The organism is Dyadobacter sp. CY356, assembly GCF_021440195.1.
Classification (GTDB): domain Bacteria; phylum Bacteroidota; class Bacteroidia; order Cytophagales; family Spirosomataceae; genus Dyadobacter.
Window position 1 is genome coordinate 519,044 of sequence record NZ_JAJTSZ010000001.1, and the last position, 461,373, is coordinate 980,416.

At 40.7% G+C, this 461,373-nt stretch carries 384 protein-coding genes and 2 tRNA genes (2 of these 386 only partly in view); 228 read left to right on the forward strand and 158 right to left on the reverse strand.

The features are described from left to right. Window positions 1–841, forward strand: the 3' portion of a protein-coding gene (locus LXL81_RS02225) for a sodium:solute symporter family transporter (protein WP_234645071.1). The gene continues 776 nt to the left of window position 1, outside the view; 841 of the gene's 1,617 nt are visible here — the last part of the coding sequence; its start codon lies beyond the left edge, outside the window; its stop codon occupies window positions 839–841. 495 nt (window positions 842–1,336) lie between these two features. Here the strand turns inward: LXL81_RS02225 and LXL81_RS02230 are convergent, their stop codons facing one another. Continuing rightward, on the reverse strand, window positions 1,337–4,396 hold the full coding sequence (locus LXL81_RS02230) for a T9SS type A sorting domain-containing protein (protein ID WP_234645072.1): 3,060 nt from the start codon (window positions 4,394–4,396) through the stop codon (window positions 1,337–1,339). 451 nt (window positions 4,397–4,847) lie between these two features. After that, window positions 4,848–5,735, reverse strand: coding sequence for an AraC family transcriptional regulator (locus LXL81_RS02235; protein WP_234645073.1), 888 nt, complete (start codon window positions 5,733–5,735; stop codon window positions 4,848–4,850). A 259-nt stretch (window positions 5,736–5,994) separates the two neighbouring features. Between LXL81_RS02235 and LXL81_RS02240 the strand changes: the two genes are divergently transcribed. From LXL81_RS02240 to LXL81_RS02275, 8 genes are all read left to right on the forward strand, one after another. Next, entirely contained in the window at window positions 5,995–8,112 is a 2,118-nt protein-coding gene (locus LXL81_RS02240) for an alpha-L-fucosidase (protein ID WP_234645074.1), read from the forward strand. 162 nt (window positions 8,113–8,274) lie between these two features. After that, the gene (locus tag LXL81_RS02245) at window positions 8,275–8,604 is read left to right on the forward strand and encodes a helix-turn-helix transcriptional regulator (RefSeq protein ID WP_234645075.1); all 330 of its coding nucleotides are present in this window, start codon (window positions 8,275–8,277) and stop codon (window positions 8,602–8,604) included. A 47-nt stretch (window positions 8,605–8,651) separates the two neighbouring features. Continuing rightward, window positions 8,652–9,230, forward strand: a complete 579-nt coding sequence (locus tag LXL81_RS02250; protein ID WP_234645076.1) for a DUF6428 family protein — start codon at window positions 8,652–8,654, stop codon at window positions 9,228–9,230. A gap of 63 nt (window positions 9,231–9,293) precedes the next feature. Continuing rightward, complete coding sequence (locus LXL81_RS02255; RefSeq protein WP_234645077.1) at window positions 9,294–9,791, forward strand: GNAT family N-acetyltransferase; 498 nt, start codon at window positions 9,294–9,296, stop codon at window positions 9,789–9,791. Between the two features lie 181 nt (window positions 9,792–9,972). After that, a complete protein-coding gene (locus LXL81_RS02260; protein ID WP_234645078.1) occupies window positions 9,973–10,386 on the forward strand; it encodes an arsenate reductase ArsC in 414 nt (137 codons plus the stop codon). Between the two features lie 97 nt (window positions 10,387–10,483). Continuing rightward, complete coding sequence (gene arsB, locus LXL81_RS02265; protein WP_234645079.1) at window positions 10,484–11,578, forward strand: ACR3 family arsenite efflux transporter; 1,095 nt, start codon at window positions 10,484–10,486, stop codon at window positions 11,576–11,578. Further along, window positions 11,571–12,623 (forward strand): ArsO family NAD(P)H-dependent flavin-containing monooxygenase, encoded by a 1,053-nt coding sequence (locus tag LXL81_RS02270; protein WP_310589543.1) that lies wholly within the window; start codon window positions 11,571–11,573, stop codon window positions 12,621–12,623. Before arsB ends, LXL81_RS02270 begins: the two co-directional genes overlap by 8 nt. Further along, window positions 12,623–13,372, forward strand: coding sequence for a metallophosphoesterase (locus LXL81_RS02275; protein WP_234645081.1), 750 nt, complete (start codon window positions 12,623–12,625; stop codon window positions 13,370–13,372). Before LXL81_RS02270 ends, LXL81_RS02275 begins: the two co-directional genes overlap by 1 nt. Window positions 13,373–13,499: 127 nt before the next feature. Here the strand turns inward: LXL81_RS02275 and LXL81_RS02280 are convergent, their stop codons facing one another. The 9 genes from LXL81_RS02280 to LXL81_RS02320 form a co-directional block, all read right to left on the reverse strand. Continuing rightward, the gene (locus LXL81_RS02280) at window positions 13,500–14,717 is read right to left on the reverse strand and encodes a DUF3570 domain-containing protein (RefSeq protein WP_234645082.1); all 1,218 of its coding nucleotides are present in this window, start codon (window positions 14,715–14,717) and stop codon (window positions 13,500–13,502) included. Between the two features lie 22 nt (window positions 14,718–14,739). Beyond that, window positions 14,740–14,970: a DUF4266 domain-containing protein gene (locus LXL81_RS02285; protein ID WP_234645083.1), complete on the reverse strand. Its 231-nt coding sequence runs from the start codon at window positions 14,968–14,970 to the stop codon at window positions 14,740–14,742. After that, window positions 14,967–15,896, reverse strand: a complete 930-nt coding sequence (locus LXL81_RS02290; protein ID WP_234645084.1) for an FAD:protein FMN transferase — start codon at window positions 15,894–15,896, stop codon at window positions 14,967–14,969. The genes LXL81_RS02285 and LXL81_RS02290 overlap by 4 nt, the downstream gene beginning before the upstream one ends. A 1-nt stretch (window position 15,897) precedes the next feature. After that, entirely contained in the window at window positions 15,898–16,335 is a 438-nt protein-coding gene (locus LXL81_RS02295; protein WP_234645085.1) for a thioredoxin family protein, read from the reverse strand. A gap of 13 nt (window positions 16,336–16,348) precedes the next feature. After that, a complete protein-coding gene (locus LXL81_RS02300; RefSeq protein WP_234645086.1) occupies window positions 16,349–16,879 on the reverse strand; it encodes a Rieske 2Fe-2S domain-containing protein in 531 nt (176 codons plus the stop codon). A gap of 107 nt (window positions 16,880–16,986) precedes the next feature. Further along, complete coding sequence (locus tag LXL81_RS02305) at window positions 16,987–18,117, reverse strand: efflux RND transporter periplasmic adaptor subunit (protein WP_234645087.1); 1,131 nt, start codon at window positions 18,115–18,117, stop codon at window positions 16,987–16,989. Between the two features lie 10 nt (window positions 18,118–18,127). Then, window positions 18,128–22,483: a CusA/CzcA family heavy metal efflux RND transporter gene (locus LXL81_RS02310; protein WP_234645088.1), complete on the reverse strand. Its 4,356-nt coding sequence runs from the start codon at window positions 22,481–22,483 to the stop codon at window positions 18,128–18,130. A gap of 146 nt (window positions 22,484–22,629) precedes the next feature. Continuing rightward, entirely contained in the window at window positions 22,630–24,009 is a 1,380-nt protein-coding gene (locus LXL81_RS02315) for a HAMP domain-containing sensor histidine kinase (RefSeq protein WP_234645089.1), read from the reverse strand. A gap of 4 nt (window positions 24,010–24,013) precedes the next feature. Further along, window positions 24,014–24,685: a response regulator transcription factor gene (locus tag LXL81_RS02320; RefSeq protein WP_234645090.1), complete on the reverse strand. Its 672-nt coding sequence runs from the start codon at window positions 24,683–24,685 to the stop codon at window positions 24,014–24,016. 402 nt (window positions 24,686–25,087) lie between these two features. On the opposite strand from LXL81_RS02320, the gene LXL81_RS02325 reads away from it, so the two are divergent. From LXL81_RS02325 to LXL81_RS02335, 3 genes are all read left to right on the forward strand, one after another. Beyond that, a complete protein-coding gene (locus LXL81_RS02325; RefSeq protein WP_234645091.1) occupies window positions 25,088–25,597 on the forward strand; it encodes a hypothetical protein in 510 nt (169 codons plus the stop codon). Window positions 25,598–25,819: 222 nt separating this feature from the next. Beyond that, window positions 25,820–26,947 (forward strand): AI-2E family transporter, encoded by a 1,128-nt coding sequence (locus LXL81_RS02330; protein WP_234645092.1) that lies wholly within the window; start codon window positions 25,820–25,822, stop codon window positions 26,945–26,947. 69 nt (window positions 26,948–27,016) lie between these two features. Further along, window positions 27,017–27,883: a DUF808 domain-containing protein gene (locus LXL81_RS02335; RefSeq protein ID WP_234645093.1), complete on the forward strand. Its 867-nt coding sequence runs from the start codon at window positions 27,017–27,019 to the stop codon at window positions 27,881–27,883. Between the two features lie 150 nt (window positions 27,884–28,033). Here LXL81_RS02335 and LXL81_RS02340 read toward each other — a convergent pair whose 3' ends face one another. Beyond that, a complete protein-coding gene (locus LXL81_RS02340; protein ID WP_234645094.1) occupies window positions 28,034–28,693 on the reverse strand; it encodes a carbonic anhydrase in 660 nt (219 codons plus the stop codon). Between the two features lie 252 nt (window positions 28,694–28,945). After that, the gene (locus tag LXL81_RS02345; RefSeq protein WP_234645095.1) at window positions 28,946–29,257 is read right to left on the reverse strand and encodes a hypothetical protein; all 312 of its coding nucleotides are present in this window, start codon (window positions 29,255–29,257) and stop codon (window positions 28,946–28,948) included. Between the two features lie 255 nt (window positions 29,258–29,512). Between LXL81_RS02345 and LXL81_RS02350 the strand changes: the two genes are divergently transcribed. Continuing rightward, a complete protein-coding gene (locus LXL81_RS02350) occupies window positions 29,513–29,962 on the forward strand; it encodes a PA2169 family four-helix-bundle protein (RefSeq protein WP_234645096.1) in 450 nt (149 codons plus the stop codon). Window positions 29,963–30,189: 227 nt separating this feature from the next. Beyond that, window positions 30,190–30,546 (forward strand): hypothetical protein, encoded by a 357-nt coding sequence (locus tag LXL81_RS02355; protein ID WP_234645097.1) that lies wholly within the window; start codon window positions 30,190–30,192, stop codon window positions 30,544–30,546. Between the two features lie 46 nt (window positions 30,547–30,592). Here the strand turns inward: LXL81_RS02355 and LXL81_RS02360 are convergent, their stop codons facing one another. Further along, window positions 30,593–31,318, reverse strand: coding sequence for an NrtR DNA-binding winged helix domain-containing protein (locus tag LXL81_RS02360; RefSeq protein WP_234645098.1), 726 nt, complete (start codon window positions 31,316–31,318; stop codon window positions 30,593–30,595). A gap of 222 nt (window positions 31,319–31,540) precedes the next feature. Between LXL81_RS02360 and LXL81_RS02365 the strand changes: the two genes are divergently transcribed. Together LXL81_RS02365 and LXL81_RS02370 are read left to right on the forward strand one after the other, a co-directional pair. Beyond that, on the forward strand, window positions 31,541–34,996 hold the full coding sequence (locus tag LXL81_RS02365; RefSeq protein WP_234645099.1) for a ThuA domain-containing protein: 3,456 nt from the start codon (window positions 31,541–31,543) through the stop codon (window positions 34,994–34,996). 120 nt (window positions 34,997–35,116) lie between these two features. Then, window positions 35,117–35,491 (forward strand): hypothetical protein, encoded by a 375-nt coding sequence (locus LXL81_RS02370; protein WP_234645100.1) that lies wholly within the window; start codon window positions 35,117–35,119, stop codon window positions 35,489–35,491. 68 nt (window positions 35,492–35,559) lie between these two features. On the opposite strand, the gene LXL81_RS02375 is transcribed toward LXL81_RS02370, so the two are convergent. Then, entirely contained in the window at window positions 35,560–36,126 is a 567-nt protein-coding gene (locus LXL81_RS02375) for a dihydrofolate reductase family protein (protein WP_234645101.1), read from the reverse strand. 112 nt (window positions 36,127–36,238) lie between these two features. Here LXL81_RS02375 and LXL81_RS02380 point away from each other — a divergent pair, with 112 nt between their 5' ends. The 9 genes from LXL81_RS02380 to LXL81_RS02420 all read left to right on the forward strand — a co-directional run bounded on the left by LXL81_RS02380 (window position 36,239) and on the right by LXL81_RS02420 (window position 49,361). Further along, window positions 36,239–36,775 carry a VOC family protein gene (locus tag LXL81_RS02380; RefSeq protein ID WP_234645102.1) on the forward strand — a complete coding sequence of 179 codons (537 nt, stop codon included), beginning with the start codon at window positions 36,239–36,241 and terminating at the stop codon, window positions 36,773–36,775. A gap of 372 nt (window positions 36,776–37,147) precedes the next feature. After that, window positions 37,148–37,747, forward strand: coding sequence for an RNA polymerase sigma factor (locus LXL81_RS02385; RefSeq protein ID WP_234645103.1), 600 nt, complete (start codon window positions 37,148–37,150; stop codon window positions 37,745–37,747). A 71-nt stretch (window positions 37,748–37,818) separates the two neighbouring features. Beyond that, window positions 37,819–39,078, forward strand: coding sequence for a FecR family protein (locus tag LXL81_RS02390; protein ID WP_234645104.1), 1,260 nt, complete (start codon window positions 37,819–37,821; stop codon window positions 39,076–39,078). Window positions 39,079–39,313: 235 nt separating this feature from the next. Then, a complete protein-coding gene (locus LXL81_RS02395) occupies window positions 39,314–42,919 on the forward strand; it encodes a TonB-dependent receptor (protein ID WP_234645105.1) in 3,606 nt (1,201 codons plus the stop codon). Window positions 42,920–42,931: 12 nt separating this feature from the next. Further along, the gene (locus tag LXL81_RS02400; RefSeq protein WP_234645106.1) at window positions 42,932–44,611 is read left to right on the forward strand and encodes a RagB/SusD family nutrient uptake outer membrane protein; all 1,680 of its coding nucleotides are present in this window, start codon (window positions 42,932–42,934) and stop codon (window positions 44,609–44,611) included. Window positions 44,612–44,642: 31 nt separating this feature from the next. Continuing rightward, window positions 44,643–45,803 (forward strand): glycan-binding surface protein, encoded by a 1,161-nt coding sequence (locus tag LXL81_RS02405; protein WP_234645107.1) that lies wholly within the window; start codon window positions 44,643–44,645, stop codon window positions 45,801–45,803. An 18-nt stretch (window positions 45,804–45,821) separates the two neighbouring features. After that, the gene (locus LXL81_RS02410; protein WP_234645108.1) at window positions 45,822–47,105 is read left to right on the forward strand and encodes an IPT/TIG domain-containing protein; all 1,284 of its coding nucleotides are present in this window, start codon (window positions 45,822–45,824) and stop codon (window positions 47,103–47,105) included. A 109-nt stretch (window positions 47,106–47,214) separates the two neighbouring features. Then, a complete protein-coding gene (locus tag LXL81_RS02415) occupies window positions 47,215–48,951 on the forward strand; it encodes a hypothetical protein (RefSeq protein WP_234645109.1) in 1,737 nt (578 codons plus the stop codon). Between the two features lie 218 nt (window positions 48,952–49,169). Next, on the forward strand, window positions 49,170–49,361 hold the full coding sequence (locus LXL81_RS02420) for a hypothetical protein (protein WP_234645110.1): 192 nt from the start codon (window positions 49,170–49,172) through the stop codon (window positions 49,359–49,361). Window positions 49,362–49,426: 65 nt separating this feature from the next. On the opposite strand, the gene LXL81_RS02425 is transcribed toward LXL81_RS02420, so the two are convergent. The 5 genes from LXL81_RS02425 to LXL81_RS02445 all read right to left on the reverse strand — a co-directional run bounded on the left by LXL81_RS02425 (window position 49,427) and on the right by LXL81_RS02445 (window position 58,276). Then, window positions 49,427–50,359, reverse strand: coding sequence for a sugar phosphate isomerase/epimerase (locus tag LXL81_RS02425; protein WP_234645111.1), 933 nt, complete (start codon window positions 50,357–50,359; stop codon window positions 49,427–49,429). 37 nt (window positions 50,360–50,396) lie between these two features. Further along, the gene (locus LXL81_RS02430; RefSeq protein ID WP_234645112.1) at window positions 50,397–53,231 is read right to left on the reverse strand and encodes a PQQ-dependent sugar dehydrogenase; all 2,835 of its coding nucleotides are present in this window, start codon (window positions 53,229–53,231) and stop codon (window positions 50,397–50,399) included. A 111-nt stretch (window positions 53,232–53,342) separates the two neighbouring features. Beyond that, window positions 53,343–56,246: a TonB-dependent receptor gene (locus LXL81_RS02435; protein WP_234645113.1), complete on the reverse strand. Its 2,904-nt coding sequence runs from the start codon at window positions 56,244–56,246 to the stop codon at window positions 53,343–53,345. A 236-nt stretch (window positions 56,247–56,482) separates the two neighbouring features. Continuing rightward, entirely contained in the window at window positions 56,483–57,607 is a 1,125-nt protein-coding gene (locus LXL81_RS02440; RefSeq protein WP_234645114.1) for a FecR family protein, read from the reverse strand. A gap of 108 nt (window positions 57,608–57,715) precedes the next feature. Then, window positions 57,716–58,276, reverse strand: a complete 561-nt coding sequence (locus tag LXL81_RS02445; RefSeq protein WP_234645115.1) for an RNA polymerase sigma factor — start codon at window positions 58,274–58,276, stop codon at window positions 57,716–57,718. A gap of 256 nt (window positions 58,277–58,532) precedes the next feature. Here LXL81_RS02445 and LXL81_RS02450 point away from each other — a divergent pair, with 256 nt between their 5' ends. The 8 genes from LXL81_RS02450 (at window position 58,533) to LXL81_RS02485 (ending at window position 65,178) form a co-directional block, all read left to right on the forward strand. After that, window positions 58,533–58,925, forward strand: a complete 393-nt coding sequence (locus LXL81_RS02450) for a hypothetical protein (protein WP_234645116.1) — start codon at window positions 58,533–58,535, stop codon at window positions 58,923–58,925. 132 nt (window positions 58,926–59,057) lie between these two features. Next, window positions 59,058–60,170, forward strand: a complete 1,113-nt coding sequence (locus tag LXL81_RS02455) for a cytochrome-c peroxidase (RefSeq protein ID WP_234645117.1) — start codon at window positions 59,058–59,060, stop codon at window positions 60,168–60,170. Window positions 60,171–60,336: 166 nt separating this feature from the next. Next, complete coding sequence (locus tag LXL81_RS02460) at window positions 60,337–61,173, forward strand: MbnP family protein (protein WP_234645118.1); 837 nt, start codon at window positions 60,337–60,339, stop codon at window positions 61,171–61,173. 39 nt (window positions 61,174–61,212) lie between these two features. Further along, complete coding sequence (locus tag LXL81_RS02465) at window positions 61,213–62,349, forward strand: cytochrome-c peroxidase (RefSeq protein WP_234645119.1); 1,137 nt, start codon at window positions 61,213–61,215, stop codon at window positions 62,347–62,349. Between the two features lie 15 nt (window positions 62,350–62,364). Continuing rightward, window positions 62,365–62,745, forward strand: coding sequence for a hypothetical protein (locus LXL81_RS02470; RefSeq protein WP_234645120.1), 381 nt, complete (start codon window positions 62,365–62,367; stop codon window positions 62,743–62,745). Window positions 62,746–62,853: 108 nt separating this feature from the next. After that, window positions 62,854–63,333, forward strand: a complete 480-nt coding sequence (locus LXL81_RS02475) for a hypothetical protein (RefSeq protein WP_234645121.1) — start codon at window positions 62,854–62,856, stop codon at window positions 63,331–63,333. Next, the gene (locus LXL81_RS02480) at window positions 63,330–63,953 is read left to right on the forward strand and encodes an SCO family protein (protein WP_234645122.1); all 624 of its coding nucleotides are present in this window, start codon (window positions 63,330–63,332) and stop codon (window positions 63,951–63,953) included. Before LXL81_RS02475 ends, LXL81_RS02480 begins: the two co-directional genes overlap by 4 nt. A 319-nt stretch (window positions 63,954–64,272) precedes the next feature. Continuing rightward, window positions 64,273–65,178, forward strand: a complete 906-nt coding sequence (locus LXL81_RS02485) for a PfkB family carbohydrate kinase (protein ID WP_234645123.1) — start codon at window positions 64,273–64,275, stop codon at window positions 65,176–65,178. A gap of 56 nt (window positions 65,179–65,234) precedes the next feature. Here the strand turns inward: LXL81_RS02485 and LXL81_RS02490 are convergent, their stop codons facing one another. Both LXL81_RS02490 and LXL81_RS02495 read right to left on the reverse strand, forming a co-directional pair. Next, window positions 65,235–66,866 carry a murein L,D-transpeptidase gene (locus tag LXL81_RS02490; RefSeq protein ID WP_234645124.1) on the reverse strand — a complete coding sequence of 544 codons (1,632 nt, stop codon included), beginning with the start codon at window positions 66,864–66,866 and terminating at the stop codon, window positions 65,235–65,237. Next, window positions 66,863–68,152 carry a hypothetical protein gene (locus LXL81_RS02495; protein ID WP_234645125.1) on the reverse strand — a complete coding sequence of 430 codons (1,290 nt, stop codon included), beginning with the start codon at window positions 68,150–68,152 and terminating at the stop codon, window positions 66,863–66,865. The genes LXL81_RS02490 and LXL81_RS02495 overlap by 4 nt, the downstream gene beginning before the upstream one ends. A 138-nt stretch (window positions 68,153–68,290) precedes the next feature. On the opposite strand from LXL81_RS02495, the gene LXL81_RS02500 reads away from it, so the two are divergent. The 10 genes from LXL81_RS02500 to LXL81_RS02545 all read left to right on the forward strand — a co-directional run bounded on the left by LXL81_RS02500 (window position 68,291) and on the right by LXL81_RS02545 (window position 75,824). Next, window positions 68,291–69,316 carry a right-handed parallel beta-helix repeat-containing protein gene (locus LXL81_RS02500; protein WP_234645126.1) on the forward strand — a complete coding sequence of 342 codons (1,026 nt, stop codon included), beginning with the start codon at window positions 68,291–68,293 and terminating at the stop codon, window positions 69,314–69,316. 52 nt (window positions 69,317–69,368) lie between these two features. Further along, window positions 69,369–70,517, forward strand: a complete 1,149-nt coding sequence (locus tag LXL81_RS02505; RefSeq protein WP_234645127.1) for a hypothetical protein — start codon at window positions 69,369–69,371, stop codon at window positions 70,515–70,517. Window positions 70,518–70,680: 163 nt separating this feature from the next. Then, window positions 70,681–71,430, forward strand: coding sequence for an SDR family NAD(P)-dependent oxidoreductase (locus LXL81_RS02510; protein ID WP_234645128.1), 750 nt, complete (start codon window positions 70,681–70,683; stop codon window positions 71,428–71,430). Between the two features lie 553 nt (window positions 71,431–71,983). Continuing rightward, window positions 71,984–72,454: an Lrp/AsnC ligand binding domain-containing protein gene (locus tag LXL81_RS02515; protein WP_159466717.1), complete on the forward strand. Its 471-nt coding sequence runs from the start codon at window positions 71,984–71,986 to the stop codon at window positions 72,452–72,454. Window positions 72,455–72,552: 98 nt separating this feature from the next. After that, a complete protein-coding gene (locus LXL81_RS02520; RefSeq protein WP_234645129.1) occupies window positions 72,553–72,906 on the forward strand; it encodes a PadR family transcriptional regulator in 354 nt (117 codons plus the stop codon). A gap of 58 nt (window positions 72,907–72,964) precedes the next feature. Beyond that, entirely contained in the window at window positions 72,965–73,996 is a 1,032-nt protein-coding gene (locus tag LXL81_RS02525; protein ID WP_234645130.1) for an energy transducer TonB, read from the forward strand. Between the two features lie 156 nt (window positions 73,997–74,152). Next, a complete protein-coding gene (locus tag LXL81_RS02530) occupies window positions 74,153–74,674 on the forward strand; it encodes a PolC-type DNA polymerase III (protein WP_234645131.1) in 522 nt (173 codons plus the stop codon). 84 nt (window positions 74,675–74,758) lie between these two features. Continuing rightward, on the forward strand, window positions 74,759–74,935 hold the full coding sequence (locus tag LXL81_RS02535) for a hypothetical protein (protein ID WP_234645132.1): 177 nt from the start codon (window positions 74,759–74,761) through the stop codon (window positions 74,933–74,935). 167 nt (window positions 74,936–75,102) lie between these two features. Then, window positions 75,103–75,176 (forward strand) — tRNA-Ala (locus LXL81_RS02540). A 135-nt stretch (window positions 75,177–75,311) separates the two neighbouring features. Continuing rightward, complete coding sequence (locus LXL81_RS02545; protein ID WP_234645133.1) at window positions 75,312–75,824, forward strand: YkgJ family cysteine cluster protein; 513 nt, start codon at window positions 75,312–75,314, stop codon at window positions 75,822–75,824. Window positions 75,825–75,892: 68 nt separating this feature from the next. On the opposite strand, the gene LXL81_RS02550 is transcribed toward LXL81_RS02545, so the two are convergent. From LXL81_RS02550 to LXL81_RS02560, 3 genes are all read right to left on the reverse strand, one after another. After that, a complete protein-coding gene (locus LXL81_RS02550) occupies window positions 75,893–76,663 on the reverse strand; it encodes a hypothetical protein (protein ID WP_234645134.1) in 771 nt (256 codons plus the stop codon). 121 nt (window positions 76,664–76,784) lie between these two features. Further along, window positions 76,785–77,537 (reverse strand): LytTR family DNA-binding domain-containing protein, encoded by a 753-nt coding sequence (locus tag LXL81_RS02555; RefSeq protein WP_234645135.1) that lies wholly within the window; start codon window positions 77,535–77,537, stop codon window positions 76,785–76,787. Continuing rightward, the gene (locus tag LXL81_RS02560) at window positions 77,534–78,622 is read right to left on the reverse strand and encodes a sensor histidine kinase (RefSeq protein WP_234645136.1); all 1,089 of its coding nucleotides are present in this window, start codon (window positions 78,620–78,622) and stop codon (window positions 77,534–77,536) included. The genes LXL81_RS02555 and LXL81_RS02560 overlap by 4 nt, the downstream gene beginning before the upstream one ends. A 142-nt stretch (window positions 78,623–78,764) precedes the next feature. Between LXL81_RS02560 and LXL81_RS02565 the strand changes: the two genes are divergently transcribed. Together LXL81_RS02565 and LXL81_RS02570 are read left to right on the forward strand one after the other, a co-directional pair. Continuing rightward, window positions 78,765–79,268 (forward strand): methylated-DNA--[protein]-cysteine S-methyltransferase, encoded by a 504-nt coding sequence (locus LXL81_RS02565; RefSeq protein ID WP_234645137.1) that lies wholly within the window; start codon window positions 78,765–78,767, stop codon window positions 79,266–79,268. After that, window positions 79,259–79,918: a DNA-3-methyladenine glycosylase gene (locus LXL81_RS02570; protein ID WP_234645138.1), complete on the forward strand. Its 660-nt coding sequence runs from the start codon at window positions 79,259–79,261 to the stop codon at window positions 79,916–79,918. Before LXL81_RS02565 ends, LXL81_RS02570 begins: the two co-directional genes overlap by 10 nt. Before the next feature lie 33 nt (window positions 79,919–79,951). Here LXL81_RS02570 and LXL81_RS02575 read toward each other — a convergent pair whose 3' ends face one another. The 6 genes from LXL81_RS02575 to LXL81_RS02600 all read right to left on the reverse strand — a co-directional run bounded on the left by LXL81_RS02575 (window position 79,952) and on the right by LXL81_RS02600 (window position 84,371). Further along, window positions 79,952–80,239 (reverse strand): hypothetical protein, encoded by a 288-nt coding sequence (locus LXL81_RS02575; RefSeq protein ID WP_234645139.1) that lies wholly within the window; start codon window positions 80,237–80,239, stop codon window positions 79,952–79,954. Between the two features lie 94 nt (window positions 80,240–80,333). Beyond that, complete coding sequence (locus tag LXL81_RS02580; protein ID WP_234645140.1) at window positions 80,334–81,101, reverse strand: LytTR family DNA-binding domain-containing protein; 768 nt, start codon at window positions 81,099–81,101, stop codon at window positions 80,334–80,336. Continuing rightward, a complete protein-coding gene (locus LXL81_RS02585) occupies window positions 81,082–82,101 on the reverse strand; it encodes a sensor histidine kinase (RefSeq protein ID WP_234645141.1) in 1,020 nt (339 codons plus the stop codon). The genes LXL81_RS02580 and LXL81_RS02585 overlap by 20 nt, the downstream gene beginning before the upstream one ends. An 18-nt stretch (window positions 82,102–82,119) precedes the next feature. After that, window positions 82,120–82,575 (reverse strand): hypothetical protein, encoded by a 456-nt coding sequence (locus LXL81_RS02590; protein ID WP_234645142.1) that lies wholly within the window; start codon window positions 82,573–82,575, stop codon window positions 82,120–82,122. A 12-nt stretch (window positions 82,576–82,587) separates the two neighbouring features. After that, complete coding sequence (locus tag LXL81_RS02595; RefSeq protein WP_234645143.1) at window positions 82,588–83,385, reverse strand: thioredoxin family protein; 798 nt, start codon at window positions 83,383–83,385, stop codon at window positions 82,588–82,590. Window positions 83,386–83,411: 26 nt separating this feature from the next. After that, entirely contained in the window at window positions 83,412–84,371 is a 960-nt protein-coding gene (locus tag LXL81_RS02600; protein ID WP_234645144.1) for a heme-binding domain-containing protein, read from the reverse strand. A gap of 324 nt (window positions 84,372–84,695) precedes the next feature. Here LXL81_RS02600 and LXL81_RS02605 point away from each other — a divergent pair, with 324 nt between their 5' ends. Further along, window positions 84,696–85,127, forward strand: a complete 432-nt coding sequence (locus LXL81_RS02605) for an organic hydroperoxide resistance protein (RefSeq protein WP_234645145.1) — start codon at window positions 84,696–84,698, stop codon at window positions 85,125–85,127. Between the two features lie 90 nt (window positions 85,128–85,217). On the opposite strand, the gene LXL81_RS02610 is transcribed toward LXL81_RS02605, so the two are convergent. Then, window positions 85,218–86,078, reverse strand: a complete 861-nt coding sequence (locus tag LXL81_RS02610) for a pseudouridylate synthase (RefSeq protein WP_234645146.1) — start codon at window positions 86,076–86,078, stop codon at window positions 85,218–85,220. A gap of 350 nt (window positions 86,079–86,428) precedes the next feature. Here LXL81_RS02610 and LXL81_RS02615 point away from each other — a divergent pair, with 350 nt between their 5' ends. The 3 genes from LXL81_RS02615 to LXL81_RS02625 all read left to right on the forward strand — a co-directional run bounded on the left by LXL81_RS02615 (window position 86,429) and on the right by LXL81_RS02625 (window position 91,295). Then, window positions 86,429–88,228 carry a 7TM diverse intracellular signaling domain-containing protein gene (locus LXL81_RS02615; protein ID WP_234645147.1) on the forward strand — a complete coding sequence of 600 codons (1,800 nt, stop codon included), beginning with the start codon at window positions 86,429–86,431 and terminating at the stop codon, window positions 88,226–88,228. A 283-nt stretch (window positions 88,229–88,511) separates the two neighbouring features. Next, complete coding sequence (locus LXL81_RS02620; RefSeq protein ID WP_234645148.1) at window positions 88,512–88,691, forward strand: hypothetical protein; 180 nt, start codon at window positions 88,512–88,514, stop codon at window positions 88,689–88,691. 276 nt (window positions 88,692–88,967) lie between these two features. Further along, a complete protein-coding gene (locus LXL81_RS02625) occupies window positions 88,968–91,295 on the forward strand; it encodes a DPP IV N-terminal domain-containing protein (protein ID WP_234645149.1) in 2,328 nt (775 codons plus the stop codon). A gap of 158 nt (window positions 91,296–91,453) precedes the next feature. Here the strand turns inward: LXL81_RS02625 and LXL81_RS02630 are convergent, their stop codons facing one another. Beyond that, window positions 91,454–91,861 carry a hypothetical protein gene (locus LXL81_RS02630; protein WP_234645150.1) on the reverse strand — a complete coding sequence of 136 codons (408 nt, stop codon included), beginning with the start codon at window positions 91,859–91,861 and terminating at the stop codon, window positions 91,454–91,456. A gap of 73 nt (window positions 91,862–91,934) precedes the next feature. Beyond that, on the reverse strand, window positions 91,935–92,396 hold the full coding sequence (locus tag LXL81_RS02635; RefSeq protein ID WP_234645151.1) for a hypothetical protein: 462 nt from the start codon (window positions 92,394–92,396) through the stop codon (window positions 91,935–91,937). 218 nt (window positions 92,397–92,614) lie between these two features. On the opposite strand from LXL81_RS02635, the gene LXL81_RS02640 reads away from it, so the two are divergent. The 4 genes from LXL81_RS02640 (at window position 92,615) to LXL81_RS02655 (ending at window position 98,087) form a co-directional block, all read left to right on the forward strand. Further along, window positions 92,615–92,875, forward strand: a complete 261-nt coding sequence (locus LXL81_RS02640; protein ID WP_234645152.1) for a DUF3072 domain-containing protein — start codon at window positions 92,615–92,617, stop codon at window positions 92,873–92,875. A gap of 257 nt (window positions 92,876–93,132) precedes the next feature. Further along, window positions 93,133–96,000: a PVC-type heme-binding CxxCH protein gene (locus tag LXL81_RS02645; RefSeq protein WP_234645153.1), complete on the forward strand. Its 2,868-nt coding sequence runs from the start codon at window positions 93,133–93,135 to the stop codon at window positions 95,998–96,000. 96 nt (window positions 96,001–96,096) lie between these two features. Next, window positions 96,097–97,236 carry a VCBS repeat-containing protein gene (locus tag LXL81_RS02650; RefSeq protein WP_234645843.1) on the forward strand — a complete coding sequence of 380 codons (1,140 nt, stop codon included), beginning with the start codon at window positions 96,097–96,099 and terminating at the stop codon, window positions 97,234–97,236. 71 nt (window positions 97,237–97,307) lie between these two features. After that, window positions 97,308–98,087, forward strand: a complete 780-nt coding sequence (locus LXL81_RS02655) for a DNA-formamidopyrimidine glycosylase family protein (protein WP_234645154.1) — start codon at window positions 97,308–97,310, stop codon at window positions 98,085–98,087. A 160-nt stretch (window positions 98,088–98,247) separates the two neighbouring features. On the opposite strand, the gene LXL81_RS02660 is transcribed toward LXL81_RS02655, so the two are convergent. From LXL81_RS02660 to LXL81_RS02675, 4 genes are all read right to left on the reverse strand, one after another. Beyond that, window positions 98,248–99,273 carry an LLM class flavin-dependent oxidoreductase gene (locus tag LXL81_RS02660; RefSeq protein ID WP_234645155.1) on the reverse strand — a complete coding sequence of 342 codons (1,026 nt, stop codon included), beginning with the start codon at window positions 99,271–99,273 and terminating at the stop codon, window positions 98,248–98,250. Window positions 99,274–99,480: 207 nt separating this feature from the next. After that, a complete protein-coding gene (locus LXL81_RS02665; protein WP_234645156.1) occupies window positions 99,481–100,167 on the reverse strand; it encodes a DUF5683 domain-containing protein in 687 nt (228 codons plus the stop codon). Between the two features lie 194 nt (window positions 100,168–100,361). Then, window positions 100,362–101,078: a LytTR family DNA-binding domain-containing protein gene (locus LXL81_RS02670; RefSeq protein ID WP_234645157.1), complete on the reverse strand. Its 717-nt coding sequence runs from the start codon at window positions 101,076–101,078 to the stop codon at window positions 100,362–100,364. 63 nt (window positions 101,079–101,141) lie between these two features. Next, on the reverse strand, window positions 101,142–102,185 hold the full coding sequence (locus LXL81_RS02675) for a sensor histidine kinase (protein ID WP_234645158.1): 1,044 nt from the start codon (window positions 102,183–102,185) through the stop codon (window positions 101,142–101,144). Between the two features lie 245 nt (window positions 102,186–102,430). Here LXL81_RS02675 and LXL81_RS02680 point away from each other — a divergent pair, with 245 nt between their 5' ends. The 3 genes from LXL81_RS02680 to LXL81_RS02690 all read left to right on the forward strand — a co-directional run bounded on the left by LXL81_RS02680 (window position 102,431) and on the right by LXL81_RS02690 (window position 106,252). Next, on the forward strand, window positions 102,431–104,878 hold the full coding sequence (locus LXL81_RS02680; RefSeq protein WP_234645159.1) for an outer membrane beta-barrel protein: 2,448 nt from the start codon (window positions 102,431–102,433) through the stop codon (window positions 104,876–104,878). A gap of 119 nt (window positions 104,879–104,997) precedes the next feature. Further along, window positions 104,998–105,570 (forward strand): TetR/AcrR family transcriptional regulator, encoded by a 573-nt coding sequence (locus LXL81_RS02685; protein WP_234645160.1) that lies wholly within the window; start codon window positions 104,998–105,000, stop codon window positions 105,568–105,570. A gap of 1 nt (window position 105,571) precedes the next feature. Continuing rightward, window positions 105,572–106,252, forward strand: coding sequence for an NAD-dependent epimerase/dehydratase family protein (locus LXL81_RS02690; RefSeq protein ID WP_234645161.1), 681 nt, complete (start codon window positions 105,572–105,574; stop codon window positions 106,250–106,252). A gap of 355 nt (window positions 106,253–106,607) precedes the next feature. Here LXL81_RS02690 and LXL81_RS02695 read toward each other — a convergent pair whose 3' ends face one another. The 10 genes from LXL81_RS02695 to LXL81_RS02740 form a co-directional block, all read right to left on the reverse strand. Continuing rightward, complete coding sequence (locus LXL81_RS02695) at window positions 106,608–106,871, reverse strand: hypothetical protein (RefSeq protein WP_234645162.1); 264 nt, start codon at window positions 106,869–106,871, stop codon at window positions 106,608–106,610. A gap of 191 nt (window positions 106,872–107,062) precedes the next feature. Next, window positions 107,063–107,506 carry a hypothetical protein gene (locus LXL81_RS02700; RefSeq protein WP_234645163.1) on the reverse strand — a complete coding sequence of 148 codons (444 nt, stop codon included), beginning with the start codon at window positions 107,504–107,506 and terminating at the stop codon, window positions 107,063–107,065. Next, window positions 107,463–107,717, reverse strand: coding sequence for a hypothetical protein (locus LXL81_RS02705; protein ID WP_234645164.1), 255 nt, complete (start codon window positions 107,715–107,717; stop codon window positions 107,463–107,465). Before LXL81_RS02705 ends, LXL81_RS02700 begins: the two co-directional genes overlap by 44 nt. 348 nt (window positions 107,718–108,065) lie before the next feature. Then, window positions 108,066–108,548 (reverse strand): hypothetical protein, encoded by a 483-nt coding sequence (locus LXL81_RS02710; RefSeq protein WP_234645165.1) that lies wholly within the window; start codon window positions 108,546–108,548, stop codon window positions 108,066–108,068. 58 nt (window positions 108,549–108,606) lie between these two features. After that, the gene (locus tag LXL81_RS02715) at window positions 108,607–109,125 is read right to left on the reverse strand and encodes a hypothetical protein (protein ID WP_234645166.1); all 519 of its coding nucleotides are present in this window, start codon (window positions 109,123–109,125) and stop codon (window positions 108,607–108,609) included. Window positions 109,126–109,128: 3 nt separating this feature from the next. Further along, window positions 109,129–110,106, reverse strand: coding sequence for a hypothetical protein (locus LXL81_RS02720; RefSeq protein WP_234645167.1), 978 nt, complete (start codon window positions 110,104–110,106; stop codon window positions 109,129–109,131). Window positions 110,107–111,285: 1,179 nt separating this feature from the next. Continuing rightward, a complete protein-coding gene (locus tag LXL81_RS02725) occupies window positions 111,286–111,609 on the reverse strand; it encodes a hypothetical protein (protein ID WP_234645168.1) in 324 nt (107 codons plus the stop codon). 69 nt (window positions 111,610–111,678) lie between these two features. Then, entirely contained in the window at window positions 111,679–112,314 is a 636-nt protein-coding gene (locus tag LXL81_RS02730) for a response regulator transcription factor (protein WP_234645169.1), read from the reverse strand. A gap of 108 nt (window positions 112,315–112,422) precedes the next feature. After that, window positions 112,423–113,397 (reverse strand): ATP-binding protein, encoded by a 975-nt coding sequence (locus tag LXL81_RS29130; RefSeq protein WP_234645170.1) that lies wholly within the window; start codon window positions 113,395–113,397, stop codon window positions 112,423–112,425. A gap of 320 nt (window positions 113,398–113,717) precedes the next feature. Continuing rightward, window positions 113,718–115,844, reverse strand: a complete 2,127-nt coding sequence (locus LXL81_RS02740; protein WP_234645171.1) for a type IA DNA topoisomerase — start codon at window positions 115,842–115,844, stop codon at window positions 113,718–113,720. Window positions 115,845–116,074: 230 nt separating this feature from the next. Here LXL81_RS02740 and LXL81_RS02745 point away from each other — a divergent pair, with 230 nt between their 5' ends. Then, complete coding sequence (locus tag LXL81_RS02745) at window positions 116,075–117,007, forward strand: metallophosphoesterase (RefSeq protein ID WP_234645172.1); 933 nt, start codon at window positions 116,075–116,077, stop codon at window positions 117,005–117,007. 88 nt (window positions 117,008–117,095) lie between these two features. Here LXL81_RS02745 and LXL81_RS02750 read toward each other — a convergent pair whose 3' ends face one another. Together LXL81_RS02750 and LXL81_RS02755 are read right to left on the reverse strand one after the other, a co-directional pair. Continuing rightward, the gene (locus tag LXL81_RS02750; protein WP_234645173.1) at window positions 117,096–118,196 is read right to left on the reverse strand and encodes an NADH:flavin oxidoreductase; all 1,101 of its coding nucleotides are present in this window, start codon (window positions 118,194–118,196) and stop codon (window positions 117,096–117,098) included. Window positions 118,197–118,221: 25 nt separating this feature from the next. Next, a complete protein-coding gene (locus tag LXL81_RS02755) occupies window positions 118,222–118,515 on the reverse strand; it encodes a helix-turn-helix transcriptional regulator (RefSeq protein WP_234645174.1) in 294 nt (97 codons plus the stop codon). 553 nt (window positions 118,516–119,068) lie between these two features. Between LXL81_RS02755 and LXL81_RS02760 the strand changes: the two genes are divergently transcribed. Both LXL81_RS02760 and LXL81_RS02765 read left to right on the forward strand, forming a co-directional pair. Next, window positions 119,069–119,326, forward strand: coding sequence for a hypothetical protein (locus LXL81_RS02760; protein WP_234645175.1), 258 nt, complete (start codon window positions 119,069–119,071; stop codon window positions 119,324–119,326). A 253-nt stretch (window positions 119,327–119,579) separates the two neighbouring features. After that, on the forward strand, window positions 119,580–120,209 hold the full coding sequence (locus tag LXL81_RS02765) for a DUF1080 domain-containing protein (RefSeq protein ID WP_234645176.1): 630 nt from the start codon (window positions 119,580–119,582) through the stop codon (window positions 120,207–120,209). Between the two features lie 7 nt (window positions 120,210–120,216). Here the strand turns inward: LXL81_RS02765 and LXL81_RS02770 are convergent, their stop codons facing one another. Next, on the reverse strand, window positions 120,217–120,693 hold the full coding sequence (locus tag LXL81_RS02770; protein ID WP_234645177.1) for a hypothetical protein: 477 nt from the start codon (window positions 120,691–120,693) through the stop codon (window positions 120,217–120,219). Window positions 120,694–121,133: 440 nt separating this feature from the next. On the opposite strand from LXL81_RS02770, the gene LXL81_RS02775 reads away from it, so the two are divergent. The 13 genes from LXL81_RS02775 (at window position 121,134) to LXL81_RS02835 (ending at window position 138,248) form a co-directional block, all read left to right on the forward strand. After that, window positions 121,134–124,505 (forward strand): SusC/RagA family TonB-linked outer membrane protein, encoded by a 3,372-nt coding sequence (locus LXL81_RS02775; protein WP_234645178.1) that lies wholly within the window; start codon window positions 121,134–121,136, stop codon window positions 124,503–124,505. Between the two features lie 13 nt (window positions 124,506–124,518). After that, entirely contained in the window at window positions 124,519–126,096 is a 1,578-nt protein-coding gene (locus tag LXL81_RS02780; RefSeq protein WP_234645179.1) for a SusD/RagB family nutrient-binding outer membrane lipoprotein, read from the forward strand. A gap of 59 nt (window positions 126,097–126,155) precedes the next feature. Beyond that, the gene (locus tag LXL81_RS02785; protein ID WP_234645180.1) at window positions 126,156–126,989 is read left to right on the forward strand and encodes a glycerophosphodiester phosphodiesterase family protein; all 834 of its coding nucleotides are present in this window, start codon (window positions 126,156–126,158) and stop codon (window positions 126,987–126,989) included. A gap of 191 nt (window positions 126,990–127,180) precedes the next feature. After that, window positions 127,181–128,080 (forward strand): glycerophosphodiester phosphodiesterase family protein, encoded by a 900-nt coding sequence (locus LXL81_RS02790; RefSeq protein ID WP_234645181.1) that lies wholly within the window; start codon window positions 127,181–127,183, stop codon window positions 128,078–128,080. A 153-nt stretch (window positions 128,081–128,233) separates the two neighbouring features. Further along, the gene (locus LXL81_RS02795; protein WP_234645182.1) at window positions 128,234–128,515 is read left to right on the forward strand and encodes a DUF427 domain-containing protein; all 282 of its coding nucleotides are present in this window, start codon (window positions 128,234–128,236) and stop codon (window positions 128,513–128,515) included. A gap of 8 nt (window positions 128,516–128,523) precedes the next feature. Then, entirely contained in the window at window positions 128,524–129,903 is a 1,380-nt protein-coding gene (locus LXL81_RS02800; protein ID WP_234645183.1) for a mercuric reductase, read from the forward strand. Window positions 129,904–129,973: 70 nt separating this feature from the next. Beyond that, window positions 129,974–130,930: an ATP-binding cassette domain-containing protein gene (locus tag LXL81_RS02805; protein ID WP_310589544.1), complete on the forward strand. Its 957-nt coding sequence runs from the start codon at window positions 129,974–129,976 to the stop codon at window positions 130,928–130,930. After that, a complete protein-coding gene (locus LXL81_RS02810) occupies window positions 130,927–132,507 on the forward strand; it encodes an ABC transporter permease/substrate-binding protein (protein WP_234645184.1) in 1,581 nt (526 codons plus the stop codon). The genes LXL81_RS02805 and LXL81_RS02810 overlap by 4 nt, the downstream gene beginning before the upstream one ends. Further along, entirely contained in the window at window positions 132,488–133,645 is a 1,158-nt protein-coding gene (gene egtB, locus LXL81_RS02815; protein ID WP_234645185.1) for an ergothioneine biosynthesis protein EgtB, read from the forward strand. Before LXL81_RS02810 ends, egtB begins: the two co-directional genes overlap by 20 nt. An 87-nt stretch (window positions 133,646–133,732) precedes the next feature. After that, the gene (locus LXL81_RS02820; RefSeq protein ID WP_234645186.1) at window positions 133,733–134,692 is read left to right on the forward strand and encodes an L-histidine N(alpha)-methyltransferase; all 960 of its coding nucleotides are present in this window, start codon (window positions 133,733–133,735) and stop codon (window positions 134,690–134,692) included. 179 nt (window positions 134,693–134,871) lie between these two features. Next, window positions 134,872–136,290 carry an ATP-binding protein gene (locus LXL81_RS02825; RefSeq protein WP_234645187.1) on the forward strand — a complete coding sequence of 473 codons (1,419 nt, stop codon included), beginning with the start codon at window positions 134,872–134,874 and terminating at the stop codon, window positions 136,288–136,290. 23 nt (window positions 136,291–136,313) lie between these two features. Next, window positions 136,314–137,975 carry a response regulator gene (locus LXL81_RS02830; protein ID WP_234645188.1) on the forward strand — a complete coding sequence of 554 codons (1,662 nt, stop codon included), beginning with the start codon at window positions 136,314–136,316 and terminating at the stop codon, window positions 137,973–137,975. Next, the gene (locus LXL81_RS02835) at window positions 137,976–138,248 is read left to right on the forward strand and encodes a UBP-type zinc finger domain-containing protein (RefSeq protein ID WP_234645189.1); all 273 of its coding nucleotides are present in this window, start codon (window positions 137,976–137,978) and stop codon (window positions 138,246–138,248) included. Between the two features lie 419 nt (window positions 138,249–138,667). Here the strand turns inward: LXL81_RS02835 and LXL81_RS02840 are convergent, their stop codons facing one another. Further along, complete coding sequence (locus tag LXL81_RS02840; RefSeq protein WP_234645190.1) at window positions 138,668–142,063, reverse strand: DEAD/DEAH box helicase; 3,396 nt, start codon at window positions 142,061–142,063, stop codon at window positions 138,668–138,670. Between the two features lie 216 nt (window positions 142,064–142,279). Here LXL81_RS02840 and LXL81_RS02845 point away from each other — a divergent pair, with 216 nt between their 5' ends. Then, a complete protein-coding gene (locus tag LXL81_RS02845) occupies window positions 142,280–143,101 on the forward strand; it encodes a DUF481 domain-containing protein (RefSeq protein ID WP_234645191.1) in 822 nt (273 codons plus the stop codon). A 223-nt stretch (window positions 143,102–143,324) separates the two neighbouring features. Beyond that, window positions 143,325–144,227: a cyanophycinase gene (locus LXL81_RS02850; protein WP_234645192.1), complete on the forward strand. Its 903-nt coding sequence runs from the start codon at window positions 143,325–143,327 to the stop codon at window positions 144,225–144,227. Window positions 144,228–144,235: 8 nt separating this feature from the next. Here the strand turns inward: LXL81_RS02850 and LXL81_RS02855 are convergent, their stop codons facing one another. Then, window positions 144,236–144,667 carry a transposase gene (locus LXL81_RS02855; RefSeq protein WP_234645193.1) on the reverse strand — a complete coding sequence of 144 codons (432 nt, stop codon included), beginning with the start codon at window positions 144,665–144,667 and terminating at the stop codon, window positions 144,236–144,238. A gap of 172 nt (window positions 144,668–144,839) precedes the next feature. Here LXL81_RS02855 and LXL81_RS02860 point away from each other — a divergent pair, with 172 nt between their 5' ends. The 4 genes from LXL81_RS02860 to LXL81_RS02875 all read left to right on the forward strand — a co-directional run bounded on the left by LXL81_RS02860 (window position 144,840) and on the right by LXL81_RS02875 (window position 148,337). Then, on the forward strand, window positions 144,840–145,733 hold the full coding sequence (locus LXL81_RS02860; protein WP_234645194.1) for a DUF1684 domain-containing protein: 894 nt from the start codon (window positions 144,840–144,842) through the stop codon (window positions 145,731–145,733). 145 nt (window positions 145,734–145,878) lie between these two features. Further along, complete coding sequence (locus LXL81_RS02865) at window positions 145,879–147,039, forward strand: glycoside hydrolase family 18 protein (protein ID WP_234645195.1); 1,161 nt, start codon at window positions 145,879–145,881, stop codon at window positions 147,037–147,039. Window positions 147,040–147,054: 15 nt separating this feature from the next. Further along, window positions 147,055–147,837, forward strand: a complete 783-nt coding sequence (locus LXL81_RS02870; RefSeq protein WP_234645196.1) for a ThuA domain-containing protein — start codon at window positions 147,055–147,057, stop codon at window positions 147,835–147,837. 209 nt (window positions 147,838–148,046) lie between these two features. After that, a complete protein-coding gene (locus LXL81_RS02875; RefSeq protein WP_234645197.1) occupies window positions 148,047–148,337 on the forward strand; it encodes a hypothetical protein in 291 nt (96 codons plus the stop codon). A gap of 56 nt (window positions 148,338–148,393) precedes the next feature. Here the strand turns inward: LXL81_RS02875 and LXL81_RS02880 are convergent, their stop codons facing one another. After that, entirely contained in the window at window positions 148,394–148,663 is a 270-nt protein-coding gene (locus tag LXL81_RS02880) for a hypothetical protein (protein WP_234645198.1), read from the reverse strand. A gap of 370 nt (window positions 148,664–149,033) precedes the next feature. Between LXL81_RS02880 and LXL81_RS02885 the strand changes: the two genes are divergently transcribed. Further along, complete coding sequence (locus LXL81_RS02885; RefSeq protein ID WP_234645199.1) at window positions 149,034–149,525, forward strand: DUF892 family protein; 492 nt, start codon at window positions 149,034–149,036, stop codon at window positions 149,523–149,525. 35 nt (window positions 149,526–149,560) lie between these two features. Here the strand turns inward: LXL81_RS02885 and LXL81_RS02890 are convergent, their stop codons facing one another. From LXL81_RS02890 to LXL81_RS02905, 4 genes are all read right to left on the reverse strand, one after another. Beyond that, a complete protein-coding gene (locus tag LXL81_RS02890; RefSeq protein WP_234645844.1) occupies window positions 149,561–150,832 on the reverse strand; it encodes a replication-associated recombination protein A in 1,272 nt (423 codons plus the stop codon). Between the two features lie 194 nt (window positions 150,833–151,026). After that, window positions 151,027–151,608, reverse strand: coding sequence for an RNA polymerase sigma factor (locus LXL81_RS02895; protein WP_194122452.1), 582 nt, complete (start codon window positions 151,606–151,608; stop codon window positions 151,027–151,029). A 157-nt stretch (window positions 151,609–151,765) separates the two neighbouring features. After that, entirely contained in the window at window positions 151,766–153,400 is a 1,635-nt protein-coding gene (gene ade, locus LXL81_RS02900) for an adenine deaminase (RefSeq protein ID WP_234645200.1), read from the reverse strand. A 335-nt stretch (window positions 153,401–153,735) separates the two neighbouring features. Further along, window positions 153,736–154,617 (reverse strand): AraC family transcriptional regulator, encoded by an 882-nt coding sequence (locus LXL81_RS02905; protein ID WP_234645201.1) that lies wholly within the window; start codon window positions 154,615–154,617, stop codon window positions 153,736–153,738. Window positions 154,618–154,945: 328 nt separating this feature from the next. On the opposite strand from LXL81_RS02905, the gene LXL81_RS02910 reads away from it, so the two are divergent. From LXL81_RS02910 to LXL81_RS02940, 7 genes are all read left to right on the forward strand, one after another. After that, window positions 154,946–156,598, forward strand: a complete 1,653-nt coding sequence (locus tag LXL81_RS02910; protein WP_234645202.1) for a UxaA family hydrolase — start codon at window positions 154,946–154,948, stop codon at window positions 156,596–156,598. A gap of 172 nt (window positions 156,599–156,770) precedes the next feature. Beyond that, window positions 156,771–157,544, forward strand: coding sequence for an SDR family NAD(P)-dependent oxidoreductase (locus LXL81_RS02915; protein WP_234645203.1), 774 nt, complete (start codon window positions 156,771–156,773; stop codon window positions 157,542–157,544). Between the two features lie 133 nt (window positions 157,545–157,677). After that, the gene (locus LXL81_RS02920; protein WP_234645204.1) at window positions 157,678–158,541 is read left to right on the forward strand and encodes a fumarylacetoacetate hydrolase family protein; all 864 of its coding nucleotides are present in this window, start codon (window positions 157,678–157,680) and stop codon (window positions 158,539–158,541) included. A gap of 63 nt (window positions 158,542–158,604) precedes the next feature. Further along, window positions 158,605–159,432, forward strand: a complete 828-nt coding sequence (locus LXL81_RS02925; RefSeq protein ID WP_234645205.1) for an amidohydrolase — start codon at window positions 158,605–158,607, stop codon at window positions 159,430–159,432. A 15-nt stretch (window positions 159,433–159,447) separates the two neighbouring features. After that, window positions 159,448–159,780, forward strand: a complete 333-nt coding sequence (locus LXL81_RS02930) for an L-rhamnose mutarotase (RefSeq protein WP_234645206.1) — start codon at window positions 159,448–159,450, stop codon at window positions 159,778–159,780. A 177-nt stretch (window positions 159,781–159,957) separates the two neighbouring features. Continuing rightward, window positions 159,958–160,740 carry an endonuclease/exonuclease/phosphatase family protein gene (locus LXL81_RS02935; RefSeq protein WP_234645207.1) on the forward strand — a complete coding sequence of 261 codons (783 nt, stop codon included), beginning with the start codon at window positions 159,958–159,960 and terminating at the stop codon, window positions 160,738–160,740. A 5-nt stretch (window positions 160,741–160,745) separates the two neighbouring features. Next, window positions 160,746–161,525, forward strand: a complete 780-nt coding sequence (locus LXL81_RS02940; protein ID WP_234645208.1) for a (Fe-S)-binding protein — start codon at window positions 160,746–160,748, stop codon at window positions 161,523–161,525. 55 nt (window positions 161,526–161,580) lie between these two features. On the opposite strand, the gene LXL81_RS02945 is transcribed toward LXL81_RS02940, so the two are convergent. Next, window positions 161,581–161,976, reverse strand: coding sequence for a hypothetical protein (locus tag LXL81_RS02945; protein WP_234645209.1), 396 nt, complete (start codon window positions 161,974–161,976; stop codon window positions 161,581–161,583). Between the two features lie 243 nt (window positions 161,977–162,219). Between LXL81_RS02945 and LXL81_RS02950 the strand changes: the two genes are divergently transcribed. The 9 genes from LXL81_RS02950 (at window position 162,220) to LXL81_RS02990 (ending at window position 175,539) form a co-directional block, all read left to right on the forward strand. Beyond that, window positions 162,220–163,593, forward strand: coding sequence for a lactate utilization protein B (locus tag LXL81_RS02950; RefSeq protein ID WP_234645210.1), 1,374 nt, complete (start codon window positions 162,220–162,222; stop codon window positions 163,591–163,593). 18 nt (window positions 163,594–163,611) lie between these two features. Continuing rightward, window positions 163,612–164,196 carry an LUD domain-containing protein gene (locus LXL81_RS02955; protein ID WP_234645211.1) on the forward strand — a complete coding sequence of 195 codons (585 nt, stop codon included), beginning with the start codon at window positions 163,612–163,614 and terminating at the stop codon, window positions 164,194–164,196. Window positions 164,197–164,340: 144 nt separating this feature from the next. After that, complete coding sequence (gene cmk, locus LXL81_RS02960) at window positions 164,341–165,045, forward strand: (d)CMP kinase (RefSeq protein ID WP_234645212.1); 705 nt, start codon at window positions 164,341–164,343, stop codon at window positions 165,043–165,045. Between the two features lie 3 nt (window positions 165,046–165,048). After that, the gene (locus LXL81_RS02965; RefSeq protein ID WP_234645213.1) at window positions 165,049–166,125 is read left to right on the forward strand and encodes an FAD-binding oxidoreductase; all 1,077 of its coding nucleotides are present in this window, start codon (window positions 165,049–165,051) and stop codon (window positions 166,123–166,125) included. 16 nt (window positions 166,126–166,141) lie between these two features. Beyond that, the gene (locus LXL81_RS02970; protein WP_234645214.1) at window positions 166,142–169,354 is read left to right on the forward strand and encodes a hypothetical protein; all 3,213 of its coding nucleotides are present in this window, start codon (window positions 166,142–166,144) and stop codon (window positions 169,352–169,354) included. Window positions 169,355–169,455: 101 nt separating this feature from the next. Further along, a complete protein-coding gene (locus LXL81_RS02975; RefSeq protein WP_234645215.1) occupies window positions 169,456–170,388 on the forward strand; it encodes a PorP/SprF family type IX secretion system membrane protein in 933 nt (310 codons plus the stop codon). A gap of 112 nt (window positions 170,389–170,500) precedes the next feature. After that, window positions 170,501–173,263, forward strand: a complete 2,763-nt coding sequence (locus tag LXL81_RS02980) for a 2-oxoglutarate dehydrogenase E1 component (RefSeq protein ID WP_234645216.1) — start codon at window positions 170,501–170,503, stop codon at window positions 173,261–173,263. 51 nt (window positions 173,264–173,314) lie between these two features. Next, a complete protein-coding gene (gene odhB, locus LXL81_RS02985) occupies window positions 173,315–174,907 on the forward strand; it encodes a 2-oxoglutarate dehydrogenase complex dihydrolipoyllysine-residue succinyltransferase (protein ID WP_234645217.1) in 1,593 nt (530 codons plus the stop codon). Between the two features lie 62 nt (window positions 174,908–174,969). Next, a complete protein-coding gene (locus LXL81_RS02990) occupies window positions 174,970–175,539 on the forward strand; it encodes a hypothetical protein (RefSeq protein ID WP_234645218.1) in 570 nt (189 codons plus the stop codon). On the opposite strand, the gene LXL81_RS02995 is transcribed toward LXL81_RS02990, so the two are convergent. Together LXL81_RS02995 and dtd are read right to left on the reverse strand one after the other, a co-directional pair. Beyond that, window positions 175,528–175,857 (reverse strand): nucleotide pyrophosphohydrolase, encoded by a 330-nt coding sequence (locus LXL81_RS02995; RefSeq protein ID WP_234645219.1) that lies wholly within the window; start codon window positions 175,855–175,857, stop codon window positions 175,528–175,530. The genes LXL81_RS02990 and LXL81_RS02995 overlap by 12 nt on opposite strands. 11 nt (window positions 175,858–175,868) lie before the next feature. Then, on the reverse strand, window positions 175,869–176,321 hold the full coding sequence (gene dtd / locus LXL81_RS03000) for a D-aminoacyl-tRNA deacylase (RefSeq protein ID WP_234645220.1): 453 nt from the start codon (window positions 176,319–176,321) through the stop codon (window positions 175,869–175,871). A gap of 217 nt (window positions 176,322–176,538) precedes the next feature. Between dtd and LXL81_RS03005 the strand changes: the two genes are divergently transcribed. Beyond that, a complete protein-coding gene (locus LXL81_RS03005; protein ID WP_234645221.1) occupies window positions 176,539–178,002 on the forward strand; it encodes an L-serine ammonia-lyase in 1,464 nt (487 codons plus the stop codon). On the opposite strand, the gene mgtE is transcribed toward LXL81_RS03005, so the two are convergent. Beyond that, the gene (gene mgtE / locus LXL81_RS03010; RefSeq protein WP_234645222.1) at window positions 178,003–179,355 is read right to left on the reverse strand and encodes a magnesium transporter; all 1,353 of its coding nucleotides are present in this window, start codon (window positions 179,353–179,355) and stop codon (window positions 178,003–178,005) included. A gap of 98 nt (window positions 179,356–179,453) precedes the next feature. Next, the gene (gene rsmA / locus LXL81_RS03015; RefSeq protein ID WP_234645845.1) at window positions 179,454–180,257 is read right to left on the reverse strand and encodes a 16S rRNA (adenine(1518)-N(6)/adenine(1519)-N(6))-dimethyltransferase RsmA; all 804 of its coding nucleotides are present in this window, start codon (window positions 180,255–180,257) and stop codon (window positions 179,454–179,456) included. An 87-nt stretch (window positions 180,258–180,344) separates the two neighbouring features. Here rsmA and LXL81_RS03020 point away from each other — a divergent pair, with 87 nt between their 5' ends. After that, complete coding sequence (locus LXL81_RS03020; protein WP_234645223.1) at window positions 180,345–183,959, forward strand: PAS domain S-box protein; 3,615 nt, start codon at window positions 180,345–180,347, stop codon at window positions 183,957–183,959. Between the two features lie 90 nt (window positions 183,960–184,049). On the opposite strand, the gene LXL81_RS03025 is transcribed toward LXL81_RS03020, so the two are convergent. Then, window positions 184,050–184,571, reverse strand: a complete 522-nt coding sequence (locus LXL81_RS03025) for a DinB family protein (RefSeq protein ID WP_234645224.1) — start codon at window positions 184,569–184,571, stop codon at window positions 184,050–184,052. A 261-nt stretch (window positions 184,572–184,832) separates the two neighbouring features. Between LXL81_RS03025 and LXL81_RS03030 the strand changes: the two genes are divergently transcribed. Beyond that, entirely contained in the window at window positions 184,833–187,721 is a 2,889-nt protein-coding gene (locus LXL81_RS03030) for an outer membrane beta-barrel protein (protein ID WP_234645225.1), read from the forward strand. A 184-nt stretch (window positions 187,722–187,905) separates the two neighbouring features. Here the strand turns inward: LXL81_RS03030 and LXL81_RS03035 are convergent, their stop codons facing one another. Next, window positions 187,906–188,538 carry a response regulator transcription factor gene (locus LXL81_RS03035; RefSeq protein ID WP_234645226.1) on the reverse strand — a complete coding sequence of 211 codons (633 nt, stop codon included), beginning with the start codon at window positions 188,536–188,538 and terminating at the stop codon, window positions 187,906–187,908. Between the two features lie 486 nt (window positions 188,539–189,024). Between LXL81_RS03035 and LXL81_RS03040 the strand changes: the two genes are divergently transcribed. Both LXL81_RS03040 and LXL81_RS03045 read left to right on the forward strand, forming a co-directional pair. Further along, a complete protein-coding gene (locus LXL81_RS03040) occupies window positions 189,025–190,209 on the forward strand; it encodes a tail fiber domain-containing protein (RefSeq protein ID WP_234645227.1) in 1,185 nt (394 codons plus the stop codon). Window positions 190,210–190,283: 74 nt separating this feature from the next. Continuing rightward, window positions 190,284–193,433, forward strand: a complete 3,150-nt coding sequence (locus LXL81_RS03045; protein WP_234645228.1) for a DUF6923 family protein — start codon at window positions 190,284–190,286, stop codon at window positions 193,431–193,433. A 108-nt stretch (window positions 193,434–193,541) separates the two neighbouring features. Here the strand turns inward: LXL81_RS03045 and LXL81_RS03050 are convergent, their stop codons facing one another. From LXL81_RS03050 to LXL81_RS03065, 4 genes are all read right to left on the reverse strand, one after another. Beyond that, a complete protein-coding gene (locus LXL81_RS03050; RefSeq protein WP_234645229.1) occupies window positions 193,542–194,195 on the reverse strand; it encodes a LysM peptidoglycan-binding domain-containing protein in 654 nt (217 codons plus the stop codon). Window positions 194,196–194,261: 66 nt separating this feature from the next. Next, window positions 194,262–194,747 (reverse strand): 5-(carboxyamino)imidazole ribonucleotide mutase, encoded by a 486-nt coding sequence (gene purE, locus LXL81_RS03055; RefSeq protein WP_234645230.1) that lies wholly within the window; start codon window positions 194,745–194,747, stop codon window positions 194,262–194,264. 53 nt (window positions 194,748–194,800) lie between these two features. Next, the gene (locus tag LXL81_RS03060; RefSeq protein ID WP_234645231.1) at window positions 194,801–195,937 is read right to left on the reverse strand and encodes a 5-(carboxyamino)imidazole ribonucleotide synthase; all 1,137 of its coding nucleotides are present in this window, start codon (window positions 195,935–195,937) and stop codon (window positions 194,801–194,803) included. Between the two features lie 104 nt (window positions 195,938–196,041). Beyond that, window positions 196,042–198,102 carry a BatA domain-containing protein gene (locus tag LXL81_RS03065; RefSeq protein WP_234645232.1) on the reverse strand — a complete coding sequence of 687 codons (2,061 nt, stop codon included), beginning with the start codon at window positions 198,100–198,102 and terminating at the stop codon, window positions 196,042–196,044. A 313-nt stretch (window positions 198,103–198,415) separates the two neighbouring features. Between LXL81_RS03065 and LXL81_RS03070 the strand changes: the two genes are divergently transcribed. The 6 genes from LXL81_RS03070 to LXL81_RS03095 all read left to right on the forward strand — a co-directional run bounded on the left by LXL81_RS03070 (window position 198,416) and on the right by LXL81_RS03095 (window position 207,121). Beyond that, window positions 198,416–198,970, forward strand: coding sequence for a YcxB family protein (locus LXL81_RS03070; protein WP_234645233.1), 555 nt, complete (start codon window positions 198,416–198,418; stop codon window positions 198,968–198,970). A 1,939-nt stretch (window positions 198,971–200,909) separates the two neighbouring features. Continuing rightward, entirely contained in the window at window positions 200,910–202,322 is a 1,413-nt protein-coding gene (gene gndA / locus LXL81_RS03075) for an NADP-dependent phosphogluconate dehydrogenase (protein ID WP_234645234.1), read from the forward strand. 12 nt (window positions 202,323–202,334) lie between these two features. Continuing rightward, entirely contained in the window at window positions 202,335–203,846 is a 1,512-nt protein-coding gene (zwf, locus tag LXL81_RS03080; protein WP_234645235.1) for a glucose-6-phosphate dehydrogenase, read from the forward strand. Window positions 203,847–203,850: 4 nt separating this feature from the next. Next, window positions 203,851–204,579: a 6-phosphogluconolactonase gene (gene pgl / locus LXL81_RS03085; RefSeq protein ID WP_234645236.1), complete on the forward strand. Its 729-nt coding sequence runs from the start codon at window positions 203,851–203,853 to the stop codon at window positions 204,577–204,579. A 142-nt stretch (window positions 204,580–204,721) separates the two neighbouring features. After that, a complete protein-coding gene (locus LXL81_RS03090) occupies window positions 204,722–206,062 on the forward strand; it encodes a sigma-54 dependent transcriptional regulator (RefSeq protein ID WP_234645237.1) in 1,341 nt (446 codons plus the stop codon). Window positions 206,063–206,485: 423 nt separating this feature from the next. After that, on the forward strand, window positions 206,486–207,121 hold the full coding sequence (locus LXL81_RS03095; RefSeq protein ID WP_234645238.1) for a peroxiredoxin: 636 nt from the start codon (window positions 206,486–206,488) through the stop codon (window positions 207,119–207,121). 79 nt (window positions 207,122–207,200) lie between these two features. Here the strand turns inward: LXL81_RS03095 and LXL81_RS03100 are convergent, their stop codons facing one another. Continuing rightward, window positions 207,201–207,935 carry a DUF6962 family protein gene (locus LXL81_RS03100; protein ID WP_234645239.1) on the reverse strand — a complete coding sequence of 245 codons (735 nt, stop codon included), beginning with the start codon at window positions 207,933–207,935 and terminating at the stop codon, window positions 207,201–207,203. A gap of 327 nt (window positions 207,936–208,262) precedes the next feature. On the opposite strand from LXL81_RS03100, the gene LXL81_RS03105 reads away from it, so the two are divergent. Further along, window positions 208,263–210,776 carry a TonB-dependent receptor domain-containing protein gene (locus LXL81_RS03105; RefSeq protein ID WP_234645240.1) on the forward strand — a complete coding sequence of 838 codons (2,514 nt, stop codon included), beginning with the start codon at window positions 208,263–208,265 and terminating at the stop codon, window positions 210,774–210,776. A 158-nt stretch (window positions 210,777–210,934) separates the two neighbouring features. Further along, the gene (locus LXL81_RS03110) at window positions 210,935–211,636 is read left to right on the forward strand and encodes an MCP four helix bundle domain-containing protein (RefSeq protein WP_234645241.1); all 702 of its coding nucleotides are present in this window, start codon (window positions 210,935–210,937) and stop codon (window positions 211,634–211,636) included. A 62-nt stretch (window positions 211,637–211,698) separates the two neighbouring features. Here LXL81_RS03110 and LXL81_RS03115 read toward each other — a convergent pair whose 3' ends face one another. Further along, window positions 211,699–212,250, reverse strand: a complete 552-nt coding sequence (locus LXL81_RS03115) for a hypothetical protein (protein WP_234645242.1) — start codon at window positions 212,248–212,250, stop codon at window positions 211,699–211,701. A gap of 247 nt (window positions 212,251–212,497) precedes the next feature. On the opposite strand from LXL81_RS03115, the gene htpG reads away from it, so the two are divergent. Continuing rightward, complete coding sequence (gene htpG / locus LXL81_RS03120; protein WP_234645243.1) at window positions 212,498–214,336, forward strand: molecular chaperone HtpG; 1,839 nt, start codon at window positions 212,498–212,500, stop codon at window positions 214,334–214,336. 76 nt (window positions 214,337–214,412) lie between these two features. Here htpG and LXL81_RS03125 read toward each other — a convergent pair whose 3' ends face one another. From LXL81_RS03125 to rho, 4 genes are all read right to left on the reverse strand, one after another. Continuing rightward, a complete protein-coding gene (locus LXL81_RS03125) occupies window positions 214,413–214,937 on the reverse strand; it encodes a hypothetical protein (RefSeq protein ID WP_234645244.1) in 525 nt (174 codons plus the stop codon). Window positions 214,938–214,976: 39 nt separating this feature from the next. Further along, entirely contained in the window at window positions 214,977–215,486 is a 510-nt protein-coding gene (locus LXL81_RS03130) for a hypothetical protein (RefSeq protein WP_234645245.1), read from the reverse strand. A 29-nt stretch (window positions 215,487–215,515) separates the two neighbouring features. Beyond that, a complete protein-coding gene (locus LXL81_RS03135) occupies window positions 215,516–216,409 on the reverse strand; it encodes an OmpA family protein (protein ID WP_234645246.1) in 894 nt (297 codons plus the stop codon). A 133-nt stretch (window positions 216,410–216,542) separates the two neighbouring features. Then, on the reverse strand, window positions 216,543–218,405 hold the full coding sequence (gene rho, locus LXL81_RS03140) for a transcription termination factor Rho (protein ID WP_234645247.1): 1,863 nt from the start codon (window positions 218,403–218,405) through the stop codon (window positions 216,543–216,545). A gap of 418 nt (window positions 218,406–218,823) precedes the next feature. Here rho and LXL81_RS03145 point away from each other — a divergent pair, with 418 nt between their 5' ends. Genes LXL81_RS03145 through lptC form a run of 3 tightly spaced genes read left to right on the forward strand, consistent with a single transcriptional unit; the run spans window position 218,824 to window position 221,468 of the window. Then, window positions 218,824–219,588 (forward strand): type III pantothenate kinase, encoded by a 765-nt coding sequence (locus LXL81_RS03145; RefSeq protein WP_310589545.1) that lies wholly within the window; start codon window positions 218,824–218,826, stop codon window positions 219,586–219,588. Beyond that, on the forward strand, window positions 219,572–220,867 hold the full coding sequence (locus LXL81_RS03150; RefSeq protein ID WP_234645248.1) for a hypothetical protein: 1,296 nt from the start codon (window positions 219,572–219,574) through the stop codon (window positions 220,865–220,867). Before LXL81_RS03145 ends, LXL81_RS03150 begins: the two co-directional genes overlap by 17 nt. 16 nt (window positions 220,868–220,883) lie before the next feature. Continuing rightward, the gene (lptC, locus tag LXL81_RS03155; protein WP_234645249.1) at window positions 220,884–221,468 is read left to right on the forward strand and encodes an LPS export ABC transporter periplasmic protein LptC; all 585 of its coding nucleotides are present in this window, start codon (window positions 220,884–220,886) and stop codon (window positions 221,466–221,468) included. Here lptC and LXL81_RS03160 read toward each other — a convergent pair whose 3' ends face one another. The 11 genes from LXL81_RS03160 to LXL81_RS03210 all read right to left on the reverse strand — a co-directional run bounded on the left by LXL81_RS03160 (window position 221,469) and on the right by LXL81_RS03210 (window position 231,147). Further along, a complete protein-coding gene (locus LXL81_RS03160; RefSeq protein ID WP_234645250.1) occupies window positions 221,469–221,882 on the reverse strand; it encodes a cytochrome c in 414 nt (137 codons plus the stop codon). It lies immediately after the preceding gene. A 24-nt stretch (window positions 221,883–221,906) separates the two neighbouring features. Then, window positions 221,907–222,569, reverse strand: coding sequence for an SCO family protein (locus LXL81_RS03165; RefSeq protein WP_234645251.1), 663 nt, complete (start codon window positions 222,567–222,569; stop codon window positions 221,907–221,909). Between the two features lie 6 nt (window positions 222,570–222,575). Beyond that, the gene (locus LXL81_RS03170) at window positions 222,576–223,007 is read right to left on the reverse strand and encodes a viral A-type inclusion protein (protein WP_234645252.1); all 432 of its coding nucleotides are present in this window, start codon (window positions 223,005–223,007) and stop codon (window positions 222,576–222,578) included. A 34-nt stretch (window positions 223,008–223,041) separates the two neighbouring features. Continuing rightward, window positions 223,042–224,697, reverse strand: coding sequence for a DNA repair protein RecN (gene recN, locus LXL81_RS03175; protein WP_234645253.1), 1,656 nt, complete (start codon window positions 224,695–224,697; stop codon window positions 223,042–223,044). Window positions 224,698–224,871: 174 nt separating this feature from the next. Further along, window positions 224,872–225,099: a hypothetical protein gene (locus LXL81_RS03180; protein ID WP_234645254.1), complete on the reverse strand. Its 228-nt coding sequence runs from the start codon at window positions 225,097–225,099 to the stop codon at window positions 224,872–224,874. Between the two features lie 45 nt (window positions 225,100–225,144). After that, complete coding sequence (locus LXL81_RS03185; protein WP_234645255.1) at window positions 225,145–226,065, reverse strand: DUF4835 family protein; 921 nt, start codon at window positions 226,063–226,065, stop codon at window positions 225,145–225,147. Beyond that, window positions 226,062–227,267: a bifunctional phosphopantothenoylcysteine decarboxylase/phosphopantothenate--cysteine ligase CoaBC gene (coaBC, locus tag LXL81_RS03190; RefSeq protein ID WP_234645256.1), complete on the reverse strand. Its 1,206-nt coding sequence runs from the start codon at window positions 227,265–227,267 to the stop codon at window positions 226,062–226,064. The genes LXL81_RS03185 and coaBC overlap by 4 nt, the downstream gene beginning before the upstream one ends. Window positions 227,268–227,391: 124 nt before the next feature. Continuing rightward, the gene (locus LXL81_RS03195; RefSeq protein ID WP_194122401.1) at window positions 227,392–227,703 is read right to left on the reverse strand and encodes a DNA-directed RNA polymerase subunit omega; all 312 of its coding nucleotides are present in this window, start codon (window positions 227,701–227,703) and stop codon (window positions 227,392–227,394) included. A 56-nt stretch (window positions 227,704–227,759) separates the two neighbouring features. Then, window positions 227,760–228,683, reverse strand: a complete 924-nt coding sequence (locus LXL81_RS03200) for an outer membrane protein assembly factor BamD (RefSeq protein WP_234645257.1) — start codon at window positions 228,681–228,683, stop codon at window positions 227,760–227,762. A gap of 73 nt (window positions 228,684–228,756) precedes the next feature. After that, a complete protein-coding gene (locus LXL81_RS03205; RefSeq protein ID WP_234645258.1) occupies window positions 228,757–229,278 on the reverse strand; it encodes a T9SS type A sorting domain-containing protein in 522 nt (173 codons plus the stop codon). Between the two features lie 261 nt (window positions 229,279–229,539). Next, window positions 229,540–231,147, reverse strand: a complete 1,608-nt coding sequence (locus LXL81_RS03210) for an OstA-like protein (RefSeq protein ID WP_234645259.1) — start codon at window positions 231,145–231,147, stop codon at window positions 229,540–229,542. Window positions 231,148–231,264: 117 nt separating this feature from the next. On the opposite strand from LXL81_RS03210, the gene tilS reads away from it, so the two are divergent. Together tilS and LXL81_RS03220 are read left to right on the forward strand one after the other, a co-directional pair. Beyond that, window positions 231,265–232,608, forward strand: a complete 1,344-nt coding sequence (gene tilS / locus LXL81_RS03215) for a tRNA lysidine(34) synthetase TilS (RefSeq protein WP_234645260.1) — start codon at window positions 231,265–231,267, stop codon at window positions 232,606–232,608. A gap of 210 nt (window positions 232,609–232,818) precedes the next feature. After that, window positions 232,819–232,903 (forward strand) — tRNA-Ser (locus LXL81_RS03220). An 870-nt stretch (window positions 232,904–233,773) separates the two neighbouring features. On the opposite strand, the gene LXL81_RS03225 is transcribed toward LXL81_RS03220, so the two are convergent. After that, window positions 233,774–234,907 carry a DUF692 family multinuclear iron-containing protein gene (locus tag LXL81_RS03225; RefSeq protein WP_234645261.1) on the reverse strand — a complete coding sequence of 378 codons (1,134 nt, stop codon included), beginning with the start codon at window positions 234,905–234,907 and terminating at the stop codon, window positions 233,774–233,776. A 20-nt stretch (window positions 234,908–234,927) separates the two neighbouring features. After that, window positions 234,928–235,080, reverse strand: coding sequence for a hypothetical protein (locus LXL81_RS03230; protein WP_234645262.1), 153 nt, complete (start codon window positions 235,078–235,080; stop codon window positions 234,928–234,930). An 898-nt stretch (window positions 235,081–235,978) separates the two neighbouring features. Here LXL81_RS03230 and LXL81_RS03235 point away from each other — a divergent pair. Continuing rightward, on the forward strand, window positions 235,979–236,881 hold the full coding sequence (locus LXL81_RS03235; protein ID WP_234645263.1) for an NAD(P)-dependent oxidoreductase: 903 nt from the start codon (window positions 235,979–235,981) through the stop codon (window positions 236,879–236,881). Between the two features lie 84 nt (window positions 236,882–236,965). On the opposite strand, the gene LXL81_RS03240 is transcribed toward LXL81_RS03235, so the two are convergent. Both LXL81_RS03240 and LXL81_RS03245 read right to left on the reverse strand, forming a co-directional pair. Beyond that, window positions 236,966–237,940, reverse strand: coding sequence for a helix-turn-helix domain-containing protein (locus LXL81_RS03240; protein ID WP_234645264.1), 975 nt, complete (start codon window positions 237,938–237,940; stop codon window positions 236,966–236,968). Window positions 237,941–238,166: 226 nt separating this feature from the next. After that, window positions 238,167–240,407 (reverse strand): histidine kinase dimerization/phosphoacceptor domain -containing protein, encoded by a 2,241-nt coding sequence (locus tag LXL81_RS03245; RefSeq protein WP_234645265.1) that lies wholly within the window; start codon window positions 240,405–240,407, stop codon window positions 238,167–238,169. A 318-nt stretch (window positions 240,408–240,725) separates the two neighbouring features. Between LXL81_RS03245 and LXL81_RS03250 the strand changes: the two genes are divergently transcribed. From LXL81_RS03250 to LXL81_RS03270, 5 genes are read left to right on the forward strand one after another with little or no spacing between them, the layout of a single operon-like run. Beyond that, window positions 240,726–241,508 (forward strand): alpha/beta hydrolase, encoded by a 783-nt coding sequence (locus tag LXL81_RS03250; RefSeq protein WP_234645266.1) that lies wholly within the window; start codon window positions 240,726–240,728, stop codon window positions 241,506–241,508. Between the two features lie 51 nt (window positions 241,509–241,559). Then, on the forward strand, window positions 241,560–242,576 hold the full coding sequence (locus LXL81_RS03255) for an alpha/beta fold hydrolase (RefSeq protein ID WP_234645267.1): 1,017 nt from the start codon (window positions 241,560–241,562) through the stop codon (window positions 242,574–242,576). 12 nt (window positions 242,577–242,588) lie between these two features. Beyond that, complete coding sequence (locus LXL81_RS03260) at window positions 242,589–244,355, forward strand: amidohydrolase (RefSeq protein ID WP_234645268.1); 1,767 nt, start codon at window positions 242,589–242,591, stop codon at window positions 244,353–244,355. Between the two features lie 14 nt (window positions 244,356–244,369). Further along, a complete protein-coding gene (locus tag LXL81_RS03265) occupies window positions 244,370–245,398 on the forward strand; it encodes an MBL fold metallo-hydrolase (protein WP_234645269.1) in 1,029 nt (342 codons plus the stop codon). Window positions 245,399–245,403: 5 nt separating this feature from the next. Further along, window positions 245,404–246,771 carry an alginate export family protein gene (locus LXL81_RS03270; protein WP_234645270.1) on the forward strand — a complete coding sequence of 456 codons (1,368 nt, stop codon included), beginning with the start codon at window positions 245,404–245,406 and terminating at the stop codon, window positions 246,769–246,771. A 732-nt stretch (window positions 246,772–247,503) separates the two neighbouring features. On the opposite strand, the gene LXL81_RS03275 is transcribed toward LXL81_RS03270, so the two are convergent. Together LXL81_RS03275 and LXL81_RS03280 are read right to left on the reverse strand one after the other, a co-directional pair. After that, window positions 247,504–249,441 (reverse strand): sigma 54-interacting response regulator, encoded by a 1,938-nt coding sequence (locus LXL81_RS03275; protein WP_234645271.1) that lies wholly within the window; start codon window positions 249,439–249,441, stop codon window positions 247,504–247,506. A 12-nt stretch (window positions 249,442–249,453) separates the two neighbouring features. After that, a complete protein-coding gene (locus tag LXL81_RS03280) occupies window positions 249,454–251,721 on the reverse strand; it encodes a histidine kinase dimerization/phosphoacceptor domain -containing protein (RefSeq protein ID WP_234645272.1) in 2,268 nt (755 codons plus the stop codon). Window positions 251,722–252,446: 725 nt separating this feature from the next. On the opposite strand from LXL81_RS03280, the gene LXL81_RS03285 reads away from it, so the two are divergent. From LXL81_RS03285 to LXL81_RS03295, 3 genes are all read left to right on the forward strand, one after another. Beyond that, window positions 252,447–253,409 carry a polysaccharide deacetylase family protein gene (locus LXL81_RS03285; protein ID WP_234645273.1) on the forward strand — a complete coding sequence of 321 codons (963 nt, stop codon included), beginning with the start codon at window positions 252,447–252,449 and terminating at the stop codon, window positions 253,407–253,409. 30 nt (window positions 253,410–253,439) lie between these two features. Then, on the forward strand, window positions 253,440–253,595 hold the full coding sequence (locus LXL81_RS03290; protein WP_234645274.1) for an EthD domain-containing protein: 156 nt from the start codon (window positions 253,440–253,442) through the stop codon (window positions 253,593–253,595). A gap of 123 nt (window positions 253,596–253,718) precedes the next feature. Beyond that, window positions 253,719–253,934: a hypothetical protein gene (locus LXL81_RS03295; protein ID WP_234645275.1), complete on the forward strand. Its 216-nt coding sequence runs from the start codon at window positions 253,719–253,721 to the stop codon at window positions 253,932–253,934. Window positions 253,935–253,955: 21 nt separating this feature from the next. On the opposite strand, the gene LXL81_RS03300 is transcribed toward LXL81_RS03295, so the two are convergent. Beyond that, window positions 253,956–254,870 carry an AraC family transcriptional regulator gene (locus LXL81_RS03300; RefSeq protein ID WP_234645276.1) on the reverse strand — a complete coding sequence of 305 codons (915 nt, stop codon included), beginning with the start codon at window positions 254,868–254,870 and terminating at the stop codon, window positions 253,956–253,958. 10 nt (window positions 254,871–254,880) lie between these two features. Beyond that, on the reverse strand, window positions 254,881–255,858 hold the full coding sequence (locus LXL81_RS03305; RefSeq protein WP_234645277.1) for an aldo/keto reductase: 978 nt from the start codon (window positions 255,856–255,858) through the stop codon (window positions 254,881–254,883). A 405-nt stretch (window positions 255,859–256,263) separates the two neighbouring features. Between LXL81_RS03305 and LXL81_RS03310 the strand changes: the two genes are divergently transcribed. Further along, entirely contained in the window at window positions 256,264–257,691 is a 1,428-nt protein-coding gene (locus LXL81_RS03310; RefSeq protein ID WP_234645278.1) for an amidase, read from the forward strand. A gap of 18 nt (window positions 257,692–257,709) precedes the next feature. Here the strand turns inward: LXL81_RS03310 and LXL81_RS03315 are convergent, their stop codons facing one another. Beyond that, complete coding sequence (locus LXL81_RS03315) at window positions 257,710–258,390, reverse strand: Crp/Fnr family transcriptional regulator (RefSeq protein WP_234645279.1); 681 nt, start codon at window positions 258,388–258,390, stop codon at window positions 257,710–257,712. Between the two features lie 442 nt (window positions 258,391–258,832). On the opposite strand from LXL81_RS03315, the gene LXL81_RS03320 reads away from it, so the two are divergent. Continuing rightward, on the forward strand, window positions 258,833–260,026 hold the full coding sequence (locus tag LXL81_RS03320; RefSeq protein ID WP_234645280.1) for an acetylxylan esterase: 1,194 nt from the start codon (window positions 258,833–258,835) through the stop codon (window positions 260,024–260,026). Between the two features lie 705 nt (window positions 260,027–260,731). Next, on the forward strand, window positions 260,732–261,376 hold the full coding sequence (locus LXL81_RS03325; protein ID WP_234645281.1) for a hypothetical protein: 645 nt from the start codon (window positions 260,732–260,734) through the stop codon (window positions 261,374–261,376). Between the two features lie 289 nt (window positions 261,377–261,665). Here the strand turns inward: LXL81_RS03325 and LXL81_RS03330 are convergent, their stop codons facing one another. Beyond that, on the reverse strand, window positions 261,666–261,839 hold the full coding sequence (locus LXL81_RS03330; protein ID WP_234645282.1) for a hypothetical protein: 174 nt from the start codon (window positions 261,837–261,839) through the stop codon (window positions 261,666–261,668). Window positions 261,840–262,108: 269 nt separating this feature from the next. Here LXL81_RS03330 and LXL81_RS03335 point away from each other — a divergent pair, with 269 nt between their 5' ends. From LXL81_RS03335 to LXL81_RS03355, 5 genes are all read left to right on the forward strand, one after another. Continuing rightward, window positions 262,109–262,873 carry a LytTR family DNA-binding domain-containing protein gene (locus LXL81_RS03335; RefSeq protein WP_234645283.1) on the forward strand — a complete coding sequence of 255 codons (765 nt, stop codon included), beginning with the start codon at window positions 262,109–262,111 and terminating at the stop codon, window positions 262,871–262,873. A gap of 10 nt (window positions 262,874–262,883) precedes the next feature. Continuing rightward, window positions 262,884–264,080: a sensor histidine kinase gene (locus LXL81_RS03340; RefSeq protein WP_234645284.1), complete on the forward strand. Its 1,197-nt coding sequence runs from the start codon at window positions 262,884–262,886 to the stop codon at window positions 264,078–264,080. A gap of 750 nt (window positions 264,081–264,830) precedes the next feature. After that, the gene (locus LXL81_RS03345) at window positions 264,831–265,316 is read left to right on the forward strand and encodes a hypothetical protein (RefSeq protein ID WP_234645285.1); all 486 of its coding nucleotides are present in this window, start codon (window positions 264,831–264,833) and stop codon (window positions 265,314–265,316) included. 282 nt (window positions 265,317–265,598) lie between these two features. Beyond that, window positions 265,599–266,459 carry a helix-turn-helix domain-containing protein gene (locus tag LXL81_RS03350; protein WP_234645286.1) on the forward strand — a complete coding sequence of 287 codons (861 nt, stop codon included), beginning with the start codon at window positions 265,599–265,601 and terminating at the stop codon, window positions 266,457–266,459. A gap of 80 nt (window positions 266,460–266,539) precedes the next feature. Continuing rightward, window positions 266,540–267,430 carry an SDR family oxidoreductase gene (locus LXL81_RS03355; protein WP_234645287.1) on the forward strand — a complete coding sequence of 297 codons (891 nt, stop codon included), beginning with the start codon at window positions 266,540–266,542 and terminating at the stop codon, window positions 267,428–267,430. A 349-nt stretch (window positions 267,431–267,779) separates the two neighbouring features. Here LXL81_RS03355 and LXL81_RS03360 read toward each other — a convergent pair whose 3' ends face one another. The 5 genes from LXL81_RS03360 to LXL81_RS03380 form a co-directional block, all read right to left on the reverse strand. Continuing rightward, a complete protein-coding gene (locus LXL81_RS03360; RefSeq protein ID WP_234645288.1) occupies window positions 267,780–269,456 on the reverse strand; it encodes a WG repeat-containing protein in 1,677 nt (558 codons plus the stop codon). Next, entirely contained in the window at window positions 269,453–271,378 is a 1,926-nt protein-coding gene (locus tag LXL81_RS03365) for an ATP-binding protein (RefSeq protein ID WP_234645289.1), read from the reverse strand. Before LXL81_RS03365 ends, LXL81_RS03360 begins: the two co-directional genes overlap by 4 nt. Window positions 271,379–271,381: 3 nt before the next feature. Then, window positions 271,382–273,223, reverse strand: a complete 1,842-nt coding sequence (locus LXL81_RS03370; protein WP_234645290.1) for a CHAT domain-containing protein — start codon at window positions 273,221–273,223, stop codon at window positions 271,382–271,384. Window positions 273,224–273,562: 339 nt separating this feature from the next. Then, a complete protein-coding gene (locus LXL81_RS03375; RefSeq protein WP_234645291.1) occupies window positions 273,563–274,321 on the reverse strand; it encodes a hypothetical protein in 759 nt (252 codons plus the stop codon). A gap of 87 nt (window positions 274,322–274,408) precedes the next feature. After that, window positions 274,409–278,338, reverse strand: a complete 3,930-nt coding sequence (locus LXL81_RS03380) for a caspase family protein (RefSeq protein WP_234645292.1) — start codon at window positions 278,336–278,338, stop codon at window positions 274,409–274,411. A gap of 397 nt (window positions 278,339–278,735) precedes the next feature. Between LXL81_RS03380 and LXL81_RS03385 the strand changes: the two genes are divergently transcribed. The 11 genes from LXL81_RS03385 to LXL81_RS03435 all read left to right on the forward strand — a co-directional run bounded on the left by LXL81_RS03385 (window position 278,736) and on the right by LXL81_RS03435 (window position 298,483). Then, window positions 278,736–280,226 (forward strand): GH39 family glycosyl hydrolase, encoded by a 1,491-nt coding sequence (locus tag LXL81_RS03385; protein ID WP_234645293.1) that lies wholly within the window; start codon window positions 278,736–278,738, stop codon window positions 280,224–280,226. Window positions 280,227–280,720: 494 nt separating this feature from the next. Beyond that, window positions 280,721–281,356, forward strand: a complete 636-nt coding sequence (locus LXL81_RS03390; protein WP_255713619.1) for an RNA polymerase sigma factor — start codon at window positions 280,721–280,723, stop codon at window positions 281,354–281,356. Window positions 281,357–281,446: 90 nt separating this feature from the next. Further along, window positions 281,447–282,295, forward strand: a complete 849-nt coding sequence (locus LXL81_RS03395; RefSeq protein WP_234645294.1) for a FecR family protein — start codon at window positions 281,447–281,449, stop codon at window positions 282,293–282,295. 113 nt (window positions 282,296–282,408) lie between these two features. Beyond that, window positions 282,409–285,897 (forward strand): SusC/RagA family TonB-linked outer membrane protein, encoded by a 3,489-nt coding sequence (locus LXL81_RS03400; RefSeq protein WP_234645295.1) that lies wholly within the window; start codon window positions 282,409–282,411, stop codon window positions 285,895–285,897. A 7-nt stretch (window positions 285,898–285,904) separates the two neighbouring features. Beyond that, window positions 285,905–287,734: a RagB/SusD family nutrient uptake outer membrane protein gene (locus tag LXL81_RS03405; RefSeq protein WP_234645296.1), complete on the forward strand. Its 1,830-nt coding sequence runs from the start codon at window positions 285,905–285,907 to the stop codon at window positions 287,732–287,734. 49 nt (window positions 287,735–287,783) lie between these two features. After that, window positions 287,784–290,678 carry a TonB-dependent receptor gene (locus LXL81_RS03410; protein ID WP_234645297.1) on the forward strand — a complete coding sequence of 965 codons (2,895 nt, stop codon included), beginning with the start codon at window positions 287,784–287,786 and terminating at the stop codon, window positions 290,676–290,678. Window positions 290,679–290,698: 20 nt separating this feature from the next. Continuing rightward, window positions 290,699–292,429 (forward strand): RagB/SusD family nutrient uptake outer membrane protein, encoded by a 1,731-nt coding sequence (locus LXL81_RS03415; RefSeq protein WP_234645298.1) that lies wholly within the window; start codon window positions 290,699–290,701, stop codon window positions 292,427–292,429. A gap of 55 nt (window positions 292,430–292,484) precedes the next feature. After that, window positions 292,485–293,450: a hypothetical protein gene (locus tag LXL81_RS03420; RefSeq protein ID WP_234645299.1), complete on the forward strand. Its 966-nt coding sequence runs from the start codon at window positions 292,485–292,487 to the stop codon at window positions 293,448–293,450. A 5-nt stretch (window positions 293,451–293,455) separates the two neighbouring features. After that, on the forward strand, window positions 293,456–294,799 hold the full coding sequence (locus LXL81_RS03425; RefSeq protein ID WP_234645300.1) for a choice-of-anchor Q domain-containing protein: 1,344 nt from the start codon (window positions 293,456–293,458) through the stop codon (window positions 294,797–294,799). Window positions 294,800–294,810: 11 nt separating this feature from the next. After that, the gene (locus tag LXL81_RS03430) at window positions 294,811–296,307 is read left to right on the forward strand and encodes a glycoside hydrolase family 28 protein (protein WP_234645301.1); all 1,497 of its coding nucleotides are present in this window, start codon (window positions 294,811–294,813) and stop codon (window positions 296,305–296,307) included. Between the two features lies 1 nt (window position 296,308). Further along, window positions 296,309–298,483, forward strand: coding sequence for an SUMF1/EgtB/PvdO family nonheme iron enzyme (locus tag LXL81_RS03435; RefSeq protein WP_234645302.1), 2,175 nt, complete (start codon window positions 296,309–296,311; stop codon window positions 298,481–298,483). 127 nt (window positions 298,484–298,610) lie between these two features. Here the strand turns inward: LXL81_RS03435 and LXL81_RS03440 are convergent, their stop codons facing one another. Beyond that, window positions 298,611–299,510, reverse strand: coding sequence for an AraC family transcriptional regulator (locus LXL81_RS03440; RefSeq protein WP_234645303.1), 900 nt, complete (start codon window positions 299,508–299,510; stop codon window positions 298,611–298,613). A 148-nt stretch (window positions 299,511–299,658) separates the two neighbouring features. Here LXL81_RS03440 and LXL81_RS03445 point away from each other — a divergent pair, with 148 nt between their 5' ends. From LXL81_RS03445 to LXL81_RS03455, 3 genes are all read left to right on the forward strand, one after another. Next, window positions 299,659–301,779 carry a glycoside hydrolase family 36 protein gene (locus LXL81_RS03445; RefSeq protein ID WP_234645304.1) on the forward strand — a complete coding sequence of 707 codons (2,121 nt, stop codon included), beginning with the start codon at window positions 299,659–299,661 and terminating at the stop codon, window positions 301,777–301,779. Window positions 301,780–301,803: 24 nt separating this feature from the next. Continuing rightward, the gene (locus tag LXL81_RS03450; RefSeq protein WP_234645305.1) at window positions 301,804–302,655 is read left to right on the forward strand and encodes a phytanoyl-CoA dioxygenase family protein; all 852 of its coding nucleotides are present in this window, start codon (window positions 301,804–301,806) and stop codon (window positions 302,653–302,655) included. A gap of 113 nt (window positions 302,656–302,768) precedes the next feature. Continuing rightward, window positions 302,769–304,145 carry a sugar porter family MFS transporter gene (locus LXL81_RS03455; RefSeq protein ID WP_234645306.1) on the forward strand — a complete coding sequence of 459 codons (1,377 nt, stop codon included), beginning with the start codon at window positions 302,769–302,771 and terminating at the stop codon, window positions 304,143–304,145. A 26-nt stretch (window positions 304,146–304,171) separates the two neighbouring features. Here the strand turns inward: LXL81_RS03455 and LXL81_RS03460 are convergent, their stop codons facing one another. Further along, window positions 304,172–304,804: a DUF3267 domain-containing protein gene (locus tag LXL81_RS03460; protein WP_234645307.1), complete on the reverse strand. Its 633-nt coding sequence runs from the start codon at window positions 304,802–304,804 to the stop codon at window positions 304,172–304,174. A gap of 18 nt (window positions 304,805–304,822) precedes the next feature. Further along, complete coding sequence (locus tag LXL81_RS03465) at window positions 304,823–305,254, reverse strand: SRPBCC family protein (RefSeq protein ID WP_234645308.1); 432 nt, start codon at window positions 305,252–305,254, stop codon at window positions 304,823–304,825. A gap of 491 nt (window positions 305,255–305,745) precedes the next feature. On the opposite strand from LXL81_RS03465, the gene LXL81_RS03470 reads away from it, so the two are divergent. Next, window positions 305,746–307,011, forward strand: a complete 1,266-nt coding sequence (locus tag LXL81_RS03470) for a polysaccharide pyruvyl transferase family protein (protein ID WP_234645309.1) — start codon at window positions 305,746–305,748, stop codon at window positions 307,009–307,011. A gap of 31 nt (window positions 307,012–307,042) precedes the next feature. On the opposite strand, the gene LXL81_RS03475 is transcribed toward LXL81_RS03470, so the two are convergent. Next, entirely contained in the window at window positions 307,043–307,930 is an 888-nt protein-coding gene (locus tag LXL81_RS03475; protein WP_234645310.1) for an AraC family transcriptional regulator, read from the reverse strand. Window positions 307,931–308,093: 163 nt separating this feature from the next. On the opposite strand from LXL81_RS03475, the gene LXL81_RS03480 reads away from it, so the two are divergent. The 5 genes from LXL81_RS03480 to LXL81_RS03500 all read left to right on the forward strand — a co-directional run bounded on the left by LXL81_RS03480 (window position 308,094) and on the right by LXL81_RS03500 (window position 314,153). Then, a complete protein-coding gene (locus tag LXL81_RS03480) occupies window positions 308,094–308,927 on the forward strand; it encodes a phytanoyl-CoA dioxygenase family protein (protein ID WP_234645311.1) in 834 nt (277 codons plus the stop codon). Between the two features lie 10 nt (window positions 308,928–308,937). Beyond that, window positions 308,938–310,032: a Gfo/Idh/MocA family protein gene (locus tag LXL81_RS03485; RefSeq protein WP_234645312.1), complete on the forward strand. Its 1,095-nt coding sequence runs from the start codon at window positions 308,938–308,940 to the stop codon at window positions 310,030–310,032. 20 nt (window positions 310,033–310,052) lie between these two features. Further along, on the forward strand, window positions 310,053–310,958 hold the full coding sequence (locus tag LXL81_RS03490) for a sugar phosphate isomerase/epimerase (RefSeq protein WP_234645313.1): 906 nt from the start codon (window positions 310,053–310,055) through the stop codon (window positions 310,956–310,958). Window positions 310,959–311,006: 48 nt separating this feature from the next. Beyond that, complete coding sequence (locus tag LXL81_RS03495) at window positions 311,007–313,154, forward strand: PQQ-binding-like beta-propeller repeat protein (RefSeq protein ID WP_234645314.1); 2,148 nt, start codon at window positions 311,007–311,009, stop codon at window positions 313,152–313,154. 123 nt (window positions 313,155–313,277) lie between these two features. Further along, window positions 313,278–314,153 (forward strand): sugar phosphate isomerase/epimerase, encoded by an 876-nt coding sequence (locus tag LXL81_RS03500; RefSeq protein ID WP_234645315.1) that lies wholly within the window; start codon window positions 313,278–313,280, stop codon window positions 314,151–314,153. A 118-nt stretch (window positions 314,154–314,271) separates the two neighbouring features. Here LXL81_RS03500 and LXL81_RS03505 read toward each other — a convergent pair whose 3' ends face one another. The 6 genes from LXL81_RS03505 to LXL81_RS03530 form a co-directional block, all read right to left on the reverse strand. After that, on the reverse strand, window positions 314,272–314,529 hold the full coding sequence (locus LXL81_RS03505) for a hypothetical protein (RefSeq protein ID WP_234645316.1): 258 nt from the start codon (window positions 314,527–314,529) through the stop codon (window positions 314,272–314,274). A gap of 127 nt (window positions 314,530–314,656) precedes the next feature. Then, the gene (locus tag LXL81_RS03510) at window positions 314,657–315,106 is read right to left on the reverse strand and encodes an Hsp20/alpha crystallin family protein (protein ID WP_234645317.1); all 450 of its coding nucleotides are present in this window, start codon (window positions 315,104–315,106) and stop codon (window positions 314,657–314,659) included. A gap of 204 nt (window positions 315,107–315,310) precedes the next feature. Next, the gene (locus LXL81_RS03515) at window positions 315,311–315,697 is read right to left on the reverse strand and encodes a VOC family protein (protein WP_234645318.1); all 387 of its coding nucleotides are present in this window, start codon (window positions 315,695–315,697) and stop codon (window positions 315,311–315,313) included. 41 nt (window positions 315,698–315,738) lie between these two features. After that, window positions 315,739–316,155: a hypothetical protein gene (locus LXL81_RS03520; RefSeq protein ID WP_234645319.1), complete on the reverse strand. Its 417-nt coding sequence runs from the start codon at window positions 316,153–316,155 to the stop codon at window positions 315,739–315,741. 12 nt (window positions 316,156–316,167) lie between these two features. Continuing rightward, complete coding sequence (locus tag LXL81_RS03525) at window positions 316,168–316,521, reverse strand: YciI family protein (RefSeq protein ID WP_234645320.1); 354 nt, start codon at window positions 316,519–316,521, stop codon at window positions 316,168–316,170. 79 nt (window positions 316,522–316,600) lie between these two features. Beyond that, window positions 316,601–317,170, reverse strand: coding sequence for a Crp/Fnr family transcriptional regulator (locus LXL81_RS03530; RefSeq protein WP_234645321.1), 570 nt, complete (start codon window positions 317,168–317,170; stop codon window positions 316,601–316,603). A gap of 264 nt (window positions 317,171–317,434) precedes the next feature. Between LXL81_RS03530 and LXL81_RS03535 the strand changes: the two genes are divergently transcribed. The 11 genes from LXL81_RS03535 (at window position 317,435) to LXL81_RS03585 (ending at window position 328,221) form a co-directional block, all read left to right on the forward strand. Next, window positions 317,435–318,388: a fasciclin domain-containing protein gene (locus LXL81_RS03535; protein WP_234645322.1), complete on the forward strand. Its 954-nt coding sequence runs from the start codon at window positions 317,435–317,437 to the stop codon at window positions 318,386–318,388. Window positions 318,389–318,469: 81 nt separating this feature from the next. Further along, window positions 318,470–319,516 (forward strand): sensor histidine kinase, encoded by a 1,047-nt coding sequence (locus LXL81_RS03540; RefSeq protein ID WP_234645323.1) that lies wholly within the window; start codon window positions 318,470–318,472, stop codon window positions 319,514–319,516. 38 nt (window positions 319,517–319,554) lie between these two features. Further along, entirely contained in the window at window positions 319,555–320,319 is a 765-nt protein-coding gene (locus LXL81_RS03545; protein WP_234645324.1) for a LytTR family DNA-binding domain-containing protein, read from the forward strand. Window positions 320,320–320,347: 28 nt separating this feature from the next. Next, window positions 320,348–321,061 (forward strand): hypothetical protein, encoded by a 714-nt coding sequence (locus tag LXL81_RS03550; protein WP_234645325.1) that lies wholly within the window; start codon window positions 320,348–320,350, stop codon window positions 321,059–321,061. Window positions 321,062–321,418: 357 nt separating this feature from the next. Further along, window positions 321,419–322,255 carry a phytoene/squalene synthase family protein gene (locus tag LXL81_RS03555; protein ID WP_234645326.1) on the forward strand — a complete coding sequence of 279 codons (837 nt, stop codon included), beginning with the start codon at window positions 321,419–321,421 and terminating at the stop codon, window positions 322,253–322,255. A gap of 87 nt (window positions 322,256–322,342) precedes the next feature. Next, window positions 322,343–323,023 (forward strand): GTP cyclohydrolase I FolE, encoded by a 681-nt coding sequence (gene folE / locus LXL81_RS03560; protein ID WP_234645327.1) that lies wholly within the window; start codon window positions 322,343–322,345, stop codon window positions 323,021–323,023. After that, a complete protein-coding gene (locus LXL81_RS03565; protein WP_234645328.1) occupies window positions 323,023–323,739 on the forward strand; it encodes an SDR family NAD(P)-dependent oxidoreductase in 717 nt (238 codons plus the stop codon). Before folE ends, LXL81_RS03565 begins: the two co-directional genes overlap by 1 nt. Window positions 323,740–323,794: 55 nt before the next feature. After that, complete coding sequence (locus LXL81_RS03570; protein ID WP_234645329.1) at window positions 323,795–325,045, forward strand: NAD(P)/FAD-dependent oxidoreductase; 1,251 nt, start codon at window positions 323,795–323,797, stop codon at window positions 325,043–325,045. A gap of 3 nt (window positions 325,046–325,048) precedes the next feature. Next, entirely contained in the window at window positions 325,049–326,116 is a 1,068-nt protein-coding gene (locus LXL81_RS03575) for an oxygenase MpaB family protein (RefSeq protein WP_234645330.1), read from the forward strand. A gap of 37 nt (window positions 326,117–326,153) precedes the next feature. After that, entirely contained in the window at window positions 326,154–326,864 is a 711-nt protein-coding gene (locus tag LXL81_RS03580; RefSeq protein ID WP_234645331.1) for a MarR family winged helix-turn-helix transcriptional regulator, read from the forward strand. Between the two features lie 148 nt (window positions 326,865–327,012). Beyond that, on the forward strand, window positions 327,013–328,221 hold the full coding sequence (locus LXL81_RS03585) for a PQQ-dependent sugar dehydrogenase (protein ID WP_234645332.1): 1,209 nt from the start codon (window positions 327,013–327,015) through the stop codon (window positions 328,219–328,221). A 176-nt stretch (window positions 328,222–328,397) separates the two neighbouring features. Here the strand turns inward: LXL81_RS03585 and LXL81_RS03590 are convergent, their stop codons facing one another. Genes LXL81_RS03590 through LXL81_RS03600 form a run of 3 tightly spaced genes read right to left on the reverse strand, consistent with a single transcriptional unit; the run spans window position 328,398 to window position 330,764 of the window. Then, window positions 328,398–329,459 carry a hypothetical protein gene (locus tag LXL81_RS03590; protein WP_234645333.1) on the reverse strand — a complete coding sequence of 354 codons (1,062 nt, stop codon included), beginning with the start codon at window positions 329,457–329,459 and terminating at the stop codon, window positions 328,398–328,400. 35 nt (window positions 329,460–329,494) lie between these two features. Then, window positions 329,495–330,232, reverse strand: coding sequence for a hypothetical protein (locus LXL81_RS03595; protein ID WP_234645334.1), 738 nt, complete (start codon window positions 330,230–330,232; stop codon window positions 329,495–329,497). Then, window positions 330,210–330,764: an RNA polymerase sigma factor gene (locus LXL81_RS03600; RefSeq protein ID WP_234645335.1), complete on the reverse strand. Its 555-nt coding sequence runs from the start codon at window positions 330,762–330,764 to the stop codon at window positions 330,210–330,212. The genes LXL81_RS03595 and LXL81_RS03600 overlap by 23 nt, the downstream gene beginning before the upstream one ends. 189 nt (window positions 330,765–330,953) lie before the next feature. On the opposite strand from LXL81_RS03600, the gene LXL81_RS03605 reads away from it, so the two are divergent. From LXL81_RS03605 to LXL81_RS03680, 16 genes are all read left to right on the forward strand, one after another. Next, on the forward strand, window positions 330,954–332,528 hold the full coding sequence (locus LXL81_RS03605; protein ID WP_234645336.1) for a Na+/H+ antiporter: 1,575 nt from the start codon (window positions 330,954–330,956) through the stop codon (window positions 332,526–332,528). Window positions 332,529–333,008: 480 nt separating this feature from the next. Further along, window positions 333,009–333,983: a ribonucleotide-diphosphate reductase subunit beta gene (locus LXL81_RS03610; protein WP_234645337.1), complete on the forward strand. Its 975-nt coding sequence runs from the start codon at window positions 333,009–333,011 to the stop codon at window positions 333,981–333,983. A gap of 70 nt (window positions 333,984–334,053) precedes the next feature. Further along, on the forward strand, window positions 334,054–335,751 hold the full coding sequence (locus LXL81_RS03615; RefSeq protein WP_234645338.1) for a ribonucleoside-diphosphate reductase subunit alpha: 1,698 nt from the start codon (window positions 334,054–334,056) through the stop codon (window positions 335,749–335,751). 336 nt (window positions 335,752–336,087) lie between these two features. Then, window positions 336,088–338,652: a TonB-dependent receptor gene (locus tag LXL81_RS03620; RefSeq protein WP_234645339.1), complete on the forward strand. Its 2,565-nt coding sequence runs from the start codon at window positions 336,088–336,090 to the stop codon at window positions 338,650–338,652. 255 nt (window positions 338,653–338,907) lie between these two features. Further along, a complete protein-coding gene (locus tag LXL81_RS03625) occupies window positions 338,908–340,203 on the forward strand; it encodes an alginate export family protein (protein ID WP_234645340.1) in 1,296 nt (431 codons plus the stop codon). 138 nt (window positions 340,204–340,341) lie between these two features. Continuing rightward, the gene (locus LXL81_RS03630) at window positions 340,342–342,738 is read left to right on the forward strand and encodes a TonB-dependent receptor (RefSeq protein ID WP_234645341.1); all 2,397 of its coding nucleotides are present in this window, start codon (window positions 340,342–340,344) and stop codon (window positions 342,736–342,738) included. 275 nt (window positions 342,739–343,013) lie between these two features. Next, window positions 343,014–343,913, forward strand: coding sequence for an SDR family oxidoreductase (locus LXL81_RS03635; RefSeq protein WP_234645342.1), 900 nt, complete (start codon window positions 343,014–343,016; stop codon window positions 343,911–343,913). Window positions 343,914–343,919: 6 nt separating this feature from the next. Beyond that, window positions 343,920–344,837 (forward strand): AraC family transcriptional regulator, encoded by a 918-nt coding sequence (locus LXL81_RS03640; RefSeq protein ID WP_234645343.1) that lies wholly within the window; start codon window positions 343,920–343,922, stop codon window positions 344,835–344,837. Between the two features lie 133 nt (window positions 344,838–344,970). Then, window positions 344,971–345,423, forward strand: coding sequence for a MarR family winged helix-turn-helix transcriptional regulator (locus tag LXL81_RS03645; RefSeq protein WP_234645344.1), 453 nt, complete (start codon window positions 344,971–344,973; stop codon window positions 345,421–345,423). Window positions 345,424–345,554: 131 nt separating this feature from the next. Further along, complete coding sequence (locus LXL81_RS03650) at window positions 345,555–346,604, forward strand: HlyD family secretion protein (RefSeq protein ID WP_234645345.1); 1,050 nt, start codon at window positions 345,555–345,557, stop codon at window positions 346,602–346,604. A gap of 22 nt (window positions 346,605–346,626) precedes the next feature. Then, complete coding sequence (locus LXL81_RS03655) at window positions 346,627–348,207, forward strand: DHA2 family efflux MFS transporter permease subunit (RefSeq protein WP_234645346.1); 1,581 nt, start codon at window positions 346,627–346,629, stop codon at window positions 348,205–348,207. 20 nt (window positions 348,208–348,227) lie between these two features. Next, the gene (locus tag LXL81_RS03660; protein ID WP_234645347.1) at window positions 348,228–349,526 is read left to right on the forward strand and encodes a TolC family protein; all 1,299 of its coding nucleotides are present in this window, start codon (window positions 348,228–348,230) and stop codon (window positions 349,524–349,526) included. 191 nt (window positions 349,527–349,717) lie between these two features. After that, window positions 349,718–350,071, forward strand: a complete 354-nt coding sequence (locus LXL81_RS03665; protein WP_234645348.1) for a hypothetical protein — start codon at window positions 349,718–349,720, stop codon at window positions 350,069–350,071. A gap of 54 nt (window positions 350,072–350,125) precedes the next feature. Further along, window positions 350,126–350,440: a hypothetical protein gene (locus LXL81_RS03670; RefSeq protein WP_234645349.1), complete on the forward strand. Its 315-nt coding sequence runs from the start codon at window positions 350,126–350,128 to the stop codon at window positions 350,438–350,440. A gap of 127 nt (window positions 350,441–350,567) precedes the next feature. Next, a complete protein-coding gene (locus LXL81_RS03675; protein ID WP_234645350.1) occupies window positions 350,568–351,197 on the forward strand; it encodes a hypothetical protein in 630 nt (209 codons plus the stop codon). Continuing rightward, entirely contained in the window at window positions 351,194–352,054 is an 861-nt protein-coding gene (locus LXL81_RS03680; RefSeq protein WP_234645351.1) for a nucleotidyl transferase AbiEii/AbiGii toxin family protein, read from the forward strand. The genes LXL81_RS03675 and LXL81_RS03680 overlap by 4 nt, the downstream gene beginning before the upstream one ends. A 154-nt stretch (window positions 352,055–352,208) precedes the next feature. On the opposite strand, the gene LXL81_RS03685 is transcribed toward LXL81_RS03680, so the two are convergent. The 11 genes from LXL81_RS03685 to LXL81_RS03735 all read right to left on the reverse strand — a co-directional run bounded on the left by LXL81_RS03685 (window position 352,209) and on the right by LXL81_RS03735 (window position 362,911). Continuing rightward, window positions 352,209–352,445: an OmpA family protein gene (locus LXL81_RS03685; RefSeq protein WP_234645352.1), complete on the reverse strand. Its 237-nt coding sequence runs from the start codon at window positions 352,443–352,445 to the stop codon at window positions 352,209–352,211. Window positions 352,446–352,935: 490 nt separating this feature from the next. Further along, window positions 352,936–353,172 (reverse strand): OmpA family protein, encoded by a 237-nt coding sequence (locus LXL81_RS03690; protein ID WP_234645353.1) that lies wholly within the window; start codon window positions 353,170–353,172, stop codon window positions 352,936–352,938. A gap of 490 nt (window positions 353,173–353,662) precedes the next feature. After that, window positions 353,663–353,899 carry an OmpA family protein gene (locus LXL81_RS03695; RefSeq protein ID WP_234645353.1) on the reverse strand — a complete coding sequence of 79 codons (237 nt, stop codon included), beginning with the start codon at window positions 353,897–353,899 and terminating at the stop codon, window positions 353,663–353,665. A 490-nt stretch (window positions 353,900–354,389) separates the two neighbouring features. Beyond that, window positions 354,390–355,697, reverse strand: coding sequence for an OmpA family protein (locus LXL81_RS03700; RefSeq protein ID WP_234645354.1), 1,308 nt, complete (start codon window positions 355,695–355,697; stop codon window positions 354,390–354,392). 348 nt (window positions 355,698–356,045) lie between these two features. Beyond that, window positions 356,046–357,407 carry a T9SS type A sorting domain-containing protein gene (locus tag LXL81_RS03705; RefSeq protein ID WP_234645355.1) on the reverse strand — a complete coding sequence of 454 codons (1,362 nt, stop codon included), beginning with the start codon at window positions 357,405–357,407 and terminating at the stop codon, window positions 356,046–356,048. Window positions 357,408–357,508: 101 nt separating this feature from the next. Beyond that, on the reverse strand, window positions 357,509–358,771 hold the full coding sequence (locus LXL81_RS03710) for a hypothetical protein (protein WP_234645356.1): 1,263 nt from the start codon (window positions 358,769–358,771) through the stop codon (window positions 357,509–357,511). A gap of 93 nt (window positions 358,772–358,864) precedes the next feature. After that, complete coding sequence (locus LXL81_RS03715) at window positions 358,865–359,575, reverse strand: hypothetical protein (RefSeq protein ID WP_234645357.1); 711 nt, start codon at window positions 359,573–359,575, stop codon at window positions 358,865–358,867. 118 nt (window positions 359,576–359,693) lie between these two features. Continuing rightward, window positions 359,694–360,368, reverse strand: a complete 675-nt coding sequence (locus LXL81_RS03720; RefSeq protein ID WP_234645358.1) for a hypothetical protein — start codon at window positions 360,366–360,368, stop codon at window positions 359,694–359,696. A gap of 42 nt (window positions 360,369–360,410) precedes the next feature. After that, the gene (locus LXL81_RS03725) at window positions 360,411–361,154 is read right to left on the reverse strand and encodes a complement C1q domain-containing protein (protein ID WP_234645359.1); all 744 of its coding nucleotides are present in this window, start codon (window positions 361,152–361,154) and stop codon (window positions 360,411–360,413) included. Between the two features lie 76 nt (window positions 361,155–361,230). Beyond that, entirely contained in the window at window positions 361,231–361,917 is a 687-nt protein-coding gene (locus tag LXL81_RS03730; protein WP_234645360.1) for a hypothetical protein, read from the reverse strand. A gap of 133 nt (window positions 361,918–362,050) precedes the next feature. Further along, window positions 362,051–362,911: a hypothetical protein gene (locus LXL81_RS03735; RefSeq protein ID WP_234645361.1), complete on the reverse strand. Its 861-nt coding sequence runs from the start codon at window positions 362,909–362,911 to the stop codon at window positions 362,051–362,053. 1,692 nt (window positions 362,912–364,603) lie between these two features. On the opposite strand from LXL81_RS03735, the gene LXL81_RS03740 reads away from it, so the two are divergent. Then, window positions 364,604–367,804 (forward strand): HAMP domain-containing sensor histidine kinase, encoded by a 3,201-nt coding sequence (locus tag LXL81_RS03740; RefSeq protein ID WP_234645362.1) that lies wholly within the window; start codon window positions 364,604–364,606, stop codon window positions 367,802–367,804. A gap of 133 nt (window positions 367,805–367,937) precedes the next feature. Here LXL81_RS03740 and LXL81_RS03745 read toward each other — a convergent pair whose 3' ends face one another. Further along, window positions 367,938–369,524, reverse strand: a complete 1,587-nt coding sequence (locus LXL81_RS03745) for an ABC-F family ATP-binding cassette domain-containing protein (protein WP_234645363.1) — start codon at window positions 369,522–369,524, stop codon at window positions 367,938–367,940. A 220-nt stretch (window positions 369,525–369,744) separates the two neighbouring features. Between LXL81_RS03745 and LXL81_RS03750 the strand changes: the two genes are divergently transcribed. Continuing rightward, complete coding sequence (locus LXL81_RS03750; RefSeq protein WP_234645364.1) at window positions 369,745–370,134, forward strand: hypothetical protein; 390 nt, start codon at window positions 369,745–369,747, stop codon at window positions 370,132–370,134. Between the two features lie 54 nt (window positions 370,135–370,188). On the opposite strand, the gene ligD is transcribed toward LXL81_RS03750, so the two are convergent. Continuing rightward, window positions 370,189–372,921 carry a DNA ligase D gene (ligD, locus tag LXL81_RS03755; RefSeq protein WP_234645365.1) on the reverse strand — a complete coding sequence of 911 codons (2,733 nt, stop codon included), beginning with the start codon at window positions 372,919–372,921 and terminating at the stop codon, window positions 370,189–370,191. 212 nt (window positions 372,922–373,133) lie between these two features. On the opposite strand from ligD, the gene LXL81_RS03760 reads away from it, so the two are divergent. Beyond that, window positions 373,134–373,745, forward strand: coding sequence for an alpha-ketoglutarate-dependent dioxygenase AlkB (locus LXL81_RS03760; protein ID WP_234645366.1), 612 nt, complete (start codon window positions 373,134–373,136; stop codon window positions 373,743–373,745). Between the two features lie 11 nt (window positions 373,746–373,756). Further along, window positions 373,757–374,212, forward strand: coding sequence for an NUDIX domain-containing protein (locus LXL81_RS03765; protein WP_234645367.1), 456 nt, complete (start codon window positions 373,757–373,759; stop codon window positions 374,210–374,212). Here LXL81_RS03765 and LXL81_RS03770 read toward each other — a convergent pair whose 3' ends face one another. Further along, on the reverse strand, window positions 374,213–377,779 hold the full coding sequence (locus LXL81_RS03770; protein WP_234645368.1) for a PAS domain-containing protein: 3,567 nt from the start codon (window positions 377,777–377,779) through the stop codon (window positions 374,213–374,215). A 331-nt stretch (window positions 377,780–378,110) separates the two neighbouring features. Between LXL81_RS03770 and LXL81_RS03775 the strand changes: the two genes are divergently transcribed. From LXL81_RS03775 to LXL81_RS03805, 7 genes are all read left to right on the forward strand, one after another. After that, window positions 378,111–378,707 carry an RNA polymerase sigma factor gene (locus LXL81_RS03775; protein WP_234645369.1) on the forward strand — a complete coding sequence of 199 codons (597 nt, stop codon included), beginning with the start codon at window positions 378,111–378,113 and terminating at the stop codon, window positions 378,705–378,707. A gap of 150 nt (window positions 378,708–378,857) precedes the next feature. Continuing rightward, the gene (locus tag LXL81_RS03780) at window positions 378,858–380,051 is read left to right on the forward strand and encodes a FecR family protein (protein ID WP_234645370.1); all 1,194 of its coding nucleotides are present in this window, start codon (window positions 378,858–378,860) and stop codon (window positions 380,049–380,051) included. Window positions 380,052–380,321: 270 nt separating this feature from the next. Further along, window positions 380,322–383,585 carry a TonB-dependent receptor gene (locus tag LXL81_RS03785; protein ID WP_234645371.1) on the forward strand — a complete coding sequence of 1,088 codons (3,264 nt, stop codon included), beginning with the start codon at window positions 380,322–380,324 and terminating at the stop codon, window positions 383,583–383,585. 19 nt (window positions 383,586–383,604) lie between these two features. Beyond that, a complete protein-coding gene (locus LXL81_RS03790; protein WP_234645372.1) occupies window positions 383,605–385,215 on the forward strand; it encodes a RagB/SusD family nutrient uptake outer membrane protein in 1,611 nt (536 codons plus the stop codon). Window positions 385,216–385,345: 130 nt separating this feature from the next. Then, entirely contained in the window at window positions 385,346–387,595 is a 2,250-nt protein-coding gene (locus LXL81_RS03795) for an alpha-N-acetylglucosaminidase (RefSeq protein WP_234645373.1), read from the forward strand. A gap of 4 nt (window positions 387,596–387,599) precedes the next feature. Further along, window positions 387,600–388,754 carry an acyltransferase family protein gene (locus tag LXL81_RS03800; protein ID WP_234645374.1) on the forward strand — a complete coding sequence of 385 codons (1,155 nt, stop codon included), beginning with the start codon at window positions 387,600–387,602 and terminating at the stop codon, window positions 388,752–388,754. Between the two features lie 89 nt (window positions 388,755–388,843). Continuing rightward, window positions 388,844–391,357: a glycosyl hydrolase family 95 catalytic domain-containing protein gene (locus LXL81_RS03805; protein WP_234645375.1), complete on the forward strand. Its 2,514-nt coding sequence runs from the start codon at window positions 388,844–388,846 to the stop codon at window positions 391,355–391,357. A gap of 166 nt (window positions 391,358–391,523) precedes the next feature. Here LXL81_RS03805 and LXL81_RS03810 read toward each other — a convergent pair whose 3' ends face one another. Both LXL81_RS03810 and LXL81_RS03815 read right to left on the reverse strand, forming a co-directional pair. Further along, the gene (locus tag LXL81_RS03810; protein ID WP_234645376.1) at window positions 391,524–391,772 is read right to left on the reverse strand and encodes a hypothetical protein; all 249 of its coding nucleotides are present in this window, start codon (window positions 391,770–391,772) and stop codon (window positions 391,524–391,526) included. A gap of 232 nt (window positions 391,773–392,004) precedes the next feature. Further along, the gene (locus LXL81_RS03815; RefSeq protein ID WP_234645377.1) at window positions 392,005–392,940 is read right to left on the reverse strand and encodes an NAD-dependent epimerase/dehydratase family protein; all 936 of its coding nucleotides are present in this window, start codon (window positions 392,938–392,940) and stop codon (window positions 392,005–392,007) included. Between the two features lie 117 nt (window positions 392,941–393,057). Here LXL81_RS03815 and LXL81_RS03820 point away from each other — a divergent pair, with 117 nt between their 5' ends. Together LXL81_RS03820 and LXL81_RS03825 are read left to right on the forward strand one after the other, a co-directional pair. Next, entirely contained in the window at window positions 393,058–393,951 is an 894-nt protein-coding gene (locus LXL81_RS03820) for a LysR family transcriptional regulator (RefSeq protein WP_234645378.1), read from the forward strand. Between the two features lie 82 nt (window positions 393,952–394,033). Further along, complete coding sequence (locus LXL81_RS03825) at window positions 394,034–394,291, forward strand: hypothetical protein (RefSeq protein ID WP_234645379.1); 258 nt, start codon at window positions 394,034–394,036, stop codon at window positions 394,289–394,291. Between the two features lie 170 nt (window positions 394,292–394,461). Here the strand turns inward: LXL81_RS03825 and LXL81_RS03830 are convergent, their stop codons facing one another. After that, window positions 394,462–394,950 (reverse strand): ankyrin repeat domain-containing protein, encoded by a 489-nt coding sequence (locus LXL81_RS03830; protein WP_234645380.1) that lies wholly within the window; start codon window positions 394,948–394,950, stop codon window positions 394,462–394,464. 144 nt (window positions 394,951–395,094) lie between these two features. Here LXL81_RS03830 and LXL81_RS03835 point away from each other — a divergent pair, with 144 nt between their 5' ends. Further along, on the forward strand, window positions 395,095–396,507 hold the full coding sequence (locus LXL81_RS03835; protein ID WP_234645381.1) for a hypothetical protein: 1,413 nt from the start codon (window positions 395,095–395,097) through the stop codon (window positions 396,505–396,507). On the opposite strand, the gene LXL81_RS03840 is transcribed toward LXL81_RS03835, so the two are convergent. Then, window positions 396,502–397,647: an acyl-CoA dehydrogenase family protein gene (locus LXL81_RS03840; RefSeq protein WP_234645382.1), complete on the reverse strand. Its 1,146-nt coding sequence runs from the start codon at window positions 397,645–397,647 to the stop codon at window positions 396,502–396,504. The genes LXL81_RS03835 and LXL81_RS03840 overlap by 6 nt on opposite strands. Window positions 397,648–398,059: 412 nt before the next feature. Here LXL81_RS03840 and LXL81_RS03845 point away from each other — a divergent pair, with 412 nt between their 5' ends. Next, a complete protein-coding gene (locus LXL81_RS03845) occupies window positions 398,060–398,464 on the forward strand; it encodes a hypothetical protein (RefSeq protein WP_234645383.1) in 405 nt (134 codons plus the stop codon). Window positions 398,465–398,537: 73 nt separating this feature from the next. On the opposite strand, the gene LXL81_RS03850 is transcribed toward LXL81_RS03845, so the two are convergent. Beyond that, window positions 398,538–399,482 (reverse strand): D-2-hydroxyacid dehydrogenase family protein, encoded by a 945-nt coding sequence (locus tag LXL81_RS03850; RefSeq protein ID WP_234645384.1) that lies wholly within the window; start codon window positions 399,480–399,482, stop codon window positions 398,538–398,540. Between the two features lie 110 nt (window positions 399,483–399,592). Next, window positions 399,593–399,868, reverse strand: coding sequence for a helix-turn-helix transcriptional regulator (locus LXL81_RS03855; protein WP_234645385.1), 276 nt, complete (start codon window positions 399,866–399,868; stop codon window positions 399,593–399,595). A 403-nt stretch (window positions 399,869–400,271) separates the two neighbouring features. On the opposite strand from LXL81_RS03855, the gene LXL81_RS03860 reads away from it, so the two are divergent. From LXL81_RS03860 to LXL81_RS03880, 5 genes are all read left to right on the forward strand, one after another. Then, entirely contained in the window at window positions 400,272–401,549 is a 1,278-nt protein-coding gene (locus LXL81_RS03860; protein WP_234645386.1) for a DEAD/DEAH box helicase, read from the forward strand. Between the two features lie 182 nt (window positions 401,550–401,731). Then, complete coding sequence (locus LXL81_RS03865) at window positions 401,732–402,445, forward strand: DUF1361 domain-containing protein (RefSeq protein WP_234645387.1); 714 nt, start codon at window positions 401,732–401,734, stop codon at window positions 402,443–402,445. Between the two features lie 104 nt (window positions 402,446–402,549). Continuing rightward, complete coding sequence (locus tag LXL81_RS03870) at window positions 402,550–403,281, forward strand: class I SAM-dependent methyltransferase (RefSeq protein WP_234645388.1); 732 nt, start codon at window positions 402,550–402,552, stop codon at window positions 403,279–403,281. A gap of 51 nt (window positions 403,282–403,332) precedes the next feature. After that, a complete protein-coding gene (locus LXL81_RS03875; protein WP_234645389.1) occupies window positions 403,333–404,019 on the forward strand; it encodes a pseudouridine synthase in 687 nt (228 codons plus the stop codon). Between the two features lie 116 nt (window positions 404,020–404,135). After that, a complete protein-coding gene (locus LXL81_RS03880) occupies window positions 404,136–404,990 on the forward strand; it encodes a hypothetical protein (RefSeq protein WP_234645390.1) in 855 nt (284 codons plus the stop codon). A 55-nt stretch (window positions 404,991–405,045) separates the two neighbouring features. Here LXL81_RS03880 and LXL81_RS03885 read toward each other — a convergent pair whose 3' ends face one another. Further along, window positions 405,046–405,405: a cupin domain-containing protein gene (locus tag LXL81_RS03885; protein ID WP_234645391.1), complete on the reverse strand. Its 360-nt coding sequence runs from the start codon at window positions 405,403–405,405 to the stop codon at window positions 405,046–405,048. Window positions 405,406–405,689: 284 nt separating this feature from the next. Here LXL81_RS03885 and LXL81_RS03890 point away from each other — a divergent pair, with 284 nt between their 5' ends. Further along, window positions 405,690–408,734 carry a two-component regulator propeller domain-containing protein gene (locus LXL81_RS03890; protein WP_234645392.1) on the forward strand — a complete coding sequence of 1,015 codons (3,045 nt, stop codon included), beginning with the start codon at window positions 405,690–405,692 and terminating at the stop codon, window positions 408,732–408,734. 90 nt (window positions 408,735–408,824) lie between these two features. Here the strand turns inward: LXL81_RS03890 and LXL81_RS03895 are convergent, their stop codons facing one another. Continuing rightward, window positions 408,825–409,397 carry a response regulator transcription factor gene (locus LXL81_RS03895; protein WP_234645393.1) on the reverse strand — a complete coding sequence of 191 codons (573 nt, stop codon included), beginning with the start codon at window positions 409,395–409,397 and terminating at the stop codon, window positions 408,825–408,827. Between the two features lie 179 nt (window positions 409,398–409,576). On the opposite strand from LXL81_RS03895, the gene LXL81_RS03900 reads away from it, so the two are divergent. Then, window positions 409,577–410,206 carry a response regulator transcription factor gene (locus LXL81_RS03900; RefSeq protein WP_234645394.1) on the forward strand — a complete coding sequence of 210 codons (630 nt, stop codon included), beginning with the start codon at window positions 409,577–409,579 and terminating at the stop codon, window positions 410,204–410,206. A 66-nt stretch (window positions 410,207–410,272) separates the two neighbouring features. Here the strand turns inward: LXL81_RS03900 and LXL81_RS03905 are convergent, their stop codons facing one another. Beyond that, window positions 410,273–410,860, reverse strand: coding sequence for an OmpH family outer membrane protein (locus LXL81_RS03905; RefSeq protein ID WP_234645395.1), 588 nt, complete (start codon window positions 410,858–410,860; stop codon window positions 410,273–410,275). Window positions 410,861–411,053: 193 nt separating this feature from the next. Here LXL81_RS03905 and LXL81_RS03910 point away from each other — a divergent pair, with 193 nt between their 5' ends. After that, window positions 411,054–411,569 carry a DUF4126 family protein gene (locus LXL81_RS03910; protein WP_234645396.1) on the forward strand — a complete coding sequence of 172 codons (516 nt, stop codon included), beginning with the start codon at window positions 411,054–411,056 and terminating at the stop codon, window positions 411,567–411,569. Window positions 411,570–411,619: 50 nt separating this feature from the next. On the opposite strand, the gene LXL81_RS03915 is transcribed toward LXL81_RS03910, so the two are convergent. The 5 genes from LXL81_RS03915 to rimP all read right to left on the reverse strand — a co-directional run bounded on the left by LXL81_RS03915 (window position 411,620) and on the right by rimP (window position 419,107). Then, window positions 411,620–412,426 carry a 5'-methylthioadenosine/adenosylhomocysteine nucleosidase gene (locus LXL81_RS03915; protein WP_234645397.1) on the reverse strand — a complete coding sequence of 269 codons (807 nt, stop codon included), beginning with the start codon at window positions 412,424–412,426 and terminating at the stop codon, window positions 411,620–411,622. A gap of 9 nt (window positions 412,427–412,435) precedes the next feature. Beyond that, window positions 412,436–413,734 carry an NCS2 family permease gene (locus LXL81_RS03920; protein WP_234645398.1) on the reverse strand — a complete coding sequence of 433 codons (1,299 nt, stop codon included), beginning with the start codon at window positions 413,732–413,734 and terminating at the stop codon, window positions 412,436–412,438. A 243-nt stretch (window positions 413,735–413,977) separates the two neighbouring features. Next, a complete protein-coding gene (gene infB, locus LXL81_RS03925; protein ID WP_234645399.1) occupies window positions 413,978–417,217 on the reverse strand; it encodes a translation initiation factor IF-2 in 3,240 nt (1,079 codons plus the stop codon). A 77-nt stretch (window positions 417,218–417,294) separates the two neighbouring features. Next, complete coding sequence (nusA, locus tag LXL81_RS03930) at window positions 417,295–418,536, reverse strand: transcription termination factor NusA (protein WP_137341630.1); 1,242 nt, start codon at window positions 418,534–418,536, stop codon at window positions 417,295–417,297. A gap of 82 nt (window positions 418,537–418,618) precedes the next feature. After that, on the reverse strand, window positions 418,619–419,107 hold the full coding sequence (rimP, locus tag LXL81_RS03935) for a ribosome maturation factor RimP (RefSeq protein WP_234645400.1): 489 nt from the start codon (window positions 419,105–419,107) through the stop codon (window positions 418,619–418,621). 156 nt (window positions 419,108–419,263) lie between these two features. Between rimP and LXL81_RS03940 the strand changes: the two genes are divergently transcribed. Continuing rightward, on the forward strand, window positions 419,264–420,373 hold the full coding sequence (locus LXL81_RS03940) for an endonuclease/exonuclease/phosphatase family protein (protein ID WP_234645401.1): 1,110 nt from the start codon (window positions 419,264–419,266) through the stop codon (window positions 420,371–420,373). A gap of 89 nt (window positions 420,374–420,462) precedes the next feature. Here LXL81_RS03940 and LXL81_RS03945 read toward each other — a convergent pair whose 3' ends face one another. The 3 genes from LXL81_RS03945 to LXL81_RS03955 all read right to left on the reverse strand — a co-directional run bounded on the left by LXL81_RS03945 (window position 420,463) and on the right by LXL81_RS03955 (window position 422,762). Beyond that, window positions 420,463–420,828, reverse strand: a complete 366-nt coding sequence (locus tag LXL81_RS03945) for a DUF4907 domain-containing protein (RefSeq protein WP_234645402.1) — start codon at window positions 420,826–420,828, stop codon at window positions 420,463–420,465. Window positions 420,829–420,831: 3 nt separating this feature from the next. After that, on the reverse strand, window positions 420,832–421,872 hold the full coding sequence (locus tag LXL81_RS03950; protein WP_234645403.1) for a kelch repeat-containing protein: 1,041 nt from the start codon (window positions 421,870–421,872) through the stop codon (window positions 420,832–420,834). Between the two features lie 161 nt (window positions 421,873–422,033). Then, window positions 422,034–422,762, reverse strand: a complete 729-nt coding sequence (locus LXL81_RS03955; RefSeq protein WP_234645404.1) for a LytTR family DNA-binding domain-containing protein — start codon at window positions 422,760–422,762, stop codon at window positions 422,034–422,036. Between the two features lie 164 nt (window positions 422,763–422,926). Between LXL81_RS03955 and LXL81_RS03960 the strand changes: the two genes are divergently transcribed. After that, window positions 422,927–424,318, forward strand: coding sequence for a DUF4270 family protein (locus LXL81_RS03960; RefSeq protein WP_234645405.1), 1,392 nt, complete (start codon window positions 422,927–422,929; stop codon window positions 424,316–424,318). Window positions 424,319–424,396: 78 nt separating this feature from the next. Here LXL81_RS03960 and LXL81_RS03965 read toward each other — a convergent pair whose 3' ends face one another. Further along, window positions 424,397–424,765 carry a helix-turn-helix domain-containing protein gene (locus LXL81_RS03965; protein ID WP_234645406.1) on the reverse strand — a complete coding sequence of 123 codons (369 nt, stop codon included), beginning with the start codon at window positions 424,763–424,765 and terminating at the stop codon, window positions 424,397–424,399. A gap of 191 nt (window positions 424,766–424,956) precedes the next feature. Here LXL81_RS03965 and LXL81_RS03970 point away from each other — a divergent pair, with 191 nt between their 5' ends. Both LXL81_RS03970 and LXL81_RS03975 read left to right on the forward strand, forming a co-directional pair. Beyond that, window positions 424,957–425,898, forward strand: a complete 942-nt coding sequence (locus LXL81_RS03970; RefSeq protein ID WP_234645407.1) for a hypothetical protein — start codon at window positions 424,957–424,959, stop codon at window positions 425,896–425,898. A gap of 58 nt (window positions 425,899–425,956) precedes the next feature. Continuing rightward, window positions 425,957–426,958 carry a thioredoxin domain-containing protein gene (locus LXL81_RS03975; protein WP_234645408.1) on the forward strand — a complete coding sequence of 334 codons (1,002 nt, stop codon included), beginning with the start codon at window positions 425,957–425,959 and terminating at the stop codon, window positions 426,956–426,958. Window positions 426,959–427,049: 91 nt separating this feature from the next. Here LXL81_RS03975 and LXL81_RS03980 read toward each other — a convergent pair whose 3' ends face one another. Then, on the reverse strand, window positions 427,050–427,247 hold the full coding sequence (locus LXL81_RS03980) for a hypothetical protein (RefSeq protein WP_234645409.1): 198 nt from the start codon (window positions 427,245–427,247) through the stop codon (window positions 427,050–427,052). A gap of 91 nt (window positions 427,248–427,338) precedes the next feature. Next, window positions 427,339–427,713 (reverse strand): YchJ family protein, encoded by a 375-nt coding sequence (locus tag LXL81_RS03985; RefSeq protein ID WP_255713625.1) that lies wholly within the window; start codon window positions 427,711–427,713, stop codon window positions 427,339–427,341. A 242-nt stretch (window positions 427,714–427,955) separates the two neighbouring features. On the opposite strand from LXL81_RS03985, the gene LXL81_RS03990 reads away from it, so the two are divergent. Beyond that, window positions 427,956–429,857, forward strand: coding sequence for a tetratricopeptide repeat-containing sensor histidine kinase (locus tag LXL81_RS03990; protein WP_234645411.1), 1,902 nt, complete (start codon window positions 427,956–427,958; stop codon window positions 429,855–429,857). 57 nt (window positions 429,858–429,914) lie between these two features. Here the strand turns inward: LXL81_RS03990 and LXL81_RS03995 are convergent, their stop codons facing one another. Further along, window positions 429,915–430,427, reverse strand: coding sequence for a lipocalin-like domain-containing protein (locus LXL81_RS03995; protein ID WP_234645412.1), 513 nt, complete (start codon window positions 430,425–430,427; stop codon window positions 429,915–429,917). A 95-nt stretch (window positions 430,428–430,522) separates the two neighbouring features. Here LXL81_RS03995 and LXL81_RS04000 point away from each other — a divergent pair, with 95 nt between their 5' ends. Next, window positions 430,523–431,026, forward strand: a complete 504-nt coding sequence (locus LXL81_RS04000; protein WP_234645413.1) for an AraC family ligand binding domain-containing protein — start codon at window positions 430,523–430,525, stop codon at window positions 431,024–431,026. A gap of 77 nt (window positions 431,027–431,103) precedes the next feature. Further along, entirely contained in the window at window positions 431,104–431,388 is a 285-nt protein-coding gene (locus tag LXL81_RS04005) for an AraC family transcriptional regulator (RefSeq protein ID WP_234645414.1), read from the forward strand. Between the two features lie 105 nt (window positions 431,389–431,493). Here the strand turns inward: LXL81_RS04005 and LXL81_RS04010 are convergent, their stop codons facing one another. The 4 genes from LXL81_RS04010 to LXL81_RS04020 form a co-directional block, all read right to left on the reverse strand. Beyond that, window positions 431,494–433,647: a sialate O-acetylesterase gene (locus LXL81_RS04010; protein WP_234645415.1), complete on the reverse strand. Its 2,154-nt coding sequence runs from the start codon at window positions 433,645–433,647 to the stop codon at window positions 431,494–431,496. A 915-nt stretch (window positions 433,648–434,562) separates the two neighbouring features. Next, the gene (locus tag LXL81_RS29020; protein WP_255713626.1) at window positions 434,563–434,685 is read right to left on the reverse strand and encodes a hypothetical protein; all 123 of its coding nucleotides are present in this window, start codon (window positions 434,683–434,685) and stop codon (window positions 434,563–434,565) included. Window positions 434,686–434,765: 80 nt separating this feature from the next. Beyond that, a complete protein-coding gene (locus tag LXL81_RS04015; RefSeq protein ID WP_234645416.1) occupies window positions 434,766–435,668 on the reverse strand; it encodes a bestrophin family protein in 903 nt (300 codons plus the stop codon). Between the two features lie 41 nt (window positions 435,669–435,709). Beyond that, on the reverse strand, window positions 435,710–436,111 hold the full coding sequence (locus tag LXL81_RS04020) for an N-acetyltransferase (protein ID WP_234645417.1): 402 nt from the start codon (window positions 436,109–436,111) through the stop codon (window positions 435,710–435,712). Between the two features lie 426 nt (window positions 436,112–436,537). On the opposite strand from LXL81_RS04020, the gene LXL81_RS04025 reads away from it, so the two are divergent. Next, window positions 436,538–436,921 (forward strand): DUF3244 domain-containing protein, encoded by a 384-nt coding sequence (locus tag LXL81_RS04025; protein ID WP_234645418.1) that lies wholly within the window; start codon window positions 436,538–436,540, stop codon window positions 436,919–436,921. Window positions 436,922–436,981: 60 nt separating this feature from the next. Here LXL81_RS04025 and LXL81_RS04030 read toward each other — a convergent pair whose 3' ends face one another. Next, window positions 436,982–438,106, reverse strand: a complete 1,125-nt coding sequence (locus LXL81_RS04030; protein WP_234645419.1) for a serine hydrolase — start codon at window positions 438,104–438,106, stop codon at window positions 436,982–436,984. Between the two features lie 3 nt (window positions 438,107–438,109). Continuing rightward, on the reverse strand, window positions 438,110–438,562 hold the full coding sequence (locus LXL81_RS04035; protein ID WP_234645420.1) for an Lrp/AsnC family transcriptional regulator: 453 nt from the start codon (window positions 438,560–438,562) through the stop codon (window positions 438,110–438,112). A gap of 122 nt (window positions 438,563–438,684) precedes the next feature. Here LXL81_RS04035 and LXL81_RS04040 point away from each other — a divergent pair, with 122 nt between their 5' ends. The 3 genes from LXL81_RS04040 to LXL81_RS04050 are packed head-to-tail and all read left to right on the forward strand — an operon-like array spanning window position 438,685 to window position 442,111. Further along, a complete protein-coding gene (locus LXL81_RS04040) occupies window positions 438,685–439,725 on the forward strand; it encodes a DUF1611 domain-containing protein (RefSeq protein WP_234645421.1) in 1,041 nt (346 codons plus the stop codon). Then, window positions 439,722–440,774, forward strand: a complete 1,053-nt coding sequence (locus LXL81_RS04045) for a dipeptide epimerase (protein WP_234645422.1) — start codon at window positions 439,722–439,724, stop codon at window positions 440,772–440,774. Before LXL81_RS04040 ends, LXL81_RS04045 begins: the two co-directional genes overlap by 4 nt. Beyond that, entirely contained in the window at window positions 440,774–442,111 is a 1,338-nt protein-coding gene (locus LXL81_RS04050; protein ID WP_234645423.1) for an APC family permease, read from the forward strand. Before LXL81_RS04045 ends, LXL81_RS04050 begins: the two co-directional genes overlap by 1 nt. A gap of 79 nt (window positions 442,112–442,190) precedes the next feature. Here LXL81_RS04050 and LXL81_RS04055 read toward each other — a convergent pair whose 3' ends face one another. Further along, window positions 442,191–443,096, reverse strand: coding sequence for a prohibitin family protein (locus LXL81_RS04055; protein WP_234645424.1), 906 nt, complete (start codon window positions 443,094–443,096; stop codon window positions 442,191–442,193). A gap of 654 nt (window positions 443,097–443,750) precedes the next feature. Here LXL81_RS04055 and LXL81_RS04060 point away from each other — a divergent pair. The 5 genes from LXL81_RS04060 to LXL81_RS04080 all read left to right on the forward strand — a co-directional run bounded on the left by LXL81_RS04060 (window position 443,751) and on the right by LXL81_RS04080 (window position 451,670). Further along, on the forward strand, window positions 443,751–444,428 hold the full coding sequence (locus LXL81_RS04060) for a response regulator transcription factor (protein WP_234645425.1): 678 nt from the start codon (window positions 443,751–443,753) through the stop codon (window positions 444,426–444,428). Continuing rightward, complete coding sequence (locus tag LXL81_RS04065; RefSeq protein WP_234645426.1) at window positions 444,425–445,798, forward strand: HAMP domain-containing sensor histidine kinase; 1,374 nt, start codon at window positions 444,425–444,427, stop codon at window positions 445,796–445,798. The genes LXL81_RS04060 and LXL81_RS04065 overlap by 4 nt, the downstream gene beginning before the upstream one ends. 75 nt (window positions 445,799–445,873) lie before the next feature. Then, entirely contained in the window at window positions 445,874–447,283 is a 1,410-nt protein-coding gene (locus LXL81_RS04070; protein ID WP_234645427.1) for a TolC family protein, read from the forward strand. 16 nt (window positions 447,284–447,299) lie between these two features. Continuing rightward, a complete protein-coding gene (locus LXL81_RS04075; RefSeq protein WP_234645428.1) occupies window positions 447,300–450,545 on the forward strand; it encodes an efflux RND transporter permease subunit in 3,246 nt (1,081 codons plus the stop codon). A 12-nt stretch (window positions 450,546–450,557) separates the two neighbouring features. Beyond that, window positions 450,558–451,670, forward strand: a complete 1,113-nt coding sequence (locus LXL81_RS04080; protein WP_234645429.1) for an efflux RND transporter periplasmic adaptor subunit — start codon at window positions 450,558–450,560, stop codon at window positions 451,668–451,670. Between the two features lie 14 nt (window positions 451,671–451,684). Here the strand turns inward: LXL81_RS04080 and LXL81_RS04085 are convergent, their stop codons facing one another. Then, on the reverse strand, window positions 451,685–452,173 hold the full coding sequence (locus LXL81_RS04085; RefSeq protein WP_234645430.1) for a hypothetical protein: 489 nt from the start codon (window positions 452,171–452,173) through the stop codon (window positions 451,685–451,687). 326 nt (window positions 452,174–452,499) lie between these two features. Here LXL81_RS04085 and LXL81_RS04090 point away from each other — a divergent pair, with 326 nt between their 5' ends. From LXL81_RS04090 to LXL81_RS04115, 7 genes are all read left to right on the forward strand, one after another. Continuing rightward, on the forward strand, window positions 452,500–453,006 hold the full coding sequence (locus tag LXL81_RS04090; RefSeq protein WP_234645431.1) for a hypothetical protein: 507 nt from the start codon (window positions 452,500–452,502) through the stop codon (window positions 453,004–453,006). A 390-nt stretch (window positions 453,007–453,396) separates the two neighbouring features. Continuing rightward, the gene (locus LXL81_RS04095; RefSeq protein ID WP_234645432.1) at window positions 453,397–453,690 is read left to right on the forward strand and encodes a hypothetical protein; all 294 of its coding nucleotides are present in this window, start codon (window positions 453,397–453,399) and stop codon (window positions 453,688–453,690) included. Beyond that, on the forward strand, window positions 453,690–453,854 hold the full coding sequence (locus LXL81_RS29235; RefSeq protein WP_409013859.1) for a DUF1016 N-terminal domain-containing protein: 165 nt from the start codon (window positions 453,690–453,692) through the stop codon (window positions 453,852–453,854). Before LXL81_RS04095 ends, LXL81_RS29235 begins: the two co-directional genes overlap by 1 nt. A 56-nt stretch (window positions 453,855–453,910) precedes the next feature. Then, complete coding sequence (locus LXL81_RS04100) at window positions 453,911–454,717, forward strand: hypothetical protein (protein WP_234645433.1); 807 nt, start codon at window positions 453,911–453,913, stop codon at window positions 454,715–454,717. Window positions 454,718–454,791: 74 nt separating this feature from the next. After that, complete coding sequence (locus LXL81_RS04105) at window positions 454,792–455,451, forward strand: DUF2461 domain-containing protein (protein WP_234645434.1); 660 nt, start codon at window positions 454,792–454,794, stop codon at window positions 455,449–455,451. Between the two features lie 237 nt (window positions 455,452–455,688). Continuing rightward, window positions 455,689–456,666: a YeiH family protein gene (locus LXL81_RS04110; RefSeq protein WP_234645435.1), complete on the forward strand. Its 978-nt coding sequence runs from the start codon at window positions 455,689–455,691 to the stop codon at window positions 456,664–456,666. 37 nt (window positions 456,667–456,703) lie between these two features. Further along, window positions 456,704–457,597 (forward strand): LysR substrate-binding domain-containing protein, encoded by an 894-nt coding sequence (locus LXL81_RS04115; RefSeq protein ID WP_234645436.1) that lies wholly within the window; start codon window positions 456,704–456,706, stop codon window positions 457,595–457,597. A 66-nt stretch (window positions 457,598–457,663) separates the two neighbouring features. Here LXL81_RS04115 and LXL81_RS04120 read toward each other — a convergent pair whose 3' ends face one another. Next, window positions 457,664–458,041, reverse strand: a complete 378-nt coding sequence (locus LXL81_RS04120; RefSeq protein ID WP_234645437.1) for a response regulator — start codon at window positions 458,039–458,041, stop codon at window positions 457,664–457,666. Between the two features lie 274 nt (window positions 458,042–458,315). On the opposite strand from LXL81_RS04120, the gene LXL81_RS04125 reads away from it, so the two are divergent. From LXL81_RS04125 to LXL81_RS04140, 4 genes are all read left to right on the forward strand, one after another. Then, the gene (locus LXL81_RS04125; protein ID WP_234645438.1) at window positions 458,316–459,002 is read left to right on the forward strand and encodes a hypothetical protein; all 687 of its coding nucleotides are present in this window, start codon (window positions 458,316–458,318) and stop codon (window positions 459,000–459,002) included. Continuing rightward, window positions 458,965–460,023 carry a sensor histidine kinase gene (locus LXL81_RS04130; RefSeq protein WP_234645439.1) on the forward strand — a complete coding sequence of 353 codons (1,059 nt, stop codon included), beginning with the start codon at window positions 458,965–458,967 and terminating at the stop codon, window positions 460,021–460,023. Before LXL81_RS04125 ends, LXL81_RS04130 begins: the two co-directional genes overlap by 38 nt. Continuing rightward, window positions 459,977–460,750 (forward strand): LytTR family DNA-binding domain-containing protein, encoded by a 774-nt coding sequence (locus LXL81_RS04135; protein WP_234645440.1) that lies wholly within the window; start codon window positions 459,977–459,979, stop codon window positions 460,748–460,750. Before LXL81_RS04130 ends, LXL81_RS04135 begins: the two co-directional genes overlap by 47 nt. A gap of 330 nt (window positions 460,751–461,080) precedes the next feature. Then, a protein-coding gene (locus LXL81_RS04140; RefSeq protein ID WP_234645441.1) for a hypothetical protein crosses the window boundary here: on the forward strand, window positions 461,081–461,373 show its 5' portion. It continues 187 nt past the right edge of the window; only the first 293 of its 480 coding nucleotides appear in the window; it begins with the start codon at window positions 461,081–461,083; the stop codon falls past the right edge of the window.

Below are 461,373 nucleotides of genomic sequence, written 5' to 3' on the forward strand. Positions count from 1 at the left end.
GAACTATTGGGGATGTAATCAGTATATTACCCAACGAGCTCTTGGAGCAGATCTCAAAACAGCGCGTAACGGACTTTTGTTTGCAGCCTTTCTGAAACTTTTGATGCCTGTTATTGTCGTGTTGCCCGGAATTGCAGCCTACACACTTTACAACCAGGGATTATTTCAACAGGAAATGACTGAAAACGGCGTTATCGTTGCCGATAAGGCATATCCTGTTTTACTGAACTTATTGCCGGCCGGCCTGAAAGGACTTTCTTTTGCAGCTCTTACCGCAGCAATCGTAGCGTCGCTGGCAGGAAAGGCCAATAGTATCTCAACAATTTTCACCCTGGATATTTTTAAAATTTATATTGGGAAGAATAAAACAGAAGCACAGCTCGTGACCATCGGCCGGATTGTGATTGTAATCTCGATGATTTTAGCGATTCTGGTTTCTCCTTACATGGGTATAGACAAGGCGGGAGGTTTTCAGTTTATTCAACAAATGACCGGACTGCTGTCGCCGGGAATTTTCGCTTCCTTTATTATGGGATTTTTCTGGAAACGCAGCAATTCCGCCGGAGCGTTATTTGCCATCGTCGGCGGATTTATTGTAGCTCTGGCGATGCACAACAACTGGCTTCCGTTTGCAGACTGGACGCAGGTTCCGTTTCTGGATAGAATGGGGTGGGTTTTTGTAATTTGTATTGTTGGCATGTTTGTTCTGAGTTATGTTTTGCCAGACGAGAAAAAAGGCCTTGTGATTGATCCGTCCATGTTCAGAGCGCACAAGGGTTTTGTATTTGGGGCGGTAGTTATCTTGGTTATGCTGATTGGTTTATATATTTATTTCTGGTAGATTTTTTCAATTGAAATTTAGAAAGTTAGCCCTGGGAGAAGTCTTCCTGGGGCCTTTTTTTTGTTAATTTGAAACTCTGTGTCACGATAATCAATCATCTTTTTTCCTAATCCAGCGGGCAGTACTGACCAGCAGTATTAAGTTCAGCAGTATCGCGAAATACCAAACCCAGCTTTTGCCTTCGCCTATCTTGTTAAACAGGAACCCTGACAAGAACCCGAGACAACCCAAATAGCTTATCCGGGCATTCCTTGATACCAACATATTTTTAATATCCATTACCATTTTTCTGGGATCGTTTTACAATTAACAGTTAAAAAAAAGCTAAGAATTGTTCCTCATATTCAATATTAGAAGACAATGACGAAAGCACCTGATATGAATTTTAAACTTTATTATAAACTGAAAAAACTGGTGCGCCGAACAATATAGCGGCACACCAGTTTTTAGTTAATATCTACCTGAAACCGTCATTTGTTATGTGCAAACCAGACTTTAATCCCTTACAAATGATCCCGTAAAGTTGTCCAGGCGATAGAAATACATTCCCTGACTAAGTGCTGAAACATCAATGACATTCTGTCCATCTCCTGTAACTTCAGTCTGGTGAATGATCTGGCCAAGCATATTCAGGATGGTCAGTTTCCCAGCAACTTTATTTCCTTTGAGATCAATTGTGAGCATGTCCCTTACCGGGTTTGGATATATAACTACCGGCTTTGTATAAGTATTATTTACCGATTTTACCTGAGAATATGCGTAGGTTCCGTCCAGATCCGTTTGTTTTAAACGGTAATAACTTATTCCTGCGAGTGGGAGAGGGTCAGTTGCGGAATAGTGGTTTTCGGACGTGCTGTTTACTTTACCCTCAATGAATGCTATTTTCTCAAACCGTTTTGCATCAGTGCTTCGCTCGATGTCAAAGCCGGCATTATTCTCTTCAGAGTAAGTGGTCCAATCCAGACGTACGCTATTTTCGATAAACTTGGCATTGAACATTCCCAATCGAACGGGTAGGGCACTTTCATCCAAAGTCAGTTCAAGGCTCGTCGCCATTGTAGGCAGGCCCGGTGCAAGGTATGCGCCAAAGGAATTGATCGTCGGCTGGGACGCACCGGTTGCCCTCGTGAATGTAACGGTTCCGCTGTTATTGGTAAGATAATAGCCATTGACCGGTGTTTTAATCGCGATAAAAACGCCACCCGTTATCCCAACCTGCATATTACGCGCCGTACTTGCCTGGATTTCGCCGTTTGCCGAACCTTGTCTCAGGTTTGCAGAAGAAGCAATAGCGCCAGTTCCTTCAAATGTGAAAGTCCCCACGCCATTAACCAAAACAGGCGTATTGGCTGGAATTTTGGAGGTCGTAATAATTTTACCAACGACTTTCGGATCTGTAAATTCCAGCGTATAGGCTTTGACGCCTGTCGGAATATTGGATTCAAAAGGTAAAACCAGCATTCTCATCCCGTCTAGCGTAACGCTATAGGTAGCAGTTGTAGCGGTGAAACCCATCGGCGGGTAAAAATCACCACCCATATCGCTGAGTTCAAGTTTTTCCGCAATCGTTCCGTTTACAACGTTTGTTTTGTTATTCAAAACACCGCTTGGTGTGTAAAATACGCTGTTTTTGTTGGCCGCGGCAGCATGCCAGTCAGTTTGTGGATTAATATCGGTTGCCTCGGTAAAATCAAGAGAGGTATATCCGGGATCATTCAGGCAATCTAATAAATAGCTATCTGAATCACTGTAAATGCCTGAAAATTTATAACCTTTTTCATTACCAACAGCCAGATAAACATCCTGAAATTTGAAGGTAAGCAGGGAACTAAAATTGTTATTATACATGGAAATAATCCCTGTGATACCGTCTGGAAGCACATCTTCTGAAATGTCGAAAACCCAGTCAAAATTATCCCTTCTCGCAAAATTAATCGTCCCATAATTGTGAGATGCTACCGCCCCGGCCTTATTGACATAGTAAAGGGTGGCATTACTTGATGTGTAAAGATTACTGGATGACAGACTTTCTACACGGAATACCAGTCGGTTAAACTTTCCTGTAAGTTGTAAAAATCCATTACTGGCATCTTTATTGGCACTAAAAAGTGGCATGTCAACTTTATGCCCAGCTGTTTTACCGCTCAATTGATAGGCGGTTCCAAAGGTTGGGTTGGTAACCGTTTGGGCTTCTACTTTTTGATAATTAATCAGCTGGCTGACCATTTGTGATACTTCCCGCTCTCCGCTTTTATCAAACACAAGTGTAGTGATGCTTGATGAGCCAATGGCTACACTTGGGCGGGCCGTCTCTCCTGTAAATGTGATGTTGTTTTCTACCAAACTTGTGGTTTCAGTGGTAGTTATTGCTTTTCCGGAGGCGGAAAGAAATGGCAAATCCACAGATAAATTGTAGGAATTAGCAGAAGAATTGATCACCATCACAAACACTTTGTCGCCAGCTTCCGAGATGTAGGAAGACCCGCTCAATTGTCCTGTATTATCGTTCCATGTGTTTTGTATGCGCTGTGCACCTGTGACATATTTTGCATAATGGGAGAGAATATTTCCTCGTTTGTTAATTTCTCCTGCAACCGTACCAAACTGCCCGTCACCCATCATGCCATAATAACGCTTGGTGGCATAATGCACCCATGCATTTACGTTGGCCAGCATAGCATCATTGATCTTCGTGGCAAAATCGAAGGCGTCGCTTTGCCAGTTGTAATTCCTGGCAGTTCCGCTTGAATTCCAGTTGATCAGAAATTCTGTCATCCATACTTCTTTCCCCTGAGCCTGCACATTTAATAAGCCGGATTGGATCGCCCCATACTGATGTCCGCCGAAAATCTCAAAATTGGCCAAAACCGCAGGATCCAAAAAAGCGTTGGCGTAAGTATCAGTAATACCCACGCTTTCAGGAGCAATAACTTTACAATTAATTTTGGCACCCTGCTCTTTAATGAACTTGGCCATTTGAGCAGGCGTCCAGATACAACCGGCATAGTCAACCTGGTAATCTGGCTCATTTTGCAGTGAAATCGCGTACAGGTCAACGTTGTTGGTTTTGAGATAAGTTACGAAGTTATCCAGATATTGAGCATAATCTGCATAATGTTCCTCTGCCAGATAAACGGGCCTGACAGTACCAGTTTCATCCGTATAGCGTGAGGCGGTTGTGTTATAGGTTTTCCATTCTGCGGGCATAGTCCATGGAGATGCAAATATTTTCAGCCCGAGAGACTGCGCAAGTTGAGCAGTGCTAAGCGCCTGGGGCCAGTTTTCCTCTCCGATCGGGATGTATATACGCATGATGTTATAACCGGCTTCACTATTTTGTCCCCACATTTTTCTGATTTCGTCATCAGTCATGTGATTGTAGCCAAACTGCGGACTATTTACAAAGCCGCCGAAACCTGTAATTTTCTGATACGAAACGTCCTTGTTGAGCTTAATAGTTGCAGTTTTTGCCTGTGCAAAAACTGGGTGATGAAACATGCTCAAAAGAACCAATAAAATTGCTTTTTTGAAAAGTCTGAGTATTTTTCCCGTCATTGTTTTAAGAGATTAATGGTTAGTATTTATGTCTTTATAAGGTTTTCGGAGGGAATTTTAATTTGAAGCTTCAGGAGTAATTATCGCAGCTGAATGCGATTAGATTTTACCATATCTATAATTTGATTAATAAAAAATGTAATTTTATTTAGCAAATTAAGGGAGATAAGAAATGAAACTATGACACAAATCGTCAAATTTCGGGTAGGAATGTTTGACCAGGTAAAAAAATGTGGCTATTGTTCTGGTTTTTTTTATTCAAAGTGAGGCGTCCAAGAATTTTGAAGAATCCGCAGGGGGATTAAAGCATTTTCGGCGTGTAATTTTTACCGCAATCGAAAGACATATATTAAGAAGGGTTATCTTTTTTGAAAAGCTTAAAGGCAGTGAATTGTTCAATAAAATTTTTATTCCTTTCGAATTTATATGATCGTTGCTGAAAATAAGTTGTTTAACCTAAAACAGACGAAACCGAAATACTTCTTCTGTAAATCCCAGGCGGGCGCCCGGTAAATTTTTTAAAAGTTCTGCTAAAATGGGAGAGGCTTTCAAAGCCGGTAAGTTCAGCAATTTCGGAACTGGTTGCGTTGCTGGTGGCCATGATATGTACTGCCCGTTCGATGCGCGTCTGGTATATATAAGACAACGGTCTCGTTCCGCAATATTTTTCAAATTGCCGGGAAAAATATTCTGTGTTTAAGTTGGCTCTTTCTGCAAGTATTTTAACACTGAGCGGTAAATGCAGATTGATATAAATGTAACGCATTGCGTCAAGAATTTTGACAGGTATGATCCTGGTATCCTCCGTCTGAAAAATTTCCAGCATGGTAAACCTGGATAACAATTGGAAAAGAATACCCTGCGTTTCAAGGAAGTTTGAAAATTTTTGTTGATTGTTAAGTTCCTGATATTCTTTGTAGTAAATATTTTTTTCATATACTTCCGGATTGTCAGAACGGTTAATTCCTCTACCGGGATTAATATCTACAAGTCGTTGAAAATTGATTTGGTCGATATCGCTGGCCTTAACCTTGTGAATATTTCTCAGATGTGAAAACAACGAAATGCCATTATCCGACTCTTCAAAAAACTGAACAAAATACTGACTGAGATAGGTGTCACAAACCAGATTGCAAAGTGTATAGGATGGAATAATATAAAGATAGCCGGCTTCCAGACGCAGTGTTTTAGAGGTATCAGAAATTTTCCCTTCGCCTCCGTCAACGTAATAAATACGGTGATAAGGGCTGATTACATTTTTGTAATTCCACTTCGAATCCAGCTTTACATAGTCAGTATTTAGCAAAGAAAGCGTTTGCTTCAAAAATCGTTTATTCATTATTCATGACAAAATAGACCTGAAATTAGTAAAAGTCTGTTTAAGTCAAAAAAAAGTCTGTTTTTGTATAATTATTCTAAAATGAGGCGTGTAGTTTTGACATTCAGCAGAATGAGAAAAATGAATTTTGTTCTGGAAAGATTTGCAGGCAATTCCGGAAAATTAAAATGAGATTGATAAAAGTTAAAATAAACAACAGCAGTACCAGCATATGAACATAACCAATATCAAAAAGAATACGAATCGGAGTCATTATGGCATGAGTAAAGTAATACTCTCAGCGTTGCTGGCTGTGTCTTTCACAACTTTCATATTTGGTCAGCCACTTGCACCAAAGGCCGTCGGACCAGTTCCAACCGAAAATCAGTTGCGCTGGCAGAAAATGGAATACTATGCATTTATTCACTTTTCAACCAATACCTTCACGAATCAGGAGTGGGGATACGGAGCGCCGGAAGACGCCAAACTTTTCAATCCTACCAATCTGGATTGTGAGCAGTGGGCGCGCGTTTGTAAAGAATCCGGGATGACTGGTATTATCCTGACAGCCAAGCATCATTCAGGTTTTTGCCTTTGGCCAACAGAAACGACAGAATATTCTGTTAAAAACAGCCCCTGGAAAAACGGGAAGGGTGATATTGTGGGCGATCTTGCCAAAGCATGCCGGAAATACGGACTTAAACTTGGTATATACATTTCGCCCTGGGATAGAAATAATCCGAGTTACGGGCTTCTCGATGCCGATGGAAGCGCGCCTTACGTAAAAAATATTTTTAGAAAACAGATTGAAGAATGTCTTACCAAATACGGTGACGTATTTGAGATTTGGTTTGACGGTGCCAATGGAGGAGACGGTTATTATGGTGGCGTGAATGCCAACCGGATGATAGACCGTAAGACTTATTATGACTGGAAAAACACGTATAGCATGATCAGAAAGTTACAGCCAAAAATCGTTATCTGGAATGACAATGGCGACAGGGCGGATCTTCGCTGGGTGGGAACGGAGTCTGGTTATGTAGGAGAAACCAACTGGAGTCTGCTGAATGCCACGGGTGATGTTCCGGAAGATATGCTTCGGTATGGTGTGGAAAATGGAAACGCCTGGGTTCCGGGTGAAGTGAACACTTCCATTCGTCCAGGTTGGTTTTATCATGAAAGTGAGGACAAACGTGTGAAAAACCTGCCTAAATTATTGGAAACCTATTACAAATCGATTGGCCGGAACGGTACGTTTTTGCTGAATTTCCCCATTGATAAAAGAGGTTTAATTCACGAAAATGATCATAAAGAAGCAGTTGGTCTGGCCAATTCGGTTAAGGAGGCATTTGCAGTAAATCTGGCTGAAAAGGCAAAAGTTTCAGCAACCAATTCACGTGGCAAAGATAAGAAATTTGCTCCTGAAAATGTGCTTGATGGCAATACGGAGAGTTACTGGTCCACGGATGATCAGGTAAAATCAGCTTCATTAACTGTTGACTTTGGAAAACCAACAAGTTTCAACCGCTTTACAGCCGAGGAATATATCCGTCTTGGGCAACGGGTGAAAGCTTTTAAGATTGAGGCTTTGGTCGACGGACAATGGAAAGAACTGAAAGACCAGCTGGTATCTCCCGACCGGCCTGGAACTACAACCATTGGTTACAGGCGTATCATCACTTTCCCAACGGTAAAAGCTACCCAGCTTCGTTTTACAATTACGGACGCGAAGGCTTCACCACTGATTTCCGGGATTGGGGTATATAACGCGCCGCAGATTCTGGTGCCGCCTACAATTGTTCGGGATAAATCCGGGACCGTTCATATCACAGCCGGAGACAGGGAATCGGAGCTCTACTATACGATTGATGGATCACAGCCAACAATATCTTCAAAAAAATATGCTGGTCCGGTTGATACGGATGGGAACAAAGTTACAGTCCGGGCAATGGCCTATGATATTGCCAGTAAAAAGAGCAGTGATGCGACAGAGGAGATTTACGACATAGCCAGAAAAGATTGGAAAATCGTAAGCCCTGGTAATGCGAAGTCGGCAATTATCGATGGAGATGTCAGTACATCCTGGTATCGTGATAAGGATGCTACGTCGCCGGATGATCTGGTGATCGATTTGGGAAAAACGCAATCATTAACCGGATTCCGATATTTCCCCGGCGACAGAAGCAGCGGAGTAATTACGCATTACGAGTTTTATGTATCCAAAGATCAGGATAACTGGAAAATGGTGAGCTCTGGAGAGTTCTCCAATATCAGAAATAATCCATTCTGGCAGATTAAAAATTTCGATCTGACGGAGGGACGTTATATCAAATTACGAGCCTTGAAAACTTCCGGGGGAAATACCGGTTATGCAGAGTTAGATATCGTTACAAAATAAAAAGAGCAAAACACAAGAGCGTGGGACTGGTAAAATCAGTCTTACGCTCTTTTTTAGTACAATATAGGTTATTGTGCCAATCTATTAAATCCCCAACTAAATTAATGGCAAATATATCTATCGTATTATTGCAATAAGAAAATTAATATTTACCTTTGAACTATGGGAGTTACAAAAACACAGGTTTTCACGGATAGACAAAACCGCATCGCTGATTTAGCGAAAGCGCTTGCACATCCTGCACGCATCGCGATCATTCAGCATTTATTGAAAGAGAAATCATGCGTTTGTGGTGATCTGGTTGAGGTATTGCCGCTCGCTCAGGCCACCGTTTCTCAACATTTGAAGGAACTTAAAAATATTGGTATCCTTCACGGTGAGATCAACCCGCCGCGGGTGTGTTATTGTATCAATGAAACGGTCTGGCAGGAAGCTAAGGCAATTTTTGGAGAGATTTTTGAATCCGAAGTCGCACCGAATTGCTGTAATTAAACAGATTTCGGAATAAATTTTTATATCACATTTATCGTAACATAGCAATGAATAATTTGAGTCCAATGAACTGGCAGGCATTTAAAAATATGCTTTTAGAAAATCCTGAGCAGGTACTTCAGTTCGAGTATGCAGAGGGTAAATTTGTAGATGCCTCCTATCACATTACCGAAATCAAGCAGGCTCCGATTGTTTCGGTGGACTGTGGCGGGGTAATGAATAGCTGGACAGAAATTATCGTACAACTTTGGGAGCCGTCAGTTTCAGAGACAGACCGCGCGATGAAGGTCAGCAAAGCACTATCGATTGTGAATCTGGTTGAAAAATCGCTTCCACTCAATCCTCTTGGCATTGTTAAAATTGAATTTGGTAATTCAAAATTTGATACCCGACAGATGTACCCGTCAGAATTTATTTCAGAAGGTGACAGCTTCACCGTGAAACTGGCAGCCGACTATACACAATGCAAAGCCATCACAAGAGGAGGAAGTTGCGGAACTACGCCATCGGGTGAAGCGTGCTGCACGCCTGCTACCAATACGGTTGCACCCGTAAAACAAACACTTATACTGGAAACAATCGGTGCAGAAAATCAAAGCTGCACGCCTGGTGGCGGATGCTGTTAATAGCTGATAGCCATTAGCTTTTGGCTAATTCGTATAAATAGAAAATACATACGCTTATTTTTTATGATATCAATTAGAAGTTTAGAGCCTGCGGATTGGCCAACCGTCCGTGAAATTTATGCAGAAGGTATTGCAACAGGACAGGCTACACTGGAAACGAGCCCGCCGGAATGGGAGGTTTGGGATAAATCCCATACGCGGGAATTACGGTACGTCGCAATGAATGACGACAGCGAAGTTATTGGCTGGACTGCCCTTACGCCTGTTTCCGGCAGATGCGTTTATGCAGGTGTAGCCGAAGTCAGTGTGTATGTAGGAAGCAGATTCAGAGGACAAAAGATTGGTGATATGCTTTTGAAACACTTGATCAAACAAAGCGAAATGTCGGGTTACTGGACTTTACAGGCTGGAATATTCCCGGAAAACCTGGCGAGTATGAATCTTCATACCAGGAACGGTTTCAGGCTCATTGGATTTCGGGAAAACATTGGAAAAATGAACGGAGTCTGGCGAAGCGTTAATCTTCTGGAAAGAAGAAGTAAGGTTGCGGGAATGGATTGAGTATGGTGTAGATTACACGGAGGACCATGGAGTCAAAAAGGAGATTCACAGAGTTTTAAGAAGAATGGATGCCAGTTCGTACAAAGATTTATGGGAGTTAGACGAGGTTACGAGAAATAAAAAACTCTGTGTAACTCTTTTATCCTCTGTAAGGCTCTGTGTAACCAATAAACCAAAAATTATGAAAAAAATATTAGTACTCTGCACCGGCAATAGTTGCCGCAGCCAGATAGCCGAAGGATATCTTAGAAAATTTGCCGGCGATAAAGCCGTTGTTTATAGTGCGGGGGTTGAAACACATGGTGTCAATCCGAAAGCAATAATGATTATGGCTGAGGATGGGATTGATATTTCCGGACATACTTCAAACAATATTGAAGAATACACAAACATCGACTTCGATTTTGTGATCACCGTTTGTGACAATGCCAAAGAGCGCTGTCCGTATTTTCCTACGAATGCAAAGAAATTCCATCACAATTTCCCGGATCCGGCCAAAGCTGTCGGTAGCGATGAAGAGGTTAAAGAGGAATTTCGGGCTGTCAGGGAAATGATTAAGGAGTATTGTGAAGATTTTGTGAAGACAAATCTTTAATAAATCTACGGCTGGGCAGGATTTATTAAAATCGAATTTATGAAAACTGCGGATATTGGCCAGCTGGCTACCCGCTAAAAGCTAATAGCAAAAACTTATGTCTGCTACAAATTGCGCTCCCGCGGCCAACCGAAAGAAACTCAGTTTTCTGGACCGCTATTTAACTTTATGGATTTTCATCGCCATGGCCTTTGGTGTGGGACTTGGCAATTTTGTGCCATCGATACCAGCTTACATCAATACTTTTTCAAGTGGGACAACCAACATACCGCTGGCCATCGGGCTGATCCTGATGATGTATCCGCCGCTTGCCAAAGTGAAGTACAACAAAATGGGCGAGGTGTTCAGGAACACCAAAGTAATGACCGTTTCGCTGATCCTGAACTGGATTATCGGGCCGGTACTGATGTTTCTTCTCGCTATTATTTTTCTGCCAAATCATCCTGAATACATGATCGGGTTGATCCTGATTGGCCTTGCGCGCTGTATCGCTATGGTTTTGGTCTGGAATGAGCTTGCAGAAGGAAGCCGCGAATATGCTGCCGGACTGGTTGCTTTAAACAGTGTTTTTCAGGTTTTGCTTTACAGTTTTTATGCTTATTTTTTTATAACCGTTTTGCCTCCATTGGTTGGTTTAAAAGGTCTGGATGTGAATATAACTATTGCTGAAATTGCAGTGAGCGTAGGTATCTATCTGGGTATTCCATTCGCTGCAGGCGTACTAAGCCGCGTTGGATTGACAGCACTAAAAGGCGAGCAATGGTATGAACAGAAATTTATTCCATTCATTTCACCGATTACATTGGTGGCATTGTTATCAACAATTATTTTAATGTTTTCGCTGAAAGGTGAGCTCATAGTACAATTGCCCGGAGACGTCCTTCTGATCGCCATTCCGTTGGTTATATATTTTGTCATTATGTTTCTGGTCAGCTTTTTTGTGGCAAAAGCACAGGGAGCTGATTATTCACAAAACGCATCGATTGCTTTTACTGCTTCGGGTAACAATTTTGAGCTGGCAATAGCGGTGGCGATTGGTGTGTTTGGTATTAACTCCGGACAGGCATTTGTGGGTGTGATCGGGCCACTGGTAGAGGTACCGGCTTTGATTGCACTCGTTAACGTAGCTTTTTGGTTACGCAATAAATACTATAAGACTGACACTGTTCCTGCACAACATGGAAATGTATGATCTGATTGTGATCGGAGGTGGTCAGAGTGCGCTGGCGTGTGGCTATTTTCTTCGTCGTTCCGGTTTAAAATACATTATCCTGGACGATCAGCAACATGGCGGAGGTGCCTGGCAGCATACCTGGGATTCGATGACCTTGTTTTCGCCAGCCGAACACAGCTCGCTGCCTGGCTGGATGATGCCCAAATCTGAAAACGAATTTCCTTCAAAACAGGCAGTTTTGGATTATTTAAGTGCCTATCAGGAACGTTATCAAATCCTGATACAACATGGTGTGAAGGTCACGGACGTTCAAAAAAACGGAGCTGTATTTACAGTGGTTGCTGATCAGGGTGAATACCGGAGCCGGGCGGTTATTTCTGCAACCGGCACTTTTCAGAATCCGTTTATACCTGCGTTTCCCGGAAAAGATCTTTACAAAGGACAACAGCTTCACTCTTCTCAGTATAAAAATGCAGATACATTTAAAAACAAAACAGTACTGATTGTCGGTGGAGGAAACTCCGGTGCCCAGATATTAGCCGAAGTTTCGAAAGTGGCAAAGACAGTTTGGGCGACACAAAAAATGCCTGACTTTTTACCGGATGATGTTGATGGCCGGGTGCTTTTTGATGTAGCATCCGCCAAATACCATGCGATGAAAGAAGGTAAGGAGTTTGTTCCGTCTCAATATAATATTGGTAATATTGTCATGGTGCCGACCGTGAAAGAAGCCCGCTCACGTGGTGTTCTCGAAACACGGGAAACTTTTAAGGAGATTTATGAAAATGGCGTTGTTTGGCCGGATGATATCCGACAGCCTTTTGATGCGATCATCTGGTGTACAGGATTTGGGTTTGCCACCGGTCATCTGAAAGGTCTGGGTATTTTGCAGGAAAAAGGAAAAGCAGATTGTGAAGGTACCAGATCCGTAAATGTCGAAGGTCTATGGCTGGTTGGATACGGCAGTTTTACCGGATTTGCCTCTGCAACTTTAATCGGCGTTGGCCGTTCTGCGCGCCAGACGGTCAATGAAATAGTTGAATATTTAAAAATACAGAAATAATGAGAATAGCCTTACTTTCTGATATCCACGCCAATCTTCCCGCTTTTGAGGCTGTGCTCGAAGATCTGGAAAAACAAAAACCGGACGCAGTTTACTGTCTGGGTGATCTGGTAGGTTATAATGTCTGGCCAAATCAGGTGATTAGTTTGATACGAAATCATCGCATTGCTACCATTGCAGGAAACCATGATCTGAAAGTGGCAAAAATATTTCCTTCCCAGGATTCATGCAGTACAGAAAAAAGCAGCGATTACGCTTACAAAATCGTAGGCAATATAGAGCGGGAATATCTTTTGACCTTGCCAAGACATTTGAATTTAGAATTTCAGTTAAATGACGATTCGCTGAACATGCTTTTGGTACATGGCAGTCCGCGCAGTATCAATGAGTATCTGCTGGAAGAGTTGCCCGAAGAGTATATGATTGAAATGCTCAAAGAGTTTAACGCTGATATTTTATGTTTTGGACATTCCCATAAACCTTACCACCGCATTATCAATTCAGGAGAAAATGGCAATGATCACTTTCACCATCTGATCAATACGGGCTCGGTTGGAAAGCCCAAAGATGGTGATGTGAGAGCCTGTTATGTAATGCTGACGATCGATGCTTCTGCAAGTACGAAAACCACGGATAACATTCAGGTAGAATTTATCCGTGTAAAATACGACGTGGAAAAAGCAGCCCGGGCGGTGGAAATGAGTTTATTTCCTGATGCATTTGCAGATAATTTAAGAGGAGCATACTGACGAAAAATATCTACTGAATTTATACAACATATTGATATTTAGGATTTAAAATAAATGTAGAAAGTAAGATATCAAATTCGGACACTTACTTTCCGCAAAAATGTAAATTAATTTATCGTGCCAGTGCTTACTTAAACTTAGCTGCCAGCGTGATGATATTTGACTGCATACCTGTCCCTGCATTCCGGTAAAAATGGCCGTAACGAAGTTCAAGCGATGCAAAATGCCTCATCCCCATAATTCCGCCGGGAGGAGCAAAACGGATTCCCGAGCCTACAAAATGACTTTGAAAGGCCGACAGGTCATAATCACTTGAATAAAACTCTGAATTCGGATCATGCTGCTTATACGGTGCAAAATAACGGATTGATGTTTGCGTATTAAATCGGTAAAAGGGGCTAACCGAAACAAATGGCGTTATTTTGATCGGTGTTTCTAGTGAAAAGGTATGTGCCTTCATCCCCCAGTTGTCCGCATAAAAACGATAAAATGTACGTAAGATAATTTTATCCCCCAGGAAATAACTTCCTCGGAATCCAATGGGAAGTTTAAATCTCGTACCAGGCAATTTTTCAACTTTTTCCGATCCATCTGTAAAATAGGTGCGGTGAAATGGCGTACTCAAAAGTCCTTCCTGATAGGTAGGTTCCACAATCATCAAAACCTGCAAACGCTTGTTTACGATCTGAGATAAAGACACAGACCCGTTATAAGTATTTCGAGGTTTGTGATACAGGTTAGACTTGTCACCTTCGGCACCCGAGCTGTATCCGTTGGGCCTGAGCTCTGATGGCAGAATGGCGGTGTAAGTATCCTGATAGGTGCCGGCCTTGAATGTGATTTCCCGGTTATTATCTTTGGATGATTTCGAAAAATTGACGTTAAATCCAAGCGATTTATAATCGTATTCGGTAGAATAGGAAAACATCGCCCCACGGTTTGTGTGATTTTGATCGTTTTTCATATTCCACGAAATAGTCGGGTAAATATGCGTATCCGTTTTCGAGGCCGAAGATATCGTCAACGGGTCAATATTATCCTGGGATGCGGAAGAATAAAAATCAATATTTAGCTCTCCCGAAATGGTATGTACCCGGTTACGTTTATCTGTTTTAGTCAGTTTTATTTCGAGCGAATTGGCAATGTCAAAAAGCTTTTCTGTGCCGATACCGCCTGTAATTGCAGAATTATTTCCATTCTGGTTGTAATAACCGGAAACAAAATTAACCTCTTCAATTTTTAATTTTTTTGCTTTATATCCTGTCGGAATGCTGTCCTGGATCTGGGCAGAAACCGAGCCGAACCAGCCCAGCAAGGCGGCCACTGTTAGGGTGATCTTTTTCATCTGATTTGTCTATGGAAGTGAGTTAATTACAGCCGCAGCCACCGCCGCTTTTTCCACCATTTGCACCGGAAGCACCCTCCCGGTAGAGATAAAAGCTTTGCTCGAATTTTTCCGCTTTTCTGGCCGATAAATCCATTTCTGAATCGTTGATCCGGTTTTTTTGATATTCCTTGACAGATACGCAGGAGATGACGCATAAGCCAAGTATCAGCAAAGCAAGACTTTGCCGAACGGTAGAGGTTATATGTTTCATGTGATTTTAATATTTTTCGAGGTAAAAATTTTATTGTAATCATCAATAATAATGCAGGCAATCTGCTTCATTTGATTGATCATATCCAGCCCGACTTTGACGCCCAGTACGGTGACCGGCGTTGCCAGGGCATCGGAGAGTTCAGCATTTGGTGAAATGATGGTTACGCTTTTGATACCGCTGACCGGCAGTCCCGTTTTTGGATTAATCGTGTGCGAGTATTTTCGTCCGTTTATCATGACAAATTTTTCGTAATTACCAGACGTGGCTACGGCCATATCACTGATTTTCATATATGAAAAAGGCTCATCCTTCGCGTCAGGATTTGCTATTCCAATGGTCCAGTCTGATCCACCTGGCTGTTTTCCCCAGGTGGTCAGATCACCCGATGCATTCACCACACCGCTCAGCGCTCCATTTTTTATCATTACAGCTTTGGCCATCTCCGCAGCATAACCTTTTCCAATGCCTCCAAAGCCGATCCGCATGCCTTTTTCTTTCAAAAAAACAGTTCGTTTTTCAGCATTCAGAACAATATTTTTATAATTGATCAGCCGCACCATTTCCCTGGCTGTTTCCGGAGCAGGAAGCGATTTCATGTCCTGATCAAAATTCCATAACGATTTATCAACCGAGCCGTATGTCAGATCAAAAGCTCCCTGGGTTAATTCAGAAATGCGGATGGCTCTTGTAATCAAATCGAATACTTCCTGATCCACATGAACTTCACTAAAACCTGCCGACTCATTAATTTGCTGTGTTTGACTGCTGTCGCTAAAAGTGGTCAACAGTTTTTCAATACGCTGAATCTCAGAAATTCCCAGGTCTATGATCTTATTGGCCCGGCTCTCATCATTTCCTGCTGCACTGATCTCAAACCGGTTACCCATTAAGCGGACAACCTTTTTGAAGATTTGCTGTTCCATATTAATTTTTGGCAGCCGAATGCTTGCTGATATCAGCAATGAATGTTTCAGTCGAGGGCTGAAATCCTTCCCATTCTTTGACAATATTTCCCCTGCTGTCTATCAGCACTGTTAGCGGAAAAAGGCCTTTGGGATTGTATTTCTCCGCCAGCATTTCGTTTTTTTCTACCTGCGCTTTGTCCAGCTGATTTTTCTTTTGACGTGGAAAATCTGCCCGGACCAGTACCAGATTTTTAGAAGCATATTCTTCAAAAGCAGCAGATTCGAAAACCTCTTTTTTGAGTTTTATACAAGGTCCGCACCAGTCTGATCCCGAAAAGTTCAGCAGTATCATCTTATGGTCCGCATCCGCCTGAGCCTTCGCTTCCGTAAAGTTAAGTTTCCAGTCAAGCGGCAGTGTAGCCAGGCAAACCAGAACAATTGTGGTCAGTAATTTCATATTTGTTGTTAGGTTAATAAATGACAACGGTATTCCCGTCTGTGGCTACTTTGTAAATTGTGAGCCCGTTTCTTCCAAATGTGTTTAATCCTGCACCTGTCATGCTAAATCTGGCACCATGCTGCGTACAATAGAATTCCGTTTTATTAAAAATAATTCCCTTTTTAGGTTCATGTGTACAGGTTTGCGTGGCTGCTACAAGTACCCCTGCCGCTGACTGGGCCACAACAATTCCGCTCTGGATCAGGTAACCGCCAACTTTAAGCAACGCAGCGTTGGACGAAGATGTTAAATCGATTCTTAGTTTCACGCTTGTAATCTTGTTAAGTGCCTCAGTGGTAATTGCCAGTGAGGATGGTAGTTTCGCCGTATTCAGCGTACCATTGGAGGTGCCAACTGTGTCAACTGCCACTACTGTTTCAGGTTCCGCCGCGATTGTCAGCGCATCAATTACCGTATCTTCTTTATTGACACAGGAAGTGAGCAAAGCCATCAGGGCTGGTCCACGGAAGCCCATGGATTTCAAAAAATCAAGACGTGTCATTCTTTATCGTTTAGCAGGTTCTTCATTATGCATTACGAATTAGTAAATGATATTGTTGCGCTGAGTAAAAACGGATTAGCACCTTTGCGTTCACTTTGAGACCTGTACTAATCTTCTGATTTATTTTTTAACGACATCAAAAGCGAATAAGCACCTTTTATCACACAAACCTGATTATCAAAATTTTCCTTAGTGATAATCTCTGTAAACCCGTTTTCGCTGGTGCCGGTTTTCACCTGTTTCATCTCAAAGTTATCCTTGCCTTTTGGTATAAAAACGAATTGTTTTTCTTCAAAGGTTACAATCGCATTATCCGGCAGTACCAGCACGTTACGCTTGTTCAGTTCAATATCTGCGTTCATGAACATTCCTGGTAAAAGTCCGGGTTCATAACGCTCGAAATGGGAGTGGACCTCGGCGGTTCTTTCCATGGAAAGATCTTTGCTGATCAGGATTATTTCGCATTCATATTTTTTTTCAGGCGCGTTGTTGGTGTATGCCAATAGTCGCTGTCCTTTTTTTATTTTATCAAGATCTTTTTCGAAAACTTTAAGCGCAAGATGAATATCTGTTGGATTGATCAGCTCAAATAATACCTCCGTGGGCGACACATATTTGCCGATGTTGACATTTACTTTGGAAACATAACCGTTGATAGGCGAGTAAATATTAACACTTCGCGAGATATTATCTTTCGACAGTTTATCCGGATTGATACCCGCCAAACGCAGTTTTTCGGAAAGCGATTTCATCATTACCTGCTGGCTGATGTATTCTGATTCTGCCTGCTGAAATATTTTATCACTGCTCGATTTACTTTTGTTTAGCTCTTTCTGACGCAGATAATCACTTTCCAGAAATGCAACCCGTGCTTTTCCTGTCAGATAATCCTGTTGGAGCTGGATATACTGCTGGTCTTCCATCACAGCCAGAATTTCTCCTTTTCTTACGGGTGTGCCAGGTAAAAGTTTTGTTGTTTTTAAATATCCGCCCAAAGGCACACTGATGGAAACAATGTTTTGCGGCGGCACATCTATTTTACCATTCAGTTTCAGAATTTCAGAGATCTGTTTTTTTTCAGGAAGAGCCGTTTTGATACCGGCATTCTGCATTTGTTCTTTATTAAGCGACGCCACATTTTCATTCACAGGTTTTTCTGTTGAGGAAGATTGTTCTTCCTCCTTTTTTGAACAGGAAAACATCATGCTGATGAGGGCTGCGAATATCAGGTATTTCATATCAGGCAATTTAATTTTCCAGGTAATAACTAAGTTCAATGGCTTTGCTGTTCAGATTCATGATGATGTCCAGATAATTGCTCCGGATTGTGGTGGCGTGACTGATCAGCTGTGCCCATTGCAGGTAATTGATGCTGCCGCCTGAAAGCTGCTCATTGGCCGTTTTGGTGATCAATGAAGCATTGGCCAGTCCGGTTGTTTCGTAATACTGGATGGTATTCAGGAATTTGCGGTATTCTGTCAACGCGGATAAATATTGAATTTTTAAGGACTGGGCACCAGCCTGGTAACTTTGGCGCACGATATCCTGATTGATCCGGGCACTATTAATCCGGGCTTTCTGTGCACCCGCAAAAATCGGAATACCAACGCCGATCTGTGCCGATTGAAAGCGCTGTGATGCAGTATAAGTTTTGTCATTGGCTCCGGTCCCGCGCATACTCATGTTGTTATAACCCACATTAAGCTGCGGCAAAAGTTTTGACTTTTCAACATCAACTGTCGCAGCCGCTATTTGCTGCTGCTGCATCAAAAAACGCATTTGCGGATGGTTTTCCAACGCTGATGAGTCCTTAGCCGATACCAAAACATACCGGTCTTCCATTTGCGGCTGATAATCTGTTGTAGTATTCAGTAATAATTGAAACTGTAAGCTGGATAAGTTCAGGTCTGAATCAAGCTGTTGACTTTGTATACGGACATCGGCAAGCTGAGATTCTACTGTGGTTTTTTCGAGAATATCACTTTCTCCTTTGTCAAACCGCTGTTGAGCTCTTTCGTAAAAACCGCTGTAAAGGCTGTCCAGTGATTGTAGAAGTGCTCTTTTTTTATTTTGATAAACAAAAAGATAGTAAACCTGGGCTACATTTCGTTTGAGCTCACTTTCGCGCACGGCCACATTCAGTACACTTGACGCCAGCTCGTTTTGCAGAAGATTTTTTTGTTTGGCATAAACCGTTGGCAGGCTGAATGACTGCGACAGGTTAATTCTGGTATCGGTATAAAAACTGTTGATCTGGCCGCCTTCGAGTTGCACTGTGGTTTGAGGAATAACAACAGCCGATTTTACAAGAGCTTTCTGATATTCTGTGCGAAGTTTTTCTGTTTTTAAATTCTGATTATTGGCAATCGCTATTTGCTGTGCCGTTTTCAGGTCAATTTTGTTTTGTGAAAAACTTTTAGATGGATTAATAACAGAGCATGATACGATGATTATTACAAGGATCGCAGCCTTACCACCACTTCTAAATTTGAAACCTTTTTCAAAAAACAGATAGAGGACCGGAAGTACAAAAAGGGTCAGAAAGGTTGCCACCAGCAGTCCACCGATCACCACGGTTGCGAGCGGTCTCTGTACTTCGGCTCCCGCTCCGTTGCTGATTGCCATGGGGAAAAAGCCAAGCGAGGCCACAAAGGCAGTCATAAGCACAGGCCGGAGTCGGTGTTGCGTACCTTCAAGAACCGCTTTCCGTATATCTTTTTCACCATCTTTTCTAATGCGGTTAAATTCGGCCACTAGCACAATTCCGTTTAAAACTGCAACGCCAAAAAGTGCTATGAAACCGATTCCTGCACTGATACTGAATGGCAAACCTCGCAGGGCCAGGAAAAAAATACCGCCAATGGCAGACAATGGTATGGCAGAATAAATCAGCAAACCGTCTTTTACGGAATTAAAAGCAAAGAATAGCAGAACAAAAATCAGCAGTAATGATACCGGCACGGCAATCATCAGTCGTTGTTTTGCTGCATTCAGGTTTTCAAAAGATCCGCCGTAGGTAATATAATAGCCCGTCGGAAGTTTAAGATTCCGGTTGACTTTAAGTTGAAGTTCGGTAACAATACTTTGCACGTCTTTTCCCGAAATATTGAATCCAACCACGATACGTCTTTTGGCATCCTCACGCTGAATCTGGTTTGGGCCGTTTTGTATTTTAACCTCAGCCAGCTGATTTAGCGGAATTTGATTGCCGGTGGCGGTTGAGACCAACAGATTCTGAATGTCTTCCAGATTTTTCTTCTGCTCGCCGCGCAGTCTTACTACGAGCTCAAATCTTTTTTCTCCTTCGAAAACCATCCCCGTGCTCTGGCCGGCAAGAGCGGTGTTGACGATTTTATTGATTGCAGTAATGTTGAGGCCATACTGAGCCAGGGCGTTCCGGTTATACCGTATGGTGATTTGCGGCATTCCGGAAACGGCTTCCATATACAAATTTTTTGTTCCTTCGACCTGCCCTGCCAGCTTACCAAGTTTTTTGGCATACAAAGCGAGCGTGTCCAGATCTTCTCCGAAAATCTTGCAAACTACATCTTGTCGTGCACCAGTCATGAGCTCATTAAAACGCATCTGTACCGGAAACTGAAAACCTGCCGTGATGCCCGGAACGGCTTTTAGTGCTTTGCTCATTTTCTCCGAAAGTTCAGGAAAGGTCCCGGCGGAAGTCCATTCGCTTTTATCTTTCAAAATCACCATCATATCACTCGCCTCCATGGGCATAGGGTCGGTTGGGACTTCGCCGCTGCCAATTTTGGTGACGACTTTTAAAACTTCCGGAAACTGGGTTTTCAGGATATGGGCTGCTTTTTGCGTATTTTCTATTGTCGTAGTGAGGCTGCTTCCTGTTAAAACACGCGTGTCTACGGCGAAATCTCCTTCTTCCAAAGCAGGAATAAATTCACCTCCTAAGGTGGTAAGTACATAAATGGCCAAGCCAAAAAGTATCATTACCGAGGCCAGTATCATTTTGGGGTGACGGATCACACCTTCCAGGGCATACCGGTATTTTAGTGAAAGCCGGTCCATGATCCGGTCTGACAAACCTGGTTTTGTCTTGATTTTTTTGCTAAGAAAAACCGCGCTCATCGTGGGAATGTAAGTCAGCGATAAAATAAAAGCACCCAGAAGCGCGAAGGCTACGGTTTGCGCCATCGGTTTGAACATTTTTCCTTCAATACCCTGCAAAGTAAAAATCGGTAAGTAAACGATCAGGATAATGACCTGACCAAAAACTGCACTGTTCATCATGCGATCCGCGGACTCATTCACCTCTTCGTCCATTTGCGCTTGTGAAAGGCTTGCCAGCCCAGCGAATTTTTTGTTATGTGTAATTTGATGCATGACCGCTTCGACGATAATCACGGCTCCGTCCACGATCAACCCAAAATCCAGCGCACCCAGGCTCATCAGATTTCCGCTTACGCCAAACGTGTTCATCATGATCACGGCAAAAAGCATGGCCAGCGGTATCACAGAGGCAACCAACAGCCCCGCTCTTAAATTGCCCAGGAAAAGGACCAGTACGAAAACAACGATCAAGGCACCTTCCAGAAGATTCTTTTCTACCGTACCAATGGCATTATTAACCATTTTAGTCCGGTCAAGAAAGGGCTCAATGACAACACCTTCAGGCAGTGTTTTCTGAATTTGCGCAACCCGTTCCTTTACGTTTTTTATGACTTCACTGCTGTTGGCGCCTTTGAGCATCATCACGACCGCTCCCGAAACTTCTCCTTTGTCATTATAACACATGGCACCATAACGCGTGGCATAACCCGTTTTTACTTCCGCCACATCGCGGATGAAAAGCGGCTGTCCATCGGTCAGATTTTTGACCGCAATGTTTTTGATATCATCCAGGTTTTCTACCAGACCTTCGCTGCGGATGAACAGAACGGTGGGGCCTTTTTCTATATAAGCACCGCCGGTATTTTCATTGTTATTTTGCAGTGCCGAAAAAACATCGTTGATCGTGATGCCATATGACAAAAGTTTATCAGGATCAATCTCGATGGAAAACTGTTTTAATTTTCCACCAAAACTGCTGACTTCTGCCACGCCTTTGACACCCAGTAACTGTCTCCGTACGATCCAGTCCTGAATCGTACGGAGATCTGTTTCATTATACCGATGTTCATAACCGTCCTTCGGTCGGATCACATATTGATAAATTTCTCCAAGTCCGGTACTGATAGGGCCCAGTTCGGGTGTTCCGATACCTTGCGGGATAAGTGTCTGAACTTTTAAAAGTCGCTCGGAAACCTGTTGTCGGGCCCAATAAATGTCCGTTGCATCATCAAAAACGATGGTCACCAGCGACAAGCCAAAACGGGAAAAGCTTCTTATTTCCTTTAATCCCGAAATGTTATTGTTTGCCTGTTCGATCGGAAATGTTACAAGCCTTTCAATATCTGTGGCACCAAATGAAGGAGCGACAGTAATAACCTGCACCTGGTTATTTGTAATATCAGGAACGGCATCGATAGGAAGCCGGGTCAGTTCATAACCGCCGTAACCTACGAGTGCTATCACCAAAAGGCCAATAATAAGCTTATTGCCAACAGCAAACCCGATGATTTTATTAAGCATAATTTTTCATTCTAAATCCTGAAAAAGAATATGAAGGCAAGGAGGAAGTTAGTAGTAAACTTCCGGCAGGTTAGCGCCGATCATTTTACAGATCAAATGTATCAGACCGATTCTTAATGATTCCTAAGAGATTTCTTAAGGTTTGCTTAAGAATTGAAAATGAGACTGACTATGGTGCCTTCGTTCAGGTCGCTTTCTATGGAAAATTGGATCGTCAACAACTCGCACATACGTTTTACGATTGAAAGTCCCAGACCGTTTCCTTTGATTTCCGGATGAGCAAGGGGATTTGAACGATAAAATGGTTCCTTGATTTTCTCCATTTCGGAGGATTCTATTCCAATGCCTTTGTCTATGATTTTATAAATCAGTTTCTGACTTTCCTGGTGGATACGGATGAAGATATGACCACTATGTTTTGAATATTTTACTGCGTTTGAAATCAGGTTTTCGATGATGATATCAACCATGTACGGATCAGTATACACAAGGTCGTGATCATCAGAGTCCAGCGAAACTGAGATAGCTTTGTCCAGAATCCTGTCCTGCTGACGGATCAGAATTGTTTCAGTAAGTTCTGATAGGCCGATTTTTTGAAAATCCATATCTTTTTTCTGGCTTTCAAACCGGGCAAGCAGTAGCAGCTGATCAACCAGATAGTTAATCCTGTTGATTTCTTTAATGCAATAAGCAACTTTATCAATGTATTCCTCAGCCGTTCTGGGTTTTCTTATCAACACTTCCAATGTGCCCTTGATAACAGCGAGTGGTGTTCTGAGCTCATGGGATGCATCGGAGGTAAACTGTTTTTCACGATCCACAGCATTTTCAATCCTGTCCATCAAGGCATTAATCGTTGTAACCAGCTTTTTGAGCTCATCTTTGCGGGCAGGCAAGGGGATACGTGCAGTAAGATTTTCGTTGGTAATTTTGTCAGCTGTATCAATCACGCTCAGCACGGGTTCAATGCTGCGCCCGGCCATGTAACGCGTAATTAAGAAAAGTAGTAACAGTACGACAGGAAAGGAGATCAGTAAAGCGGTTTGAAGATTGGACATGACCCTTTCCGATTCGTCAATTGGTAATGCAACAATCAGATAACCCACTTTCTGGGACTTATCTTTTACGACGATCTGCATTTGGGCAATACTTCTTCCAAGGAGTTTCGTCCTGAAAAACAGCATATCTGCTTTTGAAAAATCCGGCTTTAATTCATTTGTTTTCAGGTTAGGTGATTTGTCAATGACTTTTCCGTCGAGGCCTGTCAGCTGGACAAAAATCGGATTTATTTCCAGGAAAAGATGCTCTCTTTCAAGCCATTCGATTTTGTCTTCAAAAAAAGGTACTCCATTTTTCATCCCAAGCTCTTCCAGATGCTCCCTGGCTTCAAAATCCAGATCTTTCTCAACTCTTCCAAAAACGGTAAGATTGACGATCAGATAGATGACCAGAAAAACCACGGCGATCAAAAGCGCCGTGCTCAGTGTAAAATTGAGTGCAATTTTATTTTTGAAAGATGTGGTCATTGGGTCAGTAAATATCTTTGGCAATGTATCCAACGCCTCGTATCGTTTGAATATAATCTTCTTCCCTGGCGAGTTTTAATTTTTTGCGCAGGGAGTTGATATATACATCAATGACGCCCGTATTATATTCAAAATGGATATCCCAGACACTCTCAATAATACGCGACCTGCGGCAAACTTTTCCCTTGTTACGCACCAGATATTCCAGCAGGCCAAACTCTTTCTGGGTCAGTTTTATTTCTTCTGATTCCTTAAAAACCTGGTGAGAATGCGTGTCGATACGAATCGGCCCGAGCGTAAACTCTGCCTGTTCACCCGTTTGCGGCCTGAGCTGCACTTTGATCCTTTCCAAAAGTTCTTCAAAGCTGAATGGCTTTTTGATATAATCATTTGCACCCGCCTGAAGGCCAAAAATCGTATCCTGAACCGTATCTCTGGCTGTAAGAAATATCACCGGAGTTTTTGGATGTAATTTTCTGAAATCACGACAAACCTCAATTCCGCTTTTTCCCGGCAGCATCCAGTCGATCAAAAGCAGGTCGTATTCTCCTGACAGCGCCATTTCCAGTCCTTTGTGTCCATCAGTGGCAGTATCAATTGCATAGGATTCCTCTTCAAGACCTTGTTTGAGAAAATTCAGTATGCCGGTTTCGTCTTCTATAATGAGAATTCTCATGCCTTTTTTGTTAAGGGGAATTTGCTTTTTGACAGTGCCGTGATCGTACCTGTCAATTTCTGGTAAAGTAAGCATTAGCAAATGGTTATCTATCAAAAATAATTCTTAAGATCGTCTTAAAAAGTATTTAACAGAAAACACCTGTACTGCTAAATACAGTGAATCCGGAAATTTTGAAAAAGTATTTTAGTTGTGTGATGGTATTCTTTTTGAAGCTTCAATATCAGACATGAGAGACGGCTGATTTACATATATTGACCCGCGTTGTGACCGAATGGTGAAATATAATTTACTACCGGTGGCATGATTTTAACATTTCATGGTTCAGTATTTAATGCTAGAAACAGGAAGTGAGATTAGAATCGCTTCATTTCATCATTTAACATTAACCAATTCATTGTTATGGCTCATACAGTTGTATCCATTTTCGAAAATTTAGAACAGGCACAAAAGGTGCAGGAAGTGCTTTTGGGCAATGGTTTTACCCAGGATCAGGTAAGTATCAGAATTGCTTCATACAAAAAGACCGATACTCCTGAAAATCAACATCCTGAGGAAACAAGTGAAGGATTTTTAAGCTCAATAACTGATTTTTTCAAGGATCTTTTCGGGAGTGATGATCATCAGGTTGAGCAGTATGCCCGGGCCGCTCATCATGGTGCACTGGTTAGTGTACATACTGCAACAGAATCGGATGCCGACAAGGCCGCCGCCATCCTGGATGCTTATGGAGAGGGGAATACTGATGAAGTAAATGCAGATATTTCTTCGCCTCAACATACATTTTTGGACGATCCCTTAAATCCGGTATTTTCTAAAACTGATGATCATTCGGGCGATGATATTCAATCCCGGGCCTCTCGTTTAAAAAGCCGAATTGTTGAAAGATCAGTAAATAAAGGGAATTTTTAATTGCGATTTCAGTGGTAACATTTTGTTTTATAATAAGTTACAGAAAAGCTAATCATTATCTGAAATTTTTCCCGCCATATCAGTCTGTGTGACATTCGATTTAAGGAAAAAATAAAAAGTAATATTTGGGGTCTTAAAGGTTTTACCTTCGAGATCCCAAAATCAAATTATTTAAAGAATTATAAGGCACCAAATTATAACTTAACAATCTATAAAACTTAGATGGGACATATTTATAAATCATCAAACAAATCATCCTCGGAAGCTGAGGATCAAGAGAGTGCATATCCTTTTTATATCAAGGCACCGATGATCCTTATCGGACTTTACCTGTTATTTTATATCGTTGCGTTATTGCAGGACATATTGGTGCCATTTGCTTTCGCAGGGTTAATCGCCATATTATTAAATCCGGTATACACTTTCCTGGCCAATAAAAAAATAAACAAAATCGTGGCCATCGCGCTGACGATTCTTCTTGCGATCCTTGTTGTAGCGGCGTTGTTATTTTTCCTGTCGGCCCAGATCGCACAGTTTGGAGAGATGCTTCCACAATTACAGACTAAATTTCTTTCGCTCATGCATGATGCGCAGGAATGGATTTCAACCCAATTCGGGATGTCTGAGCAGAAACAGGCCAGTATGGCCAAGGATGCACTAAATGGAAGTAAGGCCTTTGTTGGAAAAACACTTGATACCCTGATGAGCATGTTGACATTTATGGTGCTAATCCCTCTTTATGTGTTTCTGCTTTTGTTTTACAAACCGCTGATACTGAACTTTATTTTTGAAGTTTTTGAACAGGATAATTCTGATCAGGTCGCTGAAATTTTACAGGAAACCAAAGGAGCCGTTCAAAGTTATATTGTTGGACTTATGATTGAAACTTCCATAATTGCCGTTTTAAACTCGGGAGCTTTGTTAATTCTGGGAGTGAAATATGCCATTTTACTGGGCGTTATCGGAGCCATCATGAACCTGATTCCCTACATTGGCGGTATCATCGCCATCGGTCTTCCTGTATTGATGTCACTGATCACAGGTGATAATTTAACAACACCACTATTGATTGTTGGCGCATACACCCTGATCCAGTTTGCTGATAATAATATCATTGTTCCCAGAATTGTTTCGTCCAAAGTGTCTGTGAATGCCCTGATCTCAATTTTAATCGTACTTCTTGGAGGCAATTTGTGGGGTGTCAGCGGTATGTTTTTATCAATACCTTTCGTTGCTGTTTTGAAAATTATTTTTGACCGGATCGATGGATTGAAACCCTGGGGCAAATTGCTTGGGGATACAATGCCGACCGATTCTCCACAGAATGTGGTGAACAAAGCCGAGATGTAACTGTAACCGTTTTATCAAGGGTTGTTATTCCGTTTTGTAAATGCTCAATTATAATTTTATAAGTAAACCATGGCATCAGGATTTTTTGCAATTTTAGATGATATCGCCTTTTTAATGGATGATGTCGCCATGGCGACCAAAATAGCGACGCGCAAAACGGCCGGTATTCTGGGAGATGATCTGGCTGTCAATGCTGAGAAAGCTACTGGTTTTTTGTCCGACAGGGAATTGCCCGTGCTTTGGTCTATTACAAAAGGCTCATTTTTAAACAAAATTATAATAGTACCACTGGCTTTGTTGCTGAACGTATTTTTCCCCGCAGCGATTACCGTGATACTTCTTTTGGGAGGACTTTTTCTGGCTTATGAAGGTGCCGAAAAAATAGTTGAGTTTTTCCGGCACTATGGAAAGGAAGAGGTGGTAACTGCTAAGGAATCGGGTTCAGCTGTGATAAGCGATGAGAAGGTAAAAATAAAATCCGCCGTAACCACCGACTTTATTTTGTCCGTTGAAATTGTAATCATAGCGCTGGGCACTGTTGCCGATCAGCCGTTGACCATACAGATTTTAACGGTTTCTCTGGTAGCGCTTTTGGCAACAGTTGGTGTTTATGGCATCGTGGCGCTTATTGTCAGAATGGATGATGCCGGTTATAAACTGATTAAAAAATCCAATGATAAAGGATTCTTTTCAGGCCTGGGTAATTTGCTTGTGAAAGGACTCCCTGTTATAATCAGGATTTTAAGTGTGGTGGGTACAATTGCGCTTATTTTGGTTTCCGGCGGGATTTTTATCCATAACATTCATTTCCTGCACGATTTTTTGCCGGCAATACCCGACATTGTCAAAGAATTTGGAATTGGTTTAGCCGTGGGGCTGGTTGTTTTTATAATAGTAGTTGGTTTCAAGAAAATCTTTCCAAGGACCAGAAAATAGACATTATTTTCTTCTAATTCGAAATGCTGTTTTTATATTTCAAACTGACCTTTTTTAAATTATACCGCTCATCGATTTCCTATATACAAAAAAAGCTCTTGCTCAGAATCAAATTATTTCTGAGCAAGAGCTTTTCTTTATTATTGGTTATCAGGCTTTTACAGCCTTGTTTTCAGGTTCCTTCAAGTCCAGACGATATATTTCCATGATATTTTCCAGCAGTTTCTTGAAGTCAATATTCAGATCGATCAGGTTTCCGGAATTTACATCAAATACCCATCCATGAACAGTTAAGTCACGATCACGCTGTGCTTTTTGTACCTCCGCTGTTTTGATCACATTGATACACTGCTCTTCAACATTCAATTCAACCAGTCTTTTGTAACGCTGTTCCTCGTTTTCAATGGCATTCAATTCATCCTTATGCGTGCGATAGACATCACGAATATTTCTCAGCCATGGATTTAATATTCCCAAATCACCTGATTTCATCGCTGCCTGCACACCGCCGCAATAGTAATGTCCGCAAACCACAATGTGATTAACTTTTAAATGCTCAACGGCATAATTAATTACTGACATGACGCTTAAATCGGTATTGGGAACCATATTGGCGATGTTCCTAAGCACAAAAACATCACCCGGTGCCACGCCCATGAGCTCCTCAGCTGATACGCGGCTATCTGAACAACCGATGTAGAGGATGTCAGGCGTTTGCCCTTTCGAAAGGTCACTAAAATAGGCCGGCTCAATATCCAGCTTTCTTTTAACCCAATCCTGGTTATTTTGAAAAATTTTTGCAATATCCATTTCGAGAAATATTTGTTAAGAGAAAATTTTAAACAAAAAGTGCCTTAATTCTGCCGGCGCAAATTAGTAAATTCTTGCAATTTTAGAGCGTAAATCAGGTAATTGGTTATGAAGATGGTTTTCGGTATGTGAAGAATTGTCTGGTATTACTTTCTTCATTTGTCTGAAATATTTTCATAAAACCAAAAATGCCTGACGAAGTAATTAGCCAGGCATTCTGAAATTAACCGTAAATAAGATTATACTTTCACGTTAATCAATGTTATTCAATTCTTTTTTCAAATTGTACCAGGTTTCTACGTTTCCCTCGCCCGAGTCGGTAAATTCATCAGCGATGTGTTGCAGGAAGGAAAACTTTTCTTCTTCTGATTTTAGATGCAGAGAATCCTGGTTGCCTTCAGCTTTTACTAAATATTCACTGCCATCATTTGTAACTTCCTTTGATGTATGAAATTTGCCGGCACTTTCGTAATTATTTACTGAATTGTATAGATCATATACGTCCTGGTGACCTTCAAGATTTACCTGTGAGATCCATTCTTTGTAATCAGTTACTTTTCCCATATCAAATACTAATTTTTCTTTGTGTTATTAAAGAGTCAACACTAAAACTATACCAAACCGTCAAGCGGGAGTTGCTCCATCTGTTTAACGTTTCTTCCGTCTTACCTGATTCCAGTTTTTTCAGCTAGGGAACAGGATGATGTAACGCTAAGGGTACTCAGTTTGGGTAAATCACATGGAAAGGTAATCCGGCACAATTTTTTGATACATTTATTTAAACCTAAAAATTAATAAACTCATCAAAAACTAATAGCAATGGAAAACGATAAAGAAATTGTAAGCGATCTTAAAGGACTTGTAAACATCATAAACGACGGTAAAGAGGGTTACGAATCTGCCGCAGAAACAACTGACAATCCGGAACTGAAAGCACTTTTTGCCAAATATGCTGCACAACGTGCTGTTTATGCACAGGAATTAAAAAGCCATATCGCTACACATGGCGGTGAATCGACAAATGATGAAGGTGGCGTTTTGGGTGCTTTACATCGTACCTGGATTGATATTAAACAGGCACTAAGCAGCCACGAAGACGAGGCTATTCTGGAAGCTGTAACAACCGGCGAAAAAGCGGCACTCGAAAAATATGATACTGCATTAGGTGATTATCTGGAACACGCCGATCATATTGATCTGCTTCGTAAACAAAGAGCAGGAATTGCTGATGCACTCGCAGCAGTGATGTCTCATCAAACTGTTAAATAATAACCCACAGATCGGGTAGTCAGGGCCGGGAGATTTTCTTCCGGTCTTTTTTTGTTTTCAAATATTAATCTTTTGGTTTTTATCCAAATGTCACAAATATTTTTCTGCACTCGTCTGATCAATCGCTGCGCTCGTCGGCCTGTTTTTGAATCTCGTAAGGATTAATTTCCAGGCGTTTATGATCCGTTATAGATTTGTCCTATCAAACAATAACAAAAAACAAGATCATGAAAAAAATCCTTTTAGTCGTGTTAGGACTGGTAGCCGGTTCAGCATCTTTTGCCAATACAAATGAAAACGGAAAGCCTTCTACGTATGCTTCGGTGATCAATAATGAAAAAGTTAGACTGGTCGTAGCACCGATGAATGCAAATGCCAGACTTGAATTGTCGGACGATCTGGGTCACGTACTTTACACCAGTAATCAAAATTTGGGCGGTGGGTTTTTGCAGATATTTGATATTTCAAAACTGGAAAAAGGAGAATATAAACTCTCTGTTTCGGTAGGTAAAGAGCGTACAGTAAAAACTTTTGACATTTCAGAAATGCCCGTTCAGTCGCTGGTTACAATTGAACAGGAATGAATGACCGGGGATATCTTCCAACCGTCTTACGGTGCAGTGATGTCTGCTATTTTTTTAATCGATATAAAAAAGGAGCTTTGTTAGCTGCACCGGTAAATTTCTTTTCAAGCCGATCGAGAATGTCAAGATCCAGAATTTTTTTCTGGAAGTTATTACGGGCAAAAGGTTTATCAAAAATTGCTTCGTAAAGCTCCTGAGCTTCTTTCATTGTAAAGGTTTCGGAAAGCAGATTAAACGCCAATCGTTTTTCATCAACATTAACTCTCAGGCTTTCCAGGGCTTTTAAAACGATATCATTATGATCGATAATCATAGACGGCAAGTCCTTAATATTTATCCAGTGAATGGACTCGTCAAGATCTGTTTTTTGTGGAACCACCTTTCGTATATCAACCAGGGCATAATACCCGATGGAAATAAATCTCCTGGTAAACCACTCATACTCGACTTTATTTGACTTTTCGTCGATAGACATATGAGGATTTAGTGCAATTAATTCATCAATAAAATTGAGATTGTTCCTCGTTGCGTTACCAAAAACATAAAATTGATCAAGATAAATTTCGCTTATACCTGTCCGTTCTTGCAGAATTCTGTTTGCGGCCTTATCGATATCTTCATTTTGAAAAACAAAACCACCAGGTAAAGCCCAGAAATTTCCGTTGAAATTCAGCTTGTTAACGAGAACCTGAAGTTGTTTTTGGTGATATCCAAAGATGACGCAATCAATAGAGAGCTGTTGAATAAAATTCTGTTCGCTGGGATTATGCATGCTTATTGGTTTTATAAGAATCGAAATTACGGTTTTCTGATTAACTGTCGAAAAAATTGTACTGGCCGCGCTGGTGCTTTGGAAGTGCTATCAACCGATATCTTCAATTTTATAGTATTGCACAATATAAATTTAAAACATGAAAATATTTATTGTCTAATATATAGACAATATTATAAATAATGATACTTTTGTTCATCCATCACTTAAATTCTTTTCAGGATGCAGGTAAAACCGATTTTATTCAGGCTGATTTGTCTGGGCTTATATCTATCAGGTCAGTTGTCTTATGCTCAAACGCCTGCCATCAACATTCTTGTTTTTAGCAAAACGGCAGCGTTCAGACATGCGTCGATCGCAGCTGGCAAAACAGCGCTGACAAAGTTGTCGGGCGAGAAAAGATTTACAGCAAGTTTTACCGAAGATGCGACGCAGTTCAATGACAAAAACCTTAAAAAGTACAATGCCGTTATATTTTTAAATACCACGGGTGATATATTAAATGACGAACAACAGGTTGCTTTTGAAAGATACATTCAGGCCGGCGGAGGTTATGTTGGCATTCATGCCGCTACGGATACAGAATATGGCTGGCCCTGGTATGGAAAATTAGCCGGAGCCTATTTTCTGGATCATCCGATGACACCAAGTAATGTGCAAAACGGTAAATTTATCGTTACTCAAAAAAATCACTGGGCCACGCAGGGAATGCCGGATGAATTTGAGCGTAAAGATGAATTTTACAGCTTCAAAGACATTTCTCCAAAAATAAATGTGGTACTAAAAATTGATGAAAAAAGTTACATCGGTGGTAAAAACCCTGATTTTCATCCAATCAGCTGGTATCAGGAGTTTGATGGGGGACGTTCATTTTATACTGCAATGGGGCATACCGATGAAACATTTTCGGAGCCGCTTTTCCTTAACCATTTATGGGCCGGAATTAAATACGCGGCTGGCGGAGATGCACCTAAACCTTTGAATTACACAAAATCAAAACCCGAAGAAAACCGGTTTACAAAAGTAATTCTGGAAGAAAAACTGGATGAACCAATGGAGCTGAGCGTATTGAATGATGGAAGAATTTTGTTCATTCAGCGAAAAGGTGATGTGCGGATATATAATACAAAAACAAGGGAACTGAAAACGATCGCTAAAATTCCTGTCAGCTTAAAGTACAAAAATAAACAAGGCAAAGAGTCCGTTGGGGAAGACGGGCTTCTGGGCCTTAATAAAGATCCAAACTTCGCTCAGAATCACTGGATTTATCTTTATTATTCCATTCCGGAAGAACCAAAAAACATATTGGCCCGGTTTGAACTGAAAGGTGACGGATTGGTATTGGAATCAAAAAAAGTGCTGCTCGATGTGCCAACCCAGCGTGAGGAATGCTGCCATACAGGCGGTTCCATTGCCTGGGACAAAGCGGGTAATTTGTATTTATCAACAGGGGATAATACCAATCCGCACGGTTCTGCCGGATACAGCCCAAGTGATGAGCAGGAAGGCAGAAGTGCCTGGGATGCACAGAAATCGTCAGCCAATACCAATGATCTTCGCGGGAAAATAATCCGGATTAAACCGCAGGCTGATGGCACTTACACCATTCCGGAGGGAAATTTATTTCCAAAAGGTACCGCGTTGACGCGTCCGGAAATTTACACCATGGGGCATCGCAACCCGTTCCGTATCTCCATTGACCAGAAGACAAATTACGTATACTGGGGAGAGGTTGGCCCGGATGCATCCAAGCCGGATTCCACCAGAGGGCCGGCGGGACATGATGAGGTAGGGCAGGCGCGCAAGGCTGGTAATTTTGGCTGGCCACATTTTGTAGGCGACAACAAAGCATATAATAAATACGATTTTGCAAATAAAAAATCCTTGGAAAAATGGGACGCCAATGCGCCGTCCAATACTTCCCCAAATAATACGGGTCTGAAAGTTTTGCCTCCGGCGGAAAAGGCGTTTATCTGGTATCCATATGCGGTGTCAAATGAATTTCCACTTGTGGGCAGCGGGGGCAGAAATGCGATGGCAGGCCCCGTTTTTTATGCGGACGAGTTCAAAAAAGCACCCGGTGTTTTTCCAGGTTACTACAATGGTAAGCTGCTTTCCTACGACTGGATGCGCGGATGGATTATGGCGGTTACGATGGATAAAGACGGGAACTATGAATCCATGGAACGTTTTATGCCAAGCTATAAATTCTCTAACCCCATGGATATGGAATTTGCTGACAACGGCGATTTGTATATGCTGGAATATGGTACTGGCTGGTTTTCTGCCAATAATGATGCTCGTCTGATTCGGATTGAATATAATGGCGGTAACCGCAAACCAAACCTGCAAATGGCGGCGAACCAAATGGGCGGCGCAGCACCGATGGCTCTCAAACTTAGTGCAAAAGGAACAACAGATGCCGACGATGATGTACTTGGTTATTCCTGGAAAATTTCATCAAAAAATGGTTTTCAGAAAGTGATAAATACGCCTGATGCTAATTTGACACTTGCAAAAACAGGTGTCTACAAAGCGACACTTACGGTGAACGACGGTAAAGGCGGTATCAGCTCGCAATCAATGGAAATTACGGTTGGAAACGAGCCGCCCGTACTAACTCTGGAAATGCCGGGCAGCAATAAATCATTTTATGCAGCCAATAAGCCTTTTCGTTACGATATTAAAGTAAGTGACAAGGAAGACGGTGCACTTGGAAAAGGTATTGACCCGGATCAGGTTGCAGTCAATATTGATTATTTGCCGGAAGGTTTTGACAAGATCGCCATAGCGCAGGGACACCGTTCTGCTGATGCCAATGCGCTTTTTTCAAATGGGAAAAAACTTATTGAAGCCAGTGACTGCAAAGCCTGCCATAGCGTTGACAAAAAATCGATCGGACCTGCTTATCGAGACGTAGCTGCAAAATACAAAGGTGATAATTCAGTAGTTGAAAAACTGACTAAAAAAGTAATTTCAGGCGGTGGCGGAGTTTGGGGTGAAACACCGATGGCGGCGCATCCCCAATTATCTGCGGCTGATGCTTCTGAAATGGTTAAGTATATTCTCAACATAGCCAATGAAAAACCAAAGGAGAAATCGTTGCCGGTTAAAGGTAGTTATGTTGCAAAAGTTCCGTCAGGAGATAAAGGAAAGGGGATTTTTATTGTCAGGGCAGCTTACGAAGATGCAGGTGCCGCCGGCCTTCCTTCTGTTAAATCGGAACAGTCTTTTGTATTGAGAAATGCAAAAGTGGATGTACATGGATTTGATGATTATGACAACATCATGAAGATTTCCAACAACGGCATGAACCTGGCCATTGCTTCCAAATCCGGTGCTTACATGGTTTTAAAACAAATTGATTTACATGCAATTTCTGGCTTGCAGTTGATGGCGATGGCTCCAAAAGCACAGCTGAATGCGGCAGGTGGAAAAGTGGAATTACGGATGGATAGTCCAACAGGAACATTGCTTGGAACCTCTGAAATTCTGGAACCCTCAGAAGCACTGGATTTTAAGCCCGCAACACTGGTAGTGCCCATGAGAAATCCGGAAAATAAGGATATCGGATTACATGATGTCTACCTGGTTTTTGTAAATCCCAAAGCCGAAGAGCGTTCACTCATGATCATCATAGGAGCGGAGTTCAAGCTTCCCGAAAATGACCAGCCCTGATTTATTAAGTATTAACAAAACAGATATTTCCTAAATCTGGAAGTCCGCGAATCCGGGTAAGGAAAAATTTATAACAATAATAATAACAACTTTTCAACATCAATTTTAACAATGACAATTATGAAAAAATTAAACTTAATCTGCCTGTTTTTAATGCTGGGTGTGGTTTTTACCAGCAATTCACAAACTACTGCGCCGGCTGATTTTTTCGCCGGAAAATGGGAAGTGACCATATTTGGTACACCCAATGGAGATTCGAAGATGATCGTGGATCTGGTGAGAACGGATGGTAAGCTTACCGGACAAATGTCAAATCCTACTGAACCAACGGCTGAAAAAGTACCGGTTACTGTTGATGAAAGTGCTGATTTAATAGATCTTGCCTTTAATGCCCAGGGTTATGATGTCACGATCAATCTCAAAAAAGTGGATGAAGACAACATGAAAGGCAGTTTGTTAGGCATGTTTGATGCGACGGCAAAGAGAATGAAATAATTATCTAATGTAGCAAATGAGTGGGTTATCAGAGGTATAAGAATCCTGACAATTGATCGTCAAGGCTCTTATACTTCTTCTTTTATTATCTCATACCAAAGTTCCGTCATACCATTTTTGTAAGTAGTAACATCTTTCAAATGTAACATTTGCTCTTGACCAATGTTGTCAAAAAACAAAGTGCCGCTACCTAAAATAATTGGTAAAATGGATACCCTTATTTCGTCTGTCAATTTAAAACGGATGAAATCCTTAACAAGAATAGCGCCGCCAACAACCCAGACATTCTTGTAATTCGGCTTCAAATGATCATTCACAAGATCAGTCAGGTTACCAGAAAAAAATTCAATATTCGGTCTTTCGGCAGGCAGGTTTCTGCTGCTTACAACAATTGTTGGTTTGTCGCCATACGCCCAGCCATACGATTTTGAAAGTTCCAGTGCGTGTTCATAAGTGCGTGACCCCATCACATAACAATCTATTGTTTTCAGAAATTCTTCTGGATCTTCTCCGGTAACACCTTTCTCATATTTGCTTGTTGACTCAAACCATGAAATGTCATTGTCATTTTTGGCAATTATGCCATCAAGACTGGAAACCATGTGTATCGTCAGTTTAAATTTTTCAGTAGCCATTTGCTGTTAGGTGCTTGTTAACGGGTTTTGGAAAAATATAAATTCTTGTACCCCTGACATACAGTTGTCATAAGGCAATCGGAATTTTGCGTGATCATTAAAAAAAAACAAAATGAAAGACAACAAAATTAAGATTGTTCCTGACAATTACACTTCCGTGACGCCCTGGATCATTTCTCCTTCTTCGGCTGATCTGATCGAATTTTTGACGGAAGCCTTTGAAGCAGCAGAAATTCCAGGCAGCAGAATTACCGATGAAAAGGGCGTAATTATTCACGTAGTCGTAAAAATAGGCAATGCTTTGGTCATGCTTTTTGACTCAAAAGAAGATTGGGCACCAACTCCGGCTTTTCTTAATCTGTATGTTGCAGACGTGAAAAAAACATATCAGAAAGCACTGGAATTGGGAGCTAAATCTGTGACGGATATTACGACGCTGTGGTTTGGAGAAAAAGTTTGCAGGATTTTGGATCCTTTTGGTAATCTCTGGTGGATAAATGAACGCGTCGAAGAAATTGATTTTACGAATCCTGAAATTGGAAAACGAGCGTCTTCTGCGGATGCTATCGAAGGAATTGCCTACATCCAAAAATCGTTGCATGAAGCATTGTTAAGTCAAAAAGATTTTTTTGAAAATAAAGCGAAGTAAAAATAAAGGAAGGAATCAGATTTAGACTGTTCCTTCCTTTTTTATTTAATTCCGGATTATTTGTTGATTGATTAGCTTGCTACCATAGCTTCGCGCCCGTTGAAGCCGCGTAATTCTCAAACTTTCTCCGTTCCAATCAGGAATATACCTGATACTTATTTATCTTTTTCAGATACTGACTCGTAAATGCAGAGGAGATTATTATTGCCGTTTTCTTTCGATTCTGGGAAGAATAGTTTACATTCAATAGAACTAATTGTAGAATAAATGTAATATTTGAATTTTATTTATAAACAGGATGTTAACTCCTGATTGCCAGCTTAATGATTTTATATACCAATGCATGAAGATATTTTGACGGCTAATCAACCCATGACCGAATTTACAGAAGAGAGAGGGCTTTTGGAGCGCTGCGCAAGCGGCGATAGGGAGGCTTTTGCAAGTTTATATACTTGTCATCTTTCTTCATTAATCCGGTATATTTTTCTTTTTACAAGATCAAGGGAGCTTAGCGAAGAAATTGTTCAGGATGTTTTTGTGAAGATCTGGGAGAAAAAAGAAGGTCTTTTGTATGTACAATCATTTCAGCCCTATATTTTTAAAACGGCAAAAAATCTCCTGATGGATCATCTGCGCAGGGAGCAAACGGAAAACAGGTACCGAAATCTGACGGGCCCGTTTTCTGAGGAAAGCACAGATCAGACGGATTCAGAAATTATCTACGGTCAATACTTTCAGCTTGCACAAGATGCTATAAGTCAGCTTCCTGAAAAAAGAAAACAGATTTTTGAGCTTAAAACAAAAGAAGAATTATCGCTGGACGAGATTGCCGAGAAGCTTTCAATCTCTAAGTCGGTTGTCAAAAAACAGCTTTATGCAGCTACGAGTTTTGTGAAAGACTATCTCCGTAAACATGGTGAAATGACAACAGATATGGTAATTTTCATGTATTTCCTGTCTGGTATTCAATAAGTTCAAAAAAAAGTAAAAATAATTTTAATAGTGAGGGGTTCTTTTAACAAGCCAATCCGTCTTCTCACTATATGGAAGAAAATTACTACCCCTTTCTTGAAAAGTATGCGGAAAACCGCCATACCGAAGAAGAGCATCAGGCCTTTCTGCGTTGGTTTAATTCTATTTCCCCTGTTGAAGCGAGGAATGTGATGGACCGCTATCAGCTGCTTTTAAAAAATAATGCAGAGCCTGCAAATCCGGATATTTATTCTGATCTGATCGGAAAAATTGAAGCCCGTATCGATCAAATCGAAGATGAACGGGTTTTAGATTATGAAAATGATCACAAAGCCAACGTTGTAAGTCTTTGGTGGTATTTCCGCCGGTTTGCTGTCGCGGCAGTATTGGTTCTGATAGGAATCGGAAGTTATTATACCATGCTCCGAAAATCAAAACCTACAAAAAATATTGCCGGTCAGACACTTTCAACCGATGCGGCTCCGGGCGGAAATAAAGCCATGCTGACCCTTGCGGATGGATCTGTTATCAATTTGAACGAAGCGGGTGATGGACAAATCGCAAGCCAGTCTGGTATCAACATCAATAAAGTAACCGACGGCCAGTTGGTTTATGGAAAACAATTGGAAGATCGTGATGGCGTTCCTGATAAATCCGGTATCTACAATCAGATCACCACACCCAAAGCAGGTCAGTACCAGATCAGTCTTTCGGATGGTACAAAAGTCTGGCTTAATTCTCTGTCGTCTATCCGGTTTCCGGCGGTTTTCAGTACGGATGAAAGAAAAGTTGAAATTACCGGAGAGGTGTATTTTGAAGTGGCCAAAGTCAGTCAGAATAACAAGCGAGTTCCTTTTCGGGTGGTTTCCAATAACCAGATTATCGAAGTGATCGGAACACATTTTAATGTCAATTCTTACCGTGATGAGTCTGTTGTGAAAACAACCTTGCTGGAAGGAAGTGTGAAGGTTTCTACGATTGCAGACGGAAAGATTTCTTTGGAAGCGGTGAAATTGAAACCAGGCGAACAATCCATCGTAAAACCGAAACAGGCCGAAATTGCTGTCGAAAAAGTGGATACAGAAAGCGCAGTGGCCTGGCAGAAAGGTTATTTCAAATTTAAGGATACCAATATCCAGGAAGTGATGCGCCAGCTTTCACGCTGGTATGATCTGGATGTTGTATACAGTGGGCCGCTTCCGCAGGATCAGTTTACAGGTTATGTGTCCAAAAAGGTAGCCATTTCAAGTGTTCTGAATATACTGGAAGAAGGCGGCGGAGTGAAATTTAATGTAAAAGACAAAAAGGTGGAGGTGAGTGCTTTGGAATAATTAACAGGTAACAACTACAATTCAAAAATTTAAACCAACATAAAAATGGACGACAGCTGACGGAAGTTTGCAGGATGACCAAAAAAAACACTTCGGAGTGGAGTCCGAAGTGGAATCAGCCACACTTGATTCCCTGGCAGGAAAAAAGTACAGCGGAAAGATTCAGGTTAAAATCCAGCCCGGTATTTATTGCGAAACACGAAACATGTACCATTAACCTCAACAATGTAAAAGTATGAAATATGCTTTACTTTATCAATGCGGGTTTGCCCGCATAATTCCAGGTCGCGTCTGCTCAGAAGTGAGTGTGCTTCCTGGCGGCTCAAAACTCAAAATAGGACGAATTATGAAGCTCACCGCTTTGCTTTTTCTGATAGCATTTATGCAGGTCAGCGCGGGCGTATATTCACAGACCGTTAGACTGAACGAAAATAATAGCGGTCTGGAAAAAGTATTTAATGAAATAAGAAAGCAAACAGGATATAATTTCCTGTATAACAACCGCTTGTTGAAAAATACATTACCCGTAAATATCCGGGTTAATGGAGAAGAGCTGAAATCTGTTCTGGATCGCGTATTTGAAAACCAGCCGCTCAGTTATTCTATTATCGACAAAACGATTGTTGTTAAAAAAAGAAAACCGACAGCAGTAAATAATGTTCCTGTCAACGCACAAAGCAGTTTGCCGCCTGCTTCGCTAGCAAAAAGTGATATTGGTCCAACCAGTTTATTAACAAATAAAGTGTCGGGATATCTATTGACGGCCGTTGATGTTTCCGGTAAAGTGACCGACGAAAAAGGTGAGCCGCTTCCGGGTGTAAGTATCGTGATCAAAGGTTTGCCACAAGGAACAACGACGTCTGCCGATGGTAGATTTTCGCTTTCAGTTCCGGGTACCAGCTCGGTTTTGATATTTTCTTTCGTTGGATATTTGCCGAAAGAAGTACCGGTTGGCAATAAAAGCGTTTTAGATGTTACGCTTCTGGTTGATACAAAAGCGCTGGAAGAAGTGGTTGTAGTAGGTTATGGCCAGATGAAAAAGGCTGATCTTACTACTGCGCAAACTTCGGTTTCAGCGAAAGATATCGGGAGAACGGTGAATACGACCATTGAACAGGCCATTCAGGGAAGAGCGGCGGGCGTGTATGTAACACAAAATTCAGGTCAGCCTGGCGGTGGTATTTCTGTGAATATTCGCGGTGTAAACTCCATTAGTGGCAGCAATGAGCCGCTTTACGTTGTTGATGGTGTGCAGATTCCCGGCCAGTCTGTTTCTTTTGGGTCGCAAAGTTCTTCAAATCCACTGGCTGGATTAAACCCTGCTGACATTGAATCCATTGAAGTATTGCAAGGTCCTTCCGCTACGGCGATTTACGGTTCCCGGGCAACCAACGGGGTTTTGATCGTTACGACAAAACGTGGAAAATCGGGTGATACCAAAATTTCCTACGGTTACCAGTATAGCTTACAAACTGCACCTGAGCCGCTTGGCGTTATGAATTTGCAGCAATATGCGCAGATGGTGGGTGAATACCATCTGCTTGCCGGTGGAAACACACCCACAGAATTTCTGGATCCTTCCTTGCTTGGAACAGGAACAGATTGGCAAAAGGAGCTTTTCAAAAGTGCTCCTATGAACAAACATCAGTTGAGTTTGAGTGGTGGAAATGATAAAACGACTTATTATTTATCGGGAGAATATCTGAAACAGGATGGTGTTGCGCTGGGTTCAGGTTTCAACCGTTATGGTTTTCGTCTTAATCTTGATAACAAACCAAGAAAATGGGCGTCTTTGGGAGCGAATTTGAGCTTTAACCAAACCAATGATAACCTGACAACAAGCCAGGAAAATGTGATTGCCAGTGCTTTGCAGCTGACACCGCAGGTGCCGGTGAAAAACCTGGATGGATCCTGGGGCGGAGGTGATCTGAACAATGGTGCAAATCAGTTTGCGCCTGTTAACCCGATCGCCATCGCAAACCTGACCACGAATAAATTGTTGAGAAGACAGTTTTTAGGAGGCTTGAATCTTGGGATTGAAATTGCAAAAGGACTTAATTTCAGGTCTTCTTTCAATACCAATGTTGGTTATTCAAATTCAACCTATTACATCCCGACTTATTCAATCGGCTGGGCGAAAAATGTTGCGGCTTCCCTTACCAACGTAAACGGCGTTAATACCTACTGGAACTGGAATCAGCTTTTGGAATACGTAAAGTCCTTTGGCAAGCATAATATCAATGTTATGGTAAGCCATGAAGCGCAGGAATCGGACTGGAAAAATGTTGGTGCTACAAGGACTGGCTTTCTTACCAACGACATTTATGACCTTGCAGCGGGTGATGCGCTTACTTCTAGTAATTCGGGTGGTTCGGGCAACTGGGCCATGGAGTCGTATCTGGGAAGGCTGAATTATAATTATGCCGATAAGTATATCGTGATGGGAACGGTCCGCCGTGATGGTTCTGCCAATTTTGGAAAGGATAATAAATGGGGCTTTTTCCCATCGGTTTCTGCGGCATGGAGAGTTTCGCAGGAAGCTTTTTTCCACGTTCCGGCCATCAGTGAGTTGAAATTGAGATTTGAAACGGGAATTACAGGAAACCAGGGCGGAAGCGGAGGCATTTATTCTCCGATGGGAACAGGTGCAACACCAACGTCAACAGGATTTCTACCTACAAAATACAGCAATCCTGGACTTAAATGGGAAGAGACCAAAACGAATAACTTTGGTATCAATGTAGGTTTGCTTGATAACAGGATTCAGTTTGAGCTGGATTATTATATCAAAAATACAGATAACCTTTTGATGGAAAAACCGCTTCCCTGGTATATGGGAACAAACGGAACTGGTGCGGTAGGTTCACCAACGGTAAATATTGGTGCATTACAAAACAAAGGTTTTGGCTTTACAATCAATACTACTAACATTAATAAAGGCGGTTTTAAATGGGAAACCAGTTTTAATGTTTCAAGTTTTAAAACAAAAATCAAATCTTTCTATTCTGAAAGTGCTTTTGTAGACCGTACTTCATGGTGGTTGCAGGATTGGACGCAGCGTTCGGAAGTGGGTAAGGCACCCTGGCTTTTCAGAGGATATCAGGAAGAAGGCTTATTCCAGTCGGTTGCCGAAATTGATGCCAGTGCGGTGCCTGTTGATAACAACGGAAATCGCCTGCCAACCAATGTAGACAATATCTGGGTGGGTGATGTCAAATTTAAAGACCTGAACGGCGATGGAAAAATTGATGAAAATGATTTGACTTCCATTGGTAATCCATGGCCGAAAATGTTCGCAGGATTGACTAACACATTCTCTTACAAGGGTTTTGATTTGAGTCTGTTGTTTACAAGTACCTATGGAAATGACATTTACAATTATCTAGGCAAGCTTAATACCAATGCAAGTAATATCAATTTGAGCCGGAATCTTCTGGTGCATGCGATGGATTATGCAAAACCGATTACCAATGAATCGGGTGAAGTGGTATTGGCAAATCCGGGAACCGATGTGGCCAGGATTTCAAACGGCCCGAATGGAAACTTTACCCGTCATACGGATAAGTGGGTAGAAGATGGCTCGTTCATTCGTCTGAAAAACGTATCGCTGACTTACAATGTTCCTGCTGCATTTTTGTCAAAACAAAAAATTGTAAGAGGAGCCAGAGTGAGTTTTGGTGCACAAAATGTTTTGACGTTCACCAAATATACCGGCTTTGATCCGGAAGTTGGAGCTTATGTGTCCAGAGATGCAAGTCCTGGTAACCAGGCGATAGGTCTTGATTATGGCCGCTATCCGCTCACTCCGGTTTATACTTTTAGTTTGGGCTTAGACTTCTAATTTTTGAAAAACATGAAAGCGATTAAACATATATACTACTGGATTGCGGTATTGATCCCGGTTTTTATTTTATCGGCCTGTAAGGAAGATTTTCTGGAAAGACCTCCGACGGATTCTATCGTGGATGCCAGTTTTTATCAAACCGACGACCAGGTGTTAGCGTCAACTGCGCTTCTGTATAGCAAGGTATGGTTTGACTATAACGACAAAGCATCATACAATCTTGGCGATTTTCGGGCGGGAACTGCGTATTCTGCTTACAATGACCGGGGAAATGTACTTTTCAATACAACAGGAAACACACCTGAAAATGGTTCTGCATGGAGATCTTTTTTCATCGTCGTTGGTCAGTCAAACCTTGCAATCAATAATATCAATCAGTTTGCAGGAACAGCCGTTTCACCGACTGTTAAAAAAATGGCTATTGCCGAAGCACGTTTTATCCGGGCCCTTGCATATCGTTTTTTGGTGATGAACTGGGGAGCCGTTCCGGTTATTGAAGACAATCTGAAACTTTTGTCGGATACCACCGTGACCAGAAATACGCCTGAAAGTGTATGGAAATTCATAACAAGTGAAATGCGTAGTGCTGCCAACGATCTGCCTGAAACGCCGATCCGTCCCGGACGCGTAACAAAGTGGTCGGCAGAAGGTATGCTTGCCCGTTTTTATCTGAACCGTTCTGGTGTGGAATCAAACGGATCCGGACAAAGAAGTCAGATGTTTTTGGATAGTGCAAAATATTATGCGGAAAGGGTAATCACAAAAAGCGGTGCTTCGTTGATGAAGAATTATTCGGATCTTTTTCTTTTTCCTTATGATAACAATCCGGAATCTCTGTTTTCGCTGCAATGGGTTTATTCTCCGGGAGCATACGGTACACAAAATACATCTCCTGCTTACCTGGCTTACAGTTCTGACATTGCCAACGGAGACGGTTGGGGAGGCGATAAAAGTGCAACCTGGTGGATGATCAGCCAATATGACGGTATCAAAACCACGGCTACCGGCATGCAGGGAAGAACGCTCGACCAAAGATTAAAAGCAACTTTCATGCTTCCCGGTGCATCATATCCAGAGATCACCCAGACTATTCCGGGAGGGGAACAAAAACTGATTTTTCCTTTCACAGGCACTGATAATAACTTTTTGGGAATTAAAAAGTATGTAACCGGAAAGGCAAAGGATGTTGGCGGGCTGGCTGCGTCTCAAAATTATGGGAATGATACCTACATGATGCGTCTTGCAGAAATGTATCTGATTTATGCTGAGGCGGTTTTGGGTAATAATGCTTCTACTACCGATGCCACCGCGCTTGCGTATTTCAACAAGGTGCATACACGTGCCGGCCTTCCTGCTGTTGAAGATCCTTTAACTTTTGATGCGATTTTCAAAGAAAGAACTGTCGAGTTTGCGATGGAAGGTATGGCGTGGTACGATCTGGTCAGTTTGCATTATTACAACCCGGCCAAAGCTTATGCTATTCTGAATGCGCAGGACCGTGGACTTTTCTTTACGGCACCGGATCAATTTCCAAATCCGACATCGTGGACATTTACCAAAACATCCTGGGCAACCAACGAACGGACGATTATTGCGAACAGCGGAAATTTCCTGTTGCCGATTCCTTCGGCGGAGTTGAGCCAGGCGCCTAATCTTCAAAAACCGGCGGTTGATTATTACAAAAAATAATTTCTGTTTTTGTATCAAAATGAATCATTCAATGAAGACTATATATCAATTCACTGTGCTGTTCGCAATATTATGCGGAATGGCCGTTTTTACAATTTCCTGTTCGGAAGATGATCTGCCAAATGGCGGTGCTCCGAGTATCACCTATGTGCGTGTTACCAAACCTGAATCTTCTGACTCGCTTTTGGTGGGCGCTTTTCAGGGAACCTTAATTGCTATTGTTGGTGAGAATTTACAGGACGCTTCGGAAATCTGGTTCAATGACCAGCGTGCTACCTTGACACCAACTTATGTAACCAGTAAATCAATTCTGGTCAGTATTCCAAGCGTTATTCCGAAGGATATTACCAACAAAATGAAGATCGTATTTACGGGCGGAGCGGTTTTGGAACACGATTTTAAAGTGCAGATCAGTGAGCCGTCTCTGGCCAGTATGGCTTGTGAATACGTTGCTGCGGGTGAGGTTGCTACAATCAGCGGAGATTATTTTTATGAGCCTCTGACCGTTACGTTTGCAGGTGGTGTTAAAGGTGAGATTGTTTCGGTTGAAGCAAAAACGATCAGGGTACGAGTACCGGCAGGTGCTGCGCCAGGGCAGATTACCGTTGCTACGAATTTTGGTGAAACAAAATCAGATTTCTGGTTCCGTGACAACCGCAATATTTTCCTGAGCAGCGATCCTTTTACAGGTTGGTGGAATGAGAAATATGTTGTTACCAAACCAGCAGAAGGCGATCCGGTAGCGATTAATGGAAACTATATCCGTGTAAAGGAAGCTATCGCAGGATGGGCGTGGAAAGAAGTTGCAGGCGGCCCGCCGGATGCCATGGGCGCTATCAGCAAAAATGTCCCGGATGAAGCCATTCTTAAACCGGCCGATTACAACCTGAAATTTGAGGTGAATACTGTGAAGCCTTATAATAACAACATGTTGAAAATCAATGTAGGATTGAGCAAGGATTTTGTTACTGATGCTTACCAGTGGGCTCCGCCGTATGACACAAAAGGCGAGTGGAGAACAGTGATTATACCTTTTGAACAGATTGCTGCAAGTTACGAAGCGGCAGGTGTGAAAATGGCGGTAAGTCCGGCTGGCTATTATACCAGGTTGTTATTTCATGGAGGAGGAGATCTTGATGCCGACATTTCGCTCGACAATTTCCGTGTGGTTCCAAAAACAATTAAAAAATAGCCCTATCCTGATATCAACATGAGAAAAATAACTAACAAGAGGTTTTTCACAATCCTCTGCTTGATAATGTTTGTGGGCGTTTTTACAGCCTGCAAGGAAAACGATGTTGCAGCCACGGATGAAGTTCAGCTTTTAAGTTTTGGTCCGTCTGGTGTAAAACCCGGTGAGCAGATCAGTTTTATTGGTACTAATCTTGATAAAGTAACGGCCATCGAACTTAAAAATGCCACCGTGCCAAGTTCTGCATTTGTGAAGCAGTCCTCAGAACTGATCGTTTTGGTTGTACCCACGGAGACATCTGAAGGAACGGTTACTTTGAAAACTCCGGCTGGCGATATTGTGTCTAAAACAATTTTAAGTTTTGAGGTTGCTGTAAAAATTGAATCAGTACCGGAATCAGCGCGTCCTGGTGAAAATATTACCATCAAAGGTCAATATCTAAACTGGATCAAAGAAGTGCGTTTTGCAAAAGACACGGCCGTAATCCAGTTCGTCAGCCAAACTTTGAACGAATTGGTCGTAACGGTGCCTTTTGGAGCGCAGACCGGGCCATTGATTTTTTCAGCAGGCGGTACCGAACCGTTGACCATTGAAACGGAAAAGGATCTGGTAATTGCCTTGCCAACGGTGAAATCGATTGCGCCAAATCCGGCTGAAAGAGAAAAGGAGCTGACCATTACCGGTACAAATCTGGACCTGGTACAAGGGGTTTTACTAAAAGGTCTGACAGCACCGGTTACTGAATTTGTGTCAAAAACCGCGACGCAGCTGGTTTTGAAAATCCCTAAAACAGCCAACAAAGGAATAGTTACACTCGTAGCTTATTCCGGCATCACTATAGAATCCGCTGATGCTTTAAAATTCGTGGGCGACCTGCCTGATCTTGCGCCTTTGAAATACGCTATTTATGAGGATGCCATCATGAACGGCTGGTCCAACTGGGGCTGGGGAAGTACGGCGGATTTTGCCAGTACCGACAACGTCCGTGATGGTAACGATGCTGCTAAATTGACTTTCACAGGCGCATGGGGCGCTTTAAAATTTGCAGGTGCAAGTGTTGCGACGGCAAGTTATTCCGAGATCACTTTTTCCGTATTTGGTCTTCCTGGAACAGAAGGGAAAAAACTGAACGTGGTGGCCAACACAGGAAGTCCTTTTGTGATCATCCTGAAAGAAGGCGTCTGGACGGAATATAAACTTAGTAAGTCCGATCTTGGAAATCCTGCCACGATTACAGAATTAATGTTCCAGGAAACCGGCTGGTCAGGTTCGGTTTACCTGGATCATATTGGTCTGAGATAATAACCGTTTACCTTCCTATTATTGAACAAAGGGTATCATTGATACCTTTTGTTCACACTATTCCTACGCCCTTACCAAATTTTAATTGCTGGCTTAAACTGAATCTATTATGCTGGTTACAAAGCAATATTCTTCCCATATCGTTCTGATGATATGGATTACGCTCGTTACTTTTTCCTGTAAAAATACAGACGTGATTTCTGGTGATCCGGAAACAACAGAGCAGGAGATTAAGCCTGCGAAAGATCCGGAAACTGCAAAAACCATGGGATTGTTTTTGGATACCTGGCTGCCAAAAACTTTTCAAACCCCGGCTTTTACGGAATCTGACGTACCAGTATCAGGAACTGTGACCGTCACGGTTGATGCTTCGGAAGTCATTACCAAAATTCCGCTGACAAGTTTTGGACACAATGCCAATACCTGGATGACGCCCATGGTAACAGAGCCGGTTTTTATGAACCATATTACCAATCTGAAACCCAATATTATCCGTTTTCCGGCTGGCAGTGGCAGCGATGTTTATTTTTGGAATGCAAGACCCGGCGGCTTACCGGCCGATGCGCCAACCATGCTTACCGATAAGGATAACATAAAAAAAGAACCTGGTTATGGTTTTGGAAAAACAAATGATAACTGGCGCGCGTCGCTGGATAATTATTATGATATGTTAAGCCAAAGTAACAGCAAAGGCGTGTTGACCATGAACTATGGTTATGCGCGTTATGGGACAAGTGCTGATCCGGTAGCAACGGCCGCACATCTTGCCGCCGATTGGGTACGTTATGACAAAGGACGGACGCAATACTGGGAAATCGGCAATGAAAATTATGGCGACTGGGAGTGGGGATACCGGATTGACGTTTCGAAAAATAAAGACGGACAGCCGGAATTTCTGACTGGAAAACTGTACGCGCTGCACTTCAAAGTTTTTGCCGATTCCATGCGAAAAGCGGCTGTGGAAGTAGGTGCAAAAATCAGTATTGGTGCCGTTATGTATGAATCCTTACCGGAATCCTGGCAGACCAATACCGTCAAAACATGGAATGAAGGTATGCTTCCGGAAGCAGGTGACAAGCCCGATTTTTATATTGTCCATAATTATTTCACCCCCTATGACGAGAATTCCACAGCTGCTGTGGTATTAGGTGCCGCGCTTTCCCAACCTGCAAAAATGATGAATTATGTGAGCCAGACCATTGCTGCAAATGGAGCTGCCGCAAAACCGATTGCGATGACGGAGTGGAATATGTGGGCAAAAAGTTCAAAACAGCAGGTTTCGAATGTCAGTGGAGTTTTTGCTGCGCTTGTTATTGGAGAATCAATTGTTAATAAATACGGTCTGGCAGCTCGCTGGGACTTATTGAATTTTTGGGCAGAAGGCGATGATCACGGACTTTTTAGTGACGGCAATGAGCCCAATGTTGCCAAATGGACACCAAGACCTTCATTTTATTATCTATATTTTCTTCAAAAAAATATGGGAGACAGGTTGGTGAAATCCACCGTTCAGGCCGGCAATACTGCTATCAAATCCTACGCCTCTACATTTTCTTCCGGGGAGGCAAATGTTGCGCTTGTTAATATTTCGCCATCTCCTCAAACGGTAGAGGTGAAATTTGAAAATCTGAAAAAAGGCGACCGTTTTTACTGGTACAACCTGGAAGGCAGTATTGACAATGGCGAGTTTTCGAGAAAAGTTATTATCAATGGCTCTGCACCGGGCGGGATTGCAGGTGGTCCGGCAGATTACGCAAGCTTAAAAGCAAAATCAGCTTTGACAAAAAATGGTATAAGAGTAACGGTTCCGGCAAGAGGTATGGTGAGTGTTGTGGTAGGGAAGTAAGCTAAATGTCATTCACTATTTTTATTTTTTAAAAGTTCACGCAGAGATCGCTAAGTGCAGGGCAGAGGACGCTGAGATTGATTTTAATTTTGTAAAACTTTGCGAGCTTTGCCTTCCTTACCTTCTTCACGTGAAAGTGATTTAAATAAGATTTTTATTATTATCTTGTAAATGCGAATTCAGTTGAGGTTACAAACAATCTTATTAGTTATAGTTCCATGGACAAAAAAACGATAATTAAGGAACAAACGGAACCGCAATATCCTCTTTCAAAAGGTCTGGCCATTATGGCTGGCTCCGTCCTGGCTATTGTGACTGCACTTATTTTTCCCTTGGGAGAATTTTTGTTGTACGGATTTATTTATCTGGCCGGAAAAGATGAAAAAAAGAGGGACAAGATTCAGATTTGATAATAAAAAATGCCATCCCAAATGATTTGAGACGGCATTTTTTTAAGATAAGCTTTTTTCAGATCTTATCCGATTACTTTTCTCAGGTTTTTATAACATAGATCAACCGTATCAAAAGTAGGAGCGAGGTCATACTCTACGAAAAAATATTGCAAACCGGCAATTTTTGCCGACTCAAAAATTCTCTGGAATTCCACAACGCCTGTACCAACTTCGGTAATAGTCTGCAAATCTTTTTTGATATCCTTCACATGCCATAATGGGAAACGGCCGGGATGTTCCTTGAATAACGCTACCGGATCTTTCCCCGCTTTTGTTGCCCAGGCAAGGTCCAGTTCCATTTTTACAAGGTCCTTATCAGTTTGGGAAAGTACAAGTTCATAAGCCGTTTTCCCACCTTCCACAGGATCGAATTCCGTTGCGTGGTTGTGATAGGCAAATCCAATTCCAGCTTTTTTACTTGCTTCTCCCGTTTTTTGAAATACCTCAATAGAATTTTTTACCTCTTCCATGGTGCCTACCGGCGTACTCGCACATACGAGAAATTTCAATTCTGCTTCTGCGGCATCGTCAACCAATTGCTGATAGTTGTCGCGAAGATTCATCATGGTTGGGATTGTTATTGGTTTTCCATCAGCACCCAAAGGCATTTTTCCACCTTTTGGCATTTTGAAAGGAGCACCCAATGCATGGTGTGCGCGCCATTTCATACCCATATCTTCAACCAGTTTTTTAAACTCTTTTGGCTTATATCCGTAATAGCCACCGCGTGTGCTGAAGGCAGATTCAATTTCTTTATATCCGATCGAAGCAATTTTTTCAAGTGTCGCTTTCGGGTCATTATTCATTTTTTCAAAAACGGTAAACAGCTGGATACCCACTGGCTTTTCTGCCGCAAATAAATCAGACAATCCTGAGGCATTTGATACAAAAGGTACTGCCAGGCTCCCTGCGGTAAGTGCGGCTGCTTTTTTTAGAAAATCTCTTCTGTTATTCATAAAAATTAAATTAGAATGTTAATGTCCGGTTAATCAGTTATTGCTGAAAAGTGATTTTTGAAAAGGATAACAAAGGTTCTATGGCTTTTGCAGCATCATTTTTAAAGACAATATAGATATCATGTTTGCCTTCCGTATCCTTAATTTTGATTTTAACGGGTGGTCTGGCAAAAGGATTTCGTTGTTTCACCACTTCACCCGGTTTGGCGTTCTTTTTCTCACTTTCCATTTCCGCCATCACTTTTGCAATATCCACTTCCGGTGCTATTTCAACTTTTTCTGTTCCGACAACAGGGCCGGTCGGAGAGTCAAGTCTGACTTCAATTGTTCCGCCCACACTGCCTTCTCTTTTTTGTGCCGAAGCATTTAATTCCAGTTTATCAATTCCAGACAAATCAATTTGTTTGAATCCAAGATAACTATCATTAAAAGCCACAACACTGAAACCTAACCCGGCAACACCCAATGCTTTAAGTTCAGCGCCTTTTACTACGGGCGCTTCCGCTGCATTCATCTCCGGACTACGCAATACGATCATTTCTTCAGAAGTCTGGGCAGGAATTGCCTTTGCTCCTGAAACCGCACGATCTGTAAAAGCCGCCCGGATTATAACAGAACCTTTCCCATCATCGCCTTTCGGGATTTCAGGCGTATATTCCCCTTTCACCGGAAGTGTGCTGAGCGTTTTATCAGTACTATTCAAAATATATTTGACGATGACTTCGGCATCTGCGACAGGTAGGGCAGGGTGCGCGGCCATTGCCACTTCTCCCCAAACTCCGGAACCACCTTCTTTAACCTTTTTAACAAGTCGTTCAAGTGCGCCGGATTGGCCTTTATATTTATTGGAAACATCAGCAAAGGAAGGTCCGACTGATTTTGTATTGGGCTGATGACAAACTTTACAATCACTTTTGCTCATTAGAATCTGCGCAACTGCAAATTGTGTCGAAGCATCCACGCTGCGCTGGCTTTGTGTAACTTCCGCATAATCAAATCCTTCCGCGGTATAATCAATACTGACTGCGACTTGTGATGGTTTGATTTTTCCATCATCCAGACTGCCATCTTCTTTATCGTTTACATTGACGGCATATTTGACCGGTTTATTGGCAAAGAAAAATGTTTTGTTTCCGGCAAGATTAATCGAAACCTGCGGTGGCTCATTTCCTGCAACTATTTTTATGGATTGCGAGTTACTTGCACCTTTGGAATCTGTCACCGTCAGACTTGCCGTATAAACGCCTGATTTGTCAAACGAAACAGTTGGATTTGCAGTCGCGAAAGTTCTTGGTGCCACGCCCGTACCTGTTATTTTCCAGCTGTATTTAAGCGCGTCGCCGTCAAAATCCTTTGTTCCTTCCGAAGACAGATTGGCTTTAAATGGTACCGTTCCCCCTTTTTTATCAGTAGAAACCTGAACGATCGGTTTTCTGTTTCCGCCATTGTATTCAATCCGGATCAGGCGCGAATTGTCGCTTTTTCTAAACCAGTTGCTTCCGTATTCAAGAATATACAAATCACCGTCCGGGCCAAATTTTATATCAATAGGCTGCACCGGATGGTAAGAAGGCAATACGCGTTCCATGGAATCATAATCTCCGTTTTCTTTCATACTGATGGCCATAATCCATCCCCGTGAGAAATCGGCCGCGATCCATTTGTTTTCATAATAAGCCGGCCATGGACGTTTTGGATTGACAAAATCAGATTTGTGATAAACCGGTCCGCCCGTAGCACTTCTTGATCCCGAACCTACCAGAGGGAATTTTTCAGAAACACCGTACGGATAATATATAAAGTTTGGTGCGGTTGGCGGCAGATCTTTAAGTCCGGTATTATTAGGCGAATTATTCACCATATGCATCGGATCTTTTTTCTCCAAAGGTTTATTGGCGGCATAATCATAAACCGGAAAAGCCTGATTATCGCCTACAAACCAGGGCCAGCCGAAATTGCCGGGTTTCCTTGACTGGTTCATTTCATCATATCCTCTTGGTCCGATCTCAGAATCTTCATTCGCATCCGGGCCGACTTCGCCCCAGTAAACATAATTTGTTTTACTATCCACCGATATTCTCCACGGATTTCTATGACCCATAGAATAAATTTCAGGTCGTGTTTTGGCAGTTCCTTTTGGATAAAGATTTCCTTCGGGAATGGTATAAGTTCCGTCCGCTTCGGGATGGATTCTCAGGATTTTTCCTCTCAGATCGTTTGTGTTTCCGGCATGTCCCTGGTCATCCCAGCTGCTTCTGCCTTCCCGTTCGTCGGTTTGGGCCGCTTTTTGATTTCCGGTATTGTTTCCAACAGTAAGAAAAAGATTGCCTGCTTTGTCCCAGGTCATTCCGCCGCCGGTATGGCAGCAGACTTCACGTTGGGTTTCCACTTCCAGAACCACTTTTTTAGAACTTTCTACCAACTGTTCATCCTTTATTTCCCAACGGGTCAAAATATGCTTTTTCTCAGTCGGGTGTGCGTAATACAAATAAATCCAGTGATTTTTTTCATAATTAGGATCCATTGTAAAACCCATCAAACCTTCTTCCGCTTCCTTTACCACCCCGTCTGCGCCAGTATATTTGGTATTGACGGGAATCGTGGCGATCAGATCCGTGGATTTTGTGGCGGCGTTATATTTTTTTAAAGCACCTTTTCTTTCAATAATGTAAGCGGACCCGTCTTTAAGCACTTCAAAAACCATGGGCTCGTCCAGATTATCCGCGATGACTACGGGTGTAAATCTGCTTTCATCAGGTTTTGGCGGACTATCCTGTGTAGTAAAAGAGGCGAGAAATGCCAGCGTTACAACTTTAAATGCCGTTTTAGAAAATTGTAATAGTCGTGGATAAGCTGCGGATGGATCAGTCATATAGTTAGGTTAATAAATACTTTGAAATATAATAATATTTTAAGAAAAATTTGTTAAAAGCGAAGAAGTGCCGAATATTTAATTCGACACGCTTCTTTCCATCCATCAAAATTAAAATTCGTATGCGAGTGAGAGCCAGAAACTCCTTGGCAGCACAGTCCTGCCTGCCATCATGGTACCTTTTTCAACTGTTGTGAAATCCCGGAACTGGTCGCCGCGTACATCGCCTTCGGTAAGAACTCTGGCATTTAACAAATTATCTACCCAGAATCTCGTGTTGATATTTTTTGTAAAACTGTAACCCGCTCCACCTTTCATCAATACATATGCCGGCAATTTATAGCTGTCACTCGGCGAGGTGAAGCGACTGCCGATGTAACTTCCTGCCAGATAAATATTGACTTTTTTATAATCGTATGTAGCAGACAATTCAGTATTCAGAACCGGTACACGTTCTGTTTTTTTTCCTTTAAAACTGTAAGTCGTGTCTCCCAGAAAGGCAGCAATAGCCGAGTTCGTATTTGTGCTCGCTGTGTAATCCGTGTATTTAGAATCTTGTACAGTGCCTGTCAGACGCAGATTGAGCGATTTGGTAATCTTACAGGAAGCTTCAAATTCAGCACTGAAAGCCCTGGTAGATCCAAAAGCCAGAAGCGTCTGGTTTCCTGAAAAAATCGTTGGCACGGTCAGGGAAAAGGAAATATTTTTAATGGCAGAATAACTTCCTGATGCAAAAAGAGAAAAATTGTTTTTTGCATACTTATATCCGATCTCAGCCAGATAAACCGGGCGTTCTTTAATTTTAGAAGGATCGTAAGCCGTTGCATTATAATCACCAATGTTGGGAGCATTGTAGGCTCTGGTTGCCCTTGCAAATAATGCAGCCTGATTATTGATCTTATAATTTAAACCTGCCGTCACTACCCAGTTTGTTGTAGTAATTGAATATTTGGTATAATCGGCGATAGTTAAAGTAGAAGCTTTTGTATAATCTGGTGTCCTATCTTCTTTGTATCCATAAAAAGGGCGTTTTCCTTCCACGTTCTGGTTGTCAATTCTTGCTCCCAAATCGAGTCTCCATTTAGGATTGAAGGTAATTTCATCAGAAGCATAAGCGGATACCGTCCTTGTATTTCCGATTACAGTTGCCAAAGTAAGCGGCGTAATTTGCGCTGCCGTTGGTGAAGTGATCAGTCTTCGCGGACGATTCTTGAATTCCTGAACGTAGGAGAAATTGTAATTTGGCCCGTCATTTCTGTTATACTGATGAATACCACCACCAAAAGTCAGACTATGATTATTCATATTTCTTTTGAAATCAATATAATCAATGATCTGTATGTCTTTTAATTGTTGAGTTACAACCGTGACATCCACAAGCCTGTCGCCGGCCTTTAAAGAAGCAGCAGTTCCGTCAAGATAATAATACTGCGTTGTCCCATCATAAGCCACATTGCTGGCGGGAATTCCTACCGTCACATGCATGTTCGTATGTTGATAACGGAAATTATTGTTAATCTCCCAACCCTGATCTGTCGTGTATTTAAAATGAAAACCGCCCGCGCCTTGTCTGGTATGAATTCCGTCGGACATATCATAATTTCCGGTTATGCCACCGGGATTTGTGTAACTGAATTTTGTATCAATAGTTGCCAATGACTGGTTTACCATATCAAAAGAACTACTTTTGGTAGGTTTTCCCGTGCCATCGTAAGGATAGTAACTTGTTAGTATCCATTGCACTTTATCATTAAGATATTTTCCATATACCCTCAGAAAACCTTTTTGATTTTTGAAATTATAGGTCAAATTACCTTTCAGCTGTCCACCCAGATTGGCTGTATATCCCGGAGAAAGAATTCCTTTATCCGTTCTGTAAAATCCGCCGATATTGTAACGGATATTGCTGTTCACTTTTCCACCAATATTACCGTCCATACGATACAATCCCTGGGACAATCCGGTAGTAGCTTTAAATTTTCCGTAAGTTTTTTCAGCACCGGTATAACTTAGATTATTTATAACGGCTCCCGGCGTATTTACCATTACAATTGAAGCATTTCCACCTCTTACTGCCTCAATATTCCGGATTGTCAAATCTGTTTTATAATACTGATCCACAGAAGGCAATGAGTTATAGCCAGTAGGTAAAACCGGCAAACCATCTTCCATAATCCCAAGAAATATATAACCGCCCTCCTGGGGAAAGCCACGAACCCAGACATTTCCAGGGCCATCTCCACCGGTACTTTCCACGGTCAGGCCCGGAATTGCTTTCAACAAATCAGTACTATTTAAAGGTGCTCTGGTTTGGATTTCTTTACTATTGATGGTCGTGATGGCAACGCTGCTTTCAATCTTTTTTTTTGGATTTCCGCCTGTAACCACAACTTCCTGTAATTGCAGGATATCATCATTCAGTTCAATGTCAACCTGTACATCACCATCTACAACCTGAATTTCCTTTTCTATGGCTGTGAATCCTATACTACTGAAATTCAGTGTATAATTTCCTTCGGGGATGTCAACAAACGAAAATGTTCCGTTCTCATCTGTTACAACGCCATTGCTTTTATGATTTAAAAGCACTGTAACACCTCCCAGGGTTTCGCCTTTGCTGTCATTGATTTTCCCTGAAACGGTATAACTTGTTCCTTTACTTGTGACAGATGGAAGAGATTGCGCTCCATCTTTTGACGTCCTGTTGATGATGATCAGATTTTCAGTGACCCTGTAATTAAGATCCAGCGGTTTCAGCGTTTCGTCTAAAACTTTATATAACGGCTGGTCCTTTACGTTTATGCTTATTTTACGATCGCCCCTGATAATTTTACTACTGAAAACAAATTTTCCGTTGATCTGTTTTTCAATATGTTGCAGTACATTTTCAACTTCTTTATTGCTCAGGTTTACGCTGATTTTCTTGCTTAATAGTGTCTGTGCACTCACTTCTATCCCGTTGGCATTAACCAAAGCCCATATTGCAATGACAACCTGATAAAGTGAGATTCGCATGACTTATAGAATAACTTGAAAATTACACTCTTCTTTCATACATTTGAAATGTTTTATTGAGGTTAGATTTGGTAAAACGATCCCCGGCATCCTTTTTGCGAAGGATGTAGTGTTGGTTCCGAAAGCAACCAGGGGAATTTAACAGGGTCGGAGATGTTGGTAGCATTTTCCGACTCTTTTTTTGTAATACTTGGTTTTCTACATAATTGTTGAAACAGGTTATCAGAATTCTATATTTAATTTTTGCAGCCTTTACTATAAATGACGATCTTCCCATCAAGCATTTCATAGCGCGCTTCTATCACTTCACAGATTATATCCAGTTTTTCAAGCAATGATTGTTTCGATAATGATGCAGTCACAGGGCAGCTTTGCAGCAGCTCTTTATCAAAGATGATATCTACCTGATAGGCATCTTCCAGTTTGGTCAAAACTTCCGAGGCTGGTGTATTTACAAAATCAAAAGTTCTGGCGGTTACTGTGGCAACGACCTCGGGCTCATCGATGATTGTTTTCACCATATTGGTAGTTGCGCTTTCAAAAATCATTTTTTGATTTGCAGTTAAAACCATGCCTTTGGATTGCAGCGTTTTCTGATCTTTAACATCCCTGAAATCAGCCTGCCGAAAAACAGACACCTTTCCTTCCTGTACCTCAACCGTTGTTTTAAGTGCGAGATTCTCTGCATTAATGGTAAAACTCGTTCCCAAAACTTTGGTAACCAGCTCATTGGCGTAAACCAGGAACGGTCTTTTAGGATCTTTCGAAACCTGGAAAAAAGCTTTCCCTGACAGATAAACTTCCCGTTTCTCCACCGGAAAATTTGCCGGAAAACTTATTTTAGCATTGGGCATAAGTGTTATTTCACTGCCGTCGGAAAGCAAAATTACTTTCGGAGCTTTTGTTTCATTTTTTTCTTCACGAAACGATTTTCCAATGGTCAGACTGCTGTAATTGGTTTCGGGAACCTGATTTTGTTTGTATAACCAGCCTAGTCCAAGCATCAAAACGATCGTTGCAGCAGCCCATAATATTGAATTCCGGCTGAAAATATTGGCCGATCGGGTGAATGATATATTTTCCGTTTGTTCGTCTCGTATATTTATTTTCGTCGCACGGACTTTATTGAGCAATTGCTGAATTTCAAAATCGATCTCGTTTTCATCAATATGCGTTTCGTAATTTTTGTAAACACTGCGAAGAAGCGTTTGCGCACGTTTTATTTCATCCGCTTGCACAGGATTTTCTAACAGATATTTTTCCCAGAAAGTAACATCATCATCACGTCTGTATCTGACCCACTCCTGAAAGCGGGCATCCAGTACGAAATCTTCAAGGCTGTATTCCTGGTATTGATTCATGTTATAGTTGTCTTCTATTTATACATAGGCAGAGACCAACATGAAATAATCAAAAAAAATCGCTTTTTTTTGAAAAAGTTTAAAATGAGGTTTTGAGATTCTTTTGAATTAAAGTCGATCCTTCAATTCCTGAATGGTGCGGTATAAAAGATTGGCAACGGCTTGCTTAGAAATGGACATGACCTGGGCAATGGATTCATTGTCCAGATTTTCAAAAAAACGGAGATAGATAATTTCCTGCTGGCGTTTGGTCAATAAATTAATTTGCTGATTTAGCATTTTCAACATTGCCTCACTGGTTTCAATATCAATAATTTGCTGCTCAATTGAATTTTCACCCAGATTTTCGGACTCGAAATCAAAGTCGTCATCCTCGGTCAGCCATGGCTGTTTTTGGCTTTCACGATGAATTTTCCTGCGGAGTGATTTAAGAAGATAAAATTTGACAAAACCAGTGTCGCCAATGGTTTCACGTTTAGCCCACAATTCCATGAAAAGATCCTGAATACAATCTTTTACAAATTCCCGGTCTTTGGAAAACTTGATACCATAACTAAAAAGGCTTCGATAATACTGTCTCGCAATTTCTCCAAACGCAACATCATCGCCAGCACGAAATGCATTCCATAGGTCAGAATCATCCTGATTTGAGTTTGTAGGGTTGGGCATTGAAGATTAAAGAGCGGTGCCGGATAACGTTAGGTAATGCAATCCTACGACTTTTTATATAAAATTACAATTAAATTTTATAACGAAGTAGTGTAGTTTTAATACAAGGTTCGTTGATTTTAGTTGCTTCGTGGCAAATAAATATCACTTCTTTTGAAATTTAAAAAATCAAATGAATCTCATTGCTTATCGTTATAAGGTTTTCATGTTTATATTTGTTCGCTTCAATTGATGAAGATAAATTACCGTTAAGGATTTGAAAGGTTCAAGGAAACAATGGATGGCCATGAGTATGCTCACCCTGATGCTTGTGAAAGCATGGGTGCTTCCGCTGTTATATCTTGATTTTGAAATTCGGAGAGATTATATCGTCGCTAACTTATGTGAGAATCGCGACAAACCTATTTTGTTGTGTAACGGTAAATGTTACCTTACTAAAAAAGTAAAGGACGCCAGGGAAAAGGAGGAACGACAAGCGGAAAATGATTATTTGTCGCACCTTTTGTTTCAGGTAATGGATGACAAAGCTCTGGTTTTTAGCCCTTTGCAAGTTTCATTTGAACTGCGTTCTTTTGTTCACTATCAATTTAATCCTTCGCTTACTGCCCGCAATCCGGCTTCAGATATTTTCCATCCGCCTCTTGTTTAACTGACTGTTAAGAGCAATAAATATTTAAGATGGGTTTATACCAATCCGTAATATTTCCGTATTCCTGAAATTCATTTTTACTTCTGAATGTAGCTGCGAAAAGCTGCAACGTGCTGAGCTGTGGGATCATTTATGCTGAAAGTTTTACGATTTTCTGTCAGGACCAGGACGTATCATCAGGTCCTGGCCATAATGATGTCGTTAATTCTTTTTTGTTGTCAGACCAAAGACAATGAAAAAACAGAAAGTTGGAAACCGACGCCATTGAAGTGGGTAAAACCTTCGAATTTTCCTGATCCGGTTTATAATTTGTCAAAAAATCCATTGACCATGGAAGGTGTCGCGTTAGGCAGAACATTGTTTTATGATCCGATTTTATCCAAAACAAATCAGATAAGCTGCGCAAGTTGTCATTTTCAAAAAGCGGCCTTTTCGCATCAGGGACAAAGTTTTAGTCCGGGAATTCATGGTCAGCTTAGTAAACGTAATTCACCGGCCATCCAGAATGTGGCCTGGAATCCTGTGTTTTTCTGGGATGGCGGCGTGCACGATCTGGATTTTGTACCATTTAATCCTGTTCAAAATCCGGTGGAAATGGGTGAAAGTATAAATAACGTGATAAGTAAAATCAAAAAGCTATCAGACAAAAATGCCGGAAATTATTCTGAAATGTTCAAAGCGGCTTTTGGAACCAATGAAATTAATTCGATAAGAATGATGAAGGCATTGTCGCAATTTATGATCACGATGATTTCGTCGAATTCGCCATACGACCAGTATGTTGCAGGCAAAGACAACGCGTTAAGTACAGAACAAAAGGAAGGATTGATGATTTTTAGAAAAAACTGCAATTCCTGCCATACCGGTGAGTTATTTACGAATTTTAGTTTCCGGAATAATGGATTGCCGCCAATGAAAATAAATGATACCGGAAGATTTGATGTAACAAGACTTGACAAGGATAAATACAAATTCAAAGTTCCTGGTTTGAGAAATATAGGCCTCACAGCGCCCTACATGCATGACGGCCGGTTTAAAACGCTGGAAGAGGTAATGGAGCACTATACCAGTAATGTGAAGAAATCCGAAACATTGGATCCGATTCTGATTAAGGAAAATGGCAAAATCGGAATTAATCTTTCAAAAGAGGAAAAGAGAAAAGTGATCGCATTTCTAAGAAGTCTGAATGATGAAAACTTTTTGCAAAATCCAACGCTTTCCGACCCAAAAGTGTCCGGGTTTTAACATAAAATTAATGCGCTGTAAAGCTCTGGTTTTATATTTTATTCGATTGTTTAGCCGTTCTGAATTGGATGACATTGTTGAAGTATTAAGCCGAAACATTTGTAGAAAAGGATAAATAAAACATTAATAACCCAAGGTGCAGCGCACCGGAATATTTGTAGCCAATATGAAAAAACTGATTTATTTTTCCGTCATTACGCTAATCTGCGCTATTTCAATTGTTGCCTGCAATGATGATTCAAAGGATGTTACTGATAATCCGGATCTGGTAGCGGGTAACGGGAAATTATCCTTGAAATTTGATAACGTTTCGGGAAATCAGGATTTGAAACTGGACAGCACCAAATACACAAACAGTTCCGGCGAAGATTTTACGGTTACAACATTAAATTACTTCATCTCAAACATTAAACTGGTCCGCGATGATGGTAAAACTTACACCATTCCACAGGATTCAAGTTATTTCCTTATTCGCGAATCGGATCCAAAATCCCGGATCGTCACTTTAAATCAAATACCGGAAGGAAATTATACCGGAATAGAGTATATCATTGGCGTCGATAGTTTGCGAAGCGTTTCGGGAATTGATAAACGCGTTGGCGCACTGGATCCGTCCGGCGATCCCGAAGATGGTGGCATGTATTGGGCTTGGAGTTCAGGGTATATATTTCTAAAACTGGAAGGCATATCGTCCAAAGCAGAATCGGCTAACAACAAATTTTACTATCACATTGGATTTTTTGGAGGATATGATTCCAAAACGGTAAATAATATCAAAACCGTAAAACTTGATTTTGCAGGAAACAAGGCAGTTGTGGCATCCGGAAATGTACCACAGATTCGTCTGGTAGGTGATGTGCAAAAAGTTTTTAACGGACCGGTTCCGATCAGCATAGCAAAAAATCCAAGCATCATGTTCGATTTTACGCTTTCGTCCAACGCGGCCAACAATTATAAATCCATGTTTAGTTTTGGAGAAATCACCCAATACAGATTCTTGTAATAGACTTATAATTCGAAATTGAAAATTGATCAAAAATATATGACGCGTTCATTCATTGCACTACAAAAATCAGGCGTACTTATCTGTACGTTGTTAATGTTGGTGCAGCTGAATATTTCCTGTTCTTCCAAATCAACCGATACACCGGCGGATCCTGTTCCGGAACCAACCGGCCCAACTGCATTACGTTGGGTGAAACCAGCTCATTTTCCGGATCCGGTTTATGATCTTGCTAAAAATCCGCTTACCGTGGAAGGTGCATTGTTAGGGAAGTTTTTGTTTTATGACGGTATTTTATCCCGGACCAATATCATCGGCTGTGGAACCTGCCATCAGCAGGCAACGGCGTTTACACATCATGGACATGATCTGAGCCATGGCGTTGATGATCGGTTAGGGACGCGAAATGCACCGGCTGTTCAGAATATGGCCTGGAATACCTCTTTTTTCTGGGATGGAAATGTGCATGTGCTGGATTCAGTTTCCCTTTTTCCTATCCAGAATAAAGTGGAAATGGACGAAACCATGGATAATATTCTGGTAAAACTCAGGGCAACACCCATTGCCGGGCAAACGGTACAGGTAGATTATCCGAAAATGTTCAAGGCTGCTTATGGAACTACGGAAATTACTTCTGAAAGGGTTAGGAAAGCACTGTCGCAATTTATGATGACGATGGTTTCAGCCAATTCGAAATATGATTATTACGTTTTGGGTGACGCAGCAGCCTTATCAGCAGATGAAAAAACAGGGTTGACCATTTTTAAACAGAAGTGTGCCTCTTGCCATAGCGGAGAATTATTTACGGATTACAGTTACCGGAACAATGGTTTGCCGCCGATTAAAATCGATGATCAGGGGCGTTACGGCATTACAAAAAACGAGAGCGACCGGTACAAATTTAAAGTGCCAAGTTTAAGGAATGTAGGCCTCACTGCGCCATACATGCATGACGGCCGTTTCACCACCCTGGATCAGGTGCTTACGCATTATACAGATAACATGCAGTCTATGGCTACGCTCGATGATGCATTTAAACTCCCAAACGGAAAAGTGGGCATAACCCTGACAGCCGCTGAAAAGCAAAGTATCATTCTCTTTTTGAAAACACTAAGTGATGATCAGTTTATAACCAATTCCCAACTTTCTGACCCAGGCATTGGTAATGCTTTCTAATTGATTTAAGATTTCATGCGTTCGTTTTTAGCATATTTATTGTTGTTTTCTGTCATGATGCCCACAATCAGTCCGTGGGGAACGATTGCGTATTTTCGTTTGAACAGGGAAAACATTGCCAGGACACTTTGTGAAAACCGAGAGCGCCCTCTGGCTATGTGTTACGGGAGATGTTATCTGGCCAAAGTCCTTAAACAACAGAAAGAACAGGAAGATAAAGAAACTGCACAAAGGCTTCAAAATCTGCCGCTTTATCAGCTTTTTACCCAGGCAGAGATACAGTTTGCGTTTATTTCCAAAGACTTTTTTCAAATAGTAAAAGCTTGTTTTTCATATCAGTTAGTCTGGTATACCGCACCCGGATCTTGCCTGCTCAGGCCACCGAAGTTTTCCTGATAATATTAAGATTATGAATTTACAGCATCTAATCATTTGTTAATGGTTAGATGAAATCCTGTATCTGTTAAACAAGTTATGTCCAATTTTAAAATTGATAATTTAAAAATGAAAAAATACCTGATCATCGCGCTTTCGATTACCTTTTTATATAGCTGCAATAAATCGAATGACACTACGGAAGGAGGCCATCATCACGAGACAAAAACGCCTTTAAATGAGCAGACGGAAGCTATGTTAGCCATCCATGACAGCATAATGCCACATATGGACAAGCTGATGGATTTGAAAAAACAGCTTAAAAATGATGTCAAAATCACGGATAGTCTTTTGGCTTTGAAATCGACCAATGCGCTGAAAATCCGGAAAGAGGAAGCATTGAAAATTACTTCTCAGCTTGACAGTACGGATAAGGCGATGATGAACTGGATGCATGAGTTCAAGTTTGACACTTTGGAGAAACTGGACAAAACCGAGGCGGCCTCTTACGTTGCAGATCAAAAGATGAAAATAGAAAGTGTTAGAGAACAGATGAATAAAAGTCTCTCAGACGCAAATCAGTTTATTGAAAAAACAAAGAAGAAATGAAAATATACCTAATGGGTTTTCTTGCCCTGATCGTGTTTGGCAGTTGTGAAACTAAAAAATTGCCCTACTATGGCGAACCGGACGTCATCAAAAAAGTTGTGGATGGTAAGGAAACTGAGCAGTCGGTGTACCCAACCATTCCCGATTTTTCATTTATTAACGAAGATAAGGAAGTGGTTACGGATAAGGATTTCAAAGGCAAAGTGTATGTGGCTGATTTCTTTTTTGTAACCTGCCCAACCATTTGTCCGGTGATGAAGAAAAATATGCTTACCGTGTATAAGGAATACAAGGACAATCGGAATGTGAAAATCTTGTCGCATACCATTGATCCGGAGCATGATACGCCGGAAATTCTCAAAAAATATGCGACTGATCTGGGTGTCACGGGCAAAATGTGGCAGTTTGTGACTGGCGACAAAGAGAAGATTTATGATATCGGTCAAAAACATTATATGGTAAGCGCCCTGGAAGATTCTTCACAGGCGGGCGGTTATATCCACAGTGGAGCATTTGTTTTGGTTGATAAAGACAGACACATCCGCGGAATGTATGACGGCACGACAAAAGACGGCACGGAAAAACTTATAAAAGATCTGGCTGTTTTGTTGAAAGAGTAAAAACAGTATTTAATATTTCAGGCAGATTCCGGAATTTTCATATTTCGGGATCTGCTTATTTTTTTCTGTTTTTTGTCCTGTAAAATGGATCAGTAAAATTTGGATATAAGTAGAAAAGTACAAAAAAATCAAAATGAACGGTGTATTTGTACGTTTTGCAGAACTATAACAAAACCGATGTTGTTGATTTTAAATGATAGCCGGAATCCGGTTTTTGAACTAATGGTAAAATATCTGGTATAGTTACTAAATTTGGCACTGCTTTTGTAGCGCTGTTGCCATTAATAATATTTTGTTAACACCGATTATTGAGAACATCATGTATGACATCTGTACAATAGGTCACATCACGCTGGATAAAGTTGTTACGACCAAGTCTGTTAAACACATGCCTGGCGGAACTTCGTTTTATTTTTCGAAAGCTATCCAGCAATTCGATATCAATTATGTGCTGATTACGGCATTGGCGCAAAGTGAAATGAATGTTGTGACCGGCCTGCGTACTGATGGTATAGAAATACATTCTTTACCAAGTGAGCATTCCGTTTATTTTGAAAATATTTATAGCGAAAACCAGGATTACAGAGAGCAAAATGTTTTGCAGAAAGCTGCCCCTTTTGACGTTTCCGTTATGCCTGCTATCGATGCAAAAATCTATCATTTAGGGCCTTTGCTATCTGATGATATCTCTGTTGATCTTATTAAGTCGTTGGCTTCCAAAGGTTTGGTTTCACTTGATATTCAGGGGTTTTTGAGATATGTTGAAAACAAAAAAGTATTTTATACAGACTGGGCGGATAAAGATGAAGCGTTACCCTATGTTTCCATTTTGAAAGCCAATGAACATGAAATGGAAGTGGTGACTGGCCGAAAAGATGTTCAGGACGGCGCGCGTGCGCTGGCAGATATGGGCGTTCAGGAAGTGATTATTACGCTTGGAAGCAAAGGATCACTGATTTTTAAAGATGGATTATTTCATGAGATACCCGCTTTCAAACCCTCTGCGATTGTAGATGCTACTGGTTGCGGAGACACATATATGGCGGGTTATCTGAGCAAAAAAATAAATGGTGGCAACATTGAGGAGTCTGGTGAATATGGAGCGGCAATGGCTACTTTGAAAATCAGTTCTTCCGGACCTTTTTCAGGAGATGCTTCATCAGTAGAAGAAGTACTCACCAACGGTATCGCCGAAAGATTTAACGTTTTGCAATTCGGGTTATAATTTCTGAAATTGGAATATTAATAAAAAGCCAGCGACGAGCTGGCTTTTTTATTGACTTAAAGAATATCATTTTTGCTGAAAAGCCGTTCGGCCATTTTCTTATCATGACCGTAAATATCGTTTCTGAAATTCAGGTTTCCATTTTGATCAACCCAGGTTGTGAAATAGCCGATAAATACCGGAATTTCATTTTTTCCGCGTAACCTCACATATTTTTCCTTACCCAGATTCATTGCAGCTGTAATTTTCTCTTCCGTCCAGGTACTGTCTTTCCTTAACAGAAATTCGGCCAGTTTTTTAGGTTCTGAAAGTCGTATACAGCCATGACTGAAAGCTCTGCTGGATTCTCCAAAAAGATTTTTGGAGGGCGTATCATGCAGGTAAATATTGTAACTATTTGGGAATAGAAATTTTACTAGTCCTAGTGAGTTTTTTGGCCCGGGTTTTTGTCTTACAGAGCCGCCGCTCCATTCCATATTATGTTTTGCCAGATAATTGGAATTCTTTTTGATGCCAGGAAGAATTTCCTTTTTCAAAATACTGGTCGGAACATTCCAGTAAGGACTAAAAACGATTTGATTTAGTGTTCCTGAGAAAATTACTGTATTATGCGCTTCCGAACCGACAACCACGTTCATATCAAAAAGTAATTTACCCTCTTCATAAACATGCAATTTGTATTCCGGGATGTTAACGAGCAGATAGTCCGTTGCAGGTTGTGCCGGGATCCATCTGATTCGCTCCATATTGATCAGTATTTGTTGAATGCGGTCCTGAATCGGGATATTAATTTCTCTGAAAAAGGCCGTACCTAATTGTCCATCCTGTTTCAGTCCGAAACGCATCTGAAAATGTTTGACAGCACTTACCAGAGCAGTATCCAAAACTGCCGAAGAATCAGCAACAGCCAGATCTCCGAATACAAATAAACGTCTTTTTATTTCAGGAATATCCTCATAGCTTTTTCCTTTCTTATATTTCTTTTCCGGTGCCGTTAATGTTTGCCACTGTTCATCCTTATTGATCTGGTAATAACTTAACAGTTTCTCTTTCATTAAGTTATACTGCCGGTTGACGGGCTCATAGGCAGCTACATTTTCCCCTTTATTTTTTAACAGCGAATCCAGAAAACCCTCCGTATTGATTTTTTTTCTGGGTATATACCAGTCAAGTTCCTGCGTATTGATCTGGTGATCTCCCGTGTAAGCACGACTGGAATATTTGAAAAATTGTTCGGTCAGTAATAGCTCTGTATTGACCACGAAAGTGTCTTTTGGGTTGACCGTTTTTAGTTGTTTTAAAGAATCAACTCTTGAAACCAGTCCTGGATTGTAAATGGAGCTGTCGCTGGAATAATGGATATAATCATTTTGCATACCCAAAAAGGTAGTCGCAAAATCGGCAAGTCCGTCATGAAAAAACCAGGCAAACTGATAGTTTCTATGATTGTAAAAGCTTTGTATTTGTGATGAGATACTATCGTTTTGTGAAGATCTCAAAAATCTGGTCAACTCGGTACTGTCAACGAATAATTCAGTAAAGGAATTTTTTACCGTTATGGTCGTGTCGCGCACGGCGACAGCAGGCACTTTTTTCTCAGTTTTTGAACATGAAGAAAACAGGATACCTGCCAGTAAAAAGGAGCAAAGATATCCAAAAGCGTGTGTTTTTAGGTTTTTAGCAATCATTTATCTGATAGAATTATTTTGTTATTAAAAGCCTCGAAAATCATTTTTTCACCATTACTCAAACTTACATTTTTGACAGCACCCGTGCCCTGAAATGTGTAAGATATACCGACAATTTTTATTTCCCGCTTCGGTATCGGATATTCAGCGGCAAGGGTATCATTGACGAAATATTGAATTTTATTTCCACTATTCTTGCAGGATATATGATTCCAAACGGTGAAATCTACACCAAAAGCGGATAAATCGGCTTTTTTCCCTGATATATAATTGTCGATACTCAACATATTTAATTCAGAAACACATCCTTTGGCAGAAAGTGAAATCACAATTGGAATATCATCCGTTAGCAAAGTTATGGCCGCCAGCTGACAAGCCGCAGCACCTTCCCGGTACTCATTCTTTACTTCGGTACTAAAAGAAAAGTTTTTCACCGAAACCGGATCAAAGTTTCCAACATTGAAATAATGAATGTAGGTCGGGTCTGGCTGCATGGAAATGTTTTTTTCTGAAATAACAGAAACAGGCAGCCGCATAACATCTGGTCTGAGAAATTCAGAATCTTTAAGATAAACAGGAACTGGTTTTTTTACATCAATTGTTCCAAGCCATCCTTTTGTCGGAATTAGTAATTTATGCTCTTTGACAATCTTTTCCCCTACAATCAGTTTGGCAATATAGAAGCCTGGTTCGTAATAAATGGAGGTATATTTATCAAGTTTTTTATCAACCAGCGTCCGTTTTCTACTGTCCCAGGATTGTTGGATAAAAACAGAATCAGTCGGAGAATCAGCAGCGTTATAAGTAAAAATGACAGAATTCGGAATCTCGCGTGTGATAGGCTGACTACTAAAAGTATAAGTTGCATTTTTTGGCTGTCTGATTTTTTGAAATGCCAGAATACCGATCAATCCAATAATCAGAACCACTCCTGAAATCCAGGCAATTTTTTTAGAAGGTATACTGATTTTGTATTTTTTCTCCTGCGATATTGGCTGAGGATTTTCATTCAAAACTTTATTATGTTTAACAAAACCTCGCCAATCCTGAAAGCCCGCAAACCTGGCCAGCGTATTTAAAGTCGTCACACTGGGCAAATGATTATACTCAACACGTCCCCAAATTCTGCGAAGCGTACTTACGCTCAGTGAAACGCCCGTTTCATCAAGAATCAGCTGATTAAGATTTTCGAAATCTGTGCTTTGCCAATTTTCGCTTGTTCCCCAATCAAGCTTATGCTCAATGATCTTCTTACATCTCAGTAATTCACTTACATCGGATAACATTGATAATCAGTATGGTATAACTTGAAAAAACTTGATCTCGGTTTGAACAGCTTAAAAATGTAAGTTCACTTACGTTTGTGCTGCAAGCTTGCGCTTCCTGTTGAACCTCTTTTTTATCAATTAACAAATATTTTAAGTATGAACAAAGTAACTTTTTTGGCAGCCATTCTGCTGCTTTTGTTTATTCAGAATGTGCATGCGCAAACGATCTATGTTGATCCGGCGAACGGTAATGATTCAGCCAGCGGGACAGTGCAGGGGCCTTTGGCAAGTATTCAAAAAGCCTTGTCTTTGGCAGGAAGTTTTACTGGAAAAGAAACTGTTCATATTAAGTTATTGCCGGGATTATATCTTCTGAAAGATAAGGTTATTGTAGAAACAAAACGTAGTGAACCTTCCTGGCTTATCGTCGAAGCCGCAGTTATGCCAGATGATGCTGATTGGGAACCGACGAAAATGCCCGTCGTCCAATCAATTTCTGCCAATAATTCCCTAACGCAATTTCCGCATAGCACCGGATTTTTAATCGCTTCAAATAATGCTGCACTCAAAGGGCTGAAATTTATCGGCAATGCGAATCCGGAAGTAAAATATTATTATCCGGTCAACAGGGAAAATGAAAATCTGAAAGGACTGGATATTTCTCAATGTTATTTCATTGGAGAACGAAATTCGGAACCAATTCAGGGAAGTATTTGGGCGCAGGGAGCCGGAATACATGTGGATCACTGTATTTTTTATAATTGTAAAAATGCGCTGCTTTTATTCAAATCCATCAGTGATTTTTCGTTTACCCATTCAATTATTTATGGAGCTTATGAGGCTGCGGTATGGTTTGGGCCGTTTGATTCTGATTTTATTTTCAAAAACAATATCATTTCAAATTGCACCTATTTCTGGCTGAGGGCTGAAAATACATTTCCAAAATACACTTTCAGTAATTCCCTGATTACCGGCAATAATGCATTTATGGGCTATTATGCCAAAAATGGCTCTGTTCCTGCCGAAAGAAATGAGCATACAGAAAATCAGATTCAGAAATCCGGCCAGTTGATTTTAAGTGAAGTGAAAACAAACGGTTTGCCAAAAGATTATTTGAATCCGACAAAAGAATCTGCCGGCAGTGCGTTAGGTGCCGGAATTTTTATCAATCCCAAAAACTAATCTTTAAGATTTATTCCCTTCAAATCATTCATAAAATCCAAATCGCATAGTCATGAAAAATTTATTTATAATCATTTTCAGCATTTTGTCTCTGGCTGTTTCTGCGCAGAAAAAAGAAAAGAAGAAGATATCAGAATCCGGTCATGCAAATCATAGCATTCCGTTAATTGCCGGGAATTGGGAGTTTCAAAGCGGAAAAGTACAGTTTGATACTTATGATTCCAGGCCTGCAATGAAAATTTTAGCCAATGCAGGAACGGTGGTTTTAAATGATAACAGTTTTGTAAATGGTACGATAGAATATGATTTTATTCCGGTTGACCCAATGTTTGCCTCGCTCTATTTTCACTGCCAGGACAAAATGGAAAACGAATGTTTCTATTTTAGAACAGATGCCCATGAGGACTCAACGGCAATGGACCTCGTTCAGTACGCTCCACATGTTTCAGGTGTTAATCTTTGGGATTTACTCGGGCAATATCAGGGAAATGGTTATTTAAAAAAAACAGCTTGGAATCATGTTAAAGTTGTTGTTTCCGGGATGCAGATGCGTGCTTATCTGAATGATATGCAACGGCCGGTTTTAGAAATTCCGAGACTCGAAGGTAATACGTCAAAGGGGCTAATTGCATTTGATGGAGAATCGATCATTTCAAATCTGGTTATAAAAACAAACGAAACCGAAGGTTTACCTGCCGTATCCGGCGTGGATCTGACGGCGCATGATCCAAGATATTTGCGAAACTGGCAAGTCAGTGAACCATTTGAAACCCCGGCAAACATAGATTTCGGCGCTGATTTCATTCCGAAAGAAGATCAGAAATGGGAAACCATAACAGCCGAAAGAATGGGGTTGATCAATCTGACCCGGAAATTTGGAGGTAATGAAAAACGAAGGATGGTTTGGTTGAAGCTGAATATTGATTCAAAATCAACTCAAAAGAAAATAATGGATCTAGGTTTTAGTGATGAAGTTTGGGTTATGTTAAATGGCCGTTTTCTTTACACAGATAAAAATTCGTACGGAAGGCCAATGATGAAATTTCCTTTTGGACGATGTTCAATTGAAAATACCAGATTTTCAATCCCGTTAAAAGCGGGTAAAAATGAAATACTTATGGCCGTTGCCAACGATTTTTTTGGTTGGGGTATTGTCGCAAGGCTGGAAGATATGAAAGGAATAACCATAGAAAATAGATAACGGAGATTCCGGTACGAGCCATTTTTTGTCGTTATATGATCAAAAGATAAAATCTTTAATCATATAACGACTTCTTCGTTGAGGCAGATTAATTATATACCGGTTTAACAAGACGTTCTGGTATAATTATTTGTTATAACATCAGGTTCGATAAAACAAAAATATGGGATTGTACGATAGTAAGATTGTAGTGGTTACGGGTGCGGGGAAGGGTATTGGGAAAAATATCGCCACAGCCTATGCCAAAGAAGGTGCAAGATTGGCTTTGTTTGACAGAGATGCAGAGAATTTGTTAAAAACAGAAAAGCTGATCCGCGAACTGGGGGGAGAAGTTTTTAGGCAGATTGTGGATCTGACCTTACCGGGTGACATTGTTAATGCGATGGTTAAGGTCAAAGAAATTTATGGGGAGATCAATATTTTAATAAATAATGCGGGACTGGGGCGAAGCAAATCACCATACGAACTGGATCTCGACGACTGGGATTATGTTCTTAATACGAATCTCCGTGGCACTTTCTTATGCAGTCGTGAAGCAGCCAAGGTAATGCGTGGAAATGGGGGCGGTTCTATCATTAATCTTGCATCCACACGGGCACTTATGTCCGAGCCTGATACGGAAGCTTATGCGGCATCCAAAGGTGGCATCCTGGCACTTACACATGCAATGGCAATTTCGCTAGGGAAAGATAAAATTATGGTCAATGCGATCAGTCCGGGATGGATAGAAACCGGCGATTATTCAGCTTTGAAAGTATCAGATCACGAACAGCATCCGGCGGGCAGAGTTGGTAAGCCGGAAGACATTTCCCGAGCCTGTTTATTTTTAACAAATCCTGAAAATAATTTTATAACAGGAGCCAATTTTGTGATAGATGGGGGTATGACAAGGAAAATGATCTACGAAGAATAGATTTTCAGTTCAGTTATCCACATTGGTTGACGTATATAGTTTGTGGAAATAAAATTTAGAGAAGTGCCATGAGGAGCTGGAAACGGCATAATTTGTCTTTAAAAGAAAAACACGCAGGTTTCAAAATGAACCCGCGTGTCAAATTACACTTCATCAACAAACTAAAAACCAAATAAAACTACTACGAAAATATTCGCTTGTCAAGTTTTTTTTGCTGTAGGAGGGGGATTCGAACCACCCACGGTGCGGTTAGCCGCGATACAAAATACTGTTGGTGGTCCACCCCAGTCGACTCTCGTCGGCATTATACCGTGTTTATCCCTGATTCACCACCCCCGAGACAGGAGGGCATGGCTGCCAATTTCATCACCCTACAATGTGATATTTTGTGTATTCCAAATCTTTCAAATAAATTGTCAGTACCGGAACCACACTGCAAAAGTACGCGGTAAAATTTTAAATATAAAATATTTGCATAAAAAAATCGAAAAATTTACGATATTTTTATAAATTGCTTAAATAACTTGCGAATCCTTCAATAAAAAACCCTTAAATGCAAAAATATTCAGATATAGACAGTACTGATTTGAGAATTCTTTCACTACTGATTGAGAATGCTGCACTTCCCTATACGGAGATTGGAAAACGGGTATTTGTGTCCGGTGGTACAGTTCATGTGCGAATGAAGAAAATGGAACAGCTTGGTATTGTGAAAGGTTCACAGCTACTGATAGACCCTACAAAACTAGGCTGGGATATCAGTGCTTTTCTGGGTGTTTATCTGGATAAAAGTTCTTTATATGAGCAGGTTGCATCGGAATTGGAACGTATTCCGGAAGTGGTTAATATACATTATACCACAGGGATTTACAGCATTTTTGTGAAAATCGTATGCCGGGATACCGGGCATTTAAGAGAGATCCTGCACGATAAAATTCAAAAAGTAAACGGTATTCAAAGAACTGAAACCTTTATTTCTCTGGAAGAGCGCATCAACCGGTCTATACCACTTACGGATGAATAGACGTTAAAATTGAAAAATTTCAAAAATTCATCTAAATAATAATTTTACTATTGTATATATAAAAAACTTATATATATTTGTTAGGTAAAAACAACATTATGGATACGAACACAACAAGTAACGAATACGTACGCGGTACACTGAAAACCATCGTTTTGAATTTGCTGGCGGAGCAAAAACGTATGTACGGTTATGAAATTACCCAGGAGGTTAAGGAAAGGACAGGAGGGGCGATTGCACTTACTTTTGGCGCGCTGTATCCGGTTCTGCACAAATTGGAACAGGACGGTTTTTTAGTAACTGAATCGGTTGAAGTTGATGGAAGGCTGAGGAAATACTATTCGCTTACAACGCCGGGAAGTGAAGCGGCACGTACCAAAACGGATGATCTTGAACGCTTTGTGGATGCGATCCGTTTATTACTAGCGCCTAAAAGTTTGGCGACAGAATAATTTTATCCATTGGTTAATTGTTTTCCCAGGACCTGTAATACCCTAAATTTCTTTACAGATGAAACGCCTTCAAAATAATAAGATAGAATTGCTTAGCAATTATTTAAAGAAAAATGGCCTGAATCCGGAATTGTTTCCTGAGATACTGGATCATTTGGCGTGTGAAGCAGAAGAAAGACTTTGGGACGGGGATTCGTTTGAGCAGGCTTTCAGCAACATTGTTGAAACCGCTGATCCGGAAACGCTCCATATATTGAGTGTTGAACATAATCATCTATTAGCCATGGAAAAAACTTTGAATGACATCGTATTTGAGGGACGAAACAAATCCTATGGTGCATATCAGCTCCGAAAAGGGTACAACAGCACCATGCAACGTTCAGTATTGCTTGGCGTGACATTCTTTTTGCTCATTATGCTTTTGCCAAATTTGTATGCCCGGCTGGTTCCTGACCCGGAAAAGAACGACATTGGTTTTGAAGTAAAGCTCACCCCGGTGGATATCAAAATGGAATCGACACCACCTCCGCCAGTGCCCGTGGAAAAACCAAAAGCAGAACCTCAGCCAAGCACCAGAAAGTTTACTTCTTACGATGTTTTGCCTGACAATATGGTGGAGCTGGAAGCCACGCCGCCAACGGTTGAAGACTTCCAGAATTCGTTGCCGGGACATGAAACTGTGGAGGGGAATTCGGATTTGATGGATATTGTACCGCCGGCAGCAGAAGCTCCGGCAGGAAAAGGTAAGGCAGTGGAAGCAGAAAGTCCAAAAGAGGAAACATTTATGGTGGTGGAACAGGCACCAGCGTATATTGGAGGAAATGCCGCCATGGCTGAATTCCTAAGAAAAAATCTGAAATATCCGGAGCAAGCTTCAAGAGCTAATATCCAGGGACGTGTGTTTATCTCTTTCATCGTAGGTTCTGACGGCAGAATTGAAGATGTGAAAACGTTGAAAGGAATCGGTTTTGGTTGTGATGAAGAAGCTGAACGTGTGATCAAGCTTATGCCAAAATGGAAAGCAGGACGCCAGTCCGGAACTCCGGTTCGGGTACGTTTTAACCTTCCGGTAGTTTTTCAAATGGAATAAATTCGGAATTTTAATTCAATATTAAGACTGATCCCCGCTTGATGCGGGGATTTTTTTATTATTTTTGTAGTTAAATAAGTATTCGAATCAGACCTGATTTTTTATCCTTTGTTCCTCTAAAATATTTTTATTACCTATGCCGAGATTCAGTAAGTAATGTATGCCATTGTTGATATAGAGACGACCGGAGGAGGTGGCAATTCCCGCATAACTGAGATAGCTGTTTTTCGTCATAATGGAGTGGAAGTGGTGGACTTTTTTCATTCTCTCGTTAATCCTGAAATATTTATCCCACCTTTCATCACCCGTCTGACTGGGATTGACAACCTGATGGTTCAGGATGCCCCGACTTTTTCAGAAGTGCAGGATTCTGTTCGTGCTTTGACAAAAGATGCATGGTTTGTTGCACATAATGCCAAGTTTGATTACGGATTTTTAAAGAAAGAATTTGGTGCATTGGATGAATATTTTCAGCGCGACCTGCTTTGTACCGTACAGCTTAGCCGAAAAATTTTTCCGGGATTGAAGTCTTACAGTCTTGGTAATTTGTGCGAAAGTTTGAAGATACTTATCGAAAACCGTCACCGGGCGCAAGGTGATGCGGCAGCGACAGTCAAACTTTTTGAAATGCTTCTTGAAAATGACTTACAAAAGCTGATTCCGGTGAATATGGTGTGATTTTGTGTAAATAAACGCACAGATTAGTGTGGAATGATTTTTATAATAATGGGTAAATATAAATTAACCTAAATTATTATACGCATGAAAGCTTACATAAACATCCTCATCGTCTTTTTTCTGGTAATTGGTTTAACAAGTTGTGAAGTTATCGGAGGCGTATTTAAAGGCGGTATGTGGACCGGCGCAATTCTTGTAATCGCCGTTATCGGTTTGGTTATCTGGTTATTTACAAAATTACTGGGCGGAAATAAGGGATAAATAAATAATCAATATAGATGAGGAGGAGACTTATTGTAAAAAATAAGCCTCCTTTTTTTTAAAAGGCTCAAAGCCAAGATCTTATTGTGACAAAGATTTTATATTATGCAAAAATGGTATAAAACTTTGGTTATCCCGATTCTCTCACACATCTTTGCACTCCGAACGGGGGATTAGCTCAGTTGGCTAGAGTGCTTGCATGGCATGCAAGAGGTCATGGGTTCGAATCCCATATTCTCCACGTTATTATCAGTCACTTACGGATATTTGTAAGTGACTTTTTTTTAAGTTGTTGGCGACTATTAGAAGATCAGAACCGCCAATTTGGATTAGGAATGAAATATGCTATCATTGTAATCATTCAAATTGATTTCTTATGTCAGACAGCAAAAATGAGATTTCCGACTTATGTGTTGGTTGCGGAATGTGCTGTGACGGTACTCTATTTAATAAAGCAGTCGTTTGGAGTGAGGATGAAAGGAAAATGGCTGATGATTTGGGGCTGTTCACCTTTGAAATAAAAGAAAAGTTATTTTTTAAGTTGCCGTGCTCACAATTTTCGTCTTGTTGTAATATATATGAGCAACGACCCTCCACTTGCTCTGTCTTTTTTTGTCATCCCATTAAAAGATATCAACTTGGGGAACAAACGTTTATGGAAGTTGAGCAACAAATTCTTTTACTTCGTGAACATCGCGACAAGCTTTTGAAAGTGGCATCCAATTTTCCCGAATTAAGCCATTTGAACTTCAGAGACCTTAAAAATATGCTTGAAGAGTCTGCTGATGACGATGAAAAGATAGGCACTTACCGGATGCTATTTCTTGTCTTTTTCATTTTTGACGATATAGAAACGAAATATTTTAAAAGAGGAAAAGAAGTATTATAATTCAGTTACTCATAAACTGTAATTCAATAAAGACATCTGTATATACGTAAGTTTAGTTTAATTATAACTCACAAATATCCCACCAACTCCCCGACATCAACCTTCAGCATCTGAGCCTTAAAAAGATCAGACTTGAATTTGAATATAAAATTCCGGAGTGACATACCTGTACGGTTCATGATGCAGAGGTTTAAAATCTCCTCTGAGGTATCAAATTTTAATAATAAACTGGGTATTCTGATTGTCTTTTTTTGTAGTAATTCGCTTTTGATATATTCAACGATTGAGTCGGTAAGCTCGATTTCATTGTGCTTTTCTGCCAGTTGGGTTTTGTAATTGTTTCTTGCCAAAACAGTCACAATCATTTCGATACTGCCCCTGATCATTTTAAGATGAGAAGCAGGTTGTTGACCGAGTTCAAATAGGATTTGAACGATCAGATAGGTAATTGTTTTTCCTTCCCGTTCATTTGGAATTGGTCTTCCCTGCGTCAAAACAAAACTGTTACACAGGTTTTCTGCTTGTTTGTAAGTATCCGCAAAATCCGGACTGAACAGTTTTTTCTTTTGAAAATCCTCCTCCAGATAGGTGTCAAAAGCAATTACAAATATTTCTGTTTCTTTGTCTTCCTGGAAAACAGGCTGTTGTCCCGGTTTTAAAAAAATAATTCCTTTTGGAAAATAGCAATATATTTCGCCGTCCAGGATAAATTTACCGTGTCCCGACAAAATGAATATTATCCTGTAATGTTCCAGTTGTTCTCTGCAGGATTCCCAAATCCGCGTTTTACTCTGAAGCAGATGAAATCTTTTATGGGCTTTAAATTGAATAGCTGGCATCGGGTTGACGATCTGTTTCAGCCAAGTTTGTAAATTAACATATGGCTTAAAAATAGAAATTTCTGAAAGCCGTTTTTCTATGCTTGAAACCCGATTTTTCCTTGCAGAATAACCAGTCTGATTATTTTCCTAGCCAGATTTTGAACTCTGTGATGCGGTCCGTACTTACGAATATTTCTTTGGAATAGGCCGGATCCAGATCCAGCTTTATTTTTCCTGCCGAAATCATATGTATGTTTTCAATCGAGTTGAAACAGATCAGCATGTTCCGGTTTATCCGGAAGAATATTGCCGGATCAATGATTTGTGATAACCGGTCGAGGCTATATTCAACCGCAAAATGACGGCCGTCAAATAACCGTAAAAAGGTTGCCCTCTGCTCTATTACAAAATATGCAATTTCGGTTGTTTTGAAAGTGTAAAAACGCGAACCGGCCGAGCATAAAAACCTGTCCTTATAAGTTTGAACTTCCGGGTCATTGTCAATATTCTTCCTTTTATTTTCAGACACTTCCGACAATTTTTTGAATTTCGACAGCGATGCCTGTAACTCCAATGGATTAACAGGCTTTAAAAGATAATCAATGCTATTGGTCTTAAAAGCTTTGAGCATATATTCGTCAAAAGCGGTGGTGAAAATAATGGGAGTCATTAAATTCAGTGTTTCAATAATTTTGAAACCGTCACCATCTTCAAGATGGATATCCAGAAAAATAAGGTCCGGTTTTACGGATGCTTCGTTTTCAAGATAAGCAATGGTTTGTAAAACAGAGGGAAATATACCCAGCAAGTGAATGGACGGATCAATGGTCAGAATTAGCTTATGCAAGCGTTCGGCACTTAATTCCTCATCTTCAACGATTAGTATTTTCATACGATCAAAGGAATTTTTACAACAAAATGCTCCATCGTTTTTTCAATAATCACCTGTTTGTTCAAAAGAAGGTTATATCGGTTGATGATGTTTTTCAGGCCCAATTGTGTAGTCGGTTCGCTCAGTTTTCTTATTTGCAGAGGATTACTGACAACGAGCATTTCTTCTTCAATATAAATCAAAACATGAAGTGGATTGGTTAACGACATCGTATTATGCTTGATCGCGTTTTCAATTAAAAGCTGTAACGTAAGCGGGATCAGCGAATAAGTTTCCATATCCTGATCAGATAAATTCGATTCGATAACCACCTTTTCTTTAAACCGTGTTCTCAACAAAAAAGTATAGGTTTCCAGAAAATTCATTTCATCTTTCAGACTAATCTGTCGCAATTCCGACTGCTGCAAAATGTAACGATAAGCCGTAGATAGGTTGTTAATAAATTCACCTGACATATCTGGTTGAGATTCTACAAGCGAAGCCAGGACACTTAAATTATTAAAAAGAAAGTGTGGGCTGATCTGATTTTTCAGAGCCAGAAACCGGGCATTGATATTTTCCTTTTCAAGATTTTGTGAATCCAGGAGCACTTTTTGTAAATTCTCCTGCACCTGATTACTGACACATAAATAATAAGCCGAAATTAAAGCCAGTATTGTCAGTGCCTGATTGCCCTTATACCGGTTGCCCAATGCAGCAACATGTTTTGGATCGTGCGAAAATGTCATAGGTATATGGTCCCAGAAACTTTCCATAAATCCCCAGGTGAAAATAAGCACCCAGTTGAAAGTAATCGCCAGCAGAACAGCAGGTACCAGGGTTATGAGTTGATTGGAAAGTTGAAACTCGGAAGATTTATCAGTGCCCGTAAATCGTGCAAGTTTTTTTAATCCCCAGTCAATGATAAAGATCCAGCTGGTGAAAAAAATGGTACTAACCAGAATTTCAATCAGGAAAAGTGGCAGCTTTGTAAGAATGGTATACCAGACATTGTGCTGAACATTGATGAATGTTCTGAGCGGAATGTAAACAATGGCCAGGGCAAAACCCAGTAACCATTTTTTGTCAAAAACTGTACGCCACATATTAATCTGAAAGTCGGATCAATATAAAACAAAAGAAATGAAGTGAATAATTTTTTTGATATTACAGCTTCAAAATTACCAGTATAGCTTTATAAAATCATGAGTATAATTAAAGATCTGATTTTTATCAGAAGGTAAACCGATGGAATATTATTTTAAAACAATAGAATCATTAGTCGGGAAATTGACACTGGTAGCCAGTGAACATGGCCTTTCTGCGGTTTTATGGGAAAAAGACAATATTGAAAGGACCGGAATTGGTTTTGGTTTGGAAGCTATCCATCATCCGATACTTATAGAAACTGAAAAGCAGCTCAATGAATATTTTGCCAGAGAACGGAAAATATTTTCGATCAAACTTGATTTTATAGGCACAGCATTTCAGAAGCAGGTCTGGGAAGCCTTGCTGACCATTCCGTTTGGCGAGACACGAACTTATGGGCAGATTGCAAGACAGATTGGTAATCCCGATGCCGTGCGCGCGGTTGGCGGAGCAGCAAATAAAAATCCGATTCCCATCATCGCTCCCTGCCACAGGGTCATCGGCGCGACAGGAAAACTGGTTGGATTTGGAGGAGGAATTGCCAACAAAACAATTCTTTTAGACATTGAAAAAACTTTCAGGCAAACTTCAATATGGGAATAGAAAGGCCGGATAATGATTCGACGTTTGAAACATTTTCATCAGACAATTTTCATGCGATTTGTGATAAACTTGGGGATATGGATAGTGATCTGGCAGCGATCATCAGGGAGCACGGGTATCCGCCGATGTGGACAAGGCCAAATACTTACGAAACCTTGGTACATATCATTCTGGAACAGCAGGTTTCTCTCGCTTCGGCCCTTGCAGCTTTGAAAAAGTTGCAGGAAAAAACGCTTGAATTAACCCCGGAAAATATTCTTAAACTAAGCGACGAAGCTTTAAAATCATGTTATGTAAGTCGCCAGAAAACAATTTATTTAAGAAATCTCGCTTTGGCTCTGGCTGAAAAAAGACTGGATCTGGACGTTTTGGAAAGTTTGCCCAGTGATGCAGTGCGGAGCCAGCTAACTGCGCTGAAAGGAATCGGTAACTGGACAACTGATATTTATCTAATGTTTGTTTTACAACGAGCAGACATCTTTCCGATTGGTGATCTGGCGGCTGTAAATGCTTTAAAAAGAGTGAAAAAACTGCCGAAAGAAACGCCTCGTGAAAATCTGCCGGATATTGCTGTTACATGGAAACCATATCGTACTGTGGCCACTATGATTTTATGGCATCATTATCTATCATCTCCTTTCAGAAGTTGAGAAGGCTATATTTAAGTGATTTTGATCCGAAATCTATTTTTTATGAGGTTTGTAAGGAGGTCGTTTTTCATAACCAACATTGCTGGTATCGTCCTTTTTTAAATCATCCTGTTCCTCGAAATAATTTACGACATACATCAGCGGAATTGTAATTCTGTCGGCCGCGTTCGAAAGTTGAATCACCGCACGATCAATGGATTCTTTATCATAACCGATAAAATTACCCCGCACAAATTCGCCTGGCATGATTGCATAGGTTATTTGCTTGTTGATGAATTTTTCCGCTCTCCGTTGCAGGCCGGTAAGTTGTAGTTCAGACATGATTTTGAATTTGTTCCGTGGGTTATTATGTTTTTAGAAAACAAATTGAAAAACGGAACGGTTTAAAACCTGTTGCAAAGATCATAAAAAATAATCACCGGTTTTCCAGCCAGTTCAGAAAGCTGCTGACTTTCTCTTTGCCGATCAATAATTTTTCAGGAGTCGGGACGGTTAGTTTGACAAAAAGTTTGCGGGAAAAGTAATGTTCAACCTGTTTCACAGCATCAAAATTAATAAGATATTGTCTGTTTAACCTGTAAAACTGAGAAGTCGGGACAATACTCTGAACTTCTTCCAAAGGTTGAGCAATTGCATATTCGTGCTGATCAAATGTAACGATACAGGTTGATTCATTGTGAATATAAAAAAACGCAATACTTTCTGTTTTAACTGTCAGATATTTGTTTTTGTTGAAGACCAGGAAACTCTTTTTTCCATCCGGTTCTCCCAGTTTTTTTAGCAGCAGTTCCAGATCCGGAACCAGCGGTTTTTCAGCAGAAAAATAGGATCTCAGCTTGCTAAGTTTGTCCAGTGCGGATTCAATATGCTCTTTTTTAAATGGTTTAAGCAGATAATCAATACCATTAGCTTTAAAAGCTTCAATAGCATAATTGTCGTAAGCTGTGCAAAAAATGACAGGTGGCACCACTTTTACTAATTCGAAGATCTGGAAACACAACCCGTCTGATAGCTGGATATCCATAAAAATAAGATCCGGCTGCGGATTTTCGGACAGGTATAAAACCGCTTTTTCAACACTTTGAATGGTGGCAACGATCCTGGCTTCGGGCCGTATGGAAGTGATAATCTGTGCCAGTGATCTGGCCGTTTTTATCTCATCTTCAATGATTAATATATTCATAAATTAAGGGAAGTTTGACCCTAAAAAATTCGGTAGTCGTCTCTATATCAATTTTTTTATCCAAAAGATGCAGGTAACGCTGGTTAATGTTATCAAGACCCAATGAGGTTGAACGTCCCGGATTTTTCTTCAATTGCATTTTATTTTCCACCACCAGCTTTCCATCCTGCGAGTACAGCACAATATCCAACGGATAATCCAGTGAGACGACATTATGTTTGATACAATTTTCAACCAGTAACTGCAATGTGAAGGGCGGAATCCAGGTGTTATAATGGCTGGCTTCAATCTTATATTCGATGCTGATACCTTCTTCAAATCTGGCTTTGAGAAGAAACATATAGGCGTCCAGTATTTCAATTTCTTCGCTTAAAGGAATCACATCCATTTTTCTGTTTTCCAGCGTAAACCGATAAAAATCAGAGAGTTTTAAAATAAAATCCACACTATTCTTGTCTTGAAGTTCCACCATGGATTTTAGTGTATTCAGGCTGTTGAACAAGAAATGCGGATTGATCTGCTGTTTAAGCAATTCATATTGCGCGCCCAGATTATCCGCTTTGGTCCGTTCCAGTTCTAAAATTACCTGCTGATTTTGATATGTTTGATAAAGCAGGTTTAAGAGCATATGAAAAGTCAGGTTGATCAGAATCCCCCGGACTTCCAGCATCAGCATCACCGGGCCAAACTCGGGGGAAGGTATCAGTAACTGCCAGGCAGAAACCAATAAAAACATAATCACACAACCAATGATGATACTACGGGCCAGTAACGGATAGGAAAGACCGGTTGCGGCATTGAATTTTGAAAATTTTGGAAGTGAGTAGATATTGAAATACCAGACATATAATGTGAACAAAGCGGTTACCAGCCCGTCAGCAAGTGTTGCGGGGATTTTAAAATGTTGTTCCGCAATCTTAGGTACCATCACCAATATGCCCAGTGAAAGTGAACTAAGCCAAATGATAACGGCAGAAACCTTGAAAGTTTTTTTCTTCATGAAACGGGTTTTATAAACTTAGGGGAAAACGGCGGCTTTCTGGTCAAAGATAAAATTTATACGTGCCTGTTTATCTGCTCCAACTTTTTTCATAACATCGCTGCCATTATTTTTTGCTTCGTATACTACCCGTGTTCCATTTTCGTCGGCCAGTACTTTTACGGTTTCGGTATACTTTACGGCTCCGTTTATGTTTCCCCCAAACCAGTAAGGATTTGGTTTAAGTTCAGAAGTTATCAAGGTGAAAACTTCTCCGGCATTGTGGCTTTTGTTTTCATTACGTGCCGCTTTCAGCACTAAATCATTACCGTATAGCGTTGATGTAGTGCCGTTTTTTTTATTGAATACCGAGGTAATCGGATGCATATCAGGATTTTCCAAAATATACTCAGGCGCCAATATTGGTTTTGGGGAATTGTTGCATGCCGAAAAGATCAGGCAAGATATGACAAATGACAGGGTCGTGATTTTCATTGGAATATTGTTTTAAATAGTAAGTTTTAAATCGGGTTGATTAGCGGCCAGAATTTCTCCGGTATTCTTATTCTGTATAAAACCGATAACTTCCCATGATTTTGCATCGAAACCCGCAGGAAGTAAAATTTCTGCACGACCGCTTCCTGCCGAATTGATTGCCTCACTTTTGATCTGGCGGACAATCTGTACATGAGACAGAATCCGTCCTGCATTTTCACCACGTTTTACAGTCGTCTGTGCCAGTTTTTGTATTAAAGCCAGTTGCAGGTCACTATTAGCTCCGGCTCCTTTGGCCAAATATTGTAAAATGATTTTGTTCTGATTTAAAGTCGCTTCCAAAGAGAGGCTGGCGGCAACGGATTTGTTTAAGCTCGTTGAAATTGCGTCATTTAAAGTAGCTTCCTGTGAACCGATAAACTCACGTTTCCCGTTCACGACGATCTGAGGTGTGTAGACCGATTCCGTTTTTAGCCAGCTTGCATATTGGTATTGTCTTTTGGTAAAATCATGATCGCTAAAAACATCCTTCCAGCCCTGGTGATTCCAGTAATCAACGTGAAAAGCAAGTATGTAAACCGGTTTTCCTGCACTTTCGTTTTCCAGTTTTGCAACCAGATCCTCAGCCGGCGGACAACTTGAACAGCCTTGCGATGTGAAAAGCTCAACCACAGCAAAGCCTTTGGTATTGGAAGGATCAGTGCTGACTGCTTTTATTTCAGATTTATTTTTGAATTGAATAAAGGAAGAGAATATAATGGCTGCAATGGCAAGGCCTGTGGCAACGAAGAATTTTACCGGCGTTTTCATAATCTTTAATCTTAATGTTTGAATGATTAATTTTTAGTAGGAATATCAAATACGAACCCATTTTCGGGAACCAGACGATGGCAATTGATGCAGGAAGTTGCGAAGGAAACGGTTTTCCCATACGGTTCCAGATTCAGTCCGCCAAACCGGGCAAATCCCCAGCCTTCGGTATCCTTAAATTTCTTATCGTCCCTTATCATGATCTGCACATTATTGAAATTTCCAGGGCTGACATTTCCATCTTTGTCTTCGTGCTGGCTGTTCCAAACCACTTTCACAATAATGGCTCCATTAGGCCATGGTTTGATTTTGTCTTCTTTTATTGCTTTCACAGCAATGTCGTTTCCATAGATCATCCGCATTGTCCCGTTATCGAACCGACTGGTGGAACTGATCATCTTCCAGTTTTTATAATCGTCAAAGTACTTGATACCATTAACGGATTCAGGGAAATTATGTGATTTTAAAGGGTCACTTTCCGTGCGTGTTTCCGGCTTTTTGATTTTAGCAGTATCTCCGGTTTCATGGTTTTTTGCTGAAAGTTTGATCACATAGTTTTTCAAAATTGTCAGCTCTTCATTTGATACCTTCGCGCCAGTATGAATGGCTGTGTAAGCGGGCAGCGGCATTTTCTTTGCATCAATCATATTGACCATATACCACAATTTTACTTCCTGATCCGCTTTTGGAATACTATCCCATTCGGAGAAGTTAAATCGCTTTCTGGCTTCATTCACATCCGCAGCAACGAGGTGGGAAAACGGAGCGATTTTGTCATACCACAAAAGATTGGTTTCATTGGAATGACAATCATAACACGACCGTTTGAAGATATTCTTCACTTCTTCCGGACCTTTGAAATCTCCGGTTACCGGCCCTTCTGATATTTCAGGACTTGTTGCCTGAAGGCCGATAAAACCGGCAAACAGAATGCCAAGCAAAACAACTGCCTTTCTTTTATAACTGTTTTGTTTTGAGATGTTCATGTCTTTTTATTTTTTCTCCGAAGGTAAAATTTAGCATATAAATGGGGAATTTAAAAACGGCTCAAATAGGCCAATAAGCGGTTGAAGTGGACAGGTTGATACCCGGGATTTTGAAACAGTATAGATGCTGATTTCAATTTTATGAAAGGATATCCCGGGCAATCTATGTATCCTTAAAATGCCATTTATCTACGTTGTCTTACTCAGCTGTTACAATGACCAGCTCAATTTCAACTTAGTCCAATCCGGCTATTTTCTGATTTCCAAAAGAGAGGAGCGAAGCTAATTTTGACATAATAATTAAAACCTAAAACGACAATAGAAATGGAAACGAACACAATTGATCAAATCGAAAAAGTAATCTATACCGGAAAAACACATACAACCGGCGGCCGTGACGGTGCTTCTCAAAGTTCGGATAAGCGACTGGAAATCAAACTTTCCTCGTCTGGTACGTCTGGCAAAGGAACCAATCCTGAACAGCTTTTGGCGGCAGGCTGGTCTGCCTGTTTTCTTGGTGCAATGGGCCTGGCGGCTGGTAAATTAAAAATAACACTGCCAGTTGATACTGCAATCGATACTGAAATTGATCTGGGAACTGGTCAGGGAGGTTATTTTCTTCAGGCCCGTTTAAATGTAAGCTTGCCGGGCGTTGATAAGGAATTAGCGCAAACCATTGTAGATGAAGCACATCAGACTTGTCCGTATTCAAAAGCTACACGAGGTAATATTGATGTGGTAATAAGCCTTGTTTAGGTTTCGAAAGACAAAGATTTCTAAAAGATATTTATAGTAATAAACGTAGCATTTGCGGCTATTCTTTCTGAGAATGGCCGCATTTTTGATCTATATTGGTTTTTCATCCATTTCAATTCCAGCCAGCATATGTTCCAGAATAGGCTTACATTTTTCATGGCAGGCCGGATAAAAATGCCCGTGTTGCCAGTAATCAGATTTTGGAGATAATCCCCACCAGAATTCTGCCATGGCAATAGGCTGCATGTTTTGCTGAAATGCATATTGGAGTAACTTCGGAGCTGCACATTCACCGGCTCCCGCTGGCGGATTTCTATACGACGCATCTTCAAATATATCGCATAGACTTTTCTCCTCACCATTCTGATTCAGGAAATTGTACTGGTCAAAAATCTCTTGTTGCAGGGATATCGAATGCGCTTTCCGGTTTGCTTTCAGGTATTCAACTTTTTCCTGGTTTTCGGATAGCTGATCTTCGAGAACCTTAATCTGATGATTGATAAGCGAAAGTTTTTCCATCCCTGCGTTCAGAAATCCTCCGTCTGCCATGCCGTCAAAAATGGGCGGGACAAATTTACTATGATGATTTCCACCAGCCAGTTTTCCGGAGAAAGCTGATAAATAGCCAATTTCATCGTACTCAGTTTTTACTACCAAAACACCAAACATTTTCCCTACCACCGCACCTTCCTGATCAGCTTTTAATCCGAAATTATGATCCCATTCTTCCTGATTTTCCAGGTGCGATTGCAGTTTTTCAACAGCAAGCAGAGCAAGCGGATGTGGCTCGTAATCAAAAGGAAAGGTAAATTTGGCAGGTAAGTCATACACAACCAGTGATTCATCTAAACGGCTGAAAATCGTATCTGCGAAAGAAAGAGGCTGTGTCAAAAGTTGATTGTAAAATTCGATATTATACCAGTGTATGGAAAAAGCATGCGAAATTAACAATATTCAATAACTTTTGACCTGGGAAATAGCAAATGAATAAATGAAATTCTGTTTATGATCCGGGATGTAATTTTAGAAACCTAATATTAATACCGTCACGATCAAATAAAGGATTGTCGCTACCGTTGAACTTTTCATGATATATTATTTAAATTTTTGACAAATACTGAATGGCAAAACGTTTAAGCCTGATTTTGAAAGGAGAGATAAGTTTCTATTATCAGATACGGAAAACATTGATCCCGGGTTGCTTGCCTGCCTTTCCGATGGCGAAAAGTGACCTGAATTTGTGAAATATGTAACTTTCTAAGTTTATTTTGTACCTTTTCAAAAAAATGTAAATCCGGGCATTGAATAAGATTTTTGTTTTCCTGATCATTTTAATTTTGCCGGTTGCTTCGTTTGCACAACCTGTTTACACTCTGACGGATAGCTCCATTGCTACCATTAATCAGTACGCCGTCCTTCCCGATCGCGGTTATACTTTTGAAAAAATATTATCTGACACCGCCCTGAATTTTGTTGATCATCATTCAATAGGGAAAGAAAAGGCCACTTATTACTGGTTGAAAATCCGCATTAAAAATCCTTCCTTCTACGCCGATTCCTATAACATTTCACTCAATCTATACCAGAATAACGTTTTATATTATTTTAATGAAAATACCCAGAAGTGGGTAGCGTATCAAAATGGCATCTTAACTCCGTATAGTGGTAAGCGTAACCTTAATGAGTTAGCCTGTATTTTACAGGGGCGAACTGAAAACATAATATATATCAAGGTTTTTGCAGGCATATTGCGCGATTTGAATCAGTCATTTCAGCCAGTAGTTAAAATTGAAAAATCTGATCATACCTATAAAAAGGAGCAGATTATCTGGCTTTCCTGGATTACATCCCTGACAGTATTATTCCTGTTTTTTCTGAATAATTTATATATCTACATCAGTATCCGGGATAAGACTGTCCTGTACTATCTCATTGCTCAGTTGGGTGGAATGTTTTACATCACCGCTTACAAGAGGTTTTATTATATCCTTCTGCCAAATACAGTTTTTACTTCTGCTGTCACCCCGCAAGGTACTCTTCATTCCTTTGATCTGTCGAGGCTATTGATGCATGGTGGAATACTATTAGTCATGTACGGTATTGTGCGATTGACACAATCTTTTCTCAACACAAAGAAAAAGCTGCCGGTAATGGATCTCGCGCTCCGGATTGGGTTAAATGTTTATGTTTCAGTAACGATTGTGCTTGTGTTTTTCAATATTTTTGTGGTCTATCTGGAAGATTATACTTTACTGTATCACAATATTCTTGCTTTGTTACTGATTGCAATACTGCTTTGCACCTGCGTAATTGGTTACCTTCGGAAGTTACCAGCCGCCGCTCCGTTTTTAGTGGCTAACTTTCTGCCTTTCGTTTTTATGCTTTGTACCACTATTTATCACGTTTTTATCACTTATAACGACACAAGTGCTTCATTGATGCCGGATTTTTCTATCATCTCGCAGGCACTTGTATTTTCGATTGCTTTGGTAACACGTACAAAGTCCATTCAGAAAGAACTTAAAGTAAAAGAAATGGAAGCGAGGCAGCTTGAATTTGATCTGAAGGAAATTGGGTTACGGCAAAGGCTGATCGAACTGGAAAATCAAAAAATTAATGCCGATATCATCAATGAAAAAATCAGAAATGAATTACTGGAAGAACGTCTGGAAATTAATCAGCGGGAACTGGCATCGACGACGCTTTATATGGTCCAGAAAAACGAGCTGCTTGCCAGTCTGAAAACACAGATACAGGAGCTGAATAAATTATACCCGGACAGCAAACATCAGGGACTGAAAAGCATCGAATCAATTCTTCAAAGCAATCTGTATCTCGACGGCGACTGGAAAAAATTCAAGTTGCATTTTGAGCAGGTCCATCCTCATTTTTTTGAAAATCTGCTTGCGAAATATCCTTCTCTTACTAAAAATGAAATACGGCTGTATGCGTATTTTCATATCAATCTTTCCACCAAAGAAATAGCGGCATTACTGAATATTGATCCTGCCAGCGTACGCCGTGCAAAGACCAGGTTATACAAAAAAATGTCGATCGTTGAGGAGAATGATTTGCAGGACGACAACCACTCAAATAAATAGCAGTCATCTATCTTAAATTCTGTTCATACCCATTTTTTACCCGGAAATGGGTATTTTTTTGCAGTTGTACACACTTTGTCTACACCCGATTTTTGGTTACAGACCATTTTGTACATTGTTTTGCTTAGAAATTAATTTAACCCTCCCCCACCAGTAAAGATGTGTTTAATGATGGCAAAATTTTTGCCTGAAATTAAATTTCACCTTGCTGCCTGTGATCCGAAAATAATCAGAGGCAGCAATAAAGTAACAACTAACCCAGCACTTTTTATTGTTAAAACGTATGAGCACAACCCCTGGAAGAGGTAATGAAAAATGTAAATCCCTAAGAAAAACACTTTCTGAAACGATCGGATTGATAGTCGTTTTGTATTGCGTTTATTTATTCGGAAGTCTTGTGATTGGCGGATATATTAATGACCAGGCTCTGGCCAAAGTGTTATTGAATTTCTGGCCGGAATGAGGAACAACCGTAAACCTGAATCATGAAAAAATGTATAATCTGAATTCCTGTAACCTGGATGATAGGTTACCGGAGCTTGCATGATTAAAGTCAATTCGAGCAGAGACTATTTGTAATGAATAGTCTTTGCTTTTTTAATGGGGGACTGATAATTAGGATGAAAATGATTGTCTTACAAACGATTTTTGCCATGTGCGTATATTTAGCTGCTGAAAAATCCTTATTTTGCAGTTCAGAATAATTTACCTCACATCCTATTACCAGGTATTAACCCTTATGAAGAAATTAATTACAATCCTTTTGCCCGTTTTTCTGGCTGGTTCCGCGTTTTCGCAGCAAGCGACGCTGACAGCTGATGACTATCAAAAAGCAGAAAGTTTTTTATCGCCCAACACCCAGAAGTATGTCGACAATGTGGCCGGAAAACCTACCTGGATTTCACGAGAGCGTTTTTGGTATCGTACATTGACGGCTCAGGGCAGCGAATTTATTTTAGTGAATGCGCTCAAAGGAACTCGCCTGCCGGCGTTTAACCAGGCAAAACTGGCGCAGTCTCTTTCTGCTGCGAGCGGAAAGAGTTACACCGCATTTATGCTTCCATTTCAAACTTTCACTTTTTCGACAGATGAAAAGTCGGTCCTGTTTGCAGCGGGCGGGAAACAGTGGAAATGTGATTTGAAAACGTATCAAGTTGTTGAGGATACCTCGGCAAAAATAAAAACGGACGAAGATTCGAAGAACGAAATGTTGTCTCCCGATGGGAAAAAGTCAGTTTTGATCAAAGATTATAACCTGTGGTTACGCGATGTAGCGTCAAACCAGCTTACGCAGCTGACAACCGACGGGGTTAAGGATTTTGGATATGCAACTGATAATGCAGGCTGGCGTCATAGCGACAAGCCGGTTTTGCTTTGGTCGCCTGATTCTAAAAAGATTTTTACCTATCAGCAGGATGAAAGGAAAGTAGGCGATATGTTCCTGGTAACAACCAATGTAGGGCATCCAAAACTGGAAGCCTGGAAATATCCTTTGCCGGGAGATAGTGTTGTGGCTATGCTTCATCGTGTGATTATCAATATTGAAACGCCAAAAGTAGTGCGTTTGCAAATTCCTGCTGATGTGCACAGATCAACGATGGGTGATGATATCAGTCGTGGGGGCGTGTTAAACGATGCCTCATGGAGTCAGGATGGTTCGCAGCTTGTATTCGTTTCGACATCTCGGGATCACAAAAATGAAAAAGTAAGAATGGCTGATGCCGTATCCGGTGCTGTAAAAGAGATTTTTGAAGAAACTTCTGCTACGCAGTTTGAGTCGGGCCAACGTGGAATCAGCTGGCGGTATTTGTCTGCAGGCAAGGAAATTATCTGGTATTCAGAAAGGGATAATTGGGGACATTTGTATTTATATGACGCGTCGACCGGAAAGCTAAAAAACCAGATTACCAAAGGTGAATGGTTGGTAACACAGTTGATAAAAGTAGATGAAAAGAGCCGCCAGATATTTTTTATGGCTAACGGCAAAGAGTCTGGTAATCCATATTTCAGCCATTTATACAAAATCAATTTTGACGGTTCGGGCTTGACTTTGTTAACGCCGGAAGCAGGTTTTCATACGATCTCGCTGTCAACCTCAGAAAACTTTTTCATTGATACCTACTCACAACCCGACGTTGCGCCGGTAACTGTTTTGCGTAATATGAGTGGAAAGTTAGTTGCTGAGCTGGAAAAAACGGATGTAAGCCGTTTGAAAGCCATTGGCTGGAAAGCGCCAATTCCTTTTTCTGTGAAAGCAAAAGATGGGAAAACAGATGTTTACGGATTGATGTATACGCCGACAAAACTTGATTCGACTAAAAAATACCCGCTTGTGGATTATATATATCCTGGTCCGCAAGGCGGCAGCGTTGGATCATGGGCATTTGCAGCATCCAGAAGAGACAATCAGGCTTTGGCCGAACTTGGATTTGTGGTGATCGAACTGGAAGGTACAAGTAATCCATTGCGGTCGAAAAGTTTCCATGATATGAACTATGGACAAATGGCTGAGAATACCCTGCCTGATCAGGTTTCGGGGATTAAGCAGCTTGCAGCAAAACATAACTGGATCGATACCAGCCGTGTAGGTATGCATGGTCACTCCGGCGGTGGGTTTGCCACGGCCTGTGCCATGTTCACATATCCTGATTTTTTCAAGGTGGGTATTTCAGAATCGGGCAACCAGGACAACCGTAATTACGAGGACGATTGGGGTGAGCGCTACATTGGTTTGTTGAAAAATAATGAAAAAGGGGTATCGAATTATGAATTGCAGGCTAATCAGTTATATGCCAAAAATTTGAAAGGGAAACTGATGCTGGCGCACGGTATGATGGACGACAATGTGCCTCCATACAACACGATGCTGGTTCTTGAAGCACTGGAAAAAGCAAACAAGGATTATGACCTGATCATTTTCCCAAACAGCCGTCATGGTTATGCGAATTTTGGTCCTTACATGATGAGACGCCGCTGGGATTATTTCGTTCAACATTTGTTAGGCGCAAAACCGCCGAAGGAATATCAGCTGCATAATGTGGTGGATTCAAGAAATTCGGTGAAATGATTTAATGCATTTACTAATAAATGGGGGCAATCGTATAACCGGCTGTCCCCGTTTTGTTTAAAAAAGAATATTAATTTTTTACTCAATATTATTTCCTAAAATCTTTTCCTGTTTTTTAAACGTCATTAAAAATCAGAATACGTATCGGAGAATCAGGTTTAATCTATATCATCTGGATAATTTTCTGTCGGAAAGGCTTCCAAATATTGCCGTATCTGGTCGTCATTTAATTTTCGATCTACGATTTGCTGTAATTGCTCAGTTGTGGCTTTATATAGACCTGACCATCCACTTGGCGGATCAAGAGCGACACGCAAAAGTTGATACTTTTTATTATAGTTTGCCAGGTAACATGGACCGAAATCCGTGTATCCACTAACCTGGTAAAATTCCCGATTCAGAAGATTTCTTTTTACTTGTTTGTTCAGTTCCTGAATCGTCTCAACACTGCCATTCTCGCAATTCGCCAGTTTCATACCAGTCCTATTGCTGCCTGAAATTTCCCAATAAGCGATCAAAACAAAAAGAGGAAAAAGTACCCAGATAAGAAATGATTTAAGTTTCATTGGTAATAGAAATTGCGAATTCGTTTGAACTGAAAATTATTTATAAGGCAAAAAAATCATCTTGCCGATAATATTACAAATCTTCATTCCTCACCAAAAGCTGATATTCCGTTAGCCCATATCCGGATTCCTCTCTACTTAGAATATTGGAAACCCATCGATCATTTTTCATGGGATTTAATTCAAAAGCTAATGTTTTCACTCCGTTTTCCAGTTTGAAAAACTTGATGTGTTTAAACGTATGAAACGGCGTTGGATTTAATCCGAAGTTACCAAGATCTTCAAAAAGTTTTGTTGTTGCAAGGTGGGGAATGATAACTGTGCTGTCTATATCAACCATTTTGTTAATGCTTAGATCATAAGTTGGTACAGGAAATTGAGCATATAGATCCTTATCTGTCTGGTTCTTTACATAATAAAAAGATCCGCCAACAGGCTCATTGATGATTTCATTAACGGGGCTATCAGGATTTTTACATCCTGAAAACAGCAACGTTAGAAAAATTAAGATTATTCCAGTTTGAGTCCGGTTCATTTTGGTATAAGTTAAGATAGGATACATCATGGACACAGTTTGTGTAAATATGGTTGCTTCGGGTTTTAGATCGGGTAAGTGATAAGGAAATTTTGAGGAAGAATTGTGGGTAAAAGCCACATCGGGAAACCGGTCAGATTATATGAAACATTAGAATTGTTGATAAATATGGCTGGCTCAGTTTTTTTATATTCTTTGTTAAATCAACAAAACTAAAAATGGCAACTACAAACAATCAATCGAACGATGAGGATGAAAATCCTTCAACCCAAAATCAGGTAATAAAAGGCGATAATACCGTTAAGGATCCCGATGAATGGACTACGGGAGCTGAGCCTATGACTGGTGCACAGCAATCTTATTTAAAAACACTTTCTGACGAAGCAGGTGTGGAGTTTGACGAAAATTTAAGTAAGGCAGAAGCGTCAAAACGCATTGATGAACTGCAACATAAAACGGGCAGAGGATTAAGTAATTAATTTTCCCAGTTAAAATAACCGGCTGTTAATGATGAGATTTTTTCTCTGATTAGCAGCCGGTTATCTTTTGTGCAAGTTGGGAAAATTTTTATCCTGGATATTGAATATGGATACATTCAAATTTTTTTAATTAAATAACAGTCAGTAATTTGATTACGAACATATTATATGCGTTTTGACGGGTAACTTCTGTGGTATATTCACTTTTTTAAATAATCAGAAAGTGAAAATTCCTAACACCTTTACCGCCCGTTATTATGTCCGCATTTCGTCCACTTGTTCTGTTGCTGATAATATTTTTTATTGTCCCCAATCCTTTCAGCAAGGCTCAGAAATCTAAAAATTCCGTCGTTGTCGATACCACGCATTTTGATAGAGATTATGCCTTGGAAGCAACCATGCTTGGCTTTTTCGCACCGGATGGTTCCCGTAACCCAACTTTAAAAGCAAACAAAGGAGATCGTGTCAGGATTAAAATCACCAACGGTGAGCTAATGACGCATGACATTTCTTTGGAAAAAATGGGACTGAAAAGTAAGGTGATCATAGAAAAAGGCACAAGCACCAGTCTTGTTTTTAAAGCTGTGGAAAGTGATACCTATTTCTGTTCGGTGCCAGGCCACCGTGCAGCAGGAATGGTGGGAAGTTTTGAAGTAGTGGAAGGTGTGATTTCTGATAAAACAGTGGCCGGAAAGTTACCAGAAAAAGATGGAAGACCTCTGAATCTGAATTTTGAAACAGGAAACTTAACAAACTGGACGGCAACCGGCGATGCTTTCACAAATCCTCTTTTTTCAGAAGATCCGTCACCGGTTCATGAAAAAGACATGCATATAGGCTATGAGGGGAAATATTTCCTGAGTAGCGGTGGTACTACAAATTATAAGCTTACAGGAACGCTGACTTCCATTCCTTTTAAAGTGACCCAACCTTTTGCAGCTTTCCGGGTTTCCGGGGGAGCTTTGCAGGATACAAGAGTAGAACTTGTGCTGGCCGGTACAGACAGCGTCATTTTTCATATTACAGGGCAGGGAAGAGCAACTTTGCAGCCGGCTGTGGTTGATCTTCAGCCTTATCTGAACAAAGAAATTTTTATCCGGATTATAGATAATGAAACCGGTATTTCGCAGATTCCATATATACCCAACGACAAATGGGCGCATATCAATTTTGATGACTTTCTATTTTATCCAAGTCGCCCTGATTTTCCTAACGAGCTGAAACAAAAAGATATCATCGTTTTACCACCTTTGGATCCCGTCCTTAACGCCGGACTTTCGGGGACGGAAGCAGCCAAAGTGATGACGCTGCCAAAAGGTTTTAAAATTACGCTGGCAGCAGCAGAGCCCGATATTATTCGCCCGATCAGCTTTACATTTGATTCCCGCGGCAGACTGTGGGTTGTGGAGGGACATACCTATCCCGTACCTGCGCCGGAGGGACAAGGAAAAGACCGCATTCTGATTTTTGAAGATACAGACGGTGACGGAACGCTGGATAAAAGAAAGGTTTTTACAGAAGGATTAAATCTGGTTAGTGGAATCGAAGTGGGAATGGGCGGGGTTTGGCTGGGTGCTGCGCCGTATTTATTATTCATCCCGATTGATGCTAAAAATGATAAACCCGCCGGTCCGCCGCAAAAATTACTGGATGGCTGGGGCGTGGATGATACGCATGAGGTACTCAACAATTTAAGATGGGGCCCGGATGGCTGGCTTTATGGAACGCATGGTGTTTTCACCCGTTCTAATGTGGGAAAACCAGGTTCTGCTGATGCAGAACGTACCAAAATCAATGCCGGCGTTTGGAGATTCCATCCAACCTCTCATGAGTTTGAGGTATTTGCAGAAGGTTCAAGTAATCCATGGGGTATCGATTTTAATGATTATGGACATCCGTTTATCACCGTTTGCGTGATCCCGCATATGTATCACGTCATACAGGGCGCGCGATATCAGCGGCAGGCCGGACAACATTTCAATCCCTATACTTATGATGATATCAAAACCATTGCTGACCATGTGCATTGGGTGGGAGAACGCGGTCCTCACGCCGGGAACTTCCGTTCAGGATCAGCCGGTGGTGGGCACGCCCATGCAGGAGCGATGATTTATCTGGGTGGTGGCACCTGGCCGCAGGAGTATCGCAATGAAATTTTCATGAATAATATCAATGGCGCAAAACTGAATATTGATCACCTGGAACGAAAAGGATCAGGATATCTGGCAACACATAAAAATGATTTTTTGGCCATGAACGATTCCTGGTCGCAGTGGCTGAATTTTAAATATGATCCGAGCGGTTCTGTTTTTGCGATAGACTGGTATGACAAAAACCAATGTCACAGTCCGAATCCGGATGTTCACAACAAAACGATGGGCAGAATATTTAAAATTACGCACGAAAATGATAAGTGGGTAAAAGTGGATTTGTCAAAAGCTTCTGATATGGAGCTTGTCAATTATCAGCTCAATAAAAATGAGTGGTATGTAAGGCAGGCTCGGGTGATTTTACAGGAACGCGGCCCGAATAAAAAAGTGCACAAAGCATTGAAAGAAATGCTGGCAAATAATCCGGATCCGACAAGAAAACTTCGTGCGTTGTGGACGCTTCACGTTACAAAAGGTCTAACTAAAAAAGATCTTACTGATTTGCTCACCAACGACAATGAATATGTAAGGAGCTGGGCAATTCAACTTCTGACAGAAAGTAAAAATGTCTCTCCCGAAACATTAAAACGGTTTGTTGCTTTGGCACAAAATGACAATTCACCGCTGGTGAGATTGTATCTGACTTCGGCCATGCTCCGGTTGCAGCCTGCGCAACGCTGGGATGTTGTCGAAGCGCTTTCACAGAAAGTTGAGGACAAAGACGATCACAATTTGCCATTAATGGTTTGGTATGCAGCCGAACCTTTGGCAGCCATTGATATGAAACGAGCTTTGCAGATGGCGCAAAAATCTAAATTGCCTAACATTTTGCCATACACCATTCAGCGTGTTGCAGCGATCGGAACGGACGATTCAAAAAAGGTATTGAAAGATTTGAATGAAAAATTGGGACAGTCCGGTTCGCATGAAAATCATGAAAGCCAGATGTTGATTAGTAAGGTTTTGGAGAAATAATTGGTATTCAGAAATAAAAAGTCAGTAAACATGAAGTTCGAATACACTGCAAAATACCATAGTCTTTTTCCTGTAATACTGTTTATAAGTCTGAGCATGAATATTTCATACGCCCAGACCTATACGGCGGGAACTTCAAAAGATTTTAAAAAGACAAAATTAACGGGCGATTTTATTTCGGAAGGTGCAGCTGTGGCGGACGTTAATAAGGATGGTAAAATAGACATCATTGCAGGTTACTACTGGTTTGAAGCACCGAACTGGACCCGCCATGAAATGGCACCTTCACGTATTTTTGATCCTTTGACTGAATATAGTAATTCCTTTTTAAATCTGGGAATGGATGTAAATCTGGATGGCTGGGATGATGCGGTCATCGTTGACTTTCCCGGAAAACCCGGTTTCTGGTTTGAAAATCCACAAAACAAACCTGGCTTCTGGAAAAAACATATCATCGCTGATAGTGTGGGAATAACCAATGAATCACCCAATTTTGTTGATATAGATGGGGATGGAAGAATTGATATTCTGTGTGGGGATAAGGTAAAAAAACAGATGATCTGGTTGCAGGCACCTTTGAAAAAAGGTGAAACGGAATGGAAACGTTTTGCGATCAGCAAGGAAAATGCCCCTGGAACAGAACCGTTTTCTCATGGAATAGGCTTTGGCGATGTGAATAAAGATGGCATAAATGATGTCACCGTAATGGAAGGCTGGTTTGAAGGGAAAAAGGATCCGAAAGAAGGAAACTGGGTTTTTCATAATGCAAATCTCGGTGAACCCTGTTCACATATGCAGGTTATGGATGTGAATGGAGACGGAAAAAATGATGTGGTGAGCGCATCAGCACATTCCATGGGCGTTTGGTGGCATGAACAGATTACGGATTCCAAAGGCAGACTTTACTTCGTTTCACATTTAATGAGCCAAACAACAGCTCAAACCCATTCTTCGATCATGGCTGATCTGAACGGCGACGGGCGGAAAGATTACATTACCGGAAAAAGATATCTGGCTCATCATGGCCACGATCCGGGTGACAGTGATCCACCAATTTTGTTATGGTTCGAGTTTAATTCTACAAAACAGCCGTATTACACAGAACATGTTATCGACAGTGACTCCGGTGCAGGGTTAAATATAACGGTGAAAGATATGAATGGAGACAGTAAGCCGGATATTGTGGTTGCCAATAAACATGGTGTATTTCTCTTTGAAAATTTGACGAAAAAGTAGTTAGTGGTGTAATATATTTGAGCATCGAAATAATAGTATAATAATTTTTACGCATCAACAAAATTAAGAGTATGCCAGAATTATCAGACTTACAAGTATATAGCAAAAACCTGGTTAAAAAGTTGAAAGGGAAGGAGCTGGAAAAAATTGTAATTGTAGAAAAGAGCAAAATCGAAGCTACTGAAAAAGAATTTAATACAGCTTTGTCGGGAAAACACTTGAAAGATGTTTATCGTGTAGGGAAAGAATTATATTTTGATTTTGGGAAAGATGCTCTGGTCAGTATGCACCTGATGCTCAATGGAAAACTGATTCAGGATGACAAAGAGGAAAGACCAAAGCATACCATTGCGGCTTTCATTTTCAAAGACGGAAATCAGCTTGCCATGACAGATTTTCAAAAAATCGCTAAGATTACGCTTAATCCTGAGCCGAATGATGTCGTCGACGCGCTTTCGGATGAACTGACTGCCGTATGGCTGGAGGGAAAACTGCAAAAAAGCAGAGCTATTATAAAATCATTTATTATTGATCAAAAGATGATTGGTGGGATTGGAAATGCCTATGCTGACGAGATTTTGTGGGAAGCCAAAATATCGCCTAAATCTATATCGTCCAAAATTCCGAAGGAAGCTGTCGCCAGGCTTGCCAAAGCTATAAAAGATGTTTTGATCAATGCAGAGAAGGAAATATTAAAGTCTAATCCCGATATCATCAGTGGAGAAATTCGTGATTTTATGGCCGTTCACAACAGCAAACGAAAAACAAGTCCGACGGGAGCTGAGATTATAAATGAGAAAATTGGCGGGAAAAGCACCTATTATACTGACGAGCAGGAGCTGTATTCATGATTTGGAAAGATTGAAATCAGATGAATTTATTCCCTGGCCTGTGTCCTCACAGGACTTGTAATTTAGGTCTGTGGAGACATAGACCAAGAAAAGACCATATAAAAAAAACAGGCTGCCTCAACCCTCGTTGAAACAGCCTGCTTTTTTATATCAAAATATTTTAAGCCTCAACCGAATTAATTTCCTGCACAGTTTGCGAGAAAAGCTGATACGACTTAATTCTTGCCTGATGATCAAAGATATGTGAAGTTGCCATTACTTCATCGACCTGCGTTTTTTCAAAGAATGTTGTCAGTTTGTTTTTTAGTTTTTCAGGTCCGCCGATGAAAGAATATGCAAGCATTTGATTGACGGCATGTTCTTCCTGGAAATTCCAGATATCATCCATACTATCAACCGGTGGCTGTAAAAGTTTACGATTCCCACTGATAACACCCAGAAAAAATTGAAGTATCGAAGTAGATAATTTGTCCGCTTCTGCATCCGTATCAGCCGCGATGACATTGACGCAAGCCATAACATAAGGCTTGTCAAGATAAATTGACGGACGGAAATTTTTTCTATATAATGCGATGGCTTCCAGGAAATAAGCCGGCGCGAAATGACTGGCAAAAGTATAAGGTAAACCCATGGCGGCTGCTACACGTGCACTATCCGTGCTTGACCCTAAAATCCAGATCGGCACCTCTAAACCATCACCAGGAATTGCCCGGATTTTCCCGTTTTTATTATTTTTCGAAAAAAGTGTTTGCAGCGTTTCAATATCACTTGGGAAGTTGTGAACGGCGTTGAAGTTTTCACCTCTGATTGCCCTGGCTGTCATCTGATCCGTTCCCGGAGCACGGCCCAAACCCAGATCAATTCTATCCGGATATAAAGAAGCCAGAGTACCAAACTGTTCTGCCACCACAAGCGGCGCATGATTTGGCAACATAATTCCACCTGAGCCCACACGGATAGTAGAAGTTCCGCCGGCAATGTATCCAATAAGTACTGCCGTTGCAGAACTTGCAACGCTGATCATATTGTGATGTTCTGCCAGCCAGTAACGTGTGTAACCAAGATTTTCAGCTTCTTGTGCTAATTCCAGACTTGTTTTGAATGTATCTGCCGGCGTTTTTCCTTCGATAACTGCCGCAAGATCAAGTACAGAATATGCTATATTTTTTATTTCTTTTGTTTCCATGGATAAGCCTTTTTTATTTTTTAAAAGTCTACGAAAGACATTCATAATCTGTTGATTGAGTCAGTAAGTAACTAAATGTTACATGTTGTAAACTCATAACTTACATGATTTCACAAAATAAAAACGGGTATAGTTGAATAATCGTTCCAAAATTATTTGTCAATTTAAAAAAAGCAAAAAAAGTTTGTTTGAAGGAAAATAAATTACCTAATGAAATGAAAAGACAAGCCGAATTCCGGGGACTGGTTGTTTAACCAATGGCTGACTCATTTTGGGTTCAACCCGAAAACTGATGTCATCAGAAATATCAAAAGTTTTTAAATGTGCAGCCACATTAGCCTCTATAATGGCAAGCACGTAAATTGCAGCTGTGACGACAACAGATGTTTCAAAATATCGTCGATATTCGTCCTTCACTTTTTGCACCTGATTAATATTGTAAAGCCTCGCTGCATTACGTTCACCGTTTAAAATTCCTCCTCTGTAAAATACCGGCAACTTGGAATCAGCGTTGAGGCCGTCTTTTAATTGACCATAACTACTGCTATCCGTATGGCTAAAATCGTGAAATGACAGATACCCCGCAAGAAAATCTTTATAGCGGACTCTCCAATAAATGGCTGTCCATGTGCCACCAGCCAAAGCTGCCAAAACCAGTGGGACTTTCCAATAATCGCGATTGTAGATTTGTCCGCCAGATGGAAAAATCGCTGCAAAAATTGCTGCTTTTTTGGGGACCGGCGTAAATTTTAATTTGTGTTTTTTGGAAGAATCAGATACTGAGAAACTGGCTGAAAGCCCGGTGTTTTTATTTTCAACACGCTCTTTTAGACCCTGCGCAAACAGATAATTGGATACCTGTAATAGTATCCATAGCAAAACATACTTTTTCATAACGGCTAATAATTTGAGTTTATCAAAACAATATTTGACAAAAGGGGATTTCTGTTTTCCTTTTGTTTGCGCTAAATGTAGCAATAGTGTTTTGCTCAAATATTCAATTTACAGCCTTTTAACTTTATTTATGAGAATGATATGGATGGAGAGGAGCCATACGATTTTTGGGAAGGCAGAATTTATCAGAATAATCACGACGAAAATCCCAATTGTTTAAAAAATAAATCTCTGTAATTTCCACCAATCGGTATTTCGATATTATTTATAAAAACACGGTTTCCTTCAATGTGATCAATTTTTGCCTTATTAATTATGAACGAGCGATGGATACGTAGAAAAAGCGACTTTGGAAGTAATTCTTCAATGGTTGAAAAAGTCATAGCGGGCATCAGGGTGTATTGCGCTGTTACGATTTTTGTATAATTTCCATTAGCTTCTGCATAAAGCAGATCTGAATAAAGGATTTTGAAGATTTTTCCATCCGTTTTCACGAAAATGAAATCCTCAGTTTTTACATCATTATTTTCAGAAATTGGCACTGACTGATTTTGTAATTTTTCTGTGGCTTTGTCAACTGCAATAATAAAACGTTCCAGGGAAAATGGTTTCAACAGATAATCACAGGCGGAAAGGTCAAACGCATCCAGGGCATATTCTTTGTAAGCCGTTGTGAAAATTACCTGCGGCGGATTTTTTAATGTTTTTAAAAATGATATACCATCCATAATCGGCATGTTGATATCCAGAAATAAAATATCAACTTTTTGCTTATGAAGTATTGTTTTTGCTTCTAATGCATTTCCACTTGCTGCCACAATGTTCAGATAAGGCAAATGCCCGCAATAGGTTTTTATAATATCCCTTGCAATAGGCTCATCATCTACGATCAGGCAATTGAAAATAGTCATTGGTGTCGGCTTTTAGCTGTTAGGTTCTGGCGATTACTTTTTAAGTAAAGCGTACTAGTTGGGTTATTTCATTTTTAAACGCAGGTTGACGTTATACGTTCTTTCATCTTCTTCAATATTAAGTTCGGCTTCGTTTGGGTATAAAAGCTGGAGTCTTTTTCTGACATTAACCAGTCCAAATCCGCTGTTTTTATTGATTGTTGATACCTCCTCGACTGCGTTTTTATTGTGAGAATTTTTAATGGAAAACAGAATATAATTACTCCATGTCTTTAAGGAAATCTCAATAAAGATATTCTCTTCCGCAGTGTTTTTCGAATGTTTGAAGGCATTTTCAATAAAAACAATCAGAAGCATCGGAGCGATTCTGATGTTAGTATTATCAATTTTTTCTATATCACCTTTTAATATCAACCTGTCGCCAATACGAATTTTTTCAAATTCAATATAATTGTCAATATAGGCCAGCTCTTCTTTTAAAGGCACAAAACTCTGGTTTGATTCATATACCGAATAGCGTAACAAATCTGACAAACGAAGCAACAGAGGTGGTATTTTTTCGTGCTGGGTAATAGACAGACCATACAAATTGTTCAGTGTATTAAACAGAAAATGAGGACTTAACTGCGACTGTAAAAGATGCAATTCACTTTGACTATTGGCCGCAGAAGTCTGCGCTTCTTTCAATTCATTCTGGGTCATGAATCGAATAAATTTTATCAGAATTCCCGTTAATACACTTACTGCAATAAACGGAATCCAGTACATAAGCAGATTTAGCGCGGGATGATCCGCAAATGGGTAATCTGCGTGATAAAAAATCCAGACGATATTCGTAACGATCAGTATAAAAATTGCGATCAAATGCCAGTTTGAGACTTTTTTGATTTCTGTCATCAATATTTCTGCACAATACCGGCCCAGAAAAACGCCCACCAGAAAACAGCCGGTTGCCGCTGCTGCAATCGCCTCATCTTCATTCATATGCATCGCATTAATAAAGGCATCTATGGCCAGAAAGAGCGGGACAGAAACAATCGCGGAAAGCACAAAATAGGCAATGTTCCGAACCAGCTCTTTGTCATTATTGACTTTTGAATTTTTCATATTTGTGTATTTGCCTCAGTTTAAAACTTGTTGCAAAACTGTAATCAATAATTAAATCCGGTAAATAAATCTGGTGAAACGCCGGGAATCAATGACAGAAAGTTAATCTGAATGGTCAAAATACTTTGTCACGTCAAAATCATATTCTGTCAGTGATTTGGGAAGTTACAACACAATTATTTCATCTGGCAAGTGGTGTATTCAATATTTGCTTATCACGATTGAAAAACACAAATCACTTGGCCATGAAAACAATTAACACATTACTCCTTATTCTTTTTTTGACAAATTTTGCGCTGGCGCAAACCGGCAAAACCATTTCCGGGACAATTAAAGATACCAAAAATGAAGTGCTCCCCGGCACAACGGTACGGTTATTAAAAGCCGCTGATTCGATTATGGTTCAGGGAGAAATTACGGACGCCAACGGAAAATTTCATTTTATAAATCTGGAAAATAACATTTATCTGCTCTCAATAACGGCTGTTGCTCAAAAGCCATTTACGAGCATTCCGCTGACGATTGATAGTTCGCATAGTAATATTTTACTGCCTGTCATTATTCTGCTCCCCGCCAAAAGTGTTGAATTAAATGAGGTGACTGTCAAGGCAAAAAAGCCGCTGATGGTGCAGGAAATTGATAAAACAACGATTAATGTAGAAGCCATGATCAGCAGTGCAACGAGCAACACACTGGAAGTTCTGGAAAAAACGCCTGGTGTTTCGGTGAATAGTAATGGGGATATTAGTCTGAACGGGAGAAGTGGTGTACTGGTGTTGATTGATGGGCGGAGCACCTACATGTCGGGTCCGGATTTAGCCGCCTATCTGAAATCTTTACCAGGCGGTATGCTTGATAAAATTGAACTTATGGATAATCCGTCTGCAAAATATGATGCTTCCGGAAATGCGATTATTAATATCCGTTTGAAAAAAAACAGGGTGGGAGGTTTTACAGGAAATATTTCGGCCGGGATCAGTATAGGCAGATACGTGCGGAGTAACAATGCGCTGAATCTGAATTATAATTACAAAAAAGTGAATGTATTTGCCAATCTGGGTTATGGATTTGAAAAGAATTATAGTCTGGATCGATATGACCGTCGTTTTTTTGATTCCGCAAATCAGCTCACTTCGACAGTGAATCTGGTGAATAATCAGGTCAATAAAAACAATTTGCTGAATGCGAATTTCGGGATGGATTTCGCCGCAACTGCGAAAACTACTTTTGGTATAAATGTAAATCTTAACGGAGGTACGCGAGACGGGGATTTTGATTACAACAGTACAAATTACAACGCGGTTAACGCGCTGAGTGGCAAAGGCTCCGGAAATACTGAAAGTATGGATAAGAGAACAAACACAGGAATTAATCTGAATTTGCTACATAAACTTAATACAACAGGTCGTGAGTTTTCTTTTGATGTTAACTATTTGAAATACAAAACAAACGCGAATCAGATTTTACAAAACACCACGTTCCTGCCTGATGGTTTACAGAATAGCAAATCCGATTTTTTATATCAGATCCCATCAGATATAAACATTTATACTGCCAAAGCGGATTATGTGCATCCTTTCAAAAACAATGCGAAAATTGAAGGTGGTTTCAAATCAAGCATTGTGGACAATGATTTTGTATTTGATTATTATGATGTCAACGGGAATTTTCAAATGATTGATAATGGCAGATCCAATCATTTCAAGTATAGGGAAAATGTGAACGCCGCTTATCTGAATGGTCAAAAAACATGGAAACAATTTGGCGTACAGCTGGGTGTAAGAGTTGAAAATACGCATGCACGTGGCCGACAACTTGGGAATGAAGTGGTTGAGGAAATGACTTTTACGAAAAATTATACTGTACTATTCCCGAGCATTTTTTTGAACTACAAGCTGGATGACAAAGGCACAAATACGTTTGGATTAATGGCTGTCAGAAGAATCAATCGACCTAATTATCAACTACTTAATCCTTTTGTTTTTTACAAAGACCAGTATACTTACAGTTCTGGAAATCCCCGGCTTACGCCTCAATATCAGGATCGGATCGAGCTGAAATATCAGCATAAACAATTCCTGAACATGGGGTTAAGTTACAACCGTTTTACGGATCTTATATTCCAGACGACCCAGGCTGTTGATAGCATTTTTACCAGCAAACCCGAAAATATTGCCAGGGGTTATATGATGCTGTTAAACACTACGGTTTCCGTTTCGCCCACGAAATGGTGGTATATGAACACGACGCTGCGGCTGTCACGTATTACAACGCAAGGGAGGGTTTATACTGAAAATCTGGATATAAAATTGAATTTATTACGATTTGAGTTTAATAATTATTTGACTTTCAGTAAAAACTGGAATGGGGAATTAGGCGGTTATTATGCAAGTGGAGATCTTCTTGGCCAGGCAATCACAAGCGGAATGTACCGGGTTAATGCGTCGGTTCAAAAAAAGATCTGGAATGGAAAAGGCAGTATTCGTATTTCTGCCGAAGATATTTTTCATTCCTGGGTTTATCATAACAGATCAGTCAGTTTGAAACAATCCGATTTTTTTCAAACTACACGAACAGACACACAACGCATTGGATTTGCAATAACCTATCGTTTTGGAAAAGATACCTTTGCCAGAAAACGCAGGTATAACAATAACGGAACAGATGATGAAAAAGAGCGTGTGAGCAATTAAGTTGTTGATTAGTTGCGTGTTGTAACTCTATTGCCAACCTGCCTGCAAATGATTTCATTAACATTTTGTAAGCAGGTTTTATTTCTCTATTTTTATAGAGTGATCAGTCAGTCTTATAAATGGATAAGGAAAAGGAATTATTAGCAGCGGCATTGAAGCTCTTTGTAGAATTCGGGTTTCATGGCACGCCAACCAGTAAAATTGCCAAAGAAGCAGGCGTGGCAAACGGCACTCTGTTTCATTATTTTAAAACAAAGGAAGAGCTGATTGTAAAGTTATATATCAGGATTAAAGAAGAACTGAATGGCCATATGCTTTCAAAATTGGATGATCAAACTCCACTGGAGATAAGAATGAAGACCGTTTATGAAGAGTCAATTCAATGGGCGTTGGTTCATCGGGATGAGTTTTATTTTATACAGCAATTTCATTTTTCTCCTCATCTGGCAAAAGTTTCGGCAGAAGATTTAGAAAAACAAACACGTATGCATGCCGCTCTTTTAGGGGAGGGTGTGGAAAGTAGAATATTTAAAGCACTGCCCGTTAACCTGATCGGGACATTGTTGGCAAGCCAGCTTTACGGTGTGCATCAGTATCTGGTTAACAACGATTTACCAGTATCGAAACAGAAAGAAGTCATCGATGAAACATTTGTTTTGCTTTGGCAAATGATCACTAACATTAAATCCTGATATGGAAACAACGAATGGGAAAACCATAAGAGCAATTGTAACAGGCATCACCGGAATGGTTGGTGAAGGCGTATTACACGAATGCTTACTTCACCCGCAGGTGGAATCTGTTTTGGTTATCAACAGAAAACCAAGCGGAATAGCACATCCGAAGATCAGGGAAATTATACATCAGGATTTTTTCGATTTTTCATCCATAGAAAGTCAGCTTACCGGATATAATGCCTGTTTCTTTTGCTTGGGAGTGAGCTCCGTCGGGATTAGCGAAGACGTGTATTACAGAATGACGTATAAACTGACGACGCATGTTGCTGAAACGTTGAGCAAATTAAATCCCGACATGACTTTCGGATATATTTCAGGTGGCGGAACGGACAGCACCGAAAATGGCCGGCTGGCCTGGGCAAGAATTAAGGGAAAAACGGAGAATGATCTCGCAAAACTGCCTTTTAAGGCAAATTATGCTTTTCGTCCTGGATTTATTAAACCCACAAAAGGATTAAAATACACCCACAAATTCTACAATTACATTGGCTGGTTATTTCCGATCGGGCGTGCTATTTATCCATCCGGCTTTTGTACAATGAAAGAATTAGGTTTGGCGATGATTAATTCAGTATTGAAAGGTTATGATAAGAAGATCCTGGAAGGAAAAGATATTATCGCGTTTGGAAAAGCTTAACAAACGGGGGTAAAATCGTTTATTTTTGAATACCTTAATTTTGTTTTGTTTTTAGGACTTTTAGATGTCACCAACAGGTTTTTTATTTGCCGATCCAATGTTTTATGATAACGGATCAGCCAACTCTTGAATTGGCAAAAGTGAAGTAAAAACAGGAATTTTTAATAAATTGGAAGTAGTGGCCTGGTTAATGACCAGACGAAGTTTGGATTTTATGCAGGTGAATCCAAAATTGACGGCTGGAAACTTCGAAAAAGTGAAAAAACAGAATATGAAATCAAAAAAAATACAAAAATTGCTAAATCTATAAGCAGATTTAGCTTTTTTTGTAGATTGGATGAAGCGGATATATATTTTACAGAGATTCGGAAGTGTGATCCGCGCTGCTAAGAGAGTCAGATGTAACAAACTGCGCAAGTTGAAACTGACTTTGTAGAAAACTGTTTTTTTGTAAACTTGCGTAAGCAGGAAGTAGTACCTTATGATTATTAACTACCTGGCTTTCAGTAGATTTTTCTTTAAGTTTTTGTGCTTCGATGGCTTGTTGTTTTGCCTCTTTTTCAAACAGACAAAGTGCAAAAAGGCATATGGCAATGATGGATGTAAATACTGATTTCATAGCTAAGATTTAATTTACCGTTGTAAACTGATGCAAATCTAATACAAAGAGTGATAATGATCGCAAAAGGTTGTAAAGGAAATTGCAAAAATTTAAAAAAGTTATTGAACGGACAGAAAAATATAAATATTTTAATTTGTCAGAAGAACGAAAGGATGGTGGATTCTTAACATTCTTCTGACAAAAACAGATTATAAAGATTGTAAAAACACCATTTCACTATTTCTGAAAACTTCTGAACAATTCGCACAAGCCAATTCTTTTTCCTGGGCATACCAACGGCAGGTATGTCGGATGGCACAATGTTGTATGAATGCACTTGGCGGATTTTGGTGGAGCTGAATGACTTTTTGTATTAATCCGCATTTCCCATCTTCCCACTGGTGACAGCCATGTTGAATGCATTTGCCTGAAAATCGAAAACGCTCTTCGGCAGGTCTGCCTTTTTGAGTTTCCTCAACAAAGGTTTTGTCGATCCTGATCGCCTCATTCAGATAAGTTACTTTTCCGTTTTCACTTATCATGCCAAATAAATCAGCTCCCGGTTTGGCGACATAACTTGGGCAATCCAGCGATTTTTCGGGTGACTTGTCAGAATACATTTCCAATCTGGATAATCCGGTTTCTTGCGTCATCCCACCAGATTCCCCAGATAAAAGGGTTAAGTCCACCAAAATCGAACGGCCCCTTTTTCTTTCCTACTCCGTATTCTTTCAGCGCGTCCATATGCGCCAGCTCTTTCATTACAACCTCCTGAATTCCTGAGTTGATCCTTTTTTTCTGGTCTTCGCTCAGATGCAAACCATCCAACGATACTAAAAACTGGTTTTCTGCTTTCTTTTCCATTGTTGTATTTGTTTAAATTGTTGATAATTGTACAAGATGGTTCAATTCGAACCTGGAAGCCGATATTCAAGGTGACAGCTTATGGTTGCCGTTCGCAAGTTTTGTCGAAGTATTTAATCAGAAGGGAAACAACAATTGGGAATATTTTTTAAAATGAAACAATGCTGCTGAAACAATGCAAAACTGATTTTGCAATTTTCAGACAGCATTGTAATGCATATTGTTTATACGCTGGTTGAAGGAATTTCTTTTTAAAACTATTTCACCCATAACGAAGTACTCCTATTCTGTTAGGCAATCACTGACTTTTTTAATATTCGGGGTACTAGAAAGTTAAATCCGTTAAATTTATCTAGGCCCAACCGGACCTTTTCTCCAAGGCGTGCCACAAATGTCTATTTCATTCTGAAAGCTTTCAGCAGAAATATTTGCCAGGTGTTGTATAGTTTCCTGGGTTTTTAGATTTGTAGAAATTTTATACAGATTATTTAAATAGTATAGTAAATCTGATGATTTAAAATGTAGATCGCTTTTAGGTGGAAGCGGTTTTGCACTTATCTCATAAATGTGGCCTCTGAGCCAGCTTTCTGGAATTGGCATGTGCCCACCATGTTTTTTAAGCCAGTCAAGAAATTTTTCAAGTGGAGTAGGAGGACATTTTTCATCACCTGGTTCACTAATCAACGAGGCAACTTTGAACGCCATTTGTGATCCGTATTTACTGATTTGCATTGCTAGTTTTTGATCGGGAATATACTGGGCCAGTATTCCAAGTGATGTGCCAATGAAGTATTCTTCCTCGGCGATTTGAAGGCTTGTTAAATTTTTCATTTGTTTTTATGTTTAAAAAGTGTTTCTATTCAATTTGAGGATGCATAGAAAGCCTCATTCAAGGCTTGTTTGTAACATAATGAGAAGCAGACAAACTCAGTGGTGGTGGACTCGATTTGAAATATTTGTTTACCAGAAATTTAGTAAAGGCTTTGTCATGACGTAAGATGCCACGGCCATTTGATCCTCGAAAAGCAATCACGTTCATTTTGGCAAAAACAACAGGGGAGTTTCCTGTTCTTCGAATGATCTTTACGGTATCACCATTTCCATTTTTGCCGTTTTTATGAAGGAGACTAAATCGATCATGGTTTGTTATTAAACCAGGAATACGATATTCAATCGAATCATCTTTTAAAGTGGCGGAAACGATCACAGAATAATTCGATTTTAGTAAGCCATAATTGCGTAACGGAATACTATATACATCACCTGTTGTTGAGTCGAAAGTGATGTTGGAGATCTGTAATTCGTAGCCCTGAATAACATCAGAATGATATTGATTTTGAGCTAAGCATGGGAATGTAAGAACGTTATTCAGGAACAATATAACAATGAATATTTTAAGCTCTTTCATGATCTATCCACTGAAATCATACTTTTGAGTGTCTATGTAGCATTTAATCCATTTGCCATTTGCATAATTTTGCTGGTAGTATTTTCCGGCTTCTACCCAGGTAGGCCATCCTGATACGGCAGGGCCATAACTGCTATTTTCATATCCGACAGTTTTAAAGTAGTTGTCATAAATGCCATTCAGGAAAATGGAAGTATTAGCCGGGTTTTGGCCTTGATACATAGTGAACCATCTAAAACGCTGATATCGTTTACCGGTTGGCGAAACTTGTGTACTTCCCAATGGCCAGTCGGCGAAAAAACGTGCACCAGCGTTTTTCATAGTCTCCTCCCAGATGCTGTAAAACTGTTGGTCAATAGCAACCGGCCCTTCATTGGTAGGATAAGTTATGCCTACCGTAAGGCTTGCTTTTGAGAATTTTTGACTTTTATAGGTTTGAACAAACTCCTTGGTCGTCCAGTTGTATTGATTTCCTGCGGGAATGCCCAATGCACCATCCCAACGGTTGAGTGCTTTGTATTTTTTGTAAAATTCACCTGAAACGATAAAATCCAGCAAAATGATACCTTCTGCATTATCCGCCACCGTAATCATGTCGTTGTAGCCGCAACCTGTTCCGCATGATTTGGGATCCGAAGTGATAATAGCGTACTTGTCCTGGTTTGCTGCCTCGTAGGTTTTTAACTCTGCTGAATTCATCACAAATGCACCCTTTCCTTCGAAATAAAAAATGGCCGTTTTTTCATTTCCAAAAGTGTAATATTGGACGTATCCCTTTTTTGCGGTAGTTGCCGACGCGGTTGATCCATTCAAAGGAACATGACCATCTTTGTCCCAACCCATGGCGATAAATTTGGCATTGATGGCTTTTTGGTAGTCTGTTGTGTTGTCAATTGCTACAACATCTTCACTGTCCTTATTGCAGGAAGAAATCAGCAAGACGAAAAGAAACGGGACGAATAATCTGGATAGCTTTTTCATTTTTACGTTTGTTTAATAATGAATAAAATGTACTGTTGGTCAATAATTTATATGTCAAAATTGAGGAGAATCGAGGATTGAAAAAATCAATAATTTTATGGATGCTATACCGTAACATTTCGCATTTTCAGGCATGAAAAACACCTGAAAAGAATGAACGATTGACTCATCCTAATCGATTTTGGCACTGGTTTGGTAACATGAATTGGCTGCTATGATAAACTTATGGGCATGGAAATATTGGGTTGCCGTTTTCATTGTTTTGAGATTTTGAAAGTGTAGTGAAAAGGAAAAGGAAGATTGAAAAGGCATAGGAGAGCCAGCCGTCAGGAATACGGATTTAGTCAGAGGTTGTAAGCTTTTTTGTCTGATTGAATCTGTTGATTTAACAGATCAAATTTCGGGAGAAGATGGGAGAAGGGAAATAGACAATTTTGGGGAGGGAGAAGGAGATTAACTGGAAGACAATAATCTGGAAGACAATAATAAGGTAAAGATTCCTATTGCTTGAAATTGTAAAATAAGCAATGCTATTTCCTAAGCCTGCTATGTAATGATGAAAGAAGATAGAAACCTGTTGTAAAAAAAAAGCTAGTAAGCACACTCATTAAATTTCTGGCTAGTAATGTAGCGTAAGGAAAAGACTTCATATAATCCTGCCATAAACTACCGAGGATGTCAATGATAATTGAAGGTAAATTCATTAGAATGATTGCTGTAACAAAATAGAAATCCGGATCTTTATTAAGGATTTTTGGTCTATACTTTAAAAATAATTCCCGCGAGAAAAGGAGACAGACAATTGTGAAGACACAGCTTAAAAAAGTAGCCAAGTAATTAAAATCTTGAAGTTTGCCAATGAAAATTGAGGCAGAAATGCTAATCATTAAGACGATAAAGAAAACCCTGAAAAGTGTTTTCGAATTACTAGTTTGTTTAATAAAATATAGCATTAAAAAAATACATTCGTTCAAATAGAAGAATACACTAAGTTGAATTGTATTGGGTTGATAATAATATAAAAATGCGGAAAGAAGGTTTAAAATTGCTCTATTGAACAAAAAGATAGACAATGTCCCGTATGCAGAATGCCAGGGAGTTCTTTTTCTAAATAAAGACATAAGGGCTGGAACAATGGAAATTACTAACATTGCCCAAGCCAGCCCTATTGCTATATTTTTAATCATGGCTCAATTCAAATCTACCTCCAGACGGGAATCCAACACCTTCAACAGGAATAACAGGTGGAAAAGGAAGAGGTACCATGATGTGCCTTCCAAGATATTGAGCCGGATGTTTGTCCTTTATTTTTAAGTCAAGAATAAGTTTTTGTTTACCAAATTTGGTAATAAAGAATGCTACGGATTCAATGGGTATAATATCTTCACCTAATGGATAACCATCTCTAAGATAAGTTAGTAATAAGTTTAGATCTTCAATGGTCAATTCTAAAACAGGAATTTTCCGGTAAGGGGTGGTATCTAAAACAAGATTTGTAGGCATGAGTTGAAGTATTTAATTTTTTTGGAAAAAATAGTTTGGTAAATCAGTATACAGTCTGTTTTGCGTCGTCTAAACCAACCGCCACTCCAGCGCCTTCACAACAGCTTCCGGCGCGGAATTGACGTGTAGTTTTTCGTAAATGTGATTCACGTGTGTTGCTACCGTGCTGAATGCAATGCCGCAGGTGTCTGCGATCATTTTATAGCTCAGGCCTTTTACCATACAGCTCAAAATCTCTTTTTCGCGCTGGGTAAGTTCTACATAGGTGTGTTCGCTTTTAACAAACTGGTGCTGGAACATTTCCAGCACGCGGCGGGCTATGGACGGGCTCAGATGTGATCCGCCGGAATAAACTTCCCGGATTGCCTGCACATAAATTTCCGGGTCCGGACTTTTGATCAGGTAACCGGAGGCGCCGCTGCAAATGGCCTGAAAAACTTTGTCTTCATCTTCAAAAACGGTTTGGATTAATACTTTTGTCTGAGGTGAATTTTTCTTTATTTCGGTCATAGCCTCGATACCGGAGCGTTGGGGCATCTGAATGTCCATCAGCACCACATCAGGTTTGTGCTTTTTGATCAATGGCCATGCTTCTTTTGCATTAGGAAACGCGCCTGAAAACCAGATCCCTTCCGTCCCGGAGAGGTATAGCGCAAGGCTTTCCCTGAGATTCTTATTATCCTCAAACAGCACAACTCGGATCATGTTTAAACCTCAGGGAGGTATTTAAATGTACACGCTTTCTATGCATCAAAAGTCGCGGGTTTTTCTGATCTGAAAAATCAACAATATTATGGATGTCCAACTCCTCATTCAGGGCTCGACCGACATTTTAATCCGGGTCCCTTTTTCTTTTTCTGATTCAACAATCAGGTTAATGTCGGACTCCAGAGCTCTTTCCTTAAAGTTGTGTAATCCGTTTCCTTCGAATTTCGTCGAAGTATCGAAACCCTTTCCATTGTCTTCAATCAGTATTTCCAGCGTATCTTTCTGCCAGTCAATCGTTACGTTTACTTTCGTTGCTTCTGCATGTTTGACAATGTTGTTGATGGCCTCCTTATAGATCAGGTATACATTTTTGCGCTGATCCATGGTGAAATTTACTTTTTTAAGGTCCGCATTTACTGCAAAGTCAAAAGCAATATCCTTCCCTGCCAGAAGCTGGGAAGCAAAGGAATTCATCCGGTCGAAAAGTTTGTAAATGTTGTCGTTTTTGGGGTTGATCGTCCAGACGGTATCCTGCATGAGCGTGACCGATTCTGTTGAATTTTCAATAATTTTTTCAAGGATCGGCAGCATATTGGCAGGTGCGTTTTTTCGTAAAATCTCGACGAAAATGGCAATACTGTTAAGATTAGATCCAACTTCATCATGCAGATCCGCAGCAATCTGGTTCCTGACACTTTGCATCCTGAGTTTCTGCCGGAAATCATATAGAAGAAACAGATAAATCCCGACGCCAATGACGACCAGCGCGTACAATAAAATGGCTGGAATGAACCAGACTTCGTTCCAAAAGGCTTTTTTCTTTACAATTTCAATTTTGGAATAGGAAATCTGTTTGTCGTGTAACAGACTTTTAATCTCAAATGTATAGGAGCCCCCGGTTAAGTCCTGATAACGCGCCACCGGATATCGCGAATTTATCCAGGCTGTTTCAAGTCCCTTCATTCTATACAGATAAGAAACGGAATCTTTTTTTTCAGAAGCAAATTCGAGGATCAGATCATGCGCACCCGCCGTCAGGGAAATAGGTTGCTTAGTGAATGAAATTTCCTTTCCATTCACTAATATTTTTTCAAGTCGCACTTGTGCAGTACACACAGCACAGGTCTGCAAAAACAATACGATAAATATGTAGCATGAAGGGTACACTGTTCTTTGGATTAGTGTGTGACATCCAAAGTAGTTTGTTTTAATCAGTTAACCAACAGTGATTTAGTTATCGGTATTTAGTTTTTTGTGGAATAATTAAGTACCCGATAGTGATTAATCCTTTAAAGAATATTTCATTTTCTGAAACCTTTAAAACATAAGATAGGAGGTGTTTTGAATTAATTACGTGAAAAGTAATAATCCGAAAAATAATATTTTTTCAATATAAAATATTATTCAACACCGATGTTGAAATCACCGTTCATGACAAGTCTGGCATCAATAGGCGTTTCACTTCCAGGAATAAGCAAACCTTTAATTTTCGCTGTTTTTCCTTTGCTCAACAGATCAAAAACATGCTTGTCGGTTAATTTTTTACTCATTAGTTCAAAGGGAATTTTAAAACCGCAAGCCTGGAAATTGCTGCATCCATAGGCTGTTTTTCCTTTTTTTAACAAGTGTTGCTTACATTTCGGACAAGTCAGCGTTTCAATTGAAATATCTTCTTTTGACTCTTTCGGTTTGGGTTCGCGTTTAACTTTTTCTTCTTTTTCAACCACCACAGGAACATCCTGGGCAATACTGATCATACCGCCACGGTTAGATAAAACTTCCTTCGTAAGATCCACCACCATCTGGATCAGTTCCTGTTTGAAAGTTTCCATCGAATATTCGCCTTTTTCTATCAAACGCAGTTTTCTTTCCCAGTTTCCCGTCAGTTCTGCGCTTTTCAAAAGCTCATTTTGAATGGTATCAATCAGATCAATGCCGGTTTGTGTCGCGAAAAGATTTTTCTTTTTCTTTTCAATATACTTTCTTTTGAAAAGCGTTTCAATAATGTTGGCACGTGTGGATGGGCGGCCAATTCCGTTGTCTTTCAATATCTCACGCATTTCCTCATCTTCCACCTGTTTTCCGGCAGTTTCCATGGCACGCAGCAAAGTCGCTTCGGTAAACGCTTTTGGCGGAGAAGTTTTTCCATGGTGTATACGCGGTTCATGCGGACCACTTTCACCGACAATAAAATCAGGCATAATCCTTTCTTCATCGGCGGCTTCTTTTCTGGCTGAGGCGTCATTGGCATATACTTCCCGCCAGCCCGGTTCGAGAATTTGTTTACCGGTTGCCTTAAATTCTACCTGCCCGACTTTCCCCAACACGGTGGTATTGGCCACTTTACATTCAGGATAAAAGACAGCAATAAACCTTCTGGCGATCAAATCATAAATCCGCTTTTCGTCCTGACTGATATTATTTGGGAATACGCCGGTTGGGATAATGGCATGGTGATCCGTTACCTTTTTATCATCAAAAACGGTTTTTGATTTAGGGATCGGTTTTTCCAAAAGTACCGCCGTCAGGTTTGCATAAGGTTTTAAATCCTGCAAAATCCCTGCGACTTTTGGGTGCAGATCTTCGGAAAGATAGGTGGTATCAACTCTTGGGTAGGTGACGAATTTTTTCTCGTAAAGATTCTGGATAAATTTTAAAGTATCCTCAGCCGAGTAACCGTATTTTTTGTTTCCCTCAACTTGTAAGGAAGTCAAGTCAAATAAGCGCGGATTTCCTTCTTTTCCCTCTTTTCTTTCAAAAGATGTAATTTCAAAAGGATGCTCGCCAAGATAAATCAGTCCTTTTTCTGCCTTTTCAAATTTTTTGATCCGGTCAATGGTTGCGGTAAATTCCGTTTCGCGGTATATTGTTTTTAACTCCCAATATTCCTCAGGCACAAATGCATTGATCTCTTTTTGACGCTGAACAATTACTGCCAAAGTCGGTGTTTGAACTCTTCCAATTGACAAAACGACTTTCCCCTGACCAAATTTTTTTGTAAAAAGCCGGGTTGCATTCATGCCAAGCAGCCAGTCGCCAATGGCTCTTGCGCTTCCGGCAGCATATAAATTGTTATATTGATCGCTTTCTTTCAGTTTTTCAAAACCTTCCCGGATCGCCTGTTCTGTTAGTGAAGAAATCCACAGGCGTTTTACGGGCACAGCGCATTTGGCTTTCAGCAAAACCCAGCGCTGGATCAACTCACCTTCCTGGCCAGCATCACCGCAGTTAATCACTTCCTCACAATTTTTGACCAGATACTCAATCACCCCAAACTGTTTAAGCGCGCCGGGATTGTCGATCAGTTTAATACCAAAACTGGAAGGAATCATAGGAAGATCTTCCAGACGCCATGATTTCCAGCGTTCGTGGTAGTCGTGCGGTTCTTTTAAGGTACAAAAATGTCCGAACGTCCAGGTTACCTGGTAGCCGTTGCCTTCCCAATAACCATCTTTTCGCTGCTTCGCTCCGAGTACTTCGGCAATATCTTTCGCTACACTTGGCTTTTCAGCAATGCAAACTTTCATAGGATGAGGTCAGATTTCCTTATTGAAAAACCGGTAATCTGCGGAATTCTGATTTTTGTCGTTGATAAATTTCTGGATATAAAGGTCGGGATTTTTTGGGAAATATTATTGATTAGATAACGACGGGAGCCTTGCAATCCTGGTAATTGATTTAATAACAATACCTTAACCATAACAAAATCTAAGGGAAATAATAGTTCGCGATTTTTGGACAACCAATCCGGAATGGTATGCAGCGCAGAAGTTTATTGAAAAACATAGGTTTACTGGCAGGAGGATTTTCTTTGCCTGTATTGTCAAAAGGAGAATCGCTTGTTACTACTTCACCAAAGCGCGCATTACGCGTTGCACACCTTACCGATATTCACATTCAGCCGCATATTCTGGCGGCGCATGGTTTAGCTAAATGTTTGCACCAGCTTCAAGATCTGGAAATAAAACCGGATCTGATTTTTAACGGGGGCGATGTTGTGATGGGTTCGCGTCATGTAACACGGGATAAATCGGATAAGGAATGGGCACTTTATCAAAAAGTAATTCAGGATGAAAATTCGTTACCGGTTTTCAGTTGCGTAGGAAATCATGATATCTGGTCAAAAGATCATTCTGTTGCTGCTTTTGAAGGTGGAAAAAGCAGGGCTATGGATCAGCTACAACTTGGAAAATCGTATTATAGTTTCGACCAGAATGGCTGGCATTTTATTGTTTTGGATAGTGTTCAGCTAAAACCGGATGGTTCTCCTTATACGGCTATGCTGGGTGAGGAACAAATGGACTGGCTCGAAAAAGATTTGAAAAAAACTGCTGATAAAACTCCAATTCTGGTTCTTTCCCATATTCCAATACTGTCGGCCTGTGTTTTTTTAGATGGGGAAAATGTAAAAGAAGGGAGCTGGCACGTACCAGGAAGCTGGATGCATACCGATTGTGCTGCTTTGGTTAAATTATTTCATAAACATAAAAATATCAAACTGGCTATCAGCGGACATATCCATTTACTGGATCAGGTTGTATATAATGGCGTAACCTATTGCTGCAACGGAGCGGTTTGCGGAGATTACTGGTTTGGAAAAACACAGGAAACCAGGGCTGGTTATGCAGTGATCGATCTGTTTTCAGACGGATCTTTTACAAATACCTATCATACCTATCGTTGGAGTTGATTGAAATTAATACCGATTTCAATAATGCGACCAGCACAAAAAAATCCCGGCCTTTGGGAGCCGGGATTTTAAATATATCTAAACAGGATTACAATAAAACACCAAGTGCTTCTTTTGAAAAACCTACCAGTTCCTGATTTCTGTCTTCTTTGATTTTTTCAACCCAGTGCGGATCAGCCAAAAGAGGGCGGCCAACACCTACAAGATCAAAATCGCCTCTGTCGAAGCGGCGAAGCAATTCATCCAGCGAACTTGGTTGAGAACTTTCACCGGCAAAAGCAGCCAAAAATTCACCATTCAGTCCCACTGAACCCACAGTAATTGTAGCTTTTCCTGTAATTTTTTTCGCCCAGCCAGCGAAGTTAAGATCCGAGCTTTCAAACTCAGGTTCCCAGAAACGGCGTTGTGAACAATGGAAAATATCTACGCCTGCTTCTGAAAGGGGAAGCAGCCAGGATTCCATTTCTTCCGGTGTTTTTGCCAGTTTGTAATCGTAATGTGTCGGTTTCCATTGCGAAAGGCGCAGGATGATTGTAAAATCTTCTCCCACTTGTTTTCTCACTTCCTTAACCACTTCCACGCCAAAACGGTTACGTTCTGCCAAAGTCTTTCCGCCATATTGATCGGTTCTTGTGTTGGTAGCGTCCCAGAAAAACTGGTCGATCAGATAACCATGAGCGCCGTGAATTTCTACGCAGTCAAAACCAAGTCTTTTTGCATCAGCCGCCGCGCGACCGTAAGCCAGAATGCTTTCGGTAATATCCGCCTCGGTCATGGCCCGTCCATTTTTTAGGTTCGGATTGTTATATTCCGAAGGTCCTTCAAAAGGAACCGAAGGCGTCCAGCCGGAATGATGGTTTGGCATTACACCCATGTGCCAGATTTGCGGGCCCATGCTGCCACCTTCTGCATGTACACTATCAATGACTGATTTCCAGCCTGCCAAAGATTCTTCACCATAAAAATGAGGAATATTTGCATCGTTGGAAGAGGAGGGGCGGTCAATTACGGTTCCCTCAGACAAGATCAGACCAACCTGTCCAGCTGCTCTTCTTTGATAATAGGAAGCCACATCAGCAGTAGGTATACCGTTTGGCGAAAAGGAACGCGTCATTGGAGCCATCACAATGCGGTTTTTGATGTTTAAAGACTTCAAGCTAAATGGCTTGAAAAGTTGTTCTGCACTCATATTTTTTCGATTTTCTTGAAATAAATTATATTTCGGATCCGATTAATTTGCTCAAAGCAGCAAAAGCTTCTTCATTTCTTTTGTAAAAAGTCCATTGTCCCACCCGGGTGGCTTCTATCAAACCAGCGCGTTTTAATATGGTTAAGTATTCGGAAATCGTTGATTGTGTCAATCCCGACTTTTCCTGAATAATGCCCACACAAACACCCGCATCGTTCCGATGCTCAGCCTGAAAATGCAGTTCAGGGTTTTTAAGCCAGTTAAGGATTTCCAGTCTGGACTTGTTTGAAAGTGCTTTGAATATTTCTACCTGATCCATAGTGCAAAGGTATATCGGAAAATCCCGATATCCCAATAAGTTAATCAATATTTATTAAAGTATTTCGATTTATAGATTGTTGATAAATCCAGTTCTTGTTTTCGAACGTTTTGAAATGAGTGCATTTCAATGCTAATCAGATAAAAAAGGGTGCTTGAAAATTATTTTTAAAATTTTTTAAAAATAATTTTAATTTTTTTCATCCATAAATTCTTTTGACAATTGATTCCATAGAATATTCTGATTTACAGGTCAAAGGTGCAATGATCAGTGGTTATTGTAAGCAACGAAATTGAAGCTGTAACTATTAAAACAGAATGCAGAAGAAAATGCTACAAACATTTCATCTAGACAAGCTCATTTCTGGTTAAAATTATTGGATAAGTGCAATTATTAATTTCTCTAATACTTTTCATTTTAACGATGATTTAATGTGTGTGACAGAATTTAATTTTGTTATAATATGCTATGAACGTATTGTTTCAGAATATTGTATTATATTTGTGCATGATTTAAGAGACACAAAAGAAAAACAACTTTAAACAATACAACAATGAAAAATACAAAAAATATCTTGGCTGCTGCAATGATTGCAATAACCATCACAACTTATGCTAATGCAACTTCAAATATCGTAGTTAACGAAGATAAAGCAACTGTTACAGCAATTGGTAAAGCTTTACCAGAATCTGTTCCTACTTTGGAAACTCCTGCTCCACAAAAAGCAACAGTTACTAAAAATGAGAACTACACTGCACCGCAAAAAGCAAATATTGTTGAGCTTAAATTGAAAAGCGATTCAAAAAAGTAATTGTGAGTACGGCCTTCGGAGGGAAGGCTGATAATTTTAGTTGGGAGAAAAAGGAGGATATGTAAGTCTTCCTTTTTTTTGGTTTAAAGGGTACTTCGGCAGTCGGATTTCGGCTTTCAGATGATTAATGGTAGCGTTTTTGAGGTAGGCTACCCAGATTTACAACGAAATGGATTTTTAAATTTTCAGTTTCAAAACGGTATAACACGTTATTGTTAATGCTTTTATAAGCTGACCGACAAAAGACTGAATTATGATCCGATATTTTCTTCCATTCTCCTTTTTGTTTTTTTCTGCATTCATTATTGCTCCCGAAGCAAAACAGAAAAATCTTTTCAATGGTAAAAATTTTGACGGATGGGAAGGCGATACGGTTAAAACCTGGCGTATAGAAAACGGGACGATCGTTGGCGGATCTTTAACAGAAACGGTTCCCCACAACTTTTTTCTTTGTACAAAAAAGACTTACGCCGATTTTGATCTCAAAGTAAAATTTAAACTTTCAGGTTCCGAAGGGTTCATTAATACGGGTGTGCAGTTCAGAAGCAAACGTGCTGAAAAGCCGGATTATGAAATGGTTGGATATCAGGCCGATCTGGGTGAAGGATACTGGGCGAGTTTATATGATGAATCGCGCAGGAATAAAACGCTGATCGCTCCGGATTCCGTGCTGATAAAAAAAATACTGAAACGTGGCGAGTGGAACGAGTATGAAGTGAAATGTGAAAACCGCCGCATCCGGATTTTGTTAAACGGCACGCAAACCGTAGATTATACCGAAACAGATCAATCCATTCCACAAAGCGGACTTATTGGTTTGCAAATCCATGGCGGCGGAAAAGCGCAGGTTGCCTATAAAGATCTGTTTATTCAGGAATTATAATTCACTGTTATTTCGCTTTTCCAAATTTTAATTCAACCCTTGTCATCTGCGGATAGTTGTAAGCCGTACTCTGCGTTTTCATACTAAAAGAATCTTTAAAAACGTCCTTTGGATCAATTGTCCATTCTCCGCCTTTTGCCGCGTTAGTATCGGCAGAAAATACGGTGATATTTGTATCATTCGTTTTCCACTTCAAAGTCATCGGTTTTGTTTCTCCTTTGAAATAACCTGTAAAAGTACCGTCTTTAGTAAACTTCACATTTTCCATATACCGCTCAAAACTCGGTCCGCCAAATTGCTGAACAAGTTTCCCATCTTTAAAAACGGGCGCATCATTTGCATCGATTTCTTTGATAATCCACTTTTCACCACCAACCAATATTTCGGAAGCTTCTTTTGAGTCACCAGCTGCATTGTTACAGCCAATGTTTATGACAAAAAGGGAGAAAAAAGAAAGGGCCGCAAATATTTTCCTGGTAAGCATATAAAAATTGGTTTTGGATAATCGGTTGCACATAGATAAAATAAAAATTCCGAAATACTTGGTATAGCGAGGCTTATTTAATCCAAACAACGATTTTTCTATAAGCCGGATCTTTTTTTTCTGGTATTGAGGATACTATTTCAAGCCGTTTTGCTGATATTTTTAGCTAACAATTTCTTAATATTTCCTGCTCTTTTTTAACATTTGGCACATGTTCAAACATGTACATTTGCACCGTGTTAAACATGGTTACAAATTGATTATTCCTCAAATTAATCTGGCAGTGAAAAAGTAAAATCCTCCTTTCGTTAGCAAGACACCATTCAATAAAGCCATGTCCGGTAAACCCGGGCACTACTCACCTAAATCTGAAATAATAATTTTTGTCCCGCAAAATGTGGGCCGGAAAAGTATTGCCTAACATTTTATTAAAACGTTTTATGAAAAAAACCTTACACAAATTTACATCTCAGCTCAAATGGTGGATCGGTGCTTTGGCGCTTTTATCTTCATTTTCAGCATTTGCCCAGTCGTCTCAGATAAAAGGCAGTGTTCAGGATGAAAAAGGACAACCGCTTATCGGTGTTTCCATTATCCTGAAAGAATCAGCCAACGCAGAAACGCGTGGTACTACTTCCGACATCGACGGAAATTTTATTTTTAACAATCTTCACGAAGGAACTACTTACGATCTGACATTTAGTTATATCGGTTATGAAAAACAAGTTGTAAATGGCTTTCAGATACGTCCGGCCGCTGACAACAAACTGGATGTAAAACTTGCGCCATCTTCTGCAAATCTGGAAGAGGTTGTGGTAACAGCTTTGGGTGTCAAAAAAGAAGTGAAACGTATAGGTTATGCGGTGCAGGAAGTGAAAGGGGAAGATCTGGTAAAAGCCAGAGATTCAAACCCGATCACAGGTCTGACGGGTAAAGTAGCGGGGCTTTCTGTTGCCATGAACCCGGAATTACTTGGTTCACCATCTTTATTATTAAGAGGAAATCAGATTTCTCTTTATGTGGTTGATGGTGTGCCGATCAGCTCGGATACATGGAATATCAGTCCTGATGATATTGAAACTTACACAGTTTTGAAAGGACCTGCCGCTGCTGCGTTATATGGTAGCCGCGCGCAGTACGGTGCGATTTTAATCACCACAAAAAAGGCTGGAAAAAAGAGAGGATTTACAGTTGAATTTAATTCAACCAATTCAGTTGATAAAGGTTTTATTGCCGTTCCGCATACGCAGCACGAATATGGTGGTGGTATGTATGGGCAATATGCTTTTGCTGATGGTTTTGGAGGTGGTTTGCAAGATGCTCAGTATCAGCTTTGGGGGCCGAAGTTCAGAGGGCAGTTGATACCGCAGTATGACGGAGCTTACACGCCTGACCAGACTTACACAACCACTTTTGGAGATTTGACTTACAAAGGCCATATCAAACCGGAGCCTTATGTAAACCGTGGATATGTGGATGGAAAAAGTAATCTTGACCGTTTCCTGCGCGCCGGATTTCAAACAACGAACAATATCAACTTATCTGCTTCGGGAGACAAATACGCACTGCGTTTTTCTTTGTCACATTCCAATCAGAAAGGAATTGTACCTAATACCGGCGTTCGTGTATTGAATTTTAATACAACGGCTTCTTATCAGTTAAGCAAACGATTGACGTTTAATGCGAATGTCAATTTTAACAAAACATATTCTGACAATGTACCGGATGTGACATATGGGCCAAACAGTTTGATCTACAACTTATCGGTTTGGACAGGTGATGAATGGAACGTGGATGCGCCGGATATCCGTGGAAAATGGCAGCCAGGCCAGAAAAACGTAAAGATCGTTTTCCCGGAACACGTACATTATAACAACCCGTGGATGATGGTGGAAGACTGGAAACGTGGTCATGACAAAACGGATATTAACGGATATATGTCGCTGAACTATAAGCTCGACGAACATTTGAACGTTACCGGCCGTTCACAGATCACGACTTATTCTTTGTTCCGTTCTGAAAAAATGCCATGGGGAGCTTTCACATATTCCCGCACTTTGGGACAAGGTGATTACCGTGAAGACAGACGTAATATGTTTGAAAATAATACCGATGTTCAGGTCAATTACAATTATAACATCGGCCATCTGATCAATCTTTCAGGTTTGGTAGGAGGTAGTCTTCGTAACTTTAATTACAACTCCAACTTTACGTCGACGGATTATCTGGTTATTCCAAATGTCTACAACTTCAACAATAGTCTGAACCAGTTGATGACGAACAATTTCAATTCAAAAATGCGTGTAATCAGTTCTTACGCTTCTTTGGATGCATCGATTGGAAAATATGCAACGATTTCAGCCACTGGCCGGGTAGACAAGTCGTCTGCTTTGCCAAATGGCAGCAATGTATATTTCTATCCAAGCGTTTCGGGAGCTTCTGTGATCTCGGATTATGTGAAAATTCCTGAAATTATTTCCTTTCTGAAAGTGCGGGGATCGTTTGCAACCGTTCATGGAGATGCAACCGCGACACAGATTGGTGCCACACCTTTTAATGTATATACAACATTGAACGGATCAACAGCCGGAACTTTGACCACTGCATTTTCTCAATATGGTAATAATTATTTGAGCCCATACGGAGGTCCTGATTATTCTTTGCAGGCTGTTTATTCAACCAGCAAACCTTATAATAACGTAACGGCAGCCAATTCTTCGGGAAGTATTTATGACCCGAACATCAAAACTTTCAACAGAAAAACTTTTGAAGAAGGTATTGATATGCGTTTCCTTGCCAACCGTTTGGGATTGAGCGCAACGGTTTTCCAATATATCGACGGACCGAGAATTCTGGCCAACGCCATTTCTCCTTCCACAGGTTATGCTTCCTATTATATCAATGCGCTGAAAACGAAGAAAAATGGTGTTGAAATTTCGTTAAGCGGTACACCGATCAAAAATGAAGATTTCTCCTGGGATGTGATGGCCAACTGGTCTACGTTCAAAGAAGTTTACAGCGAACTGCCTCCCGGACAAAGCAACTACAATACTTTCTTCAAAAAAGGCGACCGCACGGATAAGCTTTATTCAACTGGTTTCGTAAAAGCGCCGGACGGACAAATCGTTTATGATGCTGGTGGAAAACCATTGAAAAACCCTATCAACCAGTTCCTGGGTTACATGAACGCAGATTATACCTGGTCCATTAACAACCGGTTTAAATATAAAAACATGACCATGAGTTTCCAGTTTGACGGAAGCGTTGGTGGGATTATTTCAAACCGTCTGTATTCTCTGACGATGCAGGGTGGTGCCAACATCGCAACAGTTGAAGGTGCTATTGGAAAATCAAGATTGGATGATGATACCAACGCAGGAAAAAGTAATTACAAAGGAACATACGTTGGCGACGGCGTGCAGGTATCCAACGAAGTGGCTATCAAATACGATAACCTTGGAAATATTACCAACTATGCAGATCTGAAATTTGCCAAAAACACGGCGACCAGTACGGTACAAACCTGGGCAACGCAATATTATGGACAAATTCAGGAAGGCATGCTGACGAGCAAAACGTATGCAAAACTTCGTGAAGTAGTAATTGGCTATAACCTGCCAAAAAGCTGGCTGCAAGGCACTTTTATTGATAAAGTTTCTGTGTCTGTATTGGGGCGTAATCTATTGTATTTCTATAAAGACAATAAATACAAAGGTATTGATGTAGAGCAGTTTAACGGGGCAACAGCTGCTTCTGGTCTGCAAACACCAACGACACGCCGCTACGGAGTGAACTTAAACATTGTGTTCTAAAAAAGATTCGAAAATGAAAAGATATATAAAGCAAATAGTAACGCTGGCTTTGCTGGTGTCGCTGGGAACGGGTTGTCAGGAAAGTTTTGATGATCTGTACGTTAATCCAAACAAACCTACGGATGTGCCGGCGTCGCTGTTGTTCAACCAGGTTTTGAACACCATGCTGGAATCGCCGGGCGGACAGCTTGACCGAACCAATCAGTATCAGCTGCAAAACAATTCCTACTTCGGCAATAACCAGTATAATTTTGGAGCAGGAAGCCAGTTATATGGTACGCTGACTAATGTTGTGAATATGGAGAAACAGGCTACAACTTCCGGAGCTGCCGATCTGAATCCATACCATGCCCTGGGCAAGTTTTTCAGAGCTTATTATTTTACCAAAATGAGCCTTGAAACAGGAGATATTCCCATGTCGGAAGCTTTGCAGGGCGCAACGGCTCTGACGCCAAAATATGATGCTCAGAAAACTGTCTTCCAAAACAGTCTGACAATGCTGGAAGAAGCAAATGCTGATCTTACCCAGCTTATTGCAAAAAATGATGTGACTTTAACGGGAGATATGTATTTCTCAAACAGTCTGGCGGCGTGGCAAAAAGTGGTTAATACTTTCCGTCTGCGTCTGCTGATTCATTTGAGCAAAAAGGCAACAACGGATGCGGATATGAACATTCCACAGCAATTTGCCATGATCATCAACGATCCGGTTAAGTATCCGATCATGACAAGCAGCGCAAATGAGTTGAAATATACCTGGCTGAATCCAACCAACCGTTATCCTTTGAACAAAGAAACTTTTGCAAACGGAGCATTGAACAACAGCACTTCAACCTATGTAAGTTTATTAACTGACCGCAAAGACCCACGCGTTTTTGTGACCACGGATCCCGCTCCCGGTCTGGTTACGGCTGGCGGTAGTCCAACCGACTTTTCATCTTTCAAAGGTGGTGATATCGGATTGGATATGGGCGCTTTGGCAAGTCAGAACGGTGGTGGAGTTTTGAGTTATATCAACCGGTACCGTTATTATTCGGGTTATACTGGCGAAACAACAGCGATAATTGGTTTCACAGAAATGTGTTTCAATATTGCAGAAGCAATTAACCGCGGCTGGATCACAAAAGGTCCTCTGGGAGATGCAGAGGCATATTATAATGCGGGTATCAAAGCGTCGATGAGTTTTTATTCTATTCCGGCAAAAGGTACGATGACGGTTTATTCTCTTCCGTTGGGTGTTCCGGTTGCTGGTCCCTACGTATCATCGACTGTTAATGTTGATTACGATGCGTATTATGCGCAGCCAACAGTTAAATATGCAGGGAATAATGAAGCGGGTCTGAAACAGATTTTGGAACAAAAATACATTGCCTTTTATCTGAACAGCGGTTTGGAAGCGTATTTCAACTGGCGCAGAACGGGTGTTCCGGTTTTCAAAACAGGTGTGGGAACAGGTAATAATGGAAAAATCGCTTTGCGTTATAAATACCAGGCTGCCGAGCAATCTGCCAATACGGACAATTATAATGCGGCCATTGCCCAGTATAATAATGTGGATGACGTAAATGGCGTCATGTGGTTACTGAAATAGATTTTTTCCGCAGATCTTGTTATTTGGCAAGATCTGCGGATTTTTAATACAATATGCATATGAAAAACAGAAATTTGTTCCTGGCCGTTTTAACTGTATTTATTTTATCAAAAACAGTGTGGGCTCATCATTTTCCGGCAGATTCCCTGCATCATGGCGTAACGGCCCACCGGGGAAATTCTATCAAATATCCGGAAAATACATTGCAGGCTTTTCAAAGCGGCGTCGATCTTGGCGCAGACTGGGTTGAGCTGGATATTTACAAATCAAAAGACGGGAAAATTGTTGTACTTCATGATCCGACTACGAAAAGGGTAGGAGATATCGACCTGGCAATTGCCAATTCAACCTACGAAGAATTAAAGAAAGTCGACATCGCTACTGACTTCCGTGCCAGAAATGGAAAAACATTAGCTGAATGTCCGCCACAGCATATGCCGCTTCTGGAAGATGCTGTAAAATTGATTATGAAACAAAAACAGACACACTTGTCTATTCAGCCCAAAGCAGATTGTGTGGCAGAAGCAATCGAAATTTTAAGAAAATTAAAAGCTGAAAATATGGTGGGATTTAATGATGGAAGTTTGAAATATATGTCTGATGTCAAAAGAATCGCACCGAAAATCCCGGTTTTCTGGGACCGGCTTCCTACTACCAATGTGGATGAAGATATTAAAATTGCCAAAGAAAAAGGATTTGAAACCCTGGTAATCCATTACAAAGGAATTACAGAAGAAACCGTTCAAAAAGTGAAATCCGCAGGACTTCATATTGGATCCTGGACGGTTAATGATCGTAAAACTATGGAGAAACTCTTAAAAGTTGGCGTCGAGCGCATTTATACGGACGATCCGGCTTTGTTAATTTCAATCAAAAATAATTCAGAGAGATAGGTACAGAGCACCAAAACACTTGCGGTCCACCACGAAGTTCATAGCTAGATGATTTTTGTTATGTTAAAAGGTGCGGAGCACCAAAATACTTGTAGAAGACGGTGATTTCTTATATCTCAAAGGTGCGGAGCACCGCAATATTTCGGCTAACCCACCAATTTTACCAATAATATTATTAAAATCAATCCAAAATGAAACATTTACTATTATCAATTCTTACCGGAACCATACTTTCAACCACCACATTTGCCCAACAAAAAATAGACGTTCAGGCACACCGTGGAGGAATGGGCCTGTATCCTGAAAATACAATTTCGTCTATGCTCAACGCAGTGAAACTTGGTGCAAAAACATTGGAACTGGACTGCGTTATTTCAGCGGATGGCAAAGTCGTGGTTTCTCATGATGCATACATGTCATCTGATTTTATGCTGAAACCGGACGGCTCACAAATTTCTAAAAGTGAAGAAAAAAGTCTGGCACTATACAAAATGCCTTACGACAGTATCAGAAAATTTGACGGAGGCAGCAAACCAAATCCGCGTTTTCCGGAGCAAAAGAAAATGAAAACGTACAAACCATTGCTTTCTGATCTGATTGACAGCGTTGAGGTATATGTTAAGAAAAATAAACTGAAGCCGGTTTATTACAACATGGAGACAAAAATTTCTCCTGCCGGCGATGGGGTTTATAAACCTGCTCCTGACGTTTTTGTTAAACTGGTAATGGATGTGATCAAAAAGAAGAATATTGAAAACCGCACAACAATTCAATCATTTGACCCACGCACTTTGCAGATTTTGCATAAAGAAAATGCAAAAGTAAAACTTGCTTTTTTGTTAATGAATAAAGATAGTTTTGATGATAATATTACCAAACTTGGTTTCAAGCCAGATATTTACAGTCCGTATTACACACTTGTAAATGAGGAGCTGGTTAAAAAGGCGCATGAAAATAAAGTGTTGGTTTTGCCATGGACGGTTGATGAAGAAAAGGATATGACGCAACTGGCAGCTTACGGCGTGGATGGAATTATAACAAATCAGCCCGACCGTATGATAAAACTTTTTGGAAGTTATCAGACTAAGTAGAGAAAATATTCTTTAATCGGCACGATAAATCAGAATATGCCGGTAAGCTTTCAATGCTTGCCGGCTTTTTTTATATTTATCCGGCACAATTTTAATGTTATTAATGAAAATGTTGTTACCAAGTTTTAGAAATCAGTCAATAAATTAATTCCCATGAAAGCAACCTGGAACCACCAAGTCATTGCCGAAAGCGACGAAACAATTGTTGTTGAAAACAATCACTACTTCCCAATCCAATCAGTAAACAAAGGCTACCTTATAGAATCCGCCACCCATACCACCTGCCCTTGGAAAGGTGAGGCATCTTATTACACGCTGGAAGTTGACGGAAGGTCAAATCCGGATGCGGCCTGGTATTATCCTGAGCCGAAAGATGCGGCCCAAAATATTAAAAATTATGTTGCCTTTTGGAAAGGTGTTAAAATAGAAGAATAAATCACACTATGACATACGACGCTATTGTAATCGGCTCTGGCCAGGCAGGAACGCCACTTTCAAAAAAACTTGCCGCAGCAGGAATGAAAACTGCTTTAATTGAAAAAAGATGGGTTGGCGGAACCTGTGTAAACGATGGATGTTCGCCAACCAAGGCGATGATTGCATCTGCAAAACTGGCCTGGTCAGTTGCAAATAGCGAAAAGCTCGGTATACATGTTGGCGGGTATACCGTTGATCTGCATGAGATACTGGCAAGAAAAAATGAAATTGTTCAGCGCATGCGCGGAGGTTCTGAGAAAGGTATTCTGGAAACAGAAAATCTTGATCTGATCTACGGCACCGCCACATTTACCGGTGAAAAAGAAGTAACCGTAAAATTAAACAGCGGCGAAGTCCAGGTTTTAAAGGCAGATAAATTCTTTCTTAATGTCGGTGAACATCCTTCCATTCCGGAGGTTGAAGGAATAGAAAAAATTGATTACCTCACTTCCACTTCGATTCTGGAATTGCAGGAAATTCCGGAGCATCTTGTGATTATTGGCAGTGGGTATATTGCTTTGGAGTTTGGGCAAATGTACCGTCGTTTTGGAAGCAAAGTTACGATTCTGGAACAATCTGACCGGATATTGCATAGGGAAGATCAGGATATAGCAGATGAAATTGTCAGGATTTTCAATGAGGAGGAGATCGAAATACTGACCGATTGTAAAGTCGAATTAATTAAGAAGGAAGGTACTAATATCGATCTGTTTTTGAGTGTCAACGAAGTTTCAAAAGATATTTCCTGTTCTCATGTTTTGGTAGCCATTGGAAGAAAACCGAATACTGCTGACCTGGGGCTTGATATTACTGGTGTTGAGGTAAATGATAAAGGTTATATCAAAGTAAACGATAAGCTGGAAACCACAAAAAAAGGAATTTTTGCTTTGGGAGATGTGAAAGGCGGACCGGCTTTTACACATATCGCGTATGACGATTACCGTATTATTCGAAAAAACATTATTGAAAAAGGAGATGTTTCTATAAAAGATCGTTTGGTTCCATATTGTATGTTTATAGATCCGCAGCTTGGACGCGTCGGGATGTCCGAGCAGGAAGCGAACGAGAGTGGTAAAAAAATAACCGTTGCCAGCATTCCAAATTCAAGTGTTGCAAGATCAATAGAAACCGGCGATACACGAGGCATGATGAAAGCAGTCATTGATGCCGAGACGGGAAAAATCCTGGGTGCCTCCGTTCTGGCAGCCGAAGGCGGCGAAATTGTTACGATTCTGCAAATGGCCATGATTGGCGGTATCACTTACGATCAAATAAAAGAAGGGGTTTTTGCACATCCAACCTACGCCGAATCGCTTAACAATTTGTTCATGACATTGGATAAATAGTATTTAATTTACTGTTGATAACCAGTAAATTATTTATTTTTAAGAAAATGATAAACTGATACCAGCCCTGATGATTATTGCCCAAAATATCAGCAAAGATTTTAACGGTATTCACGCAGTAAAAAATATTTCGTTTGAAGTCAGGAAAGGCCAGACAATGGTCTTTCTTGGCACCAGCGGATGTGGGAAAACAACGACGCTGAAAATGCTAAATCGTTTGATTGAACCAACTTCCGGGAATATCACAATAAATGGTCAGGACATATTTTCTTCCGAACCTGAAATTCTCAGGCGCAGCATTGGTTATGTATCTCAGAATAATGGCCTTTTTCCACATTATACAGTTGCAGAAAATATAGCAGTTGTTCCCAACCTTTTAAATTGGGATAAAGGAAAAATCAAAAAAAGATCCGAAGCACTTTTGGAGCAGCTTAAACTTCCTGTTGCTGAATATGCCAATAAATATCCGGACGAGTTAAGCGGCGGGCAAAAGCAAAGAGTCGCCATTGCGCGCGCGCTGGTTTCAGATCCGCCGGTATTGTTGATGGATGAACCGTTCGGTGCATTAGATCCGATTACCAGGGCCGGTATCCGAAAGGAGTTTCGCGAATTGCCAGAATTGATAAGTAAAACCATTGTGCTGGTAACACACGATGTACAGGAAGCTTTCGAATTGGGGGATCAGATTTGTTTGATGGATAAAGGTATAATCGTACAAACGGGTACGCCGGAAGAATTGATTTTTAACCCGGAAAATGATTTTTCCAGAAGTTTTTTCAATCATCAAAGATTACAGCTGGAATTAAGTGCCTTGAAATTCAGGAATTTATGGGAAAAGTTTGCGGATGCGGAATATCCTGTAACCACTTCTCTGAACAGCAATCAAAGTTTATGGGAAGGTATGGAAACCTTGTCACAGCAAAATCAGGAAAAGCTGTTTGTAAAGGATGAAGAAAGTAATGCTGTAAAAGAAATTACCATACAGACAATCCAGTCTGTCTATCTTGAAATGAAAAATAATAGATGACGGAGCAGCAAAACCTCTGGCAGTTTATGATGCAGCAATCTGATAAATTGTTGTCTCAAACCGTCACACATATCGGATTAACCTGTATCTCATTACTCATTGCTGTTGCAGTCGGTCTGCCGCTTGGCATCTGGATCTCCGAAAAAAAGAAGGCTGCTTGGGCAGTTCTGGGTATTGCCGGTATTTTGCAGACAATTCCCAGTATTGCCTTACTGGGTTTCATGATCCCACTTTTGGGAATAGGTGCGTTTCCAGCCATAGCTGCACTTTTTCTTTACGCCTTATTGCCCATTATAAGAAATACTTACACCGGAATTACCAGTGTCGATCAGGGAATTACTGAATCTGCGCGGGGAATGGGCATGAGCAGATGGCAGATTTTATTCAATGTTGAATTGCCACTTGCGATGCCGGTTATTTTAGCAGGGATCAGGACTGCGACAGTTATCAACGTCGGCGTTGCAACATTGGCTGCCTATATTGCTGCCGGTGGTTTGGGTGAATTTATTTTTGGAGGTATCGCGCTAAATAATACCAACATGATTTTGGCAGGCGCAATTCCATCCGCATTGCTGGCTATTATTCTTGATTTTTTGCTTTCCTTATTTCAAAAAGCAAAGTTAAAAACGATGCGAAAAGTGTCGGTGATTCTTCCGGTTATTTTGTTGATATGTTCTTCCTTTTACATCATTCCACGCACACAGGTTAAAGTACTCGCCGGTTTTACGCCGGAGTTCATGGGGCGCGAGGATGGATATCTGGGATTAAAATCAAAGTATAAACTGGATATTCCAACCGTTGTGATCAGTGACGCAGTCATGTATAAAGCAGCTTTTGAAAATCAATTGGATGTGATCAGCGGATACAGTACTGATGGAAGGTTGAAAGCATATGATCTGGTAACTTTGAAAGATGATAAATCAATTTTTCCACCCTATTATGCAGCTCCGTTAGTCAGGCAGGATGTTTTAGCTAAATATCCTGAGTTGCAGCCTGCGCTGGAAATTTTGTCCGGAGTAATAAACGATTCTATTATGACGGAATTGAATTACAGGGTTGATTACCTGAAACAGTTGCCTGAGAAGGTTGCCCTGGACTTTATGCGGGAAAAAGGTTTGTACAAAAAACCTCAAAATTCTGGTAACGGACAAACTGTGAGATTAGGTTCGAAAATATTTGCCGAGCAGTACATCCTTATCAACATATATAAAATGCTGATCGAAGGAAATACAAAATTAAAAGTTGTAACCAGAACCGGACTTGGGGGAACGAAAATCTGCTTTGATGCATTAACAAATAATGAGATTGACATGTACCCGGAATACACAGGAACGGGCTTACTTGTGATCCTTAAACCTGATAAAAAAACGCTTGACGAAATGATTGACAGCCGTGATCAGGTTTTCAATTTTGTTCAGAAAGAATTCTCAGATCAATATCAATTAAGCTGGCTGAAACCGATTGGTTTTAATAATGCCTATGCGCTGATGATGCGCAGGAGTCAGGCACAATCATTGAATATACAGACTATTTCAGATTTAAAACTTTATTTGTCTAATGAAAACCACCAACATTAGGGAAAGATATAATGTCGTCAGAAAGTATACTGAACAGCTTTGTCAACCTCTTGAAACAGAAGATTATGTACCGCAGCCAGTTCCTTTTGTAAGTCCACCTAAATGGCATCTGGCGCATTCAACATGGTTTTTTGAAACATTTATTCTGAAAAATCACATCCCGGACTACCGCGTTTTTGACGAAACTTTCAATTATTTATTTAATAGCTATTACAACAACGTAGGTGACCGAGTGCTGCGCACCGACAGGGGAAATATTACGCGGCCGAAAGTTTCATATGTGTACGCATACCGTCAATATGTGGATGAGCATATGAACAAGTTGCTTGAAACTTTGGATAATGAAAAGTCACTTATCCTCATTGAATTAGGCCTTCACCATGAGCAGCAGCACCAGGAATTGCTCGTAACGGATATCAAATATATTCTAGGTCATAATCCTACTTTTCCGGTTTATAAACAAGGACATAATCTGGTGGACGATGTTAACCAGGAGTCGGGTTTTGTGCATATATCAGAAGGCGTTTACGAAATTGGACACGAGGGTGAAGGTTTTAGTTTTGATAATGAACTGGGCCGGCATAAAGTTTATTTACAGGATTTTGAGATCGGCAAAGCGCTGGTTACCAATGAAGAATACATAGAATTCATCGAAGCAGGTGGTTATCAGGACTTTAATTTATGGCTGGATGAAGGCTGGTCATGGGTAAATGAAAATGAAATTAATTCTCCGATGTACTGGCATAAAATAAATGGTGAATGGTTTTATTTTACAATGGCTGGTTTGCAGAAACTGAACCCCCAAGCGATCCTTTCCCACGTAAGTTTTTTCGAAGCCTGGGCTTATGCGCAATGGAAAGAAATGCGTTTGCCAACCGAGTTTGAATGGGAGATCGCTGCTGATCAGTTTTCCTGGGGGAAACGTTGGGAATGGACCAACAGCGCATATCTGGCCTATCCGAATTTTACCAAAGCAAAAGGCGCAGTTGGAGAATATAATGGCAAATTCATGATCAACTGCATGGTGTTGAGAGGTGCTTCCGTGGCCACATCACCAGACCATAGCAGAAAAACATATCGTAACTTTTTTCACACAAACGAACGCTGGCAGTATACCGGAATTCGATTGGTAAAATAGCTGTCGGCAGTCAGCAATCGGCTTTTGATCCGGTTCTGAAAGCCGATTGCTGATAGCCGAAAGCCGCAACATCAACCTACTTTAAATATGGAAACCATTACTACAACCCCTGACTTAATTTTTGAACAGGATATTGACGATGGATTAAGTGCTCCTTTGAAAAATATTTCATCAAAATATTTCTATGACGATCTGGGAAGTGTGATTTTTCAGGACATCATGAATATGCCTGAATATTATCCCACGCCCTGTGAATTCGAGATTTTATCTCTTCAAGGACAGGATATTATCAAAAAGCTTGATTTTAATGAGCCTTTTAACATCGTAGAATTCGGTGCGGGAGATGGTATTAAAACCCGGCAATTATTAAAAAAACTTCTCGAAAATCAGGTTGATTTTACTTACGTCCCAATCGATATCTCACAAAAAGCGATCGAAGAACTGGAAGCAAATATGCTTGGTTATCTGCCCGGGTTGAAAATTAAATCCATTGTTGGTAACTATTTTTCTGTGATTGAAGAATTGACAGAAATGGAGCAACCGGGATTATTTCTTTTCTTAGGAAGTAATATTGGAAATTACCAGGAACAGGAGGCAAGTGAGCTTCTGGGGCAATTTAACAACCATATGAAAAGCGGTGACAAGATTTTGATTGGTTTTGATCTTCAAAAAAATCCTGCAACCATTAGAAATGCTTACGACGACAGCCAGGGGATTACCAAAGCATTCAATATGAATTTGTTACAAAGAATGAACCGGGAATTAGGGGCAAATTTCAAAAAAGAATTTTTTGATTTTTATTCACATTACAACCCGATCAATGGTGAAGTGCGCAGTTATTTGGTCAGTTTAAAACAACAGGAAGTTTATATTTCGAGGATCGATAAAACATATTCCTTCCGTCAAAATGAGCTGATATGGACAGAGTTGTCTAAGAAATATACGATCGCTGAAATTGAAAATCTTGCCACTAATAATGGTTTTGAACTCATTGAACATTTTCTGGATTGCAAACATTATTTTACGGATAGTTTGTGGACTAAATAATTTTTAAATTTACGTGGATTAGAAGTCTGGCTTTACTTAACGGTAAGGCCTTATTCATTGTATATCTTGCTGATATCATCGATTTTTTGAGATCTGATAACAGATTTGCCACTTTTGGTGTTACCTGTTTTTGAGTTGATCATAATATTTCTGTAAACCAAATCCTAACTACGATTGTCATGGAAGTCGCCACTAACGAAGTTACCGTTGAAGATCTGAAATCGATTGAAATTTTCAAGGAAGTTCCTGATTGTCAGTTGCAATGGTTTATAGATGAAAGCGAGCACCGAATTTTTAAGGAAGGCGATGTTTTTGCGAAAATTAATGAACCGGTTAATTATACGCATATTATTCTGAGAGGGCGGATTGAGCTTTATCGCCTGCAAAACAACAATAAATCTAAAATAGCAGATCTTGTTGCTGGAAATGTTACCGGGGTGCTGCCTTTTTCGAGGGCCAAGATTATGCCTGCAAGTGCGGTTTGCGTAGAAGAAACGGAACTTTTGTCGCTTCCGAGAGAGAAAATGCGTGAGCTGATCCAAACCTATTACGAACTGACGCAAGTGCTTGTGCATGTAATGGCTTCCAGAATCCGGGAATTTACGGAATTGGAGCAGCAAAATGAGAAAATGATGGCACTCGGAAAACTTTCAGCGGGTTTGGCGCATGAGCTGAACAATCCGGCCGCCGCCATTGTGAGAGGTTCGGTATCGCTTGAAAAACATTTGCAATGTCTTCCTGATGCGTTCAAACAGTTAATTTCCATCCGACTTGATACGGATGATATTAACAGGGTGAACGATAAAATCCATAAAGCGCTTGATAATAAAAATCGTCCCGTGCTGACTATGATGGAGCGGGCGGACAGGGAGGATGAAATAACTGAGTGGCTTGACGAGCAGCCGGGTATCAAAAATGTCTACGACATGGCTGAAAACTTTGTTGAATTTGGCTTATCAATTGATGACCTCGAAGAAATTAAAAGTCATATCCCGGAAGGGAAATTATCTCCGCTTTTAATCTGGATCAATAACAGTTTTACTACGGAAAGAATGGTTTCTGAAATTGGCATTGCTTCCAAACGAATTTCTGATCTGGTTAATTCGGTTAAAACTTTCACCCATATGGATGGGGGAGGCGATAAGGTATTTGCTGATATCCGTACCGGAATTATCAATACGATGACGATGTTGAACTATAAAATAAAGAAAGGAAATATAACGGTTATAGAGGATTTTGATGAAAATCTCCCGCCTGTAAAAGCCATGATCGGTGAATTGAATCAGGTTTGGACAAACCTGATTGACAATGCAACGGATGCTTTGGAAAATACAGAAAATCCGCAATTGACATTAAAAACAAGACAGGACAGGGAATATGTTTGTGTGTCAGTAATTGACAATGGACCAGGAATTTCCGAAGATATCAAGAACAAAATTTTTGATCCGTTTTTTACTACAAAGAAAATTGGGCAGGGTACCGGATTAGGATTGGATGTTGTGACCAGAATCGTAAAGCAACATAAGGGTACTATAAGCGTAACGTCTGAACCGGGGAGAACCGAGTTTATCGTTTGCTTTCCAATTAATGCAAAATAACTTAACCAAGTAAACAAAATCATATGGGGTTGCCAATTATTTTTTCAATTGATGATGATGCGCAGGTTTTAAGGGCCATCACCCGCGACCTAAAATCGAAGTACCGCGATACCTATCGTGTCCTGAGTACTGATTCCGTCAAAGAGGCGCTGGAAAGTTTGATGGATCTTCAAAATAAAGGTGAAGAAGTAGCGATTTTTATTTCTGATCAAAGAATGCCTGAAATGCAGGGCGTTGACTTTTTACAAAAAGCAAAAAAAATATTTCCGGATGCAAAACGTGTTTTGCTAACCGCATATTCTGATACGGATGCAGCGATTAAAGCGATCAACGATGTTCAACTGGATTATTATCTGATGAAACCGTGGGATCCGCCGGAAGAAAAATTATATCCTGCCATTGATGATTTACTAAACGACTGGCAGGCTGATTATCGTCCTGATTTTAAGGGGATTAAAGTTATTGGTTACCAGTTCTCTCCAAAATCGCATCAGATTAAAGATTTTCTGTACGGGAATCTGATTCCTTATACCTGGATGGATATTGAAACCAGTGAACAAGGGAAATTGATCTGTTCCACCAATCATTTTGAAACTGCGGACTTTCCTGTGGTGATTTTGGAGGACGGAACTTTGATGAAAAATCCGGCGGTTCTGGATATTGCAACAAAAATTGGTTTGAATGCCACGGTGAAGCAGCAAATTTATGATGTGATCATTATCGGTGCTGGTCCGGCAGGTTTGGCAGCTTCCGTTTATGGTGCTTCGGAAGGATTGAGTACTCTTTTGATCGAGCGGAAAGCGCCGGGCGGACAGGCTGGAACGAGTTCAAGAATTGAGAATTATCTTGGTTTTCCATCCGGACTGAGTGGTGCAGATTTAACACGAAGAGCGGTAACCCAGGCCGCGAGGTTTGGAACTGAAATTCTCTCTCCGCAGTCGGTTAAGGAAATAAAAGTGAAGGATAAGTATAAAACGATTGTGTTGGAAGATGGTACCGAAATCACAGCAAAAGCGGTTGTGATTACTACGGGTGTAGATTATCGCAAATTGGAAACGCAGGGAATTGAAGAATTTACCGGGAAAGGTGTTTACTATGGTGCGGCAAATACAGAAGCTACATCTTGCGGAAATAAGGAAGTCTATATTTTAGGAGGAGGAAATTCTGCCGGCCAGGCGGCTATGTACCTTTCCAAATTCGCAAATCATGTTTATGTGATTGTGAGAAGAACAGACCTGAGTTCTTCCATGTCACAGTATTTAATTGACCAGATTTCAACAACTGAAAATATAACTATTTTGGGTTGTACTGAAATTCTGGAAGCTTGCGGAGAAAATCATTTGCAAGGCCTGAAGCTGGTAGATTTGAATACTAATGAACAGCGTTCCGTAGCGGCTGATGCATTATTTATTTTTATCGGAGCTAAACCTTACACAGATTGGGTTGGTTTGGAAATCATTAAAAACAGCAAAGGTTTTATCGAAACCGGTCGTGAAATGAATAATTACAAAGATTTCAAGCGGGTTTGGAAAGTAGATAGAGACCCATATTTACTGGAAACGAGTTCGCCAGGGATTTTTGCCGCAGGTGATGTACGTGCCGGTGCAATGAACAGGGTGACTTCTGCGGTTGGTGAAGGTTCGATGTCAATTAATATGGTTCATCAATATTTAAGCGAAATATAAATGGCAGATCAAATATGTAGCCACATCAGTGCGATCACTGAAATTAAAACGGCAAAAAAACGGGAATGTGAAGAATGTGTAAATACCGGAGGCAGATGGGTTCATTTACGTACCTGCCAAACCTGTGGAGTAACTTTATGTTGTGACGATTCGCCATCACAGCATATGACAAAACATTTTCATGCAACTGAACACCCGGTCATTATTTCATCGGAGCCTGGTGAAAAATGGATGTGGTGTTATGTCGATGATTCGTTTGTGGAGTATGATTAATGGATTTGTAGAAGGAGGAAGACCTGTTCAGATGGATTTATATGATCCGTTTGAACAGGTTTTTTCATTTTGATGCTTGACTTTTTTTGATCCGGATTTTGCATTTGGATTGCTGCAATTATTTCGGTGCGCTGCACCTTTATTCTGGATTGTGCATTTCGGTTTTCTACAAATATTTCGTTGCGCTGCACCTTTGATCCGGATTGGCATTTTTGGTTTACTGTAATTATTTCGGTGCGTTGCACCTTTATTCCGGATTGTTCATTTCGGTTGGCTGAAAAATTTCATTCTCTGTATCAAATTTCTAAATCGAAAACGGTGCAGCGCACCTGAATATTTGTAGAAAGAAATAGCCCGCCAGCTCCCTTCCAAAAGGTGCGGAGCACCGTAATATTTCACTTCACAAACATTCGACAAATCTATAATAATTCCAATAAATCACTTTTTGACAACGATTTCAAAATTGATACATCTGTTTTAACCAGATCATTAGCCAGATCCCTTTTTGAATCCTGCATTTTCATGATTTTTTCTTCAATCGTATCCGGACAAATCAATCGAACAGCAACCACATTTTTCTTTTGTCCGATCCTGTAACTTCTGTCAATTGCTTGATTTTCGACCGCCGGATTCCACCAGGGATCAACCAGATAAACATAGTCTGCCTCTGTCAAATTCAACCCGACACCACCCGCTTTTAAACTGATCAAGAATACCCGGACACCATCATTATTCTGAAAAGATTCTACCTTTTCCGACCGGTTTCTGGTTTTTCCTGTTAAGTATTCGAAGGAAATATTTCTACTAACCAACTCTTTTTTTATCAAATCCAGCATTTTTACAAATTGTGAAAAAACCAGGATTTTATGCTGAGGTGCTTTGCTTTCGATTTGTTCGATCAAAACTTCAATTTTGGCGGAAGCATCACCATAATATTCTTCATCATTAATCAGCGCTGGTGAATCACAGATTTGGCGGAGTTTTGTTAAACCTGCAAGAATATTTAAACTTTCCCTTGGTAAATCTCTTTCCTTATGCGTAAGCAGAAAGTGTCTGAATTCGTCGGAATAAGAATCATAAACCTTCCGCTGTTCAGCACCCATTTCACAATAAATAACCATTTCCGTTTTTTCAGGGAGTTCTGTCGCAACCTGCTGTTTGGTTCTTCGGAGAATAAACGGATTGACTTTTTTCTGTAATTCCCTGGCACGTTTACTGTCTTCAAAACGGTCAATTGGAATGGCGTAATGATTTTTGAATTGAATTTTACTGCCCAGTAATCCTGGACATGCGAAAGAAAGCTGTCCGTATAAATCATAAGTATTATTCTCAATCGGCGTACCGGTCAGTACAATCTTGTTTCTCGATTGAAGCAAACGGGATGCTTTATAACGTTGTGATTCCGGATTTTTAATAGCCTGGGATTCATCAAGAAAAATGTAATTAAAACGATATTCTTTCAAAAATTTAATATCAGAAAGCAGCGTACCATACGATGTCAGAATGATCTCATAATCATCAAAATTCTCATGATCTTTGACACGATTAGAACCATATACCGTATGGATTTTTATTGACGGAGCAAATTTCTCAACTTCTGCCTGCCAGTTAAAAATCAGGGAAGTAGGTACAACAATCAGGTTCGTATTATGATGCCCTTTATTTCTTTGAGATAGAATAAATGCGATGATCTGAACCGTTTTCCCCAATCCCATATCATCAGCCAGGCAGCCGCCAAATCCAAATTCATCCAGGAAATTCAGCCAGTTCAGGCCATCTTTCTGATATTCACGAAGGGAAGTTTTTAGTTCTTTAGGTATTTCAACCGGCTTAATTGATTCAAAATCAGAGAATTTGGAAGTATATAGCAGCAGTTCATTTTTCACCGGCTGACTTAATACCTCATCTTCATACAATTCCAGAATACTGGTGAAATTTATTTTTGGAGTACGAATAAATTCACCGGCAATTTCACCGGCTTCGAAATATTTAGCAAATTTTTCAATCCAATCGTTAGGCAGAATTCCAAGCGTACCGTCACCAAGTTCTACAAATTTGCTTTTGTTGCGGATGGATTTATGAAGATGTTTAAGCGTGGCAATTTCTTTTCCAAACTTCACCTGAATACTGGTATTAAACCAATCCGTACCACTGTTAATTGAAAGTGAAACAGTCGCTTTATTTTGATTCAACTTATTATTTGACAGTTCGCTAAATCCAAGCACTTTGATGTTTTGATTCGTCCACTCCTCAAAAGCATCCAGAAACCAGCCCTCATCCAGAAACCGTTCTTTGCTCAGATAAAAATGATCACTACCGAGCTGGTCGTAAAAATCAGGATGTTGTCGTAGCAATGTTGAAGTAAATTGAACTTCCAGCGCATCGTCCCGCTCTACGGTGAATGGTTTTCCTTTGCTGTCCGTAGAATAAATTTGCTTTTTAGAAAGCACCGGAATTTCGATATTCCCGTAACGCATCACGGGTGTGATCAAAACATAATTTTCCAGATCCGACAAATAGATCAGTTGCTGATTTTCTCTTTCAAAACCATTTTCTTTGAGTTGCGTCTGCGTTGCGGTTTTCAGATATGCATATGTAACGCGGATTTTATCCTCGACTTTTGAAAGAATAGTATTTTGAAAATCATCAAACTTGCTTTCGTGCACCAGTATTTTGTTATTGTTTTGCTTGAAAAAATCAATGACACGAAGCACGTCAGGATTGTCTACCAGATGCATGGTGTCATTAATCATAACGAAATAATTGTATCTGATTTTCAAAATTTCTAATGCAAACGGTCGGCCGTCCACAATAAGCTGTCCTGAAACTTCATGGAATTTATCTTTTACATCAACCAATAAACTTAGGTCAACCGGCAATGTCCTGATTTTAACCGGTATCAGTGAAGCCGCAGATATACTTTCAGAGGCTTTTGTATCGTGGTAAAAAACATCCAGTTTGAGAGGATTTTTCACAAGCGATTTCAGCCCGTCCATATCCGAATCCGATTTACCGGAACGGTACTGATTTTGAAATTTTGAAACGCCTGTATAAAATTTCAATTCTTCCGGACTTTCCAGCTTCCATATCAGATCAAGGGGGTTAATTGAAGTCAAAGGGTTTTTTAATTTCCCTTCCTTTGTCGTTAGTGCTTCAAAAAGTTCTACGTAAAAATGATCATAGTATTTATGCTGACCGAAAACGATTATCTTTTTTGATGTGTCTTTTTGATTCGCTTTTTTTGGTAAAACCGGGGTTTGTTTTGGTATTAGATTTTCTTTTAAATAGGACTTCGTGGTATCGTTGACAGCAAAAAGGTGTTTTAATTTTGGTTTGATATCAACGGTTTTGTTCGCATATTCAAGCAGGAAAAATTCATCCGGATTGATCTCATTTTCCAGTCCATAATCTTTTGCAACGAGTTTTATCTGATTGTATCTCAGGTTACTATCAAAAAATATCCGTAAGTCTCTGCGTTCCATTAAGTTATACAAAACCTGGACCTGATGTTCACACGGAGCCTTTTTTTCTGCGCTGCATGGACAGGAAAGCTGAAGTGATTTTTCGGTTTGTTTGACTGTAACGATCAGTTGGTCTGAAACACCTGATACGATCTGAAATGTGGCAAAATTAACCTCAATAACTTTGGGTTGAATATCAAAAAAACCTCGTCTGCTGGTTTCAGTGAGGGACGAACTAAACTTTAATATGAAATTATGATTCAGCTCCGAAACGTTGAAGTCTTCAAAAACATAGTCATTTTTATGAAATTTTAACGCAGTGATCCGTTCGCTTATGCCTGGTTTTTTCAGCATTCTCTTCTGAATTCTTGGGATTAAATGGATCCGAAAAATTAATTTCGGAAGGTGAAAATAACTTTATTTTACAGAAATATGCTCATATTTCTAACTGTAATTGAACGCATATTATAAATTCAATACGACACAATCTATTAAATATTTTATCATCTATACTTGTCAGGGAATAATTTTTTGGCACTTTTGGAGATTGTGTTCAGTTAAAATGGCTTTATGAAAAAAATAATTTCCAGTCTCTTTTTTGGTTTAGTACTTTGTTTCTTCTTACTTTTTAATAACTGTTCTTTTGCTCAACAGGCAGCCCGGGATAGCGTTTCGACATCAGATTCAGTAAAAATTACTTTACCTGATTCCTTAAAAAAACCTGATTATTTAAAACTGGATACATTAACATATCGGTTTATCGGTGACGGAAATTTCACCCGCGGCAATGTAAACCGGACGTTGATGGTTTTACGAGCAGAAATCGTTGCAACCGGTCCGGTCATTTCAATCGCATCAAATCCGCGTTTTACTTATGGTAAGCAAAACGGTATCCTCGCGGAAAGAGATTCTTACGTGGATTTGTTTGTTGATGTTTTCAAGAAAAGAAAAACATATGTTTTTGCTTTGGGTAATATGGAAACGAGCAACTTACGTGGAATTACACTTCGGGTATTGGCTGGTGCAGGAATTGGTTATCGCGTCCTGAATTCCAGTAAAAACAGATTGGTATTGACAAATGCCATCGTTCACGAATCGACCAATTTCAGGGAATTGCCAACCATTGGTATTCAACGAAATTCTTTTAGAATGAAAGGTAAACACTCATTTGCAAAAGACCGTTTCAGGATTAATCACATCACTTTTATACAACCTGCTATCACCGATTTTTCTAATTTAAGATGGAATACGGTAATTTCTCTTGAATTTCCAGTCAATAAATGGGTAGCACTTCGAACCAGTTTTGAAAATTCCTACGAAAGTGTGGTAGAAGCAACACGTAAGCGAAATGATTCAAGGATTACTTTTGGGATTTCTATTGGAAATAAATAGTTGTGGCATATTAGCGAAATCGAATATTTTCAATGATACCTTTCAGTAAATGAGGAAATAATATGATATAAAACAGAAGGAATAACTGAGATGCTTAAACAGCAATGAAATGTGTATTTTTAGAAGGACAGAACTTCGAAATACATTTTTTATCTACGCACAGAACAATGAAATCCATTCGAATTCTTCTTTTTATTGATAGAATTAATTTTGTAATTCAATAATGATGAAAACATACATATACTTATTTGGTTTACTGGTTTCTCTTTCGGTAAAGTCATTTTCCCAGACACCGATAACGGTTAAAGAAACACCCACAAGACACGGCCCGGAAAAAGGTTCTCTGATCATCATAGGTGGAGGCGGAGCAACGCCGGAGATCTGGAATAAATTTATAGAACTGGCTGGCGGGAAGGATAAAGCAAGAATTGTGGTGATTACTGCCGCCGCCGGAGATTCAGGTTTTTATAAAACTGATGCCATTGAGCTGGTAAAAAAGGAGACAGGGATTAAAAACGTTACTTTGTTGCATACCAATAGTTTAACCGAAGCAAACAGTGAAAAATTTGTTGCGCCTATTAAGGCAGCAACCGGAATTTATTTTGTTGGAGGCAGGCAATGGAGAATCGCAGATTCGTATCTGAATACCCTGACGCACAAGGCGTTTCAGGAAGTTTTGGAACGGGGTGGTGTTATTTCGGGAACTTCTGCCGGAGCCAGTATTCAGGGATCATTTCTTTGGAGAGGTGATACAAAAGGCGCGCATATTCTTGTTGGTGATCATACGCAGGGCTTAGGATTTTTGAAGAATTCAGCGATTGACCAACATCTGTTACGGAGAAACCGACAGTTTGATTTAATAGAATTTATTCGTCAGTCACCGGAAATTATTGGTATTGGTCTGGACGAAGCAACAGCTATTGTGGTGCAAAAAGACATCTTTGAAGTTGTCGGGAGATCCTATGTTGCAGTTTACGACTACAATACCATTGTGACCCCAAAAGAAAGAAAATTCTCAGATGGTAACGGACCGGAAACTAATTATCAGGGGCCATTTTTCTTTTTGAAACAAGGTCAGAAATACGACATGAAGGAACGAAAAGTGATTCAGGAAACAGCGAAATGATCGAGCCCTTAATCCGCCTTTTGTAAAATAAAATTCTCATTTACCACCTCTAAAAAATCGATCAGGATTGAATTTTGATCATTTGTCTTGAGGTAAATTTTTATTTTTTTCAGGAAATCATATAACGGTTCGCTGTATTTGTGACCTGTTTGCTGCTGAAATTCTTCAACTTTCAGATCATTCCCTTTTTTGATCAGTAAATGTAAAGCAATGAAAAAATAAGAAACCGGCAATTTGCTGCCCTCCAGCAAAGTGCCACTCTGTAATGTGGTACGAAACCGGCATTTTTTGCACTGGAACTGATGTTTGGAAGATAGCCAGTAATGGTCTGTGCAACCACATTTTTTACACACAACACCTTTTCTCAATCGGTATTCTTTAAACGCCTCGGTAGCGAGTTCTTCACTTTTATATGCATCGATGAGATCTTTTGACAGCATAATTATTAAAAATCCGGTTATCTATTTGCCAAAAATACACACTTATTTTAAATAAAATATAAAGTCTATCTAATTTATATACTATTGTATATGATCCAAAAATAAAAATCCTTTTTATTGCTCATTTTCAAATTTTTATGTGCTTATATTTGAAAATAATACTACTGATTTTATGATATATAAAGTAAGGTTTCAAATTTCCAAAGTCCTGGCAATACTTATTCTTAGCTCTTGTTTGTCTGGTTTTATGATCGATTCTGGTTATGAAAATGAAATAAAGGCGTGGAGGAAGGAAAGAATCACAGAGCTTAAATCCGAGCAGGGCTATCTAAATCTCGCTGGTCTTTTCTGGCTGGAAGATGGCAGAAATTCTTTTGGTAGTGGGGGTACTAATAAATTTATCTTTCCAGCGGATCGTAGTCCTGCAAATTTGGGGGAATTCATTCTGGAAAATGGACAGGTAACTTTGGTTGCCAAACCCGAGGCGGAGATTTATGCGAATGATCAGTTGATTACAAGGCTTAAAATTTTTCCTTCTGATGAAGAAATCATTCTTAAACATAAAACTTTAAGATGGTTTGTCATTAAGCGCGGAGAAAAATATGCAGTCCGCTTAAAAGATCTGGATAGTCCGTATCTCAAAGATTTTAAAGGAATCGAGAGTTTCCCAATCTCGGAAAATTGGAAAGTTAAGGCAAAATTTGAACCAACAGTAGATAGAAAAATTTCGATACTGGATGTGACAGGAAGACTTAGTGAGCAGGAATCTCCGGGAGTGCTTGTTTTCAATATGAAAGGCAAAAAATATAAACTGGATGCTTTGAGTGAAGGCGAAAGCTTTTTTATCCTGTTTGGTGATAAAACCAATAAAAAGGAAACATATGGCGGCGGGCGTTTTGTATATACCAACAAGCCGGACGCGGATGGTTACGTGATACTTGACTTCAACAAAGCCTACAATCCACCGTGCGCTTTCACACCATACGCGACTTGTCCGCTGCCTCCAAAACAAAATTTACTGGCGCTTGATGTAACTGCCGGTGAAAAGAATTATGGTCACCATTGATTGTAAAAACTGCACAAATAACAATTTTTGAAGTAAAACGACGGCAGACATTGTCGTTGTTTTTTCTTTATTTTGGGTTCTGCTTTTTGTAGCATTAAGACTAAAAATGCTTAATTTATTTAACACATATCCTAAACCTTTACAAATGAAGTCTTTTTCTAAAAACTCTAAATTTCCCAAAGCTCTGCTTTCTTTGGTTGCAGCATTTTTATGCTCAGCTACGATGTCATGTGATTCAAAAAAGAAAGAAGAAGTAAAAGAATCAAAACCTGTCGTAATCGGATACGTAGGCGGTTTTCATGGCCTTGTTGATACCGACAAAATTGATGTTAAAAAACTGACACACATCAATTACGCTTTTGTAAATATTGAGAACGGCAAGGCGTTTCTTACCAATGAGAAAACAGATTCAACAAATTTCAGAAAACTTAATTTGTTGAAAAGTATAAATCCGGATCTGAAAATTTTGATTTCGATTGGTGGCTGGTCATGGAGTGGGCGGTTTTCTGATGCGGTGCTCACAGATAGTTCAAGAGCAAAATTTGCTAAAAGTTCTGTTGACATTATCAAAAAATATAAACTGGATGGCGTTGATATAGACTGGGAATATCCTGCGATGCCGGGTGATTCAGGGAATGTTTATCGTCCTGAGGACAAGCATAATTTCACATTAATGTTTGAAGCGATCAGAAAAGAGCTTGATGTTTTTGAAAAAGAAGACGGACAAAAAAAGCTTTTAACCACTGCTGTTGCGGGTTGGGCCGAGTTTATTCCCAATTCTGAAATGGGCAAAGCGCAGAAATATCTGGATTATGTGAACCTGATGACCTACGATCTTTTCTCTGGTGACACTGTCGTTCATCATGCGGGATTATACCCAACGGATCGTTTTAAAGCGAACCGCTCAACGGATAATGGTGTAAAAGCATACCTGAACGCGGGTGTTCCTGCAAGTAAAATCGTGGTTGGCCTTCCGTTTTATGGCCGTGCGTTTACATTAGGAAAAGATTCTAAAACTGTCCTTGGGGAAACGTCTGTTAGCAAAGAATATATCGACGGGTACACTTATATCAAGGATAGTCTGGTTAACAAAAAAGGTTATAAGGAATATCGTGATACCGCCGCGCATGCGCCTTATCTCTACAATGAAAAGACCAGAGTTTTTATCGGTTATGATGATGAGGAATCTGTGGCTGAGAAATGTAAGTATGTGCTTGACAATAAATTGGCGGGGGTGATGTTCTGGGAATATAATTCTGATCCAAAGGGTTATCTGCTGAATGAAATCAATAAATCCCTGAAATAAATCTTGCTGGTTTTTATGAAAATTTCTTTTAAGATCCGGCTGATTTGTTTCAGTTTCTTGTTAGCCGCAGTTTTTTGCCTGAACACTTTTGCGCAGTCAAAAACTGCTGATTTTAAAGTTTTAGCAATTGCTGAAAATGGCGGTCATCACATTGCATATTCCAGGGCTGCGAAGGTCTGGCTGGACAACTTGGCAAAGGAAAACAATTTCACCGTTGACTATATCCAGAATACTGAAAAAATAAACGATGAATTTTTAAGCCAATATCAGCTGTTTATCCAGCTGGATTTTCCACCCTATGCATGGACTCCAACGGCTTCTGCTGCTTTTGAAAGGTATATTAAAGAAGGAAAGGGCGGCTGGATAGGCTTCCATCATGCCACCTTGCTGGGAGAGTTTGACGGATATCCGATGTGGGAATGGTTTCACGGATTTATGGGTGGAATCAGGTTTAAAAATTATATTTCCACTTTTGCTTCTGGTAAAGTGAATGTTGAAGACAAGAAACATCCGGTTATGAAAGGGGTTCCGGCTTCTTTTGTTGTTAAAACGGAAGAGTGGTATACTTATGACAAAAGTCCGCGGCCAAATGTCCATGTTCTTGCAAATGTAGACGAAGCCACTTATATACCTGATTCAACAAATGTTAAAATGGGGGATCATCCGGTGGTATGGACGAATCCGAAGACCGCTGCGAAAAATGTTTACATATTTATGGGACATTCTCCGGATCTGTTTCAAAATGAGTCGTATACAACCCTTTTCAAAAATGCGATTTTCTGGGCTGCCAGGCGATAAATTGAAATAGTTATCAGCATTCACTTATTTATGTGTTGTTCAGAACCAGAAAACCGCAGAAGTAAGTGAATGTTATTTGAGGAATAATATATTTTCCAATATAGTTTGATGATGAAATCCGGGCAACTGTAATCATCAAAGACTTTTGAGGGCATGGTTATTTTAGATATCAATTTAAAATTCATCAATGCATTTTAAATTGAAATACCATGAAAAAGACATATGATCCGGCAGATGCCTCAGAGGAAGCATCTGTTGTAAGTCAGGGACATCAATATCCTGATCCATTGAGTCCACAGGAAACACCGCCATTGGAACCGAGGCCGGAATATCCGGATCCTGAAGTTCCTCAGGAAACACCACCTTGGGAAAGAGGTCCTGAAACGCCACCTGTTGTTCCTGAACCGGAATTGCCTCCTTATACCCCTGACGCGCCTGAAATTAACCCGGAACTATTACCAGGTCAAGAACCTGATGAGCCGTTAATGGGTTTTTCGTAATATAAAAAAGGGAGTGAAGCAGACTGCTTCACTCCCTTTTTGTTACAGACATAGGATCAAAAAGTCGTAACCTGACCTTTAAAAACATTAGGATCTTTTATTGCAGAAGATTGGAATTTTTTGGTAACCAGGTTCATAAACTGACTGTCTCTGGATTCAGCAGAAGCATATTCCCATATTCCCACTTTAACTTCATTGGAATAAAATGTGATCAGATATTTAATTGATCCGTCTTCTTTTGGTTCTTCCTGAGATCTTATGAAATAATCAACACGGTCAATATTGAAAGCGAAATTCTGGCCTTCAAGGTGAAAAAAGTTAGGCATAGCTGTAAACTTTAAAAATAAGATTGTAAAACGCGTAAGTAATTTATACTATACCAATATTGTTCCTAAGTAATAAAGATATATTCTGAAGGGGGTGATTTGATAAATGTACAGCGTTTTTCACTGGTATTTTTTTAAAGTTTTATTTCCGTCCCAAGTTTGCTTTTTTCATTAGCAGAATATTAGGATCTGTGGACATAATTGCCCTCGTATAAGTAGCCCATTGAAAATAAAATTAATAATTAATGACTTTTTGTATTATTCTTCGTCAATAGAAGTGGATAATTTAAACGTCCAACTTCTGTTATGGAATAGTAATTTTTTGTAGAATTGTAGAATTTATTGTATTGCACATTTTGTCATGTACTTTATGGACAAGAACTTAAAGAAAATTAAATATCAGGAACTGTTTCTATCTGAACTTAGAAATAGTTATTTTGGTGAAAAGAAGCTGGAAGAGTCCCTCCGGGAAATGGAAACCAAAGAGAATATGAAAAAGCTCGCCAAAGCACTCAAAAATATTTGGAAACAAACTGATGCCGATGTAAAAAGCCTGGAAGAGGTCTTTCCAAAAACTGTTGCTGCGGATAAACTGTCAGAAACTAATAAAGCTGATGATATCAAAGTAGAACGGATTGTAAATAAGCCAGTTAAAGCCAGGGATATTAAGATATCCAAATCAGATACTTTACCTCCACATCAGATTTTGACATATGATAATCTGGTAGAACTTGTGGATGATCTGAATACTGAACAGATTACCGAAATTTTGAAATCGGAGTCAGGGCAGGAAGCTAGTAATCATCAGTATCTGATTAGGTTGGCTGAAAAGTTAGTTAAAGAGCGGGATTCCAGATCTTAGGTTTTGATCATTGAACCTTACCATCCATAATTAATTTAATACTCATACCAGTCGGGCCACCATTGTTGCAACTTCCGGCGAATTTCCTCCTCCCGGGCATTATGACCCGGCTCGAAAAATTTCTTCCCTTTCAGATCATCCGGTAAAAAATTCTGTTTTGCAAAATTTCCAGGGAAATCGTGAGAATATTTGTATTCTTTTCCGTAACCTATTTGTTTCATAAGTTTGGTCGGGGCATTACGCAAATGTAATGGAACGGGCAGATGTGCAGTATTTTTGGCAGCTTCAATGGCATCCGCAATAGCCAGATAACTGGCATTACTCTTCGGCGAAGTAGCGAGATATATGGCGACTTGTGATAAAATAATTCTACACTCCGGGTGCCCAATTACGTTAACAGCCTGCATACAGGCATTTGCCATAATCATAGCCGTAGGATTTGCATTTCCGATATCTTCCGAAGCCATAATCAGCATTCTTCTGGCTATAAAAGAGGGATCTTCGCCAGCGACGATCATCCGGGCCATCCAATAAACGGCACCATTCGGGTCACTTCCGCGCAAGGATTTTATAAATGCGGAAATAATATCATAATGTTGTTCGCCCGATTTATCGTAACGCGCTATATTTTGCTGGGCTACTTCCGTCACCCATTCATCGGTAATTTCCATTTCATTCACATCACCTTTTCCCAGCACGACAAGTTCCAGCAGGTTAAGCAGTTTTCTGCCATCGCCGCCAGAAAGTCTAAGTAAGGCATCATAAGAAGTAAAAGTGATTTTTTTTTGTTTCAGCCATTCATCTTTTGTTAAAGCACGATGGATCAAAGCTTTCAGCTCATCTTCTCCAAAAGCTTCCAGAATATAAACCTGACAACGGGAAAGTAAAGCTGAATTGATTTCAAAAGAAGGATTTTCAGTCGTTGCACCAATAAGGGTTACCTGGCCTTTTTCAACCGCACCGAGTAAGGCGTCCTGTTGATTTTTATTATACCGATGGATTTCATCAATGAAAAGAATAGGAGGGAACAAACCTGACGGTCTGGCTAAAACTTCTCTCAATTCCTTGACACCCGAATTAATGGCACTAAGATTATAAAATTGCCTTTTCGTGGCATCTGCCAGCATCAGTGCCAGCGTTGTTTTACCAACTCCGGGAGGCCCCCATAAAATCATCGAAGGAATTGTATTCTGTAAGATAGCTCTGCGCAGAGATCCGTTTTTGCCCAGTAATTTTTCTTGTCCGATATAATCATCCAGTATGCGTGGTCTTAATCTTTCTGCAAGCGGTGTGGCAATCGGTGATATCATAATTTAAGATCCAGGTTTTTCAGTTTGTTGTTCTATGAAGATAACAAATCTTGTCAGTGAAGCATTCAATAATGGGAAAGACGATTTGGTAATATATTAAAAATCTATTTCCTGATTTTTCTAGCAGGCTTAAAAATGAAAAAAGCGTAACAGATGCTACGCTTTTTTCAATATATATAAATTTTTTCTAATCAGAAAGTAAGACGATCCAATGTCATTTGTTTTTTCAAATTTCCCAATGCACCAAAAACCAGGTTGTAAACAGACTGAATATTGATTTTCATCAGATCAGCAATTTCATGGTTATTCAGGTTCATATAAAATTTCAGAAATATGGCCTCACGCTGACGGCGTGGAAGTCCGTTGATCGCCACATTCAAATGCTGGTTGGTAGAATCAAATTCTTCCTCAGAAATCATGTGGTTTTCATGAGACGGCGTATGGATATGCCAGTATTCTACCGGGATATCTTCATTGCTCGTGTGTTTTTGCTGAGCGTTCAAATGGCGCACCAATTTTCTTTTGATAGATGCCATAAGATAAAACCGAACAGAAGTGGTGTCACCCAATGTTGTCCGGTTTTTCCATAGTTCCACAAATAAATCGTGAATGCAATCTTTAATCAGTGGCTTATCAATCGTAAACTGTGAACAGTATTGATAAAGGATGTGAACATATGACCGATAAAGACAGGCATAAGCGTTCTCGTCTCCTTTTCTGAACTGATCCCAAAAACAAAGTTCTTCTTCTTGTTTGTAGCGTAAGTGAGCCATTGTAAGGTTAGGAATTTAATTGGGGTTAGGAATAAATTTTAATAAGGGTCATTTTTACACTTGTAAATATATTTATAAAAAAACGTATAAAAAAAATATTTTCCAGAAAAAATTACATCCGATAGGTTAATTCTGCAATAATACCCCAATTAGTAACCTATTGTATAGATAAAGGTACAAATTCGAACTTTTCACCGTCGAAAAGTCCGCGGTCACTTAGTTTAATATAAGGAATTACTAATAAAGCCATAAAAGATAAAGTCATATACGGTGACTTCAATGTTGATTTCAACTTTGTTTTTACAAATTGGTCCAGTTTGGTATAAGAATCTGCTACTTCGTAACCATTCACATCTGACATCAACCCTGCGATCGGTAAAGCCAGCATATGGTTTTCTCCCAGGCCAACCGCCGAAACGCCGCCTTTTGCTTCAACCAATAAATTGACTGCCTCACAAATACTATGATCATCACAACCTACCACAATGATGTTATGAGAATCATGTGCAACGGTTGAGGCTATGGCTCCTTCTTTAATTCCAAAATTCTTTATGAATGCAACGGCTGGCGCTGTGTTTTGGTAGCGATTAACTACTGCGATTTTTAAGATATCCAGGTCAGTATCTGATAGAATAAATTCGCCATCAGTTTTAAAATTTTCTATCAACGACTGTGTTATCAATTGTCCTTCCAGTGCCTCGATCACCCGGATTTTATCACCTTTCACAGAAGAGATCCGAACGGCGAAATCAGCTGCTTCTTTTGCTGTGCAGTTGAATTGATTAATATGACTACTTCGCAAATCAGGAAGCAATGATTTTCCGTTTTCTGCAACCAGTTCTCCATCCAGATAAGTTTGAAGGATCGTAAAATCAGTCATATTATCAATGACGATAAAATCCGCCGCATCCTCTATGCGAAGCAGTCCAACCGGTAAATTATAATGCAGGACAGGGTTGATACAAGCTGCCAAAAGGATATTCCAGATATCGTGGCCAAGTGCCAAAGCACGTTTTACCAACACATTAATATGTCCTTCGACCAGATTGTCGGGGTGTTTATCATCCGAACAAAACATAATCCTTTCGGGAAACTCGGCAAGTAATGGTATCAACGCATCAAAATTCCTGGCTGCGCTTCCTTCGCGGATAAGAATTTTAACGCCGTAGCTGATTTTCTCTTTTGCTTCATCATAGGTGAAACATTCATGATCTGTGGTTATCCCGGCTTCAGCATATTTTTTTGCAGCTTCGCCACGAAGTCCTGGAGCATGTCCGTCAATGGGTTTATTGAAATGTTTTGCCCAATTAATTTTGGCTATCATATCCGGATCGCCATTTAAAACACCCGGGAAATTCATCACTTCTGCCAAGTAACCTATGTCGTCATTCAATAGTAATTTTTTGACATCATCCGCATCAACAACAGCGCCTGCGGTTTCAAAAATTGTAGCCGGAACACAAGACGGGGCACCAAAACAAAACTTGAATGGAACCCGTTTTCCATCTTCAATCATATATTCCACACCAGCAACACCCATCACATTGGCGATTTCGTGCGGATCTGAAACGGTTGCCACTGTTCCGTGCACTACTGAAAGTTTTGCGAACTGGGAAGGTGTTAACATTGAGCTTTCAACATGCACGTGCGCATCTACAAAGCCGGGTAAAATATAGGGCAGGGTTGGATTTTCTTTTCCTATTATATGGATTTTGGAAATGATTTTGTTTTGAATAGTAATCTCGGCTTCCTGAACTGACTTTTCAAATATGTTGATTAGGTTGACTTTCATAGGTTGGTTTTAGCTGTTGGGCGTTGGCGTTTGGCTTTTGGGCACAAGGTAGATATTATATTTAAAAGGGAGGTTTGGGGGTGATATGTTTGGTGGTCAGGTTTATGTGTTTTCAGGATGAGTTTTATGGCTTTTTGATAGTTTTAATACCCGTCGGACGGCGGAAAAAGCCGTCCGACGGGTTGCCCGAACTAGACTTTTAAAAGGTCTAAAATTTTTGGCATTGGGCTCAATCCGGATTTTGCGAACGGGCGACCTCGTCCGATGGTTTTTTCTACCGTCGGACGGGTCAACAAAACTATCAAGCTTCGAAAAAATTGATTAATCAAAATGATTCACAAAAGCACCGAACTCTCCCGATACCCCTTTTGATACTGCAACGGACTTTTCCCCGTATGGATTTTGAAGTATTTGTTAAAATTGGCAAAATTATTAAAACCACTTTCGTAGCAAATCTGCGCGACACTCAGTTTCCCGTCAATCAATAATTTACAGGCATGACCAATACGTAGTTCAAGTAAAAACTGCGAATAAGTTTTTCTGCTGCGACTTTTAAAATACCTGCAAAAGGAATGCGGACTGATACTGGCAACTTCTGCAATTTCTTCAATTGTGATTTTTCGCTGAAAATTGTCAAGCGAATATTTATAGATCTGATTAATCCTGTCGGTATCATACTGATCATATTCTTCCTGATAATGACTGTTTGAAAGCAATTTGATATCCTTGCTTTGTGCCAGCGTTTCCAATATTTGAAGCAGGGAAATTACAGGATTTCCATCTTTCTGATCAAGCAGGTTTTGTAATAACGATTTTACAGAATGATTTTCAGGCCCGGACAATTTCATCCCGAATTTTGCTTTATCTAACAATTCATTGATGGATTTATTCTCCGGCAAGTTTCTGAAAACTTCACCAAACAACTCAGCAGAAAAATGTAAAACCGTTGCCTGGGCATATAACCTGGAATCTCCCCGGAAATATTTCTCATCACAGCGCCAGTAATGCGGCAAATTGGATCCAATTAAAAGCAGATCCCCACTTTGAAAATGCTGGATATTATCGCCCACAAACTGGGTTCCTGATCCTTGTTCAATATGGACAAGTTCCATTTCCGGATGATAATGCCAGCGATTGTAGAAGTATAAAACAACATCTCTCCTGATGCTGAAAGATTGCTGCAAACCTTTGGGTACTTTCAGTAATTGCGGTTTCACAGTTATAATGTCAGGATTTATGAAGTTATCATCAACTTTATGCCAAAATTATTGAAATATATGCTATAATAGTGAAACATGACCTTTTAATATTTCTATTCATTTGTATAAAAATTCAATAGAAAATATTGGTATTTTTATTTTGAGTAACCAATGTACTATTCGGGCCCATTTGCAGTATATAATAATGATCGCTGCTTTTGGTAAACCGGGTAAAAGCTGATTAATTCGTCTGTATAGTTGCAGTCTGAAATATTCTTCAACACAACGGTTATTTCAAATTCACCATCATGAACTTTATTAATACATATTTTCTCTTGAGAGTACTATGGCATCCAATCTTTTAAAAATTCACCCTTCCGATAATGTTATTGTAGCGTTGAGGGATTTGCCAACCGGTTCAGAAGCAGAATGGAACGGGGTCAGTTATCAGCTGCCGTACGGCGTTTCCTCAAAACATAAATTTGTTACAGAAGATATAGAAACCGGCGGTGCTATTATCATGTACGGCGTTTTGGTGGGTCGTGCCAAGCAGCCGATTAAACGTGGTGAACCTATTACAACATTTAATTTAAAACACGATTCTCAGGATTATAGCACTGCAAATCGTCAACCATATTCATATACCCAGCCTGACGTAAGTCGTTGGGCAGGCCGAACATTTAAAGGATATCATCGTGCGGATGGTCGTGTAGGAACGTACAATTACTGGCTCGTTCTTCCGCTTGTTTTTTGTGAAAACAGAAATGTCCTGATCATGAAAGACGCGTTTGAGCGTGAACTTGGTTATGCACAGACAGATATGTACCGCGGACAAGTTGCTGAATTTCTGAATGCATATCAGTCGGGTGATATGTCGAAAATGCAAAATCTGGGTGGTTTTTCAGAGCCAACGAGAGAACAGCAAACTAAAAATCGTCCTTTCCCGAATGTGGACGGAATAAAATTCCTGACACATGAAGGTGGCTGCGGTGGAACACGTACGGATGCCAATACGCTTTGCGCACTTTTTGCCGCATACGCGGTTCATCCAAACGTTGCCGGAATTACCGTATTAAGTCTTGGATGCCAGAATTCAGAATTGAAGACGCTGGAAGATGAGATCAAAAAACGCGACCCGAATTTTAACAAACCGTTTTATGCTTTTGAGCATCAGAAAGGAACGGAATATTCATTAGTATCCGGTGCTATCAAATCTACTTTTTTAGGTTTAACGGAAATGAATAAACAGGAACGTGAAGACGCTCCGTTGTCAAAACTTAATGTTGGATTAAAATGCGGAGGTTCTGATGGTTTTTCAGGAATTTCAGCGAATCCGGTTTTGGGTCATTTGTCCGATATTATCGTTGGTTTAGGCGGACAAACGCTTTTGGCTGAATTTCCTGAACTTAATGGTGTTGAGCAGGAATTGCTTAACCGTTGTGTCACAGAAGAGAAGGCAGCGAAATTTGAAAAATTAATGCGAGAATATGCAGGAAAAGCCGAAGCAGTAGGTTCAGCTTTTGCCTTCAATCCTTCGCCTGGAAATATTAAAGACGGCTTGATCACAGATGCCATAAAATCTGCCGGTGCAGCCAAAAAAGGTGGAAACGCGTATATTTCCGACGTTTTGAATTATACTGAAAGAGCAACAGTTCCGGGTCTGGCATTGGTTTGTACGCCTGGAAATGACGTGGAAGCGACAACTGGACAAACCGCTGCGGGTGCTAATATTATATTGTTTACAACAGGATTGGGAACGCCAACTGGTAATCCAATTTGTCCGGTTGCGAAGGTGGCGACTAATACTATTTTAGCAAACCGCATGCCTGATGTAATTGATTTCGACTGCGGGCCAGTTGTTGATGGATCTCAGTCATTGGAAGAAAATGCAGATCATTTGCTGGAATATGTGATCAAGGTGGCAAGCGGCGAGCTTACGAAGGCGCAGCAACTTGGTCAGGATGATTTTATTCCATGGAAAAGAGGGGTTTCGCTATAAACAGGAAGTTCTAAATAGGAATAAAAAATTTACCCCAGGATTCATCCTGGGGCTATATTCATCAACCAACATCCCGGGATTTATCCCGCAGTCAGAGTTCGATTCGAGTAAAGTTTTTCATCAAAAGTCTTTTCCAAACAGACTCTTGATATTATATTAAATTGTAAAATACATGTTTGATTTAACAGGTAAAGTAGCATTGGTTACCGGCGGCGCAAGCGGGATTGGGTTAGCGATATCCAAAACCTTTGCAAAACAGGGCGCACATGTCCACATTCTTGAACTAAATATTGATCTGGCCAATCAGGTTGTAGCGGATATTAAAAGTGAAGGCGGAAGTGCAGAAGCACACGCCATTGACATTTCAAAACAAGCTGATGTAATAAACGTTATCGACGGCATTGCAGAAAAAGCAACGATCAATATTCTGGTAAATAACGCCGGAATAGCGCATGTCGGTAAAGCAGATAATACCGCTGAAACTGACTTTGACCGCGTGATCAATGTGAACGTGAAAGGAGTTTACAACTGCCTTTTCGCAACAATTCCCCATTTGAAAAAAGCGGGTGGCGGAGTGATTTTGAACATGGCATCGATTGCAGCGACAGTCGGTATCCCTGATCGATTTGCTTATTCTACGGCGAAGGGAGCAGTTTTTTCCATGACTTTATCCGTTGCCCGTGACTATCTGGCTGATGGAATTCGTTGTAACAGCGTTTCTCCGGCCCGTGTTCATACACCTTTTGTGGACGGTTTTATTTCAAAAAACTATCCGGGACAGGAAGCTGAAATGTTTGAAAAATTGTCAAAAACCCAGCCAATCGGGCGTATGGCAAAACCAGCCGAAATCGGAGCATTGGCATTATACCTCTGCTCAGACGAAGCATCATTCATCACCGGCTGCGATTACCTGATCGACGGAGGATTCGAAAAACTAAATAACTAATTATTTATAGGTTACACAGAGAGCCACAGAGTAAAAAGGAGGTCCACAGAGTTTTTGCAAACCATATTAAATAAACTCTGTGGCCCTCCTTTTAAACTCCCTTTTTCTCTGTGTAACAACAAACCAAGCTAATATGAAACTTTTCCGCTTTGGCGCATACGAACAAGAAAAACCTGGTGTAGAATTAACAAATGGCGAGTTGCTGGATGTTTCTGCTTTTGGTGAAGATTATAATGAGAAATTTTTTGCAACCGATGGATTGAACCGTCTCGCAGATTGGCTGACTTTAAATTCAGCGTCGTCGCCGCGTGTTGAAAAGGGTTTTCGCTTTGGTTCTTGTATCGCACGGCCATCTAAAATAGTTTGTATCGGGATGAATTATGCGAAACACGCATATGAATCCGGAGCAACGGAACTTCCAAAAGAGCCGATAGTATTTTTTAAATCGACCTCTGCTTTGGTTGGACCAAATGATCAGGTTATCATTCCACGTAATTCTCAGAAAACAGATTGGGAAGTTGAGCTTGCCGTGATAATCGGTAAAAAAACAAGTTATGTTGAAGAAGCAGACGCTTTGAGTTATGTAGCAGGTTACGCGGTTCACAATGATTATTCTGAACGTGAATTTCAATTGGAACGCGGCGGACAATGGGTGAAAGGAAAAAGTAATGACACTTTTGCTCCAATAGGACCATATTTTGTTCCGGCTTCGGAAGTGCCAAATGCTAATGATCTTAATCTGTGGTTGTCGTTAAATGGTAAGAAAATTCAGGACAGTACAACGTCCGATATGATTTTCCATGTACCCTTTCTGGTAAGTTACCTGAGCCAGTTTATGACTTTGCTTCCCGGTGATGTTATTTCAACAGGAACACCAGCCGGCGTCGGTTTAGGAATGAAACCTCCGTTTTATCTGAAACCAGGTGACGTTGTAGAACTTGGTATTGAAGGATTGGGCGAGCAAAGACAAGAAGCCATTGCCTGGAAAGCAGTATAATTTTGGATTTTGGAATAATGGTTGGAAAACATTATTCCAAAATCTATCATCAAAATATATAAAATGGTAATCGATTCGCACCAGCATTTTTGGGTTTATGACGAGGAACGGGATTCCTGGATCACACCCGAAATGGAGAAAATACGGAAAAATTTCCTGCCGGCAGATTTAGAACCCGTTTTGAAAGCAAATGGCGTGGACGGCTGCGTGGCAGTGCAAGCTGACCAATCGAACCAGGAAACCGAGTTTTTGCTGCAATTGGCAGAATCCAATGATTTTCTCAAAGGAGTAGTTGGCTGGATCGATCTGCGCGCTGAAAATTTATACGACCGCCTCGAAGTATGTTCTCAATTTGAAAAATTAAAAGGTTTCCGTCATGTGGTACAAGGCGAGCCGGATGGATTTTTAGAACAAGCTGATTTTATAAAAGGCGTAAGACAACTGACGGCTTTTAATTTTACCTATGACCTTCTGGTTTATCCAACACAACTGGAAGCCAGCTACATTTTTGCAAAACAATTGCCTAACGTACGTTTTGTACTGGATCACATCGCAAAACCTTACATCAAAAAAGGTGAAACCGAAAGTTGGGCTAAGGATATTAAAAAGCTGGCTAAGTTGCCAAACGTATCCTGCAAAGTTTCCGGAATGGTTACAGAAGCGGATTGGTTTAATTGGAAAAACGAGGATTTTACACCATATCTGGATGTAATCTTCGAAGCATTTGGCACCAATCGTCTACTTTTTGGATCTGATTGGCCGGTTTGTCTGGTGGCAGCCGAGTATGAAGCAATGAAAAGTATTTTGACGAGTTATGTATCAAAATTGTCAAAAGATGAACAGAAGAAAGTCTGGGGCGATAATGCGGTCAAATTTTATTCTCTTGATTAAAGAAATATAACACTGATGAAAAGATATTGTCTGGCATTGGATCTTGTAAATGACGCTGAAATGATCGCTGAATATGAAGCGCTTCACAAGGCGATCCGTCCTGAAATCGAAAAGAGTATTCTTGATGCGGGGGTCACACAGATGGAAATTTTTCGGATTGAAAACCGTCTTTTTATGATTATGGAAACGGACGATGATTTTAGTTTTGAAAAGAAAGATGCCATGGACGCGGCCAACCAAAAGGTACAGGAGTGGGAGCAGTTTGTTTGGAAATATCAGCAGGCATTACCATCAGCAAAAGAAGGCGAAAAATGGATGTTGATGGACCAGATTTTTGCTTTGGTATAGAATGAATGAAAATAGATTAGCCGATTGAAAAGTAACTTTTAAAACTAGCAAAACCAGAATACTCAGCAACAGTTAGGAAAAACTTCCTGGAAAAAATCAAAGACAGATTGCAATTTTTGACCCAATGGTTCTAAATTATGATTTGACAGAAGTCTTTTTACTTAGCTATTTGATAGATTGAAAAAGTTAGTACTGATTATCAGCTTAATAAGTCTTACCATCACTTTATTATCCTCCCAGCCCCGCCGGCCGTTTGAGATAAAAGTTATGAGTTTCAACGTTCGCCATGGTCTGGATTTGAACGATGAATCAAATTTGATGGGGATATTGAAAGTTATCAAAGAAAATTCACCTCAGCTGGTTGCTTTGCAGGCAGTAGATAGTTTGAAAAATAACGGAAAAGTACAGTTTCAGTTGCGACAACTGGCAATTCAGACAGGCATGTATTATGCTTATGGCGTTGCCGATAGCACAGAACATGGTTCTCAGGGAGTTGGTCTTTTGTCAAAATGGCCTTTTGAAAAAACACAAAAGTTCAAATTACCTATGACAAAAGGATCAGACGCGCGGGTTTTGCAATGCGGACTGATTCATCCTGCTAAAAACCTGACCTTTCGTTTTTGTAATGCACGTCTGGAATATGCCTCGGTAATTGACAGGGCAATGCAGGCGGCTTTTGTAAATCAGATGTTGCAGGGCAGTATTCAGCCGGTAGTGATTGGTATGGATATGGGCGCGAGGCCGAATGAACAGCCCTATTTTTCTTTCCGGAGAAAATGGCAGGATGCAGCGCGCGGCTCTCAAATGGAGACTTGGAATGAAGGCCTTCCCGGCGACAGGATGGATTATATTTTTGTATTAATGAATAATAAGGTAAGGGTGAAAAGATATAAGGTGATTAAAAATCATCCCGAAGTTTCGGATCACTATCCAATAATGGCCACCATTGAATTTTGGTAAAACGCATGGATTATTCTCATTTGAAGATCGGATTATTTATTCCTTGTTACGTGGATCAGTTTTATCCGCAGGTTGGAATAGCAACGTTGGAATTACTTGAAAAACTAGGCTGTAAGGTTGGTTTTCCACTGAACCAAACTTGTTGCGGCCAACCGATGGCTAACTCGGGATTTGAACATTTGACCAAAGATTGCAATAGCTTGTTTTACGATTCCTTTGCTGCTTTTGATTATGTCGTTGCACCTTCGGGAAGTTGTGTGTTACATATCAAAGAACATTTAAAAGTTGAAAACCGTGAGAGCGATTCAAAAATTCTTCGGAAAAAAGTTTATGAACTGGTTGAGTTTATAACTGACGTTCTCAAAATAGATTATATCGAAGCAGAATTCCCGCATCGTGTTGGTTTGCATCAGGGTTGTCATGGACAACGCGGACTACATCTTTCACAAATGTCGGAGTTAAACGCGGCGCCTTTTAATAAACCGGAAACACTTTTGAAAAAAGTAAATGGTTTGGAACTGGTTGAACTGGATAGAAAAGATGAGTGCTGTGGATTTGGGGGGACTTTCTGTGTGAGTGAAGAAGCTGTGTCTGTAAAAATGGGCAAGGACCGCGTTTCAGATCATATCCGCCATCATGCCGAATATATTACAGGCTCGGATATGAGCTGCCTTTTACATCTGGAAGGAATTTTAAAAAGAAAAAATTCACCGGTGCAGGTAAAACATATCGCTGAGATTTTGAATAGTACCGTAAAAAAACAAATACCGGTACCCAATCATTGAGCACCGGCATTTTACAAAGTTTTACGGAAATCAGAATCTGAGAAGCGTCAGTCGTTTAGTTGATTGAAGAAACGACGCGGCTCGTTTTTGTCAGGATATCAAACGTTTGTGAAGCTTTCTCTTTTCCGTCCGTAACTTCGAATGTATAAGTACCATCCAAAAGAGTCGAAAGGTCAAAATATTTCACGTAGCTTGATTCAGGACGGTGACTTTCTGAAAAAAGGATATTTTTATCAGTATCAAGAATGCGTACACTTACAAGATTTGATACGGGATTTATATAGGCTACTCTGAATTGCATTGGTTTAACTTGCAGTACCGAAAGCTTGTTAGAAGCTGATTCAGTTTTATCCGAAGTTGCGATGGCGGTTTGTGCATTAGCAGTAAATGCTGAACCTGATATAAGCATACCAATCAAGGCAGCTGAAAAGAATGTGTTTTTGGCTTTCATAGGAGTTGAAATTAAATTGTGTCTAAAAAAAGTTAAATAAAACTTTGATCAGACTCTGTTGCCCCGATCAAAAAACTTTGTTGATTCAAAAGTATAACATATTGCAATACAATAAAATAGCTTTTTTAAAATTTTTTAAAAGTTGTTTATTAAACAATTTGTAAACTTGAAATAATACAACGAATGTGAAAAGTACAATTCTTATTCTTTAAAAAATACTATTATCTAATTATTAACAAAATCATGTCAAAAGCTGTAATGGAACATGCCGACGCGGCGGACGTCTTTAACAAGGACGAATCTTATGTAGACTGGCATGACGAAACACTCTGGTTTGTCAGGACGAAACGTGATAAATCTTCGAAATTATTGCCTGAATGGGAGAATTTGCGTGAAACGGCTTCTCAGATAAAAAACTATGTCCTGTCTCACATGGACGAATTGCTTGAAACATTTGAAAAAAATGCAAAAGCGAACGGAATTCACGTACACTGGGCGGCAGATGCTGCGGAGCATAATGAAATTGTGCTTGGAATTCTGAAACAACACCATGTTGACAGAATGATCAAAAGTAAATCCATGCTCACGGAGGAATGTCATATGAATGAATTTCTTACGCGAAATGGTATCGAAGTAATCGACACGGATCTGGGAGAACGGATTGTGCAATTAAGAAATGAGCCACCCAGCCATATTGTTTTGCCAGCTATACATTTAAAGAAAAAAGATATCGGTGATCTTTTCCACGAACATCTGGGAACAGACGCCGGAGCCACAGATCCACAATATCTCACAGAGGCAGCCAGACAACATTTACGTGATAAATTTCTGACACGAAAAGCTGCACTGACCGGTGTTAATTTTGCAGTTGCAGAAACGGGAGGATTTGTAGTTTGTACCAATGAAGGAAATGCAGATATGGGTGCACACCTTGCTGATGTGCATATTGCCTGTATGGGTTTTGAAAAACTGGTTCCGTTACAGGCACATCTGGGTGTTTTTCTCCGGCTTCTGGCAAGAAGCGCCACCGGACAACCGGTAACAACGTACAGCAGTCATTTCAAAAAACCTCGGGAAGGTCAGGAAATGCACCTGGTCATTGTTGATAACGGAAGAAGCGCCCAGCTAGGCCGCGCCGATTTCCGGAACTCGCTGAAATGTATCCGTTGCGGGGCCTGTATGAATACATGTCCGGTTTACAGAAGAAGTGGCGGGCATAGTTACCACAATGCAGTGGCCGGCCCGATCGGTTCTATTCTGGCTCCGAATCTGGATATGACCAAAAATGCGGATCTTCCGTTTGCAAGTACCTTGTGCGGAAGCTGTTCCAATGTTTGTCCTGTCAAAATTGATATTCACGATCAGCTTTATAAATGGAGACAGGTTCTGGTTCAGGGCGGACATGTGCCGCAGGCAAAAGAAATTGGCGTAAAGGCCATGTCAATGGTTTTATCACAACCAAGATTTTATCAATGGTCGGGCAGGCTGGGGCGCTCAGTCATGCGGACTTTGCCTTTTATGGTTAATAATTCTCTGAATCCCTGGTTTAAACAACGGGAAATGCCGGAGCCACCAAAAGAAAGTTTCAGAGATTGGTATGTGCGCAACCGCGAATAATAAAAGCATTGAAAGATTATGAGCTCACGTGAAAAAATTCTTCAGCAAATTAAGCTGAATAAACCGACCGGTACAGATCTGCCGCTTCAATATACATTTGACAGCGGTTATGAAAATACAGAAGCAAAGTTCAAGGAAATTCTTGAAGCGATCTACACCGAAGTTATCGTTGTGGACTCCCTGGTGGAGCTCAAAGCAAAAGTTGAAGAAATGTATGCCGGCGTTGTCAATAAGGCTACAACAATTCCGGAACTGGCAGACTGGGCAGATTTCAGTTTACAATTATCCGATCCGCATGAACTTGAAATGATCGAAGTTGCCATTTTACAAGCCGAATTTGGTGTAGCAGAAAATGGTGCCGTCTGGATTTCTGACAATCATTTAAAACATAGAGCATTGCCCTTTATCACACAAAATCTTGCATTTGTGATCCCAAGAAATGCGTTGGTAAATAATATGCACGAAGCGTATCAAAGACTGACCGATACTACAGGTTGGGGATGTTTTATAGCCGGCCCGTCAAAAACAGCCGATATTGAGCAATCCCTGGTCATCGGTGCGCATGGTGCGAGAAGTATGGTTATCTTTTTAGTGGAGAATTAGTTAACAATTAGCAAAGGAATAGTTTTCAAGTTAGTCTATAAAAAAGTTCGTCTCCCGCTTACTTTCTTATATTTTTGCAGATATTACCAAATGCATTTTTGACTTTGGCCTCGTAATCGGGCCGGATAATTAACTTTGAAAAGTATGCCAAAAATAATTGTTGCGATTGACGGCTATTCAAGCTGCGGCAAAAGCACGACCGCCAAGCAGGTTGCAAAGCAACTGAATTATGCCTACATAGACACGGGAGCCATGTACCGTGCCGTAACGTTGTTTTTTATCCAGAATCATATTTCGGCATCAAACCCCAAAGAAGTTCAAAAAGCACTTCACGATATACATATCAGTTTCAGAAGAGATAAAATAAAGGGCACCAACGATACTTATCTCAATGGTTTAAATGTTGAGAATGAAATACGGAAAATGTACGTTTCGGAGCAGGTAAGTACCGTAAGTGCAGTTGCAGAAGTGCGTCACGCACTGGTTGCCCAGCAGCAAAGAATGGGGAAAACCAGAGGGATTGTCATGGATGGCCGTGATATCGGAACGGTTGTTTTTCCACAAGCTGAATTGAAAATTTTCATGACAGCGGATCCTATAATCCGTGCTCAGCGTCGCCAGGCCGAATTATTGGAAAAGGGGGAACTGATCGGTTTGCAGGAAATTGCCGAAAATCTGAAAATGCGGGATCATATTGATACAACGCGAACAGAAAGTCCATTGAGGCAGGCGGATGACGCGATTTATATTGATAATTCTTTGATGACACTGGACGAGCAGGTTGAAATGGTTGTCCGGCTTGCGGACGAGCAAATAGGATTGGTACTTCGTGGTCGTGAAACAGAATAATTCATGACAGAAAAATCAGATTCGTCTTACGATTATTTAATTGTTGGACAAGGAATTGCCGGTACTTCACTTGCCTGGCATTTACATAATGCAGGAAAAAAAGTGTTACTGGTCAATGATTCCTCATTGCCGTCTTCTTCAAAAGTTGCTGCCGGTATTTTTAATCCCTTAACAGGTAAAAAACTAGTTAAGACCTGGCTGGCAGATGATATTTTCCCATACGCACAGAAATTTTATTCAGGGCTGCAAGAAAAGCTTGGAGCTAAAATTCTTCATCAGGCATCCATTTTCCGGCCTTTCAGATCTATTGAAGAGCAGAATTCGTATTTATCCAGGACGTCAGATCCGGGAATTGCTTCCTATATAAAGGATACAAAACATGAAATTATCCCGGAACATGTCCATACGCCTTATGGTGGCATGGAAGTTATTCAGTCCGGATGGATTGATTTGCCGGTGTTACTTGAAGGGAGCAAAGTATACTTTTTAAACAATAATCAGTACCTGGAATCTGCTTTTAGTGCCAACGATTTAATATTCACAGAAGAACATGTAATTTGGAAAAATATAACGTTTGATAAAGTAATACTTTGTCAGGGTTATTTTGCCAAAGACAATACCAATTTTAGCTGGTTGCCATTCACTCCGGTGAAAGGTCAGATTCTGGAAGTTGAAATGGAAAAATTATCAGTTGACCAGATCGTAAACCAGGGTATTTTTATTCTTCCGGTTTCCGGAACAACATGCAGGGTGGGAGCAACCTATTCCTGGGAAAATTTAAACTGGGAAGTTACCGAAAATGCCAGAATTGAGCTGGAAGAGAAGTTGCAGCCATTATTAAAAGTGCCTTATGAAATTACGGGTCAGCTGGCTGGAATTCGTCCTTCTTCGCATGACAGAAGGCCTATGCTGGGTATACATCCGGACCAGCCGAGGCTTGGAATATTTAACGGATTGGGTACAAAGGGCGTCACTTTGGCTCCGTTTTTTGCAAAAGAGTTTACAGAATATCTGGTTCATGATAAAGAATTGAGTGAAGCAGTGAATATTAAGAGGTATTTTTCGTTATATTTCCGATGAAGTAAGCAGTAGAAAAATGAGCAAAAAATTTATACACAAACTAGCAATATCAGGTTCTATTTTCGCCTTACTTCTGGTAAGCGTTGAAAGTATAGCACAACGTTACCCCTCTCAGGAAGTATTCGGGAAGAACCGTGTTCAAAATAAAACCTTTACCTGGAAGATTTTCAGGACTACAAATTTTGAAATTTACCATTACCAGGGCGGTACTGCATTGGCCAAACTTACGGCACAATATGCTGAAAATGAATTCGATAAAATCACCGATGTCCTGGGCTGGACGCCCTATACCCGCGTTAAAATTTTCCTTTACAATTCTCCACAGGAACTTGAACAAAGTAACATGGGACTGTCGAAAATCGACAATCTGGATGAACGGAAACTTGATCTTGGACAGTCACGCGTTGAGGTAGCGTATACCGGAGACCAGATTGGATTTAAGAAAAAACTGGTAAAAGACATCAGTCTTCTTTTTGTTTACGACATGCTTTATGGTGGTAATATGAAAGAAGCACTTCAAAGTTCTCTGCTTCTTACACTTCCTGAATGGTTTATGACCGGTGCAGCCGCCTATATTTCAGAAGGATGGTCGCCGGAACTTAACGATTACATGCGTGATTTTTTAAAAAATCGTAACGTCAAAAAACCAACCTTACTAACCGGAAATGACGCAACGCTGATCGGACATTCGATCTGGAATTATATCGCTGAAAAATATGGACGCGACAAGATTTCAGATATCCTGAATCTTACCCGTATTATTCGTACCGAACAAACGAGTATCACCAGCACCTTAGGCGTTCCTTCTTACAATCGTTTTTTAAGAGACTGGCGTGCTTATTACATCAATATCAACAAAAAAGCAGAGCAGTTTTACACAGATCCGGCTCCGGTCTGGAAATACAAACTGAATGAGTTGACAGCCAATGATGCAAATGCTGTTATCAAACTTTCTCCTGATAAAAAATGGACAGCCGTTAGTGAAATGAAGAACGGCCGTTACAGGGTTTATTTATTCGATAGTGAATCCGGATCGAAAAAAATGATCCGTCAGGGAAAACTTGATATTATCGGAGGCAGGTTGAAAACGCAGCCACCACTTTTAGGCTGGTCAAGAAATAATACACTTTCTATTCTTGCATCTGAAAATGGCCACCAGAATTTTTATCAATACGAAAATCTGGATACGAAAAAGATAAGAATAAAATTGAGAAGAGTGCTTCGCAGTCTGGACCAGGTGAGTGATATGGATGTTTCGAATGACGGAACAATGCTTGCCGTCAGCGCGGATAAAAATGGTCAGAATGATCTATTCCTGGTAAGCGTTTCCCGTACATCTATTACAGGTCTAACCAACGATTTGTATGATGATGTCTCGCCAAGATTTGTTCAGGGATCATCAAGACGCGTAGTTTTTGCTTCAAACCGTCCGACAGATTCATTAGGAACTGATAAAGGAAATTTCAAAACGATGTCTTCCGGTTTATCGCTGTTTGAACATGACGGAACGCCAAGATCAGAAGTTATTACAAGATTGACTCCATTGGATCCAAAAGTGAAAGTTGCGCCGATTTATGCCGATGAAAATGACGTTTATTATTTATCAAACATAAAAGGTGTAAACAACATATTCAAGTACAGTAAAGCTTCAAATGCGAGCACGCAGTTAACCAATTACATCTACAACATCAGAAGTGCAGATATTTCCTTGAAGTCTGGCGGAGCCATTGCTTATACCTATCTGAATGACGGTTATTACACCGCCGCATTCAAAAACGGATTTGATTCAAATGCCTCGCTTAAGACACCTTCGCTTATCAAAGGAGATGTTATAGGTGGAACTGAAACCAAACCAACTGTTGCAACTGCTGCCAGACCGGATTCTGCCATAACGCCTGTAAAAGCGGAGCCTTCGCGGCTTGCTTTGAAAGAGGGGGAAGTAGATACGGATAATTATGAATTTGATGAAGAAATTCTTAAAACGTTTGAATCACGTCAAAAAAGAGGAACTTTCGCAAACACGCCGGCGCTGACAAGAACAAAAGCGACGCGCGAGAATATTGCTATCAAAGGTCCTTACAATTATAAAGGACTGTTCATAACTAACGATGCGAGTTCTGACTGGCGCATCGATCCTGTTCGTGGATTTGGGTATGCGCAGACTATTTCGATGAATGATTTGCTCGAAAACCACGTGATCAAGGCTGGCGTATTCATATCTTCAAACTTTCGGAACAGTAATCTTTTTGCGGAGTATAATTACAACGCACGCCGGGTTGATTTTGGTTTAAGAATTGACAGACAAGCTTTGTATATTGATTCGGAAGTTGCACCGCAAAAATATCGTTTTAATAAAGTGACGCTGTCAGCATCTTATCCTTTCTCCACAACAAGCCGTTTTACACTGGCTCCCATGTTCGCATCGACAAGAAATATCGATCTGATCCTTACCAATCCTGATTTGAAATCAAATTACGGAGCTTTGAGAATGGAATATGTGTTCGATAATACCCGGACAAATGGATTGAACATGATGCAGGGAACCCGTTTTAAGGTGCGTTACGATACTTACATGGGTTTATCAAACAGCAATGAAAGCTTTAACCGGGTAAGTCTTGATTTCAGACATTATCAAAAAATTCATCGTGACCTGATACTGGCAGTGAGAGTGGCAGCGAGTCATTCTGGCGGAAAAGCAGCTAAACAAAGTGTTTTGGGTGGTATGGAAAACTGGATTGGAAATAAAAAAGATTCCCGTACAACCGGTGTCAACGCGCTTGATTTCACAAAAGATAACCGTGATATTTTCTTTACAGATTTTGCAACAAATCTTCGTGGATTCAATCTGAACCGTTTGTCCGGTACCAGTTATATGCTCGCAAATGCAGAACTGAGAATTCCTCTTATTAAATATTTATACCGCGGAGCTATTACTTCAAGTACACTTAGAAACTTCCAGATAGTAGGTTTTGGTGATATTGGTACGGCATGGACAGGAAAAGGGCCGTTCAGCGAAAAAAACAGTTTGAACACAGAAATAATCGGAAGTGTTGAAGATCCTTTCAAGGCGACGGTTACCAATTACAGAAATCCGTATTTGATGGGTTACGGTATTGGAGCCCGGACAACGGTTTTCGGTATTTATGTTAAGTTTGATTATGCATGGGGTCTTGACAACGGCTCTACAAACAAGGCGATTCCTTATGTTACTTTGGGATATGATTTTTAAATTGATAAGTGAATAGATAATTTAAAAGAAACTGAAATGGCAGGAGATTGATTCTCGTGCCATTTTTTTTACAAACCCCACCTTTTATTTGAGATTTAACAATGATAACAAATTTTAGAAAGAGCATTTTTTCCTGTCTTCTGATTTTTTCCTTTTTCTTTTTTTATAAACAAAATGTTTTTGCTCAACGGGAGGTTTTGTATGAGCAATATCTGCAAAATCCGATGGCGATAAATCCGGCATTTACCGGTGCTAGGGAGACCTTTAACATGACAGCCATGTTTAGAAGGAAATGGTTTACAATACCCAATTCGCCTTCCAGCCAGACTTTTGCGGGTGATGGAACAATTTCTAATGGCAAATTTGGTATCGGTTTTCAAGCCCTGAACGACCAGACCAGCTATTTCACAACCACTGCATTTTCTGCTTCTTTTGCTTATCATCTCGGTATAAACGATCATTGGAAATTGGCCTTGGGCGGGCAGGGTGGCATAAATGTTTTACCTGTTTTTGATGTACAATCATCACTTAACAGTACCAACCGGGCATTGGGCAGTTTTGGGTTAGGTGCATGGCTCCATTCGGACAATTTTTTTGTCGGTGTGTCAAAACCGGAAATACTGTCTCAGAAATTTGGTCAGCAAAGTATTGCGAATTATTATCGTCGTCCGCTTTACATTATGGTGGGTGGTAGTTATCCACTTGCGGAAGACGTAAAATTGTTGCCGAATTTGCTGGTTGTGCAGGAAAAGGATTACAAACTTAGGGTAGATTTTGGCGGACGCGTCTGGTTTAGCGAGAAAGTGGGAATCGGGGCAACTTATCATGCAGGCGGCGCATATTCCTATGGCGGGGATAATATTAATTATTTACAATTATCCGCCGAAGCGCAGATAGGCAGGAATATCCGACTGGGATATTTTTACAGTACAAGACAAATTGAACAAGTTAACATAGTTTCCAATGCGCCCAAAGGAATTCACGAGCTAATGCTGAAGTTTGTTCCTAACCCGAATGGCTTCCAGAAGTATTGAAGTAAACATAAGGTGAATATCTCTGAACATGTTTAGTAAAAAGGAGATTTTTTGCGTTTTGTTTACATAAGTCTCGTAACTTTGTGCGGTAAATGAAATAATCACATTTGTGATGGATAAATACACATATATAGCAAATTCCGACGCCGCTTACATAGAGGAATTATACAATTCCTATAAGCAAGATCCAACCTCCGTAGACGAAGGTTGGCAGAAGTTTTTTGAAGGGTTCGATTTTTATCAGAAATACCCGGCTAACGGCAATGGACATGCCAATGGCACCACCAATGGAAAAGTAGCTGCACCTGCCGGAAAGGTAGATGCGTCTCAGATCCGAAAGGAAATGGAGGTGGTTCACTTGATCCGTGGTTATCGTTCAAGAGGTCACTTGCTGGCCACTACTAACCCGATCCAGAAGAGAAAAGACCGTCAGCCACAGCTGGAATTGAGCGATTTTAGTTTGGGTCCTGAAGACCTGGATTCTGTTTTCGAAGCAGGAACTGAGGTTTTTGGACGTCCGGCTACTTTGCGTGAAATTGTCGATTCTCTGAAAACGATTTATTCAGGAAACATTGGATTTGAGTATCTCTATATCCGTGACCGGGAACAAAAAAACTGGTTGCGTAAGAAAATTGAAAAAGAAGCATTGAACATGACTTTTTCAATTGATGAGAAAAAACATATTCTTTCAAAATTGAATGAGGCAGTAGTTTTTGAAAACTTCCTTCACACAAAATACCTTGGTCAGAAACGTTTTTCACTGGAAGGTGGAGAAACAACGATTCCTGCTCTTGACGCGATGATCAACAAAGCGGCAGAAATGGGCGTTGTGGAAGTGATGATCGGTATGGCGCACAGAGGTCGTTTGAACGTACTTGCCAACGTAATGCAGAAAACTTACGGACAGATCTTCAATGAATTTGAAGGTAATCTTCCGGATCAGGTTTGGGGAGATGGTGATGTGAAATACCATATGGGTTACGCAAGCCAGATCACTGCTGAAAATGGAAGCCAGGTTCATTTGAAACTAGCTCCAAACCCGTCACACCTTGAAGCGGTAAATCCCGTAGTTGAAGGATATATCCGAGCAAGAGCTGATGGCATGTATGAATCCGATTATGACCGTGTTCTTCCAGTGATCATTCATGGTGATGCAGCGGTTGCCGGTCAGGGAATTGTTTATGAAGTTACGCAGATGTCTGGCCTGAATGGCTATTACACAGGCGGAACGATTCACTTTGTGATCAATAACCAGGTTGGTTTTACAACAGACTTTGTTGATGCACGTACCAGTATCTACTGTACTGATGTTGCCAAAGTTGTTGATGCGCCGGTTCTGCACGTAAATGGTGACGATCCGGAAGCAGTCGTATTCTGTATGCGCCTTGCTGTGGAATATCGTCAGAAATTCAACAAGGATATCTTTATTGATATGGTTTGTTATCGCCGTCATGGCCATAACGAAGCAGATGAGCCTAAATTTACCCAGCCGACATTATACAAATCCATAGAAAACCATCAAAATCCACGCGAGATCTATCAAAAGATTCTGGCAGATCGTGGAGATATTGATGCGCAGCTTGCTGCGAATATGGACAAAGAGTTTAAAACTTTGCTTCAGGAGCGTCTTGATATGGTGAAACAAAAGGCATTGCCTTATGTATTGCCAAAACTGGAACAGGAATGGCATAGTTTAAGAAAATCTACTCCGACTGATTTTGAAAAATCACCGGAAACAGGTGTTCCTCTGGAAGTTCTTGAAAAAATAGGTAAGGCGATAATCAATACGCCGGAAGGTTTTCAGCGCTTGAAACAAATTGACAAACTTCTTAAAGATCGTGAACAAATGATTTTTGAGAAGAAAGAAGTAAACTGGGCTACGGCTGAGTTGCTTGCTTACGGATCGATTTTGGCAGAAGGAAATATCGTTCGGTTAAGCGGACAGGATGTTCAGCGTGGTACATTCTCTCACCGTCATGCCGTTTTGCATGATGTCGAAACGAATGATTCATATAGCAATCTTGAACACATTCAGGAAGGCCAGGGGCCTTTCATGATCTATAACTCTTTGTTATCAGAATACGCCGTTTTAGGGTTTGAATTCGGTTATTCGATGGCAAATCCTAACGCTTTGGTTATCTGGGAAGCTCAATTTGGTGACTTTGCCAATGGAGCGCAGGTGATCATTGATCAGTTTGTTACAGCCAGTGAAACGAAATGGGATCGCTGGACTGGTCTTGTGATGCTTCTTCCTCACGGATATGAAGGTCAGGGACCAGAACATTCCAATGCGCGTCCTGAGCGTTACCTGCAATTATCGGCTGATTACAACGTCATTGTTGCGAACGTTACCACACCTGCTAACTTCTTCCATATGATGCGCCGTCAGTTGGCGTTCCCGTTCCGTAAGCCTTTGATCGTGATGTCACCAAAGTCGATGTTAAGACATCCGCTTTGTGTTTCTCCGCTTGAAGATCTGACGAAGGGATCATTCCAGGAAACGATTGGTGATAATTTCGTTGATCCTAAAAAGGTAACAAAAGTGTTATTGTGTACAGGTAAATTGTACTATGAGTTATACGAAAGACAGCAAAACGATAAACGTGATGATGTAGCTATTATCCGTCTGGAACAAATGCACCCGTTCCCTCAGAAACAAATCGACGAACATCTTGCACTTTATGAAAATGCGAAAGTATTTTGGGTACAGGAAGAGCCTTTTAACATGGGTGGATGGACTTTCATGCTTCGTATGTATGCTGGCGCTAAACCTTTGGAAGTAATTGCCCGTCGTTCAAGTGCATCGCCATCAACAGGGTTCTCGAAAATCCATGCCCAGGAACAGGCTGAGATTATTCGCAGAGCATTTGAATAGGTATTTAACTCGTTATAAAAGACATAATTCGTTCATCATATTGCTGTAAAAATGGCTGAAATTGAAATAAAAGTACCGCCGGTTGGCGAGTCAATTACTGAGGTTACGATAGGAAACTGGTTCAAAAATGACGGTGATTTTGTGAAATTGGACGAGGTCATTTGCGGACTGGATTCGGATAAGGCAACGTTTGAACTTACTGCGGAGTCTGAGGGCGTTTTGCATATCAAAGCACAGGAAGGCGACACATTAAATATTGGTGAATTGATCGCTACGATTGATCCATCCGGAAATGGTTCTGCTCCGGCGGCACCAGCTCCGGCAGCTGCACAAGCTGCGGCTCCTGTGGCAGCACCAGCTCCTGAAAAAGCTGAGGAAAAAACTCCGGCAGCACCTGCGGAAGCAGTCTCTGCTCCGGCGGGTAAAATTTATGAAATGAAAGTGCCTGCGGTTGGTGAGTCAATTACAGAAGTAACGATCGCGTCATGGAGCAAAAAAGATGGAGACCAAGTAGAACTGGATGAAATCATTTGCGAACTGGAATCAGATAAAGCAACATTTGAATTGCCATCAGAAGCGGCTGGTACATTGAGAATTGTTGGACAGGAAGGTGATACCTTATCAATCGGTGCCGTAATTTGTACGATCGAGGTAGGAGCTGGAAGTCCTGCTTCTGCTGCGCCTGCATCAACGCCCGCAGCTCCTGCTGCAAATGGTGCAGAGGCTGATAAAGGGTACACTGAGAAACATACTTCTCCTGTTGCCGCCAAAATTCTGGCAGAAAAAGGAATCGATCCTAAGGATGTGAACGGTTCTGGTTCAGGTGGAAAAATTATGAAGGATGATGCTTTGAAAGCAGGCGCAAAACCTGCGGCAGCTCCTGCTCCGGCAGCAGCGAAACCTACTGCACCATCTGCGCCTGCTAAGGTTGCAGTTCCTGGTGAACGCGGACAACGTCGTGAAAAAATGTCGTCACTTCGTAAAACAATCGCAAGACGTCTTGTGGCTGTGAAAAACGAGACGGCTATGCTTACAACTTTCAATGAAGTTGATATGAAACCGGTAATGGATCTTCGTAACAAATTCAAAGACAAGTTTAAAGAAAAACATGAAGTTGGTTTAGGCTTTATGTCATTCTTTGTTAAAGCGGTAACCGTTGCTTTGAAAGATTTCCCGGTTGTCAATGCATATATTGACGGCGAAGAATTGGTTTACAATGACTACGCCGATATTTCGATTGCTGTTTCCACACCGCGTGGTTTGGTAGTTCCGGTTATCAGAAATGCAGAAGATCTTTCTTTCTCAGCGATTGAAAAAGAAATCGTTCGTCTTGCAGTTCGTGCTCGTGACGGTAAATTAGGTTTGGATGAAATGTCCGGAGGAACTTTCACGATCACAAATGGCGGAACTTTCGGTTCAATGCTTTCTACACCGATTATCAATGCGCCACAATCTGCAATTATGGGAATGCATAATATTGTAGAACGTGCTGTGGTTGTAAACGGGGAAATTGTGATTCGTCCGATCATGTACCTTGCTCTTTCTTACGATCACCGTACGATTGATGGAAAAGATTCAGTAAGCTTTCTGGTTCGGGTAAAACAATTACTTGAAGATCCAATGAGATTATTACTTGATATGTAATATATTAGGCCCATCGAAAGATGGGCCTTTTTTTATTGTCAAACCCTCATATATTTTAGTCGATGTTTGTTTGTCGATTTCTACAAAGTTTACTTCTGTCAACTCTGCTGACAAGTTTTTGTTATGCACAGCTAAATAAAGAAACAACTTCCGACACTCTTCCAGACAAGCTCCAAAATATTTTTACTTACCCCACCATAACAAAGTACCGCAATAAATTTAGTATCGAGAAAAGAATTTTACGTACCAGTGAAATCGGTGATATACTTGCGAAAGGAGATACGAGTGCTTTCCGTTTGTATCAGAAAGGACGAACAAATCAAAAAACAGGAGTTGTTCTTGTAATTAGTGGCGGGGGACTTCTCGTTGTCAGTAGTATCGTAGCACTGGGGCAAGCACTCACCAGTATTACGGCCTACAATTCAGAAAATAATGAAAGTACTGCGGCAATAGTTTTATTAGTTGCAGGCAGTGGTTCTGTTATTGCCGGAATCGTTACGGCTATTCTTGGAGGTGAAGACAAGAATAAAGCAGTAAATCAGTATAATTTAAGCATAAAATCAAAAAGACGACCGTTAGGATTTTATGTGAAACCCGGCGTAACCGGGATTTCTCTTGGATTAAGGTTTTAACTTTTCATTGGCTTTATGCCTGTCCTTATCCCGTTCCGTTTTCTTAGCCAGATTTTTCTCGAATGCTTCTGTCAGATTAATCCCTGTCTGATTGGCCAGACAGATCAAAACCCAAAGTACGTCGGCCATTTCATCTCCAAGATCTTTATCCATATCAGACTTTTTGAAAGACTGGTCTCCGTAAGTTCTGGACATAATCCGGGCAACTTCTCCAACTTCCTCAGTCAGGATCGTCATGTTTGTAAGCTCTGAAAAATAGCGTACACCGTAGGTTTTTATCCAGTTATCAACTTGCTGCTGTGCTTCGTCAAGGGTCATATATTGAGAAATTAAATTCTGTTCCTGGAATCAATTACGATCGTAACCGGTCCGTCGTTTAATAAAGCTACTTTCATATCCGACCCGAAAATTCCGGTTTCAATTGGATTTTCCAGTTCTTTATTGAGAAACTCAATCATTTGTTCATAAAGCGGAATCGCAATTTCCGGCCTGGCTGCTTCAATGAATGAAGGTCTGTTTCCTTTTTTTGTGCTTGCATGCAGTGTGAACTGGCTGATTAGCAGAATATTCCCGTTCACAGATTTTAAATCCAGATTCATTTTACCTTCCTCATCGCCAAAAATCCGCATCCCGATTATTTTCTTTCCAAGCCACTCAATATCTTCTTTGTTATCTTCGTGGGTTATACCAAGTAAAACCAAAAAGCCGGTACCAATTTTACCTTCAACTTTACCTTCAATTGTTACTGATGCTTCGCTTACCCGTTGAATTACTGCAATCATAAATGAATAATTATATAAACTGCGACACGAAAAATTTTCCTTTTGGCATACAAAATCTTGGGCAGGCAAAATAACAATAAATAAATCAGGAATACATTTCAGTAAAATTTATTTCAATATCAAAATTGGCAGGAAATAATACTGAACATATTGAAACACCGTTTGAAGGGTTGTATCTTGTAAGGAGGTAATACCCTGAACAAACATCTAATTTCAAATGATCGTTACAGATAAATCAAATGCCGGTAAGTCAATTGTGAAGGAGGAGCGGATATCTGTTTTTGATATTTTCAAGATCGGTGTTGGCCCATCCAGTTCACACACTTTGGGACCGTGGCGGGCGGGACAATTGTTTGTGGAATTATTGAAAAGTGCCACAAATCTGGATAAGATTACTTCCATCAAAGTAAATCTTTTTGGCTCTCTTGCAAAAACAGGAAAGGGGCATGGAACTGATCTGGCCGTTCAACTAGGTTTGAGTGGATACGATCCGGTTACGATGGATACGAAGCAAATTGATAGCATCAAAAACCAAATATCAGATAATAACAAACTGATTATAAATGGTAGCAATGAAATTGATTTTAATCCAAAAACGGATATTATATTTCAAATGCAGAAATCACTGCCCTTTCATCCCAATGCTTTGACATTTTCAGCTACTACCGATGAAGACGAAGAAATAAGTGAGACCTATTATTCTGTTGGCGGAGGGTTTGTGATTAAAGAGGAAAGTCAGGAAGAAGCTTCTCCCTGCGTCAAATTACCATTCCCGGTGGATCATGCTTCGGATCTTTTAAACTGGCATCAGCCGACCGGAATGTCAATTTCTGATCTTATTTATGAAAATGAAAAAGTATGGCGAAATGAAGAAGAGATAAGATCTGAGCTGCTGAATATCTGGCGGGTAATGAAAGAATGTATTTATGCAGGTTGTCATAATGAAGGCATTTTGTCGGGTGGATTAAACGTTAAACGACGGGCTTCCTCATTGAGTAAAAAACTTTTAGATGGTAAAGAATTCAGTAACCACGACGAATGGATCAATGCTATACGTTCCAGTGGAAGCGGATTCAAATATACACTTGACTGGCTAAGTTGTTTTGCGCTGGCGGTTAACGAAGAAAATGCCTCATTCAGCCGTGTTGTTACGGCACCAACGAATGGTTCGGCAGGCGTGATTCCGGCAGTTTTACAATACTATCTTATTTTTTGTAGCGGTACTGAAAATGACATTATCCGTTTTTTGTTAACTGCCAGTGAGATCGGTTGTATCTTCAAAAAAGGAGCAACCATTTCTGCTGCGATGGGCGGTTGCCAGGCTGAAATTGGCGTTTCTTCTGCCATGGCTGCTGCGGGTCTGACGGAAGTTTCCGGCGGCACTGTTGAACAATGTCTGATGGCTGCTGAAATTGCGATGGAGCATCACCTGGGAATGACCTGCGATCCTGTGGGCGGATTGGTGCAGATTCCCTGTATTGAACGGAATACCATGGGTGCAATTAAAGCCATCACGGCTTCGCAACTTGCTATGCAGAGCAATCCTGAAAATGCGAAAGTTTCCCTGGACAATGTTGTCAAAACAATGTGGGAAACGGCATTGGATATGAATTTTCGCTATAAGGAAACTTCGGAAGGTGGATTGGCGATTAATATTCCAATCAGTTTAAGCGAATGTTGATTATAAATGCAAAAGCAAATGGGCCAGGCCAAAATAAACACCATAACCAATCAGGTCATTTGCTGTTGTTATAAAAGGTCCGGACGCAACGGCAGGATTTATACCAATCCGATCCAAAACAATCGGTGTTACTGTTCCGGTAAAGGAAGCCAGAAAAACGACAGATAAAAGAGCCGAGGAAACGACGAGTGCCAGTTGTAACTCGTTTCCAATCAGTAAATTAAAACCGAAAACTATTCCGCTGATAATTAATCCATTAATGGAAGCTACCGCAAACATTCTGATTAGTCTGCTCCAGACACTAATATCCAGACCACTTTTGTCCGCAATACTTTGAAGAATAATCGATGAAGTCTGAATTCCTACATTACCGCCTGTTGAACCAATGATAGGAATGAAAGCCGCCATGGCCGGAATTATTTTTAGATCGCCTTCAAAAAAACTGATAAATTTCGCTGCCAGAATTCCGCCCATCATACCCACCAATAGCCAGGGCAGGCGGGCTTTGGTTTGTTGGAAAATGGTATCGTCTTCTTCAACATCTCCTGTGATACCGGCCATGGCCAGGGTATCAGAATTTGCCTGTTCGGTAATTACATCGATCACGTCATCGATGGTGATGCGTCCCAGAAGTTTTCCCTGCACATTGACAACAGGAAGTGCGTCAAGGTCATAACGCTGCATGAGTTCTGCAACTTCCTCCGCCGGGCGGTAAGTTTCTACAAAAATGACGTCCTTGTCATACAAACTTTCAATTTTTGTATTCTTATTGGCCAAAACGATTTTTTTCAGGGAAAGTATGCCAAGTAAAATTCCATTATCATCAATAACATAAACGGCATATACTTTTTCAACATCTTCTGCCTGTTTGCGCAGCTCTTCAATACATTGATTTACATTCCAGTTGACATTGGCCTTGACCAACTCTTTCTGCATCAAACCACCCGCCACATCTTCATCATAATGCAGCAGATCCAGAATAAAACGCGCCTGTTCGCGGTCTTCAAGTAATGCAATAACTTCTTCCCGAACGCGGATCGGTTGTTCATTCAGCAAATCCACCGCGTCATCAGAATCAAAAAGATTGACGTATCGGGAGATTTCCTCAGAAGTAAAAGCTTCCAGAAATTCTCTTCTTTCATTAGGATCAAGCGCTGCCAGAATTTCAGCACCCAGCTCTGTATCAAGTTGATTGATCAGATATCGGGCCTCGGGAGTATCCAGTTCATACAACAAGCCCGTGATATCAGCCGGAAAAAGCTCTGCCATTTTGCTGCGAATGGCTTCGGGATTTTCAGTGACGATCAGTTCCTGGACTTGTTCAACGTACTCTTTGGTTAACTCAAAATTCATAAAATTTTATTGGCAAAATCGGTATTACAATGAGAGAAGTTGTTCGTAAAGTTTACCAAAAGGCAAATCTAAAACGTTAATGTTAGCTGTATATTTTTTTACTGATTTGCTTTTATTACTGTTTCAGCAATCACGGTCAGTTCTACAAAATCTGCAACACTTAATTGTTCTGCGCGTTTGGTAAGCAAAGGATGCTCGGGCATTTCGCCAATAGGTTTCAGCGCATTCCGAAGTGTTTTTCTGCGTTGATTAAAAGCAGTTTTTACAACCCTGAAAAATAGTTTCTGATCGCAGGCAAGTGACTTTGTAGCATTTCTGGCCAGACGAATCACACCGGATTGTACTTTCGGAGGCGGATCAAACGCACCGGGCGGAACCGATACCAGGTAAGTTATATCATAGAAAGCCTGCAATAAAACACTCAGAATTCCATAATCCTTATTGCCGGGAGGAGAGGCAATCCGCTGCGCTACTTCCTTTTGAAGCATACAAACCACTTCCTGAACCTGATCCGGATTTTGTAAAACTTTGAAGAAGATCTGGGAAGAAATGTTGTATGGGAAATTCCCGATGATCGCGAATGGCTCAGGAAATATTTCCGAAGTATCATACTTCAAAAAATCGCCTTCGATAATACGCGGAGTTAATTCCTCATAATGTTTTTTCAAATAGACGACTGATTCCGTATCAATCTCGATAACATAGGTTGAATAGTCAGTTTTTTGAAGCAAAAATTGCGTCAATACACCCATTCCAGGACCTATTTCCAATACTTTGTTATATCCTCCATGACCACTCAAACCGTCAACAATCTTGTTGGCGATATTCATGTCTTTCAGGAAATGTTGTCCCAAATGTTTTTTGGCACGAACTTTCGAATCGTTCTGATTTTTATAATTTATTTTCACGATTCAAAATTACGTCTTAATTCGTAGATTTATCGAATAAAGAATAGGAAGTAATCTTAAAAATGCGGTTTCCGACTAATTATGGAAATGATATCATCACAGACTGACTGGCAGTCAATACACACAACGCTGCAACATTTGAATTTGATCGGGGTAACTTTTACGCCGGATTTTATTATCCGGGCGATTAGTCCCTATGCTATACAAAAAACCGGCTGGCTTGAATCGGACTTAATCGGGGAAAGTATTTTTGATAAACTGGTACCGAAGGACGAAGAGGATGAGATCAGCCAGATGCTTGAAGAGGGTATTCAGGGAAAACGAAAACTCGAACAACGCGAAGTCCCGTTTCTGGCGCAGAAGGGAACGCTGCGTACTTTTTCGATCAACTCTGTATTGATCCAGCATGAGGATGATAAAGTTTTGTATATCACTTTGGTTGGTGATGATATTACCAGAAAGCGGCGGATGGAATCTTCCATCACAAAATCCAATGCGCAGCTTCAGGATCTGGTGGACAATACCAGTGATTTAATTCAGCTGGTGGCCATTGACGGTAAATTCATATTTGTTAATAAAGCATGGCGGGAAGTTTTGGGTTACCGGCTCGATGAAACGGCTTCCATGCGTATGCAGGATATTCTTCATCCGCAATACAAAGACGCGGCCATTGCGCAGCTGGATCTGATCCGTGAGGGAAAAGCCAATGCCAATTTTGAAACGGTTTTTTTGAGCAAGGAAGGAAAAAAGGTTTTTGTCGGAGGGAGTGTCAATTGTCGGTATGATAACGGAAAACCAACTGCTTTCCGCTGTATTTTAAACGATTATACCGAAAAGATAAGAGCAGAAAAAGCGCAAAGCCTTTATTATAGTATTGCCAACTGGACAGTAAACACCCAGAATCTGGACGATTTTTATCATACCATACATCAGGAACTTGGAAAGATCATTGACGTTCAGAATTTCTTCATCGCGCTTTATGATCAAAGCAAAAGTTATCTGTACTTTCCCTATTATGTTGATCAGTATTTCAAAGGAAATGTACGTTTTACAAGACGTAGACTTGGAAATGGCGTTACAGAATATGCAATCGCATCAAATAAACCGCTTTTTCTATCTGATACAGATATTGAAAATCTGGCGAAAACAAATAGTCTTCACCTGTATGGTGTTACGCCAAAATTGCTTTTATGCGTACCGCTTCGTATCGGCGACAGAGTTACCGGCATTATCGGTGTCAAATCCTATGATGACCAGAATATGTTTGATGCCCGTGATCTGGAATTGCTGGAATTTATTTCAGGTCAGGTTGCGCTGGCGATTGCACGTAAGCAAAGTGAAGAGGAATTAAGCAAATACGCAGCTCGTTTAAATGCGATTTTTGACAGCAGTTCACATTTGATCTGGTCTGTTAATAAGAGTTTACAGCTCACATCTTTCAACCTTAATTATGCAAATCTCATTGAAGGCCAGGTTGGTGTAAGGCCGTCGCTGAGTATCAATGCAGAAAAATTCGGCTGGCGGATAGTTGGTCAGAAAAACAGAAGAGCGCTTGAAACCAAATACCGTCAGGCACTTCGGGGAGAACCTCAGTATTTTGAATTTAAAATTGATCGCACCAATGGCGGCGAAATGTGGCTGGAATTTTATCTGAATCCGATCCAGTATTCAAACGGCGTTATTGAAGAAGTTTCAGGTATAGCACGTGATATTACCAGACGAAAAGAGGCGGAATTGTCCCTTCGTCATAGTGAAGAATTGTTCCGTGGAATTTTTGAAAACTTGCAGGATATTTATTGCCGTATCGACCGCCAGGGACGTATTTCGATGATCAGCCAGTCTGTTTTCAAAAGAATGGGTTACACGCCAGACGAGGTGATCGGGCATGAAATCACTGAATTCTTTAAAGATCGGAAGAAAATCCACTCGGCTTTGATCAGGCTTCGGAAAACAAAAAGTCTGCGAAATTTTGAGATCAGTATCAACCGGAAAGACGGTACAGAACGCCAGTTTATGGTGAATATGCTGATGTTTACGAATGATAAAGGTAAGGCGATTGAAGTGGCAGTTCTGGCCAGAGATATTACAGAATTGAAACGCAATGAGCTTGAATTATTAAAGGCAAAGGAACACGCAGAGCATTCGTTAAAAGTAAAAGAAGGCTTCCTGGCTAACATGAGCCATGAAATCCGGACACCGATGAATGGTGTCATTGGTATGATCGATTTGCTTGGCGAATCCCACCTTAATCCTGAACAGCGGGATTATGTGATGACAATCAAACGTTCGTCCGAAACGCTGCTGGATATTTTGAATGATATTCTCGATTTGTCAAAAATCGAAGCAGGCAAAATGGTATTGCATGAAACGCCGATTGCCTTGGAAGAACTGATGGTGAAACTGGTTTCACTATTCGGGCAAACGGCAAAAAATAAAGGAGATGAATTGACCTATCATATCGCAGCAGATCTGCCTCAATTCATCATTGCAGACCAGACCAGACTTTTGCAAATTCTGTCGAATCTTACTTCCAATGCCATTAAATTCACCGAAAAAGGAGAGGTTAAAATTTTGCTTTCTTTGGTGAAAAATGAAGGTAAAATTTATAAAATTAAAGTTGAAGTTCAGGATTCGGGAATTGGTATCAGCGCGATTGACAAGCAGATTTTGTTTACCTCTTTCACACAATTAGACAATTCTTCCCGGAAATCTTTTGGCGGAACCGGTCTTGGATTAGCCATTTCCAAACAGCTTTGCGAGTTGATGAATGGAGAAATCGGGGTAGAATCTACGGTAGGTGAGGGCAGCACTTTCTGGTTTACTTTTGAAACAAAAAGTACCTCCATCGCGCAGGTAAGCTCAGGCGCGCAAATGGAGGAAGTACCAATTGAAAATGTTTTTTCAGAATTTCATCCTGTGATTTTGTTGGTTGATGATAACGCCGTGAACCGTAAAGTAGCGAATGAAATTTTGAAAAAATCTGGTTGTATGGTCGATCTGGCGGAAAGTGGTTTTCAGGCGATTGAAAAGGTTGAAAGTAAACTGACGCTTTCCGGTGAAAATTATGACATCATTTTCATGGACATCCAAATGCCGGATATGGACGGTGTTGAAACTACCCAGGAATTGAAAAAACGTTTTCCAAAACTGACTGCCCCGATCGTTGCCATGACGGCCTATTCGATGAAAGAAGACCGCGACCGGTTTATGAGTCAGGGAATGGATGATTATATTGCCAAACCAATTCGTGCGCAACATTTGATATGGAAAGTAAAGGAATTGCTGGGTAATGTGGAGGGCCGGAAACTGGAATCAAAACAAAAAGCAATAGCGCAGGAAGTTTCTTTGCCGATTTTGGATAAGGAAATTATAGATCAGTTAAAGGCAATTGGAGGGGCGGATCTGGTTTTTTCTGTTTTTGAAGATTTTGTGATGGAATCTGATGAGCTGGTTGAAGGCGCGGTAACGGCTTTTGCAACTGACGATATTCCAACGGTAAAAAGTAATTTGCATACATTAAAAGGAAGTGCCGGAACGGTTGGCGTTTCCCAGGTTGCAGAAATAGCGAAAGATGCTGAATGGCGGTTGAAATCTGACGATACCAGTACGCTGGCAGAAGCGTTACCGCAATTGCAAAAAGCCTATCGCAGATTTTTGGATAGCTATGAAGCTTTACTAAAAGACTGGCTGAAATAAAATTTAAAGCATTTTGTATACATTCCTGGTTCTGAGTTGAAAGTACAGGCTCGCTGTTACTTTACTTCCGGATTTCAGGAATGTTTATTTTTATATCAGGTATTTTTCACGCACAAGATTGCAGTGATGAATGGTATGACCAACCGTCATCCATCCTAGACTTCTGGCCGTGTAATTATCTGACTGATTCGGGAATTTGAAGTCCAGCATCTCATTTGTCATATGACTAAAAAGCGTAATGCTGGCATTACGTACGCTCACAAGTTCGTCACAAATATCCTTTAAAGTCCTGCCGGCGGCATTAAAATCATTACTATATGACTGGCCCCTCGGAACTTCAAGAAATACATCTGACTGTCGGGAATATGAAAACGCCTTATATGCGTAGTAGCGTTCATCGTCGGCAAGATGTATAAAAACCTGCCGGATTGTCCATTTATCTTCGGCATAACTGAATTCCTCTGCTTCGTATGGTATCGAGTTGATCAGTGTCATGAGCTCTTTTTTATTTTCCTCCAAAGCATCAATTAAATCATCTCCGTTTACCAGATTAATAAAGTAGGGATACCAGGGAGGCATATCTGCTAAATTTGGACGGTGAATTTTGATCATTTGGAATAAACAGATTTACTGGTGAGAGGTGTTATGGTTTGGATCTCGCTTAGTATGAAATTATAAAAAAATGATTCAAATATCGTATTTGATAATAATTTAATTCACTTGATGTAAAGTTGCCATATTATTCCGTCGATAAAATCGACCCGATCATCGGTTGATTTCACCATTTAGTAGATTGCTTCTGGTTTGTCGTGCCGGGCGTTAAACTATTTAACTTTATGCAGCTCTAACCTTCCGAAACCTTTACTAGAAATCATGAAAACATTATTTTCGTCCGTATTACTGATACTATGTATGGCATTGCCAGGCTTTGTTCAGGCACAAACTGCTCAAATTACTGGTACTGTACTTGATAGTACGAGCCGCTCTCCGGTTGTTGGAGCCTATGTGGCAGTTACCCGAAATACGCCGGATGCCAAACCGGAATACGTGACAACGGATGTGAATGGAAAATTTCTGATATCCGGACTTAATAAAGAATCCTATCGTGTGAAGATATCTTATCTGAGTTATAAAGATTCTGAAAAAATCGTAAAAATTACGGATGATGTTCAAAATACCGGAACATTTTTACTCTCAGAAGCCGTATCGAATTTGAAAGAAGTAAAAGTTGTTGGTCAGGTTGCGGCTTCCGAACAGAAAGGAGATACCACGCAATTTAACGCCGCCGCTTACAAAACAAATCCGGATGCAACTACGGAAGATTTAATTCAAAAAATGCCGGGCATTACGGTCACAAACGGAACAGTTACTGCCTATGGCGAAACGGTTAATAAAGTATTGGTTGATGGAAAACCATTTTTTGGAGACGATGCCGCACTTACACTAAAATCATTACCAGCAGAAATTGTTGATAAAATTGAAGTTTTTGATAAACTGAGCGATCAGTCTGCATTTACAGGTTTTGATGATGGCACCGGCCAGAAAACAATCAATATCGTTACCAAAGCAAACCGCAGAGTTGGGCAGTTTGGAAAAGTTTATGCTGGTTATGGTACAGATGATCGCTATCAGGCTGGTGGAAATATGAGTTTTTTCAACAAAAACCAACGGATCTCTGTCATTGGTCTTACCAACAATATTAACGTGCAAAACTTTTCTAACCAGGATCTGCTTGGAGTTTCCGGAAGTAGTGGAGGAGGCGGTGGCGGAAGAGGAGGAGCCGGAGGTGCAGGCGGTGCTTCCAGTAACTTTCTGGTGGGAAACCAGAGTGGCTTAACGGGTACAAATTCTTTCGGATTAAATTACGCCAACAAATTTGGTAATAAGGTAGATGTTACTGGCAGCTATTTCTTTAACAGAACGAGCAATAATAATTTCCAGAATACAAATCAGGACTATTACGGTAAACAGCTTTACAAAGAATCAAACAGTTCGGGTTCGACAAACATCAACCACCGTTTAAATTTCAGAGTGGAGTATACAATTGACAAGAAGAATATGTTGATTCTTACGCCGAGATTAAGTTTTCAAAACAATCAATCCGGTACCGTAAAAGATGGATTTACTTCATTGAGTAATGGCTCGGCGGTCAATAGTACAGCGACAGACCAATCAAATAAAAATCACGGATATAATTTCACGAATGACCTTTTGTTCCGCCATTCTTTTGATAAAAAAGGTAGAACGCTTTCGTTTAATTTCAATACACAAATTAACGACAAGAGCGGGAATGGTCAGTTATATTCTAAAAACCAGTACTTTACCAATCTGGAAATGCCTGGTGATACGATTGATCAGAAGAATTATACGTCATCAAATGCAGTTAGTTTGGGTGGAAACTTTGTTTATACAGAACCGATCAGCAGCACCGGACAGTTACAGTTCAATTATGGTTTGACAGTAAGTAACAGCAATTCGGATAAGGAAACTTACAATAACGTTTTGCCGGACGGAAGTTCTTACACACAGCTTGATTCTCTTTTATCAAACAGTTTCGATAACCGGTATACGACAAACCGTGCAGGAATTGGATACCGTTACAGAAAAAATAACTGGTCAGGAAATGTTGGGATTGACTTTCAGAACACCGGATTGTATAGTCAGCAATTGTCGCCGATCAATGAAAAGGTTGATCATACTTTCACCAATTTTCTGCCAAATTTAATGCTTACCTACCGGTCAAAATCCGGAACGCAATTCCGTACATTTTTTCGGAGCTCAACCAATCAGCCATCGATTTCTCAGCTGCAAAATGTAGTGGATAATAGTAATCCGCTTTCATTAACGGCGGGTAATCCAAATCTGAAACAGGAATATCGCAACACTTTGAATATGCGTTATTCGATTGCCGGAGCAAACCGTCCTTACAATTTGAATGCGATGATTTTTGTAACACAGACTAATAATGCCATTGTTAATTCCACTTTCATTGCACAGCAACCTACTACTTTGCCAAGCGGAATTGTTTTGGAACAAGGAGCAAAACTTACCGCGCCAATAAATATGGATGGAAGCTGGAATGCAAGGACTTTGATTGCTTATGGAAAACCGATTTCAAAAATAAAATTAAACGTTAACCTGACTTCGGGCTTTAATTACGTGCGGGCTCCGGGTATGATCAACAATGTTTCCAATTTCTCAAATACCTATGCATACAGTCAGGGATTAGTTTTGAGCAGCAATATCAGTGAGAAACTGGATTTTACAGCTTCTTATTCAGGTAATTACAATGTGGTTCGTAACTCGATCCAGCCGACGTTGAATAATAACTATTTTACATCTAGTATTACAGGCCGGGTCAACTGGATTTTTGGAAAAGGATTTCTTTTACAAAGCGATATTAACAACCAGTCATACCGCGGTTTAGGTGCGGGTTATAACCAGAACTTTACTCTATGGAATGCCAGTTTTGGTAAAAAATTCCTGAAAAATAATGCAGGAGAGTTGAAATTGACGGTTTTTGATATATTGAAACAAAACAACAGTATTGCCCGTAACGTAACGGAAACATACGTACAAGATGTTACAAGCCGGGTTTTGACACAATATGCGATGCTGACTTTCACTTATACATTAAGAAATTTTGGTAAAGCGCCAGTCAATAATAATTCAGAAAGACGTCGTGAGTTTGACGGAATGGGTGGCGGATTTCCAGGAGGCGGTGGCGGAAGACCAGGCGCTGGCGGACCAGGAAGTTTTTGATAAGCCAGGTATTTGCAACCCAACATACAGACAATCTGAGGCGTTTGTAATATGATGAACATAACTTGTCATCGTATTACAAACGCCTCAGATTGTTTATAACTGCGTAAAACACTTACATCAAATGATTACTTTCAGGCCTAAGCCACTTGCGCTGAATCTTTTTTGACAATTTATATATGTTTTAATACAAGCGTACCTTTTTATAAAGATCAATAATATTACTGACTTTCATTTTTTCAAAGATCCTGGTTTTATACGTACTCACGGTCGTAAGTTTCAGGTTAAGTTCGAGCGCAATTTCTTTAATCCACTTGCCTTCCAGCAATAAGTCAAGCACTTCCATTTCACGTGGAGATAGGGTAGCAGGTTCAGTGGATGTCCGCCCGGCTGTCTTGTTGAAGAAGCTTTCTGCGACTTGCTGCTGCACCCGCTCAGTCATATATGTTTTACCGCTTAAAACTTGTTTAATGGCAAAGTCAACCTGATCCATGGGAGAATTCTTTGATAAAAAACCATTTGCTCCGGCACTTAGAAAGCTAAATGCATGTTTGTCTTCATCGTGACCTGTATAGACAAGTATCTTAACTTCGGGCTGTAAAGCTTTGAGCCTGCCAACCATGGCATAGGATTCTCCACCGGGAATTTCCATATCCAGAATAATGAGCTCTGTAAGAAAACCCGAATTAATGATATCAATCCCCTGTAAAAAAGTACTTGCCAATTTAATATTCGAATCTGGAAAATGGTCTTCTACAATAGTTGCCAATGAATAGGCTACTATTTCATGATCTTCAATGATTAAGACTGCTGGCATAGGAGAACTAAGACGGTCATATAATTATGCGGCAAGATAAGGCTATTGGCTTCATTTTCATAGTAAGAGATTGGAGAAATGGAGGTTTATCTTGTAGTAATACTTTTATGAAAAACTGAGATATTGTTAGTAACATTCCTAGTGATAGGATGAATAAGGACTACACGTTCGGTAAAACAAATGCCGTAGTTTTGTCATATTCCGATGTTATATGAAATGTCTATTCAACCTATATTATGACATAACTTTACTTCTCATTTACTACCACAGTTAATTTAAAGCATTATTTTCAAACGATGTTTTAATCCAAACGTATAATCTCAGGGTTATCAATAATCCTTTGCAGCATATGCTTCTTTATGATCAGCGAGGTTGATATAGAAAATGATCCGATACCAGTTTATGATCATGATACGGTTACCCTCTCATTTCTTCACACTATTAATTTATTCATTTTAGTTCTCTCTATTTATTAATTTATCCCAAATGAAAGCAAAACAACTACTATCAAAAACGCTTTGTTCAACGGCGTTTGCAGGCTTATTGTTTGCATCATCTACCGTTTTGGCTCAGGTAAAAATCGGGAGCAGCCCGACGGTTATTGCAAACAATGCAAACCTGAATGTGCAGTCTACAAATGGAAACAGAACTGTTGTATTAAAAGATAACGGTTTTTTTGGTATTGGCACTGTAACGCCTACAAACCTATTGACCCTTGGACCTGGTGTTGGTGCAAATGCTACTGCTGTTGCCGGTAAAAAGCTGGCCGTGTTCCAGACACCTGCCGGAGATGACTTTTATGGATTGGGTATTAATCCGGGTGTTTTGCAATTTCATGCTGCATCCCTGGCCGATGAAGCTCCGGCTATGGTGCTGACGGGAGCTGGCAAGCTGGGTGTAGGTACCACTGCACCTATTTCCAGATTTCACGTAAATGAGACCAATGATCCTGTTTTCGGTTCGACAATTGCTGCGTTTGGGCGCCCTGATAACAAATTGTTCTTTTTAGAAATTTCTGCAACGCTTGGAGCCTATAATGGCCTGGTAAAGCAGGGTGATGCGCATCTTATTTTCTCTCCTGACGGCGATCCGTATACCAATATGGCAGATGCAGGCCTTGTCATTGCACCTTGGGCGGCGGGCGGAACATCCGGTCTGAAAATTATGGAAAGCGGTTTTGTTGGCGTTATGACATCCTCTCCGACAGCGGCTTTATCTGTGAATGGAGATGCGAATAAGCCTGGCGGAGGAAGCTGGTCAGTTTTTTCTGATATACGATCAAAAGAAAATGTACATAATTACAACAAGGGTTTAAATGAATTAATGAAGATCCGTCCTGTTACTTTTAATTATAAAAAAGAAATGAACTGGGGCACAAAAGATTATGTAGGTATCATTGCTCAGGAAGTGCAGGCAGTTTTGCCAGGAATGGTGAAAGAAATTAAAGTGGGAGAAATCAAAGACTTTAAAGAAGTTGATCCTAATGAGTTTACTTATCTTCTTATTAATTCGGTAAAAGAATTAAAGGCTCAGGTTGATGCGCTGAAATCGGAAAATATCGCCCTTAAAGCACAGACGGCAAAACTTGATGTTCTTGAATCAAAATTAGCTGTTATTGAAGCTAAACTAGGGGCGGCTGATTTGAAAACTCCTGCTCTTTTAGGAAAGTAGTAAAATTATCTGCTATTCATTTCGATTGAAACGAAAAATAGTCAGGTATTTTCTTACTTAAACTCACAACGGTTATGATCAGATTATATAAATATATTTTACCAGTAAAAGCCTGTGCATACGTCTTTATAGTGTCGGCTTTTGCGTCGGCTACTTATGCTCAGCAAGGTAGCTTCGGCAACACGACGATTTACGGTGGCGCAGAGATGACCTTATACGGAAATCACAACTTCGTTACCGGAGGCAATGGAACTCAGCCTGGAATTGTCGGTACAGTACGAACTGCTCCTTTTGGCGTACTCAATTTTGCTTCTTCTGCTTCAAGCCACGTAGGTGCCAATGACGCCAATCATGTAGATGGATATGTCCGAAAGGAAGGATCGGGGTCATTCATTTTTCCTACCGGAGACAATGGGCATTATGGCCCTTTTGCAGCAGTAGCTGACGGTACAACGGGCGCTTATTTTTTTGCCAATGCCGGGACCGCCGTTACGTCAAATCTGGCTGGTGGTAATTACGCAGCCTTACCTGCCGGTGCGCCATTTAATACGGCTACCAAAGCGGCTGATCTTACAACGGTTAGTAATGTGGAATATTGGGACATTGACGGAGCCACCCCAACCGCCATCACACTAACATGGAGTGCCTCAGGTGCAATTAGCACTTTGACAGGCAGCAATCTGAGTAAATTGACGATCGCAGGCTGGAATGGCACGCAGTGGGTCCGGATTCCTTCGGCTGTCGATGTTACATCAACGCTGGGTGGTGCAAGCGATCTCACGGCTGGTTCAATTACCAGTACTTCTAGCTTTGCTCCTGATACATATACCGCTTACACTTTCGCGGCAATGGCAGATTCTCACGTTCCGTTTGGTTGTACAACCTACGCCTACGTGGTTAGTCAGGGCACCGGTGCTTCTGACCCAAATGTCCTGTCACAAGTTGACTTGATAACAGGCGTTACCACCGTGCTATCATCCTCGTATACAGCACCAAGTATTACTAATATCAATGCCATTGGCTACAATACAAAAGATGGTTATCTGTGGGGATCAGTTGCTGGTCCAACCGACAATGTTATTCGGATAGGAGCGGATCTGGTTCCGACAATCTATCAAATCGTTGGTTTACCAACGGATGTACGACTTAACTCCGGTACTTTTGATCTGAATGGAGTTCTTTACATGAAGGTGGGAGGTAGTACGGCAGCCAGTCAAACTATTTATAAAGTTGATTTAAACCCTTCTTCGGCTACCTATCTTACTTTGCTTGGAACAATAACGCTGTCACCTGCGGTACCAGCTTTTGCTGACATGGCATTTAATTCCATAGATGGTATGTTTTATGCGATCTCAAATGCAACCCGTACTTTGTACCGGATCAATCCTGCCACGGGAGCTTCAACAGCGGTGGGGGTGGTAACAGCCGATGCTACGTTTAACACAGGTGCTACATTGGGATCTACTTTTATTGATGTAAAGGGAAATTTGTACGAAACTGAAAGTAATAGCGGTCGTATTTATAAAGTAAGTACCGTTCAAAGTTTGAGTGCTGCCAGTACAGCAACGTTTTTCTCCCAAGGACAGCCAGCAGGCTCAACCGATGGGGCTATGTGTCCACTTGTAAATTTGGGTCCCGGCATATCGATATCAGGTACAGTTTGGAACGATGCTGATGGCAACGTGGCACAAAATGGTTTAGAAAACGGCACTAATGCTGGAAGTCCTCTTTATGTCAACTTGGTTGATGCGACTGGCACCGTGGTTGCTACGGCAACAGTAGGAGCCGATGGCAGCTATACCATAACAGCTCCGACTAATACGGCTGGGCTGAAGTTAGTACTGACTAGTACTCCAACATCCAATACTCCGGGTAACTTGCCTAACGGATGGGTAAATACGGGTGAAACAGTCGGTAGCGGAAACCCGGCCACACAATCTGCTACGTTGGGTGTCATCGAGCTAACCACAGGTACAAGTTCTGTAACTGGTTCTGGTTTTGGCATTGAGCAGCTTCCGACAGCTGGGAGTGGTATAGCCACAGCCAGTAACGCGGGTGGTACTAGTCTGGTGACTGTTCCATCGAATGCCTTCACAAACACTAACCCTAGTACTGATGTTGGCCCGGGAAATGTAACGTCCATCCGCATTACGGCTTTTCCGAGTAATGTCACAAGCCTGACAGTTGACGGGATAGTTTACACTTCCCTGCCAGCAGGTGGCATTCTGGTGCCTACTGACGGTAATGGTGCACCGACAGTCCCGGTTCTGGTAGATCCAACAATCGACGGCACTCCGGTCGGCTTTACTTTTGTTGCCATTGATAACGCAGGTAAGGAATCCGCTAATAGCGGTACTGCTGCAATAACGACAACGACTCCGCCGGCTGCTTCAAACGACAATGGAACCACGACGCCTGGTGTTGCAGTTCTGATACCAACACTCGATAATGACACCCAGGGCTCAGCCTCGAAAGATCCAACTTCGGTACTTTTAATTGACCCCGCTGATGGTTTGAAAAAGACGTCAGTTACGATTCCAGGTGAAGGAACCTACACGGTAAATTCTACGACGGGAGTTGTTACATTTACACCGGAAGCAACATTTAACAATGCTAAATCCACCATTACGTATACTTACAAAGATATCAATGGTAATGAGTCAAATGTGGCTACAATCACTGTCAATATGGGACCTCTTCCAGTAACACTGGTTTCGTTTACTGCTGCCAAAGAAGGGGAGACAGCGCTTTTAAGCTGGTCAACTACGATGGAAACCAACAGTGAGAGGTTTGATATTGAACATAGTTTGTCTGGGAAAAACTGGGAAATAATTGGCTCAGTAGCATCACAAGGTGAAAGTGCCCAAAAGGTAAATTATACCTTTACGCATGCCACCCTTTCAATAGGTGAAAATCTATACCGTCTTAAAATGGTAGATCGGGACGGAACCTTCGCTTACAGCAGGATACAGGGCGTTAAATCTGATTCAAACGTTGAGCCAATTTCTTATCCAAATCCGGTCAGTGAACGTCTAATGATTAATAACTACGGGCTTGTTAAGGACATAACATTATACAGCAGTACTGGACAGATGGTCATCCATAGCAATGCGTTGACAGCGCAAGGCATTGATCTTACCAAATTGGAAGCAGGGTTGTATATGGTTAAGCTTAACTTAACGGATGGAAGACTAATTACGCAGAAAATTGTTGTGATAAAATAATAAAGCAATTAAAACGAAAGAAGCAGACTGCCGTCAGGCAGTCTGCTTCTTTCGTTTTATTAATATCTTAAAAAGCTTTCACAAGAAAGTTTTAAGAAGCTGAAACCTCTATCGTTTTGTAGGAAAAGGAATCACAAGCTCTTCACCACGGCTCGCCAGATCTTTCGTTTTTCCATTGGCCTTCATGATGGCTTCTTTGCTCACATCATATTTACCCGAAACAACTTTTAAAATATCACCAGGTCCAACGGTATGCACTGCTTTGACACGGATCTTGATTTTATCACCCGACTTTAATTCAGTTAGTAAAGGGTTTAAGGACTTCAGCGTTTCTGTTGTAAGATTATACTTACCAGCCAAAGATGAAAAAGTCTCTCCGCCTTTTACTGTGCGTGTAATTTCCCGACCACCAATTCTTGATGCTACAACTTTGGCATCTTCCGTTTTCTTTGGCTCCTCTTTTTTCTCTTTTTCTTTTTCCTTTGGTTTTTCTTTATCCTTTTCCTCAGGTTTTTCCTTTATTACCGGGTCTTCGGATTCAGGTTCTTCTGCGGCGGGTTCCTCAGTTGCTATCTTCTCTTCAGGAGCTTCCTTAACCGTCGATATCAATTCTTCTGAATTTGTAGAATCATCAGAAACATATTCATAACCAACATAAAGCATTGCCAAAACCAACAAAACCAACACGAACAAAGTAATAATCGGAAGGTTTGATTTTTCTGCGGGACGTATGTTTCGTTTTTTTGGGCTTTCGTCTTCCATAGCTTAATGATGATTCAATTTACTGTTGACTTTACTTTGATACGAAAATAATAAACCAACGTTACATTACAACTGCATTTTTAATTCCTCGTTCATCGCAGAAACTTTGTCTTTTAATCCTTCCTTAAAGATATCCAGCCTGTTAGCAACGGCGATGTCGCTCGCTCCGATAATTTGTGCGGCCAGAATTCCAGCATTTCTCGCACCATTCAGAGCAACCGTAGCAACCGGAACGCCCGAAGGCATCTGCAAAATTGACAAAACAGAATCCCAGCCATCAATAGAATTACTTGACAAAACCGGAACCCCAATAACGGGCAACGAAGTCAGCGACGCGACCATTCCCGGCAAATGTGCAGCTCCGCCCGCGCCTGCAATAATGACCTGCAATCCACGCTTGCGGGCACTGGAAGCATATTCAAGCATTCTTTCCGGCGTGCGGTGTGCAGATACGATTTCCATTTCAAACGTTATTCCAAGTTCGTTTAGTGCATCTGCCGCTTCCTGCATCACCTTGCGGTCAGACAGGCTTCCCATGATTATTCCTACCATTTGTATTTATGTTTTGTCAATTACGCATTCGAAAAAATAGTAATTGTTGTTTTTTATTTTGAGCTACTGATTACTCTGATATTCTTTTTTACAAAATCAACCTTGGCGCGCAATGAAGTCAAGTCATGATCCATAATGGTAATGTGGCCCATTTTCCGGAAAGGTTTTGTAATCGCTTTCCAGTATAAAAACGGAAAAACCTGATCCGTTGCCAGAAGTTTTTCCATGCCTTCATACACCGCAGGACCTTCATAACCATCTTCTCCCAACAGATTCACCATGGCAGAAGGTGCATAGGTTTCTGTACTTCCCAAAGGTAAATCCAGTATTGCCCGCCAGTGTTGTTCATATTGTGAAGTTGCATTTGCCTGAATGGTATGGTGCCCGCTGTTATGCGGCCGAGGGGCTACTTCATTAATAAGTACCTCGCCGTCAGCTGTCAGAAATAATTCCACAGCTAATAAGCCCACAATTCCAAAAGATTCCGCCGTCTTTTTAGCAATTTCCTGCGCTTTCTGATCCGTTTCAATACTGATTTCAGCAGGTGCGAAAAGATACTCCACAAGATTCAGTTCGGGATGAAAAACCATTTCGACCGTAGGGAAACATTTGATTTCTCCTGATGGATTTCTGGCGACGATGACTGCCAGTTCTTTTTCAAAGGGAACTGCTTTTTCCAGTAATCCGGGCTGATCAAAAGCCTTTTCAATATCTGCTTCGGACGTAACACGTTGAACGCCGCGACCATCATAACCGTCGCGGCCAAGTTTATGAAATGCGGGAAGGAAATCTATAAAATTGCGGACATCTTCCCGGTTTTCGGTAAGGATAAATTCTGCTGTGGGAAGTCCTTTTTCAAGGTAAAACTGTTTCTGAATTCTTTTGTCCTGGATTTTCCTGATTACCGAAGGTTGCGGATAAATCCTCTTTCCTTCTTTTTCCAGCGCTTCCAGCGCTTCAACATTAACCTTTTCTATTTCAATGGTGATGACGTCAAGATCTTTACCAAACTGGTAAACCGTATCATAATCCTGCAAAGAACCTTGTGTGAATTTTGGGGCGATTTTGCGGCAGGGCGCTTCTGCGTCGGGATCTAAAATGTGAATATCAAGGTTCCAGTCTATGGCAGCCTGCAAAAGCATAAGTCCCAGTTGACCACCACCAAGAATACCTATTCGGGATGAAAGCATTTAGTAGTTCGATTGTATTTGTGCAAAATTGGTGGAAAAACTGCGAACTTAAAACTGTTTACACCAATAATCGTTATTGGATTAGCTACTTGGCCTGTTATAAATCATTTCATAAACCTGATTAAGCCTATTTCGACTAGCAAAAAGAATAATGCGGCGTATAAAAAGTATTTCCAGAGACTTGTTCCAAAGTTTTGCTGCTGAAATTCTTTGGCAAAGGCATCGTCATCAATTTTATCAAAAACCTGAACATTTTTCTGCCCGGAAAATATATTCCGAAGTTCAGCCGGTGAATAATAATCAAGCCTCGATTCTGCACTGCTATGATTTAAGGCAATCAATTGCTCTGTTTTATTATCCCTGATCAATTCAAAATAACCAGCATCCAAACCATTTCCAAGCTGGTCGCCCTGAGGAATTTCAAGTAAAAGCTGGCTGCCAACAATCTTCTGCGATGGAATTAATTCAGTTTTATTTCGTCTCAGTTTATAAACCGTGTTTTGGTTGTCGTTGGTAACCGTTAGCGCGATTGGATTCTCATCAAAGGTAAAAGCTGTCCGTTGCGCTCTGACGCTTAATGCCGCCATTTTATACATAATCGGGACAAAAATCGCATGTTGGGCCATCGATCCAAATTCAGGGTTTAAGGGAGCTGCAAACAGATAGATTTTCCCTTTTCCGCCGGAAATCTGGTTTAAATAAGGTTGTCCGCTGCGTAGAGACAAAAGTGATTGTCCGGCGTTGGTCCAGTTCCATGTGGGTGAAGCAGAAGGCAAATTCAAATTTATTTCCTGACGGATTGATTCCTCAAAAACATCACTGAAAAACGGATTATTACGGTCAGGCGCTGCTATTGCAACCAATTCTCGGGAAGTATTCTTTTCACTATTCAAACCATTGACACCAAAACTTTGAAGCAACGAAACATAACTTGTCGCATTGGGCTGCGAAGGAGGAATAACCGTAAGACTTCCACCTTTTCGCACAAAATCCTGAATTTCCTGCGCCAAAGTACCACCAGGTTGTTCAACACCTTCCAGCACAACCATATCTGAATTTTTGATCAAACCAGGATCTACATTTTGTGAGGAATAACTTTGAAGCGCGAACAAACTATCGTTGGCATAAACATTATCAATGTAATTACCCTCATTTCTTTGTCCATATATATGCAAAATACGGATCAGCGGTGACGCATTTAAAACAAAATAATAATCGTTGTCAAAAGTTACCGGAAAGTCATCGAACGTAATTCTTCCTTTTTTGTAACCTTTTCCTTTAAGATTGAAATTGAATCTGGCAATGGCGCTTCCATTGGCCGGAACATTTACTGATGCTGTCGAAGACTGTGTATTATCAAGACTCAACTTCAAAACAATCTTTTTGGCTTCTTCACTACCGGAATTACTTACTTTGACAAAAAGGATATTGTTCTGCAATTCGCGTATAAACGGCGTATTGAGCCAAACTGAATCAACAAAAACATTTTTCTCCGCAACAGCCTGTACAGGCACAAGAAAGAGACGATTGATCGTATCGGTTTTCAATTTTGATAAATCACCGGCGGTACTTTTTTGAAAATCAGAAAACCAGAAAAACTGGTTTTTAGCTGCACTCTGATGTTTTGTAACCAGATTTTCCTGACGTTTATAAACCTGCTCCAAGGTCCGCGGCGTATGCGAAAGTCCGATTGTCGTAAACCGGTCACGGATTTTATCGGCCGGATAAAGGCCTTGTTCCTGCGAAGAAAAATCGTTTGTTACAAGTTGTAACGAAGAGGAATTTTTAAATAATCCCAATAAATCATTCAGTCTTGTAGTAGCAATATCAAGATAACGCTTGTTGTTCGCTTCATTTTGCATGCTGAATGAATTGTCAAGATATAAACTTGTTATTCCTTTTCTGTCAACAGAAGCATCATTTTTGCCAGGCAAAAATGGTTGTGCAAATGCCAGTACCAGACAAATGATCGCCAGTGTGCGGGCCGCCAGAATCAGCCAGTGTTTTATTTTACGGATGGATCGCGTCTGCGTTTCTACCGCTTTCAAAAAAGCTACATTGGTAAAATAAACACGTTTGGTACGGCGGAAATTAAATATATGAATGGCTATCGGAACCGATATCGCCAGTAAACCCCACAAGAATGACGGAAAAAGAAAACTCATTTATGATTGAATGTTAATTTAGCAGTCGGCTTTCGGCAATCGGCTGTCAGTTTTTGGGCTCTTAGGAATTCAATATCTTAAAGAACGTAAATTTTTCAAATATCGGATGATAAACTTTTGGTTTTTATTACTTCATACCATAGCCAAAACTTAATTGCTAATACCTGAAAGCTCTGAAAGCTATTTATTTTGTCTGCTTTCTGATAAGTCGACTGCTTTTTTCTAACTTTGTGATTCATTTAGTGGTTGCTAAAATGCAGAAGCATAAAGCGATCTTTTTTAAATAAAGAAATTGATTAATTTTTAAGGAATTATGGCCAAAGTATCGGTGAACAAACACCAGCCTGTTTATCAAATGCCAACGAATCCGGCAGCGGTTCGCACGAAAAGGTATGCGCTGCCAACTAAAAAATATATTACAATTGCCATGAAGCACTTTTTTAAGTCGCAGATCAAATGGGTGTTATTACCAGTTGCTTTGCTTCTTATCAATGCCATTATAAGTCTGACAGGCGTTTATCCTAACTATTGGATTTACATCGTAATTTTCGTTGCCGTTATACTTTACATATTGTTTTGGGTTATTCAGTTTACAGGAATTACTCAGCTGGCTCAATACAAGCCTATGTTTGAAAAGTTTTCATACGAAATCGATAACCGTCAGATTTTAATGAAAATGAATGCAAAAGAGGGCAGTATCATGAAATGGGAACAAATCCAGGAAGTTTACAAGGATGAAGATTCTTACATTATGATCATTTCAAGAGGTCAGTTTGTACAGCTTCCTTTCTCAATTTTCACCTCAGAACATGATATCAAGGTTTTTGAAAGAATATTGAAACAAAAAGAATTTTTGAAAGAGAAGTAGTATTTTTTTGAAATAATTTGAAAAGCGAAAATTGGGTAATACCTGGTTTTCGTTTTTTTTGTTTCATTGTGGATTTGATCGATAGAAGGAAACGTCGAAATTAATTATGTCACCCCGTCGGGGTTATGTATTATTTGGACATTCTGTTGCTACAATAATACCATCCCTTCTGGATTGGATCTGGCATGTTGACAATTTGCTTGCATTAATTATGTCACCCCGTCGGGGTTTGGGCTCAGATTACTTGCTATATGGCTATAATAATGCCATCCCGTCGGGATTGGATCCGTGGTATTCATAATTTATTTCATTAACGATTTTATGTATTTGTCTCTTTCCGGCAAAGTGATAATTTGCAGTCACGCAAGATCGAAGCAACAATCCCGGAGGGGGATATATTATTATAGAAAGATGGAATTAAACGAGGTTTAAACCCAGAATGGGTGACATCAAAATTTATTTCATTAACGATTTTATGTATTTGTCTCTTTCCGGCGATTTGATAGTTTACAGCCATGCAAGATCGAAGCAACAATCCCAAAGGCATGACATTATCATAGAAAGATGGAATTAAACGGGGTTTAAACCCAGAATGGATGACGTCAAAATTTATTTCATTAACGATTTATGTATTTGTCTCTTTCTGGCAAAGTGATAGTTTACAGCCACGCAAGATCGAAGCAACAATCCCAAATTATAGAAAGATGGAATTAAACGGGGTTTAAACCCAAAATGGGTTACATCAAAATTTACTTCTTTAACGATTTATGTATTTGGCTCTTTCCGGCAATGTGATAATTTACAGCCATGCAAGATCGAAATAACAATCCCGAAGGGATGATATTATTATAGAAAGATGGAATTAAATGGGGTTTAAACCCAGAATGGGTGACGTCAAAATTTATTTCTTTAACGATTTATGTATTTGGCTCTTTCCGGCAATGTGATAATTTACAGCCATGCAAGATCGAAATAACAATCCCGAAGGGATGACATTATTATAGAAGGATGGAATTAAACGGGGTTTAAACCCAGAATGGGTGACATCAAAATTTATTTATTTAACGATTTATGTATTTGGCTCTTTCCGGCAAAGTGATAGTTTGCAGCCATGCAAGATCGAAGCAACAACCCCGAAGGGATGATATTATTATAGAAAGATGGGATTAAACGGGGTTTAAACCCAAAATGGGTGACATCAAAATTTATTTCTTTAACGATTTTATGTATTTGGCTCTTTCCGGCAATGTAATAATTTACAGCCATGCAAGATCGAAGCAACAATCCCGAAGGGATGACATTATTATAGAAAGATGGAATTAAATGGGGTTTAAACCCAGAATGGGTGACATCAAAATTTATTTTTTTAACGATTTATGTATTTGTCTCTTTCCGGCAATGTGATAATTTACAGTCATGCAAGATCGAAGCAACAATCCCGAAGGGATGACATTATTATAGAAAGATGGAATTAAACAGGGTTTAAACCCAGAATGGGTGACATCAAAATTTATTTATTTAACGATTTATGTATTTGGCTCTTTCCGGCAATGTGATAATTTACAGCCATGCAAGATCGAAGCAACAATCCCGAAGGGATGACATTATTATAGAAGGATGGAATTAAACGGGGTTTAAACCCAGAATGGGTGACATAACCCTGCCGGATAATTATCTTAACTCAATAAGTTTGATTTTGGACAAGTCTGTTTGCACACAGGATACCAGGATCAAATTAAAAAATGCAAATATTTGAATATCAATATTTTAAACCACCATTTCAATTTAGTTTTTGCGATCGTAATTTAAAAAGAAAACTTGTCAACGTCATCTATAAAAAACGTTTTCCCTGATCCTGAACCAAAGAAGCTCTGAAATCGTAAAACCAGTATGAAAAAAGCCTATTTTTACGGCTTCTTGTTTCAACAGATTTTAATTTATGTCAAATAACCTCTTCGATTTTGGGATGATTGGGTTGGGAGTAATGGGTAGAAACCTTTTGCTTAACACAGCTGATCACGGTTTTTCTGTTATTGGTTTTGATAAAGACCTGATCAAAACTGCTGCATTGGAAGCGGCGGCAACAGAAGGTACTACCGTAAAAGGAGTTCCGGATCTTGCACACATGGTGCAGCAATTGCAAACTCCGCGTAAGCTTATGATGCTTGTGCCAGCCGGAAAACCGGTTGACGATGTGATAGAATCTTTATTGCCATTGGTTGAAAAGGGCGATATTATAATTGACGGTGGAAATTCGCATTATACCGATACATTGCGCCGGGTTAAGTACCTGCGCGAAAAAGGCATTCATTTCATGGGTGTAGGTGTTTCCGGTGGCGAGCAGGGTGCACGGACAGGACCAAGTATCATGCCGGGCGGAGATGTTGAGGCTTATGCGCATGTGAAACCTTTGCTTGAAGCAATTTCAGCCAAAGTTAACGGTGAACCTTGTGTGGCATATCTTGGAAAAGAAGGTGCCGGACATTACGTAAAGATGGTCCATAACGGTATTGAATATGCCATCATGCAGTTGATCAGCGAGTCATATACCTTACTGAAACACGCAGGATTGAGTAATGACGAACTTCATGAAACATTTAAAAAGTGGAATGAAGGTGCACTGCAATCATTTCTGGTAGAAATTACTGCTGATATTTTTCTTCAAAATGATGATAAAACCAGAGCGCGTTTGTTGGATGTAATTTCTGATAAGGCGGGTTCAAAAGGTACCGGAAAATGGACTTCTCAGGATTCTATGGAATTGCCCGTTGCAGTTCCTGTGATCGATACTGCCGTTGCCATGCGTACCATCTCAGGTTATAAAGATGAAAGAGTAAAAGCTTCTGTTTTGTACAATGAATCTGGTGCCACACTTGATGTCTCAACGGAAGAATTTATTAAGCAGGTTCATGATGCATTGTATTTTGCTACCATATTGAGCTACGCACAGGGTCTGGCTATGCTTTATCAGGCATCGAAAGAACTGGCGATGGATATTCCTTTACCAGAAGTGGTGAGTGTATGGCGTGGTGGTTGTATCATCCGCTCAACCTTGTTGGAAACTTTCACACAGGCCTACAAACAATCGCCCGATTTGTCAAATATTCTATTGGATTCAGGCGTGGCTTCTTTGGTTAAATCGGTTGAAGCGAATACACGGGCCGTAGTTTCACAGGCTGCTCTGAGCGGTATTCCGGCGGCGGCATTTATGTCTTCACTTGCATATTTTGATGCGTACCGTACTGAGCGTATGACTACGAATCTTATTCAGGCACAACGTGATTATTTTGGAGCACACACCTATCAGCGCACTGATATTTCAGGCACATTCCACACGGAATGGAATCATTAAAAAGTAACTTTTATGAAAACAAGTAAAAGACCACCCGCTTCGATATTATTTATTTTTGGAGGTAGTGGTGATTTAAATTATAGAAAATTAACACCAGCACTTTATAATCTTTTCCTTGACGAATGGATGCCCGAGAAATTTGCCATTGCAGGTATCGGGAGAAGTGCATATAGTAATGAAGAGTATCATAGCCATTTGCTTGATGGAATTACTAAGTTTTCCAGACGAAAAGATGAGCAGAATGAATATTGGGAAGATTTTAGTCAGCATGTTTCTTATCTGCAAATGGATGGGGATGATGCGGCTGCCTATCATAAAATAACGGATCTTGTCAAGGAAAAGGAAGCCGAATGGGGCCAGCATCCTAATGTAATTTTTTATCTGGCCGTTGCGCCGCAGCTTGTTCCTTCCATTGCTACAAAACTTGGCGGATTAAATCTTTGCAGTGATATTCATTGCACCAGGATTGTGGTTGAGAAACCTTTTGGACACGATCTGAAAAGTGCGCATGAATTAAATGCACTGCTTTCCGGGATGTTCAAGGAAGAGCAGATTTTCAGAATTGATCATTATTTAGGAAAAGAAACGGTACAGAATATCCTGGCTTTGCGTTTTGCCAATGCCTTGTTTGAGCCGCTTTGGAACCGCAATTATATTGATCATATTCAGATCACCGCTGCTGAAAGTGTTGGTCTGGAAGGACGAGGAGGCTATTTTGAAAACTCTGGTGCTTTGCGTGATATGGTTCAAAACCACATTTTGCAAATACTTTGTATGGTGGCCATGGAAGCACCCGTTTCTTTTGATGCCAATGAAATCAGAAATAAGAAAGTGGATGTGCTTCATGCGATTCGTCGTATAACGCCGGATAAAGTGCATGAACATGCCGTTCGCGGACAGTATTCAAGTGGTACTAAAAAGGGTGAAGACGTAGTTGGCTACCGTGAGGAAAAAGGCGTAAATCCTGAATCTGCTATTGATACTTTTGCCGCAGCTAAATTTTATATTGACAACTGGCGCTGGCAGGGCGTACCAATTTATGTCCGTACAGGAAAGTACTTAAATCAGAAAGCGACACATATTACGCTACAATTTAAATCTGCGCCGCATAATGCATTCCCGTCGGAAGCTGAGGATATCTGGCATTCTAATAAACTTACGATCAGCATTCAGCCTGAAATGGATATCAGCCTGAGTTTTCAGGTAAAACGTCCTGGACAAACGATGACGCTGGATCCGGTTGATATGACTTTCAGTTATGACGATGCTTCGAAAGATCACGCGCCGGAAGCTTATGAAACTTTGCTTCTGGATGTAATGGAAGGAGATGCGACTTTATTTATGCGTGGAGATCAGGTTGAAGCAGCATGGAAAGTGATTATGCCGATTCTGGAAAATTGGGAAAGTAACAAACCTGCTGATTTTCCAAATTATGCGCCGGATTCATGGGGCCCTGATGCAGCAGACCAGTTGATTGCGCGCGAGGGACATACATGGATTAATACACCATCGGTTAAAAAATAATATTATGGGACAACTTCATATTGCAAAGGACGCCGTACAGCTGAGCACTGACCTGGCTGAATGGATTGCTAATTATATTAAGGAAGTACTCACTAAAAAGGACCGCTTTACTTTTGTTCTTTCCGGTGGCAGTACGCCAAAGCTGCTTTACACTTTACTCGCTGCCAAACCATACAACGAAAGTATTCCCTGGGAAAAAATACATTTTTTCTGGGGAGATGAAAGAGCTGTTCCGTTTGAGGATTCGCGTAATAATGCTAAAATGGCATATGACGAACTTCTGGATAAAGTAGGTGTGAAAGCTGAAAATATCCACGTAATGCGCACCGATATAGGGCCGGAAGAATCTGCGGCTGAATATGAGAAAACTTTAAAGCAGTATTTTGAAGGAGAAGAAAATACATTTGATTTTGTTTTATTGGGTATGGGAGATGACGGACATACGCTGTCGCTGTTTCCCGGAACGTCAGTAATTCATGAGCATGATAAATGGGTGACTTCATTTTTCTTGCCTGCTCAGGACATGTACCGCATTACACTAACAGCCCCGGTTGTCAATCATTCTGCCGCTATCGTGTTTTTAGCGGTTGGTACAGGAAAAGCAGAAACTTTGAAACATGTTTTGGAAGGAGAATTTGAACCAGATACTTATCCGTCACAGGTTATCAAACCGACAACTGGTGAGCTTCACTGGTTTATAGATGAAGCTGCCGCAGCAAATCTGAAAGCGTAATTGCAGAAATTAAATATCAGAAGGGAAGGGCTCTAATATAAAGTGCCCTTCCTTTTTTTGCTTGAAATAAATGAGCGATCAGCTGATATCAATCCCGAATTCATCTTACATTTGATCCATTACTCAATCCCGCAAAACCGCCTTGAAAACTGTATTAATTATTGACGACGAAGAAAAGCTTCGTGCGCTTTTGGCAAGAATCCTGAAATCCGAAGGCTTTGATGTACTTGAAGCCGGAGATTGCAAATCGGGTCTGAAAAGTGTTGAAATAAATGATATTGATGTCGTTTTATGTGATGTAAAACTACCTGACGGAAGCGGGGTGGATATGGTTTCCAAAATCAAACAGAAAAAATCCCAGATCGAGGTGATTCTGCTGACTGCCTATGGAAATATCACAGATGGTGTGCAAGCCATGAAAAATGGTGCTTTTGATTATATAGTTAAGGGAGACGATAACGATAAAATAATTCCTTTGCTGAACCGTGCTATCGAAAAAGTACAATTACAAAAGCGGGTTAAAGAACTGGAAAAACGGGTTGAAGATAAATTTTCTTTTCAGGCCGTTATTGGTAAGTCCAAAGCAATTCAACAGGCCATTGAGCTTGCGCAAAGAGTTGCGCCTAATGATACCAACGTGTTGCTGACCGGAGAAACCGGAACCGGAAAAGAAGTATTTGCGCAGGGAATCCATCAGGCCAGTCAGCGGGCCGGCAAGAATTTTGTTGCCTTGAATTGTGGTGCTTTTGGGAAAGACATCCTTGAAAGTGAATTGTTCGGATATAAACAAGGTGCTTTTACCGGCGCAAATAAGGATAAAAAAGGGCTAATTGAGGAGGCTAATAACGGTACATTATTTCTGGATGAAATTGGTGAAATGCCGCTTGAATTGCAGGCAAAACTGCTCCGGGTTTTAGAAACGAATGAATTTATAAAATTGGGTGATACCAAAACTTCAAAATCCAATTTCAGGTTAATTGCTGCTACAAATCGCGATTTGAAAATAGAAAGTGAAGAAAAACGTTTCCGGTCAGATTTGTATTTCAGATTGAATGTATTTCAGATTCAGCTTCCGCCACTCCGCGAAAGGGTCAGGGATATTGAGCCTTTACTACAATTTTTTGTCAACCAGTTTTCCACAAAAATGAATAAAAAAACGCTGACGTATTCAGACGAATTTTTAAAGAAGATGGAAACATATAAATGGGTTGGCAATATCAGGGAACTGAAAAATGTCGTTGAACGGGCGGTAATTTTAAGTGATGATCAGCTGGATATTGAAAGTTTGCCATTCGAAATCCAGCAATCGGAACCGGCGGCTAAAAACGGTCAGCTATCTGCATTTTCAATGGAAAGTATAGAAAAACTGCATATCCAGAAAGTCCTTAATTACGCGAAGGGAAACAAAGCAGAAACTGCAAGGTTACTTGAAATCGGGATTGCCACCTTGTATCGAAAACTTGATGAATACAACATTCATTGAGTTTTTGTTGAAATGAAAAAAACGGCCTCTAATTAGTGGCCGTTTTTAATTACAACTTGTTGCATTTTAATATGGATGATCAGCATTTGATAAAAATTTTGCGCTGATAAATTAGTCTTTCATATATCTTAAAAAGCCAGACTCCCGGGTCATAAATTTTTCGGTGTAATGGTGTAAGAGGAGATTTTGATATTCTTACATCAAAGGAGGCTTCATTCAATTAAAACACAATTAAACCCAGCTTAAAAACAGGTTAAAACTGCATGTTATAAAAATCTTCGTATTATTCTCTATCAGATTTAAGTGAAATATTCCCCTTTACGGATACTAAGAATTTATACTTTAATTGAAACTTATTATCTAATTTTGTGTTAACTCTATAATATTAGTAGATTATCTATTCAATTTTAAACAGATATAATTATGTCACTTCGATTAGGAGATATTGCCCCGGATTTTGAGGCAAATACAACACAGGGGCCAATAAAATTTCATGAATGGTTGGGTACAAGCTGGGGTTTGTTATTCTCTCATCCAGCGGATTTTACGCCGGTTTGTACAACTGAACTTGGTAAAACTGCCTTGCTTAGTGGAGAATTTGAAAAGCGTAATGTGAAGGTACTGGCTGTAAGTGTTGACGATATCGATTCTCATAATCGCTGGATTCCGGATATAAATGAAGTCGTTGGAACAGAAGTTAACTTCCCGATTATCGCTGACGAAGGAAAAAAAGTGGCTGAATTGTATGATATGATTCACCCCAATGCAAGTGAAAAAGCAACAGTTCGTTCAGTATTCGTTATTGGTCCGGACAAAAAGGTAAAACTTACACTTACTTATCCAGCTTCGACAGGACGTAATTTTACTGAAATTCTTCGTGTTATCGACTCTCTTCAATTGACTGCCAACTATTCTGTTGCAACGCCGGCAGACTGGAAAGATGGCGAAGATGTGATCGTTGTTCCTGCTGTAAGTACAGAAGATGCGGAAAAGAAATTCACTAAGGGATTACGCATTGTAAAACCTTACCTGCGATATACGCCGCAACCGAATAAATAATTCGTTCAGGTTGCCAATAAAAAATCCTCAAATTTTTCCTTTACAGGTCAATTTGAGGATTTTTTATTTTCTGATAAGGCTAGTTCTCCACTTCGGATTTTATGATTTCCTCTGGCTCTATGACCGGAGTACCGTAGAAAGTCATTTTTCTGGCTCCCTGATAATAGTACCAGATGGAAGCCGCCATCGGGATATGGCTTATGTCATTATAATTAAACCATGGGCCAAAACTGAATTTTAAAGCATGAAAGCCAGCAGCTAGTGCGCCAAGGCCGGTCGCTATAAAAATGTTGACGCTGCCCGGATCTTTTTTATGTTTGTATACATAAATTTCGATCATGAAAAGCATGAGGAAAAGTCCGTAAAATGCATGGATCTCAACCACAACAAAATTCAGGGTGATTAATGTTAAGGCAAAAAACAGCGTTAATTCCAAGTAATTCAGATATCCCAGCCAGGACCCGAATTTAGGTTTAAGCAAGGGTTTGATATGCCAGATTGCAGCTCTTTCAAATAATGCCACGGCGATCATGCTTGCGAACCATCCTGGAATTTTTCCCCGCTGTCCCGTCACATACAAAAATCCGTGACCCAGAACGCCACCAATTACTGTGGCAATTCCCATAAAAAGAAAGAAATACCGGATCTGGCTATACATTCTGTGCACACGCGAAAGTCTGCCTAAATGAACGAAGGCGTAGAAACAGACAATGGCCATCAACAGACTGGAAATAACAGTCGAAGGTTCGAGAACGGTAATACCAAATAATTTTATCTGATGAACTTTGCTGAAATCTATGATAACATCATTCATTGAAAGAAAGTCTTAATAGGAGTAAAAATGACCAGGGTTGAAATTATTTACCAAAAGTAAGCACAAATGTGTTCTCATCTGCAACTTACGGTGGCTTAAAGCTCTCTTTATTAATATTGTGCCAGTAACGGTAAAATCATATTTCGAGACTTCCCGGATCATTTACTTTTTCGTATTGTATAATTAGTCAGGCGAAAAGTACTACTGGTAGATAAAATCGAGTTGCTGGTCTATTTCCTGAATAGAAGTGAATAGCATCATATTTCTTTGTATCGGGAAATGTGTTTTAGAATAAGACTGACCCTCCTGACAATTAATTATTTAACCATGAGAAGATTTTTTTTAATGCATTTTAAAATAACGGCTCTTGCCTTAATTTTATTTTTACAGGCAAATTTAAGCAACGCCCAGGGGCCGCTTGCACCATCTGGTAATCCACAAGCTTCGATTATTCCAAAAGGAAACTCCAAAATTTCAGGAGTCGTTTCCGATTCAGTCGCTGCAAAACCAGTTGAATTTGTAAGTGTGGCCCTGGTAAACTTTTCCGATAATAAAGTCCTTGACGGTGCAGTAGGGGATGACAAAGGTAAATTTGAAATAACCGGTGTAGGCGCGGGGAAATACAAATTGCTATTTTCATTTATCGGTTTTAAAGATAAATCTGTAACGCTTACCGTTGAAAATAATAAGAATGTAGACCTGGGTGTAATTAAAATGTCGGCTAATACCAAAACACTTGACGAGGTAACCATCACCGGTGAAAAGTCAATGGTGGAGGAAAAAGTGGATAGGTTGGTTTACAATGCCGAAAAGGATATTACCTCCAAAGGAGGAGATGCATCTGATCTTTTAAGAAAAGTGCCGATGTTGTCCGTGGATCTGGATGGAAATGTTTCTCTGCGAGGCAGTTCTAATATCCGGGTTTTGATCAACAACAAACCTTCTACAATCATCGCAAGTAATGTGGCAGATGCGTTAAAACAAATTCCTGCGGATATGATTAAATCCGTAGAAGTTATCACATCTCCTTCTGCCAAATATGATGCGGAAGGGTCTGGTGGTATTATCAACATTATAACAAAGAAAAATAACTTACAGGGACTTATACTAAACGTAGATTCAGGAGTCGGAAACCGTGGTACCAACCTTGGTCTTAACGGTAGTTATCGTAAAGGGAAAATGGGTATCACACTGGGTGGATTTGGACGTGCATTTTATAATAAGGCGACGTCGGTCTTAGATCAGGATACAAGATCCGGCAGTGATATATTTTCAACAAAGCAAAGTTCCAATTCCAAGGACAGAGGACTATTTGGACAATATTCTCTTGGTTTTGATTACGATCTTGGAAAAAATCAGGCGCTTTCTGCGGGAGTTCGCTACGGTACCCGCAACTTTGTTCAAAAGCAAAATTTATTTATCGACCAGTTTACGAACGACGAGGCTACTGCAAATTCTCAGCGCAAGGTAGACCGCAAAGATCTTTCGGGTACAATTGATGTGAACGTTGATTATGTACGTACATTCAAGCCTCAGCAGGAATGGAGTTTTTCAACACTTTACAGTCGCACCAATTTAACGAATGATTTCAACACAGATATTTTAAGTACAGGTGGAAATGTTGGTAGCAGATTGAAAAATGTTAATGGTAATTCCAACAACGAATTTACGCTTCAGACGGATTACCAAACACCAATTAAGAAAAACCAGTTACTTGAATTTGGTGCAAAAGGGATTTTCCGGAAGGTAAACAGCGATTATAAATATTTAATGGCTGGTGAAACAGGCGATTTTACAATCAATCCCGACAATCCTTCCGGGACTTTGAATTATAACCAGAATGTTGCCGCAGGTTATGTTTCTTACTCTTTGACAACAAAAAACAAATACACGATCAAGGCCGGTACCCGTTATGAGTATACAGGCATCAGTGCTGATGCGGGAGATAAAGGAAAGATCTCGATTCCGAGCTATGGAAATCTTGTCCCGAGCATAAACCTTTCAAAAAATATTACGGATGCTACAACGATAAAAGTTGCTTACAACAGAAGATTGCAACGCCCGGGAATCCAGCAGCTGAATCCTAATGTGAATATTTCCAATCCTCAAAGTATCAGTATGGGAAATCCCTCATTAAGCCCTGAACTTACTAATAACTTTGAAGCAGGTTTGAGCACGAACATCAAAAAAACATATCTGAACTTTTCAGTCTTTGCGCGTAACACAAATAATTCCATCACGCAGGTAAGAACCACTATCGATACACTGGCCGGTGCGATTGTTACCACTTATGAAAATATTGGAAAGCAGCGCGCATATGGTGCCAACGTTTTTGCCAACGTTTATCTGACTTCAAAATGGACGGTAAATGGAAGTATCGATTTGTTGCAGTCATACATGGAAGGGCAGACAACCAATGCAGAAGGTGTTTCGGAAGCGGTAAGTAACTCAGGATTTAATTATGGTGGAAGGATCATGTCTCAGATATCTCTGAAAAAAGGATGGGGATTGCAGGCTTTCGCTTTTTATCGTGGGAAGGAAGTGCAGCTGCAAGGTTCAAGAACTGGCTTCTATATGTACTCGCTTGGTTTTAAAAGAGACTTCAATAATAAAAAGGGGAGTATAGGATTTGGGGCTGAAAACTTTATGACGAAGGGTGTGAGATTCACTTCCGATCTTCAATCGCCGATTTTCTCCCAGACAAGCCAGACGCAATTGTACAACCGGAATTTCAAAATAACTTTTAATTATACGATTGGAAAAATGAGTTTTGATGCACCAAAACGTAAAACGCGTTCTGTTTCCAATTCAGATGTAAAAGGTGGAGGAGAAAATAATTAGATTCTTTTAAGTAATAAGGTATCAAAGACCAGTGCTTGCGCTGGTCTTTTTTTGTTTATGATTTTTCTTTCCATAATATAACTGCGAAATTTTATAACATCGTTTTGAATATGTATCTTTAAGTAAATAAGGTATTATTCATTTGAATTTTTTTAGCCATGAAATGGTCATTTATTATTCAGCAAAAACTCAAAGCCAGTTTTATTCTTGGAGGAATTATGGTTGCTATCATCTTTGGAACTGTAATATCCAGAAATAATATTAATGGGATAAACAAGTCGTTTTCATCCATTTATGAGGACAGGCTCATCCCGGCCACGACAATAATCTATCTTACCGAAAACTTATACAATAAACGGCTCTCGCTTGAAAAGTATCTTTTTACGGAACAGCAGATGGATCATGCCGGGGTTTTGAGGCAATTAAATATGTATAGCAAAAATCTGGATTCATTGACAACCGCTTTCGGAAAAACGTATCTGGTTGAGGAGGAAGCCAAAGCGCTTGCAGATTTTAGAGATATGGTTGAGGCTTATATCTTATTGGAAAAACGGATAATTGATGAACAAAAATCAGGAAATCATACACTGGCAAAAGAAATGTTCGAGGGAGTCGGCGTCATTACGTTTCAAAATTCAGTTGCGCATCTAAACGAGCTTGCCAAAATCCAGTCGGAGGTAGGGAATAAATTAATGCTGAAATCAAAAACTGATTTTGCCGGCGTTGCAATGTTATCCTTTTTACAAATTGCGCTGGCCATAGTGCTGGGGCTCATTGTTTTAGTGCTCATAAAGAATTCGCGGATTATCAATAGCCAGGATATTTTAAAAACCAAAGGGCAAAACTTTCATATGAATTGATCGCACAAAAAAACGGATCGTAAAGCTGTAAACCCTACGATCCGTTTTTTTATATTGATTGCTTATTGACCTACTTTACGGCCTTTCAAAGTTTCGCGCTGATTACTCACTTGCTTCAATAAGTCTTTACTCACAAAAAGACGAGCTCCGTTTCCGGCTTGAAGATCAAAAGTGCGGTCTTTGTAGCTAAATTTATTATTAGGCAGAATATCAAGGAAATAATTCTGTCCGCTCAAATTGAATTTCATCCCTTTCTTATCAGTCTGTGTATCATCCCAGGAAACGGAAATCGCTCCACTGCTTGATCCAAGTGCCACACCCGGCGTGAAAAGACGCACGTTAATTGTCTGGATACTCTTGCCATTGTTAATACTGATTTTTCCTTCGGGATTTACCTTGATATCATTTGGGTCACTGACTTCTCTGCGGATCGTAATCGCTTTGTCATTGAAAAACTGAACTTTACTCAATGGAATTCCTGCATTTTCAAGATCCTTGCGCAGGTCCTCAGTAAAAACAGTATAGTTTGTGAATGGAATTGAATTTGTGGTGGTACAGCCGGATACTGCTGCGATAAGTGCCAGACCGACAAATAGTTTTTTAATTAGATTCATGGTTTTTAATTCTTGTGTCAGTAATAACTGATTGTCAAAATGTTAATTATTTCTAAAATGTAGAGAACGCAAAATTACTAAAAAGCCTTGCAGTAACCAACTTCAAACTGATATCAATATAAGCGTTTGTTTGCTGACAATCTGTCAGACTGGTTTCGTCACAATTCCTATTGGAACGCAAATTTTTATGCGGTATTGCAAAGCAGAAAATAATTCTAAAATATAATATTTAATAAACAGAAAAATTATGGAATCAGTGATTCAGGAAAAAGGAAATCTTAGCATTCATACCGAAAATATATTTCCGATCATTAAAAAATTCCTTTACTCGGACCACGAAATATTTTTGCGAGAATTAGTTTCAAATGCGGTTGATGCAAGTCAAAAAATCAAAAAACTTGCTTCCTACGGTGAGTTTAACGGTGAACTTGGAGAATTGAAAGTGGTTGTGAAGCTTGATAAAGAGGCTAAAACCATCACAATCAGTGACAACGGTATCGGGATGACTGCCGATGAAATCAAAAAGTATATTAATCAGATCGCATTTTCAGGTGCGACCGAATTTGTTGAAAAGTATAAAGACAAAGGCGAAGACGGAAAAGGTGATAAAGGAATAATCGGTCATTTTGGACTTGGTTTCTATTCTGCCTATATGGTTGCAGAAAATGTTGAAATCATTACAAAATCCTATAAGGATGGTTCCGAAGCTGTTCGCTGGATATGTGACGGATCGACCGAGTATGAATTAACATCAGCCGAAAAGGCGGATCGTGGATCTGATATCATTTTACATATCGCAGCGGATTCGGAAGAATTTTTGGATGAAAGCCGTTTAAGAGGAATTCTTGAAAAATACGGTAAATTCCTGCCAATACAGATTGAATTTGAAGATAAAATTATCAACAACCCAAGCCCGATCTGGACTAAAAATCCGTCGGATTTGAAGGATGAAGATTATATCGCTTTCTACAAAGAGCTTTATCCGTTCAGCGAGGATCCATTATTCTGGATCCATTTGAATGTGGATTATCCCTTCAACCTGACAGGTGTTCTATATTTCCCAAAACTGAAAAACGATTTTCAGGGTCAACGTGAAAAGATCCAGCTTTACAGCCGTCAGGTATTTATTACGGACGAGGTAAAAGATATCGTTCCTGATTTCCTTCAACTATTACATGGTGTAATCGATTCTCCGGACATTCCTTTGAACGTGTCAAGAAGTTATCTTCAGGCGGATGGAAATGTAAAGAAAATCAATGGATATATTACCCGTAAAGTAGCTGATAAGTTATCCGAAATCTTCAAAAATGACCGTGCAGGCTTTGAAGGGAAATTTGATGACATCGGATTGTTCGTAAAATATGGAATTATCAGTGATGAGAAATTCTATGAAAAAGCAAAAGATTTCTGTTTGTTGAAAAATGTTGATGGCAAGTTTTTCACTTTTGAAGAATATAAAGAGGCTGTTAAAGAAAACCAGACTGACAAAAATGATATGCAGGTTTGGTTATATACGACAGATGAGAAGAAACAGGATGCTTTCATTCAATCAGCCAAAAAACGCAGTTATGATGTCCTTTCACTGACAAGCGTGATCGATTCACATTTTATCAATGCGTTGGAACAGAAGGTTGAAAAAATTCAGGTTAAACGTGTAGATGCAGATACGCTCGACAAGTTGATTGAAAAGGATGTGACTTTGGAAAGCATTCTTTCAACCGAAGAATCTGAAAAAGCTAAAAAGTTGTTTGAAGAAGTAGTTACAAACAAAGCAGGTAACGTTCAGATTGAGGCTATGCCGGTGGATGAATTGCCTGTTGTAATCACTTTCCCTGAATTTATGCGTCGTATGACGGATATGCAAGCTTCTTCAGGGCAGCCTTCGATGTTTGGTAATATGCCTTTGATGTATACAATTTCAGTAAATGCGAATCACCCGATAATCGGACGTATTTTGAATACTGAAAATGAAGAAGAGCAAAAAACGCTTGCCAAACAGGTTTATGATCTTGCCTTATTGTCGCAAGGACTTTTGATCGGTAGTGATTTGACACAGTTCATCCAGCGCACAGTGGTTGGTTTGTAATTGAAATTATTTGAAACTGAAAAAATCCGCTTTCATGATGAGAGCGGATTTTTTCAGTTTAGGAAAGAAGGTTTTACTATTGTCTTCCTGCAATCAATTTATCTTTCAGGATTTGCAGTTCCTGCCATCTTTTTTCATTGGCAAGTTTTGCCTGCTGTGGCCAGCTGGAAGGATCATGCATTTGAAAACGCGGACCTGCATTTTTCAGGATATTTGATATTCTTATCGGGTTGGTATTTGACAACTGTTCGTAAGTGTAAATACCTTCTTTATTGATAAGTTCCTCAATTTTCGGGCCGATTCCTTCAATTATTTTGAAATCATCTGCTTTTGCCGGATCTACCTGTACAGCAGTGGGATATACTGTTTTGGATGCTTTACCAACAAGTGGCTGTTCGACAGTTTTGAATTCCCGCTGTTGTGCACGGCAATCTGCAAGTTCAATTTTTCTTTCAGAAATTGATTCACGGAGTACTCGTATACGTCCGTTGGTAATCAGTCGGGCGATAAGCCAGCCGACAAAAGCTGCTATGATCAGCAGTATTAATATTTCAGATATTGCCACCGGCTTACTGAATGGATTGAGTTGTAAAAGCATCATGATTTCTTTTATTTTTATCTTGAAGATTGATCAGTTAAACTATTCTTCACGGCCACCGTTAAGTTGGTCCTGCCATGCTTTTAATTCGTCCCAGTTTCCTTTTGAGGCCAATTCAGCCTGGCGAGGCCATGTTGCAGGGTCATGCACCTGGAAACGGGAATCGGAATTAGAAAGAATTGCTGAAATCTGTTCAGGCGTTTTTTGACTTAACTGATAGAATGAATGGATTCCGGCAGCATTCAGGATACTTTCCAGTTTTGGTCCAATTCCTTCGATAATCTTTAAATCATCATGTTGCACTTTTTCAGGAGTAACTGCGATACCGGTAAAACTTTCACGGGTGGTATTTGTAGCAATTTTTACCGCCTTTTTCTGACTTTTACAATATTGCAGATCATTGTCCAGCCGGCCAAGTTCATCTTCGAGTTGCGATATAACAGAACTTCCGGTGATATAACCAATAATATATCCGAGAATTGCCGCCACTACGAGCATCAGTATATGCTGCCACAAAGCGTCAGGATTTGCAAGAGGATTTAATTGAAACATGTTATAATGTGTTTTGAGTAATAAAATAGCTATTGAACAACAATGGTCACACGGCGATTTGCACGTTTTCCCTCAGGCGTATCATTGGAGGCTTTCGGATCCGCTTCACCCTTTCCATCCGTGATAATCCTGTCGGCAGGAACTCCCAGTGAAACAAATTTCGCTTTAACAATCTCAGCTCTCTTTTTGGAAAGTTTCAGGTTCCATTCAGCACTATCGTCGCTATCAGTATAGCCGGTCAAAAGTAATTTTTTGTCCTTGTTTTCAGATAAGAACTTTTTGGCCTCAATCAGGAATTTCTGATTTTCTCCTGTTTTAATATATTCTGCACTTGCGGTTGGGAAATACAGATCCAGCGGCTTGAAAATACTTTCGTATTTCTGTTCATTGGCAAGATCGTTTTCGGTAACTGCAACTCTTTTGGCAAAAGTAAAATCAATACCGCCATGAAGAGAATCTGGACTAAATACGATTGCATCATTCAATTGGCCATTCAGCACAAAAACGGAATCAGGTAATCCTTTGCTTATCAGGTAGCTTTTGATAGCAGATGCGCGGGCAATACCAAGATTTGGGAAAGAGGTACCATTGGTTTCCTGTGACGAATAAGAGCCTGTAATGGTGATGATTTTGCCAGGATTTGCTACTGCAAATGAAGCAAGGGAATCAATTTCGGCCTGCACTCCGCTGAAATTAGCATCAGCACCAGATTTGGCAAATCCGAAATTTCCGGAAGATGTAAGATTTAGCTCAGATCCATCAACGATTGTTAACGGAGAAATTGTTGGGGCTGTTGTTGAAATAACAGTTGAGCTTGTAAGTGGTGCGTCGCATAGGAGCTTAATTTTACAAACGTGCCAGTAAGCCGAGCCAGCCATCCAGCCAATAAGTAATAACCACCAGATTGTTTTGTTGTTTGACATATGTGTTGTAGGGATTTAATTTACTTTTTGACTGAAAAAATCAATTCGGTCACAATATAATTCCTCTATAACTGTATGCAACAAACGAATATTTAAAAAAATAGCCTGGATGCAGGCGCATCCAGGCTATTTTTTATCTGTTCATTGATATCAGGAACTCCTCGTTGTTCCTGGTTCCCTTCATATGGTCGAGCAGGAAGTCCATGGATTCCATGGCATTCATATCTGACATATGTTTTCTTAAAATCCAGACTTTTTTGAGCGTTTCCTTGTCAAGTAGTAAGTCTTCACGACGCGTTCCTGATGCCATGACGTCAATGGCTGGGAATACACGTTTGTTAGAAAGTTTACGATCCAGCTGCAATTCCATGTTACCAGTTCCTTTGAATTCTTCAAAGATAACTTCATCCATTTTCGAACCTGTATCGATCAATGCTGTTGCGATAATCGTAAGCGATCCGCCATTTTCAACATTTCTTGCCGCTCCAAAGAAGCGTTTTGGTTTATGCAAAGCGTTGGCATCCACACCACCGGAAAGTATTTTTCCGGACGAAGGCACAACCGTGTTATACGCACGGGCTAGACGAGTAATTGAATCCAGCAGGATAACTACATCGTGACCGCATTCCACCATTCTCTTCGCTTTTTCAAGCACGATGCTCGCAACTTTTACATGGCGATCAGCCTGCTCATCAAAAGTAGATGCAATTACTTCTGCACGCACACTGCGCTGCATATCTGTAACCTCTTCCGGACGTTCATCGATTAAAAGTATAAGTAAAAATACTTCCGGATGATTACGGGTAATTGCGTTGGCAATTTCTTTCAAAAGAACCGTTTTACCAGTTTTTGGCTGTGCAACGATCATTCCACGCTGTCCTTTTCCTATGGGTGCAAAAAGATCAAGAATACGGGTTGAATACTGATCCGGGCGGCTGCTCAATCTTAAACATTCTTCAGGGAAAAGAGGAGTAAGGTATTCAAATGGAATACGGTCTCTGATTTCTTCCGTTGTTTTACCGTTAACAGTTTCAACACGAAGCAAGGCAAAATATTTTTCTCCTTCTTTCGGCGGGCGAATCTGGCCTTTTACAGTATCACCGGTTTTTAAACCGAATAATTTAATTTGCGAAGGCGAAACATATATATCATCCGGACTGGCCAGATAGTTGTAATCGGCAGATCTCAGGAAGCCATAACCGCCATCCTGCATTATCTCCAAAACACCTTCATTAATAATCAGACCGTCAAATTCACGGACATAATTGTTATAGTTGCGTTTGATTTTATTTGAAGGATCTTCTCTTGGGGAAGAATTCTGCTGTGGTTGTCTTTCGTTGTTTTCTCCGGCCTGCTGCGTTGGCCTTTCTTCTGCTGAAGCCGAATTTACCGGAGCGCTCTGAACGGTTTCGGTATTATCAGCCTGAGAAGAATTTTCAGTTTGAGAAGTACTTTCTGCTACGGGCGCAGGTTCTTCACGTCCAAGATCGTCGAGCGTATCTTCAACAGAATCAAGCTCACGGCCCGAATCCTTGTTTTTAGAAACGTCTGATCTTCTGGAATTATCAAATTTCCGTGCAGGTGATTCATATCTTTTAACCGGCTCAGCAACAGCAGCAGGAACTTCTTCCGTTACCACTGGTTCAGTTACAACAGCTGCTTCGGTGATTTTGGGTGTTGTGTCAAAAAGAGGAGCAGATGCAGGCGTATTTGATTCTTTTCTTGGCTTGTTGGTGCGAACGTTAATTGCTTTGGCAGAAACAGGAGTTTCAATACGTCTGGCTCTTTTTTTCTTAGGCTCATCACCAGCGGCAGAATCGTCAGCCGAATCTGCTTCGATTACCTTTTCAGGCTCCGGAGCAACATTCTGTTGTGCAATAATTCTTGACACTAATTCTTTTTTGGGAAGTTTGGCATAATCTTGAATGCCGCTTTGTCCCGCTATTTCTTTCAGCTCAGATAAAAGCTTAAGGTTCAATTCATCAATTGTAAGCATACAGAAAATATACAGTAAAGATAAACTTTACCAGATGATTAATGGGATAGTGAATATAGATGGAAAATTGATAGGAGAACGCAAGTCTCGGGTCACGTGATGGTCATTGATGCGTGGATATATATATTCGCCAGGTCTGAATAAAAGACGTGCCAAACAGGATAAACTTAAGATGGATCAACCAGGAAATTTTGCAATTTAATAGAAAAAGTAGTGTGCAATAATAACTTAGAGTATTCTTCTCGCTAGTTTTGAGATCTAACGAAGCCAGACATAACGGAATAATACAGGGGTGTTTTTTTACTTAGTACGAAGGTACAAAGTGTTTTTGTAAATTCCAAATCAAATATCCCTCTAATCGTTTAAAAAGCTTAATCTATGTTAAATTATGAATAATCAGGCACTGGTCTTTTGAAGAATGTTAGTATTTCTGCCAAGAAAAGAGGACTTTTGTGGGAATATGAATGTGGTAATCGATTCTGGCAATACTTATTCCAAGATTGGATGGTTTTCAGGTGATCATTTGATCCGTTATGAAACACGTCTGAGTTTTACAGAGCTCATTGATCGGATACGGGCAGAATTACCCGAACGTATTATGTATTCATCTGTAAACAGGCCTCTTGATGAGTTTTTAGTGGCTCTTGATCGGGATGTGCCTGTTTTAAACCTTACAGGTATTTTACCGGTTCCCGTTAAAAAGGACTACGAAACGCCACACACGCTGGGAGCCGACAGGATTGCAGCAGCTTGCGGGGCAAATTGGATGTTTCCGGGAAAGGATGTGCTGGTTATTGATATGGGCACCAGTATTACTTATGATCTGGTTGACCTTGTCGGGATTTTTAGAGGGGGATTAATTTCCCCGGGCGTCCGGATGCGATTTAATGCGCTTCATACGTTTACAAAAAGACTTCCATTGTTTGATCCGGAAAAAGATCCGGCATTTATTGGAAAAAGTACAAAAAATGCTATTCAAAGTGGCGTAATGAATGGTACGCTGGCTGAGATCGAAGGAATAATTAACAGGTACCGTCACGAAATACCATCTTTGTGCGTAGTAATATGTGGCGGAGATGTACCATTTTTTGAAAGTACCCTGAAACCGCCCATATTTGCAGTGCCGGAACTGGTATTAATAGGACTGAACAGAATTTTAACATATAATGTCGCTCTACAATAGAATAGGATTACTCACGATAGCAATTACGCTCGGATGCAATTATTCGGCCATAATATCAAAAGTTAATGCACAGGGATTAGGAAATTCGCCGTATTCATCTCTTGGTATGGGCGAACTTTATACTGATGGATTTGCAGCATCTTCAGGGATGGGGCAAGCGAATGTAAGTTCTGCAAGCAGCTTTGAAATAAATAACCTTAACCCGGCTTTATGGGTTAGAAATAAATATACTACCCTTGATTTCGGTGGAATTGGACAATACAAAAAGATAGTTTCCGGATCAAATAGTCAACGAAATGCTGGTGGTAATCTGGCTTATGTAGCTTTGGCTTTTCCTGTGGCACCAAGGTGGACTTTGGGTATCAGCGTTAAGCCTTACAGTTTCGTTGATTTTCAAAATAAGGACGTAAGAAATGTTGCAGGTACGCCATATTCCGCTGATTATGTAACGAGCGGTAAAGGTGGTGTAAACAAAGCTTCATTTACAAATTCAGTCCAGATTGGTCGTTATTTAAGTTTAGGGTTAGAAGCTTCTTACTTTTTTGGTAATGTAAGAACAGCGTCCGAAGCTAGTATAGGTGATGGATCCGGGTATCTGGTAAGTGTTAGCGATCGTACTGTGTACAAAGATATCTCTTTCCGTGGAGGTGCGGCTTTACGACTTCCGCTGAGAAAGAACAATAAACTTAACCTGAATCTAGGTGGAGTTTATGGTGTCGGCACAAAACTTAATGCGGAAAGAACAACAGCATTTGAACTGTTGCAAAGTTCATTTCCAGTCATTGCACCGGATACGCTTGTGAAAAATAGAAAAGGAACTGTAACACTTCCTGCTACTTATCAGGTAGGATTTAGTTTTGAATGGCCATATAAACTGACGCTGGCGGCTGATTACAGCCACGAAGGATGGACAGGATATAGAAATTATGACAGATCTCTTGGTAACGATGGATTGAAGGATGTTAACCGGATACACCTGGGAGCGGAATATACACCACGTTTTGGTTCTTTAAGCTATCTGGACAATGTTCGTTATCGTCTTGGTTTTAGTCACGGTAATACGCCTTACACAATCAGCGAAAAAAATATAAAAGATACCAACGTTAGTCTTGGTTTTACATTACCAATGGGTCGCGGATATCAGAACTTCGTTACACTTTCATTTGTCGGTGGCCAGCGCGGTGTGTTGGGAACAGGTATGGTCCGCGAACGTTACGGACGTGTTGTACTTGGCCTGACACTAAGAGAAAGATGGTTTGAAAAACAAAAACTTGATTAACAATAAGCCTATACGCATGTTGGGTATTAGTATCATCATACAGTATTTTCAAAAAGGAGATAGATTTGTATCTCCTTTTTGTATTCTGGCGCTTGCCGGATTTTTTCTTATTGCTTGTGAACCCAGTGATAAAAAGAAAGGAAAACCGTACACGGGTCCTATTGAAATAACAAATGGTGTTGAACTAAAATATAGCGAACAGGGATTGATGAAAGTTTTGCTGAAAACACCCAAACAACTCCGTTTTCAGAATGACGATAAGGTTTTTCCCGATACGATCAATATCAATTTTTATGATCCATTGGGTGTGACGGTAGTTACCCGCCTGCGTGCAGATTCCGGCCGTTTTGATCAACGTAAAAATGTTTACATTGTTAAAGGAAATGTTAGAGTAGTGAAATCTTTGACAAAAGAATTGCTTACCACCACAGAATTAAACTGGAGTCCGGATACTAAAAAGGTATTTACAGAAAAGTTTGTTTCCGTAAAGAATACGGTTACAAAGGATATCATTAATGGAAACGGAATGGACGCCGATCAGGATTTTTCGCACATAAAATTCAGAAAAGGGACATTCAAGATGAAGTTTGACGGGATTTGATCAATGTTCCTTGCAGGCCGTCAAAGCTGCTGTCACCGTAGCAATCGGTGTGTAAGTGCTGTCTTTTCCCCATTTCATATTCACGTAGGTAATCACTTCTGCAATTTCCAGTTCTTGCAACTTTGCGTTGGCAGGCATGGGCCGGTTGAATGGTTTACCATTAACTGTGATCGTTCCTTTCATCCCATACCTCATGATACAAGCCATTGCAGCCTTATCCCGGATTATTTTTGATCCGTCCAAAGGCGGATATAAATTGGCCATACCTTTTCCATCAGCCTGATGACAATTGGCGCAGTTCATGGTATAGATCTGATAACCTTCGGCAAAGTATTGTTCAGTTTTTAGCTCCTGTTCACTTTGACATGAAAAAATGGTGAGGGCTGAGAGGGCAAATATTAATTTTTTTATCATGAATGTACAGTGGCGACGGGCACTCTATTTTTTATATTCTTCCAGTAACGATTTTATTCCCTGAATCAGTTTCTGAGTACCTTCTTCGGTTGTGCCATCATACATGCCGCGTATGTGTTTTTCTTTATCAATTAAAATAAAAGCACCGCTGTGCAAAAATCCTCCCTCAGCAGTTTTGTCTTCCTGAGCAGCTGACAGATAACTTTTTTGACCTATCTCATAAATTTTTTCTTTCGGTCCGGTCAAAAATTGCCACTGTTTTCCTTCCACACCCAAGTCTTTTGCAAATTTGTTCAGTACCTGAGGCGTGTCATGTTCAGGGTCAATGGTATGAGAAAGGATCATCACATCCGGATTGTCTTTAAATTCTTTGAAGACTTTCACCATTTGTCTTTTCATCACCGGACAAATAGTAGGACAGGTGGTAAAGAAAAAATCAGTAACATAAATTTTGTTCTCAACAATTTTTTCAGTTACCGTATCTCCATATTGATTAGTGAATGAAAAAGGCGGAATAACATTGTAAATGGTATCCGTAACCTCCTTACCATCCACAGTTTTAGTCACCCAGTCACGCTCTCCCAATATCGGTAATTTCTTGTTTCCACCATCACAAGCCGATAATAATCCCAACACCACAAAAAAGGCAAACAACTTATTGTAACCAATATTTAAAAAACTACGCATATACTATTAATCTAAAAATGTTTTTGCTTCCTGAATATTCCTGGAAGTGAATTCCTTTACTTCAATAATTTTTTTTCTCTGTGCTTCGAAATAGAGAATTGTCTCCTCCGGTTTAAGCTTTTTCGCAGAATCCGGACGAAATTCATGCATCCAGTCCATCATCTGTTTATCGGATTCGTTCAGCTTCTGATTTATTTCTGTTGCTTTAATACGTTCCGCAGCGATACTGTTACCTGCAATTCCTTCGTTTTGTAAACTATCCATATGCATAATTTTCCTGGAAAGTTTTGATTTAAGCGTCATGATGTCATCCATCTGAGGCATCACATCATCATGGATCGTCATCACTTCACTTTCAAGTTCCAGAATTTTGTCTGCATTTTTATTACAGGAAAAAAGAGAAAAAGCTATTCCCAGTGCGAGTATATAATTTTTCATATTATTGAGTTTATGAGGGTTATTCATTTATTATTTAATCTTTTGAAATCATTTCACGCGCATTGTTAATCACGGATTCTGTTGGATTATGGCCACCGATCATTTGTGCAATTTCCATCACCCGTTCGTCCACCGTCAATTTTTTTATCTTACTGACAGTTTTTGCCGAAGAGTGATCTTTGTATACAAAATAGTGTGCCTTACCACTACTCGCGATCTGGTGCAAATGGGTGATAGCGATAATCTGATGGTTGTCCGACATTTTGATCATCATTTTTCCCATCTTTTTAGCTATTTCTCCGGAAACACCCGTATCGATTTCGTCAAAAATAATAGTAGGAAGTTTTCTTCTGTCGGCCAGAATGTATTTAATTACCATCATTAATCGAGAAAATTCTCCTCCCGACGCCACCTGTCTCAATTCCTGCAACGGGGTTCCTTTATTTCCGCTGAAAAGAAAAGCGATGGAATCTATACCGTCATTTGTAGGTTCAATTTCGGTTATTTTAATAGACAAAGCAGCATTCGGAATGCCCAATTCAATCAGTCGTTCAATGATCAGTTTCTCGATCGTTTTAACAACTTTCTGACGTTCTTTGGACAAATTGGCCGCGCTTTTCAGCATGACTTCTTCTGTTTTCTCCGCTTTTTGTTTTGCCTTTAATAACGATTCATCCAGATTTAAAACCGTACCGACTTTCTTTTCCAGATCCTCCTGGATTTTCAAAAGTTCATCAACGGTTGTTGTATGATGCTTTTTTTGTAATTGATAAATCAAATCAAGACGTTCGTGAACAATCTGGCTTCGACCTGCGTCAATCTCCACAGAAGTGCTTACACCATCAATTTCATCCGCAAGATCTCGGAGTTCGATCAGGCAACTCTGAGCTCTTTCACGCAAGGAATCATAAGCAGGCACCAGGCGACTTGCCTGAGAAATTGCAGTAACGGTACTTTTCAGATAATCCAGAATTGAACTGTCGGGATTGTCGAGATAAGAATAAGCCAACTGAAGTTTTTCGCGAATTTCAACCGCATTTTCAAGTATGGTTAATTCCTGTTCCAGTTGATTCTGCTCGTCGCTCCGCAAATCGGCATTGGCCAGTTCCTGATATAAAAACTGGTCATAGTCAAACGCTTTTCTCATTTGAACCGCTTCCTTTTGCAAAGAATCATAGCCTCTGGCAGCTTCCCGGTATGCCAGGAAATGCTTCCGGTATGCATGAAGTAAGCCGTAATTTTCAGCATATGTGTCCACAACCTGCAACTGAAATTCATTACTTCCCAGTAAAATTGAATCGTGCTGGGAATGTATATCAAGGAGCTGGCTGCTTATTCTTTTCAGCGTATCCAGGTTTACCGGCGTATCATTGATGAAAGCACGCGATTTTCCTGCTACGGAAATCTCTCTCCGTACAATACATTCCTGAGCAAAATCCAGATTTTCTTCTTCGAAATTAGGAGCAAGGTCGTAACCAGATAAATCAAAGCTACCTTCAATGATACACTTTTCAGCTGGATCATACAGCGATTTTACATCAGCACGGTTGCCAAGTAAAAGACCAATCGCGCCAAGCATAATGGATTTACCTGCGCCCGTTTCTCCCGTAATAATATTTAACCCCGGATCCGGCGACATTTCCAGTTGCTTGATCAGGGCGTAATTTTTAATAAGTAAATTAGAGAGCATGCCTTTGTAAGCAGATTGTCAATGTTGGTGAGAACAAGTCGGAAAATTATCAGAATGGTTCGTCTTTGACACGAATATAACTATGTTATCAACAAATAGGAAACGGAAGTCGTTCGGAAACATTTTTTTAATCCAGGCTGACTGATAAAGTGGTCCGGAGAAGCGGCATGTGAGTTACTTCTGATCTTTGAAATCATATACCACCTCATACAAATCCTGAACTGCGAGCCAGTGTGTATGCTGGCGCGTATCAAGCATGGTCAAATACTCATTTGTCACAGAAATAAGTTTCCCGAAATGTGTATTTCCAGACCGCATGATGGCATTGAGTTCAAGACCGGCAAGGTTGCTTAATTCAGAAGTTATGTTTTTTGAAGCGATACGAATCAGCCGTTTGCTCATATTATTCGATTCCGGATATGATTTTCAAATAAATAGTGCCTTTTTTTATTGAGATAATTTCTGATATAGCTGCGTTTTGGACGGGTCAAGGCTCACCAGAATGGTTTGTGCGGCTCTGCGTTCTTCCGGATTTGCTTCTTTCAAAATACTATATATTTCGTCTGATTTTGAATCGAAAAATGAATTGACAACAACACTTCCCGGCCGCAGTTGGGCAACCGTTTTGATGGAATTCAATAAATCCATGGTTTTTGTCCTGGTCTGCGCAGGATTTTCGGTGGCAACATCAAGTCCCTGGCGGTAATATGCATACAAGCCTTCACGAAAAGGAATGAACTGCTGGCTCATCAGATTTTCTATCAGCCAGTACCGGTTTCTTGAATCGGCACTTTTCCGGGTATCCCATCCTCTGCCTGCGGAAGAAGCATTGGAAGCTAAATTTGCCAAATTAAAAGCTCTTTGCATGTAAGGAGAGCCACCGAGTTTGCTGAAAGAATCGAAATCAAAAATCAGTGCAGTGTAAGCATAAAAAGCCAAAATGAACGGTAATTCGTCGGTGTAGCTGTTTTCATTAAAATACAACTGCGCGGTAGGAAGATAATTGAATGAAAAATTTCTATCTACATAATTGAAAAGTACAGTTTCGTAACTGGAATTGAAAACAGGTCGTGCAATGACCAGTTGCGCCGTTCCTTCATAAGCACCCTGGGTTGCAGAACGCGTCAGGTTAATATTCAGTTTGCATTTTATCTTTTCATCTTTTGTAAACGTTTCCCTTGTCCAGCTGGTATTATTCAAAAAATCGCTGATATAAGATTGAAGTTTTGTCATTGACGCAGGATCAGTTTTTTGCTGGGCTACAAGCTGATCATAATTTAAACTGACTGTAAATTGCAGTTCCTGAGCGTAAACATCTTCTGAAAAAATGCTTGTTATAAAACAAAAAATAAATATCAACCTTTTCATGCTTCGCTCCATTTGGCCAGAATAATATTTAAAATGTCTAGTGCTACTTCCTTTTTTGATTTTAAAGGAAAACGATAAACGTTTTCAGATTTATCAATAACGGTAATTTTGTTAGTATCGTGTGCAAATCCTGATCCTGCATCGTTTAGGGAATTCAGGACAATATAGTCAAAGTTTTTGCGACGTAATTTGTCCAGGGCATATTCCATTTCATGTTCAGTTTCCAGGGCAAATCCAACCAAAAGCTGACGATCTTTCTTCTGCTTTCCAAGAGTTCCGGCGATGTCTGTCGTTTTTATCAATTCCAGGTTGATCTCATCACCCTGTTTTTTTATTTTTTGATCCGCAATGTGCATCGGCGTATAATCGGCCACCGCAGCGGAAAAAATGACAAGATCATACTGAGAAAAATATTCCTGCGTGGCTTCAAACATCTGTTTCGCCGTTTCCACCTTAGTAACTGACACGCCATCCGGAATTGCTAAACTGGTTGGGCCGCTTATCAGTCTGACATTAGCTCCGGCATCTGCAAACGCCCGGGCAATTGCATAGCCCATTTTTCCCGAAGACCGGTTGCTGATATAACGAACCGGATCTATGGGTTCGGCTGTCGGGCCGGCCGTGATTAGTACATTTTTTGTTTTGGCAACAGGTCTTTCCGAAAAATGAGCAATAAGGCGCGATAGGATTTTTTCTGGTTCTGCCAATCTCCCTTCCCCAACCAGGCCGCTTGCTAATTCGCCAGACGCTGCTTCAATTAATTTATTTCCATAACTCAAAAGTGTCTCAATATTCTTTTGTGTTGACGGATGACGATACATATCCACGTCCATCGCCGGAGCAAAAAACACGGGGCAGCGGGCAGAAAGATATACAGCTGTAAGTAAATCATCACAATTTCCCGAAGCACATTTGGCAAGAGTGCGTGCCGTTGCGGGTGCAATAATCATAACATCCGCCCATAATCCCAGGTCAACATGATTATTCCAGGTACCGTTTTCTGATTGGGTAAATTTCGTAAAGACCGGACGTTTGGAAAGCGTGCCCAATGTAAGTGGTGTTATAAACTGATGCGCTGAATCAGTCATCACGACCTGCACATCCGCACCTTCTTTTATAAGTAACCTAACCAGTAATGCTGATTTATATGCAGCAATGCTGCCGGAGACGCCAAACAATATTTTTTTGCCTTTTAGATCCAATCTTTTAAATGCAATAGCACGTTTACGTAAATGAGAGTAGGGGATGCTTTTAACAAAAAGCAAAAACCAGCCATACAAACAAAATTAATGTTTACGGCTGGTTTTATTATCACAAAAAATGATCTTATTCTTCGGTAGTATCTCTGTAACTGTGATACGTTTTTCCTTCAATAAATTCGTCGATAGCCATACTGCCAGCTTTTGGCATACGTTCGTAGAATTTAGAGATTTCTATCTGCTCGCGGTTTTCAAAAACCTCTTCCAGATTGTCAACACCAGATGCAAACTCAGCAAGCTTGTTATTGAGTTCCTCTTTCATTTTGCTTGATATCTGACGGGCTCTTTTTGAGATTACCGATACCGATTCATATAAATTCCCTGTTACGTCCGCTATTTTGTCCGTATCGCGGGTAATGATGGATGGATTCGTTGCCATGCTTACTTTGATGATATAGTTTAAAAATCTTTATATAAAACCGGAAAACCGGCCAGCTAGTTCTGTTTTTGTTCAGGAGCCGTTGAAGCTGTAACTTTCGTTGGCTTTGTACCTGAGTCTGGCTGAGTTTCCAGTAATTTCTGGCGTTCTTTTTCAGCTGCTGCTATGATTTCCAGTTCCTTTATACTGTTGTCATACATTTTCTCAGCATCACGCACATATTTTCCGGTTGGATATTTATCAACCATTTCTTTGTAATATTTAACCACATCCGTATATCTGTCTTTTTGCTTTTGGTAAAGACTATTCGAAGCCAGGTTATACTGAGATTCAACTTTCAGGAACGATAATTCTTCGTTATACTGAGAATCAGGGAAATCTTTTCTGAAGTTATCAATTGAAATTACCGCAGCTTTCAGCGACATCATATTGAATTCACTGATCTTGTAATACAATTTCGCCTTGTCATATGCTTTCAATTCCAGTTTCTGACGTAGTTCAAGAATGTAACGCGTACATTCATCCCTGAACGTACTCTGGGGATATGCATTGACGAAATCCTGCATAGCGGAAATTGCAGTAAATGTACTTGCCTGATCCAGATTATGGGGAGCAGAGTCTTTATACAAAGAAAATGCATGCATGTATAATGCTTCCTGAGCAAAATCGCTGCGTGCATACGTATCATAAAATTTCTTGAAAAGGAACTGGCTGGTATTATACTGACCTTGCTGATACTGTGTATAGGCATAGTAAAACTGAGCCAGCTCAGATTCATTACTCCCTTTCAATAAAGGAATAAGTTCTTCAAATAGAAGTCCTGCACGGTAAAAGTCGCCTTTCTTGTAATAAGTCATGGCGGCGTCATACTTCTGTTGGTCTGTACCAGTCTTCTGTAATCTGGAAAATTTACTACAAGAAGTAATGAAAAGTACGGCAAAAATAAGCAAGAAGTAACTTGCAAAGTTGTTTTTTAGCATAATAGCTGCAAAGATAATAAAAAAGCTACAACATCCTTAACGAATGTGTAGCCGATTATAGTATTGTTAATTTCTATTGCTGATGACGAACAAGCATTTTCTTGGTTGCTACTTTTTTTCCTTCCAGGGCCAACTGATAAAAATAAAGGCCAGTTGACATTTCGCGGGTGTTTATACGAAGTTTGTTATCATTCTTAACCAGCGGATACTCTGCCATTTGCGAACCCAGAACGTTGTAAACTATTAATTTTGCATCCCTCAAATCAGAAGAAATTATGTAATCAACCTCGGCATATTCACTGGCCGGATTGGGATATATATTGGATACTGTAATTTTATCACTTGTATATAATTGCTCTTCCGCACGAGGTGCAGCTTCAATTCCAGGATTGCGTTTCTCTATATTTTTTTCAACAACCTCAGTCGATGATACTGCTGTACTTTCAACAGAAGCAGTATTTGAAAATAAAAGTGTCCTGTAAAAATTATTCAGGGCCATCGGCTTCTGAACGGAAAGCGGTTTATAATTGAGCACTTCCGGGACATGTGAAAATTTCAATTGTCCGGTTGTTATAGATTTCTTTTTCGGGGACATATTTAGCCGGCTACCGTTGTTGGTAGACTGGGCGTGGATTCCTGTCCAGGCAAATAAGATGAATATAGTAAAACAGAGTATAGTTCTTTTCATAGCTGTAAAACAGAATACTTTTAATAACTTCTTTCACGCTCATTAAAAAGTACATTACAAAAATATAGAGAAAATTTTGGAACTTCAAAATATATTGTGTGACTGGGCACTTTTATTTTTCGACATAAAATAATCATGCCTAAAATCGACCGAATAAATTATTTCGTTTTATTCAAGCCATAATGTTTGCAATCGTGTTGGTTTGTCTGTAATTCGCCAATTAAAACCGTCTAATTGTCTTTCAACCGGTTTAATTTGCCTTGGCGGAATTAGCCTTCCATCTGGTTTTGTAATAAATGCGATACGATTTACCCGATTATCAACAAAAAGCAGGTTCATTTTTCCACACTCTACACGATTTAAACCAATCATTTTTTCTTTGTCATCAATGGCATAGTATGCACTTTCACCATTTCCATCAACCAAAACCTGTTTTAGCTTACTTTCGGCAGCAAAATAGGCATTAATCGTCCGCCCCTTTACCTGATTAAACTGCGAAACAAGCGTATCCTCCGTGATTACAAAAGCCTTACTTCTCAGTAACATCCGGTGAATCGCATTATTAACAAGAAAAGCACTAATCGTATCGCCTTCCATTTGATAATGCTGATTACTCCACAGAATTGGTTTTTTGAAAAACAAAATTGTGGAATCGGCTGTGTTATAACTTATTGAATCACATTTTCCCTGAAAATCTGACTTATATATGTATACATTTTTCTCACCAACAAGCCGGCGTGTACTGTCCCTCTTATTTTCAAAAGAATACAAAGTGTCAGCTCTTATGTACAAAGTATCTTTTTGAATCACGTTCCGGACATACGCATGTCCATATATTTTTGAAAAACCTTCTGCCTTTCTATAAAAACCATGATCACCATTCAGAATGGTATTATCTTTTTTGGCTACCATGACAACATTCCCTTTGCCCTGACCATTATTTTTTTGCCCTTCGACAAAAAGCGAATCCGCCGTCAGTGTATATGTGTCATTGTCGACAGTGGTCCTGGTTTGAAAAACAGATTCACCCGTCGCTGAATTATATTGCCCTTTTTTACTCAACAAGGTTCCGTCTTTATTTACAATTTTACTTGGCCCGTTAAAATATGACAATTTTGTGACGGAATTATATAGCAAAGTATCGGTCGTGAGCGTATATTTTTTATTGACCAGCTTTACCTTTTTATAATACCTGAATTCCTTGGTGTTCGTATTATATGTCCCTTCGTTACTGGTAAGGACATTCTCTATATCCACTGTCCGGCCCGGAACTTTGTAATATGCGATGCCATTTGCCATATCATATTCAATTTTACGAGTGGTCAGCGTACTTTTTCGATCTTTCAAAACGGCCTTTCGACCACTTACAATTGCATATCTGGTGTTGCCGAAGTAGTGTAGTGTGTCACCTGTCACCGTGATCGTATCACCCTGCACGATCCTGACGTTTCCATAGGCTTCAATGATATTTGTGCTGACATTCTGAATGGCCAGATCACTATACATCAATGCGCCTTTATGTTTGAAAACTCCGTTGGTAACGCGCCGGCTATCAATCCCGTTTTCACTGATCAATTCCAATTCATCGGATTTCAGAAGCTCCACAATATCAGATTGTTGACCGGTTTGAGACGGAGAAGTAACCCGCTGTGCCATAATACCAGACGAGGCTAACAATAAAGCAAAGAACGCTAATTTAATTACCTGATCTTTGATAGCTATGACGCGCAAAAGTTTAAAAGGGTTGCAAAATTTTATAAATAATATTTTCTTCATGTTGCTATGGTTTCTTTTACCTTTGAAACAGGTAATTGTACCTGATCCATTGTGTTTGCGGTAAAAGATGTCTGTTGATCTTTTGTCAAAATTACACCAAATACATCTCATCAGATCATGTTGGAGTCATTTTTAACTTTTATTAACCAACAAAAGTTGGATATCTCTGAGAAATCGACTCTTTTAACGGTTAGCGGAGGAGCAGATTCAGTGGTTTTGGCTGATTTATTTTATCAGGCTGGTTTCTTAGCTACTATCGCGCATTGTAACTTTGGTCTTCGCGGTCAAGAGTCTGATGGCGACGAATTATTTGTAAAACAACTTGCTGAAAAATATGGGTTTCCATTTTTTGTAGTCCATTTTGAAACCAAAAAATTTGCTGACGAGGAAGGGATTTCTACCCAAATGGCCGCCAGAGATTTACGTTATCAATGGTTTGAAGAATTGAGGATATCTCAAAACCTGGATTTTATTGCCACCGCACATCATGCCAATGATTCTTTTGAAACAGTATTGCTTAATTTAACGAGAGGTACCGGGCTTGCAGGCTTACATGGAATTTCGGTAGTAAACCAGCACCTGATTCGCCCGTTATTATTTGCTTCCAAGGAAGAAATTTTGAAATATATAATTGACAACCAATTGGTTTTTCGTGAGGACAGCTCCAACTCAAACACGGATTATAAACGTAACCTTGTGAGACATGAGGTGGTGCCGGTTTTAAAAAAGATGAATCCGTCTTTGGAAAAGACATTTGAAATAACATCTCAACGACTTAGATCGGCAGAAACGTTATTAAACAGTTTACTGAAAAATTGGCAAAACGAAGCCACTAAAAAGGTTGAAAAGGATTTACACATTTCAATCAATACGATTTTAAATTCATCTGAACCTGTTTACAGACTATGGTTCATTTTACAGGATTTTGGTTTTAGTTATTTACAGGCTCGGGAAATATGTTCCGCGGCCAGTGGATTATCAGGAAAAGTATTTCATTCAGTTTCACATCAGATTTTAAAAGACAGAGATTCTTTTATTGTTTCAAAAAGAGAAAACAGCTTGAGGGATGAGGATTTAATAATTAATCATCCGGAAGGAATTTTTAAAAGCGGCGAATTGATTTTTGAGATAAATAAATTTTCAAAAACGGATGAGTTTAAAATCAGTAAAAAAAGGAATTCAATTCATCTTGATGCTGAAAAAATAATTTTTCCAATAATAATACGAAATTGGAAGAGGGGAGATACTTTTTGCCCGTATGGAATGAATGGGAAGAATAAAAAAATCAGCGACTTGCTGATTGACCTGAAACTAAATGTCAATCAAAAACAAAGTGTTAAGATTTTAAGCCATGGCAACGGGGAAATTATGTGGGTAATCGGTTTGCGAACGGATGATAGATATAAAGTCACTGAACTGACCAAGGAAATTATTGAGATTAATCTGAGGGGGGAAGCCTGATTTATTCGATTTGCAAATCCAGTTTAAAACTTTCAATAATTATTTATTTTTTTTGGCGAGGAAATCCCCGTCAAGAATCTAGTAAAGAAGCAGTTATTTATTTTGTAGAAAATATCAAAAAATAAATTCCAATAATATTTTTAACGAGCTATTGCAGGTCTGATAAATCTGTTTACCTTTGCACCACGTTTCGGATACGCTGAAACACACAGAGAGATGGCAGAGTGGTCGAATGCGGCGGTCTTGAAAACCGTTGTAGGGTAACCTACCGGGGGTTCGAATCCCTCTCTCTCTGCAGATAGAAATATCAAAAACAATTTAAGCCCTGTAAATTAACCATTTACAGGGCTTTTTGTTGTCATTTATGTATCAAAAAGATGCATGAATACACAAAATTCAATCACGTCATTCGTGGCGTCTTTAGTTCGAAAAAAAGACTCGATAAAATGGTTATAACTAATTGAAAGTTTAGATGTCACCAAGTTTACATCTTCATTGGCGGGAACCGCAGTTCGAACTGTGTTAATCTTAAAACGCTAGGTTAGCGCTGGAAAAAAGCTGCGGGATTTTGTTTTTATTAAAGCAACCCAAAATAGAAAACACAGACGGTATACCTCAGATTGACAGTTATTGGAAACTATAAGAGATCTCGAACAAAAGACTCTGACACCCTTTGAAATGAAACTCAGTGGCCGGAAAGGCTATGGAAATAAGGAAGAGTCTAAATCTCTCGACCATTTCCTTGAATCATTCATCCCGCTTGTCTAAAAGGCCAAACGAAAACTGATCAATAGAGGCCATGAGATATTGGCTACGGCTCCACAACAGTTACTATTCTTAGTAAAGTACCCATTGAAACAGTCTCCAAGACGCTTGGTCATGCCACAATTAAGCAAACCAGGATTCCGCCAGAATCGTTGAGGAAAAAATTAACGAGGATATGAAAGACCTTAGGGAAAGGCTTGGCCGCGCAGTTTTGGTATCTTGGCGTTTTTCCTTAATCAGGTTGAAATTGCAACCTTTTGTTGTAATATTTCACTAAAACCCTAATGTGGTGAATTGTAAAAAAAGGTTAGCTGCGACTGCCCGCAAACTCGGTCAGATGTCTCGGTGTGTCTTTACTATAATGAAAGAAACCTGTTAGTAAAGGTTTAATAAAGTAAGGTTAAAACCCATCTTTCCATTTTTGCGCGATGGCTATTGCAGTCTGAAGCATGCAGGGATCCCACTTTTCAACTTCCCATACGGAATCTCTAAGATCAGAATTTAATAGTAAGTGGCGGGCATGCTGCTGATCAACAGCTGTTTCCAGAATGGTTGAAAGTTGCAATTGCTGGTTGTAAAGGGAAAGATCTTCCAGCGGAATAAGATGCGGTGTAATTTTGTGATGCGGCTTAAAATTATTAACTGGGCTGTTGCTTAAAGCCAACCCGGATTGTTTCACAATAGCATCCATTCTTTCGAAATCACTACGGAACCTGGTACGTTTTACTTCGGAATCCAGGGCGGTTCCGAGTTGTTCAAGCACCACAAATTTCAGATTTGTACACCTTGGAATGACTGCCGAAAGTATCTGGAAAACTTCTTCTGGAACAGCATCATCGTGTGTATCGCGCCTAACTTTTTTTCCTGTACGTGTCAATTGTATATCCCAACTTCCACCTGAAATATGAATTTCACGAACTCTTTCCAGTGGATACAAATCAATAATATAGTCGTAATCAACGTCAAAATTGTGGATTTGACAATAAAGGTTATGGAGATCAAGAATGATAAATCCGTTGATACTCTCAACTAATTTATCAAGAAAGTTTCCTTGTCTTTTAACTTCATCCAGAGAAAATGAAAAGGCCAGATTTTCCAATCCTACCGGGCAATTACAGGCATCCTGTATTCTATGGAGGCGATCAACGCCGAGAGACATTGTGCTGGCAGTAAGCGGAATGCTGATAGGCGCCCCTTTATGAAAATTCGCACCGGTCATAAAACCAAAGTGCTCTGTAATGTGATCAAATTGGAATCTTTCACCTAGTATTTTCAATTTTTTTAGCCAGTCCTGCTGTTCGGACATCCACTTTCCAGAAAAAAGAGAAAAATAAACGCCATGCCCGATCAATCTGTTCTGACTGCTGAATTCCAGAATCAGGTCGCTAAACCAGTCCGGCACCTCATCATTTTTGAATAGCGTGTCAAATGACCATTCGATCGCTTCGATCTGTTCACGCTCAAAAAGAGGCAACGACGCCAACAGTATATTGGTATCAAGATTGCAGGCTACGGAAGAAAAGATTGTGGACATAGTTCTCTGGTGCTAAGAATTCAGCCCATTCCGCAACCTGGGCAAGGATCTACGTTCTTGGTCTTACTACCTTTTCCTTTGTCAGGGTTAATTTGCTCACCTGTACAGGAAACTACGCCGCTCACGATGACGGCCGTAACAACCGCCTGAATGACAGATTTTGAGATTTTCATAAGATAATAGTTATGGTTTTTTACATGACTATTAAATGTTCAATTTAGTTGTAAGCATATGGCATTTTTTTACATTACAAACTTATTTCCTGTTGTTAATGCGCATATTATTCCAAATTTTCACCACTAACTTATTATTATTTGGATTTTCAAACATACTATTTTAGCAGAATGAATTTTACGACTTTGTTTAAAAAACAGATCGATTCTTATTTAAATATTTTTAAACGGTTAATATTCATGCTGTTAACATTTGAATATACATTATAAATAGTAAACATATAAACTATTGTAGTGTACGTTTCTCCAATATAAAGCAGTGGTAAATTTGGAAAATTTTCTTATTTACCACTGCTCAACTTAACGGACACCTAAAACTATATTTGCCGGGATACTTTCACTCGTTTAGCATTCCCGGAATGATGTATTTCAAAAAATAGTAACTGAACTAGGTTCTTAATTATCGAACAACCGCATTAAAGATTTTTGACCATTTTGACCTTCTGTATGCCTATACTGGTATTTATTGATAAAATATAAATTCCTATGGGAAGTTGCTCTGTAATTTCGAGTGTAATTTTGTGACTTTCAACTTAAATATCACCTGAAATCAAATTGACTCCATTAATGTTGCTCAATTTAACAAGAATGTTTTATTTTCTCTTTCACTGGTTAAGACGTCAGTTTTGCCCGAAAAAGGATTAGGATAAGCAGAATCCTGTTTTGGAAGTATCGGACATATGGTTTTAGTTCTGAGACTAAGGTTGGTATCTCTTGTCGTCTTATAGCAGGCATGGTTCTTTGCACTGATTTGCCTTATAGTCCTTATGACAGGGATTTTACACACGCACATCTTCATTGTGGTATAAAATAAAATCATTAATCAACAGGAAAATACATGACTAAAAAGCGAATATTTTTTACAGGGGGATCGGGGAAAGCAGGAAAGCATGTTATACCATATCTGCTTGATCAGGGACATAGCGTAATGAATGTAGATATGGTACCTTTGGATTACCCAGGGGTAAATAATTTAATAGCTGATATAACCGATTCCGGGCAAATGTTTAATGCCATGAGTTCGTATGCCGGTTTAAATGAGTTGGAAACGGGGAATGGCGTACAACCCTTTGATGCTGTTGTACATTTTGCTGCTGTGCCCAGGATTCTGATCAAACCTGATAACGAAACTTTTCGGGTTAACGCCATTGGCACATACAATGTCATTGAGGCAGCGGTTAAGCTTGGGATTAAAAAGATTATTATTGCTTCCTCAGAGACTACCTATGGTATCTGTTTTTCAGACGGTAAAACCAACCCGCATGTGCTGCCTTTGGAGGAGGATTATGATGTTGATCCCATGGATAGCTATGGATTGTCAAAGGTTGTGAATGAGAAAACGGCACGAAGTTTCCAGCGACGGTCAGGCTATGATATTTATTCACTTCGGATAGGCAATGTGATTGAACCTCACGAATACGCCGAACTGTTTCCGCATTACTTTAAAAATCCTGATGTGCGTCGAAGGAATGCGTTCTGTTATATTGATGCCCGTGACCTGGGACAAATTGTAGATTTATGTTTGAAAAAAGATGATCTTGGTTATCAGGTTTTTAATGCCGGAAATGATCATAATGGAGCAATCATCCCCAGCAGTGAATTAGCTGAGCGGTTTTTTTCTGGTGTTCCCATTACCCGCGAATTGGAAGAACATGAAGCATTGTTTTCAAATCGCAAAATCCGTGAAGTTTTAGGATTCAGGGAACAACATAACTGGCAGAAATATGTAAAAATGGACTGACTGAATGAAGCAGAAGTTTAAAATATGATCCCAAGCGCCTGTTAACTCTGCTTACTCTTAATTTATGATTTCTATTCGAAAATATTAGAGAATGTATTTTAGCCGCATGGTCTGCTTAAATTCCGTAAAATTCATGCCGCAGACATTTTTGAAAAATTTGCTGAAATGTGCAGCATCATCGAAACCCAGGTAATAAGCAATTTGTTTAAGATTTAAATTACTGGATATTGCCAGCCGTTTGGCCTCTAATACAATACGTTGTTGAATGTTGAAACTTGCAGAGAATCCGGAGTCCTGTTTAATCCTTTCGTTGAGATATCCCGGTGTCACTGACAGGGTATCGGCATAATACGATACTCTATGGTATTTTGTAAAACTATCTTCCAGAATGTCGAAAAATTTTTTGGTGAGGCCAGAGTGAAATGCTAATGTTTCGGGTGTGCTGGATACCTGTCTATGGCGAGCAAGATAAATTAAGAATATTTTAAGAAAGCTATTCAAAACATCTGTTTGAAGCCAACAAATATTCCTGAGCTCGTTTTGCATAGACGTCAGGATCTGAATCATTTCAATCTTAATATTCCTCTCCTTTTGTGCAATAGTATCATGATTGTGCAATATTACAGGTCCATGGTTAAAATGTTTTTCACTAAAAATTTCACCGGCAGAGAAAAGAAATTCTTTGTGAATGGAAATTATATACCCTTTCACGTTTGAAGTTTCCTTAACATAATGGACATTACCAGGGTTAATTCTGTAAATGAGATTTTCACAAATCTCGTATATTTCAGTGTCTATCATGAGGTGACCGCTACCTTCGGTGATCCATATGATCTCAATATGAGAATGCCGTTGCGCTGTTAAATTTTTTAGAGTTAAATCTTTTACATTCGTCCCAAAAGTAGTAATCACTATTGGTGCATTGAGAACGCGCTCACTCAATGGCGGATTACTTATGGCATAGTTGTAACCTTGAAGCCAGGGCTGGCCAGTTGGAAAATGGGCTGGTTTAATCATCTTTCTATTACTTGTATGAAGTACGACCTGCTCTTCATGCAATATTTATGTGCCATAAACTTAACTTACTGAAAATCAGTATTTTACTTTAAATGAAACAATTTGGTCATCTGATATATCGTTTTTTTTAGTTGAAAGCCACGATATTAAGGTGTCATTTAAATCGATTAAATACAGCACATCAGCCGCCGATTGGGTGAACCCTGGGTCTTGAAGGCGAGTTTGGTGAGAGGAGAATGAGCTTATGGGAATTTGTTTATACATTTAATTATTGCTCAATGTAGGTTTTTTCCGAAATGTATTCGAATGATACCCAAACGGTTGTTCCACCTTTTGAATCAATTTTGAATTCGGCATTAAGATCCTCGCTAAGTCCCTGGATTAATGTAAGCCCAAATGAATCAATATTTCGCATACTGAAATCAGGACTTAGACCAATCCCATTGTCTGCAATGGTAAGTACAAAATGACTGGATTTTCTTTCTTTGAAACTTATATCGATTTTACCTGGTCGATCATTCGGAAAAGCATATTTCAAAGAGTTAATGATCGCCTCATTCAGTATCAGTCCGAGCGGTATGGAATGACTGATATTCATTTCAACGCGGTCGATATCAAGGTTGAAAATCACCGTTGGCTTATTTTGGAAACTATCTTTGAGGTATTGAACTAGCTCATGAATGTAAGGCGAGATTTCGATAGAATTAAGTTTATCTGTTTGGTATAACTTCTGATGGATCATGGACATAGATTGTATGCGGTATTCGCTATCTGCCAGTGCCGTTTTTGCTTCATCGCTTATTAAATATTCTGATTGACTCTCCAAAAGTCCTACGATCATGTGCAGATTATTCTTGACCCGGTGGTGAATCTCCTTCATCAGCCATTCTTTTTCAGTTAATAATTGGCCTAGCGAGATATTCTTGCTGTTAATCTCTTCCTGCCGCGCGGCCATGCCTTTATTATTTTTTTGGACCAGCCGGTAACCATAAATTAAAAGGCTGATGATGACCAGCAGCAAGCCAATGCTGATGTAGGTGATGTTTTGAATGAGCGAAGCCTGTTCAAGCATGTTTTGCTGCAAGGCCGATTCTTTTTTTAGCTGCGCAATATTTTCTTCTTTTTTTTCGGTTTCATAAATAATTTCCAGGTGGTTAATTTGTTGGCTCTTTGATTCGTTGAAGATGGAATCTCTCAATAAACTATATTTCTGGAACTCAGCAAGCGCAGAATAATATCGGTGATTAACCGAATCAAGTTTTGATTGCCAGAGATGGCTTCGGTAGGTTGCCTGATTATTATTGAGTTTGAGTTGATTTCGAAGGGCTACATATTTGGCTGCCAGATCGTAGTTGCCTTTAACAAAATAGAATTCAATCAAAAGACTGTAAACCACTTCGACCCGATCCGGCGGCAACCCCTCCGCAATGGTTAGAAGTTCATTAATGTATTTTGTGGCCCTTTCAAACTGCCCTTGTTCACGGTATAAGAAAATGTACGCACGGTCAAGCCAAAATTTCTTTTTTAGATCATTTATGGGATACCTGTGCTCGATTTTGCTAAGTAAGGCTGCTGCCTCTTTGAACTTTTTAAGCTTCAAATAAGGTGAACCCAGGTTGGAGGCAATAATATGCATCGTTTCAGCATCCCCATATTTCTCAGCAATCCTGAGTGCATTTTCGTAGTTTTCAATCGCCTTGCTATATTCGCGTAATCGGTAATGCGTTATTCCCAGCCGGGTATAGATCGTCGAGAGCTGAAGTGAGGTGTCCCCATTAGTCTCTGCATTACGTAATGCAAGGATACCATATCTAATACTTTCCTCCGACGCGCCCAGGGAAGTGTAGACGCTGCCAAGTAGATCGTATACGCCCATCAGCTGCTTGTAGTTTACAGACTGGTAGGCTTGCAAAGACTGTTTCAAGCAGGAAAGTGCCGCACCGTTTTTACTGCTGTAATGGTATAGTTCACCTAGTGTTTGGAGTACCGCTCCCTGCTTAACTGCAAGCTTGGCAGAGCGAAAAGCATCCAGCGACAAATGAGTATACCTGACCCTTTCCTGCATTTGCGTATCTAAATCAAAATACCCTGCCAGCCGGTAATATGCTTCCCCCTGCATACGGTAATCCTTTTGTTTTGCAAACAGCTTGATAGCCGCTTCGGTGGCATGCTGACCTTTCTGATGTAGGTTTTTAAGTGGAAAAATAGCGGCCTGTTGGAAGTAAACCATTGCCAGGCCTTTTTCAAAACGGAGGGAGATAGCCAGCTTTTGTGCAATAGTCGTGTAATATAGAGCGCTGTCCAGCTCCTGCTGACTCCTGCCCGACCGGTAAAAGTACTGGTCACTCAATTGCAATGCGAGCATAATTCTAGTGGTATCGGGTTGCCTGTTTCTATATCTGGATAGAATCGGAGCGGTATCTTTTGCTGTATAGGGTCCGGCGTAATCAGCAAAGGAACTGAACCCAGGCAATAGGAATGCAATTAGCAACAAAATGATTTTGGACATAAACAAATGTATGTTTATAAAAGATATTCAGAAAGTGTACCAGCATTTTATCGATTTTAATCCAAAAATTGCCCTGATTCCCAAGTGTATTTTGTTCGAAAAAGGCTCCGGGAGACGTTTTCTAATGGTATAAAGTTTCATTTTGATCATGAGCAATAAAATGGGCCAAGTATCAACCAACGATATGTCGTTTACCCACAGTTTTACCGACGAAATGAAGTCTTGCAATTCCAGGTAAATATTTTTAAAATGCTTATTTTGAGGCACTTAGTGATTTGGCATTCTTTTGTAATTATTGCTGCAAAACAAAGGAAAACAATGAAAGAACCAATCACAACCGTCTTGTTCGTCACAGGTGCTTTCGTAAGCAACGCGTGCTGGGATGACTGGAAGCAATTTTTCGAAAAGCAGGGATACAGAACGCTCGCTCCTCCCTGGCCCAACAAGGATGCCGCAGCAGAAGAGCTCCGCAACCGGCAGCCAAATCCGGCAATTGCCGGCAACCGACTGGCTGAGCTGATCGAATACTTTGCGGAGATCGCTGCAAATCTACCAGAAAAACCGATTCTGATCGGACATTCTATTGGTGGACTGATTACGCAATTGCTGCTGCAAAGAAATTTGGGCAGGGCAGGCATTGCGATCCACTCGGTGCCTCCCCAGGGGATCATCACTTTCAAATTATCATTTCTGCTCGCTGGTTGGGGGCCACTAGGTTTTTTTACACCGGTAGGAGAATCCTTTATGATGTCATTCAAACAATGGCAGTATGCATTTACAAATGGACTACCTATTGAAGTGCAAAAGGAGGGTTACTACAAACTCGCCATACCTGAATCCAAACAGATTGTACGTGATACAATCACCAGCGTGGCAAAAGTCGATTTTAAGAAACCACATTCGCCACTTCTATTGATTTCAGGCACAGCCGATCACACCATTCCCGACTCACTGAACTACGATAATTATCGGAAGTACAAATCCGGCGGATCCATCACCGACTACAAAAAATTTCCCGGCCGGACGCATTATGTACTCGGACAGGAAGGCTGGAAGGAGGTGGCATACTACATCTCAGACTGGCTCCAGGAAGTGATATGACAGCTTTATCAATTGCATTAAACTCAAATTTTCACCCTAATAAATTTTAAAATGAAAAAGCTTTATTACAAAACAAGCCTTGTTCAGGGCGCCGGAAGATCAATCCTGAACTTGTTAACAATGAGCCTGCTGCTATTCTTTTTTGCTTGTACCTCCGAGAAAAAAACAGAGACTGGCGAGGCGAAAACGGACACTACTGCCGCTACAACCAACATTGCGCCCGCCGATCCGCCATCAAATTTCAAGCATCAAACCGCCAATGTGAATGGTGTGGACATTCACTACGTCATTGGCGGCACCGGAGCACCTCTATTGTTGGTCCATGGTTTCGGCCAGAATTGGTACATGTGGAACCGCCTTTTGCCTGAGCTGTCTAAGCATTTTACCGTCATTGCGCCAGACCTGCGAGGCGTAGGGGAGTCAGGTAAACCGGAGAGTGGGTATGACAAAAAAACGATGGCAAAAGACCTGCACGAGCTCATGAAAAAGCTTGGTTTTAATAGCATTAATCTGGCAGGGCATGATATCGGACTGATGGTAGCCTATGCTTATGCCGCGCAATATCCCACGGAGGTGAAAAAATTGGCTTTGATGGATGCATTACTGCCGGGAATTGAACCTGTGTGGAGTCAGGTATCTGCCAGCGCATGGTGGTTCGGCTTCTTTGGCTGGCCAGCATCCGGAGAAATTGTCGCAGGTCGCGAAGAGCAATTCCTTACCAACTTCTGGCCGATGGTAGGGCATGTGGAAAAGCCTTTCACCAAACAGGAAACGGATGAGTTTATACGTGCATATGCCGTAAAGGGAGGGACGACCGGCGCATTTCACTGGTTTGGCAATTTTCCACAGGATGCGAAAGACAATGTGGTATTTGCGAAGACAAAATTGACAATGCCACTTTTGGCTATGGGAGGAGAATATTTTGGCGCGGCCTTTCTCAAAGACCACTCCAGGCTGGTAGCGACGAATGTCAGCAAAACCAAGATAATGGGCTCGGGGCACTGGGTGGTGCAAGAGCAGACAGAGCAGGTACAAAAAGGATTGCTTGACTTTTTTCTCGCCAAATAAATACCAGCAACAATGTATATAAAAATTATGCTTACGGCCTTGCTGATGCTTGGCTTGAAGGCAGCCAACGCCCAAACCGCAGATATGATCTTAATCAATGGCAAAATCGCTACAATGGTAAAAGATGGAGAATTTGCTGAGGCTGTGGCCATCAAAGGCGGGATTATACTAGGGACAGGAACTTCCGCAAATGTAATGGCACAATTCAAATCCGACAATACGAAGGTGATCGATGCAAAAGGCAGAACCATTGTTCCCGGGATCAACGACAGCCATATCCACATCATCCGCGAAGGCTTACATTACAATAGCGAGTTGCGCTGGGATGGTGTGAAAACTTTGGCTCGGGCCATGGAAATGCTTAAAGAACAAGCGGACAGAACGCCACCAGGTGTCTGGATAAAGGTTATCGGCGGCTGGAACGAATTTCAGTTTGCGGAAAAGCGCCAACCAACACTGGCAGAAATTAATGCGGCAGTGCCGGATAAGCCAGTCTTTATCACATACTTGTATGGAAAAGCATTCTTGAATAAAAAGGCAATACAGGTGCTGGGCTACGACAGTAAAACTACTTACGAGGGTAGTTTGGTGGAACTGGACGGCGAGGGTAACCCAACGGGCATGCTCTTTGCAAAAGAAACGCCTAAGGCTATTTATACGACACTTGGGTTGACAACGAAGTTATCGCACGAAGAAAGGATTAACAGTACCTTGCAGTATTATCGCGAGTTGAACCGGTTCGGTATCACGAGCGCTGCCGATGCGGCTGGCGGAAGCCAGAATTACCCGTCCGATTATTCAGTAGCATTACAACTGGCCAAAGAAGGTAAGCTCAATATCAGGACTTCGTATTTCCTGTTTGCCCAACAAAAAGGACGTGAACTGGAAGATTATCAAAAATGGGTTGCAATAGCAAAACCAAATAAGAACGATCATATGCTGCTTTCCAATGGATATGATATGGAAGGTGCGGGCGAAAATTTAGTGGCCACTGCTGCGGATTTTGAAAATTTTCTCGAACCCCGGACCATTCTTTCCGATCAAATGGAGGCCGACCTGGAACCTGTGATCCGGTTGCTGGTCAAAAACCGGTGGCCCTTTCGCCTGCACGCTACATATGGTGAATCCATTGAGCGTATGTTAACAGTTTTTGAGAAAGTAAATAACGATACACCTTTCAATGGTCTTCGATGGTTTTTTGATCATGCTGAGACCATCACTGACAAGCAATTGGAACGTGTCAGGAAGCTGGGTGGGGGAGTGGCCGTGCAGTTTAGGATGTATTACCAAGGTGAATTGTATGAAAAATTATATGGAAAAACGGACCGCCAATTACCACCCATCAAGAAGATGCTTTCGATGGACATCCCGGTAGGGATGGGGACGGATGCAACACGTATTTCTACTTTCAATCCATGGATGGCGATGCACTGGCTGCTGACTGGTAAGACCCTTGGCGGCATGCAATTCTGGCCGGAAGATCAAGTACTGGATAAGTTTACGGCGTTGCGTATATATACCAGCGGGAGTGCTTGGTTTACTGGTGAAGAGAAGCTTAAAGGCAGGATTGAGAGGGGAATGTACGCAGATATAACGATACTGACTAACGACTACTTTTCGGCCGCGGCAGACGACGTGCGCAAGATCGAATCGCTGCTAACCATCGTGAATGGTAAGGTAGTTTACGCGGCTGGGGAGTACAAGTCGCTGGATGCACCTGTTCCTGCCATCATACCAGAATGGTCGCCGGTGAAATATTACGGAGGTTATCAAAAATAAAAACCCTGACATTCATGGAAAAAATAAAAATGGAAGCCAAAAAGGCTGCCCTGCAAGCTGTTGTATTTTTGATATCGGGCATTGCCACATTTGCCCAGGTACCTTCCCCGCCGCAGGTGCCAATCTGGGATGCCAATCTGGTTATATTGAAGCTGCACAAGATTAGCGACAACGTATTTGCTGTAATCCCGGCAACTGCCGAAGTCGAAACAACTAAAGGAATCCCTCAGGCCACTACGGCCGGGTTCATTGTTGGAGAAAAAGGTGTTTTGCTCATTGAAACCATGATGACCAAAAGGCTTTATGATCAGCTTTTCGCGCTGGTTCGCTCCGTTACTAACAAACCGATCATTTATGCAGTAAACACCAGCGATCACGGCGACCATTGTTTTGGGAATTACCTGCTGCCAAAACAGACGCTCATTGTCCAGAATGAATTCTGCAATGAAAATCTGACGAAAAGTTATGATGGGATCAAACAGTTTATGGTGGCATTGTTCGGCAAAGGGAGGGGGATCGAAGACACCCGCCTGCGGGTCGCGGATATTCTGATCCCAAAATACCAGAATGTGAAAATCGATATGGGAAATGGTAATGTGGTTGAGTTGATCAATATCGGCACAGCCCAGTCTCCGGCCGATCTGTTTGTAAAAGTGAATGCAAAAGGTAAAAATATTTGGTGGCTGGGAAATCCATTTCTTGCGGAAAGTCCCAGTATTCCTTGGCTATTTGACGGATATTTTCTAGAACCAGTCGAGAATTTGAAAAAAATCTATGCGATGATCGGCGATGATGACGTGATCATTCCGGGTCACGGTCGTATCACCAACAAGAATGGCATCAAGTTCACCATAGATTATGTAACGGCTCTCAAAATAAACATTGAAATGGCTTTGAAAGATAGCCTGACGCTGGAGCAGGTCCGGAAAAAAGTAACTATGAAAGATTTTGATAAAGGGTATGTGCTCTTCGACTGGCTGCACTACAATTTCAACATCCCTAACGCCTACAAAGATATCAGTAACAGTAAGTCTAAACAATAGCTGCTATGAAGCATATTCTACTTTTGTGCTTTGTGCTCGGATCCCTGGGAACCAGCGCGCAATATGTGCCGCTGAAAATGCTCCGGTATGATGAAGACTACTCATCCCTGGAATCGGATACCACAGACAATTTTTACCATGATCTTAAATTTTCGCCACTGTCAAAGAGCCGTCAAACATATATCAGTTTTGGCGGGGACGTGCGGTTTCAATATTATCATGTGATTAATGATGACTGGGGCGAGCAGCCGGACAAAAATTACGGTTATGTTTTCTCCCGCTACCTTGGGCATGCTGATTTTCATTCCGGTAACCATTTCCGGGCCTTTCTGGAATTGCAGAGCGGAATGGCCAATGCAAAAGCCAGCACAACCCCGGCTGACGAAAATCCGCTGGACCTGCACCAGGCTTTTTTTGATGTTAGTGTATTGCCAGGACAAAAGAAAAACCTGGTTTTTCGTATGGGCCGGCAGGAATTATCTTACGGCTCGCAGCGCCTGATTTCTGTCAGGGAGGGCCCAAATAACCGGCAGGCATTTGACGGCATCAAGGCAATGGTTTCTCAAGCGAATTACAAAACAGACCTGCTATACACCCATTATGTAGCTTCTAAAAAAGGTGTATTTGACGATGGGTATAACAAAAACATTAAACTCTGGGGTGCATATAATGTGATAAATAAGATTCCTTTTTTGCAGAATGCAGACGTATATTATTTTGGCTTTGACAAAAAAACCAACAGCTATGACGATGGCAAGGGCAAGGAAATGAGGCATTCAATTGGGACCAGGATTTGGGGAAAGGATGAACGCTGGCGGTATGATTTGGAAACTATTTATCAGTTTGGCGGTTTTGCAGGCAAATCTATTCGAGCGTGGACAGCTTCTGCTCATGTAGACTATGTGCTGGATCACCTTCGATTCCAGCCAGAACTTGGCATGAAGGCGGAGATTATCAGCGGAGATAAAAGGCAGGGAGACGATAAGCTTAACACTTTTAATCCGTTATTTCCCAGGGGTGGCTATTTTGGCCTGGCGGCTCTGATTGGCCCCGCTAACCTTGTAGATGTTCATCCTTCTGTCAATTTAAATTTTACTAAAAAACTCAGCATTGATTTTGACTATGACATTTTCTGGCGTTACAGTGCCCAAGACGGCGTTTATGGACCAAATGCTGCAATGATTTATTCGAGCTCTGAAATTGCAGAAAAACTTATTGGACATCAGTATTCAATGGTTACCGAATATACCACCAATGCGTTTCTTCATTTTGGCTGTGAGCTTACCTACTTTCAAACCGGCAAATTTCTCCGTCAAGCCGGCCCCGGTAAAAATTTACTTTTTCTATGCCTCACTGCCGAATTGAAATTTTGAAGTACCACAATGCGCTATAACCGTTTTAAAGTCATCGCGAATGCCTAAAAAAAAATCCTTAATGTTGGGCTGCCCCCAAAAGCCGGACGGTATAAATTTTAACGTTTAGTGAAATTGAGTCCGGTAAATTACCGGGCTCACTCCATTTAAATTGAGTCATATCCTTTCGTTATTGTCATACTCTAAATATTCACAGATTTCTTTTTGAGTTCATCAATGTTGCTATGTTTTTCATATAAAACAGTTCCAACTTAATTATTCCAAAGAAGTTGTCTATGATAGCATTATTCAGACAGTAGCCCTTTCGGGACATGCTTCGCGTAATTCTTTTGCTGGTATTGCTTCATTTGATATTGCTATACCAGGATTACAGGTATATCCTTTCAATCACCCGATTGGCCGCATTTACATCAACTTTTAAGTAATTTAACGGATTTTGTACAACAGAAACAAATTAGCTTTTTCGCAGACAAGTATTTATAAACAACTTTCAGACCAGAAAACTTTGCAAAAGCACGGTTGACGATGACAATATTTTTGACTTCGCTTTTTGCGCCAGATAGCCAAACTGAATGTCCGGACAAAAAGATTTGATATAAAAATTCAAGCCTTCCGGATTTCTATCGATCTCATAATGAGTGGTCTTGATTTTGAAGGAAATTGATAGGACAGAAAATAAATGTTCAGAAATTGAACACTGCTCTGCAATAGCAAACCCTGGCAAGATGCCATTTATATGCTGAAATCTCTTCTGATTCCCAACTTTTTCATTTTTGACCCCAGCGTTGTTGGAGGGATATTTAGTATAGCCGCTGCTCCATCCACACCCCGGATGCGGCCATTGCATTTTTTTAGGATTTCAATGATATAGTCCCTTTCATTTTCAAATATGGTTTTCAGACGCACTTCTTCTTCCCTTTCCGATGGTTTCATAGGCTGATGCGCCGGTAGCAGTATCTGATCGATAAGCTCACTATTTGCAAGCAGGACGCTTCTTTCAATTACGTTTTCTAACTCACGAATATTTCCCGGCCAATTATATGCGAGTAAGTTTCTCATCGCTTTATCAGAGATGCCCGAGACTTTTCGTCCGATTTTGCCAGAATAAACTTGCACAAAATGATTCACAAGCAGCGGAATGTCTTCCCTGCGCTCAGCAAGAGAAGGTACATGGATAGGAAATACATTCAGCCGATAGTAGAGGTCAAGCCGGAAACGACCTTCGGCGACTTCCTTTTCCAGATTCCGGTTAGTGGCAGCTATAATCCTGATGTTAACTTTGACGGGGGCTTTTCCACCAATGCGCTCAATCTCTTTTTGTTGTAAAACCCGGAGCAGTTTTACCTGTGTTTCAAGCGGCATGTCCCCGATCTCATCCAGGAAAATCGTGCCATTATTGGCCTGCTCAAATCTTCCCAAACGCTTTTCGAACGCCCCTGTAAAGGCACCCTTCTCATGACCAAAAAGTTCGGATTCGATCAGATTTGACGGTAACGCAGCAGAATTTACTTTGATAATTGGGTGATCTCTTCTGGAAGAAAGCGCATGGATGCTGTCAGCGATTCTTTCTTTGCCCGTTCCGCTTTCACCGGTAATGAGTACAGATGTGTCCACTGGCGCAACCTGGCTTATCAGATCAAAAACTGCCGTGAGCTGCGGACTACGACCAATAATCCCGTTGAAAATTGAATTGACAGCATGCGCAGGCGGGGCCACAGATATCTTCCCGGTTGCGGTAGAAATACGGAACATAGCCTGCGTTGCAACAATCAGAAAAGGGCGGATCCGATGGCATAAAGCAACCTGATTTTGGTTAAAAGCATTGGGACGACGGTTATAGAATGAAAGGGAAAGAGGGTTGTCAGCTTTGGGTGCCAAGGGCTGCAACGGAAGGCTAAGCATAGCGCTCATTCCAAATGTGTCTGCAATGATCTTATGCATGGAAAGCCCTGAAATAACCGATTCAAATTCTTTTTCATTATAAAATTGTATATCAGATGCGATCCTTGTGACAGCTTGCAGTCGATTAATTTCATGGGCTTTTAAGTTGCAAATCGTCCGAAGTCCGTCAATCGTGATGACCTGATACTCATTGAAGCCAATTCTCAGAAAATACAAAGTATCGTTTTGTTGCATGGAAGTTGAGGTCGGGAATTCAACAGCCATTAAATCGAACGAAATAAAAGGTTGCAAGACCTGCGCAATCACCAGCAGTTTCTGCTCCGGCGGGATACCATCAGCGGTTATGTTTTCCAGCTGCGTTTGAAGCAAAGTCTCTTTTCGGAGCTGTGATTCCAGCCCATTTTCATGATGATACACTGCGATTTGTAAGGCTACCAATAAGTCTTTTTCGCGAAATGGTTTAACCAGAAATCCATTCGGATGAGTTGCCTTGGCAGCATTCAGTACTTGTTCATTCGAATTGGCAGACAAGTAAATGAAAGGAATATTGGCGTCCCTTAATTGAACTGCTAAATCAATACCAGTCCTGTTCCCGGATAAAAATATGTCAAGCAAAACCAGATCAGGTTTTTCGGCTGCAATAATCTCCTCTGCCTGTTCTACCGACCGTGCCACACTGCAAACCGTGTAGTCAGCGCGCTGCAACATAATACGCAAATGATTTGCCTCAATAAATTGGTCTTCAACGATGAGTATCTTCTTGCTCATATATTGCAGGGGTTATATAGAACCATACTGAGCTGCATTCTTTTCTTCGGCAATATACTTAAAATCGATTTGAATTGTAGTTCCTCCATTATTCCTGATGACAAGATTACCTTCAAGTTCTTCACTTAATCCTTTAATAAGCGTTAATCCAAATGAATTAATGTTTTGTTTTTCAAAGTCCTCAGGCATGCCAATACCATTATCGGAAACACTCAGTACAAAATTATTTATACCGTTTTGTTTAAGTACCACATGAATTTTTCCAGGCCGTCCATCCTGAAAGGCGTATTTTAAAGAATTAATGATCGCCTCATTCAATATCAGGCCCAACGGGATAGCGTGACTAATATTCATCTCCAATCGTTCAATATCCAGGTCGAATGTGACCGGTGAGCTGGTCTCGAAACAGTCTTTGAGATACTCCACCAATTCATGAATGTATGGCGAGATTTCAATAAATGTAAGGTTATCCGACTGGTACAACTTCTGATGGATCATAGACATAGACTGGATCCGATGTTCACTTTCCGCCAGTACCATTTTTGCCTCATCGCCTTTTAAAAACTCGGATTGGCTTTCCAGTAGTCCAACGATCATGTGCAGGTTATTTTTTACCCGATGATGGATTTCCTTCATCAGCCATTCCTTTTCAGTCAGCAGACGCCCCAATGAAATATTTTTATTGTTGATCTCTTCCTGCCGACAGGCCATGTCCTTGTTATTTTTCTTTACCAACCGGTACCCGTAAATCAAGAGCCCGGTAATGATAAGCAGCAAAGCGATGCTGACAAACGTGATCATGTGAATAATTGACGCCTGGTGTAGCATATTTTGCTGGAGCGTGGACTCTTTTTTAAGCAGCGCGATCTTTTCCTCTTTTTTTTCTGTCTCGTAAACGATTTCCAGTTTGCTGATCTGCCTGGCTTTATTTTCATTAAAGATCGAGTCTTTAAGTACGCTATATTTTTGATAATGTGTTAGTGCAGAAAGATAATCGTGATTCGCCGAATCCAGGGTAGATTGCCAAAAATCGTTCATGAACGTGAGTTCTTTCGAGTTGGAGTTGCTGGCAAGTACCTTATGTACATCGACCAATTTTTGAGCCTGCTTATAATCGGCCTTAGCCAGATAAAACCGGATCAGGGTATGGTATATCCTTTCCTTTTGTGCGCTTTCCTCAACTAATTCCTCAGCGATTGCTAAAAGTTCATTAACATATGGTGTGGCTTTATCATATTGTTCCAATTCGCGGTAGAGGTGCACATAAACCCGGTCAAGCCATTGCTTATGAAGCAATTCTTTTATGGGAAATTTTCTCTTGATATCGGTTATTAAGCGTAGTGCATCCTCATGTTTTTTTAGGTTTATAAGTGTACGGGCCAAATTGCCGGCAATCATATGAACAGTTACCGGGTCATTAAACTTTTTTGCAATCTCCAACCCATTTTCAAAATTTTCTCGTGCGTTTATGTATTCACCCAATGAGAACTGCGTCAATCCAACCCTGTTATAGGATGTGGCAACCGGAAGTGAGGTATCATTGAGCGAACGAGCTGCGCGCAAGCCCTGCATGCCATATTTAATACCTTCCTCGGGCATTCCCATAATTGTGTAAACTGTACCCAGAAGGTCGTAAACAGCCATTAATCTGCGGTATCTGACGGATTGGTAGGTTTGCAGAGATTGCTTTAAAAAGGACAAGGCGAAACTGTCATTGCCCTGTATCATGTAGAGCTCGCCCAGGGCCAGCAAAACATCTCCTTCTTTCAAAGTGTACTTCCCGGTCCGAAATGCGTCCAGCGATTTCTTGAAATAATTTATCCTGCCCTTGATCTCAGACTCTGAAAGTGAATAGAAGCCCCCTTGCCTGTAATAGCTTTCTCCAAGCATTGCATAATTCTTCTGCTTGTTAAACATGCTAATTGCTTCATTGTTAGCTTCTTTAGCTTTCTTTTGAAGATTAAACAATGGGAGAATCGCAGCTTGCTGAAAATAGGCCAGTGCGAGGCCTTTATTGAAATTCAGGGTGGTAGCAAGCTTTTCGGCGGCGTTACTGTAAAGCCTGGCGCTATCTAGTTCTTTGGCATTCCGGCCTTCCCGGTAAAAATACTGGTCGCTCAACTGAATGTATAACATCACCCGGTTTGTATCGGCAGGACTGTTTTTGAGTTTAGCCAGAATCGGCGCAGTATCCTTGGGAGTAAAAGGTCCGAGGTAGTCAGCATAGGCACTGAAAGCAAGGAATAATAAAACGCCTATCGGGGCAAGGATTTTAACCATAACGTAACACAGATTTATAAAACTTGCATCAGAAATTATACCAGCATTTCCCAATGATAACCCCGCAAACTGCCAAACCGCTAAGTACCCCTAAATATCGTCAGAAAAGAGTCTTTTAAGGCCCATAGTTGGGAAATATAATGCCTCTTCGACTTATATTAATGAGCCGGATCCTGGCCTTCCAACGAAATATCGTTGGATTATGCTTTGCCGACGAAATACAGTCGGGAATTTGAGCTCCAGATGGATGTCTAGTCAAGCGCATAGATAAAATCCGGTGGTTAACATGTACGAATTACTATCTGAAATAGAATTGTAAATACATATTCTCCAAACCCTGTTTCTACTTATAAAGAGAACAATTATATCTATCACCGCTTGATGAGCGGCAGTTTGCATGGTATAACAAATCTTTTCATGATATAAAGGATGTCGTTGACTTAATATCGTCGGAACAAGCTGGAATCAAACGATATATCGTACGATAAACGTTGGCGAAATTTACTAAGTGTCTTTTTATGAGGCAATTATAAATATGGTATTGTTTTGTCTGGTACACTTACTGTTGTTCATAAGTCCCAATAAAAAGACTGGTAAAGGTTCATGATTTCCGTACAAGTAAAATTACACATCAAACCCATACTGCACTACTTATCATTGACTGGTGTCAAGACCCTTACCGTGTCAATTTGAATGGTCAAGGAGCAGGTTTTATTAAAATATTTATGATAACCAGAAAAGAATTTTTAAAAGACACTGCTATACTCGGAGCAAGTTCTCTGCTACTTCCCCGCACAGCATTTTCAAATCCAATAACTTCCAATAATCAGCTTATGGAAACTTCAAAGTGGTCGGATGGATCGCGGCTTGTAATCTCAATATCCATGCAATTTGAAGCGGGAGGAGAGCCGCAAATCGGTTTCGATAGCCCATTTCCTGCTAATCTAGAGAAGGGTTACACGGATTTGCCAGCAAAAACCTGGTTTCACTATGGATACAAAGAAGGTATTGGGCGGATGCTGGATTTGTGGGACAAACACGGCATCAAAGTTACCAGCCACACGATCGGAACAGCTGCTAAGCGTAATCCCGGTCTGGCCAATGAAATCGTAAAAAGAGGGCACGAGATTTCTGGCCACGGCCTTGACTGGACTCCGCAATACACGATGAGTTACCAGGAAGAACTGAATTTTATAAAAGCTGGCATGGACATGATCAAACAGGTAACAGGCATAACCACGGTGGGCTATAACTGTAACTGGTTAAGAAGAAGCAAAAACACAATCAAAATTCTTCAGGAGCTGGGCTTTGTTTATCATATTGACGATTTGAGCCGGGATGAGCCTTTTCTCATACCAGTGGGAGGGAAAAACTTTGCGGTTGTGCCTTATTCGCTGCGCTGTAATGATATTCAATTACTGGAAGGAAGATACTTTTCTTCGACACAATTTCTGGAAACACTCAAACTTGAATTTGACCAGCTTTATAAAGAAGGTGCTGTAAAAAAGAGGATGATGTCATTCAGCGCGCATGACCGGATTAGTGGCACTCCCGCGCAGGTAAATGTGATGGATCAGTTTTTGACCTATGCGCTGCAACACGAAGGCGTGAAATGCATGCGAAAGGATGATATAGCACGCATGACATTAAAAGATAAATCAGCACTGATTGATACAGATTACAATTAAATATTGTTCTGATTTTCAATTGATTAGAAAATGAAAATTTCGTTTGATTCGTTTGAGGATTTCAACACTTTCTTCAACTCAGAAAATTATTTAACAAAGGTTCATCCCGATGAGCCCAATTTTTTTGATACTGAAAACTATATTGCAATGGCAACCAATGAAACAGTCATTAAAGCTGGTGTATAATTAATAATCTTATCAGTAACGCATATCTAACCCATTGGTCAGATATGCGTTACTGATTTTTAGTGTACATTTCCCAAAAATGAAGCATTTATAAATTAGACAAATTTTCTAATTTATAAAGCTATGAAAGGGACAAAATTCACCGAAACACAACCGGATCGCCAGGCGATTGTCAAGATCTTGAAGGATTTGGATACTGGCAAACCTGCTCCGGAAATTGTCAGAAACCATGTAAAATCAAAGGCTGAACTATATAATTGGCGAAAAAAGTCGCACAATTTCCGTAACGCCTTACAAAAGTATTGGCTGCACAGGCTAGTAGTGGTTAGTGCCTCTTAGTAACCTTTGTTCTGTCGTCCTTTAATTAAAAGATTGTCTGAACTCCAAAGGCGAAACGTTTGTCCTTGTCTTAAAAAGTTTGCTAAATGATTGTGGATGTTCAAAGCCCAATTCATAAGCAATTTCCGAAACGGATAGATTTGTCGTTGATAATTTTTGTTTGGCTTTTTCAATGATTGCATTCTGAATGTATTGTTGCGTATTCAGTCCCGTTAATGAACTCAACATATCACTCAAATAGCGTTGCGATAGCTTTAATTCTGTGCTGATATATTTCACGGATGGCAAACCGTTTTTTAGCGTGTTTTCTTCTTCAAAATAGCTATTTAAAAGTTTGTCCAAAGAAGTTATGATGTCGTGATTGATTGCTTTTCTCGTAATAAATTGTCTATTATAAAAACGATTGCTGTAATTCAATAACAATTCTATTTGCGACACCAAAACATCCTGGCTGAAACTGTCAATATTGTTGTGTAATTCATTTGCAATTGAGACAAATAAACTGGCTATAATTTCTTTTTCTTTAGCCGATAAAAATAATGCTTCTGAAACATCGTAATAGAAAAAGCCGTATTGATTTATTGTGTTTCCTAATGGATAATTTCGTAGAAAGTCCGCATGAAAGTACAGTGCGATACCTTCGTAGCTTTCTATATCTTCCGGTGGATAAACGATTTGTTTCGGCTTCAAAAATGCTAATCCCCCTTCTTCGAAGTCGTAATATCCTTGTCCATATTTTATTTGTCCTATGAATGTAGGCTTAAAAGAAATTTTGTAAAAATCCAAACTTGTTTTTTGCCCTTTTGGAAACATTTCAATCGAAACATTATTGTAATCAACCAGTGCAACCAACGGGTGCAATGGAGCAGGAAGTCCCAATACCCGCACAAGTTGCGATATACTTTTGATATGATTTATGTCAGATTGTCGTTGCATATTTTTGATCTTATCTGTCTATTTGTTTTTCTAAAAAATCGGGATAGCGGTCGCCCACAAGTGTTATTCCATTTACTGTTGTGTCAATTTTTGTAATTTCATCAGCTGTTAATACAATATTTGTACTGCCGATGTTTTCCTCTAAACGATGCAATTTTGTGGTCCCTGGAATCGGTGCTACCCAGGGCTTTTGAGCTAAGAGCCAGGCTAATGCTAATTGTGAGGTCGTAATTTCTTTTTGTTTCGCAATCTCAGAAAGTGCGTCTACTAAAACCAGATTGGCCTTTATATTTTCTTCGCTGAAACGAGGAATAATATTTCTGCGGTCGACATCCTCTAATTTTTTATTTATTATACCTGTGAGGAAGCCTTTGCCCAAAGGACTGAACGGTACGAAACCAATTCCTAACTCTTCCAAAGTTGGTATGATTTCATTTTCCGGCTCACGCCAAAACAAAGAGTATTCGCTTTGTAATGCTGATACCGGTTGAATTGAATGTGCTTTTCGAATGGTTGCAGCACTTGCTTCCGATAAACCGAAATATTTCACTTTACCCTCTTGTATCAGGTCTTTTACTGTTCCCGCAACATCTTCAATCGGAACATCAGGGTCAACTCTGTGCTGATAAAGCAGATCAATATAATCTGTTTTTAATCTTTTTAAAGATGCTTCGGTTACGGCTCTGATAGTTTCAGGTCTGCTGTCTAAACCTACTGCCGGACTGGCATCTTTACAACCAAATTTTGTGGCGATCACAACATTTTTTCTGTAAGGCTGTAATGCCTCGCCAACAATTTCTTCGTTGGTATAAGGTCCGTAGGCTTCTGCGGTATCAAAAAATGTGATGCCTCTTTCAACAGCGTTGCGTAACAGTGTTATGGCCTCATTTTTATCAAGACCTTTACCATCCAAAAAGTTTAAACCCATACAGCCGAAGCCCAATGCGGAAACTTCCAATCCGCTATTTCCTAATTTTCTTTTTTGCATAATTCTTTTTTGAATTGTTTCTACAACTGACTTTAATTGAATTACAAAATTCCTGATTGTCGTTCTGTAAAAAGTAGTCGAATTGGTAATTGTTGTAGTCAGATTTTCAAACGTTTATTAAACACAATAAATCAGTCTGCTACCTTTATCCAACGATTTGAAAATGATTAATGCTCAAAAAAGTATTGTTTCTCAATTTTCATAATTTTTATACTGGTGCAAGTAACTCAAATCTGCGGGCGTGATTGTTCACTCACCGGTTTTCCTGTTTTTGGGTAAAAACCGTGACAAATGTCAACGTGAGATTGTGCCATATGACTTCGTTTCGGCTTGCTATTGCTATCTACTTTTGTTCCGACAATGATCAAATGCTTTGGTCATCGGATGGATTAAAAATGATACAATATGAAAACAGAAAACACTACCATAGAACCGCTTTATTATCAGGATGCAAGTGGTCTGGCTAAGATGATCCGTACAAAGGAATTGTCTGCGGTTGAAGTGATGAAGGCGCACCTGGATCGAATTGAGGCACTGAATCCCGACATTAATGCAATTGTGACGGTTGCAGAAAAAGCGCTTGAAGCGGCCAAAGCAGCAGATAAAGCGCTACAAAGAGGGGACGAACTTGGTCCTTTGCATGGTGTCCCGTTCACCGTTAAGGATTCAATTGACACGGCAAACGTGTTGACTCAACGTGGATCGCCCATTTTCAAAGGACGCATTCCAAACGCAGACGCAACCAGCGTCGCGCGCCTGAAAAAAGCTGGCGGTATTTTACTCGCAAAGACGAATCTTCCGGAATTTTCCTACTGGATTGAAAGTGATAATTTGCTCAGTGGCCGTTCAAACAATCCCTGGGATCTCACCCGTACGCCGGGAGGGTCGAGTGGTGGCGAATCAGCCGCAATCGCGTCGGGGATGTCTCCGTTGGGTCTGGGTACCGACCTGGCTATTTCGGTCCGGGGACCGGCCGCTCAGACTGGCATCGTCTCGCTCAAAGCAACCCACGGCAGTGTCCCAATGACCGGAATTTGGCCTCGCGTTCCGCGTCGTTTCTGGCATGTTGGCCCAATGGCCCGCAGTATCCGTGATCTTGAACTTGCCTTTTCAATTCTTTCCGGCCCGGATGGTTTTGATGCTTTTGCCACAAGCACAGCCAGGTTTGACGCCGGGAGGGGAGCTGCCCCGAATCGGGCATTAAGGGTTGGCTGGCTGGTCGAACCTGGTTTTGGTCCGGTCGATCCCGAAGTCGCAGCCACTGTGGAAGCTGCTGCTGCTTCACTAAAAGAATTGGGCTTAATCGTACAACCAGTGCGCATCCCAGCTTTGGAACGAGACTTTGCGCTTGATGTGTTCAACCGGTTGCATGTAATGGAAATGAAGGAAGCATTCAGGGAAGCAGTGGCTGGTCATAGCGAAGATGAGATTTATAAAATGGCCAAAACAATGCTGTCTTTACCTGACACTTCCATCAAGGATTTCATTGATGCTGAACAGGCAGCAGAACGACTGCGCGATGGTTTTGCAGGATATTTTCAAAAATATGACGTATTGCTTACTCCGGTACTACCTATACCGGCGCATAAGCACGGCGTCGAACAATTTGTGATTAACGGACAAGAAATGGACGCAACTTATCTTCAGGGAGCCACCGTGCCACTAAACGTAACGGGCTTGCCGGGCATTGCCATGCGTTTTGGTACAAGCAAGGACGGATTGCCTATTGCTGTCCAGATTGTCGGAAGCTGGATGGCCGAATCGACGATTCTGCATGTTGCTTTACTACTGGAGAGCATGAGCCAGGTTCGCAATCTTCACCCCATACCCTGATTGACAAGCCTGCTGACTTTAAGAACCTTTCGGGTTGTCCGGAAGGTTCTTAATGTCTTTGGTAAAATCCCTTCTGATCCGGCTCAATGTTTCTCTGGATATGCCCAGGTAAGATGCTACCATATGTAACGGCACGCTGTTAAAGACGCTGGGATAGGTCTTTTCAAATTCGAGGTATTTTTCAGTGGCAGAATAACTGATCAGATAGTAAATTCGTCGCTGGCTTGCCTCATATGCCCTTTCGGTAAGTTTTTCATAAAAGAGTCTGAGTGCAGGAATGGTCTGAAGTAATTCAAGCCATTCAGCTTTAGTCCAAAGGATGACAGTACTTGCAGCCAATGCCTCGATGTTATATTCGGAAGCAGTCTCGCGATTATAACTTTCCTGGTCGGTAATCCACCAGTTTTCGATAGCAAACCTGAGCGTGTGATCCGTTCCGTTTTTGTCAAACCGGTATAGCCTGCAACATCCACCTGCAATAAAACAGTTATAACGCCACACTTCACCCTCATGCAAAATCGACTGCCATTTGCGCAATTTTCGTTCAGCACAAGCCGCCCGTATGAGTTCCAGATCCTGATCTGAAATCTCAATGTGTTTGCGAATGTATTTTTCGAAAACTTCAAACATATCAAATCGAACCTGCCATATAATTTCTTTATTTCCAGTTCGCAATATAAGGTTTTTGCCGGTTGACATGTACGATTGAAAAAATTACTGGACAATCCGGCACTCAGATCTGCGCTTCCTGATTTTTATAAGACGACTGTGCCAAAGGACGTTAAAACAACGATGAATTTAACTTCTCATTGCACATTCTCTGATTCAGCTGCATCCAAACTGTTGAATCAAATAAATAGAATTTAAATTAAGGTGTGGAAATAGGTGAGTAGATTTTTATGATTTAGCATGCTGATTGTCAATGATATATGTGTATGTGTCAAATCCCATATTCTCCACAACTACGAATTGTTCAATATTTAAAGCCTGTTAATCAATTATTTGCAGGCTTTATTTGTTTTGTGCCCGCTTTGATCGGTTGACGCAAATAGTAGTTCATCCTGAAATCTGACTTTTTTATGCGTTTATGTAGTGAGGTGCTTAATAGTTATCATGAATTTCAACAATAATCCAAAATAAAATGATTTCTAAAAAATCAATTTTACCGCTTATATTACTATTTGTATTTGCTGAAATTTTACCTTCACTTGCGCAGAATTATGATGAAAGTAAGGTGCGGTCTTTTATTCTTCCTGATGTACTTAAATCCAGTAACGATCAGAAGGTCCGGACCGTCAAAGAATGGGAAACTATTCGCAGACCCGAGATTCTTTCGCTTTTTGAAGAGTATGTTTATGGGAAAATGCCATCCGGATATGACAAAATAGAATACCGGATTACCCGACTGGATTCCAGCGCTATGGAAGGAAAGGCAATCCTCAAAGAAGTGGAAATCAAGGTCACGCAAAGATCTGAATCAGTTAAGATCAATGTTGTTATGTTTGTCCCCCAAAAAACAATCGGGCCTGTTCCGGTATTTTTGCTGATCAACAACCGAAGTACAAGAAATACCCTTGCTTCCCGTGACACGATCAGTGGCTTTTGGCCGGCTGAACAGGTTATTGAAAGTGGCTATGCAATGGCTGCTTTTCATTACAGCGATGCAGCTCCGGACAATGTCCAGACTTACAAGAATGGAGTTTTACGAATATATCCCGAGCTCGCTGCTGCCGATAACGGCATGAAAGCAATTGGATCTTGGGCCTGGGCTGCAAGCCGTGTAATGGATTACTTCCAGATAGACCGGGATCTGGCTGCTAACAAAATAAGCGTGGTCGGTCACTCGCGGGGTGGCAAAGCTGCACTTTGGGCCGCAGCACAGGATAAGCGTTTTGCCATGTGTTTTTCCAATTGCTCCGGTAATACTGGTGCTGCGATTTCCAGAAGAAATTTTGGAGAAACGGTCGCCAGAATCAACATTACTTTTCCACACTGGTTTAACAATAATTACAAAAAATATAACGACAATGTTAACGCGTTGCCCGTTGATCAGCATATGCTTATCTCACTGATTGCCCCCCGGCCGGTCTACACGACAAATGCTTCTGAGGATTTATGGGCAGATCCAACAGGAAGTTATTTAAGTTTAAAAAAGGCAGCGCCGGTTTTTGCATTATATGGTGAAACGTCCACATTGCCACAAACAGCTCCTGCGTTGGATACGCCGCTTCTTCAACCTCCTCTGGGTTATCATAATCGAACCGGACAACATGACCTGACCTTTTATGATTGGAAGCAGTTTGTCCGGTTTGCCAACGTATATTACGGTAATTAAAGAGTCGCTAATCCATAATGATCCATAGTGCCCTGATTTATGGTAAAATATTGATGGTGAGTAGGATACAGGTGCACTTTTAAGGGAATATTTTACTCTGGTATATACCTATTGAAGCCGCGGGATTTGCCGATGTTCAAGCATTAGCAATAAATATAGCGGATCAGTCTAATGGAAAGGCGGTATAATGATGTCAACGCAATTGATAAAAAGGTAGGAGCTCCCAATTTTATTAGTCGAAGGCTTGGGTTAATTAGTCGACATAATTTGTTGATTCAGCTAAAACTTATCACTGCGCATTATTATTAATCTACCTTCGGCACGGTTTAAAAGGCAGTAGGTAAAATTGGCAAAAAGCGATTCCATATCTAATTTTTTTATAAGAAGTTATATACCTGTATCTGTGAGAACCAATTTTCTAATGCCATACTGAACAAGATTTTTTTATTCAGAGTAGAGCATCATATATCTAAACTGGTGTCAAAATATCATTAAATATTTCTCACTTATAAAATGTAACTAAAGAAACTTATTTTTATTAGCCATCTCTTGATTAAGTTGTGAAGTTATCTGTTTAGACAGACCCCAAAGCCAGCAATATTTCTTTGGGGAATGTTTAAACAGACGACGGGTTAAGTTTCAAGTACCTTTCTACTGTCAAAATTTGATTCCATAGTAACATTTATCAAACCTCAGGTTGGAAATATGGAGCCAAAGAAAATGAAAAGTATAATTCTATCGGGTTTATTACTGGGTTTCTCTGGAAGCTTGTTTGGGCAAAGCGTCTATTCACTGCCTGCTCGTATCCTAAGCACAAATATCGGTATAGGTAAGGCGGGCACTGGTGATATCTACGGAGTTATAGTTGGTTTTGAGTATGAGAAACATTTTCGGCCAAAGCTGTCCTGGTCTACTGAATTTGCAACGAGTATTCATGACGGCTCTGATCAGTTATTAGTAACATTAGATAATCAGCCACAACAGGATATGTCCTACAGATATACCACAGCTGGAATCCAATTGGCTGGTAAACTCGGCTATCATTTTGTTCGGACAAAACAAGCAGATTTCGGCATAAAATTAGGGATTTTGACCCGCTACCAATCATCTTCATTGTCAGACGACAGAGAAATTCTTTTTCCTGCTCTCACGGGTTATCCCTTGCCTGTAAGAATATTAAGAAACACAGACCCCCAACGTACCCTCGCGGCAGGGGCATTGTTGCAGCTTTTTGCAAGATATACTTTTAAAAAGAATATATTGGTTGGTGCAACAGCAGGCTTTCAAATGGACACCAACGGTGACGTGATTTTTCCAGCCTTTGCAGTTACAATTGGAAAACGATTTTAAAAGCTAAGTAAATTTCTGATAGTGTTCGTGCTATTTTTCAGGCATTTAATCGCTTAACTAAAAAAATACAAAAGGAACTGCGGGTTGGTGAACTGGAAATGTAATTCATCATTTCATAAAACAAATAAAAACTTAATTTAATAGAAAACCGTCACGAAGTCCGTGTACGGTTTTTTTGTAACCGAAAAATTTAATTTCCTAAATCAGTAAATCTTTGTTTAAGCCAGAAGGTCTCAGTCGGATACATATAAGAGATTGAAAGTAAAATCAGTATCCGGTATTTAGGCATTCAGCTTAGCAGTACGTATGAGCTATCAACACGCTTTGCATTATCCGGAATATTTTCAGTGAATCGGATTGCTTCATAACCCAATATTTCACGTAGATTCTTTCCTCGTTCTGCATCGTAATACCATATCCAAACCATTTGCGGCCCGACAATCATGTAATAAATTTCTTTCATATGTTCTTATGTTGTTGATGTATAAAAATCAAAAATAATGGAATATTTCCAAATAATGGATATATTCCATTATTTTAAACTTTATAATATATGACGGATATTATTACTCTTTAAATGTGATTGAATTATTTGCCGATCAAGAGTTTTAATCAAATGCTTATTATAATTTGAAAATTAAATTAACTCTTTGCCAATAACTGGCCGTCAATCATGTTAATTTGTAACCATAAGAGCTATTGGCTGCATGAAACGACGTTATATCCATCAGAATGCTTAGATGTTTAATTATAGATGATGAGCCGATGGCTCAGGAGCTAATCGAAAAATATATAAAGAAAATTCCTTTTCTTGAAAGTTTGGGTTGTTGTGGTGATGGTTTGGAGGGATTGTTCAAGGTCAGGAAATTGAAACCTGATCTAATTTTTCTTGACATTGACATGCCTGAATTAAACGGCCTTGATTTTTTAAAAATGCTTCCTCAACAAAGGCCATCTGTAATTATGATTACCGCTGATCCATCCTACGCACTGGAAGGATTTGAGCAACAGGTGTCAGATTATCTTCTAAAACCAGTCTCATTTGAACGATTTATGCGCGCTGTCAGTAAGGCTGATGCAGAATCTAACAGAAAATCAGAAGTTCAAACTATTAGCCGCAATATTCCTGCTAAAAAAGATGGTCTTGCGGGGCAGCCGCATCAAAAAAGCATTGACCTGGACTTTATTTTTGTTCGGGAAGATGGAAAGCAGATCCGGTTGGATTTAAGTGACATCCTGTATGTTGAAGGTATGAAAGACTATCTTAAAATTCATCGTTTAAAACAGATTTCTGTGGTGCATGTAACAATGACGCGTATCGAAGAGGTACTACCAGAAACCAGTTTTATTCGGGTTAACAGATCTTTTATTGTTAATATCTCCTATATAAATATGATTGAGGGCCACGGTGTAACGCTAAAAAACGGGACATTTATTCCTGTCGGCGTCACCTATCGGGACAGGATTAAAATGGCATTTCAAAAAAACTGGATTTGAGTGAGCATTTATGGCAGGAAGGTTTGATGCATTTTTGAAAGGAAAAAAAAGGTATACCCGTGTTTTTTTGCACGTCCTTGTCTGGCTTTTGATGGCTGCGGTTATTCGCTTCCTTTCAGTTGGCCCGTTGACAAATGACAATGCAAAGGTTATATACATCGCATCAGCGGTTGTTATAGCTCAATCGCTTTTTGTTTTTTACTTTTTGGGTTACTTTGTTTTTCCGCGGTTTCTCTACAAGAATAAATATATCAATCTTATTTTTTGGCTTTTGGTAATATATTTTGTTATTCACCTAACAAATTATATAGAATTTAGGTATCTGGTTACAATATCCGATGCAGAGAAAGGACAGGGTTCTTTATTTGTAACAAGATTCTGGAAGCAGTATTTAGAACCTGGCGGTCTGTTCGGTTGCTTTACCAATTTAATGATCGCATATGAAATTTATGGCTGGAGTTTATTTTATGTAACTCCGTTAGTCGCGATCAAGATTATGCGGGATATTATTCGTTTGCGGACAGAAGCCCTTCGGAAGGATATGGACCAGCTTCGTCTTGAGCGGGATATACTATCACTTAGAGAAAAAGGAAATCAACTCCAGATTAATAATATGGAGCTTGAGGTTAACTTTCTTAAATCGCAGATAAATCCGCATTTTTTATTCAACATATTGAATAGCATTTATATGTTGACTTTTGACACTGATGAGAGGGCGGCGGATCTGGTATTCAAGCTGGCCGAGCTCATGCGATATAGCCTCTATGAAAGTCGGAAAGAGATCGTTAAGCTTAAAGATGAGATCAACTATATTCAAAATTATCTGGCGCTTGAAAAATCCAGGAAATCCGATCAGGTACAAATTGACTTTTCTGTTTCAGGTGATCTTGAATCGCATGGAATCGCACCACTGCTTTTAATATCTTTTATAGAGAATGCATTTAAGCATGGCGTGAATCGTTCCGGAAAAAATGGTTATGTCAAGATTATGCTTACTATGGAGTCTGATGATCTTTTCTTTTCCATTATAAACAGTATTCCTCTGGACGCGAATAGTGTTATGCCCCTTCAAAATTCGGGTGGGCTTGGAATTAAAAATATAATTTCCAGGCTTAATCTTATTTATCCGAATCGGCATAATATCCGGATTGATCAGGATGAAACATCCTTCAGCGTAGAGCTCCGTCTGACTCTACAACTTCTTTAATCCAATCATCTCAAATATCTGGTTTTATTAGTCGAAGCCAGTGTAAAATTGGTCGACACATATCTGCATTCCGACTAAAACATTCCTGCACCAGTCTCTATTAAATTACCTTCGGAAAGGTTTAACGGACAATATTAAATAATGGCTGAGTGGAATTATGGAGTCGAATAGTTTTTTACGCAGCAGGTTAGTTTTACGTATTACCCGTATAGCCAATTTAACACCTCCACATATTTTAAAAGGTCAGGGAAAGACTACGGAAACGGATTTTCCAACCACACAAACCACTACTATGTGCACAACAAACTACAATCAAAATAATTAGCATTTGAAGCACCAAAATAGCGGCGGATCTATAAGTTTACAAATTTGTTAAGTAAATCACCTCTAACAGTTAATTTAAAAACCATGAAAAGAATTACATTTCTTGTTGTAACTTATTTCTTAGTAGGGCAGTAATAACCGGTTGTAATAATCCGGAAGTTCCCTCACAGATCTAAAAATCCGCTGGACACAATTTGCTCGTTATTCTTTGAACTTTAAACAAAAACCTGAAAATAATTCAAGTTCTGGTCGCGTCGCTGGAATTTATGGAACCATTACTGAGGAAATTTCTTTATCTGAGGATTGGACTGAATCCAAAAAGTTCATCCCATGGATTGAGCATAATAGTCGATCTACATTTAGTTATTTGTTGAATAGTTATAATTTGCGTTTCTAAACAATGCAGTCTGAACCACATCTGAATCTATGTATAAAACAATACTTATTGCTATAATATTAACCAGTATACTTTCCTGCCAAAAAGATAGTGCAGACGAAAAAATGGTTAATGCGCTATTTGAAAAAATACAAGCTAACTGGACAATTACTTCATTTAAAATGGAAGGGCCAGACTCGGATTCTCTTGATTTTATTTTTAATTCAGGTTCTCTAAAATGGAATACTTGCAAATTTACTGACGAGGGAAAAGGTAGTGAGCTCTGTGCTGGTGGATTTTCTCTAAATAACGTTAATGGTTCTTTGAGCTACTTATACGATTTAGAGAAGAAAACCTATCGGCTGACATTAGGAGTAGGTTCTGACTTGGTTTGGAGTGAACAGTTAGAAGCTTATAGTAAAATAATGGGAGGGGAATGGACGCTGGAAGTTGCAGGAGATAATATTTTGATTGCTACTCAACTTCAAAATACTGGTAGCCCCGATTTAAAGGTGTCGTTTATGGCTAAAAAGTAGTCAATAGTGCTTAAATATTACCTACACGGTGGGATAACATTATTTTACCCCAAAGCTATTTTCTGCTATGATCTTAAACGCAGTTTCGATTAAAGTTTACAAGGCCAGCGTTGGGTCTTGGTAAAAAAATCTCTTTTCCTATTATTTTATTTTTTTAGTGGAAGTCAGAATCGGGAATGGAATAGCCGGAGTGAGCTTACTAACAAAATCGAGCTTAAGGAATATTTGGGATCAATCAAACCATTTTCCCTTCCTACCTTGCAGTCTGTTTATTAAATGATTATGAAGCTGCAAAAAGACATTCCGATTCTATTCCTGGAAGAAATCACCCGGAAAGGCCTTAGCATTACAAGGTACCAACAGACAGATGATCAGGATATGCTTTTAAAAGCTGTACACCGTGATGACCATTACGTATTTGTCTTCCAGCTTCTGGGAAAGAGCCGTATCATGGTTGATTTTAACGAGATAACGCTAAACGGCCGCTCAGTGCTTTGCATACTTCCCGGCCAGGTCCATCAAGGTATATCGGCATTTAATGTTGACGCATTGTTCATTGCCATTGAGGCAGCATTAATAAAAGATTCGCTGCAATCCATTTTTGAAGAAAAAGTCCCTATAAAAGGTAGTGTTAACCTCAATGAGGATGATGCACTTTTATTGGAAAAGAGTATTGAATTGCTAATGGATATTTCATTAAGGTCTGCAAGGGGCAACCTTCAGGCCGAAATTGGCCGCTCTTTTACAGACACTTGTATAGGAATGATTGCCTGTGCTTTTGACAGTGTTGAGGATTCCACGCATGGCAGCCATCTTCGTACGGTTGTTATTGCCAGGCAGTTCAAAAGACTTTTATCTCAATCATACAAAACCGAGCGGATGCCTTCGGGATATGCGGGATTAATGAATATCTCAACTTCATATCTGAACGAGGCAGTGAAATTGGTTACAGGCTTTCCGGCAAGCTATTGGATACGGCAGCAAGTTGTCATTGAGGCCAAACGGGTTTTGTTTTATACGGATTGTTCAGTAAAACAGATTTCTGCAATGCTTGGCTTTGAAGATCATCATTATTTTTCACGCTTCTTTACAAAAGGAGCAGGCATGTCTCCGATGTCTTTTAGACAGAAGTACCGCGAATAGTCCATCGCTTACACCCGTTTTGCCATTTGTCCGAGTCCGGCTGTACTGTTGTTTTGCATTTGTAACAACGCAAGGCAAATATGTATCAAATCACATTAGGTAATATTGTAATCGTCGTCGGGCTGGCGGCCCTGACCCGCGGATTTTATCTTTTTTTTAAATTCGTCTACACTTACATACGGCCTTCTTCCATCATGAAATATAGAACCAGTGGTGCCTACGCAGTTGTCACGGGTGCTACGGATGGAATAGGTAAAGCCATCGCTTTGGAGCTGGCTGATAAAGGATTTAATCTGGTACTGCATGGCAGGAGTGCAGATAAACTGCTATCAGTATCCAGGGAAGTGTTGGAAATCAATCCGGCATTACAAGTTCGTTTTATCATACATGATAGTAGCATTAACAACCCAACCGATATCTCCGCACTTCAAAAGCTTCCAATCAGGGTGCTGGTCAATAACGTTGGTGTCGGACCGATCAAAGCGTTCCCGGAATTTTCAACGGCTGAAATTGACTCGACCGTCAATGTGAATATTCTTTTCCCTACACATTTAACCAACATTCTGCTTCCCTACCTTTCCGGGCCGGCACTTATCCTGAATATATCTTCTTATGCCGGAATTCATCCACCACCATACCTGGCCGTTTATGCGGCGACGAAGGCTTACAATGACGCATTCTCCAAGTCACTGTCGGTAGAATTGGGGGATGTTGAAACCATATCAATACTGACGGGCAGTGTCCATACCGGATCCAATTCCAAACCGGTCAGTTTTTTGAGGCCATCCAGCCAGGTTTTTGCCAGAAAAGTTTTAGGCATAGTCGGCTGTGGCAAAAAAAGTGTGATGCCCTATTGGCCACATGCTGTTCAGACGTATTTCCTCTCTTTACTACCAGAACGAATGATGGACAGGGCCATGAAAAATGCCATGCGCAAAGAAGTGGAAGCTGCCAGTAAATCAGGGGCTTGATTCGCAAGAACCAGGAATATATTATTTTTCCTTAAAATTGTGTCCTTTGCGAAATTGCCCACGTAACCATGTAAGCAGAAGTATGTTACGGTTTGGTGGTTAATTTAGATATCGACATTCCTCATCATATAATTCATTTTTTTCTGATATCACCCACGGCTTGACCGGATATGGTAACAGACATTTGCAGCACCAGGTTTCTTATCTTAGGCTTAGTTGTTAATCCTGATGAGGTTTACCAGCTTTTCCCGGAATGCATGCCTGCATTTTATGGAGTTGTTAGTAATCGCAGGGTATGAGAAAAATTAAGATTATCTTTTTTAGCGAGGGATTATAGAGTATAATTTTCCTACTTATTCGTTATCGGAAAATCCAGCTGGCTGATCATAGCCTCAATCTTTGGAACATCCGGATGCATAGGGACCCTGGCTTTTTTCAATTCCTCAAAATCCTGAAGCGTACCTAGGCAAGCTGCATTGCTGACGAGAAATTCCTGATAGGTTCGTTTTGCTTCGATAAATTTGCCTTGCCAGAGTAGGGAATGAGCAAGATTTAGTTTTATAAAAGTTTGTGACGGATATAGTTCCAACCCTCGGCGGCAGCTCATCTCGGATTCTTCATACCTGTTAAGTATCAGCGAATAATATCCCAGGTTCCCATAACATTGCGCAAGATGGAAGAGTATAATTCTGTCATTGGGGAGAGAATCATTGAACACAAGCAGGCTGTCTCTTAACGTTGCCTGATAATATGCAAGGGAATCATAATTTGGCGAATTTACATTTTGTTGACTTTTGGTGCCCTTTCTGCTCTGCCACCATGCCAAAATTGCTTTGTTTTGATAGAGGCTGGTTTTAATTCCATCTTCAGACGGAACTTCCCGATGATATAATTTTAACAGTGTTGTTAGTCTTTTGTATAATGCTATTGTCGAGTCTATACTCATCTTGGGATTGGCTTTTATTTTAGCCAAAATATTCTGAGGTTCTTCATAATAGTCTTTATATAAAATAGTACAATTTGGCAGCCAGGTTTGAATGAGCTTGATTTTTTTTCTGGGAATATTATTTCCGAGCAAATTAAGATATCTGAGTTCTGTTAACAATTCGATACGTCTGGGGATGCTGTCGAGCTCATTATTTGATAAATCTAATTTTATCAAACAACTTTTTTGAAGCGAATCGCCCTCAAACAGGTCATGTGATTTTCCAAGTTTGTTATTAGAAAGGTCAAGTGTCAATAGATTGGGTATTGCGAACAGATCCTTTGGTGTTGAGGTAAGTCCGGTATTTGAAAGTCCAAGGGCAACCAGTTTTGGCATATATTTTAATCCCTGAATTAGTCGCCGGAGCAAAGTCTGATTAACGCCCCGGGCATCTTCAATAAACAGAATTTTTAATTGTTTTGCGTTGAGGATAGCCAGTCTTTCTTTTTTAGTCCTGATCGAAGCTATCCCAGCGGTTACCGAAGTATCTGATAGTGCGTTAACGTTCCTGGTTAACTTGTATTCTGTTTTGGTAGTGTCCAGCAGGTATTCCGGGCCCTGCTCTTGCTTTTTTACAATTGCATAGCCATATTTTTGGCCAAAAGGAATGGCAGACGTATATTTATAATCGATCAGCGTTTCTCCTTTTTTATTGACAAATCCATAACGGCCTGTATTAAATGCCAAGGCGATCCTGCCGTTGTAAAAGTAAAATGCTTCAATTAAATTTTTGTTTGTTTCTGCCAGAATCCGGACTGATTCGTATGCTTTTGAAACTTCAATTTTTTGGGAATCAATCCTAGCATTTACCTGCTTTAATACTAACTGAAAACTGCCTACCAGATCTTCACAGATTAACAACCCTGCTTCGCAGTAATCCCGGGCCTGTGTAAGCTCTTCCTTGGCCAGAGATTGTTTGGCCGAAGTCAAAAGATTTTCGCAGGAACGGTCGGGCTCCGTTGCAATGGCTGGTTTTTTAATATTTTGACCATTTGCCCGGCCTCCCAAAAGTATCAGGCACAAAAAAAGGATTTTTTTCATGGTTGAAGAAATTGAATTTGCCTTTCCAATGATTTAAGACTGTCCAGCAGTTCGGGATGATTGTTGAGCTTGCCAAGACCCTTTTTTAAGATAGCCACTTCCATCTCGTATTTCTGAATCTTATGCATGCGCTGTGCTGCGGAGATGTATTTTTTTACCTCAATACTGTCTCTTTGGCCCATAGCCCGTTTTTTGGCTGTTAATTCTGTTTTTGTTTCTTTAAGTGCGGCAATAACCCTTTTGTTTGCAGTTTCCTTCTCTGTATTACTTATCCTAAGTGCTATAATGGCATTCTTTTTTTGTTCCAGAGCCTCAGTGGCTTTTATTTCCAGACGTCGGGCCGTGTCCCTTTGAGCAGTGATTATCGCTTTACTTTTTTCGGCCTCTTTTCGCAAATTATCCGATTTTTCACGCTCCTTAACAGCGATATCTTTTTGACTTTCTGCGCGATTATAAAAGGTCACCGCAAGAATACAGCAGAATATTGTGGCAATAGATATTATATTGGCCCGGAGTTTACTTCTGTTCGCTTTATTTTTCTCATCTCTGGCAATATCCAAAGCAGCACTCAGTTCCCGGTTCCGTTCCTCTTTTTCAATCGCTTCTCTTTGTGCCTTGCTCAGTTTTTCCTGATTGTATCTGGTACTTGCTTCCACATAACTTTTCCAGTGGCTCTCATAATCGGGTATTTTTTCCAGTCTTGCACAGTAGATATTCGCTTTTGCTATATCACTTTCTGTCAAAAACCGTGTTTCTGACATTTTTTCTGATACCCAGCGGCCATAATCGCTCTGGAATGATCTTAAAAACGCCTTAAATTCCTTGCTTTCAGAAGACCTGAGTTCGTTGATCTGCTTAGCAACTACATCATGAACAGGTTCGTAACGAGACACATCGTCTTCGTCCGGACGAAGCAAGTTAGAATCGGAAAAGAAAATGAGTGCCTTTCTCATTTTCCCTTCATCAACGTCGAGACTTGCCACCAGTTCAGATATTTTCCTGGATTGCTTGGTACCTTCGTCTGTGGCAAACTCGTCAAGCAAGCCTGACGCAAAATCATCAGGAAGACCCATAGCCACAAATTCGACTCTCGCCTTTTCCAGCATGGATTCGATGAAAAGCCTCAATACATTACCCAGCCTGCCAACGGTTAAAATTCCGTTTTCGGTAAAGGTGATTTTTTTTGATGTTCCGGTTTTACATTCTTGTACATATAAATAGTGAAGATAAATCTGGAGGTAGGGCAGATGTGCGGCTTGCGTCCCTTCCTTGACTTGCATCAGTATATTTCGGGCTGTGTCCTGGCCATTTTCCAATGCAATATCTGCTGACTCACTCATTTCCATGATCACCGAGCGGGTAGTTTCATCTTTCATAGGTTCTACCCGGAAACGCTTGTCAAATAAAAGCGGTACAAATTGCTCGTATTCATACAAATGGCCAATATATTCTTCCCGCATGGAGAGGATTATTTTGCAGGGTATTGATAAGGTAAGTAATGTTTGAATGTCTTTGAAAAAGTCCAGTCTTTCGTTATGGTCACCCAACGTAAAGATTTCCTCAAACTGATCAAACACGAGGTAAATCGGTATCCAGCGGTTTTCATAAATATCGTTGATTGCAGAACTCAGACTTGAAATTTCATCCTGTCCTAAAAGGCGCCGTAGTTCAGACCGGAAGGATTTGTTAATATTATCTTTCCGGCGCACTGATATTCTCGACCAGTCTGTCAACTTGAAAACTTTTGGCAAACCGGCATTGATTATACTGGTTTTGCCGGTCCCGGACGCACCATAAAAAAGTATCAGACGTGTTTGCTGAAGCAAATTGTATAACGCATAAATTTCCGCGTCCCTCCCAAAGAAAATATCCTTGTCAGCAGAATTGTAAGGTTCAAAAAGTTTAAACGGACTATCGGCCATGACTTACGAAGCGATAAAGAAGGTCTTGAACTTGCTCAGATAACTATTTAATTCACCAGCATTGGTTAAAAGATGATTCTGTCTGTAAGGTTCGACAACGACATCATCAATATGAGCCAGGTCAGACCCTGATGGATCTTCGTCATTAAAGCGCCAGATTTTCTGTGGATTTTTCAGGGACATAAAGTAAAAACACGGACTGGAAATTTTTCGGATGGAGAGATTTGTAGTCATTTCATCACTAAAAAATCCAATAAACAGGTACAGATCAATTTCCGTTGCTATCTGCTGAACGAAAACATTGCGGTCAATCAGAAAGGGGAAAAGATTTATGGATGGGGTAGAAGGGTTATAATCAGGCTGGGAATAACATAAAATGGACTTATTTTCCATAGGACTGCGGTCCAGCATAGAATTACTCCAGCTATCATCGGATACGGCTACCAACTGTGATACGCTGCTTGCAAAGTAATTGTCAATGTGTCTGAAGTTGATGGTTTCCACCCTTCTGACAGAAGTTAAGATGTTTTCGATAACGAAGGAAAAGTATTGAAGTCCGCCAATGATGTGGTCCTGGGAAGCATAACATCTCTCTACGGCTTCGCTCTGACTGAATCTGATATGGCTCCAGAAGTATTTTTTATTAATATCAAAAAAAGAACAAGCATCTGCAAAAGATTTGCTGATCAAATACTCTTTAATGTTTTCAATCTTTGGAATAATATTACCAATACCTGATCCTTTCAGTATTTCAATACCATTTTGAATAACATCTGCATAGTCAGCCAGAGAGTGATTGAGCCTGTTGTCCGTCAGGAACCGGCGAATCGGTTTAAATCTCTCCAGTAAGTCCGGGCCAAGTGTTGCTTTATTCTGCCAGATTTGCCCAAGCAACATAATCGTGCTTAAATGCAGCTGAGTTTCAAAGAAAAGTGCGTAGTCATACAGTAACTGCCGGTAATATTCTCCCAGATTATCTGGGTCCGGAATACCGTTAATTTGCTGAAGCCTTATTCCCAATGGATAAGGTAAGATTTCGAGTAAATTTCTAACCATCGTCTTATCTTCTGGCTGGCCAAATACCTCAATGGTCGTGATTGTATTTTTATATTTGGTACTGATCGGACTGGTCTGGTTTTTCAATGCCATCAACATTTTTGACAGCATTTTTGTATGCCTTACTTCGTCAGTGGGCATCTGGCCGGCCGGTGCAGAAGTAATTGGTAAGCGGTAGTCAGCTGAATCCGGCAACGTGTATAGACCCCAGGCTAATTCATTTTCGTCTGCCACAGGAGGCCCAAGACTGAAACTCCGGTTGACCATCAGATCAAGGTCCATTTTTTGAAGCTTGCTGTCTTTTTGGATTTCTTCAAAGGCTACGTTTACTGTCCGCCCTAATGAAAGATAATTATAAAACTGGCTGGCAAGCCACGATGCTTTAATATCCTCTATCGGGCGTGATGTGGCTATGACATACGGGATGCCCGCAGACTGAAAGAATTTGACCTGGCCAGCAGAGGAGCAGCCATTGATAAAAACCAGCTTTACAGAGTTGAGTAATTTTAGTTTTTCAGCAAAAATATTGGCATCTGCATCACTGTCTCCAAACAGAAGTTTGGAATCACTGGAATGACCTGAGTAATGAATGACTTCAATATTTCTTTCCGGGATACTCAGCTCCTTGATCACATCATTTATGTTGGTCTGCGGAACCAGCGAAACCTCGTATTGTCTCCTTTGAACCGCATTAAGTAATCGTTGAATATCTTTGCATTCTTTATCCAGTTCGCCTAAAAAGGTTTGACCGGGGCTGTTTGCGTAAAAGATGAGTAAGGTCGGTTTCATAATTCCGGTTCATTGTTTTGATCTTTGTCAGATGGCACAGAAGGGACTTTGGAGCTTCGTTAATACTGATCCGATAATGATTGTAAGTTAATATGTAATGCGCTGACTATCAAGGATGAAATCGGTATTGTTATTAAACGGAATTATTATAAGTGTTAAAAAGCATATTTTTAAATTGCGCCGTGACTGCACTGAATTTCAATTCCTAAGAAATTGATTGTCAGACATATAAAAATTAAAGTTATGTTTTTGATGATATTAATTCTTTGACTATACATGTATGCAGTTTGATAAAAAACCATCAATAGTCACAACTACATGCAACACCTCCAAAAGTCCTTAAATCTCCACCTCCGCAATAAACTCCGTTACCTTTACACCTAATTTTTGCACCACCGAATCTCGAATTTTATCATAGATAACGCCATTCAAAGTCCCTGTCCTGGAACAGTAATCCAGACTGGTTTTGTCTTTCGAAGATTTGAAAAACAGGATTCTTTTTATTTCATTGGAAGAGGTGATCAGAAATGTCCCGATCTGCAGGGATACTGCGCCATTTACTTCTTTGGCAAGTCCTATCTGGAAGGCACCTTTTGAAAGCGAATGCGTATTTTTTTCGAAAACCGTTATTTTTCCATTATTGTCGGCAAGGCCTTTAATAGCGGTCAGTGTTCTGGTGATCACATCAATAAAGGAGCCTCCAAAAGCTGTCATCAAAATGTCAATAATAACGTTTTCAACCTCGAAAATGTCATCTTTTGATTCGAAATGAGAAAATTCTGCTGCCTCTATTTCCCAGCCTATGTTGTTTAAAACCCTAATGAATTCCTTGTACCACTCAAGGCTTTGGTCGTCGTCAGGGAATAGCTTATTGGCTGCCAGCTGTGCAAGTAATACCGAATTGAGTACATCATCCCGCAGCTGACCGTTTATTTCAGAAACAAATGAAACGATACTTTTGGCATTCATGAAAGACTGTTCTATTCCCTCAGATGTTGGCAGGTCTTTCGGGTCTATATCTCTGGATGCAGGGAAAGTATCCCGGAGATCTTTGAGTTGTAGTTCTTTAAGGTACTTTAAGTGGTCAATGGTTTCCATATGTTTTACAAGGTTAGTTTTTGTACTTATTATTTGAATAATGAACATTTGTCCCGACATCCTCTACGTGCCAAGAGACAACTAATTTTATGCAGATACCTGGATTTTAATTTTATTTATTTCCGAAATAAACCTGGCGGCCACGAGTTCAAAACCTTCATCGACAGGATGTATCTCATCAAACCATTTATCGCGTTTCACCAGCCTACGTGTATCTATAAACGTAATATTTTTTCTGAATTCTGTTTTTCCGGCCAAAGTCACCAGCCTTTGCGCAAACTGGTCAAGAATGTAAACAATCAGATTTTCCCGTTCAAGCTGGGGCGTAATGCCTTTTTCGATCATGTATTTGCCGCTCCAGCTGGATTTTCCGTGGTTTGCAGGTAAAGATGTGTCAATCGGTAACACATAGTCGTAGCAGTGAACCAGGATGTGCAGATCGGGATATCTTGCAATTAATTCTGAAAACATTTCGGTGTATAGCCTGTCCAGTGTATCTAGCTGTTTGAAGAAGTTTTGATTCAGATACCGTTTAGGCGTGTTGTCAGCTGTATCGGGGCTGTCTCTCAAAAAAGTCTGGAATTCCTCACCTAATACATCGTTTCCTCCGCCGCTAACCAGAAAGAATCTGGCCTCTTCAGTTCCAATAGCATTCAGATATTCTTTTTTCTTGAGATAGTTGGATAGGGTATCTCCTGCCTCAGCAAAACTCTTGATCGCATACCGCTTATAAAGCTGATCGATTGTGTCCTGCAAAAGGATCGGATACTGGAACCAGGAGTCGCCCTCAGCCACCAAACGCAGGCGATTTGGGTCTTTTTTCAGATTGTTATAACGCTTGTTTCGCTGGGCTGTTTCGATCTTGTTACCCAGAAATAACTTTATATCATCAATCAGGCCTTTTTCATCTTCCGGTACAACTATCCCTTTCTTTAATTTCCAGATGGTCGGCTGTCCGAATTGATCTGTTTTAATATCGCAGTAAAGCCCTGATGCGAAGAAAGCAGTTTCTTCCCAATCCAGTAAAGTTTTTAAAGTATCGGCTGGTATGTGGTTAAATACCGGATTAATGAACACCAGATTTAAGGTTTGTGTTATCCAGCCTGAAAACTGTATTGATTTTTTTGTTACCAATCCCCTTGTCACGAAGCCTTTGAGCCTATCAGAAGTTAATGGAGGCGGTAATTCTTCAAGTGTTAAAGCTTCTGCAACAAATTCAGTTGTGCTGATGATGAATTTAATCGATTCCAGCGTTTTCTCCCAATTGTATTCCCTTTCCACAGTTCCAGGTTCAAGATTAATACGGTCTGTTCCATCAGGACTTAGGCATATAGAAGTTCCGGCTTCTAATAAATGCACTCTTTGCGGAAGAAATTCCAAAAAGCAGTTAAAGGCTTTACCTAGATATGCAGCGCAGATATACAGATTTTGTGCTGTGGTGTTGGTTATTTTTAGCTGTACTTTTCCCTGCCACTCGTTACCAATTTTTTCATATTTCAGGGTCGCAGTGCCACTTGAAATGTCGATAACCCCGGCGCTGCCGTTGGCTGTAATTTGAGTCAGCTCAATTTTTAAAGGAGTGGCAGGAAAACCCTCAGGTATCCTTTCGTTTTGCAGGTTTTTAATAAAGTGCCACCTTGAAATATGCTGGATGGATTCGGTGATCTCTCTTGTTTTATTTTCTCCAATAAAAGGAATGGGTCGTATTAGTGGCCTGAACGGATCATTTGGGAGAGTAATGTATGCCTCACCGCTGTTCAGGTGCAAAGTGTAATCTGCTATCTCCGGCACTTTACTATCCTCCTTCTCTTTTCCGGCCGATTCACCGCCAAATGAAAAACCACCGCTTGCGTTCTTCTGTAATTCGTCAATCAGTGCCGCAGCTTCTTCAGGTGTCGCATCCCGGTTTTTAAGTTCGAGCTTTATTTCCTGCAATAATAGTCCGGCTACTTCCGCTTTATAGATTGTATTCTTGTCAAGGCCGTCTGCTTCAATTTGTGTATAGTCTATAAAAACACCATTTTCCTGAACCTTCGCTTTAAATACAACCTGAGGTTGGTTAGCGTTACTAAGCTTTATTTCAGAGTCTGATTTTACTCCATGAAGAGCACCTACATTTAATTGCCAGCCGTTTGCAACATTAAAAGTGGCTTCGCAAATCGTTTTTTGCGGATCGATGATGCGATTGAGAAAACCGTTTGCCAGTAATTTATCTGCAATAAATGGTGCATAGACCCGGGGCGTCTGTTCGTAACTGGCCCGCATGTACTGACGAATCCTGCTTCTGAGATTGTTGTAAGAAATGTTACTCCCACAGTCAGTAAGCGTTTTAATTAAAGTTTTTGTGAATACGCCAGCCCCGGCTATTTCCAGAGCAGTCTGATTGGACTCACAAGCAGCCATTTGAATATGTGTTCCCTGGGGCAGAAACTCTGCTACCTTCTTTCCCTTGATATCATCTTCTTTTATATTCTCACTGAAAAGGAATTCATTCCATTCTCTTTTTGGGAAAAACCGGGCACCTCTTTCCAAGTCTGTTATGCGCCTTTCATTTATTTTATTACCATGGTTTCCCGCCATCATCAAGGCCCCGTTTCTGGTGTTATCACCTGAATGACAGCAGTCGAAGACTGTTACGATATGAGCCTTCGTTTTTTGATATAACGTATGAATCAAAAAGCGCAGCTCTTTATCGGTCAATAAGAACTCTGAATATTTCGTTGTGCCTCCATCATAACAAACCATACATTCAAGACCGCCATCGGTTTCATCCCACAGTGCGTCGGCTTCTTCCTGGGTTCCATGCCCTGAATAATAGAAGAAGATCGTATCGTTCTCCTTCGCTTTGCCAAGGTGATCTTTAAACGCATCAGCGATTGCTTTGCGCGTTGCAGCAGAATCGGTCAACTTTTCAATATGGACTTTGAAATCAGTTCCTGTCTGAAGATAATGCTCGACGGCGTTTACGTCATTGATACACCCGCCAAGTTTTCTGACACCGGCATAATCATTAATTCCGACCAGCAATGCAAAGAGTTCAGGTTTTTGCGGGACTGTTTTATCTGTAACTGACTTTTCTTCGAAGTCATTCGGGTTATAACCTTCGTTGTCGGTGGTTTCTTCTTCCGGCTCTGACAGGTCGCGATTTTGAGGATAGAGTGCGTCAATTTCTTCTTCCTTTTCGATACTTATCTCAATGTCTTTTGTGGAAGGATTGGTTGATATATATTTTTGAGCAGTTACTCCTTCAATGACTGCCTTCCAGTCAAAGGCCGGTCCGATATCCCATTTTCCGCTTGAACGATAGTTAATGTGTGAAACAATACCTTTAAAATTTACAAGCTCGCCGAACGTAGTATACCGTTTATCTTCTGGTAAAAATTCCCGCGGGATATTATATCTGGTCGTTAGGAAACGTAGCAGAACAATCAGACTGTCAATTTGTTCCGCGGTGTAGGAAGGATAAAAAGATTGCTCGCGAAACGGATGATCGATTTTGGCATAAGCCAGCTTGCTATCCAAAGAACAATATGGATCCGGCGCACTTACATTACCCGTGTTCGGATCCTTTATCCGGGAATAAATCGTTTCAAGATTTCCGTCTTTTGGTACAAGAAAACCGTAGTTAGACAGCTCAATACCAATAGTGGCCTTATCCTGTGGATTGCCGGTTCCCTTTTTGTTACCAACCCCTTCACCCAGATGCCCCGACCAGAATTTGGAGGGAAACAACTGATATATGGTTCCGTCGCGGGCTATCACAAAAGGAACAGACACATGACGGCTCTGCTGGGTAAGGCTCTGTACATCAGATCGGAGATTCCCAGCCGTGAAATGCAAAACAATACGTTGCTTCGAATGCTCCGTTGGGTAAAAGTAATCTGTGGTTTTGGGCGTATAAGCGAGTCCATTTAAACTCAAATCTTCATTTGGAACCGGCAAAGAAAATTTACTTAATAATGCAGTGTTGTCCAGGCGAAAGCGCGCCTCTATCTGGGAAAGCGTATCGAATCTCATAACAATTTCAGTTAAGAAGGTAGCAATAGGAGATAAAATTATTAGCTTAAATTTATGTAATAAAACCTTTAAAAGGTTCTATTTGTTAGTAAGCGGTAAGTCTTGTGGATCAGGGATAATTGCCGGCCACTTCCTTTTTGCCGGACTGCTGCGAACAACAAAAGTTGTTTTTCCTTTTTAGGTATATTTTAAAAAAAATAAAGACTGCCGCCTGACGGGATATTTTCTATCTGATCTGTTTATGAAGTTAGCGTTGCATTTTCTATATCATACCGGATTGATGCTGTTGTTTGTGTTGAATGAGGCATGATTTGAATCGGCGCCAAAGCACTTTTCGTAGTGGTGTGAACAATGTGTTGGTTAAGAATAGTATTCGTGTACTTAAATTGATTTTAAGATGTACTTTAAAATGTTTGGTGTCTTTTTGGTAATTGGTCTTCTACAAGTAAATAAGCTGCTAGCACAAAATCAGCCGGGTGACCTGAAAATTTCGTTACGAAAAATTGGACAGATAAAAACAAAAAATACTGATGAGATCATTAGTTCTAACTGGATACTGGGTTGTGAAACGCTCGACAGGGACATGACCGACTATGAGCAGTACAAAGAATACATTGCCCCACTGGGTATCAAAAGGCTTCGTATGCAGGCAGGGTGGGCGAAAACAGAACAGGTGAAAGGCCGCTACGACTGGACTTGGCTGGATAAAATTATTGACGATGCTTACAGGCGCGGTTTTCATCCCTGGCTCGAAACTTCATACGGTAATCCTGTTTACGCTGGCGGGGGTGGCATCAATTTAAGTGCAGGCATCCCCGGCTCCGACGAAGCACTCAAAGCCTGGGACAAATGGGTTGCCGCACTCGTGGGCCGCTACAAAGACAAAGTTAAAGACTGGGAGGTGTGGAACGAGCCGAACTTTGGCGACAATGAGATTAATGCGCCTGAAAAAGTCGCGGACCTTAATATCCGGACTGCCCAAATTATCAAAAGCATTCAGCCAGAGGCCCGGATATCAGGCTTGGCTATGGGGCATATCGATCTGAAATATGCAGACACGTTTTTTAAATACATTCAGTCCAAAGCAAAAATGGGCCTGTTTGACAATATGACCTACCATGATTATGTTTATAATCCTGATTCCAATTATGGGCGTGTGGCCGAATTACGAAGTGTGCTCGATAAATACGCACCCAATGTAAAACTGCGGCAAGGGGAAAATGGCGCGCCATCAATCTCCGGAGGCGGACGGGGAGCTTTAGGTGACTATGACTGGACGGAACTATCGCAGGCCAAATGGAATATCCGAAGAATGCTGGGCGACCTGGGCCACGATATGGAATCAAGCATTTTGGGGATTATTGATATGAATTATGCAGTTACGGCCGGGCCTATCAAAAAACTAAATGTAAAAGGATTGATCGAGTCTGATGCTGCAAAAAAAGCCATTAGGCCTAAAATAGCTTATTATGCCATGCAGCATGTTACAGCTATATTTGACAACACGCTTTTTCGCATTAACAACCTGCGCCAAACTTTTAACACAAATGCCGCAACGGTTGCTGGTGAACTTAAATTTTCGAAGAGTACGGACAGAAGTATTTCAGTTTACGGATATGAACATGCGACAAACGGTAAGCAGCTTTTTACGATCTGGTCAGACGAAGCCATTCCAGCGAACAACAATCAGTTTAGAAATATCACATTTACCTTCCTGAATGCCAGAATAACGCAGCCGGTGTATGTAGATATGATTACAGGCAGCATTTATGAAATACCGCAGTCTCAATGGAGCAGGGAAGGAAACAAGTTGATTTTCAAAGATATACCAATTTACGACGCGCCAATCCTGATCGCTGAATCCTCATTGATTCTTAGGCGTGAATGAAATCAGCAGTTTAGATCAGGAGCTGAATATATTGTTCAGCAGGTAAACTCATGGCGGCGTAATTCAGGTTCTGACGGGTTTATGCTGAAAGCTATGAACATGAACAGATATCATCTTTGAAAGGATTCGGGGATGCCATGCGACGTTTAGGCAGGTCAAAAATAAACTGGATTATTTTATTTAAAAACTGGACGAATTTATCTCCGCTTATCTTTTCTTTCCGGTCTGGCAGGCAGCTTCCAATTAATCCTTCCACAATCTTATTCCAGGAAAAACTGCTTTACTGCAAACGTTTGCATGATTTGTTCGAATTTGAATCAATGCCGCCTAAGTAAAGTTCCTGATTTTTTCAGGTCTGGACAAAAATGCTGTTGGATGCGATTGTAGGATAGCCAGATAAAACCAAAGGGTAAATCTATAAATTGCCAGTCTTAGTAGAATATTTACATTAAAAATCAGCACAGGCCAATTTACGGGATTAACTTTTTTATCAAATGATACGGGATAAACTGACATCTTGCGAGCATAAAGCGTTATGGGATCAATTCCGGTTTGGAAATAAGGATGCGTATTCCCGTATTTACGAGCTGTTTTCGGCCGACCTGTATCGCTATGGTTATAACCTCGTTCGGAATAAGCAGCTTGTTGAGGATGGCCTGCATGAATTGTTCCTGCATATTTATAATAACCGTGAACGTCTCGGACCGACTGATAATATCCGCTTTTATATGTACCGGGCACTTCGTCGCCGTCTCCTGGATTCCCTGACCAGACTGAACAAACTTGATTCATCGGATTATGTTTTTGACAATGCCGAATTTCTGATCCAGTCCTATGAAACCGAGCTCGTTGAGCAGCAGACGATGGACTATCAGAAAAAGGTTGTCATTGCAGAACTGAATCAGCTACCCAAACGGCAGAAGGAGATTTTATATCTGGTTTTTATGAAAGATCTGACTTATCAGCAGGCAGCCGAAGTAATGGGAATAACCATGAAAAGTGTTTATAATTCTGTACATGTAGCCCTGTCTGCACTGCGGGTTTCGGTAAATGAAAGGCTGAACAGGGAAGGTATTTTTGTCAATATCAGCGTGACAATGTTGCTGGGCTATCTGACCAGCCTGCATTAATATTTATTTTGAAACGGGAAAACGGATTGAAAAGCACGTTTAACATTTGAAACGCTGTCTGAGTGTATTTGCAATCCAATTTACAAACACATGGAAAATAAGGATAAACCGGAGGATTATATAAAAAAGATCCATTTTGAGGAAACAACTCCTTCACAAGCAGACCTTAACAGGCTCAGAAAACGGATATGGAATGATATTGGTGAGCCTGAGAAACGTGCAATTTGGTGGAAACAGTTACATTTCGTTGTCGCAGCTGCCATTTCAATCCTAATTGTTTCGGTCGGTATTGGTTGGTGGAGCAGCAGGTCTGAGCGTTATCAGACTGCCTATGGAGAAATTCGTAAACTAACATTGGAGGATGGATCTCAGGTGACGCTCAATGCAAATTCTGTGATGAGGATCGGGGATAAGCTCGCTGAAAACGCGGTGCGTGAAGTTTGGCTGGAAGGGGAGGCCTACTTTGATATTGCCAAACGAAAAGGAGCGAAGTTTATCGTTCATACTTCCAAAGCGGATGTGGAAGTGCTCGGTACAGAATTTAACGTTACGACGCGCAGGCAAAATACAAAAGTGATGCTGCATGAAGGAAAGGTAAAACTACACGCGCCAAATGCGCCGGCCATCATGATGAAACCAGGTGATCTGGCGACGGTGGGGGATCAAAAACAACCGATCAAAGTCAGGGTGGTACGGCCTGAACTGTATGATTCGTGGAAAGAATCAATGTACATCCTCGATGACAAGCCAGTTGGCGAAATCGCTGAGATGCTTCAGGATAATTACGGAATCCGTGTCACTTTCTCAGACACATCTTTTTTAAACAAAAGACTAAAAGGAAAGTTGAGCCTTACTTCTACGTCAGATTTTGTAACAAACCTGGCGACCATTCTTGATTTGGAAGTGGAAAAGAAGGAGGATACTTATCTTTTTAAATAGCACGGATAAAATTAAAAAAATTCAAATAAAAATCATAAAAAAACGGGAAATGTGAATTGTTCACCTGTTTGACATGTGTAAGCGATACAAATCACCAAATCATTGTTTTTACTATGAAAAGAATTCTCCAATTACTTTCCATATCCACTTTGCTGCTCAATGCAGGAGCCTTTTGCGAGGCTTCACCACAGCAGGTCATCGCGGCAGTTTTCCGGAAATCCGAGCCGGTGCGGCAACAGGAGGACGCAAACAGCGTCATACTTTACCTTGGTAAGCTGGAGGCCATTCACAAAGTAAATTTCGTTTATCAGCGCGAATTGATCGATGGTAAACAGCTGCCTTTTTACATCGATGAAAAAGAAAATGTTGAGAGCATCCTCCGGCGAATCCTGCCACCGCTAAATTTAAAGTATAAAAAACTGAAAGGCGGAGGTTATACCATTCTTCCTGCAAAACCATCAAAATCAGGAACTGAACGGACGGTACCCGTTAAAACGGTTGCGCGGGAGAGCAGTAATCTGATGATGTTGCCCAGGCTGGAAGCTGAACCAACAGGTGCCGTAATAAAAATGTCGGAAGCAACCATCAAAGGAAAAGTGACCGATCAGGTTACCGGAGAGGGGCTTCCGGGCGTGAATATTGTAATTAAAGGAACGCAAAAAGGTACTGCAACAGATGTGGACGGCAACTTCGTTCTTCAGGTACCCGATAAATTGGTAACCCTGGTATTTAGTTTTGTAGGTTATGAAATGCAGGAAGTTGCGTTGAATAACAATTCGGAGCTTAAAATAGCAATGGCAGCCGATAACAAGTCACTCGAAGAAGTAATCGTTGTAGGTTTTGGTACCCAGAAAAAAATTAATGCAACCGGTGCGATCTCGACCATTGGGACGAAAGAACTGGTTCAATCACCGGTTGCTAATATCAGTAATTCACTGGTAGGCCGCTTGCCCGGACTTTTCGCAACCCAGTCGGGCGGTGAACCGGGTAATGATGGTTCAAAGATCCGTATCCGGGGTGTTGGGACATTCTCCGGAAATACTGACCCACTTACATTGGTGGATGGTATTCAGGTCGACAATTATAACAACATTGATCCTAACGAAATTGAGTCGGTGACGATTTTGAAAGATGCTTCTTCGACAGCCGTTTACGGTATCAGGGGAGCGAATGGCGTATTGATCATAACTACAAAAAGAGGAAAGGTTGGTCCGCCAAAAATTAGCTACACTTTTAACCAGGGTTTCAACTCGTTTACCGACATGCGCAAGATGATGAACAGCGCAGATTATGCTACACATTTTAACGAAGCGCTGGAAGCAGATGCCTATGTTACCGGCAGCGTATATACACCAAGGTACACGGCCGAAGACATTGAATTATACCGGAACGGGAAGGATCCTGTGTTCCATCCAAACGTCAACTGGGCTGATGTGATGTTCAAAAAGGCATCCAAGCAGTCGCAGCATAATGTTAGTATCAGTGGTGGTACACAAAAGGTACGTTATTTTGTCTCAGCCGGTCTTTTCAATCAGGAAGGGTTGTTTAAAGATACCAAAGAAGTTACTGACGCGTTTTCGCCGCAATCCATTTTTCGCCGCTATAATATTCGCTCCAATTTTAACTTTGATCTTACTAAACGCCTGAAAATGTCGCTGGATCTTTCGTCTCAGACGGAAACGCGCAGCGGCAATAATGGAACGAATACGGAACGTGTTGTAGGAGACATCTTTCGGGCCAGTCCGCTGGAAACACCTGGTGTTGTGGATGGAAAGGTGGTTAATATTTTTACCGGAGCGCGTAACAATCCATATGTCTCGTTACTTTACCCCAATCTTGCTGGTGGTCTTAAAAGATCATACCGCAATTACCTGAATGCCAATTTCCGCCTGGACTATGATCTGGGATTTCTGCTCGACGGGCTGTCTACCCATGGTAATGTAGCTGTCCAGACATTTAATGATCAACAGATTGTGAACACCAAAACGCTGATCACTTACCTGGCGACGCGGCTTCCTGATGGTACAATCAACTATGTGCCATCCACCACAGATGCACAATTCGGCTTCACACAGACAGGGACTTACAACCGCAGGATCACCGCGGAATTCGGTATTGATTACAAGAAAAGTTTTGGCAAGCACAACGTGACGGGCCTTCTGCTTTATAACCAGCAGAAAACATTTGATCCGACATTGGCCTTTTTAGTGCCAAAGGGATATCAGAGTTTTGTAGGAAGAGTTACTTACGATTACGGCGGGAGATACCTTGCAGAAGTAAATGTAGGGTATAATGGTACCGAAAATTTTGCACCAGGTAAACGGTTTGGCTTTTTTCCTGCCTATTCCCTTGGGTGGGTAGCCTCTCAGGAGTCATTTTTTCCAAAAAACGAAGTGGTAACATTCCTGAAATTCAGGGGCTCATATGGAGAAGTGGGTAATGATAATATCGGAGGAACTCGTTTTCTGTACAGGCCAACCAGCTATTCGAGCGTGGCTAACATGTATTATTTTGGCAATGTGGGATCAACTTACACGGGTTATACAGGAATCCGGGAAGATGCTACCGGTAATCCAAATGTGACCTGGGAGCGCGCGGTGAAGCAAAATGTGGGTATGGAAGTCTTTTTCTGGAAGGATAAGATCAAATTTACGGCAGACCTGTTCAGTGAGCAGCGGAGTGATATTTTAGCTACACGCCAGTCCATATCGTCTATTTCCGGTTTGTCGCAGCCTGCGAATAATCTTGGTAAAATGGAAAATAAGGGTTTTGAAACTGATATTTCATACTCGGGCAATGTTGGTCAGCTTGGCTATCGCATCGGTGCCAATTACAGCTTTGCAAGAAACAAAGTGCTTTTCAGAGATGAGGTTCCGAATGTTTACGCATATCAGAACCGTACCGGGCAGAGATTGGGTCAAAATTTTGGACTGATCGCGCAGGGATTATACAACAGCTGGGAAGAGGTGAATGACCCTTCTCGTCCTGTTTATTCATATTCAAATAATAAAGTCCAGCCGGGTGATATCAAGTATCTGGACTACAATGGTGACGGGCAGATTAACGACTTTGATGCTGTGCCGATAGGTTATTCCAACTTACCTGAAAAAACTTTTGGGGCGTCGCTGGGACTTAATTTTAAAGGCTTTGATATTTCTGTTCTTTTTCAGGGCGTAGGCAATGTATCACACTATTACACGCGCTTTCAAAGGGGTACGGGTTATGGACAGGCGCCGCCGGAAGGCTCTGCTGATTACATGAACGAGAGCTGGACAGCTCAGCGGTATGCGGCCGGACTGCCAATCAACTTTCCCCGGTTTTCTGTAAACAGCAACCCGAATGGGGCCGGGTCGTCCTATTGGCTGGCAGATGCGAGTTACGTCAGGATAAAAAATGCCGAGATCGGTTACCGGTTCGACCAGGGAATCCTGAAAAAACTGGGCATGAGCTCCTGCCGAATTTATGTAAATGCAAATAACTTGTTTACCTGGAAAAAAATGTATCCCGGCATTGATCCTGAAAATACATCAACAGGAGATACCAACACAGAACCATACCCTTTGGTCCGTACAATCAATGCAGGACTTAACCTCAATTTCTGATATCCCGATGAAAAAACGATACCTGATCTTTACGCTTATTTGCTGTATGCTGGCGCAATCGTGCGAAAACGAATTTCTTGATAAAGCACCCGGCGTAGACCTTACCGAAGATAATGCCTTCCTTGACAAGGCGAGTCTGGAAATTTTCATGGCCACGATTTATAAATATGGTTTGCACTCCAATTTTCGTTACCGTCTTCAGGGAGAAACGGTAAATACCACGCAGGCAAATGCATATACACCCTTTTCGCAGGTGAATGCCACTGATGTGATCCATCCAAGTTCGAGCATCAGCGATGAAGGCGATGCTTCCGAGGCTGCATTTGTCCATTCCAACCGTTGGAATGAGGGTGTGGTGCTGCCTGCCACGATTGTAAACCTGGAAGATTACCGCTATTTCATCCGATGGATCGCTTTGCGTCAGATCAACCTGGTTTTGAAACGGATTGATGAAGTACCCGATGCCGACGAAGCGTATAAAAAACAGATTCGGGCTGAGGTGAAATTTATTCGCGCATTGAATTACATGGAAATGATCAAGCGTTACGGTGGTGTGCCGATCGTCGATCAGGTATTTGAAGCGGAAGTTAAAATTGAAGTGCCCCGGTCTTCCTTCGAAGAATGTGTCAATTTTATTTTAAAGGATCTCGAAGAAGCCTACACGGATCTTCCGGCAGTATACTCAGCATCTCAAACGGGGCGGGCTACTTCGGTTGCTGCGCTCGCATTGAAATCGGAGGTGCTGCTATATGCGGCGAGCCCACAATTTAACACAGCAACGCCTGTGCTGAACATGGGAAATGCATCGGATAACAAGCTGATCTGTTATGGAAACTATGACGCTAATCGCTGGAAACTGGCTGCTGACGCTGCCAAACAGGCCATCAATTTAGCACTCGCCAACGGATACGGACTCATCGACGAGGCAGCGAACAGGAACCCAAAAGACCTGGACAACGGAACATCCGGACCTCTGGGGAATTACCGCGCTTCATGGGAAACAACAAACAATAAGGAGCTGATTCTGATGTATCAGGGCGGAGCTGCGGCAGCAGGAGGTATCACTAATATTGGTAATGCACCTCTTACATTTTGGAACCCGGCATGTTATGGTTCTTTCTGGAGCGGTATTTCGGTCCCGTTAAATTTTATCAAAAAATATGAAAAAATGGATGGCACGCCCCAGACCTGGGATGCTACCGGGGGAAGCGACCTGATCGCTAAATATGCAGAACTGGATCCACGCTTTAAGCAAACAATGTCGTACACCAATAGCTACTATACGGCAAGAGACCCCATAGCTCAGATTTACAATGGCGGGAAGGATTATGTCAACTGCAAAGGTGGAGTTTGGCTTAGAAAATACATTCCAAGAAATGCGACCAATGCGAATTTTGTTATGAATGACGTTTTGTTTCGGGTCAACGAATTGTACCTCAATTATGCCGAAGCGCTAAATGAAGCTTCGGGTCCTGTGGCAGAAGCTTATACGGCTGTCAATGCGATCCGCAACCGTTCGGGCATGCCAAACCTTCCCGCCGGATTGACCAAAGACCAGTTTCGTGAGCGTGTACGTAATGAAATTGCGATAGAATTGGTCAACGACGACCACCGGTTCTGGGATATAAAACGCTGGCTGATTGCAGAACAGGAGGGGGTAATGACCGGGGCTTTTCAGGGCTTGGAGATCAACAGATCAGGAAGCACCGGCAACTATAAATATTCCTGGAAACCATATGTGTTTGAAACCCGCACCTTTAACAAAAATATGTACCTGCACCCTTTCCCGCAAAACGAAGTCATGAAGGGAAATCTCACCCAGAATCCGGGTTGGTAGGGGCAGAAAATATAAATCATCAAGTTCCGGAACAGCAACAATCATTATTATGAAATTATCTTTAATATTCAAAACCTGTATCCTCCTTTTTCCCTATCTCATGATCGGGTCGCTGCGGGCACAGCGTTCGGGAGCGGCTGATACGGTCGTTATAGCCCAGAAGCCTAATGAGGTCAGCATAGGGTTTGGCAAACAACCTGCCAATCTGGTGACCAGTGCCATTTCAACGGTGAAGGGAACAGAACTGGAAAAGAATTTTACATTGAATCTGGGCAATACGCTCTTTGGTCGTCTGCCTGGTCTGACCGTAGCGCAGGGTGGCTCCGAGCCTGGGGCTTCAACGCCAAGCCTTTTTGTAAGAGGGATCAACACCCTTGGCGGTGCAAGCAGCGCACCGCTCTATGTCATCGACGGATTTATCAGTAATGGCAGTGGGCCATCAAATGCATTTATGCAACTGATGCCGGAGGAAATAGAATCCATTTCTGTTCTGAAAGATGCCTCTGCAACCGCTGTATATGGCGCCAGGGCTGCAAACGGGGTGATTCTGATCACCACAAAAGCAGGACAGAACGGACCATTGAAAGTTTCCTTCACAACCAAGCAGGGATTCAACCAGGCCCAGTATCTTCCCAAATTCCTGAATTCTTATAATTATGCATCGCTTTATAATGAAGCCTTGCGTAATGACGGGTTGACCGAGCGTTATACCCAGGCTGATCTGGATGCCTATCAGAACGGAACTGATCCGTACTTTCACCCGGATGTGAACTGGTATGATCAGGTGTTGCGCAAAACTGCTCCTGTATCTGGCTATAACCTTACTTTCAGCGGTGGAGATAACTATGTCCGGTATTTTGTCATGCTCAATGCGTTGAACAGCCAGGGTTTATTTAAGAAATTTGGCGATCAGAATGATGAGAGTTCCAATTCTAAATATTCCAAATACAACTTCCGTACTAACCTGGATGTTAACCTGACGTCCCGTTTGTCAGCCGAATTTAAGATTGCCGGCTCGGTGGAGCAGACCATCAATCCAAACAATTATACCACCGGTGGAACTTTCAACCTGCTGGCATCGCTGCCGCCAAATGCATTCCCGGTATATAATCCGGACGGTTCCTATGGCGGCAATTCGCTCTATGCCAATCCGGTTGGTAATATGTTGTCTACCGGCTTTTATAGAAACAATTCCCGGACGATCTTGTCATCTTTAAAGCTCACAGAGCAGTTGGATATGCTTATTAAGGGATTAAGTGTCTCTGCGGCAGTTTCTATCAACAACTATTTTGAATCGGGCTCACAGAAGAGCAAGCAGTATCCGCGCTTTGCAATTTCTAAAAATGCGGCTGGTGAAACAGTTTATGGGCCAGCCATTGGTCAGCTTACTTCGCTTTCGGGGAGTGAGGTCACTTTAGACCAATACCGTAATCTGATTTTTCAAGCGTTTCTGGACTACAAGCGTGTGTTTGGAAAAAGCAATATTTCCGGAATGGTTATGTTTAATTCAGACAATGTAACATTGTTTGGCTCCACTGCCGAACCAACAGTTCCTTCTGCGAATTCAACGGACGCATATAAGCATAATGCCGCTTCGGGGCGTTTGACGTATGCTTTTGACAACAAGTACATTGCTGAATTTTCAGCATCTTACATGGGTAGCGAGAGTTTTCCTCCGGGAAAACGCTATGGATTCTTTCCGGCTGCTTCGGTCGGCTGGGTCGCTTCCAATGAAGGTTTTGTCAAAAATAGTAATGTCATCGATTATCTTAAATTCAGAGCTTCTTATGGCTTGGTTGGTAATGATATTATATCCGGTCTTGGACTGTCGAGCCGGTATGCTTACACGCCGACGTTTGGCGGGGCCGGTTATTTCTTTGGTACGGGAAATAATGGGGTAGGTGGTTTTGCCGAAAATAGTATCGCCAATCCGAATCTTACCTGGGAAAAAGAGAAGGTATTGAATGCCGGCGTCGATCTGACCTTGTTTAAAAATCTTGACCTGACGGTTGACTACTTTAAACGCGATCGCTATGACATTCTGGTGGCATCCAACAGTACCATGCCGCAGTTTACCGGTATCACCACACCCAATCTGAATCAGGGCAAAACGCAATCCAGCGGGGTTGAGCTTGGCCTGCGTTTTAACAGTAAAAAAGAGGCGGCGCTTACCTACTTTGTCGAAGGAAATGTATCATACTTCAAAAACAAGGTTGTTTTTAATGCAGAGGCCTTTCAGTTTAACCAGCAGTTGTATTTCACAGGAAGGCGTATCAACCAGCCAATTGGTTTAAAGGCAGTCGGATTTTACAGTGAGCAGGATATCGCTGACAGACTTATTGATCCGAAAAATGTTCCCGGTGTATTGACGGAGGTTATACGGGCAGGCGATATCAAGTATCAGGATGTGGGTGGTGCGGATGGAAATCCGGATGGGGTTATTGACGCCAACGACCGCGTAGCGATTGGTAATCCGAGCCTGCCTGATTTCACGGCTGGGTTGCATGGCGGATTAAATTACAAGGGATTTGACCTGGATCTGGTTTTTCAGGGAGTAACAGGCAACACCGTTTACCTTGGCGGAAATTACTTCCACGCATTCCAGGCAAATGGTCAGATCGCCCCGATCGCCGAAGGAAGGTGGACGCCGGAGACCGCTGGCTCCGCCAGTTATCCAAGGCTGTCATCCAAGGATAACCTGAATAACTACCAGTTTTCTTCTTTCTGGCAGCGTGATGGAAGTTTCATCAAACTGCGTAGTGCCGAGGTGGGATATACGCTACCCACGCCGGTATCGGATAAGCTGAGACTGAAAACCATCCGGGTTTTTGCAAACGGTACGAATCTATTTTCCTGGGACAAGGTGCCCTACGGCGATCCTGAATCTTTGTCTGGATATCCGGTTACCCGGACCATCACCGCGGGTCTCAGAATTCAGTTGTAATATTTCAAATCAGAAACAGTATGAAAAGATATATCCAAGTATTGACGGCAGGAATTTTATTGACCTTAACAGCCTGCCAGGATCTTGACAGGGAGTTTGTCACCTCAATCGGGAGGAATGAGATCGAACAGTCCTTTACCAATGTCCAGAATTTACTGAACTCCATTTACGCCGACATACCTGATGGAACGGTATACATCGGCGGCGCGGCGATGATGGCATCCGCTTCGGACGAATCGGAGTTTACAACTGAAAATAATGCCATTCAGGCTTTTAACAGTGGAAGCTGGAGTGCGGTGAGCAATCCTGACCCTGTCTGGGCGACTTACTACCGCGGCATCAGAAAAGTGAACCAGTTTCTGTTATCAACCGATGATATTAATCTGGATCCTTGGAAACTTGACCCGTCGTCATCTGCGCAGGCTGTGTACAATACCAATCTGGCAGCTATTACCAGATGGAAATACGAGTCACGTTTTCTGCGTGCATACTTTTATTTCGAACTTGTGAAACGTTACGGTGGCGTCCCGATTTTAAATAACGTTTTTTCACTGGAAGATGACTACACGAAAGTTGGGAGGAATTCGCTGGAAGAGTGCATTCAGTTTATAACCTCAGAATGCGATTCGGCGGCCGTTAAGTTACCGCTTAATGGGTCAACTGCTCCTTATGTGGCCGGTACAGATTTGGGCAGGGTGACAAAAGTAGCGGCGCTGGCGCTGAAAAGCCGGGTGTTATTGTATGCTGCCAGTGAGCTTTTTAACAATCCATCCTGGGCGGGCGGATTTGCCAAACCTGAATTGATTTCTCTGCCAGTAGGTGATCGGGCAGCACGCTGGAAAGCGGCTTCTGATGCTGCCAAGGCTGTTATCGATGCCGATGCACTTCCAAATTTGGGTAATTACAAATCGCTTTTTAATACTTTCAATAACAACGAAATCATTTTTACCAGGCGCAACGGTGCGAGCAACCAATTTGAAAAGAACAACTCGCCGATCGGTTTTAATCTCGGGCTAAGCGGAAATACGCCTTCTCAGGATCTTGTGGATGCATATGAAGTGAAGGTCAATGCGACTACCGCCGTGAAGTTCAACTGGAACGATCCGGTTATGGCTGCTAACCCGTATGCGAACCGTGATCCTCGACTGGCGATGTCAGTCATCACCAATAACAGCACGTTTGGTACTCCGCAACGAAAAGTCCAGCTTTGGTCGGGTGGACTGGATGGAAAACCTATCATCAATGCTTCCAAAACTGGCTATTACCTCAGAAAATATCAGATTGAAAGCCTCAACCTGCTGAACGGAAATACAGGCGTACACAGCTGGATCATCATCCGTTATCCCGAAATTTATCTGAATTATGCTGAGGCACTCAATGAGTGGAGCCCGGGTAATCCTGATATTAAAAAGTACGTAGATATGGTTCGTGCCAGAACAGGTGTAGCCATGCCGCCGCTGCCTGCCAGTTTGTCCCAGGTCGAAATGCGCGAAAGAATCCGTAATGAAAAACGTGTGGAATTTGCTTTCGAGGACCACCGCTTCTGGGACGTGCGTCGCTGGATGCTGGCAGAAACGACACTGGGCACTCCATTGCGCGGGGTTTCAGTTTCCAGGGTCAACGACAGCACTTTCACCTATCAACCCACCAAAGTAGAGGATAGAGTCTTTACAGCTAAAATGTACCTTTATCCGATTCCACAGGGCGAGATCAGTATTTCGAGCGCATTGATACAGAATCCACTGTGGTAATTTGAGGTCAGAAATGCATTTAAATTAAATTGACCAATCATATCCATTTGAACATTTGAAAATAGCTTACATCATAATCGTTTTGCTGACTGTCAGCCTGGGATGCAGCGCGCAGATAGACAAACCTCAAAAGACGTCAGTTCCGCCTGCATCTCCGGCGGAACTTATCTTTCAATCTGGTTTTGAGGCAGGATCAAAAGTAGTCCCCGACGGCACCCGGCACGATATGATCGGGCAGGACAATTCGCTGTCTGAAAAAAGTGACTGGGTAAATGACCTGGAAAATAAAGGCGGTACCACATTTCGGTTTGAATACACCGGAGGAGATGACAGCAAGCGGTATACAGACATTGTATCGGATCCTGTAAATCCAAAAAATAAAGTGCTCCACTTCTGGCTGAATGACTATTGGCTTGCCAGTGAAAATCAGGAAAAAGCGCGTGTTCAGGCAGATTTGTATGGGATCAAGGGAGGTTATAAGGAATTTTACCAATCGGTCAGGGTATATCTGGCTGACGATTTTAATACGTTAAAAAAATATCCCAAAGGTATATCCTGGCTGACCATATCCGAATTCTGGAACAATGAATGGTGGGCGTCCACGGAAAAATATGGCTTCCGGATCACATTAGGGATCGGGAAACCTGCGGGCGAAAGCGATCTGTATTTTATACTAAACGCTGAAAATGCCGGTCAGAAAGAAGTCTGGAAAGCAAAAAATGACAGCGTTAAAGTCCCGGTCGGAAAGTGGTTTACGATGGACTATTATTTCAAAGAAGGGGACAATCAAACGGGCAGATTTTACATGGCCATTACCCCCGACGGTGGAAACAGACAGGTGGTCTATGATGTTAGAAATTTTACACACAATACCTTCGATCCTGCTCCCAACGGACTTACAGGTTATAATCCAATGAAACTTTACACCTCCAAAGAATTGGTAAGTTTTATGAAATCGCAAAGCAAAACGCTGCAAATCTATTGGGACGATTTTAAACTCTGGAAAAATAAACAACCTTAATAAAAATGATGAAATTGAGCGCTTGCATACTATTAGCCATTTGTTTTTTCAATAATGCTTACGCAACAACCAGTTACTATGTCTCTCCCAATGGAAGTGATGGTAACAGCGGAAAATCGCAGGCAAAAGCATTTCAAAGTCTTCAGAAAGGCGCTGACACAGCCCAGCCGGGAGACACCGTTTTTGTACTCAATGGAACCTACAATACCACCTCAGGGGCGATCCTGAATATAAAAAATTCAGGCAGAGAAGGTGCTTACATTACCATTAAAGCGTTAAAAGGCCACAAACCAAAAATTACGGCGGCCGGAAACGTTTGGAACGCGGTGTCTGTCAATGGCTCTTACATTCTGCTGGAAGGATTAGAACTGGCAGGCAACAATGCCAATCTTACCTACGAGGGAGCGATGGCAGTTTACAACGAGCATATCAATGGCGGAACAAACTACGCTTATTATGCCGGATATAATACCAATGCGATTACCATCGGTGGCCCAAAAAAAGAATCCAGATTTCCGCATCATATCATAGTCCGGCATTGTACCGTACATGATTTTCCAGGCGGCGGCATCAATGCAATCCAGGCGGACTACCTGACGATCGAGAACAATGTTGTTTTTAATAATGCGTGGTATATGATGTATGCCGGAAGTGGTATCAGCATTCTGACGCCGTTTAACAGCGATAGGATAACTACCTATAAAAACTTTATCCGAAACAATGTCGTCAGCAATAATAAAACTACGGTTCCCTGGGCTCAGCTTAAAAGGCTTAGTGATGGAAACGGCATTATTATCGACGTGAATCAGCATGCTTATGATAATCAGGATGCGGCATCGGCAACGGCTGACCAGGCATATACAGGCAGGACACTGGTTGAAAATAATGTGAGTTTCAATAACGGCGGGTCCGGAATTCATTCTTTCAAAGCCGACCATGTGGATATCATTAACAACACGGCTTACCATAACGGTACGGTCATGAACTATCCCGATATTTACACTAACCAGTGCCATGACGTAAATATCATCAACAACATTATGTTTGCGCGGGAAGGCGGGCAGTGCAATTCGATGCCAAAAAATCCGACGGAGATTTATGCAAATAATATTTATTTCAACGGTAAAGTCGGTTTTAAAGGTAAAAACGATATTGAGGCCGATCCGCAATTTGTAAACCCATCGACAGATCATGCGAAGGCTGATTTTAAAGTAAAAAAAGGTAGTCCGGCTATAGATCAGGGAAGTCAGGTTAATGGTCAGTATAGTCTTAAAGATATTCTGGGCATTAGCCGTCCCAAAGGTGCTGCGCCAGACCGCGGAGCTTATGAATGTACGGATTGTCAATAATGCAGAAAAGTATGAAAATCCGGGTCCTTTTTTCTGTACTTTTTGTGGTTTTGTCGACGCTGCGAATCAGTGCACAGCAATATAATATAACTGACTTCGGTGCCAAAACTGATAGCACATTCCTAAATACAAAGGCTATTCAATCTGCCATTGACCAATGTTTTGCCAAAGGCGGAGGAGAGGTGACGGTGCCGGCGGGCCGCTATTTTACCGGAACCGTTTTTTTGAAATCCAATGTATATCTCAACCTGATGCCCGGAGCCGTGCTGCAAGGAAGTTACGACGCTACCGATTATCCTGACCATTCGATTCTGGCGGCGAAAAAGTTTGGCACCATAACCCACAACGGTCTGTATGTCGAAAGTATGAAAGCGATCATCATTGCAGACGGTGCGGCGCATACCGGCATATATGGCTTAGGTGCTATCAGGGGCGCTGGCGATGGAAAGGAATTTCAACTCGGGTTGAATAAAGATGGCAGGCCAAAAAACCTGTTTTTTATAGGTTGTACGGATGTGCTGCTGAAAGGCATTCAGGTACTCAATTCGGCGCAGATTACCATTTCAATTTCAGGTTGTGAGCGTGTGAATGTCGACGGCATTTATCTTCGAAGTATGTCCAACTGGAACTGCGATGGCCTGGATATGGATGCGAAAGATGTTACCATCGCTAATTGTATTATTGATGCCGAAGATGACGCGCTTTGTTTTAAAAGCGAGTATCTGGAAAAATTCTGCGAGAACATCACGGTCACCAACTGTATACTTTCATCGCTCTGTAACGGAATCAAGTTTGGCACCGGCTCCCGGACCGGCTTTCGAAACATCACAGTAAATAATTGCATTGTAAAAAAAGCATCATACAACGGATACCGTCACTGGAAAATGACACCGGATCTCGTTGATCAGCCTGATCAGCAGAGCGTGAATACTGGAATTGTTATTCTGGGTGTTGACGGGGGAATTGTTGAAAATATCAATATTTCGAATATTGTCATGTCCGATGTGCTCAGTCCGATTTTTATACGGGTCGGAGGTAGGTTTATGAATCCTGAAAAAAAGCCTTCTGTGATGCGTCATATTTCAATACAGAATATCCGTGCAGAAAGTAGAAGCATCATTCCATCCATCATCGCCGGTTTGGAAAACAGCCTTGTGGAGGATATCAAGCTTTCCAATATTGACATTCAAGTTAAGATCGCCGTAAATGCTGAACTCCTGAAAACTTTTCCTGCTCAAATAAAGGAAGACGTAAAAGGTTACCCTGAAAACCGTCTGACATTCGGTATGCGTTTGCCTGCAAGCGGGTTTTATATCAGGAATGCAAAAGGGATAAGCCTGTCCAATGTTTCATTAACATTTCCTGAGCATGAGTCACGGCCAGCTTTTGTGACGGATCATGTTCAGGGTATTGAATTAAAGGACGTAATAGTAAACGGCCGTAAATTAAGTGATAGCAAGAAAGATTTTTCCCAGTCGGGAAGTGAAAAAATTAATATTCAGAATTAAAATGTTAAATCGTAAACCCTTCTATATTTTCATATTTTTTTATTTATTCCTGTTTTCAAAGGGCTGGTCGCAGGAAAATAATGCGCAGGGAATTACCAAGCGACACTATCAGCTGATCGAGGCGCCCACGAACCCTGAGAAATGGGACGCGTGGAGAAACGAGTTGAAAGTCTGGAAGGATTCTACGCTGCGATATTTGCATTACAACAATGAAAATTACCTCCATCCTGACTTTAAATGGGCTTCCCATGCCTATTCCACATTCTTTTTGATGGCCAATGAAAAGTCACTTTATGATCAGAATGGGAATTTCGATATCCGTGCTTGTTTACAAAAATATGAAGACCAGTACGGTGGCGTGGACGTGGTGGTGCTGTGGCCTACCTATCCGCAGCTGGGTTTTGACAACAGGACACAATTTGATTTCTACCGGAATTTACCCGGCGGTGTCAATGGCCTGAAAAAACTATCCTCTGAGCTTCATGCGATGGGCAAGAGGTTGATGATTGCCTACAATCCCTGGGACAATATTGCCAGAAAACAGGGTATCCGGGATGAGGACGAACTGCTGAAAATGGTGAAAGAAATAGATGCTGACGGGGTTTATCTTGATACAATTTCGATCGTGGACGGTTTTTTTGACAATTTACAGCAAGCCAAAAAAGGTGCCATATTTCAGTCCGAGATTCCAATCAACCCGGAAGCTTTGAACCTCGTACACCAGTCCTGGCTGGAAGTGGGTTGGAACGAAAAATACAAAAATCTGGAATTTGGCGAAGTGCCGCATCTGGTAAGGAACCGCTGGCTGGAACAAAAACATATGATTTACCGGCTGTCAAGATTCAGTCATGAACAATCAACGCTCATCCAAAACGCCTGGGTGAATGGCTGCGGACTGGTGATCTGGGAGAATGTGTTTGGAACTGTAAATCCATTAAACCCGCGTGACAGGTATTATTACAAAGCAGTACTGCCCGTTCTGCGACAGTACACTACTTTTTTTACAGAAGGCGATTGGACACCTTTATTTCCTGTTAAATTAAACCGGGTTTTTGCCTCTCAGTGGAAGCTTGGAAATAAAACGATATGGACCATCATAAACCGTCAGGAGCAACGGACGACCGGGAAGCTTTTTGAGCAGGAATATGTGAAAGGAATGCGTTATTTTGATCTGATCAGCGGAGCTGAAATACACACTACACTTGAAAACGGGAAGGTTAGTATCAACACCGATTTAAAACCCAAAGCCATCGCAGGAATTCTGGCTATCCCCGGAGATGAATGCTCACCCGAATTTTTCGCCTTTCTGAAAAAACAGGCAGAAGCGCATGAAAAGGCAGATTTTAGTATCGCAGTAACACTTCCAACGCACTTACTGAAACCTGTTGGTTTAACACAAAAATACAATACAACGTCGTTTCCTAAGGAAATGTCGCGTATCCCGGTTCCGACAGATTCTGTGCATATGACTTTTGCCTTTCGCCAGCGGGAATGCGGCTTTTACCCGATCGGAAATTATGTGGATTATTCATACAGCCAGACCCGTAACGAGATTACCACGGCAAAAGTAACCACGAAATTACATCCGTTTGCAATGGATAGGACTTTGGTAACCAATGCTCAATTTGCCGCTTTCCTGAAAGCATCCGGCTACAAATCCAGTCATCCTGAAAATTTCCTCAAACATTGGAAAAATGGCAGACCACCCAAAGGTCTGGAAAATCATCCGGTAACCTATGTTGACCTAAATGATGCGCGTGCCTATGCCAAATGGACGAAGAAGCGTTTGCCCACAGAAGCCGAATGGCAATGGGCTGCGCAGAACAGCGGGGAGGCAACTGCTTATCCCTGGGGTAATACACTGGACTCTGCTTTTGTTAATACGGGACAATGGTCTGGTACGACACCGGTCACTAAATTCGAAAAAGGCAAAACAAAAACGGGCCTTTATGACATGAGCGGGAATGTATGGCAAATGACTGAAAGCGAACGTACAGATGGGTACAATGACTATTGCATTTTACGGGGTGGTGCCTGGTATATCAATCGTGCCTCCGAGTGGTATGCGGACCAGGGCGCTCAGAAAACCAATTTTGGCGCCAAGTATCTGCTTACCTGGCCGGGACTGGACCGGTGTGGGACCGTTGGGTTCCGATGTGTCGCTGATCTGGAATGATTAAATATTTTGATCAAAGCAAATAAAAAAAACTATGCTCCTTGGGATTGTTCTTCAATGTCTTGCTGTGTACGTTTTGGTTAGCAATTGCTGATCTGCGCTTATTCGATCCAGGGAAAAGCAAAGACTAATGCAGGTCAATACCCTTGTTTTTTCTGTAATTCACCGGAGAAACGCCCATCTGTTGTTTGAACAATCTTGAAAAATAAAAAGGATCGTCAATTCCGATCTGAGAGGCTACTTCATTGATGCGAAGATCGCTGAAATGAAGTAGCTGGCATCCTTTCTGTATCCTGAGGTGGTTGAAATATTCAATCGGCGTGTAGCCCGTATCCTGTTTGAATTTTCTTGAAAAAAATGAGATGGAAAGGTGCGCAGACTGGGCAATATTATCCAGTGTGATAGCGCGCGAAAGATTTTCCTGCATGAATTTTACCGCCCGGTCGGTCGCGCTGACGTGTGTTGTTACACCATTTTGCCGGCTAAAAAACTCAGGCGCTATAAACGTGGAAAGGTAATAGGGCAGGGACAAGTTTGCGAGCAGCAGGTTGGCGGCACTATAACCTTTCAAAAATGTTGTTGCAATCTGTTTGAAAATCACATTACGCTCGTCTGAAAAACCTACCTGAATGGGCTGGAAGTTTTGGTTTTCTGCACCCATAATCGCATAGGCAGCTTCATTTCCCTGGCTTCCGTTCAGATGAAACCAATAGATACTCCATGGATTTTTTGAGTCTGCGCCGTAAGAATGCGGTATGCCGGTTGGGATAACAATGATTTCGCCTGCGTGAACCGTGATATTTTCGTCCTGTATCTGAATCCAGCCTTTGCCATCGGTGCAGTATAACAGGATAACCTGCGAGATTCCGCCAGGTCGCTGATAATAGTGATGTAATGCCTTTGGATAAAAACCCATACGGGAAATGAACAGCGACCGGATCAGCGGAAGCTCTTCGCAATTGGTAATGGCTATTTTCGGTACCTCAATGATCAATTCTCCTTCAAAACCTCTGCTTTTTCTCATCATACTTCACAAATTCGTTCAAATTACCCCGGTTATGGTCAAAGGTATAATAATCCATGTTTAGAGTAAAATCGTTCAGTTGATATTTCACGGAAAAGATGAATTTTGAATTGTAATAATACAAGTATACAAAATCTGAAAATAGCTGTTTATGGCCCGGAAAGTCAACCTGTTCTTATTTATTTCATTTGTTATTGTATATAGTAATCTGTTCGCCCAGGAAAATTACGCGAAATGGAGCGCTTCGGAGCTGGTATTGAATAATGGACAAGTTAAAAGGGTAATCCACCTTCCTGCTTCCGGGGGACAATACTTTACCTCTGAATACAAACCGGTGGCCGGTGATTTTAAATATTTTGATAAAAAAAGTCCGGAATTTCAGTTTGAGTTTGATGAAAAAGTTTACTCCGGGCTGGGGGAGTGGACTGTGAAGAATATACAAAAGATTCAAGATTCAAAATCAGGTCAGGGCGCTGCTGTAACGCTTTTAAGTGGCGATAAGCAGGTGGAGCTCATAGTGAATTATTTGTTATATCCGGATCTGCCTGTTGTCCGTAAAAGCCTCACGATCAAAAATCTTACCGGTCGCGATGTTCAGCTGGAATCTGTTGATATTGAAAAATTTAAGGTCACACCCTACAATGCAACCACTTTCAGCTGGGTTTGTCACGATTATGGTCGGCGGCGCTCCATAGGCCCTTACGACGGGAATATGCAGGATGCCCTGGTGACGGTGCACAACAGCGACTGGAAGCAAGGAATTGTGATAGGAAACGAAGCATCCGGTGTGGTAAAACATACTTCGGTTTTTTGGGATGAACCTGTCATTTTGAGCGGCCTCACGCATAAGGAAGCACGTTTTCCATTCAGAAAATATATCAAGAAAAGCGATGCTTTCGTAACGCCCCAGGTTTTTACCATGGTTTACAACAATCATAAAGATCCGGACGAGATACTTAATTCTGCCGTTCCGGACTTTATCAGAAAACATATGGGCATATGTCTTTCCGAATTGGAGCAGAAGCCCACTTTTATTTACAATACCTGGGTTCCATTTCGGAAAGATATCAATGAAAAACTGGTGATGGAACTGGCAAAGGCCGCTGCTGATGCCGGAATGAAAGAATTTATTATTGACGACGGCTGGGCTGACAATTATGGTGACTGGGTGATCGACAAGAAAAAATTCCCGAATGGTCTGAAACCGGTTTTTGACTATATCAAATCTCTGGGGATGAAGCCGGGGCTTTGGGTCAGCGTCGGCAGCGCATCTCCGGACAGTAAAGTTTACCAGGCGCATCCGGAATGGTTTGTGCTGGACGAAAAACAGCAGCCTGCCAATTTGCATGAAGATGACCTCAGTATGCGGACGGCCTGTTTTGGTACGGCCTGGAAGGGGTATATCAAGGACGTATTGCTCAAACTGGCACTGGAATATGGGCTGGAATATTTGAAACTGGATTTTACAGTTGTTACCAGTACTTACCGTTTTGGCAATAAGGTAACCGGCTGTTATGCTGCGCGACATCCGGGGCATCGCGACCACCACGAATCTTTATATACCAATTACGAAGAAGTATGGAAACTCTTCGATGAGTTGCATGCAGCTAAACCGTCGCTGTTTATTGATTGTACATTTGAAACGATGGGTGGGCTGCAACTGATCGATTACGCCATGCTCAAACATGCCGAAGGCGACTGGCTTTCCAATTTCTATGGGCCTGGAACACAGGTGGATCTGCGTGTGCGGAATATGGCGTGGTGGCGTTCGCCCGCTGTGCCTGCGACGGCATTGGTTATTGGAAATCCTGAAATGCAGGACGAGGGCTGGGCATTGCATATTAAATCACTGGCTGGCGCCTTGCCTATCATGCTGGGTGATCCAAGAAAACTGTCGGGCCAGGACCTGAAAAAATACCGTGGTTATGCAGACTGGCTGCAACGTATGGAAAACCGGCATCAGATTATGACTTACCGGCAGGATCTGGCCGGGTTTGGCGAACCAAAGGAAGGTGCCTGGGACGGTTTTCAGCGGATTAACACAGAATCAAAATCGGGTGGAACAATCGGCGTCTTTCGGCAAGGTGGAACGGATCAGGAGCGGCAGGTAACCATCCAATATCTTGACCCGAACAAACGATACACGATTATAGAAGCGCTGACCGAAAAGAGCATTGCCTCTGGAACGGGAAAGGAGCTTGCCCAATCCGGGTTCCGCGTAAAGCTGGATGAAATGTACGATGGGAAATTATTTGAAGTAATGGTAGAATGATCACGAAATTTAACAGACAAGATTATGGCAAAGCAAACACTGACAACCGAACAGATTAACCAGTATCATACCGACGGCTATCTGATTATCAGAGCATTTTACGATGCTGATGAAGTGGCAAAATTGTATTCCATCGCCATTGAAGACAGCGCGGTCAGCAAACACGCGATCAACGTGAACGATAGCTCCGGCAAACGCAGCAAGCTCTCGCTCTGGTACAAACCAGGCGACGATGTGTACGGATTGCTCACCCGTGGAGAGACGCTTGTTAAGTCGGTCGATCAGTTATTAGATCGCCAGCCAGGCGACGAGCAGCATTCCGTATGTCACTATCATTCCAAACTAATGCAAAAAGAGCCCAAGGTAGGCGGCGCGTGGGAGTGGCACCAGGATTATGGATATTGGTATAAAAACGAATTCCTGCTGCCCGACCAAATGATGTCTGTCATGTTCGCCATCACGGATGCCAATGAGGAAAACGGCTGTTTGCAGGTGATCAAAGGCTCACACAAAATGGGTAGGGTGGAGCATGGTTTTTCGGGGGAACAGGTTGGAGCTTCGCAACGTTATGTAGACCTTGCACTCCAAACCATGGAGCGGGTATATGTGGAGCTAAAAGCAGGTGATGTGCTCTTTTTTCACAGCAACATTCTGCACCGTTCAGAGGCCAACTTGTCTGATAATCCAAGATGGTCTATGATATCCTGTTACAATCGTTCAACGAATATCGGATATAACGAATCATCGTCATCTTCTGCAAGCATTACACCCATTGAGATCGTCCCGGACAACGCGTTGCTGACCTGGGATGCAACCGGGTTAGCGGAGGATGGATCGGATTTTCTGAGCAAGGAAGCGGATGTATCTTTGAAGTGAGGCTATCGGCAGTCGGCTATCAGCGGCCGGCTTTCGATAGTCGGACATCGGCTCTTGACAGCCGAAAGCTGATAGCCAACAGCCATTTTGACCAATATGAAAAACCAATTATTATGGCAGTCGTAATTGCAACCGGACCTGATGTTATTACCGGAAACTATCAAATCAACAAAGGTTACGTCTACCTGATCAGCACCATTGCGGCTTTGGGCGGTGTGTTGTTTGGGTTCGACCTGGTCATTATTTCCGGGACAGTTTCTTTTTTTGCAAATCATTTTCAACTCAGTGAGCTTGAAACCGGCTGGGCTGTGGGCTGTATTAATCTCGGTGCCGCCATTGGCGCAGTGATCGGAGGCAGGCTTAGCGATACGCTGGGGAGAAAAAAACTTCTGATGCTTTGTGCCGTCCTTTTTGCAATAACCGGCGCAGGTACCGGCTGGGCTGGCTCATTTCCGCTTTTTGTCATGTTCAGGATGTTGAGCGGCGTGGCTGTTGGGGCAGCTGCGCTGGTCTGTCCGATGTACGTGGCCGAGATTTCTCCTTCCGCCATGCGCGGCAGGATGGTATCCTTTTACCAACTGTCCATCGTGATCGGGATTTTACTGGCATATCTGTCAAATTATCTGTTGCTGAACACCGGCGAAAATAACTGGCGCTGGATGTTTTCTTCTCAATCAGCACCTTCATTGTTATTCTTTTTTGGCTTGTTTTTTGTGTCCGAGAGTCCGCGCTGGCTCATTGGTAAAGGGAGAAATCCGGAAGCAGATCAGATTCTGGTACGGATCGGAGGGGCAAGTTATGCCAGAGCAGAGGCAGAACAGATCACGTTAAGTTTTGCTGAAAAGTCAGTAACGAAAGTAGCGGACTTATTCAAAAAAGATGTCCGGCATATCGTCTTCATAGGCATCGTGATCGCCGTATGTTCCCAGGCCGTTGGTCAGAACTCGCTGTTTTCCTACGCTCCTGAACTTTTTAAAAAAGCGGGAATGGCTCAGGATTCTGCATTTTTACAGTCCATTATCATCGGGATCATCAATTTCATATTCACCTTCATCGCCATTGCCACGATTGACCGTGCGGGCCGGAAAAAATTGCTTCAATACGGGTCATTCCTGCTTTTTGCTGATGCGCTGGCTTTGTCGGCTGCGTTTTACTTTCAGTTGCCCGGCATTTGGGTACTGATTTTTGTACTTGCCTTCATTGCCATTTATTCTGCCACGCTGGGTCCTGTAACCTGGGTAGCACTGTCGGAGATTTTTCCCAACAAGATCCGAGGTAACGCTTTGGCTGTTGCAACCCTGGCTTTATGGATCGCTAATTTTTTTACTACCTCGCTGTTCCCGGTCATGAACAAGTACTTCGGCCTGTCGGTAACATTTTTGATACACGCGTTGATCTGTCTTGTTTATTTTCTTTTCATCAAAGCACGGGTACCTGAAACGAAAGGAAAATCACTGGAAGAAATAGAAAAGTTATTGAGCAGGAAATAAACTATCCAAGGGACTGACAGCTGATGTCAGCTTTTTAAGTTCGCTTTCGTATAGAAGTAGGAAATGCCCTTTTCTTTGTCATCATACGTCAGCAACTCTTTGTCCCGGCGGAAATCAAAATAGCTTAAAAGTCCGAAATCACCCGAACAGCAGGCTGTGTGTACCACGAGCATACCCATGATGGTAAGTGTCCAAAGCTTGCCGGTAAAGAACATCAGTATTAGCAACCCAAGTGAAATGACTACAAACGGAGCAAGTGCTACGATCTGAAATTCTTTCCGGTTCGCTACAAATTTGTCAGCAATGGCCATGAAATAAAACTTTTTCAGGTTCGAGTCGTATGATGTATGTTGGGCGCCCTGTGATTTATAGGCCAGTACATGAATGTATTCATGGAGCGGGATCAGTGTGAAGGCAAGTGCTAACCCGTAAGAAAGATGTGTGACGCCATCATCCAGAGAAAACCCGCCGTTGCCCACATTTTTTCCTAAATACCAGCCGGCACATGCCAGAAAGAGCAGATTGATCGACATATAAAACAAAGAAGCACGAGTCCTTTTTTTTATATATTTACGAATGAAAGGCACAATGTCCATGTGACCTAAGGTATCGAGCAAAATGAAATCGCCTCGATTTAACTGTTCCGGATCAAGATTCATATCGCCAGGAATAAAGCATTATTTTTCACTTTCTGATTTCAGCATATCCAGCCAGTACTGCATATCATTACCAAGATCGGAATTCATTTTGGATTTAAATAGCCATACGAGCCAACCTTCCATGCTTTCCTCAACTTTTACCACTGTTTCGTTTCCGTTCGGTTGCAGGTACCAGTTATGAATCGCTGACCCGCCAAATGTGGTACCGCTCCACCCAAAAATATGATTTTCGGAAACAGTATCTAATACCGATTTAATTTTCGCACCATTGACCGTCCAGCTGAATGGCGTACCGGATTTGGCAACATTTTGCATCGAAGCTTTTGTGATTTTTTTGTTCCATTCGGTCCAGCGGTTCACATCTGTTAACACAGCCCATACCTGTTCCGGACGCGCATTGATCTTGATTTCCCTGGCCTGTTTTACCGGAGCATTTTCATTGATTTTCATCGTAACAAAGTTTAAGTGATTTGTTTACACAAATTTGCATAAACCTCGATCCTTCCTGCTTGACTTAAATCAAGAAATTTTCAGGTGCTTATTTGGGGTAAAAAAAGATTTAGTAATCATGTTAAAACTGGTTTTTTAAATCTAAACGGTTGTTGAATGTGATTTTAACAGCTCATAAACATGGCAAGCTGCAAAGGAATTGAAGAGGATAAATTTGTGAATTGCATTTCATAACCAAATTGCGCAGGTGCAAATAAAAATGATTGACCGAAAGCGGGAAATTGTATGAACACCTCTGTTTGTACTTTGAATTGCCATTTAAAGGAGCAGTCTCGTAGCCCGGCGTATCAATAAAATTATGGCGAAGCAATTGTCAAACGATAGACCATACCTGAATCAAAATGCGGTCATTGAGTTGTATTTTAGATGCCGGTTTGCTGTCATTTAACAACAAAAATAATTAAGTGAAAACATATATTTTTAATATTCAAATGGACAGAAAACAGTTTCTCCGGCAACTGGGCGCAATTTCGGCTTCGGGCCTTTTACTTCATTCTGCGATGGCCGCCGCATTGGCCAGGACAAAAAAAATTCTTGTTGTTTCCGGATGGCAGGATGTTAATATTGGCGATATCACGCATACACCCGGTCTGCTGCATATCTTAGAAACCTACTTGCCCGAGGTCGAGATTACACTCTGGAAGCGAAGCCGTGGCGAGGATGTGAAAGCCATGTTGAACAAAAATTTCCCAAAAGTAAAGATCATTTACGGTGATGTAGACAATGCTTTAAATATCAATAATCCGGAGGTTACCGAGGCTTTCAAAACCAATGATTTTATGCTTCACGGCTCTGGCCCCAGTATTGTTGGCCAGGCGAACCTGGAAGCCTGGGTAAAAGCCACTGGAAAACCTTACGGCGTTTTCGGTACAACGATACAGGAAATTAATCCGAAACTGAAAAAGCTGCTTGAAAAAGCAAGTTTTATCTACACACGGGAAACTGCTTCCATAAAAGTATTGAAGGAAAACGGCATCGCAGGAGACCATATCGGATTTGCACCGGATGCCACCTTTTATCTCAATATCGAAAACAAACAGAAAGCAGATGCCTTTCTGACTTCTGCCGGATTGACTCCCGGGAAGTTCATTTGTGCCATTCCGCGATTAAGGTATACGCCTTATTATAAATTTGCCAGCCGTTCGGAATGGTCGGAGGAGCGGATTAAAAAGATGGAGGAGACGAATGAAAAGTACAAAGAAGCGGATCATGCCAAGTTAAGAGAAGCCATTATTGCCTGGGTGCGGGAAACCAGTAACAAGGTGCTTGTTTGTCCCGAAATGACCTATCAGATAGAAATTATGGATGAATTGCTCATTAATCCGCTGCCGGACGATGTGAAACCATTTGTGGTCAAACGCGGATACTGGTTGCCGGATGAAGCTGCCTCGGTCTATGAAAAGGCATTTTCAGTGCTTAGTTTCGAATGTCATTCACCCATTATCGCCGCAGCCAATAACACACTTTTCTTTTATTTGAGGCAACCGGAAGATACCATCAAAGGGCAAATGTATTATGACCTGGGTTTCAATGACTGGGTTTTTGAAATTGAACAGACAACAGGAAAGCAGATTACGGATCGTTTGATGGAAGTCTGGAAAAATCAGGCGGCTTCAAAAGAAAAACTTGCGAAATCGATGCAGAAAGTGAGTGAACTGTACAAAACGGCTACCTCCAAAGTTTCGAGCGTAGTTTAATGAATGTGTAATGAAGGCAGATTTGGCAAAATCAGAAGCTACCTTCTGATTTGCTGAGATTTTTTTTGACAACAGCCTGCGTGTATCTTTTTCTATATTTCATCGGCGATTGTTTTAATATTTTGTTAAAATGTTCACTGAAATTGGACCAATTGTGAAATCCGCTTTCATAACATATTTCGGTAACCGACTTTTCTGTCGTCAGAAGTAAATTACAGGCGTGTGAAATTCTTATTTCGGTTAAAAATTGGATGTAATTTTTCTTGGTATTTTTCTTAAAATAATGGCTGAAAGCCGACTCGCTTTGGTTGGTTATGGCTGCAACATCTTTGAGCAGGATCTTGTTTTGAAAATTTTGCATCGTGTATTCGAAGACCTTATGGATACGGTCCTGATCCTGTTTAGAAAAACTAATGATCGGCGAATTGGTCAGGAAGGTTATTTGATCTGAAATACTGATCTGGTTCAAGCAGTTCAGCAGAGCAGAAAGCTGGGAAAAACCTGTCAAAGATTCTATTGATTTTAATGTATTACCAACCGCCATTTTAAGGTCACCTTTTAACGCAATGCCGTGTGATGCATTTTTTAAAAGGTTGCTTATCTGTTGCATTTCCGGAAGTTTCAGAAATGTATCTCCAAAAATTTCTTCCTTAAACTGAACAACCACAGCACTTCCTATCGATTCTGAATCTTTCTTCCGAAACCAATGCGGCAGGTTTTTGCCAAGTAAAAAGACATCACCTGCTTCATATTCGCCGATAAAGTCACCAACAAATACCGACCCTTGCCCGGTAGTCTCTATAAGGAGCTCATACTCTTCATGTTGGTGCCAGGGTGTTTCAAAATATGGCGTTTTGTATGTTCTGGCCACAAATGATGAACTACTGTCTATCGGTAACTTCTGAATAAATGGTTTCATCTGGTATGTTCTAAATTTCAGGTATTATTTCGACTAGGATATTCAAAATAACATATAAAACTAATGATTTTCTGATAGAAATGCGTCAAAATATACTGGTATTTTGTATTGTTAATATTTCAAGAACATTTATCTATATTTTGATAATAGGACAAATTGAACCATGGGAAAAGAACTTAGTATTACCGAAAAATCTGATTTTCACAGGGACGGTTTTTTAATCAAGCGTAACTTTTTTAGTCAGGAGGAAATTGATCTTTTATATAGTCTGGCAACGGATGATAGTGTGACGAGTCATGCTTTTGATCTTAAAGACACAAACGGAAACCGTACAAAACTGACGCTTTGGTTTACGCCGGGCGACGATTCTTTCGGGCTTATGTCCAGGTCCGAACGTATGGTAAAAGCAGTGGAGATGCTGCTCGGAAATGAAGGAGAAGTTTGCCATTTTCATTCCAAAGTAATGCAAAAAGAGCCCAAAAAGGGAGGCGCCTGGGAATGGCACCAGGATTATGGGTATTGGTATAAAAATGGTTTTCTGTATCCGGAAGCGATGATTTCGGTGATGGTTGCGCTTACAGACGCAAATATTGAAAATGGTTGTTTGCAGGTTTTAAAAGGAACTCATAAAATGCAGCGTTTTGAGCACTCATTTGTTGGTGAGCAACAGGGCGCCGATCCGGATTTTGTAGCGGAAGCTGAGAAAAACAGTGAACTGGTTTATGTGGAACTGAAAGCAGGTGATACGCTTTTCTTTCACAGCAATATTCTGCACCGTTCGGATGCTAATTTATCAGATAAACCTCGCTGGTCAGTCATTTCGGCGTATAATTTATCTTTCAACAAACCTTTCAGGGAAAAAAATACGTCTTGTATCGAACCTGTAAAAATGGTTACGGATAGCGCGTTGCTGGAAAGTGGCAAACAGGTTGTCAACCAAGCAGACTTTTTGAGCAAAGATGCTGAAATTACTTTGCAGGATTTAAATCGTTCTTAACAGGTTTGGGATGCATATTGAACTTGAATATTTACCTGTCTTTCCTGAAAATAAATCCATTGGTATCGGCTGTGTAGGCGCCGGTTTCATTATGGCCGACTGCCAACTCGTGGCTTATAGAAACGCCGGGTTCAATCCGGTAGCGATCACCTCGCGGACCTTGGCCAACAGCCAGAAAGTTGCACAGCGGCATAATATTGCAAAGGTTTACGCCACATACCAGGAAATGTTTGCGGATACTGAAGTGGAGGTGGTTGACATCGCTGTGCCACCCGATGGGCAGATTGCGGTTATCAAAGAGGCTGTCAAACACAAAAACATTAGGGCTATTTTGGCTCAGAAACCCCTGGGGATGAATTATTCTGAGGCTTTGGAAATAGTCAGGATCTGTGAGGATGCAGGTGTCGTATTGGGTGTAAACCAGAATATGCGTTATGACCAGTCGGTACGGGCCTGCAAAGATCTGTTAAACAAAGGATTGCTTGGTAAACCGGTTTTCGGCTCGATCGATATGCGGGCAATACCACACTGGACAGGCTGGCAGGCGGGTATGGGCTGGCTTACTTTAAGGGTAATGAGCATTCACCATCTGGACACATTCCGCTACTGGTTTGGAGACCCTAAAAGTGTTTATTGCAGTGTTGCGCAGGACCCGCGGACAGTTTCAAAATTTGCTCATGACGACGGCATCGCACTGTATATTCTCGAATACGAAAATGGGATGCGCGCCTCTTCCTGGGACGATGTCTGGACGGGCCCGGCCCGCGAAGGTGCGGAGGAAGATATTTACATCAATTACCGTGTGGAAGGCCTGGACGGTATGGCGAAGGGAAGTATCGGTTGGCCTAATTATCCTGCCCACAGCCCGAGCACGCTGGATTTTACCTGCAAAGAAATTTCCGGCTGGCAACGTCCGCGCTGGCAGGAGGCCTGGTTTCCGGATGCCTTTGCCGGGCCGATGGCGCAATTGCTGGTCGCTTTGGAACAAAATAAGGAGCCAGAGATCGGTGGGAGGGATAATTTAAAAACAATGGCCCTGGTAGATGCCTGCTACGTTTCAGCAAGAGAGCACAGGGCCGTGGAGATTGCAGAAATATATTCTTGAAGAAATAATGTCATGATCTTATGATTCAGGTTGGAATTTTTACCGGTTATTTTCCTTACGATTTGGCACAAACTGCCGCCCGTATCAGGGCGCTTGATTTCAATACCGTGCAGCTGGACTTATCTTTTAAGGACATGGATTTGTCGACAAATGCGCTTGATTCAGCAAAAGCCAAAAGGATCAGGGACATATTCAGAAATAATAATTTGCCAATATGCTGCATTTCTGGGTATACCAATCTCGTACACCCGGTACCCGAAAAACGCAAGGCAAACCTGGATCACCTCAAACAGATCATCCGGTATGCCAACGAATTAGGATCTCCCTATGTCATCAGTGAAACGGGGACATATCATTTGGAAAGTGACTGGGTTTCGGATCCGAAAAATAAAACGGAGGAAGGTTATACTGAATGCCGGGATGTGATCGGTGACCTTGTTGATTTCTCCCGCCAGTATGGCGTAATATTTTGCGTGGAAACTTACGTGAACAATGTCATCGGATCAGTTGATGAAACACTTCGGCTCTTCGCCGATATTGACCATTCAAATCTGGGCCTGCTGATGGATCCCACCAATTATTTCGACGAGCATAATATCGGTGCCATTGATCTGACAATCAACAGGATATTCGATGCTTTGTCTGATAAAATAAAAATTGCTCATGCGAAGGATGTAAAGCTGGCTTCAAGCTCCGTTGGCGTGGTGATGGCCGATATTGATGGCGATGAGGCACATGCACTCCGTGGCGTGGGCATGATCGAATTACCCGCACCAGGCTTGGGTTCTCTCAATTATGATCTGTATCTCAAAAGGCTTGCCAGGAAACATCCGAATATCCCGATCATCATTGAGCATCTGGATGAAACAGATGTACCAAGGGCCAGGCAATTTATTCATGAAAAGTTACTGACCAATGGCCTGTAAGCGAAGATAGACCAGAGATAAACCTTCACCGGAACATCATTTAATATTATGATAAAAAATAAATACCAATCTTTTACTGGTTTATTGGCCGGTGTACTTTTGCTGGGATTACTCATTGCTTTCGTACCCGAAAAACATCAGAATTTTTCCGTCGATCACGAATGGATTCATTACGGTCATGACGCTTCCAATAATAAATTTTCTCCTCTTTCGATCATCAATACGCAGAACGTAAGCCAGTTGAAGGAGGTTTGGAATTATCAGGACAGCAAGGACGGGTCCAGTATTCTGTTTAATCCACTGATCTTGAAAGGCAGAATGTTTGCTTTTATGCCAAGCGATAAGCTGGTAGCCCTTAATCCTGAAACCGGAAAGCTGATTTGGGAATTTATTCCTGACAGTACCGACGTGAGTACCTGGACCCGGGGCGTCACTTTTCATGCTGGCAAAAATGGAAGACCGGATGCCTTACTTTTTGTTTTTGGGGCTACGCTTTATTCCATCAATGCCTCAACAGGAAAATTGATCAAAAATTTCGGAGATCAGGGGAAAGTAGATTTTTATACAGGACTTTCTGTTGAACCGTCGATGAAAAAGCGGGTCCATGTTACTGCAAATGCGCCTGGGGTCATTTATGGAGATTATTTCATTGTTGGCTGCAAAGTCCCTGATGAGCTTCCGTCTACGTCTGGCGACATTAGGGCTTTCAATGTCAATACCGGGAAGCTGGAATGGGTTTTCCATACCATACCAAGAGAAGGTGAGTTTGGATATACAACCTGGCCAAAAAATGCCAGGCAGAAAAACGGAGGTGCAAATTGCTGGGGTGGCATGGCCCTGGATGAAAAATTGGGCATTGTTTACGTTCCGACTGCTTCGCCCTCTTTCGATTTTTTCGGTGCCGACCGGGAAGGAGAGAATTTATTTGCCAATTGTCTGCTGGCTCTGGATGCGAAAACGGGTAAAAGAATATGGCATTTTCAGACGACACACCACGATTTGTGGGACCGGGATAACGGATCTCCGCCGAATCTTGTGCAGGTAAAACACAATGGAAAACTAATCGATGGCGTAGCGTTGGTAACAAAAATGGGCTATGTTTTCATGTTCGATAGAAAAACAGGCAAGCCATTGTTCCCTATTAACGAAGTCGCGGTTCCAACCAAAAGTGAAATGCCGGGAGAAAAACCCTGGCCCACCCAGCCCATACCAAGCAAACCCGCGCCGTTCTCGCGGCAGGGATTTAAGCCGGAATATTTCAGCACAATAACGCCGGAAGTAACACAATTTATCAAAGACCAGATCGCAGAAAATAAATACAACACAGGTATTTACGAACCGCCGAGTCTTCATGGTTCCCTCGTCGTACCTGCCGCGCACGGCGGTGCAAACTGGGGCGGCGCATCCTTCAATCCTAATACAGGGGTCATGTTCGTCAATGCTATTGATATGCCCTGGTTTCTTCAGTTGAAAGATATTAAGTCATTGAAAAAAGACAATGATGAAAGTGGCGAAAATTTGTTCAAAATGTATTGCAGTAGCTGTCACGGAGCGGATCAGAAAGGAACTAATTTCGGGCCGGATATTTCTGTAAAAGTGAAAAGTTACGTAAGAGAAAATCTTGAAAACTTCATCAAAAAAGGCGCTGAGCCGATGCCATCGTTTCAGCATTTACCGCAACAACAGATCGATGCTATCACTGCCTATCTTAAAGGAATCGATGAAGTAGCGGATAATGGGAAAACGTCTGACGGCGATGAATCGGCTACGAAAGAGCCGTATGGTTTTTCCGGTTATGAATTTTTCAAAGATCCGAATGGTATTCCGGCGATCAAGCCACCATTTGCTACTTTGAATGCCATTGATCTGAATTCCGGTGAGATTTTGTGGCAGGTCCCGCTTGGCGTTGATAAAAAACTGGAAGCGAAAGGCATAAAAAATTCTGGAATTTTCACCCGGGGTGGGGGAATTGCTACTGCCGGCGGACTTATTATTATCGGCGCAACGGTTGATCAGATGTTTCGTGTTTTTGATCAGAAAACCGGTAAGATCCTTTGGGAAAAAGAATTGCCTGGAAGTGCGACCGCGGTGCCGTCCACTTATTCAATCGGTAAAAAACAATACATCACAGTCGCGGTTAGCCCGAATCCGGGCAAAGGCTATTATGGAGGTTATATTACTTTTAGTCTGGAATAATGTCATGAATCGGGAAGATTTTGGCCGTGCGACGTCAATAAGATTATAGCGGCCGAAGATCTTCTTCATTGAAATACCAATAGTGAATGCTCGTTTTTAAAACAATTAATTTTTCAAATACTTATGAAAAATCAGCTTACTGATATACCGCGTCGTCGATTTATACAAACCTCCGCTCTTGCGACAGCAGGTTTATTTGCTTCCTTATTTCCGCGGCAAGCAAATAGTATGTTTTTCGAAAATGGCGTTCAGGTATCTGCCCATCTCTGGGTTTATGCAAGTAAGTATCCGCCAACCTGGGACTGTTCCGCAGACTTGCCGGAAGTATTCGCAGACATAAAATCGGCGGGTTATTCAGGAATTGAACTTATGGATATTTTGCTGAAAGCCGACGATTCTGTCGAACGAATTAAAGCACTGATCAAAAAACATAATCTTCCGGTAACAGGCTGTTCGTTTGGTGCCGATATGTGGAATAAGTCAAAACATGATGAAATTCTTTCCTATGCCACGACCGTTGTCGACAGGCTGCACCAGTTGGGTGGGGAGACTTTCGGGGTTTCGGTCGGAAATGCAAAACGCCTCAAAACGGATGAGGAATTGGATGCCCAGGCCAATTTGTTGAAAAAATTAATACCAATTTGCAAATCAAAAGGCATTACCCTTAACCTGCATAATCATACTTACGAGGTTGAAAACAATTTTCACGATTTGAAGGGAACAATTGCGAGAATTCCGGATATCAAGTTAGGGCCTGATCTTAACTGGCTGATTCGGGGAGGAGTGGATCCGGTCTGGTTTATTGACACTTATCAAAAGCAGATTGTGTATCTGCATATCCGGGACCAAAAAGAAAACGGCAAATGGACCGAAGCGGTAGGCGAAGGTGCGACGGATTTTAAGGCTGTTGCAAAAGCATTAAAAAGAACTGGTTATAAAGGAAGAGTGGCGGTTGAGCTTGCTTTTGACGAACCTCCGAAACGCCCGGTTTCTGAATAATGGAAGATGAGCCGCACTTATGTGAAAGATGTGTTTGGCTGGTAAAAATCATTTCCTGAAAGTTTACAAATGACCTTCGTATAAGCACAAAAGTGAAAATCAATCAGTGATCCGGTCATCACTTTTCCAGATTAAAAAATTTGAACGCATCCCGAGTGATTATCTTGCAGTTTTCAGACAGTTCGTCCAGATTGCAGCCGATAATTCCGATAATAATGCCTGAAAGTCCGGTTGTTTCGAGCAGGCTTAATCGCAGTACCTGGTTTTCAGGAAGCGTAGTTTTACCTTTCAGGCTGTTAAATGTTTCGAATGCAAATTCCTTATCGGTGCTAACCAGAAACCGACCTATTTCACGGATTCCATCTAACGCCTTCATTTGAATAACAATTTGATAAGTGGTTTCCATATTTTGCGCTTCAAAGATTTTGAGATTGGTCGTTGGTGAGAATGGATTTTATAAAAATACAGAAGACCTGCCAAATGACAGGCCTTCTGTATGTTAATTAGCCAATTTCGATTAGTCTCGGTCCTTTTTCTTTGGCCTCTTCTTTCTTCGGAATTACAAGTTGCAGTAAGCCATTTTCATATCGCGCAACGATCCCTTCATCATTTACGACATCTTTCGGCAATACAAAACTTCTTTGGAATGACTGGTAGCTGAACTCTCTGCGACTATAACCTTCATGTTGGTTTTCTCCATGAACTTCTTTTTGTGAAGAAATTGTCAACAGGTTATTTTCAAGCTGGATTTTAAAATCTTTTTTTTCCAGTCCGGGAGCAGCTACCTCCACGCCAAAGCTATCTTCTGTCTCCTTAATGTTAACCGCTGGTACGGTAGTCTGAGTAGAAGAGAAATTACTGTTGTCCCAGTTAAAAAGTTCACGGCCAAGGAAATCGTCGACCAGCGCTGGGATTGCAGAAAATGAATTCCGGTTCCTTTTGATAATTGACATGACTATTATTTTTTAAAAGTTAAACAATGATTTTAATTCTCAATGCATCGCGCATCTGAGAGCTTTTTATAAAACTTTGTTCCAATAAAGGCCAGCTTAAATAATTGTGACAATTTTACTTTTTCAGATATTCATTTTGACAGATTTTAATTCTGTTGTAATAAAAATGCACTGACAAAATTTCAGATTATTGCCTCAAATTATCTATTCTCCCGAGTGTAAGCCCACCATATTTCCTTCGGTATCGATAAAAAACGCCATGTTTCCGGTTTCAGGATTAATGTTCGTTTTAGGCATAGCAATCTGCCCTCCGGCATTTCCTATTCTGTCCAGAACAAGTTGCAGATCAGGATTTGCGTTCAGGTAAATCACGGCTCCTTCGGTACTTGGTTTGTGGTTTGGGCTTTTGACCAGCGCTCCGCCGGATTTTGGTCTTTCCGTTGGAAACATCGCCATTTGCATACCCATCATTTCCACCGGCTGCATGTTTATTTCAAAAATTGTTTCATAAAATTTCTGAGCCCTGTCTATATCATTAACCGGAATCTCGAACCAGTTCAGAGCATTGGTATTTGCGCCTAATTTTTCCATTTTGTTTTTTGTTTAATAGGTGAATTTTTGAGTATTATCCGCTATCCGACGACCCGTTTGTCCCGCGCCACAAAACGCGCAAAGCCAATTAAAGCACCGGTAACCATAATGTTGCGAAACAGGTTAACCATTTCAAGTTCCTGTTCCCGTGCCAGATCGGCGGTCATGTTTTCGACCCCCAATTCGTGACCCATCGCTCTTGGAAGATGAACCAGGACGGCCATCAAAATTACGTAAACTGCCATAAGCGTATAGGCAAGCTTGTCGTATTTGCCAATGACCGCGCTGACAATAAATGCGATGATGCAAAATGCGGTGAAATAATTCCAGAAATAAGGCATCGGAAGATAGTCGGGAACGAAAGCTGCGCCTACGTCAGGTTTACCAAAATGCAGCCCGACATACATCAGAAAAGAAAGCGGAAACAGCCATCGGCCGAGGTTTAAAATTTTGTCCATGATCGCTAAATTTTATCTGATGGGAAATGGAATTACGGGCCGTATTTCGACACTGCCATGCTTGTATTTTAAAATCGGGCAGGTTTTGCTCCACGCCTGAACTTCTGCCGGGCTATCTGCCTTACAGATCAGAAATCCCGCAACAAGTACGTTGTTTCCGCCTTTGTCAGGTCCTTCAAGAATCCCGTCGTTATTAACAATGATTCCCTGGTATTCAATGGGTTGTGTGGCCACCAGTTTGCCCTGCATGGCAATGTTTCCGATCCACCCCTGCCAGGCTGGCATGTCTTCGGCCATATCCTGCGGCGTAAGTATGTAACTGTTGTCTCCGCTGATATTGCGGAATAAAAGCAAGTACTCTTTCATTGGTCGCGATTTTAAATTGTGATTGATGAATCAAAATTCTGCAATTAAAAACCGTTTCGTGTTGACAAATGTCAACGTTTCAGAGCTTGCCTTTCAACCGGCTGAAAGTTTCCTGTGATATGCCCAGATAGGACGCAATAAGTTTACTGGAAAGCCTGCTCATGAGTTTGGGCCGATATTCCATAAGCCATTTTATCCGTTCCAGCGCGGTTAATGAAACGAAGGTGTTGATCCTGTAAACCGAATTGGCATAGGAGGCTTCCAGGATCTGTTTGTAAACTTTATCAAACTGCGGAACCGTTTCCATCAACCGCTGGAAACCCTGGCGGTCAATGGCCAAGAGATCCGAGGGTTCAACCGTCCTGATATTTTCAGTAGCGGGTTGCTGGCCGCCAAAACTGATCAGTTCAGAGCACCAGTTATTTTCTGTAATAATGTCACGGGTAGTTTCATTCATTTCTTTGTCATAAACAAAAACCTGAAGACAACCGGACGCTACAAAATATACGTATTTACAGATTTCCCCTTGTTTCAAAATGACTTCGTTGCGCTTTAATTTGAGTGTATGAAAAGTTGCAAGAACATCATCGATATTGTCCGGAGTGCTTCCGAGCCGGTCAATGATATGTTGGCGAAGTTTGTTGACCATCTTCTAATCAGTGTATGTTGTGTATCAGGAAAATCTGGTATAAAGAAAGCAATATTCTGACGGATTCGCGAAAATCTGGCCTTGTTGTTTATTAGAATATTTTGTTGGCGCATTAAGATTTCATTTTGTCAGTTCACTCCCTGAAAATATACTTTTCACTCCTCACATAGTTACGCTCGGTTCTATTGCAACAATGAAAAAACGGCCAGGTAGGTTAATGATGGTAACTAAATAAATTATTCCACAATAATTAACCTTTTTACCATGAAATCATTAAGCAGATTGAACAGACTGAGCATGTATTTTCTGACTGCCGCCTTAGCAACGACGATTATTTCCTGTAGTGACGACGACGACGATACGCCGCAAACACCAGCCGTTGGGAATATAGTTGCCGTTGCGTCCGGAGATGCACAATTTTCTACGCTGGTTGCCGCGGTGACCAAAGCAGAGCTTGTTACAACGTTACAGGGAGCAGGCCCGTTTACCGTATTTGCGCCTAACAATGCAGCTTTTACTAAAGCGGGTATTACGAGTCTGGATGGATTGACGAAAGACGCGTTGACGCCCATTTTAACATCGCATGTCGTGAGCGGTGAAGTGAAAGCGGCTGATGTCAAAAGCGGAACCGTTAAAACGGTTAATGCCAACAACGACATTTATTTGTCAAAAAATACGGATGGTGTTTTTATTAACGGTAACATCAAAGTTATCGCCACAGATGTGGACGCTTCTAACGGAGTGATCCATGTAATTGACAATGTCATTGTACCGCCAACACAATCTCTGGTGCAGGTAGCACAGGCTAACGCTGATTTTTCGGAGCTGGTTTCTCTTGTTCTGGCGGCTGATCCTGCGGTGGCAACAGCCCTTTCTACGGCTTCTGCAAATGGACTGACGGTATTTGCTCCAACAAACGCAGCATTCACTGAGTTGTACAAAACAACACCAAAAGCCACTTTGCTTGATCCGGCAAATAAAACGCTTTTAACAAATGTTTTGCTCTATCACGTTGTTCCTGGCCGTGTATTCTCCACAGATCTGCCAAACGTTTCAGGTGAAGTAGCTACTGCGAACACAGCGGGCAAGCTTACTTTCAATCTGACTGGCGGAGCGAAAGTGGTTGGTACGACAAGCGGCGCTTCGAATATCACGACTGCTAACATTTTGGCTACCAACGGCGTCGTGCACGTTATTGACAAAGTTTTGATGCCATAATAAAACTGTTGCTTAACATTGGTAAACGATCTGAATTTAGGTAGTTTACCAATGTTTTTTTTATTGTTACTATACGTCACTATGTTCTCGATCAGGTACCGGTTTTTGTTTATGATTTTGCTGGGTGGATATTCATTTATGAATACCTTGCTGGTAGAATCTTTTGAGCATTATCCGATCGTCACACCCAAGCCGGTCATTTTTCTGCTTTTTCTGATTTTGACCATTGCAATCTGGGAAGGAAACCGTTTGCTGGACAACTTTCTTTCCAAGCTGGAAATAAAATCCTTCTGGAAAAGGATCAGTTACAGTTTCGGAGCCAGCATATTGGCTGTATTTTTTGCAACAATGCTTCTGGGAGGAATTACTTCCTATTACACTATCTCGCACAATTGGGTGGACTGGATTCTTCCTTTGAAACTGCTTTTGATGTTCAGTTTTCGGGTCAATCTTTTCCTGAACACAATCAATGTAATATTTTTATATCACCAGCAGCTTGAAAAAAGTAATCAGGAAGTTGAAAACTATAAAAGAATCAGCAGCCAGGCGCAATTGCAGGCGCTGAAAAACCAGGTGAACCCGCATTTTCTGTTTAATAATCTGAGCGTATTGAGTGCTTTGATACCTATGGACGCAAATGCCTCGGTTGAATTTGTGCGGCAGTTTTCCAGGGTGTACCGTTACGTGCTTAAAAGTCCTGAAAAGGAAATTATTGAATTGAAAGAGGAGCTGAATTTTATTGAATCTTACCTTTATCTGCTTAAAACCCGTTTCGATTCCGGTTTGATATTTACAATCAATGTTAATAGCGATTGTCAGTCGGCTTTTATAGTGCCTGTTTCTTTGCAAATGCTTGTAGAAAACGCAGTCAAGCATAATGTGATCGGTAAAAACAAACCGCTTCATGTGGAGATCCTTTGTCTGGATAACGAAACGATAACGGTTAGAAATAACCTTCAGCTAAAACTGGCTGACGACCAGGAATCAACAGGCCTTGGATTAAATAACATTACAAAAAGATATGAGTTTTTGGGACAACATGGGCTTGAAGTAAAACAAACTACCGAGCAGTTTAGTGTGACCATACCACTGATCAGGCCTACACATGCTTCCTTTTTTGAGCCATGATTTTTTCTTAGAATTGTTTGAAATTTGAATCCTAAACGATGAAAGTTCTTATACTGGAAGATGAGGCGCTCTCCGCCAAAAGGGCATCACAACTCCTGCGGGAATTTGATCCGGATATTGAAGTACTGGATACGCTCGAATCTATTGAGGAAGCCGTATCGTGGCTGAGTAAAAATCCTGAGCCGGATTTATTGTTGCTGGATATTCATTTGTCGGACGGACTTTGCTTTCGTCTTTTCGAACGTCTTCCTGTGAAATGTCCGGTTATTTTTACTACCGCTTACGACCAGTACGCTTTGCAGGCTTTTAAACTGAACAGTATTGATTACCTTTTAAAACCACTGGATAAAACTGAACTTCAGAACGCGCTCATTAAATACCGGAATTTAAATGAAAGCCGCGGAGGAATTTCTCTGGCGGATATCAGACGGATTGAGGAAAATATGTTGTCTTTCAGTAAAAAATACAAACACCGTTTTTTGGTTAAATATGCGGATACCATACTATACAAAAACATTGATGAGGTAGCTTATTTCTATGCTGACGATAAGGTGGTATATCTGGTGACGTCTGAGGGACGTAAATATTTGGTAGACTATAATCTGGAAAGCCTGGAAGAGCTGCTGGATCCGCACCTGTTTTTCAGGATTAACAGAAAAATTATTGCCAGGATACAATCAATTCAGAAGGTCAAGGCGCTGTTATCGAGCCGCCTTCAGGTTTTCCTGAAACCTCCGTTTGAGCAAAATACATACGTGAGCAGGGAAAGAAGTCCGGAGTTTAAAATCTGGTTGGATAACTGATTAGCCATTGCATTAATACCACCACAACATGAAAAATACTTTAACGCTGACATTGCTTTTTATCCTGTACTTCACGGCCAGCACCTTAGGACAAAAAAATCGGTATGTGCGGGTTTTCCTGAAAAATGGCTCAGTCATGAAAGGCACGCTGCTGGAAGAGCAACCTGCTGTCAGGCTGGAAATGTTTGACAAAAGCATACTTACTTTTCTGACAGATGAAGTTGAAAAAATTGAAAATGAAAAGTACGTGAATCCCAATATTCATTACAAACAAAAGGGTTTTGTGCATTATACCGAGCTAGGGCCGCTGGCGATGAGCAACCGGGCATCGAACGGCGTGACGACTTCTGCGTTTTCTTTCCAAACAACAAATGGTTATAAATTCAATCAGTGGTTTTATACCGGACTTGGCCTCGGCGCTGATCTTTACGCCGTGCAAACTTTCGTCCCGGTCGTTTTGAGTATTCGTGGTGATTTTATTCAGACCGGAGACAAGCTGCCTTTCTATTTTATAGAAGGAGGCCATGGATTTAATGCCACTTCCAACGATGTAGACAGCGTTCGTTTTGGCGGCGGACCAACGATGGCAGCTGGAATTGGGTTGAAAATTTTGTTCAGCAACAATACCGGATTTACAATCTCGGCAGGATACCGTTTTCAGCGATCTTCTGTTCAGCAGTTGGGAATTGAAAAAAAGGAAGATTTTAACCGTCTGACTTTAAGGGCTGGTTTTTCGTTTTAAGTTATTTGCCAAATAAATCGCCAGAGGTTGGACGGCATTTAAAGTAATATAGTATTTCATGAATTAAGTTAACGTAGGGTAAACTTCATTGAAATAAGGCGCTGAGGATATATCATACGTACTAACATCATCGTATTATTTTGATTAAGTATAAATTTGTACTACTTTTTAATAAATAGTATAATATTGTATTACTTTGGAAGGTGAAATGATGATGTCGAAAAACACCGTAACCTAAAAACATGCCTCTGTGAACGGATTGTGAAAGACCGATCCAAATGCGTTTGCCGCAATCTGTTATGAAGACAATGGCGACAGACAGGCACAAACCATCGTCCGATACATCAAACTTAAAAAATGAAAGAAAAATTTGATAAGCTCTCCGCGAAATGCAGCAGAGAAACAACACGACTTTACAGTACCAGTTTTTCGCTTGGGATATTTTTTTTCAGTAAAGAATTACGCGACCATATCTATGCAATCTATGGCTTTGTGAGGCTGGCAGATGAGATCGTCGACAGTTTCCACGATTACCCTAAATCCATATTGCTTGCCGAATTTTCCGCCGATTGTTTTAAGGCGATTGAGCGGGGCATCAGTACCAACCCTGTTATCAATTCATTTCAGGAGGTGGTTAATAAATTTAATATCGATCATGATCTGATCCGGCAATTTCTGAAAAGCATGGAAATGGATCTGGATGAGCAATCTTATACGCATGACAAGTATAATGAATACGTCATGGGTTCCGCGCAGGTGGTAGGGCTCATGTGCCTGCATGTATTCACAAACGGCGATCAACAGGAATTTGACCGGTTGAAAGTTTCGGCCATGAAGCTGGGTTCCGCATTTCAGAAGGTCAATTTTCTAAGGGATTTACAAGCAGATTATCAGCAATTGAACCGGAGTTATTTTCCGGATATCAATTTATCTTCATTTTCTGATGAAAATAAGCGAACCATCGAACAGGAAATTATCAACGAGTTTGATGAAGCATTAAGTGGTATCCGTGAACTGCCGGCCTCTTGTCGAAAGGGGGTTTACCTGGCATATGTTTATTACCGGCAGTTGCTGCTCAAAATAACAAGAGTACCGGCGAATCAGGTTATGTCGGAACGCATAAGGGTTTCCAATGGTCTGAAATTCTGGCTGATGTTTGACTCTCTTGTGAGATATAAATTGAATGTAATGTGAAATAACGGGATTAATACAAACCCGACGTAGTATCAAAAGAAATGCCGGGTGTGACCAGATAGATTTACTTAAATTACTAACAACTTCATGTTAAATAACAAAATCATATTTGAACCAAAGAATGATAAAAATGTGCTCGAATATGAAGAAGGACATCACAGCTCGTCTTTTGACACGCCGATGAGAGCAGACGCATTTGAGCTTGATGACGAAACCAAAATAGAGCTGATCGCCAAACATTTTGCTGGTATTATGGAGGTTTTGGGCCTGGATCTGGAAGATGATAGTTTGCAGGACACACCAAAGCGGGTTGCTAAGATGTATGTCAAAGAAATATTCAGCGGACTTAATCCGGCAAATAAGCCGGAGCCTACGCTTTTTAAAAATGCCTATCATTACAATCAAATGCTCGTTGAAAGAAATATTACCGTTTTCAGCAATTGTGAGCATCATTTCGTGCCTATCGTAGGAAAAGCGCATGTGGCTTATATCAGTAACGGGCATGTCATCGGTTTGTCAAAACTGAACAGGATTGTGCAATATTGTTCCCAAAGGCCTCAGGTTCAGGAAAGACTGACAATTCAAATTGCTAATTTGATGAAAGAAGCACTCGGCACTGAGGATGTGGCTGTCGTTATCGACGCATATCATCACTGTGTGTCGAGCAGGGGTGTGAAAGATTCCGGCAGTACAACGCTGACCGCTGAATATTGCGGCCAATTTTTGAATGTTGAAACCAGAAATGAATTTCTAAAATATATTGGATAATGAATTTTAAAGGAAAAAATATACTCGTAGTGGGAGGAAGTTCAGGTATTGGTTTATCCCTTGTTAAATTTTTACACGAAAATGATGCAGCTGTTTATGTTATATCACGTTCCGTGAATGTTGATCTGCCCAAGGGTGTCAAACACCATCTGGCGGATGTAACCGCTGAGCTTGGCCCGATCGTCGAATTTTTGCCTGAACAGTTGCATGGTCTTGTTTATTCCGTCGGCAGCATCAATCTGAAACCATTTAACAGGCTTTCAACGGATGACTTTTTGAATGACTATCGCCTCAATGTTTTAGGTGCTGTACAAATTATTCAACAGTCGCTCAAACAGTTGAAAAATGCTGCTGGTGCTTCAATCGTTCTGATCAGTTCTGTCGCTGCCAAAACAGGTTTGCCTTATCATGCCAGTATTTCGGCAGCGAAAGGTGGGGTGGAAGGTCTGGCGTTAGCACTGGCCGCTGAACTGGCAGCGCAGCAAATAAGGGTGAATGTGGTGGCTCCATCTTTGACCGATACGCCTATGGCCCAAAATTTGCTGAGCACTCCGGAAAAACGGGAAGCATCCGCCAAAAGGCATCCTTTGGGAAAATACGGTCAGCCGGAAGATATCAGCCAGGCGATAGCGTTTTTGCTTTCCGAAAATAGCGGCTGGGTTACCGGACAGGTCATTGGAGTTGATGGAGGAATGGGTAAACTGAAAACAGCTTAATATCGTAAGTGTTAAAAGTTCAGCAGTATCCGTATTGAATTAAATTTTTGCCTTCATGAATAATAATAAAACGGACGTACTCATTATCGGTGCCGGGATGGCGGGATTAACGGCTGCCAAAGTGTTGAAAGCGGCTGGTAAATCTATAAAAATCCTGGAAGCTTCTGATCAGGTCGGTGGCAGGGTTCGTACGGATGAGGTGGACGGTTTTTTGCTTGACCGCGGCTTTCAGGTATTGTTAACTGCATATCCTGAAACAAAAAGATTTCTTGATTATGACGCCCTTGATCTGTGTAAATTTGATCCCGGTGCTTTAATATTGAACGAAAACGGCAGCACGCGCATCGGCGACCCGCTACGACAACCAAGTACTTTGATCAGTACTTTGCGCTCTCCAGCAGGCACGCTTGGAGATAAAATCCGGATGCTTGGGCTAAAAATAAAGCTTGCCGGAAAAGGTATCGACGAGATTTTTTCGGAAGAACAAATCTCCACACTGGCTTATCTGGAAGATGCAGGGTTTAGTGCACGGATGATGAATCAGTTCTTCAAACCTTTCATGTCAGGTATCTTTCTTGAAGATAGGCTTAGCACGTCAAGTCGCATGTTTGAGTTTGTGTTCAAAATGTTTAGTGAAGGTGATGCTGCGGTTCCTGCAAAAGGTATGGGAATGATCCCGTTACAATTGGCACGTGACTTGTCAGCTCCGGAATTAATCTTTCATGAAAAAGTAATTGAAATTGATGGGAACACGGTTAAGACTTTGTCGGGTTCGATCTACCAAGCTGACACTGTTCTCATTGCGACCGATCAGCTTAATTTACCAAAACCATTTCAGCAGTCGGTCAGGGCATATCATTCTGTCACCAATATGTATTTCACCTCGCCCGGCAAACCGTTTGAAAAACCACTGATTGCATTAAATACGCTGCCAGGAAAGTTGGTGAACAACATTGCTGTAATGAATGAGATTTCGCCGGCATATTCAAAAAATGGAGATGCGTTGATATCTCTTTCTTTAATTGGGGATTATTCAAATCTTAATAGTTCTGAACTCCAGAAAAAGGCAGTTAATGAAATGAAAACCTGGTTTCCGGAGGCAACAAGCTGGAAACATCTAAAAACCTATCACATTCCTTACGCTTTGCCCGATGATGACCAGGTAACAAATGAACCGGTTCCTCTGTTCAAAAACTTATATCCAAACTGTTTTGTGTGTGGTGATTACTTAATGAATGGTTCGATCAATGCTGCGATGAAAAGTGGAAGACTGGCGGCCGAGGCGATACTTAGTACAACGTTTTAACTTATGGCTGATCACAAAATATACAGTGACGAACTTTTAGATAGAAAGAGATTACTGGGCGATAAACCGGCAGATGATTTCATAAAGGTTGTTTTTGCTGACCCTGTAAAGAAAATCCAGTTACAAAAGTGGATGAATACTGCGAGCGGAGAGCATGCTGCTGAATCATTAAGCAGCATTTTTCCCGGTTTTGCATTCATCGACGAAGCACAACAATTACCGGCATGGGCAGATCCAGAATTAATGGAAGAGGGCTCTGCTTTTTTTACCCGCTATTCGGAAATAATTATGAGCCTGCTCGGGCTGCTGTCGCTTCCATATTGTTATACGGCTGCTCACGGCACCATGGTTTTGTACATATCAGAACTGATCAGAAAACAAACAACAAAACGTCTTTATGACACAGCCATATTCGTATGGGACGTGATGGCGCCGGATGCTTTCGCGCCCAATGGCAATGCTTATCAGCAAATCTTAAAAGTGCGGATTATGCATGCTGCGGTACGTTATTATACTTACCAAAGCAGAAAATGGGATGACGCCTGGGGTGTTCCTATCAACCAGGAAGATATGGCGGGCACCAACCTTTCGTTTTCCCTTATTGTGGTACGCGGTTTACGGCTGCTTGGGTTTAGCGTAAGCGAATCAGACCAGGAGGCTTTTTTGCATACATGGGCGGTAATTGGTTATTTGACAGGTCTGGATTCGGATTTAATTCCAGAAAATCAAAAAATGGGCGATGAACTTGATGCAACCATCAAACGTCGTCAATTCTGCGCTTCACCGCATGGAAAAGAGCTCACAGAATCCCTGATCGCGCACATCCTGGCTGTCAATAAAAGTAAAGCTACGGATGACGATATTCTGGGTTTGATGCGTTATTTATTGGGTACAGAAATTTCAGACCTGCTCGCTATAAAAAACGTTAAACTGCCTCTTTATAAACTCACGCTGATCAGGACAATTAATCTGTTCAAAAGTTTAATCCCGCAGCGAAACGTCAGTCAAAAATTCGAAAATGCCTATACAACGTTCAAAAAGCAAAGCCTGGAAATCATGGAAAGCATGTAACTTTGGATAATAATTAGTTCATATCACTTAATTTGGCATGAAATCATACCAGCTCATTCATGAATTAATCTCGCTTGTAGAACAACTGGAAGAGGAGAGCCCGGGACGTGAACTGTCTATGCAGGACTTTGCCGGATTTCTTCTGCATACGACCAGTGAATCCAAGGAGAACTTTGTGCCAGGTGAAGCCAGATTTGGAAAGTATGAAAATAATGCACAGGAAATAGCCTTTCAGCTTGACAACAACATTGGAAGATTATTTGTGCACATGAGCCGGTATGCAAAATCCTATATCAAAAAAGCACTGGAAGGCACGCCGCTGCTGACTGCCGAGGATTTTACGGCGCTTTCCATTTTACTGACCCACGACCATCTTTCCAAAAGCGAACTGATCAGTTATAATTTGCAGGAAAAAACATCAGGTATGGAAATAATCCGGCGGCTCATTGCAACCGGATTAGTAACCCAATGGGATGATGAAAAAGATAAAAGAAGCAAGCTGATTGCGATCACTGACGCGGGGAAAGTATTACTCTACGAAGTGTTTAAAGATATGAGTAATGTGGGCAAAATGATCACCGGCAAACTGACAATTTCCGAAAAACTGACGCTTCAATATCTATTGCAAAAGCTGGAAAATTTTCATTTGGAACATCATGAAAAGAAAACCATTACAAGCAAAGAAGACCTGAAATCGTTTGTTGAAAATGATTTGCTTGCCGTCCAGACGAACAGTGTAAATGCCTAACTTCCAGCAAAATTTGCTGGAAAGAATAAATACATCAAATTATATTCCATTAATTTTGATCCTTAAATTGATTTTTGTAGTTATTGGTATAACTATTTGTTGAAATTATCACGTACCTAAATTTAAGTTTAAACTAAACCTAAAAACAATGACTAAAAGTATTCTTATACTCCTGACCGGCTCCATCTTTTCTTTGGCGGTTAGTCAAAAGGCAATATCGCAAACCACGGGAGCACCGGTTGAAACGCAGAAAGCGAATTCAGATTACAAACCAGCATTTGCAGGTCAGACGAGAATTGGCAGTGTGAAATCAACCACGCCATATGAAGGCAAAGTTTTGAGTGAGGATTTGAAAAATCCCTGGGGTATCACCAGTCTGCCTGATGGCCGGCTGATTATCACGGAAAAGGCCGGAACGATGCGTATTGCTACGACCGACGGGAAGTTAAGCGCACCGATAACAGGTATTCCGGCAGTCAATGCAGATGGACAGGGAGGTTTGCTGGGAATCCGCGTTGATCCGGACTTTGAAAAAAACAGGATGGTCTATTGGGTGTTTTCACAGGCTCAGACAGGTGGTAATCTTACGGCCGTAGCCAAAGGGAAACTTTCAGCAGATGAAAAGAAAATTGAAGGTGCTACGGTTATTTACCGTGCCACGCCTGCTTTCGCCAGTACGCTTCACTACGGTGGCCGTATTCTTTTTGACAAAAATAACAATCTGGTTATCAGCACAGGAGAGCGCTCTGATATCATTACCAGGCCTCAGGCGCAGCAGTTAAATTCCAGTTTGGGAAAAGTGATCCGAATCACAAAGGATGGAAAACCTGCTGCGGGTAATCCTTTTATTGGTAAAACAGGTGCAAAACCTGAGCTATATTCTTATGGTCACAGAAATGTACAAGGACTTGCATTTCACCCGGTTACAGGTGATTTATGGGAAGTTGAATTTGGTCCGAGAGGTGGTGATGAGCTAAACCGTATCGAGCCGGGTAAAAATTATGGCTGGCCAACAATCACTTATGGTATCGAATATAGTGGTAAAAAAGTAGGCGAAGCGATTCAGCAAAAAGATGGCATGGAGCAGCCAGTTTATTATTGGGATCCGGTTGTTTCTCCAAGCGGTATCACTTTTTACAGCAGCGACAATATCCCTGAGTGGAAAAATAATTTGTTTATCGGTGGACTAAGCAGCATGCACATCGCACGTTTGATCATTGAAAATAATAAAGTAGTTGGTGAAGAAAGACTTCTTGAAGATCAGCATCAGCGTTTTCGCGATATCACCGAAGGTAAAGACGGTGCGCTTTATGCGGTGACGGATCAGGGCAGACTTTATCGCGTCTATAAAAAATAAATTTCAGGCTCTTTAATTTAATGTGGTCATTTATTGTCAGGTTTGCTTACAAGCCAGACGATAAATGACCACATTTTTTTAAATTAGTATGCAAATCATTATTCCTATATCCAGATACGTGGTTAGGGATATTATTTTAAAGTCCTTTGGTCACTATTGATATCGTTTTTAGGATATTACCGGCCAATTTTAATACCAAATGAAACATAGCCAAGATTTCCTTTCTTATCTTTTACAAAGCCGGAGTCTGGCCGATCGGTCTCGGACAATAGATTTGTTGTAAGTTGTATATTATCAGGATAATACACCACAAAAATTCCAATCCATTTGTATCCGATCTCAGCTAAGTAACTAATTCCCACTGTCTGTTTTTTACTGTAAGCACCATAGCCACCGCCCGTTATTACCGGACCATCAGTGGTAGCCGTTGCGCCATATGGAGAGTTGATCATCAACCCGGCAGCATAGGCAGATGGATTTACATTTTCAAAATTCCGGTTATAATTTAATCTTACACCAAAATCCATATAAAAGGTAGATATACCCTTTTTATTTTTGACCGCGATTTTTGGTGAAACTTGAAAATAACTCTGAAAAGCGTTGAAGTCTGATTGTAGTGGTGTTATCTCTTCGGTTTTTAATAATTCCCTGGCGCGTGTTGCAATTACCGCGACATCGTCGACTGGCACAGATTGCAGCAAATTCCAGTGTAGATACCTTTGAATATTCAGTCCTAGACCAACACCATAACGTAATGCAAATGCAAATTTGGGGCGATCAACAAATTTCATATCATGAAATACAGAAAGGTTGCTGGTCATCAGGTTTTCCATAACTATATCACTTGTTAAGGATGCCGCTGGATGTCCAAGCCTGGAAGGAGCAGGTTGGAAGAAAGTGTACCGGTTGGCATGGTAGCCGGTTCCAATTTGAAGGTTAAGGAAAGTGTTTTCTATGTACCGCTCCATTTTCGTTGGCTTCTGATGCTCCTTAACAAATTCATTATTGTTCAAAGTTACTTGTTGTCTGATTAAGCTATCTGAGTGATCCTGCGTTTTATTTAATTCTCTTAAAATTTTGTTTAAGTCAAGTAATTCAAGCTTTTTCAGGTCATTTTTAGACTTACCATAAAAGATCACCTTACTATCATTTCCAGCCCTCAAAATAATTGTGTCAGTTGGCGGGCATGAAGCGGAATTACTTAGTAATGTGCCGATTGTCAGGATAAAAAGGTTCATAGCTAATAAATTAAAATAGATTTTCAGAATTGGTATTAATGCGTTGTATCCACTTTTTCATGTGCCGAATTTGGATGTACTGCCGGAGGATATTGCACGAGACTATTATGAACGAATGATCTGAATCCTGATTTCTTAATTTCCCGCTGGAAATGTAAATGCGATTTCCTTGCTTTTATATCCTTTCTGGCGAAAATTTGCCTTAATACAGGATATCCTTCTGTCTTCTCCTCTGGAAGAGAAATATCCGCAACCAGTACGTTCTCGGTTTGATAATCAGAGACTTTGAGGTTGATTTTTTCAACCTTACTAGTATCTATTACTTCCAAAAATTTATTCAGACCTGATAAATCATCCGTTGAAACTATATCAGAATTTGCTAATTCACTCGTCGGTTTTAAAATATAGACTTCTTTTTCCTTTGTTTCAATTGATTTCTTTGGCCAAATATTTTCAGATGCCACCACAGGATACCTTATAATTAATTGATGTGATTTATAAGTAGCCTTGTTTTTTGATAATGTATTATTTTTTATCCGGCCAACTTTTTTGGTAACCTTATAACTGGCAAGTTTTGGTGTTGAAAACCAAAAAGACAGACCAATAAAAAGCAAAACTGATGCTGCAGCAGAAGGCCACCAAAGCCGCGAGTCTGTTTTACTTTTTTTATTTTCTATATCGGCCCAAAGTTTTTCAGGATTGTATTCCTCTGTTCCCGTTGTCTTTGTTAGGGCAACATCTTTTATTTTTTTAAATAATCTTTCGTTTTGCATAAGCTGGGTTCAATTCTATAATTTTCCGCTGCAACATATTTTTAGCTTTACTTAGCTGTGACTTAGAAGTTCCGGTACTTATTCCAAGTAAGTCCGCTATTTCATGATGCGTGTAACCTTCTATTTCATACAGATTAAATACAGTCCGATATCCCGTCGGCAAGTCCTCTATTAATTTAAATATTTCTTCGGCAGAGAGAAGGTCAATAACGGAATCGTCAATTATCCAATTTTCACACGCCTGACTGGTCATTATTTCGAACCGTTTTTCTCTTCTTAAAATTTTGAGACACTCATTTACTACTATTCTTTTAATCCACATCTCAAATGGTGGAATGGCAATAAAATGACAACTATCAATTCTTTTAAATATGATATAAAAAGACTCTGATACTGCGTCCTCAGTCTGAGCCTGGTTGATCAGGTAACGCTTGGCTAGCCGGAATAAAATTTTCCCATAAAAATCAAATAGCATTCGCTGTGCAAGAGCATCTTTTTTCTGAGCTTCGTAAATGATAGAAAGAGTTATCAAAATGCATAGGGATGAATTGTTGTAATAATGAACAAGGCTATGAAATGGTTGCCTGCCTATCAATTTTTTCTTTTTTAACAGATAACAATCTTACTTTATTTTTAATAAAGACATCAATTTGGAGCATGATTGATCCCTTAGTAGCGATAATATTTTTATACATTAGTGTTTGATCTAACCTGAATTGTAATGTTAACAGATTTCCCCTTCTATCTCAGCCTTACATTTTTAATATTACTTCTGATCATGCTAAGCAGGAAGATCAGGGTGGCCTATCCGGTGGTACTGGTTCTGGCGGGCCTGGCAATAAGCTTTATTCCCGGGTTGCCGGCGTTGCATATCGAGTCGGAATTGATATTTGTTCTTTTTCTGCCACCGTTACTTTTTGAGGCAGCATGGCAGATTTCCTGGAAAGAGCTCTGGCGCTGGCGGCGAATTATCGGAAGCTTTGCATTTCTGGTTGTCTTTTTTAGTGCTTTTACGGTAGCACTGACCGTCAATTACTTCATTCCCGGCTTTTCACTGGCGTTGGGATTTTTGCTCGGAGCCATCGTATCGCCACCGGATGCCGTAAGTGCGGGAGCGATCTTGAAACTGGTAAAAGTACCAAAGCGGGTATCGTATATTTTAGAAGGTGAAAGTCTGTTGAATGATGCCTCTTCCCTGATTATTTTTCGTTTTGCTCTAATTGCAGTAGCGACGGGTAATTTTGTCTGGCGTGACGCCGCACTGAGTTTGGTGTGGATGTTGAGTGGTGGAATAGGGATTGGTCTTGTCATCGGTTATATCTTGATGAAGTCACAGAAATTCTTGCCTACTGATGCCAATATTGATACCATTTTAACCATTCTGGCGCCCTACATCATGTATATGGTGGCTGAATCGGTGCACAGTTCAGGTGTCCTGGCGGTGGTAAGCGGAGGTCTGTTGTTGTCAAATTATCGTTTTGTTTTTCTGAGCAGTGCTTCCCGGCTTCGGGGTCTGAACGTTTGGGAAAGCCTTAGTTTTGTAATGAACGGTCTGGTGTTTATGTTCATCGGGCTCGATCTGCCCCAGATCACGGCCGGACTGGAAGGAGTGTCTATTTACACGGCAACTGGCTATGGATTGCTTGTGACAGGGGTTTTAATTTTTGGCCGGATACTTTCATCTTTTGCCGCAGTTTTTGTTACCCTGATCGCACGAAACTTTATTACCGTTGCCGACCCGCGTCATCCTGGTTACAAACTTCCTTTTTTGATGGGCTGGTCAGGCATGCGTGGGGTAGTGTCATTGGCCGCAGCTTTGTCTATACCGGTTTATCTTGCGGATGGATCCGCTTTTCCACAGCGTAATCTTATCCTTTTTATCACCTTTGTAGTCATACTTCTCACCCTTGTCGTGCAAGGTTTATCTCTGCCTTTATTGATAAAAAAGCTGGATTTAAAGGATACTGATCATATGGAATCTGAGGAGGAAATCTATAACGAGATCAAAAAACAGGTGAGCCTCCATGCACTGGATTATCTGAATACCCATTACAACGAGCAATTAAGTAGCCAGCCCGTGCTGCAACAGATCGCATACAAATGGCAGCATGCAAATCAGTCAACGGAGGGAATTTTAATGAACGAAGAATCCAGAACGGTTTATCGCGATTTGATTATTCAGCAAAGAAAATGGTTGATTGATAAAAACAATAAGGACGGAGATGTGGATGAAGAAATGATAAGAAGACATCTTTTATATCTTGATCTGGAAGAAGAAAGAATGCAATTTGTTTAGGAGAAATCACTACGGATATGCATTAATACATTCAGTATTTTTGAACCGCATCGATAGCTCATCAAAAAAATATAATCAGGTAATCTAAAAGTGGAAGACCAGAGTAACAGCAGCTTAAATCGGTCAAATCCAACAGGTAAAAACATAAGACTTTGAAGTTAAGACTGTTAAGTAAAGTTCCTTTTTTATTTAAAAATTTTAGATAAAAAAACAGGTTAGAAAAAAATGTTAACAAATTTTTCTATTTAACAAATTGATTTTTAATATTTTAACAATTTTCATTTTTGAAAAAGTTTGCAAAAAATTTTAGCTTATTGAAATTTCTGGTAGATTTGTTGCCCCGGTTTATGAAACGTTAAGGGTTGATTTTACAACTTGTCACTTTTTGTTATTGGGATTTTAGCAGTGTTGTCAGGACAAATTCTTGTAATCAAATTCTGATCAACACTTATTCAACAAGTTATAAAGTCAGTATTTTTTATGAGTATTTTTGAAAAACGTCTGCAATACAAACCTTTCGAGTATCCTGAAATTTTACAATTTACAGAAGCAATCAATAAAGCCTATTGGGTACACTCAGAAGTAGACTTTACGGCCGACACGCAGGATTTTCATTCCCATCTGAGTCCGGCAGAAAGAACGGCTGTTAAAAACAGTCTGCTAGCCATCGCGCAAATTGAAGTAGCTGTAAAATCTTTCTGGGGAAATCTTTTTCACCATTTGCCAAAACCGGAATTCAATGGTTTGGGAAGTACTTTCGCTGAATGTGAATTTCGTCATTCCGAAGCTTACTCGCGTCTTTTGGAAGTATTGGGATATAACAACCAATTTGAAACGCTGATCGAAATTCCCGTGATCCGTGAGCGAATTGATTACTTATCCGAGGCTTTGGGAAATTCAAAATCAACCGATAAAAAGGAATATGCGTTTTCACTGATTCTGTTTTCTATTTTGATAGAAAATGTAAGTTTATTCAGTCAGTTTGCGATTATCCTATCGTTTGCCCGTTTTAAAGGATTGATGAAAAACGTCAGTAATATCATCGCCTGGACATCGATCGACGAGCAGATTCATGCCAATGCCGGTATTTTTCTTGTCAACAAAATCAAGGAAGAATTCCCTGATATGTTTGATCAGGAAACGGTTGCGGAAATCACACGTCTTGTACGTTCTTCCATTGATGTGGAATCGCGCATCATCGACTGGATTTTCAGTGAAGGAGAAATTGACAGTATCAACAAAGAAGATCTGATCAATTTTATGAAATACCGCGCGGACGACAGTCTGATGAAAATTGGTTTGCCACGTCAGTTCAATCTTGCCGTTGCCGATGTGAAACTTTTGCAATGGTTTGAAGAAGAGGTTTTCGCCAACAGTCTCGACGATTTTTTTGCGAAACGTCCGGTGGATTATACCAAACATGATAAAAGTATTTCGGCATACGATCTGTTTTAACGGGCTCGAAAACCAAAGTGAAATACAAAAAAAGATATTGAGAAATCAACAAATATAAATCAACAAAAAAATGGAAGTTGCCGAATTGGACCTGCTGGAAGGTGTAACAAGCCAGTATGAAATGCCAAAACTTTGGTGGAAAAATACCGAAAGCGAACAGGTACTTAACAGAGGATATTTACTGAAAGGCGAAACGGTTGAAGGTGCCATTGACCGCGTTTGCGCGGCCGCTGCGAAGCGTCTTTTTCGTCCGGAATTGAAAGACGCGTTTGTGGAAATGGTGGAAAGGGGATGGATGAGCCTCAGTTCGCCAATCTGGGCTAATATGGGCACAGAACGTGGTCTGCCAATTTCATGTTTCAATGTGCACGTGCCTGACAATATTGAAGGTATCACACACAAGCTCGGTGAAGTGATCATGCAGACGAAAATCGGTGGCGGAACTTCTGCCTATTTTGGAGATCTGCGTGCGCGTGGAAGTGCGGTTACGGATAACGGAAAAAGCAGTGGAGCAGTAAGTTTTATGCGCCTTTTTGATACGGCCATGGATACGATTTCCCAGGGCGGTGTGCGCCGTGGAGCATTTGCGGCATACATGGATATTGATCATGAGGATATAGAAGAATTTTTACAAATCAAAGACATAGGTCATCCGATCCAGAATCTGTTTTCAGGCGTGTGTGTGCCGGATTACTGGATGCAGGATATGATTGACGGGGATATGCCAAAAAGAGAGATCTGGGCAAAAATTCTTCAAAGTCGTCAGCAGAAGGGGCTGCCTTATATTTTCTTTTCTGACAATGTCAATCTGAACAAACCACAGGTTTACAAGGATAAAAATCTGCGCATCAATGCCAGTAATTTATGCTCGGAAATTATGTTGCCATCGACCGAGGACGAATCTTTCATTTGCTGTCTGTCTTCCATGAATCTGGAATTATATGACGAATGGAAAGATACGGATGCAGTCAGACTGGCCATTTTCTTTTTGGATGCTGTGCTTCAGGAGTTTATTGAAAAGACAGAAGGAAATCACTTTCTGGCCAGTGCGAACCGTTTTGCAAAACGTCACCGCGCGCTTGGTCTTGGTGTATTGGGCTGGCATTCTTATCTTCAAAAGAATATGATCCCGTTTGAAGGAATGCAGGCCAAACAATTGACAACGCAGATTTTCAAAACAATTCAGGATAAATCGGAAAAAGCTACCCAGGAACTGGCCATGATTTACGGTGAGCCGGAAATTTTGAAAGGTTATGGTCGTAGAAATACAACACTTCTTGCAATTGCGCCTACAACTTCTTCATCAGCAATACTTGGACAGACGTCACCGGGTATTGAGCCGTTCAGTAGTAATTATTACAAGGCAGGTCTTGCCAAAGGTAATTTCATGCGTAAGAATAAATACCTGAAAGTGCTTTTGGAAGAAAAAGGGATCGACAATGAAGAAACCTGGCGTACGATCATGCTGAACCATGGAAGTGTTCAACACATGAGCGAACTGAGCGATCATGAAAAAGATGTGTTTAAAACTTTTAAGGAGATCAGCCAGCTGGAAATCATTCAACAGGCTTCTATCCGTCAGAAATATGTAGATCAGGCGCAAAGTCTGAACCTTAATATTCCATCCAATTTACCGGTTAAAGAAGTAAATAAACTGTTGATCGAAGCCTGGAAACTGGGTGTAAAAACATTGTATTACCAACGCAGCCAGAGTGTTTCAAAAGAACTTGTTACAAGTCTGGTGAGCTGTTCGTCCTGCGAATCGTAATCTGATATCAATAGTATTTTTTAGGGAAGGTATCTGCCGTGGGTGGATACCTTTTTTTGCTTTGTTCTTCTGGATGATAATTCCCAGGAATAATTAATTCAAAAGAATTTTATCAAAAAAATAATTTTATTTAGTCCATCAATTCTATATAGTTTATATATTTGCTTCCGAATCAATTAAAACTCATTTAATGAACTCAATTATCTATATAAAATCCTGTTGTTGCAAGTGATCTGTTATAAAAGGATTTCGCCGTCTGAAAAGGTGTATAGCGGCTTATAAAGGAATATTTTAATCTGTCACCACTCTAAAATTAATATCAATAATTCAATAAGCATGAAACAAATTTTAAAAATAACCTTTTTTTTAGGTGCCATTTTATTTCCGCTGTTTTCATCAGCACAAGACAATCAGACCAACAATGCAACCATTTCAGGAAAAGTACTGGACGCCAAAACCAGCGAAGCACTGATTGGCGCAACAGTAACTATTAAGGGTACCACCAACGGATCTGTGACCGATTCAAACGGAGAATTTAGTTTGATCACAGCCCAGAAAATTCCATTTACACTTATCGTTTCCTATGTAGGTTATGTGAAAAAGGAAGTTTTAATTAGCGGGAGCGGTACTGAAATCAGACTTGATCTGAATAATACCCAGCTTGATGACGTCGTAATTTCCTCCCGCCGTCGTCAGGAATCTGCTCAGGAAGTTCCTATTCCAATTTCGGTGATTAGCGGAACAAGAGCGGAAGATGCCGGTGCATTTAACGTAAACCGTTTGAAAGAGCTGGTACCAACAGTGCAGCTATATGCATCCAACGCAAGAAATACTACCCTTAATATTCGTGGCTTAGGTTCCACTTTTGGCTTGACCAACGACGGGGTTGACCCTGGTGTTGGTTTTTATGTGGATGGCGTTTATTATGCCCGTCCTGCTGCTACGGCACTGGATTTTATTGATATTGAGCGGGTTGAAGTACTTCGGGGGCCTCAGGGAACACTTTTTGGGAAAAACACAACGGCGGGAGCCTTTAATATTACAACCCGTGCTCCAACTTTTACGCCCGGAGCAAATGTTGAAGTAAGTTATGGCAATTTAGGTTTTATTCAGGCCAAGGCATCGCTTACCGGACCGATTAGCAAAAAACTGGCGGCCCGCGTTTCCTTCACAGGGACACAGCGTAACGGGACATTTTTTAATCTTCATACACAGTTGCCGATCAATGATATCAACAACATTGGTGTAAGAGGTCAAATATTATACACACCAAGTGAAAACGTCAATATCACGGTGATCGGGGACGTTTCGGATCAAAAACCAAATGGTTACGGTTGGCCGGTTGCTGGTGTTGTTACAACAAAAAGAGCTGCATACCGACAATTCAACGCCATAATTGCTGATCTGGGATATACATTACCTTACAAAAGTGCCTTTGAACGTAAAGTGGATCTGGACACGCCTTCAAAAGCTGATAACCGGTTGGGTGGTGTTTCGGTTAATGCGGACATAAAACTTGGAAAAGGAACATTGACAAGTACTTCTGCCTGGCGTTTCTGGAAATGGACGCCTCTGAACGACAGGGATTATATCGGATTGCCGGTATTTACAATTTCTTCGGGTAATTCGGCGCATGATCAATGGTCGCAGGAAATTCGTTATTCAGGAAAAATCTCTCCCAAACTGAGCGGTGTGGTTGGTGTTTTTGGTTTATGGCAAGATCTTAAATCCGATCCTGTTCAAACCGAAGAAGCTGGTTCGGCACAATGGCGTTTTGCACAAAGTTCAACCAGTGCACTTTGGAAAACGCCTGGGCTATTTGACAATTTTGGTATACGCACTACAAACCGTATCAAAAGTACAAGTTTGGCCGTTTTCGCACAGGCCGACTGGGTGGTGACTGATAAATTGCACGTTTTGCCAGGTATCCGCTATAACTACGATAAAAAAGTGGTGGATTACAAAAGAGAAACTTACGGTGGTTTGCAAACAACTGATCCTGCTTTAATCGCCTTGAAAAACGGAGTGTATACCAACCAGGCTTTTAACACAGATTACTCGGAAGGAAATTTCTCAGGACAGCTTTCTCTACAATATAAAGCCAGTACCAATTTAAATGCTTATGCAACTTATTCTATTGGTTATAAGCCAATTGGAGTAAATGTAGGTGGTTTGCCAACTGCAAATGGTCAGAATCTGATCGACCTTGCGAAAGTGAAACCTGAATATGTGGATCACAAAGAATTTGGTATCAAAACAAAACCTTCGGCTAATTCGGTATTAAACCTGACCGTTTACCGTTCGGATATCAAGGATTATCAGACACAGGTACAAACGCCGGAGCCTGGTGTGAACCGTGGATATCTGGCCAATGCAGAAAAAGTACGTGTGCAGGGAGCAGAATTGGATGGAAACATTCGCTTGAAACATTTTACTTTTAATGCTGCCGTGGCTTATACGGATGGTAAATATGTACGTTTTGCCAATGCACCTGTGCCTCTGGAAGAAGTAGGAGGAGCGCAGGCCTTTAAGGATGTTTCAGGCGGAAGACTGCCCGGTATCTCAAAATGGTCTGGCTCGGTGGGTGGTGAAGTTGTGGTAAAAGGATCATTAATCAGTTTGAAGGGCAACTACTTTTTTGCGGTTGATGAATTCTTACGGTCCGAATTCTCATCAAGCCCATCTCCATCGCAATATCTGAACATTGGCGGTTATGGTCTTACCAATGCACGTCTTGGTTTCAGAGCTTCCAACGGACTTTCCATTTATGTATGGGGAAGAAATATTTTCAACAAAAACTATTACGAACAATTGTTGGCAGCTCCGGGAAGTTACGGACAATATGCCGGTATCGTGGGCGACCAGCGCACCTATGGAGTAACGGTTAGATTTACATACTGATCTCCGGAATCAATTCATAGTAAATCGTAAGTGAACGTATGAAGAATAAAACAACGACAGTAACAGACCCTGGTTTGCTACTGTCGTCGTTTTTTTAAGGTTGATGAATCGTTCGCTCAAATAATTATAAGCCTTTACTAATATCTTTGTGAGGCTAATCAAACGACTAAATGCTGTTTGTTAAAAATGCACATCAGAATTTGAATACATTTGATTGAAAAACTTAAACCTGATCGTATAAATTACAACTTCTACGTGCGCTACCTTTTTATATTATTCTTATTCCTGGGTTTAGGGAATTTTTCGTCATTTTCTCAGTCAGCTGACACGGTGTCCAGGGAGTTGATTGTCGATTTTGAAATAAGACCAAGAGTTGAATTCAGGAATAATTTTATGCTCGTGCCGGCAGATTCCACCATGCCTGAGCTTTTTGCAACGCAGCGAAATCGGGTCTCTGTCACTTACCTTGGACCTAAATTTAAATTTCATGTTTCTCCGCAGGAAATCCATGTCTGGGGGAAGGACGGAAGAACTTCGCGCGTGGGCAATATCAATGCTTTTGAATTATATATTGAACCATATATCAGCAACCGTTTTGCCGTAAGAATAGGCCGGCAGGCACTTTCCCTGGATAATGGCAGGCTGTTTTCTGCGGCACCTTGGAGCCAGCAAAGCCGGGCGCATGAAGGAATTAGGCTGTTTTACAAAAACAAAGTAACAACCGATCTTACACTGGCTTTTACCAGACCATACAGTAAACATTTTGACGCGGCATTTTCACCGGTAGCTTCTCATCAGTACAAGTTTCTTGTCGTTCATCATCTTAAATATAAAATAAATAAGCAGCTTGATTTAACAACGATCAACGCCATGGATGTTTTCGAAAAAACGAATAGGAGCGGCCACTACTATCCACGAGTTACTAACGGCGGTCGACTGGACTATACCCAGGCGGGAATTTATGCAACTGTAAATGCTTATTATCAGTATGGCCGCAATGCCACATCAAAAAATATCCGAGCCTACTACATCCAGCCGGAGATAAGTACCAAAATCGATAAAACCACATTGCGACTTGGTGCCGAAATCCTGAGTGGAAATAAGGGAAATGTGCCTGACGATGTAACTAATTCCTTCGTGCCGCTCTACGGTGTTGCCTGGAAATTTATGGGAAACATGAATCTTTTCACCCGCTTTCCAGCCGACGTGAATGACAAAGGCCTTATAAATCCTTATCTGTTTGCTATATTTCAGATGAACAAAAAACTGTCATTGCGTGCTGATTTCCATCTTTTCTACTCGCAGCATCAGCTTAAAGAATCAGGAAAAGATTTACAGGGAAAATACCTTGGTTTTGAAAATGACCTTTCCTTAAATTATAGACCATTCAACCGGTTAGAGGTCATCTATGGCTTTTCCTACACACCCTCCGACAAACGGATGGAGGTATACAAGAAAGTACCGGACGCTTCAAAAACCCCCGTTTGGAGTTATCTGATGATATCTTACACGCCAAAATTGTTCTATCGAAAATGGAAATATCCTGTCTGACGAATCCTAAACGAAACAAATCCGAAAGATTTAAATGACCAGCAATTGGGAAATCATTTTTATTTGTGTTTAGTTTGTAATTAGTCTAAATAATTAGACGCAGATTAATCCGGTTTTATGATTTTACCTTTAGGTTTTATGAATGTTCACTCTCTTACTAGAAAATTTACAGTTGAATTGTGTTTTAAAAATCTTGCTGTCCCGTTTTTGTTAACATTATTTGCAGTGGTTTTTAGTATTTCAACAAATGCTCAATCACATCAGAGTGGGCAGATCAAAGGAATAGTTACCACCACAGACGGCGCACCAGCCCAGGGTATTTCCGTCAAACTAAAAAACACGACAAAAGGCACCGTAGCCAATACGCACGGTAGTTTTGAATTCAAAAATCTGCCAACCGGCACTTATACCGTGGAGTTTTCGATGGTCGGATATGAGACCTCAACGGCGGAGGCTATCCTCACCGACGAAAAACCGCACGCGGATCTGATGGTTCAGCTTGATTTCTCATCACGAAAACTGGATGAAGTCATTATCAGCAGCGGTGGAAATCGGTTTGCCAAAAAGGAAAGTGACGACGTTTCAAAAATGCCGATTTCCAATATGGAAAATCCGCAGGTTTATAGTGTGGTCAGTAAAGAATTGATGAAAGAGCAGATTGTCACGGATTACAACAGTGCTTTCAAAAACGTGCCCGGGGCAGGTATTGCAGAAGTCAGAAACCAGGGAAGGACAACTTCCATATCACGTGGTTTTGCAACGCCGCAGTTGGTCCGGAATGGTGTCGGAAGTTTTACTTATTCCACCATTGACCCGGCTAACCTTGAACGGGTTGAAGTCATAAAAGGGCCATCGGCAACTTTGTTTGGAAGTACCTTATCATCTTTTGGCGGTTTATTTAACCGGGTCACCAAAAAGCCTTTTGATGTTTTCAAAGGCGAAGTTTCTTTTTCTGCCGGAAGCTGGGATTTGAACCGGCTGACCGTTGACATCAACACGCCGCTTAATGAAGACAAATCAGCTTTGCTTCGTGTGAACACGGCGCTGCATAGTGAAAGGAGTTTCCAGGATGCCGGGTTTGCCCGGAACTTCCTGATCGCCCCCAGCTTTTCCTATGCTGTCAATGACCGGCTTACCTTACTTCTGGATGTTGAATTCAGTGGTTATAAATCCACTTCTCCTATGCGCGTGACGCCTTCAACAAAAGGAAAGGCAAGAAGTGTTACCGAATTGGGAATGCCCTATAAATTGTCTTTTGCTAATAATACAATCAATTATGCAGGACAGCAATATAATGTTTTCGGGCAGATCAAGTATAAATTATCACCAGCCTGGACTTCCCAGACAATCGTTTCCAGAACCAGATCATCGGCTGACGGGAATGTGGTTGGACTGACCATTCTGAGCGATTCAACCTTACGCCAAACGGTTACCAATCAGGATTATCCGTATTACGGAACGGATTTTCAACAAAATTTTATCGGAGATTTTCATTTAGGACCGCTCAGAAACCGTGTTGTGGCCGGTATTGATGTATACAGTTTGCGTGCTACCAGAAATGATGCTTCTGTCAATATGCCTGCAATCAATTTTAAAAAACCAGGTAATGCTTACAACAACTTCAATTTAACCAGGGTAACCCCGCTGTTAAGTTCTGCTGCTTTGACAAATTTTGTTTCTACCAATGAAAGAACTTACAGTGCTTACGTCTCAGATGTATTAAATATTACTGACCGTTTGCTGGCCATGGCAAGTCTTCGTATCGATCGTTATTCCAATCTTGGTACCTACTATCCCGGCATGGATTCTACTGCCGGAGCGTTTAAACAAACTGCGCTGTCGCCAAAACTGGGTGTTGTTTATCAGGTGGTAAAAGACAGAATTTCCATTTTTGGTAATTATATGAATGGCTTTAACAATGTGAGCGGATCTGATTTCTCAGGTAACACTTTCAAACCAAATCAGGCGAACCAGATTGAAGGAGGGGTGAAACTTGACTATAATTTTATTACCGCAACGTTCAGTTATTACGATATTTCTGTAACCAATGTAACGCGTGACGATCCTGATCATGTGAATTTTTCGATCCAGGACGGCACGCAGCTCAGCAAAGGTTTTGAGGCGGAAGTAATTGCCAATCCTGCTCCCGGATTAAATATTGTTGCCGGTTTTACATATAACGATAGTAAGTATACGAAAGCCAATGAGAGCATACAGGGATATCGCCCTACGACAGCCGGACCTCCGCGTATGGCGAATTTGTGGGTTAGCTACCGACTTGTAAAAGGAGCGGCCAAAGGATTAGGCGTTGGTTTTGGAGGGATTTATGGAAGTGAATCTTTTCAGAGCAATACCAAAACTTTCTCATTCACGATTCCTTCTTACACCGTTTTAGATGCCTCAGTCTTCTTTGACAAACCAAAATTCAGGATAGGGTTAAAAGCAGATAACCTGACCAATGAAAAATACTGGTCGTATCGTCTGGCTGCTCAAAATCCTTTGAAAGTGACGGGAAATATTACATTCAAGTTTTGAAAATGTATCGATAAATATCTTTACCCTGAATACCAGAGCCCGGGCATAGTTCCGGGCTTTGACGTTCCGGGAATATTAAGTAACTTGTTATTCATAAAGAAAGGTGCTTGCCGCGCAAAAGACGCGGTACATTAATGCAATCTACTTCCGGATTCTGTTACTTTAAGCTATTTGCTATCTATCGTTACTTTGACTACAACATGCATGGATTTGACTACATGGGTTACTGCACGTTTATTGAAATTTGTAGCATCAAATATTAAAAATCAAATTGTATGCGTGTCTTTGTAACAGGAGCAACAGGTTTTGTAGGCTCCGCGGTAGTCCAGGAATTAATTAGTGCCGGCCATCAGGTTTTAGGGCTGGCCCGTTCAGAGGAAAATGCAAGGTCGCTTATTGCTGCCGGGGCAGAGGTTCAATATGGTAACCTTGAAGATATTGACAGTTTAAGAAGTGGTGCTGCTGCTTCGGATGGCGTGATCCATACCGGCTTTGTTCATGATTTTACCAGATTCAAGGAATGTTGTGAAATTGACAGACGTGCCATTACTGCATTGGGTGCAGAACTGGCCGGTTCTGACCGCCCATTGATCATCACCTCCGGAATTGGAATATTGAGGGTTCCTGACCGGGCGGCAACAGAAGCGGATATACCAGATGCATCAGGTCCCAACCCAAGAATTGCTTCGGAAATGGCTGCTACTGAAATATCTGAAACGGGTGTACGCGTTTCAATAGTACGTTTGCCGCCAACGGTGCATGGTGCGGGGGATCATGGATTTGTTCCCGTACTAATTGGTATGGCACGAGAAAAAGGTATTTCAGTATATAAAGAAGAAGGATCAAACAGCTGGCCGGCGGTGCATCGGCTGGATGCTGCAAAATTATACAGACTGGCACTTGAACAAGCTCCTGCGGGACTTGTTCGTTATCATGCCGTGGCGGAAGAAGGTATAGCTTTCCGCGATATTGCAGAGGCCATTGGTAAGGGGTTGCATATGCCGGCCGTGAGCAAAACAGCGGAAGAAGCGGCTGAGCATTTTAGCTGGTTTTCACATTTTGCCGGTATGGACTGTGCGGCAAGCGCGCGTCAGACGCAGACAGCGTTGGGCTGGAATCCGGATCAGCAAACCTTGATTGAAGATCTTGATACAGGCGATTATTTCAAACTATAAACGATCATGTCAAACATACTACCGCATCGATTTAAAACCATTGCTGAATTTCACAAGTATAGAGGATTGCCCAAACCGGAACATCCTCTGATCAGCGTCATCAATGTGGAATTGATGAATGAACTTGGGGTAGAAGAATTTCAGTCGATCAAAGATTTTTATTCCATTGCCTTGAAGCGGAATATTAATTATAAAGTGAAATACGGCCAGAGTTCGTATGATTTCGATGAGGGAGTTATGTTTTTTATGTCGCCGGGTCAGCTGGTTAAACTCACTTTTGAGAAAGATGAACCGGTAAATCAATCGGGCTGGATGCTGCTCATCCATCCTGACTTTTTGTGGAACACGCCATTGGCCAAAGCAATCAGGCAATATGAGTATTTCAGTTATTCAGTCAATGAAGCACTCTTTCTTTCTGAAAAAGAAGAAATCCTGATCAACGGTATTGTTCAAAATATGGAGCAGGAATATCACGCCAATATCGACCAGTTTAGCCAGACGGTCATTCTTGCTCAACTGGAATTACTGCTAACCTATGCCGACCGTTTTTACCAGCGCCAGTTTATTACCAGAAAAATTGCAAATCATCAGATACTTAACCGGCTTGAAGATATCCTTGATGAATATTTTAGAAGTGACAATCTGATACAAAACGGATTGCCAACGGTTGGTTACATCGCAGAAGTTTTAAATATATCCCCCAATTATTTAAGCAGTATGTTAAAGGTGCTTACTGGTCAGAATGCACAGCAGCACCTGCATAACAAACTGATTGAGCTGGCAAAAGAAAAATTAACGACAACGGATATGTCTGTCAGTGAAATTGCATACGCACTGGGATTTGAACATTCTCAGTCATTCAGTAAGTTGTTCAAAAACAAAACCGATCTGTCGCCCGTGGAATTCAGGCAGTCATTTAATTGAAATGCCTGATCATTACTTTCATATCTGGCAGCAAAATTGAAAATTGCAAACATATACTTAGTTTTACAAATAAGATAATAGTAAACTTAATTTACTATATGTTTGTTTTGCAATTGACAATAAACTATACCAGATGGAAAATCATATCAATACAAGATTCCTTTTCAAAGTCATTTACATATTGAAAAGGTTGACGGATGAGTGGGGTGAAAATGTAATTACCCAATATATACCAGGTTTCAAAATGGGGTATATTCCTGTTTTTATGTGTATTGGAACGGAGGGCGTTTCAAATAATGAAGTGGCGCGTGAATTGAAAATTACCAAAATGGCTGCCAGCAAGATCATTAAAGAGCTCTTCGCCCTTAAATTAATAGCAAGTGAAAAGGATCCGCTGGATGCGCGCTCCGAAAGAATATTTCTTACTGCAAAAGGTAAGGAGATCAGCGCGAAGGTGAAAGAATCGGCGGACAGCCTTGTTGAAGAATATCGCAAAGTAACAGGAGACGAAAGTTATGAATCTGCAATTGATGTGCTGCTGACCATCACACGTTACCACGAGGAGGCGAAATCAGGAACAAAATAAACCTGGTCTTTTTTTATTCAATAACGCTCAAAAAAACTGCCTGAAAAAATAGTAAACTTATTTTACTATTTTTCTTTGAAAAGTAAACTTGGTATACTACATTTGTAAACTAAGTTTACTTATTCATTTTCATGGAAACAGAAGAAAAACAACAGAGTGTTGCTGGCAAGGCTTCCAAAACCCTGATCGTGGCAGCGGTTGCGATTGGTGCAATTTATTTTACATATAATAAGGTTGATCACGCACTCCATTTTGAGAGTACAGACAACGCACAAATTGAGACCAATTCAGTTCCGGTTATTAGTCGTATATCGGGGTACGTTAGAGATTTTACCTTACTGGACTATCAAACGGTAAAAAAAGGTGACACCCTTGCTGTTATCGACGATCGTGACTTTGTGCTGGCTGTCCAGCAAGCGCAGGCAGATCTTTTGTCAGCACAGGCAGATCTGGCTGCCGCGGAATCGCAACTACCGACTATTGGGTCAAACCGCACTGTGGCTGCCGCTGGTGTGAGTGTGGAAGAGGTTGGTCTGGACAAGGCGAAGCGGGATATGGCGCGTGATGAAGCACTTTATAAGGATGGCTCTATTACATTAAGACAGCTGGAAAACAGTCAGTCGGCTTACAAAACCGCCGTATCTCTGTTGGCCTCCAGTAAAACCAGAGTGCAGCAGGCAGGCGTGCAAACAGGTACTGCAAATGCGCAGATACAACGTGCAAAGGCAACAATCGCTGCCAAAGAAACAGCATTGGAAAGAGCAAAGCTGGATTTAAGTTATACAAGGATCATTGCGCCATCGACCGGTAAGCTTGGAAAAACAAATTTGAAACCGGGCCAATTTGTTCAAGGCGGCCAGCAGCTTTTTAGTCTGGTCAGCAGTGATAAATACTGGATTGTAGCCAATTTTAAAGAAACCCAGCTGGAACATATGAAAGTAGGGCAGCCGGTAAAAATCGAAGTCGACGGCTATCCAAATCAGGAAGTTTCGGGTAGAATTTCCGGTTTCAGTGATGCAACCGGCGCTAAGTTTTCTCTTTTACCACCAGATAATTCCACTGGTAATTTTGTGAAAGTAACACAGCGTGTGCCGGTTACCATAGAAATTGATCATCCGGAAGCCTTAACAGGTCTATTAAAAGCAGGGTTGAGTGTGGAGGTGGATGTGAAAGTTAAATAGCTGCTGCGCACAGCCTCAGATTATGGCCAGTCAAAAGAATAAATTTGTCAAGATCATTATCGTGATCACCACGATTTCAGCGGCCATTATGGAGCTGATTGATACTTCCATTATCAATGTTGCCCTGAATAATATCAGTGGAACACTCGGTGCCACGCTGGAAGATGCATCCTGGGTAGTAACAGCCTATGCCATTGCGAATGTGATCATTATCCCGCTTACAGGCTTTTTAAGCCAGTATTTCGGCAGGAAAAATTATTATCTCGCGTCAATTATCATTTTTACGATCGCCTCTTATTTATGCGGCACATCGTCGTCTCTGTGGATGCTGGTTCTCTGGCGTTTTGTCCAGGGACTGGGTGGGGGAGCGTTGCTTTCTGTATCTCAGGGTATTCTTTTCGAACAATTCAAACCGGAAGAAAAAGGTATTGCCGGCGGGATTTTCGGAATGGGGATCGTGATGGGGCCAACCATTGGTCCGGTGCTGGGTGGTTATATTGTAGATAATTATCACTGGGCGTTGATTTTTGATATCAACATTCCGATCGGTATTGCCGCCGCACTGCTTACGTGGAAATTTGTGGACAGACAACCAGATGAATATAACATCAACAGAAAAGCTATTCCAGTTGATTATACAGGGATTATTTCGCTGACGGTTGGCGTAGGAGCCTTGCAGTATGTGCTCGAAAAAGGACAGTCCGAAGACTGGTTTCAGGATGAGACAATCCGTTATCTGACTGCCGCCGCTGTGGTTGGTATTGCGCTGTTTATTTACTGGGAACTGCACACCAAAAACCCGGCGATCAATCTCAGGGTAATGAAAAGCATCAACCTGATCGGAAGTAACATACTGACTTTTGTTTGCGGATTCGGGCTTTTCGGGTCCGTTTATTTGTTCCCGGTTATGGTGCAGCGCGTGATGGGATACACGCCAACCGAAGCCGGAATCTCAATGATCCCCGGTGCGCTGATCACTATTTTTGCCATGCCGTTCATTGGGGCCGGTCTGGGAAAAGGTATCAAACCGATCTATTTTGTCTGCGCCGGATTTATCCTTTTCATTCTGCATGGTTACACATCATCGCTGGCCACAGCCGAGGCCGGGAAATGGTGGTTTACACTGACACAGGTTTGCCGTGGATTGGGAACAGGATTTTTGACCGTTCCGCTTCTCAGTCAGGCTGTTGTGGGTCTGGAGCCCAGGGATATGCCTTATGGAATATCACTCAACAACATGTTCCGTTCACTGGGCGGTGCTTTTGGCATAGCCATCATGAACACCTATTCCACCAACCGTTTTGCCACGCACAGAAATGATCTGGTATCGAATCTTCAGGGAAATAATCCGCTGATGAACAGCCGCCTGGAAAGTATAACACATGGGATGATGGCTAAGGGCATAAACCCGATAGCCGCAAAACAAGCCGCTGTCAGCAACCTTGATTATATCGTATCAAGCCAGGCTCAGATGCAGGCTTATCTGGATGGTTTTCTGCTGATCTCCGTATTTTTTATCTGCACGCTTCCCTTTATGCTGATGCTGAGCAATCAGGATATGGATGCAGAAACAAGAGCCAGGGTTGCCGCGGCCGCCCATTAATTCAAAATTATTTATCTATCATGAAACGTTTCATTTTCATCCTTCTAATAGGTTTTAGCACCGTACAGCTTCATGCGCAGCAGGTGCCTTCTGATCTTAAAATATTGATCAATCAGTCATTCACTTATTTTCCTGCTTTCAAAGAACTGGATCAGGCGATTGTGGTGGAGAATCAGCGGATTGACCTGGCCAGGGCGGCCGGTCTGCCAACGGTAGGGGCAACGGGTTCTTACACATACCTGCATCCGGTTTCAGAAATATCCCTTCCAATTGGCGATCAGGTGACCAAGCTGAGCATAATGCCCAACAATAATTATAAAACCATGGTCAACGGAAGTTATACGCTTTGGGATTTTGGTGTTGTAAAAACGGGTGTTGAAAGGGCAAAGGCAGGTCTGCAATACGCGAAGGACAATGCGCAGCACAGCAAAAACCAGATGGCATTTCAGGTTGCCAATATTTACTATCAGATTGCTTACCTGAAAAGTGCGATTGCCATTCAGGACAGCGTGATCAGCTTTTTACAGTTTAATAAACGTGATTCCGAGATTAAATTAAAAAATGGAGACGCGCTGAAATACGATGTGCTTTCGATACAGTCCAGTATTGATCAGGAAAATAACCGGAAAATTGATCTTCAGAATACGCTCAGCAAGCAGTATAACTTAATGCAGTATGCAACCGGTGTTCAGGTGAGCAAAGAAAGTACCGACTTCAATTTTCCAGCCGTTTCTGATCGCTCTGATGCTGCCGGTATTCTGGAAAGTGCCAAAACCGGAAACGTGGAATACCAACTTTTGAAAGATAAAATTGCCATGGCCGAAGCCGAACTGAAAATGAGCCAGATACAGGGGAAACCTTCGCTGGTGCTCAATGCCGGAACCGGTTTTGCCAATGGTTATGTGCCCGACATCAACAAGTTCCGGTATAATTATCAGGCTGGGATCACGCTCAATATCCCGATTTATCAGGGTGGACGTATTAAAAAACAGGTCAGTCTTTCACAAGGCCAGTTGCTTCAGACAAAACTCGCACAGCAAAGTCTTGACAATACGTTCAGCAGGGATATTGTCCAGGCGCTAACAGATATTCAAAGCAATAAATCAAGTCTGGTTAATGCGCTTGAACAGATCAATGAAGCAAAAGAAGCGCAGAAGTTCGCCCAGAGCCGGTTTCGTAACGGAACAGGGACAAATCTTGAACTGACCAACGCCAGTACCAATGTGCAAAGAGCAGAATTGACCCGGCTTCAATATCAGTATCAGTTGTGCCTGGCAAGTCTGGAACTTGCCAGGCTGGAAGGTTTGGTCTACTGGTAAAGTATAATACCGGATTTCTTCCAAAGTTATTGTTTGGATAGTTTATTGATTAGTTAGTTGCAGAAGTAAGTTGTGTAGTGCATTCAGGCAGTGGGTCAGAGGAAAATATCTTCAACAGAACGTGCTGCCTGATTCAGTTTTTTAGATGAAGTTTGAAAGGTAAACTGTTGATCATCTCAAACAAAATGAATATGGATTTATACCTGCATACCATTATCTATCAGATCATTGCTGATCTTGAAAATGTTTCCAATCATTACATTATTTATGCGCGTTATCTGTTCTTTGGCCAGCAAATGTATGGTTATGAACCTGTTTATCTGAACAGAAATTCCATTAAAGATCTGAGTTTGTATGAAGATAACCTGCGTTGCAGAATGATGCTGGACTGGGGAAATGCTGATGATTCATTTTCAATCGTAATTCCGTTCGAATTCATCAGGGAAATTAAAAAAGTTAACAGCGACGCTTCCGGAAGCAGACAAACACTGTTTTTGCAGGGAAATAAGCAGGGCTCGGATTCCTGTTATATGCCATTTCAATAGGGTAAAGTCTACGTCAATTGTCATGGAATAAAGTCAACGTTTTAAAAAGCTGTCATGGTCATTACAACGGATATATGCATTATTGGTGCGGGGGCCGCTGGCTTGTTTGCAGTTTTGGAGGCAGGTGCATCCAATCTACACTGCTGTATTTTAAAAACTGACACTCGCGCCGAAAATGATGTAAAAGAACAGGCATTAGCTGATTATCTCAAAGTTGCAGTCTCTGAATTCAGTCCGGTTTACACAGATGAATTTTTGGAGGATTTGATAAAAACGGATCCGGATACCTATCTGGTCAGAACCACGAATGGCCGGGAAATTGCTTGTAAGTATGTGATATTTACAGATCGGAGAGACCTTATCGATTAAAATAATCAGCGGCTTTTAATATTTTGTGATGACCGTTGTTTGTTATCTATCAGTTAAAAATAAATATTTCATGTATAAATTTAGTAAGATAATCGGAATTTTTCCGATTATCTTACTAAATTTATACATGAATTTTTTTAAAGACATACAACAATATTCCGGTCAGCCGCTGTCTCATCAGTTGTTAATGTCTTTGCTTACAGAATATAAAAGGCCAAATGATAAAATTAATGAGCTGATTGCTAATGGCAGTCTTACTTCTATTAAGAAAGGACTGTATTTTAGTTCACTAACAAAGGTGCCTGAACGTTTTTTAGTAGCCAATCATATCGTTGGGCCGAGTTATGTATCATTTGAAAGTGCATTATCTTTTTATGGCTTCATTCCGGAACAGGTATATGAAGTTTCATCGGCAACGATCAAGTCGTCCAGGCGTTTTGACACATCTCTCGGACGTTTTACTTACCAGCATCTTGGCTTGCCTTATTACAGTTTGGGCATCACAAACGAAACGCTGGGTGAGGGGCAGACTGTGCTAATGGCCAGGCCCGAAAAGGCTGTTTTTGACAAGATAGTTACTACATCTGGTGTGATCCTGAGAAGTGTAATTTCGGCTGCTACTTATGTTATAGAAGATTTACGAATGGATGAAAGCCTGTTGAAAGAACTTGATACCGATATGATGGAGCATTGGTTGGCCCTTAGTCCGAAAAAAGACAGTTTGGCCACAATGATTAAAATGATAAAGGAACTATGATAAAAGACTGGCTTGATTCATATAAACCCGCCAACCGTGAGCAGGCAACGCAGGCACTCAGAGAAATTATGCAGGAAGTGGCACTCGCTGGACTGTATCGCTCAGGCTTTTTTGAAAAGGCGGCTTTCTATGGCGGTACTGCGCTTAGAATATTTTATGGGCTCGACCGTTTCTCTGAGGATCTTGATTTTTCTTTACTAAAACCAGATCCTGAATTTTCACTTGAAAAATATCTTAGTGCCTTGGTTGATGAATTTGAATCTTTGGGTATGCATGTTTCTGTAAAGGAAAAACACAAATTGATCGATACTAATATAGATTCAGCATTTTTGAAATCAGAAACAATTTGGAAAGAATTGGTATTAGAGGAAATCTTGCCGCAGCAAGGTCTACGGCAAACTGCCAATATAAAAATAAAACTTGAAGTGGATACTCTCCCGCCACAGGGATTTGAGACGGAGGAAAAGTTACTTATAAAACCTTTCTCCTTTTATGTAAAATGTTTTGTTTTATCCGATTCATTCGCTGGCAAAATGCACGCACTACTTTTTCGAAAATGGAAAAACAATGTCAAAGGGCGGGATTGGTATGACCTGGAATGGTATATTAGAAAGGGAGTTTCAGTTAATATGACTCATTTTATTCAAAGAGCGATTGACAGCGGTGATTGGGCGGAAGAAAATATGAGTGAGCCACATTTTAAAGAATTGCTTCAAAGCAGGATCAGGTCGGTTAATTTCGAGAGAATCAGAGCGGATGTTATACGTTTTATACCAGATCCCCGTGTTTTGGATATCTGGTCTCCTGATTATTTTCTTGATTTGATATCCCAAATAAAAACGACAGGTAATACCTAACCAAAATGCACACGAAGTTTTATAAAAAGAAACATAAAGTTTGCAGTTGCCTTAACGATGTCACGAATAACTGAAAACCGTTTTTGATGTTATAAAATCTTTGTACTCCTGGTTTAAAACTTCATGTGCTCAGTTAGTAACCCGCAGAAAACAATTACAATTTCACAAACTCAACCCGTCTGTTATTTGCCTTTCCGGCTGCTGTATCGTTGCTGTCCACAGGTTCGGATTTTCCTTTTCCGTTGGTTTCCAAACGCGAAGAATCGATCCCAAAAGTTGTTGTCAGTGCCTGTGCTACGGCTTTGGCCCGGCGTTTGGAAAGTTCCAGGTTTGCGTCGTCATTGGCGTCAGCATCCGTATGTCCTATGATGGTGAGCCTTGTCAGAACCACGAATGGGCGGGAAATTGCTTGTAAGTATGTGATTTTTACAGATCGGCAGACCTGATCAATTAAAATAATCAGCGGCTTTTAATATTTTGCGATGACCATTGTTTCTTATTTAAAAATAAACAATTTCTATATTATTTTACCAGGATAATCGGAAAACTCCCGATTATCCTGGTAAAAACATTCAATTAACGCTTCATTTCCCTCTGTTTACTTCATGCGCTTTGTGGTAGAAAACTGAACAGGAAGAACACAAAACTCCCCTTATTTAGTTAGATCATTTCACTATGCCACGCTCCATCGGAGCATCCTGTTTATAGCCCTGTTTATGAAAACACAGGAATCCAAACTCCATCGGAGTTTCCTGATATTTCCAGGATGCTCCTATGGAGCAAGGATTTCTGGATGTAATTATTTTCTATAAACAGGAATGTCCTTAGGAGATGGATCTCTAAAAAGTACTTTACCGGATGTGCTGTTATTCCGGAAAAAATTACAATTTCACAAACTCAACCCGTCTGTTATTTGCCTTTCCGGCTGCTGTATCGTTGCTGTCCACAGGTTCGGATTTTCCTTTTCCGTTGGTTTCCAAACGCGAAGAATCGATCCCGAAAGTTGTTGTCAGTGCCTGTGCTACGGCTTTGGCCCGGCGTTTGGAAAGTTCCAGGTTGGCATCGTCACTGCCGTCAGCATCCGTATGTCCTATGATGGTGAGTCTTGTAAGAACCACGAATGGCCGGGAAATTGCTTGTAAGTATGTGATTTTTACAGATCGGCAGACCTGATCAATTAAAATAATCAGCGGCTTTTAATATTTTGCGATGACCAATGTTTCTTATTTAAAAATAAACAATTTCTGTATTATTTTACCAGGATAATCGGAAAAATTCCGGTTATCCTGGTAAAAACATTCAATTTACGCTTCATTTCCTATCTTCACTTCATGTGCTTTATGGTAGAAAACTGAAAAAGAAGGACACAAAGTTTTATTTATTTATTCAGATCATTTCAGTATGCCACGCTCCATCGGAGCATCCTGTTTATAGCCCTGTTTATGAAAACACAGGAATCCAAACTCCATCGGAGTTTCCTGATATTTCCAGGATGCTCCGATGGAGCAAGGATTTCGGGATGTAATTCTTTTCTATAAACATGAATCTCCGAAGGAGATGGATCTCTAAAAATTACTTTACCGGATGTGCTGTTATTCCGGAAAATAATTACAATTTCACAAACTCAACCCGTCTGTTATTTGCCTTTCCGGCTGCTGTGTCGTTGCTGTCCACAGGTTCGGATTTTCCTTTTCCGTTGGTTTCCAAACGCGAAGAATCGATCCCGAAAGTTGTTGTCAGTGCCTGTGCAACGGCTTTGGCCCGGCGTTTGGAAAGTTCCAGGTTGGCATCGTCACTGCCGTCAGCATCCGTATGTCCGATGATGGTGAGTCTTGTAAGAACCACGAATGGCCGGGAGATTGCTCGTAAGTATGTTATTTTTACGAATCGGGCAGACCTGATCAATTAAAATAATCAGCGGCTTTTAATATTTTGTAATGACCATTGTTTGTTATCTGAAAATAAACAATTTCTGTATTATTTTACCAGGATAATCGGAAGAATTCCGGTTATCCTGGTAATACATTCAATCAACGCTTCATTTCCCTATGTTCACTTCATGTGCTTTGTGGTAGAAAACTGAAAAAGAAGGACACAAAGTTTTACTTATTTATTCAGATCATTTCAGTATGCCACGCTCCATCGGAGCATCCTGTTTATAGCCCTGTTTATGAAAACACAGGAATCCAAACTCCATCGGAGTTTCCTGATATTTCCAGGATGCTCCGATGGAGCAAGGATTTCGGGATGTAATTCTTTTCTATAAACAGGAATCTCCTAAGGAGATGGATCTCTAAAAAGTACTTTACCGGATGTGCTATTATTCCGGAAATAATTACAATTTCACAAACTCAACCCGTCTGTTATTTGCCTTTCCGGCCGCTGTGTCGTTGCTGTCCACAGGTTCGGATTTTCCTTTTCCGTTGGTTTCCAAACGGGAAGAGTCAATACCAAAAGTTGTTGTCAGTGCCTGTGCTACGGCTTTGGCCCGGCGTTTGGAAAGTTCCAGGTTTGCGTCGTCATTGCCGTCAGCATCCGTATGTCCGATGATGGTGAGTCTTATGGCTGCATTTTCTTTTAACAGTTTGGCGATATCCTGCAAGCTTCCGTATGACTGAGGTTTGATCTGGTCACTGTTTACATCAAACAAAATTCCGTTGGTGCTGAATTTACCTTCCGTCATCAATTTATTACGCAGGTTTGGTGCACCAACGGCCAGTTGTATATTACCCATAAAAAATGCTCCGTCTTTATCCTGATATTCAGGATTGCTGGATGAAAATACCAGCGAGTTTAAAGCGGCGTCCGCATCCAGGGCACGTGGTATATCAAGTATCTTCGTACTGTCGAGATATACCCTGACACGCTGTTTCTGTCGCCATATCGAAATTTTTACAGAGGGTTTACCGGGAACATTAAATTCAGGGATACCGTGTTTATACTGGCTTCCAATCAGGTTGGTTGAATAATACATTTGTCCTTTATCCGATGACGCAGGCTGGAAGCAAAGCTTGAAATTAGCCACTTCTGACGTGTTCAAGGCTTCTCCAAGTTTGAATTTTTCATTCGTTTCCTTGGTCTGCATAAAACTTATCATCCACTGACCAATGGCTGCCACTTGCTGGTTTGCAAGTAAATCCATTTGCAACGTGAAATTTTCAGGCAGGTTACTGCTTACATATTCGGGATAAAAAACACCGGTTTGCGCCATACGGAGCCATTTTCCTTCCCGGTTGTTGATCGTTACAAGCTCTGCGCTTGAACGGGTATTCCAGTTGGTCGGGAAATCGCCGATAGATTCCTGGGAAAAATCTTCGTGCACTATGATTTTTTCGCCGGGAATAAAATCAAATCTCGAATATGAATTTATGTCCTGGACTGCGGCTGGCTTCGGGCTGCTCACCGGTGTGTCATTGGCCGGTGCGGAAGTGGTTGAGCTTTCCTGAGGGTTATCCTGCTGTGTTGAAGTTTCCGGGCTTGCCGGCGTATCTTTCGGTTTCTTTTTCTGCGTCGCTTTATCGATCGACTGGTCTATTTTATCACCAACTTTTTGTTCTACTTTATTTCGAAGTCTGTCCAGAAGCTGGGCATTTCCCGGTGTAACGGAGGCACTGACTAATAATACCAATAATAACTTTTTCATTTCAAATCATTAGAATTCCACAAAACGTGTCGATGAAACTTGTTAACACGCAGTCACAAAGACAAAGTAGAAAAAATTTGATTGAAATAGCAAGTTGGCGGTCGGCAGTCGGCTATCGGCAGTCGGCTATCGGCTTTCGGCTCATGGTTTATTCCCTGCATTATTTTTTGTAATCTGGCTTTCGACTAATTTCACGTTTCATTTCCGGCATTAATTGTGTATTTGGATAGCCGACGGCCGATCACTGACTGCCGATAGCCGATCGCCGAAAGCCGACCGCCCAAAAAAAATACCCTTCTGCAAAAATGCAAAAGGGTATTTGTAAAACTTATGAGGAGGGAGATAATACTATTTTGCGATCACGATTTTATGATTGCTTACAGTACCGTTAACATTTTTGATATGTAGAATGTAAGTGCCCGGAGTGAACTTGCTTACATTGATACCGTCAGCAGTTACTTTGTTGCTGCTGAAAAGCGCACGGCCGTTCATGTCAAGTATAGAAACCTGTTTTACCTGTGCAAGATCCATGTCCTGAACGAATACTCTGTCCGCAGATGGATTTGGATAAATACTCACAGCAGGAGCACCCAGGCCATCAAACTTAACACTCTGGATACGGCTGTAAGCGAAAGTTGCATCTCTGTCAATCATTTTCAGACGGTACAGGTTTTCTCCTGTTGCAGGATTAACGTCCGTGAAGCTGTAAACATTTCTAACCTTGCTGTCTCCGTGAGAATCCACAGTTCCGATTTTGTTCCAGTCTTTTCCAGAAATACTGTGCTGAATCTCGAAATGATCACTGTTTGTTTCTTCCGTAGTTTCCCAGTTCAGTCTAGCGATTTTGCCTTCTTTCGTCACTTTAAACACCGTCAATGTTACAGGAAGCGGAATGGCATTCACTGTAATCGTTGCCTGGTTGGATGTCTGTCCGTTTGTATCCGTGATCGTGTATTTGATCGTACTCGTTTTTGGTGTTGTCAAACCAGCTTCTGGTGTGAAAGTAACAACACCCGTAGTGGTATTGACAGTATAATTTCCTTCTCCCGGAATCGTAACATTGGTTGAAGGCGAATTTGTAGCCGGATCGATCAACATTACTTTTGTTGGATCAATCGGAGCTGAACCCGGTGTATCGTTTGTCAATACGGTGATCGCGATAGGGACACTGGTGGTACCGGCGTTGTCATCGGTTGCCACAGGAGGGTTTAGTGCCGCAATCACCACAATGCTGCTGGATGCATTATCATTTCCCGAATTATTGGTTCCCACAGGTGGCAAAGAACCTGCGTTGATGCTCATTGGAGCAGGAAATCCTGGCGTTGTGACAATTCTTCCGATAACAGAGATATAAGCGATATACGCACCTTGTCCGGGAAAGTTACCTTTATCACTTACAATCTGGATCGTTGTTCCTGATACCGGATCATAAGGACTCATGTATACTGATAAAAATGCAAGCGCTGCCGGATCATCAAAAGTTACATTCTGTGCTTCGACATTGGGAGGAAGATTTATCGTCCAGGTGGCATTATTACTTTGAAGTATAGCCGCAGAGCTACCATTTAAAACGTCGGCCTGGATAGTGGTTACTTCATTCACCATGATGGGTGATTTGTCGGGATTGATGCCTGCAACCGCAGGATCCTGTGCCATGGCAGAAAAACTTGCCAGTACGAAGATTAGAACCGATAAAATTTTTGTTCTCATAATTTGGTTTGGATTTGTGTTGTATAGTTTATTTGGGTAAAAAAATTGAAATCGAAGCATCTGTTGAGACAATAAACCTGCAACAGATGCCCGAACTTTATTTATAATGCGTTGATAATCCTTGTGTAAATATTATTTCCGTCCACGCTGTCGTAATTGAAATTAGTCGCATCGTTAATAACATTGACTGTTATAACAGCCGTGCTGCTTGGTTGTGCTGAAACGCGTGTAACTGTATAGCCCAATACTGCACTGGCGGCCTGCGCTATTGTGATTCCCGGTTTCGCCTGGAAAGTAAGCCTGCGACCACCCAGAGCCGTTGCTACCACCGTCCAGTCAGCATTTTTTACAGTAACCGGAATAGCAGATCCTGTTGGCGTTATCGAAGTTTGTGTTGCATTAAAAGCGATCGAATAACCTGTCGGAACAGTTACAGAAAACTGGACATTTGCTCCGGTGGCCACAGAAAGTAACTCATACAAACCCGCTGTGAAGTTTTTGGTGATACCATTGGCCGAGAAGTTATTGTTTGGCAAAATGATAATCGGTGTCAAATCGGGAGCTGCGGCACCGAAAGTATAAGCTGTGTAAGTATTGGGCACAATACTGGCTGTGGTGGTGATAGAGCCGGCGGTAAGAACACTTGGCGTTCCGTCCAGTATGGAATTGACATCGACCGCTGATGGGATTTTAACCCATTGAGTCCCGTCCCAACCGAGAATTGAAAGACGATTAACCAGTGAGGAGGTCAGCGTGGTAATATCACTTGTGGCATCCCAGGTTAAGGTGATCGGCGTGGCATTGGTTCCATTGATGTCCCAATACTCAACCGGGCTTACGCGGCTTACACCTGGTCCCTTGCTTGTGGTAGCAAACGGCCCGCCTGCGGGTAATGCAGGGTAAGCTGATCCTGTAAAAAGATTTGAAGTAACAGCAGAACTTGGGTCTGCAAAGAAATAAGCCCCGCTCGTACCATCTGCCGAAGCAGCAAACTGCCCCGCATTACCATTATCACCAACCGGGAAAATAAACTGGCCTGTACCATACTTGCGCACATAACCATCCACATAACTAACATCCGTTACTCCCGTAGCCGTAAGGTTGTTACCAAAATAATTAAGATAACTGATCGTTGCCGTGGCGCGCTCTGTCAGGATTACGCCGGGTTGTGTACCACCTGCCGGAGCAGCGAAAGTGTGGTTGCCAAAAAAAGTCATTTGCGCACCGCCGAAAATGGTGGTATTGCCCTGGCTGCCTTCCTGCGCCATGGCCGAGCCAACCGAAGCCGCGGTAAACAAAGCCAGCATAGCTGCTGCATTTTTCAATCCCTTCAAACGGGATGAGGTATTATAATTTTTTTTCATTTGAGAGTTCTGTTAATTGTGTGTAGTTTTTTTGATGGTTTGCGTTTTTGACGCTATGTTTTTAACTGGTCTGTGGGGGCACAGTGCACGGGGCTAGAGTTTAACAGCTACGATCGCAGCAATATTCTGAACGTTTCCTGTTCTGCTTAGAGAAAAATAACGAGGTTTAATCACAGTATTATCTGCTGTTACAACTACCAACTGCTGTACTTCACCCGCTGCTTGATAGTAAGATATCGTAGGGATAACGTGTGGACCATTATTTTGACTTGTTACTATCCAGTAGTATGATGGAAAAGTTGCAGCTCCGGAAGCAACGACAAACTCAAAATAAAAGAATGATGGCCAGGTTGTTGCCAGGGTAGCTACTGTTGCAGGGTTTGGAGGAGTTGTGTAATCATATTGTGCGTAATAATACAATTGATAGGTACCTTTATTTAAAGTTATCGGACAGTCTGGGGTGAGCGAACCATTAGGAACTGTGGTGATTGGGACTGTAACTGGAGAATTTCGAAGACCAGTTACTATAACAGTTCCAGCAGGCGGTTGCCAAGTTCCAACTCCATTTGCATCAGATGTAAAGAGTTTTCCATCTCCCTGCGAACCATCCGCAATCGTAACCTTCCCAGTTGTTTTGTCTACACTGACTTTATTCCCAGCCGTAGAAGCCTCGACTTCCAGATTATTAGCTGCATTAATCGTCGAAGGATTCGTTCCAATTTTCACCTGGGCGAAAACTGCGGAAGAGCCGAAAAGCATACAGGCAGCAAAGAGTGCTTTGTAGAGTTGTTGTTTTTTGATCATTGTGTGTAGTAGTTTAAATTGGAGAAAATTGTTTAAAGTGCTGAACGGGGTTTTTAGTTAATCTGTGAGGACACAGACCATGGATTAGAGTGAACAGACCAATGGTAAGTGTTTAATCTCAGTCAAACACTTTGTAACCAAACCACTCATTGTAATTACCGCCAGAGTGGCTTCTTGTAGTGAATGTGCTAAGAGAAGTATTTATGTAGCGAACCTGATACGTGATTGGGGCATTTGTAATTGTTATGTATCTAACCCCATCTGTAAACATAAAACTTCCATAAGTTAAACTTTGCTGATGATTAAGGATAGCAGAGGTTTGGCCTAATTCTATTCCGATCCATGCACCGTTGTTAGTCATGGGTGTGCTATAATCACCGATAATGGCCCAACTCACTGCATATGTTCCATTTTCCGGAAAAGTAAGACTGACATTTCCGGAAGTACTTCCTGCCCAGTTTCCAGTAACAGCTGTTGGGACTGTTGCAACTCCATCACCGGTATAAGTTACCTGAGCCCGAACAAGTTTTTGTGGCTGCCAGCTTGCAGCTCCATTGGCATCAGAAGTATATACTTTGTTTAGCCCCTGAGTTCCATCTGCAATCGTAACTTGTCCAGTCGTTTTGTCAATACTCGTTTTCCGCCCAGCCGTAGAAGCTTCAACCTCTAAATTGTTAGCCGCATTAATTGTCGTTGGATTTGTTCCAATCTTCACCTGCGCGAAAACAGATGAAGTACTGAAAAATAAGGCTGCACCTAGCATAGCCGCCGATAGTATTTGTTTTGTTTTCATTTGGTTTGATCTTTTTAAGTGTGAATTTGTGTGTTTGAATTTTTACTGTCTGTTACAATCAATACGGGATCCGGCGAAGCGGATGGTGTTGATCAGTGCCTTGCCGGAAGCGGATCCTGAGCCGGAAACAACAGCGGAGCTGATCATGATGAATACAGTTTCACCGGCCTCTGCATTAACCACCACCGAAAGCGAGTGGGCAAGTCCGTTGGCATAATTCACATCCGCGAGTATGCTTCTGGCAACAATTCCTTTGCTGCCTGTCTGGATTGACATCTGCGAATTTCTTGTGCCAATCGCCGAGTTGTTACCTTCTCCCGCTGTGGCTGTGAAAATGTAAGTGCCCTTTGCCGGGACGGTGTATATGCCCGTGGCAGGATTGTACGCATTGGCAGGATCAATAATGTTGTCGCCCGGCATAAGGACAGCGGCCGTTCCCAATGTCATGGCATAACTTGTCTTTGAGGCTTCAAAGGCACTGCATGTACCGTTTGTAAAAGCTTCCCAGGTTGCCACGCCATTGGCATCGGAGGTCAGCACTTTTCCAGTTCCCTGCGATCCGTCCGCAATCGTCATCTTACCGCTCGTTTTGTCAATACTCACCTTGTTTCCAACCGTTGCACTTTCCACTTCCAGATTGTTTGCTGCATTGATCGACGTTGGATTTGTACCAATTTTAACCTGTGCAAAAACATCCGGCGCGTTAAACAAGACCCCCGAAAAAAAGAGGATTGAGAAGATCATTTTTACCGCAAGCGGATGATATAGGGACGCTTTAAAGTTCATCGGTTAGTGTGTGTAAAACTGAAATTTAGATTTGAAAATGATAAGAAAAGATCTGCCCCGGCAGCCTTATTAACCATTAATACTTAACCATTAAAGAGATCGCCAAAGCCGCCTTCTTCATCGTCCAGGTTTGCGGGCCGGCTAAAATGGGGGTTGAGCTGATCAGTTTTATTTTATCACCTGCCGCAGCTTTCACCACCAGCGCACCACCAACGGGCATGTCCTTTCCTTCAAATGAAGATGTCTCTGATATCAGGACCTTCTCACCGGATTGCAATATGGCAAAGCCACCTGCGGCAAAAGGATTGCCTACATAATCGTCTGTAAAGAAGTTGATACCTGATAAAGAGATGGCGTAGTAACCTGCCACTGGGATTGTATATTCCTTCGTGGCACTGTTCCATCCTGATTCAGGGTCAAAATCAGAAATGATGTTTATCGGCGTTCCGGCATCATCCTGTCCCACGCTTTGGCTGGTGGCATATCCCGCAAACACAATACCCGCCTGCCAGCTTCCGCCACCGTTCGTATCGGAGGTGAATACACGTCCGGCCTTCTGGGTGCCATCGGCAATCGTTACCTGCCCGGTCGTTTTATCAATACTGGTTTTTCTCCCGGTTGTTGATGCCTCCACTTCCAGATTGTTTGCGGCATTAATCGTGGTTGGATTTGTCCCGATTTTTACCTGTGCAAAAAGTGAGGAAGCTGAGAAAAACATCACAGTAGTGTAAAAAGAAATGGACAGGTACTTGACTCGTTTCATGTTCGATTCAGATAGGTTAATGTGTGTTGTTAATGTCGATGGATTAATGGCGATTTTAATTTGGTAGCTGGTTTATTATCGGGTATGTAAAGACAAAGACCACGGAATAGACACAGACCACGGATTAGATAAACTATTGGCTAATTGAGACAATAACCTTTTGCTGAGCAAAATCATTATTTCCGCAAGAACCTGTCAAGGCTTGTTTTCCCACACCAACCGTTGCCGCGGCACCGGAATTCTGCCATGGTGCTAAAAATACCTTCACATTATATGATCTTACAGGAAGATTTTTTAAGGCACTTTTTAAATTAATGTATTGGCCTGAGCATCCGGTAGTTGAATTGGTAATAAAGTAATAATCTACCATTTCATATACTCCCGGAGTATTTTTGTCAATGGCGAGAGCAATATAGAAAGACACGGGAGTAGTGTTTGATGCCACAGAATAAGCTCCGCTCATGTCAATTAAAACATCACTTAATGTATTTGTGACTTCAAAACTTGCATTTCTATTAAGATCAACCGCGCAAGCCGGAATGGGCCCAAAGGGCAAACCACAAGTACCTGCCGTACCTGCTGCAATATTTACAACAACACCTGGGGTAGTTTGTGGAAAGGAAGTTATTGAAGTAGACTTAACTAATGGAGCCAATGCTACCCAGCCAGTGCCGTCCCAATAATACTCACCAATTTTAGAAACAAGGGTTGGATATGTTGTATTGGAGGAAGTTATTGACATATTGGTATTAAAAACATGCATACCAGCGGCTGATGTTCCATCCAAACCCCATGTTGTTGTATTTGTCAAAGAAATACGTGGCATTAATAAAGCTTTGGTTGCACTTTCTATTTCGAGTGCAGAACCTGCATTAATAACCGTAGGATTATTTCCAATCTTCACTTGCGCAAAAACCGAAGAAGAACCAAATAATAGAGCACCTGCAAACATAGCCGTGCAAAGTGTCTTTGATAATAGTTGTTTTGTTTTCATTGTGTGTACTGATTAGTGTAGGATTAAATAAAAGTGTGATTGTAATGGTTAATTGTTAATGTTGGAGGGTCAGGATTAACGGGCCTGTCAGGGAATTTTCCGCTGCGGAAAATTTCTGGGGTTGTTTGTGATTGTTGTGTGTATAGTGCTTATTTAATGATTAATGGTTTAGGGTTAATGAGGGGAGCCGGTTGGGCTTTCCTTCTTAACCAATATCTTTTTTTGTTAATGTTGGATTGGGTTTGGGCTGGATTTGTTTTTTATATCTATTGAGTGCGTAGTGAATATCTTCGTCAGGGCCTGGCGAGTTTTACCAGGATCATGAGGACGAGCAAGCCGAGGAGCTTTAACCAGGTTGTTATTGAATTTGGAGCGTAAAATCTATTCATATAGGGAATGTGTGGTTTGGTTTACAAAGACAATTTCTTTTTGTTTTATCCGTTCCTGGCTTGTTCTGGCAGGTTTTATTCTTTTGACACTTATACTAAGCGTCGTTTGAATAATTCCTGCCTCAAATCTGAGAAATACAAAAGCTTTTCTTTGTAGAGGCCAACTTTCCATTTTGTAGAAATATCTCCCGCGGTTTGTCGACTTGGTGACATCACGCTTTCACTCCACCGTGTTTTTGGTTATATAAGCCCTGGAAATTGCTTCTCAGCAACAGATTATACATTTTTGAAAATTGTTTTTCAGTATAAGTCGTTGACCTGATCCATAACAGTGGAAAGCAAGTCTTGAAGAGATGGCCGTTGTTGCAGAAGTATAATGTGGCAACCGGCAGTAATTAAAAGTAAAAAGTAATTTCATGTATTATTTAAATTATTGATGAAGTATTGGTCTTTCGCTGCTGTTTTTTAACAATGCAAAGTAATCTGTTGAGAAGTTAAAAAATTGTAGAGCGGGATGTTCAGGCGGATAGAATCATCTCGGAGTTATTTTCCCAATCTCACGTTTGATCATACTACTATTACTACATGGACTCCATAGTATAATCTACACACTCATGATGGACGCTCGCTGGTAAAAACTTCTTTGCCGTTTTACCGTTAAATAAATTCTTCGAAATATTTCTAGGCTTATGGAGTAGAACTATTGCTGGTACAATGCTAAATAGTTCGTCGTCGTAATAAATTGATTTTTAACCTTTTTGAGATATCTATATCGGTTCAGGGCCCCTGGCGGTTTGCCGGTGGAATATTCACGAAATGTCATATTGTACAATTTCCGGATTTTGAGATTTTGGTGTCTGACATTTTTTGGCAATATTGGTTTAAGATTCAGATCGTAATGAACTGTTAGTCACAAAGTACTACGTAAAAAAAACAGCAATAGCTTCAATGAAAACGACCTTTTATTGGAAACACCGGACAGGTAAAACTGAATATTGCGGAAGGAGAAAATGATCTTTAAATAAATCATCTTCCAGGGGAAATCCTCCCTGCCCGAATCACCAAAATAGCCACCGGAGCCGATAGGAAACAATCGGTCCGTTTTTTTTCGTATTTCAATAACGTACAAGAAAGAAAACACCGGCCGGCAGAACTCAACGTATCTTAAAAAGTTAGAGAAAATTCTATTTTTATAGTGACTTTCTACAAATCCTACGTAGAATATAGGACGGATTTGTATTCACGATCTGCTATAAACGTATCAAAAATGTTACCAACCAACCTCCTCTAATAAAAAAGCGTTATGAAAAGAGTTCTGCTTACCCTGCTTGTTATCTTTCTCTGGCCCGGCCGGGCAAGTGCACAAAAAAACTATTATGTTGAGCATTATTCCGGTGACAACGGGCTGCCGCAAAACAGTGTAAAAACACTTTCGGCAGATTCGGAAGGTTTTATCTGGATGGGCACCGAAGACGGACTGGTCAGGTATGACGGATCCCGGTTTTATGTCTTTAATAAATTTAACCTTGGTATCTCCAACACACGGTCCATATTTACACAGCCATCCCTGCGGCATTACCCGGGGCATGATAAGAACGGACAACATACCAAAGGCCGGAATGCAATAAGTTATGCTTATTTCATGGGCGGAGAGAGTGTCCGTATCGAGAAGGGAAAAGCTGTTTTCGATATGAACTATTCGAGGGATCAAGCGAAAAGGCTGGAACCGTTTGGTCAAAAAGTTCCAAATTATTTACAGGCGACAGGTTATCCCAATTTTCTTGATAAGCTGGATGTGTCTATGCCACAATATCTCATCCGGGCAGGCAACACCAGTGCTGATTTTTACCTTTGCGATAGCACCCAAATTCAATACTTTGAAAACTGGAAGTTAAAATACAGCCTTCCCTTTAAGAGAGATAATCTATGGGGTTATTTCGTGATGGGGCAGGCGTTATATTATTTTGATGAGCAGTCAGGTTCAATCACCCTGGTTTCGGAACATGAAACTGAAAAGAAAGTCATAACGGGAGCTATCACTGAACATCCGCTCTACAAATCAAACGGGGGGAGGATTAGTATTTACTGGAATAACGTGGCCGACGAGACGTTCCTGAACATTGGTGATGATCTTTATATACTCGAAGCTCAGCCGGATGGTTCCTTACAAACCAGGCTGTTGGCTGCGGACTTTGACTTAAAATCAAATGGCATTGAAAGAATATACTACGACTATGGCACTAAAAAAATATTTCTTGGAAGTGCCACGGAAGGACTTTTCATTCTTACACCCCATCAGTTCAGGACGGTAAGTATTAAAGGTGACATTCGTGATAACATATTTTATGGTCAGGTTCCGTATACCAGGAATTCGGTGATTACAGCCGATGGCAGGATTGTGGGTTATGATCCGTTGTCAGGAAAAGTTACTGACACGTATTTTGCTCCACTGCGTAAGGTTAATGACCGTGATAAGTTATTGATCGTGAAGGACGCCCAAAGTAAATCTTATTGGACCAAAAACGGTAATGTATTGCTAAATGTCGGATTGGAAAATCCTTATAAAACGCAGTCATGGGCTTTTAAATACAATGTTGAAACCATGCACCAGGATGAAAAAGGAGGGCTGTGGATCGGGGCGGCAGGGGAAGGGTTATTTTATAAAGACGCTGTAAAAGTTCCTGAACTTTTTATAAAAGGTCCTTTTGGAGGTACAAGCGTCATATTCTTAAATGACAATCACTTGCTGGTAGGAACCATAGATGGCTTGTATGATATAGAAGTCCGTACCAAAAAATACCACTTGGTGCCAGGTACGGAAAAAATACATTTCAAGGCAATTTTCAGGGACAAAGATAAAAACATATGGCTTACTGCCCTGGACAAAGGTATGATGCTGATAAAACCGGATGGCTGTCTGATCAGTTTTCCGCTGGATGCCAACCGGTATCTGGCCAGTCCTCATGGTATCGTTCCCGAAAGAGATTATTTTTGGATTCCAACGAATAAGGGTCTTTTTCAGATATCCAGGACAGATTTGCTGACTTATGCGCAGTGTAGCGAAAATGAAAAACACGGCGTTAAAACGTCAAACCGATTAAATGTTGACGAACTATATTATGAATATCATTCGAAGGAGGAAGGTTTTCTGACAAACGAATTTAACGGATCCTGTGGGCCGGGTTTTGCCAGGCTGGAAAATGGATATATTTCCCTGCCTTCTCTGAACGGACTGGTATGGTTTAAACCCGAAAGGATACGGAACAATCAAACAGACGGAGCCATTGTTTTAGACAGGGCAGAAGAAAACCGCCGGAATCTGGTGATCTCAAATGACAGTCTTTACTTTCCTTTAAACCCTACCCAGGTAAAACTTTATTTTACTTCCGCTTATTTTGGAAATCCCTACAATATGAGAATGTCTTATGCGCTGGTGAAAGATGGGCTTGTTCCCGGGGCGGAAGACTGGATTCCTATTAGAAATGAACATAACAGTTTAGAGTTTTCGAGCCTAAGTTCCGGAAATTATACTCTGATTGTCAGGAAGCTGAATGGCTTTGGAGTAAATAACTACACGATCAAAAAGATTTATTTTGTTGTGCCTCTTTTGTGGTATCAAACCTGGTGGGCAATGGTATTGACCATGTTACTGCTGCTTGCTGTCGTTTATTTTTACAATTTGTGGAAGCTGAAAAAAGTAAAGTTTGAAAATGCAAGACTGGAAGAGGTGGTGGCCAGGCGTACGGAAAGACTCAACAAAACAATGACAGATCTGGAAGAATCAAAAAATGAAATGTCGCAGCAGGTGCACATGCTTTCCAGATTGCTTACATCCATGTCGCATGATATACAGTCACCTTTGAATTTTCTTGCACTTACCTCCGGGAATATTCCAAAAATGATACAAAAAGGGCAATATCAGGATGTGGCGATGCTGGGCGAAATGATATCGGATTCCTCCCGAAGTATGAGCAATCTGCTGGGTGGATTGATGGATTATATCAAGGCCCATGTTTATGAAAACAGTCTGCATTTTGAAGCTATAAATTTGCGCGAGCTTGTGGACCGGAAGTTCGGGATCTTTAAAAACATGATTCTTGAAAACGGTACAGAATTTTCAAATGAAATTCCCGTTGGTACCGAGGTCTTTTGTGATTACCAGATGCTCGGGATCATGATCCATAACCTGATCGACAATGCAGCCAAGTTTACGCGTGATGGTGTGATCAGAGTATATTTTAATGCCAATGCTGAAAATGAAAAGGAACTTGTGATCTCCAATTCGACATTAGGTGTTCCGATGGCGATGCAGGAAATGATCAATTCAACGGAAAAGAAAAACGTGCATTTGCCTGTCAGACAGGATTTGTCAAGCCCGCCTGCACCCAGGACAAGTCTGGGTTTGTTGATTGTGAAAGAAATTGCAGCATTGATTGGTATTAACCTGAAAGTAACACAAACGGATGTTACGAGTTTCCATTTGATTTTTCCTTGTGATAAGTAACAATTAAAAAGCCGGTGATGAAAACGGATACTGTATGTTTTGTGCATATAGAAACAATGTTTTTCGTCACCGGCTTTTAAATACTAATCTTGAATTTCCATCTTTATATAGGACTGTCTGAATAGTTTTTTTGTTATAAAGAAATCACGCGCTCAGCATTAATTTCTTTTAAAAAATGCTGGTCATGTGAAATGATCAGGAGTGTACCCTCATACTGATTGATCGCAGCGGTTAATATTTCTATGTTCCGGATATCCAGATTATTGGTCGGTTCGTCAAGAATGATCATGTCAGGTGCCTGGTTGCTGATTGTTAATGAACACAGAATCAGACGCATTTTCTCCCCGCCGCTGAGCGTACTGCATGGTTTGTCCCAGTAGTTTTTTGTAAATAAAAAACGGTTGAGCCGGATTTTTATCTCATGCTCCTGCAAAACTCCTGCATTAAACATTTCAGCCTGTTTGTAAACGGAAAGATCGTTATTGATGATTGAATAATCCTGGTCAATATAAACTGATCTGAAATCTGCTCTTTCGATGATACCAGTTTGGGGTTCAAGTTCTGCCAGGATCAGTTTGATCAGTGTTGTTTTTCCCGAGCCGTTTGAGCCTGAGATCACAATCCGTTCACCGCTGGTAATTTGAAAAGTTAAATTATTATCCCAGAGTAAATCCGTGGAATATCCATAATTCATATTTGTCGCATCGATAAGTATTTTCCCGCTGTGGAGTGCGGAATTATCCAGATCAACTTTCATTTTGTCTGTATCGGACAATTCTCTCCGGAGCTGGCTTAGATCCTGCGCAATGGAACCGACCTTTTCTGTGTGCACATCCCGGATTCGTGCAGTACTTTTTTCGGCGTTATTTTTAAGGGTATTCATAGAAATTTTTGGAAGCCCGGCTTTTTCCTGCTTTTTCTTGCCCCGTGCATCCAGTTTTTGCTGACGTTCAATTGATTCGCGTTCCACTTCCCTTGCCTTTCGAAATGCTTTTTCCCTGTTACGGATATCCTGATTTAAAGCCTCGGATTCAATTTGCTTTTGTCCGGCATAGAAATCATAATTGCCGCCATAAACGTTTATTCCCTGTTTGCCGAGTTCGAAAACTTTTGGAAGCAAATTCAGTAATGTCCGGTCGTGGCTCACGACTATCAAAGTGTTGGTCGCAGACCGGATGTATTGATATAGAATTTCCCTGCTCATGATATCCAGATGATTACTGGGTTCGTCGAGCAAAACGATTTCCGGCATATGGATCATGATACCAGCCAGGAAAACCTTTGTCTTTTGTCCGCCGCTAAGCGAATCCATTGGTTGATTCAGATCCAGGGATTGCAGGTTCCAGTGCATAAGCGCCTCTTTGCAGCGTTCTTCGATCGCCCAATCGTCATTCAGCTTTAACAGATTTTCTTCGGTTACCTGGCCGTTAAGGATATTCTGTAACGCACTTAATTTAATATCCACCCCCAGTGCCCGGGCAATGGTATAATGATTGAATTGTCCAAAAATCTGCGGAACATAATAAGGCTTCGAATCCGTTTTTACCTGGCCCGATAATATAGTAAGATCACCTGTTAAAATTTTTAAAAGGGAAGATTTGCCCGAACCATTATTACCGATCAGCGCTATTTTTTCGTGTTTATTAATGATCAGATTTATATCAACAAACAGGACATCCCGGTTGGGATGTGCATAAGTAACATCACTAAGAAAAAGCATAATTTCTTTCTTTTGAAAATGAATAATCACAGCAGCCTTCATAGGTTGCCGTTTATTTTTCTGAAAGAAATTATATATTACATTTAAGAATGTGTTTTGTGTTACTTGTGCAAAGGTAAAAAAATACCTTTAAATCGCAGAATTTTTGGAAGCTAAGGGATTCGCATGGATACAATCTGCGCAAGTAAAATTTAACGTTTCAGGATAGAAAACAATAATCATGGGTAGAAAAATTATAAGCATCATTGCAGGTTACGCTGTTTTTGTGATCAGTTCTCTGGCACTTTTCCGTCTATCGGGACAAAAACCGCATGCAGATGCAACGCTATCATTTATGATTCTGACTGCTGTTTATGGAGTAGTGTTTTCATTTCTTGCAGGCTTGGTGACGCAGCTGGTTTCGGGAGCAAAAGATATAAAACTGAGTTATATTCTTGCTTTTGTTCTGGCTGGTTTCGCGGCTTTCTCCATGTTCAAATCGGAGGGGAGTCATTGGACACAAATACTCGCGATCCTGATTTTTGCGCCTGTAACGATTTTGGGTGGATTGTTTTTTATCAGGAAGTATAGTGTTTCACGCAAAGCTGACAAGAATGGCAAAGCTCGCTAAGATTTTTACTTCGCGAGCTTTGCCTTGTCTTTTTTACTTTGCGTGAAACTATTCTCACAACGACCCTAAAATCTTTTCCAGATCAATACCCTTTTCCAGTACAGGTTTAAAGATATCACCCTCTGATTTAATTCTTTCCAGCGCATTTACTATGGTAAAATCCGCCATTTTTAAACCCTTTTTCACCTCCGTCCAATGCAGCGGCATGGATACCGTGGCACCAGGTTTCGGCCGGATTGAATAGGGGGCGGCTAATGTTGCTGCGGGGCGGTTTTGCAGATAATCGATATATAACTTTCCTTTCCGGTTTTTGGTCATTCTTTCAATGCTGGTAAAACCCGGCAAGGCCTCGTTTGCACTGGAAGCAACCCATTTTGCAAATAACTGGGATTGATCATAATCATATTTTGCGCCAAGCGGAATGTAAATATGGATTCCTGTTGAACCGGAAGTTTTGCAGAATGACGGGACTTTAACGTTGTCCAGAATATCCTTAATGACATTGGCTGTTTCGATAACCTGCTCAAAAGTATTGGTTTTATCGGGATCAAGATCCAGAATACACCAGTCAGGATTATCAGGTTTCTGCACAGTACTGCTCCATGGATTTATTTCAATGGCCCCCATATTGACCATCAGCAGCAAACTGGCTTCATCGTTACACAACATGTAGTTTTTTTCCTGATCATCATCATTTGATTTGTAAGGAAATTCTTCCACCCAGTCCGGCACTTTTCCGGTGACATCTTTTTGATAAAAACTTGGGCCGCTTATGCCATTTGGAAAACGGTTAAGTGATTGCGGCCTGTCTTTCAAATAAGGCAGTATGTATGGCGCAACCTGATAGTAATAATTAAGCATGTCTCTTTTAGCATACTTTTCTTCGGGCCAGAATATTTTGTCAAGATTTGTGAATTTCAATTCCCTGCCATTCACTTTTCTGACCTGCGATTTCTCTGTTGGGTTTAGCAAAGTTTTCCTGTCGGATTTCCCCGGAGCCTTAATGATTGATGCGGTCTCTTTTTTATCTGCCTTCTCAGTAGCATTTTTTACAATTTCCTCCGTTGGAGCTTCTGTCTCTCTTACGACATCTTTGGGGTTTTTATCTTCACGCATGGCTACAAATGAGGGATGTCGGAAGACACCTTCTTCGGTAATTTCCGCAAAATTGATTTCACAAACAAGTTTTGGTTCGAGCCAGGTTGCCGAGGCATCCGGCGGGTTTGGCCGGAAACGTGATGGTTTATTATAATCAGGAATTTGTTGAAAAGGACTTTTTTTCGTCGTCAGCGGCTTGAATAATTCCAGCATTTCTTTCTGCTGTTTGTTATTAAATCCCGTCCCGACTTTCCCGACATACTGCAATTTCCCGTCCTGATAAGCTCCCAAAAGTAAAGCACTGAACAATTTGGACGTTCCTTCATTGCGGGTATAACCGGCAATGACAACTTCCTGCCGTTTCTGTACTTTGATTTTGAGCCAGTTTTTTGAGCGGTCGCCGGGGAAATATACACTGTCCGAGCGTTTTGCGATAATGCCTTCCAGTCCCATGGTTTTGGCCACTTCAAAGAATTCAGTACCACGCGCGTCCATACTAAACCCGCTTTTTATGATACTTTCCTTCGGAATTAAAGTTTGCAAAATTGCCTTGCGTTCTTTTAACGTCAGCTCCATCAGATTTTTTCCGTCAAGCCAAAGTACGTCAAAAACATAATATAAAAGTTGTCCGTCGGCCTCGCTGCGCCAGTTTTGCAGGGAATTAAAATTGGAAATTCCCTTATCGTCAACAACCACAATTTCTCCATCCACAACAGCCTCAATCCCCCAGTTTTTTACCGCATCCAATACCGGATAAAATTTGTCGTTGAACGATTTGTTATTTCTGGACCGAAGTTCAGTTACATCTTTATTTAAGAAAGCCAGTGCCCGGTAACCATCCCATTTTACTTCATATTCCCAACCAGGATCGTCAAAAGGTTCGTCTACCAAAGTGGCCAGCATGGGTGTGAAAAATTCCGGAAATTTCGCTTTTTTCCCTTTTTTAAGAATTTTTCCAATGTCTGCATCCGCCTCCGGTGTCTCCGTATTTTCCGGGTCAACCTGTTTTTTTAGTTTTTTTTTAACTGTCGTTTTTGATTCAGATTTTACTGATTTTTTAGAATCCTTCTCTTTTTCAGGTTCTTTTTCTTCATCCGAACCATATATATTGTCACTTGTCTCAGCGATTTTTTCCAGGACTTTTCCCGAAACCACCGACTTGTTCATTTCTGTAATATCCTCATCATTAGCAAATTCGTCCCTGTGTTTAATCAGCAGCCACGAATTATCAGCCATACCTTTGGTTTTAACAAGCGCGAATTCTCCTTCCAGCTTTTTACCATGAAGGATAAATTTCAACGAACCGGATCCGAGTTCTTCCAATAATTTTTTTTCCTGATTTTCCCGTCCTTTGGTAGGTTCGATTGGCTCGTAAGTGCCTTCATCCCAGACCATCACCGTCCCTGCTCCATAATTTCCGTCAGGAATGATTCCTTCAAAATCTTTATAATCATAAGGGTGATCCTCCACCATCATGGCAAGCCTTTTTACGGACGGATCCGTAGACGGACCTTTTGGAACGGCCCAGCTTTTTAATACACCATCCATTTCCAAACGAAAATCATAATGAAGACGTGAAGCTGCGTGTTTCTGTATGACGAAACGGAGGGAAGCAGTTTTCGATTTGCCTCCCTCAGGCTCCGGCGTTTTGTTGAACGCTCTCTTTTCTTTATACTTAACTAATGTCATGGTATGTATATTTAAAGATTCGGATTTTATTCTGACCGTATCACAAAGCCGTTGTCAAACTTTGAATTTTGCTGCAAGGGACGGGTAACTTTTGCGTGAAAACTTTGTTTTTAAGAAAGCATATCAATAATTCAGACAAAAAATATGCCTGAGTTTTGAAATGGAATGACTTTATCAATAATATCCAAACAACTGATAATAAGGGAATGATTATGCAGCAATTAAGTCTCTTTGATGCGAACGAAAGTCTGAGTTTTCCTGAAAATTTACTGGAATATTTTCCCGGATTTTTAGATTCTCAACAAAGTATTTTACTTATGGATCAGCTTATTAAGGAAGTTTCATGGCGGCAGCAGGTCATTCAGATGTATGGAAAAGAAGTCGCCACACCGCGGTTGACAGCCTGGTATGGGGATTCAAATAAATCTTACCAGTTTTCAGGGACAAAATTTGACCCGGTCCCCTGGACTTCGGAGTTATATGCATTGAAAGAAAAGATTCAGGCAACAACCGGACTGAGCTTTAATAGTGTGCTGCTGAATTTTTACCGGGATGGAAATGACTCCGTTGCCTGGCACAGGGACAACGAAAATGAACTGGGTATTAATCCCCACATTGCTTCACTGAGCCTCGGGCAGGCGCGGCAGTTTGAATTTCGTCATAAAACAGATCATAGCCGAAAGTATGGACTGAGCCTTGAAAATGGTTCTTTGCTGATTATGAAGGGAGATCTGCAACATCATTGGGAACACCGGGTACCTAAGTCGAAAAAATTAAATAACGGGAGGATCAATCTTACTTTTCGTTTCATTGTATCATTATAAGACAAGTCAGCATGGCCAGACAAAGCGCAGGAATTTTGTTATACAGAATAAAACCGGAGTTGGAAGTTTTCCTTGTGCATCCCGGCGGACCGTTTTTTGTGAAAAAAGATCTTGGTGCCTGGTCGATTCCAAAGGGAGAGTTTGACTATACTGAAACAGCGATTGACGCAGCAAAAAGAGAGTTTGAAGAAGAAACCGGAAATGTGATCGAAGGGGAGTTTAAGATGTTACAGCCAATCACCCAAAAAAGTGGGAAGGTAGTGCAAGCCTGGGCAGTAGAAGGGGATATTGATGCAGAAAATATAGTAAGCAATACTTTTGAAATGATATGGCCGCCCAATTCCGGAAAAATGAAAACGTTTCCTGAAAACGACCGTGGACAATGGTTTACAATAGATGAAGCAAAATTAAAGATCAACGAGCGCCAGATTCCGCTGCTGGATGAGCTCATCAATTTAATTAAATGATCATACCTGTTCAGGTAAATAAATAGTAAAAACCGCGCCATTTCCAGGCTGACTTGTAGCTGCAATGGCACCGCCGTGGTTGGAAGCAACTTTTTCGCAAATAGCCAGACCAATACCGGTTCCTGCAAATTCACTTCGTCCGTGAAGACGCTGGAAAACCTGAAAAATCCTGTCGGCATATTTCTGGTCAAAGCCAATACCATTGTCCGAGACCTTGATACGATAATAACTGGCAGCTGCTTTGGCAGGTTTTACATGGGCTGGCAACTGGTAGGAATAAATGCTGTCTGCGGTAATTTCAATGATCGGAGCCACATTGGGAAGCCTGAATTTCAGTGCATTACTGATAAGGTTCTGGAAAAGTTGTCCCAGTTGTGATTCATCTCCTAAAATCAAAGGAAGTTGGCTGACATTGATTGTTGCACCAGTTTCCTGAATTTTTAATTCCAGATCAGAAAGCACGGTATCAATAACCCTGGACAGCGAAACCGTTTCGATATTATCCTGTTTGGTGGAAATTCTGGAAAATGTCAGCAGATCCTGAATCAATACGGACATCCGGTTTGCGGCAGTTTGCATACGTTCAACCAGGTGGGTTCCCTCACCAAGCTCTTTGGCATACCGGTTGCTTAGTAAATTTCCAAACGACTGGATTTTCCGTAGCGGTTCCTGTAAATCGTGCGAAGCAATGTAGGCAAACTGCTGCAAATTCTGGTTAGATTGTGTGAGCAGATAATTCGATTCTGCCAGTTCTTCATTCGTTGCCATATATTCTTCATTGATCGCGGCAAGTTCTTCATTGCTGACTTCAAGTTCCTCAGTACGTTCCTGAACCTGCTGTTCAAGACCTAACTGAAGTAATCTTTGCTCAGTGACGTCCTGAGCGGTTCCTCGCATCAGATATGCTTTTCCTTCCTGATTAAAAAATGCCCTTCCGCGTGCCTGTAATATTCTGCGCTGGCCGGTGTTATGGCTAGTCACCACATACTCTTCTGCAAAATAGCCATTTGAATTATCCGCCAAAGCCCTGTCTACACTTTCCTGAACTCTGAGTCTGTCAGTTTCATCCATAACACTCATCGCTTCTTCCAGACTCAGATTTTCCTTTTCAAATCCGAACCATTTTCTCATACGTTCCGAATGCGTTACAGTCCCGCTGGCAGGATTCAATATCCAGGTGCCAAGCTCGGCTAACTCAACTGCATCCCGTAAACTTTCTTCAGCTTCTATTGCTTTTTGTCTGGCGACTACCTGTTCGGTAATTTCTATAAACGTCACAATAATGCCATACCGAACGCCATTGGCATCCGAAAGTGGTTTGTATATGTGGTTATAATAGCCTGAATATGGTTTTCCAAATCGTATAAATTCTATTTTTTCCTCAGGATTGTGGAACACTTCCCCGGTTTGGTAAACGTGTTGCAGTCGCTCCATGATCGGTGTATGGGCAAGTTCCGGAATAGCGTCCAACAGAACTTTCCCCCGAATGGATTTATCTTTGCCAACGATTTCAAGCATCACATCATTGGCGGTCCTTATTTTCATTTCCTCGCCGATCAATACAAATTTTGCGATCGGCGAATTGTCTATAACGCTACGGGAAAACAACTCGCTTTCTTCAAGCTGGCGACGGGCATTCACAGACTCCGTGACATCCACGCTTACGTCCAGAATAGCAACAACTTTTCCATTCTTATCTAAAATTGGCGTGTATGTGAAATCATACAAATTATGCGTCATCACACCACGTTTCAGGATATCAACCTGTGTACCTTCGGTTTTAAAAACTTTACCGGAAGTGAAAACCTCATCCAGTATTTTAAGAAATGCCTGATTTTGAAGCTCCGGCATAGCTTCCCGGAGTGGTTTTCCCGCGATTCCCGCGTCCTTTCCAATGATTTCAATAAAGGCCTGGTTTGGCATCTCAACAATCAGGTCACGTCCTGTGAAAACGACCATACCTGCGGGTGCAGCTGCAATAACCGATCTTAATTTTGATTCGCTATCTTCAAGTGCTTGTCTTGCCAGCACCTCGCTGGTTACATCTACTGCCATGTCTAAAATCGCATAGATTTCACCGGCAGCATTGCGCAGTGGCTTGAATGTATAATCAAAATAAGAGGTATTTATTTTGCCATTCACCATAAAATGAGCCGGCTCGCTTTTGCCGACATACGTCTTGCCCGTAGTATACACCTGATCCAGAATTCCCAGAAAAGGTTGTCCGATCAATTCAGGAACGGCATCCATCAGCCTTTTACCAAGGACAGATTTATCTTTTCCCCAAAATTGAATAATTTCTTCATTTGCCACTTCAACAAGAAACTCACGACCTACCAGAAGGCAGGTTGCCACAGGTGCTTCTTCAATGAGTAGCCTGAATTTTGCTTCGCTGAATTCAACTGCTTTTTTTGCAATAACCTGTGCCGTAACTTCTGTTGCCAGTATGATAACGCCGGAGATTGTATTGGACTTATCAAGCAATGGAGTGTAGGCAAAATCAAAATATTTATCTTCGACTACGCCGTTATTGATAAGTTTTGCCAGAATACTATTCCCAAAAAACGGTTCTCCGGTATCATATACATGATGTAGCAACTCTATAAAACCCTGGTCTTTGATTTCAGGCAAAGCTTCGAGAATCGTTTTTCCTAAAACAGATTTATCCTTTCCCCACAATTCGAAAATTTTATCGTTTCCGATCTCTATAATCAAATCCCTTCCACGCAACAAGCCAATGGCCATTGGGGATTGTTCAACCATGGTTTGGAAACGTGTCTCACCGGATTTGATATCGGTAATATCCCGTGCAATGGCCAAAACACTTTCAACCCCGCCATCCTCGTTCAGTTCAGGAATGAGCCGCAAATGCACAGATATTTCTCCATTTTCAGTGGGGTAAGTATTGTAATATTCCCCCTGTTTTCCGGTTTCGAAGATTTCTTTTAAATGCGCAGGTTCCAGAATAAAATCCGCCTGATTTATTTCCTTACAGGTTTTACCAACCAGGAATTCATTGGGAATGCCACCTTTTTTCTCAAAAGCAGTATTGGCAAAAATCAGTTTTAAATCTTTATTCCAACGGGTTATCAAATCCGGTGTATGATTCAGGAGCGTTTTTGTTTTTTCTTCATTTTCACGCAACAACTGACGATTTTGCACATCCTGAGAAACATTTTGTGCAGTTCCCAGAAACCTTTCCGGCTGTCCTTTTTCATTAAAATAGGCCAGTCCCTTGCAAAGAAGCCATTTTGATTGATTGTCTGTATCGGTAGTAACCCGAAACTCAATATTGTACGGCTTTCTGACGCTACTGTCCAGAGCCAGTTTCAAATCTTCCTCAACCCGTTTTTTATCATCAGGATGAATGAGCGATAATACTTGTTCATAAGGAACAATATCATCACCTGAAAAACCATATAAAGTCTTTGTACGATGGCACCAGCGCACTGTATTATCAAATAAATCCAGTTCCCAGGTGCCGACCGACGCAGCGTCAAGAGCCATTTCCAGTCTTTCCGCTTCGACGTCGCTATTTGTGCTAAAAGGCTTATGCTGGCCGCTCATCTATGAAGTTATATGGTTTAGGTTTGTTAATACAGTTGCTGATGATAGTTAGCATTTCTGTATTACCAACCATCAAATGTCTGCGTTATGAATCAATCGATCAGAACAAGCATTATAAATTTCGTTCCAGAGTATTTTCCAGATATGGAATAGCTTGAATATAAAATGGTACTGCCGATGACCTAAACTATTTTTTTTCGAAAAATTAAAATTTTATATAATCTGTAATTCTTGCTTTATATGATAACTAATTGATATGTTTGTAGTGTTTACAGAATAAAATATTGCTTCTTTTGATTTTTGTTAGATTTTGTACTATATGTAACCGATCGTGCTGATTCAAACTTTACATAGCGAAAAGGAATTACTCGTCCTTGCTTCACAGGCTGATCAGGGTGCATTTACAGCACTTTTTCATATGTATAAAAACAAGTTGTATGCTTATGTTTTGTGGCTTACCGAATCGGAAATGCTTGCAGAAGATATTGTGCAGGACGTGTTTATGAAACTGTGGAATGATCATGAATCGTTAAGCAGTATTGATAATTTTGGAAGCTATCTTTTCAGGATGTCAAAGAATCAGGTCATCAATCATTTCAAGCGAATGGCGCATGAAACGCTGATTTTAGCTGAGCTTTTTCATCAAAATCCGGTGGGGCATAATGAGACGCAGGAAATGGTTGCCTTAAAAGAGGCGGAAAAAATTCTGGGTGACATTTTGGAAAAACTTCCTCCACAACAAAAAGCAGTATACTATCTCAGCAGAGAAGAGGGCAGGACCCATGACGAAATTGCCAATCTGCTGAAAATATCTCCTAACACAGTAAAAAATCACATTGTTCAGGCAATGTCGACGATTCGTACCCAGCTTCGCAAACATGCGGATACCATGCTTATGGTAGCCGCCATAATTGCTGTCAAAAAATAATTTCAGTTATTTTTCTTTTCAGACTAGTCCCTTCGTTTCTGCCAATTGTCTTTTATTTGGTGATACCTGATTTTGTCTTCATTTATGATGGACCTAAATAAGTAATCACAAAATATTAAATAAGTAATTATTGAGATTGGTATAAATGTTATGCAATTGAACCGGATTGATTTTCTGACAGAAAAGTTTTTCAGAAACGCTTGCAGCGAAACTGAAAAACAGGAACTCGCTGTCTGGATTAAGGAAAATCCTGATGACCGGTTAGCCGAAGTTCTGGAAAAGGCGTGGGACAATTATGATAGTCATATAGAAATGCCTGATCAGGTTTCGGACAGGATCCTGAATACTATTTTCCCTGAAAAAGAAAAAGCACTGTATCATGATAATGATGAAGATGCCGGTATTTATTCATTCCAACTTTGGGCGAAAATTGCTGTTGCCGCGGTTTTGATAATGGCCATTGGTGTATACTGGTGGTCGGGTTCGAAGGGGACAATCAAAATGGCTGTGAAAGAAAATCCTTCTGCACTTGTTGCAGATCTTCCTCCCGGTGGAAACAGGGCGATCCTGACCCTGGGTGACGGATCTAATATTATTCTGGACAGCGCAGGAAATGGAAATCTGGCAAGTGAAGGAAACACAGACATTACAAAATCAGGAAGGGGTGAATTAATTTATAAATCAAACAACAAGGATGCAGGGACTGTGGTTTACAATACCGTATCAACGCCGAAAGGCGGCCAGTATCATATTGTTTTACCCGACGGTTCCAAAGTCTGGCTTAATGCAGCTTCGAGCTTGAAATTTCCAACTGCATTCATAGGCAAAGAACGCCGGGTGGAAATTACAGGGGAAGTTTATTTCGAGGTGGCGCATAATACCGGAATGCCATTCATTGTAAAAGTCAATGATACAGAAATCGCCGTTCTCGGAACGCATTTCAACGTCATGGCTTATGCGGATGAAAAAGTGATGAAAACCACACTTTTGGAAGGATCTGTAAAAGTTAGTAAAGCAGGTAAATCAGCAATGCTGACGCCCGGTCAGCAGGCGCGTATCACAAGTTCAGCCGAAAATATCAGGGTTTTGGACGATGTGGATATGGATAAGGAAATGGCCTGGAAATCCGGTTATTTCCAGTTTGATGATGATAATCTTGAAAGTATCATGCGGCAGGTTTCCCGCTGGTATGATGTGGATATCAGGTATGAGGGAAATCTGAGCCGGGAACATTTTACCGGGCGGCTGCCCCGAAATGCAAACGTGTCGAAGGTTTTGAAAATATTATCACTCAGCGGCGTAAAATTCAGAATTGAAGAAAAATCAATCATTGTGACACCATAACCCGGATAGCTTATGACAAAATAAACACCTCTGCCATTAATTAGAACAGGTGTTGGCTCTCAGGCTTTCTTAAAGCAAAAAAAGAACGGGAACGTTGCAACCGCTCCCGCTTCTTCAATGAGCTGACATCATTTAACAATTATCTCAAACCGTTTAGTACCAACCCAAAACAAAAGTATGAATCACAACTCTTTTATCCAAAAGAGGCGGGGACCGTCGTATATAGGCAACAGGTATACCCGCTTCCTTCCAACCAGAACTATTTTGGTTATGAAACTGATCTTCATTTTTTCGCTGGCTTTTTGTTTGCAGGTAAGCGCGAGCAGCTCCGCCCAGAAAATTACGCTTGTAGCACAAAATGCTTCTTTGGAAAAAGTGCTTAAAAATATTGAAAAGCAAAGTGGCTACTCTTTTTGGTACAAAACCGAGCTGATGCAAAAGTCCGAAAAGGTTACGCTTTCGATAAAAGATTACAGTCTGGAAGATGCATTGGCAAAGTGTCTGAAAAATCAGCCGTTTGAGTATTCAATTGTTGATCAGACCGTTGTTTTACAACCTAAAAAAATATTGAAGGTTGTAGAGCCGGTGAAACAGATTCTGGAAGTAATTAAAGGCCAGGTTCTTGGCTCTGACGGGAAACCACTGATCGGGGTAACGGTCGTTGTAAAAGCCAGCAAATTGGGTACAACGACTGATACTGATGGTAATTTTACAGTGAACGCTACCGATACGGATGTGCTGGTCTTTTCCTACATCGGCTTTAATACAAAAGAAGTTCAGGTAGGGAAACAGAGTAATATTTCGGTTTCCATGACCGAAAGCAATACTACCCTGGGTGAGGTTGCAGTAATTGGTTACGGGACACAATCCCGTAAAACATTGACCAGTGCGGTAACTACTGTGAAAGCGGAGGAAATGAACAGGGGAGCCATTACGGATGTTGGCCAGCTTTTGCAGGGCAAGGTTCCGGGTTTGAATATCACTGCCAGTGGTGATCCGAACAAACCTGCTGCGGTTGTGCTTCGCGGTGCGTCTACCATCAATAGTTCCCAAGGCCCGTTTTATGTTATTGACAATATTCCTGGTGCTGATATTTCTACAATTGCGCCTGATGATATCGCTTCGATAGATATTTTGAAGGATGCAGCAGCAACCGCAATTTATGGTAACCGCGCTGCAAACGGGGTAATTATGGTTACCACGAAAAAAGGGAAAAAGGGAGAAATGAAAATTTCTTACAACGGTTATGTAGGAATAGAAAAAGTTTCGAACAAACTCGATATGATGAGCGGAGCACAGCTTCGTGCTTTTCTTGAAAAAAATAATGTAGGACTTTCGCCAAAGGATGATCTGGGTGCTGATACAGACTGGCAGTCTGCGGTACAGAAAAAAACAGCGGTTTCAACCAATCATAACCTTTCTTTCAGCGGAGGAACTGAGCATAGTACTTATAGCGCAAGTTTGAACTACGTAAACAAAGAAGGTATTTTGCTGAACAGTTCTTTGAAACGTTTCATCGGACGTTTATCCCTGCAGCAATATGCCTTTAAAGATAAATTGAAGTTTGGTTTAACAGTGACAAACTCAAACAGTACTGCAAACGACGTTCCTTTCAGGAATACGGTTCTGCTTCAATCAGTTTCTTACCTGCCCGTTTCTCCAATTAAAAATGCAGATGGCAGTTATTTTGAAAATCAGGATCATACGGATTATTACAACCCGGTTTCGATGATCAAAAACAGCCAGAACAGTACTAAAACAAATAATTTGACAGGAAGTTTTACTACCGAAGTGAAATTACCATTCGGGTTGATGTACAATTTGAATCTTTCTTATTTGAACACAACTTCGCTTGGCGGTACTTATTTCAACAAATATTTTACAGATCACTACAACAACATGTATGACAATCCGGAACCTGGTTTGGGATATCATACGCAGCAATCTTTTGGTGCAAATGGGCAGGCGAACAGAAGTTCATACCGCAATTCAAGCAAAATCCTTGAAACATTCCTGACCTGGAATAAGGAATTTGGTGACCATTCTTTAAATGTTGTTGCCGGTTATTCGTGGCAGGATTATATCATCGGTGAAGGTTTTCAGGTAACAACCAGCAATCTGCCGGTAGATAACATTTCCTATAACAACCTTGCACTGAGTAATCCATATGGAGTTTCCGGTTTTCAGATCGGTTTTGGAGCGGATGGAATATATCAGCAAACGCGTTTGATTTCTGATTTCGCCAGATTTAACTACAATTTCAAAAACAAGTATCTTTTGCAGGGATCTGTCAGAAGAGATGGTAGTTCTGTTTTTGGAAAGAATAACCAGTGGGGATATTTTCCTTCTGTTGGCGCTGCGTGGAGAATTACAGAAGAAGGATTTATGGCCGGACAAAAACTTTTCACCGAACTTAAATTACGTGGAAGTTATGGGGTAACTGGGAATGCAACCGGATTTGGAGCCTATACAACACAGTTTTTGTCAGGAAGTTTGGGTACCTATTATTACAACGGAACACTTACGGCGGCACTAGGACCGACACAAGCCGCAAACCCGGATTTGAAATGGGAAAAAACAGCAACGAGTAACATAGGCGTTGACTTTGCGGTTTTGGGCGGAAGATTGAGTGGTACTTTGGAACTGTATAATAAGAATACAACCGGTATGATTTATTCATACAGCGTGGATCCGATTCTGGTACCAACTGGCAAAATCACTACGAACGGCGGAAGTATTAATAACAAAGGCGTTGAGCTAAGTCTGAACGCAGTCGTTTTTGATAAAGGTCCTTTCCACTGGACAACCGGAATTAATCTTGCGCATAATAAAAACACCGTAACCAGTCTGGCTAACCCGCTTTTCGCAGGTGGCGACTCGGTACTTTTAGCTTATCCGGAAGGTTTGGGACAATCAAGTCATTCGCTTGAAATTCTGAAAGCAGGAAAACCGCTGGGGCAATTTTTCTCTCTTCAATATGCTGGTAAAAATGCGGACGGTGTTTCGCAATTTGTTGGTGGGGATGGTCAGCTGACCACCACGCCTTCCATTGGAGTGGATTACAAATACATTGGAAATGCACAGCCTAAACTTTTGGCAGGTTGGTCAAACAGCTTTCGTTACCGAAATTTTGATCTGAATATTTTCTTGCGCGGCGCTTTCGGAAACAAGATTTTCAACGCAACAAGAGCCGATCTTTTCAGACCAAATACGGCACAGTATACCAACATTCTGGTGGATGCAGGAGGAGAATCCATGGCTGATTACAACTCGTATCAGTATTCTTCAAGGTTTGTGGAAAATGGCAGTTACCTGCGATTTGATAATGCAACGTTGGGATATAATTTCAAAAACCTGGGTTCGAGCATCAAAAATCTTCGTGTCTATACTTCGGTTAACAACCTGTTTGTCATCACAAAATATAATGGTGTTGATCCGGAAATTAATCAGGGAGGACTTGCGCCGGGTGTTGATTCCAACAACTTCTATCCTAAAACAAGAACTTTCCTTTTGGGAGTGAATGTATCATTCTGATTTTTAAAACCTAGATATCATGAGCAAGTCATATATAAAATTAATTCTATCAGCGGCGTTACTTGGGACGATGGTTTCCTGTCATGATCTCAACGTGCCGGTAACATCGGAACTTACGCCTGATGTTTTTCCAACGGATGAGGCCCAGTTTATCAGCGCAGCCGGGCCGGCATATGTTGCACTGCGTGGAAATATTTCAGTTGAATTTTTTCACCTGCAAACATTAAGTACTGACGAGGCGATTTTCCCGGCAAAAGGCGGAAACTGGTATAATGGTGCAGAATTTAAAGATTTGCACCTGCATACCTGGACAAAGGACCACAGTACGGTGACTGGAAACTGGACCTGGTTGAGCACGATCATCGGAACGGTAAACCAGTCACTTTCCATTCTGGAAACCAATATGCCGACCGGAACTTCTAAAAGCCAGACATTGGCTGAACTGAAAATGGTACGTGCACTGGCATATTTCTGGATGATGGATAGCTTCGGAAATGTTCCAATTATTACTACTTACGGAGATTACAGCGCGCACCCAAATGCAAAGCGTGCCGAGGTTTTTGCTTTCCTGGAAACAGAAATAAAGGCAGCGCTTCCGGATTTGAGCGATGTCGTGGATGCTTCGACTTACGGTCGTCCGACTAAGTATCTTGCCCATGCTTTGCTAGCCAAAATGTATCTGAATGCAGAAGTTTACACCGGAACCGCACGTAATGCAGATTGTATCGCGGCTTGCGATGCCATAATCAATTCTGGTAAATTTTCGCTGGAACCCGCTGCTTCATACCTGCAAATGTTTTATCCGAACAACGGTCCGCAGATGAAAGAATTCCTTTTTGCGGTTCCTTTTGATGCCACAGCTACGAACAGTTTTCCTTTCAGAGCCACCAACCTTCATTCACGTTATGATGTGCCAAGAGGTATGGTCGCCAAATTTAAAATGCCTTTTACGCCTGACGCAGCGGTTAGTACATTGCCTGAATTTTACAAATATTTCAACGATGCCAATGATATCAGAAATAAGGAATGGCTGACAGGTTTACAATTTTACGATGACGGAACTCCCGTTACAGTTACCACAACCAAAAAAGGATATGACCAGTTTTACGCCGGTTCGGATCCTGCTGCACCTTACACTTATCAAATCAATATTACACCGGAAGTGACTTTAAGACAGGATGTTGCCTCTTTTGATGTCGGTAATGATGAGTTGGCCTGGAACATGGGTTACAGGAATATAAAGTTCCATCCTGATGCCACTTCTTTGAACAGAAACCAAAATAATGATGTACCGATTTTCCGTTATGCTGATGCACTTTTGATGAAAGCAGAAGCAATTCAGCGCGGCGGTGCAGCAACTTCCGGTGCAACAGCTTTATCTCTGGTGAATTCTGTGCGTACGGCAAGATCAGCCGCCGCTTTGACAACAGTTGATCTGGAAGCTATTTACGGCGAGAGAATTCGTGAGTTTGCTTCTGAAATGTGGCACAGAAATGATATGATCCGTTTTGGGAAATTTGAAAATAAATGGGGTTATAAAACCAATGCTGATATTACAAAACGCATTTTTCCAATACCAAATTCTGCACTTTTACTTAATCCGGCTTTGGTTCAAAATCCGGGTTATTGATTGATTTATCTCTCCGTATCCGTGACAGGATACGGAGAAAATTTCCTTTGGCTCTGTTCTATAGACATTTGGAATTCTTCTTTTGTTCAGATTCAATCTCAGTGTCACTTTATTTCATCAAATATTAAAAATGAAAATCATCCGAGAAGGTTGTTTCTCTCTTCACGCTATGAAGGGTATAGCCTTGTTTTGCTTTCTGATTCTACTATTAATTTATCCATTTTCGTCCCGTGCACAGGGAATTTCAAAAACCGGAAAAGCACTGATCGGCAGAGTGATTCCTTCTCACGCTTCCAATTTTGACGTGGAAGAGTTGACCAGTAATTCAGGAAAAGACGAATTTGAAATAGAAAGTAAAAACAATAAAATAATGCTGCGCGGAACCAGTGGTGTGGCGGTCGCATCTGCCTTGTATCATTACCTTACCGAATATGCACACTGCCAGATAACCTGGAACGGAACAAATCTTAATCTGCCGGAAAAACTTCCGGTTTTGCCTTCTAAAATCAGAAAAGCGACCGTTTACAATTACCGTTATTATCTCAACTACTGCACCTTCAATTATAGTATGAGCTGGTGGGATTGGGACAGATGGCAAAAGGAAATTGACTGGATGGCGCTGCATGGAATTAATATGCCGCTTGCCATTACGGGTGAAGAATATACCTGGCTGGAAGTTTATAAAGAGATGGGTTTTAGTCCCGATGACTTAAAGGATTTTTTCAGTGGTCCCGCGTATTTTGGATGGTTTTGGATGGGCAATCTGGATGGTTGGGGAGGTCCGTTGCCACATAAATGGATGGAAAGTCATAAAACTTTACAGCAGCAGATCGTAAAACGTGAAAGGGAGTTGGGGATGAAAACGGTTCTGCCTGCATTTACCGGCCATGTTCCGGCCGCTTTTAAAAAGAAATTCCCGAAAGCCATTTTAAAGTCGACCAACTGGACAAATGGTTTTGGTGATACCTATATTCTGGATTCGCAGGATCCGCTTTTTGCTGAAATAGGAAAGAAGTTTTTAGCCAAACAGACAGACTTGTATGGTACGGATCACCTTTATTCCGCAGATACTTTTAATGAAAATGAACCACCCACAGATAATCCTGAATTTCTCTCAAAACTCAGTGAGCGGATCTATGACGGAATGAGACAGGCCGATCCGGAAGCCATTTGGGTGATGCAGGGGTGGCTTTTTTATAGTGACAAAAAATTTTGGAAAGCACCGCAAATTGAAGCTTTGCTTAAAGCAGTCCCTGATGATAAAATGATTCTGTTAGATCTGGCAGCGGAAATTGAACCCGTCTGGAAACGGACGGATGGATTTTATGGAAAACCCTGGATATGGAATATGCTTAATAATTTTGGCGGAAATGTTAATCTTTTCGGCCGGATGGACGGCGTTGCCAGCGGTCCGGCAGAAGCCTGGAAAGACCCAAATAAAAAACGATTGGAAGGAATTGGGCTCACGATGGAAGCCATCGAGCAAAATCCGGTAATTTATGAACTGATGATGGAGCATACCTGGCAGACAGAAACAATTCAGCTTGATAACTGGCTTGAAAAATACACGCGGAACCGGTATGGAAAAGAAGATATAAATCTGATCAAAGCCTGGCAAATCCTGAGAAAGACTGTTTATAATGGTAAGGAAATACGTGATGGAGCTGAGTCCATTGTGACGGGAAGGCCAACGCTGGATTCTACAACGGTCTGGACCAGGACAAAATTAAATTATGATCCTCAGGATCTTTTGCCAGCCTGGGATCTATTTATCGAATCGGCAAAAAATGGTCAGGATTCTGATGGTTTTCAATATGATTTAACGGACGTCACAAGACAAGTACTTGCGAATTATGCCCTGGTAATTCAGCAAAAATGGGTAACTGCATTTAGAAGCGGCGATAAAAAGGCTTTTCAGAAACATAGCGAAGAATTTGTAACGTTGATTAATGATATGGATTTATTGCTGGCCACCCGAAAGGATTTTTTATTGGGTCCATGGATCGCCGACGCACGCGAATGGGGTTCAAATGCAGATGAAAAAGCTTTATATGAAAAAAATGCAAGAGATTTAATCACACTCTGGGGAGATGCCGAAAGCCCCTTACATGAATATTCAAACCGTCAGTGGAGTGGCCTGCTTAACGATTTTTACAAAGTACGCTGGCAGAAATTCTTTGTTTTGCTCAACGCTTCGTTAACAAACGGATCTGTTCCGGACTTCAAATTATTTGAAAAAAATATTTCAAAATGGGAGTGGAGCTGGGTGAATGAGCGGAAGGATTTTCCAGTCGTAGAAAATGGGAATAGCATAAAAACTGCATTAAAACTTCATGTAAAATATGATAGGCAAATGAAAGCAGATTATAAGCAAAATTGATAATATGGACGCGCTGCAAAATAAAAATCACGAATCTCAACGTTTGATTTCCCTTGATGTATTACGGGGTTTTGATATGTTCTGGATCATTGGCGGGGAACATATCATTCACGCACTTGCGAAATTGACTGACTGGCCCGTTTTAAACTGGATTTCAGCACAAATGCACCATACTGTCTGGAATGGCTGTACTTTTTATGACATGATTTTTCCACTTTTTCTTTTTATATCAGGTGTTTCCTTGCCTTTTTCTTTTGGGAAAAAATTGATCGCCGCCAATGTGAAAAGCACTTTCGAACTGCCGGTGTCAGTAAAAAGGAAGGTTTATATTGATATGGTAAGAAGAATGGCCATTCTTGTTTTTCTGGGATTGGTGGTGAACGGGCTTTTCAAATTTAATGGATATGAAAATACACGATTTGCCAGCGTGTTAGGAAGGATAGGGATTGCCTGGTTTTTTGCCGGATTGATTTATTTAAATTGTAATTTGAAAAAGCAGATCATCTGGTTTTGTCTTATTCTGATTGGATACTGGCTTGCGATGGTATTGATACCTGTCCCGGGTTTTGGTTCAGGAAACCTGACCATGGAGGGCTCTTTGGAATCTTACATTGACAGACTTTTTTTGCCGGGACGACTGCATAGTAAAGTGCATGATCCTGAGGGCATTTTGTCAACAATTCCGGCCGTGGCAACAGGTTTGCTTGGGATTTTTACAGGTACTTTTATAAAAGAAAAGCGGTACGATTCTCTGAAAAGTGTATATTTCTTACTTCTCGCAGCCGCCCTGTTCATCTTGCTGGGTCTTGCCTGGGATTGTGTTTTTCCAATCAATAAGAGATTGTGGAGCAGTTCATTCGTATTGTTCGTTGGTGGATACAGTATTGCCTTTTTCGCTTTATTTTATCTTATTATTGACGTAATGGGCTGGAAAAAATGGACCTTCCCATTTCTACTGATTGGGATGAATTCCATCGTAATTTACATGGCCGTTGAAGGTGTCGTGAATTTTGGATACACAGCTGACTTTATTTTTGGCGGATTAATAAACCTGACCGCCGAGCCATTTCATATTTTATTAAAAGCAGTTTCAGTAGTTGTTATTGAGTTGATATTTCTATATTTCCTGTATCGAAATAAACTATTTTTGAAGGTTTAAATAACGGTAAGCGGTGTTGTCTTACTCTTTTGATAAAGTAGATCATAATAACCCCAGCCTTGTATTCGGAATAAATTTATTTTTTTATCATGAAATTGAGATATACAATCAGCATTTTATTATTGCTTTTTTCTTCCCCGTTGTTTGCCCAGCAGGATCTTAAACTTTGGTATAAACAGCCGGCACGTAACTGGAATGAGGCTTTGCCGGTCGGAAATGGAAGAATTGGCGCCATGGTCTTTGGCAGAGTCAATGAAGAATTAATTCAATTAAATGAAGAGTCGCTTTGGTCTGGAGGGCCGGTCAATCCAAATCCCAATCCGGGAGCAGTTAAATATCTGCCTCAGATCAGAAAGGCCCTGGCTAATGAGGATTTTAAACTCGCCGAAACGCTGACAAAAAAGATGCAAGGTTTGTTTACAGAGTCTTATGAACCATTGGGAGATCTTATGATCAAACAAAATTTCACATCAAATGCAACGGACTACCGGAGAGAGCTGGATATTTCCAATGCATTATCATTGACAAAATTTACGGTGGATGGCGTTGAATACAGCCGGGAAATTTTCATTTCTGCTCCTGATCAGATTATGGTCATCAAATTGAAAGCAAACAAAAAAGGTGCGCTTAATTTTACAGCATCCACACAAAGTCAGCTGGTTTATAATCATGTGGTTATCGCTCAGGATCAGATCGCTATGAAAGGGCAGGCGCCTTCGCATACCGACCCGAATTATAAAGAATCTATGGAGATTCCGGTAATTTATAACGATCCCGGCAGATGCAGGGGTATGCGGTTTGAACTTAGGGTTAAGGTGAAAGAATCAGATGGGAAAGTGAAAGCCGACAGTGCCGGATTGCATATCAGTGATGCAAGTGAGGTAGTACTTTTACTTTCAGCCGCAACGAGTTTTAACGGTTTTGATAAATGTCCGGACAAAGACGGAAAGAACGAGGTGGAACTGGTTGAAAATTATCTTAAACCCGTACTTTCAAAAACGTATGATACAATAAAAAGCAATCACTTCTCGGATTATCATCAATATTTCAACCGTGTTAATTTAGTGCTCAATGGAAATCCAAAGGTTGATCTGCCTATGGATGAACGTTTGAAAAATTACACAGATGGTGGAAAAGATCCGGCTTTGGAATCTCTTTATTTTCAGTTTGGACGTTATCTGCTCATTTCCAGTTCACGCGAAAAAGGTGTTCCTGCCAACTTGCAAGGTATCTGGAATCATGAGGTGAGGCCTCCTTGGAGTAGTAATTTTACTACCAATATCAACGCGCAGATGAATTACTGGATGGTAGAAACTACGAATCTTTCCGAGCTGCACACACCACTGCTGGATATCATCAAGCATATGGAGGTTACGGGTACTGAAACTGCTAAAAACTTTTACAACGCCAAAGGTTGGGTGGTGCATCACAACTCAGATATTTGGGCAACATCAAATCCGGTGAGCGGAAGTCCTTCCTGGGCTAACTGGCCAATGGGGGGAGCCTGGCTTTGTCAGCATTTGTGGGAACATTATCAGTTTACAGGCAATCAGGAATATTTGTCAAAAACGGCGTACCCTTTGATGAAATCGTCAGCATTATTTATGCTGGATTGGCTTGTTGAAGATAAAAACGGCAAACTGGTTACCGCTCCGTCGACAACACCTGAAAATATTTTTGTTACTGAAACCGGCCTTAAAGGTTCCGTTTCAGTAGGAACAACAATGGATATGTCTATTATTTGGGACTTATTTACAAATCTGATCGAAGCATCTGAACGACTTGGTACTGACGCAGATTTTAGAAAACTTCTTATTGAAAAGCGCAGCAAACTGTTTCCTTTACAAATTGGCAACCGCGGCAATTTGCAGGAATGGTATAAGGATTGGAAAGATGACGAACCGGAACATCGCCATATTTCTCATATGTTCGGGCTTTTCCCGGGGCGTCAGATTTCGCCGTTGGTTACGCCGGTATATGCCGCTGCTGCAAGAAAAACCATGGAAATTCGTGGTGATGGCGGAACGGGTTGGAGCAAAGGTTGGAAAATTAATATCTGGGCACGGCTGCTGGACGGTAACCATGCTTACAAACTGATTCGGGAGCAGTTAAAACTGACAGGTGTTGAAGGTACAAATTATTCCCAGGGCGGCGGAACTTACCCGAATTTATTCGATGCACATCCGCCTTTCCAAATTGACGGAAACTTTGGCGGAACATCGGGCATCACAGAAATGCTTTTGCAAAGCCACGACGGTTTGCTCAATATTCTTCCGGCCATTCCCGATAACTGGGCCAGTGGGGAGGTTAAAGGTCTTAAAGCCAGAGGTGGTTTTGAAACAGATATTATCTGGGTTAATGGCAAAATTACCCAACTAACGATCCGGTCTAAACTTGGTGGCAATTGCAGAATCAGTATACCAAACACCTTGAAAGCGACAACGAAATTCAGTTTTAAAACGGCCATGGGGGAAAATCAGAATCCTTTTTATAAATCGATTCAACAAAAAGGTGAAAATGCGTTGATGACTAAAAAAGGAACCTATGCTTTTGATTTTCCAACGGAAGCCGGAAAAGAATATATTTTCAAAACCGGTAAATAGTTTTTTAGAATCATCAGATCTACTATCAGTTTAAAAAGTTTGATCATTGTATATTTTTTACAATTATCAACGATACCTGAAAATAGAAAATCCCCGATAACTGCCATTCCGGCTCGTCATTGGGGATTTTTGGTTTCTAATCGCAAAGTGATTTCAAATAATATTTTTAAGATTGAATGACCCACATCCAGTTGGCTGGCCAGAATTTTGAATTGATCCTTTCGTGAGAAATTAATTCATTATTTACAAACTCATATCCTTTTAAACTTCCACCACCAATTTCCACGTCATGTTTGGCGGTGTGGTGTAATTCAATCCAGGTTTGTTCCGAGATTTCTGAAATTCCGGTCCACCTTATCAATTCCCATTTTGGATCTGTTGAATTGTAGATGTAACGAATAGCGAGATAGTGCATGTAGGATTCATTGTTGAACCCAATTACTGAAGGAGTTTTTTGAACGCTTGTCATAACTTTGAGTCTGGTTATCGGTGAGAAATATAGGTAAGTATATAAATAAATCCCGGAAAAGTCAAGCGATTTCCGATAAACAAATGGTAACTAATCAAGAAAAAATTATCTCCGTCATTGCTTCTTGCCTAATCAAGAGAATGACGGAGATAGGCTTAAATTCCTTTTAGCGGAATAATTAAATTTCCTGTGTAGCGACATGAATCTTCTGGTAAGATCCGTTTTCGATATCTTCCAGGATTGACGAATGTTTTGGTTTCCAGCCCAGTATTGTTCTTGCTTTGTCTGAATTCACAATGCTGTTTGAAGCAAACCCAAAAGCAGAAGCATCAGGTCCCCATTTTTCGATAGCAGTATCCAGACTGACAGACTCTGCTTTTCCTTGCAAACCGAGCATTTTACTGATACTTATTGCAATGTCTTTCAGAGATGCACTGCCATTTTCTGTGTAGAAGTATGAACCGGCAGAGGCCGATTCCAATGCAAGGATATACAATTCGGCCAAATCGTCGATATGCACATTACTCCAGATATTTTCACCTTTTTCAATAAACACCCCTGCCTGCTTTTCTTTGGCAATATCGATCAGCATAGGAACCTGGATACTGTCTGGCTTAATTCCCAGTCCTTTGCCATAAACCATTGTAGGCACCAGTACAATACTTCGGACATTCTCTTTTGCGGCTGCTAAAATGTGATCGTTAATCGCAACCCGATGAAGTTTTTCAAGCCGGGGTTGTACCGGAATATCTTCGGAATATACAATATGCCCTTTTTCACCTTTGGCGTTGTCACCAACAAGACTGGATCCGGATGTGAAAATAAAAGTTTTCCCTGTGCCTTTTAATTCTTCCAAAAATGTTAGTACTGAGAAAAAATCATCTGAATCCGCCGTGTGGATAACAGCATCTGCGTCGGCCGTTGCTTTTCTTAGAACTGGCATGTTATGAATAGTGCCTGGTACCGGCATAATGCCCAGTGCCCCTAATTTCTCTGCGTCCGATTCTTTTCTTACCAAAGCAGAAACCTGGTAACCTTTTTTTAATAACAAATGTGCTACCGAACCTCCGATATACCCGGTTGCACCGGTGATGAATACTTTATTTATTTTCATGATTTTTTAATTTATTAAGCCAATTGCCAACTGATTCTTTTACAAAGTTGCGGTTAAAAGAGTTATCATAAAAATAAGTACTTTTATAGGTTGGTATTATTTAAATGATAGATAAAAATGGTAAACCTAGAGTGGTACAGGACATTCAAAGCGATATATTCAACAGGAACGCTGACGGGAGCGGCACAGACTTTATTTATTTCACAACCCGGTGTCAGTTTGCATTTGAGCTCGCTGGAAAGTTATGTGGGATATAAATTATTTGACAGGACGGCCAGAAAAATGATACCGACTGAGAAAGGAAAAGTTTTTTATAATGCTATTATTGAGCCGCTTATCAAACTGGAAGAAGCGGAGAAGAATTTTCAGAAAAGTACCGAAAAGCAAACGCCGACGATCAGTGTGGGTATGTGTTTTGAAACTTTTCAGATTACCCTGGAACAGTATATATCGAGCCTCCCCTTCAATGTCATTATCCAGTTTGGCCAGTATCCTGAAATGTTGGAAAATCTGGAAAAGGGAATTCTGGATCTTATTATTACCCCTCAAAAAGGTAACAGCGGGGAGATTGATCATGAAGCTTTTTCGTCTGAAACCATTGTGATGGTGGGAGGAAGTGAAACGGATGACCAGGTTTTTAATGAATTATTGGTTCAGGGAGATTTTGATGTTTTGCAAACCTGGCTGAAGCAGCAGAAATGGTATGGGACCACAGGTGATATGGAACATCTAAGAAGATTCTGGCAGCTTAACTTTAATAAATATCCTGATTTCAGGCCAAATTATATTGTGCCAAATTTGAATTCCATCGTCAGGTGTCTGAGCAGCGGCAAGGGACTGGCCGTTATTCCCGATTTTCTTTGTAAAAAAGAAGTAGAAAGTGGTCTGGTAAAAATATTATGGAGAGGCAAAAATGAGTTAACCAATACGCTATATTTTGGTACAAAAAAGAAGACCATGTACACCAGCGAAACGGATGTGATCAAGAAATTATTCAGGGATGTGATGTGATATTTTTTTGCAAACGCTGATGGAATAATTATTATAAGACAACCGGCGATTATCAAACATTTCATCAACAAATTATTATTTTATGGAAAACGAATTCAATTCCGGGCATGAAGAAGGCAAGGTAGCCGAAGCAATTGAGGAGCAAACTGCAAAGTTGCCATCGGATTTATTTTTGTGGGCTTCTGTTGTCGCTATCGGCGCATCGTTAACGTTAAAGATTATAGGACGTAAGCATACGGCTCTTTTTGTTGGTCAATGGGCAGCACCAATTCTGCTTTTAGGAGTTTATAATAAACTTGTAAAACTGGAAGGCCACGACAAACAGGATAAATCAAATTAATGGAAACGTTTGCCTGATTGCTGATGTAAAAACGAAACCACCCGGGGTTATTTCAGGGTGGTTTCGCTTTTTTGAAGACATATGTTCTTTCCAACCAGTTCATTGTAACCGGCAGATATTTTAGTATTGGGTAATAAAAACCTTAAAATGAGATATCGACAAAAATCGTTTCAGGAAATTTGCCGGGCTTGTTCCAGAATTTCTATCGCAGCCTCGTTTCCCTGTTGAGCGGCGAGGTCAAAAACTGAAAGTCCGCGGGTGTCAAGCAGGGAAATGTCTGCTCCACTGGTTACGAGCAGCTTAACGAGCTCATTTCGGCCAAACATTGCTGCAAACATCAGTGCAGTTCCACCGTTTCCGTGCTGAAGATCCAGATCGGCCCCATTTTTTATCAACATTTCCGCTATATCCGGATAACCTTTAAACGAAACGCCCATTAAAGCCGTATTGCCGCCAAAGTCCTGGGCATTTACGTCCGCCCCGGATTCTATAAGGAATTTTGCAGCTTCCAGCTGATTGTTATAACACGCTATAATTAATGGTGTATATCCTTTATCATCTCTTGCGTCCACATCCGTATCACGCGCAATCACCTCTCTTATCACATCAACGTTGCCCAGTCGGGCGGCATGAATAATTACATTGTTAAGATTTTCCATAAAATTTCCAGGTCTGTTTTCTATACTTCTAAAACCGCATTTTTTCAATGGCACGCAGATTTAACAGCGTATTGTGGTTATATCTGATCTACTTAGAAAAACCATTCCAAGTTCAAATGAATTTGCCGCAGGAATTACTACTCCATGACTATAAAAAATGATGAAAACGAAAAGTTAACCTGGATTCAGCTAAGTAAGGATTCACCTTATTTTTTGGATGAAAGAGGGAATAACTGGACGCCTGTCGGACAAAACGACGCGATAACCTGGCCTGATCTGCAAGGTTTGTTCAAAAGGGAAAATATAGGCGCAGTAGAAGGGCATTTTGCATTTCTGGCTGCGCACGGGGTGAATTGTCTGCGTGTTATGCTGGAATATTGTCAGACGGAAAACCGTTATTTCGAACGTCCGGCAGGTCATTTCCAACCCAATATGGTGCACCTTTGGGACGATTTATTTGAACTTTGTGAAAAATATAAACTTAGAATTTTGCTGACGCCCTTTGATACTTTCTGGATGGACAGGCGCTGGAAAAATCATCCATACAATGCCGCAAACGGTGGTCCCTGCAAAAGAAAATCGCAATGGCTTACTTCACCCGAAACGCTGGATGCCATCAAAAACAGACTGACATTTGTGACAGAAAGATGGGGCAGCAGTGGGGTATTATTTGCCTGGGACCTTTGGAACGAAATAAATCCGGTGCATGCACTCGGAAAGACGGACGGACTTTATGACTTTATTACAGAGCTCAGTCTTCATGTCCGGACTCTGGAAAATCGGTTGTATGGCAAATCGCATCCGCAAACCGTTTCTGTTTTTGCGACAGTCATGGAACATTATCAAATGAAAGATCTGATTTTCAGGCATACGGAACTTGATTTTGCTAGTACACATTTTTATAAAACAGGAACAATCAACAATCCCAGAAATTCTGTTGACGCAGCAACAACCACAGGTGAGATGGTAGCGGATGCGCTTGCACATTTGCCTGCTGAACGACCATTTTTCGATAGTGAAAATGGTCCTATTGACCATTACAGGCGAAAACGGAATCTTCCTGAAACATTTGATGATTTGTATTTTTTAAACATGCAATGGGCGCACCTGGCCTCTGGCGCTGTTGGTGGAGGTATGCGCTGGCCATACCGGCAACCACATGTACTGACACATGGAATGCGCCGCGCACAAAAAAATATGTCGGAGTTTGTGAAATTGATAGACTGGAAAACTTTTAAAAGAAGAAATCTGAATGCTGAAATTGTTGTTTCAAATCCCGGTTTTACTGCATTTGGATGTGGTGATAAGACGCAGGCTGTTGTCTGGCTTTTGAACAATAAAAAAATTGGACGTAACAAAATTCTTCAATCCAATCCGAAGCTTGTTTCGCTCACAATCCAGGTTCCTTGCCTGGAAAAGGGACTTTATGAAATTCATGTTTGGGATACGCTTTTGGGAGAAATGGAAATTATCAATATAGAAAATGAAGATGCTCTTAATATCAATTTATCAATGAGCGTCAGTAATGTAGCCGTTTCGATTGTGAAAAATTCATAATATTCCGGGCTTTGTCACGGAGAGATTTTCCCAGATTCCGGTTGTGTTTTCCTGCTTTAAAATATATTCTCCAATAGCCGTCAGCGTTGCATCCGGTGCTGGTTGGCGAAGATATGTCGTAAGGTCACGGTGGATACGCTCCATTGGATTTGGACGCATCAGGCCGCGTGCGCCGACGGAGCGTTCTGCGAGCTGCATACAACGGAGACAAATCTCCTCAACCATCGTTCTTGTCATATTAACATAAGCCAGCAACTGTGCAATGGATTCGGGGTTTTCTGAGGACTGATCGGTTTTTAAGCCTGCCTGTTTTATCCAGAGATTTCCTGTTTCAACTAAAAACCCGATTTCTGCAATTCGGGCACGTTGAAATGGATCATCAGTCCGTTTTAAACCTTTCAAAAATTTGTGTGTTTCTTCAAATAACGCTTCGGCACCTCCAAGCTGTACAGCTGCAAAACGCAATGCTCCACCATTAAAATGCGGCTGCTGGTAATAGGCATCCGGCAAACCCAGCAAATCATTTTCGCTGATTTCTATTCCAGTAAAATCCATTCTGAAACTCGAAGAAGCCCGCATACCCAATGGTTTCCAGAAGCTATTATCTGCCTTGATTTCTTTTACCTTTTCCGTGGGGATGATAAACATTTGCCAGCCCTTTTTCCTGGCAGAAACCAGTTCGCCGGTTACAAGTGGCCGGGCAATTCTGGAAGCACCCGAGCAAAAAGTCTTACATCCCTGCAATCTGTATTTTCCATTTCCCAGATCATAGATCCTTACACCTTCCATATCCTGCGTATTCCAGACACTAAACATTTTTTTGCCTAAAATCACATCAGCATACCACCTTTGTTTTTGTTCTGTTTTGCCAAATAAATGAACAAGGTAAAGCGCGTTAATATGCCCTTCATAAATTCTTCCAACAGGTAAGTTTGCCTTACCAATCGTTTTCAACAACATCAAGAGATCATTACTTTTATGCTGCTCAAAATCCATTGATTTACCCGGAAGTACAATTTCCAATAAACCGGCATCTGCCATCAATTTGAATTCCTGCTCAGGAAAGCAGCCTTCATGATCGATATGCGCAGCATTTTGAGCTATTTTTTGGTATAACAGGGGTGAAGATAAAGAATTCATTAATGGCCGTTTGATTGTAATAATTTTCTGGTTTGTTTGATAAGTATAAATTGCGGCCATTTTTCCACGCCAATTGCGGTTCATACCAATATTATACCTGTGAAAATCTGGGTCAGAAAATCTCCTTAATTCAAACAAATTGAAAATTCCGGGAAGATTGGCTTATGGAAATTTACTTATAAAAAGGAAGAATAATTTCTTAAATATAATCGCACATTTTGTAATGATTATGTTCGATAATGAACATATATAAAAATCGGTAACTAATATAATCTTTATTTTTAATTATCTGAATATGAGTTAGTTGCTTGTTGATTATTGTTGGATGTACCGGCAAATTTCATTTGGTATGACCTTTTTCTATAAAGGTGTAATAATGTAAATACATTGTTCAACCATAATTAAAATAGCCATGAAAATTTCAAAAACTTTAATCCTGCCTTGCGTACTTGCGCTGGCCATTTCCCTTAGTTCATTTACTTCTGAGTTTTCAGAAAAAGTGGAAAATCCCCAAAAAGAAGAAACGACCAAAAAAACATTTGATGTTTATCTGGTCAAAGTTCCGAACACCAGTAAAGTTAAGCTGCTGGTAGACAAAAACGCGGATGCGAGATTGAGAATATTACTTACCGGAAAAGACGGAAAGGTTTATTATTCCGAAATAAATGATGATAAACAGTCAAAATACCGCCGGTTGTTTGATATAAATGATCTGACCGACGGTGTTTATTATTTTGAATTGTACAGTAAAAAACAAACGCTGATCAAAGAAATCAGAATTCAGAGCGCTTCGGAGAAACTGGTTTCCTTGCTTTAAAATTAAAAATGAAGTCCTGCATTATATTAAAATGCGGGACTTCATTTTAATATATTTCCTCTAAATCAGAATATTAAGCATTGTTTTCCGCAATCCAGTTTTCTATAATTTTTACGGTATCCTCATAGAATAATTTGTATGTATCTTCTGTAACATAACCGATATGCGGAGTGGCCAGCACATTGTCAAGCGTCCGGAAGGGGTGATCTGCCGGCAAAGGCTCCGTTTCAAAAACATCAAGCGCCGCTCCTGCGATTTTGTTTTCTTTCAACACATCGATTAGGGCATTTTCATCCATAAGCGGACCTCTGGATGTATTGATTAAATATGCAGTTGGCTTCATCATGGCAAGATCTGCTGCGCCGATAATTCCTTTGGATCGGTCACTGAGAACCAGATGCACGGAAATGAAATCTGCGTTTTGAAAAAGATATTCTTTTGATACTGCCCTGACACCTTTTGATGCGGCTTTTTCTTCTGTCAGATTTGTACTCCAGGCAATTACATTCATATCAAAAACACGGGCTATGGATGCAATTTTTTCACCAATTGTACCAAGACCTACAAGGCCGATTGTTTTACCTTTCAGATCGGTACCAATTACGTTCTGCCAGCCGCCGTTTTTAAGAGAAACATTTTCCTGTGGAATTTTCCTGGCTATCGCCATCAGTAACGCCCATGTTAATTCGGGCGCGCCGCTGCCAATATATCCCGTATTTTCCAATTTGATACCGAGCTCAGTTACGGCCACGGAATCAATGGAAGCATTTCTAAATCCTGTGGAAACAATGAGTTTCAGGTTGGGTAATCTGGAAAGCAACTCATGGTTTACAGGCGTTCTTTCGCGCATCAGACAAATAACGTCAAACGGTTTTAGTCGCTCAACGATTTCATCTTGTTCAAATAAATGATTGTTGAAAACAGTTACGTCCGATAATTTTTCGAGCGTTGTCCAGTCTGCCATTTGTAATGCAACATTTTGATAATCATCAAGAACGGCAATTTTTATTTTAGTCATTTTTACAGCATTTTATTGGTAAAGAACAGGAGTGGAACAAAAAAGAGACAAAATACTTTGAAGTATCATGTCTCTTTTAAAATTTTTTGTTGATTCAAATCAAACCTTTATCAATCCTTGAAGGAATTTAAGAAATTGATATATGAACTGAAAACATCCTTATTTACGATATATTTAGTGTTGCGTCCTTCCTTTTCTGTGATCAGAAGATCGGCGTCAGATAATTGCTTTAAGTGGTGAGAAACCGTGGATTGGGCCAGATTGAACATTTCAACGATCGCGGAGCAAGGCAGCCATGTCTGTTCTTTATTGATTGCCTCCATAATTTTCAAACGGTATGGATCGCCCAAAGCTTTCGAAATTCTCTCTATTTTTTTTAAGTCCATGGTCCATTTATTTTTGCAAATGTATCGATTTTGGATCTGATTTCATAAGCTAAGCTTTGCGCACCCAGCTTTTTATAAAGATTTGATTACTGTAATCTTGTATGATGAGATGTAGTTGTAGCTGAATATAGTTGTATTAATTTATTCATAGTTAACACGTTACCATCAACAATTTCCTTTTGGGTAAAAATTTTATGTGATTTTATTTTATGGCGGTATTTTATCGGTTTGATATACAGTCCATTATCTCAATTGTCATTTTTACAACTTTATTGAGTATCTTTGTTTATAATCATGCGGTTTGCTGACTAGAAAATTAAAAGTCAGCTTCTTATTTTTAACAACTGTTAAAGCCTACAAAAGTGTCATTAAACTTGAAGGGCTTGACTTAAAAAGCTGAATTTTGAATTTTAACGAATTTGAACTCCACGAAGACGTAATTAACGCCGTGGAATCTATGAATTACTTACAGGCCACACCAATTCAGGAGCAGGCCATCCCTTATATTTTAGCAGGAAAAGATCTTCTGGCCTGTGCCCAGACGGGTACTGGTAAAACAGCCGCCTATCTTATTCCTATCCTTGATAAAATTGCAACGAGCCCGATGGGGCAAATTGGTGCCCTGGTTTTGGTACCCACCCGCGAATTGGCTCAGCAAATTGACCAGCAAATTCAGGGACTTGGTTATTTTGTTGGTGCTACCAGTATTGCCGTATATGGCGGTAACAAAGGTCCGGAATGGGATCAGCAGAAACGTGCTTTGACACAAGGTGCTGATATTATTATTGCCACACCAGGCCGGCTTATCGCCCATTTACAGTTGGGATATGTAAGTTTTGGCTCCATCAGACATCTTGTACTCGATGAGGCTGACAGGATGCTGGACATGGGTTTTTTAAGTGATATACTTAAAATCATGAGCTTTTTGCCGGCAAAACGTCAGACGCTGATGTTCTCTGCAACCATGCCGCCTAAAATTGGTGAGCTTGCAAAAAGAATTCTTCAAAAACCAGAGGAAGTTCGTCTGGCGGTTTCAAGACCTGCCGAAAGAATTGACCAGCAGTTTTATATGACAACAGATGAGCAAAAACTGCCTTTGCTGGCACATTTGCTTTCGCAGGTGCAAAACACCAGTATGGTTTTGTTCACCTCTAGAAAATCAACGGTGGAACCGATTGTCCGCGCACTAAGAAAACTTGGTCTGGAGGCACGCGGGATTTCATCTGATTCTGAGCAGGCCGACAGGGAAATTGTGTTACGTGATTTCAAAAACAGGACTTTCCCGGTGTTGGTTGCAACGGATGTTTTGTCCAGAGGAATCGATATTGATAATTTAAGTCACGTTGTGAACTATGATGTACCGCGCGACCCGGAAGATTACGTTCACCGGATTGGCCGCACGGCCCGTGCAGAATCAAAAGGTATTGCCATAACATTTATCAATGAGCACGATCAGAAATATGTTTTGAAGATCGAAAAGCTTTTTGAAAAAGAAGTAGAGAAACAATCAATTACCGAAGCGCTGGGACTTGGTGAAGCACCTAAGTTTGACCCGGCCAAATTTCGAAATTCAGCTCCCCGGAATAAAAGTTCTCAGGGAACCCGTAGTAACCAGGGAGGTGCATCAAAAAGCAGGCGACCGAAGCAAAAGAATGACAAAAAAAGTCCTTTGCAAACGTAATCAGCCTTATCTTGCGTTTATAAAACAGGGATTTGAATGGTTTTAAGGATGAAATCTTGAAAAAATAGTACGGGTTAAAGGTCATTGAAATTCTGACAGTATATTTTTTTTGAGATTTTTTCTAACACTCCGGAAAGTCCAGGCTGTTTGTAGACGTTATGAAAAACTTAAATTAAATACACTTGGAACGTATCCTTCAATGGTGGAAAAATTATCGTTTTAGTATCGCAGATCCTCCGATTATTTCTATGGAGGGGCTTTATCCGCTTCTCTTGCTGTTGGTTTTAAGTCTGTTAGCGGTATTTTTTCATCTTGTCCGTATTCTTTTTAATGCTCCGGTTGATTTTTCCATGGACTGGAATCTCTTTCTGAGCTGGATACCATTGATGTCTGCATTTTTCATCAATAACATCACAAGAAGGTTCGGGCATCTTCATTTTTTAGTAATTTGTTCCAGTCTTTTCTGGCTTGCATTTTTTCCGAATGCGCCTTACATGATCACCGATATTTCGCATTTAAGCATTGATTTAAAGCGTGATCTCACCTGGCATGACACCATCATGTTATTTTGTTATGCGGAAGTAAGTCTTTTCAACGGTTTGGTTTCCCTTTACTGGATTCACCAGACCTGGCGCAGGGTTTTCCGGAAATCGGTGAGTACTACTTTTTTGCTGGCCAGTTTACCACTGGCGGGTTTTGGCGTTTATCTTGGTCGCGTACGACGGATGAACAGCTGGGATATTATCCACGAACCACGTCTGATTCTTGACAATCTGTTTAAGAGTATGCTCGACAGGACCGCCCTTGTGATCAGTCTTGAAATAGGTTTGCTTTTAGGAATGCTTTATCTGGTTCTTTGGGCAATTATCAGGTTCAGGGTGCGGTATAATAAGTGAGATAATCACGAAGTGGTATCTTTAATAGATTTTATTAAGGCATTATGATTTACTTTGCAGAATAAATACCCTTTGATTCAGCAATATCCCAAGACATTTTCATAATGAATGTATCAGAAAAAGTAAAAGATTCTTATTCCTCTCAGTATAATGAGAAATCTGTTGCCTGGCGCACGATGGGTGCCAGATATAAGGCGCAGAATATCCTTGAACTAGCCAAAAATATCAAATTTGAAAATGTACTGGAAGTAGGTGCGGGCGAGGGAAGCATTCTTTACTGGCTGTCGAAATGGAATTTTTCCAAGAATCTGAACTGCGTTGAAATTTCTGAAAGTGGTATTGAAATGATCAAGTCAAAAAATATTGAACATTTAAAAGATGTTTTACTTTTTGACGGATATAAGATTCCTTATCCGGACAATCATTTTGATCTGGTCATTTGCTCCCACGTGATGGAGCATGTGGAGCATGAAAGGATTTTGCTTCGTGAGATAAAAAGGGTTTCCAAAAACCAGATTTTTGAAGTGCCTATTGATTTTTCTTTTTATGTTGATAAAAAAATAAAGCATTTTCTGGCTTACGGGCATATCAACATTTATACACCTGGTCTTTTTCGTTTTCTTTTGCAGTCTGAAAATTTTGAGATCGTAAAAGACAAATGTTATCTTTTTCAGGATGATGTTTTGAAGCCGCTTTATGAAAATAATAAAGTTGGTTTTTACATCGTAAAACTGAAAATGTTTTTCCTGAAAATGTTCCCTTACCTTCTTGGTATAAAACCAAATGCTTATGTGGTTTTAACATCGAAAACAGATAAGGATCTTTCCATTTTTTAATTTTCATTTGCCATAAACGATCTTGATTTACCCCTTCCGTCACCAGCTCCGGTGCTGGAAATTGTTTACAGGGATGCCGACCTCATAGCGATCAATAAGCCACATGGACTTCTTGTACACCGTTCCTTTATCGCAGCGGATACGTCAGAATTTGCCGTTCAGATACTTCGCGACCAGATCGGCCAGAAAGTTTATCCCGTCCACAGACTGGATCGTAAAACTTCCGGGGTTCTGCTCTTTGCCCTGAACGACCGTATGAACAGCCTGATGCAAATGCAATTCCAGGAAGGAAAAGTGGACAAACGTTATAGCGCCATTGTCCGGGGATTTACACCCGATTATCTGGAAATTGATTATCCTTTAAAACGCGACGATGGCGTGGTTCAGGATGCCTTTACGTCTTTTGAAACCGTTCAAAAAACAGAATTGGATCTGCCATCTGGTAAACATCCGACCAGCCGGTATTCGCTCGTAGACCTTCATCCGACGACCGGCAGAATGCATCAGTTACGGAAACATATGGCGCATATTTTACATCCGATTATTGGCGATCGTCCCCACGGGTGCAACAAACAAAACAAATTTTTCAAAGAACATTTTGAAATGGATTCCATGCTCCTGCACGCCAGGGAAATAAAATTTTATCATCCTGACAATCAAACTTTTATATCGATCTCGGCAGATTATCAGCCTGAATTTAAAAGAATGCTGAACGCACTGAATTTCCAGGTTTCCTAGGCTTTTATAAACACGTCAGGGAAAATTGTAAATCTTCTTTTTTCAAGTCACGCAACCGGACAGAAGATTTGCCCGTATTGGCTACAAAACCAATACTTACCCCTAACAAATTTTATATGAAAGCTAAAAGTTTAATTCGTTCTGTTTTAATGATGGGATGCGTGGCGCTGGCAGGTTGGTCGTGCAGTTCTGATGACGATGATACTCCGGTGGTTGTTCCGCCAGCTCCAACTTTTGACATCGCTCAAAAGTCAACAAAGTATGGCAATGTTTTGGTGGATCAGAAGGGGAAAACCTTATACTTTTTCACAAAAGATGTTAACGGAACTTCTGCCTGCGCAGGTGGATGCCTGGATGTGTGGCCAATATTTTCCGCAGCCACTCCGAAACTCGATACCGGTCTTGTAGACACCGATTTTGGTACTATTACAAGGGCTGATGGAAAAACACAGACAACTTTCAAAGGATGGCCATTGTATTATTATGCGCCGGATGCAGCTGCGGGTGATGTTAAGGGTGAGAATGTTAATAATGTTTGGGTAGTTGCCAAAAAGTCTTATTCCATTATGCTTGCCAATACGCAGCTGGTAGGAAATGATGGTAAAAATTATACAGCGGACTCAAAAGAAGGAACGGGTGATACGCAGTATTTTGTGGATGCCACCGGCCGCACTTTGTATGCATTTGCCAAAGACAAAAAGAACAAAAACAATTATACAAAATCTGATTTCAGCAATGACGCGACCTGGCCTATCTGGGTTACTGACTGGAAAGATGTTCCTTCTGCGATTGACAAAACGCTTTTTTCAACCATAGATGTATTTGGTAAAAAGCAAATGACCTATAAAGGTTGGCCAATGTATTATTTTGGGCCTGACAACGCGACAAGAGGTTTGACAAAAGGTGTTAGTGTTCCAACACCTGGTGTCTGGCCAATTATTCAAATAACTACGGCTGCTGCTCCGGAATAATCTTTCTGGCTTAGTCATTAACAAAATAGCCGCCAGAATTGGTGGCTATTTTGCTTTACACTTCGGTTTCAAAGCCATCATCTTCACCTTCTTTTAACACAATATAAGTTCTGGCCCAACTGTCATCTCCAATCATCTGCCATTTATGCCCCGTGCTTCCCATGTCCTGTGCTATCAGCACATCACCCGGTTGCAGAATAAATACAGTCCCGTCCGTCACTGTGAATTCTATCGTTCCCCGGAGCGTGATCACATATTGCGCTCTTGGCGCCGGGTGCCAGTCGAAACTTCGTCTTTCGGGTGGATCCTGCTGAACGAAAAAGTATTCGGCCTGGAGGTGTTTCAAATCTTTTATCTGACCTTTTTGGAAAGCAGAGGCTCCGTCAGTTGTTGTGTATAGCCTGTAAGCTTTCATGCAATTTGTGTACGGTTTTTTATGAGAATTAATGAAAGATTTTGCGTTTGGGATTGAGCAAAACAATTTGTGTATCTCTACCAAAACAAATCTATTTTTCTGAATGGTGCAAAATTCCGGTCTGTAATTTTATATTGTTTTTGGTATAGATGTTTTAAGAATTACAAAAAAGGTGCGCAACATCTCAGATTATCATTATATAAATTTAAATTAGCATTAATTGTCGCTAACACATTTGAGATTTGCTGTTATAATTCAAAATTACGCATTTACACGGCGTTGCTATGTCATTCAAAAAATTCGTCCTGCTGTTTTTTTGTCTTATACAGATAGCTGAAATATCTGCGCAGGAAATCAAGAACCCTGATTTTTTCATTGTGCATTATACTGATGAAAACGGACTTCCACAAAACAGTATAAAAGCGATTGTAAAAGACAGATGGAATTTTTTGTGGCTTGGGACAGAAGACGGTCTGGTAAGGTTTGACGGCCAGAAATTCTTCACATTTAACAAATCAGTGATACCAATTTTAAGTAACAGGGTAAGCGGATTTATCCCGTTTATCAGTTCTTACACGATTAAAAACAAAGAATTTGCTGCGGTTGGCGAACGTGGCGAGGTTATGAAGATTGTTGCCGGTGGACATGTTGAGATAGATTCCTCCGTTTTTAAATTCAATACACCGGATATGCCCTTTATAAAGGGTTTTAAAGGAAAAACGGATATTATACAAAGTTTTCCTTATCGTTATCCGTTTCCTGCCGGTCGTAACCCGCTTCTGATCCCGGCTGGCAATAATAGATATTACGTCTGGTCATTAGACAAAGTGGAATTTTTTATAAAGGATAAAAAACAGTCATCCGTTACCGGAGATTTTAAGGAGGTTTTTTTGATCGATTCACGTCCTTATGCCACTTTACAAAATGGAAAGTTTGTAAATCTGGAATATGGAAGAGCATCCGGAAATATTCGGTTAGCAGGGGATATCACACGTGACATGCTGTTTTCAAATATAAATTCAGATTACAAATTATTCTGGAACAATATCTCCCAAAATACTTACCTATATTTTAATAAGCGTTTTTATTCTCTGAAAAGATCAAACAAGAGTTCAGTGCTTCAAACACGGATTATTTTAAAGGATTTTGATTTTGACGAGTTTAATATATCCACAGCTTACTATGACGAAGAGCCTGGATATTTGTTTCTTGGAAGTTATACGAATGGCGTATTTGTGTTAAGACATAAAAATTTTCAGACAAAAAGAGTTGATTTAAAAGGGCGGGATAATGTTTTTTATGCACAAAAGCCTGTCTCCGGTAATGGCGTTTTATCCTCACAAGGATTTTTATTTGATAAAACTGCGAAAGGCAGACATCTTCCGGATTTATCGCGGTTTGCAGGAGAAGATTTTAGATATTACGTGGCAATGAACCGGGATAGCTCATTCTGGATGGGGAATTCTGTTTTACTTACCAAAATGGATAACCTGGGTAAAAAGAAATTGTTAATCCATAAAATTCCGGAAAAATTCAAAGCCTTATATACCGATCCTCATGACACTTTGTGGATTGGTGGTACAAGGGACGTTTTATTTTCCTTAAATACACTTGATCAAAAGTCGGTTCCGACTGTCTTGTTCCGGGGGCCTTTTGGTGATATATCCTGTATGGTTAGACTTCCCGGACCATTTTTACTTCTGGGCACTTCAAAGGGGCTTTTTAAGTTGAATATTCTTTCAAAACAACTGGAAACCGTCAAAGGGATTGAGCAGGCGAATATCAGAAGTCTTTATTATTCGAAAGGAGAAACCTGGATCACAACCTATGGGGACGGGTTATATCATTTAAAAGAAAGCAAAATCACAAAACTTCCACTGGATAAAAATCAGTTTTTGGCAACCTCGCATTGTATTGTCGAAGATAAAAAAGGGTTTTTCTGGATTACGACTAATAAAGGACTTTTCCAGGTATCAAAAGCGGATCTGCTGCGTTTTCTGGACAAAAAGCAGCAGTTTGTTTATTACTTATATTATGACAAAAGACATGGTTTTGCAACCAACGAATTTAACGGAGGTTGCCAGCCATGTGCGTTAGTGCTGGCAGATCATACGATTTCTTTACCTTCCATGAATGGCTTTGTTTGGTTCAATCCGGAAAAAATAAAAGCGGAACTTCCTGATCAAAATATTTATATAGACCGAATAGAACTGGAAAATCATTTACTCAAAGAGAAATCAGAGATCGAAATTCCAGGTGATTTCGGGCAACTTAAAATTTCAGTGATCTCACCATATTTTAATAACCGAAACAATCTTAAAATTGAATATTCTTTTCAGAAAGAGGGTGATAAATCAGTTTGGATGCCAGTTTCCAATGATTTTGATATACAAATCCCGAACACTTCTTCGGGAAAACATGAGCTGCTGATCCGAAAATTTAACGGATTTGGGAAAGATAATTTTTCTGGTAAAACGCTGAAAATTTACATCCGTCCGGCATGGTACGAAACCAGGGTATTTATGATTTTAGTTGCCCTATGCTCCATACTATTATTTTGGATTATACTCAGATTAAGAACCACCTATCTATTAAAAAGGGAACGTAAAAAAAATCTATATAAACAATATCATATCAGCCGTCAGATTGTGGCAGCTATTAATCATGATATTCAAACACCGCTTCACTACATCAGTAATTCCTTCTCTCAAATTCAAAATCGACTAAAAAAGAATAATTCCAGTGATTCTTTTATTACAAAAATGAGTGAGGAAACCATTAATACGATCAATTATGCCCGTTCTCATACGAGCAATCTTTTAAATTATATCAAAAGTCAGAATAACAGCAGTCGGGATAATTTGAAAATAGATGTGGTTGATGTGTATGAAATTATAGAACATTCTTCACAGATTTTATCAGGGACAGCCAATTATCGTGAAATACAAATCATCAATAATGTGACGAAAACCTTTTTAGTTAAAAGTGACGCTCAGCTCTTATCTGTTATCATTCAGAATTTATTGGACAATGCTGTTAAACTCAGTGCGTCAACCATTACGATTTCCGCAATTTCAGGTAATGATTTTCAACAAATAATTATAGAGGATACGGCAAATGGAATCCCGGATGACATTTTGAAATGGATGAACCATTCATATAAATCCTATGATAACTGGCTTCGGAATTATGATTATCCAAATCACAAAGGTTTAGGATTGGTCATTGTAAAAGATCTTACTATTCTGCTGGATATCAGGCTGAGTGCGGAAAAAATAGAATCCGGCTCCATTATTAAGCTGCTGTTTGGAAATAATGTCAAGCAATAACAGCAACTAAAATCTTTCAAAATCAAATCTCCCGTTATGACCAGGAGGTTGATAACTTACTCCTCAATTTTAAAGGTCAAAAGGTAAGAATCAAGAGAGGAAAAGATTGCTCAGTTCCATGATATTTTTTAGTTCCAGTTTGTTATAAACAGATAATTTTTGCGGGTTGATTGACGGAATTCCGGAATTATGAATGGCTGTGTTTTCATTATTTAACGTTGCATTTCTTTCGTTTTCTTTGCTCGCGTTCATGCATTGTTTTAGCAAAATATCAGCAACATCCTCGCTCATATATCTTTTTCCCTGCATGACTGATTCGATACATTTTACCAATTCAGTCGGGCAACTGTTTTTTACCAAATATGAACTTGCACCAGCCACGAGAGAATATACCGCCATTTCATAACGGGGCTCGCCATCATATACGATGACAGGGATATTGGGCATTTTTTCCTTGACAAAGCTGACAGTTTCTGACTCATGGATATTGGATTCTTCCGCGAAACCTATAATAAACAAATCAGGGCGTTCATTACTAAATAATCTTACATAGGATTCATAATTCTCGGCTTCCAGTAAAACTATATTTTCTAATTGTTCCTGAAGAAACAGACCAAGTCCCTTTCGAATAATGGGATGTTTGTCAATGGATGCGATTGTCATTTTCTTTATCTCTACGGCTGGATTTTACCGGTACAAAAGTAATCTAGGAAAGAGTTTAAAATGCCAGAGTTAATTTCGTATTCTTGTAAATAATTTTAATAATTGATTTAATAAATTTGGTGGTGTTGTAGTAATAATTCGACTTTAACCCAGGCTTAACTAAACAATCCATATTCAACTTGAAAAATGTATTGATAGCGGAAGATCATCCATTGTTAATTATTGGCATTGAATCCATGTTGCTGGAAGCAATACCTGACGCGAAAGTATTCAAAGCCGCTGATTTTATCAAGGCATTAAATCTTCTGGAAAAACACATATTTGAGTTGCTTGTGATGGATATCAATCTGCCTCACGGAGACAAGGTCGGGATGGTTGAGGCTGTGAGAATGAAGCAGCCCAATATTTTGATTCTGGTTTGTTCAAGTTATGAAGAACATTTGTATGCACTCCCATTTTTGAAAGCCGGTGCGAATGGATATATTTCTAAAACGGCATCGAGCGATGAGTTTAAATCTGCTGTGGAACATGTATTGAATGGCAAAATTTATGCAAGTCCGGCGGTACTCAACAATATGTTTGAGATCCTCTTTAATGCAAAGGGAAATGATAATTCGCCTCTCGATACACTTTCAGCAAAAGAAATAGAGATTGCCAAATTGCTGACGAAAGGTTTTTCAACAAAGCAGATTGGAAAACATATAAACTTGTCAGCTTCATCAGTCAGCACTTACAAATCAAAAATATTCGAGAAGTTGGGTGTAAATAACATTATCGAGCTGACAACTTATCTTGAACTGAACAGCTGATATAAATATTTTACGGGTAATTTATCAAAGCCGGATGATACCAACGTCCGGCTTTGATAAATGATTTTATTTCTGTTTAAGCATCTGAGACATTCCTACTTTTCTGGTAGATGCCGCAGTACTGTCAACACCCAGGTTTTTCAATATATCTTTTGACAAATTGGAAGTTGAATCTCTTGCATATAAAACTACCGGCCAGATATCACCACCATCCGGGTTCAAATCCATTCGTAAAACAAATGCATACCCTTTCTGACGACCGGCAAAAATTACTGCTTCACTTACTTTTTGCCTGATTGGTGTAAACTTTTTACTATAATAATTTTGAAGTTCTGTCATTGAACTGTTTTCAAAAGCTTCGTACGACTTCTTTAAATTTTCGAGTTCCATCGCCTTATCACGCAAAATAGTTTGCTCAGACTTCTCGGCAACCAATTTTTCAAACGCTGCTGATTTTGTCTGATATTCATCATATTTACCTTTCAGGATTTTTTCATACTGCTGACTTTTTACACTGATTTCCTGGTTAAGTTTTTTGAATTCGGGCAGGTTTTCAATAATAAACTGCTGATCAACGTACCCGATTTTCTCAGAATTTCCCTGAGCAAAACCAACAGTTGCCGTTAATCCAAAAAATAAAATTAGTACAGTCATTTTTTTCATAATCATCGGATTGAAAAAGGTGGAACATGTTTTCGGAACGCGGTAGTTAATATTTCTATTGTATTAAAAAATGTTAAAATATCCGGAATTTCTTTTGGTAATATGGTCGTTTTTCGAATATGAGAAGTTTAGACATTTTCATGGCATTACAATTGCTAATGCATTCCGGAATCAACATAACGATATGAAACAGAACGAATCTAGTCAAATTTTGGAGGTTTTTAACTTAGGTGTAATGGCCGGGATCCGGTCAAATGCTGCTCCTGCTACGGCAAGTCACCTCCTTAGCAATCAATATTCACCGGAACTTGCTAAATCAAATTTAAAATTTATGCAGTCACCTGTGTTTTCCAATGTGCTGAAAGTTATGGCAATCGGAGAATTAATAGGGGACAAATTACCATCAACAGGAGATAGGATTGCTCCGGTGAGTGTGGTTTTCAGATGTTCGGCGGGAGCATTGGCGGGTGCCAGTATTTACAAAGCAAATGGTAACAATGCTGTTAAAGGTGCACTAATTGGCGCAGTTGCGGCTTTTGGATCTACCTTTGCAAGCTTTTATATGAGAAAAGCTGTGGGAGAAACTACTGGAATTTATGATCCGGTCGTGGGAATTATTGAGGATGCAATCGTTTTAGGATGTGCCGTCCATTTGACAAAAAGCAGGGAAAATGAATTTCCCGTACTTAATAAAGTATAGACACCTGGTAGATTGAAACACTTTGCATTATAAAAAATAAGTGTTTCAATCTACTTCTTTCCAACTACCGCAATCACCAGTGTTGCAGCGTTCTCAGCAGCAATGTTGTAAAAACTCATCATATCTGATCCTGCTTTGCTATTGGCATTATCACTCAGACTTCTGATGATCAAAAACGGTACATCCTGTTGGTAACATGTCTGCGCAACCGCAGCACCTTCCATTTCGGTAGCGGCGGCGTCGAGATCTTTTCTTAACCTTTGTGTAGCTGTTTCTGATGACACAAATACGTCGCCGGTTACGATAATACCTTTTGTGATGGTTGGGAAAAAACTCCCGTTTTCTCTTTTTACTTTTGAAAATTTAAGTTTTGGAGCAACCGAGATCGCTTTTTGTATCAAAGCAGAATCACAATTGAAAGTGACCGGATTTTCCTGCATGGTGTAGGGATTTTTAGTTGGACGATATAACATACCGCCATCCTCAATTGCCCCGTAATCATGGTAAGTAACTTTTGTCCCGATCACAATGTCGCCCGGAAATAATGCCGGATTGATGCCGCCGGCGATACCTGAAAATACGATTTCTCTTGGTTTGAAATGCTCAATCATGATGGTTGTAGCAATGGCCGCATTCACTTTTCCAATACCCGTTTGTGCAAGAACAATTGATCTCCCGTTCAGTATGCCTTTGGAAAAACTGATTTTTGCGATAACGGTATCCTTTTTATTTTGCATTTTACTTTTTAGCAATTCAAGTTCAGGGGGAAATGCACCAAGAATTCCGGTGACGTCCTGAGCCTTGGTAACAAGAATTTGAAATGTTAAAAGCAGAGACAGAAATACAGTTTTTTTCATAAATATGTTTTAAAAAATTAAGGCAAGTATGGCAAAAAAAATAATAATCCAGAGCGCTAGGCTTATTTCTTTTGCTCTTCCGGTAGCGATATGAAGTGCAGTCCAGCTGAGAAATCCCCAGATAATTCCCTGTGTTATTGAATAAGTAAACGGGATAAGAACCATGGCCAAAAAGGCCGGAAATGCTTCGTGCAATTGATCCCAGTTTATTTTTACCACAGGTTTCATCATAAATACCCCCACTAAAACAAGTGCGGGAGCAGTGGCAATGGCCGGTACAGCACTGATGAGCGGAGATAAAAACAGAAATGGTAGAAACAATATTGCACCCACCACAGCGGTAAGGCCAGTTTTTCCTCCTTGTTCAATACCAACTGCTGATTCAATATAGGCTGTTCCGGGACTACTTCCGGTGAGTCCGGCTATGGTTGTTGAAAAGGCGTCGACTATCAAAGATTTTTGAATATTCCGCGGTTCTCCGTTTTCATCCAAAAGATTAGCTGCTTCGGCAAGCCCAACAAAAGTAGAAAGACTGTCGAACATATCGGTGAAAACAAAAGCAAGAATGATAGGAGCAAGGCTCCATTTCAAAGAGTTGACGATATCGAGCTGAAACAATAAACTGAAATCCGGTTTGGCAATAATATCAGTAACTGTAATAATCGCAGCAGTTCCTCCCCACCACCGGCCTATTGGCCATGCCAGGAGACTGGTTAGAAGGATACCGATCAGAATGCTTCCTTTAACTTTTTTGATCAATAATATTACCGTAATCAAAAGTCCTGCGATGAAAGTTAAAGTGGAAGCATTTAATGGACCCAAGCCAACCATCGTTGCCGGATTTGCAACAATGAATTTTGCATTGGCAAAACCGATCAACGTAATAAACAGGCCGATACCCGAAGCAATGGCATACCGCAAAGGTTTTGGAATTGCTTTTACGATATAGGAGCGGAGATTAAAAACGGATAATAAAAGAAAGAAAACTCCCGACCAGAAAACAGTACCGAGTGCTACCTGCCAGCTAAGTTTATCCGTCATCACCGCAGTGAAAGTAAAAAACGCATTCAGTCCCATACCCGGTGCAACCAGAATAGGATTGTTAGCATACAAACCCATCATCAAACTACTAAAAAAAGAAACCAGAATGGTAGCCGTAAGTACAGCGGAAAACGGCATTCCCGTCTGGCTTAAAATGGAGGGGTTAACAACAATAATATAAGCCGTCGCAAGAAACGAAGATAAACCGGCAAGGATTTCAGTGGAAAGGGTAGTATTCTGTTTTTTTAATCCGGAAGCGGAAAACATAATCTCAGGGTTTAGTTCAAATATATTGAATAGCACCCGTTTATAAAAATCATTGAAACCCTAATTAGGGTCATTTAGCAGAATATGTACAGAATTGAACGGCTTGATTTGAAACTTATTAATCAACTGATATTAAATATCATTATGATAAGTTTGAATTGTGAGAGGTAATTTTCCCTTTGCAGGAATAAAAAAGAGCCTGTCTTGATTTCTCAAAACAGGCTCACTTACTATATTTTAATATTAAAGTGATCTTTTCACTTCACGTAATTCGAAACTTTCGATAATATCTCCCACTTCAATATCATTGAAGTTTTTGATACTCAAACCACACTCGTAACCATTTCTTACTTCCTGAACATCGTCTTTGTAACGTTTCAGCGAGTCAATTTCTCCGGTTAGAAGTACGATACCATCACGAACGATACGGATTTTGTTGCTTCGTTTCACGAAACCATCCGTTACATAACATCCGGCAATTGTACCAATACGGCTGATTTTGAACACTTCACGAATCTCGATATTACCAGTGATAATCTCTTCGATCGTTGGGGCAAGCATACCTGTCATGGCATCCTTAATCTCATCAATCGCGCTATAAATTACAGAGTAGTGACGAATCTCGATCTGATCCTGTTCAGCCATTTTCTTCGCATTTGCAGAAGGACGAACCTGGAAACCAACGATAATCGCATCCGCAGCAATGGCAAGGTTAACATCCGATTCGGAAATCTGACCAACTGCCTTATGGATGATATTAACCTGAACTTCATTAGTCGAAAGTTGCAATAACGAATCTGAAAGTGCTTCCACAGATCCATCCACATCACCTTTGATAATCAGGTTAAGCTCACGGAAACTACCGATCGCCTTACGACGGCCAATTTCTTCCAGCGTAATATGCTTACGGGTACGGATTGTCTGTTCACGTTGAATCTGCTCACGTTTCACAGCGATGTCACGTGCATCACGTTCGTTTTCAAACACATTGAAACGATCACCCGCCTGCGGCGCGCCATTCAAACCAAGCAACTGAACTGGCATAGATGGTCCGGCAGTTTTCAGCTTGCGACCAAGGTAATCGGTCATTGCTTTTACCTTACCAAAATGTGCACCTGCCAAAACAACATCACCAACTTTCAATGTACCTGTTTCAACGAGGATCGTTGTAACATATCCGCGTCCTTTATCCAAGGATGCTTCCACTACGCTACCGATCGCACGACGGTTCGGATTCGCTTTCAGTTCAAGTAATTCTGCTTCTAAAAGAACTTTTTCCAAGAGAAGATCAATACCCAAACCTGATTTGGATGATATTTCCTGAGTCTGGTATTTACCACCCCATTCTTCAACCAATATATTCATGTTGGCAAGTTCTTCACGAATTTTTTCCGTGTTGGCACCTGCTTTATCTACCTTACTGAATGCAAACACGATCGGTACCCCCGCAACCTGTGAGTGATTGATCGCTTCACGTGTTTGTGGCATGATACTATCGTCCGCTGCAATTACAATAATTACAACGTCGGTAACTTTCGCTCCACGGGCACGCATCGCTGTAAAGGCTTCGTGACCCGGTGTATCAAGGAATGTAACCTGTTTGCCAGTTTTTGTTTTAACGCTATATGCACCGATGTGCTGGGTAATTCCACCCGCTTCACCACTGGCTACGTTTTCAGAACGGATATAATCCAGAAGGGATGTTTTCCCGTGATCGACGTGACCCATGATCGTTACGATCGGAGCTCTTTCAATCAGGCTTTCTTCTGTATCAACTTCTTCAACAACGTCGTTCTGAACTTCTTCTTCTGCTGAGATAAAGGCAACTTCAAATCCGAACTCATCAGCAATAAATGTGATTGCTTCTGCATCCAGACGCTGGTTGATCGAAACGAACATACCCATGCTCATACAAACCGAAATTACTTCCTGAACCGTCACTTCCATTAAAGAAGCCAGGTCGTTTGCAGATACAAATTCTGTTACACGCAATACTTTTGTTTCTTCCAATCCGTCTGCGTTTGGATCATTCTGATCTGCACGGTCGCGGCGGCGTAATCCTTTTCCACGTGTGGCTGTACGGCTGTTACCTCCACCCATTCTTGCCATTGTGGCCTTGATATTGTCAGAAACTTCTTTGTCAGAAACCTCTTCTCTTTTTCCGCCTCTTCTGTTATTCGTATTGGCGCGGCCTTTATTTGCTGCTGATCCGGCAGAATTATTGCTGGCTCCCGCAGTAGTTCCGGAAGCAGGAGGCGTAGTGCCTGGCGCTCCGGTAGCTGGCCTGCTTGGCCCCGAGCTAGTACTGTTTGTATTAGCCGGACGCGGATTATTAGGGTTATTTCCCTGGTATGGCGTTCTGGTTCTGTCGCGGTTGTTGGTATCCCTGTTCCCGGTTGCGTTAGGTGCCGAAGGTGTTCCGGTTCCGGATGCAGGCGTAGCAGGTGCTCCTGCCACAGCTGGTTTCACTTCCGGTGCAGCACCATCACGAATACGTTTTCTTTTACGGCGACGTTTTTTGTCGGTTGCCGAATCGCTTGATGCAACAGGATCTTTTTTCTTAGCCCTGTCCGAAGGAAGTTCGATTTTCCCAATGACCCGAAGACCACGAAGCTGCTCTCCGCGAGCTTCAATCAATTCAGATTCATTGGATTCAGGAGCAACAACGTTGCTTTCTGGACCCGTTTTGCTTTCAGCAATAGGAGTGATAGGAGGGGGCGTTTCTTTTACAGGAGTTTCCACCGGTTTTGACTCTTCTTTTAGAGTTGGCGGCTTCACTTCGGCAACAGGCTGTACCACCGGTGTTGGTTCCGGCTTTTCAACTACTACCTCTTTTTCAGCAACTATCTCTTTCTTTGGTTGTTCGATTATTATATTTTCAACCGGCGGGGTCACCACAGGCTGTGTTTCTTGCTTGATTTCCTGCGGTACTTCTTTCACAGGTTCGGCAACTTTAACTTCCGGTTTCGGAGTTTCGGCTACCGGCTGCGGTGCAGGCGGGGTTTCAATCTTAACCTCTTGTACAGTTTCCTTCACAGGTTCAGGTTGGGCAGGAGCAGGAGCAGGTGCTGGTGCTGGTCTTTTAGCGTCCAGGTCAATCTTTCCAACCACCTTGATACCCGGCAATCTGTTTTCAACAGGGGAAGGCGTTGGCTCAGCCTTTTCTTCCACCTGAGGTTTTTCTTCATTAGGTTTAGCAGGCGAATTACGGAAATACAAAATTCCGTCAACATCACTTTTTACCTTTTCTTCCTTAATTTCAGCAACTGGTTCAGAAGCAGTACTTCTTGGAGTCCATGAAGCTTTGAGGTCATCAGACTTGAAGTCTTTTGCAAGGAAATCAATTTGATCCGAATTAATTTTGGTATTGGGGTTACTTTCCACCTTGTACCCTTTGGCAGACAGGTGATCCACGATCGTAGTAATTCCTACGTTCAGGATCCTTGCCACTTGGCTCAGGCGCATCATTTTATCTTCTGCCATATTAGCAATTTGTAGAAAAAAGTTTTTGCATCCGTGGAAATATAACACTATGTCAATACCTCCACATATTCATGTAATTATTCAAACTCTTTACGAAGGATATCCAGAATATCTTCGACGGTATTTTCTTCTAAATCTGTCCGTCGAACAAGTTCTTCTTTATTCAGCGCTAAAACACTCTTAGCGGTATCCAATCCTATTTTGTGTAGTTCACTGATCATCCATGCATCTATTTCATCAGAGAATTCAGAAAGATCTACATCTTCGTCATTATGCTCTTCGATATCACGGAATACATCAATTTCCATACCAACCAGTTTGCCTGCCAGCTTAATATTCTGGCCGCCTTTACCGATTGCAAGCGAAACCTGATCGGGCTTCAAGAACACTGATACCCGTTTTGCTTCGCGGTCAATTTGCATTGAGCTCACTTTTGCCGGACTTAACGCCCTGCTGATAAGCAATTCAAGATTTTCAGTATAGTTGATAACGTCGATATTCTCATTACCAAGTTCCCGAACGATCGAGTGGATTCTTGAACCCTTCATACCCACACATGCTCCAACCGGATCAATGCGGTCATCGTAAGATTCAACAGCCACTTTCGCGCGCTCACCTGGCTCACGTACAACTCTTCTCACAGCAATAATTCCGTCATAAATTTCAGGAATTTCAACTTCAAACAAGCGTTCAAGGAACACAGGAGAAGTTCTGGATAAAGTAATTTTTGGTGTACCGTTGTTCATTTCCACTTTATGGATAACCGATTTAACGGATTCTCCTTTACGGAAACGGTCTTTGGAAATCTGTTCTGTGCGTGGAAGAGAAAGTTCATTTCCTTCACCGTCCATAATGATTACTTCGTGACGCAACGTCTGGTAAACTTCACCTGTAATCATTTCACCAACCTGATCCTTGTATTTTTCATACATGATCTCCTTTTCCATGTCTTTAATTTTCTGGATAAGGGTTTGGCGTGCTGTCTGAACAAGCCTGCGGCCAAATTCAACCAGCTTCACTTCCTCAGCAACTTCCTCACCAACTTCAAAGTCGGTTTGTATTTTCCGGGCTTCTGCAAGAGGTATTTTGTTGTAATCCCAAATATCTTCTGAGTTGTCGTCGACAATTTCACGGGTGCGCCACATTTCAAGGTCACCACTTTCCGGGTTAATGATTACATCAAAATTATCATCAGTGCCGTATTTTTTACGAATCATCGTACGAAACACTTCTTCCAAAACGCTGATCATCGTCGGACGATCAATGTTTTTAGAGCTTGCAAACTCCGCGAATGACTCAATTAATATTCCGCTATCCATTGTAATGCTTAAGAATATTTGCTGATACTAAGTTATACATAATATATAATTTCCTGCAAACCAGATTAAGTATAAAACTGGTTTATAAGTTTTTAAACGAGATTTCCACAAGTGCTTTCGAGATTTGATCCGTTGGGATATCCCGTTTCAGCAAAGTTTCGTCCAAAGGTATTTTTGATTTTTTCTTAGGCTCCGGCAATTGAAGTTTTATTTCTTCCACTGTTGCTTCAATTAACTGTCCCGAAATTATCTCTCCTGTTTTTAAAGTTACCTTTAAATTTCTACCCAGGTTTTTCAAATATTGACGGAGCAAAACCAGTGGCTGGTCCAGGCCGGGAGAAGAAACTTCCAGGGTATATGCCTCAGCAAAAACTTCCAGTTCTTCAAGTTGTTTTGCAAGCCTGCGGCTAATGGATGTACATTCCTGAATTGTAATGCCTTCGTCCTTATCGACGAGAATGATTACTTTCTGACTTGTTTTAGAAGCCTTAACCTGAATATCCACCAGAAAATAATTGCCTTCCTCCATCATCGGAGCCAGCAAAACTTCCAAATGTTCTTTTATTGTCATGTAAGATGTACTACAAATAAAAAAGGGGATTAAATACCCCCTCAATCAACCGATCAAACTCGAATTATAATGCAAATGTAAAACTTTTTTATGATTTGTACAAACTCTGAGTGAAGTGTTCTTTATTCGAAGTGTTCCTCTATTTTTGTAACAGCATTGAAATCATATCGTATTGTGAAAGGATTGAAAGGTTTTTTTTGGTTTTTATTTAAGTGTTTCGCAGTTTACAGTATACTCGTATATGCCTTAACATTCTGGGTACCTTCGTCACACTGGCTGCCCGGGTTTTTGATGATGTCTTTTCCGGTTACTTTGCTGGTCAATATCGGGTTTCTGATTTTCTGGCTGCTTGTTGATCCGAAAAAAGCGCTGGCTCCCTTATTTTTAATTTTTCTGGCGGGCGTTTTTCTGGACAGGACTTATCAGTTCAGAAAAAATCCGGTTGATGTGAGCACTGGCGAGAAGAAAGTTTTTAAAGTACTGAACTATAATGTATTTGGATTCTGGATCAAACCGGATCATTCCAAAGACGATGATGCCGAAACCAACAAACTGAAAAATTGGATCATTGATCAGAATGCCGATGTGATTTGTATGCCTGAGTTTAACAACGAGGATTATAATTCGAATTTCAGGACGGTTCAGTTTTTGAGAAAATCCGGATATTTGTATTCCAATATGCTGGATAACAACAGAATGAAGGATGGGACGACTTTTAAAACACTGGCGATGTTTTCAAAACATCCTATCATAAAACACAGGGAAAACCCTACCGAGCAGCAAAACGGGCTTATGTATATTGATATTGCCGTTGGAAAAGATACTTTAAGGGTTATTGGTGTGCATTTGTACTCTATGTCGCTCAGGTTATCAAAACTGGTAAGTCAGAAAGAAATGTCAGGAATAAAAAAGGAGACGAGAGGAACGTTGTCCCAAATGAAAAAAGGATTTATCGCCAGGATTTCTGAAACAAAAATCATTGAAAAATGGGTTAAAGAATCTCCCCATGCTGTCATTGTCTGCGGTGATTTTAATGAAACACCTTACAGTTATGTATACGGTAAGTGCCGTAAACTTTTAAATAATGCTTTTGAAACCAGGGGAGAAGGTTTTGGTTTTTCATTCAACCACCTTCCATATTTTATCCGGATCGACAATCAGTTTTATGATGATAAAAAACTTGAAGCGTTAGATTTTAAGACATTCAATAAGGTGAAATATTCTGATCATTATCCATGTCTGGGAACTTACCGCTTTAAGAAGTAGTGTGATAGTCAGAAAATCTAGTAACGTATAAAGAAAAGGGTTGGAAGCCAAACTGGCCGCCAACCCTTTTCTTTAAATATTTCATGAACTCAGTGTTTGAAATTTATCCCTAAACTATCAAGTTCCTCTTCCGAAACAGATGGTGGCCAGATACCTTTTTCAAGTTTACTCTTCACCAATCCACCCGTTTTAATAGCTTCTTGTTCCGTTTTAAACCCTGCATTGCCTGGCACGCCGGGAATAAACTTTTGCTCGATTACAGGAATTGTATCCTCATAGATCCGGTAACCCCATCCTGCTGAATCCAGCGGAATAGCAGTTACCATAAAATTGCGAAGACCTTCGCTGTTGGAGCTTTTGTCTTTACTACCGTTACAGGAGTAAAGTCCAGCTGAACCAGCGAAGGTCAAAATGCAAATCAGAGCAATTTTTATGATTGACTGTTGTTTCGTCACTTCTTAGTTAACGTCGTCGTCATCGTCATCAGCAGCAGTCGGGTCAAAACCCCAGAAATCGTCATAACGAGCGGAAGATGTACCGCCTGTTCCTAGATAACCTATGTTGCCTATTACAAAACCTGCTGCATATCCGCGAACTCCACCATTAAATGTAGTTTTTTCAATCCATGTGTCATTCGTTGGATTGTATTCCCAAACGTCCGAATTACCTGCACCAGCGATAACATAGCCAAGATTATTAATTACAAGACCCAATGCGTTTGCTCGTGCTGTTGGGAAATCTCCTTCGTCATCATCAAAAACAGTTTTTTGTGTCCAGGTACCTTTTCCGCCGTTACCTGTCGCTTCAAACTGGTAAAGATCTCTAAAATTAACTCCCGAGTTATTAGACCCAAAACCTACGTAAGCAATATTACCAATCGTGAAGGTTGTTGCACCTCTTCTTTTTCCACCCAGAAAGGTAGCCATTTCTGTCCATGTATCAGAAGCGGCATCATATTTATAGATATCCTGGAAGTAACCAGTATCGCTAAATCCTAATCCCACGTAGCCATTGTCGCCAACCGTGAATGCAGAAGCGTATTGGCGTGGCAGACCAGGGAAGTCTGCAACCGCTTTCCAGGTATTGGTAGAAGGAGTATATTGATAAAAGTCCTTTTTGTATCCATTGAAGGTTGTTAAATCACCGTCATAACCTGTACCAACGTAGGCTTTTCCACCAGAAACAAAAGCAACTGCATCATTTCTTGTTGTGCCGCCAAATGGAGCAACCTGAGACCAGATTTTTGTTGATGCATCGTATGACCAGAAATCTTTTGCTCTTGCAACACTTTGGTTTGTATATCCTGTACCGATGTAACCGATATTGTTAATCATGAAGCTTACTGCTCCGTTACGTGGTGTACCACCAAAAGAAGGAAGTCCTTTTTTGTACCAATTTCCAACTTTATCTGGATCACTGTCGTTATCACATCCGAATTGAAATAATGCGGTTGAAGCGATTAGAAGGGTTAACGATGACTTTTTTAAGGTATTAAACATGGAAAAAATTCTGGTTTGACTAATTAATACAAATGAATACAAAAATCGAAGTAGACTAACGATAAAAAAAATAATTGCGATGTACTGGCCAAATGTGTAGATGAAGACACCTTTTGGCCAAATTTACTGCAAACATAACATCTTGTTACTGCTTATAGAAATTATATATTTACTTTTTGACGAAAAGTTTCATAATACCCGTCACTGATAGGTACCGTATTTACACCAATTTTGATGCGCTGGCTTCTGATTATATCTATTTTATCAATAGAAACAATATAAGATTTGTGAACCCGAAAGAACTGATTTCTGGGCAATTTCTCTTCCAAAGCCTTCATGGTCATCCTTGTAATCACGGGGTTAAGCTGATTCACAAGGTAAATTTTAAGGTAATCTTTAAGTCCTTCAATATAGGTCACATCCGAAAGTTTTATTTTTACCAAAGCGTAATCCGAGGTAACAAATAAATATTCCTGACCTATTGAAAATTCTTCACCCGAATAATTTCTTCTATCTCTCAAACTTAAAAGACTAAAAAGTTCATAGGCTTTGCCAGCCGCCCTCCGGAAACGTTCCTTGTTTAAGGGTTTTAACAAATAGTCAAGCACGTTCAGGTTATAAGCTTCTAACGCCAGGTGTCCTTCTTTTGTTGTGATGACCACCCTGGTACTGTAAGATATGCTTCCCAAAGATTTTAGTCCTGAAATACCTGAATTTTCAATATCTAAAAATAGAAGGTCTACTTTTTGCGTTCTTAGCATATCAACGGCAAATTCTGAGCTTTCAAACGCACCCAGGAGTTCAAAGAAAGGAATGCTGTTAATATGTTGACCCAGAATTTCAGAATCACGCTCATTACTGTCAATTATTATACAATTTATCTTCCTCATATGTACTTTAAACGCAATTCCAAATGTGATATATAGCTATACGAGCAAACCGGGAATTGTGTTGCATTTATAATTTGGTCTACACATTTTGCCTGTTTGTCTAATTCCTTTTGTTATTCAGGTTTATATCTGATATTTTTGCATTTTTACTGTTCTTGCGATAAATGAAATTGAGTAAATATTTTTCTAAGAGGGTTTTTACGCCGGTTACCACCGCTTTTGCCGGCTTATATTTTTGCATAACAATGTCGGGATGTCAATGGGGCGATGAAGTCGTTGCCCTGAAACAGCAAAATCCTGATGATTTCATGGTATTGTTTTCTGATACTAGCCTTGTGAAACTAACAACCGTTGCGTTGGACTCTGTTCAGACGGGAGGAGCGAGCAGACTCCTTGTTGGCCGTTTTACCGATCCTTATCTGGGTAAAATGCATGCAACTACATTTTTCCAACCGCAATTTGAAAGTAATCTGGGTATTCCCGAACTTGCAATTTATGATTCGCTGGTATTTAAGGCACCATATGACAAGTATTATTACGGTGATACAACCAAGGTGATGAATCTGTCGGTACACGCCGTGAATACAGATATTATGCTTAAAAGCTCGTATTTCAATTTTTACACATTGGATTTTGATGCGGCGCCATTAGGGAAAAAGAGTTTTGCTCCTACTCCTCAAAGCATCACACAGGCTGTCAGATTTAAATTGTCGGATGTTTTGGGTAAGAAAATTTTTGACAAGAGTATGGCAAATCTTATTACTACCAATGATCAATGGCTGGAAATTCTAAAAGGTTTGACCATTGTTGCGGATGATAAGGACAATGGTTCAGTTGTAGGTTTCAAATATGGTAGTGACAGTACAGTATTAGAAGTACATTACCATACTGCTGAAAAAGATGGAATTACCAGGGGTGTTGGAACGTTTAAAGTACCTGCTCGATTTAACCAGATATTGGGCGACAGGACCGGAACAAATCTTGCCAAACTGCCAATCTTTAACAGCAGATTGTCATTGCCTTCTGAGCAATCCGGTAATGAAGCATACATCCAGGAAGGAACGGGAATAATGACACGTATTGACCTTCCTACGGTCAGAAATCTTAAATATGTTCAATATTCCGTACCAAACCGGGCATTCTTAAAGGTAACACCGGTAAGGAGTTCTTTGGATTATCCTTTTACACCACCGCCGACTTTACACATGTATCTGGTGGATAAATATAATCAGTTTTACAGATCAGGCGGAACTCCAATTCCTTTGTCAGATCTGGCAGGTAAAGCTGTTTCGGCGACTCTTATTAATGATATGATCAATAATGAACAGTATTATTCCTTTGATGTGAGTGGTCAATTTACCACTATTCTTGCCAGTACCTCGGAAGAAACAAATGGACTGGTAATCGTAAGTTCTTCGCTTTCAGGAAGCACTTTTCCTGAGGCTCAGACAGAATTTGCGGATGGCATGAAACGTCTTGTAATAGGAAATCAGCTTCATCCACGTCAGCCGGGAGTTAAGCTTCAGTTGTATTACACAACTTACAAGGCGCCGTAAGTAATTGTTTCGAGATGACTAATAGATATCTTCTTAGGAGAGAAATAGCACTAAAACTCAAATAAGAAGATATCATTTTTAATTATTATTTTTTACCCTTTCATTTACCAACTTCATCATTAACAGTTGTAAACCTGCAATTTCAGCTCTTAAAAAATTTATCTGGTTTTCTCTCTCTGCTAATAAGTTTCTAAGAAACTCTTTTTCATTAGCTCCTTCCATTTCGCTATTATGGGCTGTTTCATTTGACCGAGTATCAAGTAGCTTATCTAAGGGGACTTCGAATATTTTAGCAAAAATCATAATTTGGGAAATTGTTGGTTCTATTTTTCCAGTTTCTATCTGTGAGTAATTGGATTGAGACATTTTTGCTTTCCGAGCCACGTACTCTTGTTTAAAACCTTTTTTTACTCTCAAATCTCGAATTCTCTTTATAATCTCATTCATATTAACATAAAAGGTAAATGTATAGTTTAGGTTACAAATATCTGTAAATTATGCTACAAATTATGAGAAATACTTATATTTTATTTGTAGAATTAAGTGGATTTGTAACTATTAAATCACTTACATTTGAGTCAAGCATTATGTTTCACAAGTAGTGAAAATTAAATATGCCAGAAACAAAATTGTGTGTAATGAAAAATCTATTCAAAAAAATTGAGGGAGGTCTCTATCCCTTGGTAGCTTCCATGACTCTACTCTACGGTTGTCAAAATCATGATGTGGAAAGCCAGTCAGTAACAGAATTAGTTGAAAAAATTGAAACCAAATACGATGGTGGAGAAAAAATTGAAACCAAATATTATGGTGGAGAAAAAATTGTAGGCACCGTGGCTAGTGATCAGATTGTAGAGACTATTAAGAAGAGGATGGATTCTGAGTATCAGAAGAGGATTAGTTCTGCGAAAATAGCAGATCTTTTTAGTGGTTACGATGTTGGTGTTATACCTGACGTTAATGCGTGTCCAACATGGTCACAAAAAATTGATATTAATATGGATGATGAAGATGATAGTAATACCTCGGCAACATCTGGTTACACTGCTTCATGGACATCGGATGGCAATTCGCACTTGCATTTTTGCAGAGTAGACGGTCGTATGTTTAATCCTAATCAAGGGACTTATACTGTATTGGGCCTTGGTAATAATAGACCTTCAGGGTTCGAAACAACATCACGAATTTTAATAGATAATGAAGACCATCGAAATGCCAACTCTCATTCTGGTGATTTGGGAACCGCAATTGAAGATGGAAACACATTTGTATATTTGTATACCGGGGGAGATATAATAAATTTCACTGTGGTTCCACAATATCCTAATTTTGGGTTTTCTTATGCAGTGTTTGCTCAAAATATATGGCCAAATCAACCCACTGGATGGCTTAGATCTGAGGATGAATCAGATAATAATATTAATGAGTTGTCTACAATTTCTGGTGTAAATAGAATTAATCCTATGTGGACAGGAGGAATTCCTGGTAATGGGACACTTTTTGCATATAGACTGAGCGATGGGGTTCAGTCTAGCAAAGTGCAACATGAAACGTACTTTTATATCAGTAAAATGAAGTAAATTGTTCATTTTCAGTTTCAGTAATGTTAAATTGCTGAAACTGAAAAAAAATCAAATAATGAAAAACACTTATTACTTATTATTTAGTTTTTTTATATTACTGGGGTGCAAAAATGATTCAAAAGAAGAAAATATTGTCGCAGTATATGATGGCGGACAGGTAAAAATGTCTGACGTCGATGATATTATAAAGGATCAACTATATGAACAATTATATAGTGTTTATTATATGCGGCGACTGGCGTTAGAGGAAGTAACCGCCAAAATGCTGATTAAACAAGAATCTAATAAATTAAAAATTTCCGAAGAACTGTTACTGGAAAAGGAAGTTTTTAGTAAATTATCTGATACGGGATTGGCTAAATTTAGTAAGGATAATGATTTTTTGGAACATATTATGGATCCGGAAAATCCATTAAAGAGTTATAGCGTAACTAGTGAGAAAGGGAAAAATATACTTTTAGATACCTACAAAAAAAAACAATTAGAGAATTATTGTCGTAATTTAATGGCAAGGTATCATGTTAAGTATAATTTAAAAGCACCAAGAACCCCTGTAAGTAATTTAGACTCATTACAATACTACTCAAAGGGGAATTTGAAGTCCAAGGTTAATCTTTGGATTATGTCTGATTTTACTTGTGAGATTTGCAAAAAATCGTTTCCTACATTTGAAAATTTATACAAGAAATATAAAGACAGAATTGAATTTAGATATTCAATTCTTAATGATGAGGTAAATGAAACTTCAATTGCATGTGAATGCGCGAGTCAACAAGGCGAGTTTTTCTCGCTTTACAATTATATATTTGAAACTGGCAAAAGTGATTCTTTATCTATTAAAAGTTTCATGACCAGTAAGAAAATGGATTTTAACAATTATGAGAAGTGTTTTGGTTCGTATACTACTAAGCAAAACTTGATTTTAAATTTAAATAGAATTAAGAAACGTAAGATCCTTGTCACTCCATCTATATTTATAAATGGTAGACCCTATTATGGCCAGCTAACCGAAGAAATGTTATCAGAATATATTGACGAGGCATTATTAAGAAAGTAGTCCTTTGTGTATAAGATAATACTGATCAAGAATTAGAAAACTGATCAGTATTATTATTGAGATTATATGTGTAAGGAAGTAAAATGAAAAGTTAATTACTATTTTCATCAGGTTTTGCACAAAATATTTTTTCAGTTTTTTTTATTGGTAAATCTGAAAGTTTTTGTGCCAAAGATTCGGGAGAAAGATTATCTAACATCTTATCAATTTCTTTCCATAAATGATCGTTTGCATTATGGACAGGAAGTTCTAGTAAGGCTTTCTTCAGCTTATCGTCTTCACATTTCATAGGTTATAATATTTTAGTGAAAGCGTTGTCTTGATTCTAATAACTCTCAAAAGTTAATCAATTATATTATTGTAAAGATAATTATTTTTGATCATACAACACATTCGCAATCCTGATAAGACAGATCCCATTTTTCAAAAATAAATCTGGGTTTCTCAAGATGCAGCTGGTTTCTCCCGTTTCTATCCTTAAAATGTGCTTTAAATTCAACCACATATTCACCGGAACTCACGATTTCAAGTTTCTGCCAAACATTCGTTTTAGCCCATTCTTCGATTTCTTTTCTATCCAGTCCCAATCTTTTTGAGGGATGTGTTGTCTCAATGAGATAGTCAATGGCATGTGTAACGTAAGCGGAATAGCGGGAGCGCATTAGTTTTTCTGCGGAATCAGCTTTATGACCCTTAATTATTGGACCGCAACATGCTGAGAACGGTTTATCTGCTCCACAAAAGCATTTTTTCATAAATTAGTTTCTGACACTCTTTGGCCAGCTTCATTGATTTTATTTCCCAAAAATAACTGATATATATTATTGTTCTATTAAGATCAGGATTGTATGGTTTTATCAAAATTAACTGAATTTATTTTTAATAATAATTGGATCGTTTAGATAGTCTTCTACAAATTATATTAATTTCGTAGCCAGAATTCTAGTTTATATTCTTAGAATTCTAATACTCTACCTTCCAGTTTGATAAGATTTACATGATTTTAAACAGGACCAACATTCAGATTTTTCTGAATATTTCCGTACTTTTTCTTTGTCAGCACGTCTGCGGGCAAACAAGGTTGAAGGATTCTGTTGCAACTGATTTAAAAAACAATTCCCAAAATGACACGCTTCGTGTTATTGAATTAAATAAACTGGCGTATGAAAATTTTTCATACGACGTGAAAAATCTTCTTGAATACAGTCAGCAGGCTTTGTCGCTGGCCAAGAAATTGAACTACAAACGCGGTCAGGCAGAAGCTTACAAGAACCTGGCATTATCTTCTATGCTTATTCATGGTGACGTAACTGCCCTGAAATATTTGAATACGTCCTTGTCTTTGTTTTCCGGTTTGAAGGATACGATCGGTATCGCAACTGTAACCAATTACATGGGATGTTATTATGCCATTGTGAAAGACTTTAAACAGGCGTTACCATTTCTTTTGAAATCCGAAAAATTGCTGGCAGCGCGCAAACATGTATTGAGGTTGACAATACTTACCAATACGGGAACATGTTATGCAGATCTCAATGAATATGAAAAAGCAAAAGAATATTTAACACAGGCCGAGCAACTGGCTGCCAGCATAAAAAATTATGACTGGATTGCTATGTCACTTCAAAACTCAGCGTCGCTTTATTTTAAACAGAACGATATGAAAATGGCTCTGGAAAAAAGCGATAAGGCTTTTGATATCATTCTGAGCCACCGCGTGAGTCCCAGAGAGCAACAGGCCATTTATCTATTGAAAGGTGATATCGCTTATAAATTACAACGGTTTGAAAGCGCGAAAAAATACTATCAGATAAGTGAAAGATTCGCCAGGCAAATGAGAAGCCGGGAGTATATGGCCGAAATATATTACAAATTTCATTTATTGGATTCCATAGCAGGTGACTATCAGAGTGCGTTGAAGAATTTTAAAAGTTATCAACTCATAACGGATAGTTTGCTCAACAAAAATAAGAATGAAATTATCACTTTATATAAAGTCAAATTTGCGTTAACAGAGCGGGAAGATGAGAATTACCGGTTGGTGGCTGCCAAAAAAACGGACAAAGAAATAATTTCCTATCAGCGGGTTATACTCTTTCTGGCTTTGCTGGCGCTTACTGCAATAGGTTTTGCTTTTGTAAGACTAAAAAAACTGAATTTCGAATTAAAGGATCTTAATCAAAGATTTGCACAGCAAAACAGACAGCTGGAAGAAGTTAATGGCATAAAAAATAAAATATTCTCAGTTATCGCGCACGATCTGAGAAATCCGTTTGCTCAGTTTGTCAGTATTCTGGATATGTTTAAATCCCGGCTGCTGGAAGCAGATGAAATCATAACGATTCTTCCGTTTCTGGACAAGTCCGTAAATCATACAATGGATATGATGGAAAGACTTCTGATCTGGTCAAAAAGTCAGTTGGATGGATTTAAGGTAAAGCCGGAATGTTTTAATGTGTCAGCATTGATTCAGGATACGGTTGAAAAGCTGCAAAATCCGATTGAAGAAAAGAAACTGAAAGTAAGTATCCATCCGGCACCGGAACCGCCGCAGGTATGGGCAGATGTAGAAATGACCAGGATTGTATTTCGCAACTTGCTTTCAAATGCCATCAAATTTACCCCCTTGAACGGATCCATAGATATAGAAATGTTTAAGGAGGCTCAATCGTTGACCATTGCTTTAAAAGATACTGGTATGGGACTCAATAGTGAGCAGCTTGCAAGTCTGTTTTCGTTTAATGTGAAAAGCACGAGAGGAACTGAAAATGAATCCGGGACAGGTCTCGGTCTTAAAATCTGTTATGACTTACTGATGCTGAACAATGGAAAAATCCGGGTTGAAAGTGTTCTGAAAGAGGGTAGTACGTTTTTTGTCACTCTGCCTTTGAAAGGGTGATCTTGTATTTTGAGCGTCCTGATAAATTTTGCACAAACCGCGTAATTCAGTTTTATTTCAAATTTTTCTTTTCCAGATAACCACTGCTGTAACGTCTCCACCATTGGTTGTTTGCGTCACTACGTATTTTAATTCATTATCTGATAAAGTGTAAACCCTCTTCTGGATTGTTCCTTCCCAATTTGGATAAAATGCATTTTCAATTTGAAAGGTTATTGTTTTACTTTCTTTGTTGATTGTGTAAGTACCAAAATGAGAATTATTTCCTTGTACCAAAGCCGCATTTTCTTCGGGCGTAGCCTTGTTTTTGTCGCCTGCTGAAACTTTGGGACGCGATGCTTTTAATATTTGAATGGCATAATTTCCAGTCTTGTCAAAAACAAGTAAACCTTTGGGTGAAATACCATAAGGAAGCGTTTTACTTCCATCCGGATTTATATTTTCTACCGCCACAAGAGTCCATAAACCAATTACCTCAACACTGTCTGGTATTAGATATTGTCGGGGTTTGTCGGCAAAAATCTGAGTTGCTGTCAGCAAAAGTACTGTTATTGAAATAAGCTTTTTCATGTAATTATTATTTAAATCCGATTAATTTGACAGGCAAAATTATACAAGAAAATCATTGCTACATTTGTACAAAGTCTCACTAATTCTGTACAATTATGTCTGTTCGAACGCCGGTGCTTTATCAGCCATTTGAAATTGAATACAAGGAAATGGTTACTTTTCCGGGCAAGTCTCACAGGAATAATTACTTTATGCTGATCTATATTCTGGACGGAACCGGAACACAGTTTGTCAACCATCATCGGTTTAATTACCGAAAGGGAAATCTTTTTCTAATTACGCCACAGGATACCTTTTCGTTTGAAATTAGTAATCCTACCAAGTTCTTTTTTCTAAGTTTTAATACCTCCTACATCAAACTGATCAAAGATCATGATTGGGTGCAGCGAATGGATTTTATCCTGAATAATGCAAGCCACAGGCCTGGTTGTATACTTAAAAATAAGGTCGATAAACCTTTGATTGCCTCTTTGGTTGAGAATATCGTACAAGAGCAAAATAACCAGCAGTTATATTACAGTAAAATAACTGAGACAATCGTGCAAACTATTATTCTGGTTGTAGCCAGAAATATTGCTTTGAACTTCCCAAAAATATAAAGGAGAATACCGGCGAAGCGGTTTTGGATATTTTGCATTATATCCAGGAAAATATATTCTTGCCAGATCGTTTGAAGGTGGAAGAGATTTGCTCGAAGCTTGGGATTTCTGTAAGTTATCTGGGGAAATATTTCAAAAAACAAACAGGTGAAACTTTGCAGCAATATATCATCAATTATAAGCTCAGATTGGTTGAGATGAGACTGTTACATAGTGATATGCGTATCAATGAAATTGTATTTGAGCTGAATTACACGGATGAAAGTCATTTAAACCGGTTGTTTAAAAAATACAAAGGTGTTAATCCATCTGAGTTTCGGAAGGTTCAGCGTAGTATTCTGAACATGGATAAGGTCTTATAAAACCAGTACTGAAATTTTTATTTTTAGTCATCTGGTAAATAAAAAGAGCTGTCTTAACCTGACTGAAAAGGTTGAAACAGCTCTTTTTCTTATCAATCGAAAGGCTTACAATACAATGATTTGTTTGGAAACATTTATTCCATTTGCCCTTATCCGCAGAATGTATTTGCCTGACGTAAGATTTTTTACCTGTATTTTAACACGGCTTTTCATATCCTGCGTTTGGGTTATCATGATTCTTCCGTAAAGGTCGTAGACGATTATTTCAGCATTTTCTACATCGTCACGGGATTCAACATAAATATCATCACGGGCACCCGGATTTGGGTAAACCACAAAATCCACATCTCCGTCTGTGACAACTTCCAGATCATTGGAATAGGCAGAGTAACAGGTCAGCAGATTATTTTCCAAAGTGAAAGTTTGAAACGCTCTTGCAGCATAGGTGCCTTTAATATTTGTTTTAATCGTATTGCTGGCATCATTTTCCAATATTTGCCCGTCTCGTTTCCAGTTGTAGGATTCATTCAGGCCTGTTTCGGTAATCGTTGCCGTTGCTGAAAATGGTCCCGATTTGGCTATAACCGGCGTAGGAACTTCCGGGCGAATGATCAATGAAGACGCGTTGGAATTATCTGATGTACATCCCAACACATTTTGGCCATTAACAAAATAAGTACCACTTTCCTTTACACTAATGGCAGAAGCCGCCGAGATTGACGTATTGTTGCCTTGTTTATACCAGCTATACTGGTCATTTCCTGGATTGATGGAAAACGTAAAGGCGGAATCCGAACATTCCTGCTGTGCTCCGGCTTGCAAGATAGTAGGCGTTGCAGGTTTTATGCTGCTTGAAATCGTAATTTTCTGAGAACGCATTGTGTTTCCATATGCATCGCGCAGTTTGGCATAATAAACACCCGGATTGGAAACGTTAATTGCTCTGCCGCCTTCGGTGCTCGTATTTCCGTTTACTTCTTTAGTCCAGGTATAATTAAGATAACCGTCCGGTAAACTCAGATTGACAGAAGCATTATTTGGAGCACAAACACTGGTGATCCTTGGTTCATCTGTAATGGCAACAGGGGCAACGGTTAAAAAGAAGTTGGCCGACAATGCATCGTTCCAGGCATTTGCCAGGACAGTTAAGGCGTCGGCACCATAAAAGTGGGTTCCGTCGGCACGCTGAGCTGGTAAATTATCCGTTGACGGACCAGGATAAGCAATGCCTGGTAAATCATTTATAACTGCGTTTTGGGCATCTATAATAGGTTGATGAACACTATTGCTGGCATAAGAAGTCCTTGCGATAACCCATGGAATTTTTTTGTTTACGTCCGATGCAAGTTTAGAAATTACAAATTTCAATTTATTTTTATATTCGTCTGAACTCATTTTCATAGGAACATTGTCAGATTCTCCCTGCATCCACAAAATCGTACGGGCGCCATATTGTTTTACGTAATATTGCAATGCAAGCCGAAGATTGCCATAGGGCATTTGGGAAGGCAAAATGAAGGTATGGTCCGTGTAAACAGAATATGTCGGGATATTTTGGCTGCTTTCTACCCAGTTTAAAATGGAAGTGCCACTCCATGCGGTGTTGACAAACATTACCGGAACATTGAGTTTTTTAACCAGCAAATCACCCAGAAGTCCCCAGCACCAGCTTCCGTGGCCACGGGGCCCCATCACATCTTCTGTACTGTTCAGTTGCTTGAAGGTCGGATACGCCAGATCCTGCGTATTGTTGTTGTCTTCATTGTTATCCGCGACGTAATTTACTCTGTCTTCCGAAGCGCCGGGAGGAAAAGCGTTGGAGTAATTGTGGTCGATCATACCCTGTGCGTTGGATTGTCCCGATATGATCAAAACCTCACCGACACCGGTCCGGGAAATGGTCGCTGGATTTCCAATAACAACTCCATTTTTTGATCCCCTCACCTCCAGTTTATACCAGCCCCCAACTAAACGTAAGGTTCCGCTAAAAACTCCTCCCGAAGGATTATCCTGTAAAGTGGTCCACGTGATCTCCTTTCCTTGATTGGCAGCTACCGGTGTAGCCTGCACTTCAATTTTATCCACCGCCAGAGCATAGCTTCCACTGATAGTGACTGTGGCAGAACCACCAAGTTCACGCTGATAAACGGAACGTTCGAGGGGCGCTGTTAAACTTATCTGGGCATTTACGAAGGCTGGTGTTAGCAAAAAAAACATCCATTTCAATGAAATACGAAGGGTCTTGAAACTTTTACTCACTTTATCTTGGTTTATTGATGTTTACCTTCTGAAAAGGCAAATGATTATTGACAAAATATCCCGGCAGAAATGAATCCTGATTTTTGAATTATTCCATTTACCAGGGAACCTGAATTGACCTTAAATTTGTATAAGAAATCGCAAGATGGCTGCATATTTCCCGCTCTAAGACAGCAAATACAGATATTGTAACTGATGCTTACATAATTATCTTTTGATCTTATAATTTACAAATATCTGTTAATTTTCTCAGGACTGATGCACCGTTTAATTGAAGATTTTGGTATCATGGAATAATTATGTTTTGAGTTGAAATTAAAAACGATGAGAAATTATGTTAGTTGATTGATAATGAGTTGATTGAAATTTGGTTATTGTACTTATTTTTAACTATATTTTTTTGCACTAATCTCTGACTAATTTCAATCCTTCATGATATTTAAATCAAAAATCCTCTGAATAAGGTACAACTGCTCTCATCTGTGTTGCCTTTACAGAACAGTTCATTAAGTTAAGATTCAGATCATAGAAATTATTAATTGCGTGATGCAAAAGTAGGCTGGGGATTTTCTATAATGAGTTTTGGGCGGTATACAAGAAGTACACAGGAAAAGAAAATACGTATACAAAAGGTAAACAAGGTGATAAAAATGCAGATCAGGATATTTTTGAGCAAGGAATAGTATTGAACTTTTTCTGATTCCAGCGGTTTTGCAAGGTTATTGCTTTGACGGAATTGGTTTTCGAAGTCTTGAAAGTCGGTTAGTCCGGTTTTAATTGTACATGAGGATAATATTAGACACAATAACCTTGTGCAAGCCTGTCAATTTCATCTGTAATGAAATTGATGCCATTGTTGTATTGATTATTATTTAAAGGGTTTACTTTATTACTGGAATGAAACTTTTCAAGCCATTAGTTGAATTCTTCAACATTACGGAAAACCTTTGTTCCTTTTTCCAACAATATATTAAAAGCCGAAAGTTTTTCACTATCAGATTCACAATCCTTCAATAAAAATGCCAAATAATTATCCATGGATTTATGTTTGTTTAGTTAGATAAATATACAGAATTCAGAGTGTAAGCAAAATCTCTAAATTCTGTAAACTAAATATCCTACATCACATATCCGTCTTTCGGTAAAATTTTATCCGGAATCAGATCAGCCTCAATGGTTTGCAGTAAGTTTATTTCGATGGTTCGGGAAAGCGAGCGCATGGGGATATCATTATGGTTGCCCTCGAACGGACTTTGCATCACGTAAGAAATTCCTTCAACATAAAAGAAAAGAAAGGAAATCACAAAAGTGATGGGAATTGCAATTCTTCCAATGCTGTCAATAAGTCCCATTGGTAAAATCAATGTAAAAATAAAAATAGTCAAGTGGACATAAAAACTGTATTGCGTAGGGAAAATGGTGTTTTTTATCCGCTCGCAACCTCCCATTGAATCGGTTAGGCGCGCTAATGTGTTGTCAAGACTTTGGAATAAAATCGGAGTGATATAACCTTTGTCATAAGCTGAGGTAATCCTTTTTTCCAAAAGCAGAATAATGGCGTTGGGAATATTTTGATGTTTAGACACGAAGTCCAGTTCTTCTGGTTGCAAATGCAAATTGGCGTCAACAAGAACTGTTTCCTGACGAAGCGTATTACATAATGCATAACACCAGGCAATTTGCAAATGCGCAATGTTGTCTATGATTTCTTTTTTCTCAACAGGATCTGTTTTAATTATGGCGATGGATTGTCTGACCAGCGTCCGGCTGTCGTTCACAATAGCGCCCCACAATCTTCTCGCTTCCCACCAGCGGTCATAGGCAGAGTTGGTACGAAAACCTAAAAGGAGCGAAAGCGCAGTGCCAACGATGGAAATTATGGAAATTGGGAAAACAAGAAAATGCCAGTTTTCATATTGATAAAGATAAAAGACAAAAGCAGCGTAACTTGTCACCGCAAGTACTCCGACCCATATTCCTTTCAAAAGGCGCCAGATTGAAAAAACTTCTTTAACGTACATTGGTTAATATTAGACCGGCCTTATGAATTTAAGGCCAATAATTACACCAAGATAGATAAATCCAATTGAAAAAGGCTTGAAGTGCCATCTTTATAATGTTCAGGAAGACCTTCTGTATCACTTAACGTGGTGATTCCTAAATATTCAAATCCGCAGCTGATATAATAATTGTTCAATTTATCATTACCACTGCCTGTATCCATTCGGATAAATCTTTTATTATTTTTCAATGCAAAAGCGGTTGTCCAGGCCACAATTTGTTTCACAAACCCCATCCCTCGAAAAGCTGGTCTGGTAGCAATTCTGTGCAGGTAAACGGCCGGATCATTATTCTTTTCTAACCAGATCGAAGGATCACTAAAAGTTGTACAGAAAATGCAGGCAATTTGATTATCCACCATTATTTTCCATTGGTGATTTTCCAGAATGTCAGTAATAATCATTTTTGGATCAAAACCTTTCCAGTATTTTTTGCTACGCTTTTCTGATATTCTGTGGCTTGATCGTATAGTTTAATAATTTCATCAAGATCGGCCAACGCTGCATTCCCGATCGTTATCATCGTTATTTTTTAAGCAAAATTACGGATGAAAATAATTTTAAAACAGATACAATTTTTTAAAATACCGGCATAACAGATTTTCAATTTGACCTTCATTACTGTCGATTTTAAATCAATATTAATCCATCATGCACTTTCCATATCCAAACCGTTTACAGGTATCACTGCCACAGAGGATTAGAGAATTAATAATTATTTAATGTTTATTTTGAAATTTTTCAGGAAATAACAGCGTTTCGGATACGGTATTATTTATATATTTTTTTTAACATAACATTTAACAAAGAAGTCAATCGCTTACATAATCATGAAAACTTCAATCAAAACCATATTAGTTGCTTTTGCAGTAGTTACTTCAATCGCATTTACAGCTAACGCCAAAGGAAACGATAATAAAAAAACATCTGATTTAAATACCGGAGTATACATCAATAAAGAAGGAAGGATCAATGTACTGGTCGATCAGGCCAATGAAGACGCAGCCACAACAATTTTGATAAAAAATGAAAGTGGGGAAGTGGTATACAGTGAAGTTGTTGAAAAGGGAAATCAGCAATTCGGGCGCGTTTTGAACGTAGACAAACTTGAAGATGGCCAGTACGAAATTGAAGTAAAAAGCAAAAACGACAGCCAGATTAAAACTTTCCAGGTATCTGAACCCAAAGCTGAGCGTGTTATTGAAATGCAATAATCACAAGGTTAAAAATGCTATAAAAAAGTGGCTTGCGTTAGTTCGCAAGCCACTTTTTTGTTATTCTTCAACAATTGATTCTACACTTTTCAAAATATCCGGCATCTTGACATGGGCGTTATTACAAAGTAAAATGATGGTTTTATCTGCATCAATATATCTGATAAATTCCGTTGCATAACCGGGATTATCCCCGTCGTGCCAGACCACTTTTCCCTTTTTTGATTCTTTAATTTTCCAGCCAAAACCGTAGTTCGAAACCGAGCCGTCTTTCAGACGCGCAGGTGAAAATGCTTCTTTTAGAGTGGAGTCTTTAACCAAAGTATTTGAATACAACAGTCTGTCCCACTTTAAAAGATCTTCGGAAGTGGAGCTCACCCGTCCCGGACCTTTGCGATTGCCCAGCCAGATGGCGTAATTATATTGCGGAAAAGAATCGGCGGGAACATATCGCTGCTCATCCTTCACATAAATATGGCCAAGTGCAAGGTTTCTCAATTTCTTTTTTTGATCAATGGTCCGGATATCCGTGCTTGTCATTTTTGCCGGAACGAAAAACCGTTTTCTGCAATATTCGATAAAATCTTCACCGGAAACCTTCTCGGTAATACTTGCCAAAAGCATAAAACCGGTGTTACTGTATTCGTATTTATCACCGGGTTCAAAATGTTTTGCAGGGTGGTATTGAATAAGGTAGGCGATATTATCCACATTTCCGGCAATTTTACTTTTATCCCAATGTTCATCCATGACCTGTTGATAGTCAGGAAGTCCGGATGTGTGCGTTAGCAAATGCCGGATGGTAATACCGGAATAGGGAAGACCAGGGATATAACGTTCTATCGGATCATCAAACGACAACTTTCCTGCCTCTTTCATTTGCATAATGGTCATCGCCGTGAACTGTTTGGAAACCGACGCAAGCTCAAAAATTGTGGAAGTTTCCATTGGCTCTTTGGTTATAAAGCTCTTGTAACCGAAGGCTTTATGATAAACCGGTTTTCCTTTTTCAGCAACCAGTAAAACGCCGCTAAAACCAGGGGCGGAAGCAAAAATTTTATCAAGCCTGGCCTCTAAATCTGGCGGAAAAGCTTGTTTAGCGCTTTTGCAGCAAATGAAAAACAAAGTTGATAAAACGAAAATGATTGTTGGTTTAAGAATAATTTTAGCCTGAGATAATTTCATCGTTTATAAGGGTATAGCTGTTTGCTGTTTTACGTCATGCAGCACAATCACGCTGCTTTCCACATTTACGTTTTTGATTTTTGAAATTTCGAGTAAAAGTCTGTCGTATTCCTTAATATTTTCAACCACAACTTTCAACTGATAATCGATAGTACCGGCAAGGTGATAACATTCCAGAACCTGCTGCATTTCCCGGATTGTTTGCTCAAATGCTGCAACATTTTCAGCTGTATAAACCGGCATTCTGATGTTGATAAAAACGGTTTGTCCACGCCCGACTTTTTCCTGATCAACCAGCGCCACATAACCTTTGATCACACCGTCTCTTTCCATCCTTTTGATCCGTTCAAAAATGGGAGTCGTGCTCATCTCCAAAGATTCGGCAAGTTCTTTAATAGTAAGCTTGGCATCCTTTTGCAGGAAATTCAGTATCTTTTTATCCAGTTCGTCTGTCATTCAATTTGTGTAATAGTATATACTATATTCTAACAATTAACACAATTTAGGAATATTATTACATAAAAATATTGTTTTGAAGAATTTTAATCTATTTTTACTTGATTCATTTTAATTCTCAAATGGAAAAAGCGATAGTATTAACGGCCGGTCTTCTGGATACGGTTGATGCCAAAACCGCCCATGGACTGATCCGTGAGAGCCAGCGTTTTGAAATTGTTGGTATAGTTGACAGCAAACATGCAGGCAGGGATGCGGGAGAAGTGCTCGACGGAAAATTCCGGAATATCCCTGTTTATGAAAGTATAGAAAAAGCAAAAGTTGCAGACCCTGCATATTGCATTATTGGTGTAGCTACGACGGGAGGGAGGTTTCCTGATTTCATGTTAAAAATTGTTGAAACAGCAATCAAAAATCAGCTTTCCATTGTTAACGGTCTTCATGATTACCTTTCCGCGCGGGAGGATATGGTCGCCCTGGCAGAAACCCATGGCGTACAGTTGCTTGATATCCGCAAGCCGAAAGCGTTTAAGGATCTTCATTTCTGGACCGGAGAAATATTAAATCTTCGGACGCCGGTGATTGCAGTAATGGGTACAGATTGTGCGCTTGGAAAAAGAACAACAACCCGGCTCCTGATCAAATCCTGTGAAAATGCAGGTTTGCAAGCACAAATGATTTATACAGGACAAACTGGTTGGCTGCAAGGCGGAAAATATGGATTTATTTTTGACTCCACACTGAACGATTTTGTATCGGGCGAGCTTGAACATGCCATTTTAACTTGTGATAAAGAGACCAATCCTGACCTGATTTTTATTGAAGGACAATCTGCGTTGAGAAATCCAAGTGGGCCTTGCGGGGCGGAGTTTTTACTTTCGGGTGCTGCCAAAAATGTGATTCTGGTGCATTCGCCAAAACGGGAATTCTTTGATATGGAAGAGCATTTCGGCAGAATCCCTACGCTGGAATCTGAAATTGAACTGGTGAAAATGTATGGTTCCAATGTGATTGCTCTGGCGATTAATACTGAAAATTGTACGAAAGAGGAGTACTTATCTTTTCAGGAATCTTATCAAAAAAGGTTCGGAATTCCTGTGCTTCTTCCTATTCAGCAGGGTTGTGATCCCATTATTGACGTGCTAAAATCGCTGCTAAAATGAATATAAAAGCTGTAAAAGCATACGCCGAATTAATACCCCTCAAAAAACCGTATACCATCGCGCGTGAAACCATCAGCGATGCTGAAATAATTTTCTTTGAAATCATTTTGACCAACGGAATCTGCGGAAGAGGAGCTGCCAATCCGGACCCTGAGGTGATAGGCGAGACAGCTGCTCAAACGCTGGAAAATCTGAGTTCTGATGTGGTTTCAGATTATTTGAAGGGAAAGCATATTCGTGAATTTTTATCTTATATCGCTTATTTTCGAAAAGTTTATACACGCTTTCCGGCCACCCTTGCGGCCTTGGACATAGCACTTCATGATGCGTTTGGAAAATGGATTGAATTACCGATTGTTGATTTTTACGGCCGGCATCATACCAAAATGTTGACTTCTGTAACGATCGGGATTAAAGATGTTGCCGAAACGATTCAGGAAGCAAGGGAATATAAAGAACAGGGATTTAAGGTTTTAAAAGTGAAAACCGGCTTAAATGCACAACTGGATGCTGAACGTGTAATCCGGCTCAATGAGACTTTCGGCGATTATTTTACAATTCGTGTGGATGCAAATGAAGGTTATTCTGCCCATGATCTGGACGTATTTTTGAAAGAAACGTCATCCGCTCCGCTGGAATTGATCGAACAGCCCTTTCATCCAAAATTCAATGCTGATTTGCTGAAATTTCCAAAAGATGTAAGGCAGAAATTGGCAGCAGATGAATCCCTTACCGATGCCAAAGCAGCTTTCGGGATCGCACGCGACGGATTGTTTGGCATTTTTAATATCAAAATGATGAAATGCGGCGGCCTGGTTTCAGCTTTCGAAATTGCCAATATTGCCAAAGTTGCTGAAATTGATCTTTTCTGGGGTTGTAATGACGAAAGTGATCTGAGTATTTCTGCCGCGTTACATGCAGCATTTGCCTGCTCAAACACAAAATACCTTGATTTAGACGGCAGTTTTGATCTTTTGGAAGATACGAAGGAAAGTGGTTTTATATTACAGGACGGATATCTTTCCATACAGTCAAAACCTGGTTTCTGATGAATGAAAATACTTTAAAGCGATCGATCAAACCACTTTCTGCCGTTTTTCTCGTTGTCAGCGCTATTGTTGGCTCGGGGATTTATAAAAAAGTGGCTCCGATGATGGATCAGCTTCACTCGCCAACGCTGGTGCTTTTATGCTGGACACTGGCAGGAATTTTGAGTTTGATGGGTGCTTTAAGTAGTGCGGAACTGGCTTCGATGATGCCGGGCTCGGGTGGAGAATATATTTACTTCAATAAAATCTACGGTAAATTTTTCTCTTTTATTTATGGTTGGGCAAGTCTGGCCGTGATGAAAACGGCTACTATTGCAGCTCTGGCTTATGTTTTTTCTGAATCTCTGCACGAAATTATTCCACAAATCCATAGTCTGGGAGGTGCGAGTATTAAAATTATTGCCTCCTTGCTGATTATCGTTTTGAGTTATGTAAACTATCGCGGCGTTTCCTTTGGTGAAAAACTGAGCCGGTATTTCATCGCCGGTATTGTATTGTCAATTCTGGGTTTTGTAATTTTGGCCGTCTTTTCCGGAAAAGGGAATATTGAACATTTCACCCAACCTGCTGTAAACGCGCCGACTGGCTGGCCGCTTTTTGCAGCCATGTTTGCAGCTTCGTTAAGTGCTTTTTGGGGATATGAAGGCTGGAATAATATAGGTTTTATTGGAGAGGAAGTTAATAATCCGCAGCGTAATCTGCCGCTGGCACTTGGCATAGGAACATTGATCGTGATAGTGCTTTATCTTCTCATAAACGCAGTTTATCTATTTATTCTGGCACCTTCCCAGATAGAATCATTGGGTATAAATCAGATCGCGGCTGTGGAAACTTCAAGAGTTTTGGGAGGTGATATAGGAGCCGTTTTATTATCCGTGCTCATCGTATTAACGACCTTTAATTGTACAAACGGGACAATTCTGATGTCGGCCAGAATCTTTTTTGCCATGGGACGCGACGGATTATTTCTTAAAAAAGCAGCTGTTATTCATCCCGTTTACAACACACCATCATTTTCAATTTTGATACAGGCAATCTGGTCCATTGTATTAGTATGGTCGGGCAGTTTTGACGCGCTTACGGATCTTCTCGTTTTTGCCTCTTTTTTCTTTTATGGTGCCGCTGCTTTTGGTGTGATTTTATTTAGAAAAAACAAAATGCCAAGACCATACAAAGTGCCTTTGTGGATTCCTGCCCTATTTTCGGCTTTCTGTTTTTTGCTGGTTGTCGTAAGCGCGGTCAATCAGCCGGTTCAGGCGCTGACAGGTTTGCTTCTCATTTTGTCGGGAGTTCCGGTTTATTGGTATTATACCAAAATGGTAAAATCTGATTTATAGTTTTTATTCAAACTCAGACAAAACGAAAAATCACTCTCAGATAACTGAAAGTGATTTGGCTGATTTCCGGTTTGAAATATTAATGATCATTTAGAATCAGTGGCACATTTCCTTTACCGCCAAGGACGATGATTTTTGCATTCGGCGAAGCGGCAAGTTCTTTTTGCGCTTTAATACTTTCATATTGAAGCTGACGATCCGTAAGACTCAGCGCGATTATGGTTTGGTAGTCAGAAATACCTTTTGCTTCCACACGTTTTCTTTCTGCTTCCTGTTTTTCTTTTTGCAAAACAAATTCCATTTTCTGGGCGTCCTGTTCAGCGTTAATTTTTGATTCGATTGTTTTCTTGACAGATTCCGGCAGATTGATATTTCGGATTAAAAGCTGTTCCAGTATCAATCCACGACTTTTGAAATCCTTATCGATGGTCTGATAAATCCTGCTTTGAAACTCGTCACGCCGCTTTGAATAAAGTGCTACGGCATCATAATAAACCGCATTATCACGAATCCGGGTCCGGGTGATAGGTCTTACGATCTTGTCTTTATAATCAGATCCGATTCCCTTGTAAATGACCGGTGCTTTATCAGGCATAATTTTGTACAAAACCGTGAGATCAATAACAACTTCCAGTCCGTCGGCCGACAAAACGCGGATGGCATCATCCCCCTGGATTTCACCTTCCGTGGTTTTTAAAGACATCGTATAATTCTGCGTTTTTGTATCAAAGATCGTCACCTGCGACAATGGATTTACAAAATTCAGACCGTTTTCAAGCACATTCGGATCAACTTTTCCAAACAAGGACTGGACACCAATTGTACCCGCATCGATTTGACGAATACTGGCGGACAAGATTCCTAAAACGGCTAATGCAATTCCTGAAATTTTTAAAATAGGGCCGTAACGAAAAATATTTAAAGAGGATTTGCCGATCATAAAACCACTGATGGCAATCAGAATTCCCAGGATTAGAAAGAACATGGCACTAAGGTATATTTAAAATGTTAAACTTAACTTATGTCTATATACGCAATAAAATTATGCCAATGTTTTTTAACTCTGACTTTTGAAGTGTAAATAATTGATATTGAATGGATTAAAATGTTGAAACGCCCGTTTTTTGGCATTCAAAATTTATCAAAACGATATGGTTTTATCATTTTGATAATTCCTGAAAACCATGTCATCCGAGCTGTATATTCTGATCGTGGGAAATTCAGTGGATTATGTTCTATGCTGTACATTGCACAGCCAATGTCAGGCACTTTTCTGACGATTGTTTTGCATGGGAAAAATTTATAAAAGTGATTTTCAAAATGATAAAGCCTGTCATTTTGGAATGGTAATTTAGTTGCTGATATTTTATAATTTATTGATTATCATAATTTTATATTTAAAATAAAATTTTGGTTCAATATTGGTAATTATTCCCGCTATCATAGGGGAAGTGTAAATCTAATATCAAACCATGCCAAAAATACCTGAGCCGGAAGAAGAGCAAGAGAACGAATCCGAGAACGATCACTAACGTGCGGAACCTATTTATCTCCGTGTATCTTAATCACCTTTTAATTTTTTATAGATCGTTTTTTAATACCCGCACTTTAATTTCGCATCCATACAAAAGTTGGAAAGATGCAGATATTACTGGTGGAAGATGACCCCAAACTAGCCGGATTTATAAGAAAAGGTTTTCTTGGAGAGCAGATCAATCTGGAAATAGCCTATGATGGCCTGATGGGAAAACGCCTTTGTGAGCAGCGGAAATTTGATGCCATTATTCTGGATGTTAATCTTCCGGGTATCAATGGTTTTGATTTGTGCCGGTTCATAAAAGACAACTGGCCTCAGACGCCGGTCATGATGTTGACAGCGTTGGGTATGCTTCAGGACAAAGTTTTAGGTTTTAAGGCCGGGGCGGATGATTACCTTACCAAACCCTTTGAGTTTGAGGAGTTGTTGCTGCGCATTAAAGCTCTCGCGCGGAGGAACAATCATTTTTCCAGCCCCGCCAAGATTTTAAAGGTAAGTGATTTGGTACTTGACACTGAAAGTCAGCATGTTCGTCGCGGCGATGTAGCCATTGAGCTTACCAAAAGAGAATATGAGCTTCTGGAGTATTTGATGTATAACAAAGGTAAAATTGTAAGCAGGACAGATATTCTGGAAAGGGTCTGGGATCTTCATTTTGATACAAACACAAATATTATTGATGTCTATATCAATTATTTGAGGAGGAAAATCGACAAAAGTTTTCCGGAAAAATTACTGCATACCATCATTGGCCGGGGATATACCTTGCGGGAACCATGAGTATCAAGCAAAATATTACCATTGCTTTTACGCTTATCGTTGCCACCATTCTGGCTCTTTTTTCCGTATTTGTCTATTTTTCCTATGAAAACTACCGGGCCGGACTTATGCTGGAAAGGCTTTCTGCCCGGGCTGAGGCAACCAAACGAATGCTCAGTAATCCGGAAACATTCAAAACGGATATTTTTTTTCCTCTGACCGAACAGTATGAAGGTGTTTATGATCAGCACAATAACTTAGTTGTAGCCACCTCACAAACCAGCGATTATATTCCAAACGCAGCCTTTCTTACATTGGTCAGGTCAAAAAAGAAGCTTAGTTTCAGTTATGATTCACCGCTGCTTGATTTTAAAAAAGAAGGTGTTGGGCTTACCTATCTGAAAAATGGAAAAACCTATCTTGCTTTGGTTACAGCCTATGATCTGCATGGCTACAACATGAGCAGGACGTTACGGTTTTCGTTATTTTTTGGAAATCTGCTCGCTTTGGTTATTATTGGAATCACAGGATATTTCTTTTCCAGAAGAGCGATGCTGCCCTTTGATCATCTATTGAAACAGATTGATAAAACGCCGGTTGATGATTTTAATTTCAGGATCAATATTGGCTCAAAGCAAAACGAGGCGGCTTCTTTGGCGAGTTCGTTCAACGGATTGCTGGAAAAGATAAAGGAACTTGCAGATAATCAACGAAATTTTATTTCCTATGCTTCTCACGAACTCAGAACGCCGCTTACAGTTATCAAAGGTGTGTTGCAGACTTCCATGAGTTATGACAACACAAAGGCGGAATGGAAACAATCTGCCGGCGAGGCAGTTGAGCAGGTTAACCATGCCATTGAACTTTCAAACAATTTATTATTTCTTGCCGAGATTGAAGGTTTACGCTTCACTGCTGATAAACAGCCAATTAATATCATTGATCTGGTGATCGATTCGGTATCCTATATCAATCAGAAATATCCTTTGCAGCCGGTTAATCTGGAAATTGTAGAAAATGAACTAAGTGATGGAGATTTTCAGGCTGTTACCGAGGGTGTGTTGCATCTTCTGCGATCGGCCGTTAACAATGTACTCGACAATGCTTGTAAGTATTCAGATTTACAGCCGGTTTCCATAAAAATCATTGAAGATAAGGAAATGCTGATACTGGAAATTTCTGATCAGGGAATCGGTATATTGCCAGGCGATCTTCAAAATATTTTTCTTCCTATGATGCGTGGACAAAATACGGGTACTGTCAATGGTTTTGGTATCGGACTCTCCCTTGTAAAAAAAATCGTTGATTTCCATCTGGGAACGCTGGTCATTGAATCTGTGACCGGGCGGGGAACTACTGTATCGATTGGCTTACCGGTTAAATCTTTCTAATGTCATTTTAATGTCTGTCTAAGGCGGCTCTTAGACTGGGGGCCTAGATTTGGCACTGTAATTAAAAACAGTGTCATGTTAAAAACTATTTTTCTGTTTTGTTTGCTGACTGGAATTTCCGTCTGGAATGAAGTCAGCGCACAGCCCAAAACTCTCTCGCTGGCAGATGCGGTAAATCTTGCTGTCGAAAATTATCCTTCCGTCAAAATAAAGCTTGCTGAATTCCAGGCGAGCCAGGCAGATGCCAGTGCGCAGCTTATTGGTTATAAACTGCCGACCGTTAGCTTTCAGGCACAGGCACTTTTTGCTACTTCAAACCAGGTGAGGGGGACATCCTTTCCAAATGGCGGAACTTCAATATCCAGCACTGGCAGTATTAAAGCAAACGGGTATTCTGCTGATGCAGTATGGAGTAGTTTCAGTACGATTCTTGGGAGTTATAAGATAGCAAATTTCGGGAAAAAGACTGCGGATGAAGCCATGTATAAAGCAGGTGCCGAACAAGCCAGAGCGGATTATGAAAAGGAAATTTTTGACCAGAAGGCAAGGGCAGCAGATGCTTATCTGATGGCACTGGTTTATAATGATGCTGTAAAAGTGCAGCAGAAAAACCTGGAACGCACCCAGGAAACTTTCAACATCATTCAGGCAACCACCAAAGCTGGTCTGCGCCCCGGGGTGGATAGCTCAATGGCCACAGCAGAACTTTCCAAAGCAATGCTGTTGCTTCTGGAAAGTCGTCGTATGGCAAAAGATCAGAAAATTAAACTGGCTCAGATACTGGGCGGCAGTAATTCTGATTTCGATTTGGTAGCAGATAAATTCAACACCAGTCTTCCTGAACCTGGTTCTGTATCGGCCGGACTGAACGTTTCTGATCATCCGGTTTTACAATTTTATCAAAAAAGAATTGATTTTAGCCAGGCAAAAGTGATTGCAATCCGTAAATCATATTTGCCCTCAATCATGGCCGTTGGCGCCTTGTGGAGCCGCGGTTCAGGCATCTCGGATAAAACAGATCCCGATGGGAATTTTAATTACAATGCATCTTTATCCGGACTTAAATTCAGGGCCTATAACTACATGGCTGGTGTGTCCACGCTTTGGAATATATCTGATGTTTTTAAAACGAAGCGGCAAAGCAGAGCCCAGGAATTTTTGACCGAAAGTTACCAGCAGGGCTATAACCAAATGCAGATTCAGTTACAGGGAGAACTTGAAAGTGCTGACCTTCAATATGCAAGTGCGATTGCAGCAGTCAGGCAGGCACCAGTGCAGCTGGCTGCCGCCCAGGATGCCTACAACCAGGCCGATGCACGTTACAAAGCGGGGCTGTCAACAATAATAGAATTGACCCAGGCAGTTACCCTTTTAAACAGGGCCGAAATTGACCAGATCGTGGCGCATAATAATGTTTGGCGCGCAATGCTGCAGCGGTCGGCTATAAACGGGAATATCAGCGGGTTTTTAAGTCAGGTAAAATAGTATCAAAAAATAAATTATGGACAAATTACTGACAGGATCGCTGTCAAAACCTATCATGGTGCTGGTGGCTGTTTTGGGACTGGCTATTTTTTCGGTTATGGCACTTTTTCAGATTCCGGTGGATATTTTCCCGAAACTAAACCTGCCAACGATCTACATTGCTCAGCCCTACGGTGGTATGACGCCTGCCCAGATGGAAGGTTTTATTGCGACAAGGTATCAAAATCAGATGTTATATGTATCAGGTATTAAGGATATTGAAGTGAAAAACGTACAGGGCTTATGCCTTGTTAAACTGACTTTTTATGAAAGTGTGGATATGGCCCAGGCAGCCGGTGAGGTGGCCAATCAGGTCAGCCGGGTAATGAGCTATATGCCGCGGGGAACGGTTCCGCCTACGGTTGTGCGTTTTGATGCCACCAATCTCCCGGTTGGACAGCTGGTTTTTACAAGTAAAAAGGCGACGCTGAATGAGATGCAGGATTATGCTTCTACGAAGATCCGGCCGCTTTTTTCACAGATTCCAGGAGCATCTTCTCCGCCACCTTTTGGAGGAAATGAAAGAACGGTCGTGGTCAGGGTAAATCCGGAAGCAATGCGGAGTTATCAGTTTACACCGGATGAAATTGTCCAGGCCGTTGTAAAAAATAATCAGATTGCACCTGCCGGAAATGTGCGGGTAGGGGATTATACCTTTATGACACCGATGAATTCTATCATGAATAACGTGGAAGATTTTTTAAATATTCCATTGCATAAAGGATCAGGGCCACCGGTTTTTCTTCGGGATATTGCCAGTGTAGAAGATGCATCTGACGTTACCGTAGGTTATGCGCTGGTCAATGGAAAACGCTCTGTTTATATTCCGCTGACGAAAACTTCTGATGCTTCGACAATGAATGTGGTTAATGCGCTGAAAGCAAAACTACCCGAAATGCAGTCGCTACTGCCTGATTATATCAGGCTGAAATATGAATTTGACCAGTCGGTTTATGTGATCAATGCAGTTGAAAGTCTTGCATCTGAGGGATTGATTGGTGCGCTATTGACAGGCCTGGTAGTTTTTCTTTTTTTGGGAGATCTCCGGAGTTCACTTGTTGTGATCGTGACCATTCCGGTTTGTCTGCTGGCTGCTATACTCATGCTGAACCTGGCGGATCAAACCATCAACATTATGACCCTTTCAGGTCTGGCGTTGGCCATTGGAATTTTGGTTGATCAATCGACCGTTGTTATCGAAAATATTCACCAGCACCTGGAGATGGGGAAAACCAAGTCAAGGGCAGTTCTGGATGCAACGCGTGAAGTATCATTTCCGCTCCTTCTGATCACACTTTGTATTCTTGCTGTTTTTGCTCCCGCACTGCTCATGAATGGTGTTCCAAAGGGAATGTTTATGCCACTTTCTCTGGCTGTTGGATTTTCAATGATAGCGTCCTACGTCTTCTCTCAATCTTTGGTACCGGTGCTATCAAATTGGTGGCTGAAAGATCACGCTGGAACACCGCACGAAAAAAAGATACTGAACGATCTTGACAGCAGCTCAGAATCCGGAATGGAAATTTACGAAGTAAATCATCCTAAAAAGATAACCGGTTTTGAGCGTTTCAAATTAAGTTATTTAAATCTTTTAGACACGCTGATGAAGCGCCGACTGATGGTCATACCCGTTTATCTTTTGATCAGTTTTGGGATTGCCGTTTTTGGATACATGACCATTGGAAAAGATATGATGCCCAAACTGGACCATTCCCGTCAATTTCAGCTTAGACTAATCGCTCCGCAAGGTTTAAGAATTGAACGGACTGAGCAGGAACTTATCAAAACAATCAACATCATCAAGGGAATAGTAGGAGAAAAAAATGTAGATATCACGTCGGCCTTTGTCGGGATGACTCCTTCTAGTTATGGCACCAGCGCACTTTATGTATTTAATGCGGGCCCTCACGAGGCAGTTTTACAGGTTAATCTGGCGGAAAGTTACAGGGTGAAATCATTGGATGATCTCAAGGAAAATATCAGAAGGAAAATTCATAGCACCATGCCTGAAACCAACGTGTCTTTCGAGCCAATTGAGCTGACTGATAAAATCATGAGCCAGGGCGCACTTACACCTATTGAAATCATGGTAGGAAGTAAGGATCTGACGGAGGGCAAAAAATTTGCTGATAAGATCATTAATGAACTTAATAAGGTTAAATATCTGCGTGATGTGCGGATCAACCAGCCATTGAATTACCCAACGTTAGATATTCAGGTGGACAGAATAAAGGCTTCTCAGTTTGGACTTTCGGTTGATCAGGTTTCAAAATCACTGGTGGCTGCGACTTCATCCAGCCGTTTTACAGCGAAGAATTTCTGGCTTGACCAAAAGAAAGGATTTGCCTACCAGGTCCAGGTTCAGCTGCCGGAGTATCTGATGTCATCTGTTCAGGATATCGAAAATATTCCATTGAAAGCGGGACAACTCAGGCCAACACTCGGAGATGTGGCTATAATTAAGAAAGTAACTATTCCCGGAGAGTTCGACCGGATAGGTCCCCGCAGAATTGTGACAGTCTCAGCCAATATTTATAAAAAAGACCTTGGAAAAGCTACTTCTGATGTAAATGCGGCGTTAAAGCAGGCAGGTGTGCCACCGATCGGTACGGTATTCGAACTCAAAGGAATGGCCAGACTTTTGCAGGACACCCTAGGCAGTTTAAGTTCTGGTCTTGGACTTGCGGTAGTCGTAATTTTTCTATTGCTGGCAGCAAACTATCAGTCCTTTAAAGTCTCATTTGTTGTGCTTGTAACAATTCCGGCGGTTCTGGCCGGTTCTATAACAATTCTGCTGCTGACTGGAAGTACGCTGAATCTTCAATCATACATGGGTATCATCATGTCCGTGGGGGTGTCGGTTGCCAATGCGCTGTTGATTGTTACCAATGCTGAAACTTTAAGAATTCAATATAACGATTCAACTAAAGCAGCCCGGGTTGCCGGTGCAGTCAGGCTTCGTCCGATCTTGATGACATCCATAGCTATGGTTGTGGGAATGATTCCGATGGCGAGCGGTTTGAGTGAATCCGGAGAACAGACTGCGCCTTTGGGAAGGGCTGTGATAGGCGGCCTTATTGCTTCCACTTTTGCAGCATTACTGATTTTGCCGCTGGTGTTTGCCGCCATTCAAAATAAAACCTCTGTAAAATCTGTATCGCTGAATCCGGAAGATCGGGACAGTGAGTTTTATGATCAACCTGTAATTCTTAAAAACATTTAAATCAATAAGAAAATGAAAAACCGGATTATATTAATTTACACAGCCGTGGCATTTACTTTTATGTTATATGGCTGCGGATCAGCTGCTGAGGAAAATACAAAAGAAAATGAAAAAGAGGACGAAGCCGTGATATATCCTGCTGTGGCGGTGACCGAATCTGATCCAAAGGAAGAACTGAACATTCCCGGAGAATTGATGAGTTATTACGAAACGGACATTTTTCCAAAAGTCAACAGTTATATCAAAAAGATAAACTTTAACATTGGCGATTATGTTAAAAACGGACAAATTCTGGCAGAGTTGGAAGCACCGGAATTAAATGCGCAGCTGGCTGAGGCTTATGCCAAAGTAAAATCTTCCGAGGCCCAGCTGACTGCAAGCAGGTCTGTTTATCGCCGTTTGTTACAGGCTGCGGGCACGCGGGGCGCAGTTTCTCCCAATGATATGGATGTGGCGCGTTCCAAAATAACTGCCGACAGTCTTTTCATGCTTGGAGCTAATGCAGTGTATGAATCTGTCCGGCAAATGAATAGTTACCTGAAAATCCGTGCGCCATTTAATGGAATTATAACGGATAGAAAATTATCGCCAGGTGCTTTCGTAGGGCCGGGAGATAAAAGCACAGTACCTATATTTAAAATCAAACAACAGAATATACTTCGTTTGCAGCTTGCAATTCCTGAACGTTTTATTGATGCGGTCCAGCAGGATCAGCCAGTAAGTTTTTCTGTCGTAAGCTTACCTGATGAGGTCTTTAAAGGGAAAATCAATAGAATTTCTCACAATGTAGACCGCCAGACGCGCTCTGAACTCATAGAAATACAGATTCCAAATCCAGGAAATCGTTTGGCTCCTGGCATGTACGCACAAGTAATTCTGCCCGTCGGGCGAGGCCATGCTTCTTTGGTTGTTCCAAGCTCGTCAGTTGCCACTACAATGGAAAAATGTTTTGTAGTAAAAGTGGAAGATGGAAAAGCTGAATGGGTGAACGTTAGAAAAGGAATGGAAAGTGATGGAAAAACAGAGATTTTTGGAGCAGTTAAAAAAGGTGATATCGTGCTAAAAACAGCAAATGATGAGCTTCAACAGGGCCAATCAATTAAAATCTCGGAAGCATCTTTTTGAAAATTAGAAACGGATTATCTGTAAATCCGTTTCTGAACAAATTTATGCATAGAGCTGTCCAACAGCAGTTTTACTTTATTATAATAGGGCAAAGCGATTTTGCTCGGACGGATATCCCATCCGCGGTCATAATTTACGATGCAGGACTTTATAAAATTGTTGGTAGTTTCCCGAAGCACAGGATCCCAGATGGCCAGCTTTGAAATACGTCCTTTATCGATACCAAGTTTAGTCACGTCATTTAAAATCAATGCAGAAAATTCATATTGATCCACAACACCGGATACCCATAGTGCGCCTGCTATGTTCGGTTCATCCAGCCGTTCTTTGAATTCAGCAACAATGTCGGCTTCGGCCGGAGAAGTCAGATCCAGCTTTTGATTTTTTAAATATTCGTCAATGGCCCTGTTCACATGGTCGACGGGATCAGATCCGTCAAGTTCGCTCAATTGCTGTAAACGCTTGATCTGAAAATCAGTCAGCCGTACATTTTTGCGAGACATTTTTTGCATAACTTTTCCTTTATCGTTCAGCACACATCAAACTTACACACCTTAAAAAAGTATTCAATATCAAATGGCAGATTTTTGGCCGTAGTGTAGAAATTTGGAATTATTCCTATTACAGATACTTTGTTCTCAGATGATTTTACCACACTATTCTTGCAATGAACTCCTATCTTTTTGCTGTTGAGGTATATAGCAATGCGTTATGCTGTTCCAGAGCTTTTTTAAATTTTTTGTGTTGTATTTATGAAACCAGGAATGCTGGAATGATTTTGTCAAGGCACAATATTGAAAAGTGTTTGCAAGAAAATTAAAGAAGAAAAATGGAAGTTTACGACGCTGAAAGAGCAAAATATAAACCTGAAAAAGTGAAGATTCTTTTTGTCGGCGAGGCTCCTGCCATTGGTGTCAGGAGATTTTATCTTGGAAATACAAATCTTTTCCGTGTTATAAAAGCAGCCTTTGCCGAGTGTTACGGAGATTTTACGTCTACCGAAGAATTTCTTGATTTGTTCAAATCTCTGGGTTGTTATATTGATTATTTAAGTCTGGAAACCGTGGATAAGAATGATATACCATCGCGGAAACTAGCCAGAGCTTCCGGTGTAAATCCTTTGAGTGAACGGCTTAAATTGTATCAGCCTGAAATTGTTATTATACTGATGAAAGAGCTCCAAAAGCAGGTGAAAGTGGCTGTCGAAATTTCCAATATCAATTCCATTAAAAATATGGAAGCGGTTCCTTATCCTGCCGGCAGTGATACCAATAAGAAAAACTGTATAATTGCCATTGTACGCATTCTTAAAAACGCAGCTATATTTGAAGATTGATTGGCTATTCTACACAAAGATTGACAGGTTATCCATATAAAAACGCTTCAAAACCTGGTCTGATGTGCTTGGAAAACCAGGATGCAATGAAGTTTTTGTAATAACTTGAAATGGAAACATTAAAGATTTCAAGATCATTTTGTGTCTTTGGGAGGTGCATATAAGTCGATCTGTATAAACTTCTAAAAATGCCTCTGATAGTACATAGAGGCATTTTTTATTATTGTAAACCTATATTTTAATAAAATTTAAAAAGTATTTTTACGTTAAAGTATTGGCGGATTTAATCAAGACTTTTGTTTACGTATTTAATAGATGAGCCCTGGATTCCGGGGCTCATTCTTTTATGTAACCGGCACTTACTTATTCTCGGTTTAAAAGCTTTTTTTCTTGATAGATCAAATTGGGACAATTGATTCCTTCCTCGTAAATTGTCCGAAGAAACACACGATACACATCACGATCATGATGAAAAAAACAGAAAAAAATAAAAATAGCGAGAAGGGTATTTTTACGGATATCGCGTTGCTTATTGAACAGAGCAGACAAAACGTTGCTACGACAGTAAATGCTAAAATCACTATATTATACTGGAATATTGGTGGGCGGATTAACAAGGAAATATTAACCAACCGCGGGCTGAGTATGGTAAGCAGATTATCGCGAACTTATCATACGATTTAATTAATCAATACGGAAAAGGGTGGGGTGAAAAACAATTACGACAATGTATGCAATTTGCGTCTGTCTTTCCGGAAAGGGAAATTGTATTCGCACTGCGTATACAATTGAGCTGGACACATATCAGGTCCCTTATTTACAGGGAAAATCCGGTAAAACGAGATTAGAAATTGCGCAGCAGAAACTTATTCAACTAGATTAGAAATTGATTTACTCAAAAATTATGACCTTTAAAAATTTTAAAAGCTATTCTCTCGTACTGTTTGGATTTTTCCTGAACACAGAAGTTTTTTCCCAGGCTGTTACAAAAATTAAAACTTTCGAAGTCGCCGAGGCAAAACAAGCCGTGGCTGTTGATGGTGGGTTCTTTTATGTGATCAATAACAGTACAATCGGCAAGTTTACCAAAGCGGATGGAAAGCTTGTTACAACCTGGGATGGTACAAGCGAAGGGATTAAACATTTGAACAGCGGCGTTGTTATCAAAGGAAAGTTATATTGTGCCAATTCGAATTATCCGGAAATTCCAATGGCAAGTTCTGTTGAGATTTTTGATGTAAATACAATGAAACATATTGGAAACCATAGTTTTGGTATTGCAGAACATGGCTCACTGACCTGGATTGACCAAAAAGATGGTTTTTGGTGGATTGGTTTTGCCCATTACAGTGGAAAAGAGGCGAGTGAAGGAAGAGACGTTCGCTGGACCTCTCTTGTGAAATTTGACCTGGAATGGAGACAAACAGAATCATGGATATTTCCAAAAAATATTGTTGAGCTTTTCACGCCAAAAAGCAATTCCGGAGGCGCCTGGGGTAATGACGGATTGCTATATTGTACCGGTCATGACAGACCTGAGCTATATGTGATGAAATTGCCAAAATCAGGGTTTACACTTGAACATATTCGCACCATGCCGGCGGAGATTTATGGACAGGGTATTGCCATTGATCATTCGGTGAAAAACAAATTAATGATTTATGGTCTTAACCGCGCGACGAATACGATAACCCTATCTGAAATTAAATAGATCAGTTTAAACTCTTTGGACCGGTTTTATTAAGCTTGATAATTGTATAAAATTATCGATTTTAACAGTTTAACATGTCAAAAAAGCAATCTTATATTCCGGCATCCAGTCTGGATTTTTTGAAGATATTAAGAGAGAATAATAACCGTGAATGGTTTAATGAACATAAAGAAGAGTTTATTGAGCAACAGGCTTTTGTAGAGGATTTTGCAGGTTTGTTATTAAACGAGCTCAATAAAGAAGATTTGATAGAACCACCTTCCGGTAAGAAAATCCTTCACAGAATTTATCGGGATACCCGGTTTTCAAAAGAAAAAATTCCGTACAAAACCAATTGGAGTGGCAGCTATACAAGAGCGACAAAACAAAGAAGAGGCGGTTATTATTTTCATATCGAGCCAGGCAACAGTTTTGTAGCTGGTGGTTTTCAGGCACCGAACGCAGAAGATTTGAAAAGAATCCGTGACGAAATCAGTTTTGACCCAGCCCCTTTGCGGAAAATTTTGAATAGTAAATCGTTCAAAGAAAACTTTGGAACTTTGCAGGGAGAGCAGGTGAGAACAACACCCAAAGGTTTTGATAAAAACGATACCAATATCGACCTTCTTCGTTTTAAACAATTTTTGCTGATTAAAAGATTTTTAGACGAGCAGGTAATGAGTGAATCCTTTCTGAAAGAAGCGAGTCTGGCTTTCAAAAATATGCTTCCGCTTTTTTTTTTTTTACATGAGTGAAGTTTTGACGTCTGATCCTGACGGTATTCATATCTGACAGCATATTTTTTTTCCTAAGAATTTATAAAAAGCTTCCCGAATCTGATCCTGGATTCAGGAAGCTTTTTAGACGAATTAAATAAAACGTAATTTCCCAGATTCAACAAACGTGATAACCAAAAGTTATCGCCCATACTTTTAAGTGATAAATGCCTCAGCTAAATTTACATGACCTTTGAGCATCAAAACAAAGGTATCATGGACAATCAAAAACATATAAATGATAACTTCTCAGGATTAATATTAAACCTGGAAGATAGCCGCAGGAAAATTATTTTTGCTCTTTGTGCAGTGCTTTGTCTGACACCTTTTATAAGCCCTGCCGCAGCACTTGTGATGGGACTTGTTGTGGCGCAGTTCAGCGGGCATCCGTACTTGCATCTTAATCACAAAGCGACCCATCTGTTATTGCAGCTTTCTGTGGTTGGTCTCGGTTTTGGCATGAACCTGCACAGTGCCTTTCGTACAGGAAAAGAGGGTGTAATATTTACAATTATTTCAATTGCCATCACCTTGGCGGTAGGTTATGGCCTTGGCAAGGTTTTCAGGATTGAAAAGAAAACTTCATTTCTTATTTCCTGCGGTACAGCCATTTGTGGTGGGAGTGCAATTGCTGCTGTTTCGCCTGTGATCAAAGCAGAAGAAAAGCAAATCTCAGTGGCTCTGGGCTGCGTTTTTATCCTAAATTCAGTTGCGCTCATAATCTTTCCGGTTGTCGGACATTATTTCAATTTGTCAGAAACGCAGTTTGCAATGTGGTGTGCTTTGGCAATTCATGATACCAGTTCTGTTGTTGGTGCTGCCGGTAAATACGGGAACCATGCTTTGGAAATAGCTACGACTGTGAAGCTGACAAGAGCACTCTGGATTGTTCCGGTGGCTTTTATTTCAGGTTATATTTTTAAAAATAGCACTGGCAAAATCAGTGTGCCTTATTTTATTGCATTTTTCGTGCTGGCTATGGTTGTCAGTACCTACATTTCGCAAATCGCAGCTGTCAGGCCTATTTTAATTTATGTTTCCAAAGCAGGACTTACACTTACCTTATTTTTGATCGGGGCGGGATTATCGCGAAAAGTTTTAACTTCTATTGGCTTCAAACCTTTGTTCGCCGGACTTTTATTATGGCTGCTGATATCTGCTGCGGCTTTGTATGCTGTAATTCATTTGGTATAATTACAGGTTATTATCTGTTTTGAAAATAATCCTGATTATGATTTTTGATTTCCGTTTACAGGTTTTTCATACTGTGGCCCGACGACTTAATTTTACAAAGGCTGCGTCCGAACTATTTATTTCCCAGCCAGCTGTTACCAAACATATCCATGAGCTCGAAAATCAGCTGAAAATAAAGCTTTTTGAAAGAAATGGTTCGAAAATAAAGCTGACGCAGGCGGGTGAAATTTTGCTCAATCATGCGGAACGCATTTTTGAAATTTACCGGAACATCGAATTCGATCTTAATAGTCTGGCAAACAGGCAGCGTGGTATATTGCGGTTAGGTGCAAGTACCACCAATGCGCAATACATTTTGCCGCCAATTCTTGCTGCTTTCCATAAAAAGTTTCCCGACATACATATCACCTTAACCATCAATAATACTGAGCAAATTGAGCAGGCTCTGCAAAATAAGGAAATAGATCTCGGAGTAATCGAAGGATATTCCAAAAATCCCGGTATAAAGTATACCGAATTTTTAAAGGATGAAATTGTGCTGGTATCAAGTACAAAAAATTCGCTGGTTACAACAGGTTCTATTCAACCCGAACAGTTAAAACAAATTCCTTTACTGCTAAGAGAGCCTGGGTCGGGAACACTGGAAGTGATCAGTCATGCCTTGAAAACGGTCGGTATTAATGTTTCGGAACTGAGCAGCGAAATGCAGCTTGGTGGCAGTGAAAGTATGAAACTGTATATCCTGCATTCCAATTGTGTGGCTTTTCTGTCCGTCCATGCTGTTTTGAAAGAATTACAAAACAAGGAATGTTACATTATAGATGTGGAAGGTCTCAGCATTGAGCGGTATTTTTACTTCGCTATATTACAGGGCCAGCCAGAAGCATTGCCCGAATTATTCATCAGATTTGCACGCCATTTTGGCCGGTAAATGATATAGTATAATTTCTAGTATGATTAAAATTTATTGGAAGGATGGCAACATAAAAACCTCCTGTTAAAGGACATCTGCCAGCTTGTTCAACGTTAATGGCTTAGGGAGAAACCCGGTAATGGAAGCGTATTGTTTGGCCATCGCGATATCTTCTGCATCTTGTGAAGAACTGGAAATATAAATCGCCGGATTGTAATCATTGATTTTCAGGTCACTTAACATATCAAGAAAATCCCACCCATTGGCCACCGGCATGTTGATGTCAAGTAAAATAAATCCTGGTAAAGATGATGGTGTAGCACTGTGTTGTTGTATAAATTCAATGGCTTCCAGACCATTTTTGAAATGTGTGATTTGAGAATCCGGCACCACTTTCTGGATCAGCTTCTGAGCGAGAAAACTACAAATCCATTCATCGTCAATAACACACAATTTCATCATTATTTTATTTGGTAACCTAACCGTTGAGTATAACTGAGAAAGCAAAAATCGTGCCATGAAATAAAATTACACTATAAAAGCATCATTATACTTCATCTTACCCGTATTGAGTCAGGAATTATTGAATTGCGATACCGCGTAAGTTCTCAACTTTCTAAGCAAACATGATTCATATTTAATCTCCTTGTTCAGCGGATAATATCCTCACTTGTCGGAATATGATACTTTATTGCAAGCATTGAAGGTTGATTTGCCAAACGAAAGTAATCAACCAATGGAAAAATTACATTTTGCCAATGCTACGCTTCATGTTATTGCCGGAATTATAGCTCTCATAACAGGTTTCGCTGCCATTTTAGTAAGAAAAGGTTTGGGCAGACATGTTTTATTTGGTAAATATTTCATGTGGATGATCGTAGTGGTCATCGTTACAGGTTTTTTAGGTGTCTTCATTTTTAATCGCAACAGTTTTCTTCTGGTTATTACTCTACTTAGCGGATACAATTGTTACAGTGGAATGCGTACGCTAAAATTGCGTGGTCAAAAACCGGAATTGCCGGATTATATCATTCCGGTCTTCGTAATCTTTTCTGCTGTTTATTATCTGTATTATTTGAAATACAACGGATTATACTGGTCGCCTGTCATTATCTATTCAACTGTCGGGGCGTTATTTCTGGTCACCGGATTTGACCTTTGCAAATCGTTTATGGCTGTAAAATTCCTGAGAAAGTCCATAATGTATGAACATTCCTATAAAATGATCAGTGCTTTTAGTGCCATTTCGTCTGCGTTTACTGGCACCGTGTTTCCTGATTACAAACCATACAGCCAATTTCTGCCATCGGTTGCCGGAATAATTTACATAATCATTACCTTCATTCTTCTGTCAAAAAAAACATTTGTTCTAAAAGCTAAAACCATTGTTCATAACAAAAAACAGGATGCTTCCCGCGCTTAAAACTTTGTTGATCTGCCTGTTGATTGGGCTGGGTTTCGGTATGTATCTGTATTTTACTTATGACCAGCGTTTGGAGCGTATTGTAATTTCTGTACTGTCTACCGCTTGTATTGGATCCCTGATGATGTTGGTTATCAACTACCGAAACTTTTTTACCATGGTGACTTCAATCCAGAGTTATAAGATGATTATTATGATTATTTTATTGATTTTGGCAGCATTGACAGGTTCCGAAATGATGTTTTTTGCGCAGTCACTTATATGGAAAAATGAGCATTATCAATTATTTAGCGGAGGGAATATTTATTTTTTAAACATACTGATCGTTCTTGTGACAGGCATCCCGATTTATGTTAGTGAGGAATGGAAAAGCCTTTTGAATTCACAAATTTTAAGTCAGCAATACCGTGTTTTGGAACTGGAACAACAGAAAACCACCTTTGAGCTCGAACTTTTACGTGCAAAAGTAAACCCGCATTTTCTTTATAATGTACATAATACCATAGCCGGACTTATCTTGAAAGATCCGGCAAAGGCCGAGAAAATGGTACTGCTTTTATCGAAATTTTTCAGATTTACATTGAATAAAAACAGTGCCACTTTTCATGCTGTATCGGATGAAACCGACATTATCCGTACATATCTGGATATGCAGAAAATACGTTTTGGCGACCGGCTCGATTACGTAATTGAAGCGGATAATACTGTATTACCTTTGCAAATTCCATCCTTTATTTTGCAGCCCATTGTGGAGAATGCGTTAAAACATGGTATTGAAAAACGAAAGGAAAATGGTGTTGTGAAAGTCGGAATTAAGCTTGATGGAAACGAAATGCTGGTTACTATTTCTGATTCCGGACCTGAATTTTCAGCAATGCCTGGCTCCGGGATGGGCTTGCAAATGGTAAGAACTAAGCTGCAATTGCTCTACCCGGGAAATTTTACATTGGAATTAAATAACGAACCAGAAAAACATGTCCGGATTATTATCCCAAAAAGAAATAAGAACGTTGCTGGTTGACGATGAAGATATCGCGATTTATCGTTTAAAAAAAGCACTTGAATTCTATCCGCAGATCAAAGTTATTGGTGAAATAAATGATGGAAAAGCCGCTGTCAGACTTATCAATGACCAGCGACCTGATCTTGTCTTTCTTGATATCCAAATGCCGGAAATGAATGGTTTCGAGGTGTTAAATCATCTTGATTATTTGCCGATGATTGTTTTTGTAACAGCCTATGAAGAATATGCGATAAAAGCTTTCGAGAAAAACTCTCTGGATTATCTGTTAAAACCGGTTGATAATGAGCGCTTTGATATAACAATGCAAAGAATTATGAAAGGTAAGATCAGCGAAAATGATGTACTGCAAAAAATCAAAATGTTGCTCATTGAAAATCAGCCAAAAGAATTTATCACGACAATTCCGGTTAAATCCGGCAATAAAATAACCCTCGTTCATGTTTCTGATATCTGCTTTTTTGAGGCAAAAGACAAATACGTTTACATTCACACAAACGAGGAAGAAAAGCTTATAGATTATCCGCTCGGATATTTACAGGAACGCCTTCCCGATGAATTTCTCCGTGTTCACAGAGGTTTCATTATCAATAAATTAAAAATCCGGGAAATTCATAAATACTTCAAAGGAACCTATATTTTGGTTATGAACGATTTACGAGTATCAAAGATCAAAAGTGCATATTCTTATTCAGAAGAGATTCGTGCGAAGTTGTTATTGGTTTAAATTACATTTTGTAGCCGCCATCATCATTATTTTCCTTCTCCAAATATCAATTGATCTCTACCAGTTTTGGTAGTCCAGCCTCCGTTTGTCAATCAGTAAAATTCTTAACGCATTTCCTGTTCATTTTTAAAGTGAATTTCATCCACTAATAAAAACTGCGTATGGCACGGGGCGAACACTTTGCAAACAAAAATGGCTTAAAAACAGTCAGGGAAAGTCTCAGGAAATTTCTGGAAAAAGGATTTGACTGGATTGCTTTGTTAATTATCACGATAATTATCCTTTTTACGCTCATATTTTTTTAAAATTTCACACAGACTCAATATTTTTATGAAATCACTTCTAACATTTTTGGCTTTTAATGTTGTCCTTTTGATATGTTGTTACGAGAAAAAATGCGCTGGTTCGATGCAGGAACCTGCACATATTGAGCCGGTTAACCTGGATAATACTTTTATGGCAAACTTCAACACTGATAAAAGTGATTGTCAGAAGTGTTATTCCCGCATGCATATGGTGATAATGAATGGTTTTGTCAATGGTTATTATTGTGAAGAGGATATGCGCCGACATATAAGTGTTGTGGGTGCGGTCAGGGATGGCAAGAAGATTATATTATTTGA

What these genes read in the sequence shown, in the direction of transcription:
- LXL81_RS02230 (WP_234645072.1), bottom strand. Translation starts at nt 4,396, where the DNA reads ATGACGGGAAAAATACTCAGACTTTTCAAAAAAGCAATTTTATTGGTT.
- LXL81_RS02235 (WP_234645073.1), bottom strand. Translation starts at nt 5,735, where the DNA reads ATGAATAAACGATTTTTGAAGCAAACGCTTTCTTTGCTAAATACTGAC.
- LXL81_RS02240 (WP_234645074.1), top strand. Translation starts at nt 5,995, where the DNA reads ATGAGTAAAGTAATACTCTCAGCGTTGCTGGCTGTGTCTTTCACAACT.
- LXL81_RS02245 (WP_234645075.1), top strand. Translation starts at nt 8,275, where the DNA reads ATGGGAGTTACAAAAACACAGGTTTTCACGGATAGACAAAACCGCATC.
- LXL81_RS02250 (WP_234645076.1), top strand. Translation starts at nt 8,652, where the DNA reads ATGAATAATTTGAGTCCAATGAACTGGCAGGCATTTAAAAATATGCTT.
- LXL81_RS02255 (WP_234645077.1), top strand. Translation starts at nt 9,294, where the DNA reads ATGATATCAATTAGAAGTTTAGAGCCTGCGGATTGGCCAACCGTCCGT.
- LXL81_RS02260 (WP_234645078.1), top strand. Translation starts at nt 9,973, where the DNA reads ATGAAAAAAATATTAGTACTCTGCACCGGCAATAGTTGCCGCAGCCAG.
- arsB (WP_234645079.1), top strand. Translation starts at nt 10,484, where the DNA reads ATGTCTGCTACAAATTGCGCTCCCGCGGCCAACCGAAAGAAACTCAGT.
- LXL81_RS02270 (WP_310589543.1), top strand. Translation starts at nt 11,571, where the DNA reads ATGTATGATCTGATTGTGATCGGAGGTGGTCAGAGTGCGCTGGCGTGT.
- LXL81_RS02275 (WP_234645081.1), top strand. Translation starts at nt 12,623, where the DNA reads ATGAGAATAGCCTTACTTTCTGATATCCACGCCAATCTTCCCGCTTTT.
- LXL81_RS02280 (WP_234645082.1), bottom strand. Translation starts at nt 14,717, where the DNA reads ATGAAAAAGATCACCCTAACAGTGGCCGCCTTGCTGGGCTGGTTCGGC.
- LXL81_RS02285 (WP_234645083.1), bottom strand. Translation starts at nt 14,970, where the DNA reads ATGAAACATATAACCTCTACCGTTCGGCAAAGTCTTGCTTTGCTGATA.
- LXL81_RS02290 (WP_234645084.1), bottom strand. Translation starts at nt 15,896, where the DNA reads ATGGAACAGCAAATCTTCAAAAAGGTTGTCCGCTTAATGGGTAACCGG.
- LXL81_RS02295 (WP_234645085.1), bottom strand. Translation starts at nt 16,335, where the DNA reads ATGAAATTACTGACCACAATTGTTCTGGTTTGCCTGGCTACACTGCCG.
- LXL81_RS02300 (WP_234645086.1), bottom strand. Translation starts at nt 16,879, where the DNA reads ATGACACGTCTTGATTTTTTGAAATCCATGGGCTTCCGTGGACCAGCC.
- LXL81_RS02305 (WP_234645087.1), bottom strand. Translation starts at nt 18,117, where the DNA reads ATGAAATACCTGATATTCGCAGCCCTCATCAGCATGATGTTTTCCTGT.
- LXL81_RS02310 (WP_234645088.1), bottom strand. Translation starts at nt 22,483, where the DNA reads ATGCTTAATAAAATCATCGGGTTTGCTGTTGGCAATAAGCTTATTATT.
- LXL81_RS02315 (WP_234645089.1), bottom strand. Translation starts at nt 24,009, where the DNA reads ATGACCACATCTTTCAAAAATAAAATTGCACTCAATTTTACACTGAGC.
- LXL81_RS02320 (WP_234645090.1), bottom strand. Translation starts at nt 24,685, where the DNA reads ATGAGAATTCTCATTATAGAAGACGAAACCGGCATACTGAATTTTCTC.
- LXL81_RS02325 (WP_234645091.1), top strand. Translation starts at nt 25,088, where the DNA reads ATGGCTCATACAGTTGTATCCATTTTCGAAAATTTAGAACAGGCACAA.
- LXL81_RS02330 (WP_234645092.1), top strand. Translation starts at nt 25,820, where the DNA reads ATGGGACATATTTATAAATCATCAAACAAATCATCCTCGGAAGCTGAG.
- LXL81_RS02335 (WP_234645093.1), top strand. Translation starts at nt 27,017, where the DNA reads ATGGCATCAGGATTTTTTGCAATTTTAGATGATATCGCCTTTTTAATG.
- LXL81_RS02340 (WP_234645094.1), bottom strand. Translation starts at nt 28,693, where the DNA reads ATGGATATTGCAAAAATTTTTCAAAATAACCAGGATTGGGTTAAAAGA.
- LXL81_RS02345 (WP_234645095.1), bottom strand. Translation starts at nt 29,257, where the DNA reads ATGGGAAAAGTAACTGATTACAAAGAATGGATCTCACAGGTAAATCTT.
- LXL81_RS02350 (WP_234645096.1), top strand. Translation starts at nt 29,513, where the DNA reads ATGGAAAACGATAAAGAAATTGTAAGCGATCTTAAAGGACTTGTAAAC.
- LXL81_RS02355 (WP_234645097.1), top strand. Translation starts at nt 30,190, where the DNA reads ATGAAAAAAATCCTTTTAGTCGTGTTAGGACTGGTAGCCGGTTCAGCA.
- LXL81_RS02360 (WP_234645098.1), bottom strand. Translation starts at nt 31,318, where the DNA reads ATGCATAATCCCAGCGAACAGAATTTTATTCAACAGCTCTCTATTGAT.
- LXL81_RS02365 (WP_234645099.1), top strand. Translation starts at nt 31,541, where the DNA reads ATGCAGGTAAAACCGATTTTATTCAGGCTGATTTGTCTGGGCTTATAT.
- LXL81_RS02370 (WP_234645100.1), top strand. Translation starts at nt 35,117, where the DNA reads ATGAAAAAATTAAACTTAATCTGCCTGTTTTTAATGCTGGGTGTGGTT.
- LXL81_RS02375 (WP_234645101.1), bottom strand. Translation starts at nt 36,126, where the DNA reads ATGGCTACTGAAAAATTTAAACTGACGATACACATGGTTTCCAGTCTT.
- LXL81_RS02380 (WP_234645102.1), top strand. Translation starts at nt 36,239, where the DNA reads ATGAAAGACAACAAAATTAAGATTGTTCCTGACAATTACACTTCCGTG.
- LXL81_RS02385 (WP_234645103.1), top strand. Translation starts at nt 37,148, where the DNA reads ATGACCGAATTTACAGAAGAGAGAGGGCTTTTGGAGCGCTGCGCAAGC.
- LXL81_RS02390 (WP_234645104.1), top strand. Translation starts at nt 37,819, where the DNA reads ATGGAAGAAAATTACTACCCCTTTCTTGAAAAGTATGCGGAAAACCGC.
- LXL81_RS02395 (WP_234645105.1), top strand. Translation starts at nt 39,314, where the DNA reads ATGAAATATGCTTTACTTTATCAATGCGGGTTTGCCCGCATAATTCCA.
- LXL81_RS02400 (WP_234645106.1), top strand. Translation starts at nt 42,932, where the DNA reads ATGAAAGCGATTAAACATATATACTACTGGATTGCGGTATTGATCCCG.
- LXL81_RS02405 (WP_234645107.1), top strand. Translation starts at nt 44,643, where the DNA reads ATGAAGACTATATATCAATTCACTGTGCTGTTCGCAATATTATGCGGA.
- LXL81_RS02410 (WP_234645108.1), top strand. Translation starts at nt 45,822, where the DNA reads ATGAGAAAAATAACTAACAAGAGGTTTTTCACAATCCTCTGCTTGATA.
- LXL81_RS02415 (WP_234645109.1), top strand. Translation starts at nt 47,215, where the DNA reads ATGCTGGTTACAAAGCAATATTCTTCCCATATCGTTCTGATGATATGG.
- LXL81_RS02420 (WP_234645110.1), top strand. Translation starts at nt 49,170, where the DNA reads ATGGACAAAAAAACGATAATTAAGGAACAAACGGAACCGCAATATCCT.
- LXL81_RS02425 (WP_234645111.1), bottom strand. Translation starts at nt 50,359, where the DNA reads ATGAATAACAGAAGAGATTTTCTAAAAAAAGCAGCCGCACTTACCGCA.
- LXL81_RS02430 (WP_234645112.1), bottom strand. Translation starts at nt 53,231, where the DNA reads ATGACTGATCCATCCGCAGCTTATCCACGACTATTACAATTTTCTAAA.
- LXL81_RS02435 (WP_234645113.1), bottom strand. Translation starts at nt 56,246, where the DNA reads ATGCGAATCTCACTTTATCAGGTTGTCATTGCAATATGGGCTTTGGTT.
- LXL81_RS02440 (WP_234645114.1), bottom strand. Translation starts at nt 57,607, where the DNA reads ATGAATCAATACCAGGAATACAGCCTTGAAGATTTCGTACTGGATGCC.
- LXL81_RS02445 (WP_234645115.1), bottom strand. Translation starts at nt 58,276, where the DNA reads ATGCCCAACCCTACAAACTCAAATCAGGATGATTCTGACCTATGGAAT.
- LXL81_RS02455 (WP_234645117.1), top strand. Translation starts at nt 59,058, where the DNA reads ATGCTGAAAGTTTTACGATTTTCTGTCAGGACCAGGACGTATCATCAG.
- LXL81_RS02460 (WP_234645118.1), top strand. Translation starts at nt 60,337, where the DNA reads ATGAAAAAACTGATTTATTTTTCCGTCATTACGCTAATCTGCGCTATT.
- LXL81_RS02465 (WP_234645119.1), top strand. Translation starts at nt 61,213, where the DNA reads ATGACGCGTTCATTCATTGCACTACAAAAATCAGGCGTACTTATCTGT.
- LXL81_RS02470 (WP_234645120.1), top strand. Translation starts at nt 62,365, where the DNA reads ATGCGTTCGTTTTTAGCATATTTATTGTTGTTTTCTGTCATGATGCCC.
- LXL81_RS02475 (WP_234645121.1), top strand. Translation starts at nt 62,854, where the DNA reads ATGAAAAAATACCTGATCATCGCGCTTTCGATTACCTTTTTATATAGC.
- LXL81_RS02480 (WP_234645122.1), top strand. Translation starts at nt 63,330, where the DNA reads ATGAAAATATACCTAATGGGTTTTCTTGCCCTGATCGTGTTTGGCAGT.
- LXL81_RS02485 (WP_234645123.1), top strand. Translation starts at nt 64,273, where the DNA reads ATGTATGACATCTGTACAATAGGTCACATCACGCTGGATAAAGTTGTT.
- LXL81_RS02490 (WP_234645124.1), bottom strand. Translation starts at nt 66,866, where the DNA reads ATGATTGCTAAAAACCTAAAAACACACGCTTTTGGATATCTTTGCTCC.
- LXL81_RS02495 (WP_234645125.1), bottom strand. Translation starts at nt 68,152, where the DNA reads ATGTTATCCGATGTAAGTGAATTACTGAGATGTAAGAAGATCATTGAG.
- LXL81_RS02500 (WP_234645126.1), top strand. Translation starts at nt 68,291, where the DNA reads ATGAACAAAGTAACTTTTTTGGCAGCCATTCTGCTGCTTTTGTTTATT.
- LXL81_RS02505 (WP_234645127.1), top strand. Translation starts at nt 69,369, where the DNA reads ATGAAAAATTTATTTATAATCATTTTCAGCATTTTGTCTCTGGCTGTT.
- LXL81_RS02510 (WP_234645128.1), top strand. Translation starts at nt 70,681, where the DNA reads ATGGGATTGTACGATAGTAAGATTGTAGTGGTTACGGGTGCGGGGAAG.
- LXL81_RS02515 (WP_159466717.1), top strand. Translation starts at nt 71,984, where the DNA reads ATGCAAAAATATTCAGATATAGACAGTACTGATTTGAGAATTCTTTCA.
- LXL81_RS02520 (WP_234645129.1), top strand. Translation starts at nt 72,553, where the DNA reads ATGGATACGAACACAACAAGTAACGAATACGTACGCGGTACACTGAAA.
- LXL81_RS02525 (WP_234645130.1), top strand. Translation starts at nt 72,965, where the DNA reads ATGAAACGCCTTCAAAATAATAAGATAGAATTGCTTAGCAATTATTTA.
- LXL81_RS02530 (WP_234645131.1), top strand. Translation starts at nt 74,153, where the DNA reads ATGTATGCCATTGTTGATATAGAGACGACCGGAGGAGGTGGCAATTCC.
- LXL81_RS02535 (WP_234645132.1), top strand. Translation starts at nt 74,759, where the DNA reads ATGAAAGCTTACATAAACATCCTCATCGTCTTTTTTCTGGTAATTGGT.
- LXL81_RS02545 (WP_234645133.1), top strand. Translation starts at nt 75,312, where the DNA reads ATGTCAGACAGCAAAAATGAGATTTCCGACTTATGTGTTGGTTGCGGA.
- LXL81_RS02550 (WP_234645134.1), bottom strand. Translation starts at nt 76,663, where the DNA reads ATGCCAGCTATTCAATTTAAAGCCCATAAAAGATTTCATCTGCTTCAG.
- LXL81_RS02555 (WP_234645135.1), bottom strand. Translation starts at nt 77,537, where the DNA reads ATGAAAATACTAATCGTTGAAGATGAGGAATTAAGTGCCGAACGCTTG.
- LXL81_RS02560 (WP_234645136.1), bottom strand. Translation starts at nt 78,622, where the DNA reads ATGTGGCGTACAGTTTTTGACAAAAAATGGTTACTGGGTTTTGCCCTG.
- LXL81_RS02565 (WP_234645137.1), top strand. Translation starts at nt 78,765, where the DNA reads ATGGAATATTATTTTAAAACAATAGAATCATTAGTCGGGAAATTGACA.
- LXL81_RS02570 (WP_234645138.1), top strand. Translation starts at nt 79,259, where the DNA reads ATGGGAATAGAAAGGCCGGATAATGATTCGACGTTTGAAACATTTTCA.
- LXL81_RS02575 (WP_234645139.1), bottom strand. Translation starts at nt 80,239, where the DNA reads ATGTCTGAACTACAACTTACCGGCCTGCAACGGAGAGCGGAAAAATTC.
- LXL81_RS02580 (WP_234645140.1), bottom strand. Translation starts at nt 81,101, where the DNA reads ATGAATATATTAATCATTGAAGATGAGATAAAAACGGCCAGATCACTG.
- LXL81_RS02585 (WP_234645141.1), bottom strand. Translation starts at nt 82,101, where the DNA reads ATGAAGAAAAAAACTTTCAAGGTTTCTGCCGTTATCATTTGGCTTAGT.
- LXL81_RS02590 (WP_234645142.1), bottom strand. Translation starts at nt 82,575, where the DNA reads ATGAAAATCACGACCCTGTCATTTGTCATATCTTGCCTGATCTTTTCG.
- LXL81_RS02595 (WP_234645143.1), bottom strand. Translation starts at nt 83,385, where the DNA reads ATGAAAACGCCGGTAAAATTCTTCGTTGCCACAGGCCTTGCCATTGCA.
- LXL81_RS02600 (WP_234645144.1), bottom strand. Translation starts at nt 84,371, where the DNA reads ATGAACATCTCAAAACAAAACAGTTATAAAAGAAAGGCAGTTGTTTTG.
- LXL81_RS02605 (WP_234645145.1), top strand. Translation starts at nt 84,696, where the DNA reads ATGGAAACGAACACAATTGATCAAATCGAAAAAGTAATCTATACCGGA.
- LXL81_RS02620 (WP_234645148.1), top strand. Translation starts at nt 88,512, where the DNA reads ATGAGCACAACCCCTGGAAGAGGTAATGAAAAATGTAAATCCCTAAGA.
- LXL81_RS02625 (WP_234645149.1), top strand. Translation starts at nt 88,968, where the DNA reads ATGAAGAAATTAATTACAATCCTTTTGCCCGTTTTTCTGGCTGGTTCC.
- LXL81_RS02630 (WP_234645150.1), bottom strand. Translation starts at nt 91,861, where the DNA reads ATGAAACTTAAATCATTTCTTATCTGGGTACTTTTTCCTCTTTTTGTT.
- LXL81_RS02635 (WP_234645151.1), bottom strand. Translation starts at nt 92,396, where the DNA reads ATGAACCGGACTCAAACTGGAATAATCTTAATTTTTCTAACGTTGCTG.
- LXL81_RS02640 (WP_234645152.1), top strand. Translation starts at nt 92,615, where the DNA reads ATGGCAACTACAAACAATCAATCGAACGATGAGGATGAAAATCCTTCA.
- LXL81_RS02645 (WP_234645153.1), top strand. Translation starts at nt 93,133, where the DNA reads ATGTCCGCATTTCGTCCACTTGTTCTGTTGCTGATAATATTTTTTATT.
- LXL81_RS02650 (WP_234645843.1), top strand. Translation starts at nt 96,097, where the DNA reads ATGAATATTTCATACGCCCAGACCTATACGGCGGGAACTTCAAAAGAT.
- LXL81_RS02655 (WP_234645154.1), top strand. Translation starts at nt 97,308, where the DNA reads ATGCCAGAATTATCAGACTTACAAGTATATAGCAAAAACCTGGTTAAA.
- LXL81_RS02660 (WP_234645155.1), bottom strand. Translation starts at nt 99,273, where the DNA reads ATGGAAACAAAAGAAATAAAAAATATAGCATATTCTGTACTTGATCTT.
- LXL81_RS02665 (WP_234645156.1), bottom strand. Translation starts at nt 100,167, where the DNA reads ATGAAAAAGTATGTTTTGCTATGGATACTATTACAGGTATCCAATTAT.
- LXL81_RS02670 (WP_234645157.1), bottom strand. Translation starts at nt 101,078, where the DNA reads ATGACTATTTTCAATTGCCTGATCGTAGATGATGAGCCTATTGCAAGG.
- LXL81_RS02675 (WP_234645158.1), bottom strand. Translation starts at nt 102,185, where the DNA reads ATGAAAAATTCAAAAGTCAATAATGACAAAGAGCTGGTTCGGAACATT.
- LXL81_RS02680 (WP_234645159.1), top strand. Translation starts at nt 102,431, where the DNA reads ATGAAAACAATTAACACATTACTCCTTATTCTTTTTTTGACAAATTTT.
- LXL81_RS02685 (WP_234645160.1), top strand. Translation starts at nt 104,998, where the DNA reads ATGGATAAGGAAAAGGAATTATTAGCAGCGGCATTGAAGCTCTTTGTA.
- LXL81_RS02690 (WP_234645161.1), top strand. Translation starts at nt 105,572, where the DNA reads ATGGAAACAACGAATGGGAAAACCATAAGAGCAATTGTAACAGGCATC.
- LXL81_RS02695 (WP_234645162.1), bottom strand. Translation starts at nt 106,871, where the DNA reads ATGAAATCAGTATTTACATCCATCATTGCCATATGCCTTTTTGCACTT.
- LXL81_RS02700 (WP_234645163.1), bottom strand. Translation starts at nt 107,506, where the DNA reads ATGACGCAAGAAACCGGATTATCCAGATTGGAAATGTATTCTGACAAG.
- LXL81_RS02705 (WP_234645164.1), bottom strand. Translation starts at nt 107,717, where the DNA reads ATGGAAAAGAAAGCAGAAAACCAGTTTTTAGTATCGTTGGATGGTTTG.
- LXL81_RS02710 (WP_234645165.1), bottom strand. Translation starts at nt 108,548, where the DNA reads ATGAAAAATTTAACAAGCCTTCAAATCGCCGAGGAAGAATACTTCATT.
- LXL81_RS02715 (WP_234645166.1), bottom strand. Translation starts at nt 109,125, where the DNA reads ATGAAAGAGCTTAAAATATTCATTGTTATATTGTTCCTGAATAACGTT.
- LXL81_RS02720 (WP_234645167.1), bottom strand. Translation starts at nt 110,106, where the DNA reads ATGAAAAAGCTATCCAGATTATTCGTCCCGTTTCTTTTCGTCTTGCTG.
- LXL81_RS02725 (WP_234645168.1), bottom strand. Translation starts at nt 111,609, where the DNA reads ATGCCTACAAATCTTGTTTTAGATACCACCCCTTACCGGAAAATTCCT.
- LXL81_RS02730 (WP_234645169.1), bottom strand. Translation starts at nt 112,314, where the DNA reads ATGATCCGAGTTGTGCTGTTTGAGGATAATAAGAATCTCAGGGAAAGC.
- LXL81_RS02740 (WP_234645171.1), bottom strand. Translation starts at nt 115,844, where the DNA reads ATGAAAGTTTGCATTGCTGAAAAGCCAAGTGTAGCGAAAGATATTGCC.
- LXL81_RS02745 (WP_234645172.1), top strand. Translation starts at nt 116,075, where the DNA reads ATGCAGCGCAGAAGTTTATTGAAAAACATAGGTTTACTGGCAGGAGGA.
- LXL81_RS02750 (WP_234645173.1), bottom strand. Translation starts at nt 118,196, where the DNA reads ATGAGTGCAGAACAACTTTTCAAGCCATTTAGCTTGAAGTCTTTAAAC.
- LXL81_RS02755 (WP_234645174.1), bottom strand. Translation starts at nt 118,515, where the DNA reads ATGGATCAGGTAGAAATATTCAAAGCACTTTCAAACAAGTCCAGACTG.
- LXL81_RS02760 (WP_234645175.1), top strand. Translation starts at nt 119,069, where the DNA reads ATGAAAAATACAAAAAATATCTTGGCTGCTGCAATGATTGCAATAACC.
- LXL81_RS02765 (WP_234645176.1), top strand. Translation starts at nt 119,580, where the DNA reads ATGATCCGATATTTTCTTCCATTCTCCTTTTTGTTTTTTTCTGCATTC.
- LXL81_RS02770 (WP_234645177.1), bottom strand. Translation starts at nt 120,693, where the DNA reads ATGCTTACCAGGAAAATATTTGCGGCCCTTTCTTTTTTCTCCCTTTTT.
- LXL81_RS02775 (WP_234645178.1), top strand. Translation starts at nt 121,134, where the DNA reads ATGAAAAAAACCTTACACAAATTTACATCTCAGCTCAAATGGTGGATC.
- LXL81_RS02780 (WP_234645179.1), top strand. Translation starts at nt 124,519, where the DNA reads ATGAAAAGATATATAAAGCAAATAGTAACGCTGGCTTTGCTGGTGTCG.
- LXL81_RS02785 (WP_234645180.1), top strand. Translation starts at nt 126,156, where the DNA reads ATGAAAAACAGAAATTTGTTCCTGGCCGTTTTAACTGTATTTATTTTA.
- LXL81_RS02790 (WP_234645181.1), top strand. Translation starts at nt 127,181, where the DNA reads ATGAAACATTTACTATTATCAATTCTTACCGGAACCATACTTTCAACC.
- LXL81_RS02795 (WP_234645182.1), top strand. Translation starts at nt 128,234, where the DNA reads ATGAAAGCAACCTGGAACCACCAAGTCATTGCCGAAAGCGACGAAACA.
- LXL81_RS02800 (WP_234645183.1), top strand. Translation starts at nt 128,524, where the DNA reads ATGACATACGACGCTATTGTAATCGGCTCTGGCCAGGCAGGAACGCCA.
- LXL81_RS02805 (WP_310589544.1), top strand. Translation starts at nt 129,974, where the DNA reads ATGATTATTGCCCAAAATATCAGCAAAGATTTTAACGGTATTCACGCA.
- LXL81_RS02810 (WP_234645184.1), top strand. Translation starts at nt 130,927, where the DNA reads ATGACGGAGCAGCAAAACCTCTGGCAGTTTATGATGCAGCAATCTGAT.
- egtB (WP_234645185.1), top strand. Translation starts at nt 132,488, where the DNA reads ATGAAAACCACCAACATTAGGGAAAGATATAATGTCGTCAGAAAGTAT.
- LXL81_RS02820 (WP_234645186.1), top strand. Translation starts at nt 133,733, where the DNA reads ATGGAAACCATTACTACAACCCCTGACTTAATTTTTGAACAGGATATT.
- LXL81_RS02825 (WP_234645187.1), top strand. Translation starts at nt 134,872, where the DNA reads ATGGAAGTCGCCACTAACGAAGTTACCGTTGAAGATCTGAAATCGATT.
- LXL81_RS02830 (WP_234645188.1), top strand. Translation starts at nt 136,314, where the DNA reads ATGGGGTTGCCAATTATTTTTTCAATTGATGATGATGCGCAGGTTTTA.
- LXL81_RS02835 (WP_234645189.1), top strand. Translation starts at nt 137,976, where the DNA reads ATGGCAGATCAAATATGTAGCCACATCAGTGCGATCACTGAAATTAAA.
- LXL81_RS02840 (WP_234645190.1), bottom strand. Translation starts at nt 142,063, where the DNA reads ATGCTGAAAAAACCAGGCATAAGCGAACGGATCACTGCGTTAAAATTT.
- LXL81_RS02845 (WP_234645191.1), top strand. Translation starts at nt 142,280, where the DNA reads ATGAAAAAAATAATTTCCAGTCTCTTTTTTGGTTTAGTACTTTGTTTC.
- LXL81_RS02850 (WP_234645192.1), top strand. Translation starts at nt 143,325, where the DNA reads ATGATGAAAACATACATATACTTATTTGGTTTACTGGTTTCTCTTTCG.
- LXL81_RS02855 (WP_234645193.1), bottom strand. Translation starts at nt 144,667, where the DNA reads ATGCTGTCAAAAGATCTCATCGATGCATATAAAAGTGAAGAACTCGCT.
- LXL81_RS02860 (WP_234645194.1), top strand. Translation starts at nt 144,840, where the DNA reads ATGATATATAAAGTAAGGTTTCAAATTTCCAAAGTCCTGGCAATACTT.
- LXL81_RS02865 (WP_234645195.1), top strand. Translation starts at nt 145,879, where the DNA reads ATGAAGTCTTTTTCTAAAAACTCTAAATTTCCCAAAGCTCTGCTTTCT.
- LXL81_RS02870 (WP_234645196.1), top strand. Translation starts at nt 147,055, where the DNA reads ATGAAAATTTCTTTTAAGATCCGGCTGATTTGTTTCAGTTTCTTGTTA.
- LXL81_RS02875 (WP_234645197.1), top strand. Translation starts at nt 148,047, where the DNA reads ATGAAAAAGACATATGATCCGGCAGATGCCTCAGAGGAAGCATCTGTT.
- LXL81_RS02880 (WP_234645198.1), bottom strand. Translation starts at nt 148,663, where the DNA reads ATGCCTAACTTTTTTCACCTTGAAGGCCAGAATTTCGCTTTCAATATT.
- LXL81_RS02885 (WP_234645199.1), top strand. Translation starts at nt 149,034, where the DNA reads ATGGACAAGAACTTAAAGAAAATTAAATATCAGGAACTGTTTCTATCT.
- LXL81_RS02895 (WP_194122452.1), bottom strand. Translation starts at nt 151,608, where the DNA reads ATGGCTCACTTACGCTACAAACAAGAAGAAGAACTTTGTTTTTGGGAT.
- ade (WP_234645200.1), bottom strand. Translation starts at nt 153,400, where the DNA reads ATGAAAGTCAACCTAATCAACATATTTGAAAAGTCAGTTCAGGAAGCC.
- LXL81_RS02910 (WP_234645202.1), top strand. Translation starts at nt 154,946, where the DNA reads ATGGCATCCAATCTTTTAAAAATTCACCCTTCCGATAATGTTATTGTA.
- LXL81_RS02915 (WP_234645203.1), top strand. Translation starts at nt 156,771, where the DNA reads ATGTTTGATTTAACAGGTAAAGTAGCATTGGTTACCGGCGGCGCAAGC.
- LXL81_RS02920 (WP_234645204.1), top strand. Translation starts at nt 157,678, where the DNA reads ATGAAACTTTTCCGCTTTGGCGCATACGAACAAGAAAAACCTGGTGTA.
- LXL81_RS02925 (WP_234645205.1), top strand. Translation starts at nt 158,605, where the DNA reads ATGGTAATCGATTCGCACCAGCATTTTTGGGTTTATGACGAGGAACGG.
- LXL81_RS02930 (WP_234645206.1), top strand. Translation starts at nt 159,448, where the DNA reads ATGAAAAGATATTGTCTGGCATTGGATCTTGTAAATGACGCTGAAATG.
- LXL81_RS02940 (WP_234645208.1), top strand. Translation starts at nt 160,746, where the DNA reads ATGGATTATTCTCATTTGAAGATCGGATTATTTATTCCTTGTTACGTG.
- LXL81_RS02945 (WP_234645209.1), bottom strand. Translation starts at nt 161,976, where the DNA reads ATGAAAGCCAAAAACACATTCTTTTCAGCTGCCTTGATTGGTATGCTT.
- LXL81_RS02950 (WP_234645210.1), top strand. Translation starts at nt 162,220, where the DNA reads ATGTCAAAAGCTGTAATGGAACATGCCGACGCGGCGGACGTCTTTAAC.
- LXL81_RS02955 (WP_234645211.1), top strand. Translation starts at nt 163,612, where the DNA reads ATGAGCTCACGTGAAAAAATTCTTCAGCAAATTAAGCTGAATAAACCG.
- cmk (WP_234645212.1), top strand. Translation starts at nt 164,341, where the DNA reads ATGCCAAAAATAATTGTTGCGATTGACGGCTATTCAAGCTGCGGCAAA.
- LXL81_RS02965 (WP_234645213.1), top strand. Translation starts at nt 165,049, where the DNA reads ATGACAGAAAAATCAGATTCGTCTTACGATTATTTAATTGTTGGACAA.
- LXL81_RS02970 (WP_234645214.1), top strand. Translation starts at nt 166,142, where the DNA reads ATGAGCAAAAAATTTATACACAAACTAGCAATATCAGGTTCTATTTTC.
- LXL81_RS02975 (WP_234645215.1), top strand. Translation starts at nt 169,456, where the DNA reads ATGATAACAAATTTTAGAAAGAGCATTTTTTCCTGTCTTCTGATTTTT.
- LXL81_RS02980 (WP_234645216.1), top strand. Translation starts at nt 170,501, where the DNA reads ATGGATAAATACACATATATAGCAAATTCCGACGCCGCTTACATAGAG.
- odhB (WP_234645217.1), top strand. Translation starts at nt 173,315, where the DNA reads ATGGCTGAAATTGAAATAAAAGTACCGCCGGTTGGCGAGTCAATTACT.
- LXL81_RS02990 (WP_234645218.1), top strand. Translation starts at nt 174,970, where the DNA reads ATGTTTGTTTGTCGATTTCTACAAAGTTTACTTCTGTCAACTCTGCTG.
- LXL81_RS02995 (WP_234645219.1), bottom strand. Translation starts at nt 175,857, where the DNA reads ATGACCCTTGACGAAGCACAGCAGCAAGTTGATAACTGGATAAAAACC.
- dtd (WP_234645220.1), bottom strand. Translation starts at nt 176,321, where the DNA reads ATGATTGCAGTAATTCAACGGGTAAGCGAAGCATCAGTAACAATTGAA.
- LXL81_RS03005 (WP_234645221.1), top strand. Translation starts at nt 176,539, where the DNA reads ATGATCGTTACAGATAAATCAAATGCCGGTAAGTCAATTGTGAAGGAG.
- mgtE (WP_234645222.1), bottom strand. Translation starts at nt 179,355, where the DNA reads ATGAATTTTGAGTTAACCAAAGAGTACGTTGAACAAGTCCAGGAACTG.
- LXL81_RS03020 (WP_234645223.1), top strand. Translation starts at nt 180,345, where the DNA reads ATGGAAATGATATCATCACAGACTGACTGGCAGTCAATACACACAACG.
- LXL81_RS03025 (WP_234645224.1), bottom strand. Translation starts at nt 184,571, where the DNA reads ATGATCAAAATTCACCGTCCAAATTTAGCAGATATGCCTCCCTGGTAT.
- LXL81_RS03030 (WP_234645225.1), top strand. Translation starts at nt 184,833, where the DNA reads ATGAAAACATTATTTTCGTCCGTATTACTGATACTATGTATGGCATTG.
- LXL81_RS03035 (WP_234645226.1), bottom strand. Translation starts at nt 188,538, where the DNA reads ATGCCAGCAGTCTTAATCATTGAAGATCATGAAATAGTAGCCTATTCA.
- LXL81_RS03040 (WP_234645227.1), top strand. Translation starts at nt 189,025, where the DNA reads ATGAAAGCAAAACAACTACTATCAAAAACGCTTTGTTCAACGGCGTTT.
- LXL81_RS03045 (WP_234645228.1), top strand. Translation starts at nt 190,284, where the DNA reads ATGATCAGATTATATAAATATATTTTACCAGTAAAAGCCTGTGCATAC.
- LXL81_RS03050 (WP_234645229.1), bottom strand. Translation starts at nt 194,195, where the DNA reads ATGGAAGACGAAAGCCCAAAAAAACGAAACATACGTCCCGCAGAAAAA.
- purE (WP_234645230.1), bottom strand. Translation starts at nt 194,747, where the DNA reads ATGGTAGGAATAATCATGGGAAGCCTGTCTGACCGCAAGGTGATGCAG.
- LXL81_RS03060 (WP_234645231.1), bottom strand. Translation starts at nt 195,937, where the DNA reads ATGCTTTCATCCCGAATAGGTATTCTTGGTGGTGGTCAACTGGGACTT.
- LXL81_RS03065 (WP_234645232.1), bottom strand. Translation starts at nt 198,102, where the DNA reads ATGAGTTTTCTTTTTCCGTCATTCTTGTGGGGTTTACTGGCGATATCG.
- LXL81_RS03070 (WP_234645233.1), top strand. Translation starts at nt 198,416, where the DNA reads ATGGCCAAAGTATCGGTGAACAAACACCAGCCTGTTTATCAAATGCCA.
- gndA (WP_234645234.1), top strand. Translation starts at nt 200,910, where the DNA reads ATGTCAAATAACCTCTTCGATTTTGGGATGATTGGGTTGGGAGTAATG.
- zwf (WP_234645235.1), top strand. Translation starts at nt 202,335, where the DNA reads ATGAAAACAAGTAAAAGACCACCCGCTTCGATATTATTTATTTTTGGA.
- pgl (WP_234645236.1), top strand. Translation starts at nt 203,851, where the DNA reads ATGGGACAACTTCATATTGCAAAGGACGCCGTACAGCTGAGCACTGAC.
- LXL81_RS03095 (WP_234645238.1), top strand. Translation starts at nt 206,486, where the DNA reads ATGTCACTTCGATTAGGAGATATTGCCCCGGATTTTGAGGCAAATACA.
- LXL81_RS03100 (WP_234645239.1), bottom strand. Translation starts at nt 207,935, where the DNA reads ATGAATGATGTTATCATAGATTTCAGCAAAGTTCATCAGATAAAATTA.
- LXL81_RS03105 (WP_234645240.1), top strand. Translation starts at nt 208,263, where the DNA reads ATGAGAAGATTTTTTTTAATGCATTTTAAAATAACGGCTCTTGCCTTA.
- LXL81_RS03110 (WP_234645241.1), top strand. Translation starts at nt 210,935, where the DNA reads ATGAAATGGTCATTTATTATTCAGCAAAAACTCAAAGCCAGTTTTATT.
- LXL81_RS03115 (WP_234645242.1), bottom strand. Translation starts at nt 212,250, where the DNA reads ATGAATCTAATTAAAAAACTATTTGTCGGTCTGGCACTTATCGCAGCA.
- htpG (WP_234645243.1), top strand. Translation starts at nt 212,498, where the DNA reads ATGGAATCAGTGATTCAGGAAAAAGGAAATCTTAGCATTCATACCGAA.
- LXL81_RS03125 (WP_234645244.1), bottom strand. Translation starts at nt 214,937, where the DNA reads ATGATGCTTTTACAACTCAATCCATTCAGTAAGCCGGTGGCAATATCT.
- LXL81_RS03130 (WP_234645245.1), bottom strand. Translation starts at nt 215,486, where the DNA reads ATGTTTCAATTAAATCCTCTTGCAAATCCTGACGCTTTGTGGCAGCAT.
- LXL81_RS03135 (WP_234645246.1), bottom strand. Translation starts at nt 216,409, where the DNA reads ATGTCAAACAACAAAACAATCTGGTGGTTATTACTTATTGGCTGGATG.
- rho (WP_234645247.1), bottom strand. Translation starts at nt 218,405, where the DNA reads ATGCTTACAATTGATGAATTGAACCTTAAGCTTTTATCTGAGCTGAAA.
- LXL81_RS03145 (WP_310589545.1), top strand. Translation starts at nt 218,824, where the DNA reads ATGTTAGTATTTCTGCCAAGAAAAGAGGACTTTTGTGGGAATATGAAT.
- LXL81_RS03150 (WP_234645248.1), top strand. Translation starts at nt 219,572, where the DNA reads ATGTCGCTCTACAATAGAATAGGATTACTCACGATAGCAATTACGCTC.
- lptC (WP_234645249.1), top strand. Translation starts at nt 220,884, where the DNA reads ATGTTGGGTATTAGTATCATCATACAGTATTTTCAAAAAGGAGATAGA.
- LXL81_RS03160 (WP_234645250.1), bottom strand. Translation starts at nt 221,882, where the DNA reads ATGATAAAAAAATTAATATTTGCCCTCTCAGCCCTCACCATTTTTTCA.
- LXL81_RS03165 (WP_234645251.1), bottom strand. Translation starts at nt 222,569, where the DNA reads ATGCGTAGTTTTTTAAATATTGGTTACAATAAGTTGTTTGCCTTTTTT.
- LXL81_RS03170 (WP_234645252.1), bottom strand. Translation starts at nt 223,007, where the DNA reads ATGAAAAATTATATACTCGCACTGGGAATAGCTTTTTCTCTTTTTTCC.
- recN (WP_234645253.1), bottom strand. Translation starts at nt 224,697, where the DNA reads ATGCTCTCTAATTTACTTATTAAAAATTACGCCCTGATCAAGCAACTG.
- LXL81_RS03180 (WP_234645254.1), bottom strand. Translation starts at nt 225,099, where the DNA reads ATGAGCAAACGGCTGATTCGTATCGCTTCAAAAAACATAACTTCTGAA.
- LXL81_RS03185 (WP_234645255.1), bottom strand. Translation starts at nt 226,065, where the DNA reads ATGAAAAGGTTGATATTTATTTTTTGTTTTATAACAAGCATTTTTTCA.
- LXL81_RS03195 (WP_194122401.1), bottom strand. Translation starts at nt 227,703, where the DNA reads ATGGCAACGAATCCATCCATCATTACCCGCGATACGGACAAAATAGCG.
- LXL81_RS03200 (WP_234645257.1), bottom strand. Translation starts at nt 228,683, where the DNA reads ATGCTAAAAAACAACTTTGCAAGTTACTTCTTGCTTATTTTTGCCGTA.
- LXL81_RS03205 (WP_234645258.1), bottom strand. Translation starts at nt 229,278, where the DNA reads ATGTCCCCGAAAAAGAAATCTATAACAACCGGACAATTGAAATTTTCA.
- LXL81_RS03210 (WP_234645259.1), bottom strand. Translation starts at nt 231,147, where the DNA reads ATGAAGAAAATATTATTTATAAAATTTTGCAACCCTTTTAAACTTTTG.
- tilS (WP_234645260.1), top strand. Translation starts at nt 231,265, where the DNA reads ATGTTGGAGTCATTTTTAACTTTTATTAACCAACAAAAGTTGGATATC.
- LXL81_RS03225 (WP_234645261.1), bottom strand. Translation starts at nt 234,907, where the DNA reads ATGTCCACAATCTTTTCTTCCGTAGCCTGCAATCTTGATACCAATATA.
- LXL81_RS03230 (WP_234645262.1), bottom strand. Translation starts at nt 235,080, where the DNA reads ATGAAAATCTCAAAATCTGTCATTCAGGCGGTTGTTACGGCCGTCATC.
- LXL81_RS03235 (WP_234645263.1), top strand. Translation starts at nt 235,979, where the DNA reads ATGACTAAAAAGCGAATATTTTTTACAGGGGGATCGGGGAAAGCAGGA.
- LXL81_RS03245 (WP_234645265.1), bottom strand. Translation starts at nt 240,407, where the DNA reads ATGTCCAAAATCATTTTGTTGCTAATTGCATTCCTATTGCCTGGGTTC.
- LXL81_RS03250 (WP_234645266.1), top strand. Translation starts at nt 240,726, where the DNA reads ATGAAAGAACCAATCACAACCGTCTTGTTCGTCACAGGTGCTTTCGTA.
- LXL81_RS03255 (WP_234645267.1), top strand. Translation starts at nt 241,560, where the DNA reads ATGAAAAAGCTTTATTACAAAACAAGCCTTGTTCAGGGCGCCGGAAGA.
- LXL81_RS03260 (WP_234645268.1), top strand. Translation starts at nt 242,589, where the DNA reads ATGTATATAAAAATTATGCTTACGGCCTTGCTGATGCTTGGCTTGAAG.
- LXL81_RS03265 (WP_234645269.1), top strand. Translation starts at nt 244,370, where the DNA reads ATGGAAAAAATAAAAATGGAAGCCAAAAAGGCTGCCCTGCAAGCTGTT.
- LXL81_RS03270 (WP_234645270.1), top strand. Translation starts at nt 245,404, where the DNA reads ATGAAGCATATTCTACTTTTGTGCTTTGTGCTCGGATCCCTGGGAACC.
- LXL81_RS03275 (WP_234645271.1), bottom strand. Translation starts at nt 249,441, where the DNA reads ATGAGCAAGAAGATACTCATCGTTGAAGACCAATTTATTGAGGCAAAT.
- LXL81_RS03280 (WP_234645272.1), bottom strand. Translation starts at nt 251,721, where the DNA reads ATGGTTAAAATCCTTGCCCCGATAGGCGTTTTATTATTCCTTGCTTTC.
- LXL81_RS03285 (WP_234645273.1), top strand. Translation starts at nt 252,447, where the DNA reads ATGATAACCAGAAAAGAATTTTTAAAAGACACTGCTATACTCGGAGCA.
- LXL81_RS03290 (WP_234645274.1), top strand. Translation starts at nt 253,440, where the DNA reads ATGAAAATTTCGTTTGATTCGTTTGAGGATTTCAACACTTTCTTCAAC.
- LXL81_RS03295 (WP_234645275.1), top strand. Translation starts at nt 253,719, where the DNA reads ATGAAAGGGACAAAATTCACCGAAACACAACCGGATCGCCAGGCGATT.
- LXL81_RS03300 (WP_234645276.1), bottom strand. Translation starts at nt 254,870, where the DNA reads ATGCAACGACAATCTGACATAAATCATATCAAAAGTATATCGCAACTT.
- LXL81_RS03305 (WP_234645277.1), bottom strand. Translation starts at nt 255,858, where the DNA reads ATGCAAAAAAGAAAATTAGGAAATAGCGGATTGGAAGTTTCCGCATTG.
- LXL81_RS03310 (WP_234645278.1), top strand. Translation starts at nt 256,264, where the DNA reads ATGAAAACAGAAAACACTACCATAGAACCGCTTTATTATCAGGATGCA.
- LXL81_RS03315 (WP_234645279.1), bottom strand. Translation starts at nt 258,390, where the DNA reads ATGTCAACCGGCAAAAACCTTATATTGCGAACTGGAAATAAAGAAATT.
- LXL81_RS03320 (WP_234645280.1), top strand. Translation starts at nt 258,833, where the DNA reads ATGATTTCTAAAAAATCAATTTTACCGCTTATATTACTATTTGTATTT.
- LXL81_RS03325 (WP_234645281.1), top strand. Translation starts at nt 260,732, where the DNA reads ATGGAGCCAAAGAAAATGAAAAGTATAATTCTATCGGGTTTATTACTG.
- LXL81_RS03330 (WP_234645282.1), bottom strand. Translation starts at nt 261,839, where the DNA reads ATGAAAGAAATTTATTACATGATTGTCGGGCCGCAAATGGTTTGGATA.
- LXL81_RS03335 (WP_234645283.1), top strand. Translation starts at nt 262,109, where the DNA reads ATGCTTAGATGTTTAATTATAGATGATGAGCCGATGGCTCAGGAGCTA.
- LXL81_RS03340 (WP_234645284.1), top strand. Translation starts at nt 262,884, where the DNA reads ATGGCAGGAAGGTTTGATGCATTTTTGAAAGGAAAAAAAAGGTATACC.
- LXL81_RS03345 (WP_234645285.1), top strand. Translation starts at nt 264,831, where the DNA reads ATGTATAAAACAATACTTATTGCTATAATATTAACCAGTATACTTTCC.
- LXL81_RS03350 (WP_234645286.1), top strand. Translation starts at nt 265,599, where the DNA reads ATGAAGCTGCAAAAAGACATTCCGATTCTATTCCTGGAAGAAATCACC.
- LXL81_RS03355 (WP_234645287.1), top strand. Translation starts at nt 266,540, where the DNA reads ATGTATCAAATCACATTAGGTAATATTGTAATCGTCGTCGGGCTGGCG.
- LXL81_RS03360 (WP_234645288.1), bottom strand. Translation starts at nt 269,456, where the DNA reads ATGAAAAAAATCCTTTTTTTGTGCCTGATACTTTTGGGAGGCCGGGCA.
- LXL81_RS03365 (WP_234645289.1), bottom strand. Translation starts at nt 271,378, where the DNA reads ATGGCCGATAGTCCGTTTAAACTTTTTGAACCTTACAATTCTGCTGAC.
- LXL81_RS03370 (WP_234645290.1), bottom strand. Translation starts at nt 273,223, where the DNA reads ATGAAACCGACCTTACTCATCTTTTACGCAAACAGCCCCGGTCAAACC.
- LXL81_RS03375 (WP_234645291.1), bottom strand. Translation starts at nt 274,321, where the DNA reads ATGGAAACCATTGACCACTTAAAGTACCTTAAAGAACTACAACTCAAA.
- LXL81_RS03380 (WP_234645292.1), bottom strand. Translation starts at nt 278,338, where the DNA reads ATGAGATTCGATACGCTTTCCCAGATAGAGGCGCGCTTTCGCCTGGAC.
- LXL81_RS03385 (WP_234645293.1), top strand. Translation starts at nt 278,736, where the DNA reads ATGTACTTTAAAATGTTTGGTGTCTTTTTGGTAATTGGTCTTCTACAA.
- LXL81_RS03390 (WP_255713619.1), top strand. Translation starts at nt 280,721, where the DNA reads ATGATACGGGATAAACTGACATCTTGCGAGCATAAAGCGTTATGGGAT.
- LXL81_RS03395 (WP_234645294.1), top strand. Translation starts at nt 281,447, where the DNA reads ATGGAAAATAAGGATAAACCGGAGGATTATATAAAAAAGATCCATTTT.
- LXL81_RS03400 (WP_234645295.1), top strand. Translation starts at nt 282,409, where the DNA reads ATGAAAAGAATTCTCCAATTACTTTCCATATCCACTTTGCTGCTCAAT.
- LXL81_RS03405 (WP_234645296.1), top strand. Translation starts at nt 285,905, where the DNA reads ATGAAAAAACGATACCTGATCTTTACGCTTATTTGCTGTATGCTGGCG.
- LXL81_RS03410 (WP_234645297.1), top strand. Translation starts at nt 287,784, where the DNA reads ATGAAATTATCTTTAATATTCAAAACCTGTATCCTCCTTTTTCCCTAT.
- LXL81_RS03415 (WP_234645298.1), top strand. Translation starts at nt 290,699, where the DNA reads ATGAAAAGATATATCCAAGTATTGACGGCAGGAATTTTATTGACCTTA.
- LXL81_RS03425 (WP_234645300.1), top strand. Translation starts at nt 293,456, where the DNA reads ATGATGAAATTGAGCGCTTGCATACTATTAGCCATTTGTTTTTTCAAT.
- LXL81_RS03430 (WP_234645301.1), top strand. Translation starts at nt 294,811, where the DNA reads ATGAAAATCCGGGTCCTTTTTTCTGTACTTTTTGTGGTTTTGTCGACG.
- LXL81_RS03435 (WP_234645302.1), top strand. Translation starts at nt 296,309, where the DNA reads ATGTTAAATCGTAAACCCTTCTATATTTTCATATTTTTTTATTTATTC.
- LXL81_RS03440 (WP_234645303.1), bottom strand. Translation starts at nt 299,510, where the DNA reads ATGATGAGAAAAAGCAGAGGTTTTGAAGGAGAATTGATCATTGAGGTA.
- LXL81_RS03445 (WP_234645304.1), top strand. Translation starts at nt 299,659, where the DNA reads ATGGCCCGGAAAGTCAACCTGTTCTTATTTATTTCATTTGTTATTGTA.
- LXL81_RS03450 (WP_234645305.1), top strand. Translation starts at nt 301,804, where the DNA reads ATGGCAAAGCAAACACTGACAACCGAACAGATTAACCAGTATCATACC.
- LXL81_RS03455 (WP_234645306.1), top strand. Translation starts at nt 302,769, where the DNA reads ATGGCAGTCGTAATTGCAACCGGACCTGATGTTATTACCGGAAACTAT.
- LXL81_RS03460 (WP_234645307.1), bottom strand. Translation starts at nt 304,804, where the DNA reads ATGAATCTTGATCCGGAACAGTTAAATCGAGGCGATTTCATTTTGCTC.
- LXL81_RS03465 (WP_234645308.1), bottom strand. Translation starts at nt 305,254, where the DNA reads ATGAAAATCAATGAAAATGCTCCGGTAAAACAGGCCAGGGAAATCAAG.
- LXL81_RS03470 (WP_234645309.1), top strand. Translation starts at nt 305,746, where the DNA reads ATGGACAGAAAACAGTTTCTCCGGCAACTGGGCGCAATTTCGGCTTCG.
- LXL81_RS03475 (WP_234645310.1), bottom strand. Translation starts at nt 307,930, where the DNA reads ATGAAACCATTTATTCAGAAGTTACCGATAGACAGTAGTTCATCATTT.
- LXL81_RS03480 (WP_234645311.1), top strand. Translation starts at nt 308,094, where the DNA reads ATGGGAAAAGAACTTAGTATTACCGAAAAATCTGATTTTCACAGGGAC.
- LXL81_RS03485 (WP_234645312.1), top strand. Translation starts at nt 308,938, where the DNA reads ATGCATATTGAACTTGAATATTTACCTGTCTTTCCTGAAAATAAATCC.
- LXL81_RS03490 (WP_234645313.1), top strand. Translation starts at nt 310,053, where the DNA reads ATGATTCAGGTTGGAATTTTTACCGGTTATTTTCCTTACGATTTGGCA.
- LXL81_RS03495 (WP_234645314.1), top strand. Translation starts at nt 311,007, where the DNA reads ATGATAAAAAATAAATACCAATCTTTTACTGGTTTATTGGCCGGTGTA.
- LXL81_RS03500 (WP_234645315.1), top strand. Translation starts at nt 313,278, where the DNA reads ATGAAAAATCAGCTTACTGATATACCGCGTCGTCGATTTATACAAACC.
- LXL81_RS03505 (WP_234645316.1), bottom strand. Translation starts at nt 314,529, where the DNA reads ATGAAGGCGTTAGATGGAATCCGTGAAATAGGTCGGTTTCTGGTTAGC.
- LXL81_RS03510 (WP_234645317.1), bottom strand. Translation starts at nt 315,106, where the DNA reads ATGTCAATTATCAAAAGGAACCGGAATTCATTTTCTGCAATCCCAGCG.
- LXL81_RS03515 (WP_234645318.1), bottom strand. Translation starts at nt 315,697, where the DNA reads ATGGAAAAATTAGGCGCAAATACCAATGCTCTGAACTGGTTCGAGATT.
- LXL81_RS03520 (WP_234645319.1), bottom strand. Translation starts at nt 316,155, where the DNA reads ATGGACAAAATTTTAAACCTCGGCCGATGGCTGTTTCCGCTTTCTTTT.
- LXL81_RS03525 (WP_234645320.1), bottom strand. Translation starts at nt 316,521, where the DNA reads ATGAAAGAGTACTTGCTTTTATTCCGCAATATCAGCGGAGACAACAGT.
- LXL81_RS03530 (WP_234645321.1), bottom strand. Translation starts at nt 317,170, where the DNA reads ATGGTCAACAAACTTCGCCAACATATCATTGACCGGCTCGGAAGCACT.
- LXL81_RS03535 (WP_234645322.1), top strand. Translation starts at nt 317,435, where the DNA reads ATGAAATCATTAAGCAGATTGAACAGACTGAGCATGTATTTTCTGACT.
- LXL81_RS03540 (WP_234645323.1), top strand. Translation starts at nt 318,470, where the DNA reads ATGTTCTCGATCAGGTACCGGTTTTTGTTTATGATTTTGCTGGGTGGA.
- LXL81_RS03545 (WP_234645324.1), top strand. Translation starts at nt 319,555, where the DNA reads ATGAAAGTTCTTATACTGGAAGATGAGGCGCTCTCCGCCAAAAGGGCA.
- LXL81_RS03550 (WP_234645325.1), top strand. Translation starts at nt 320,348, where the DNA reads ATGAAAAATACTTTAACGCTGACATTGCTTTTTATCCTGTACTTCACG.
- LXL81_RS03555 (WP_234645326.1), top strand. Translation starts at nt 321,419, where the DNA reads ATGAAAGAAAAATTTGATAAGCTCTCCGCGAAATGCAGCAGAGAAACA.
- folE (WP_234645327.1), top strand. Translation starts at nt 322,343, where the DNA reads ATGTTAAATAACAAAATCATATTTGAACCAAAGAATGATAAAAATGTG.
- LXL81_RS03565 (WP_234645328.1), top strand. Translation starts at nt 323,023, where the DNA reads ATGAATTTTAAAGGAAAAAATATACTCGTAGTGGGAGGAAGTTCAGGT.
- LXL81_RS03570 (WP_234645329.1), top strand. Translation starts at nt 323,795, where the DNA reads ATGAATAATAATAAAACGGACGTACTCATTATCGGTGCCGGGATGGCG.
- LXL81_RS03575 (WP_234645330.1), top strand. Translation starts at nt 325,049, where the DNA reads ATGGCTGATCACAAAATATACAGTGACGAACTTTTAGATAGAAAGAGA.
- LXL81_RS03580 (WP_234645331.1), top strand. Translation starts at nt 326,154, where the DNA reads ATGAAATCATACCAGCTCATTCATGAATTAATCTCGCTTGTAGAACAA.
- LXL81_RS03585 (WP_234645332.1), top strand. Translation starts at nt 327,013, where the DNA reads ATGACTAAAAGTATTCTTATACTCCTGACCGGCTCCATCTTTTCTTTG.
- LXL81_RS03590 (WP_234645333.1), bottom strand. Translation starts at nt 329,459, where the DNA reads ATGAACCTTTTTATCCTGACAATCGGCACATTACTAAGTAATTCCGCT.
- LXL81_RS03595 (WP_234645334.1), bottom strand. Translation starts at nt 330,232, where the DNA reads ATGCAAAACGAAAGATTATTTAAAAAAATAAAAGATGTTGCCCTAACA.
- LXL81_RS03605 (WP_234645336.1), top strand. Translation starts at nt 330,954, where the DNA reads ATGTTAACAGATTTCCCCTTCTATCTCAGCCTTACATTTTTAATATTA.
- LXL81_RS03610 (WP_234645337.1), top strand. Translation starts at nt 333,009, where the DNA reads ATGAGTATTTTTGAAAAACGTCTGCAATACAAACCTTTCGAGTATCCT.
- LXL81_RS03615 (WP_234645338.1), top strand. Translation starts at nt 334,054, where the DNA reads ATGGAAGTTGCCGAATTGGACCTGCTGGAAGGTGTAACAAGCCAGTAT.
- LXL81_RS03620 (WP_234645339.1), top strand. Translation starts at nt 336,088, where the DNA reads ATGAAACAAATTTTAAAAATAACCTTTTTTTTAGGTGCCATTTTATTT.
- LXL81_RS03630 (WP_234645341.1), top strand. Translation starts at nt 340,342, where the DNA reads ATGAATGTTCACTCTCTTACTAGAAAATTTACAGTTGAATTGTGTTTT.
- LXL81_RS03635 (WP_234645342.1), top strand. Translation starts at nt 343,014, where the DNA reads ATGCGTGTCTTTGTAACAGGAGCAACAGGTTTTGTAGGCTCCGCGGTA.
- LXL81_RS03640 (WP_234645343.1), top strand. Translation starts at nt 343,920, where the DNA reads ATGTCAAACATACTACCGCATCGATTTAAAACCATTGCTGAATTTCAC.
- LXL81_RS03645 (WP_234645344.1), top strand. Translation starts at nt 344,971, where the DNA reads ATGGAAAATCATATCAATACAAGATTCCTTTTCAAAGTCATTTACATA.
- LXL81_RS03650 (WP_234645345.1), top strand. Translation starts at nt 345,555, where the DNA reads ATGGAAACAGAAGAAAAACAACAGAGTGTTGCTGGCAAGGCTTCCAAA.
- LXL81_RS03655 (WP_234645346.1), top strand. Translation starts at nt 346,627, where the DNA reads ATGGCCAGTCAAAAGAATAAATTTGTCAAGATCATTATCGTGATCACC.
- LXL81_RS03660 (WP_234645347.1), top strand. Translation starts at nt 348,228, where the DNA reads ATGAAACGTTTCATTTTCATCCTTCTAATAGGTTTTAGCACCGTACAG.
- LXL81_RS03665 (WP_234645348.1), top strand. Translation starts at nt 349,718, where the DNA reads ATGGATTTATACCTGCATACCATTATCTATCAGATCATTGCTGATCTT.
- LXL81_RS03670 (WP_234645349.1), top strand. Translation starts at nt 350,126, where the DNA reads ATGGTCATTACAACGGATATATGCATTATTGGTGCGGGGGCCGCTGGC.
- LXL81_RS03675 (WP_234645350.1), top strand. Translation starts at nt 350,568, where the DNA reads ATGAATTTTTTTAAAGACATACAACAATATTCCGGTCAGCCGCTGTCT.
- LXL81_RS03680 (WP_234645351.1), top strand. Translation starts at nt 351,194, where the DNA reads ATGATAAAAGACTGGCTTGATTCATATAAACCCGCCAACCGTGAGCAG.
- LXL81_RS03700 (WP_234645354.1), bottom strand. Translation starts at nt 355,697, where the DNA reads ATGAAAAAGTTATTATTGGTATTATTAGTCAGTGCCTCCGTTACACCG.
- LXL81_RS03705 (WP_234645355.1), bottom strand. Translation starts at nt 357,407, where the DNA reads ATGAGAACAAAAATTTTATCGGTTCTAATCTTCGTACTGGCAAGTTTT.
- LXL81_RS03710 (WP_234645356.1), bottom strand. Translation starts at nt 358,771, where the DNA reads ATGAAAAAAAATTATAATACCTCATCCCGTTTGAAGGGATTGAAAAAT.
- LXL81_RS03715 (WP_234645357.1), bottom strand. Translation starts at nt 359,575, where the DNA reads ATGATCAAAAAACAACAACTCTACAAAGCACTCTTTGCTGCCTGTATG.
- LXL81_RS03720 (WP_234645358.1), bottom strand. Translation starts at nt 360,368, where the DNA reads ATGAAAACAAAACAAATACTATCGGCGGCTATGCTAGGTGCAGCCTTA.
- LXL81_RS03725 (WP_234645359.1), bottom strand. Translation starts at nt 361,154, where the DNA reads ATGAACTTTAAAGCGTCCCTATATCATCCGCTTGCGGTAAAAATGATC.
- LXL81_RS03730 (WP_234645360.1), bottom strand. Translation starts at nt 361,917, where the DNA reads ATGAAACGAGTCAAGTACCTGTCCATTTCTTTTTACACTACTGTGATG.
- LXL81_RS03735 (WP_234645361.1), bottom strand. Translation starts at nt 362,911, where the DNA reads ATGAAAACAAAACAACTATTATCAAAGACACTTTGCACGGCTATGTTT.
- LXL81_RS03740 (WP_234645362.1), top strand. Translation starts at nt 364,604, where the DNA reads ATGAAAAGAGTTCTGCTTACCCTGCTTGTTATCTTTCTCTGGCCCGGC.
- LXL81_RS03745 (WP_234645363.1), bottom strand. Translation starts at nt 369,524, where the DNA reads ATGCTTTTTCTTAGTGATGTTACTTATGCACATCCCAACCGGGATGTC.
- LXL81_RS03750 (WP_234645364.1), top strand. Translation starts at nt 369,745, where the DNA reads ATGGGTAGAAAAATTATAAGCATCATTGCAGGTTACGCTGTTTTTGTG.
- ligD (WP_234645365.1), bottom strand. Translation starts at nt 372,921, where the DNA reads ATGACATTAGTTAAGTATAAAGAAAAGAGAGCGTTCAACAAAACGCCG.
- LXL81_RS03760 (WP_234645366.1), top strand. Translation starts at nt 373,134, where the DNA reads ATGCAGCAATTAAGTCTCTTTGATGCGAACGAAAGTCTGAGTTTTCCT.
- LXL81_RS03765 (WP_234645367.1), top strand. Translation starts at nt 373,757, where the DNA reads ATGGCCAGACAAAGCGCAGGAATTTTGTTATACAGAATAAAACCGGAG.
- LXL81_RS03770 (WP_234645368.1), bottom strand. Translation starts at nt 377,779, where the DNA reads ATGAGCGGCCAGCATAAGCCTTTTAGCACAAATAGCGACGTCGAAGCG.
- LXL81_RS03780 (WP_234645370.1), top strand. Translation starts at nt 378,858, where the DNA reads ATGCAATTGAACCGGATTGATTTTCTGACAGAAAAGTTTTTCAGAAAC.
- LXL81_RS03785 (WP_234645371.1), top strand. Translation starts at nt 380,322, where the DNA reads ATGAAACTGATCTTCATTTTTTCGCTGGCTTTTTGTTTGCAGGTAAGC.
- LXL81_RS03790 (WP_234645372.1), top strand. Translation starts at nt 383,605, where the DNA reads ATGAGCAAGTCATATATAAAATTAATTCTATCAGCGGCGTTACTTGGG.
- LXL81_RS03795 (WP_234645373.1), top strand. Translation starts at nt 385,346, where the DNA reads ATGAAAATCATCCGAGAAGGTTGTTTCTCTCTTCACGCTATGAAGGGT.
- LXL81_RS03800 (WP_234645374.1), top strand. Translation starts at nt 387,600, where the DNA reads ATGGACGCGCTGCAAAATAAAAATCACGAATCTCAACGTTTGATTTCC.
- LXL81_RS03805 (WP_234645375.1), top strand. Translation starts at nt 388,844, where the DNA reads ATGAAATTGAGATATACAATCAGCATTTTATTATTGCTTTTTTCTTCC.
- LXL81_RS03810 (WP_234645376.1), bottom strand. Translation starts at nt 391,772, where the DNA reads ATGCACTATCTCGCTATTCGTTACATCTACAATTCAACAGATCCAAAA.
- LXL81_RS03815 (WP_234645377.1), bottom strand. Translation starts at nt 392,940, where the DNA reads ATGAAAATAAATAAAGTATTCATCACCGGTGCAACCGGGTATATCGGA.
- LXL81_RS03820 (WP_234645378.1), top strand. Translation starts at nt 393,058, where the DNA reads ATGGTAAACCTAGAGTGGTACAGGACATTCAAAGCGATATATTCAACA.
- LXL81_RS03825 (WP_234645379.1), top strand. Translation starts at nt 394,034, where the DNA reads ATGGAAAACGAATTCAATTCCGGGCATGAAGAAGGCAAGGTAGCCGAA.
- LXL81_RS03830 (WP_234645380.1), bottom strand. Translation starts at nt 394,950, where the DNA reads ATGGAAAATCTTAACAATGTAATTATTCATGCCGCCCGACTGGGCAAC.
- LXL81_RS03835 (WP_234645381.1), top strand. Translation starts at nt 395,095, where the DNA reads ATGACTATAAAAAATGATGAAAACGAAAAGTTAACCTGGATTCAGCTA.
- LXL81_RS03840 (WP_234645382.1), bottom strand. Translation starts at nt 397,647, where the DNA reads ATGAATTCTTTATCTTCACCCCTGTTATACCAAAAAATAGCTCAAAAT.
- LXL81_RS03845 (WP_234645383.1), top strand. Translation starts at nt 398,060, where the DNA reads ATGAAAATTTCAAAAACTTTAATCCTGCCTTGCGTACTTGCGCTGGCC.
- LXL81_RS03850 (WP_234645384.1), bottom strand. Translation starts at nt 399,482, where the DNA reads ATGACTAAAATAAAAATTGCCGTTCTTGATGATTATCAAAATGTTGCA.
- LXL81_RS03855 (WP_234645385.1), bottom strand. Translation starts at nt 399,868, where the DNA reads ATGGACTTAAAAAAAATAGAGAGAATTTCGAAAGCTTTGGGCGATCCA.
- LXL81_RS03870 (WP_234645388.1), top strand. Translation starts at nt 402,550, where the DNA reads ATGAATGTATCAGAAAAAGTAAAAGATTCTTATTCCTCTCAGTATAAT.
- LXL81_RS03880 (WP_234645390.1), top strand. Translation starts at nt 404,136, where the DNA reads ATGAAAGCTAAAAGTTTAATTCGTTCTGTTTTAATGATGGGATGCGTG.
- LXL81_RS03885 (WP_234645391.1), bottom strand. Translation starts at nt 405,405, where the DNA reads ATGAAAGCTTACAGGCTATACACAACAACTGACGGAGCCTCTGCTTTC.
- LXL81_RS03890 (WP_234645392.1), top strand. Translation starts at nt 405,690, where the DNA reads ATGTCATTCAAAAAATTCGTCCTGCTGTTTTTTTGTCTTATACAGATA.
- LXL81_RS03895 (WP_234645393.1), bottom strand. Translation starts at nt 409,397, where the DNA reads ATGACAATCGCATCCATTGACAAACATCCCATTATTCGAAAGGGACTT.
- LXL81_RS03905 (WP_234645395.1), bottom strand. Translation starts at nt 410,860, where the DNA reads ATGACTGTACTAATTTTATTTTTTGGATTAACGGCAACTGTTGGTTTT.
- LXL81_RS03910 (WP_234645396.1), top strand. Translation starts at nt 411,054, where the DNA reads ATGAAACAGAACGAATCTAGTCAAATTTTGGAGGTTTTTAACTTAGGT.
- LXL81_RS03915 (WP_234645397.1), bottom strand. Translation starts at nt 412,426, where the DNA reads ATGAAAAAAACTGTATTTCTGTCTCTGCTTTTAACATTTCAAATTCTT.
- LXL81_RS03920 (WP_234645398.1), bottom strand. Translation starts at nt 413,734, where the DNA reads ATGTTTTCCGCTTCCGGATTAAAAAAACAGAATACTACCCTTTCCACT.
- infB (WP_234645399.1), bottom strand. Translation starts at nt 417,217, where the DNA reads ATGGCAGAAGATAAAATGATGCGCCTGAGCCAAGTGGCAAGGATCCTG.
- nusA (WP_137341630.1), bottom strand. Translation starts at nt 418,536, where the DNA reads ATGGATAGCGGAATATTAATTGAGTCATTCGCGGAGTTTGCAAGCTCT.
- rimP (WP_234645400.1), bottom strand. Translation starts at nt 419,107, where the DNA reads ATGACAATAAAAGAACATTTGGAAGTTTTGCTGGCTCCGATGATGGAG.
- LXL81_RS03950 (WP_234645403.1), bottom strand. Translation starts at nt 421,872, where the DNA reads ATGTTTAATACCTTAAAAAAGTCATCGTTAACCCTTCTAATCGCTTCA.
- LXL81_RS03955 (WP_234645404.1), bottom strand. Translation starts at nt 422,762, where the DNA reads ATGAGGAAGATAAATTGTATAATAATTGACAGTAATGAGCGTGATTCT.
- LXL81_RS03960 (WP_234645405.1), top strand. Translation starts at nt 422,927, where the DNA reads ATGAAATTGAGTAAATATTTTTCTAAGAGGGTTTTTACGCCGGTTACC.
- LXL81_RS03965 (WP_234645406.1), bottom strand. Translation starts at nt 424,765, where the DNA reads ATGAATGAGATTATAAAGAGAATTCGAGATTTGAGAGTAAAAAAAGGT.
- LXL81_RS03970 (WP_234645407.1), top strand. Translation starts at nt 424,957, where the DNA reads ATGAAAAATCTATTCAAAAAAATTGAGGGAGGTCTCTATCCCTTGGTA.
- LXL81_RS03975 (WP_234645408.1), top strand. Translation starts at nt 425,957, where the DNA reads ATGAAAAACACTTATTACTTATTATTTAGTTTTTTTATATTACTGGGG.
- LXL81_RS03980 (WP_234645409.1), bottom strand. Translation starts at nt 427,247, where the DNA reads ATGAAATGTGAAGACGATAAGCTGAAGAAAGCCTTACTAGAACTTCCT.
- LXL81_RS03985 (WP_255713625.1), bottom strand. Translation starts at nt 427,713, where the DNA reads ATGAAAAAATGCTTTTGTGGAGCAGATAAACCGTTCTCAGCATGTTGC.
- LXL81_RS03990 (WP_234645411.1), top strand. Translation starts at nt 427,956, where the DNA reads ATGATTTTAAACAGGACCAACATTCAGATTTTTCTGAATATTTCCGTA.
- LXL81_RS03995 (WP_234645412.1), bottom strand. Translation starts at nt 430,427, where the DNA reads ATGAAAAAGCTTATTTCAATAACAGTACTTTTGCTGACAGCAACTCAG.
- LXL81_RS04000 (WP_234645413.1), top strand. Translation starts at nt 430,523, where the DNA reads ATGTCTGTTCGAACGCCGGTGCTTTATCAGCCATTTGAAATTGAATAC.
- LXL81_RS29020 (WP_255713626.1), bottom strand. Translation starts at nt 434,685, where the DNA reads ATGGATAATTATTTGGCATTTTTATTGAAGGATTGTGAATCTGATAGT.
- LXL81_RS04015 (WP_234645416.1), bottom strand. Translation starts at nt 435,668, where the DNA reads ATGTACGTTAAAGAAGTTTTTTCAATCTGGCGCCTTTTGAAAGGAATA.
- LXL81_RS04020 (WP_234645417.1), bottom strand. Translation starts at nt 436,111, where the DNA reads ATGATTATTACTGACATTCTGGAAAATCACCAATGGAAAATAATGGTG.
- LXL81_RS04025 (WP_234645418.1), top strand. Translation starts at nt 436,538, where the DNA reads ATGAAAACTTCAATCAAAACCATATTAGTTGCTTTTGCAGTAGTTACT.
- LXL81_RS04030 (WP_234645419.1), bottom strand. Translation starts at nt 438,106, where the DNA reads ATGAAATTATCTCAGGCTAAAATTATTCTTAAACCAACAATCATTTTC.
- LXL81_RS04035 (WP_234645420.1), bottom strand. Translation starts at nt 438,562, where the DNA reads ATGACAGACGAACTGGATAAAAAGATACTGAATTTCCTGCAAAAGGAT.
- LXL81_RS04040 (WP_234645421.1), top strand. Translation starts at nt 438,685, where the DNA reads ATGGAAAAAGCGATAGTATTAACGGCCGGTCTTCTGGATACGGTTGAT.
- LXL81_RS04045 (WP_234645422.1), top strand. Translation starts at nt 439,722, where the DNA reads ATGAATATAAAAGCTGTAAAAGCATACGCCGAATTAATACCCCTCAAA.
- LXL81_RS04050 (WP_234645423.1), top strand. Translation starts at nt 440,774, where the DNA reads ATGAATGAAAATACTTTAAAGCGATCGATCAAACCACTTTCTGCCGTT.
- LXL81_RS04055 (WP_234645424.1), bottom strand. Translation starts at nt 443,096, where the DNA reads ATGTTCTTTCTAATCCTGGGAATTCTGATTGCCATCAGTGGTTTTATG.
- LXL81_RS04060 (WP_234645425.1), top strand. Translation starts at nt 443,751, where the DNA reads ATGCAGATATTACTGGTGGAAGATGACCCCAAACTAGCCGGATTTATA.
- LXL81_RS04065 (WP_234645426.1), top strand. Translation starts at nt 444,425, where the DNA reads ATGAGTATCAAGCAAAATATTACCATTGCTTTTACGCTTATCGTTGCC.
- LXL81_RS04070 (WP_234645427.1), top strand. Translation starts at nt 445,874, where the DNA reads ATGTTAAAAACTATTTTTCTGTTTTGTTTGCTGACTGGAATTTCCGTC.
- LXL81_RS04075 (WP_234645428.1), top strand. Translation starts at nt 447,300, where the DNA reads ATGGACAAATTACTGACAGGATCGCTGTCAAAACCTATCATGGTGCTG.
- LXL81_RS04080 (WP_234645429.1), top strand. Translation starts at nt 450,558, where the DNA reads ATGAAAAACCGGATTATATTAATTTACACAGCCGTGGCATTTACTTTT.
- LXL81_RS04085 (WP_234645430.1), bottom strand. Translation starts at nt 452,173, where the DNA reads ATGTCTCGCAAAAATGTACGGCTGACTGATTTTCAGATCAAGCGTTTA.
- LXL81_RS04090 (WP_234645431.1), top strand. Translation starts at nt 452,500, where the DNA reads ATGGAAGTTTACGACGCTGAAAGAGCAAAATATAAACCTGAAAAAGTG.
- LXL81_RS04100 (WP_234645433.1), top strand. Translation starts at nt 453,911, where the DNA reads ATGACCTTTAAAAATTTTAAAAGCTATTCTCTCGTACTGTTTGGATTT.
- LXL81_RS04105 (WP_234645434.1), top strand. Translation starts at nt 454,792, where the DNA reads ATGTCAAAAAAGCAATCTTATATTCCGGCATCCAGTCTGGATTTTTTG.
- LXL81_RS04110 (WP_234645435.1), top strand. Translation starts at nt 455,689, where the DNA reads ATGGACAATCAAAAACATATAAATGATAACTTCTCAGGATTAATATTA.
- LXL81_RS04115 (WP_234645436.1), top strand. Translation starts at nt 456,704, where the DNA reads ATGATTTTTGATTTCCGTTTACAGGTTTTTCATACTGTGGCCCGACGA.
- LXL81_RS04120 (WP_234645437.1), bottom strand. Translation starts at nt 458,041, where the DNA reads ATGATGAAATTGTGTGTTATTGACGATGAATGGATTTGTAGTTTTCTC.
- LXL81_RS04125 (WP_234645438.1), top strand. Translation starts at nt 458,316, where the DNA reads ATGGAAAAATTACATTTTGCCAATGCTACGCTTCATGTTATTGCCGGA.
- LXL81_RS04135 (WP_234645440.1), top strand. Translation starts at nt 459,977, where the DNA reads ATGTCCGGATTATTATCCCAAAAAGAAATAAGAACGTTGCTGGTTGAC.